Consider the following 454,991-nt stretch of genomic DNA (forward strand, 5'->3'; position numbering starts at 1 on the left):
TGGTGCTTTTCGACCACATGCCGTTGACCCTGCCTGTGCTTGCGGGCTCGATCGCGGTTGCGGCGCTATGGGTGTCTTTCAGGAAGGCGAGTTGGTGGCTGCCTGGCGGTATAGCCTATGCCGGCCTGACAAGCATTTCTCTGGCGGCCATTCGCGGGGTGGATTATCTCGGCCTCATCGCGATGCTTTTCGTCTTCGCCGTCGTTTGGGGGACCGATATTTTCGCGTATTTTGTCGGTCGGGCGATCGGGGGTCCGAAGCTGGCCCCGGCGATTTCGCCCGGCAAGACCTGGTCGGGGGCCATCGGCGGTACGATCTGCGGCGTTCTTTCGGGCGTCGCCATCTTCATGGCGCATTTTTCGCTGCAGGACCTTCATATCGTGGCCATCGCCCTCACGCTTTCGATCGCCAGCCAGATCGGCGACCTGTTCGAATCCTTCATAAAGCGACGCTTCGGCGTGAAGGACTCGAGTCGCCTGATACCGGGGCATGGCGGCGTCATGGATCGGGTCGATGGACTGATTTTCGCCTGCGGTGCGGCATTGCTTCTTGTGTTGGGCCAGCTTCTGTTGAGTGGCGGCCGGGAATCCGCCTTCGGTTCCGTGCTGCTGGGCCTTTAGGCTGGTTGCGACGGTGGGCGGCGTTCAGAACCGGAGGTGCAGGGGAGCCTCACAGTTTCGTCATTGTCCTGTCGGTGCTTGCATGGGTTCTTAAAGCCAAAGAGAAAAAAGAGTAGGATCGTGCCGCATCACGAATTCTGGTAGCGGCCACCGCCACAGCGGATGCGTTAGGAACTGAAATGAGCCTTCTGCTTGACAATCTCCAATACACTATCCCCACTTTCCTGTTCCTCCTGACCCTGCTGGTCTTCGTCCATGAGATGGGGCACTACCTGGTCGGCCGCTGGTCCGGCATCCGCATTGTGGCCTTTTCCGTGGGCTTTGGGCCGGAACTTTTCGGCTGGACGGACCGGCACGGCACCAGGTGGAAGTTCTGCATCATCCCGCTTGGCGGTTACGTCAAGTTTTTTGGCGACCAGGACGCGGCGAGTTCGCCCGACTACGAACGGCTGGAGAGACTGGCCCCCGGCGAGCGGGGCAGGACGTTCCTTGGCGCAAAGCTGTGGAAGCGTGCGGCAACCGTTGCCGCCGGACCGATCGCCAATTTCCTGCTGGCAATTGCGATCTTTGCCGTTCTCTTCTCCATTTACGGCCGCGCTGTCGCCGATCCGGTGGTCGCTTTCGTCGCGCCCGACAGTGCAGCGGAAGCGGCCGGCGTCCAGCCGGGGGACCGGCTGATTTCCATCGACGGAACGCCGGTATCGACCTTCGATGATGTGCGCCGCTATGTCGCCGTCCGCCCGGAACTGCCGATAAATGTCCGAATCGAGCGCGAGGGCGCCACGATCGATTTGCGCATGGTACCGCAGCGCACGGAAACCGTCGATCCGCTTGGCAATAAGGTCGAAGAGGGAAAGATCGGCATCGGAACGAACCAGGAGGCGGGCAACTTCCGGATCGAGACCTACGGCCCCCTTGAGGCTGTCGGCCAGGGCGCCTTGCAAAGCTGGCGGATCGTAACCGGCACGTTCGACTATCTGGCGAATATGATCGTTGGCCGGATGAACGCCGATCAATTGGGAGGGCCGATTCGCATAGCGCAGATGTCGGGGCAAATGGCGAAGCTCGGCATCGCCGAAGTGTTGAACTTTGCCGCGGTGCTTTCGGTTTCCATAGGGTTGCTTAACCTGATGCCCGTGCCCGTGCTGGATGGCGGACATCTCGTATTCTACGCGGTCGAGGCTTTGCGTGGAAGGCCGGTTGGCCCGGCCGCACAGGAACTCGCATTTCGCATCGGCTTTGCAATGGTCCTGATGCTGACGTTCTTCGCGGCCTGGAACGATATCAACTGGCTCTTCGGCTAGAGCATTTTGCAGTCAGGCGGAATCGTCTGACGTCGCACAAATGCGGCGGAAACGAACAGATGGAGCGGTAGGGCGAACGTATCCCGCCCTGGCGCATCGGCCCGTGATCGGAACCTGCGGCAAAACGAAGCCAAAAGGCGAGACAGTCGCGGGGGCAATCCGCGAGTGTCTCCAGAACGAACGTGCCGGGGACCGAGGGGGAATTCCTGGGAATTGTCCGATCGACCGGTTCCGGTCACTTGCTTCGCAACCATTTGTTTACGATAACGCGACGCCGTAGTGGCTGTTAAGCCACGGTTCGAATTGAAGTAAACAGAAATTAACGAGCCGACTTGCTTGTATGGGAAAAGCCGGTAAAACGGCAACCGTGACCGGAGTCGGTACGGAACTGCCGCGGTACGTTGAAAAAAGGTTAGAATTGACAATGAAAGCTGGTTCAAGGTTTTTGAGCGCGGTCTCGGCGTTTGCGCTGTCTGCGAGCATGGTTGCGACAGGAACCGGTGTCGGGTTGATTGCTGGTGCGTCGGTGGCTCATGCCGCAGTGATCAACCGTGTTGAGGTGCGTGGCGCGACGCGTGTGAGCCCCGAAACCGTTCGGGCGAACATCACGATCGTTCCCGGCAGGAACTTCAGCAATGCCGACATCGATGCTTCCGTTAAGCGCCTTTATGCGACCGGCTATTTCTCGGATGTCAGCATCAGCGTTTCCGGCGGTACGCTGGTCGTCAACGTTAGCGAAAATCAACTGGTGAATCAGGTCGTCTTCAACGGCAACCGCAAGATCAAGGACGACAAGCTGCAAGCGGTCGTGCGCACGCAGCCCCTTGGCCCCTACAGCGAAGCGACTGTCGAGAACGATATTCAAGCGATCAGGGATGCCTATGCCGCGATCGGTCGTAGCGACGTCACTGTGACGACGCAGGTCGTTCCGATCGCCGAGGGGCGCGTAAACCTCGCATTCGTCATCAACGAGGGCGAGCGCACCAAGATCACCCAGATCAATTTCGTCGGCAACGAAGTCTATAGCGACGGTCGCCTCCAGTCGGTGATCGCGACGAAGGAATCCGGCATCTTCTCGTTCTTGACGCGCAAGGACGTCTATAATCCGGACAAGCTGCGAGCCGATGAGGAGCTGCTGCGCCAGTTTTACTACAATCGAGGCTATGCCGACTTCCGTGTGATCTCGTCCGACGCGGCGCTCAACGAGGCGACCAACGAATATACGGTGACGATCACGGTCGAGGAGGGGCCGCGTTACGCCTTCGGCCCGATCAATGTCGAATCGACCGTCGAAGGTATCGATGCCGAGGAGTTGAGGGGGCTGGTTCAGAGCCGCGAGGGTTCGGTCTATAAGGCCAAGGACATCCAAGACACGATGAGCGCAATCTCGAAGCGCGTTGCTTCGGCCGGCTATCCGTTTGCGCGTGTCACGCCGCGCGGCAACCGTAACCTCGCCAACAACACCATTGCCGTCGATTACCTCGTCGATCAGGGCGAGCGCGCCTATGTCGAGCGCATCGAGATTCGCGGCAACACCCGTACGCGCGACTACGTCATCCGTCGCGAGTTCGACGTGGGCGAGGGGGACGCCTTCAACCAGGAAATGATCGCACGCGCCAAGCGCCGGCTGGAGGCCTTGGGCTACTTCTCGTCGGTGAATATCTCGACCGCGCCGGGCAGTGCCGCCGATCGCGTGATCGTCATTGTCGACGTTCAGGATCAGGCCACGGGCTCGTTCGGCATCGGTGCCGGCTATTCCGCCGGCAGCGGCGGCGGCTTCCTTGTGGAAGCCTCGATCGAAGAAAAGAACTTCCTTGGCCGCGGGCAATATATTCGTCTGGCCGCCGGCAGGGGCGAAGACAGCAAGACCTACAATGTCTCCTTCACGGAGCCCTATTTCCTGGGCTATCGCCTGGCGGCCGGTTTCGACGTGTTCAAGAATGAACACGATTTCGACGACGATCACTACAGCTATAACGATCAGGGCTTCAGTCTGCGGGTAACGGCGCCGATCACGGAAAGCTTGTCGACGACGCTGCGTTACAACTATACCGAGCTTAAGTATTTCGGTGACGAGGACGAGTTGTCCTCGCCCTATGATCGGGTCATCGACGGCAGCCCGTGGACCCGTTCGTCGATATCCCACTCCTTCACCTACAACACGCTCGATGATGCCCAACTGCCGCGCGAGGGCGTCCTTGCATCGGTCACGCAGGAGTTCGCCGGTCTCGGCGGTACCTCCGATTTCTACAAGATCGCGGGTAAGGCCAGGTGGTACTACACCTTGAACGACGAGGCGGATATCATCGGCTCGCTCGCCGGTAGTGCGGGTCACCTGGTGAAGACCTCCGGATCCATGGAGGTTTTCGATCAGTTCCAGTTGGGCAGCAACGACATCCGCGGCTTCGAGCGCAACGGCATCGGTCCTCGCGTCAACAACGGTGACGCCCTCGGCGGCACGACCTATTTCACCGCCTCGGCGGAAGCGTCGTTCCCGCTGCCGGGAATTCCGCGTGACAGCGGCTTCCGCGGTGCGTTCTTCGTCGATGCTGGTACGCTTTATGGCAATGATGTCGAACTCACCGGGGCCGGCGAGTTTGCCCGCGGCACCGACGCGTCGCTGCGCGCCTCCGTCGGCGTCAGCCTGATCTGGGCATCGCCCTTCGGTCCGTTGCGTGTCGACTACGCCGTGCCGGTCGCAAAGGAAGATTTCGATAAGGTCCAGAACTTCAAGTTCGGTATCAACTCTTCCTTCTGATAAGCGCAGTCCAGAACTGCCAGATAAACGTTCTGGAGTGGCTAGGGTCAGGACCCCATGGAACAGAATTGGTTCTTTCAGCCCCATGAAGGGATTCGCCTGGGCGACTTGGCGAATCAGATAGGGGCGGAGCTCTCGGATGCGGCCGTCGCCGATCAAGCCGTTCATGCGGTGGCACCTGTCTATCGGGCCAAGCCGGGTGACATCTGTTACATGCTTTCGCGCAAGAGTCGCGATGAACTGGAGAGCTGCCACGCTTCTGCGATCATCTGCGACAAGACGATCGCTTCGCTTGTTCCCGGCCATATTCCCGTATTGCTGACGCCAAAACCGCACACGGCGTTCGCGCTTGCCGGCACGTTGCTGCACGGGCAGGCGATGCGTCCTTCGTTCAATACGAGCGAACGCGGCATAGCACCGGGGGCTTTCATCGATCCGACGGCTCGGCTGGAGCCGGGTGTTGAAGTGGAGCCTTCGGCGGTGGTCGGAGCCGGGGCGGAAGTCGGCAGCGGTACGCGGATTGGGGCCGGTGCTCTCATTGGACCGAACGTCCGCATTGGTCGCGATTGCACGATTTCCGCTGGCGCAAGCATCCTTTGCGCTCTAGTGGGCAACAACGTCATCATCCATCCCGGTGCGCGGATCGGCCAGGATGGATTCGGCTATGCGCCGGGTCCGGGCGGCGGCATGATCAAGATCGTCCAGGTCGGGCGGGTGATCATCCAGGACCATGTGGAGATCGGTGCCAACACGACGATCGATCGCGGCACCATGGACGATACGGTGATCGGCGAGGGCACGAAGATCGATAATCTCGTGCAGATCGGCCACAACGTCCGCATCGGCCGTTACTGCGGCATCGTCAGCCAGGTCGGTATCGCCGGTAGCGCGCGGATTGGCGATGGAGTGATGATCGGCGGCGGCACCGGCGTGAATGGTCATATTACAATCGGAGATGGCGTGCAGATTGCCGCGATGAGCGGGGTGGCGAGCGACGTACCGGCTGGAGAGCGCTACGGCGGAATACCGGCGCGTCCGATGCGGGATTTCCTGCGCGATGTCGCCGAGATGGCTATGCGGGCAAGCGGAAGACAGAAGAAGAAGGGTGGCAAGGATGAATGAGGCTGCGACAGTTCTCGGTACCGCGGATATTCAGGAGATCCTCAAGCTTCTTCCTCATCGCTATCCGTTCTTGATGGTCGATCGCATCATCGAGATCGATGATGACAACTCCGCGATCGGCATCAAGAACGTGACGGCGAACGAACCGCACTTTACCGGGCATTTTCCGGAAAAGCCGATCATGCCCGGCGTATTGCTGATCGAAGGCATGGCCCAGACGGCAGGCGCGATCTGCGCGCGCAAGACGGGCATCGGCAGCAATCTCGTCTACTTCATGACGATCGACAACGCGCGTTTCCGCAAGCCGGTGGTGCCCGGCGATCGCGTGGAGTTTCACGTCGCCAAGCACAAGCAGCGGGGCAATATCTGGAAATTTCATTGTGACGCAAAAGTTGACGGGCAACTGGTCGCGGAAGCTGATATCGGCGCGATGATCGTCAGCAAGGAAGACGCCTGAAAATGATTGCACCAACTGCGAAGATCCATCCGTCGTCGGTTATCGAAGACGGCGCTGTGATCGGCGAGAACGTGAAGATCGGCCCGTTTTGTCACATCGGGCCGAACGTCGTTTTGGGAGACGATATCTCGCTGTTGAGTCATGTCGTCGTGATCGGGCGCACGACGATCGGCAAGGCAACGAAAATCTTCCCCGGTGCCGTGATCGGCGGCGATTCGCAGAGTGCGCATCACAGTGCAGTGAACACCAAGCTTGTGATTGGCGAAAATTGCACGATCCGCGAAGGCGTGACGATGAACACCGGCACGGTCGAACATGGCGGCACCACAGTCGTTGGCGACAACAACCTGTTCCTCGCCTATTCGCATGTCGCCCATGATTGCCGTCTCGGGAACAACATTATCCTGTCGAACAACGTGATGCTCGCCGGCCATGTCACGGTCGAGGATCGGGCCATCCTCGGCGGCGGTTCGGCCGTCCACCAGTTCACCCGTGTCGGCCGTCAGGCCTTTGTCGGCGGGCTGTCGGCGGTGAGCTACGACGTCATCCCCTATGGCATGCTGAATGGCAATCCGGGTGTGCTGAGCGGCCTCAACGTCGTCGGAATGACGCGCGCAGGGATCGACCGCCAGACGATTCACGCGGTGCGGCGGTGCTACAAGCAGATTTTTGAGGGGCCGCAATCCATCCGCGCCAACGCCGCGGCAGTTCGCGAGGCGTATCTCGATTGTCCGCCGGCGATCGAGATCCTCGATTTCATCGCTGCCGAAAGCGATCGCGCGCTGTCGTCGCCGAATCGCAGCAGCAAGGGCTGATCGCAATGGCGGTGCATGGCCTGCCGCAGGCGAAGGGCAGGCTCGCCATCATCGCCGGCGCCGGCGCGTTGCCGCACCATGTCGCCGAAGCGGTGCGCAGGCAGGGAGAGGACCCTTTCATCATCGCTCTGTCTCGCGAGGCGGATGCCGATTGGACCGGTTTCGATCATTCGACGCTCGCGATCGGCGATTTCGCAGCGATCAGCCGAACTTTTGCGACAGAAGGCATCGACCGCGTGGTGCTTTCCGGTGCGGTTCGGCAGCGTCCGGAATGGCGCGACATCCGGCCGACCCTGAAGACGCTCGCGAAGGTCCCGAGCGTCCTCAGAACGCTGGTTTCGGGCGGCGACGACGCGGTGCTGCGCATGGCAATGGAACTTATAGAAGTGAGCGGCGCCCGAATCATCGGTGCTCATGAGGTGGTTCCGGATCTGCTGGCACATGCCGGCCCGATCGGCGCGCATGCGCCGGCCGACGAGGATCGTCGCGACATAGCTGCCGGGATGGCCGCTGCCGAAGCATTGGGCGCGCTCGACGTCGGGCAGGGCGCCGTCGCGGTCGGCGGAAGGGTGGTGGCGCTCGAGGGGGCTGAAGGAACCGATGACATGCTGGCGCGGGTCGCTGCGCTCAAGGCAGGCGGCCGTGTGTCGGCGCGGCGCCGAGGCGTCCTCGTGAAGCTCTGCAAGCCGCAACAGGACGAGCGTGCCGATCTGCCGACGATTGGTCGCTCGACCGTCGCGGCCGCCGAGGCAGCAGGTCTGGCCGGCATCGCGGTCGAAGCCGGGCGTGCGCTCGTCGTCGAACGCCGAGAGGTCGTCGAGGCTGCGAATCGCAATGGCCTCTTCATCATCGGCATCGAGCGCGAGGGTCGGGGGGGCAGGCCGTGACGGTTCGCCGTTACAAGCTGGCGGTCATTGCCGGAGAAGTTTCGGGGGATCTGCTCGGCGCTGACCTGGTCCGCGCGCTTCGCGGACGTGTCGCAGGAGCCGTCGATCTCGTCGGCGTCGGTGGTGAGGCATTGGAAGCCGAAGGCCTCGGCTCGCTGTTCGACTACTCCGAATTGTCGATCATGGGATTTTCGCAAGTGCTCGCCCGGCTGCCGAAGCTTCTTCAGCGCTTCCGCCAGACCGCGCTTGCCATCATCGCCGCGCGCCCGGACGCATTGCTGATCATCGACAGCCCCGACTTCACCCACCGGGTGGCGGGGCGGGTGCGTGCCGCACTGCCGGACCTGCCGATCATCGACTATGTCTGTCCGAGCGTCTGGGCTTGGAAGCCGGAACGCGCCCCACGGATGCGCGCCTATGTCGATCATGTGCTTGCGGTGCTGCCCTTTGAACCGGAGGTGATGCGCAACCTCGGCGGTCCGCCGACCACCTATGTCGGGCACAGGCTGGCCTCGGACGTCAACCTACTCGCGGTCCGGGAAGAGCGGCGTGCGAGGCAGCGGTCAGGGGAGGCCAGCGCGCCCAAGACCTGCCTTTTGCTCCCTGGCTCACGCGCCGGCGAGGTCAGCCGCCTGCTGCCGATCTTCCGCGAAACCGTCGAGGAACTGGCACAGCGCCACGGAGACATGCGCTTCCTGCTGCCGACAGTTCCTCGCCAGGAAGGCCGCGTGCGGGCGTTGACGACGTCCTGGAAGGTCCAGCCGGAGATCTCCGTTACGGCGGACAAGAAGTGGCAGGCCTTCGCCGAGGCGGACGCTGCGCTTGCCGCGTCGGGCACCGTTATTCTTGAACTGGCGCTTGCCGGCGTGCCGGTCGTGTCGACCTATTATGCGGATTGGCTCGTCACTTTGCTGCACAGCCGGATCCGGATTTGGACTGCGGCACTGCCGAACCTGGTTGCCGATTTCCCCGTCGTCCCGGAATATTTCAACAGGGCGATCCGTCCGGCGGTCTTGACGCGGTGGATCGAACGGCTGTCCGGCGACACGGCTCAGCGGCAAGCCATGCTCGACGGCTTCGCGATCGTGCAGGAGCGTATGGCGACGGCTCGACCGCCGGGCGAAAGCGCGGCGGATATCGTCTTTGATTATCTCCAAGGCAAAAAGCCCGGCCATTTCTGACCGGGCTCTTTGATTTGATTTGAGCGGTGCTACAGCGCCGCGCGTCTCTCGCCTGTGCTCAGCGCTTGGAGAGCGGCACGTAGTCGCGCAGAGACGCGCCGACATAGAGCTGGCGCGGGCGACCGATGCGCTGTTCCGGATCCTCGATCATCTCGTTCCACTGGGCAATCCAGCCGACGGTCCGGGCAAGGGCGAAGAGCACGGTGAACATCGTAGTGGGGAAGCCCAGCGCCTTGAGCGTGATACCGGAATAGAAGTCGATGTTCGGATAGAGCTTCTTCTCGATGAAGTACTCGTCGGTAAGCGCAATGCGCTCGAGTTCCATCGCGACCTCGAGCAGCGGGTCGTCCCTGTGGCCGAGTTCCGCCAGGACCTCATGGGTCGTCTTCTGCATGATCTTGGCGCGCGGGTCGTAATTCTTGTAAACCCGGTGGCCGAAGCCCATTAGGCGGAACGGATCGTTCTTGTCCTTGGCGCGCGCGATATATTCGGGGATGCGGTCGACCGAGCCGATCTCGGCGAGCATATTGAGTGCGGCCTCATTGGCGCCGCCATGGGCCGGACCCCAAAGGCAGGCAATACCGGCGGCGATGCAGGCGAACGGATTGGCGCCCGACGAGCCGGCAAGGCGCACCGTCGAGGTCGAGGCGTTCTGCTCATGATCGGCGTGCAGAATGAAGATGCGGTCCATGGCGCGCGCCAGCACCGGGTTCACCACGTATTCCTCGCAAGGCACGGCAAAGCACATGCGCAGGAAATTCGAGGCATAGTCAAGATCGTTCTTCGGATAGATGAACGGCTGGCCGACGTGATACTTGTAGGCCATCGCCGCGATGGTCGGCATTTTCGCGATCATCCTGAGCGACGCGACCATGCGCTGGTGCGGGTCGGTAATGTCGGTGGAATCGTGGTAGAAGGCCGAGAGAGCACCGACACAGCCGCACATCACGGCCATCGGATGGGCGTCGCGACGGAAGCCGGTGAAGAAGCGCGACATCTGCTCGTGAACCATCGTGTGATGGGTGACGCGGTAGTCGAAGTCGTCCTTCTGCGCCTTGGTCGGCAGTTCGCCGTAAAGCAGGAGGTAGCAGACTTCAAGGAAGTCACCGTGCTCGGCCAGCTGTTCGATCGGGTAACCGCGATGAAGCAACACGCCCTCGTCGCCATCGATATAGGTGATCTTGGACTCGCATGATGCCGTCGACGTGAAACCCGGATCGTAGGTGAACATCTTGGTCTGTTGGTAGAGCGAACCGATGTCCACGACGTCCGGTCCGATGGATCCCGATCTCACTGGCAGGTCCGCTGCCTTTCCATCGATGGTTACCGTGGCGTTTTTTCCTGACATGGGACCCTCCGTCTTATGGCGCCGCGGCATATGCCTATGCCACGAGATTGAACGTTGCGAGTTTGCTATATGATTTACTTTCGGCTGCCAAGCTGTACGAAAGGCAAATGGTGCGATGCGAAAATAGGCATATGGCGACGCAACAATCGCATCTTACGGCAACATGTCAAATGAGAGCAACGATCGCGAAGCTGATAGTGCGGTACCATTCTTTATAGGCTTGCCTCTTTTTTGGGCGGTTAGTCTCCCGGTTGCAATGTGAGTTCCCGGGTTGCAGGATCAGTCCCGACAGGCAGAAAGGGCAGCGAAGGAAATGGGGGAGGGGCGGGCACGGACGGTGATGCGCGATGCGGAGCGCCTCGCATGGCGCTTGACGGATCGCCTAACCTTCGTTCGGGATGCCGGACTGCCTGGGAATCGGGCCGATCCCGGCCCTCCCTCGAGACGCAATCATTCATTCGCCGCCGATCGCGGCCGTTCGATAGCCGAATCCACCTCCCGCAGCCTGCGCGCCGCCATTGAGCGGGAAGCGGAATTTGGCCATGGCTTCGCATTGATACCGGTCCTGCTCGCGCTCGGTTGCCTCGCATGGTTCACATCGGCGGAAAGCATCGGAATTGCCAAACTTGCAGTGCTGCTCTGCGTTTTCGGCATGTCTGCGCTCTTGTGCCGTGGCCGCTTCCGCACGCTGCGGCCACTCGCGCTGGCGCCTCTGCTTTTCCTCACCGGCATGCTGTTGGCCGCGATGGAAACGGCCCGGCTGGATACCGTCATTCTCGATGGTCCGGTGACCACCAACCTTCGCGGGACCGTTCTGTCGCGGGAGCAGGACGACAAAGGGCGGTGGCGATACCTGATCGAGATCGGCGAAACATCCGGGCCGCGGCTGCGCAGGCCTCCGGCCAGGGCGACGCTCATGGCGCGCAGCCGCCACGAAGCCTTTCCGGTCGGCTCGGCCATCGAGGGCAGGGCGCGTCTCTCGCCGCCTTCCGGCCCGGCATTGCCCGGGCTTAACGATTTCGCATTCGATGCCTATTTCAACGGGATCGGCGCAGTTGGGTTCTTCTACGGCGCGCCCCGGGCATTCGTGGACGACAAGAATGGCGGCGGGGCAAACGTCGCCACATCGTTGCGGACCTATCTTGCGGTGGCACGCGAAGAACTGGGCAGCCGCCTACGGTCGACGATCGGAGGCGATGCCGGCGCAATCGCAGCCGCACTTGTGACCGGCGAGAAGCGCGCCATCAGCCGTGAGACGGTCGAGGCGATGCGTGCCGCCGGCCTGTCGCACATACTTGCGATCTCCGGGCTCCACATGGTGCTGGCGGCAGGGACCTTCCTCGTCGGCGTGCGGACGCTGTTGAGCTTGATCCCCGGCTTTGCGGAGAAGCGTTCCATCAAGAAGATCGCGGCCGGCGGCGCGCTTCTAATGGCCTTTCTCTACATGCTGATCTCCGGCGGAGCCGTGTCGGCATTGCGGTCCTGGATCATGATCTCGATCATGCTCGTTGCCGTCTTTTTCGATCGTGTCTCGATCAGCCTGCGCAATGTGGCGCTGGCGGCCCTCGTCATCATTGCCTGGACGCCCTCCGCCACGGCCGGTGCCGGATTTCAGATGTCTTTTGCGGCAACGCTTGCGCTGGTCGCCGGTTATGCCCGCTGGCGCGACCACAAGCTGCGGCAGCGGGAGAAAAAGGGGCGCCGCGCATCCTTTGGGGCGGTACCCGGTTTCATCGTCGCCACGACTGCAACCTCTCTCATCGGCGGCTTGGCGACGGCCATCTATGCCGCGTCCTATTTTCACAGGCTGCCGGCCTACGGGCTGCTCGCCAACGTCGTTGCGGCGCCGCTGGTCAGTATCCTCGTCATGCCGTTCGCTTTGTTCGCAATGCTGCTCATGCCCTTTGGGCTCGAACGCTATCCCTTGATGGTCATGGGGCAGGGCTTGGACTGGATGATAATGGTCGCGCGATACGTCGCGGCGCTGGACAGCGAATGGGTGACGGGCCGCATAGGCGCGGCCGGCTTCTTCTTGATCGCCATGGGCGGTGTCCTGCTCTGTGTGCTGAGGACACGATTGGCGTTCGCCGGTGCAGGGCTGGTCCTCCTGGGGGGAGCGGCCATCGCGCTCGAACGCCTGGCGGAACGGCCCTCGATCGTGATATCGGAGGACGGTCAACTGGTCGGCCTCCTCGTCGAGGGCGCGATCGCCACAAACCGGGGGAGGCCGCCGGAGTTCATCTTCTCGCAATGGCAGCGGGCGCTCGCTCTCGACCGCCATGTGCCGCCGACGGATCTCTCAGCTCGCGCCGCTTCCGGGTATGACGCTGCGCCGAAACCGAAGGAGGCGGTTGGAGGAGGAGGCTTGAACGCAATGGCGAGTGCCGCCGAGGCTGTGACGGCGCTCTCGGCGGCGAAGCCCGGCACTTTCTCTTGCCGCAAGGATGAGTGGTGCATTGGCCGAAGCCGGGAGGGCTGGGCAATTGTCGTCATCGACGCCGCGGAGCTCTTCCCGGCCTTGTGCGGACGCGCCGATCTGGTAGTCGCCGCCACGCGTCGGCCGCTCGCTGCCTGCCCATCGGGTCGCGCGCTGGTCGTGACGGGCGATTCCTTGCGGCGGAGCGGGGCAATCGAGATCCATGCCGATCATGGCAAGCCTGGCGCATCGCCACAGATGCGCGTCGTCAATTCGTTTCGGTCCACACAGCGGCCGTGGGAGCGCCATCGCCGCTACGATTGGCGCAGCGGCACCTTCTTTTCCGAGCAACTGCCTCCTTGACGAAAGCGTCGGAACGATCGCAACACCGCGCCTAAGTCTGCGTCACTAATCTTGATTATTTAACTCCACAAATCCTTGTCATCGCCCTGCGGTTTGTCGTAAGGATGTGCCAATGGATGGTGCCCGCGCCCGTGATTGTCGCGGCAAGCAAAGACAAAATGAGGAATGGGATGGCGAATCGGAGCCGACCGATATTGAACGTCCTGATTGCGACGACGCTCGCCATTCTCCTGGCCGGCCCCGCCGCGAAAGGATTGGCGCAGACGGTGGCGCCCGCGCCGCTCGGCGAACAGCCGGCACTGCCCGCCGCCCCGATGCCGAATGTGCCGCTCGACATCCAGACGGCCCAGGCGCCGGTTCTTCCGCACGACCTTTCGCCAATCGGCATGTTCCTTGCAGCCGACGTCGTCGTTAAGGGTGTGATGATCGCCTTGGCGCTGGCCTCTGTCGCAAGCTGGACGATCTTCCTCGCGAAGACGCTTGAACTGGCGCAGGCGAAATCGCGGCTGACGCGCTCGGTGCAGGTCCTGACTGCGGCAAACGGGCTGGCGGACGTGAAGATGGACCTTGGCCGCAGGGCCGGCATTGCCGCGGATATGGTGGCTGCAGCGCGCGACGAGATGGTCCGCTCGGAGCCGGTGCTCGACCATACGCCGGCCGCCGGCGTCAAGGAGCGCATATCGTCGCTGCTCAACCGCATCGAGGTTCGCGCCGGCAAGCGCATGAGCATTGGCACCGGCATCCTGGCGTCGATCGGCTCTGTCGGTCCCTTCGTCGGCCTCTTCGGGACCGTCTGGGGAATCATGAATTCCTTCATCGGCATCAGCAGGGCGCAGACGACCAATCTGGCGATCGTCGCACCGGGCATTGCCGAAGCGCTGATGGCCACCGCGATCGGTCTTGTCGCCGCCATTCCGGCGGTGCTGATCTACAACTATTTCGCCCGCTCCGTCAGCGGTTATAGACTGATCCTTGCGGATGCCGCTGCCGCCGTCGAGCGCCTGGTGAGCCGCGATCTCGACCATCGTCAAAGCCGCGAGGCGCAGCCGCGCCGGCAGGAGGGTTATGCCCCTGGCGCCGACACCGCATTCGCCAGAATTGGATAACGGCCATGGCGGGAAGGATTTCCGAAGACGGCGGCGAGCTCGACGAGAACAGCGAGATCAACGTCACGCCCTTCATCGACGTCATGCTCGTTCTCTTGATCATCTTCATGGTTGCCGCCCCGCTAGCAACGGTCGACGTGAAGGTGGATCTGCCGCAATCCGCCGCAAAACCGACGCCGCACGACGACAAGCCGGTTTTCGTGACGCTGAAATCCGATCTCACCCTGGCGGTCGGCAATGAGGAAGCGGCCCGCGAGACCTTCTCCTCCGTGCTCGACCGGGTCAGCGGTGCGAACAGGGAAAGACGCGTTCTCCTGCGCGCAGACCGGCTGGTCGACTACGGCGAGCTCATGGCGGTGATGAACCTTATCCAGAGGGCCGGCTACAGCAGGATCGCTCTGGTCGGTCTCGAGGCGGCGCCTGCGCCCTGACGAACAACGCGTCGCGTTGCGCCCTTTGCGATGCCCCTGCGGGCGGCAACGTTCCTTTTTCTATCCCGAAACGCCGCGGTCGCTTGAAACCGGCGATGCGGCGAATTATGAGCTTAGGCTAGGGCTGCCGGGCAGCCAGGCTGAAGACAGTGCGGTTCGCCCGGCCAAAGGGCGCCGCGCCCATGGGGACACGAGGCAGTATCATGAACTTCGAAGCAGCGCGCACTAAGATGGTGGACAATCAGATCCGGACGACGGATGTGACGTCCCATTCGGTCCTCTCTGCCTTCCTCACGGTGCCGCGCGAAGAATTCGTGCCCGCGAAGATGCGGGAACTCGCCTATATCGATGCCGATATTCAACTCGTCGGAGGAGCCGAGCCGCGCTACATCATGGAGCCCTCTCCGCTGGCAAAATTGCTGCAGCTCGCGCAGATTTCCAAGTCCGACGTCGTTCTGGAGATTGGTTGCGGCACGGGCTACGCCTCGGCTTTGCTGTCGCTTCTGGCCGGCTCGGTGGTGGCGCTGGAGGCCGATGAAGCGCTTGCCGCTACCGCAACGGAGACGCTCGCACGCCTCGGCTACGACAACATTGCCGTCGTGACCGGCGATCTCAACAAGGGCTATCCTGCCGAGGCGCCTTACGACGTGATCTTCATCAATGGTGCGGTCGAAACGATACCGGCCGGACTCTTCGAGCAGTTGCGCGATGGCGGGCGCCTCGTGGTCGTTGAAGGCTTTAGTAACGCATCCCGTGCGAAGCTTTACATGCGCGAATCGGGAAGGACGTCCGAGCGGCCCGATTTCAATACGTCCGTGAAGCCTCTGCCCGGTTTCCGCCGTGAGCAGACATTTGTTTTTTGATGGCTCCTCCCATTGAGGTGCCTCATTATATGAGCATCGGCGCAAAAAAGTCGATGTTGCCGATTGGCAACGTGTTGCCTGTTTCTCTTTGAAATGCCCGGGTCGAGTGGTGGTGCACAGTTGTCGCAAAGCCGAATCCGGGGTTCATAGAGCAAAGAAGCGGTGATTTGCCTGCCGGTGCGTGGCTTTGCGCGCCATTACTGGTTGAGCGAATCAACCCGTGGGGACTTGCTACTAACTTGCGGGCGGCAACGCCGCCCGGCTGATCGGAGGTAAGATCGTGTCGTTTGTTCGCAAAACAGCCTTGTGGGCGGCTGTTTCAACCAGCCTGTTGCTTGCGCCGCACGCCGCGTCCGCCGAGTCGATCTTCGGTGCAATGGCCAAGGCCTACGCGAACAACCCGGATCTGAACGCGGCGCGCGCCGGCCTGCGCGCAACCGACGAGGGGGTTCCGATCGCAAAGTCCGGCTATCGGCCGCAGGTGTCCGCCGCGGCGACCGGGACGCTGTCGCGCGTCGATAGCGAGGCGACGGGCACGCGCGACCTTCATAGCGGGCAGATCGGCATCTCGATCACCCAGACCGTTTTCGACGGGTTCCAGACCCTGAACAATGTCAGGGCGGCAGAGTCGACGGTTTTTTCGAGCCGTGAGACGCTGAAGGCCAACGAAATCCAGATTCTTCTGGCGGCCGCACAATCCTACGCCAACATCGCCCGCGACCAGCAGATCGTCTCCATACGCCGCCAGAACCTGGCCTTCCTTCGCGAGCAGTTGAGCGCGGCCGAAGCGCGCCTCGATGTGGGCGAAGGCACCCGTACCGATGTGAGCCAGGCGCAGGCGGAACTCGCCAATGCCCAGTCGCTGCTCGTTGCGGCGGTCGCGCAGCTGAAGCAGAGCGAAGCGGTCTATGTGCAGATCGTCGGCGCGGTTCCGACGGGCATCAGGCAGCCCGGCCCGGCAACCAAGGCCATGCCAAGGTCGCTCGATCAGGCCGTCGCCACGGGCCTTAGGGAAAACCCGCAGATCCTGGCTGCGCAATATGCCGTCGATTCGGCCGGCTTTCAGGTGAAGTCGGCCGAAGGCACCATGTTGCCGGGTGTCGTCCTCCAGGGCGCGGTCACCCGCAACACCGGCAACGTCTCCACGGACAACACCACGGCGAGCATCACGGCCCGGCTCGAAGTGCCGATCTATCAGGGCGGCGCGGAATACGGCCAGATCCGCCAGGCCAAGGAACGCCTCGGCCAGCAGCGGATCCTCGTCGATTCGGCGCGTGCATCGGTGCAGCAGACCGTCGTCTCCGCCCATGCTCAGCTTGAATCGGCGCTCGCCCGCATCACTGCCAGCCGGTCGCAGATTTCCGCCGCCAACCTGGCGCTCGAAGGCGTCGTCGAGGAACGCAAGGTCGGCCAGCGCACGACCCTCGACGTGCTCGACGCGCAGCAGGACGTTCTGAATGCGCAGGAGTCTCTTGCCGTCGCTCAGCGCGACGCCGTCGTGGCGAGCTATGCCCTGCTGGCGGCAATGGGCAGGCTGACCGTGAGGACGCAAGGGCTTCAGGTGGCGGAATACCGCGCGGAGGAGCACTACGAGGCCGTCAAGGACAAGTGGTTCGGCCTGCGCACCGTCGACGGACGATAAGCCAAGTCGCTGCCCGTCGGTAAGCTGAAGAGAGTAGAAACGCTTCGCATCCGGTTGGAATGCGAGGCGTTTCTGCGTTGTGCCTTCCTTTGAAGCATTCGGCGCCTGCCGAGAAAAACAAATCTGTGCAACAATTTCCAAGCGTGATTCGCGGCGTTTGTTTCGATCGTGAACTCACCTAAGGTTTTTGCGGAATCGGGTTCCGGAGCTTCGACCCGGGTCCGACCGCAGAGCAAACGAGGATTGAAATGGCACAGCTCAACGTCGCACGAGAACCTTCGATGGATGAGATTCTCGCATCCATCCGAAAGATCATCGAAAGCAACGAGACGGGGCCGATTGCCGCCTCTGATCCGCAGAGCTTCGAAGACGGCGACGACGACGACATCGAACTGGCAATCGATTCGGAAATGCAAGCCGCCGTGTTCCGGTCGGCCGATGAAGACATCGCATCGATGCGGCGAGCTCCGGCGGTTCCGGAGGAGGAACTGGTTGCCGCCAGGACCCACGGCGCTACGCCGCCATCGCCGCTTTCCCTCGCGGACGTCGCGGCGCGCGTCAGAGCAGCGTCCGAGCGCCACGGGGCGAGCTACGCCGGACGAGAGCCGCCTCTGACGGAAGCGCGCGAGCTACAGGACAGCCCTGTGCTGACTTCGCGGATGGCTGCGGTCGCCTCGTCCGCCGTTACCCCATCGAGCGTCTCTGTCGAAGCGGCCGCGCCTGCCGCTGCATTGCCGGATACTGCGGCGGAACCGGAAAAGGCGACCTCCCCGGCCAAAGTTGACGAGCAATCGACGACTGCCGATTCGAACTCCGAGGCCGAAAAGGCCAGCGGCGCCATCGTTTCTCCGGCGGTCGGTCGGCAGGTCGCGCGCGCTTTCGACGATCTCGCGCATGCGGTGGAGCAGGGGCCGAGACGCTCGTTCGACGAGATCGCCGAAACCATGCTGCGCCCGATGCTGCAGGAATGGCTGGACGACAATCTGCCGACGCTGGTCGAAAGGCTTGTGCGCGAGGAAATCGAGCGCGTAGCGCGGGGGCCCAGGCGCTGACCGTCGGAAGAGGGCGCCCCTGCGGCTCCCGTTACGGCGTTCTGAACAACGCACCAAGACGCTGTAAGTGATACACCGCGCCGGTGAGGCACGCCTGCGGGCTTTTTTCCCGTTTGTGTTGACTTGCGTCGGCCCTTCCGGTTTACAAAACACTGATATCAATCTTTGAAAATCGGCCCCACAGAATGCTTGACAAGACCTACGATTCCGCCGCCGTCGACCCTCGCATTGCCAAAAAGTGGGACGATGAAAACGCGTTTCGTGCCGGTGCGGGCGCAAAACCCGGTGCAGAAACCTTCTGCATCGTGATTCCGCCGCCCAACGTCACCGGTTCGCTGCACATGGGGCACGCCCTCAACAACACGCTCCAGGACGTCCTGGTGCGCTTCGAGCGCATGCGCGGCAAGGATGTGCTCTGGCAGCCGGGCATGGACCATGCCGGCATTGCGACCCAGATGGTCGTCGAACGCCAGCTCGCCCAGCGCCAGCTCCCGGCTCGCCGCGATATGGGCCGCGAGGCCTTCGTCGAGAAAGTCTGGGAATGGAAGGGTGAGTCCGGTGGCCAGATCTTCAATCAGCTGAAGCGGCTCGGCGCCTCCTGCGACTGGTCGCGCGAGCGCTTCACCATGGATGAGGGCCTGTCGGACGCCGTGATCGAAGTTTTCGTCAGCCTCTACAAGGAGGGGCTGATCTATCGCGACAAGCGTCTCGTCAATTGGGATCCGAAGCTGCAGACGGCGATTTCGGACATCGAGGTGGAGCAGGTCGAAGTCAACGGCCATCTCTGGCACTTGCGCTATCCGCTGGAGGAGGGCGTAACCTATCAGCACCCGGTTACTTTCGACGAGGATGGCAATGCCACCGAGTGGGAGACGCGCGACTATCTGGTCGTCGCGACAACACGTCCGGAAACGATGCTCGGCGATACCGGCGTCGCGGTGCATCCGGAGGACGTCCGCTATAAGGGAATCGTCGGCAAACACGTCATTCTGCCGATCGTCGGCCGCCGCATTCCGATCGTTGCCGACGAGTATCCGGATCCGACCACCGGGACCGGCGCGGTGAAGATGACGCCGGCGCACGACTTCAACGACTTCGACGTCGGCAAGCGTCAGAGGCTGCGGCTCGTCAACGTCCTGACGGCCGACGGCCGCATTACGATCAAGAACAATGAGGATTTCCTGGACGGCCTCGACAATCCCGCGGCGCTCCACGGCGCCTGGGACCAGCTCGAGGGCAAGGACCGGTTCGAAGCGCGCAAGCTGATCGTCGAAATCCTCGAGGCCGCCGGCCTCGTCGATCACATCGAGCCGCACAAGCACATGGTGCCGCACGGCGACCGCGGTGGCGTGCCGATCGAGCCGCGGCTGACGGAACAATGGTATGTCGACGCCAAGACCCTGGCGAGGCCGGCGATTGCCGCGGTCCGGGAGGGGCGGACGAGCTTCGTCCCGAAGAACTGGGAAAAGACCTATTTCGAATGGATGGAGAACATCCAGCCCTGGTGCATTTCGCGCCAGCTCTGGTGGGGTCACCAGATACCGGCCTGGTACGGCCCCGACGGCCAGGTCTTCGTCGAAAGGACCGAGGAAGAGGCGCTGCATGCGGCGATCCAGCACTACATCGCCCATGAAGGCCCGATGAAGGCCTATGTCGAAGACCTCCTGGAGAATTTCAAGCCGGGCGAGATTCTGACGCGCGACGAGGATGTGCTCGACACCTGGTTCTCCTCCGCCCTCTGGCCATTCTCAACGCTCGGCTGGCCGCAGGAAACGCCGGAACTCGAAAGATACTACCAGACCGATGTACTGGTGACGGGTTTCGACATCATCTTCTTTTGGGTCGCCCGCATGATGATGATGGGCCTCCATTTCATGAAGGACGCGGACGGCACACCGATCGAACCGTTCCACACCGTCTATGTCCATGCACTCGTCCGTGACAAGAACGGGCAGAAGATGTCGAAGTCGAAAGGCAACGTCATCGACCCGCTGGAACTGATCGACGAGTACGGCGCCGACGCGCTGCGCTTCACGCTGGCGATCATGGCGGCGCAGGGCCGCGACGTGAAGCTCGACCCGGCGCGCATCGCCGGCTACCGCAATTTCGGCACCAAGCTTTGGAACGCGACGCGTTTCGCCGAGATGAACGGCGCGACGAGCAGCGCGGGCTTCATTCCCGAGGCGACCTCGCTGACCGTCAACCGCTGGATACTGACGGAGCTTTCGCGCACGATCCGCGATGTGACCGAGGCGATCGAGAATTACCGCTTCAACGAGGCGGCCGGAAGCCTCTACCGCTTCGTCTGGAACCAGTTCTGCGATTGGTACCTCGAACTCTTGAAGCCGGTCTTCAATGGCGACGATGAAGACGCCAAGCGCGAAGCCCAGGCCTGCGTCGCCTATGTGCTCGACGAAACCTACAAGCTCCTGCACCCGTTCATGCCTTTCATGACTGAGGAGCTCTGGGAGAAGACGGAAGCCCCCGGACGCCAGCGCACGACGCTGCTCTGCCATGCCGAGTGGCCGGCCGCCTTCTATGCGGATGACGCTGCCGCGGAGGAAATCAACTGGCTGATCGACCTCGTTTCGGGCATCCGCTCTGTCCGTGCGGAGATGAATGTTCCGCCCGCGGCACTGGCACCGCTTGTGATCGTCGGCGCCAAGGGTCTGACCGGCGAGCGCCTCGACCGGCATGCCTCGGCGATCAAGCGGCTGGCGCGAGTGGAGACGATCGAGCACGCGGCGGCCGCGCCGCGGGGCAGCGCCCAGATCGTCGTCGGTGAGGCGACTGCCTGCCTTCCGCTCGGCAGCCTGATCGATCTCTCAGCCGAGAAAACGCGCCTCGAAAAGGCGATCGCCAAGGTCGATGTCGAACGGCAAAGGATTTTGGGCAAGCTCGCCAACGAGAAGTTCGTCGCCAATGCGAAGCCTGAACTGGTCGAGGCCGAGCGGGAGCGGCTGGCGGAACTCGACCAGCAGAGGGACTCGCTCGGTGTCGCCCTGAGCCGCGTATCGGAAGCGGGGTAGTTCGTCCTTCCCGGACTTCGGCGCATTGGCCCGAATATCGGAACCGATTTTCGGAGAGCTCGATGCACCGCTTCAAAGCGCTGCAGCGACCCTTGCGCGTCTGAAAAGACCCGCGGAGTTGCAGACACGATCCGCGGCAGCAATGCCGCGGAAACTTTGTCGTTCGATACGACTTCGAGCCGAACGAGCGCTGCGGGCGACCTGGACTTGCAACGACACTCATTGGTTTTGTCGACCGTCTTCCTTGGGTGATACTCGGAACAGGCCCGCAAAAAGCAATATTGTTGTTGCTGCGTCACACTTTGCTGATTTAATGGAATTTCATTTCTGAAGTTGGGGCTGTCTCCCTTGCTGTTGGAATCCTGTTCCTGTTTTCTTTGATTATGACCGAATCGTGAAATTCTTACGTAAATTCGGTGGCCGATCTGGTCGGGTACAGCGCCGAAGCAGTGTTTGCCATTTCACGCGATCGTGAGGAATATCCCGCCACGGCGGCATGGGGAATGGTCGCTTACGTGAAATTGCAGGGGAGGAGCTGTATGGCTCGAAATGGATTGAAAAGTGCTGGTCTCGCGGCGGTAGCCGGATTGCTTGCTGCGTCGGCGGCACAGGCCGGGGGTCTTGAGCGCGGCGGCTATAATATCGATCTGCTCTTCGATCCGTCGGATTACGCGGCCGAGGCGACCGCGACCTATGTCAATCCGCAGCGCGAACTCAAGAACGTCGTGGACACGGACACTGCGGACTCTAATGCGGTTGCAGAGACATTTGGTGGCGGCAACTTGAACGGTCGCCCGAACAGTGTCGATGACACGGATAGCTATTGGGCGCCCCGCATCGGTTTCAAGGCTGCCTTGGGGGACAGTGTCGACTGTATGGCGGACTACTCGCAGCCGTGGGGTGCTCACCTCAATCCGGGCGAGAACTGGGCCGGCGCCAACTCCAATATTGAAACCAAGGTCGAAAGCGACAACTACGCTGCCACATGCTCCTACAAGTGGGATCTTGGCCCCGGTCAGATGCGCGTCATTGGCGGTGTTTTCTACCAGGAGGTCGGCGGCTTTAAGGAGCGCCTTGTCCAGGACTTCACAGGATTTCCACCGCCATTTTCAAGTCTCTCCGGTGTAGGACGGATCGACCTTGAGGATAGCGGCTGGGGCTGGCGAGCAGGTGTTGCCTACGAAATCCCCGAATACGCCTTGCGTGCGAGCCTAGTCTATAACAGCGCAGTCGACCTCGATCATCTTCGTGGAACAATCGACCTCACGCAGGTCGCATTCTTCGTGCCGGGGATCGGCATATTGAATGGCACGAAGTACGGCGTTCACGGATCTGCATCGATGCCGGACTCCCTGGAGCTCAAGGTCCAAAGTGGCATCGCGCCGGGATGGTTGGCTTTCGGATCCGTGAAGTGGACCGACTGGAGCCAGTTGCAGGTCCTCGAGTTTGAACCCGACGAGGCCGCACTGGGCCGTTTCGGGACGAGCTTGAACTTCCTCTACCGCGACGGTTGGACCATCACCGGCGGCATTGGTCACAAGTTCAATGACCAATGGAGCGGTGCAGTCAGTCTGACCTGGGACCGCGGTACGAGCCACGGCTATGGCGCGCAGACGGACACCTGGACGGTCGGCACCGGCGTCTCCTATACGCCGACCGCCAACGTGGAAATTCGTCTGGCGGGCGTCGCCGGCATAATGACCAGCGGTAGCTCCGGGGCCGTCACCTACCAGGGCGAGGTGATCGGCGACGACGTCTCCTACGACTTCGACAATGATTTCGTCGGCGCCATCTCGACATCGCTGAAAGTCAGGTTCTGATCTCTTCCGTCAAGACGTCCGAGGCCCGGTCATTGCCGGGCCTTTTGCTATGGGTCGCGCGCTTCGCTTATGAGCGCTTTCGAATGTGACGATTCAGCAACACATTTATGGCTATGATTTTGCTAGTATCGGTCAGGGGACATTATGTCCATTTCCCGCCACAAAATGAGAGCACCCATGGTAGCGACAAACGTGCGGAACCGAGTGCTGTGCTTGCGTTAAAGGTAAACTGAGTTTGTGTGCTGTCGTGACATTCCCTGGCAATTCGCGTCTGGAGCGCAGTCGGCGTAATGTCGGCCGCGGGGAGGCGGATGTTTGCCGCCCGCCGGCCGGGCTGTCGCGAGTGGCCGCGCTCAAGGTTCCGATGACGGCGCTCCGGCTCAATGCCGGTGTTCGCAGCGGTGGTGGGTTCAGCGTAGACGCGTGGAACGAAAGAAGCTGATTGTGATGTGCGGGAGTGAATTCAAGTCGTTGAAGGTCGCGGTGCTCGGCATGTCGCTGGCGGTCGGCGCGGCTGCCGCGGGGCCGGCGAGGGCCTTCGATCCGGGCGCCGGCGTGACCAAAGAGTCCGGGCCGTTTGCGCTCTTCAAGTTCGGCTTCTCGGCCTACAAGAACGGCCGAAAGGACGAGGCGGTCGAGGCCTATCGTTACGCCGCCGAAAAGGGGCACACGGGCTCCCGCTGGGCACTCGCCAATATGTATGCCTATGGCGACGGCGTCGCCGAAAACGATCTCGAAGCATTCAAGATCTACAGCGAAATCGCCCAGCAGGGGGTGGAGCCGGGGTCGGAAGACACCGGCTATTTCGTCAATGCGCTGATCTCGCTCGCCGGCTATTACCGGCGCGGCATTCCCGATACCCCTGTGCATGCGGACCTGTCGCGGGCGCGGCAACTTTATTTCCAGGCAGCCTCCGCCTTCGGCGTTGCCGAGGCGCAGTTCCAGTTGGCGCGGATGCTGCTTTCCGGCGAGGGCGGCAGCGTCAACGTCCAACAGGCCAAGAAGTGGCTGAACCGGGCGCGCAAGAACGGCCATGCCGGCGCCATGGGTGTCTTCGGCAGCGTCCTTTTCGACGAAGGACAGAGCATTCGGGGTCTCGCCTATATGACCGCCGCACTCGACCAGTGTTCGCCGAAGGACAGGCCCTGGCTCCAGACCATGCAGGAGCAGGCCTTTTCCCTGGCATCCGAGGACGACCGCCGCGTGGCGATTGCGATGGCGCAGAACTTGCACCTCGGGCAGGACGACTGACCCTCGAGCTTCGATTTCACGCGGCTTCGAACGTGAACTCGGCGGCGACGGGAACGTGGTCCGACGGCTTTTCCCAGGCGCGGACGTGCTTCTCGATCGATGTCGATACGAGCTTGTCGGCCGCCTCCGGCGAGAGCATCAGGTGGTCGATCCGAATTCCGAAATTCTTTTGCCAGCACCCCGCCTGGTAGTCCCAGAAGGAATAGAGCGGCACCTCGTCCGAGGTCGCGCGCACCGCGTCGATAAAGCCGAGATTGCGCAGGCGTCGGAAAGCCGCCCGGGTTTCCGGCAGGAAAAGGGCATCGTTCTGCCAGACCTTCACGTCCCAGCAATCATGGGGCTCGGGAATGACATTGTAGTCGCCCGCGAGAATCACCGGTTCCTCGAGCGCAAGGCGCCGTTCGGCAAACGCCGCAAGACGCTGCATCCACTGGAGCTTGTAGGCGTATTTTTCAGTCCCCACCGGATTGCCGTTCGGCAGGTAAAGGCAGCAGACGCGGATCGCGCCTCCCTTGACGGAAAAGACGCCTTCGATGAACCGCGACTGTTCGTCGGTGTCGTCGCCCGGCAGACCGCGGTTGACTTCGTCCGGCCGTTGTTTCGCCAGCAGGGCAACCCCGTTGAATCCCTTCTGACCATGCGTTTCCACGTGATAGCCGAGCGCCTCGATCTCGCCGCGGGGAAAGGCCTCATCAACCGACTTGATCTCCTGCAGGCACGCGATGTCCGGATTGGACGCCTTGAGCCAGGCGATCAGGCTGTCGACACGTGCCTTGACGCCGTTGATGTTCCAGGTGGCGATCTTCATGGGATGGGGTCTGCCTTTCTTTCTCTCCGGTGATCCTTACCGCGATTCTTTGTAGCGGCTGGCGCGCCGCGCGTCCAATCAGGGCTGAAGCATGGCGCAGCAAACTGGAGCTCCAGCATGAACCTGCGTCCGACTCGATCACTGCTGCAGCCTTGGGTGGCGGAATTGATTCCGGTCCCGGTCTGTCTATAGTCCCGCGCATGATCGCATTCATCCAAGATTACTGGCCGCAATTTCTCGCACTCCTGTCCTTCGCCCTGGGTGCGCCGGCGATCATCCACGCGGCGATGACGAAGGACGATGTGCGTGCCGCCGCGGGCTGGGTGGGCGTGATTCTCCTGTCTCCCATACTTGGCGCCGTCATATATGCGGTGGCGGGCATCAATCGCATTCGCCGTTCGTCGCTGAGCCTGCAACGCTCCCTGTTGCGCTTGAACGGTCCCGATCCATTCCTGCGTTTCGATGTCACGAACGATCACGTGGCGGTCCGCTTCGGCCATCGGTTCGCGGCGATGAAGATATTGGGGGACCGCGTTTCGCGATTTGCGATGTCGACGGGCAATCGCATCACGGTGCTGGAAGGCGGCGACGACGTATATGCGGCGATGCTGGAGGCGATCGCCGCGGCGCGCCGGAGCATTTTGATTGAGAGCTATATCTTCGATCGCGATCGGATCGGACTTCGCTTCGCCGATGCCCTGATTGCCGCGGCAAAGCGCGGGGTCGAGGTGCGCGTGCTGATCGATGCCGTCGGCGCGCGCTACTCCGTTCCGAGCATCGTTGGGTATCTGCAGGAAGCCGGCGTCCCCACGGCCGTGTTCAACGGCAACATCATCATGGGCCTGAGGCTGCCCTATGCCAATTTGCGGACCCATCGCAAGATCATCGTCATAGATGGCGAGGTGGCTTTCGCCGGAGGCATGAACATAAGGGCGGAATTTTCGACGGAGGTCGCGGGCGGAGAGGCCTCCTTCGATACCCATTTCCAGGTTGCGGGGCCGGTCGTCGCCGATATCTTCCAGGTTGCCGCCGAGGACTGGCAGTTCGCGAGGGGCGAGATTCTTGCGGGCGACGCATGGCGGGTCGTCGAACCGGAGGAAATGGAGGGTATGCCGTCCGTCCTGATGCGCGCCGTTCCCTCAGGCCCCGACAACACCAACGAGACCAACCACAAGATGTTGATGGGGGCCTTTTCGATCGCGCGGAAGCACATTCGCGTGATGTCTCCCTATTTCCTGCCGGACAAGGAACTCATCAGCGCGCTGGTGACCGCTGCGCGTAGGGGAGTCGAGGTCGATATCGTCGTGCCGGCAGTCAACAACCTCACTTTGGTGGATCGAGCCATGACGGCGCAGTTCGATCAGGTTCTGAAGGGGCATTGCCGCGTGTGGCGAGCAAAGGGTGCCTTCAATCACTCCAAGCTGATCGTTGTCGACGACCATTGGGTCTATGTCGGCTCGTCCAACCTGGACCCCCGCTCGCTACGGCTCAACTTCGAATTTGATCTGGAAATTCTCGATGACGCCATGGCGCGGGCCATCGGCGAGAAAATCTGCGCCCTCCGGACGAATGCGGAAGAGGTGACCCTCGAGAGTCTGGATGCGCAGCCGCTCCTGAACCGGCTGGCGAATCGGATTCTCTGGCTCGGGTCACCCTATCTGTAGCCCGCATGGGCTCTTTTTTTCAACGTGAGCCCGCGGGTCTCTTCAGACCGAAAAGCTCGTGCCGCAGCCGCAGCTTGCGACCGCGTTCGGATTCTTGATCTGGAACGACTGGCCGAGCAGGTTGTCGACGAAATCAATTTCGGAACCGCCCATATAGACGAGCGAAAGGCTGTCGATCAGGACCTTGGCGTTGTCCTTTTCGAGGACCAGGTCGTCTTCGTTTTCCTTGTCGACAAGGTCGAATTTGTAGGAGAAGCCGGAACAGCCGCCTCCTTCGACGGAGACCCGCATGGCAGTCTTGTCCTTTTCCGCCTGGAGAATGGCGGCAATGCGCTTTGCTGCTGCATCCGAAAGGATCACTGTGTCCTGCATGTTTCTGCCTCCTGCCGGGATCAAGGCCCGGAGAGAATCGTTGTCATCCGAAAGCACCGTGCGTCTGCATGGCGCAGAAACGCCGCTCTCGTCCTGAATGTCTGCATGTCTCTGGCGGAAGGGACATGCGGGTTGCGCTACACCGAAAAGAGCGAGCGACTGGCGGTTTGTCCATCAGACGTCGTTCCGCCGCAAGCATTCCGGCGGGATGTGCACGGCTTTCTTGTAGCACATACTATAGGTATGAAGGCGTGAATGTCCCGTCAATGGATGACCCGACAGGTGTGAAATGACTTTTGACAGACAGGCCCTCGGCTTCGGCTACGGCGAGCATGCGGCCTTCGCCACGGACCCATGGGCTTCACGCGGCCGGCTCTATCCGGAGGCCGCCAGTCCGACGCGATCCGATTTCCAGCGCGACCGCGACCGCATCGTGCATACCACTGCCTTTCGCCGCCTGAAGCACAAGACGCAGGTCTTCATCGCGGCCGACGGCGACCATTATCGCACGCGGCTCACGCACACGATCGAGGTTGCCCAGATCGCTCGCGCGCTCGCAAGGGCGCTGAAACTCGATGAAGACCTCGCCGAGGGCGTAGCCCTTGTCCACGATTTCGGCCACACCCCATTCGGCCATACCGGTGAGGACGCATTGCACGAGGTCCTGGAGCCTTATGGCGGCTTCGACCACAATGCCCAGTCGCTGCGCATCGTCACTAAGCTGGAGCGGCGTTATGCGGAGTTCGATGGCCTGAACCTCACCTGGGAGAGCCTCGAAGGGCTGGTCAAGCACAACGGGCCGCTGATGACGGCCGACGGCAAGGGGACCCGCGGTCCGGTGCCGCAGCCGATCCTCGACTATTGCCAGCTTCATGATCTCGAGCTTGCAAGCTTTGCGAGCCTCGAGGCGCAGGTAGCGGCCATCTCCGACGACATCGCCTACAACACTCACGATATCGACGATGGTCTGCGGGCAGGCTATCTCACTCTCGGCATGCTCGAGGAGGTTCCGTTCCTCGCACGCCTCATGCGTGAGGTTGACGACCGCTATCCCGGCCTGGAGACGAGTCGCTTTACACATGAGATCATGCGTCGGCAGATCACCGCGATGGTCGAGGACGTCATCGGCGTCGCGCAGGCCCGCCTGCGCGATATCCGGCCCCGGAGCGTGGAAGAGGTGCGAAGGGCCGGCATGGCGATCGCGACCTTTTCCGAGGAGATGAGCGAGACCGATCGGCAGATCAAGAACCTGCTGATGACCAGGATCTATCGGCATCCGGAGGTCATGCGCGTGCGGCAGGGGGCGGCGTCGATTGTGACCGATCTCTTTCATGCTTTCATGGCCGATCCGCAATTGATGCGGGAGCACCACTGGGTCGATCAGATCGCCGGGATGGCGGAGCCGGCCCGCGCGCGCCACGTGGGGGATTACCTCGCGGGTATGACCGATACTTTCGCCATCAGCGTGCACAGGCGTTTGTTTGACCATACGCCCGATTTGCGGTAGTGACGCCCCCGCGCGGAGGCTCGAGGTTCCCCACGAACCCGGCCTCCTTTTGAATTTGCGCTACAGCGCCATGCGTCTCGTCAGGCGCAAGGAACTGGAGCACTGTCCAGTTGGGCTGGGAATAGCGGGCGGATCAGATGAATCTTTTCACAGACTTCGAATCAAGAATTAAGAATATTCTGGAATCGCTTGATATCGTTCGTGAAAAACGATCTGATCTCGACTTCGGGCGCATCAGTATCGAGCCGCCGCGCGACGCGGGCCATGGCGACGTGGCGACGAATGCGGCGATGGTCCTTGCAAAGGCGCTGGGCACGAATCCGCGCGCCCTTGCCGATCTCATCATCGACAAGTTGCGCCAGGATCCGGAAGTGGCGGAGGTGTCGGTCGCCGGCCCGGGGTTCATCAATGTCCGCCTCTCGGTCTCCTATTGGCAGAAGCTGCTTGCCACGATGATCAGGATCGGCACGGATTACGGCCGCAGCACCGTCGGCGCCGGACGCAAGGTGAATGTGGAATATGTCTCCGCCAATCCAACGGGGCCGATGCATGTCGGCCATTGCCGCGGCGCCGTGGTCGGCGATGCGCTTGCCAATCTTCTTGCCTTTGCGGGCTATGACGTCACCAAGGAATACTACATCAACGATGCCGGCTCGCAGATCGACGTGCTCGCCCGCTCGGCGTTCCTGCGTTACCGTCAGGCCCTTGGGGAGGATGTGGGCGAGGTTCCCCCAGGGCTCTATCCCGGCGACTATCTCATCCCGGTCGGCGAGGCGCTTGCCGATGAATTCGGCACGAGCCTGCGGATCATGCCCGACGAGAAATGGATGCCGCTCGTCAAGGAGCGTGTGATCGATGCGATGATGGCAATGATCCGCGAGGACCTCTCGGCGCTCAACGTCAATCATGACGTCTTCTTTTCCGAGCGGGCCTTGCACGACAATGGGGCGGCGCGCATTCGCACCGCCATCAACGACCTCACCTTCAAGGGACATGTCTACAAAGGCACGTTGCCGCCGCCGAAGGGCCAGTTGCCGGAGGATTGGGAAGACCGCGAGCAGACACTTTTCCGCTCGACGGAGGTCGGGGACGACCTCGATCGGCCGCTCATCAAGTCCGACGGCACCTATACTTACTTCGCGGCAGACGTTGCTTATTTCAAGGACAAGTTCGATCGCGGCTTCCACGAGATGATCTATGTGCTCGGCGCCGACCATGGCGGCTATGTCAAGCGGCTGGAGGCGCTGGCGCGGGCGATCTCGGACGGAGAGGCAAAGCTGACGGTTCTGCTCTGCCAGCTCGTCAAGCTTTATCGCGGTGGCGAGCCGGTGAAAATGTCCAAGCGTTCGGGCGATTTCGTAACGCTTCGCGACGTGGTCGATGAAGTCGGCCGCGATCCGGTCCGCTTCATGATGCTCTACCGGAAGAGTTCCGAGCCGCTCGACTTCGATTTCGCCAAGGTTACCGAACAGTCGAAGGACAATCCGGTCTTCTACGTGCAATATGCGCACGCCCGCTGCTGCTCGGTGTTGCGCCAGGCTCACGAAGCTTTCCCTGATCTTGACCTGTCCTCGATCGATCTTGCCGGTGCGGTGATGGGCGCGATCGTCGATCCCGCGGAAATGCAGCTAGTCGCCAAGCTCGCAGAATATCCGCGTGTCATCGAGGCGGCGGCACTTTCACAAGAGCCGCACAGGATCGCTTTTTACCTGTATGATCTTTCCGCAGCCTTCCATGGACTCTGGAACAAAGGTAAGGAAAATACGGAATTACGTTTTGTTAACGATAGGAACAGAGAATTAAGCATTGCCAGACTCGGACTGGTGCATGCTGTCGCCTCGGTATTGAGGTCGGGTTTGTCCATAACGGGCACCTCGGCGCCGGAAGAGATGCGGTAGGTCGTGTCACCAATTCCCCACAATACGCTGGCAATTCAACGCAAGCAGTTGTGAGTGGAGAGAATGGCAGACAAACAATTCGCACGAAGCGGGCCGGCGGAGTTCGATACCTTAGCCGATGACGATCCGTTGAGCGAACTTGCCCGCATTGTCGGTTACGATGCTCGGCCAGCCGTTCAGCAATTGCAGGAACTTCAGCGCCATCAGGAGTCGATCCGGCGCGATCCGGCCTTCGATCTCGAAGAAGAGCTGCTTCGTGCCTTCGACAGTTATGATGCTCCGCGCGCCGAGGCGGTTCATCCGGACAGTCGTCTCGTCGAGCATCCGGTAGCCCAGGCCGCCGCGGAGCCAGTCTCCGGGCCGGCCGATGAGGTCGATGCTGCACCCCCGGTCGAACTGCATTCCGGTTCGCACGTGCCCGCCCCCGATCAGGATTCCAGCGAAGTGGTTTCGCTGCGTCCGGCATCCGAGGAAGTCGCTTCGGTTGAGCCGGCCGTTGAAGCGTCCGTCGATGCGGAAGCGGCCCCCGTCGAGCCGCAGGATGAAAGCCCGGCGATAGACATCGATGCTTCGTTCGACCTTGAGCGCGAGCTCGAGCTTTCGCTCGGCCAAGACGACCTAGCGCCCGCCCTGGCGCCCGAACCGGCGCCGGCGCCGAGCGAAGACGCGGCGCAATTGACCTCGCCATTCGAAGCGGAAGACACTCCAGTCTTCGCTGATTGGGAGGAGCCGCTTGCGTCAAGACTGAACGCAGCCGGCCAAGTCCCCGCGCACGGGGAATTGTCAGAGCCTGTCTATGCGGAAGCCGTGTATGTCGATATGGCGGATGGTATCGCCGGGCAGCACGAGGATGTTGGTGGAAGCGCCACGGCTGTCGTCGGACAGCTTGAGGACGCCGTCTCCGAACCCGATGCCTCCGAGCACGTCGATCGACTGTCGGACGATGCTGCGCCTTTCGCCGTTCCGGCGGACGTTGAGGCCCAGGACGTCGGGCAGCCGCCCGTCCTGCCTGCTGCCGAGCCGGTCGCAAGGAAGAGCAGCTATCCCTTCACGCCCATGTTCAGTCGCGCAACCCCTGTCGCGTCGGCAGCCGGCGTCTCCGAGCAGCGCGCCTTCGCCGCGCCGCTCGCGCCCGTTGTCGCCAAGCCTCCGGTTGAATCGGTTCTACTGCCGCAAACCGCGCCGGCCGTATCCGATGAACTGGTGCGCAGCGAACCGGTCGAGGCGGAGCCGGAGCCGAGCATCGACATCGAAGATTTCGAGCTCCAGTTGGCCGATATCGCACTCGACAGGGGCGAGGAGGCCATGGGCGCCGGGGACAGTGGCGAAGAGGTCGCGCCCGCGACCGTGGCGGAGGCCCCACCCGTCGCGCACCCGGCGCTGGTCGAGCCGATCGCACAACCTTTCCTTCAGGCGCTGGCGACGCAAGCCGTGCCGGAGACTGATAGCCAGGAACTGCCTGGCGAGACTGCCGGTGTCGAGAGCGTGTCGGCCGATAACCCGCTGCCTTTCGACCCGGCCATGATTGCGGAGACCGATACCGGGGTGGCACCGATCGCCGAGTTGGATGTGCCGCAACTGCCGCATGTCGAGGTGGAAGAAAAGCCCGCTTCCTTCGCAGCCGACTACGATCTCGACATTGATGCAGAGATGGCGCAACTCTTCGGCAATCCGCCACGTGCCACCAAGGGCGGTCCCTCCGCTGCGGGACCGGCCTCGCATGCTGATCCGGCAGGCGATAGTGCGGTGTCGCTTGCTTCCATCAACGATTTCGACGAATTCGAAAAGGCGATGGAGGAGGATTTCCGGCGTTCGATGGAAGAGCGGCGCGGCGAAGCGCAGGATGTCGACCGGTTGGCGGCGCTGCCGCGCGGCGGTGACGACTACGCCGGCGAAGAGGGCTATGGCCGCCGTTCGCAGCGCAGCATGCTGTTGGCGGCAAGCGTGGCCGGCTTCATCATTCTCGGCGGCGCCGGCGTCTATGCCTGGATGGGTGGCAGCAGCGCTACGCTCACCGGCGACGGGCCGAAGATCATTCTTGCGGACAAGGATCCGGTGAAGATCGTCCCCGAGGAGAAGGGCGGCAAGACCGTGCCCAATCAGGACAAGGCCGTCTACGACCGTGTGGCCGGCGCGCGGAGCGATACACCGCGGCAGGATGCGCTGGTGTCCACGACCGAGGAACCGGTGGACGTGGTGCAAAAGACGCTGACGCCGGAGACGCTGCCGCTCGAAGGCAATGATTTTGATGATTCCTTGCCGGGCGTCTCCTCTTCGGAAGGCGAAGAAAACGCGCGGTTGCTGCCGGGTGAATCCGCAGCCGATCCGGCAGCCGAGGAAGAGAGGGCGCCGGCCGTCATGCCGCGGAAGGTCCGCACCATGATCGTCAAGCCGGACGGCACCCTGGTGCCGCGCGAGGAGCAGTCGGTCGAGCCGGAGAGCAGGGCAGCGGCTGTCGCTACACCTCTTCCGGCGACCGCTTCGGCCGAGGCGGGTGCTTCGGGTACTGAGGGCCAGGCCGCGGTTGCGGTGGCGGAAACCGAGATCAAGGGGGCCAGGCAGCCGGCTGGCAGCGAAAATGTCGCGCTCGCGACGCCAACTCAGGCGTCCACGGACGAGCTTACTCCGGTTCGGAGCGTCAAGACGACGACCATCGCAAGCGAAGCCCCGGCGGTGCCGCAGGCACGGCCGGAAGCTCCGGCAAAGCCTGCGGAGAACAAAGCGGCGGAAACCCAGGCGGCGACGGAAACGGCGGCCGCCGATCCTTCCGCAGCGCTTGCCACAGCCACCGTGCCGCCCGGCAGCTATGTCGTCCAGATCGCGTCGCTTCCCTCCGAGGCCGATGCACAGAAAAGCTACAACAATCTCTCGCGGAAGTTCGCGGATGTCATCGGCGGTCGCGGCGTCGACATTCGCAAGGCCGAGATTGCCGGGAAGGGCACTTACTATCGCGTCCGCATACCGGCCGGCACGCGGGAAGAAGCAAACGCGCTCTGCGCTCGCTACAAAAGCGCCGGTGGAAGCTGCCTCGTGACCAAATAGCCGGCAGCGCGATCGTTTGCTCGAATGGCGCGGCAGCCATGCCGCGCCCGTTCTTTTTCAGCGAAGCTGTGCATGAAGGGCGAAGACACGGTTTGCCGCTTCGCGCTCGCACCAGAGGGCACTATGATTCTCGCATGAGCGAATCAAAAGCATTTATCTCCGGCTGCAAAGGCTTGGTCCTGACGGCGGAAGAGCGCAGCTTCTTCGCCGATGAGCGTCCGTGGGGCTTCATTCTCTTTGGGCGCAATATCGGCGAGCGCTCGCAGGTTTGCGATCTGGTTGCCGCCTTGCGCGACAGCGTCGGCAATTCGACGGCTCCTGTCCTCATCGATCAGGAAGGCGGGCGCGTGCAGCGCATCCGGCCGCCGCTCGTGCCGCAATATCCGAACGGCGCGGCGATCGGCGAGCTCTATCGGCGAGACAAGGATCTCGGGCTGCGGGTTGCCTGGCTCCTCGGCCGCCTCCATGCCTTCGATCTGACGTCTTTCGGCATCACGGTCGATTGCCTGCCCGTTCTCGATGTGCCGGTGCCGGGGAGCCATGATGTCATCGGCAACCGCGCCTATGGTCATGATCCCGAGACCGTGACGGCCATCGGGCGGGCCCTGGCCGAGGGGTTGAAAGCCGGCGGCATGTTGCCGGTGATGAAACACATGCCCGGCCACGGCCGGACGCTGGTGGATTCGCATCACAGCCTGCCTGTCGTCAATTCCAGTCTGGAGGTGCTGACGGCGAGCGACTTCCTGCCCTTCGTCGCCATGAAGGACGAAGCGATGGCCATGTCGGCGCATATGGTGTTCACGGCGATCGATCCCGACAATCCGGCCACGACATCGCCGAAAGTCGTGCAGGAGATCATCCGGGGTCATATTGGCTTCGACGGCCTGCTGATGTCGGACGACGTCTCGATGAATGCGCTTGCCGGTGACATGAACGCGCGGGCGCGGGCGATTATCGACGCGGGCCTCGATCTCGTCTTGCATTGTCACGGTATTATGGAAGAAATGAAGTCCGTCGCAGATGCCGTGCCGATACTCACCGGCGATCGGTTGCGGCGGGCGAATGCGGCGGAGGCGGCCTTCCGGGAACCGGACAATTCGGATGAGGAGGCGCTGCGCTCCGAGTTCGACGGGATGTTCGCCTTGGCTTGATAGGGGCGTATCCGGCTCGACTGGGCCATGAGTCCCTTCGGGCGCGCAAGGGACGCTGTAGCTCCTATGGCAGAGGTGGCGTCGGCGGGCGCTGAAAGGGCGTGGTGGTGACGGGTTCGGGAGAAAGGCAGGGACAGCCCCAGGCAAAGGCGCCAATGGATCCCCTTTGGCAGGAGGACTCTGCCGACCGCGGCCTGCATGAGGAGGCGCTCGTCGTCGACCTTGCGGGCTTCGAAGGGCCGCTCGACCTGCTCCTGCACCTTGCCCGGAGCCAGCGGGTCGATCTTTCCCGCATCTCTGTCCTGGCTCTGGCCGAGCAATATATCGCCTTCATCGAGCGGGCCCGCTCCATCCGCATCGAGCTTGCGGCCGATTACCTGGTGATGGCCGCCTGGCTCGCCTATCTCAAGTCACGACTGCTGATCCCGCAGCAGACGAGGGAGGAGGGGCCATCCGGTGAGGAGATGGCTTCTGCGCTGGCTTTCCGGCTGAAGCGGCTGGAGGCGATGCGCGACGCGGCAACGAGGCTCGTCAATCGCAACCGCCTCGGTCGCGATGTCTTCGCGCGTGGAGCGCCCGAACACATCGTTGCCGAGAAGAAGTCCGGCTATGACGCTTCGCTCTACGACCTGCTAAGCGCCTATGCCACATTGAGGCAGCGCCAGTCGACGACCCAGGTGACGATAGAGAAGCGTCATGTCTGGTCGCTTTCGGATGCGCGCCTGATCGTTGCCCGCCTGGTGGGCGGTCTCGACGATTGGACGGCGCTCGACCAGTTTCTCATCCGTTACATGACAAGTCCGAAGGAGCGGGCGACCGTGATTGCAAGTTCCTTCGCCGCATCCTTGGAAATGGTGCGGGAGGGAAGGCTCGAAATCCGGCAGGAGAGTGCCTTCGCTCCTATTTATCTGCGGCGCGGGCCAAATCCGATCGATGCCGCGACCCTGGCGGAGATGGAGGCGGCGCGTGGCTGAGGCGCAAAGATACTTGCCCGGGATGCCCGACGACGAGGAAGCGATCGATGAGGTATTCATCGATCCGGGGCTGGAGCAGGAGGCAGAGCGGATCGCGGAGGCGCTTGTCTTTGCCTCGGCCCAGCCGGTTTCGGAAAGCTATATCGCCAGCCGCATCCCGCGCGGGGTCGACGTCGGGCGGCTGATGTCCCGGCTGAAGACAGCCTATGCCGCTCGCGGCGTCAATCTCGTTCAGGTCGCCGACCATTGGGCCTTCCGCACCGCCGCCGACCTCTCCTTCGTTGTCCAGACGGATGAGCAGGAGGTCAAGAAACTGTCCCGAGCCGCACTCGAAGTCCTGGCGATCATCGCCTATCACCAGCCGGTGACACGAGCCGAAATCGAAGACATTCGTGGCGTACAGACCTCGAAGGGCACGCTCGACGTGCTGATGGAGGCTGGCTGGGTGCGGTTTCGCGGCCGCAGGCGCACGCCCGGCCGACCGGTGACATTCGGGACGACGCGCGACTTCCTCGATCATTTCGGGTTCGAGGAGATCCGCGATCTTCCGGGCATGGAGGAATTGAAGGGGGCAGGACTCCTCTCCGGGCGCGTACCCTCCAACCTGCATATTCCCGTTCCTGCGGGGGAGGACGAGTTTTCCGACAACGAGGATCCCATCACCCAAATGGACCTCGAGGAACTCGGCCTCTTGACTCCGAAGGCAGAAGAAGACGATTAAAAATCCTGAGTAAGGATATCGGCTTTAAGGCTCGGGTACGCGGTTCGACCGAGTGCCTTCGGGTCAGGGAATGCAGACCATGGTTTCAGATTCGCTCAGCGGCACCGTCGCAACGACAAGGCGGCCTGGAGTGTCGTTCGCGGCGAGCCTTGCTTTCGAGAACATCAGCCACCGCTATCACTCCAAGGATACGATCAAGGGCGTGTCGCTGAAGGCCGAGGCTGGCGAGGTGCTCTGTCTGCTCGGTCCCTCCGGGTCCGGCAAGACGACCTTGCTTCGGATCGCCGCGGGAATAGAGATGCAGACGGGCGGGCGCCTCCTCCTGAACGGTCGGGAGATATCGGGGCCGAGCGTGTTTCTTCCCCCGGAAAGGCGCGGCGTCGGGCTGATGTTCCAGGATTTTGCCCTCTTCCCGCACATGAGCATCCGCGACAACGTCTGCTTCGGACTGACCGCGCTGCCGAAGAAGGAAGCGCTCATTCAGGCCGAGGCGGCTCTCGACCGCGTCGGTTTGCTGCACTATGCCGACCGCTATCCGCATGTACTCTCGGGTGGCGAGCAGCAGCGGGTGGCGCTCGCCCGAGCGCTTGCCCCGCGACCGGCGGTAATGCTGATGGATGAACCCTTCTCCGGCCTCGATTCCCGGCTCAAGGACTCCATTCGCGCCGACACTCTTGCAATTCTTCGTGAAACCCGCGCGACGGCGATCGTCGTGACGCATGACGCAGAAGAGGCGATGCGAATGGCCGACCGGATCGCGCTGCTGAAGGATGGCAGCCTTGTCCAGGTCGGAACCGCCGACGAAATCTATCGCAGGCCGCGTGATCTCTTCGCTGCCGGTTTCTTCTCCGAGATCAATGTTTTCGATGCGCGCGTGCGCGGCGGTCTCGTCGAGACGCCGCTTGGGACGGTGCCCGCGGGGCAATTCGGCGAAGGGCAGCCTCTGAGTGTTGCCGTCAGGCTCTCCGGTGTTCAGCTGCAGGAAGAGGGTGGGGCGATCCCCGCGCGTATTGTCTCGCGGCGGTTCCTGGGTGTCGTCGAACTCCTCGAACTTGCAGTTCCTCAGTCGGAGCGCACCGTTCGGGCACGCATACGCGCCGACCTGTTGCCGCAAGGATTGCGTGACGTCACGCTTTGCGTTAACGAGCGCGACATATTGGTGTTTGAAAAAGACACCGCGACATCCTAGGTTCCGTCTAGGACTACAGCGCCCCGCGTCTTAATGGACGCGCGAAGGTCGCTGTAGCACTTTGAATCGCTGCATGTCTTTGTCCTTTGATCGAGGTCGATTAAAGGATACATGCAGTAGGCGCGCGTTTCGGCCCGCCTGAAAAATGACAACGTGATGGCCTTGAATATGCAGGGCATCGAGGGAGTAAGTGGATGGGTTCCTTTAGCATCTGGCACTGGCTGATCGTCCTAGTCGTCGTGCTGCTGTTGTTTGGCCGTGGCAAGATTCCGGAACTGATGGGCGATCTGGCCAAGGGCATCAAGAGCTTCAAGAAGGGCATGAGCGACGACGACGCCGTTGCGGCCGACAAGCCGATCGACGGCAAGACCGTCGAGCACAAGTCCGACGAAGTCCGCTAACGGTCGGTACATGGGCGGAATATCGGGTGCGTAGCCGCGCCCGAGAGGCCGCATTGCGAGTTTGTAGGACGCGTCGGATGCTTGATATCGGCTGGACCGAACTTGTCGTCATTGCAATTGTCTTGATCGTCGTCGTTGGTCCGAAGGATCTTCCGCCGATGCTGCGGGCCTTCGGACGAATGACGTCGAAAATGCGCGGCATGGCCGGCGATTTCCGGCGACAGTTCGACGAAGCATTGCGCGAGGCCGATCTCGACGACGTCCGTCGGACGATAAGCGATGCCCAAAGCCTTAATCCGACGACCGCGCTGCGGGACGCGATGAACCCGCTGCGGCAGCTCGGCAACGAGATCAAGTCCGATCTGCAGAAGGCCGCAACGCCCGATAAGGCCGCGCAAACCGCACCGGAGTCGGGCACTGTGCCGGCGAATACGTCCATGCCAGCTGTGGAACCGGGAGAGGCGGTCGCAGCGACCGCAGCCGAAACTGCACCGGGCGAGACGGAGCGTTCGGCGCCGGCGACGCAGGCGGCCGACGCGAAGCCGAAGCGCGCAGCCAAGCCCAAAGCCGAGCCGAATACGCTCGTGGCAGCAAAGCCGGCACCGAAAAGAGCCTCCGCTGCGGCGGCGGCGAAGAAGTCAACGGCAAGGAAACTGGCTGCCGGTTCGGCCGAGGTCGAAGCGAAGAGTGGAAAGACGCGAGCGGCTTCGCGCAAGAAAGGTGACGCATGAGCGGCGATATGGAGGACCGGCCGCAGCCGCTGATGGAGCACCTGATCGAACTGCGCGCGCGGTTGATGTGGGCGATTGGAGCGTTCTTCGTCGCCTTCCTCGTCTGCTTCTATTTCGCCAAGGGATTGTTCAACCTGCTCGTCCTGCCGTTCAAGTGGGCCGTGAGCTGGGCCGGGCTCAGCCATCGCAATATCGAGTTGATCTACACCGCGCCGCAGGAGTTCTTTTTCACCCAGATCAAGGTCGCGATGTTCGGCGCGCTGGTCATCGCCTTTCCGGTCATTGCCTCGCAGATCTACAAGTTCGTCGCGCCGGGGCTCTACAAGAACGAGCGGGCGGCCTTCCTGCCGTTCCTGATCGCTTCGCCGGTCCTGTTCCTGATCGGCGGCGCGCTTGTCTATTTCTTTTTCACGCCGATGGTGATGTGGTTCTTCCTGGCGATGGAGCAGGGCGGTGGCGAAGGGGAGGTGTCGATCCAGCTCCTGCCGAAGGTCTCGGAATATCTGAGCCTGATCATGTCGCTGGTGCTCGCCTTCGGCCTCGTATTCCAGTTGCCGGTCATCACGACGCTGCTCGCGCGCGTCGGCTTCGTCACTGCGGATGGGCTGGCCGCGAAGCGGAAATATGCAATCGTCATCGCCTTCGTGGTTGCTGCGGTTCTGACCCCGCCGGATCCCGTTTCGCAGATCGGTCTTGCGCTACCAGCCATCCTTCTCTACGAAATTTCCATCTATACGGCGCGACTCGTCGAGAAGAAGCGAGCAGCCGAAGCCCTCTCGACCGAGTTGGCTTCTTCGCAGGAAGGTTCCTCCGAGACGGCTGGCCCTGCCAAGGGCTGACCCGTCCGACGATTCCGTGCCGCGTCCTGCAGCAACCGTGCCCGTTCGTACACGCGCCGGTCGTTGTGGCACTTTGAAATCGCTGCTGGCTTTTCGCCTGGACCGAGGCGGTCCCAGGACTGGCGGCACCAACGCGTGGAACGACTATGCTCGATATCAAATGGATCCGTGAGAATGCTGCCATGCTCGACGACGCCCTGCTAAAGCGGGGTGCGGAGCCATTGTCGGCGTCTCTGATTGAGCTTGATGAACGCCGCCGCGCCATCCTTTCCTCGCTGCAGGAAATGCAAGCGCGCCGCAACGCTGCCTCGAAGGAAATCGGCGCGGCCATGGCGCAGAAGAACGGCGAGCTCGCTGAGAAGCTCAAGGCCGAGGTCGCAGAGCTGAAGAACGCCCTGCCCGCGGCAGAGGACGAGAGCCGCCGGCTGGAGGCCGAACTGACGGATGCCCTGTCGCGCATCCCGAACATCCCGCTCGAGGACGTTCCGGTCGGCCCCGACGAAACCGCCAATGTGGTGACGCGGGTCGTCGGCTCAAAGCCGCAATGGAACCATAAGCCGTTCGAGCATTTCGAGGTCGGCGAAGCGCTCGGCTTTATGGATTTCGAAGGCGCGGCGCGCATAGCCGGCGCACGTTTCACCATTCTTAGGGGCCAGCTTGCGCGCCTCGAGCGTGCGCTCGGACAATTCATGCTCGACCTGCATACGCAGGAGCATGGCTACACCGAAGTTCAGCCGCCGCTCCTCGTCAGAGACGACGCGATGTATGGAACGGGTCAATTGCCGAAATTCGCGGAAGACCTCTTCCGGACGACCGATGGACGTTGGTTGATTCCGACGGCGGAGGTGCCGCTGACGAACATGGTCCGCGAGCAAATCCTGGAGAAGCTGCCGTTGCGCTTCACTGCATTGACGCCCTGCTTCCGCTCGGAGGCCGGTTCTGCCGGGCGCGACACCCGCGGCATGTTGCGTCAACATCAGTTCAACAAGGTCGAGCTGGTTTCGATCACCGATGCCGAAAGCTCAATCGACGAACACGAGCGGATGACGGCTTGCGCCGAGGAAGTGTTGAAGCGGCTCGGACTGCATTATCGCGTGATGACGCTCTGCACGGGCGACATGGGCTTCGGCGCGCGCAAGACCTATGACCTCGAGGTCTGGCTGCCGGGGCAGGACACCTATCGCGAAATCTCGTCCTGCTCGGTCTGCGGCGACTTCCAGGCGCGGCGGATGAACGCGCGCTATCGCCTGAAGGAGGACAGGGCAACGAAATTCGTCCACACGCTCAACGGTTCGGGCGTGGCGGTGGGGCGTGCTCTGATCGCAGTCATCGAAAACTATCTCAATGAGGACGGTTCCGTGACGGTACCGGACGTTCTCGTGCCCTATATGGGCGGGTTGCAGCGGATCGAAAAGGCCGCGTAAGGCACGCGGGGCGAGCGAGAGAGGCGGCATGCGCATCCTGCTGACGAATGATGACGGCATCCATGCCGAGGGGCTCTCCGTCCTGGAACGGATTGCGCAATCGATTTCGGACGACGTCTGGGTCGTCGCCCCGGAAGTGGACCAGAGCGGCCTTGCGCACTCGTTGACGCTTTCGGAGCCGCTGCGCCTGCGCCAGGTCGCCGAGCGGCGCTTCGCGCTTCGGGGAACGCCAACCGATTGCGTGATCATGGCGTCGAGAAAGATCCTGGACCGCAAGCCGGACCTCGTTCTCTCGGGCGTCAATGTGGGGGCAAATCTCGCCGACGACGTCACCTATTCCGGCACGGTCGCCGGGGCGATAGAAGGGACGCTGCAGGGCGTTCGCTCGATGGCGCTGAGCCAGGCCTATTCTCACTCAGCCGGGGCAACGGTGCCCTGGGACGTGGTCGAGGCGCACGCGCCGGCGCTGATTGGCCGCTTGATGCGGGTCGACCTGCCGGACGGCACCTTGATCAATCTGAATTTCCCCAATTGCGCGCCGGATGCGGTTGCTGGCGTGGAGGTCACCTCGCAAGGCAAGCTCGAGATCGGGCTCAGCATCGACGAGCGCCTGGACGGCCGCGGCTTTCCCTATTTCTGGCTGCGTTTCGGCGAGCGCTCCGGCGACTTTCGCTCCGGCACCGACATTCGGGCCTTGCGCGACAACCGGATTTCGGTGACGCCGCTGAAGCTGGATATGACCGACTACACGGTTCAGGAGCGCATCGCCCGGGCATTGCTGAAAGGGACTGCTGCTTGAGCGGGCGTGTCGCGCAGCAGGAAGGGCTTGCGGCGATGGCACTTCGCCTCCGCGCAGCCGGCGTCGTGAACAACGACCTGCTGAAAGCCGTGGAGCAGACCCCGCGCGGCCTGTTCTGTCCGGCGCCCTATCAGGAGGACGTCTATTCCCGGCGACTGATCCCGCTTGATTGCGGCTCCTTCATGGAAGGATGCGATTTTGCGATTCGGCTCATCCATTGCCTCAATGTCAAGCCGGGGCAGCGCGTGCTTGAAGTGGGCACTGGCAGCGGCTTTACCGCCGGTGTCATCGGGCGCCTCGCAGAGCGGGTGTTGACGATCGATCGATATCAGACGCTGGTGGGGACCGCGCAGAAGAATCTCGAGAAAGCCGGCATCCGCAATGTCGTCGTGCGACATGCGGACGGCAGCGTCGGGGCGCCGGGCGAGGGCACCTTCGACCGCATTCTCATCACTGCCGCTTTCGACAGTCTGCCGCGCATGTATTCCGATCACCTCGTATCGGGCGGCACCTTGCTGGTGCCGATCATGATGAACGAAACGCGGTGCCGCATCGTTCGCGTCAACCGCACGGGCAGCCGCTTCGATCGGGAGGACCTGTTCGAAGCACCTTACCTCCCGATCGTCCCGCAGCTGGCATCCTTCCTCTGAGCAGGTCGCCATGGCCGGCGCGTCGCAAACAGCTGATTCGCACAAGGCCAGCTTGCCCTCCAGCTCCTGCCTCAGGCCCCGAAAGCATTGTTCTCGATCAAGTGGTTAACCCTTTATTAACCCGCCTCCAGCTTCGCGCAAGCTTGTCGCCATAGCCCGGAAGGGCACGATGGTCGTGGCGCGCTTGAGCTGTGATTTCTGCGTTGTTCGTTTGGATCGTGCAGATGATGGAGACGGCAGATGCAGATTGCGAACAGGTTGACGGGCGCTGCGACGGGCGATGGTCTGAGTAATCTCGCCGGGCGGTCGGCGGACCAGGTCGGGACCACTGGCAAGGAAGATGCGAGCGCACAAGCGGCGCAGGCGGCATTTTTCGACCCGACGCCGCGCATCTCCCTTTCGGTCGATGCATTGCTTTATCTAAGCCGCACCAAGAAGACGCCGGAGAGGGCGCCGCCCTTGACCGCCGACGAGTGGAACAACCGGCTCTCTCCGCAACTAGCGGCACGGGAGCACCAGGTCTTCGGGAGGTTCGCCGATAGCGGCGATTACAGGGCCTATTACCGAGCCTTCATCGAGTACTACGATACTCTCCGGCCGGAGGATCAAAACAGCCTGCGCTATTTCGGTACGCGCGAAGCGTCAGTCGCGGGATTACGGTCGCTCGAATACGACGCCGAGAGCGGCCTCGATGGCGATTCAAGTTTCAAGAGGATCGTCAGCGTGTTTCTCGATGAGGACAAGACCGTCTCTTCGGCTGCTCCGCTCGATCCAGAGCCGGGCGACGAACGATTTTTGGGCTGGGATGCGTCCAATATCAGCTATGAGACGGAAACGCCGGAATCGCGATCGCTTTCGGAAATCGAGCGCCTCTATTCGGAACTCCTATAGGCCGATCAATCCCGCACGGCTCCGGCGCCGGGGCGGCATCATGGTTAGCGTTTCGTCAAATCGCCGCCGCCCTTAACCGGCCGGTAACTCTAATGCGCTTTAATCATTCCACAGCGAGTTGCGTTCGGAGTGGGTAAGCGTCATGCGTCAGTTTTCATCTCCCGGTGCAGGGAAATCCTTGATCCGCCTGTGTGCGGCGGCCTTGTTGGCAAGCGCCGCGGCAGGCTGCAGCTCCGGTGTAAGCCGCTTCGATGGGCTCTTTTCAAGCTCCGACGCCCTGACGACAGGCTCGATCCCGCGCAACACGACTCCCGTTCCGCGAGGCGATATATCGGGCAGCCAGAGCGTCGCCCTCGGTCAGAATTATCCGGATGCCGGCGGAACCGGGTCCTACGGTCAGGTGCATGCCGTTGCCGCGCCGGTGTCGAGTGCCCGCGTAGCGTCGACGCCGATGAATGTACAGCGTACGGCCCTGGCCGAACCGGCGCCGGCCATTCCTCGCCAGGCGCCGGAGACCCCTGCCGCCCGCCAGCCGCAGCCAATTCTCGCAAAAGCCGAACCGCTGCCGACCTCTTCCAGGGAGCGTTCCGGCAAGGGCGGCTGGAGCACGGAAAACGCACCAACGATCATGGTACGCCCGGGGGATACCGTAGCCGTACTGGCGCGCCGCTTCGGTGTACCGGAAAAGGAGATCCTGAAGGCCAATGGCCTGAATTCCGCCGGACAGGTGGAGCCGGGCCAGCGCCTCATCATTCCGAGCTTTGGCGGCGGAAGCAGCGCCGCGAAAGCGGCGGCGTCAAGTTCGATCGCCGATATCGAGGGTGGCAACAAGCAGCCATTGCCGCTGCCCGCTGGTCAGCGTGAAGTCGCGATCCTGCCGGGGCAATCGCAACTGCGCGAGAAGGGCGAGGAGCGCGCGAACGTTGCAAGCGGAAAGGTCGATGCTGCCGGCGAGGGCGGTGGCGCAGGTGGGCTCTACACAGTCAAGGCGGGCGACTCGCTCAACCGGATCGCCAAGGCGAATGGCGTGTCCGTCGCTGCCCTCAAGCAAGCGAATGGGCTGACGACCGAATCGATCCGCATTGGACAGAAGCTGAAAGTGCCGGGTGGCGCCGTCGCTGGCGACGCGACCGCTTCCGTTCCTTCGAAGAGGGCGGAAACGAAAGTGGCGTCGCTCGATCAGAGCAAGCCGACGGAATACAAGCCGCCTGTCGTCAAGGAGAGCGTTTCGGAGGCGGCAGCTAAGTCCGACGTCGACGCGGAGTCGCCGAAATCGACCGGAATCGGCAAATATCGCTGGCCCGTCCGCGGCGCGGTCGTTGCCGGCTATGGCGCGAATGTCGACGGCAATCGCAACGACGGCATCAATATCTCGGTGCCGGAAGGGACGCCGATCAAGGCGGCCGAAAACGGCGTGGTCATCTATTCCGGCAGCAGTCTGAAGGAACTCGGCAATGCCGTGCTGGTCCGCCACGACGATGGCACAGTCACCGTCTACGGCAATGCCTCGGAACTCAATGTTCAGCGGGGGCAGAAGGTCCAGCGGGGCCAGACGCTCGCTTCTTCGGGCATGACCGGGCGCGCCACCCAGCCGCAGGTGCATTTCGAAGTCCGCAAGAACGCGACACCGGTGAACCCGGCAACCTACCTGGAATAGCCGTAGCACTTTGAATTGCTGCGGGCCTTGTCCTTGAGCCGAAGCCTACTGAACGAACTTGCAGTAACTAGAAGGCGCGCCCCGTGTCCCACCGTCACGCGGGGTCGCGCAATGACCGGCGCAGACGCCCCGCAAGATCCTGAATGAACTGCCAGGCGACGCGGCCGGACCTTGCTCCCCTTGTCGTCGCCCACTCGAGCGCATCGGCGTGAAGGGTTTCCCGCTCGACAGGCAAATCGTAGTAGCGTGCGTAACCGTCGACCATGGCGAGATAGTCGTCCTGGCTGCATTTGTGAAATCCGAGCCAAAGGCCGAAGCGATCGGACAGGGAGACCTTTTCCTCGACGGCCTCGGAGGGGTTGATTGCGGTCGACTGCTCGTTTTCCATCATGTTGCGCGGCAGAAGGTGCCGGCGGTTCGACGTCGCGTAGAGCACGACATTGGCCGGGCGCCCTTCGACGCCGCCGTCCAGAACGGCCTTCAGGGACTTGTAGGACGTGTCGTCATGGTCGAAGGACAGATCGTCGCAGAAGACGATGACGGGCATCGGAGCAACCTTGAGGATTTCCATCAGGGCCGGCAGCGTCGCAATGTCTTCCCGGTGCACTTCGACGAGTTTCAGTCCGGCACCGGTGTTGCGGGCTACTTGCGCGTGGACGGCCTTGACGAGCGAAGACTTGCCCATGCCTCGCGCACCCCAGAGCAGCACGTTGTTTGCCGGATAGCCTTCGGCGAAGCGGAGCGTGTTGTCGAAAAGTATGTCGCGAACATGATCGACGCCGGTGATCAGCGCGAGCTCGATCCGATTCGGCTTTTCCACCGGCTGCAGATGACGGGTCGCCGGAGCCCAGACGAAGCATTCCGCGCGAGCCCAGTCGTTGACCGCTTCACCCGGACCGGCAATCCGCTCGAGGGCTGCGGAGAGCTTCTGTAATTCATTGATGAGGACGTCGATCTTGCTTTGGTGCATCTGCTCGTCTCCGGATCGCCGCGGGCGTAGCGCGGCCACTCGTCGGTGTGTCCCGTCACGCCGCCCTCGGTGGGTTCTTAGGAAGGCTGCTGGCGCGTTTTTCCTCGCTAGCACGGTGGTTTGCGCTGGAAAAGCCCGGGCGCGCGTGCGCGAGGGGTTCTCCTATCGCGCAATTTGTGTCAGAGGCAGGAGCAACGGAGCAGGGTACCGACTTTATTGTCGTGAAATCATTTCCCATATTCCGGCGGATTTCGCGCGGGAGAGCAACCGCGCAGCTGAACTCAAGGAGTGATCGATGTTCATTACCGAAGCTTTCGCGCAGACGACTGCCCCGGCCGCTGGGGGCGCCGATATCCTGATGTCCATCCTGCCGTTCATCCTGATTTTCGTCGTGATGTACTTCCTGATCATCCGGCCGCAGCGCGCCCAGATGAAGCGTCGCGAAGAGCTCTTGAAGAACATTCGCCGGGGCGATCAGGTGGTCACCGGTGGCGGCATCGTCGGCAAGGTGACGAAGGTCGTCGACGATTCGGAACTCGAGGTCGAGATTGCCGAGGGCCTCAAGGTGCGTGTCGTGCGCAGCGGTATTTCCGAGGTCCGCGTCAAGGGCGAACCCGTCAAGGAATAAGAGACGGCGCGAGCCCTGACCAGTTGCTGCATATGGTTTCTGACGAGTATGCAGCAATCTTCGCGCGTCTTAAGGACGCGCGGCGTCCTGGGCCTGGCGATGGAGCATTCGACGCATGCCCAAATTCTCGCCGCTGAAGAACGCCGTTATCTGGCTCGTCGTTCTGGCCGGTTTTGCCTTCGCACTGCCGAACTTCCTCCCGAAGGAGCAGCTTGCCGGTTGGCCGAACTGGCTGCCGCATCGCCAGGTCCCGCTAGGGCTCGATCTGCAAGGCGGTGTTGACATCACGCTGAAGGTCAGCCGCGACGACATCGTGGCCGAGCAACTGGATGCGACCATCGATGCGATCAGCCGGGCACTGAGGGCGGCGGATATCGGTTATGCGCGCCTTTCCGGAAGCGGTCAGGCCATTCAGTTTCGGCTTCGCGACGCCGCGAAGCTGCAGGACGCACGCGAAGCCCTGCGCGCATTGACGGCGCCGGACGATGAGGCTGAACTTGCCGCGGAGCCATCGACGGCGGCGGGATCTCTGCGCTTCCGCCTGAGAGATGAGGCTATCGATCGCCGCTTGGCCGAGGCGGTGTCGCACGCCGTCGAAGCTATTCGCCGACGTGTTGGCGAGGTCGTCGCCCTCGAGCCCTCAATCGCGCGCCGCGGCGCAGACCGCATCAGGGTGCAGGTGCCGGGATTGGATAACCCGCAACGGCTCAAGGATGTTTTGAGCCAGCGCGGGAAGGTCAGCTTCCACTGGCTCGATCTGTCGATGCCGGCTGAGCAGGCGGTCGATCAGCGTCCGCCGGCATCGTCCGAAGTTCTTTACTCGCTCGACGATCCGCCGATCCCCTACCTCGTCGAAAGGCGCTCGCTTGTCGGTCCCGAGGACTTTCTCTCGGCGCAGCCGGTGTCTGATCCATCAAGCGGGGAGCCCGCCGTCGACGTCACCCTCAAGCCAGAGGCCCTGTCCCGGATTGCACCGACGCTGCAGGCGGATGCGGAGCGGCAGTTCGCAATCGTGCTCGACGGCCAGGTCATGTCGACGCCCACCATCGCCGATGCGTTCAGCGGGGATACGGTCCGTATCGCAGGCGCAATGTCGGAAGAGGGGGCGAACGACCTCGCCGCAGTGCTGCGGGCGGGCCCGCTGCCCGTTTCTCTCACGGTCATCGAGGAACGCACCGTTGGGCCCGAGTTCGGCATGGATGCCATCGAAAGCGGTCTTGAGGCAGGATTGATCGCTGCGCTGGCCGTTGCGGCTTGCATGGTCGGCTTCTACGGGTTTTTCGGAGTCGTCGCCGTGGCGGCGCTCGTCGTCAACCTCGTGCTGATCATCGCCGCCCTGTCCCAGCTGGGCGTGACGCTGACATTGCCCGGAATTGCGGGAATCATTCTTACGGTCGGAATGGCAGTCGACTCGAACGTGCTCATCTATGAGCGGCTGCGGGAGGAGGCGCGCAACAGCAGCGAACCATTGCGGCAAACGCTCGACAATGGCTTTTCGCGTGTGTTGAGAAGCATTTTCGACGCAAATCTCTCGATATTCGCCGCCGGGGCCATTCTCTTCCTCCTCGGTGCCGGCGCCGTGCGCGGTTTTGCGGCCACGCTTGCCATCGGCAGCATCACCACAATTCTGACGGCGCACAGCCTCACGCGTCGCCTCATTCGCGGCTGGTATCGGCGCCGCCGGCCGCGGCACCTGCCGAGAGGCATTCGCACGGGCTTTTTCGCTGAAGCCGATATGCGCTTCATGGCGATCCGCAACCCGGTTTTCATTTTGATGGCGGCGCTTTCGCTCTCGGCGCTCGTCGTCCTCGTCGGCGTTGGCCTTAACATGGGTGCCGACTTCAAGGGCGGTTCGCTTGTCGAACTGCGTGCGAAGACGGATGCCGCAGACATCGCCGGTATTCGCGCGCGTCTCGACGAACTGAATCTCGGCGACGCCCGCATCCAGCCGCTCGGCTCTCCGCGTGACGTTCTCGTGCGCATTCCTTCGCACGAAGCTGGCGACAATGCCGAACAAACCGCGGTCGATCTGCTGCGTGCCGAACTCCAGGATGATTATCTGCTTCGGCGCGTGGATGTGGTCGGGCCGGCGGTTTCCGGGGAGTTGACGCGCGCGGGAACGCTTGCGGTCGCAGCCGCGATGCTGGCCGTCGTCCTTTACGTCTGGCTCCGCTTCGGTTGGCAGTTCGCCACCGGCGCCATCGTCGCAGTGTTCTGCGACGTGCTCCTCAGTGTGGGTTTCCTCGCCGTCACGGGGGTGGAATTCAGCCTCGTGAGTCTTGCCGCGCTGCTTGCGATCGTCTGCTATTCGCTGAACGATACGATGGTAGTCTACGACCGCATCCGCGAGAATCTCGTGCGCTACCGCAGGATGCCGCTTTCGGTCTTGATCGACACGTCGATCAATCAGACCCTTTCCCGTACCGTTCTGACGGCCTTGACGACGGCGCTGGCGCTTGCCGCCCTCTACCTCTTTGGCGGCAGTCGTCTTGTCGAATCCTTCAGCGCGATCCTCCTTTTCGGCGTGCTTGTCGGCACTCTCTCCTCGATCTATATCGCGGGGCCGGTGCTCATTCTCTTCGGCCGCCGCAACATTGGGCTCGATAGCGAGTTGGGAGAGCCGGAAGGGACGCGGGAACAGACAGCAAAGGGTGCACCCTGACATGGCAAAAGGCATTGAAATGCGCGAAGCGCATTTTCCGGGGCGCGCGCCGATTGATGCCTACGGCAATGGCGGTTTCCGTTTCGCGGACATGTCGCACCGTGGCTCGGTGCTGATGCTGCCTTCCGGCGTCTACGCCTGGGACATGGTGGAGGGCGATCCGCTGGTGATCGCCAAATTCCAGCGCATTCTGCAAGAGGCGCACGAAATCGAAGTGCTGCTCGTCGGTACGGGGCGCGAGATCCGGCCTTTGCCCGCGGATCTGAAGGCGGTTCTCAAGGCCGCCAATATTTCCTCGGATCCCATGAATACCGGTGCGGCGGTCAGGACCTACAACGTCATGTTGGCAGAATCGCGTGCCGTCGCCGCGGCGCTGATCGCAGTTTGACGAGCGAAGGAAGTCCAAGCCGTGCAACCGCCTGATGCCCAGATTCTCGCAATGCTGCGGGATACGGACCGCGATCGCTACCTGGCCTGCCTCCTCTCGGCCCAGGAGAAACGGCATGCCCTGGCGGCTCTCTACGCTTTCTACGCAGAGATTGCGCGGGTTCGCGACGTCATTCGCGAACCCCTGCCAGGAGAAATCAGGCTGCAATGGTGGCGCGACGTATTGGGCAATGAGCAGTCGACAGGCGAGGGGCATCCGATCGCCGAAGCACTGCTTGCCTGCATCCGTGAACATCGCCTGCCGGTCGCCGTTCTGCAGAACATGATCGACGCGCGGATTTTCGATCTCTATGACGATCCCATGGAGGACCGGTCGGCTTTGGAGGGCTATGCGGGCGAAACGGCATCGGCGTTGATCCAGCTCGCGTCCCTGATCCTCGATCCCGAGAATGCAGCCGCTTCGGCGGAAGCGGCCGGCCATGCCGGCGTTGCCCAGACGATTGCCGGCCTGCTGCTGCTCTTGCCGCTGCACAGTCGGCGCGGACAGGTCTATTTCCCGGGGGAGATCCTGAGTGCGACGGGCCTCGACAGGGAGACGCTGCTCGAGGGGCGCGACGAGGACGCGATCGGCAGGGCCGTGCAGGCGTTCTGCGGTCTCGGCCGTGATCATCTGATGAAGGCCCGCGGCAGCATGGGATCGATTTCTCCGCGGAACTTCGCGGCGTTCACTCCGATCGCCCTGGCCGAACCGGTCTTCTCCCGCGCCGAGGCGGCTGCAGGGGGCATCCTCAAGCAGTCCATTCAACCGCCGCAGTGGCAGCGGCAATGGTGGATGTGGAGGGCTAGTCGGCGGCGGCACTTCTAAGCAGACAATCGTGGGTTTCTGACGATTGTCTGCTTGGATTCCATAGGACAGCGCCGCAGGTCGACGTCGATTTAGGCGATGTACACTGGTCAAGTTGGCGCAAGTCTGAAGCGGTAGAACACCGAACTATAGATCCCGCCTGGAAGAGGCTCGCGACAATGCTGTGGTTGCTGTTCATCGCTTTGGTTGTTTGCGCCGGCGCATTCTATATGCGGATGAATGCGCGCGCGGAGCGCGACGTCGCCAACCCGGATGCGGGCTTGGCAATGGTGGAATTCGGCCGAGCCTTCCCGGACGAGGCAATCCGGGCCCTGCACTCGACCATCGACGGCAGGGCAATCTTCCTGCGTCTGCACGACGGCAAGGCCGGCTTCATCCAGTCTCACGGCTCGCATTATGTCTGCCATGTCATTCAGCCGGGAAAGGTGCGGGTGAATGGCTCCGAAAGCGGCCGGGGGCTGATCGCGCACTTCCCGGATTTCGCCTACCTGGACAACAGCTTCGAATTTCGGACGGCCGCGGAGGCCGCCGAGGTCTCGCTGTGGCTGCTCGGCAGCTTCAGTCCTCAATCGGAGTTCGCATCCTCCTTAGATGCGGCTGAATCGGCACGGGCTCGGGAGTGAGCTTCAAAAGGCTGCGCCGAGCCAGGCCGCGCAATCGGCGAGCGCACGCGACGCCGTCGCCTGCTTCTTGGCCAGCGCCTTTTCCTTGCCGCGGAATCGCTTGGCTCCTTCGGGCCTGGTCAGCGCGCCGGGCTCCAGAGGGGGGAACAGCCCGAAATTGACGTTCATCGGCTGGAATGAGCGCTTGCCTGGCTCGTCGTCGGAAACGATGTGGCCGCCTGTGATGTGGTTCAGGAGCGAGCCGAAGGCAGTGGTGGCTGGCGGCAATGACGGTGCTTCACCCTTGCGCTCCGCTGCGGCGAAGCGGCCCGCGAGCAGCCCGATGCTGGCACTCTCCACATAGCCCTCGCAGCCGGTGATCTGCCCGGCGAAGCGAAGGCCCGGGCGAGATTTCAGCGCCAGCGACCCGTCGAGCAGTGTCGGCGAGTTGATGTAGGTGTTGCGGTGCAGACCGCCGAGCCTGGCGAATTCAGCCTTCTCAAGGCCCGGAATCATCCGGAAGACCTCCGTCTGGGCGCCATATTTCAGCTTCGTCTGGAAGCCGACCATGTTGTAGAGGGTTCCGAGCGCATTATCCTGGCGCAACTGGACGACGGCATAGGGCTTGACGCCGGGATTATGCGCATTGGTGAGGCCCATCGGCTTCATCGGTCCGTGACGCAGCGTTTCCCGCCCTCGCTCGGCCATGACCTCGATCGGCAGGCAGCCATCGAAATACGGAGTGCCTTCCCATTCCTTGAAGCCGGTCGTATCGCTGGCAAGCAGCGCATCGACGAAGGCATTGTACTGCTCCTCGGTCATGGGGCAGTTGATATAGTCCTTGCCCGTGCCGCCCGGGCCGACTTTGTCGTAGCGCGATTGATGCCAGCAGATATCCATGTCGATCGTGTCCGTGTGGACGATCGGGGCGATGGCGTCGAAAAAGGCGAGCGCATCGGCGCCCGTTTCCTGGCGGATTGCTTCTGCGAGACCGGGCGCGGTCAGCGGCCCGGTGGCGATTATTGCGAGATCCCACTCCCTCGGCGGCAAGCCGGTTACTTCTTCGCGCAGCACCGTGATCAGTGGGTGGGCTTGGATAGCCGCACTGACGGCGGCGGAGAAGCCCTCGCGATCGACGGCAAGCGCCCCGCCGGCCGGCACCTGATTGCTGTCGGCTGCCCGCATGATCAGCGAGCCCGCCAGGCGCATTTCGGCATGCAGCACGCCGACCGCATTGCTGGTGGCGTCATCGGAGCGGAAAGAGTTCGAACAGACGAGTTCGGCGAGGCCATCGGTCTTATGCGCGTCGGTGCCGCGCACGCCGCGCATTTCATGCAAGACGACCGGCACGCCGGCTTCGGCGATCTGCCAAGCGGCTTCGGAGCCGGCAAGTCCGCCGCCGATGACATGGATGGGAGAAAGAGAGGAGGAAGTCGTTTTCATGCGCGGCTTCCTACCATAGCCCTTCCTCGGTTCCAATTGGCGAAGAAACGAAACGGCGCCCGAAGGCGCCGTTTTGGTGGGTTTGAAGGCTTGCTTCCAACTCAGCGGAAGGAGCGGGCCGCAATGTTGCGGATATCATAGCGGGTGATACCGATGTCGTTGAGAGCGTGGTTCGACAGGCCGCCCAGTTCGGCGACGGTACGGCGGTAGTTGATCCAGCTTTTTGCGATACGAAGGGGGTTCATGGTCGTTTTCCTCAAGATCTGTTCGCGACAGTGATTGTCTGCGTCGTTGAGGTTCTTATACGCTTGTCTAATGGGAAGATGGAGTGCAAAGAAGATGCATCTGCTATGCATTTGTGCACTGCATCGCCGAATTCCTGTGCAAAGGTCCCGGCGGCTCGAAAATGCATCACCGGTATTCCGTTGAGGGATGATGCCGCTCTGACCGTAACGTTCTGGTTTTCTTGGATTTCGGAAACGTCGCATACGTCCCGCCGGATGCCGCGGGGAGGTGCGCGGGGGCGGATCAACGAGCCTTCGCAGGTGCGAGGTAGGGGCTGATCCTTTGACGGGGGCCAGATGAAAAAAAACGCCCGCCGGCAGGAGCCGGTAGGCGTTTTTCGATGCCGTCGTCGGCCGCGAAGCTGCAGCGCCGCACGTTCACGTGCAAAGGTCGCTGTAAGCGCATCGGCCCGAGAATCGTACCCGATCCTCGGAAAGCTCGATGCGCAGATTACTTGACGGCCTGGCGCGCGACGTAGGGGATGTCGGCGCGGCCGATGCCGAGGTCGTTCAGCTCGCGGTCGCTCATGCGGCCGAGTTCGGTGCAGGTCTGACGATACTTGCGCCAGTTGTTGAAAGAACGTGCGAAGTTCATGATGCTTTCCTTTCCAAGGTCTTGCCAGCGCTTTCTTGCCGGCCCTCATCTCATGGTTGGAATATAATCGATTTGGACTTCGAAAACAGAGCCGATGCTGCATCGCACCCATGCGCGTTATGCATCCCTCTTTCCGCCGTTTACTCACCCTTGATCTTCCGTTCCGGGCGGTGGATATCCGCCCGGAGGACTGACGAGACCTTCGACACGCAGCAAAAAAGCAACGCCCGCCGGGGGAGGAGATCCGGCGGGCGCTGCCTATCCTGATTGACAACTGGGAGGAGGAGTGTTGCCAATCCGTCCGGGAGCGCTGGGAGGAGGAGGACGCTTCCCGATCGTTGATTGGAGATAGGCGCGAGCCCCTGATTTGTGTAGGGCGCAGGTTGAATGGCACCTATGCGCCAATCGCATACCGGCGTCGTATTCTCCCGCGCAACTGCTCCGATATTGCGCATTCGGGCAACTGGCGGCGTGAAGGGGAGATCGACATTCGCAGGTGCAAAAATAACGCCCGCCGGGGGAGGAGGTCCGGCGGGCGTCATATGGGCGATTGGCAACCGGGAGGAGGAGTGTTGCCAATCTTATCGATACGACGCCGGGAGGAGGATGACGTCGCGTCGAATTCCTTCGAGCTCATGCTCGGGTCTTATTGGTTGACGGGAGACCAATCCGCGGCTTCCTGGCTCATAACCTTGGTCGCCTTCGATGGTTCCAATATAGCGAGCGCGGGCCGATTTGTGCAGTGCAATATCAACATGGAAGATATGCGCCCTGCGCAGACCGTTGTCAGTAGGTCTTCAGGAGGCAGGGGGACATCTCGGGCGGCCGCCGACCAACGGTCCGCGGGCGAGGCTTTAGTGCTCAGCTGCAAAAGTGGTGCCCGGTGAGGGACTCGAACCCCCATGCTCGCGCGCTTGGACCTAAACCAAGTGTGTCTACCAATTCCACCAACCGGGCAGGCAAGGTGTTGCTCAAGCCTGTAGAACAATGACGGCCCTTTTGGCAAGCCTGGTGGCGTCTGCCTGCAAGCGGGCGTGGCGGAGGCAAGCACGCTCGCAACGGGAGTGCGCGGGCCGCCCTCCAGGATTTGCGGCTTCAGCACCGCGATCGTGCCGGAAATGCTTGCCATTCGCGGGCCAACGGGTGTATTTGGCGCCCGTGACACGCCGCGAGCTGTGCCGTGTGCCCGCAATTTCTGCCAGACGGGCAGCATTGGCATGCCGGCGCCCGCGTTCCGGGTTAGCGCGGTGTTGTATGGAGATGGCAAGTTCTCCAGCGGCCGAGACGATATCTGAGCCAAAGTATCGGCATTCGAGCGTGAGGAGGGCAGGCAAGTGCCATTTTACTTGCAAAACGGTTCCGGAATTGCGAAAGCCACTCCCGGCAAATGGATCGGTTCAAGTGCTCGCCAGGCCCTGCGGGGCAAGAGCGCTGTCAACGTGAAGTGAAGGTTTGAACATGCAGGTTATCGAAACGCTCGCTCAAGGGCTGAAGCGCGAACTCAAGGTCGTGATTCCGGCCGACGAAATGCAAGCTCGGATGAACGAGCGTCTGGCTGAGGTGAAGGACCGTATCCGCATCAACGGCTTCCGCCCGGGCAAGGTGCCGGTCGCGCATCTGAAGAAGGTCTACGGCAAGTCGATCATGGCCGATCTCGTCAACGAGCTCGTGCGCGAAAAGCCGACCGAGATCCTGACGGATCGCGGTGAGAAGTCGGCCACGCAGCCGGAAATCGCCATGACTGAGGACGAGGCCGAAGCCGACAAGATCCTCAAGGCCGAAGCGGATTTCGAATTCACCGTCGCCTACGAGATCATCCCGGCGATCGAGATCAAGGATGTCAGCGGCATCAAGGTGACCCGCGAAGTCGTGGAAATCGGCGAGGACGAGATCAACGAACAGATCCTCCGCATCGCCGAGAGCGCCCGCACTTATGAATCCAAGAAGGGCAAGGCGGAGAACGGCGATCGCGTCACCATCGATTATCTGGGCAAGGTCGACGGCGTTGCCTTCGACGGCGGCAAGGACGAGGACGCCGAGCTGGTGCTCGGTTCCAACCGCTTCATCCCGGGCTTCGAAGAACAGCTCGTCGGCGCCAAGGCCGGCGACGAGAAGACCATCACCGTCACCTTCCCGGCCGAATACCCGGCAGCCAATCTTGCCGGCAAGGAAGCAACCTTCGACGTCACCGTGAAGGACGTGGCCGCCGCGGCTCCGATCGAGATCAATGACGACCTCGCCACCAAGCTCGGCCTCGAATCGGCCGACAAGCTGAAGGAGATCGTCCGCGGCCAGATCGAAAGCCAGTACGGCTCGGTTACCCGGCAGAAGGTCAAGCGCCAACTGCTCGACCAGCTCGACGAGCTCTATCAGTTCGAAACGCCGGAGCGTCTCGTCGATGCCGAGTTCGAGAACATCTGGCGCCAGATCAACACCGACCTCCAACAGGCCGGCAAGACTTTCGCCGATGAAGACACGACGGAAGAGGAAGCGCGTACCGAGTACCGCAAGCTCGCGGAACGCCGCGTCCGCCTCGGCCTGGTCCTTTCCGAGATAGGCGAAAAGGCGGGCGTTCAGGTCAGCGACGAGGAGATGCAGCGCTCGCTGTTCGAGCAGCTGCGCCAGTTCCCGGGCCAGGAAAAGCAGATCTACGATTACTTCAAGAACACGCCCGGCGCCGCGGCTTCGCTACGCGCACCGATCTTCGAAGAAAAGGTCGTCGATCACCTGCTTTCGGAAATCTCGGTGACCGACAAGACGGTTTCCAAGGAAGATCTGATGGCTGACGACGAGGCGGAGGAAAAGCCGGCCACCAAGAAGGCGCCTGCCAAGAAGAAGGCGGCCGCCAAGACCGAGGCTGCCGAAGGCGAAGAGGCTGCCGCTCCGAAGAAGAAGGCCCCGGCCAAGAAGAAGGTCGCGGACGAAAGCGCCGAGTAATCGGCATCTTCGGCAAAGATGCAAAGGCCGCCTCCGGGCGGCCTTTTTGATTCGAAGGGGATTGATGTGTCGCGTAGGCCTGCGCAAAAGAAACTGCTGGAGCGGCGGACGAAATGCCGGAGGGGCTGACGCGAGCCGATTCCCACCGGTCGCCACAGCCTCGTCACGTGCGTCCACCTGACTAAACCTTAACCCACTTTGATCTCGCCCATCCGGTTCCAGGCGTCGAGCCCGGCGATCTTGTAGGCTTCGGCGAGCGTCGGATAGTTGAAGGTGTTCTCGACGAAGTATTCGACGGTACCCTTCAGGTTCAGGACCGCCTGGCCGATATGCACGAGTTCGGTCGCGCCTTCGCCGATGATGTGCACCCCGAGGAGGCGGCGGGTCTTTAGCGAGAAGATCATCTTCAAGAGGCCGGCATCGAGCCCCATGATGTGCCCGCGGGACGTCTCCCGGAACCGGGCGATGCCGCATTCATAGGGGATGCCGCGTTCCTTGACCTCCTCTTCGGAAAGACCGCAGGTGGAGATTTCCGGCACCGCGTAGATGCCATAGGGGAAATATTTCTGCGGCTCCTTGGCAATGGCACCGACGGCAACGCGCGCGGCGACGCGCCCCTGTTCCATCGAGGTCGAGGCAAGGCTTGGAAAGCCGACGACGTCACCCGCGGCAAAGATATTCGGCACGGCCGTTTCGAAGGTTTCGGGATTGACCTTGAGGCGTCCCCGGCTGTCGGCCTCGAGGCCCGCGGCCGGAAGATTGAGCGCATCGGTCGCGCCCATCCGCCCGGCGGCAAACAGAACCATGTCGGTTGTGATCCTGCGGCCGTTGTCGAGCGTAAGCGCAACCTTGCCGCTATCGAGCCGCTCGACCTTTTCGGCCTTCTGCCCGAGGCAGAGCTTCATGCTGCGATCGCGAAGCTGATAGGTGAAATCCTCGACGATCTCCTTGTCGATGAAATCGAGCATCGTGCTCTTGGGATCGACCACCGTGACCTGCGTATCGAGGGCGCTGAAGATGGTTGCATATTCGATGCCGATCACCCCCGCGCCGATCACGACGAGTGATCGCGGCAATTCCTTGATCTCAAGCAGCTCGTCGCTATCGACGACGGTCTTGCCGTCGAAGGGCATATAGTCGGGGCGAAAGGGTTTCGTGCCGACGGCAAGCAGAATGCTGGCGCCGGTGACGAGGAGGTTTTCCCCGTCGTCCTTGGTGATTTCGAGCGTCGACGGGGCGACGAAGCTCGCCCTTCCGCGAATGTGCTGGACGCGGTTGCGAGCAAACTGATGCTCCAGCACCTCGACCTCGTGATTGAGCGTGATGATGAGGCGGCGGCGCAGGTCCTCGGCGCTGATTTCCTGCTTCACCCGATAGGAGCGGCCGTAAAAGCCCCGCTCGCGCCAGCCGGAGAGATTGAGCGCGGTTTCCCGCAATGTCTTGGAGGGGATCGTCCCGGTGTGGACGGAGACGCCGCCGACGCGCTTGCCTTGCTCGACGACGAGTACCTTCTTGCCGAGCTTGGCAGCCTGAATGGCGCCTCTGCGACCGGCCGGTCCGCTGCCGACGACGATGAGATCGAATTGGGTCATGAACGCTTCCCCTAGAGCCTTATGTAGTCGGGTGAACCACCTGACGTCGCGCAAATGCGGCAAACCAACAGCCAGAGCGGTGGCGCGAACGCATGTGAGCGCATCCCGCTCCTATCGCATTTCTCCTTAAATCACCGTTGATTTAAGGACATACAGCGACTCAGCGACCTTTGCGCATCTGATAAGAGGCGCGGCGCGGGCAGCGCCAGAGAATCGTCTGTGCGATGCGGCACTTTTCGCGCGGGCACAGCTATAGCGTCAATCCACGTTCGGCTGATGTTGAATGCCGTAATCATCTGTTCTGGATGCGTCCCATCCGAAATGCGATTATGCTGCACGGGGGGAAGCGGGAGACCTGTCAGCATGGCGCTCGAGTGGACGAAAGGTGGCGATGCCGCGGCGGGGCGCGGCCCTGCCGTTGTCGACGGGCAGGCGGATGCGGCGAGCCATCGACCAGGCGTGATCGCGGCAGCCGTCTATCGGCATGGGCACCGGCTGCGCGAAATCCGGATCGAAGAGGCCGGAGAGTGGCGCAATCGCGAGGGCGTGGTGATCTGGATCGGCCTGCACGAGCCGGACGAGGGACTTCTGAGGCAGGTGCAATCGGAATTCGACCTCAACGACCTCGCCATCGAAGACGCCGGCAAAGCCCATCAGCGTCCCAAGCTCGAAATTTACGGCGACGCGATCTTCGTCGTGGCCCGCACGGCGCATATGACGGGTGAGGAGATTGCTTTCGGCGAAACCCACCTCTTCGTCGGACGCGGCTATGTCGTCTCTGTCCGCCACGGTCCCTCGACATCATACATGGCGGTGAGACAGCGCTGCGAAGCCTCACCGACGGCTCTCGCGCACGGCGAGCACTACATCCTCTATTCGATCCTCGACTTCATCGTCGATAACTATATGCCGGTCGTCGAAGTAATTCATGACGAGGTGGAAACACTGGAAGACCGCCTGTTGCGTGACCGGTTGGCCAAGGTCGATATCGAGCACCTGTACATGTTGCGGCGGAACCTGCTTCGCCTTCGCAATGCCGTCGTTCCGCTGGTGGACGTCTGCCGGCGACATGAGCATCTGGAACTGCCCGGTATGGAGGCTGCGATGCAGCCGCTGTTCCGTGACGTCACGGATCACGTGCGCCGGGTCCAGGAGGATATTGACGCGCTTCGCGAGGTCCTTGCCTTCACCTTCGAGGCGAGTCTCATGATCGGACAATCGGAGCAGACGGAGATATCACGCAAGCTGGCCTCCTGGGCCGCGATACTTGCGGTGCCGACGGCGGTTGCTGGCATCTACGGCATGAATTTTGAGGAAATGCCGGAACTGAAGTTCCGTTACGCCTATTTCATCATTCTGGCGATCATCTTCGTGCTATGCATCACGCTTTATCGGCTGTTCCGGCGGGCCCGGTGGCTTTGAGCGCAAAGCGGTTCAGAAAAGCCGCAGCCCCTTCATGCTGACATGACCGTCCTTGCCGATGATGATATGGTCGTGGACGGTGATACCGAGCGGCTTGGCGGCATCCGAGATCAACTTCGTCATGTCGATGTCGGCACGCGAGGGCGTCGGATCGCCGGACGGATGATTGTGCACTAAAATCAAAGCCGTTGCAGAAAGCTCCAGCGCCCGTTTGACCACCTCCCGCGGATAGACCGGCGTATGGTCGATGGTGCCTTGCTGCTGCACCTCGTCGGCGATCAGCGCATTGCGCTTGTCGAGAAACAGGATGCGGAACTGTTCCTTCGTTTCATGCGCCATCGCGGCATGGCAGTAATCGATCACCGCGCTCCATGAGGAAAGAACCTGCTTGTTGCGCAGTTCGCTCTTCAACAGTCGCTGAGCCGTCGTCGCGATGAGTTTCAGGTCGAGCGCGACCGTTTCGCCAATCCCTTTGACCTCCTGCAACAGATGTTGAGGCGCGCCAAAAACGGCCGAAAGCGTACCGAAGCGGGCGAGCAGAGCCTTGGCGATCGGCTTGGTGTCGCGGCGGGGGATCAGTCGAAAGAGAATGAGCTCGAGTATTTCGTAGTCCGCGAGTGCCGATTCGCCCTGTTCTCGGAAACGGCTCCGCAGGCGATCGCGGTGGCCATGATAATGCGCCTCCATGGTGCCGCCGAGCTCTGGCGGCCTTTCCCGTCTTCCCGTCTTCTGCTGCGCAAAGAACTGCCGTTCGTCTGCGGGCGACGATGCTTCCGATTCGAAGCGAGGCGGAGGCTTCGTCACGCGGTGCCCAATGCCCTGATGCCGGGCTTGAACAGGCCAGCCGGTGACAATGTGAAGACTTCGCAGCCATCCGCCGTGACGCCGACCGTGTGTTCGTACTGCGCCGACAGCGATCGATCCCGCGTGACGGCCGTCCAACCGTCCGACAGCACCTTCACATGCGGCCGGCCGATATTGATCATCGGCTCGATCGTGAAGATCATGCCTTCCTTCAGCTCCGGCCCTTCATTGGCATTGCCGTAGTGCAGGATGTTCGGCGCATCGTGGAACAGCCGACCGACGCCATGGCCGCAGAAATCGCGCACGACCGCGCAGCGTTCGGCTTCGGCATAGCTTTGGATTGCTTCGCCGATCGCGCCGGTGCGCGCGCCGGGGCGCACGGCGGCGATCCCGCGCATCAGGCACTCATGCGTCACCTCGAGCAGCCGCTCGGCGGCGCGCTTGATCTCACCGACCGGATACATCCGGCTCGAATCGCCGTGCCAGCCGTCGACCACATAGGTGACGTCGATATTGACGATGTCTCCCTCGCGCAACGGCTTGTCGTTCGGAATGCCGTGGCAGACGACGTGGTTGATGGAGGTGCAGGAGGATTTTGTGTAGCCGCGGTAGTTCAACGTGGCGGGCAGTGCACCATGGTCCATGCCGAATTCGAACACGAAGCGATCGATTTCTTCCGTCGTCACGCCGGGCCGGACACGCGTCACGAGTTCGTCCAGGCAGCGCGCCGTCACCTGACAGGCCTTGCGCATGCCTTCAAATCCTTCCGGCCCGTAGAGACGGATGGCGCCGGTGTTCTTGTAAGGGGCCGCGCCGGCCTCGATGTAAGTGACCATTCCCAGACTTTCGTTGTTTCAGGCGCATTCATAGAACAGCGGAGACCGGTTCGTCCACTGTCACCGCTGCGACCGGTTCGATCCCGAAGGGTGAAACGGTGCATCGAACCGCATAGGCCTCGACGCCGCGTGCAGCCGCTCTCTCGAAGGCACGAGCATAGACCGGATCGAGTTCGCGGCATATGCGCAAGACACCGCAATCGTTTCTTTGGACAAGATAAAGCATGATCGCCCGGTGTCCCGCCTCGACCACGTCTGCGAGTTCGTCCAGATGCTTGGCGCCCCGTTCGGTCGGACTGTCCGGGAACTCCGCCAGGCCCGCGGCGCGGCTGAAATGAACGTTTTTCACCTCCACATAGGCGAGGCCCTTTTCCGGATCGCTGAGCAGGATGTCGATGCGCGAATTACGGCCGTATCGCTGCTCGCGACGAAGCGTTTGATAGTTGTGCAGATTGCTGACCATGCCGGCCGCGATCGCCTCCTCCGCGATGCGGTTCGGCAATCCCGTATTGATGCCGACGAGCAGGCCGTCGACCTCGACGATCTCGAGCATGTGGCGATACTTTCGGGTGGGTGCGTCGTGTTCGGACAACCAGACTGCCGAGCCGGGCGTCGTCAGACCACGCATGGAGCCGGTGTTTGGGCAGGAGCCGGTGATGCGCGTGCCGTCGGCCAGGACGGCATCGAAGAGGAAGCGTTTGTAACGCTGTACGAGCGTCGCTGGAACGAGCGGTCGGGAGAATTTCACAAGCAGTGTTTCCGCTGAACCACGATAAGTCGGTGCGACCGCAGATCGGCTTTATGAGCTATGCGCGGTCGCGCACGTAGGAGCCCGGCGCATCTTCGATCGCGTTCAGAGGCCCGCCTGCCTTGCGGGCAGAGACGCGGCGATCGTCGAGTTGTTCGATCCAGTGCTGCCAATGCGGCCACCAGGAGCCCGGGGTCTCCTTCGCCTTGTCGAACCACGCTTCGAGTTCGCCCTTTGCGGGACCGCCGGTCCAGAACTGGTATTTGTTCTTGTCCGGCGGATTGACGACGCCGGCAATGTGGCCGGATCCGGACAGCACGAACGTGACCTTGCCGCCGAAGAGCTGGCTGCCGAGGAAGACGGATTTCGCCGGGGCGATGTGGTCCTCCTTGGTGGCGAGGTTGTAGATGGGGATAGTCACGTCGCCAAGCGAGACTTGCTTGCCGGCCAGCACCATCTCACCCTTTGCGAGCTTGTTCTCCAAATAGCAGTTGCGAAGATAGAAGGAATGGTTCGCCGCCGGCATCCGCGTCGAATCGGAGTTCCAGTAGAGCAGATCGAAGGGCATCGGCTCCTGGCCCTTCAGGTAGTTGTTGACGAAATAGGGCCAGATCAGTTCGGAGGCGCGAAGCATGTTGAATGCCGTCGCCATCTTCGAACCTTCGAGATATCCGATCGTGTTCATTTTCGCTTCGACCTGGCGGATCTGATCCTCGTCGGCGAAAACCTTGAGGTCGCCCGCATAGGTGAAATCCACCTGGGTGGTGAAGAGGGTCGCCGAACGGATCCGGTTGTCACGCTCGGCGGCGTGGAGCGCCAGCGTTGCTGCAAGCAGCGTGCCGCCAACGCAATAGCCGACGGCGTTGACCTCGCGTTCGCCCGTGGCCGTCTCCACCGTGTCGAGCGCGAAGTCGATGCCTTCGCGCACATAGGCCTCCCAGTCCTTTCGGGCATGACGCTCGTCGGGATTGACCCAGGAAATCACGAAAACCGTGTGGCCCTGATCCACCGCCCATTTGATGAAGGACTTCTGGGGATTGAGGTCGAGCACGTAGAATTTGTTGATCCAGGGCGGGACGATGAGCAAGGGCCGCTTGAGCACGGTTTCGGTGCTTGCCTCGTATTGAATGACCTGGCAGACGTCGCTTTGGGCGATCACCTTGCCGGGAGTGATCGCGATGTTCTCGCCGATCGCGAACTTGCTCGTATCCGTTTGTCTCAGCCGCAACTCTCCGCGCCCGGCGGCGATGTCTTCGGCCAGCATCTGCATGCCCTTGGCGAGGTTGGCGCCGCTGGATGCGACGGTTTCCCGGTAGAGCTGAGGGTTGGTGGTGATGAAATTGCTCGGCGAAAGCGCGCTCGAAATCTGGCGGATATAGAAGGCCGCCTTCAGCCGGGTGTGGTCGTCCAGTCCGTCGGCGTCCTCGACCATGCGTTCGGCCCAGTCGGAGGTGACGAAATAGGCTTGGCGGATGAAGGCGAAGAAGGGATTCTTCACCCAGTCCTCGTCGGCGAAGCGCTTGTCTTCCCTTTGGATTGCCTCCGGTTCGGCGACGCTGTCACCGGCCATCTGCTGGATCGTTCGCGACCAGATCCCGAAGAAGCTTCCCATCAGGTTGGTCTGCGCTTCCAACGTCCGGCGCGGATCGGAGAGCCAATATTCGGTGACCTTCGAAAGCGTCTTCACCATGTCGGAGACGGGCTCGTAGGTTTCGGCCCTGTGGCCGGTCTCGCGTGGCGCGAGCCACGCGGACGCAGCTTTTCCCATATGTTCGGCAGCGCGTGCCAGGTTGATTGCAAGACTTTCGGGATCCTTGACGATGTAGGGCTCGACCGATTTCGGATCGAAGCCAGCAAAACCGCTCTTGCTCGTGGTGTCGTCGACCTTGTCTCCTGTCACCCGGTGCCCTCCGCAGCGTCTTGTTTGTTTTGTATTTTTACATTCTGCCTGAAAATGATTACAAGGGCTAGCGCATCATCGCGCCGCAAAACAGAGGTTCATTGCCAGCATGCATGTCGGAAAGCAGCGTTCGATTTCCATCTTTTCCGGGCTGATGCTCGCAACCGTGCTCGCCGGCTGCAACTCGACCGCCGATCTCCAAAGCTATCCCTCGGTCTATGGGCAAAAGCCCGCCGCCATGGGGCAGATGACCGATGAGGAAGCCTTGAACCAGCAGGAGCGCTTGACGGCGCTTGCGGCACAGCGCCGATCCGGCTCGATCTCGGAGGCTGAGTATCAGCGGCGTCTGAAGGAAATGCGGGCGCTGGCCGAACAGCACGGCGCAGACACGCTGAAACAGATCGAGAATTAGCGCTTGCGTTTCCGCTGATTTGGCCGCAAAGCGTTCAATGGCCGCAATGTCGGCCGTTCACCCCGCGCAAGCTATAGCGATAGCCGCATCGGCTCGCAGAAGCGCGTGCCAAACGAGGTCTGGAGATGGAAGAGTTTCACAAAGTCCGGCGCCTGCCGCCCTATGTTTTCGAACAGGTCAACCGTTTGAAAGCAAGTGCGCGAGCCGCCGGGGCCGACATCATCGACCTTGGCATGGGCAACCCCGATCTTCCCACTCCGCAGTCGATCGTCGACAAGCTCTGTGAAGTCGTGCAGGACCCGCGAACGCACCGTTATTCGTCGTCGAGGGGCATTCCGGGGTTGCGACGCGCGCAGGCCGCCTATTATGCGCGCCGCTTCGGCGTGAAGCTCAATCCCGAGACGCAGGTCGTCGCGACCCTCGGTTCGAAGGAAGGCTTCGCCAATATGGCGCAGGCGATCACCGCGCCGGGCGACGTTATTCTCTGCCCGAATCCCACCTATCCGATCCATGCCTTCGGTTTTCTGATGGCCGGTGGCGTCATCCGCTCGATCCCCGTCGAGCCGGACGATTCGTTCTTTCCGCCGCTCGAGCGGGCCGTCAGGCATTCGATCCCGAAGCCCTTGGCGCTCGTTCTCAACTATCCCTCCAACCCGACGGCGCAGGTCGCGACGCTTGATTTCTACAAGGAGGTCGTCGCCTTCGCGAAGAAGCACGACATCATCGTGCTTTCGGATCTCGCCTATTCGGAAATCTACTTCGACGACGTTCCGCCGCCGTCGGTGCTGGAAGTGCCGGGCGCGATCGACGTGACGGTCGAATTCACCTCGATGTCGAAAACCTTCTCCATGCCGGGCTGGCGCATGGGCTTTGCGGTCGGCAACGAGCGGCTGATCGCGGCGTTGACACGGGTGAAGTCCTATCTCGACTATGGCGCATTCACGCCGATCCAGGTTGCGGCGACCCAGGCGCTGAACGGCGATGGCAGCGACATCGCGGAGGTCCGCAATATCTACAAGCGCCGACGCGACGTGATGGTCGAGAGCTTCGGAAAGGCGGGCTTCGAGGTGCCGCCGCCGCCGGCGACGATGTTCGCCTGGGCAAAGATTCCGGAGAAGTTCCGTCATCTGGGCTCGCTGGAGTTCTCGAAGCTGCTCGTCGAGAAGGCCGATGTGGCGGTCGCCCCCGGTGTCGGCTTTGGCGAGCAGGGCGACGACTATGTGCGTCTGGCCCTCGTCGAAAACGAGCATCGCATCCGCCAGGCGGCGCGCAGCATCAAGCGCTTCTTCTCGACCGCCGACGAGACGATGCATAATGTCGTTTCGCTGAACACACGCCGTTAGAAAGCGGGACTTGAGCCGCTTCTCACGCCGAAATCGGCCCCGTCCGCGTGGCGGGGCGCCTTCTACCCGTTAGGAACCTTGCTATGGCAGATGCCCTCAAAATCGGCGTTGCGGGCTTGGGCACGGTTGGTGCCTCGCTCGTCCGGATTGTCCAGGAACGTCAAGAGATGCTGGCAACCACGTGCGGAAGGGCGATTGAAATCGTTGCCGTGGCCGCGAGGGATCGCAATAGGGATCGCGGGGTCGATCTATCGAAGGCCGCCTGGCATGAGGACGCCATTGCCCTTGCCTTGGAAGCCGACATCGATGTTTTCGTCGAACTGATGGGCGGCGCCGGAGATCCGGCCTATGCATCGGTCAAGGCGGCGCTGAACCGCGGCATCCATGTCGTCACCGCAAACAAGGCGCTCCTTTCGGCTCACGGTATCGAGCTTGCCGGTATTGCGGAGGAGCGTGGGGCGCTGCTCAATTACGAAGCTGCCGTTGCCGGCGGCATTCCGGTGATCAAGGCGCTGCGCGAATCGATGACGGGCAACACGATCTCGCGCGTCTACGGGATCATGAACGGGACCTGCAACTATATCCTGACGCAGATGGAGAAGGAGGGGCTCTCCTTCGGGGATTGCCTCAAGGAGGCCCAGCGTCTCGGCTATGCGGAGGCGGATCCGGCCTTCGACATCGAAGGTAACGACACGGCGCACAAGCTATCGATCCTGACGAGCCTTGCATTCGGCACGGCGATCGCAGCTGACGACATCTATCTCGAGGGCATCACCAATATCTCGATCGAGGACATTCATGCGGCCGCCGATCTCGGCTATCGCATCAAGCTGCTCGGCGTGGCCCAGCGTACCGAAAGCGGCATCGAGCAGCGCGTCCATCCGACCATGGTGCCCTACGATTCCGTCATCGCTCAGGTCGATGGCGTGACCAACGCAGTCGCGATCGAATCCGACATTCTCGGCGAACTCCTGATGGTCGGCCCCGGTGCCGGCGGCAACGCCACGGCCTCGGCCGTGCTGGGCGATATCGCAGATATTGCCAAGAGCCGTCCGGGCGCGCAGCACGTGCCCGCCTTCGGGCGCCCGGCAACGGCGCTGCTTCCCTATAAGCGCGCACGCATGCGCAGCCATGAAGGCGGGTATTTCATCCGCCTGAAGGTCCTCGATCGCACGGGCGTGTTTGCGAACATCGCCGGGCACATGGCCGAGAACGACATATCTCTCGAATCGATCATGCAGCATTCCACCCACTACCTGGATGCCGCCGAGCCGAAGACGATCATCCTGGTAACGCATGCGACCTTCGAGGCCTCCGTGCGCCAAGCGATCTCTTCGATCAGGGGCGAGGGCTATCTCGTCGGCGAGCCTCAGGTGATCCGGATCGAGCGCCCGAAGCCGTAAGCCTCACGCCTCTTCGATTAAAACTGTTGAGAAACCGCTGAAGGACGTGTCTTCCGCGGCGTGGCTGCTGGCCGGCCGGTTTTTCCCCGCCGAAATCTTCGTTAAGAACGGGGGAACTTCGCACGGGTAGGCAAGATGGACGTATTGGCGGATCCCATCCAACGGGCGTTTCTCGGCGTCGAGCAATCGGTCAGCGGTCAGCGTTGGGTCTCGCGTCTCGATCAGGCGGGGCAGAATCGGGCGTTGGCGATCAGCCAGGTCCATGGCCATTCCGAGCTCATCGCTCGGGTGCTAGCCGGCCGGGGCGTGAGCCTGGACGATGCGGCGGCTTTCCTCGATCCGACGCTCCGCGCGCTGATGCCGGATCCGGACGCCCTGACCGATTGCCGCAAGGCGGCGGAGCGGCTGGCGCATGCGATCCGGCGCGGCGAAAAGGTGGCGATCTTCGGCGATTACGACGTCGACGGTGCGGCATCATCCGCGCTCATGCTGCGTTTCCTGCGCCACTTCGACCTAAGGGCCGAGATCTATATTCCTGACCGCATCTTCGAAGGTTATGGTCCGAACTCGCAGGCGATCGAGCAATTGATCGACAATGGCGCCAATCTTATCGTCACGGTCGATTGTGGCTCGACCAGCCATGAGTCGCTCGCAATAGCCGCCGAGCGTGGGGTCGACGTCGTCGTCATCGATCATCACCAGGTCGGCACTGCGCTTCCTCCCTGCCATGCGTTGGTCAACCCGAATCGCGAGGACGATCTGTCGGGGCAGGGGCATCTTTCAGCGGCCGGCGTCGTCTATCTGGTACTCGTCAACACGCTGCGCGTCCTGCGCCTCGCGGGCGGCGCACGGACCGCTTCGTTCGACCTGCTGGCGCAGCTCGACCTCGTCGCGCTGGCGACCGTCTGCGACGTCGTGCCGCTTAAGGGCCTGAACCGCGCCTATGTCGTTAAGGGGCTGATCGCTGCGCGGCACATGGGCAATCCGGGCCTTGCGGCCCTGCTGCGCAAGGCGGCGATCGGCGGGCCGGTGACGCCCTATCATCTCGGTTTCCTGATCGGACCGCGCATCAATGCCGGCGGGCGCATCGGCGACGCCGCGCTTGGCAGCCGACTCCTGACGCTTGACGACGCTTCGGCCGCGGAGGCCATTGCCGGGCAGCTCGACGAGCTCAACCGCGAGCGCCAGGCCATGGAAGCGGCCATGCTCGCCGAAGCCGAGGCGGAAGTGCTGGCCGAATACGGAACGGGCGAGGGTGCCTCGGTTATCGTCACCGCGCGGGAAAACTGGCATCCCGGCATCGTCGGGCTCATCGCGGCGCGCATCAAGGAAAAGTTCCGCCGGCCGGCCTTTGCCATCGCCTTCGACCCGAACGGCAAGGGCACCGGCTCCGGCCGTTCCATCAATGGCTTCGACATGGGCAGGCTCGTGCGTGCCGGGGTCGAGAACGGTTTGCTCGTGAAAGGCGGCGGCCATGCAATGGCGGCGGGGTTGACGGTCGAGCGCGGCAAGCTCGGCAAGCTTCGCCGGTTCTTCGAGGAACACGCCGAGAGCACTGTTCGCGATCTGGTCGCCGTCCAGACGCTTAAAGTCGACGGTGCGCTTGCGGCCGCCGGTGCGACGCTCGGACTCGTCGATCTCCTGGATCAGGCAGGCCCCTATGGCTCCGGCCATCCGCAGCCCCTGTTCGCCTTTCCCCAGCACCGTCTGCGCGACAGCAGGCAGGTCGGCGCCAATCACGTGAAGGTGACGCTCGAGGGCCAGGATGGCAGCCGGATCGACGGCATCGCGTTCCGGGCAGCGGGAACGCCGCTTGGAGACTTCCTGCTCGGAAAAAGGGGTTCATTGATCCATGTTGCCGGATCAATTTCGGCCGATCTCTGGCAGGGATCACGGCGCGTCCAGGTGCGGGTGACCGACGCGGCCAGGGTCGACTGACGCTGTCCCGACATAGAATTGTCGAATCCGTGCCTTGCGAGGCTTTCCTGAAGTTTCCTGTGAGGTGGGAAGTGGCACGCCCAACGGGACTCGAACCCGTGTTTCCGCCGTGAAAGGGCGGCGTCCTAGACCGCTAGACGATGGGCGCGCATTAAAGCGTTACAGCATTCCTTGTGCATCAAAATGATGCGCAACGCCGTAAGACGAGGTGGCTTATAGAGACGGCCTCGGATTCCCGCAAGGGACCACACGTCGGCCTGGACGATTTTTTCTGTATAACGGCCTGGAAAACGCTAAGCAGGTCGACTGCGACCGAGCCGGCCGCTTCTGCCTGACGAGTTGGTACGCCCAACGGGACTCGAACCCGTGTTACCGCCGTGAGAGGGCGGCGTCCTGACCGCTAGACGATGGGCGCCTACCAACCCGGCCAAACCGCAATCACGGCAGCCGGAAGCCGACACGATAAAGGAAAGAAAGAGATTTTGGCAAGCAGGAAATGGCACGCCCAACGGGACTCGAACCCGTGTTTCCGCCGTGAAAGGGCGGCGTCCTAGACCGCTAGACGATGGGCGCGCATTGAAGCGTTACGGCAATCCTTTGTGCATCCAAATGATGCGCACGCCGTAAGTCGAGGTGGCTTATAGAGGGGCGTTTGGATTCCCGCAAGTGTGCAAAAGCGATTATTTTGATTTTCCTGCGGAAGTTTAAGAGCATTGCTTCATGACCTTAGCAAAGGCTGGCGCGTGCATGCGCTTCTGAAGTATCCGCAAGTATTGAGATGGAAGAGTGGCACGCCCAACGGGACTCGAACCCGTGTTTCCGCCGTGAAAGGGCGGCGTCCTAGACCGCTAGACGATGGGCGCCTACTGTGATGTGCTGCAGCGATCTTTGCGTGTCTGAAAAGACGTGCGGCGCTGCAGGACGAGGCGGCTTATAGAGACGGCTTCGGATTCCCGCAAGTGGAAAACTTCATTTTCTTTCAGAAAAGTGACGACCGGATCGGGAGCCCCTCGCTTATCGGCCGTGCGTCCTTCAAGATTCTTTCCAAATATCGATACGCTAGCCTTTGCGGCGGCATCGCCAGTTCCAGTCCCTTTGCGGGCCGATGTCGATATGCACGGATTCGGTATGGCAATAGGTGCCGACGCCGCCGCGGCCGGGCAGGTTGCGCAGGTAGTCGGCCAGCTCCCATTTGCTTACGCCTTTCACCTGGATATCTGCCGCCTCGCAGCGCGTATGCAGGGATTGCCGTTTCCGGCTGGCCTTGATGGGACGAAGCCCGGACGTGACCATGACCCTCTGGCCATAGCGCTGCTCCACCATCTTCAAGAGCTGCAGCAGCTCGGGCTTGAAGCAGCCCGTTTCCACCTTCTCCGTCTGCAAAACGAGCCCGCTTGGCGCAAGCCGGGCAAGCCCGGAGAGAGTGGCGACTTCGACCGGCTCGTCGTCCTCGGCCATATGGTCCGCATGTTCCATATTGAAGAGCGGCTTCATGTTGACGCCCGGCAACGAATTATAGGCGAGGGAGGCCACCTGCGGTCCCGGCGCATCATTGGCCGTGGTCGTCTTCTTCTCGGAGGCCTGCGTATTGCGCGTGCCGCCGTTGCGTGGCTTCTCCTTGCGCTTGGGTGCGAAGAGGCTTGCGAAGCTCCAGGCCTTGGATGTCCTTTCCGGTTCCGATTTGCCGGAATCGGTCACCGGGGCGGAAAGCATCTCGGGCTGCAGAATCTGGTCCGCGGAGGCGACCTCTACCGGCTGAAGCGCCGCCGAGACTTCGCCGGCGAGTGCGGCTCCTGCACTGAGCGGCAATGGAACCGTGGCGGGCAGATTATCTTCGGCCGCTGTCGCCGATACCGCAACTTTCTCGGCAGCGATCGGGGCCGTGGCCGGTGATTCGTTGCTAGCGCCCTGCTGCGGCAGGATCACCGGCTGCGCTGGCGGCTGAGCTGTACCGAAGAGACTATTGGTCGTCGCATTAATGGCTGGCCGGGGGCCGGGCGCATCCTGTTCGGCCGGAAAGGCCGCGGACGCCGGCGCTTGTCCGTAGATGCTCGACGATGCGGCACGCAACGCGGTGCTCTGCATCGTCAATCCCTGTTGCAGGGCAGTCGCGTCCGGGCCGGCTTGTGCCGGCACGTCCTCGCCCTGCAGCGGCGTGGACCCTTCGTCGCTAAGCGCGACAACGTTACCATCTGGCGTGCTGGCTTCGTTATCGGCGGGAGCGGCTTGCGAGGTGGACTGCTGGAGATCTTGCGGATTCAACCCGTCGCCTTCGGCAATCGCCGAGACGCAGCCGGTGAGCGCCAACAGCGATACGGACAGTGCCGTGGCGCGTCCGATCGAGAGGAGCGGCCATCTTGAGCCTATATGCTGCAATGTCATTACTCCGCACTACTCGCATCCCTTTGCCCGTTCGAGCACGGCATGCGTCAAGTCTCGGCTCCGACCGACGGCCGGAACAGACACCTATTCCCTTGCGGCGAAAAACGAAGCGCCGCGCGATAGCCCAGGCCAAGTAAAGGGCTCGCCGCGCGCATGTCGATACGCGGGCATCAGCCCCGTTTCAACTTATGGCTCGGCAAGTTGAAGGGACGTCCGATTCGTAAATCTGGACTAACCTATTCCGCCGACGAAACCCATCTGAAAGCCGGGCGATCCGCCCGGGCCTCGCTCGATTGAATCAATACTTTGCCACTCTCGCGTCGTGAAATTGTGAGTCTTGGGTTGCGCGAGGCTTACCAGGTTCCGGTATTGGGCATGGAGGCCCAGGGTTCCTCGATCGGCAGGTGACCGCCCTTCTGCAGGATCTCGATCGAGATGCCGTCGGGCGAGCGGACGAAGGCCATATGTCCATCGCGCGGCGGGCGGTTGATCGTGACGCCGTTGTCCATCAATTGCTTGCAAAAGGCGTAGATGTCATCAACCTCATAGGCGAGGTGACCGAAATTGCGGCCGCCGGTATAGTCCTCCGGGTCCCAGTTGTAGGTAAGCTCGAGGCAAGGGGAGGCCTCGCCCTTTGCGCGCTCGAGATCACCGGGGGCGGCAAGGAAGACGAGGGTGAAGCGGCCTTTCTCGTTTTCGATCCTGCGAATTTCCTGAAGGCCGAACAGCGTGCAATAGAAGTGGAGAGCCTGGTCCAGACTTTTTACGCGAACCATCGTGTGCAGATATCGCATTGGATTGTCCCTGTTTTGCGGAAGATGGCGTATACTTAAGCGCCGGCAAGCCAGAGGCAAGGCTGTGCCGTCATAAATGGTCCCGGCCAAAATATGTTGAGGGACTTGCGCAGGCGCGGCGGGACGATGTTATTCTGGTCCATAAGAATCAGTTAACCGTATTACAGAGTCGCGCGTAACGAGGGGCTGGGAGAATGGCGGACAGGACATCTTCAAAAGGCGTCGTCGAGAATGATGACTATGCCAGCGACGCTCTTGATCTGATCGAGATTACCGGCGTGATCAAGTGGTTCGACGTTGCGAAGGGTTTCGGCTTCATCGTCCCCGACAACGGCATGCAGGATGTGCTGTTGCATGTGACCTGCCTCAGGCGCGACGGTTACCAGACGGTCCTCGAAGGCGCGCGAGTCGTCGCTCTTGTCCAGAAACGGGACCGCGGGTACCAGGCCTTCCGCGTTCTTTCCATGGATCAATCGACCGCGGTTCACCCGTCGCAACTGCCGCCGGTACGCACGCACGTGCAGGTAACGCCGACGAGCGGGTTGGAGCGGGTCCTCGTCAAGTGGTTTAATCGCACGAAGGGTTTCGGCTTCCTGACGCGTGGCGAGGGGACCGAGGACATATTCGTGCACATGGAGACCTTGCGGCGCTTCGGCCTTACGGAGCTGCGTCCGGGCCAGGTGGTGCTCTGCCGCTTCGGCGACGGCGAAAAGGGGCTGATGGCCGCGGAGATCCACCCGGATGGCCCGACGCCCAACAATCGGTCGCATTGATGCCGTCACTGCTCAAGACGCTTGCAAGAAGCGCCTTGGCGGCGCTTTTTTTGTTTTCGTGGCTCGCAATCTCGGCTGCCGCGGATGTCTCCTTTGAGAGGCGGCAACTGAAACTGGTGACCGGCCAGGGCCGGACACACAGCTTCACGGTCGAACTGGCCGTCGATCCGGACCAGCGCGCGCAGGGCTTGATGTACCGTCGCCAGATGGCGCCGGATCACGGCATGCTGTTCGATTTCGGCGAGACGCGGCGCGTGATGATGTGGATGAAGAATACTTACCTGCCGCTGGACATGCTGTTCGCCGCCGCCGACGGCACGGTGCGGCATATCCACGAGAACGCGGTACCCCTTTCGGAATCCATCATCGATTCGCGGGAGCCGGTGGTGTTCGTGCTTGAGCTCAACGCCGGCACGGTGAGACGACTCGGGATCAAGCCGGGTGACCGGCTTTCAGGCGCCGGGATCGTGCCTGCAGGCGGCGCACAGTAATCGTGGTCTGCAGGCAGATACCGCCGATAGGGTAGCGACGAGTCGGGATTCCGCTCGTCTGCCAAGCCGCACGGCACCGCCCGCCCGTCCCGGGTAAATTTCATGTTGCAGGCGCCAGACGAAGCGTGTATCTCCGCCGCAATGGTACGGAGTGTAGCGCAGTCTGGTAGCGCATCTGGTTTGGGACCAGAGGGTCGGGAGTTCGAATCTCTCCACTCCGACCATCTAAATACCGAAAATCATTAGAGCGTCAGGTCGCAGAGCCTCATTGCGCGCGCAGACACAGCGCCGCGCGTCTTTTCAGACATCAAAGTGCGCTGCACTCTTTTGAAACCGCGCCATACTTTCGCCCGCGCCCGATTGTAACAACCGGTCAGTACCAGGCATCCGACATGCCTGCCTTGCGGCGGGCAACGAAATCGGTGAGCGCCTCGTCGATCGCCACATCCAGAGGCGGCGCCTCATATTCGGCAAGCGACTTCTTCCAGTACCGGTTGGCGCGCTCAGCCATGTCCGTCTCGCCCTGCTCGACCCATTTCTCGAACGGTTCGTTGTCGGAAAGCTTGCTGTCCCAGAAAGCGGTTTGATAGTTGCGCATCGTGTGGTCGCAACCGAGGAAATGGCTGCCGGGTCCGACTTGCAGGAAGGCATCCATCGCAAGCGTATTGTCGTCGACGACGACGCCGGCGAGGTAGGAATGCAGCGCACCGCAGAACTCGGTGTCCATGACGAATTTCTCGTAGGACATCGCTAGCAGCCCATCGACGAACCCGGCCGAATGCAGGATGAAATTGGCGCCGCAATGGACTGCCGACAGCATCGACATGACGCCCTCCTGCATCGCCTGCGCATCCGGGCGCTTGGAGTTGGAGAAGTTGCCGGCGCAGCGCAACGGCAGGCCCAGCCGGCGCGCGAGCTGGCCGACGACCATGCTGCCGATCGCCGGTTCCGGGGTGCCGAAGGTCGGCGAGCCGGAGCGGAGCGACATCGACGACAGGAAATTGCCGAAGATGACGGGCGCGCCCTTGCGCTCGAGCTGGGTCAGCGCGCAGCCGGCCAACGTCTCGGCATAGGATTGGGCAATGGCGCCGGCGTTGGTGACGGGGCCCATCGCACCGCCGAGAATGAAGGGCACGACGACCGCCGCCTGGTTGGCGCGCGCATAGGCGCGCAGCGAATTCGTCATCGTCCCGTCCCAGACGAGCGGCGAATTGACGTTGACATTGCCGAGGATCACGCAATTGCGGTCGACGAAGTCGCGGCCGAAGAGGATGCGGGCCATCTCGATCGAATCCTCGGCCCGCTCCTCCGCCGTGATCGAGCCCATGAAGGCGCGGTCCGAATACTTGATGTGGCTGTAGACCATGTCGAGGTGGCGCTTGTTGACGGGCACGTCGACCGGTTCGCAGATCGTCCCGCCGGAATGGTGCAGCCAGGGGCTCGACTGGGCGAGTTTGACCAGGTTGCGGAAATCCTCGATCGTGCCGTAGCGTCGGCCCTTGTCGAGATCCATGACGAAGGGAGAACCATAGGCGGGGGCGAAGACGACGTTGTTGCCGCCGATCTCGACGCTGCGAGCGGGATTGCGCGCGTGCTGGGTGAACTGCCGCGGTGCCGACGATACGATCTCCTTCAGCATGCCCGGTTCGAAGGTGACGCGGACACCGTCGATCTTGGCACCGGCTCGCCTCCAGTGGTCAAGTGCTACGGCATCGTCGCGAAACTCGATGCCGACCTCGGCGAGGATACGATCGGCGGTCTTCTCGATCCGCACGAGACTTTCTTCGCCGAGAATATCGTAGGTCGGTATGTTGCGGACGATGTAAGGGACGCCGAGATTGGTGCCCGCTTCCCGTCGCTGTGCTCTGACGCCTCGTGTTTTCCGGGGGGCTTCCCCCGATGCTGCCGTTGCTGATGCCATTGCCAATCTCCCGTCACTTTTGCGGCTATGCCTCTACGGTTACACGGCCCAAGGGCTTTGAGCAGCAGGCGAGGATATACCCCTCGTCGATATCTTCGTCGGTGATCCGGCCATTGTGCACCATGTGGATATCGCCCTCGGACTTGCGGATCTTGCAGCTGCCGCATTGGCAAGCTGACAGGCCGGGATCGCGTAGAGCCATTCCTTATGGAAGATATTCTCGAGGTCGAGCTGGTATATCGCCGGCGATGTGTAAAGCGGTTGCTCGAGTGCGTAGCCCGGAACGCGGCGCCCAAGCAGGTCATGTGCGGAAGGTGAGGGCACTGTCATAGGAAGAGTCCATTACTCGGCAGCTTTCAACTGAGATGAAGTCTTCTGGGCAGCAAGCCCTTTTGGCAATAGCACTTTTTTTCACGATGGTTTAGTTTGACTAACCTCTTGCGGACGCCCCGCTCGCTGCTCCGACAACGTGCCTTCGAGAAGGTTTCCTATGCCCAGGCCCTATGATCTCTCCTCGATGACAGCGCTCATCTGCTTCGAGGCGGCCGCGCGCAATGCGAGCTTCAAGAAGGCCGCTCAGGAAATGAATGTGACACCGGCGGCCGTAAGTCACCAGATCAAGGCGCTCGAGACGGACCTCGAATGCAGCCTGTTTCTGCGGCGCAGCCGTGGTGTCGAGCTCACGGAGAAGGGCGCCTTTTTGTTTTTGGCGATACAGCGCGGATTGGAGACGATTTCAGAGGCGGTCACGCAGATCCGCGATCGCCAGGAGAAGGTTGACGTGACGATCCGGACGACCACGGCGGTCAGTGCGCTGTGGCTCACACCGAAGATATCAGCCTTCTGGAAAATCCACCCCGCCATCACCGTCTCGCAGATCGTCAGCGACATCCCCGAAACCGGTCGCTGCGATCTCAGCGTCCATTACGGCGATCCGCAGGAGAATGGCATCGAGTACCGCACGCTTTTTCAGGATCGCATCGTCGCCCTCGGCACGCCAGCCTTCGCCGCCGAGCATGGCATCCATGGCGTCGAGGATCTGCTCAAGGCGCCCCTGATTCATATGTGCAACGAGGAAGCCGGCTGGACCACCTGGGCAGACTGGTTTCTGGCGCTCGGGCGCCCCCTCCCGAAGGGGCGCAATTTCTACGTCAACAACTATATGATCGCCCTTCAAGCGGCTCAGGACGATGTCGGTGCGGTGCTGGGGTGGGACGGGCTGGTTGGAAGTCTGATGCAGGACGGGCGACTTGTCCGACTGGTCGCCGACAGCGTTCGCTCGCCCGTGCCCTTCCATCTGAAGATCCATCCCAAGGCGACCTCGAAGGCCCGCCTGTTCGCGGACTGGCTGGTCACCAGCGCCTAGTCTGAACCGAGTCTCGGATACTAACCTGACTATATCGAAGTGAATTGGCCGCAACGGCTCAAACACAACGCATTCATTTGGACGAGCCGGCCAGAGGCGTCTGCGTCTGGACGGAGTTGTTGGCGAGTTGGTGCCTCGCGTCCCCTGCACGACAAGGTCCTCGACGAGTGACGCGCCTCGGCGCGCCCCACGGATCAAGTCGCCTAAAGCGCTGCTCTGACCTTCTCAGCGACCTCCGGAGAAACCCACTTGGTCCAGATGTCTTCATTCTCCTCGAGGAAGTGCTTCGCACCTTCTTCGCCGGTCGCCTGGTTGTCCGTCATCCAGGCCATCAGTTGGTTCACCGTGTCATTGCTCCAGGACCGCTTCTCCAGATACTCCATAACCTCGGGGCCGACCTCCTCGGAGAACGACTTGGCGACGAGGGTCACGACCGTGTCTATCGGCCAGGCGTTGGGCTTCGGATCGGGGCAATCGGCCACGGTGTTGCAGCGCTTCCATTCGGCAGCATCGTAGGGCACGCCGGCATCGAGTTTGACCATCGGATATTTGCCGAGCAGCGCCGTCGGCGCCCAGTAGTAGCCCACCCATCCTTGCTTGCGCTCGTAAGCCTTGGCGATGGAGCCGTCGAGGCCGGCGGCAGAGCCCGTGTCGACCAGCGCGAAGCCCGCCTTCTCGGCGTCGAACGCCCTGTATAGCTGCGAGGTCACCACGGTACCGCCCCAACCCTGCGGGCCATTGAAGATGGCGCCCCGTGCGGGATCTTCCGGATCCGGGAAGAGTTCCGGATGCTTCAGCATGTCCGGAATTGTCTTGATCTCCGGATGCGCGTCGGCGAGATATTTTGGGATCCACCATCCCTGTACGCCGCCATCGGGCAGTGGAGATCCGACCTGAACGATCCGGCCTTCTTCCGTCCCCTTTTTCACGACGTCCGGGAGCAGGTCGATCCAGGCTTCAGGTGCGATGTCCGGTTGGCCCTTTTCCGCCATGGAGGTGATCGTCGGTACGGTGTCGCCGATGGTGATTTCGGCACTGCAGCCGTAACCCTCATTGAGGATGAACTTATCCAGATTCGAGAGGACCTCTGCACTCTGCCAGTTCATGCTGGCGATGGTGACGCTCCCGCACTCTGCGGCATTCGACAGCGATGCTCCCCCGAAGAGCCCGAACACCAGGCATGTGGACGCAAGCAGGTTCTTCATCAGACGTTCCCTTTTGTTGGCGGCGCTTTTTCAAGGAGCGGGGTGCCGCGTTTGCCCGCTCCGACGGAGGTCAGGAGCGCTCTCCCATACTCACCGATTTCTTGAGAGCGGCGGCAAGCCCGGCGCCGACCGCGGCGTCGAAGCCGGCGGAGCGCATTGCCTCGATCGCCGCCGCAGTGGTGCCGCGATAGTCGAGAAATGTTTCGACCACGCGCGCGGAACACTCGTCCCGCCGTTCGAACAGGCGTCCGGTTCCAATCAGAACGGAAATTGCTGCGCGCTCCGCAACAGTGGGAGAGATGCCGTAGGCGACGGCATCCTTTATCATCGCCGTTGCCAGGAGCGCGGGGAAAGCCGGTCCGGACCCTGAAAGACCGGTCAAATAGTCGATTTCGCCTTCGCCGGCGACTTCATCTGCCGTGCCACAGGCCTCGAAGATGCCGCGGACGATGAACCGATCGCGGTCGGAGACAGCTGCCGTTGCCACCCACGGCGTGTACGACTTGCCAACCTCAGCAGCCGCGTTAGGCAAGCTGCGGACGACCCGGTCCGTATTGTGATGTTCGGCCAACTGGCTCAAACGAACACCGGCCATGACAGATATCACAAGCTTGCCATTGGCATCGACGGCGAGTGGCGGCCAATCGCCAGGTCGGACAGAGAGGATGATAACGTCCGAGCGATCGGCGAGGCGCTGATTCTCAGTGGTCCAGAACGAACCTTTGAGGCGGTCCGGTCGCTCCGTGCGGAAAGAAACGCAAAGATCATGCGGCTGCACCAGGCCGGCATCTAGGATCGAAGCGGCAATTGCTCCACCAAGCCAGCCGCTTGCGCCGATGATTCCTATCCTCAATGAGCTGCTCATCGTCCGCGTCCTCGTACTCGAGCTGGTAATAGTGCTGTGAAAAAAAGCGCTTCTGCTCTCCCTCCTGCGAACCGTGCCAGCCCGTGTCGTTCAAGGTCTGCTCAATGATGGTCTCTTAACAAAACGGGAAGGGCTGCGCAAGAAAAATGTACATATATGTCTGTGCACCGGACGTCACTGCTTTGCTAATTGACATATATGTACATTTATGCGTAGCGTTTGCAAGTTTCTAAATCGGAGCCCGGCAGATGTCGCATGATCCCCTCCTTCAGCCCTATCAGCTAAAGCACCTCACGCTGCGCAACCGCATCATCGTGACCGCGCACGAGCCGGCCTATCCGGAAGGCGGCATGCCGAAGGAGCGGTATCGCGCCTACACCGTGGAGCGTGCGAAGGGGGGCGTCGCGATGACCATGACCGCCGGATCGGCGGCCGTCTCGAAGGACAGCCCGCCGGTGTTCAACAACCTGCTCGCCTACAAGGACGAGATCGTGCCTTGGATCAGGGAGATGACCGACGCCGTGCACGCAGAGGGCGCGGCGATCATGATTCAGCTCACCCATCTCGGCCGGCGCACACGGTGGGACAAGGGGGAGTGGCTGCCGGTTGTCGCCCCCTCGCATCACCGCGAAGCTTCGCACCGCGCCTTCCCCAAGAAAATCGAAGACTGGGACATCGAGAGGATCATCGAGGACTTCGCCGATGCGGCCGAGCGCATGAAGGCTGGCGGCATGGATGGTGTTGAGCTCGAAGCCTACGGTCACCTCATCGATCAGTTCGCGTCGCCGCTGACGAACGAGCTCGACGGTCCCTATGGCGGCTCGCTCGACAACCGCATGCGCTTTTGTTTCGACGTCCTGAAGGCGATCCGAACGCGCGTTGGAGACGACTTCATCTTGGGCGTGCGATACACGGCCGATGAATGTCTTCCCGGTGGAACGGGCAAAGAAGACGGTTTCGAGATTTCGAAGCGTCTCAAGGAGAGCGGGCTTGTCGACTACCTGAACGTCATTCGCGGGCATATCGACACCGATGCCGGTCTCACCGACGTGATCCCGATCCAGGGCATGGCAAATTCGCCGCATCTCGATTTCGCCGGCGAAATTCGCTCCGCCACGAACTTCCCGACCTTCCACGCAGCCAAGATACCGGATGTGGCGACGGCGCGCCACGCGATCGCGTCCGGCAAGGTCGATATGGTGGGGATGACCCGCGCGCATATGACGGACCCGCACATCGTCCGGAAGATCATCGAGAAGCGTGAGGACGACATTCGCCCCTGCGTCGGTGCGAACTACTGTCTCGACCGCATCTATCAAGGCGGGGCGGCCTACTGCATCCACAACGCGGCGACCGGGCGCGAGCTCACGATGCCGCACACGATCGCAAAGGCCGACCGCCGCAAGAAGGTCGTGATCGTCGGCGCCGGCCCGGCCGGTCTCGAGGCTGCGCGCGTCGCAGGCGAGCGCGGCCATGACGTCGTAGTGTTCGAGGCGGCGAACGATCCGGGCGGGCAGATCCGTCTTACGGCGCAGAGTGAACGCCGCAGAGAGATGATCAGCATCATAGACTGGCGCATGAGCCAGTGTGAGAAGCTGGGCGTCAGCTTCCATTTCAACACCTGGGCGGAAGCGGAAACCGTTCAGTCGGAAAATCCGGATGTCGTCGTCATCGCGACCGGCGGATACCCTCACACGGAAGTGCTCTCGAAGGGCAATGAGCTGGTCGTTTCCGCCTGGGACATTATTTCAGGCGATGTGAAGCCCGGCGCAAACGTGCTCATCTTTGACGACGCCGGAGATCACGCCGGGCTCCAGGCCGCCGAATTTCTCGCGAAGGCGGGAGCCAAGGTCGAAATCATGACCCCCGACCGCTCCTTCGCGCCGGAGGTCATGGCGATGAACCTCGTTCCTTACATGCGCGCGCTTCAGAAACTCGACGTGACCTTCACCGTCACCTACCGGCTGAAAGCGGCCGAGCAGAGCGGTAACGAGATCATCGCCCATGTTGGCAGCGATTACGGAGGGATTTCCAAGCAACGAATGGTCGACCAGATCGTCGTCAATCATGGGACCATCCCGCTCGATGAACTCTATTTCGACCTGAAGCCGGTCTCGAACAACCTCGGAGAGATATCGCATGACCAACTGATCGCCGGCGAGCCGCAAACTGTCGTCCGCAATCCGGCGGGTAAATTCCAGCTCTTCCGCATCGGCGATGCAGTTGCAGCGCGCAACACGCATGCCGCGATCTACGACGCGCTTCGTCTCCTCAAGGATATTTGACCGGCTGATATATGAGCCTGCCGAATCACGACAAGGACGCTCCGTGACACGTCCAAGTGAAGCCCTTCGAGCGTTCGTCAATGCCGCTTTCGCGGCGTTCGACCAGTTCGCACAGGTTCCGCAATCTCGCCTTCGGCGTGCCGTCCTCCGGGTAGGTCAGCTCACGAGCCGTCGCGATAATGCGATTGCCCAGGCTCAAAGGCTTGAGCTGGTGGGGCTGCAGAAGAGGATCGTTCGACATCGGCGGCATTTAAGGACTCGTTCGAATGAACGTGTACATCGGTGTCAAGTCAGTCTACACGGAGGTCGACCGAGTTGACATGTATGTACATTAATGTTGTCTTTCCGCTTATACGTTGTTAGGAGATTGTTCATGGAGCAAGTTTCAAATGACAGCGGCTGGCGTGGATCCCCGGAGGGATGGCTCGAGGCAGCCTACGAGGCACTGCTCGAGTCCGGCGTGGATTCGGTGAAAATTCTCCCGCTCGCCAAGAAGTTGAACTTGTCGCGGACCAGTTTCTATTGGTTCTTCAAGGACCGGGAAGAATTGCTGGCGGCCCTCGTCGCAAGATGGCGGGACAAGAACACCGGAAGCTTGATCAAGCAATCGGAGGCTTATGCCGAGTCTGTCGTCGAGGCGATGCTCAATGTATTCGATTGCTGGCTCGACAAGTCCCTGTTCGACTCCCAGTTCGAGTTCGCGGTGCGCAGCTGGGCACTGCAGTCTTCCGATATCCTCGCCGAAGTTCAAAAGGCGGATCAGGCCCGCATCGCTGCATTAAGCCGCATGTTCGTCAGGTTCGGCTACAAAGAGAGTTCCGCTGATGTGCGCGCCCGGACAATCTATCTGGTCCAGATCGGCTACATCTCCATGCAGACCAGGGAGGAGGTGGCTGTACGCATGCGGCGCATTCCCGACTACGTCGAGATTTTCACGGGCGAGGCGCCGCAGCAGCGCGAGCTGGATCGCTTTTTTGCCAGGCATGGATACGTGCAGGCATAAAATATAGGCTCCCGCCAGTCGCAGGAAAGGAATGTCTTGATGCGCTCGCTGTTTCATCTCGCCTATCACGTGACCGATCTTGAGGCCGCCCGCCGCTTCTATGGCGGGGTCCTCGGCTGCAAGGAGGGGCGCAGCACGGATAGTTGGGTCGATTTCGACTTTTTCGGCCACCAGATTTCCCTTCATCTCGGCAAGCCCTTTGAGGTTACACGCAGCGGTAAGGTCGGCGATCATCTGGTCATGATGCCGCATCTCGGCGTCGTGCTGCCGCTCAACGACTGGATGGCGCTGGCCGGGCGTCTCGAGGCCGCCGGCGTTAGGTTCGACATTCCCCCGGTCATCCGCTTCGAGGGACTTCCCGGCGAACAGAGGACGATGTTCTTCTTCGATCCGAGCGGCAATCCTATCGAGGTGAAGGGCTTCAAGGATTTTGAGTCGGTCTTTGCACAGTGACTCGCGGTGACGGGGGTGGATGGCACCGGCTCGAAAAAGCTGCATTTCCCTATCGGAAGTCATTTCGTTTTAATTCATTCTGCGCTAAGGGAGTGACGCAGACCGAGGCGAAAGCCGCCTCGGGGGGGCGTGGTTGTCGCGGGGTGGATGTTGGTCCCGAAAGGACACCATGCCGTATCCAAGTCATTCAAGCGACTGCACGCATCGGGGCGGGTGCGGAGGCGTCGGGGTGGAAAAACGGGAGCCGTTCGAAAACATGTCCGCGAAGATCTATCGTCCCGCAAAGACAGCCATGCAGTCCGGCAAGGCCAAGACGAATCTGTGGGTGCTGGAGTTCGATCAGGAAGTTCCGCGCACGATCGATCCTATCATGGGCTATACGAGCTCCCGCGATACCCGGCAGCAATTGCGCCTGACCTTCGAAACCGCTGAGCAGGCCATCGCCTATGCCGAGCGCAACGGCATCGAATACCGCGTGATCGCGCCGAAGGACTCGACGCGCAAGAATGTGTCCTATTCGGACAACTTCCGTTTCAACCGGATGCAGCCCTGGACCCATTGAGGCCTGCGGCCAATCCGGCGGGCGCTTGCCCGACGGCCCCTTAGCTCAGCTGGATAGAGCACCTGCCTTCTAAGCAGGTTGTCGCAGGTTCGAGTCCTGCAGGGGTCGCCATCTACCCATTGACCGGCATTTGCCACCGGCCGCAATCGGTTCGCTGTGCTCCCTTTCGCGATACGATTTCGTCAATGAACGGGCCAGCAACAGTGTGCCATTAGGACCACCGGTGAGTAGAGGCACCACATGAGCGACGACAAGATTATCAAATTTGAACGACGGACATCAAAGCCGCAACCGAGAGCGGTCAGTCCAGCGCGGCGCAGGGCGCTTACCTGGCTTGTGGCGATAGCGGCTTTGGTTGCGGTTTGGGCGTACTTCCATTTCATCGCACCGCCGGGCATGTCATGAGCGGCGGTTCATCGTGGCCGGCGTCGTCGGGTCCAGTTGCAATGATGACAGGCAGCGACGACGTTGACGGGTCTTCAATCAACCACGGCCCGCTGGAGAGTTCGTCACGGCCAGGTAGCGGCGCAAGAGCTCGCCGCCACCCTACATGGAGGTCGAAAGGAGACCTGCAGTAGAGCGATGAACGCTTTGGTTCCTGCGATGTCGCTCCCCGTGGCTATGGCATCATACTGCGATAGCGTTCGCGCTCGCGTTGAATTTGATCCAGCGTGTACGGGTCGGCGTTTTCATTGAACCGTGTCCATCCCTCTTGCGCGTAGATGCTCCTACGCGCGCCGAGATCAACGCGGTTCCGTTGCTTCAGAATTTCCTCTGCTCTCGGCACAAGGCTGTCGTCTACCCTCGCTGTCACTAAGGCGCCGCCGCGGCGCACGCCCTCGGCATAGACGTGGGCCTCCTCCTCCTCCACTCCGGAATCCGTCAGCGCGCCTATCAAGCCTCCGGCCGCACCACCGGCCATGGCCCCAGCCGCCGCTCCAACAGCTGTAGAGGCGAGCCATCCGGCGGCCACGACGGGCCCGAGGCCGGGAATCGCCATCACACCAAGCCCGGTAAGGAGACCGACCACTCCACCTCCGACGGCTCCGAGACCAGCTCCGGCTCCGGCGCCTTCGGCGGCGTCCGAACTGTCGGTCGAATAGCGGTCGCCCGTGTTGCTGGCAACGATGCTAATGTCGTCTGAAGATATGCCCGCCGTTTCCAGGTCGGCCACGGCAGCGCGGGCATCGTCGAAGTCGTCAAATAGCCCTGTTACAGTTCGCATGCTAATGCTCCTTTTAAGTTGGGGCGTCCTTGCCGGCTACTGAGCCGTGACGTTGCCCTGGTAATCGAGAGCGACCGAAACCGACTTGCCATCTTTCATGGCGGTCGCCTGCCACACGCCTTTTTCATCGAGCTTCAACCCTGCGACATCGGTGTACCCGGCTTCTTCGATCCGGGCCTTCGCTTGAGCTTCGGTAAAGCTGTTTGCTCCTTCCACCGGGGCCGCCGGGTTCTGGGTGTCCGGTGTCGCGATGGCGGGCGTGTTGCCGTCCGGCGATGGTGCGGTTTGCGCGAGCGCCGTCGTTGCCACAGCGCCAAGCGCTGCCGCAATAATGATCAGGTTTTTCACGTGATTACCTCTTTGAACGGGATTTTTTACGCGTCAAAAGAACACGCGAGCCGCAGTTTGGTTCCAGCCTGATCAATGCCGTTCATGGTGTTGTCGTATCGCTTGACATCAGACTCTGCGCTTGGCCCCGTGTGGTCATCACCAGGTCATGCGCCGGAACTCGAAGGCGGCAAATCTTTCTGCAGTGCAGCGTATGTCGGTCGCAGGTGCACGAGCAGCACATAGATGAAGATCAGCACCCCCGTGATTTCGAGGCCCTCCTCCGCATTCGCCAGTATCCGGTAGCGGAGTGAATTTATGCCTTGAACCTCCGCAACACTCCCGCCGATCATCTCGAACCCGACCGCGCCGCCGAGGTAGCTTGCGGCGGAAAGCAGCAGGAGGACGGCAAGTCCGGGCGGAAACGATCGGATGAAAGGAATGAAGGCGGCGAGGCCAACCAGGCTGATGACGCCGAACGGCGCGGCCCAGGCGAAATATAACATCCCGGTGTTGTCGATCCGCGAGGCCAGAGCGGCAGAAATCTTTTCGTGAATGCCCGCGAATTCGTCAAATGACACCAGCAGAAAAAGGGCCGCAAGGAAATACCAGTGCCACGTCAACGCGCTACCCCGCGTCGCCGCCTCGCTGCCTGCCCGGAGGAGCAGCCAAGCCGCGGAAAAAGTCGCCACCACCGACAGCCAAGTGAACGCGCTGGTCTCGGAGTCCACATCGAGCAGCCATATCTTGTCGGCGGACGTTGCTTTGGTTCCAGTGTATAGAATTAGGTCCTGGGCAATGCTCGCGCTGAGAAGCAAGGCTGAAACGACACAAGTTGAAATGAATATCCCCACGGGGGATATCTTTGCGAACCGGGCGCTCATAGGCTTTGGCGATCAAATGTAAAAAAACGCCACAAACTATCACAAGCCCATCACTTTTGCATCTGTTCTCCGTTGCCGGAACAAGTACAAGGGCCGACTGACGGTCCGGGAACCAGGGCATCTGACGATCGGCGGGTCAGGCGGCTTACATCTGCTTATCATCGATTTGGCAAGCGCCGGAACTTTGCAGCCGCAGCCTCGTTAGATCCGCCGTCGGGAGGATTTCCGTATGCCACCGCCGAGAGAACTAGCCTTCGTCTTGATGACTCTGCCTTTAAGGACAGGCACCTACGTGCCCGATGATCTCCGTGAGGATTGGTTCGCACCGGGAACTGGAATGGACCCGCCATCGAAAGTGGCCCTGGCCGAAGCCGGTTCCTACGGGCGGCAGTTCGAGTGCGAATTCAAACACTACCCGGAACGCAAGGAAGGCGTTTTCTGGAAGTGGGTGCCAGCGATCTGAATGCACGTTTAGCGCCCAAGCCTTGCCCGCCCCCTCATTTCACTTTGGCGTTCCAGTGACGGGATTGACCTCGGGTTTTTCGCTGCTGTCCTTGGCGTGAGGAGGCTGCACGACCGGAGGCGCGGTCGACTTCTTGTCCGCATCCTTCCTTCGGCCGTCCGGTGGGTGGACGTCTTGTGGGTTCGCCTGCTCGGGCTCGGCATTGGTGTTTTTCGTCGCCATCGTCGTTCTCCTTTGAAAGGCAGAACGAGAAAGGGCACCTGCATGTTTCACCGATTGCGGTCAAGAAAACAGGCAGTGCCTCGGGAGATGCGGGTGCGCTAAGGGAACCTGTCCTCTCATTCTTTCCTGGGCGGTGACCGGCGCTCGAGCAATTGCCGAAAAATCTCCGCCTGTTGCTCGGCTGCGATTCGAATTGCCGCCAGGTGGTCGAGCATCGCGCCGAAGGCGACTAGCAGCAGGCCGCCGGCAATTGCCGGAAAGGCCCAGGGGAGGATCGGGATGAGGTTGCCGATGTCGGGCGAGGGGACCAGCGTCGTTGCCACGAGCAGGAACGTGCCGATCGTGACGGCACCGCCCAGGAATTCGAGAAACTTGCCCATCCTCCATCCCCTTTCCGCTCAAGCCAGACTTCCGGCATCCCGAAGCACGCCCGGCGCTTACAGCGCCGCGCGTCTTTTCAGACGCGCAAAGGTCGCTGTAACTCTTTGAATCTGCGCATCGAGCTTTCCGAAAAACGGGTACGATTTTCGGGCCGATGCGCTAGGTCGATCCAAGGATTAGAACATGGCGCAGTCGAAAGCGCTCAGCAACCTCGGCGCGCCGACATTGCTCGGCGCCGTAGGACGGCGATCGTTTGCAGGGAAGGGCGCGGGCATTGGCCGGGAACGCAAGCGCCGGTCGCGATCAGAACTTCACACCGACGCCGACCGTGAACTGGTGCTGGTCGAGGTCTACGTCGACGCCGCCGATATCCTTGGCGCCATAGTCGTTGTAGCGATACTCGGCGCGACCGAACATGCTGTCGGTAAAGGCGTAATCAATGCCGCCGCCGATCGTCCAGCCGTTGAAGGTCTCCTTCTCCTTTGGCGCTCCATCAACATCGACGAAGCCGCGCGTCACGGCCCAGCCGCCGGTCGCATAGAGCAGAGCCCTGTCGTTGACGGTATAGCCGACCCGCCCGCGCACCGAGCCGGCCACATCGCTGCCGGCCTCGGCGCTCGTGCCGAAAACGGTAAGGCTCTCGTCGTTCCAATTGTAGCTGACGTCTCCCTCGACGCCGACGACCCAATCGCCCATCTGGTGGTTGTAGCCGGCAAAGGCACCGAAAATGCCGCCATTGAAATCTTCCGACGCGCTGTCACCGGGAACGCTGAGATCACCGTCAAGCCATCCGCCGCCGCCCTGAAGGCCCACATAGCCACCCGTCCAGACGAAAGTGGGCACGGCCTCGATAACCGGAGCAGGCTCTGGCGCTGCCATGATATCCGCCGCATGCGATGTGCCCGCAGCAACAGAGGCGCCGAAGATGGCAACAAGCACATTTCTGATCATCACAGATGTCTCCTGTCGTCCGGCCCCGCAGAATAACAACTGTAGAACGGCGAGTCTGCCAAAAATCGCCATCGGGGCGAATCACTTGTCTTTGCAGTAATAAAAAAATCGGGCCGGCTAATGGGATGGGCCGGCCCGTCCCGGCAGATGTGCGGAGAGGGGAACGTCTCTCGGCGGGTCAAGACGGCCCGCCGAGGAGATCGATTGCCCGCCAATAATGCCCGAAGAGCGCGTTTAAAGTTGACATTTGACGCAGGGAATTTGACGTTATGCGCATGGCGGGAAATGCGGAAAGAGGGTCTCCAATCGAGGTCGCGGTGGTCATTCTGCCCGAATCCTCGATTATGTCGCTTGCTTCCGTCCTGGATCCGATGCGTGCCGCCAATCGCGTGGCCGGCCGCCAGGTCTTCAACTGGCGGCTCCTATCCGGCGACGGTCAGGCGGTCATGCTCACCTGCGGCATTCCGATTGCCGTCGACGGCCGGTTCTCGCTGCCGCTCGCGGGTGACGTTCTCCTGGTCATTGCCGGATTCAATCTCGAACGGCACGCCGGAAAGCGATTTCTTGTGACATTGCAGGACTGCGCCCGCCATTTCGAGGTGGTCGCCGGCATCGAATCCGGCTGCTGGCTGCTCGGCCGGTCCGGCCTGCTCAACGGCCGCAAGGCGACGGCGCACTGGGAGGAACTCGAGGATTTCGGCCAGGCCTTTCCGGCACTGACGGTGATCGGCGACCGCTTCGTCACCGACGGCAAATACTGGACCTCGGGCGGCGCGTCGCCCACCTTCGACATGATGCTGCGCCTGATCACCGAGCGGCTGGGACCGGCGCTGGCGCTCGATGTCGCCAGCATCTTCGTCTACGACCAGATGCACAGCCCGACCGACGTCCAGCCTTTGGTCTCTCTCGGGCGGATCGAGGAACGCGACCCCGAACTGGCAGGCGCCATCCGCCTGATGGAACGCACGCTTGAGCGGCCGATGACGGTTGCGGCGCTGGCGCGTCGGCTCGCCATTTCTCGGCGAAAGCTCGAACAGGTTTTCGCGCGAGGCCTTTCAACCAGCCCCGGCGCCTATTATCTGCGGCTGAGATTGCAGGTCGCCCACCGCTTGGTGCGGGATTCCGGTATTCCAATGCGCGACATCGCGCTGCGTTGCGGGTTCGATAGTCTTTCCGCATTCTCGCGGGCCTACCGGCGCGAATATGGCGAGAGCCCGCTCAGGATGCGAACTGCGAACCGCGCGGCAAGTCTGTCCGCGGCGTGAGAGTCGCAGTCACTTTTGCGCGTGCGACCCGGCGGAACCGGCAATGGCGCAGGCTTCCTCGAACTCCCTGACGGTTTCCTCGGTATTGTCCTCGGGCAGCACCGCGTCCGCAGCGTCCTCCGATGCCACCGCCGCGCCCTCGTAGACGTAGGACTGAATGTAATAGGCCAGTTCCCCCTTCCACACCTTGCGGCCGTCGATCTGACGGCAGGCAACCGCAGTTTCGAAATCCGCCTGCAGTTCCTCCATCGTTGCCGTTGTCGGAACGATATCCGAAGGCGCCACGAGCGTGGCGATCAGCAGGGCGGCGAACATTGTGGGACTCCTCCGGGGCGATCATCAGGAAACGGATGGGCGGTTTCGCTGGTTCCCAAAATAGAGGATGGATATCGCTCGGAAGGAAGAGGGATTTGCGATCGATGGCATTTTATCGAACGCCGATGTGTATAGGCCACACCCAAGGCGGAAAGAGCCCCTCGCAAACTGCGAAGGGCCCGTGTTCTCACGCGTAGTGGTTGTTACTGAATGACCTGGACGACCGTGTAGGTCTTCGGGTCAACGATCACGCGCTGCTGATTGACCACCGCATAGGCGTAAGCGGGGTTTTCAGGAACCGGCGTCAACATAACCGTCCGCGGTAGCGGTTTGCCGACCACGATCGGCTGCTCGATCCGGATCGTCTCGGCCGGGATCGGCTGCTGCTCGACATAGGCAACGACCGGTTTCGGCGGCGGAGAAAGAACCGCGCCGGCGGCCAGACCAACTGCGCCGCCGATGGCTGCCCCGACCGGGCCGCCGATGATTGCGCCGGTGGCGGCTCCGCCTGCGGCGCCCGTCACGGCAGCGTCGTTATCCCCTGCAAGTGCGGGCGCGGCAAAGACACCGGCCGCGATCACAGAAGCTACAAAGATCTTGGCTTTCATCTGTCGTACTCCCTTGCTATGGACGCCAGTAAAACTCTGGGGGATTTCATTTGTTCCTTGATTTTGTTTTCGTGAATTACGAGAGATCTCTACGGTAACAGTTCGTTAACGATTGAAAAACTTGTGAATGCGACACTGTGCGCGGGGGTTTGCAATATTTTACTGCTGCCATCGGGCGGCTGGCCATGTTGCGCCCCTCGCGCGCGGCGCCCACTCCACTTGGCGCACTCTTCTCGCGGCGGCACCGCACTTGCGCCGCCTTGCGAAGACCCTTGTAATTTCGAAACGCTCGCGACCGCAGCCGAGCTCAGCTAAGCCCGAAGAACGACAAGATAGCGATCACGATCACGATCAGGCCCACGAGATAAATGATCTGGTTCATGTTGCCTCCTTTCCTGGCACAGGAACGGGCGGCGCCGCGGGTAGGTTCCAAGGGGGCGCCTGAAGCGGGGCTGATTGTGGCAGGCAGACCTCCGCGGGGCGGCGGTTCAAGCTTCGCAGTGGCTCTTAGGGCGGCCCCCGCCCGGAGCGATGCAGCGCCTTTCCACTACCTGAGCAACCTTTTGCGACAGTTCCTCGAGCGTTGCCATAACACGGTTCACCTGCGACAGCGTCGTCGCTCCGTCGTCCCCCCGGCAGGATGCGGTTGGAAGTCAATATTGCCCAAAATGGCGACTTTTTGCCGCGCAAAGGCTCGAATGAGGGTAAGTCGGCAGAGGCTTTCCCCTGGGGAATCCGATGGAATTTGGCTCGTCAGCTTCATGCACCATGATCTGGGATATATCGACCTGGAGCAGAGGACTTTGCAAACCATCGACAACCCGTTCGGCGCGAGGTTGTCACCCATGTCTTAGGTACGTTCTGTTACCTATGTCTTCGGGCTGGACAAGAGTTGCATGGTGAGCGCGCAGGGATTCGAACCCTGGACCTACTGATTAAAAGTCAGTTGCTCTACCGGCTGAGCTACGCGCTCCCGTCGCCCGAGCGTAACGCTCGGCGGAAGTGGGCGGACATATGCACGCGCCTGTCGTGCCGGTCAACCCAAAAATGACGGGAAAGCAGGATTTTCGGGCATGCATTTCTGAGAAAAATGGGCGATTGCGAGCCCATGAGTGCCGGTCGGCGCGGGGAGCGCAAACGGGGCAGCGGGGACCTCGGCGTGCGGCAATTTGGTCGCCAAAAGGTGATTGGTTTCGCGCTATATATGACGATAAGAGAGTGGCGAGCCCGAGTGCCGGAGTATCTGAACCTTGTCGATTGCCGATATATCCATCTGGACTGCGATTCTCGCGGGCGCACTGTCCTTTCTCTCGCCTTGCGTCCTGCCGCTCGTTCCTCCCTATCTCTGCTATATGGCGGGCGTTTCCGTCGATCAGTTCCGTGGCGGCGATGCCGCGGCGATCGGGAACACACGCAGGGCCGTGATGTTCGCGGCGCTCTTTTTCACGCTCGGCTTTGCGACCGTTTTCGTTGCGCTCGGGGCGGGGGCTTCGTCGATCGGCCTGTTGCTGCGGCAACATATGGACGTGCTGTCGCGCGTCGGCGGTATCATCATCATCGTCATGGGCCTGCATTTCCTGGGTGTCTTCCGCATCGGCCTGCTTGCCCGAGAAGCGCGTTTTCACGGCGGCGGTAAGCCGGCGACGATGTCGGGCGCCTATGTCATGGGGCTCGCCTTTGCCTTTGGCTGGACACCCTGCATCGGCCCGGTGCTCGGCACGATCCTCGGCGTCGCCGCGGCGCGCGACACCGTCGGCGATGGTGCCCTGCTGCTTGCGATCTACTCGCTCGGCCTTGCGGTTCCGTTCTGGGTGGCTGCGGGCTTCTCGGGGGCGTTCATGCGCTTTCTTTCGCGCTTCCGGCGCCATCTCGGGCTGGTCGAGAAGCTGATGGGCATGTTGCTGGTTGCGGCCGGGCTCGCCTTCCTTTTCGGCTTCGTCAGCACCGTGGCGATCTGGTTCCAGCAGGCTTTTCCGGTTCTCTCGCAGATCGGCTGATTAGAGCATGATCCGACCGGAGTGAAACGAGGATGCGCTCTAGAGCGAGAAGGCCGATCAGGCGCTCCTTCTGGTGAACGTCTCCCGCAAGCCCTCCTTGAGCGATCGCAGGGCGCTGCCGGGATGAATGCCTTCGCGCATCAGGAGGCCCCGCAGCGGTCCGGCGGAGGAAAGAAGCTGGAGCCCGACGGCCCGCATCGCCTGGACGGGCAGGAAGCTCGAAAGCAGCGACCGGTTCAAGAGGTCGACGCTCGCCGTCCTGCTGAGGATGTCCATACGGCGCTCTCGGTCAAATCGGTCGCCGGCATCGGCCGGCAGGCGGCCTTCGGTCGCCGGGCCCACGAGTTCGACGGCCGTCATCACGTCGCGAAGGCTGAGGTTCAATCCCTGCGCCCCGATCGGTGGGAAGGCGTGCGCAGCCTCCCCGACGAGCATCAGGCGGCCCTTGCCGAAGCGTCGGGCGATCATGCCGGACAGCGGGAAGGACTGCGGCTTACCTTCGGCGGTCACCTGCCCAAGGATCGAGTGCAGCCGCTCCTCGATAGTGTGCGACAGGACCTCCAACGGCAGTTTCACGGTTTCTTCGGCATCGCGCGGTTTCTGGACCCAGACGAGGCTCGAGCGGTTGCCGGGCAGCGGCACCTGCGTGAATGGTCCGCTTGGCGTATGGAATTCCGTCGACACGTCCTGGTGCGGCAGTTCGTGCGCGAAATTCAAAACGACCGCCGCCTGCGGATAGGACCATGTGAGCGTGTCGATATCCGCCGCTTGCCGGACCGCCGAGCGCCGGCCATCGGCGCCGACGATCAGGTCCGCGGTCAGCATGCGGCCGTCCCCGAGGCCGACGCGCGCTTCGACATCGCCCAAATCGAAGACCGTCGCCGCCACGGCGATGCGATCCAGCGTGGGCAGGCTCGCTTCGCATCTTTCGAGGATCTCGAGGAAGGGCGCATTGGGGATGTTGTAGCCGAACGCCTCGAGGCCGACTTCCGCTGCGCGGAAATTGACGGGCGGCGCCCGCAGCAACCGCCTCGTATCGTCGATGATGTGGATCGCGACCAGCGGTGCCGTCAGCGGCGCGACCTCGTCCCAGAGTTCGAGCTCTTTCAGATATTCGATCGATTGGTCCATCAGGGCCGTGGTGCGCCCGTCCGCAATCGCCGGACGTGGACCGACCAGTGCGACGCGATGGCCGTGGCGGGCTAGCGCGACCGCGGACAGCGAGCCGGCAAGTCCGGCGCCGATGATGACGATGTCGTAGTGATCCATGGCCGACGAGACCTCTTGTCCGAGCGTTTGGCCGCCCCAATTCTCCATTACCGGGTTTGTTCTACTCCGTTAGCCTGTTGAAATAAATGGGTTCAATCCGGGCAGGTCGCGTTCGGCGCATGTCCACAGGACAATTCCGTTCCGGGCTTGACGCAGGCTAATTTTGCTGGCGGTGCCCCACAAACGGTGCATATTACCGGCTGTCGGGCAGCGGTGATCTCGGCACCGGTCGAAATGAGGGATGGGCGACATTCAAAGATGAAATTCTTCAACTATAGACGCGTGCCCTATGCCGAAATCCGCGCCTTTTCCGTGCATATCCTGACGGCGTCCGGCTCGTTCCTGGCCTTTCTCGGTGTTGTGGCGGCGGCCGAGCATCGCTTTGTCGATATGTTCTGGTGGCTGGGCCTCGCCCTGCTCGTCGACGGGATCGACGGGCCGATTGCGCGCAAGGTGCAGGTGAAGGAAGTGCTGCCCAACTGGTCGGGCGACACGCTCGACAATGTCATCGACTACGTGACTTACGTCCTGCTGCCGGCCTTCGCGCTCTACCAAAGCGGCATGATCGGCGAGCCCTGGTCCTTTGTCGCGGCCGGCGCAATCGTGGTTTCGAGCGCCATCTACTATGCCGACATGGGTATGAAAACAGACGAATATTTCTTCTCCGGTTTTCCGGTCGTGTGGAATATGGTCGTCTTCACCCTGTTTGTTATCCAGGCGAGTGAAGTCACGGCGTCCGTTGTTGTTTTTCTGTCTGTGGTGCTGACCTTCCTGCCGGTGAATTTCCTGCATCCGGTGCGGGTGCAAAGGCTGAGATCGCTCAATCTCGGCGTCTTCCTCGTCTGGTCGGTGCTCGGAATGTATGCGTTGCTGCTGCATTTCGATACGCCGCCCTGGGTGGCGCTTGGCGTGGTGGCGACCGGGATCTATCTCTACGTCATTGGTTTCATTCTGCAGCTGTTCCCCAATCTCGGGCGTGTTTAGGAGTTGGTCATGGCACAGGCGATCGTTGTCCGCGAGCTCGGCGGACCGGAAGTTCTGAAGATGGAAGGCGTGACGCTGGCGCCGCCCGGACCGGGAGAGGTGCAGATCCGCCAGGTGGCCATCGGCCTGAATTTCATCGATGTCTATTTCCGCACCGGGCTCTACAAGTCGGCCAAGGGCCTGCCCTTCATTCCGGGCAAGGAGGGCGCGGGGATCGTCACGGCCGTCGGTGACGGCGTCAGCTTGTTTTCGGTCGGTGACCGGGTGGCCTATGCCTCCGCGGACGGCGCCTATGCAAGCGAACGCAATGTGGAGTCTTCGCAACTCGTCAAGGTTCCGGACGGCATCAGTCTCGAGACGGCCGCGGCAATGATGCTAAAGGGCATGACCGCGCAGTATCTCCTGAACCAGACATTCCAGGTGGGCCCGGAGACGACCCTGCTCTTTCATGCGGCCGCCGGCGGCGTCGGCCTCATTGCCGGGCAGTGGGCGAAGGCGCTCGGTGCAACCGTGATCGGCACGGCGGGATCGCAGGAGAAGATCGAACTGGCGCTCGCCCATGGCTACGACCACGTCATCAACTACAACACCGAGAACTTCGTCGACCGCGTCAAGGAATTGACGGCCGGCCGGGGCGTCGACGTCGTTTACGACTCGGTCGGCCGCGACACCTTTCCAGGCTCGCTCGACTGCATCAGGCCGCGCGGCCTGTGGGTCAGCTTCGGCAATTCCTCCGGCCCGGTGGACGCGTTCAATATCGGCATCCTGGCGCAGAAGGGATCGCTCTTCGCCACCCGGCCGACCCTCTTCGGTTATATCGCGACGAGGCCCGCGCTGGAGGCATGTGCAAATTCCCTGTTTGATGTTGTGCAAGGCAACAAAGTGCGTATCAATATCAATCAGACCTATCCGCTCGCCGAGGCCGGCCGGGCGCATACGGACCTCGAATCAAGAAGAACGAGCGGAACGACATTGCTGATTCCCTGAGCGTTGCTGAAACGGGCAGGGATATGAGGGGAAAGAGGGCAGCGTGCCTCTAAAGGGATCAAATGCGAGCGGTCCGTTGCTGGCCGTGCGCAACCTGACGAAATTCTTTGGTTCGTTCGCCGCCTGCAGCGCGATCGATCTGCACATAGAGCCCGGAGAAATCCATGCCCTCCTCGGAGAGAACGGGGCGGGGAAGTCGACGCTGGTGAAGATGCTGTTCGGCGTGTTGGCGCCGACGGCTGGCGAGATCCGGTGGAAGGGCGAGGCCGTCCGCATTGCGAGCCCGGGCGACGCGCGAAAGCTCGGCATCGGCATGGTGTTCCAGCACTTTTCCCTGTTCGAGGCGCTGACGGTTGCCGAGAACATCGCGCTGTCCATGGACAGGAATGTTTCGTTGGCGCGGGTTGCGGAGGAGGCGTCGCGGCTCTCGCATGCCTACGGCCTGCCGCTCGATCCGAAGGCGCATGTGGCCGACCTTTCCGTCGGCGAGAGGCAGCGCATCGAGATCGTGCGGGCGCTTCTGCAGAATCCGCAATTGATCATCCTCGACGAGCCGACCTCGGTCTTGACGCCGCAGGAGGCCGATCGCCTGTTCGAGACGCTGCACAAGCTGAAATCCGAAGGCCGCTCCGTGCTCTATATCAGCCACCGCCTCGAGGAGGTGCAGCGCCTCTGCGACCGTGCCACGGTCTTGCGGCACGGCAAGGTGACCGGCGCCTGCGATCCGCGCGCGGAAACGCCCGCCTCGCTTGCGCGCATGATGGTCGGCAGTGACGTCGCGGCCGTCACCCCGGAAGGGACCAGCACCAAGGGCGATGTGCAACTGGAGGCGCGCCATCTTTCGGTGCCCGCGCGCACGCCCTTCGCGGTTTCGCTGAAGAATGTCTGCCTCAAGGTGCGGGCGGGGGAAGTGCTGGCGATCGCAGGCGTCGCCGGCAACGGCCAGAGCGAGCTTTTCGATGCGCTTTCGGGCGAATATCCGGTGCCCAATAGCGATGCCGTCCAGATCCGGCAAAAGCCGGTCGGAACGAAGAACATCAATGCACGGCGGCTGATGGGGGCCGGCTTCGTGCCGGAGGAGCGACACGGGCATGCAGCGGTCTCGGCGCTTTCGCTCTCCGACAACCTTGTTCTCGCACGCAATCAGTCCGACCGGCGCGCATTTCTCGGTGGTGGCTTCCTGAAGATCATCCGCCAAGGCGCGGTCAAGGCGGCGACCAAGCGCATTTCCGAGGCGATGGACGTTCGCAAGAGCGGCGAGGATCCGCCGGCCGGCTCGCTTTCGGGCGGCAATCTGCAGAAATTCATCGTCGGGCGCGAGCTCGACCGGCAGCCCGCCGTGCTCGTCGTCAACCAGCCCACCTGGGGCGTCGATGCGGGCGCCGCCAGCCGCATCCGGCAGGCGCTGGTCGATCTCGCAAAGGCGGGATCCGCCGTCCTGGTGATCAGCCAGGACCTCGACGAAATATTTGAAGTAGCGACAGAGATCGCGGTGATCAGCGAGGGGCGCCTTTCCAACGCCTATCCGGCCCGCGAACTTTCGCGCGAGAAGATCGGCCTGCTGATGGGCGGCATTCATGGCCCCACGGAAAGTGCGGGAGCGGCACATGCGCATTGAACTCGAAAAGCGCGCCAAGGCCTCGACGCTCTATTCAATCCTGTCGCCATTCCTCGCCTTCGCGCTGACCATCGTCCTCGGCGGCATCATGTTCGCGCTTCTCGGCAAGGACCCGGTGACCGCGCTCTACAGTTACTTCGTCGAGCCCTTGATCGAGGTGTGGTCGCTGCATGAGTTGGCGATCAAGGCCGCGCCGCTGATCCTGATCGGCGTCGGCCTCTCCGTCTGCTTCCGGTCCAACAACTGGAATATCGGCGCCGAGGGCCAGTTCATCATCGGCGCGATCGCCGGCTCGATCCTCCCGGTGGTCTTCCATGGGTGGCACTCGGCTTTGATGCTGCCGCTGATGCTTCTCATGGGCATCATCGGCGGCGCGCTCTTTGCCGCGATACCCGCCTTCCTGAAGGCGCATATGAACACCAACGAGATCCTGACGAGTCTGATGCTGGTCTATGTCGCCCAGCTCTTTCTCGATTGGCTGGTGCGCGGCCCCTGGCGCAATCCGGAGGGAATGAACTTTCCCGAAACCCGCAGGTTCGCCGCCGAGGCGATCCTGCCGGAAATGCTTGCCTCCGGACGTGCGCATTGGGGTTTCGCCTTCGCCATCATCGCGGCGCTGCTCGTCTGGTTCATGATGCGTTACACGCTCCGTGGCTTTGAGATCACCGTCCTTGGCCAGTCTGCGCGGGCCGGGCGCTTCGCCGGCTTTTCGTCGCGTAAGATGATCTGGTTCTCGATGCTGTTTTCCGGCGCGCTTGCCGGGCTCGCGGGCATTGCGGAAGTGAGCGGCGCCATCCAGCAGTTGCGGCCGGTGATTTCGCCCGGCTACGGCTTCACCGCGATTATCGTCGCCTTTCTGGGGCGCCTCAATCCACTCGGCATCATCGCCGCCGGCCTCGTGCTGGCGCTCACCTATCTCGGCGGCGAGGCGGCACAGCTGTCGCTCGGCGTGTCGGACAAGGTGACGCGCGTCTTCCAGGGCCTGCTGCTGTTCTTCGTACTCTCCTGCGATACGCTCATCCATTATCGCATCCGGCTGGTATGGGAGAGATTTTCGGCAGCCAAGTTGGATGAGGCGCACTGATGGGCATCGTCGAAGCAATTCTCCTGAGCGTCATCACCGCGGCAACGCCGCTGGTGCTTGCGGCCGCCGGCGAACTCGTCGCAGAGCGGTCCGGCGTGCTCAATCTCGGTGTCGAAGGCATGATGATCATGGGGGCGGTCTGCGCCTTCGCGGCCACCCAGATCACCGGCTCGCCCTATCTCGGGGTTCTTGCCGGCATTGCCGCGGGTGCCTTGTTTTCGCTCCTCTTCGGCGTCCTTACACTGACGCTTGTTGCCAACCAGGTGGCGACCGGTCTGGCGCTGACGCTGCTTGGCCTCGGCGCGTCCGGCATGATCGGCGAGAGCTTTCTCGGCATGCAGGGAATCAAGCTGCAGCCGATTGCCATTCCGCTCCTGTCGGAAATCCCCGTCGTCGGTCCGCTCCTCTTCCGGCAGGATGCGATCTTCTATCTTTCGATCGCGATCGTTGCCGGCGTCCATTGGTTCCTGTTTTCAAGCCGCGCCGGGCTGAAGCTCAGGGCGGTCGGCGACAGCCATGCCTCGGCGCATGCGCTGGGTGTCGACGTTATCCGCACCCGCTATCTGGCGGTTCTCTTCGGCGGCGCCTGTGCCGGCCTCGCGGGTGCACAGCTCTCGCTGGTCTACACGCCGCAATGGGTGGAGAACATGTCGGCCGGCCGCGGCTGGATCGCGCTGGCGCTCGTGGTGTTTTCGTCCTGGCGGCCGTGGCGTGTGGTCGCGGGCGGCTATCTCTTCGGGGCCGTCTCGATCAGCCAGCTTCACGCGCAAGCCTTCGGCATCGGCATCCCGTCGCAGTTCCTTTCTTCGCTTCCCTATGTGGCGACAATTGTCGTACTCATACTGATATCGCACAACCGGCGGATGACCTTGATCAATACGCCGGCATCGCTCGGCAAGCCGTTCGTGCCGGATCGGTGAACAACAAGAACCAGACGGCTATTCTCGAACCGACAGAGGTCAAAAAATGAAAAAACTACTCCTCGCCCTCGCAACCACGACAGCGGTGCTCGGATTTGCAGCGGCTGCAAGCGCACAGGAAAAGGCCAAGATCTGCTTCGTCTATGTGGGCTCCAAGACCGATGGCGGCTGGACCCAGGCGCATGACATCGGTCGCCAGCAGGTTGAAAAGGAGCTCGGCGACAAGGTCGAAACGCAGTTCCTCGAAAACGTGCCGGAAGGACCTGATGCCGAGCGCGCCATCGAGCGCCTGGCACGCTCGGGCTGCGGCCTGATCTTCACCACGTCCTTCGGCTTCATGGATGCGACGATCACCATCGCGCAGAAATTCCCGGACGTGAAGTTCGAACATGCGACCGGCTACAAGACCGCGCCGAATGTCGCCACCTACAACAGCCGTTTCTATGAGGGCCGCTACATCCAGGGCCAGATCGCGGCGAAGATGTCGGAGAAGGGCGTCGCCGGCTACATCGCGTCCTTCCCGATCCCGGAAGTGGTGATGGGTATCAATTCCTTCGTGATCGGAGCCCGCTCGGTCAATCCCGACTTCAAGATCAAGGTCATTTGGGCCAACACCTGGTTCGACCCGGGCAAGGAAGCCGACGCCGCCAAGGCGCTGATCGACCAGGGCGTCGATATCCTGACCCAGCACACCGACACGACCGCGCCGATGCAGGTCGCCGCCGAACGCGGGATCAAGGCATTCGGTCAGGCGTCGGACATGATCGCAGCCGGTCCTAAGACGCAGCTGACGGCGATCGTCGATACCTGGGGTGCCTATTACGTGAAGCGCGCCCAGGCGTTCCTCGACGGAACCTGGGAATCGACCTCGAGCTGGGATGGCCTCAAGGATGGTATCCTGACCATGGCGCCCTACACGAACATGCCCGATGACGTGAAGGCAATGGCTGAAGCGACGGAAGCCAAGATCAAGTCCGGCGAATTGAAGCCCTTCACCGGCCCGCTCAACAAGCAGGATGGCAGCCCGTGGCTCAAGGAAGGCGAGACCGCCGACGACGCCACGCTTCTCGGCATGAACTTCTATGTCGAGGGCGTGGACGACAAGCTGCCGCAATAAGCTGCACCCGCCGATGGTGATTGCGCCTGAAAACCCCGCGCTCCAACGCGGGGTTTTCTGCTGCATAACGCCTCTGCGGCCCGCACGCGAGACTTTCAAGAATCGCATATTCGATCTAGAGTTTATATGCGATTGTTCTGATGTGGCGTGAGCAACTGCGCCCGTGACCGGGAGGGGAGGGGTGAAGAGCTTGCTTGAGACCGTGATATCCGGGACGCCGAAACGGACGAGCCATGCGCAGGTGGTGGATCAACTTGGCAAGGCCATCGTTTCGGGGGAATTTCCGGTCGGGAGCATATTGCCGGGCGACCCAGAGCTGGCTGCACGCTTCCGGGTGTCGCGGACGGTCCTGCGGGAGGCGATGAAGACGCTTGCCGCCAAGGGCATGGTCGTTCCGCGCGCCCGAATCGGCACGCGTGTCACGCCCCGCAAGGAGTGGAACCTGTTCGACGCGGATATCCTGACCTGGCATTTTGCTTGCGGGGTGGACGAGGAATTTCTCCAGCACCTCAGCGAGGTGCGCCTTGCCTTCGAGACCCATGCCGCCGCACTTGCGGCTAGAAACGCGTCCGATGCGGAAATCGCCACGATGATGCGCCTCGCGGTGGCGATGGGCCATGCGAATCATACGGCGGAAACGCTCGCCGAGGCCGATCTCAAGTTCCATCTTGCGCTTCTCGATGCATCCGGAAATCCGTTCCTCAGGACGGTCGGCAGCCTGATCGAGGCCGCCCTCGTCGGTGTTTTCCGGCTGAGTTCGCCCACGGACGATGTAGGCGGCATCGACGAGGTTGCGCAGAATCACATCCACATCGTCGAGGAGATCGGCAAGAGGGACGAGGCCGGCGCCCGGCAGGCGATGGAATACGTCATCCGATACGGGCGCGACCGCATCCATCGGGCATTGCACGCCGAAACAGGCGAGGGGGCGTGACCCGCTGCATCACCACCTGATCTTGCCCTGACCTCTATTCAGGCCTATCTGGAGAGCAGCCGCTCCGGATCGGGCAGCTTCCCTCAACGGTAATCGGGATCATGTCCGAGTTCTTCGTCATCTTTCTGCTCCTGCTGATCAACGCCTTCTTTGCGCTTTCGGAACTTGCAGTCGTCTCGGCAAGCAAGCCGCTGCTGCGCCAGATGGTGAAGCAGGGGAACCGGCGCGCGGAAGGCGCGCTGAAGCTCGCCGAGGATCCAGGCAAGTTCCTGTCCACGGTCCAGGTCGGAATTACGCTCGTCGGCATTCTGGCGGGCGCCTATGGCGGCGCGACCATAGCCGCAAAATTAGCACCGGTGCTCGATCAGGTGATGTGGATCAACCCCTATGGCAACACCGTTGCGGTGGCTCTCGTCGTCACGCTCATCACCTTCCTGTCGGTCGTCATCGGCGAGCTCATTCCCAAGCAGATCGCACTGCGCAATCCTGAAGGACTGGCGCTCTTCGTCGCGACCCCGATGACCTGGCTTTCGCGATTTACGGCGCCGGTCGTCTATGTGTTCGAGACTGCTGCAGCTCTCGCGATCCGGCTGATGGGCATGCGGCCGGATGACGTCGATCGCGTGACGGAAGAGGAAGTGCAGGCCATCATGGCGGAGGGCGTGGAAAGCGGCGCCATCGAAAAGAGCGAGCATGAGATGTTGCGGCGGATCATCCGCCTCGGCGATCGCAGCGTCAAATCGATCATGACTCACCGGACCGAGGTGAGCTTCATCGACGTTGCCGACAGTCCGGAGACGATCGGCCGCAAGGTCCGTGACTTCGGCCACTCGCGCTACCCCGTGGTCGAGGGCCCGACCGGCGAGGTGATCGGAGCGGTCCTCGTCAAGGAGATATTGAACGCGCCTTTGGCTCCGCCCTTCGACCTGCGCGACTATGTCCGCGAAATCCTGACGCTTCCCGAGACCGTCTCCTGCCTGAAGGCGCTCGAGGCATTCAAGACTTCGCCCATCGACATGGCAATGATCGTCGACGAATATGGCAGCATGGAAGGGATCATCACCACTGCCGACATACTGGAGGCCATCGTCGGCGTGATGCCTTCGAACTACGACGACGCCGAGCACGCGCCGATCCGCCAGCGCGAAGATGGCAGCTATCTTATCGACGGCCGGACGTCGATCGATGAAATCAATCTGCAAATCGGTATTGAAGGCATCGATCCGGACGCCGATTTCGAGACGATAGCCGGCTTTCTCGTGCATGAACTGCGCAAGTCCCCGGAAGAGGGCGACCGGGTCGAGGCCTATGGCTATCGCTTCGAGGTCGTCGACATGGACGGCCGACGCATCGACAAGATCCTCGTCAGCCGCGGCCCGGAAGACAGTCCGGCCTGATCGGCAATAGGTGAGGGAAAAGGCCGAGACACGGAGGATTCTCTCGGCGCCGCATGATGGCAAAAAATGGCCGAACTCGAGTTTATGCGCTCCGCGTCTTATACGGGTTCCCGCAGCTTCAGCACCGGACATAAATCTCCGGTCGCGGCAGCGGGTGCTTGCGGCGGTCGAACGATCAAGCCGTCCGATTGCGCGAAGATCTTGGTCATCGACGAATCCTGGCGCGAGAAGGGTTCCGCCAGGAGCGAGCCGTCGGGCCCGACAGTGAGGCGCGCGCGAATGTAGTCCTGGCGGCGGTCGTTGGCGGGCAAGTCCGCGGCGAGACGGGCGGTGGTCAAGCGGGAGCGCGGAGGAAGATGTGCGAGCTTCCGGGTCAAGGGTTCGAGGAATAGCAGGGCGCAGACAAGGCTCGAGACCGGATTGCCCGGTAGTCCGAGCACCGTGATTCCAGCGAGCTCTCCCACCATCAACGGTTTTCCCGGCCGCATGGCGATGCGCCAGAAGTCAAGCGTCATGCCGCACCCAAGAAGCGTCGACTGAACGAGGTCGTGATCGCCGACGGAGGCGCCGCCAAGCGTGACGAGCACATCAATGTCGGCTGATTGAGCCTCGGCAACGGCAGCAGCGATTGCGGCGCGGTCGTCCGCGACGATGCCGAGGTCCAGAATCTCCGCGCCATTTTCGCGCGCGATCGCGGCGACACCGAACGTGTTCGAAGCGATGATCTGGTCGGGGCCGGGCGAACTGCCGGGGGGCAAGAGCTCGTCGCCGGTGGCGAGGATCGCGATCCTCGGACGCCCAAATACCGGCAGGCAGTCGTGGTTCATGCTGGCGGCGAGCGTCAGTCGGCCGGCATCGAGCACGCTTCCGCCGAAGAGCGCCAATTCCCCCGCCTCGAAATCCTGGCCGGACAGGCGGATATGACGCCCCTTCGCGGGCGCGAAGAGTGTGCGGACACGCGCGCCTTCAAGGATCTCGATATCCTCCTGGACGATGACGGTATCTGCGCCGGTGGGAAGGGGCGCGCCGGTGAAGATGCGCACGGCCTCGCCGCGCTTCACCTCGCCGCGAAAACCGCGTCCCGCGGCGGACTGACCGATAACCGCCAGCTCCGCGCCGATCTCGGCGATGTCCTCGTGGCGGACGGCATAGCCGTCCATGGCGGAATTGTCGAAAGCGGGGTGGGTGAGGCGAGCGGCCAAGTCTTCAGCGAGAACACGGCCAAGGCAGTCATGCAATGCAAGCCGTTCCGTTTCCTCGCGCGGGCGGGCCTTGGCAAGAACCCTGGCCAGGGCCTCTTCGACCGGAAGCAGGGACATCAGCGCCGGTCCCCCTCGCGCCGATAGTCGCCCGATCGGCCGCCCGACTTGCTGACGAGCCGGACGCCGCCGATCTCCATCTCCCGATCCGCGGCCTTGGCCATGTCGTAGATCGTGAGGCAGGCGACGCTGACCGCCGTCAGCGCTTCCATTTCGACGCCGGTGCGCCCATTTAGCTTTGCCATCGCCTCTACCCGCAGGCCGGGCAGCGCGGCGTCCGGAGCGATATCGACCGAAACCTTGGTGAGCATCAGCGGGTGGCAGAGCGGTATCAGGTTCGCCGTCTGCTTGGCCGCCATGATGCCGGCAAGCCGGGCGGTGCCGATGACGTCGCCCTTCTTGGCATCGCCTTCGAGGATCAGGGCCAAGGTTTCCGGCCGCATTCGAACGAAGCCTTCGGCGACGGCAACGCGGACCGTTTCCGCCTTGTCGCCGACATCGACCATGTTGGCTTCGCCGGTACTGTCGATATGGCTGAGTCGAGGTTCGTTCATTCTGCTGCCAAGGCGTCGTCCGCGCCGGTCAACAGCGCGCGCGTCGCCGCCTCCACGTCGCCCTTTCGCATCAGGCTTTCGCCGACGAGAAAGGTGGTGATCCCGCTCTCTTCGAGGCGTCGGCAGTCGGCATGGGTGAAGATCCCGCTCTCGCCGACAAGCAGCCGATCGGCCGGAACCATCGGCGCCAGGGCTTCGGAAACGGCAAGGTCAACCTCGAAGGTCCTAAGGTTGCGATTGTTGATGCCGACGAGAGGCGAGGACAGGCGAAGGGCCCTTTCCATCTCGCCTTCGTCATGGACCTCGATGAGCACGTCCATGCCGAGCGCGATGGCGGCGTCTTCGAGGCGGTGGGCGTCGTCGTCGGATAGCGACGCCATGATCAACAGGATGCAGTCGGCGCCCCAGGCACGGGCTTCGAATACCTGATAGCTGTCGAACATGAAGTCCTTGCGCAGCGCCGGAAGCGGCGAGGCGGCGCGCCCCGCCGTCAGATATTCCGGCGCACCCTGGAAGCTCGGCCCATCGGTCAGGACCGAAAGGCAGGCCGCCCCACCTGCAGCATAGGCTTCAGCGAGCGCCGGGGGGTCGAAATCCGGACGGATCAACCCTTTCGAGGGGCTCGCCTTCTTGATCTCGGCGATGAGGCCGAACTCGCCCTTCTGGCGTCGCCCGGCAAGGGCCGCATGAAAGCCGCGCGGAGCCGATTGATCGGCGATCCGCGCCTTCAATTCATCGAGCGGCATGCGCGATTTCGCGGCGGCGATCTCCTCGCGCTTATAGGATTCGATCTTGCGCAGAATATCCGTCATATCCTCTCCTCAAGCGGCATTGGAGACGGTGATCAGGCGCTGCAGGGCGGTTTTGGCTGCACCGCTCGAAAGCGATAGGCGCGCAACCGTCATGCCCTCGGCGAGATCCTTGGCGCGTCCTGCTATCATCAATGAAGCGGCGGCGTTCGCAAGCGAAATGTCTCGATAGGCGTTCTCCTCGCCATCGAGCACCGCCTGCAAGGCCGCCGCATTATGCGCTCCGTCGCCGCCCTTCAGAGCATCGAGCGTGACAGGGGGGAGGCCGAAATCGGCAGGTGTCAGTTCGAAACTCCTGATCTTGCCGTCCTCGAGCGCCGCCACCCTGGTAACCCCGGTCGTGGTGATCTCGTCGAGGCCTTCGCCATGGACGACCCAGACGCTTTCGGAGCCGAGATCACGCAAGACCTCGGCGATCGGATCGACCCATTGCGGCGCATAGACGCCGACGAGCTGCCGTTTGACGCCGGCCGGATTGGAGAGGGGACCGAGCAGGTTGAAGATCGTCCTCGTGCCGAGTTCGACGCGGGTTGGCCCCACGTGGCGCATCGCCGAATGATGCTGCTGGGCAAACATGAAGCCGACGCTGGCCTCGCGAATGCAGCGGGCGATCGCTTCTGGGCCGATGTCGAGCTTGACCCCGAGGCAGGAGAGCGCGTCCGCCGTACCGGATTTCGAGCTGAGCGCCCGGTTGCCGTGCTTGGCGACAGGGACGCCCGCGCCGGCGACGATGAGCGACGCCAGCGTCGAAATATTGTAGGTGCCCGCGCCATCGCCGCCGGTCCCGACGATGTCGATCGCATCTTCCGGGGCTTCGACCGGCAGCATCCGCGCGCGCATGGCTCCGACGGCGCCGACGATCTCGTCGACGGTTTCGCCGCGGACGCGGAGCGCCATGAGAAAGCCGCCGATTTGCGAGGGTGTCGCTGCCCCGGACATGATGATCTCGAAGGCGGAGCGCGCGTCGTCGCGGCTGAGGGCCTCACGCGCCGCGACCTTCGCAACGAACGGCTTCAAATCACTCATGCGTCACCCCTCACTGCCGCGCCAATGCCTGCTCGGCCAGCGTCTGATTGATCGATACGCCATAGGCCGCCTGCAACGTGGACACCATCTGGTCGAGAATGTCGTCTCCGCTGGCGCGGGCGATCGCCTCGATCTGGCGGCTGTCGTCATCGAGGGCACTGGCCGGCGCACTCTCGTCCACCGCCGTCACCCGAAGGAGGATCTGGCCGTCGCCGTCGATCCCTGGTGCATTGGCGACATGCCCGTTCGGACCGCCGAAGGCTGCGATGATCGCCGCCTGGCTGAGCGCCGCATCCTCAGTCGAGCGCTTCAGTCCGGTTTTGCTTTCGATCGACAGGCCGAGCTCGGTTGCGATATCGGCAAGCGTTTCGCCCTTCTCGACACGCTCCTTGAGTTCGGCGGCCTTGGCAGCGAGAGCCACGCCCTGCTGTTCGGCGGTCCAGTCGGCCGCCACTTCGTCGCGCACCTCCTCGAGGCTCCGATCGCGGGCGGGGATCACCTCTTCGAGGTCGAACCAGAGGTATCCGTCGCGTCCGATGTTGACTGCGAGCGTGTCGAGACCGACCTCGGCCTTGAAGACCTCCTGGAGCAGTTCGCGCTGCTGCGGCAGACCGGTTACGTCGTCGCCGTTCTGGTCCTTGCCGGTGGCATCTATCGCATCGACGGTGACGAGCTTCAGATTCAGCTGTTCGGCCACTTCCTTGACGGGCACACCTGCGGCGCGTTCGTCCTCGATCTTGGCGTGGAGACCAATAAGCTGGTCCCGCGCGGCGTCGAGAGCGATCTCCTTGCGCAACTCGTCCTTCACTTCGTCGTAGCTGCGAACGGTTTCCGGGCGGATGTTGGTGACGCGCAGGATGACGGGGCCGAATGCCCCCTCGACGACCGGCGTCACGCCGCCATCGGCGGGTACGGCGAAGGCGGCATCGGCAACCTTGGGGTCGGGCATGCTCTCCTTGGTGAAGTCACCGAGAAGAACGTCGCCGGCGCTCTTGCCTTCGTCTTTGATCAAGTCGTCGAATGAGGTGCCGGCGGCAAGCCTTGCCGCCGCGGCGTCGGCCGCTTCGTGCGAGGGGAAGGCGAGCTGCTCGATGGTTCTCGTCCCGGGCGAGCGGAACCTTTCCTTGCGCTGCTCGTAGTCGGCGCGCACTTCCTCCTCGGAAATGCTCTCGGGCGCGGCGAGATCTTCCGGCTCGAGCTTGATATAGCTGAACTTGCGATACTCCGGCGCGCGATAGTTCGCCTTGCGACTTTCGAACCAGGGCGCAAGCACGTCGTCGCCCGGAGCCTTGACCGCATCGATATTGGCGTTCGAGAGCATCAGATAGTCGATGCTGCGGGTCTCGTGACGGTACTTGCCGACCGCCTCGGCAAGTACGTCCGGAGCCTTGTAACCGTCTGTGATCGCATCGACGACCTGCGAACGCACCGCCACCTGGGCGCGGTTGCGGATGTAGTCCTTTTCGGTGAGGCCCGCATTGCGAAGCACGCTTGAAAAGGTCAACCGGTCGAACTGGCCGCTGGCGCTGTGAAAGGCCGGATCTTCGCCGATGAGCCTTGCGAGCCGGTCCTCGGAGAGGCCGAGATTCATGTCCTCGGCGAGTTGGTCGAGAGCCGCGCCGGCGACGAGCTGCGAGTAGACTTGCGCCTCGACGCCGAAGGCACGCGCCTGCTGCCGCGTAAGCGGCATGCCGAGCTGTCGCGACAGAAGGCTGCGCTGGCGCTCATAGGCGAGGCGGAAATCGCTGGCCGATACCTTGACGTCGCCGACGGTAACCACAGCGTCGGACGCGCCCCTCACCATCATCGTCTGACCGCCCCACACCATGAATGAGAGGATGAGAATGGCCATCAGGCCTTTGACGACCCGCGTCCGGGCGGCATTTCTCAGGGAATCGAGCATGGGGGCAGAAAACCTCGTTGCAGTACAGCGGCATAGAGCCGAACGAGTTCGTTCCTTAGAACAAACCGGACGGGAATTGAAGGGCGCTATGATGCAAATTGCTTGATCCGTTCGGACTTGGGCGCTTGACCGGCTCGCTCATGCGTATTCGGCCATCTCATGGCTGCCTGTTTCCTGCGAAGCGACGATCGGCGGGGTAGGCGCAAACAGGAAAGAGCGTGTCGATTTCGTTAGCCGGCAACTGAAAACGATCTATAGGATTATCCGCTTTCCCTTATAGCAATTGGTCGGGAATCGTGTCTTCGATAGTGCTCCAGCAATCCCATTCTCCGTGGCCCTTACGGAACTAATGCCATGCAATCCACAATCGTGATGGTCAATCTTTTCGGCGCTGTTGCCCTGCTGCTGTTTGGCCTTTCCCTCGTCAAGGAAGGTGTGACGCGCGCTTTCGGGGCGCGGTTGCGGGCTGGCCTCGCGCAGGGGACCGACGGACCCTTGCGGGCATTCGCGACGGGTCTCGTTGCGACGCTCGCGCTTCAGAGCTCGACCGCTACGGCCTTGATGACCGCGTCCTTCGTCGAGAAGGGCCTGGTGCGCTCTCGCATGGCGCAGATCGTGCTACTCGGCGCCAATATCGGGACCGCGATGACGGCCTGGATCGTTGCACTCGGGATCGGGTGGCTATCGCCGCTGCTCCTGCTTGCGGGTGTCGTCACGCACCGGATGAGCCGGTCGAGCGCGCGCCAGGGCGGCGGTTATGCGCTGGTCGGCATAGGCTTGATGCTCCTGTCCCTCGAGCTCCTCGGAGCGGCAACGGCGCCGATGCGCGAATCGGAGGCGCTCGCCGCGTTTCTTGGCCTGCTCGACGGCGCATGGCCCGTCGCGACCATCATATCCGCCGGTCTCGCATTCGCCTCCTCTTCGAGCCTCGCCGTGGTCATGCTGGTGCTGTCGCTGTCCTCCGCCGGCGTGCTTTCGGCCGGCCTCACCGTCGCCCTGGTGCTTGGTGCGAATATCGGAGGTGCCATACCGCCTGTTCTCGCCACGCTTGGCTCAGCGCCGGCCGCGCGACGGGTGACGCTCGGGAATCTGGTGGTGCGCAGCATTGGCTGTTTGATCGCGCTTCCGCTCGTCGGCATAAACGTGGAATTCCTGCAGAGGCTGCCTCTGCAGCCGGAGAACCTGCCCGTCGACGTCCATCTGGCCTTCAATATGGTCGTGGCGCTCGTCGCATGGCCCTTCGCCGGCATGCTCGCGCGCGCCATGGCCCGGTTCGTTCCCGATGAGGAGGCAAGCGAACTGGGACCGCGCTATCTCGACGAGGCATCACTCGAAACGCCGGCCATGGCGCTCTCCGGCGCGACACGAGAGGTCCTGCGGGTGGGAGACCTGATCGAGTCGATGCTCATGCGTGCCTCGACAGCATTCAAGAATAACGACCTGAGCGAGCTCAACGATGTGGCCCGAATGGAAAGGCAGGTGGATCTCCTGCAGCAGGAGGTAAAGATCTTCCTGTCGAGGCTCGGACGCGGCGAACCGGACGAGGAGAACGGCCGCCGTTCGATCGTGATCATCGACTATGCCATCAACCTCGAACACATGGGCGATATCATCGAAAAAGGCCTTTGCGAGCAGATCCGCAAGAAGATCACCAACGGCCTGAAATTCTCCGAAGACGGATATCGGGAGCTGAAGAGTCTCTTCGAACTGACGATCGACAATCTCCGGATCGCCCAATCGATCTTCGTTTCGCGCAACGCCGATCTTGCGCGGCACCTGATCGAGGTGAAGGTCGACGTGCGGCACATGGAGAAGCAGTCCGCTGAGCGGCACCTGGAACGGCTGCGCGATGGTCTCGCCGAAAGCCTCCAGACGAGCTCGCTGCACCTCGACATGCTCAGGGATCTGAAGCGCATCAACGCCCATATCGCATCCGTCGCCTATCCGATCGTCGAGGAAAGCGGACTTCTGACGGAGAGCAGGCTGCGGCCGCGGGCTTGATGCTGCAGCAGGCGACCCGCGCGCGTCGCGTCATTGCGTTTTAACCGGATTAATGCGACGTGATTTGCCGACACGGCCTTGCCGCAATAACCTGTCGGTGGACAGTCGGATCAGGCGGGCGCGCAGGAAGACATGCAGCGGTTCAAAGTGCTACAGCGAGCTTTGCGCGTCTGATATGACGCGCGAAACTGTTGAAGAATACCAAGGAGAACAAGAGCATGGAACGGACTTGCCTGGCGATCATCCTGGCGGCTGGCGAAAGCACGCGGATGAAATCGGCAATGTCGAAGGTGCTGCACCCCATTGCGGGCAGGCCGATGATCGCGCATGTCGTCGACGCGCTGGCAAGCGCTTCCATTTCGGACGTGGCCCTGGTCGTCGGGCGCGACGCCGAGGCGGTCACGGCCGCGGCCGCGCATGGTGCCGCCACGGTCACTTCGTTCCTGCAGAAAGAGCGATTGGGCACGGCGCATGCGGTGCTTGCCGCGCGGCAGGCCATCGAAAACGGGTATGACGATCTCCTCGTGGTCTTCGGCGACACGCCCCTGATCACCGCCGCGCCGCTCGTCGCGGCACGCGAGCGCTTGGCCGAGGGCAACGACGTCGTCGTCATCGGCTTCCAGACGGCAGAACCGAGCGGTTACGGTCGCCTGATCATCGAGGACGGAGAACTGCTGGCGATCCGCGAGCACAAGGACGCGTCCGAAGAAGAGCGCCGCATCACCTATTGCAATGGCGGCCTGATGGCGATCGACGGCCGCAAGGCACTCGACCTTCTCGGCCGCATCGGCAATGGGAATGCCAAGGGCGAGTATTATCTCACGGATCTCGTCGAGATCGTTCGTTCGCTCGGCGGCCGCGCGATTGCCGTGGAAGCGCCGGAGGAAGAACTGACCGGCTGCAACACGCGCGCCGAGCTCGCCTCTATCGAAAGGCTCTGGCAGCAGCGTCGCCGGCACGAGTTGATGCTGGCCGGCGTCTCGATGATTGCGCCGGAAACCGTCTTTCTTTCCTGGGACACCGAGCTTGCGCAGGATGTGCTGGTCGAGCCGAATGTCGTTTTCGGTCCGGGCGTATGCGTCGAAAGCGGTGCGGTCATCCACGCCTTTTCGTATGTCGAAGGGGCGCATATTGGCGCCGGCGCGCTCGTTGGGCCCTTTGCCCGCCTGAGGCCTGGCGCGGATCTCGGTCCGAAATCGAAGGTCGGCAATTTCTGCGAGGTGAAGAAATCCGAGATCGGCGCCGGGGCGAAGGTCAACCATCTGACCTATATCGGCGACGCCTTTGTCGGCGCCGGGTCGAATATAGGCGCCGGCACGATCACCTGCAATTATGACGGCGTGAACAAGCACGTGACCCGCATCGGCGAGAATGCCTTTATCGGTTCGAATACGGCGCTCGTGGCGCCTGTGACGATTGGCGACCGAGCGCTCGTCGGCGGCGGCAGCGTGATTACCGAGGACGTTCCGGCGGACGCGGTCGCGTTCGGCCGGGCGCGTCAGGAGGTGAAGCCCGGACGGGCCCCGGTACTGCGGGAGCGGTACGAGGCGGAAAAGGCCGCCAGGAAAAAGGCGAAGGCCGCCGAATAATCTCGTTAATTATTGAAACTGAAAGTGAAATCGAAGCGGATTGTCTCGCGCGATAATATCGGTACGAAGGCTTGGGGAAGGTGGCGTGCCCACCTGACGGTCACGCTGGCAGCGGGGCGGCTCGCGATCGCTGTCGTGATCTTTACGAAACTGGCGGGGCGAGGGGCGGTGATCTGAGAATATCCCTCGTCTCGCTCGGGTGACCTGTCGCGCCGCGTCGGCGTGGAGAAGAATGCGGAGTTTTATATGTGCGGGATTGTAGGCATCGTGGGAAGCCAGCCGGTTTCGGAGCGGCTCGTCGACGCGTTGAAGCGCCTGGAATATCGGGGCTATGATTCGGCGGGCGTGGCGACGATCAACGGCGGTGAGTTGCATCGCCGGCGCGCCGAGGGCAAGCTCGTCAATCTCGAGGCAAGGCTGAAAGAGGAGCCGCTGGCTGGTACCATTGGAATCGCCCACACGCGCTGGGCGACCCATGGCGCGCCGACCGAACGCAACGCCCATCCGCATTTCACCGCCGGCGTCGCCGTGGTCCACAACGGCATCATCGAGAACTTCGCCGAGCTGAAGAGCGAACTTGCTGCCGCAGGCGCCAAGTTTCAGACCGAGACGGATACCGAGGTCGTCGCCCAACTTCTCGCAAGCCTGCGCCGAGAGGGCATGGGACGGCGCGAGGCGATGCACGCGATGCTGAGGCGCGTCAGCGGCGCCTACGCGCTTGCCGTCCTGTTCGAAGACGATCCCTCGACCATCATGGCGGCCCGCAACGGGCCGCCGCTGGCGATCGGCCATGGCGAGGGCGAAATGTTCCTCGGCTCGGATGCCATAGCGCTCGCACCCTTCACCAATGAGATCACCTATCTGATCGATGGCGACTGGGCCGTCATCGGCAGGACCGGCGTGCATATATTCGATATCGACGGCAATCCCGTCGCGCGGCCACGCCAGACCTCCACGGCCGCCGCCTACATGATCGACAAGGGCAATCACCGCCATTTCATGGAGAAGGAAATCTACGAGCAGCCGGAGGTGATCTCCCATGCGCTCGGCCACTACGTCAATTTCATCGAGAACCGCGTGCTCCCGGCCTCCGACGTGATCGACTTCGCCAAGGTGCCGAGCCTTGCGATCTCCGCCTGCGGGACGGCCTATCTGGCTGGGCTGGTCGGCAAATACTGGTTCGAGCGCTATGCGCGCCTGCCGGTCGAAATCGACGTCGCTTCCGAGTTCCGCTACCGCGAGATTCCGCTAGCGCCGCAAGCGGCGGCGCTCTTCATCTCGCAGTCGGGCGAGACCGCGGATACGCTCGCGTCGCTGCGCTACTGCAAGGAGCATGGCCTGAAGATCGGTGCCGTCGTCAACACCCGCGAATCGACGATCGCGCGCGAGTCGGACGCCGTCTTTCCGATCCTTGCAGGACCCGAGATCGGCGTCGCCTCGACCAAGGCCTTCACCTGCCAACTCGCCGTTCTTGCCGCCCTCGCCATTGCCGCCGGCAAGGCGCGCGGCACGATCGGCGATGCGCAAGAGCAGGCGATGGTCAGGAGCCTCGCCGAAATGCCGCGCCTCATGGGTCGAGTGTTGAACAGCATTCAGCCGAAGATCGAGTCCCTGTCGCGGGAGCTCTCAAAGTGCCGCGATGTGCTCTATCTCGGCCGCGGCACGAGTTTCCCGCTCGCCATGGAAGGCGCATTGAAGCTCAAGGAGATTTCCTACATCCATGCCGAAGGCTATGCCGCCGGCGAATTGAAGCACGGCCCGATCGCCCTCATCGACGAGAACATGCCGGTCATCGTCATCGCCCCTCATGACCGCTTCTTCGACAAGACGGTCTCCAACATGCAGGAGGTAGCGGCCCGCGGCGGAAGGATCATCCTGATCACCGACGAGAAGGGCGCTGCCGCCTCGACGCTCGATACGATGCACACGATCGTCCTGCCGAATGTCGACGAGATCGTCGCGCCGATGATCTTCTCCTTGCCGGTCCAGCTTCTCGCCTATCATACGGCCGTCTTCATGGGCACCGATGTGGACCAGCCGCGCAACCTGGCAAAATCGGTGACCGTGGAATGATCATCAGGCCGGAGAGGGACGACGATCGAAGCGCGATCGGCGCCGTGACGGCCGCCGCCTTCGCCGGCCACCCGCATAGTGATCAGACCGAGCCGCTGATCATCGAGCGACTGCGCGCCGGCGGCGCCTTGAGCCTCTCCCTAGTGGCGGAGGAAGCGGGGGAAGTGATCGGCCACGTCGCCTTTTCGCCGGTGACGGTCACGCCCGCGGCTGCCGGCTGGTACGGGCTGGGCCCCATTTCCGTCCGGCCGGACATGCAGGGGCGCGGTGTGGGCAGCGCCCTCATCCGCAGAGGCCTGGATATGCTTCGGGGTTCAGGTGCTGCCGGCTGCGTTCTCGTGGGCGAGCCGGGCTACTACCAAAAGTTCGGGTTTCGCAACGAGCCCGCTCTTGCCTTTCCAGGTTGTGCGCCGCAATATTTCATGGCTCTGGCCCTGACGGAAGCAATGGCTTCCGGCACGGTCGCTTTTGATCCTGCCTTCGGGCTGGGCTGAGGGTTGGTGGCATTGGGCATGACGGACGGTTCCAAAGGCGGCATCATCGCATCGAGGCTGCGCAATTATTTCCTCACGGGGCTGATCATCTGCGCGCCCGTGGCGATCACCGTTTGGCTGGTTCGCTCCTTCATCGAATGGGCGGACAGCTGGGTGAAGCCCTATCTGCCGAGCTTCTACAATCCGGACAACTACCTGCCTGTGGCTATTCCGGGATTCGGCCTTTTGGTGGCCATCGTCGTCATCACCCTTGTCGGCTTCCTCACCGCCAATCTCGTGGGGCGAACGATCGTCAATATCGGCGAGTCGCTCCTTAACCGGACGCCGCTTGTGCGGACGATCTACAGGTCCTTGAAGCAGATTTTCCAGACGGTGCTGCAGGACCAATCCTCATCCTTCAAGACGGCCGGGCTCATCGAATATCCGAGCCCCGGCCTCTGGTCGCTGGTCTTCATCGCCACCGACGCCAAGGGCGAGATCGCTGCCAAATTCGACGAGCGCGGCCTCGACATGGTGGCCGTCTTCTTGCCGCCGACGCCGCTCCCGACCGCCGGTTTCCTGCTGTTCGTGCCGCGCGAAAAGATCGTTCCACTGCAGATGAGCGCCGAGGACGCGGCAAAACTCTTGATTTCGGGCGGTCTTGTCGCGCCGGAATACATGCCGCTTGCGAATGCGCCGCCGCGTGCGGTCGTGCAGGAGATCGCTTGAGGCGTTAGTGACGGTCGATCTTAAAGTCTGCTCTTGGCTAGTACGAACCGGTAGCCATCGAGCACAAGGGCCGGATGGAGCGCGAGTGCCGATTGCGCTTTCTTGCTCGTCGGATTCGGACCCAGGTTAATTGGTGCCCGGTCGGGAGATTGGGGGCAGGGGTATTGGTCACACTGACAAAGTGGCGCGTCCGACTCACTTCCGCGCAACCTCGGCCGAGCTATTTTGCAGCATTCGAAATGGAGATTTGCATGGCGAAGCTCTTCTTTGGAATGAACCAGTCCCTGGACGGCTATGTCGATCATCAGGAATTTGCGCCGGGACCTTCGCTCTTTCGTCACTTCATCGATCAAGTGCGCGGCCTGGCCGGCAGTATTTACGGTCGCCGTATATACGAGGTAATGCGTTATTGGGACGAAGACGCCCCTGAGTGGGGCCCGGAGGAACGCGACTTCGCGGCTGCGTGGCGGAGCCAACCGAAATGGGTCGTGTCGCGTTCGCTGAAGTCCGTGGGCCCCAACGCCACGCTCGTCGAGGATGATCTCGAGGCGGTGGTGCGTCGGCTGAAAGCCGGGTGCGCCGGCGAGATTGCAGTCGCCGGTCCGGAATTGGCGCAAAGCCTGACCGACCTTGGACTTGTCGATGAGTATCGACTCTACCTCCACCCGGTCGTGCTTGGTCACGGCAAGCCATTCTTCGCCGGTCCTCGACCGCCGCTACGCCTTGTGGCCTGCGATCAAATCGAAGACGTGATCAGGCTGACATACGTACCTGCCTAATTCCGGGAATATAGCGTCCGCAAGCGGCGACCGGTCGACTGCAGCAGTTCAAACCCCTCGAACCGTTTGGCGTGATAGGCGGCGACTTCCCCGCCTTTCGGTGTGTAGACGTCGCCGATGCCGGACATGCCTGCCATTGCTGCCTCGAGGTTCGGATGGAGGCCGCTTGCCACGGCGGCAAGCATGGCGGCGCCTAGGAGCACGGGCTCGTCCGTAGCCGGAGCCGCCACTTTGAGGCCCGTTGCATCTGCCAGGAGCTGCCTGATGATGGGGCTTCGGCCCGCGCCGCCACTGACGACAATGGTATCGACGCTGACACCTTCTGCCTGTTGGGCTTCGACGATCTGCCGCAATCCGCAGCCGAGCCCGCAAACGCCGGCCACGTAAAGCCGGATGAGCGAGTCGACGGATCGGTCCATGCTCAGCCCGGCAATGAGCGCCTTTGCCTCCGGATCGGCAAATGGCGCCCGGTTGCCGAGGAATTCGGGGACCACGTGCAGTCCGTCGGCAAGGATCGCCAAGTCCGGTTGGCCGGCGGCCATCGCGGCGGCCCGGGCGGCGAGCCATTCTGCCAGACCCATTCCGGCGGCCTCGGCCAGCCGCGCCGCTTCCGCAGAGGCCGGATGCAGCGACAGGAGATGGTCGATTGCAGCACCCGCCGCCGACTGGCCCGCCTCGTTTAGCCACAGACCCGGCACCATGGCGGAATAGTAGGGTCCCCAGACGCCCGGCACGAAGGCAGGCGCGTGCGTGGAGGTCATGGTGCAGGCGGATGTGCCGAAGACATAGGCCATCCGCGACGTCGCAGACCCGCCGTCGGCTTCGTCCTTCCAGCCGACCGTGCCGACACCTCCCGCGTGGGCATCGATCAGGCCCGCTGCGACGGGCACGCCGACCGGCAGTCCGAGCTCGGAAGCGGCCCGCGGCGTCAGGCCGGACCCCAACGCCGTTCCGGCCTCGACCACATGGCTGCCGATCCGGGCAAAATTGTCAGCCGTCAGCTCGGAAAGGCCCACGGTCCGGAAATAGCTTTCGTCCCATCGCCGCTCGTGTCCCAGATAGGTCCATTTGCAGGTCACCGTGCAGATCGACCGGGCGAGACAGTCCGTGGCGCGCCAGGTGAGGAAATCCGTGAGATCGAAGAAGTGCTCCGCGGCATTGAACGTCTCGGGCTTGTTTTCCTTGAGCCAGAGCAGTTTCGGCGTCTCCATTTCCGGCGAGATGCGGTTTCCGACAAAGCGCAGAACGTCATGGCGGGTGTCGTTGATCCGATTGGCCTGCCCGAGCGCACGATGGTCCATCCAGACGATGATATTGCGTTCGGGATGGCCCAGGTCGCCGACGGGCAACGATCTTCCCCCGGCACCGATCACCACCAGCGAGCACGTGGCATCCACGCCGATGCCGGCGATGGCGTTCGGGTCGATGCCCGATGCGCCGATGGCGCGGCGTATGCTGGCGCAAACGGCCTGCCAGATATCTTCCGAAGATTGCTCGTAGAGGTCCGGCCCGTCGCTGAAGAGGGCGATGTTCTGTTTGGCAGCGGCAAGCAGCCTGCCGGTGCTGTCGAATATCCCGGCCCGGGCGCTGGCGGTCCCGACGTCAATGCCGATCAGATAGCGGTCCATTGCCTAGAGGTCCACGGTCAAGGGCAGGATCACGAGGTCGCGGATGGTGACCGTGCGGGGACGGCTGAGCATGAAAAGCACCGCGTCGGCGACTTCCTTCGGCTGCATCAGACTGCCATTGGCAAGGGCTTCCTCCATTTTCGCCTTGGGCCAGTCGTCGAGGAGCGCGGTGACCACGGGGCCGGGCGCAACGGCTCCGACGCGAATGCCGTGCGGCGCGACCTGACGGCGGACCGTATGGACGAAGGCCTGCACCGCGAATTTCGAGGCGGTGTAGATCGGTTCCCAGACGACCGGGACGATCCCGGCTATGGAACTGGTGAGGATGATGTCGCCGCCCTTCTGTTCGATCATGTGCGGCAGCACTGCCCGAACTGAGCGGAAAGCCGCATTGATGTTGAGATTGAGCATGCCGTCCCAGGCATCCGGATCGCCTGTCGCAACCTCGCCGCCGATATAGGCGCCGGCATTGGCGTGGAAAATGTCGAGGCCGCCGGCCCCTTCGAGGATGCGTTCGGCCATGCCGTCGACCGCCCGCGCATCCATCAGGTCGATCACCAGCGGGATCGCCCTCGGCCCGAGTTCGGCGCAGAGTTGCATGAGCCGCTCTTCCGCCCGGTCGATCAGCACGACCGTCGCATCCGCGGCGATGAGCGAGCGGGCGCATTCCAGGCCGATGCCGGAGGCAGCGCCCGTGATGGCCGCAACCTTGCCTTTCAGTTCGTCGTTCATGTTCGAGATCCTTCGTTCTTGTCGCCTAGGCACGGCCGTGGGAGACGCGGCTTTGCCGGGCGAGGCTGTCGACGATGACGGCGATGGCGAGAACCGCGCCGGTGATCATGTAACGCAGCGACGACGACAGGTTCAGGAGCGTCAGGCCGTTCGCGATGGACTGGATGACGATGATGCCGAGCAGGGCCGACCAGGCCGAGCCGCGGCCGCCGAAGAGGCTGGTGCCGCCGATGACCGCTGCCGCGATGGCATTGAGGTTTACATCGCCCGTACCCGCCTGCTGGCTTGCCGAAGCAAGCCGCGCGGCCGAGAGGACACCGCCAAGGGAGGCAAACAACGAGCAGAGCATGAAGGCGCTCAGATAGATTCGCGTCACGTTGATGCCGGAGCGCCGCGCCGCCTCGGCATTGCCGCCGACCGCCTTCATGGAGCGGCCCCATTTCGTGCGCACGAAGGCATAATTCATGATGACGACCAGCAGTACGAACAGGCCGAACATCCATGGCACGCCCCGGCCTTGGTTGAGGTAGAAGACCGCCAGTTCGAACCCGCCAGTCGCGACGGCCGCTCGGAATAGGAGACCGTTTACGGAGCTCGAGGACAGATTGGCGGCCTGTCTTTTCGCGCGGGTCCTGAGCCCCATGACGAGAAGTGTGAGGCCGGGCAGAAATGCCAGCGTATGGGACAGCCAGGCTGGCATGATCATCAGCTGGCCGAAATCGACGATGGACGAACCATAGGGAAGATTGATCGACCCGGTCGAGCCGAGCATGTAAAGCTGCAGCCCGAGAAGGGCGAGGAGGCCCGCCAGGGTGGAGACGAAGCTCGGCATTCCCAGATGCGTGCGCAGCAGCGCATAAGCCGCTCCGATGGCGACCCCGAGTGCAAGCGCGCCGCCGACGGCAATCGGCAGGGGAACGCCCATGTTGACCCACAGAACGCCGATGAGGGCCGAGCCGACCCCGCTCATCGACCCGACCGAAAGATCGATTTCACCGAGCATCAGCACACAGACGATACCGAGCGAGATGACGCCGACGGTCGAGCAGTCGAAGAGAAGGTTCACGAGGTTGTTCGGTGACAGGAAGATCGGATTGAGCGACGTGAACACCGTCCAGATGACGATCAGCCCGACGATCACCGGCAAGGACCCAAGGTCACCGGAACGCACGCGATCGAGGAAGGCGCTGACGGAGCCGCCGATGCCCTCGGCATGTCTGACCCGCGTGTCGGCGCGGTCGAGTTGTGGTGTCTGCATGGTCGGATTTCCCGATTTCTGTTGAATGCTCACGGCCGGGCTCCTTCACCGACGGCGCTCGACGAGAGCCGGCTTGCGCGCCTGGAAACGGCATTGTCGACAGCGCCGGTGATGGCTCCGACCAGTTCCTCGTTGGAGGCATCCGGGGTGAACACCCCATTGTTGCGACCGAGCCTGAGGACGACGATACGGTCGGCGACCGCCCGAACGTCCTCCATGTTATGCGAGATCATCACCACCCCGAGCCCCTTGTCGCGGACACGTTCGACGAGATTCAGAACCTCCGCGGTCTGCGCGACGCCGAGAGCTGCCGTCGGTTCGTCGAGCATGATGATCTGCGGTTCGAGAAGGAGCGAGCGGGCGATGGCCACCGTTTGACGCTGGCCGCCGGAGAGCGAGGCGATCGGCTCGCGGACGCTCGGGATACGGGCTGCAAGCTCGTTCAAGAGCTCCCAGGAACGGACTTCCATGGCGACTTCGTCGAGATACCAGGCGTTTTTTTCCTGCCCCAGGAAGATATTGGCCACAACGTCGAGGTTTTCGCAGAGCGCGAGATCCTGGAACACAGTGGCGATGCCGAGTCTGAGCGCATCGGCCGGCTCGTTCATGGTGACCGGCCGTCCCTGGAAGTGGATGGTGCCGGAAGTCGGCTGATGAACGCCCGCGAGGATCTTGACGAGCGTCGATTTGCCGGCACCGTTGTCGCCCACAAGTGCCACTACCTCGCCGGGATGGATGTCCAGATCGATGTTGGTCAAAGCCGAGACCGCGCCGAAACTCTTCGACACGCCCCGGAGGCTGAGGATAGGCTCGGTCCTGTTCGGATCGGTAGGGTTCTCGGTCATGACGGGTTCAACCCTTGTGTCCTATTCATGCTTGTGTTCGGTCGCCCGGCCGGCGATTGACCGGGCGACCGTCTCGGGAGGATCTATTTGATGCCGAGTTCGGCGCAGCCTTCGGCGTAGCGGCCGGTGCAGAGCTCCGCAGCCGTCTGGATGCCCTTGTCGATGATTTCCGCCTTGAGGTTCTCGCGGGTCACGACAGCCGGGACGAAGAGTTCCGACGGAGTGTCGTAGAGCGTGGTCTTTGCCTCCGGCGTTTCACCATTCAAGAGCTGGACGGCGACGTTGGCCGCGGCGGCGGCAACGATCTCGGAGGGCTTGGAGATCGTGTTGTACTGGTCGCCCGCGATGATCAGCTGCAGCGCTGCGATCGTCGCATCGTTGCCGGTCACAGGCGGAACCGGATCGACGCCGGCTGCCTTGAAGGCCGCGATCGCGCCGCCGGCGGTACCGTCATTGGCGGCAACTACGCCGACGATCTGGTCACCGAAGCGGGTGATCTGTCCGCTTGTCCATTCCTGCGCCTTCGGCGGCGCCCAGTCCGGCGTGTCGAATTCCGCAAGCGTCTTGTACTTGCTGGTCGCGATGCCGGCGTGAATGCCGTCGCGAATAAGGCCTGCGGCCGCGTCGGTCGGCGAGCCGTTGATCTGGAGCACGCCGCCTTTGTCCGTCGGCACCTCCTTTTCCTCCAGGTGACGCATCAGGGACTCGGCGATTGCCTTGCCGATACCCTCGTTGTCGAACGAGACATAGTAATCGGCCGGCTTGTCCGGGATCGGACGGTCGTAGGCGATGACTTTCACGCCCTGGCTCTGGGCGAGCGCCACGAGCGATGCAGCGGCGCTCGAGTCGACCGGATCGAGCACGACCACCTTGGCACCCTGCGCGATGACCGAGTTGAACTGCTGCTGCTGGCGGGCGACGTCGGCATCCGCATTCTGGTAGATGACCTGGCAGTCGGCGCAGAGCTTCTCCATCGCCGCCTTGAAGCCCGGGAAATCGTGTTCCTCGTAGCGGGTAGAGGCCTGGTCGGGCATCAGGAAGGCGACGGTTCCGGATGTCTGAGCATATGCCGCCCCGCTCATCAGGGCAGATGCCAGCGCGGCGGTGGCGAGCTTCATTGTTGTTCGTGTCATTTCAGTTCCTCCATTTGAAATGGGCTCTTGGAGCGACACATCGCCCGAAGAGTGTTGGTTTCCTGAAAGACCGCTGCTAAGAATCGGACAGGCGCGATCGGCCACGCCGCACGCTCCGGGCTTTCGCGCCGCTGCAACGGCTTGATTGCCAACCCGGGTCGAGGGCGACTGTTGAGATCGGCATCCGTCGGTTCAGGCGGGCCATTTCAGAACGATTGTGCTTGCGCGCGGGGTGACGCTAGGCGCCCCGCGTGTCTGCTTCGACGTTTTGGCTCCTCCATTCCTCCCTGTTGGCGGCCATGCGCCGCTTTCTTGAATTCGCCGGTTTTTGCCTGGCGTTTGGTTCAGTGGATATTCTTCCCGTGCCGGGAAGCCGCCAAAAGTCCTTCGCCCGGCAATGCGGTATCCTGAGCGTCGTTTCCAACCGGATGCGGCTTTCGGCTGTCGAGGTCGCGCACCGAATCCCGCACAACGAGACTGGCATTGAGAACCGAGGGTTCGGCCGGTGCTTCCATGCCCATGTCCATTCTCAGTTGCAGCCTTTTCCAGGCCGTCTCGGCCATCCGGTCCACGGGTTGGCGTATGGCCGTCAGTCCGGTATTGCGCGCCGCCATCCAAGCATAATCGTCGAAAGCGACAATCGAGGTTTTGTCGGGAATGGCAATTCGACGTTCCGCAAGAGCCGACAGCACGCTCAAGGTCGTCACGTTGGTGAGCGCGATCACTGCGCCCGGAGCCGTATTGCGGTCCATCCAATCGGAGAAGATCCTTGCTCCGGCTTCCATGTTGGTGCCGAGCTTGAGTGTGACAGGGCGCGCGCCGGTGCGCTGCGCGATCAGGCCGGCGGCGCCCTCGGCTCGCTCGAATATTGGCGGGTAATCCAGATCGGAGACGGCGATCACGATGTCGCGGTGGCCATGTTCGAGAAGATGGCTGGCGGCAATCTGTCCGGCCTCCCGGTTGTCGAGGGTGACCGTGTCGGCGATGGCACCCTCGCTTGCCACGCGGTCGACAAGCACCATGGGAAGCGTCTTTTCGATCTCGACGAGCTCCGTGGGAATGGAGCTCGAGCAGGGGACAGCAATCATGCCTGCCGGCTTCCAGGAAAGGAGCGCCTTCAGACGCGAGGATTCCACCGATGGATCGTCATGGGAGCTCGCGACGATGACGTCATAGCCTTCCGCAAAGGCTTGGGTTTCCAGCCGGGAGACGATCGTCGCGAAGAAGGTGTCGGTGAGATCCGGAACAAGGACCGCAATGATGCGTGTCCTTCCGGAGCGCAGTTGAGAGGCGGCACGGTCGATCTGATAGCCAAGATGCTCCGCCGCTTCGAGAACGCTCTTCTTCAGTTCGTCGTTGACGGGTTTGCGGCCGCTGAAGACGTTCGAAACCGTTGCGGTGGATACGCCCGCATAGGCGGCGACCTCGCGGATTGACGGCTTTTTCGCGGCCACGGACAGCGGCTCCCTTCGCAGTTAAACGATTAACAGTTAAACGTTTAACACGGAGTGTCGTTCGTTTGCAAGTGGGAATCGAACTATGAGGATAGGATTGATGTGGCAGCCTTCGCCAATGTGCCGGGCTCCCTGGCGAACGGTCGGGTCCAGAGGGTCTTCGGGCCCGCGAAAGGGCCGTTCCACACGTCCGCCGAGCGGCCGCCCGTGCTTGCTTGCAGCAGAAGCGCCGCTAAATAGGGTAGCATGGATATGGAGGAGAACACAGCTTCAGCGAGTAGAGGCAGCCCGTCTGCACAGATGCAGCTTCGGACGGAGAATCCTGCCACCATGGCAGAAGTCGCGCGCCTTCTCGCGGGCCGCACGCGGGACATTCGCCTCACAGGTGAGCTTCGCCGCCTGTTTCGAGAGCGCTCCTGGCCGCGAACGGCCAAGATCATTCGTGCATGGATGACGTGGGTGGCATTTCTGGATGTGTTGACCCTCAGTCTCAACGCCATACTGCTCCCGAAGGCGATCGTGATGGCGATGCTCGCGCCAGCCTGCATTCTTCCGCCCGCCGCGCTGGCGACCGCCTTTATCTGGCGAAAGCCGCGCGCCTATTGGCTGCAAAAGATCTCCATCATCGCTGGCCTGCTCCTCATTCTCCTGTCGGTCGCCCTGGTGGGGGTGAGCGCAGGGGGCGAGTTCTACGAACGCCACTTGAACATCATGCTTTTCGTGGCGATCACCGCCATCATCATTTTCGCCATTCCACTGGCCTGGACAGTGACGGTCGCCGCCATTGCGCTTGGCCTCTACCTCGTCTTCCAGTTGCTGAATCCGAACCTGGAGCCGGGGAATGCCGTAGCTGCGACGCTTTTCTTTGCGAGCGGCATCGTCGCAACTGTCGTCGCGCGACGCACCATGACGATTCTCGCTCAGAAGACTTTCCTACTCGAGCTCAGAGACCGGAGCCGGGTCGCGGAACTTGCCGACGCGAATGCCCGGCTCGAGCGCCTTGCGAGAACCGATCCCCTGACCGGCATCGCCAATCGGCGCTGGATGATGGAAACTCTCCATCATCTGTGGAACGGCGGCATGAATTGCCGCGGCTGCGCCATGCTGATGTGCGATGTCGACGAGTTCAAGAAGCTGAACGATCACCTGGGGCATGCGGAAGGCGATCGCTGCCTCGTGAAGGTCGCCGGCATTATCCAGAGCAGCGTGAACGGCGAACGGGACCATGTCGCCCGCTATGGCGGCGAGGAGTTCCTCGTGGTGCTGCCGGGTGCAGACGAGCAAGAAGCCATTGCGACGGCCGAGCGAATCCGAAAGAGCGTCGAAGCAGCCTCGCTTCCGAACCCTGCCTCGCGCGTGGGGCCCTATGTGACCCTCAGCATTGGCGTGGCGATCCAGCCGCCGGACAAGGCGAGCATTTCACCGGAGCAGCTTCAGAACGAAGCGGATGCGGCCCTTTATCTTGCCAAGCAGGCAGGTCGCAATTGTGTATTGCTCCACCAGCCGGATGCAGCGGGAACGTAGTCTCAATCACCGGGTTATCCCGCCCGCAGGAACCGGATCGCTTCATCACGTCGATAAAGATAGAGCAGCGTCCTCAACGCTTCGCCGCGATCCGACGTCAGATCCGGGTCCCGCTCGATGACATAGGCCGCGTCCTTTCGTGCGGTCTCCAGAAGATCGGCGTGCGCCTCCAGGCTGGCGATGCGGAAGCCGGGGGTGCCGGATTGGCGCGTGCCGAGAAGCTCGCCTTCGCCGCGAAGCTTCAAATCCTCCTCGGCGATCAGGAACCCGTCTTCCGTTTCCCTGAGGATCGAAAGCCGCGCGTGCCCCGCATCGCTCAGCGGTCCCTTGTAGAGCAGGATGCAGGTGGAGGCCTCGTCGCCGCGGCCGACGCGGCCGCGCAGTTGGTGCAATTGCGCAAGGCCGAAGCGTTCGGCGTGCTCGATCACCATGATCGTCGCATCGGGAACGTCGACGCCGACCTCCACCACCGTCGTCGCTACGAGCACGCGAATCTCGCCGTTCTTGAAGGCGAGCATGACGGCGTCCTTTTCCGGCCCCGCCATCCGGCCGTGGACCAGTCCGACATCATTGCCGAAGCGGCGGACGAGCCCTTGATAGCGCTCGTCGGCGGACATGGCGTCGGACTCTTCCGATTCCTCCACGAGCGGGCAGATCCAATAGGCTTTCTTGCCTTGCCGGAGCGCGGAATCGAGCCTGTCGATGATCTCGTCGGTACGCTCGGTCGGAATGGTGACGGTCTGTATCGGCTTGCGGCCGGCCGGCTTCTCCGTGAGCTTGGAGACATCCATGTCGCCAAAGGCCGCCAACACGAGCGTGCGCGGGATCGGCGTGGCGGTCATGACCAGCATGTGCGGAGAGATGCCTTTGGCCGTCAGCCGCAGCCTTTGATGGACGCCGAAGCGATGCTGCTCGTCGACGACGGCGAGGATGAGTCGATGGTAGTTCACCGCGTCCTGGAATAGCGCATGCGTGCCGATGACCATATGCGTCTCGCCGGAGGCGATGCGCTCGAGGATCGCGTCGCGCTCCTTGCCCTTGGTCCGGCCCGTCAAGACGTCGGTGGTGATGCCCGCCGGCGCTGCCATCCTGGAAAGCGTGGCATGGTGCTGGCGGGCGAGAATCTCCGTCGGTGCCATCAGCACCGCCTGGCCGCCGGATTCGATCGCCGCGAGCATCGTCATGAGCGCCACCGCCGTCTTGCCGGAGCCAACGTCGCCCTGAAGCAGGCGCAGCATGCGCTCGGCACCGGACATGTCGGCAAGTATGTCCCTTACGGCAGCCGACTGGCTTGCCGTCAGCGAGAAGGGCAGGGCGGCGAGTACAGGACCGCTTAGGCGCCCCGTCGCATGCACCGGCGAGCCGGCGACCTTCCGCAGCCGCTGGCGCACCAGCGCGAGCGAAAGCTGACCGGCCAGGAACTCGTCATAGGCGAGCCGCCGGCGCGCCGGAGCCTGGTTGTCGATATCGGTCTCGTCCCGAGGTTCATGCAGGCGATGAAAACTCTCCTTCGCACTTCCGAATCCTTGTTGGCGGAGAAACGTCTCGTCGAGCCATTCGGGTAGATCGGGGATGCGCGCCACCGCCGCCTCGATGGTCTTACGGAGCGCCCTCGGGGCGAGCCCGGCCGTGAGCCCATAGACGGGCTCGACCAATGGCAGGTTCTCCGCTTCCGCCGCAGGGACCATGTGGTCCGGGTGGACCATCGATGCGCGACCGTTGAACCAATCCACCTTGCCGCTGACGGTCACGATTTCGTCGACCGGCAGCGCCTTTTCCAGCCAGTTCCCCTTGACGCGGAAGAAGGTCAGCGCCAGCTCGCCGCTGTCGTCGTGCAGGAAGACGCGATAGGGCACGTTGGGACGTCCGTGCGGCGATGGCTGGTGCCGGTCGACGCGCCCGGTGATGGTGACGATCGCGCCCTGCGGCGCATGGGCGATGCCCGGCTGCCGGCGCCGATCGATCAGCGAGTGGGGGGCGTGAAACAGGAGATCGACGACGCGGCAATCGTCGATCGTTTCGCGCCCGAGCAGCCGCGCGTAAAGCTCGCCGGTTTTCGGACCGATGCCGGGCAGCGTGTCGAGGGGCGAAAACAGCGGATCGAGCAGGGCAGGGCGCATAGGAGTGAAAATGGGACGATAATTCCCGCTTTGGCAAGGCTGACAACCTGCTTTCCAGCGTTTATAGAGCCCCTGATCATGGATCCGCCGCGAAAGGCGGATGGCAGGAAGGACGTTTCATGACCGGCATTTCGCGCACGAGCGCCGATCTCGACCCGCGTCGGCGCCGAATACTGTTTCGCGCCTGGCATCGCGGCATCCGTGAGATGGATCTGATCCTCGGGCAGTTCGCCGAAGCCGAGATTGCAAGCCTCACCGATCCCGAGCTCGACGAGCTCGAAACGATCATGGGCGAAGAAGACAACGACCTCGTGCGCTGGATCACGGGAGAGAAGCCGCTGCCCGAGCGGCATGCGACGGCGCTGTTCGCGCGCATCGCGGCCTATCGCCCGGATTTCGATCCCGTCCGCTAGCGCTACGGCGCCATAATCGGAATCTATCCGAAAGGCTCGAAGCGCAGTTTCAAAGAGTTACAGCGACCTTTGCGCGGCTGAAAAGACGCGCGGCGCTCGTAAGAAACGGAATGACACGACGATGATACCTGGCCTCGATGCGAAGAGGGTTGTGGCGGCAACGCGGGAAGTGACGATCGGGCCCGTGCCCTCCGGCGCCGAGGCGCTGATCCTTGCGGATCTGGCGCGGGCAGGAACGCCGGTCGCCTATTTCCTTTCCGACGGCCAACGGATAGCCGATCTCGAGCAGGTTCTTGGCTTCGTGGCGCCCGACATTCCCGTCTTGACGCTGCCGGGCTGGGACTGCCTGCCTTACGACCGAGTGTCGCCGAGCGCCGATATTTCGGCGCGGAGGCTGGCCGCATTGAGCGCGCTCATTGCGCATCGGGCAAAGCCGCATGCGGCGATCGTGCTCGTCACCGTCAATGCCGCCCTGCAGAGGATTTCGCCGCGGCGGGTGATCGAAGGTCTTGCCTTTTCGGCGCGGCCTGGCAACCAGGTGCGCATGGACGATCTCGCCGCCAGGTTGGAGCGAAACGGCTTCGAGCGGGTGCCGACTGTGCGCGAGGTTGGCGAGTTTGCCGTGCGGGGTGGCATTCTCGACGTCTATGTGCCTGGAGGCGGCGAGCCGCTGCGTCTCGATTTCTTCGGCGATACGCTGGAAACGATCCGCTCATTCGACCCGGTCAGCCAGCGCACGACGGGGCAGGTGCGCTCGCTCGACCTCAACCCGATGAGCGAAGTGTCGCTGACGCCGGAGACCATCAGCCATTTCCGCAAGCAGTATCTCTCGCGCTTCGGCGCGGCGACTCGCGACGATGCACTCTACCAGGCCGTCTCGGAAGGGCGCCGCTATGCCGGCATGGAACATTGGCTGCCGCTCTTCTACGATCGCCTGGAAACGGTTTTCGACTATCTCGACGGCTTCCGTATCGTCACGGATCACCTGATCCGCGAAGCGGCCGCGGAGCGCTCGAAGCTGATCCTCGACTATTATGACGCGCGGCTTGCATCCGCGTCGCCGGGCAAGCAGTTCCCGCAGGGCACCCCCTACAAGCCCGTGCCGGCGGAACTTCTTTATCTCGGCGCTGAAGCATTCGGCACCGCCTTGACCGAACGGCGCGCTGTGCGCCTCTCGCCCTTCAGCGAACATGAAGGGGAGGCGCGTCAGGTCGTCACCATCGAGGCGCGTCAGGGCCTGCGCTGGGCCAAGGCCGTTGGCGAGGAGAGTGACGGCGAACGCGTCAATGTCTTCGACCATGCGGTCAAGCACATCGCGGAAAAGCGGGCGAAGGGTGCGAAGGTCGTCATTTCCGGCTGGACGGAAGGATCGCTCGACCGGCTCACCCAGGTTCTTGCCGAGCATGGTCTTGCAAGGATCCGCCCGATCAAGGCGCTCTCCGACCTCGGCTCTTTGAAACCGGGCGAGGCGGCATCCGCGGTTCTCAGCCTTGAGGCGGGATTCGAAACCGGCGATCTCGTCGTCATTGGCGAGCAGGATATTCTCGGTGACCGGCTAGTGCGCCGCTCGAAGCGCCGAAAGCGTGGCGCCGACTTCATCGCCGAGATGACGGGCCTCGACGAGGGGAGCTATGTCGTGCATGCGGAGCACGGCATCGGCCGCTTTGTCGGCCTGCGCACGATAGAGGCCGCCGGCGCGCCGCATGATTGCCTCGAGCTCCTCTATGCCGACGACGCCAAGCTTTTCCTGCCGGTGGAAAACATCGAGCTTCTGTCTCGCTACGGTTCGGAAGGGACAGACGCAATCCTCGACAAGCTCGGCGGCGTCGCCTGGCAGGCGCGCAAGGCCAAGCTCAAGAAGCGGCTGCTCGACATGGCCGGCGGTCTCATCCGCATTGCCGCCGAACGGCACACGCGGCATGCGCCGGTTCTCGCCGCCCAGGACGGCGTCTATGACGAATTCGCCGCACGCTTCCCCTACGACGAGACCGAGGATCAGCTGAACTCGATCGAGGCCGTTCGCGATGATCTCGGCAGCGGCCGGCCGATGGACCGTCTGGTCTGTGGCGATGTCGGATTCGGCAAGACGGAGGTGGCGCTGCGTGCCGCTTTCATCGCGGCGATGAACGGCATCCAGGTCGCGGTCGTCGTGCCGACGACCTTGCTGGCGCGTCAGCACTACAAGACTTTTGCCGAACGTTTCCGCGGCCTGCCGGTGCGCATCCAGCAGGCCTCCCGCCTTGTCGGCTCGAAGGAACTGGCACTGACCAAGAAGGAAGTCGCGGAGGGCAAGACCGACATTGTCATCGGCACCCATGCGCTGCTCGGTTCCTCGATCAAGTTCGCCAATCTCGGTCTGCTCATCATCGACGAGGAGCAGCATTTCGGCGTCAAGCACAAGGAGCGGCTGAAGGAGCTGAAGACCGACGTCCACGTGCTGACGCTATCGGCGACGCCGATCCCGCGAACGCTGCAGCTTGCTCTGACGGGCGTTCGCGAATTGTCGTTGATCACTACGCCGCCCGTCGATCGCATGGCGGTGCGTACCTTTATTTCTCCCTTCGATGCGCTGGTGATCCGCGAGACGCTCATGCGCGAGCATTATCGTGGCGGCCAAAGCTTTTACGTCTGCCCGCGGGTGAGCGACCTTTCCGAGGTTCACGAGTTCCTGAATTCCGACGTACCGGAGTTGAAGGTCGCGGTGGCGCACGGCCAGATGCCGGCTACCGAACTCGAAGACATCATGAACGCCTTCTATGAGGGCCGCTATGACGTGCTGCTTTCGACGACGATCGTCGAATCCGGCCTGGACGTACCGACCGCCAACACGCTGATCGTTCACCGCGCCGATATGTTCGGCCTGGCTCAGCTCTACCAGCTGCGCGGCCGGGTCGGCCGCTCGAAGGTCCGCGCCTTCGCGCTCTTCACGTTGCCCGTCAACAAGACGCTGACGGGCCCGGCGGAGCGCCGGCTGAAGGTGCTGCAGTCGCTCGATACCCTCGGCGCCGGCTTCCAACTGGCGAGCCACGATCTCGATATCCGCGGCGCGGGCAATCTGCTCGGCGAGGAGCAGTCCGGCCACATCAAGGAGGTCGGCTTCGAGCTTTACCAGCAGATGCTTGAGGAGGCGGTCGCCGAACTCAAGGGCGAGGAGGAGATCCACGACACTGGCTGGTCGCCGCAGATCTCGGTCGGAACGCCGGTCATGATCCCGGAAGAATACGTACCCGATCTCAATCTCCGCCTCGGCCTCTATCGACGCCTCGGTGAACTGACGGACCTCAAGGAAATCGATGGCTTCGGCGCCGAACTGATCGACCGCTTCGGCCCGCTGCCGGTCGAGGTCCAGCATCTCCTGAAGATCGTTTACATCAAGGCGCTGTGCCGGACGGCGAATGTGGAAAAGCTCGATGCCGGACCCAAGGGCGTCGTCGTCCAGTTCCGCAACAAGGAGTTCCCCAACCCGGCGGCCCTCGTCGGCTATATCGCCAAGCAGGGGACGGTCGCCAAGATCCGGCAGGACCAGAGCATCTTCTTCCAGCGGGAGCTTGCATCGCCGGAAAAGCGGCTTTCGGGCGCTGCGATGGTGATGACCCAGCTCGCGGGGCTTGCGAAAGCGGGATGAGAGGGCGATGGGGTGGTGCGGCCTCGACGCAGGCGGAACCTCTCTCCCAATTCCCGGTCTCCCCAAAAAACCTCCCCAACCCCTCCCCACAAGAGAGAGGGGCTTTGCGCTCGCGGCGTTCTCCTTGCAGTTCCGACAGGCTGGCGTCTGTTGCGACGATGCGGCGCGATGCGGCAGAGAGGGTGCGGCAAGTTAATCCCTCCCCCTTGTGGGGAGGGGTCTTTCGCCTATAACGGTCAGTGCGCCGGGCGGGCCGCTTTCATCGCGGCAAGTTCGAGCAGGGCGTTGGTCAGTACTTCGACCGACTGCGCGCCCATCACCGCATATTGCTGATCGAGGATGAAGCAGGGGACGCCGGTCACACCCATGTCGCGCGCCATGTCGATCTCCTGCTTGACGGCGTCCTTGTCGGCGTCGGAGGAGAGGAGGGTGCCGATGACCGGGCGATCGAGCCCGGCCTTCTCCGCGATGTCAAGCAGGATCGCGTGATCGCCGACATTCTTGCCCTCTTCGAAATTCGCCTTGAAGAGCAGGCGTACGGTCTCCTCCTGAGCGGCTGATCCGCTGGTGGCGGCCCAGCGGATCAGGCGATGGGCGTCGAGCGTATTGGGGCTGATCTTCACCGCATCGAAATCGAAGGCGATGCCGGCCTCGCGACCGAGCCCTTCGAGCATTTCATGCGCACGGTCGACGGCGGCCCGACCGCCGAACTTTTCCGCGAGGTGGCGCTTATGGTCGACGCCCTCCGGCGGCAGATCGGGGTTGAGCTGATAGGGACGCCATCGGATCGCGACCTGCACCTCGTTGGCCACATTGGCGATCGCCTGGTCGAGGCGGTTCTTGCCGAGATAGCACCACGGGCAGACGACGTCCGAGACGATATCGATATTGACGGTTTCCATGGTGGCGGCCTTTCCCGTTTGGCTATAACGCGTCCCGCATTCGCTCGGGGGCGGTCCTTATTCCCTGCATGTCGTTGCACAAACCGCTGCGTAAGCTCGGGCGACGATGCATTAAGGCTGCGACATAGGCCGCTGCGCAGTCTCTTTCAACGCGTTACCGAATGGGTACCAGCTTACTGGGCACGCCCGTCCCACCAGGTCGGAAGCTGGTAGCCATAGAGCGGCACCTTTGCAGGCCGGCCGATATGCTTCCAGCGGGCGATCCATTGCGCATCGAGATGATAGAGCGGCACGACGTAGGAATTGTTGACCAGCAGCCGGTCATGCGCGCGCACGGCGGCGGTGAAATCCTCGGGCGTCTGTGCCCGCAGGATATTGTCGATCATCTTGTCGACATCCTTGTTGGCGACGCCGGCGAAGTTGGAACTGCCTTGGCGATCGCGCGACACGGATCCCCAATAGGATATCTGCTCCGCTCCCGGCGATAGCGACGAAGGATAGGACTTGATGATCACGTCATAGTCGAAGGACTGGCTGCGCAACTGGTATTGGGAGTCGTCAACCGTCCGCACCGTCGCGACGATGCCGAGCGGCGCCAGGAAGCGCTGATAGGCCAGCGCGATCTTCTCTTGGCCCGCATTCTGGCTCATGATCTCGAAGGTGAGCGGGGCGCCCGTTTTCTCATCGACCATCTTGCCGTCCTTGATGACATAGCCGGCTTCCCGAAGCAGGGTCACCGCCTCCCTCAGCACATTGCGGTCGCGACCGGACCCGTCGGTTACGGGAAGACGGTAGGTTCCGTCGAGGATCGCCGGATTGATCCTCTCCCGAACGTTCCCCATCAGCTCGAGCTCGCGGTCGTCGGCGGCGACACCGAGGAAGGAAAGCGATGAATTCTGCCAATAGCTCTGCGTCCGCGTATAGGCTCCGTCGAAGAGATTCTTGTTCACCCACTCGAAGTCGAAAACGAGCGCGAGGCCCTGCCGAAGCTTGATGTTTTGGAACATCGGCCTGCGGGTGTTGAAGACGAAACCGAGCATGCCGGAGGGCGTTTCGGGCTTGAAGCTCTCCTTGATCACGTTGCCGGACTGAACCGCCGGGAAATCATAGGCGCGCGCCCATTTGGTCGCGCTGCCCTCCGGATAGACGTCGACCTCGCCCTTCTTGAAAGCCTCGAACAGGGTGTTTTCCTGGAGAAAATACTCGACGGAAATCTCGTCGTAATTGTCGACGCCGACCTTCGAGGGCAGGTCCTTGCCCCAATAGTCCGGATTGCGCCGGTAGACGATCCGCTCGCCCGGCCGCACCTCGGCGACGCGATAGGGGCCGGAGCCGAGCGGCGGCTCGAGCGTCGTCCTGTCGAATGTCTCGACATCGACGGCATGCTTCGGCAGCACCGGCGACAGCGCCAGCAGCAGCGGGAATTCGCGATCCGCGTCCTCGGTGAAAGTGAAGCGCACGCTGCGCTCTCCGACTTTTTCCATCTTCTCCACCTTCGCGAGGCGATTGCTGAACGGCGCACGCCCCTTGTCGCGCAGCAATTCGAAGGTGAAGGTGACATCCTCGGCGGTCACCGGCTGGCCATCGGCCCAACGTGCTTTGGGGTTGAGGTTGAACTGGATGAACGTACGGTCCTCGTCCCACTCGACGGTCTCGGCAAGCAACCCATACATGGTGAAGGGCTCGTCTTGGGAGCGTTGCATCAGCGACTCGTAGACCAGATTGCCGAATGCCGGGTCCCACATGCCACGCGCGGTGGTGCGCATGCTCTTCAGGATGAAGGGATTGAGGCTGTCGAAGGTGCCGACGACGCCATAGGCGATCCTGCCCCCTTTCTTCACGTCCGGATTGACATAGGGAAAGTGCTTGAAATCGGCCGGCAGGGCAGGCTCGCCATGCATGGCGATGGCATGCACCGGTGCGGCAGCGGCTTGATAAGCAGCCAAGCCTGTTGCCAGGAGCATGACCAGGCCGGAAAGAATTGCGCGCAACTTGACCTCCCGTGGGATCTATACTGCCGAATCCCGGCACGTTAGCAATGCGCACGCATATTTCCAACAAACTCAAAAAATGCAACGAAACACTGGATAAACGGCACGAGCCAATGTAACAGGTGTTTCCGGAATCGGGGCCATTCAAAAGCCTCATTTGGCCAACAGGACAGCGGCGGCTGACGATATTCACCAGCGGAACGGCAAGTTCCGTGACCGGATTTCAGGAGACGGAATCACAATGAACTTCAAGTCGAACTTCGCCAAACGCGCGGGAATGGCAGCGTTGGCGCTCACCGTAGCAGCCGCCGGCGCGCCGGGCGTGGCATCCGCGCAGCAGGCGGGAGGCAAGGCGCCGCGGGGATGGTTCAAGGTCTGCACCAAGCAGGAGGACAACGATGTTTGCATCGTGCAGAACCTGCTTACCGCCAATAACGGCCAGCTCGTCACGGCGGTCGGACTGATCACCGTCTCCGGTAAGGTCAACCGCAAGGTGCTGCAAGTTTCCGTGCCGTCGGCGCGCATGATCCCGCCGGGCGTCCAGATGCAGATCGACGGCGGCAAGGCCGTCAAGCTCGACTACGCAATCTGCATGCCCGACAAGTGCGTTGCCGAAGTACCACTTGCCGACGCGGTGATCTCCAGCCTCAAGAAGGGCAATGAGGTCGTCTTTACGTCGGTCAATTTCCAGCGCGCTCCCAATCCCATCAAGATGACGCTGGAAGGCTTCACCGGCGTCTTCGACGGCGAGCCGATCGAACAGTCGCAGCTCGAAGAGCGCCAGCGCCTGCTGCAGGAAGAAATGCAGAAGAAGGCCGAAGATGCGCGCAAGAAGCTGGAAGAGGCACAGAAGGCCGCCAAGCAGCAGTAAGCATGGGCTTTGCGAATTGCCACCGCCGCGCGTCTGAATAAGACGCGCGGCGGTGTGCTTTCAAAACAGTCCGTTCAAGGGCGACCTGATGTGGGGCGTTGCGTCACGGGTCTTTGCTTCTTCAGCCTGTACTCGAGCTTGGCGCGTGTCAGGCCGAGTTGGCGGGCGGCCGCGGATATGTTGCCTCCAGCCGCTTCGAGCGCCGATCGATAGAGCGCGGCTTCGGCACGCTTGAGAGCCTCGGGAGTGGTTACCATCCGACGTTCGCCCATGATGTCGGTGGGGACCGCCTGCGCCGTCCCGATGCGCCCTTCGCCGGTCAGCTTCAATGGCAGAGACGGGACCTTCTCGAAGCCGGTAAACAGGTGCTGCATGTCGACCATCGAACCGTTGTCGGCGTAGATGACGCCACGCTCGACGAGGTTCTGGAGCTCGCGGATATTGCCGGGGTAATCATAGGCGAGAAGGGCGTCCATCGCCCGGCGGGTGAAACCGGTGACATTGCGGCGGTGGCGATCGCGGAAGAGTGTCAGGAAATGGGCGGCGAGCAGCGGAATATCGTCGCGCCGGTCTCGAAGCGGCGGAATGACGATCGGGAAGACGCAGAGACGGAAATAGAGGTCCTGGCGGAAGCGGCCGGCGCGGATCTCGTCGGCGAGGTTGACGTTGGAGGCGGCGACGACGCGCACATCGACGGGAATGGTCTTCGTGCCACCAACACGTTCGATCTTCCGTTCCTGGATGGCGCGTAGCACCTTGCCCTGGGCCGAGTAGGTAAGGGATGCGACTTCGTCGAGGAAAAGGGTGCCGCGATGCGCGCGCTCGAAATAGCCGGCGCGCGACTGCACCGCACCGGTGAAAGCGCCCTTCTCGACTCCGAACAGTTCGGATTCGACGAGGTTCTCTGGAATGGCTGCACAGTTGATCGGCACGAACGGCCCGTCATGTCGCCGCCCGAGTTTGTGGAGTTCGCTGGAGAAGAGTTCCTTGCCGACGCCCGACTCTCCGATGAAAAGGACCGTCGCATCGGTGTCGGCGACCTTTTCCAGCATCAGCCGAGTTCGCAGGAAGCTTGCGGAAACGCCCACGACTTTGCCCTCGGTGACACCAGGTGGGTCGGGCGCGGTTGCCGGCGCGGCTCGATCAACGGCCACATGGCGCCGGGTTTTCCAGTCCAGACCAAGATAGTGCCGCTCCGGAGCGTCCTTGCCCCAGGCATCGACATTCTGCCCGACGACGAGGCAGCGAGGCGCGCCCATAGCAGCGCATTCGATCTCGCGGAAGACGATCGGCCTGCCGAACAGCGTACTGGTGTAGCCGGATGGATAGCCCGTCTGCATCCAGCAAGCGGGTTCACTTGAAATACCGTAGCTCGAAATATGTTCCGCGGCCTCCGAAGAGTCGTCCCAGTAGAACTCGCCGAAATAGGTACCCTTGCGAAGGTCGAACTGAAACTGCTTCGTCGTCACCTTGGCGAAGCCCTCGAGCGTGTGGACGCGGGGGCCGGCTGCAAGCGCGTGGGTCAGATCTTCCTGCGGAAAGCGCTTCTGAATCAGTTCGGCATCGCGCACACCTTGCATATAGCCGACACGCATGAAGATGCCTTTGGCAGTCTCGATGCCGAAGGCGTCGATGATCTCCTGCCGCAGGCGCCCCAGCACCAGCGACTGGATCAGTACCATGCGCTGGTCGTTGAGCCATATTCGACCGTCGCCGAGCGCGAACTGGAGTGCCTCCGCAAGGTCGGTGAGGGTGGGCGCCGCGCCCGTGTCGAGTTCGTTGAAAGCGCCGCGCGTAAGGACCCCGCCCGTTTTGCGGGACGCCTCGACCAGGGAGATCAAACGCTCGGAATGTTGCGAGTCTGTCATGTTCTTCTTGATTATTTGATGAAAGCAGGAACGATATTTCATAAATTTCGTAATCTCAAGCGCGGTGGCCGAGGCGGCTTTCTCTTCTGAACGAAGCTGAGAAACAAGCGTTTCCAAGCGCTTGCAGCGCTTTCTCGGAGAGATGGGTCTTCCCCTGAAGTTCTGGCACGACCTTTGCAGCATTAGTTTCGACCGCTCGAGGAAAGCGGCCGGAGGACATCGGCAGAAAACCAAACGTCGGCAACGAAGGCTGGGCGGGCCCCCCCGGGGCGAAGCCGTGCCCGCGCACCCTGACAGGCCGACACTTTGAGGAGAACAGTATGAACATTCAGAAAGGGAATTTCCTGGACAGCGAGCGCTGGGAAGGGCGCGCGTTCTTTGCCGATTGGCAAAGGACGGCGGCGGGCGTCATCGAGGTGACCGATCCGGCGACGGGAGCGGTGATCGCTTCGGTCGGTGTTGGGGGGGGCGCCGACATTCGCCATGCCGCCGCCGAGGCGCGCGTCGCGCAGAAAGCCTGGGCCAGGATGCTGCCGACCGAAAGGGCGCGCATTCTTTCCAAGGCCGCCGACCTGCTCGAACAGAACGGCGCGGAGCTGATACCGTGGATCATGCGGGAGTCCGGATCGATCTATCCCAAGGCCGGCATCGAGATCGAGCATGGCGCGCTCTTCATGCGACATGCGGCTTCGCTCGCCACGGCACCCATGGGCATGTTGATCCCGGCGATGGACAATCGGACGAACTATGCCAGGCGCGTGCCGCATGGCGTCGTGGGTGTGATCTCTCCCTTCAATTTTCCGCTCGTGCTGTCCGTCCGCTCGATCGCCGCGGCGTTGGCATTCGGCAATGCCGTGGTCCATAAGCCGGACCCGCGCACGCCGATCTCGGGTGGCATCATCATTGCCCGGATCTTCGAGGAAGCCGGTCTGCCCAAGGGCGTTCTGCAAATCGTTCCGGGCGGAGCGGATGCGGGCGAGGCCATGTGTACCGACCCCAATATCGCAATGATCTCCTTCACGGGGTCGGCGCGAGGCGGCTCGAAGGTTGCCGAGATCGCCGGCAAGCATTTCAAAAAGGTCCAGCTCGAGCTCGGTGGCAAGAATTCGCTCATCGTGCTCGATGACGCCGACCTCGACGTCGCCGCATCGAATTCGGCCTGGGGCGCTTTCCTGCATCAGGGCCAGATCTGCATGGCGACCGGGTTGATCCTGGTCGACGAGAAGATTGCCGATGCGCTGACAACCAAGCTGGTAGCGAAGGCCTCCCACCTCACGGCGGGCGATCCGTCGCTCAACGAGGTGGCGCTCGGACCGATCATCTCGGATGGTCAGGTCGAGATTATCGATGAAATCGTCAACGACGCCGTGGCCAAGGGGGCGAAGCTCCTTGTCGGCGGTACGCACGACGGCCGCTTCTACGCGGCGACCGTGCTCTCGGGGGTCAAACCCGGAATGCGCGCTTTCGAGGAAGAGATCTTCGGCCCGGTGGCCTGCATTGCCACCTTCAGCTCCGAACAGGAGGCGATCGCCTTGACCAACAACAGCGACTACGGTCTTGCCGCCGGCGTGATCTCAGCCGACATCGGCCGCGCCCTTCGGATTGCCGAGGAGCTCGACGTCGGTATGGTCCATGTCAACGATCAGACGGTCAATGGCGGTCCCTTCGCGCCATTCGGGGGGCCGCGCAAGTCCGGCAACGGCACCCGTATCGGTGGACCGGCGGACATCGAGGAGTTCACGACCTGGAAGTGGATTTCCGTCAAGGACGCGGCAACGCCCCATCCCTTCTGATCAATCCCAGATCGGGATGCGCGCAGTACAGCGCTCGCGTCCGCCACGCCTATCGTGTCAATCCGGAGACAGCCATGCAGATCAAAGCTGCCATTGCCCGCGCAAAAGGCGCCGAACTCAGCCTCGAGACGATCGACATCGAGGAGCCTAGGGAAAACGAAATCCTCGTTAAAGTCGTCGCGACCGGTATTTGCCATACGGACATTGTCGTGCGCGACGGCATGCTTCCGACGCCGCTGCCCGTGGTGCTCGGCCATGAAGGTGCGGGCGTGGTCGAGAAGGTTGGCCGCGCTGTCTCGAAGGTGAAGCCCGGTGACAAAGTGGTCATGACCTTTAATTCCTGTGGGCGTTGCCCGAGCTGCCAGGACCACCACCTCAGCTACTGCCACGAGTTCTTCCCGCGCAACTTCTTTGCCACGCGAACGGACGGCACGAGCGCACTTTCCGCGGGCGGCGAGCCTATTCACAGCAATTTTTTCGGCCAGTCATCCTTTGCTACCCATGCAATCTGCCACGAAGTGAATGTCGTGAAGGTGCCGGAAACGGCGCCTCTCGAACTGCTCGGGCCACTCGCCTGCGGCGTCCAGACCGGCGCCGGCGCCGTGATGAACGCGCTCAAGGTCTCGGCCGGTAAGTCCTTCGCGGTGTTCGGTTCGGGCTCCGTCGGTCTTTCCGCCCTGATGGCCGCAAAGGTTGTGGGTTCCACGATTGTCATCGCCGTGGACAGGAACGAGGAGCGGCTGGAAATGGCGCGCGAGCTGGGCGCCACCCACACGATCAATCCGGCCAAGGTCGACCCGACGGCTGAGATCATCGGGATCACCGGCTATGGGCTAAACTTCGCGCTTGACACAACGGGTATATCGAGCGTCATTCGAAGTGCGGTGATGGCGCTGGCGCCGATGGGCGCCTGCGGAATTCTTGGCGCCTCGGCCATGGGCAGTGAAATCAATCTCGACGAAGTGCATTTTATGAGCGGCGGCCGTAGGCTGATGGGCATCGTCGAGGGCGAATCCAACCCGGATACGTTCATTCCCATGCTGGCCGAGCTCCACGCGCAGGGCCGCTTCCCCTTCGACAGACTCGTGAAGTTCTACTCCTTCGACGAGATCAACCGGGCAATCGCGGATTCCGAGAGCGGCCGGACCATCAAACCGATCGTGCGCATGCAGTAGCCACGGCGGAGGGCTGCGACCGGTGCATTCGCTGAGGGATTGTGTCGAAAGCCGCCATGCTGTCCGGGCCCGGGCCGTGAACAAGGGCAAACCGGCGACCTGCTGCATGTCTCCTTAGATCGATCTCGATTTGAGGACATGCAGCGTTTCAAAGTGCTAAAGCGGCCTTTGCGCGTCTGATAAGGCGCGCGACGCGATTTCGCTCAGGTCTCGTAGGTGCTGCGGCCATCACAGACGGTCATCATCGGGCGCAACGTCGCGAGCTGGATGAAAGGCACTGCTTCGATGTCGCCGCTCAGCACGACCACATCGGCGAGATAGCCTGGCTTCAGCATGCCCTTTCGGTCTTCCATGAATTCGACCCAGGCGCTGCTCCGGGTGTAGGCGGCGAGCGTTTCCAAGAGAGAAAGGCGTTGGTCGGGCAGATCCGGCTTCAACATAGCACATTAGATGCAGTATATCGGGTCGAGCGGCGAGACAGGCCAGTCTCTCGCGAAGACGACAAGTGTCCGCCAGTCAAGGCGTACGGTCAGCGGTCTTCGCCGATGCGGCTCAAATACGGCTCGAGGGGCAGGCCGGCGGAGCCGGGGGGATGGGTCGGTTGCATCGACGCCACGACGCCGAGTTCCTGGGACCGCCGAAAATCGGTCGGAAGTGCTGCCTGGATATGTTCCACCCGGTGGCGGCTGTCGCGCCGGCTGGTGGTTTGCGAGGCGGCCTGATAGCCATTCATGTCCACCGCACCGTCGCCAGTGGCGTGGACAGCGACTTGCAGATCCGCGATCCCATCGGCAAACATCGCCTCCCTGCGCTCCGCTATCACGACGGCGACGAGCGCCCCTTCGGGGCACTCGGCCAAGCGTCCCTCGGGGCTATGGAAGGAGGCTTGCGGGCAGGTGCCATCAATGCCGGTAGTTCGCTCTCGGCCTGTAGTGGCTGTCGTCGGCCTTTTCAAACAGGGCATTTACCTGAGCGTGCCGGACCGGCTGACCGCTCTCGTCGGAGACGAGGTTCTGCTCCGAGACATAGGCGACATATTCGCTGTCGTCGTTCTCGGCGAACAGGTGATAAAAAGGCTGATCCTTGGTTGGCCGGATCTCCTGCGGAATTGCGTTCCACCAATCCTCGGTGTTTGCATATTCCGGATCGACGTCGAAGATGACGCCCCGAAACGGGAAGAACCGGTGCCGGACCACCTGCCCGATCTCGAATTTCGCGTTTCTCTGTTTCATGACGCAACACATCCTTTCAGACCATATCTGGGTTGTCGCATGTGGAACATCAATAGCGACGCGAAACCGGTTGAGAAGCGTTCGCATCGTCGCATTTGAGAAAAGGCGGGTCTCGCCGGAGACCCGCCTTTTCCTGTCAGGTTCTGCCCCCGTTATTGCGCGCGGACTCGGTGCGCATCAGACGGAGTAGTACATGTCGAACTCGACCGGATGCGGGGTCATTTCGAAGCGCATGACTTCCTGCATCTTGAGCTCGATGAACGAGTCGATCTGATCGTCGTCGAAGACGCCGCCGGCGGTCAGGAACTTGCGGTCCTTGTCGAGGCTTTCCAGAGCTTCGCGCAGGCTGCCGCAGACGGTCGGAATCTTCTTCAGTTCCTTCGGTGGCAGATCGTAAAGATCCTTGTCCATCGCCTTGCCCGGATGAATCTTGTTCTTGATGCCGTCGAGGCCGGCCATCAGCATGGCGGCGAAGGCGAGATACGGATTCGCGCTCGGGTCGGGGAAGCGGACTTCGACGCGCTTTGCCTTCGGGTTGCTGCCGAACGGTATGCGGCAGGAAGCCGAGCGGTTGCGGGCGGAATAGGCAAGCAGGACCGGTGCTTCATAGCCCGGGACGAGGCGCTTGTAGGAGTTCGTCGACGGGTTGGTGAAAGCATTGATCGCCTTGGCATGCTTGATGATGCCGCCGATGAAATAGAGGCAGGTTTCCGAAAGGCCGGCATACTCGTCACCGGCGAAAGTCGGCTTGCCGTCCTTCCAGATCGACAGGTGCACGTGCATGCCCGAACCATTGTCGCCGAAAACCGGCTTCGGCATGAAGGTCGCGGTCTTGCCGTAAGCATTGGCGACCTGATGCACGACATATTTGTAGATCTGCATCTTGTCGGCGTTGCGGACGAGTGCGTCGAACTTGACGCCGAGTTCATGCTGGGCGGCGGCAACTTCGTGGTGGTGCTTTTCCACCGTCACGCCCATTTCAGCGAGAACGGTGAGCATTTCGGAGCGCATGTCCTGGCAGCTGTCGACCGGCGGAACAGGGAAGTAACCGCCCTTGATGCGCGGGCGATGGCCGAGATTGCCCGTTTCGTAGTCGGTGTCGTCATTGGAGGGCAGTTCGGTGCAGTCGAGCTTGAAGCCGGTATTGTAGGGATCGGCCTTGTACCGGACGTCGTCAAAGACGAAGAACTCGGCTTCCGGCCCGACGAAAACCGTGTCGCCGACGCCGGAGGCCTTGAGATAGGCTTCGGCCTTTTTCGCGGTGCCGCGCGGGTCGCGATTATAGGCTTCGCCGGAGACCGGATCGAGAATATCGCAGACGATGACCATGGTGGACTGCGCGAAGAACGGGTCCATATGCGCCGTCTCGGGGTCGGGCATCAGCACCATGTCGGACTCGTTGATGGCCTTCCAGCCGGCAATCGAGGAGCCGTCGAACATGACGCCATCGGCGAACATGTCCTCGTCCACGACAGCAACGTCCATCGTCACATGCTGGAGTTTGCCCTTCGGGTCGGTAAAGCGCAGGTCGACGAATTTGACGTCGTTTTCCTGGATCTGCTTCAGAACTTCACTCGCAGTCGTCATTTTTTGTAATTCCCTGTGTGAGATAACCAAGGTTTGGCAATTCGGGGCCGGACGGCCCCAAGGATCGAACGAGGGTATGGGGCCGCGAATGTCGACAGACCCTTGTAGAATAGGTGATCAGATGGCGTCGAGACCGGTTTCGCCCGTACGAATGCGAATGACCTCTTCGACGTTGGACACGAAGATCTTCCCATCGCCGATGCGTCCGGTTTGCGCCGCGTTGCGGATCGCTTCGATCACCGCCTCCGCGTTCTCGTCCGCCAGCACCACCTCGACTTTTACCTTCGGCAGGAAGTCGACGACGTATTCGGCGCCGCGGTAGAGTTCCGTGTGTCCCTTCTGCCGTCCGAAGCCCTTTGCCTCCGTGACGGTGATACCCTGCAGGCCGACTTCCTGAAGGGCTTCCTTCACTTCGTCGAGCTTGAAGGGTTTTATGATCGCTTCGATCTTTTTCATGAGAAAATTTCTCTCCGCTTCTCCCTTTAAAGCCGGGTCATGCCCGCTCGCCCTCCAATATGCATGTAGCGTGCCAATTTTATAGGGAAATGATGCGCCAATCGCGGATTTTCCCGGGGCAAAGAAGCGGTTGCATTCCGGCGGTTCGCTTTCCCGGCGCTGAGTTCTGCCTAATTTTTATTAGACTTGATCGTCTGATGCGCTCTCATGCCTCGGTGCCACCGCCAATTTCGACGCAGTGCATGTTGTTTGAGCAATAATTGTGTGCAAATGCACAAGGAATAGGCACAATGGCAGTTGATCCGTTGCTCTTGTCTTGTGCTTCCACTCGCGCTTAGATCGAGCCATGGGCGAGGCACTTCGGGATCTATTGGTAACGCCGGCCGAGATGGCGGCAATCGACGAGGACGCGGTCCACTCGGGCATCGAGAGCTTCTCGCTGATGTGCTCGGCGGGAATGGCCGTGTCGGCGGCGGCCCTGCGTCTCTTTCCCTCCGCCTCCCGTTTTGTGGTTCTTTGCGGGCCCGGCAACAATGGCGGCGACGGTTATGTGGCGGCAGCGGCACTCGCCGAGAGCGGCGCCAGCCTCGCCGTTTTCGCGCTTGGCGACGTCGGCAAACTGAAGGGCGATGCGGCACGGGCACGCGCAGCCTATGCCGGCGAGATCCAGGCGATCGGGACCTATGAGCCACGGGCCGGGGACGTGGTGATCGATGCTCTGTTCGGCGCGGGACTTGCCCGCGATCTGCCGGGTGAAGCTCAGGAGGCGATCAGGCGGGTCGAGGACAGCGGCCGACCGGTGATCGCCGTCGATCTCCCCTCCGGGATCGACGGACGGAGCGGCGAGATACGCGGTGCGAGTTTCACTGCCGCGCATACTGTGACCTTCATGGCCGCGAAACCCGGCCATCTGCTCCTGCCGGGGCGCACGCGCTGCGGGGCGCTCGAGGTCTTCGATATCGGCATCCCCGACCGAGTGGTGCTAGCGCGTGCCGGCGACCTCCGCATCAATACGCCGGCGGTCTGGCAGCAGCATGCGTCCGGTCTGGACCCGGCAACCCATAAGTATAAGCGCGGCCATCTCGCCGTCTTTTCAGGGCCGCAGATCTCCACCGGCGCCGCGCGCCTGTCGGCGATGGCCGGCCTCAACGCCGGTGCAGGGCTGGTGACGCTCGTTTCGCCGCCGGACGCGATCGCGGCCAACGCCGCGCACCTAACCGCCGTCATGCTCAAGGAAATGGGCAAGACCGGCGACCTTGCGGCATGGCTGAAGGACAGGCGCTTGGGCGCATTCGTGCTGGGCCCCGGCTTCGGCGTCGGCAAGAAGGCGAGGGCGTTTGCACTGATGCTCTGCGGACGGGCGCTGGTCCTCGATGCCGACGCTGTGACGTCCTTCAAGGAGAGAAGGACGGACCTTTTTAACACTATCGCGATGGAGGGCGGGCAGGTGGTGATGACGCCGCACGAGGGCGAGTTTGCGCGTCTTTTTCCGGAGATCGCCGCCGACACCGCACTTTCCAAGATCGAGAAGGCGCAGGCCGCGGCGAAGCTCAGTCATGCGGTGATCCTGTACAAGGGACCGGACACCGTCGTCGCGGCGCCATCCGGACGCACCGTCGTCAACGCGAATGCGCCACCCTGGCTTGCGACGGCCGGATCCGGCGACGTGCTTACCGGCATCATCGGAGCGCACCTCGCACAAGGCATGCCGGCATTCGAAGCGGCCGCGGCCGCCGTCTGGCGCCATGGCGAGGCGGGCATGCGGGCCGGGCAGGGTGCCACGGCCGAGACGCTTGTCGCGAACATTCCGCCGTTCGACTACAGCGCCACGCGTCCAATGGGACCCGTGGCGCTGTAAGCGAGCTACGCAGCGTTAACCCTGCGAGTTCAGCCGCGCGTGCCCTTGGCGATCGGCTCCTGATAGGTAAAGCCCATGTCCCAGGGGAAATAGATCCATGTGTCCTGGCTCACCTCGGTGACGAAGGTATCGACCAAGGGGCGTCCCTTTGGCTTGGCGTAGACGGCGGCGAAATGCGCCTTTGGCAGCATGGCCCGGACTTCCGCCGCCGTCTTTCCGGTATCGGTCAGGTCGTCGACGATAAGCACGCCTTCGCCGCCATCGCGTGCGATTTCCGCCGTAATGCCTTTGAGCACCTTCATCTGCCCCTGGCTGTCGTAATCGTGATAGGAGGCGATGCAGACGGTTTCGATCATGCGGATGTTGAGCTCGCGGGAGATAATCGCCGCCGGAACGAGGCCGCCGCGGGTGATGCAGACCATAGCGCGCCAGTCCTGCCCGTTATCGGCAAGCCGCCAGGCGAGCGCGCGCGCGTCGCGGTGGAACTGGTCCCAGGATACGGGAAAGGCCTTTTCGGGTAGGGACATGTGGCGGACTCCGAAATCGTGGAAGCAGGAACTCGTGAAACGCGATAGCCCAGGGTCGGGAGCATCGGCGCTACAGTGATTTGAGCATCCAATACTGGCAATGCAGGCAGCAGTGCAAGACCCCGCATAAGGCCCGAATGCAGGTGATCCATGGCCATAGCATCGGCCGGACGTACCGGTCCCGGAAGGCTCGATCCGCAGATCAAGGATCTCCAGCGATTTTTGCGCGTTCGCAAGATGCGCGGCGCTTGAGCGGATTCCGGATAAGGTTGGGAAAACCCGTATGATATCTGCTCAGGGCGCGCGGGTCCGCGAGATGGCATCGATCATGGCTGCCACGTCGGCTTCCGCGGCATCGAGAAACGAAGGGTCGCGTGCTCGAATGACGATCTCGGTAGAAAAGCTCCTGCCGTCGAATTTCGGATAGGAACCGATGCTCGTCTGCGGGTGCTTCTTTTGAACCTCGGTCAGGGGAACGCCGATATCTCCTTCGCCGAAGGGCGAGCGGACCGTGCGCGACAGGATGGGAGTGCCGGCATGCAGGGTGGGCAGTAGGGTATCGAGCATCGCCTGGAACACCTGCGGAACACCGGCCATGACATAGACATTGCCGATCCGGAATCCCGGCGCCGTGGAGACGGGATTGACGATGTGCTCGGCCCCGACGGGCATGCGCGCCATCCGCTTGCGGGAGTCGGTGAACTCCATGCCGCGCCGCTTGTACATTGCGCCGAGCAACTCCATCGCCCTGGGCTCGTGGATGCATTCGACGCCGAACGCCTTTGCGATGGCATCGGCCGTTATGTCGTCGTGGGTCGGACCTATGCCGCCCGAGGTGAAGACATGGTCGTAACGGCCGCGTAGCGCATTGACGGACTCGACGATCGCGGCCTCGTCGTCGGCGACGATCCGGACTTCGCGGAGATCGATGCCGACCAGGGTCAGCATATCGGCGAGATGGCCGATATTCTTGTCCTTGGTCCGGCCGGAGAGAAGTTCGTCGCCGATGGCGAGCATGGCGGCGGTGACGATCGTGGCACTGATCATGGATACTCCGGCATGGTGGGATCGCTCGACGCGGCCTTTCCAGCGTAGCGAATACTGAAGGGTCCGGCGACTGTCCCGTTCTGACAACAGCATTGCATTCTCATAGTTCCTGCCGGCCCTGACAATCAAGCGCTTTGCCGCAAGGCGAAGATCGACGGACACCGGGACCGTGTATTGTCGATTTGGATTGAACACCTGCTTGCGCGAGACCTGCCTCACGTCCTCGAACTTATGGATAAGCGTCTGCATCGAACGGCTGAGGGCGCGTTCAAAAATGGCACGACAATAGCTAATTTATGCTAAGATCGCGCCTGGCAATACCACAGCCGAGGAGGAGCATGCGGGGCGTGTGCACATGCTAGCGCATCGGCCCGAAAATCGGACCTGATTTTCGGGAGTTGCAGCGCCCTTTGTGCGGGCCGGGATTACCACGGGAGTGAAGAATGGCTCGGATCGTTTATTCCATCGTTCCACACGACGGAGGCTGGGCGTACAAGGCGGGTGATGCGTATTCGGAACCCTTTCCCAGTCGCGAGATGGCGGTAACAGCTGCCAGGATCGCGGCTGCCGAGCAGCAGGTCGGCGGGGAGGACGAGGAAATTAGCTTCCAGGACGAGGCGGGGAACTGGCACTTCGAGCATGCGGATGGGGGGGATCGCCCTGAGGCGACCGTCGAGGACGGCTGAAGGTTGATGCACTGAAAGGGCTTGCGGACAGGCTCGCCCGGACATCTGCCGCCGATCTGCCTGGCGGCGACGCGACGGAGGTTTCCATGCATTACAATGTTCAGATCTTCACCTGGACCCCTCGGCAGGGTGTGCATCAGGTGGGATCACTCATCGGGATCGATGCGCCGAATGCCAAGGCAGCAGCAGTTTCGCTGCTCGGGTTACGGCTGGAAGACAAGGGCGATTCATCGAAACTCGCGGTCCGGGTGTGGCGGGGCGAGGACGCCGAAAAAGCCGATTGCGACTGCTTCTTCTATCACGGAGAATGATCATAAATGGGGCCGAAATGCATCGCTGAAGCGCTCGCCGGGCCCTTGGATACATGGGCAGGCTGGATCGCAACCCGCGGGCGTTCAGCGCGGCTTGCGGATGATCATCCGGAACCAGCCTGTGCGCGGGGCGAAGCTGTCTCTTGCGCGCAACTCCGCCTGACGCGCCTCGATGGCATTGGCGAAAGCGTCCTTTCTTGCATCGATGGCGCGACGCATGTCGGCAAAATCGTCGCGATCCACTTGGACTTTGTCGGTCACGCAGGACTCCTTTGCTCGCGAGCGCGGCTGACAAATGAGCGGCCGGCGAGGAGAAGAAGCTCCTCGTCGCGCGTGCCCGCCTGATAGCTGTCGATCAGCATTCTTCCGTAATGTTGCGCCGGTGCGCTGGCGCGCGACCACCGGTTCTCGCGGCATAGCCGATCGAATACCCGCTGAATTGCAGCCAGGTCGTCTGGAAATAGGGGAACGTTGCTGGACGCATGCATTGGATGCACGGACTTACCCTCAGCCACCGGTGCAGGACGATTTCGATGCACCGTCACCATGCCAGAAACACGCACTGATTGAGACCCTGCCGAATCAGGGGTTTGCGCGGATTTATTGCGCAGGATCAAGATGCAGCGGGGAGCACTTCCCGTCGGCGAGGTACTAGGCGCCCAACTGCCCGCCATCATGGTGCTGCGCAGCGATGACATCCGCTCCGTAAAGAAGCTAGGCAATAGACGCCCCGATAAACCCGGGTATACGGCGTTTCGTCGCAGGCTACGGCCGCCTTTGTTGTCGTTTTCGGAGTGCCTTTCTGGCGATCGGTGGCGCTGAACGTCCTTTTCTTCTTCACTCTTCTTGTTGGAACCTATTCACCGCAAGTGGGTTAAATCAGCGGCGTCAATTGAAGGAGAACGTCAATGGCTGATAGAGATCCAACCGTAATCAATACGGGCGGAAGTGGCGGCGGCGGTTGGGCCGTTGCCGCCATAGTGGTGGTTCTGGTGCTGGTCGGAGCCTTTTTCCTGTTCGGCGGCGGTGATCTGTTCTACGGCGGCGGCGGTGGTGGCGACACCGACGTCAATGTGAATGCGCCCAACGTCGAAGTGCCCGCCGGCGGTGGTGAGGCCGCACCGGCACCTTCGGGCGGCGAGGCGGCTCCGGCACCCTCGGGCGGCGAGGGCACGCAACCGGCTCCGGCGCAATAGACGCCGAAAGACCGCGATAGCCACGCCTCCTGGAGCCATGAATTGCGCGTTGCGCCTGGCGCGGCGCGACGGAGAGGCGTGGTTGTGTTCCCGCTTCTGGGAAGCGGCTCTGCCGATCCTGGATCGGCCGCAAACATTTCCTTGACTGAATCGCCCAAGTGCTTGATCTAGGCCGCAGGCGGACGTGGCGAAACTGGTAGACGCAAGGGACTTAAAATCCCTCGGCCTTAGGCTGTACGGGTTCGACCCCCGTCGTCCGCACCAGCACCGTTCCCTTCTGCACTCCCCGTACTCGCTACTGCGCAGCAATCTGGAATTTTTGGTCGACGGTCGCGGTTTCGCCGCTGTTGATATCGTTGAAGCGGTAGCGCAGTACATAGTCGCCGGCAGGCGCGCTGCTGATGTCGACGGTCAGCGTGGCGTAGATTTCCTGGTTTCGCATATAGCCGGTGAAGGTGAAGTCGCCGAACGCCTTGCGGCTGGCGAGTACGTCGCCGTCCGGGTTCAGTATGTCGAGATCGACCGTGAAGCGTGTCTCGACCTTCTCGTCGCCGGACTTCTTCCAGGTGAGCCCCAGGGGCTCGACATAGGAGACGAGTTTTTCGCCCGTCTTGAATGTCGCATCCTGTTTCGGCTCGTACATCGCGTAGCCGGCCGGCGCGGCGGTTACGAACACGGCCTTGCCGATCGCGAAGGGAAGGGTCTGGGAGAAATCACCGACCGCCTGCCGTAGCGTCTCCCACGCTGCCGCCGTGTCGCCGGTGTTCGCCTGGTTCTCCGCCCGCGCTGCCGCGTCGGAAAGCGGTCCCGCTTCGGCGCTAGCGCCGATCGAGGCTGCGGTCGCCAGCGCCGCAAGAAAGGGCAGGTGTCTTCGCATCGCGTTTCCCCAGACCCGCTTGGAAAAAAAGCTTCGGCATTTGCAGCCGTAAGTCAAGATAAGCCAATGGGGCTAGAGAAGCTCGGCGGTCCGCCATCCTTCCAAAATCAATGGTCTCGAACACAACAATGTGCGATAGCGACGGCAATCGGCAATCGAACGGGTAATGCGAAATGAGACAGGATGTCGAATCGGCGACGGCGGCCATGCGCGAAATCTTCCCGGCGACGCCGTTGCAACTCAACGATCACCTGAGCGCCCGCTTCGGCGCGTCGGTGTTTCTCAAGCGTGAGGATCTGTCGCCGGTTCGCTCCTACAAGATCCGCGGCGCCTTCAACTTCTTTCGAAAGGCGCTTGCGGGCGGTGCTGCCGGCAAGACTTTCGTCTGCGCTTCGGCGGGAAATCACGCGCAGGGCTTCGCATTCGTCTGCCGGCACTTCGGCGTGCCCGGCGTCGTATTCATGCCGGTGACGACGCCGCAGCAGAAGATCGACAAGACCCGCATGTTCGGCGGCGAATTCATAACCATCCGGCTCTTCGGCGATATATTCGACCAGTGCTATCAGGCGGCGCGCGACCACGTCGCGGCGATCGACGGCATCATGGTGCCGCCCTTCGACCATCGCGACATCATCGAAGGGCAGGCGACGGTCGCCGCGGAGATCGACGATCAGCTCCCCGCCGGCACTGTCCCGGATCTCGTCGTGCTGCCCGTCGGCGGCGGCGGGCTAGCCGCGGGCGTCACCGGCTATTTCGGCGGCAGCCTTTCGGCCGATCGCTTCGTCTTTTGCGAGCCGGCGGGCGCGCCGAGCCTTAGGCGCAGCCTGGAGGCCGGCAGCGTGATCACGCTCGACCAGGTGGACAATTTCGTCGATGGTGCGGCCGTCGCGCGGATCGGCGACCTCAACTTTGCCGCGCTCGGCGGGTTCCGGCCAGACCAGGTAATGCTGCTGCCCGAAAACGCCATCTGCCTGACGATCACCGAGATGCTGAACGTCGAAGGCGTCGTCCTCGAACCGGCGGGGGCGCTCGCCATCACCGCATTGGAGGCGCTCGGTCGCGAGCGGCTCGAAGGCAAGACCGTCGTCGCAGTCGTCTCCGGGGGCAATTTCGATTTCGAACGCCTGCCGGACGTGAAGGAGCGGGCGATGCGGCATGCCGGGCTCAAGAAATATTTCATCCTGCGCATGGCCCAGCGGCCGGGCGCGCTGCGCGACTTCCTCAATCTGCTTGGCGAGGAGGACGATATTGCCCGCTTCGAATATCTGAAGAAATCGGCGCGCAATTTCGGCTCCGTACTGATCGGCATCGAGACGAAACACGCCGAGAACTTCCCGATCCTGAAGCAGCGCTTCGACGCGGCAGGGCTGCGCTACCAGGACATTACCGAAAATGAGGTTCTCTCCAATCTGATCATTTGATCGCAGTGCCACGGAGCCGCGTCATGTTTGCTTTGACAGCGCCGGTCGTCGCGGCTAACCATAGGGCATGGCATCGTTTTTTTCGAAACTGTTCGGTCTTTCGCGCGGCTCCGAACTTGAGGCCGAACCGGCCGCAGGCAAGACGGAGAACTATGCGGATTGCCTGATCCGCGCGACACCGATTCGCGAGGGAGCGCAATTCCGGCTCGCCGGCAGCATCGAAAAGACGATGCCCGACGGCGCGACGAAAACGCGCAATTTCATCCGCGCGGACCTCTTCTCGTCCGAGCAGGACGCCATCGATTCGGCTATCCGGAAGGGCCGGCAGATCGTGGACGAGCAGCGCGCGGCGCTTTTCGCCGACGACGCCCAGACCCGCTCGGTCTGACGGGATCCGCGCGGCGGATCCAATCACACCAATTGCCAAAGAGACGGTCAGAACGCGTGGCGCCGATTTCGATCGGCGCCACGCTCCATGACGCTTAAAGCCGGATGCGGAAACGGGCGAAGCCTTCCGGTCCATCGCCGGCGTCTTCAACCGTAATGGCCTTCAAGTCGGACAGGAACTGCCGTGCCCTGGGGCCGCTGTCGAAGACGACGCTGGTGTTCACCATAGGAGCAAATGCCCAATTGCCGTCGGCCGACGGATTGATCGTTCCCTGCTCGATGATGTAGCGCACGATGACATCACGATTGGTATCGGGCGCGACGAAGACGACCTTGTCGGCCGCGATTTCCGGAAAATTGCCGCCGCCGCCGGCGCGATAGTTGTTGGTCGCCACCACAAATTTTTGTGCGGGATCGATCGGCTTGCCGTCGAATTTGAGGTCGCGAATGCGGCCGGATTCCGGGTTCACGAGATTGCCGTCCTTGTCGAACTTCGCCGGCTGCGACAAGTCGATTTCGTAGGTGACGCCGTCGATCACGTCGAAATTATAGGACGGGAAATCGCCATTGATCAGGCTTGCATCCGTCGATCCGGGCGCGATCCGGTTGAAGATGCCGGCGGACATTTCCAGCCAGTTGCGGACCTGCTCGCCGGTGACGACGACGGCCTGAACCGTGTTCGGGTAGAGATACAGGTCGGCGACGTTCTTGATGGCGATGTCGCCGGCCGGTACGTCCGTATAATACTCGGCGCCGCCGCGTCCGCCGGCCTTGAACGGTGCCGCCGCCGAAAGAACGGGCAGGTCCCGGTAGTCGGTGTCCTTCAGCATCTCGCGGATATACCAGGTCTGGGCCTGGCTGACGATCTGCACGGAAGGATCGTCGGCGACGAGAGCGAAGTAGGAATAGAGCGGTGCCGAAGTCTTGCCGACGGGCGTGCGGACATAGGCGAGCGTCGCCTCATGGTCCTTCTCGGCAGCAGCCAGCACCTCCGGCTTGTCGCCGACCTCCGCGATCACCTTCTTCTCTTCACGCCTGAAGATCGGCCGGGCCTCGCTCATCGAACTCACAACCCGCCATTGGCCGCCGTCGCGCTCGAGGAGAAGGTCGATAAGGCCGAGATGCGAGCCCCAGAAGCCGCCCATCACGCCCGGCTTTCCGGAAATCAGCCCCTTGGCATTGTCCACCCCGGCAATGCCGTCGAACTTCGGTCCCGGGAAATCGAGATGGCTGTGGCCCGTGACGATGGCATCGATGCCGTCGATCGCCGCCAGGGGGATCGACGCATTCTCCAGGTTTTCGGCATAGGCTTGCTGTCCGATGCCGGAGTGAGAAAGCGCGATCACGATGTCGGCGCCTTCCTCCCGCATCTGCGGCACCCAGGCTTCCGCCGCTTTGACGATGTCACGGGCATTCGCCTTGCCCTCCAGGTTCTTGGCATCCCAGGTCATGATCTGCGGTGGCACAAAACCGATCAGGCCGATGCGGATCGGGTGTTCCTGGCCGGTGCCGTCCCTGACCTTGCGATCGAGAATGACATAAGGCTTGAGGAAGAGCGCATCCTCGCGCGGGTTCGCGGCAAGCGTGCCCTTCGTCAGGTTGGCGCAGACGAGCGGGAAGTTCGCGCCGTTCGCTACGTTGAACAGGAAGTCGAGCCCGTAGTTGAATTCGTGATTGCCGAGCGTGCCGCAATCGTAGCCGAGCACATTCATGGCGGCGATGATCGGATGCATGTCGCCTTCCTTCATCCCGCGCTGATAGGCGATATAATCGCCCATCGGATTTCCCTGCAGGAAATCGCCATTGTCGACGAGGATCGAGTTCGTCGCCTCGGCGCGGATCGCGTCCATGATCGAGGCCGTGCGCGCAAGCCCCATCGTGTCGTTCGGCTTGTCGGCATAATAATCGTAGGGGAAGACATGCACGTGAAGATCCGTCGTCTCCATGATCCGCAGATGCGCCTGATTCGCGGCCGCGCGGGTAGAGAAGGGGTGCAGCACGGCAAGTGCGGACGTAGCGGCGAGGCCGCCAAGCAGGGCGCGGCGCGATATGGGATGCAAAGCGGTGGTCGATGGCATGGGCGGATCTCCGTATTCTGGAATGCGGGCGGACTCGCTGCTCACAGGCGACCCTCCCGCTGGCCGTGATGTTACTGCAACTTCACCGCGTGACTATGACGATTTGCGGCCATAGTACCAAGAAGCAAAATCCTGTGGGTCGCCGACTTCTGAGAACCGGTAGGTAAGGCTTTTTTCAAATTTTACCTTTACTAGCCATTCGGTTGAAATCGGAAGTCACGTGCGCGCATGCCCAACGCCAATCTGATGCTCTTTCTCGGTGAGGCGCTGGTCTATGCCGCGGCCATGATCGGGCTTCTGCATCTGCGGACCCGTCTGGGGCTTGGCGTCTTCGTGGCGGCGCTCGGCGTGATGCATTTCATCGAGACCTATCTCGCCGCGGTCTTCTACGTCCAACTGCCGTTCGGCGTTATTTCCCCCGGCTCCGCCGTGTTCTTTTCCGGCAAGCTGATGATGATCCTCCTGCTTTATGTGAAGGAGGACGCCGCGACGGTGCGCCAGCCGATCTACGGTCTGCTTGCGGGCAACTTCCTGACCGTCGCTTTGAGCCTGCTGCTCAGGCAGCACGACACCGTGGCGATCGTGCAGAATCGCGTGGCCGACATCGCCTTCATAGACGAAATGGGATGGCTGATGGTCTGGGGCACGACGCTTCTCTATTTCGACGCAATCATCATCATTCTGCTTTACGAGAGGCTCGGCCGCTGGTTCCGCCGATTCGTGACCATCCGGTTCCTGATCAGCGGCGCGGCGGTGCTGACTTTGGATCAGATAGGCTTTTATACGGCACTTCATTTCATCAACGGCGCGCCCTTCGACGTCTTCTGGGGCGGCTGGATGGCGAAGATGCTGGCGGCACCCTTCTATGCCCTGGCGATCGGCTTCTATCTCACTGCTTCGCGCCATGCGTTCCTGGCGATTTCCGACCGCCCCTTGGCCGATGTCTTCAACGATCTGACCTTCCGCGAACGCTACGAGGACCTCTTGTCCCGCGCCGGTCATGATACGCTGACCGGGGCGCTCGATCGCGGACGCTTCGAGAGCGAAGGCCAGCAGGTGATGCGCGAGGCGGCGGCGAAGGATAAGCCGGTCAGCCTGCTTCTCATCGACGTCGATCGCTTCAAGAGCGTCAACGACACCCTGGGCCACATGGAAGGCGATCGGGTGCTGAAGAAGCTCGTCGAGACGGTGAGGGATCAACTGCGGCCGGTGGATCGCCTGTTCCGCTACGGCGGCGAGGAATTTATCGTGCTTTGCCCCGGCCTTGCCTATGCGGATGCGCACGCGCGGGCCGAGGACATAAGGCTGGCGGTCCTAAAGAGGGTGGCGACATCCGACGGACAGCCGGTCACGATCAGCATCGGCGTTTCGGCGACGCTTGCGGATGGCACCGGGATTCGCGAACTGCTGTCGGAGGCGGATGTTCGCCTCTATGCGGCCAAAAGCGCCGGCCGCAACCACGTCGTCGGCCGCTGACCGCCGCTACGGCGTGCGCTAGATCCCGACATTCGGGCGATCGATGATCTCGCGAAGCGAAAAGCTCGAATTGATCTTCACGACATGCGGCAGCGCCGACAGCCAGTCGCGGTGGATCCGTTCGTAATCCTCGAGGTCCTTTGCCGCCACACGCAGGATGTAGTCGTATTCTCCGGACATCAGATAGCACACCAGCACATTGGGGCAGAGTTTCACCGCCGCCTCGAATTCGGCGAGCGTCTTGGCGAATTGCCCCGACAGCGAAATATGCACGATGACCATGATCTTGTAGTCGAGCGCCTTGTGGGCGATGCGGGCATGGTAGCCGGCGATAGTGCCGGACTTCTCGAGCAGATCCACCCGCCGCGAACAGGCGGATGGCGAGAGGCCGATCCTTGCGGCGAGGTCCGCATTTGATATCCGTCCGTTCTGCTGCAGCACACGCAGGATCGAACGATCAATGGCGTCGAGGTCACTCATTCGTGCTTTCGTTCAGAAATGGCGCTCATCGCGCAATAATACACGAATCTCATGCGCGGCCAGCCCCCTCTTTGCAAGGACATTCGGGGCGTCATCTGTTTTGCTGGGTTTCCCAGCCCATGCGGCGAAGGCCAACAGATAGGAGAGGAACGCAAGGATGCGTGTCGGTTGCCCGAAGGAAATCAAGAATCATGAATATCGCGTCGGCCTGACGCCCGGGTCGGTGAGGGAATATATCGCCCATGGTCACGAGGTCATCGTGGAGACCAAGGCCGGGGCAGGGATCGGGGCGGACGACGACGCCTACCGCGCGGCCGGCGCGCGGATCGTACCGATGGCCAAGGACGTGTTCGAGAAGTCGGACATGGTCGTCAAGGTCAAGGAGCCGCAGCCGTCCGAATGGGCGCAGTTGCGCGAGGGTCAAATCCTCTACACCTATCTGCACCTGGCGCCCGATCCCGAACAGACACGGGGACTTCTGAATTCGGGCGTCACCGCAATCGCTTACGAGACGGTCACGGACGAGCGCGGCGGCCTGCCGCTGCTTGCGCCGATGTCGGAGGTGGCCGGCAGGCTTTCCATCCAGGCCGGTGCCACCTCCCTGCAAAAGGCGAATGGCGGCCGCGGCGTCCTGCTCGGCGGCGTGCCCGGCGTGCTCCCGGCCAAGGTCACGATCATCGGCGGCGGCGTTGTCGGCCTGCACGCGGCGAAGATGGCGGTCGGCCTCGGCGCCGATGTTTCGATCCTCGACCGGTCGATCCCGCGCCTGCGTCAGCTCGACGATATTTTCAACGGCCGCATCCACACGCGTTATTCGACCATCGATGCGCTGGAGGAGGAGGTGTTCTCCGCCGACCTCGTGGTCGGCGCCGTGCTCATTCCGGGTGCCGCCGCGCCCAAGCTCGTCACGCGCGAAATGCTCTCGGGCATGAAGAAGGGCGCCGTTGTCGTCGATGTGGCGATCGACCAAGGCGGCTGCTTCGAGACCTCGCATGCGACCACCCATTCCGAGCCGACCTATGAGGTCGACGGGATCGTGCACTATTGCGTTGCCAACATGCCGGGTGCCGTGCCGATCACCTCGGCCCAGGCGCTCAACAACGCGACGCTGCACTACGGGCTTCAGCTCGCCGATCGCGGCCTGAAGGCAATCGCTGAAGATCGGCACCTGCGGGCGGGTCTCAACGTGCATCGGGGCCGCGTGACGAACGCCGCCGTCGCAGAGGCTCTCGGATATGATGCCTTCGCGCCTGAAGCGGTGCTCAACGTCGCCTGACGGGGTTCGACGGCCTGTCTGTCTGCCTGTAACAGCCGCGCCGTGAAACCGGCAAAGGGCTGTGCATCTCAAAAGACGCACAGCCCTGTCGTGCTTCTCCACTCGGCTGCTTCAGCACCTTTCGATGCGGCACTGGTAGCAATTGTATTTGGCGGATCGCACATGCACGAAGGCGACGTCCGGCCGCGCCAGTAACTCCTCGGCGCGCTGCTCGAGCTGTTCCTGCGGTATGACGCCCCCGGTCCCGTAGACGATGCGTTCATCCGCGCCATAACCGCGAAGCAGGTAATCCTTGCTGGATGTGAGAACGGGCGGCATAATTTGTCCATCCGCGGCGGCGGGGCATTCCTCGGCATGAAGGAAGATAGGTCCCATTTCAGCGTAAGGCTGGACTGACAAAAAGGGGCGATATGCCAAAATCAGATAGGGCTGATCCGCCTCGACATTGCTGAGGCAATGCCGGCAAGGCACACCATCACCGCCCGAAATGTGCCGCTCGGGCAGATTGCCATTGGCATCGCGCCCGCCCCGCCAGATCCGCTGCGCCTCTTCGGCCGGCATGCAAATGTAGCGCAAAGCCATTGAGCATTCTCCTCATGAAAAGCTATCGAGGACAATGCGCCTTGGTGACCGGTCGCGACACCCGAAACTTGCCGCGCCCTTATGGTTAGTTACAGCTTCTTGGCGAAAGCGAGCAGTTCGTCGTCCGTCAGCGGCTCAATGGTAACTTCTCCCGTCGCGACGGGCGAGAAACCGAATTGCTGATAGAGCTGCAGCGCACGGGGGTGGTCGAGGCTGTTGGTCGAGACCGTGACCTTGGACGGGTCCATAGCCCAGGCGGCAAACAAGGTCTGCAGCAGGAACCATTTTCCCAAGCCCAACCCGAGCGCATGTTCCATCAGCCCGAAATGGGTGATTTCCACGATGTCCTCATCCCGCTGCTGAAGTTCGAAGAAGCCGGCCGGCGCGCCGTTGACGTAGAGAACGCTCAGCGACGTCGCCTTGTCATGCAGCACGGCCGCCAATTCCTGATCATTCATGCGCAGGCGGTCCGTCCAGTGCCAACGCTTGCCGACGCCCAGATAGAGAAAGTGGTAGTAGGCAAGGGGGATATCGAGTACGCGGAGGATCGCCGTATGGAGGTTCACAGGCATCGGCAGGCTCTGCTTCGGCGGCGACGTCATTTCGAGCTCGGTGACTTGTGCCGTGATTGCGGCAGGCTTCGATCCTTGCATGGTTTTCACTCTCTACCGATTGCGACGGGCGTATCGGGACGAGCGCCCCACTCCGACCAGGAGCCATCATAGAGCGTATTGTCCGTATGTCCCAATGATTGGAGCGCAAGTGTGATGATCGCGGCGGTAACGCCGGATCCGCAGGTAGTGACGACCGGCTTCGCCAGGTCGATCCCGGCATCCGCAAATATCGTGCGCAGCGATTCGAGGTTCTTGAGCTTGCCGCTCTCGGAGAAAACGCCGGAGGGCAGGCTCCTGGCGCCGGGCATATGGCCCGACCGCATCCCCGCGCGCGGCTCCGGCTCCTCGCCTGTGAAGCGGCCGGCGCTGCGGGCATCGGCAATCTGCGCCAGACGGTTTTCGACGATGTCCCTCATGCGCTCGAAGGAGGTGACGGCCTGCTCGTTCACGGCCGTGTGGAACCTGCGTCGTGCGGGGTTTGGAACCTCGGCCGTGGTCGGACGGCCATCCGCCCTCCAGCCATCCATGCCGCCGTCGAGGACGTAGACGTGCTTCGCGCCCATGATCCGGAACATCCACCAGACCCTCGGCGCCGTGAAGATGCCGGGGCCGTCATAGACGACGATCGTGTCCTCTTCGCCAATACCCATGGCGCCGACGGCCTCGGCGAAGGCTTCAGCCGAGGGCAGCGTGTGGGGCAGTCCGCTCGTCTGGTCCGCGATCGCATCCTGATCGAAGAATACCGCACCGGGGATATGAGCCGCCTTATATTCCGCCTTGGGGTCTCGGTTCTGCGCCGGCAGGTACCAGGCGGCATCGACGATCTTGGTCCCGGGATCGCCGAGGCGTTGCTCCAGCCAGTCGGCGGAGACAACGAAGACGCTCCTGTTGTTCTTGTCATTCATCTCGTCACTCCACGAATCTGATGCCTGTCGCCCGCGGCGCGCGCAGCAGAGGCAACGACATGCACAAAAATCAACGATCTAAAGCGCGTCGAACGAACGCCCTTTAGACGGCAGCGCGATCGTCCGGCGTTCCGAATCGTATGCGAAACCGCCGGTTCTCCTTACCCTTCTTTTCGATCTTTGCGATATGGATCGCGCCGACCTCCTGGGTCTCGGAGACATGGGTGCCGCCGCAGGGCTGACTGTCGATAGCAGAGTTCTCGCCGATGCAGACAAGGCTCACGCGCCCGAGCCCGACGGGAGGGCGGACATTCTTCGATTTGACGATGCCGGGATTGGCGGCGAGTTCCTCGTCCGTGATCCATTGCACGTAGACCGGGTGGTTTTCGTCGACGAGCTTCATCAGGGCCGCTGTCACCTGTTCCTTGTCTATCGTTTCGCTCATGTCGAAATCGACGCGGCTTTCCTCCACGCCGACGGCGGCGCCGGTGATCGGATAGGGGCAGACGACGGAAAGCAGGTGGCAGGCCGTGTGCATGCGCATCAGCCGATAGCGACGCGGCCAGTCGATGTGCAGGACGAGCTTTTCGCCGACGGCCGGCTGCGGCTGCCCGAGGTTGGGCAGATGCACGATGACGTCCTTGGTGGCGCCATGCCGCGTGTCGGCGATGACGATGCGACTTCCGTCCTCGCGCTCGAGAAAGCCCGTGTCGCCCGGCTGGCCGCCGGAGGCGGCGTAGAAGCAGGTCTGGTCCAGTTCGATCCCGCCATCCTCCAGGAGCCCCGTGACCTGCGCCTCGCAGGTCGACAGATAGAAATCATTACGGAAAAGGGCGGTCACGCTTCTGGTCATCGATCACTCGACTGGTTCGTAGGGAACAGTGATGCTCGAGGTCCGCGCAAGCCAGCCGGGCACCGGCAGGCCCTTCGAGTTGAGAAAGTCGGGGTTGAAGAGCTTCGATTGATAGCGGTTGCCATAGTCGCACAGGATCGTCACGATCGTATGCCCGGGCCCGAGTTCCCGCGCCAGCCGCACGGCGCCGGCAATGTTGATCCCGGTGGAACCGCCGACGCAGATGCCTTCCTCCTCGATCAGGTCGAAGACGTAGGGCACGGCTTCCGTATCGGGGATCTGGTAGGCGAAGTCCGGTGTGAATCCCTCGAGATTGGCGGTGATTCGGCCCTGGCCAATGCCTTCGGTAATCGAGCTGCCGCTCGCCTTCAGCTCGCCATGCGCATAATAGTTGTAAAGGGCGGCGCCTTCCGGATCGGCAATGCCGATCTTGACGTCGGGATTTCGGGCGCGCAGCCCCTCGGCCACCCCGGCGAGCGTGCCGCCGGAGCCGACGGCGCAGATGAAGCCGTCGATCTTGCCATCGGTGTCCCGCCAGATCTCCGGCGCGGTCGTGTCGACATGCGCCTGCCGGTTGGCGACGTTGTCGAACTGGTTCGCCCAGATGGCGCCGTTTGGCTCGGTGCTGGCGAGTTCCTCCGCCAGCCGCCCGGAAATCTTCACATAGTTGTTGGGGTTCTTGTAAGGCACCGCCGGGACCTCCACCAGTTCGGCGCCCATCAGGCGAAGCGCATCCTTCTTTTCCTCGCTCTGGGTCTCCGGGATGACGATGACCGTGCGATAGCCCAAGGCGCTTCCCACGACGGCAAGGCCGATGCCCGTATTGCCGGCCGTGCCTTCGACGATCACGCCGCCCGGCCGGAGCGTGCCGGCTCTCTCGGCGGCGCGGATGATCCAGAGGGCTGCCCGGTCCTTCACCGACTGTCCAGGATTGAGAAATTCCGCCTTGCCGAGGATGTTGCAGCCGGTGGCTTCGGAGACGGCCTTGAGCCGGATCAACGGCGTATTGCCGATTGCTTCAAGCACGGACGGAAGAACACGCATTTTAAGAAACCTCGCGCTGAACGGAACGTATGCCGAGCCTCAAGCCAAGCACTAACCAGGATTGACGGCAAGCCGATAAACATTTCGTGCGGGAATATCGGTCGCCGAAATGTTGGCGTCTTTTCCGCCTAGCCTGTTGAATAAACAAGAAATAGCGTTTCGAAGCTTTCTTGTCCCGGGCAAAAATCGTCTCCGCGGTCAAATGATGGGCGGGAAGCGGAGGTGCAGGCGGCATTGCCGTCGCAGCGGTCGGCCTTGGATGAAACGTCGGGCTTTGCGGGGAGAGGCAAAGTCCCAACGGATGCGAGGAGGAGATGACGACTGCTTTTACCGCCCGCCCAGAGCACGGTCTGGCATGGATAACCGGCGCGAGTTCGGGAATCGGGCGCGCCGTGGCCCTGCAACTCGTCGAGGAAGGCTATTGCGTCGTCGTCACGGCGCGCAGCCACGACAAGTTGGTCGCTCTGCAGCACGAAGCGACAGGGCCGGGGAAAATGATCGTCCTCGACGGGGACGTGACCCACCCCCATGACATGGAGCGGGTGATCACGGCGATCGAATACGAGCATGGACAGGTGGCGCTCGCGATCCTCAATGCGGGCGTCGCAATCCCCGTGCATGGTGACGATCTGCATCACGATGCCTTCGACAGGAGTTTCGCCGTCAACCTCCAGGGCGTTGTCAATTGCCTTGTGCCGCTCGTCGAACATATGAAAGCGAAGGGGCAGGGGCAGATCGCCATCGTCTCCTCCGTTGCGGGCTATGGCGGCCTGCCCATGAACGCCGCCTACGGTGCGACCAAGGCAGCTCTCATCAACATGGCCGAGAGCCTTAAATTCGATCTCGACCAAATCGGCATACGCCTGCAAGTGATCTGTCCGGGATTCGTCGATACACGCGGCGCCGTAAAGGGCGATTTCCCGCGACCCGCACTCGTCAGCGCCGAGACGGCGGCGGCGCGGATTTCGCAAGGGCTGAAGTCCGGACGCTTCGAGATCACCTTCCCGAAACGCTTCACCTATCTCGTCAAGCTGCTCAAGTTTCTGCCCTATGGGGTCTATTTTCCGGTTCTCCGCTGGCTGATGCCGTGGCGGGCACCGCGCAACACGGCGCCCAAGCACAAGGAGTCCCGTTCAAAGGGACGGCCGCGTCAGGCGGTGTGAAGCACCAGCACCGCACCGAAGATCAGGCAGAGACCGATCCACCCGATCGGCTTCAATCTCTGGCCAAAGAGAAGGCGGCCCGAGATCGCCGTTCCAAATATGCCGGTAGCGCCCAGCACGGCATAGGCGATCGCCAATTCCATGCCTTTGACGGCCTCCGCGAGCAGCGCAAAGGCGGCGAGCACGAGGGCAATCGAAAGCACACCCCAGCCGCGGTGACTAAAGCCGTTCGATCTCGAGGAGGCGAGGTTGGCAGCCACGTCGAAAAGGCCGGCCAGCACGGCGAAGGCGAAGGAGGAGAAGGAAAAGACTGGCATGCTCATGCCGCGCTTTCCTCGTCCTGCACCTTGCCGGCATTGACGAGAAGGATACCGGACACGGCCATGGAGAGGCCGAGCATCTCGCGACCGGTCAGCACGTGATCGAAGACCATGACCGAGACGAGCGTGATCAGCGCGACGCCCGAGCCTTCCCAGATCGCGTAGGCGACCCCGACGGGAATCGTCTTCACCGCCATAGCAAGAAACACGTAGGAGAGCGCGATCGAGCCATACATGACCGCATGGCCGACATAGGCGCCCCCGGCGGCCTTCATGGCGGTGAGGCCGGCGATTTCGGTGCCAATGGCGAGAATCAGGAAAAACCACGCGAAGCGCATCCGGAACCTCTGATGGACCTGCGGCGCCGTGCGTTTTTCAGGGCACACAGAGGACGCTGTAAATCATTGGATCTGCGCATCGATTTTCGGCCGATGCGCTAGCAAACGAAAAGAGCCACTCCGGCCTTCGCCGCGAATGGCTCTTCGAAACTGGCTCCCCGGGCCGGATTCGAACCGGCGACCTATCGATTAACAGTCGAGTGCTCTACCGCTGAGCTACCAGGGATCATCTGCGCCGCAGAAGTGAGGCTGCTAATACAAATGCTTTTTCGATTTGCCAAGCGATTTTTCAAAAAAAATTGAAAGCGCCGCTTGCTCGGCTGTGGAGAAAGCACCAATTCTGGGAAAGTCGCAGGAAGGAAGCAATGGCGAAGAAGAAGCATTTCGGTATCGATCCGAAAACGCGGGAAATCATTCTCGGTACATGGCGCGTCGGCCTGCCCGACTCGCCGGCCCTCAGGGTGACAATTGGGCTTCTGCTCATTGCTGGCGGTGTTCTCGGCTTCCTGCCGGTCCTCGGCTTCTGGATGATACCGCTCGGGCTGCTGGTGCTGTCGCACGACATACCGGTTGTGCGTCGCGCACGCCGACGACTCGCCGTGTGGTGGGCCCGCTGGCGCGGCAACACCGAGAAAACGTCGGGGAAGTAGAATTGCGATCTCGGGCTAGCTGGCCCGTGAAACGTTGAGTGCGTCCGGAACGCCCTCGACCGCGTGAAGTCTGCGCTTCGGCCGTAGATACGGCTCTAGGACCGTGTGGACGTGCCCCTCGTTGGGCAGCGCCGCCGGATCGTTCAAGGTTCTGGCGAGTTTGAGAAACAGCTTCTCACGCATTTGCCGCAGTCTGAAGCCGTTGGCCCTGCGGCTGAGAGCGAAAATGCGCAACGGGCTTTTTTCACCGGTCCCGTCGATGCACATCAGTTCCTCAAAACAGCGACGGTCCGTCACTACGAAGTTGCCGGCATTGCAATCCATCAGCACGATGTGAAGCCGGCGACAGCGCTCGAAAAGTTCGTCAATCATCGCCAGGTGCCTGGCCGTCAACCGCCCCGCCAGCGCCAGGTCGCGCAAGGTTGGGGCCAACTGTCCGTTTGCCATAGTGATCTTCTCGACCACGAGACCGAGGCCGTGTTCGGTCTGAACGAAGCCCAGCACTCCGGGGATGGGGAGATCGGCTGTGTCGGACAGGGTGAACTTTCGGGCCTGTTCGATAAACTCGTCGACTTCGCGTCGAAATGTCCGGTAGGCACCGAACCGCTTGAAGCGATCGATGAAGCGCAGCATCCGCGTCGATTGGCGCTCGCCGCTGTTGCCCCTGATTCTGAGAACCTTGACCAGAATATTCGGGTAGAGGTCATGCTCGAAAACACACCGCTGGTGCCCGCCTGCACATTGGTGCCAGTCGGAAAGGGAGATCTTGCCGTCGAACATGTCCTCGCCCATTAAGTGTGAAAGTTTTGTGACAAAACAGGGCCGGTTGAGGAAAATCAAGGAAAATCCTACCTTATGGGTGAGTTTATTGCGATCGAACTGGGAGGCTGGGCATTCCAGTGTCCAACCTCCTTTTACGATGGGCCGAGACGAGGGGTGCGTTTTTCGGAAATTGCCTCTTGCGGTTCATCTCGAATGATTCTAAACGCTCGCCACGACTTGATATTTCTTGTCGATGAGGCCTCGTGGCGGAGTGGTGACGCAGAGGACTGCAAATCCTTGTACCCCGGTTCAATTCCGGGCGAGGCCTCCAAATTCCCCTGATGATCCGGCTGGTGGCACCGATGTGCGCCGGCAAATTTCTTGGCAAGTGATCTTCAGCCGCTGCGGCAACGGCCGCTTGCCTGCAGAATGTCGATTCCGGCCTGACCGGGCCGCCGCTTCACCACCGCCTGATCGTCGGAGCGCGTTGGTCAGGCGGAATCGCCCGCCGCATGGTCAAGCGATACCGCGAGCGTGGCCGCGAGAACGGTGTGCACGCAATCCGATCCAGCAAGACTCCATAGGCAGCGCTTTGGAGGAACTTTCATCGGACCCATGGATCGCGTCGAGATCGCAACAAGGAGGAGAGTCCATGGGCAAACCCAGGACCGCAGATCCGACCGGCCAAGCCATGCCGTCTCCCACATGAAAGCCGAACCCGAGGGAGATTGAGCTGGGCCCGAAACCGATACGATAACCGGGGAGAATACCCGTGGCGCCGACCGTCCACCTGCGGACGGCTCTACGCCCATGCGGGGATGCGGGGAGGCAGCCAGACGAAAGTACTCGGCGCTGGTCGGCCGCAACGTCCAGCGGAACGTCTACCGCCCAAGGCTTCGGACGATAACTGTTGCCCACTCGATCACGCACTGTGCGCTAATACCCATGCATCGGCCAAACGAAACGGCTCCGATCACCGGGGCGATGGGCTAGTGATACCGCCGTATCAGCCCGACCAGTTTGCCCTGGATTTTCACCCGGTCCGGTCCGAATATCCGGGTCTCATAGGCCGGGTTCGCCGCTTCGAGCGCAATCGACGCACCCTTCCGGCGGAATCGCTTCAGGGTCGCTTCTTCGTCATCGATCAGTGCCACGACGATATCGCCCGGACTGGCCGTGCTCGCGTTGCGGATGATCACGGTGTCGCCATCGAGGATGCCGGCCTCGATCATCGAATCGCCCTTGATTTCCAGTGCGTAATGTTCACCGTTGCCGATCATGTCGAGCGGAACGGAAACCTCGTGCGTATTGTTCTGGATCGCAGAAATTGGGACGCCGGCGGCGATGCGCCCCATCACGGGAACCGCAATCGAGGACGTCTCTGCGGGTGGCGCCTCGACCCTGGGCGCGGCAGATGGCTTGCCCAGGCTGCCCTCGATGACGCTCGGCGAAAAGCCGCGCCTTGGCTGCGCCGGTGTCGTATAGGCTTCCGGCAGCTTGATGACTTCAAGTGCGCGTGCCCGATTGGGAAGCCGGCGAATGAAGCCCCGCTCCTCGAGCGCAGTGATCAACCGGTGGATGCCCGACTTCGACGCAAGATCGAGCGCGTCTTTCATTTCATCGAAGGACGGCGGGACTCCCGACTCTTTCATTCGTTCATGAATGAAGAGAAGCAATTCCTGTTGCTTGCGGGTCAGCATGGCGCGTCACTCCAGAATCGCGAAACAAATCAAGAACAGACACTATCCGTTCCATTTGTGTTCCGCAAGTGCCTAACATTCCGTGAATATTGCCATGCTGAATTGGGCGGCGTCGCTTTGCCGGGGCCGACAAGCCATTGGGCTGTCGGGCGATGGAGCGTTGATGTGGCGCCCGATCAATAGGCGAGGCGCAGACCCCCGGGACTGAGAACGTCGAAGTCAGGCTCAGGGTAGGGGCCGTACCACTGCGCGTAGGTCGTGTTGCCCGTAGCGCCGGTGGTGGCGCATCCCCAAAGTGACAGGAGCGCCAATGCTGCAACCGCCATCAGAGTTTTAGAGGACATGATTTTCTCCACTCGCGGGAGTTGCCGACACGAAAAGATGCAGACCCCAACTGTCCCTCAATTCGCCAGCGATGGCAAGGAAACCTTGGTGGCCGAAACCAGCATTTTGTGTTCCCGGTAAACGACTTGGCGCAATGCGCCTCGGCGAAGAAACCTGCCGCCGCCGCCGGGCAGATCGGGCATCACGGCTCCGGGCTGGACAAAGAGAAGAATGGTGGAGTCGAAGGGAGTCGAACCCTCGACCTCCGCAGTGCGATTGCGGCGCTCTCCCAACTGAGCTACGACCCCGGCAGGCCTGGACTATATAGAAGAATTCCACGGCGCGCGCCAGCCCGCTCGGCTGAATTGGCCGAACGTGCTCGAGACGTCGGCAGACAGTCGAGTCCGAATGGGAGCAGGTGCCGGGTCGGACAAAGTTCACGCTGGCGGATGGGGTGGGATTCGAACCCACGGACGGTTGCCCGTCGCCGGTTTTCAAGACCGGTGCCTTAAACCGCTCGGCCACCCATCCGGGCAGCGCGTTATTGCGCGAAGTGCGGTTCGTTGCAAGATTTAAGCTCGCCGCCCGCACGAATTTCTTCGGCCTCTGCCGCTTGGTACTGCGCATCTCCGTCGGTCTGGTGTTTACGTTTTGTAAACCATAACGAGAAAAACCCGGCGCGATCTCGCCTTGAAATTCGTATTTTTGCCTTGTTGTTGTCATCATTACACGATTGTCCCTTTCCGGGACGTCGAAAGATCCGCGGGGGTGAAATGCGGATCGTTCGGGCACGAATTTTGCGAATGACCTTGGGGACAGATGATATCTCGTAGAAAAGCGGCATGCCTTGCGAGGGGATTGCGCCTCGCTGCAATTCCACTGCTTTGCGCAGCACTAGCGGCCTGCGGTTCGACGTCCAGCGTCAAGAAGAGCAAGTCGAGAAGCAAGGAATATTTCGCCGAATCGGTCTACGGGGTCAAAGCAAGTCCGCGAGTGGCCAACGGGCGCAACATTCCGAAGGGCGGCGGGCGATTCCAGGTCGGCAATGCCTATCAGGTCAAGGGCAAGTGGTATCAGCCGAAGGAGGAGCCGGGCTACAACAAGACCGGCATGGCCTCCTGGTACGGCTCGGCCTTTCATGGTCGGCTGACGGCGAATGGCGAGGTCTACGACAAGTATCACCTCTCCGCGGCGCATCCCACGTTCCCTTTGCCGAGCTATGCTCGCGTGACCAATCTCGAGAACGGCAGCTCCGTCATTGTGCGTGTGAACGATCGCGGGCCCTATGAATTCGGCCGGATCATCGATGTCTCCTCGAAGACCGCCGACCTGCTCGATATCAAGCGCAAGGGAAGTGCCCAGGTACGCGTGCAATATGTCGGCCGAGCCCCGCTCGAGGGCAACGACATGCCTTATCTTATGGCGTCTTACGTTACCAAGGGCGATCGCGGCCCTCGCATCGCGCCGGAAGGGCAGATCGCGACGGGGGTCATGGTGGCTTCGAACGAACCGCTGCGCGATCAGGCACAGGACCTTGGGACTCTGACGATTCCGGCGAAATCGACGCTTGGCGCAACGAGGTCGTTGAATGCGCTCACGGCGCCGCCTGCAGCGTCGCCGGCATCGGCCGCGCTTGCCGAGTTCATGATGCTGCCGGAGATCGGGCCGGTTCCCTCCGAGCGCCCGGAATGGATCCCGTTGCCGGATGGCAACATGGCCTATGCCGCCGCCTATGTCGAAGTCCGGGTCAGTGACAGGGCTTCGCCATTCGAACTGATCATGGCCGATCCGGACCCGCTGACGTCCGACTCCATTCGGGCCTACGCAAAGCGGCAGAACCGGGGCGTTCTGGCCGATTGACGCCGGTTGAATAGGTCTGGCGGCGCTGCTATGCCCGTGAAGAAACCGGAGTTTCTCATGCGCATTGTGTGGCTGGCGATCGTGGGTGTCCTTGCAGCGGTCGTCGCAGGTGATGCGGAGGCACAGGCGCCTGCCTTCGACACCAAGGCGAAACAGATCTATCTCGTCGATGCGGAGACCGGGAGCGTGCTCTTTGCGCGCGGCGAGAACGAGCCCGTGCCACCGGCGTCGCTTGCAAAGCTCATGACGATGGAACTGGTCTTCGAGGCCCTCGACAAGGGGGAACTGACGCCGCACGCGACCTTCGAAGTTTCGGAACACGCCTGGCGCACGGGCGGAGCGCCATCCGGCACCGCGACCATGTTTGCCGCGATCAAGTCGAAGGTCGCGGTCGCGGATCTCATGCAAGGTGCGATTGTACAGCTGGCGAACGACGCCTGCCTTGTTCTGGCCGAGGGAATGGCGGGCAGCGAGACGGCCTTTGCCGAACGGATGACGGAGCGGGCTCGCGAACTCGGCATGCCGGTCGCGACATTCAAGAACGCGACCGGACTGCCGGACCCCGGAAACAAGATGACCATGCGCGAACTCGTCACGCTTTCGCGGCATTTGCACGAGGCGCATCCGCATTATTACCGCCTCTATTCCCAGCCGGATTTCGAGTGGAACAAGATCTTCCAGCGCAACAAGAATCCGCTGATCGCCGCCAATGTCGGCGTCGACGGGCTGGCGACGGGATTTGCGGAAGGCTTCGGCTTCTCGGTCGCCGCTTCGATGCAGCGCGGCGAGCGCCGTGTCTATCTCGCAATGGGCGGTCTTGAGAGCGATAAGGAGAGGACCGAGGAGAGCCGCCGCGTCCTCGAATGGGCAATGACGAACTTCGAGAAGCGGCGGATTTTTGCCGGTGGCGAAACGATCGGTGAAGCGAGCGTCTATGGCGGGGCGGCATCCCACGTCGCGCTTGTCGCCGGCGGACCCGTGGACGTGTTGCTGCCGGTCAACAATCCGGAGCGGCTGACCGCCCGCATCGTCTACCGGTGGCCTCTCAGCGCGCCGGTGGCCGCAGGACAGGAGGTCGGCGTCGTCAAGCTCTGGAACGGAGAAGAGCTCGTCAAGGAAGTTCCAGTCCGCACAGCCGATGCCGTCGAGCCGGGCACGCTGACGAGCCGTGCGCTTGACGCCTTGCAGGAACTTCTCTTTTTCTGGCTGTGACAATTGCACGCCGTGACGGTTTCTTCCGGCAGACCAATCGGCTAAACAGAGGGCAGGAATACGCCGATCTGGAAGAGCATGTGTCGCTGACAAAGGGTTTGTTCGTAACGTTCGAAGGCGGAGAAGGGGCGGGCAAGTCGACCCAGATGCGCCTGCTTGCCGATTCGCTCAGCGCGCGGGGTTATGCCGTGCTGACGACGCGGGAACCCGGCGGGTCCGCCGGTGCAGAGGCGGTTCGCCACGTGCTTCTTTCGGGGGCGGCGGAGTCCTTTGGCGTGCGTATGGAGGCGATCCTCTTCGCCGCCGCGCGTAGCGACCATGTCGAGCAGGTGATCCGGCCGGCGCTCGGAAGGAGGACGATCGTCCTTTGCGACCGGTTCATGGATTCCTCGCGCGTCTATCAGGGGATTACCGGCAATCTCGAGGCGAGCTTCATCGAGACACTGCAGCGCGTCGCCGTCAATGGCGTCGTTCCCGATCTCACGATCATCTTCGACCTCCCGGCCATTGTAGGCCTCGAGCGCGCGCGTCGCCGCGCCGCCGATCAAGGGCCGGACCGCTTCGAAAAGGAGCAGTTGGAAACGCATGAGAAGCGGCGCGAAGCCTTTCTCGATATTGCCGAGACCGATCCGGAGCGCTGCCGGGTCGTGGACGCGACGCGCCCGCCGGAGGTGATCGCTGCAGACGTGCTGGACCTTGTGGCGGCGCTGCTGCCGAGCGAGGACGCGGCGCGCGCATCCGCGGCGGAAGTGGCCACATGACAGCAGAACGCCCAGGGGTGCTGGACGGGGCGATCGCGCCGGCCGAAAACAGCAGGCTCTTCGGCCATGGTGAGGCCGAAGTCTTCCTCGCGCAGAGCTACAAGTCCGGCAAGGGGCATCACGCGGTCCTCATCGAAGGGCCGGAGGGCATCGGCAAGGCGACGCTCGCCTTTCGCTTCGCCAAACACGTGCTTTGCCATCCGGAGCCGACGGAGGCGCCCGACCGGCTCGGCGACCCGGATCCCGGTTCGATCGTCAGCCGTCAGCTTGCCTCCGGCGCCTCCCACAACCTCCTGCATCTGACGCGTCCGGTCGATGAGAAGAGCGGGAGGGTCAAGGGTGCGATCACGGTTGACGAAGTGCGCCGCGCCGGAAAGTTCTTCGGCCAGACGTCGGGGACGGGAAACTGGCGGATCGTCATCATCGACCCGGCCGACGACCTCAACCGCAACGCGGCCAATGCCATCCTGAAGATACTGGAGGAGCCGCCGCGCCGATCGCTGTTTCTTGTCTTGACGCACGCGCCGGGGAAACTCCTGCCGACGATCCGCTCCCGTTGCCTGCCGCTGCGGCTGAAGCCGCTCGATGCGGGGGCCATGCGCCAAGCACTCGCGCACCTCGGGTTCGACATGGGTGGGGGCAATGCCGATCAGATCCTTGCAGCGGCGGGCGGCAGCGTTGCCGAGGCGCTGAAGCTGATCAACTATGGCGGCCTCGAGATCGCCGCTGCCTTCGACGACGTGATCGCAGGGCAGGGACCTGCGGTGCGCAAGCAAATGCACAAGCTCGCCGACATTCTCTCGGCAAAAGACAGCGAAACGATCTTCGATTTCTTCGCCTCGCTCCTTCAAAGCCGTGTCATGCAACTGGCACGTGAGGCGGCTTTGGCCGGCGACATCGGGCGAGCGGAACGCTTCGCACATCTTTCCAGCAGCTTCGCCGAGCGCCTCGCGATCAGCGAAGGCTATAATCTCGACCGCAAGCAGACAGTCCTGTCGCTTCTGGACGATCTGAAGGACCGCGTATAGCGCAGGGGCGAACTTCCACTTCCGCTCGATCGCGGTGGCGGGATCGATTTCATACCGGTGAGCGAAGAACATGACGTGGCCATGTCAATTCCGCTCCCGGTCGTCCGCTGGCCTTCCGTGGCGTCCGCTTTTTCTCGCCGCGGCGGTTCCCTACCTAAAGGCGATGCGCTAATAGCAGCGCTAACTCCAGATCCGAGATATCGAAGCCGACAATGAGAGATACGTCCCCCTTCTACATCACCACCGCGATTTCCTATCCGAACGGCAAGCCGCATATCGGCCACGCCTACGAATTGATCGCGACGGATGCGCTTGCCCGGTTTCAGCGGCTCGACGGGCGCGAGGTGTTCTTCCTGACTGGCACGGACGAACACGGCCAGAAGATGCAGCAGACGGCAAAGAAGGAAGACGTTTCGCCGCAGGAACTGGCCGATCGCAACTCGGCCGAGTTCCAGAACATGGCGCGTCTTCTCAACGCGTCGAACGACGACTTCATCCGCACGACCGAAAAGCGGCATCACGAGGCGTCGCAGGCGATCTGGACCCGGATGAGCGAGGCCGGCGACATCTATAAGGATTCCTATGCCGGCTGGTACTCGGTTCGCGACGAGGCCTATTACCAGGAGAATGAAACGGAGTTGCGCGCCGACGGGATTCGCTACGGTCCCCAGGGAACACCGGTCGAGTGGGTGGAGGAGGAGAGCTACTTTTTCCGCCTCTCCGCCTATCAGGAAAAGCTCCTGAAGCACTACGACGACAATCCGGATTTCATCGGCCCGGCGGAGCGGCGCAACGAGGTCGTCTCCTTCGTCAAGTCGGGTCTCAAGGACCTTTCGGTCTCGCGCACAACCTTCGACTGGGGCATCAAAGTGCCGAGCGATCCGGCCCATGTCATGTATGTCTGGGTGGATGCGCTGACCAACTATCTGACCGCCACTGGATACCTCACCGATCCGCAAGGCCCGCGGGCGAAATTCTGGCCGGCGAACATTCACGTCATCGGCAAGGACATCATCCGTTTCCACGCGGTCTACTGGCCGGCCTTCCTGATGTCCGCCGGTCTGCCGCTGCCGAAGCGGGTCTTTGCGCACGGCTTCCTGCTCAATAAGGGCGAGAAGATGTCGAAGTCGCTCGGCAATGTCGTCGATCCGTTCAACCTGGTCGAGCATTTCGGCCTTGATCAGATCCGCTACTTCTTCCTGCGCGAGGTGTCGTTCGGCCAGGACGGCAGCTACAGCGAAGAGGGGATCGCGACGCGGATTAACTCCGACCTTGCCAACGGCATCGGCAATCTCGCCAGCCGTTCGCTCTCGATGATCGTAAAGAACTGCGATGGCCGGATACCGGCCTGCGGGCCGCTGACAGAGGAAGACAAAGCCATGCTTGCGGCGGCCGATGCGCTTCTCGAGACGACGCGCGAGGAGATGGGCAAGCAGCTGATCCACCGAGCGCTCGCCGCCATCATCGCCGTCGTCTCCGAAACCGACCGCTATTTTGCCGGCCAGGAGCCCTGGGCGCTCAAGAAAACCGATCCGGAGCGCATGGCGACGGTGCTCTATGTGACGGCGGAGGTCGTGCGGCAGATTGCCATTTTGTTGCAGCCCTTCATGCCGGGATCGGCGGGCAAGCTGCTCGATCTCGTCGCCGTTCCAGCGGAAAAGCGGGATTTCACCAGCCTCGGCGAGGCCGGTCGGCTCGTGTCCGGAACGCCGCTGGAGGCGCCGAAGCCCGTCTTTCCGCGCTATGTAGCGCCGGAAGTGTAAGCGAGAGCGTATCAATGCTGATCGACACGCATTGCCATCTGGATTTTCCCGACTTCGAAACGGAACGCGATGCGATCATCGAACGCGCCCGCGAGGCCGGCGTTACCCAGATGGTGACGATCTCGACGCGCGTGAAGCGCTTCGAGACGATCCTTGCGATTGCCGAAAAATATCCGAACGTCTTCTGTTCCGTGGGCACCCATCCGCACAATGCCGACGAAGAGCTCGATATCATGGCCGACGATCTCGTTCGCCTTTCGCAACATCCGAAGGTGGTGGCGATCGGCGAGGCAGGGCTCGATTATTTCTACGACAATGCTCCGCGCGAGGCGCAGGCCGAGGGCCTGCGGCGGCACATCGAGGCAGCGCGCGAAACCGGGCTGCCGCTCGTCATCCACAGCCGTTCGGCAGACGATGACATGGCGGCAATCCTGACGGAAGAAACGGGGAAGGGCGCTTTCCCCTTCCTCCTCCATTGTTTTTCATCCGGTCCGGAACTGGCGCGTATCGGTATCGAACTTGGCGGCTACGTTTCCTTTTCGGGCATTCTGACCTTCCCGAAATCGCAGGAACTGAGGGACATCGCCAAGACCCTTCCGCGCAACCGGATGATCGTGGAGACGGATGCGCCCTATCTGGCGCCGAAACCGTTCCGCGGCAAGCGCAACGAGCCGGCCCATGTCGCGCATACTGCAGACGTTCTGGCCGAGACGATCGGCGTCAGTCGGGCTGAGATCGAGGACATCACCACCGAAAACGCGCTCCGGATCTTCTCGAAGATGCCGAGGCTGTGACATGGCGTTCCGGCGGGCGTTCACCATTCTAGGTTGCGGCTCATCGCCGGGCGTGCCGCGGATCACCGGGGACTGGGGCGCTTGCGATCCGTCGAACCCGCGCAACCGGCGCTTGCGGGCAGCACTACTGGTGGAGCAGTTTGCTCCCGACGGCGGCAAGACCACCGTCGTCATCGACACCGGGCCCGATTTCCGCACCCAGATGATTGCAGCCGATGTCCGCCACATCGATGCGGTGCTCTACACGCACGCTCACGCGGATCACTTGCACGGAATCGATGACCTGCGCGGCTTCGTCATCGAGAACCGGAAGCGCATACCGATCTGGGCGGACGCCTTGACGATGTCCCGGATCCGCGATGGCTTTCGCTATTGCCTGGAGTCGCCGCCAGGCAGCGGCTATCCGCCGATCGTCGAAGCGCGTGTCATCGAGGACGATTTGCCGCCCGTGACCGTTCACGGTGCTGGCGGTCCGGTCGCATTCCAGCCGCTGATGCAGTTTCACGGCAATATTCACTCGCTCGGCTTCCGCATCGGCGATTTTGCCTATTGCAGCGACGTCAGTGATTTTCCGGCGGAGACGGTCGAGAAGCTCCTGGGACTGGATCTCCTGGTGATCGACACGCTGCAGTACAAGTTCCACCCGAGCCATCTGTCGCTCGTGCAATCGCTCGGCTGGATAAACCGGCTTCAGCCGAAACGCGCCGTGCTCACGCACATGCACGTGCCGCTGGACTATGAGACGGTTTGCGACGAGACGCCGGATCACGTCGAGCCGGCCTACGACATGATGCGGCTGGAGTTCGAGGTGGCGATGCCAAGTGCCGAAGAGGCGTGACGTCGCAATCGAGCATTCGACTTGAAGGCATTGATTTAAAAGCGCATACAGCGGCGCCCGTGAGTTCCATAATCTATCTTATGCGATCATGTTGTGTAGCGGGGTACATTCTATTTCCAAGTGCGACATGCCAATAAAAACAAAGGCTTCGCCTTGGAGATTTTTGGATGTCGCTCTGCTATTCGCAGCTCACCCTTTCCGACCGCCGACGTTTGCATCAGCTCGTGGAACGCAAGGTTCCTGTCGGTGACATCGCCCGCCAACTCGGTCGGCATCGATCGACGATCTATCGTGAACTGAAGCGCAATACCTTTCATGATGCCGAGTTTCCGGAATACAGCGGCTACTACGGCGGCATCGCCAACGACATCTCCAAGGAGCGTCGGCGACGGCTGCGCAAGCTCAGCCGCCACCCGCAATTACGCGAACTGGTCATTGAGCAGCTGAAGGCACTTTGGTCGCCGGAGCAGATCGCCGGCCGCCTGCTTGCCGACGGTGTGAGCGCCCTGCGTGTCTGCACGGAAACGATCTACCGCTTCATTTATGGCAAGGAAGATTATCCGCTGCAGCTCTATCAGCATCTGCCGGAAGGCCGCCGCAAGCGCCGCCCGCGCCGCTCCCGCAAACCCCGCGACGGCTCGATCCCGTTGGACTGCAGGATCAGCCAACGCCCTGATTTCATTGCCGATCGCTCGCGGTTCGGCCACTGGGAGGGCGATCTCCTGATCTTCCGGCGCGACCGCGGTGAAGCCAATGTCACCTCGCTGGTCGAGCGCAAGAGCCGCTACACGGTGATGATCAAGAATGGCAGCCGCCACTCTCGGCCGCTTATCGACAAGATCGTCGATGCCTTCTCACCGCTGCCCGCCTTTGCCCGGCAGAGCTTCACCTTCGACCGCGGTACCGAGTTTCGCGGTTTCAAGGCTCTGGAAGATGGGCTCGGCGCCAGGAGCTGGTTCTGCGATCCAAATTCACCGTGGCAGAAAGGCGCAGTCGAGAACACCAACAAGCGCATCCGCCGCTTTGTGCCAAGCGATACGGACCTATCCGCCGTCAGCCAGCAACAGCTGGTCGCCCTTGCCCATCACATGAACTCGCTGCCCAGGAAGTGCCTCGGTTATCGAACACCGGCGGAGGTCTTCATGGCGCATTTGCGCGAAAGTAGCTGATGCCCTACCCTTCACACGGCATTGTTGCACTTGGATTAGATTCTCCAGTTCAAGGATGAAGTGCGACTTGCGATAGATACCAATGGGTTATCACGCGCAAGGAATGGTTCATGAGACGCACCTACTCCCAGATCGATATGGATGAACGTCGCAGGATCGCTCGCTGGCGAGCGGCCGGCCTCAGCGCCACCGTCATCGCCGAGAAGCTCGGACGGCATCGTTCGACGATTTTCCGCGAGCTCAGGCGCAATGCTTTTGAGGATCCGACGGTGCCGGATCTGAGCGGCTACTATTGCATCACCGCCAACGAGATGGCACGTGAGCGCAGAGCCAAGCTGCGCAAGCTCGCCCGGTTCTCGCATGTGCGCCAATCGGTGATCGAGCGGATCATGCATGGCTGGTCGCCACAGCAGATCGCCGGCCGCATGCGGCTGGAGCGCCATCCGATCTGCGTCAGTTACGAGACGATCTACAAGTTCGCCTATTCCGCAGACGGCCAGGCCATCAAGCTTTGGCGGCACCTGCCGGAGCGTCGTGCGAGGCGCAGGCCGAGGCATGCCCGACGGCGTCACGGTCGCCGCTTCAGCCCGGAACTTAACATCCTTCACCGTCCAGATACTGTCGCCGAGCGCAAGCAGTTCGGCCATTAGGAGTGCGATCTCATTCAGTTTCGCAAGAAGTTCGGCAAGGCCAATGGGACGTCACTGGTCGAGCGGGTCAGCCGCTTTGCGGTCTTCCTGCGCAACAACGACCGGCAATCGAAGCCGATCATGGACGGGCTGATTGAGGTGCTCCAACCGCTGCCCCAAGCCGCTCGACGCTCCATCACCTTTGACCGGGGCACTGAGTTCAGCGAATGGCCCTATCTGCAGGCTGGCATCGGAACGCAGACTTGGTTCTGCGACCCGCAGTCGCCCTGGCAGAAAGGCACGGTCGAGAACACCAATGGCCGGGTTCGCAAATGGCTTTCGAGAGAGATTGATCCCCTGTCGATCACCGACGGCGAGCTGAAGGACATCTGCGATCGGCTCAACTCGACTCCGCGGAAGTGCTTAGGCTACCGAACGCCGGCGGAAGTCTTCCGCAAGAAACTGCTCGCGCAAATGCGGCGTGTCGGCTAGCTTCACACGCACAAGTCGCTGTTCGGCATGAACTTACACGGCATTTTAGAGATGCGAAATATGAGCCAGTTAGAGATGCGACAGTCGTCGCCTCTTTGGCGACCAACCTCCTCAATCCAAAATGGCACTGTTCGTCCTCGCGCTATTTCCGCAATTCACGACGCCAAGAAACGGTTCCATCAGATTGCAAATGCTGGTCCTCGCAATCATCCTAAAATGCGTCGGCTTCGTCGTGAACGGGGATGATCCTGATTATGGCCCGGGCGAAAAGCAGTATGAAGCTCTCGTCGAAATTTGCTCGACTACCCAATTATCTCCTTGCTGCCGTATTTGCCGGACTGGCCTCTCGGCTCGTGTTCGGAGGGAGAGCCTAACCGGTACGCGGGATTCGCGGACTGCTCTGGGCCGAAAGTGCCGATTCTGGTTACCTATCCGGCTATTCAGTTAATTTCCCCCCGAGCGCGGATGATCTCAACCCGCTACACGTAGGTGTAGCAGCCCCTAAGCTGTAAGCCAGATGTCGTGTCGGCCGTCTCTGTTCGAACGTGCTGTGTCGTCGCCTTGGGGGGAGGCATTCTCGTGCCGACAGCAAATAGAATTGCGCTGGCGGCCGCAAACCCCGCAAAAAGAAGGAACATGCCAGGCCCTCCAAAAGCGCCAAGCATGACGCCGCCCAGGGTCGGGCCGACGAAATTGCCGACGGTTGAGAATGAGTGAGCCCCGAAATAGCTTCCCCTATTGCGGTCGCTCGATATACCGTCAACAAGCATGTATTCGGATGGGACGACCAGAATCTCACCGATCGTGAAGACAATCATCGAGATCGCCAAGCTCCAAAATGCCGTGGAGGTTAGAAAACCGATCTCACTCAGAAGGAACAGAACGCAGCCGATCACGAGGGCATCTAGGGCGCCTGCACGTTCAATGAATCGCCGCGCGAACGGATTGCCGATTAGAACGACTGCGCCGTTGATCGAAACGAGATATGCAAAAATCTCCACGCCGCCAGCTACATTGTCCGAAAGATAGGGAGCAAGCGTAGCCGACCATTGACCGTACACGGCAATTAGCAACATGCCGCCAGCGACAAAGAAGGCCAGACGCGGATCACGGATCGTCGCCTTGATGCTCTGAAACACCGGCACCGCCGACGCGGCGGCTTGGTGAACATCCCCTCGATGAAGGGGAACCTGCGAGAGATGCAGGGCAAACGCAAACATCGCATAGACGATGCCTGCAATGAGGAAAAGGGTCGTAGATGCAGCGCCTGCTGCGATTCCGATCAGCGGCCCAACGGCCCAACCGACATTTGACGCCGTGTAGCGCCAAGAGAAATACTTCAGACGTGCGTGTTCAGGGCATACGTCGCTCATCAGGGCGCGTGAAATCGGCTCATATATCGCGACGGCGACAGCAGCTACGATCTGAGCGAGGCAGAACGCAAGAACCGTTTCAGCTAACCCCATCCCAACCAGAGCGAAAGCCATAGAAAGGAGGGTAAGCGTCAGCACAGTTTTGCGCCCCACTCGGTCCGACAAGGATCCTGCGAAGGGGGCAGCAATCGCTCCCACCAAGGGACCTGCCCCCAACAGTGCGCCGATCATGGCGGGACCGAGCCCGAATGACTGCTGCAATTTGATGGCGAGGAACGAGAGAGTCATTGCACGCGCGATGGTCACAAGACCCGACCCAATTATGAGGAACAGCACATGTTTCAGCCGCTGTTCTTCGTACTCCATCGTCGCCCCCGATCTACTGCAACAATCCCGATTTCAATCGATCTCGCCTACCTAGCAAATCGCAGAATAGGGAGTTTGTGACCGTTACAATGACCAGTGTGGGCAGCGCAAGGCCGCCATTTCACGAGTTCGTCAGCCGACCATTCGGCTCGACGCGCGGGAATTTCGCCAGGAGCATCTGCCCGCCCTCCTCTACGTGGAGTGCCGGCGCATCGCCCGCCGGCGGACCCTACGCCCGAAGGCTGAAGCTCCTGCGCAAGGCGCTTGGGCTGATGCCCAGCTGTCGGTGAAACGTGGCGCTCAGATGCGCGTGCGAGGAAAAGCCCACTGCAAGTGCAACGGCGCTTAGATCTACGGCGCCGGCGGTGATCAGCGAACGGGCACGCGCGACACGGCGATCGACGATATAGGCATGAGGCGACCAACCGGTCGCCTGCTTGAAAGCCCGTGAGAAGAAACCCGCCGAAAGACCGAGCCCTTCAGCGAGCGCTTGTACCGTTAATTCTCCGTCGAGATTACCTTCGATGATTTCGTCGATCCGTCTCAGGCGCCGTGCGGTCATCCATTGCGGAGTGTCACTCGAAGGGGCACGACATCCCATCTGCAGGCAAAGCCGATCGACGAGAGCGATCATCTGCGCTTCGTAGCGCAACGGCTCGGCGAAGGGAGATGCGAGAAAGAGGCGTCTCAACTCATGCGCGGCCGCAACAGCGAGGGAATCGATGCGGTCGCTGAAAGCGAAGCCGCCTTCTTCCTCGAGATCGAAGCCGGTGAGGACGAGATATTCCCCGCCGGAGGCCGAACACGAGAAGACTTCGCAGCCTTTCGGCACATAGGCGAGCCCGTTCGGCCGCGCGCGAAAAGGCCGGATCCTGTCGCTGGCATAGGCATGTACGCCCTCCTGGCTCTCGAAGGCGAAGCCGAGGACCGGGCGCTCCGCCGTATAGCGCGCCTCATAGGGCCGGCGCGGCAAAAGCTCCGCCGACCAGCGGCCGACGGTCACGCGCCTTGCCGGCTCCGGCGTCAATGCCGTGGGTCCGCTCATGCTTACTCGTCCGCTCCTCAGGATCAATTTCCAATGGCCGCCGTTTTACGTCAGGAATCTGAAAGCGCCAAAACTTTCGGCATGTCAGTCATCCGGCATCCGTAAACGATGGAAGCAACGGGATGAAGCTGTTCGCACGGAAGGACATCGAAGAGGCGGCCGCGCTCGTCTACCGGCACATGCCGCCTACCCCGCAATATGTGTGGCCACAGCTCTGCGAGATGGCTGGCGCCACGGTCTGGATCAAGCACGAGAACCACACGCCCGTCGGCGCGTTCAAGGTCCGCGGTGGCATCACCTTCATGGATTGGCTCCGCCGCAGCCGGCCAGAAACCACTGGCATTGTCACCGCAACGCGCGGCAATCACGGACAGAGCCAAGCGCGTGCCGCCCGGACTGCCGGGCTTGAGGCGCAAATCATCGTTCCGCACGGCAATTCCGTCGAAAAGAATGCCGCCATGCGCGCCTGGGGCGGCAAGGTCATCGAGTTCGGCCGGGACTTTGACGAGGCGCGAAGCGAAGCGCGGCGGCTTGCGGCCGAGGCCGGATCTTTCCTGGTGCCGGCCTTCCATAAAGAGATCGTCCTCGGTGTCGCGACCTATGCGCTGGAACTCTTTACCGCGGCACCCGATCTCGATGCGGTCTACGTGCCGATCGGCTGCGGCTCGGGGATTTGCGGCGTCATTGCCGCACGCGAGACGCTGGGCCTAAAGACGGAGGTGATCGGCGTCGTCTCAACCCACGCGCCGGCTGCGAAACTGTCATTTGAAGCCGGACGGCCGATCCAGACCGAAACGGCGCTGACCTTCGCGGACGGCATGGCCGTTCGCGTCCCCGTGGAAGAGGCCTTCGCGATCTATGCGAAAGGCGCCTCCCGCATCGTCGCCGTCAGCGACGACGAAGTGGCGGAGGCGATGCGCCTCCTCTACCGCGCCACCCACAATGTCGCCGAGGGCGCGGGCGCGGCGCCGCTCGCCGCGCTGCTCAAGGAAGGTGCGGCCATGCGTGGCAGGAAAATCGGCCTCATCCTGAGCGGAGCGAATGTGGACGCCGACGTGTTTCAGAAGGTTTTGGCCGGGGAGACGCCCAGTGTCACGTGAAGCTTCGTCCCTTCTACGGCAAGCCCAGGCCCCGCTTCAGCGTCTTCAGGACGGCCCAATCCGCGCCTTCCAGGGCGCGGGACCGACTGGCTCCTCCAAACGATGCCCGCCGCCGGCCCCTCGCTCGTCACCGCCTCGGCCGGAAACTTCGGCCAAGGGCTCGCACATGCCGCCGCCAAACGGGGTCGCAAGGCGATCGTTTCTGCGGCGACGAATGCCAACCCGCTGAAGATTGCCGCCATGCAGCGCGTTGGAGCGGAAGTCATTCTTCACGGCGACGATTTCGACGCGGCCAAGGCCGAGGCGCGTCGGTTCGCCGAGACAAAGGGCTGTGCCTTCATCGAGGACGGGGCCCATCCTGCAATCGGGCAGTGGCCCGCCGCCGGCGATAGCAGTCAGTGGAAGCCCCTTCGCACATAGGACAAGCAGTCAAATCTATTGAGGACAGAATGATAATCTGGCGTGGATATGGTATTTTGGTAATCGTCCTGGCAGCTCTTGGACTGCTCGGGTCTCAATTCGTCGTCGAAGCCATTTTTGATGGCCCTCCCCCATCGGAATTTGTCCCGATCGGCCAAATGGCCGGTATGTGGTCGGGAGCCGCACTCGTAGCCCTTATGAACCTGGCGCTGGAGCGCGTCGACAAGCCGCGCACCGTAATCGACAAGGAAACGGGCAGCGAGCTCGTGCTCAAAGCCAAACACGATTTCTTCTTCATCCCGATGAAGTATTGGGCCTATCTGCTGATGCTGGTCGGCGTGGCCCGCTATTTCGCCGACTGACCCTGCGAGAAGGGGTGCAAGCCGCCCGGTCTATCGTTGGCATTTCACTCCGGCGCCAGGGCTCGTCTTTTCGACCGAGCCTCTTGACGAGAGGCCCCGCAAAATCGTGTCGATCCGACCTGAGGTCATCCAGGCACTGATCAGCACATTCCACAACGACGCACGCGTGTATCACTAGCCAAACCAAAGACAGAAACAATGCAATCTAAGCGACGAATATCATCACTCGCCCTCTCCGTATTTGTTGTTGCCTCCGCGACGCCGCTTTTCGCAGGAGAGCTGTTCCCGATAGATCACGGAAGATACGTCGAATCGCGACTTGGTTGCGGCGAAACAAAACGTTCGCTCCTATTTATCTATAACGGGCAAAACATTAAGGGCGAAAAGAGCAGCTGCACCGTGAGCAACGTTTCCTATTCTGGAAACATTTACGAGTTCGACGAGACCTGCTCATATTATCATCACTGGTGGAGCATCTTGCCGACAATTGTCACGGGATACAAAAGCAGGATGGAAATAGCAAACAAGAGGGAATTCCTGTTAAAACGCGAGAATGAAAGCCTTGAGATGACAGATCGATACAGGTGGTGCGCGTCGGAATAATCCTCGCACCGCTGGACGAAATTAACGTCGGCCTGCTGTTGGAAACATGCTCGCAAAGGAAGCGGCCGCCAAACGGCTTCGGCGGCGCTTTCATGAATGATGAGAAGGAGAGACATTTGCATAGAATACTGCGGCTTATCGCCCATGCCGCCGTTGTCACGGCGCTGTCATTGGGTGCGGCATCCGCCTCTGAAGTGCCCGCCAGAAAATCAGGGCTTTGGATCGTAAAATCCCAAGACAATCCCTTCGCGAACTGGAGCATGTGCGTCAACGACAAGAACAACACGTTCCTGAACAGCGATGTCTGGAGCAACTTCAAGAAAGAATGCAAGGTCAGATCGCTCACAAGAAGCGGGAACGGCTACTCGTTGATCTCTAATTGCAATTCCAGCCTCACCGGCGACGTCAGGCTTATTGTGGATTTCTCCGGCGACTTCAGAACGGCTTACACCTTCAAATCAACCACAGAAGCAAGGGGGCCAAGTCAGCAGGTCGATCGACAAACCATCACTGTCAGCGCCTCATTCGCAGGAGAATGCCCGGCGGGCATGAGGCCTGGGATGAAGCGAATGGAGCGGCAGTAACCCGCGTGGGCACGATGGGCAGCAATGGAGCACCGGACTGTGGCATGCTCCAACGCTGCCCTCTCGCAGCCGCCACAGGTAAGGTATCCCCTTGCTGCCCTTCAATCTGAAAACCTGCTATCCAAGCGGTGTCGGCCAGGAGGACGTCCTGGCGCAGCACATTCGCGCCGTCTTGGTCGTGCACCTGCCGCAGGGGCGACGTTCTCGCTCGCCCTTTCTGCTCTTCGCAGGATCGGCGCAACGATCGTGCCCATGCCGATGGATGAACACGGCCTCCTGCCGGATCCCCTGGAGACGGCCGCCGCGGTACCGAGTTTCGCGGTTCCAGGGCTCTGGATGACGGGATCGGCGCCAGGAACTGGTTCTGCGATCCAAATTCACCGTCGCAGAAAGGTGCCGTCAAGAACACCAACAAGCGCATCCGCCGCTTCCTGCCCAGCGACACAGATCTGGCGGCAGCAAGCCAGCATCAGCTCGTCGCCCCGCAAAGTTGAAGTGTCCTGTTTCTGCAAAGTAAGAATGTCACTCTCCCCGGTTTTGATGACCTGGGGAGATTGCGGATGGGATTGATTGCGATGAGCGAGCGTGATCTGCAGCGGATCGAGGTTTTGTCGAAGGTGATCGACGGCCGCATGACGATTGTCTCGGCGGCGCATGTGTTGTGCCAGGTGCGCCGGCTCTTGGAGCGGATCCGGACGGACGGCGCAGCATCGATCCGGCACAAGGCGATTTGGCCGACCGTCGAACAACCGGATCAGCGATGGTGTTCGGGATTATGTGGCGCTGGTTCGCGAGCGCTATGCCGACTTCGGTCCGACGCTGCCGTCGCGGTCGAAGCGCAAGGAGTCGGCGTTGCGCCGACTGTTCAAGAGCGATGGCCCGTCCCATTCACCTCGACAATGTCGCGCTGCTATTTGTGGTGGGCTAGCATGTGCGCGCAAGCTCAACTACCCGGGTCGAAACACGGTCTGCAACCTCCCGATCATGCGTTACCATGAGCACCGCAACGCGCCTCTCGCTGACGATTTCCAGCAGGAATGTCATCACCTCCTTCTGGCTGACCGGGTCCAGCCGCGAGGTCATCTCGTCGGCGAAGAGGAAGGCGGGATCGAGCAGCAGGGCACGCAACAGCGCAAAACGCTGCAATTCCCCGCCGGAAATCTGTCCCGGCAGACGATCGAGCAAGGCTCCCGGCAAGCGCAACCGGGCCAGCAATCGCTCGACATCGGTCCATTCCTTGCCATGCAGCCGCGTCAGATCCCGCAATCCCCTGCGGATCGTCTGAGACGGCGCGAACGCTGCAGGCGGGTCCTGGTAGAGTTTCTGGAAGCGTAGCGAGGAGAGGCCTGCCTTGCGCACGATCGAGCCCGCATCAGGATTGGTCAGGCCAAGCAGGATGTTGCCGACCGTCGTCTTGCCGCATCCGCTGGGGCCGGCGATCGAGACGATCTCGCCGGCAGCCACGGTGATGTCGAGGCCGGAAAACAGAACCCTGTCACCGTATCTCTTTTCCAGTCCGCAGCCCGCGACAACCAGCTTGTCCGATTTCATGCCCGGATGCCGCTCCCACTGTGATGGCTCGGCCGCCAGAAGTGCCTTGGTGTAGGCGTGCTCGGGGGCAGTCAGCAGCTTCTGGGTGGGCCCATATTCAACGAGCCGACCATCGAGCATGACGCCAATCGTTCCGCCGAGCGCTCTGGCCACGGCGACGTCGTGGGTGATGGTCAGGAGCAGGCGTCCCCTTTCCACTTCCTGTCTCAGGCGGTCCGTCACCGCGTCCCGGAGCGCCGCATCGAGCCCCTTGGTCGGTTCGTCGGCGATCAGCAGTTCGGCGTCCGTCGCATGCGCCATGGCAATGGCCGTCCGCTGCCCCATGCCGCCGGAAATCTGGAACGGGTAGAGCCCTTCTGCGGCAGAAAGAGCCACTTCGGAGAGGTTTTTCTTCGCAGCCATTGCGCTTTCGGCGGCCGCCCTGCCCTTCACGTAGCGATGAACCTCGGCAACTTGCGGGGCCACGCGCATGGTCGGATCCAGCGCCAGCCATGGTTCCTGCGGCAGCAGGCTGATGCTGCGGCCCCACCGACGGCGACGTTGGCTCGGCGTTTCCTTGAGAAGATCCGCTTCCCTGAACAGCACGCGCCCCGTCGCCCGCAGTTCCGGGGGCAGATTGCCCATGATCGCCTGCGCGACCAGCGACTTTCCGGAGCCGCTTTCGCCGAGAAGGGTCAAAGGCTGACCTCTGCCTAAGGCAAGCGTTACGTCCGAAACGATCGCACCCTCGGCTGAGTGGATGGACAGACCGGAAACCGAGAGGTCGGATGGGACCTGGATGTTCATGCGCGATCTCCCTGCGCGAGCAGTTGCAGTCCGAGAACCAGAAGGAAGATGAGCGTGGCGGGAAGCAGCACATGCATCGGAGCCTCGGCATAGTATGGCAGGAGTTCCACGATCATGCTGCCGAGTTCCGGCGTGGGTGGCTGGAGACCGACGCTGATCGCGCTCAGCGTCGATACCGCGATGATGGCGGTTGCCATGGCGAATGCGGAAAGCGTGGCGATCATCGGTCCGATGACCGGCAGGACATAATGGACGAAGATGTAGCGCGAGCCGAAACCGAGCATGCGCGCTGCTTCGATATGCGGTTGAGCCAACACCGTTCTCGTCGTCGTTTTCGTCACGCGGTAAAACTCCACCCACAGGGTCAGCGCCAGCCCGAGAAAGAGCGGCCCATAATTGCCGGGCGCAAAGGCGAGTAGCAGAAGCACGAGCATAAGGCCGGGCAAGGCCAGGACGACAGTCGCCACCAATTCAAGCAGGCGCTCCGTCCAGCCGCCTTTCCATGCGGCGAGAAGGCCGAGCAGAACGCCGGGTATGGCCGCAGCCAGCATGGTGAGAAAGGCCATGCCGAAGGAGAGGCGCGCGCCGTGGGCAAGCCGCGCGACGAGGCTGCGGCCGTAATGATCGGCGCCCAGCAGATAGTCGCCGCCGATCGGCGCAAGGCTCGCGCCGAAATCCTGGGCGGCCGGGTCGGACGGAATGACCACGGGGCCGACGATGGAAAAGCCGCCGAGCAGGATCAGCAGACCGGCGCCCGCCTGGCGCGCCGGCCCGATGGCCGCCTTCGGTCTCGTGAATAAGAAATTGTCGAAGGTGCTCATGCCGTTCTCCTCACGCGCGGATCGAGCCAGAGGGTGACAAGATCGACGGCCGCGCCAATGGCGACGAACATCAGTCCCATTATCAGTGCCGTCCCCTGCACCATCGGGATGTCGCGTTCGACGATCGCATGCACCAGCGCGTGGCCGATGCCCGGATAGGCGAAGAGCGATTCCACCACCACCACCCCTTCGATCAGATAGATCGCCTGCAATCCGAGATAGGAGACGACTGGAATGGCCGCATTCCTGAGCCCGTGCCGTCGCACGGCCACGAGCTCGGAGAGCCCCTTGTAGCGAGCGAAGGCAAAATAGGGCGCCCGGGCGACGGCCGCGACGGCGTTGCGGGTAACGCGGCTCGACATCGCCGCGAGCCCGAGCGCTAGCGTCAGCGCCGGCAACAGGATCTCCCGGGGGGACCCGAAGCCGGCCGGCGGCAGCCAGCCGAGCTGCCGGGAAAAGACCAGCATGAGGATGAGGCCCATCACGAAGGGCGGAATGGCGCGGAAGGTCACGGCGCCCATGAGGCAGACCCGATCTGCGACGCCACCCGGCTTGAGGCCCCCGAAAAGCCCTACGATCGGACCGATCAGCAGCGACAGCAGCAACGCTGCTGCCGCTAGCCAGACCGAAGCGCCGAGTTGCACCTGCAATTCATGGGCAACGGCGCGTCCGGTAACCAGCGAATGGCCGAGATCGAATCGCGCGAGGCTGCCCAGCCATTCGATGAACTGCATGGCGATCGGCCGTTCGAGGCCGAGTTCGAGACGCACCTTCTCGGCCGCCTCAGCGATCCGCGCGTCCGGTCCGTAGCGGCCGGCCGCGATGCGCATGGCAACGTCCCCCGGCAGCACGCGCATCAGGACGAAACACAAGGCTCCCACCACGATCGCACCGACAGCAGCCTGCAGAAGGCGAGCAAAAAAGAACTTCTTCATAGCCCTTCCCGTTATTCTGCCCAGCGGATCGACGAGAGGCCGTAGTTCACCTCGAGAGGATCGACCTCAACGCCGGTGATGCGCTTGCTGGAGACGATAGCGAGTTCGGACCAGGTGACGGGTATGCTCGGCAATTCCTGTTGCAGGATTTCGACCGCGCGGGTCTGGAGCGGAGCGCGGACATTCGCGTCGCTCGTTGCCGCGAGCTTTTCGACGATGTCCTGCATCTCCTTGTTGTCCCAACCCATGGAGCCCCAGTCGCTACCGCCCGCACCATAGTCCTGAAGAAGTGTGCCGACCGGATCAGGCACGATCGAATAGAGCCGCGAGATCAGCCCCATCTCCAGGGTCCCATCCTTGTGACGGGCCGGGATTTCAGAACTGTTGCCGACGGATACCTTGGCCTCGATGCCGACCTGCCTGAGCTGGGCCTGGAGCGCTGTCGCGATCGGCGGCAGTTCCGGCCAGCTGGAATAGGTGAGCATCGTCACGCTGAAGCGCTTGCCGTCCTTCTCCAGGATGCCGTCGCTCCCCGGCACCCAGCCGGCGGCCGCCAGCAGTTCCTTCGCCTTTTCGACGTTACGCCCGAGCGGCCGAACATCGGGAAGGTTCCAGCCCTTCATGGCCGGTGGGAAAAGCTGGGTTGCGGCCAGGTCGGCATTGCGCAGGATGACCTTTGTGATGCCGATGCGGTCGATGGCGGCGCTGATCGCCCGTCGCTCTTCGATCTGGTCGAAAAACGGCGATGCAGCGTTGACCTTGAGAATACGTGTGCGGGGGATGGTCGCGATCCGGACGTCCAGATTCGGATTGGCCTTCAGCCGATCGACCGAAACCGGCAGCATAGAAAAGACGAGGTCGGCTTCGCCGCTTTCGGCCATGAGCGCGCGGGTTTCCCCCTGCCCCACGGCAAGGTAGCTTACTTGCTCGATGCCGGGTTTTCCGCCCCACCAGTTGCCCGATCCTTCCAATTCGAGCCGTGCCGGCGGCGTCAGGCGTTTGATCTTGTAGGGTCCGGAACCAACGATCTGCGTGATTTTGCCCGCGCCGTCCAACGAGGACGGAGCAAGGATGATGGCGCTGAAATGCACGAGATAAGCCGGCAAGGCGGAAAAGGGCTTGGTCAGCCGTATCCGGACGTCGCTGCCGTCGCTCGCAATCTCGGCTATCGGTGCCTGAGATAGAACGCCGACACCCGCGAGCGCTCGATTTAGGCTGGCGGCGGCCGTCTCGGCGGTGACCGGGGTTCCATCATGGAAAACCGCATTGGCCCGGAGCGTAAAGCTCCACGCGAGGCCGTCGCCCGAAACCGACCAGTTTTCCGCAAGACCTGGAACGAGGCCCCCCACCTTGTCGGTCGTCACCAGCGTTTCGGCGACCTGAAGCCTGCTGAAGACATAGCCCGTCTGCGCCGGCTCGATACCGCTGATTTCCCATGGCCCCGCCACCTTCAGCACTACTGCATAAGCGGAGCTGACGGATAGGGACGCACCGAGGGCAAGCGTTAGAAAAAGCGTCTTCAATTTACGCATCGTATTCTCCGGTGATTCAAAGTGATGTCGAATTACCAATCTCGTGCAATCGCCCGTCAGGCGCATGCGTCTGAGCATCGGGAAGACGCCGACCAAGCCCAGCGGCACGAGGTCGATGACGCTCGCCGGAAAGGTGCGATCGAGGGCTTGCTGCATGGCCTTGATAGCCAAGCGTCAGATTTGCGCATTCCGGGCAGGTGTCGCTCATCGCGTCCTCGGGGATTGACGGTTCCTGCATATGTAACGTTATTACGTTCGTCAAACGAAATGTTACGAAATAACATACCGAATGGAGCGGCAAGCGAGCCCGCAGCTTGAGCGGCTACCTGCATCAGACCCGTCAATCCAAAAGATCGAACACGTTCAGGAAGACTGAGCCCTCGCCGGTCGCCGTGCTTGCGGGATATCTCGGTGCGGCGGGCAAAATCACGCTATTGAACCGCATTTTCACAGAGCCGCATGGCAAGAGGCTTGCGGTCCTCGTCAATGAATTCGGCGAGGTCGGCCGCTACAACGACGTCATCGTCGGGTCCGACGAGGACGTGATGCCGCTTGGCTCCGGTCGCAGAATGGATTGGTTTGATACTTACGATCGTTCTTATCGTCACAATCGCATAACCCAATCTACAACCGGAGGCTTACGCATCTCCCGGCATTTTTCCCTTTGCCGTGGAGGGCGCGGTGACGGTTCACTCCGGAAGACCGGCCTTGTGGTAGCCGTCGAGGAAATGCTCGAGTGTCGCGGCGTCGCGGAATGAGACTACGGCGTGCCGCCTCGATGGGGCCCGCCATAGGGCGGCGCCGCGATCGTTGCCCAATTGGTAAGGTGTGCGACCGCGCCTGCTGCCTTCGTGCGACGTGCTCGTCGTCCGAAAACCGCTGCACGCTTGTCGGTGGCATGCATCAATGCGCCGTATAAGCTCCGTCGACGAGATGATAGCTCCCCGTGATGAAGGAGGCCTCGTCGGAAAGGAGGAAGCAGACGAGGGCGGCCACCTCCTCCGGCGTTCCGCGCCGTCCCATGGGCTGAAGGGCCTCCATGCGACGCGTCTTTGCGAGTTCCGCATATTCCGACAGAAGCGGGGTCTCGATCCAGCCGGGACCGACGGCATTGATGCGGATGCCCAGTCGAGCATATTCGATTGCAGCCGCCTTGGTCAGGCCGACGACACCGTGCTTGGCTGCGGTGTAGGCCGAAGCAGTCGGCAAAGCGACCGATCCGAGAATCGAAGTTATGTTGACGATGGCGCCTTCCCGTTGAGTCAGCATGGCCGCGATCTCGTGCTTCATGCAGTAGAAGGTGCCGTGCAGGTTCACGTTCATCACCCGGTGCCATTCGTCGAGCGGATAATTCGCCGTCGGCCAGCGCTGAGCTTCGGTGCCCGCATTGTTGACCGCCAGGTGCAGGCCGCCGAGCGACGACGCGAATTCGATCAGCCGCTCGACCGCATCTGCGTCGGTGATATCGACGGCGAAGTCGCGCGCCCTGCCACCGCCGGAGTTGATCTCGGCCGCCACGCTCTGGGCGGCATCGGCATTGATATCGGCGATGATGACCTCGGCCCCCTCGCCTGCGAGCTGCCGCGAAACGGCGGCACCTATTCCGGAGCCCGCGCCGGTCACGAGTGCCACTTTCCCCCCGAAGCGTTGTTTCATCGTGCCTCCATCATCTTCTCTTCGCTGCTGCAAGTCTCCTCAAGCCGACTTCGGCTGCGGAGCCAGGGCCTGGCCCGGTAGTCGACCAGACATGAACAGTCTGCGCAATGCGTTTCGTCGGGCGTCGGCGACGTTGTTCGCCCGACTGAGGCGAATCTGCCTGATCGCCTTTGTTCGAAAGCTGCGACAAAGGTTTAAGATCACTATGGAATACAGCCTTTGCCTATTTTTGATCGGCGGGTCCAGCCGGTTTTCGTCCCGTGCTGGATGCAAGGCTTGGCTGACACCCGCGACGGTGTTAAACACGGATGGTAACCGAGTCTCAACTGCTCAGCAGGTGAAAATGGGGAAAAACCACGTTACACGCCGGATGCTCGTGCTGGGTGCTCTTGGTATGTTGGTGTCGGGCTGCAGCTTGACCGAGCGTCCGAGGGCGAGCGCCATTGCTGCCCGGCCGCGTCTCGACCCACGCTACCGTCGGCAAGAGGTGGCTTACCCGGGGCCTGAGGGGCCGGGAACGATCGTCGTCGATACCGTGCAGCGTTACCTCTACTACGTTGAGGGCGGGGGATCGGCTATTCGCTACGGCATCGGCGTCGGCGAAGAAGGCCGGACGATCAAGGGCCGGGCGAGAATCGGCCGAAAGGCGGAGTGGCCCTCCTGGACCCCAACCGAAAATATGATGCGCCGGAAGCCCCACCTTAGGCAATATGCCAGCGGTGTCTCGGGCGGGCTCCACAATCCTCTCGGAGCGGCTGCGCTCTACCTCTATCGAGGTGGGCAGGACACCATGTTCCGCCTGCATGGTACCAACGAACCATGGACTATCGGCCAAGCCGTATCGAGCGGCTGCATCCGTTTGACGAACGAAGATATCGTCGATTTGTACAGCCGCGCCCCGGTGGGCACGCCAGTCATGATCGTCTGATGGTGTTTTTGCGCATATTTGGTATAAATAGCGTGAGCCATGTGTGTGAGGTCCCTTTGAACAGTTCCAAACCGACAAAGCTGATGCCAACTGTGTCTTTCATGCACTAGGCCAAGGCGGGAATCGCCACTATTACTTGGAGTGTTGCCTTCGATAAACCATTCCCACTATTGAGGAAAGGACTACTTGATGAGCAGAATTCTGGTGTTGACGATTACGTTGCTTTCTGTCGTTGGCCTGAGCGCCTGCGGCACGATCGGCAAAGGTAAAGGCAAGGCCCCACCGCCGGTGGCGGCTGCGCCCGTCGAGCCCGCACCGATTTACAAGTAATTGCTGAAATTGTGCTGCGGGGGGAAGCTGAAGAGCCCCTCCCCGCAGCACTCTTCTAAGGCTGGATCGGTGCGGCTGACAGTCAAAGACATTTACGATGACGGGTCGGCCCGCATTCTGGCCCGAGTAGACCGGGGACAAAGCGTAGAGACGTGATGATACGTGTAGGAACCCGTACATTGGCACTTGTCCTGCTTGCACTCGCTGCAACGGCTTGCCAGACGCAGGATGAGAAACCTCAACCGCGCTACGTATCGAGCAGCCCAAATATCGACGGCCCCGCCAAGCTGGCGTCGGAAGCGAGAGAGCAGGGATATTTCATTGAATTCCGCTCGCGCTATGCACTGAGTTATGGGCACTCCTACGTCATCTTTGGTCGCGTCGACAAGAATGGATCCATGATCAATCCTGAGGTCGCAGGTCTCGCTCCCGCGACGAATGATACGGCGCCCTATGTCATGGGCCATTTTCTGCCCGTGCCGGCGGAGACCGGGTGGAGCGATGGTGATCTCGAAGAAGAATACAGATCGGCAAGCTGGCGCATCATGCTGACCGAGGCAGAATACAACAAGGTCGTCGCTGACATTCGCAAGCTGAAGGCCAAGGCTCGGTATTGGCACGCTTCGCTCTACAACTGCAACGCGTTTGTTGCGGAAATTGCTCGCTCCATGGGCTATAAAACGCCAAATATCTGGCTCAGACCGCAAGAATTCATTACAAAGCTGCGCCAGATGAATGGCGGCTGACGCGATCTAGTTGCGTTCTTCCCGCTTTGCTGGTTCGTAATGCGGAAAGCCTTGGCGTGGAGTGAAAATGTCGATAGCTGCCATCGGAAAGACGTTATGGGTGCTGGGCATCATAGCCTGGTACCTAATTCGCAGGCCCCATGAGCGCCGCGCCAGGCGCGTCGAGGTCGTCAGCCACCGCCGCTCTCCCTCGGAAAGAATCGGGCTTGCCGCGGCCCTGCTCGGCCTGGCAATCGTTCCGGGATTCTACGTCGCCACCGGCATTCCGGATTCGGCCGACCATGTCGCCCGTCCCTGGGCCGTGGTGATCGGTACCGTCGCCTTCCTCGCGGCCATGTGGGTGTTTCGCAGAACGCATAAGGCTCTCGGCCGCAACTGGTCCATTACGCTTGAAATCCGGGACCGGCATGAACTTATAAGCAGCGGTCCGTATGCCTTCGTCCGTCATCCGATGTACACCTCATTTCTGCTGATGGCCATCGGCCAGGCCTTCCTGCTGCCGAACTGGGTCGCCGGTCTCGCCGGCCTGGCGGGCTTCGCCGTTCTGTTCTTCCTGAGGGTGGATGAAGAGGAGCGGATGATGCTCGAAACCTTCGGTCCGCAATACCGCGCTTATATGGAAAAGACCAAGCGGATCATCCCATACATATATTAGAGGTGTACGATGCGAGGCCGCGCTCTCAAGCTCTCGGGGCCACGCCGCCTCGTAGGCGACCTGATGAGATTTTCGATCGGGGTTCCCCGGGTCAGCGTCCAGAGGCAGATGAATCTCGCGGCCCTTCAGCAAGCGAGGAACTTGGCCGCGAACAGACCCTCATGGATGGCGCTGTTTCTGAAGGGCTATGCGCTGCTTGCCATGGAGACGCCGGAATTGCGGCGTGCCTATGTGAAGCTGCCCAGGCCGCAGCTCTATGAATATCCGGGAAACATTGCCTCCGTTGCGCATGAGCGTGAATACGAAGGCGAACGTGTCGTACTCTTGAGCCTCATCAAAAATCCCGAGCGCCGGACGATCGTGGAGCTTGGCGCATCCCTGGCGGATGCGCGCACCCGCCCCGTTCTCGAAATCAAGGAGTTCCGGCGCGCCTTGAAAATTGCCCGCGCGCCCGCGCCGATCCGATGGCTGCTCATGTGGCTGGGCCTCAATATCGGACGCCAGCGGGCGCGCCATTTCGGCACGTTTCAGTTGTCCGTCTATTCCGGGCTCGGCGCCGAATCGCTCAACCCTCTGACGCCGCTGACGACGCTATTCAACTACGGCCCGATTAGCGATGAGGGCCTGGTGACCGTGCGGATACACTACGATCACAGGGTCATGGATGGCGCCAATGTCGCGCGGGCGCTGGAGCGGTTCGAGAAAATCCTGAACGGCGAAGTCGCGGCCGAATTGGCCAGCCTCGCCGAAAGTGAGACCGTGGACAGGGAGATGCGGGGCGCTGCGCGATGAATGAAGATCGAATGCCGCGGCCTGCCGTCGTCGTGGTGGGCGCTTCACGCGGCATCGGAAAGGCGATCGCGCAGGTGGCCGCGCGCGACGGCGATACAGTCGTTCTGGTGGCGCGATCCGAGGCGGACCTCGGGGCCGTCGCTGCCGATCTCCGCAAGGCGGATGAGGAAGCCTTCGTTCTTGCCCTGGATCTCATGGCGGCGAATGCCGACCGCCGCCTTGAGGCATTCCTGTCCGAAAACGGCTTGTACTGCGACGTCCTTGTCAACAGCGCCGGTTACGGCCTGCGCGGCAGTGCGGCAGTCCTGCCGGTCGAAGATCAACTTGGCATCGTCGATCTCAACATTCGCGCCGTTGCGGCGCTCACGCTTCGCTTCCTGCCGGGCATGGTGGCGCGCGGCCGCGGTGGCGTCATCAATCTCGGATCGGTCGCGAGCTTCACCCCAGGACCGTTCATGGCCCTCTATTACGCTAGCAAGGGTTTCGTTCGCTCCTTTTCGGAGGCGCTTTACGAGGAGCTTCACCGCACCGGCGTCACGGTCACCTGCGTGGCGCCGGGGCCGGTGGCCACCGAGTTCCTGCAGCGATCCGGCGCCAACAGGGCGGCTCTCTTCAAGGTTCTGCCCAAGCTCGATTCGGACTACGTCGCCGAATGCGCGTGGCGTGGCTTCAAAGCGGGTCGCCGCCTCGTCGTCCCTGGCCTCGCGTCCAAGCTCGCCGTCCTCATTGCCGCAGTACTTCCATCGGCGTTTATGCTGCCGCTCGTCGGCCGCCTGCAGCGCCGCAGCAAGGATCCCTGCCCCTGCGGTTCCGGCAAGGCCTACAAGATCTGCTGCGGTGCCACGCGCCGGCGCAGCGCCCGGTGACCATCACGCCCGATTGGAAACTCGTTTACACCGGTGGCAGGTCGCCGCGCTGCCAGCCTTCGTGCGTCTCCGCCATGAAATCGGCATAGCGCCCCGCTTCGATGGCCTTTCGGATGCCGACCATGAGTTCCTGATAGTAGGCGAGATTGTTCCAGCTGAGCAGCATGCCGCCGAGCGATTCGTTCGAGCGGATAAGATGATGCAGGTAGGCGCGCGAGTAGTCGCGCGTCGCCGGACAGGAGGACTGCTCGTCGAGCGGCCGCGTGTCCTCCGCATGCCGTGCATTGCGCAGGTTGATGCGGCCATGGCGGGTGAAGGCCAGCCCATGGCGGCCTGAACGGGTCGGCATGACGCAGTCGAACATGTCGATGCCATGCGCGACCGACTTCAGAATGTCGTCGGGGGTGCCGACGCCCATCAGATAGCGCGGCTTCTCCTCCGGCAGGGCCGGACAGGTGACGTCCAGCATGTCGAGCATGACCTCCTGCGGTTCGCCGACGGCAAGACCGCCGACGGCATAGCCCTTGAGGTCGAGATCCTTCAGTGCCAGCGCCGAGCGCTCGCGGAGTTTCGGACTATCGCCGCCCTGCACGATGCCGAACATGGCCTTGCCCGGCTGATCGCCGAATGCGGTCTTGCAGCGTTCGGCCCAGCGCAGCGACATTTCCATGGCGCGCTCGATCTCGTCGGGCTCTGCCGGCAGCGCCACGCATTCGTCGAGCTGCATCTGAATGTCGCTGTCGAGCAGCCCCTGGATCTCGATCGAGCGCTCGGGCGACATGTGATAGAGCGCGCCGTCGACATGGCTCTTGAAGGTGACGCCCTGTTCGTTGAGCTTGCGCAGGCTGGAGAGCGACATAACCTGGAAGCCGCCGCTGTCGGTCAGGATCGGCCGCTCCCAGCGGATGAATTTGTGCAGGCCGCCGAGACGCGCTACGCGCTCGGCGCCGGGGCGCAGCATCAGATGATAGGTATTGCCGAGGATGATGTCGGCGCCGAGCTCGCGGACCTGGTCGAGATACATCGCCTTGACCGTGCCGACGGTACCGACCGGCATGAAGGCCGGCGTGCGTATCGTGCCCCGTGGCATGAGAACCTCGCCGCGCCGCGCCTTGCCGTCCGTTGCAAGTAGCTTGAATTGAAACGTGTCAGTCATTCAGTCTTTCCGGAAAAGCAGGCTTGCATCGCCGTAGGAATAGAAGCGATAGCCGGATGCGATCGCATGGGTGTAGGCGGCGCGCATGGTATCGAGGCCGGCGAAAGCGGAAACGAGCATGAACAGGGTCGATTTCGGCAGGTGGAAATTGGTCACCAGCGCGTCGACGGCACGGAAGCGGTAGCCGGGGGTGATGAAAATGCCGGTCGGGCCCGACCAGGGACGGATACTGCCTTCCTTCGTTGCCGCGCTTTCGACGAGCCGAAGCGATGTCGTGCCGACGCAGACGATGCGTCCGCCTCGGGCGCGAACAGCGTTTATCTTCTCCGCCGTTGCCGCGTCCACATGGCCGATTTCTTCATGCATCACATGGTCTTCGGTATCGTCGGCCTTGACCGGCAGGAAAGTGCCGGCGCCCACGTGGAGGGTAACGAAATGGCGCTCGATGCCCGCCTGGTCGAGCTTGGCAAAGAGCCGATCGGTGAAGTGCAGTCCAGCCGTCGGAGCCGCCACGGCCCCCTCTTCCCGCGCATAGATCGTCTGGTAATCGGTCCGGTCGCGGGCGTCCTCCGGGCGCTTCGAAGCGATATAGGGCGGCAGCGGGATGTGGCCCACGCTCATGATCGCCTCGTCGAGTGCAGGTCCGGAAAGGTCGAACCGGAGCGTGACTTCGCCGGCCTCGCCTTTTTCTTCGACCGTAGCTTCAAGTGCACCAAGCAGGCAGACGTTTTCGCCGTGACCGAAACTGATCCTGTCGCCGGCTTTCAGCCGCTTGGCCGGACGTGCGAACGCCTTCCAGCGATCGGCCGTAACGCGCATATGCAGCGTCAGGGATACCGACGTGGCTACGTCCTCGCCGCGCCTGCGGATACCTTCGAGCTGGGCCGGTATGACCTTGGTATCGTTGAAAACGAGAGCATCGCCGGCCTTCAGGAACGATGGCAGGTCGAGAACACAGTTATCCGCAAGAAGCCGCTCGCCTTGCGGCCGCACGACGAGCATGCGTGCACTGTCGCGCGGGCTCGCGGGCCTCAGCGCAATCGAAGTCTCCGGCAGGTCGAAGTCAAACAGGTCTACGCGCATCTCTGTATTCGGACAAAAAGCAAACCCGCCCCGGCGGCATCGGCGCGACCGGCGCGGGCCAGCGAGGCGGGTTTGTGCATTAGCGCAAATCAGGCGTCGGCGGCAACCCGCATCGACACGATCGAATCGGGATCGCGCACCGGCTCGCCGCGCTTGATCTTGTCGATATTCTCCATGCCTTCGACCACCTGTCCCCAGACGGAATACTGCTTGTTGAGCCAGGGAGCGTCGGTGAAGCAGATGAAGAACTGCGAATTGGCCGAGTTCGGCATCTGGCTGCGAGCCATCGAGCAGGTGCCGCGCACATGGGAGACGTCGGAGAACTCGGCTTTGAGGTCCGGCTTGGAGGAGCCGCCCATGCCGGCGCGCGCCGGATTGAACTGGTCGCCGCCGGTCTTCCCGTACTGCACGTCGCCGGTCTGGGCCATGAAGTCCTCGATCACGCGATGGAAAACCACGCCATCATAGGCGCCTTCGCGCGCAAGTTCCTTTATGCGGGCGACATGGCCCGGAGCCACGTCCGGCATGAGCTCGATCACCACCCTGCCCTTCGTGGTTTCCATGATGATCGTGTTTTCCGGATCCTTGATCTCGGCCATGGTGTTTCTCCTTCTCTTTGATTTACTTGCCGACCTTGACGTTGATCATCCGGTCGGGGTCGCTGACGGCGCCATTGTTGGCTTCGTCACCCCGCTTGATCTTGTCGACGTTCTCCATGCCTTCGACGACCTTTCCGACGACCGTGTACTGGCCGTTGAGGAAGTCGCCGGGCGCGAACATGATGAAGAACTGCGAATTGGCGCTGTTGGGGTCCTGCGAACGGGCCATGCCGACAGTGCCGCGCTCGAAAGGCACGTCGGAGAACTCGGCCGGCAGATCGGGCTTCGAGGAGCCGCCGGTTCCGGCGAGCTCGGGCCGAAAGCCCTCCTGCATGTCGCCGTACTGAACGTCACCGGTCTGGGCCATGAAACCCTGGATCACGCGGTGGAAGGCGACATTGTCGTATTCTCCGGCAGCTGCCAGTTCCTTGATCCGCTGGACGTGCTTCGGCGCGATGTCCGGACGCAGTTCGATCACGACAGGACCGTCCTTGAGTTCGATGGTCAGGTAGTCGTCGTTCGACTGTGCGAGCGCGCCGCCCGTGAAGGAGGCAAGCGCCAGTGCGCCGGCGAGAGCGAAATGGAGGATTTTCATGGGTTCTCCTTGCGTGATGTGGCTCAGGCGTTGTGCTTTGCCTGCAGCGCCCGATAGACCGCCTTGGGAACGAAGGCGCTGACGTCGCCGCCCATGGCCGCGATCTGCCGGACCAATGTGGCCGTAATGGGCCGCGAGGCCGTTCCCGCTGGCAGAAACAGCGTCTGGATGTCGGGCGCCATCTGCCGGTTCATGCCGGCCATCTGCATTTCGTAGTCGAGGTCGGTGCCGTCGCGCAAACCTCGTACCAGAAGGGATGCGCCGTGTTCGCGGGCGGCATCGACCACAAGGTTGCCGAAGGCGACGATGGCGATATCTCCAGCCCTTTCCGGCAGGGATTCGCCCAGCGACTGGCGGATGAGCTCCGCGCGCTCCTCGAATGAAAAAAGCGGTGTCTTACCGGGATGGATGCCGATCGCCACGATCACCTTCGAAGCGACATTCAGCGCCTGGACGAGCACGTCGAGATGCCCGTTCGTCATCGGGTCGAAGGAACCGGGATAGAATGCCGTGGTCATCGCGCCTGTTTCCATTTGGTGAAGCCTTTTGTCATGGACCGCGGCGAACCGCAAGGGCGCGCGCGGCTCGCCGCTGTTCCCCTGGAAACAACCAGAGCGAAAGAATGAATGCTAAATGAACGCAACGTTCAAGTTCATTTCACGCCGGATGTCGTAGCGTAGGCCAACGTTGGACGGAACCATTTTCGAGAGCGTGCCGTTGTAGCGATTGAAAGGAGACGGCTATGGGACTTGCTCTGTTTTCGATGGCGATGTTTTTCGCGATGAGCTTTGCGACAATTCATGCGCTTCGCGACGAGGCCCGCGGCCGTGCGACCGCACTATCGGCAGCGGTCACCCGACCAAAGAGGAGATGACGGCGCGTGCGGCGACAGCGCCGCGCGTCTTATCAGATCCGCAATGGTAGCGGTAGCACTCTGAATTGCTGCATGCAGGAAATGCCTCCAGGAAACTTCTGCCAGGAAGTTTCATGACAAGCGGCCTCGTTACTTCCCCGGATGGGGTCGCTCTTGCAAGCCGGACGGTCTCCCCTGCCCGTCCGGCTTTTCTTTGCCGGGTTCGCAGCTCCGCCCTCAAGATCCGGCGTACGAGCGTGAGCCGAGCAGGCGGAAGAAGCGCCAGTTGAGCAACAGGGCGGCAGTCCCGAGCCCCAGCACGAAACCGAACCAGACGCCGACGCCGCCGAAGGCGAGCGGGAAGGCGACGGCCCAGGCACAAAGAAAACCGACCGGCCAATAGGCAATCATCGCCAGGACCATCGGCACCGTCGTATCCTTGAGTCCGCGCAGCAGCCCGGCAGCGATCGCCTGGAGCCCATCCATCAGCTGGAAGGCGCCGGCGATCACGATCAGCGGACCGGCGAAGGCAAGCACCTTGGCAGCGTCGGGCCGGCTCGTGTCCAGGTAGAGTGCGGCCAACTCGCGCGGAAACAGTGCAAAAACGGCGCTGCTGACGGCGGCAAACCCGCAACCGAGCGCGAGCGTGGCAATGGCCGCACGTCTGACGCCCAGCATGTCGCCGCTGCCATAGGCATGCCCCACGCGGATTGTGCCGGCCTGCGCCAGGCCCAAGGGGATCATGAAGGCGATCGAGGCGAACTGCAGCGCGATGCCATGGGCCGCCAGCTCGATCGTGCCGATCATTCCCATGAGCAAGGATGCCACGGTGAAAAGGCTCACTTCCGCGAGGATCGTCAGCGAAATCGGCAGGCCGAGACGGACGACCTCGAAGAAGACCGGCCAGTCTGCCCGCCAGAAACGGACGAACAGTTGATAGCCGTGAAGTTCCGCGCGACTGTTGATATAGCCGATCGTCAGGGCGACGCCGAAAATCGCCACACAGACGGCCGCTATCGCCGCGCCGGACAGTCCGAATGCGGGGAAACCGAAGTGGCCGAAGATCAGCACGTAGCAAAGGCCGGCGTTGAGCACCAGGGTGGCGAGCGTCACGTAGAGGATCACCCCTGCCCGCTCGAGCCCGCCGAGAAACGCCCGAAACACCAGGAAGAGCAGGTTCGGAAACATTGCCCATTGCGCGACGCGCAGATATTTTCCGGCGAGTTCCGCAACGTCCGGCGCCTGGCCGGCGAAGAGCAGGATAGGCTCGGCCAACCAGAGGATAGGTGCCGTCAGCACGCTGTAGAGCAGCACCACCCACATGCCCATGCGAACGGCTCGGCGGACGGATATCTTGTCGCCGCTGCCCCGAGCCTGGGCGACCATCGGCACCACGGCATGCGCGAAGCCGCTGCCGAAGATGAAGACGGTAAAGAAGGCCTGCGTGGCAAGAATGACCGCGGCGAGTTGCGTTGCGCCCAGCTGGCCGACCATCAGCACATCCGTGGCATTGATCCCAAGCTGCGCCAGCTGCGCGCCGATGAAGGGCACGCCGAGAGAGATGCTGGCACGAAAATGCGTGCTCCACGAATTGTCGGCCGGCGGCCGTACCCAATCTTTGGTCGCGGTCAGCATGGAACTCCTCGCTCGATAACGGCGACGGTCTTGAGACCCGTTGAAGGAGAGCGATGGTTACAGCACCACCGGTACGGGCGCCAGCAGCAAGCAACGCCCTGTCTAAACTTTCATCGATCCATCAAGGAAATTGATCGAATCGCCCGCAAGCCTAAGCCTCTGTTGGACTCGACGCGGCACGCTCGAATGCGACGCCGCGGGCGCGACGCACACGCAGGTGGAAGATCGCGAGAGCTGCAGCGACCAGACAGGTCGAAATCGCATAGGGTGCACCGGAGAATCGGTATGTGGCCGCCGGCCCTGCGAAATGCGCAAAGATCTGCGTGAACAGCAGCGGTCCGAGGATGGTCGTTGCGCTCGATATGCTGGTGAGCGCACCCTGCAATTCGCCCTGGGCCGAGGACGGCACATGGGCCGACGCGATGCTGCGCAATGGCGGCTCAGCGAGGCTCTCGTGCGCCGTTGCGACGATCACGACATAGACCATCCATCCTTGCCACGCGGCTGCGTAGCCCGCCATTCCGAGTGCCGTGAACGCAAGGCCGAGCGTCGCCGTTCGTCTTTCGCCCAGTTTCGACACGACCCGCGGCAGGACGACGGCCATCACGAAGGCGCCGCCGACGCCGAAAACGCCAAGCGACAGGCCGATCTGCCCCTCGCTCCAGCCGTAGCGATGGGACGAAACGAAGGACCAGACGGCCGGGTAGACGGCATGGGCAAGCCACAGAAGGAAGAAGACGAGGCACACCCATCCGATCCCGCGATATTGACGCATCTGCCTCAGGGCGCCGAGCGGGTTCGCGCGGCGCCACTCGAAGCGGCGACGATTGGCGGCATCGAGCGTCTCGGGAAGAAGGAAGCAGGCAACGGCGAAGTTGAGAAGGGACAGGCCAGCCGCACCGAAAAACGGCACTCGCGGTCCGAGCTCGCCGAGAAGTCCGCCAATGACCGGCCCGAGCGCGAAGCCCGTGCCGAAGGCGATGCCGATCAAGCCGAAATTCCGCGCGCGGTTACTGTCGTCGCTGACGTCGGCGATGAAGGCCGAAGCGGTCCCGAAGCTCGCCCCGCTCACCCCGGCCAGAACGCGGCCTATGAAGAGCATCCAGTAGCTGGTTGCAAGCGCGCAGATCAGATTGTCCATTGCAAAGGTGAAGACGGAAGCCAGCAGCACTGGCCGACGCCCGAAGCGGTCGCTCAGATTGCCGATCAGGGGAGCGAACAGAAACTGCATTGCCGAATAGACGAGCAGCAGCCAGCCGCCGTCGATCGCGGCTTCACCAATCTCCGCTCCCGTCAACTCGCGCAGGTAGCTCGGCAGCACCGGCACGATGATGGCGATACCCATGATATCGAGTAGCAGGATGAAAAAGACGAGGAGCAGGCCGCGATGACTGAAACGCTTGTCGAGCATCAAGCCCCTCCCTGCCGTCGGCCGAAGCAGCAGACAAACCATGAACGATGTCACCAGAAAAGGTGTATCGCACAATGCTCCTGGGAACAATGCGTGAACATTTCACTTTTTATGATGCGGCGATCACGCTGCTTTATGGTTCTGCTGCATGTCTCTGGAATCGACCTTGATCAGACCGGACTTGAGAAGGTGTCGCAAGCCGACATCCTGCCGCTGTCGAAGCCGCGTTTGAACCAGGTCACCCGCTGCTCGGACGTCCCATGGTTGAAGCTTTCCGGCACCACATAGCCTTGCATGCGCTTCTGCAAGGTGTCGTCGCCGATCTGGGTTGCGGCATTCAGCGCCTCCTCCAGATCGCCGCTTTCCAACAGACCCTTCTGCTCGGTGAATTTGCCCCATATACCGGCAAAGCAATCGGCCTGCAGTTCCACGCGAATCGACATCTGGTTCGCCTCGGCCTCGCTCAACCGCTGGCGCATCTGGTTGAATTTCGGCAGGACGCCGATCAGATTCTGCACGTGATGGCCCACCTCATGCGCCAGCACATAAGCCTGGGCGAAGTCTCCCGCGGCGTCGAACTTCCGTGCCAGTTCGTCGAAGAAGCTCATGTCGAGATAGACCTTGCGGTCGCCCGGGCAATAGAAGGGGCCGGACGCGGCTGAAGTGAAGCCGCAGGCCGACTGCACGGCGCCGCTGAAAAGAACAAGCCTCGGCTCCTGGTACTCTTCTCCATTGGCTTGGAAAATCCCGTGCCAGGTGTCTTCCGTTTCGGCCAGCACAGTCGCCATGAACGCCTTCATCTCCTCTTCCTCGGCTGAACCGCGCGGCGTTTGCGAGCCGTCGCTCTGCTCGAAACCCGGCATATTCACCGGTCCGCCTTCGATGACCTGAAGCAGATCGATCCCCATGGCTCTGAACAGGAAATAGATGACGACGAGGAAAATGATCGTGCCGATGCTGAGCCCGCCGCCCGCGCGCCGCATGCCGCCAGTCGGGATCCGAATGCCTCCGCCGCGTCCGAACGGACTGCCTCCGATGCGACCTCGGCCTGCGCCCCGTCGATCCTCGACGTTGCTGGATTGACGGCGGCCCTTCCACTCCATGACTTCTTTCCTCCACTAGACGGCGCGACGTCCGCTTCCTCTCGCTCTCGAGAACCGAAGTCGTTGTAGCCGCAGCCGCGATTGTTGCAAAACGCATTTGCAGCAGTGCCGGTTTCACGCTGCCCTTGTTTTGGTGGGGCCAAGGACGGGCTTGCAGTCGCGAGAACGCGCTCGCCGCAGGATCCGCGGCGCCGAGGCATCGCTTTCCGGCCGGGGGCGGATATGTTCCGCTTTATTGTCGATTCCGGAATTTTCGGGGTTTCGCTTGCAGAAACATTTGCCTATAAGCCGCTTCTAGCCTGAAAACACCATTGTTGCGCGCCCCGGCCGGTGATCCTTCACCCTGGCCGGCTTTTCGCGCAGCCAGAACGGATGAAAGCCTATGCCGAAGCGCCAAGATATCAAATCGATTCTCATCATTGGTGCGGGGCCGATCGTCATCGGCCAGGCTTGCGAATTCGACTATTCCGGTACCCAGGCGTGCAAGGCGCTCAAGGAAGAAGGCTACCGGGTCATCCTGGTCAACTCCAATCCGGCGACGATCATGACCGATCCGGGACTGGCTGATGCGACCTATGTGGAGCCGATCACGCCCGAAGTCGTCGCCAAGATCATCGCCAAGGAGCGTCCGGACGCTCTGTTGCCGACCATGGGCGGACAGACGGCGCTTAACACGGCCCTGTCGCTGCGCCGCATGGGCGTGCTCGATCGCTATAATGTCGAGATGATCGGCGCCAAGCCGGAGGCTATCGACATGGCCGAGGACCGCGCGCTCTTCCGCGAGGCGATGGCGCGGATCGGCCTCGAAACGCCGAAGTCGCATCTTGCCAACGCCACCGATATCAAGGACCAGGATCGCAAGGCACACGAAGCCGAGCGGACGGCACTCAAGGCCCGGTTCTCCGGCCCTGAACTCGACAAGGCGCTCGACGAACTTGAAAACCAGTGGAACCTCGGCGAAGGCGACCGTAAGCAGCGCTACGTCAACCACGCCATGGCGATCGCCGCCCAGGCGCTCGACGAGGTCGGCCTGCCGGCAATCATTCGCCCCTCCTTCACGCTCGGCGGCACCGGCGGCGGTATCGCGTATAATCGGTCCGAGTTCTTCGACATCGTCGCCAGCGGCCTCGACGCCTCGCCGACGACCGAAGTGCTGATCGAGGAGTCGGTGCTCGGCTGGAAGGAATATGAAATGGAGGTCGTCCGCGACAAGGCGGACAATTGCATCATCATCTGCTCGATCGAGAACATCGATCCGATGGGGGTGCATACGGGCGATTCGATCACTGTCGCGCCGGCGCTGACGCTGACTGACAAGGAATATCAGATCATGCGCAACGCCTCGATCGCGGTCTTGCGCGAGATCGGCGTCGAGACCGGCGGTTCCAACGTCCAGTTCGCGGTCAATCCGGCAAACGGCCGCCTCGTGGTCATCGAGATGAACCCGCGCGTGTCCCGTTCCTCGGCGCTTGCCTCCAAGGCGACCGGTTTCCCGATCGCCAAGATCGCCGCGAAGCTTGCGGTCGGCTACACGCTCGACGAGCTGGAAAACGACATTACCGGCGGCGCGACGCCGGCCTCCTTCGAGCCGTCGATCGACTATGTGGTTACCAAGATCCCGCGCTTCGCCTTCGAGAAGTTTCCCGGTGCCGAACCGACACTGACGACCGCGATGAAATCGGTCGGTGAGGTCATGGCGATCGGCCGTACCTTTGCCGAGTCGCTCCAGAAGGCGCTTCGCGGGCTCGAAACGGGCTTGACCGGTCTCGACGAGATCGAGATTCCGGATTTCGACGACAACGGCGACGGCCGCAATGCCATCCGCGCCGCACTCGGCACGCCGACGCCGGACCGCCTGAGAATGGTTGCCCAGGCGCTGCGTCTCGGCATGAGCGAGGCGGAGGTGCACGAAGCCTGCAAGATCGATCCGTGGTTCATCGCCCAGTTCAAGGCGATCGTCGACATGGAGGCGCGCATCCGCGAGCATGGCTTGCCGGAGGATGCCGAAAACCTGCGCATGCTGAAAGCGATGGGCTTTTCCGATGCACGCCTGGCGACGCTCACGGGCAAGCGCCCCAAGGAGGTCGCGGAACTGCGCAACGCCCTCAACGTCCGCCCGGTCTACAAACGGATCGACACGTGCGCCGCAGAGTTCGCCTCGCCGACCGCCTATATGTATTCCACCTACGAGACGCCCTTCGCCGGTCTTGCCCGCTCCGAGGCCCAGGTCTCCGATCGCAAGAAGGTCGTGATTCTCGGCGGCGGTCCGAACCGGATCGGCCAGGGCATCGAGTTCGACTATTGCTGCTGCCATGCGGCCTTCGCCTTGAAGGATGCCGGCTATGAAGCGATCATGATCAACTGCAACCCGGAAACCGTCTCGACCGACTACGATACCTCCGACCGGCTCTATTTCGAGCCGCTGACGGCGGAAGACGTGATCGAGATCATGCGCGCCGAACAGGAAAACGGCACGCTGCACGGCGTCATCGTTCAATTCGGCGGCCAGACGCCGCTGAAGCTCGCCGAAGCGCTTGAAAAGAACGGAATTCCGATCCTCGGCACGGCGCCGGACGCAATCGACCTGGCCGAAGACCGCGACCGCTTCCAGAAGCTCCTGATGAAGCTCGACCTCAACCAGCCGAATAACGGCATCGCCTATTCGGTCGAGCAGGCGCGCCTCGTCGCCGCCGAGATCGGCTTCCCGCTGGTCGTCCGCCCCTCTTACGTTCTCGGCGGCCGCGCCATGCAGATCATCCATTCGGAAAGCATGCTGCAGACCTATCTGCTCGACACCGTCCCGGGATTGGTGCCCGAGGACATCAAGCAGCGCTATCCGAACGACAAGACCGGGCAGATCAACACGCTGCTCGGCAAGAACCCGCTGCTCTTCGACAGCTATCTGACGAACGCGACTGAAGTGGATGTCGACTGCCTGTGCGACGGCAATGATGTCTTCGTGTCGGGCATCATGGAGCATATCGAGGAGGCCGGCATTCACTCCGGCGACTCCGCCTGCTCGCTGCCGGTGCACACGCTGGGTAACGACCTCGTCGAGGAACTCGAGCGCCAGACTTCAGCGCTTGCCAAGGCGCTGAAAGTCGGCGGCCTGATGAACGTGCAGTTCGCCATCAAGGACGGCACGATCTACGTTCTCGAAGTCAATCCGCGCGCATCGCGCACGGTGCCCTTCGTCGCCAAGACGATCGGCGCGCCGATCGCGAAGATCGCCGCCCGTGTCATGGCGGGCGAAACGCTGGACGAGGCCATTGCCGCCTATGGAAAGAAGCCCGATCCGCGCAACCTGAAGCATATCGCGGTCAAGGAGGCGGTCTTCCCCTTCGCCCGCTTCCCCGGCGTCGACACGCTGCTCGGCCCCGAGATGCGTTCCACCGGCGAGGTGATCGGGCTCGACACGGATTACGCGCTCGCCTTTGCCAAGTCTCAGCTCGGTGCCGGCGTCGACCTGCCGCGTGACGGAACGGTCTTCGTCTCGGTTCGCGACGAAGACAAGCCGGGCGTGCTGCCGGCGATCCGCATCCTCGCAGATATCGGTTTCAAGGTCATGGCGACCGGCGGTACCGCCCGCTATCTGGGCGAGCACGGCATCACGGCGACCAAGATCAACAAGGTTCTGGAAGGCCGACCGCACATCGAGGACGCGATTCGCAACCGTCAGGTCCAACTCGTCATCAACACCACGGACGGCAACAAGGCGATTTCGGACTCGAAGTCGCTTCGCCGTGCGACCCTGATGCAGAAGGTTCCCTATTATACGACCATGGCCGGCGCCGAAGCGGCGGCCCTTGCCATCAAGGCGCTGAAGGCCGGCAACCTCGAAGTTCGGCCCCTGCAGGACTATTTCAGCTGATATACGAGCCCCCGGGGACACGATCCGCCTGGCTGAAAAATCTGGCAAAGCCGAATGGCTTTCTGCTATAAGGGCGGTTCGGATGTTCGACGGTTCCGGTGTTATCGCACCGGAGACCGTTTTCTTTTGCGTAGGCGCCGCCGAAAGGCGGCGCCATCTGCTTGATGAAGGATAGTAGAATGGTCGACAAGGTGCCGATGACCCAGGGTGGATTCGTCAATCTGCAGGAGGAACTGCGTTGGCGCCAGCAGGAAGAACGCCCTCGTATCATCGAAGCGATCGCCGAGGCACGCGCCCATGGCGATTTGTCGGAGAATGCCGAGTATCATGCCGCCAAGGAGGCACAGAGCCACAATGAAGGCCGAATCGCGGAACTCGAGGATCTGATTGCCCGGGCCGAGGTCATCGACCTTTCGAAGATGTCCGGCTCGAAGATTAAATTCGGCGCCAAGGTAAAGCTCGTCGACGAGGATACCGAGGAAGAGAAGACCTACCAGATCGTCGGGGACCAGGAGGCCGATGTGAAAGCCGGCCGCATTTCGATCTCCTCGCCGATCGCCCGTGCGCTGATCGGCAAGGAAGTCGGTGACTCGATCGAGGTCAACGCGCCCGGCGGCTCCAAGGCATACGAAATCCTCGCCATCCATTGGGGCTGACCAGCCCCTCGGGGCGCGCGTTCCATCGTTGCGCCCCACGACCCCTTTATGACCGACTCCGTATGCGCGAGGAGCATGCTTTCGTGGCCGACATCCGGGACATCGAAATCATTGCGCCGAACTTCAAGCGGCGTCTCTCCGGCGTCACTTCGACCATCATCCAACTGATCCCGGTGCAGCGGGCGCTGGGCCAGAAGATGGCAGTTCTCGGCCCGGGTCTGCCCGCGACCTTACCCTCGATTCGCTTTCGCGACCTGATCCACCTCTGGAGCGCACCCGCCGGGCGGTCGTGCCGCATCTGGCATGCGCGCCGAAACGTCGAGATGCTGCCGGCAATCCTGCTCCGCGATCTCTTGCGTATGAAGGTCCGGATCGTCTTCACCTCCGCTTCGCAGCGGCGGCATACGGCCTGGAGCAAATTCCTCATCCGGCGCATGGATGCGGTGATCGCCACGAGCGGCAAGACGGCGGCCTATCTGGACGTGCCGAACTCGGTAATCCTGCATGGGATCGACACGAAGCGGTTCCACCCGCCGGCCGACAAGGCGGAAGCGAAACGTGGGCTCGGCCTCGACTCCTCGAAGAAGCATGTCGGCTGCTTCGGCCGCGTTCGTCACCAGAAGGGAACAGACCTCTTCGTCGACAGCATGATCGCCCTCCTGCCCTGCCGGCCGGATTGGTGCGCGATCGTTGCCGGACGGGCCACCGGCCCTCACCTCGCCTTCGAGGTGGAGCTCAAGGACCGCGTCGCCAGGGCCGGGCTTGCAGACCGTATCCTTTTCGTGGGTGAGCACACCAATATTCCGGACTGGTACCGGGCTCTCGATCTCTTCATCGCGCCGCAGCGCTGGGAGGGCTTCGGGCTGACGCCGCTCGAGGCGATGGCCACGGCCGTGCCCGTCGTCGCCGCCGACGTCGGCGCCTTTGCCGAACTGATCGCGGAAGGGTCCGAGGAAACCGGCCTCCTCGTCCCTGCCGGAGATCTCAAAGCGATGGTCGATGGCGCGGCGGGCTTCATGGACGATGGGGCGCGGCTTGCCGTTGCGGGCGCCAATGCTTTGGCGCGGGCCGCCAAGAACTTCGCCATCGAAGGCGAGGCTCACGCCATCGGCGCGGTCTACGAAAGCCTGATGCGCTGAACCTATCGCTTCGACGCGAACAATTTCAGATAGGCATCGGTGATCGCCGCCTTGGAAAACTGGCCGATCAGCGTCTCGTGTCCACGCTCGGCGAGCCTGGTTTCCAGGGCAGGATCGTTGACGATCCGCTCGATCGCACGGGCGAAGCCGTCGGCATCGCCGATGTCCACCATCAGGCCGTTTTCGCCGTCGCGCATGAACCATTGCGGTCCTTCGGATCGGCTGGAGACCACCGGCGTCTTCTGGGCCCAGGCTTCGAGGATGACATTGCCGAGCGGCTCGTGGCTGGACGGCATCACGAAAATGTCGGCGGCGGCGAGGAACGGTCTGGTATCCTCCTGCCAGCCGGCGAAGCGCACCCGCCTGGAGACGCCGAGATCGGCCGCAAGCTTTTGCAGATTGTCGCGCTCTTCGCCGTCGCCCAGAAGCCAGAGATGGGCGTCGGGCAATTTGGCAACGGCCTCGATCAGCGTGTGGAATCCCTTGCGCTCGACAAAGCGTCCCATCGACAGGATCAGCGGGGCGTCGGCCGGTGTGTCCAGCGCGGCCCGGTCTTTTGGCGGCGCCCGCTCGGTACTGGTGAAGTTCGATATGACCTCGACTTGCCGCGTCCAGCCCAGATTGCGCACGTGGTCGGCTATGCCCGGCGTGTTGCAGACAAGGCAATCCGTGTTCTTGAAATAGTCGAGGCGCTTCGGATAGTCGCCAAGCCGGGAAATCCTGATGCAGCCGTCATAGGGCGGCATGAGTTCGCTGGCGCGCGGCGCCCATGCCATCAGCGCGTCCGGACTGCCCTGCTCTGCCATGCGCATGGCTTTGCGCGGCAGGAGCAGGCGATCGAGCGAGAGGTTGCGGAAATTGCTTTCCGTGATCGTCGTGGCACCCTCGATCTCCCGACGCCAAACGCGTCCGGGACGAATAATGGATGTCTGCTCGACGCCGCGTTCGGCGAGCGCATTTACGAGACAGACGAAAAAGCGCTCTGCGCCGCCGTCCTTGCCAAAGTGGAAATGCATCACTTTCATTGGCGTGCCACACCCTTGGCAAAAAGCTCGAGATAGGCGTTGGTGATCGCTTCCTCGGAAAAGCGCGTGCGCAACGTCTCGCGGCCGCCGATGCTTAGCCTTTGGCGAAGTGCGGGGTCGTCGCGCAATCTGCGGATCGCATTCGCGAGCCCCTCGTCGTCGCCGCAATCGACCATCAATGCATCGGCCTCATCCGTCATCACCCAGGAAGGGCCCTCTGCTCGCGAAGCAACCGTCGGTTTGCCGGCACCCCAGCCCTCGAAGCACACATTGCCGAGCGGTTCATGCATTGAGTTGATGACGAAGACGTCGCCGGCGGCGAGATAGCCATAGGCATTGGTCCGCCAGCCGGCGAAACGCACGCGACCGCGCAGATCGAGCTCGTCGGTCAGCCTTTCCAGCTGTTCCCGCTCGGGCCCGTCGCCGATGAGCCACAAATAGGCTCCATCGATCCTTTTCACGGCGCGGAGAAGACCGTCAAAGCCTTTGCGCCTGACGAAGCGCCCCATGCCGAGAACCACAAAGGCGTCATCGGGCGTTTCCATCTCCGAGCGCGCCACCGGCGCGACGGGGACGGCACGCGTGAAATTTGCGATCACCTCCACGTCCCGCTTCCATCCGAGTGCGCGCACCCTGGCGGCCATATCCGGTGTAATGCACACCAGGGTCTCGACGTTGCTGTAGTAGCCGAGATGCTCTGGATAGTCGCCGAGGCGCGCGATCCGATAGGCACCCTTGTAGGCGGGCATGAACCGGCTTGCACGCAATTGCCACGCCATGATCACATCAGGCTGGAACTCCTTCAAAATGCGATGCATTCTCCATCGCAGCAGGAACCGCGAGAGCGAAATCCTGCGGAACGTGCCTTCATGGATTTTCGCGCTGCCCTTGATCTGGTCGTACCAGCTGCGCCCGGGTCGGATCAGGGCGCGTTGTTCCACACCCCTCTCATGCAGGGCGTTGACCAGGTTCACGAAGAAGCGTTCCGCGCCCCCTTCCTTGCCGAAGTGAATATGCATGACTTTCATCGTGTCGCCTTTCGGAGCTTCAGCGGGAAGGCGCATCGTCGACATTCGGATGCGCTTTCAGCGCATGCCTTTGATAAGCCTTGGCAGCGGTCAGGAACGCATAAACGGCTCCGGTCATTGCCTCGATCAAACCGGGAAAGCCGCAGCGCCACAGGCCATTGCGTAAATAGAGCCGGCAGAAATAGAGAGGCGGGCCGAAGAGCAGTTTGTAGGGCCGCGGCGGTCTGCCTTCGGCGAAATGCTGGTCTGCCTTCAGCGTCGAATACTTGTTTTCCTTGAGGATCTGCTCATCGATGATCAGCGGCCGGTAATGCAGCAGGCTGCCGGCCCTGGCCGCGCCCACCTTGCCGTCCGGAACGATTCCTTCATGCACCTTCTGGCCGAGATCGTAGCGGCCGCGCCCATTGCGGATCAGGCGAAGATTGCGGCGTTCGTGCACTTTCTCGGGCGTGTAGCCATAGCCGATCAGGTAGGGGCGGCGCGCCACCTTCCAGCCGACGACGTCGTCGGGGGCGGCGAGAAGCGATGGCAGCAAAGCCTTGAGCGGCTGGTCGAAGCGCTCGTCGGCATCGATGTTGAAGCACCAGGGTTCATGGCATTGCTCGAGGGCGAACTGCTTCTGCCCGGCATAGCCCCGCCAGGGTTCGTACATGAAGCGGATGGGCCAGCCCTTGTCGATATAGGATTGTACCAGAGCCGCCGTGCCGTCTTCCGAGCCGGAATCGACGATCACGATCTCGGCGCATTGCTCGAGGCTCTCGATGCAATTGCCGAGATAGGACTCTTCGTTCAGGCAGATGATGAAAGCAGACAGCGGGAGCTTCTCTTCGATGGTGGAGCTCTTTCTCACCTGTCCCGGCCCATCCGGGCCTTCGTCCTGGAGATGTTTCAATTCGTTCCGCCCAGCAAAGCCTCGAATGGAGCAGGCCTCAACAGACCTCAGATTTCGACCTGGCAGGCGTCCTTGACCTGGCGGATCGTCAGCATGGTTCGCACCGTGTCGACATTGTCGGTCGCGGTGAGTTCTTCAATAACGAAATCTTGAAAGGTCGCAAGGTTCTCTGCCACGCACTGCAGGAGAAAGTCGGATTCGCCGGAAACCATCCAGGCCTCGCGCACGAGCGGCCACGAAGCTGTGCGCGCTGCGAATGCCTTGAGATTGGCGTCGGACTGGTGCTTGAGCCCGATCATGCAAAAGGCAACGAGGTCGTATCCAAGTGCCGAGGCATTGAGAAGGGCGCGATAGCCGCGAATGACGCCGGATTCCTCGAGCTTGCGGACGCGGCGCAGACAGGGCGGTGCCGATATTCCGACCCGTTCGGCAAGCTCCACATTCGTCATCCGGCCGTTTCCCTGCAACTCCCGCAGGATCTTCATGTCGATGGAATCGAGATCGACGCGCATGACCATTGACCAATATCCCCAATAACTGCCGGCCCCCCGCCGCCGGCGCGTTCTTCCCATATAGACGTTGCGAGCGCAGGGAAACAGCAGCAATCGTCGATAAGGCACACGTCCGGCGCGCCGCCGGACGCAGTCGTGTGGCTAGCACGTAACCGCACGTCGAAACGAGCGCGCAAGCGGACGCATGCACAGAAACTTCAACGGGCCCCTCCCTCGCGAGGCGGTCATGCACTCAGGTCGAGGGATTCCGGCGAGAAATTCCGGCGGAAACGCGGCAAAATTCCTGATCTGGTGTCAATTTCCTGGTGCAGGCGCAAGCACTTGTGTGTATCAGCGGAGGCGCACTTGAAAGTCCGGGCTGTGAATACCTAAAGTAAGACGATATTTTTGCCACTCACGGAACCCACCGGATAATTCCCGCCAGGTCTTCCGGCGAATGAAGGACACGAGCATGACCGCCCGTCACACCAAAGTGCTGATCATCGGCTCCGGCCCCGCCGGCTATACCGCCGCGATTTATACGGCGCGCGCCATGCTTTCGCCCGTACTGATCGCGGGGATGGAACAGGGTGGGCAATTGATGATCACCACGGATGTCGAGAATTACCCGGGCTATGCCGATCCGGTCCAGGGCCCGTGGATGATGGAGCAGATGCTGAAGCAGGCCGTCCATGTCGGCGCCGAGATCGTCAATGATATCGTCACCGATGTCGATCTTTCCGTCCGCCCCTTTCGCGTCAGGACAGACAGTGGCGCCGACTGGACGACCGACGCGCTGATCATCGCCACCGGTGCGAAGGCAAAGTGGCTGGGCATCGAAAGCGAGCAGACCTTCATGGGCTTCGGCGTTTCTGCTTGCGCCACCTGCGATGGCTTCTTCTATCGTAACAAGGAGGTAATCGTGGTCGGCGGCGGCAACTCCGCCGTGGAAGAGGCGCTTTACCTCTCGAACCTGGCCAAGACGGTAACGGTGGTCCACCGTCGGGACGCGTTCCGGGCGGAAAAGATCCTGCAGGAACGCCTCTTTGCCAAGGCGAACGTAAAGGTCGTTTGGGACCATGAGGTGACCGAATATCTCGGCGCACCGGCAAAGCCGCCGATGCCCGCCTCCGTCAACGGCGTGAAGCTCCGCAACACCAAGACCGGCGATGTCTCCGAAATGGAGACCGACGGTGTCTTCGTCGCAATCGGCCATGCGCCGGCCGTGGAACTCTTCAAAGGCAAGCTTCGCCAGAAGCCGAACGGCTATCTTTGGACCGCGCCCGATTCGACCGCGACGGATGTTCCGGGCGTTTTTGCCGCCGGCGATGTCACCGACGACATTTATCGTCAGGCCGTGACCGCTGCCGGCATGGGCTGTATGGCGGCGCTCGAGGCGGAGAAATATCTGGCGGGTCATATGCCCGTCGCAATTGCAGCCGAATAGAAGCTGCAAAATCGGGGTCGACGCCCTGCAGCGCCACATGTCGATTCAGACACGCAAAGGTCGCTGCAGCACTTTGGTTGCCGCGTGTTTTGTCCTTAAATCGAAGCCGGTTCAAGGAAACATGCAGTAGGTGCGCCTCGGGTGGGAACAGATGCATTGGTGACGCCCGGAGGACGCCGCTCGGTTCCTCCGGCGATCCGTTATGGGGGTATTCATGGCGCTCGATTGGGACAAACTGCGCATATTTCACGCGGCGGCCGAGGCCGGCTCGTTCACGCATGCGGCAGATAAGCTCCATCTGTCGCAATCCGCCATCAGCCGGCAGGTCAGTGCGCTCGAGCAGGACGTCGGCATCAAGCTGTTTCATCGCCATGCCCGCGGTTTGATTCTGACCGAACAGGGCGAGATGCTTTACCGCACCGCGCATGAAGTGCTGATGAAGCTCGAAAGCATCAAGGCGCAACTGAGCGAGACCACTGACAAGCCCAGCGGCAAGCTCCGCATCACGACGACTGTCGGTCTCGGCCAGGGCTGGCTGACCGACAAGATCCAGGAGTTCATGACGCTTTATCCGGATGTGCAGGTCCAACTCATTCTCGACAACGAAGAGCTCGACGTGAACATGCGGCATGCCGATTGCGCGATCCGGCTGCGCCAGCCGCAGCAGTCGGATCTGATCCAGCGCAAGCTGTTTACGGTGCACATGCATGTCTATGCGGCGCCGTCCTACATCAACAAGCATGGCGAGCCCCACACGCTGGAGGAACTGGATAATCACCGCATCATCACCTTCGGCGAGCCGGCCCCGAACTATTTGCTGGACGTGAACTGGCTGGAAATCGCCGGCCGTGATCCGGACAATCCGCGTATCTCGCACCTGCAGATCAACAGCCAGACGTCCATCAAGCGCGCCTGCCTGCTCGGGATCGGGATCGCCATGCTGCCCGACTACATCGTCGGTCGCGACCCCGGCTTGATCCAGCTTCCGATCAGCGCCGAGATTCCCTCGTTCGATACGTATTTCTGCTATCCGGACGAATTGAAGAACTCGGCGAAGCTCAAGGTCTTCCGTGATTATATCGTCGCCAAGTCCCGAAATTGGAATTTTTGACGGCCCGGACATGCCCGATTTCTGGGCGCAGGTTCGCACGACGGCTAAATAACTGTTTTCTTGGTTTTATTCGCGTCGCCGTGGAGTTTTTGCCCCGCATCTGTTTCATTGTGCGCCGCAAAAATGTGCAGCGATGCGCGCACGGCATGGCTGACATGCATATTAAATGATTGCTCACCGCCCAAAAAAACAGCATACCACACACAGCTGATGCATCTTTGGTGGCTTCTCCTCCCAGTGCCACCGCAGCAGCTGTTCCCCTCTGGAGGTTTTAATTACCTTCACAACTATAAAGGGCCCAAGTTCTCTTGCGGCCCTCTTTTTTTGTTCGCTATTCGTGCAGCCGTCAGTTGAGATTTCTTATGGGAACGCACTTGAAAGCCGGCTGGCTCCTGCCCATATCTCTCTTGGCTGATGCATTTGGCGGCTTTCTCCTCCCCGGCCGCAGCAGCAGCCGTTCCCCTCTGGAGGTTTTTCAAACCTTCACAACTGACAGGGCCCAAGTTCTCTTGCGGCCCTTTTTTTTGCCGCGCGGAACTACAGCGCCCCGCGTCTTGCCGAGCAGCTTCCCTGCGTATCCGGGCGCCCGCACCTGCGCACAGGCGCGCGCCTGATTGAGGAAGCCGGCACGTCGGCGTAACGGGTGTTTCCCGTCGGCGGCGAAGATGCTACTTTTGCGCAATCGGTCGTCGCTGAGGAGCCGCATGGTCGAACAAGGCAGAGCGGGCAGATGCCACATCTGGGGCAACCGTTTGGGACGTCTGGCTCGCGCTGCCGGAGCAGCCGCCGTGGCCATCTGGCACGTTATCGGCGTCGGCGGCCCTGCCGAAGCACGGCCGGATGGGCCCGTTCCGCTGAAATGCATCTATGTCGGCAACTCGGCAGCAGATCCGTCCGTACGTCTTTGCATAAGGCGCGAGAATTTCGCACGCGACGTCTGCAGTATCATCGAGCATTATGCTGATACGAATGGTCTCCCGGCGACGTTCTTCGCCCGCTTGATCTGGCGCGAGAGCCTGTTTCAACCGGACGCTGTCAGTCCCAAGGGAGCCGAGGGGATCGCTCAGTTCATGCCGGCGACTGCAAAATTGCGGGGCCTCGCCAACAGTTTCGATGCGGTAGCCGCACTCGGCAAGTCGGCCGAGTATCTGAGCGAACTCAAGCTTCGCTATGGCAATCTCGGATTTGCCGCGGCGGCCTACAATGCCGGCGAAGCCGGGCTCGAGCGTTTCCTGGAGAGGGACAGGCTGCCCTATGAGACGCGCAACTATGTCCTGGCGATCACCGCCCATCCGGTCGAGGATTGGCGAGACAACCCGCCAAAGGCTCTCGACCTCTCGCTCGACAAGGATAAAAACTTTCTGGAGGGCTGTGTAGCGCTTGCGAACACCCGCCGGCTGCGTGAGATCGCCGTTGCCGACGAGGCGGCTTGGGCGCCCTGGGGCGTTCAACTGGCAGCCCATTTCCAGAAGGCCGTCGCGCAGCGAATGTTCCTGAATGCCGTGAAGCGGCTGCCGGCGCCGATCAGCAGTGAAAAGGCCCTGCTCGTGCGGGAGCGAAACGGCAGTTTCGGAGCGAGAGGCCGATACGCCGCCCGGATCGGCCGCCAGACGCGCGCCGAGGCAGATGAGTTGTGCGCCGCCGTTCGCCGAAGCGGCGGGTCCTGCATCGTCTTCAAGAACTAGTCGGGGAGCTCGGCGACCAGCTTGGGCCGTCATGCATAAAGGGTCGCTTGTGAAAAAGCCCGCCGGTCTGGCGGGCTTTGTTGTCGCGATGCGCCTGAGATCAATCTTCCGCGTCGGCCGGAGGCTCGGCCACGATGGACTCGCCGGCGGTCACGACTTCCTCGATCCCGTCCTCGCCCTCCGGCTCGCTGATCCGTTCGACGGAGACCACCTTCTCGTCCTTTGCCGTCGAGAAGATCGTGACGCCCTTGGTGGCGCGGCTTGCCAGTCGAATGCCGTCGACCGGCACGCGGATCAGCTGTCCACCGTTGGACACGAGCATGATCTGGTCGTTGTGCTCGATCGGGAATGCCGCAACCAGTTCGCCGATCTCGGCCGTCTTGGAGGTGTCGGTGGCCCGGATGCCCTTGCCGCCCCGGCCGGAGGTGCGGAAATCATAGGACGAGGACCGCTTGCCGAACCCCTTTTCCGAGAGCGTCAGCACGAACTGCTCGCGTGCCTTGAGTTCCTCATAGCGCTCGTTGGTGAGTTCGCCGCCATTGGTGACCTCCTCGCCGACGAGTACGATCTCCTCGTCCTCGCCGGTCGTCGCCCGCCGTTCGGCCGCCGAACGACGCAGATAGGCGGCGCGTTCCCAGGGCTCGGCATCGACATGGGCGACGATCGCCATCGAGATGATCCGGTCGCCTTCCCCGAGCGAGATGCCGCGGACGCCGATCGAATTGCGCCCCGCAAAAACACGTACGTCGGAGACGGGGAAGCGGATGCATTGCCCGAGGGCCGTCGTCAGCAGCACGTCGTCGAATTCGGTGCAGGTGTCGACCGAGAGGATCTCGTCGCCCTCCTCGTCGAACTTCATCGCGATCTTGCCGTTGCGGTTGACCTGGACGAAGTCGGACAGCTTGTTGCGGCGGACGGTGCCGCGCGTCGTCGAGAACATGACGTCCAGGTTTTCCCAGGTCGTCTCGTCCTCGGGCAGCGGCATGATCGTGGTGATGCGTTCGCCGCGTTCGAGCGGCAGCATGTTGATCAGCGCCTTGCCGCGCGATTGCGGCGTGCCGATCGGCAGCCGCCAGACCTTCTCCTTGTAGACGATGCCGCGCGAGGAGAAGAACAGGACCGGCGTATGGGTGTTGGCCACGAATAGCCGGGTAACGAAATCCTCGTCGCGCGTCGCCATGCCGGAGCGGCCCTTGCCGCCGCGGCGCTGTGCCCGATAGGTCGTCAGCGGCACGCGCTTGATGTAGCCGAGGTGCGACACGGTCACCACCATGTCCTCGCGGGCGATCAGATCCTCGTCGTCCATGTCCGGACCGCCATCGGCGATCTCGGTGCGGCGCGGCGTGCCGAATTCGTCGCGGACGGCGGCAAGCTCGTCCTTGACGATCTGCATGATTCTGAGCCGCGAGGAGAGGATGTCGAGATAGTCCCGGATTTCCTCGCCGATCTTGTTGAGCTCTCCGCCGATCTCGTCCCGGCCAAGCGCGGTCAGGCGTTGCAGGCGGAGGTCGAGAATGGCACGCGCCTGCTCTTCCGAGAGATTGTAGGTGCCGTCGTCATTGATCCGGTGGCGCGGATCGTCGATCAGCCGGATCAGCGCATCGACCTCATGGGCCGGCCAGCGGCGTTCCATCAGCTGCTCGCGCGCGCTCTGCGGATCGGGCGCGTGGCGGATGAGCTTGATCACTTCGTCGATATTGGCGACGGCGATGGCGAGACCGACCAGGACATGCGCCCGCTCGCGTGCCTTGCGCAGCAGGTATTTCGTTCGCCGGCTAACAACATCCTCGCGGAACGAGACGAAGGCGCGCAGCATGTCGAGCAGCGTCATCTGCTCCGGCTTGCCGCCGTTCAGCGCCACCATGTTGCAGCCGAAGGAGGTCTGCAGCGGCGTGTAGCGGTAAAGCTGGTTGAGAATGACATCGGCATTGGCATCGCGCTTTAGCTCGATCACGACGCGGTAACCTTGCCGGTCCGACTCGTCGCGGAGATCCGAGATGCCCTCGATGCGCTTCTCGCGCACCAGTTCGGCCATCTTCTCGATCATCGTCGCCTTGTTCACCTGATAGGGAATCTCGGTGATGATGATCTGTTCGCGGTCGCCGCGCATCGGCTCGATATGGGCGCGCCCGCGCATGATCACCGAGCCGCGGCCGGTCTCATAGGCCTGGCGGATGCCGGCACGGCCAAGGATCAGCGCCCCCGTCGGAAAGTCCGGACCGGGAATGATCTGCATCAGTTCCGGCAGTTCGATTGCCGGATCGTCGATCAGCGCGATGCAGCCGTCGATGACTTCGCCGAGATTGTGCGGCGGAATGTTGGTCGCCATGCCGACGGCGATGCCGCCGGCGCCATTGACGAGCAGGTTCGGAAATTTCGCCGGAACGACGACGGGTTCCTGCAGGGTGCCGTCGTAGTTCTCGCGGAAATCGACCGTTTCCTTGTCGAGATCGTCGAGCAGCGAATGGGCGGCCTTCTGCAGCCGGCATTCGGTGTAGCGTTCGGCCGCAGGCGGATCGCCGTCCACCGAGCCGAAATTGCCCTGGCCGTCGATCAGCGGCAGTCGCAGCGACCAATCCTGCGCCATGCGCGCCAGCGCGTCGTAGATCGCCATGTTGCCGTGCGGATGGTATTTACCCATCACGTCACCGGTGACGCGGGCGCATTTGACGTATTTCTTGTTCCAATCGATGCCGAGTTCGCTCATCCCGTAGAGGATGCGCCGGTGAACCGGTTTCAGCCCGTCGCGCACATCGGGAAGCGCGCGCGAGACGATCACGCTCATGGCGTAATCCAAGTAGGACCGCTGCATTTCCTCGATGATGGAAATCGGCTCGATGCCTGGCGGAGTCTTTCCGCCGCCGGGAGTGCTTTGTTCAGTCAATGTCGATCACGATCTTTGTTCAGAATCAGTCGGTTCTTTATAGTCGAATGCGGCTTCGCGCGCCAATTTCGCGCCAATACGGCGTAAGGTTTTGAACAGTCTTTCGCCTCCGGGTCGGGCATTTTCGAGGCATGTGTGCGCCGTGCCGGTTTAAGCCATCGCAGTGCGCTTGGCCACTGAAATCGACGGCGGGAACCGACAGCAATTCACAGTACTACAGGGGCGTTTGGGAGACTCGTTCGATGGCGCCCCGCCCGCCCCTTTCCAAGCGCGCGTGGCTTGCCTAACAATGCGGCTCCACAACCCGGACCCAGCCGGAGTCCGTAAAGGGGGAACGGATGATCGATATCGACCTGTTGATCAATGCGCTGACGACACTGCTCGTCACGCTGGACCCGCCGGGTCTGGCGCCGATCTTCCTCAGTCTCACCGTCGGTTTGAACCGGCAGCAGCGCTTCCAGGTGGCGACGCGCGGCTCGCTGATCGCCTTCTTCATCCTGGCGGCCTTCGCACTTTTCGGTGACGGCATTCTCGGCCTGCTCGGCATCTCGATCGGCGCCTTCCGGATTGCCGGCGGCCTGCTGCTGTTCTGGATCGCCTTCGAGATGATCTTCGAGCGGCGCCAGGAGCGAAAGGAAAAGACCGGCGAGGCTGCCGTTACCAGGGATCACATCCACAATATTGCCGTCTTCCCGCTTGCCCTGCCGCTGATCGCCGGACCGGGGGCGATTTCGGCGACCATCCTGCTCGGCAGTTCCTTTCCCTCCGTCCTCGAGCGCCTGCAGCTTCTCGCCGTCATTGCGGTCTCGATGGCGCTTCTGTTCCTGGCTCTGGTGATCGCCGAACGGGTCGACCGCTTTCTCGGCGTCACCGGCCGGGCCATCCTCACCCGCCTGCTCGGCGTCATCCTTGCGGCACTCGCGGTGCAATTCGTCGTCGACGGCGTGCGCGCTGCGTTTGGCATCTGATCGTTCGAGAAAAGCAAACGGCCCGCATGAAGCGGGCCGAACGGATTCTGCCGCTTGAAAGGACGCGCGGCGCCGAAGACACAAGGCAGCGCCGCCACCCGATCAGAACGGAATGTCGTCGTCGAGATCGCGCGAGAAGTTGCTGCCGCCCTGGTTCGGCTGGCCGCCGGCGCGACCGCCGGAGGATTGCCGCGGCTGGTCGTATTCCTCGTAACCGCCGCCGCCGCCGAAGTCGCTGCCGCCGCGGCTGGCCCCGCCGCCCTCGCCGCGACCGTCGAGCATCGTCAGGGTCGAGTTGAAGCCCTGCAGCACGACTTCCGTCGTGTAGCGGTCATTGCCGTTCTGGTCCTGCCACTTGCGGGTCTGCAACTGGCCTTCGATATAGAGCTTGGCGCCCTTCTTCACATATTGCTCGACGACCTTGCAAAGGCCCTCGTTGAAGACGACGACAGTGTGCCATTCCGTCTTCTCGCGGCGCTCGCCGGTATTGCGGTCGCGCCAGCTTTCGGAGGTTGCGATGCGCAGGTTGGCGATCGGCCGACCGTCCTGCGTGCGCCGGATTTCCGGGTCGGCCCCGACATTTCCGATCAAGATCACCTTGTTGACGCTGCCAGCCATATCACTTTTCCCGTGCTTGCCGCCGAACCGCCGGCCCGGCTTTCCGATGTCCCAAGAGCGCGCATCTTAACGGCCCGCCGCCGTCGATACGCCCCGCTCCGCGCGTAATCCACAACTGATATTTGTTCTTTTTTTGTTCTAGCGATTGCCTATTATCCTGTCAACCGAATCGCAATTGATTGGCCTCTTCGCCGTTTGCGCCTCGACATGGGCGCAGTCGTCATTACATAGGGGGCTTCAAACGACCTGCAAAGCTGGCTTCCGATGAGCGAACTCAAGACCATTTCCATTCGCGGCGCGCGCGAGCACAACCTCAAGGGCATCGACCTCGACCTGCCGCGCAACAGGCTGATCGTGATGACGGGGCTTTCCGGGTCCGGCAAATCCTCGCTCGCCTTCGACACGATCTATGCGGAGGGCCAGCGCCGCTACGTCGAAAGCCTGTCCGCCTATGCCCGGCAGTTCCTGGAGATGATGCAGAAGCCGGACGTCGACCAGATAGACGGTCTCTCCCCCGCGATCTCGATCGAGCAGAAGACGACCTCGCGCAACCCGCGCTCGACGGTCGGTACCGTCACCGAGATCTACGACTATCTGCGCCTGCTCTTCGCGCGCGTCGGCGTGCCGTATTCGCCGGCAACGGGGTTGCCGATCGAGAGCCAGACGGTCAGCCAGATGGTCGACCGCGTGCTGGAGTTCGGAGAAGGCACCCGTCTCTATATTCTGGCGCCGCTCGTGCGTGGCCGCAAAGGCGAGTACAGGAAGGAACTCGCCGAATTGATGAAGAAGGGCTTCCAGCGCGTCAAGGTGGACGGGCAGTTCTACGAGATCGCCGACGTCCCGGCGCTCGACAAGAAATTCAAGCACGATATCGACGTCGTCGTCGACCGCGTCGTCGTCAGGCCGGATCTCGCCACGCGCCTCGCCGACAGCATCGAGACCTGCCTGACGCTTGCCGACGGCTTGGCTGTCGCCGAGTTCGCCGACCGACCACTGCCGCCGGACGAAACCGCGGCCGGCGGCGCGGCCAACAAGTCGCTCAACGAGACGCATGAGCGCGTGCTGTTTTCGGAAAAATTCGCCTGCCCGGTGTCCGGCTTCACCATTCCGGAGGTCGAGCCGCGGCTTTTCTCGTTCAACAATCCCTTCGGCGCCTGCACGACCTGCGACGGTCTTGGCAGCCAGCAGAAGATCGACGAGGCGCTGGTCGTTCCGGAACCGAACAGGACACTGCGCGACGGCGCGATCGCGCCCTGGGCCAAGTCGACCTCGCCCTATTACAACCAGACGCTCGAAGCGCTCGGCCAGGTCTTCGATTTCAAGCTCGGCAACCGCTGGAGCGAGCTTTCGGCTGAAGCGCAGAAGGCGATCCTCCATGGCACCGAAGAAAAGATCACCTTCCACTACAAGGACGGTGCGCGCGCCTACAACACCACCAAGACCTTCGAGGGCGTCGTGCCCAATCTCGAGCGGCGCTGGAAGGAGACCGACAGCGCCTGGGCGCGGGAAGAAATCGAGCGCTATATGTCGGCCGCGCCCTGCCCCGCCTGTGCCGGCTACCGGCTGAAGCCGGAAGCGCTGGCGGTCAAGATCAACCGGCTTCACATCGGCGAAGTCACGGAAATGTCGATCCGGGCTGCCCGCGACTGGTTCGAGGCGCTGCCGCATGAACTCAGCACCAAGCAGAACGAGATTGCCGTGCGGATCCTCAAGGAGATCCGCGAGCGGTTGCGCTTCCTGAACGATGTCGGACTGGAATATCTGAGCCTGTCGCGCAATTCCGGCACGCTCTCCGGCGGCGAAAGCCAGCGCATCCGCCTTGCCTCCCAGATCGGCTCCGGCCTGACCGGCGTGCTTTATGTGCTGGACGAGCCGTCGATCGGTCTGCATCAGCGCGACAATGCGCGCCTGCTCGACACGCTGAGACACCTGCGCGACATCGGCAACACCGTGATCGTCGTCGAACATGACGAGGATGCGATCCTGACGGCGGACTATGTCGTCGACATCGGACCGGCGGCCGGCATCCATGGCGGCGAGATCGTGGCCGAAGGCACGCCCTCCGATATCATGGCCAATCAGAAGTCTCTGACCGGGAAATATCTCTCGGGCGAGCTTTCCGTGGCCGTGCCAGGCGAAAGACGCAAGCCAAAAAAGAAGAAGGAAATCACCGTCGTAGGAGCGCGCGCTAACAATTTGAAGAATGTTACCGCGTCGATCCCGCTCGGCGTCTTCACGGCGGTGACCGGCGTCTCGGGCGGCGGCAAGTCCACCTTCCTGATCGAAACGCTCTACAAGGCGGCTGCCCGCCGCATCATGGGCGCGCGCGAGAACCCGGCCGATCACGACCGCATCGACGGGTTCGAGCATATCGACAAGGTGATCGACATCGACCAGTCGCCGATCGGCCGCACGCCGCGCTCGAATCCGGCGACCTATACCGGCGCCTTCACGCCGATTCGCGACTGGTTCGCCGGCCTGCCGGAGGCGAAGGCGCGCGGCTACCAACCGGGCCGCTTTTCCTTCAACGTCAAGGGCGGTCGCTGCGAGGCCTGCCAGGGCGATGGCGTCATCAAGATCGAGATGCACTTCCTGCCGGACGTCTACGTCACGTGCGACGTCTGCCACGGCAAGCGCTACAATCGCGAAACGCTCGACGTGCACTTCAAGGGCAAGTCGATTGCCGACGTCCTCGACATGACGGTCGAGGAAGGCGTCGAATTCTTCTCGGCCGTCCCGGCGGTGCGCGACAAGCTGGTGACGCTGAACCAGGTGGGGCTCGGCTATATTAAGATCGGCCAGCAGGCGAACACGCTTTCGGGCGGCGAGGCCCAGCGCGTGAAGCTTGCCAAGGAACTGTCGAAGCGCTCCACCGGGCGCACGCTTTACATACTCGATGAGCCGACAACCGGCTTGCATTTCCATGACGTAGCCAAGCTTCTTGAAGTTCTGCATGAGCTCGTCAACCAGGGCAATTCTGTCGTCGTTATCGAGCACAACCTCGAAGTGATCAAGACGGCGGACTGGATCATCGACTTCGGTCCCGAAGGCGGCGACGGCGGGGGCGAGGTCATTGCCAAGGGCACGCCGGAAGACGTCGTGAAGGAACCCCGCTCCTATACGGGGCAGTTCCTGAAGGAGCTTCTGGAGCGCCGCCCGACGAAGAAGGCCGTCGCGGCGGAGTGACCGGCGCTGAGGATACGGCGCCGCGCGTCTTATCGGACGCGCAAAGGTCGCTGTCGCACTTTGAATTGCTTTCTGTCTTTGTTTTTCAATCGAAATCGATTCAAGGACACATGCAGCAGGTCCTTAAATGATTGCCCCCGCGCCGCGGGCTGAGGAGGAGATGATGGCAGAAACCGGAACGATCCGCGTCGGCATTGGCGGCTGGACCTTCGAGCCGTGGGAAAGCAGCTTTTACCCTTCCGATCTCCCGAAGAAGCGGCAGCTGGAATATGCCGGCAAGCAACTCCGCACGATCGAGGTTAACGGCACCTATTACAGCTCACAGAAGCCGGCGACCTTTGCCAAATGGGCATCGGAGGTGCCGGACGGTTTCATCTTCTCGCTGAAGGCGAGCCGATTCGTGACGAACCGCAAGGTCCTCTCCGAGGCCGGCGAATCGATGCAGCGATTCCTGACCCAGGGCCTGACGGAACTGGGCGATCGCCTCGGTCCGATTCTCTGGCAGTTCGCCGCCACCAAGAAATTCGAGCCCGACGATTTCGAGGGATTTCTGAAGCTGCTGCCGGAGAAGCAGGATGGACTGAAGCTCCGTCACGTGGTCGAGGTCCGCCACCCCTCCTTCCAGACCCCCGACTTCGTGCAAATGCTCGACAACTACAAGGTGGCGGCGGTGCTCGCCGAGCATGCGGATTATCCGATGATCGCCGATGTCACCGCCGATTTCGTCTATGCCCGGCTGCAGAAGGGCAGCGACGAGGTGGAAACCTGCTATCCGCCGCAGGCCCTCGATCTTTGGGCCGAGCGGCTCAAGACCTTTGCCACGGGCCGCGAGCCGGAGGGCCTCGAAAAGAGCGCGCCGGAGCGAAAGGCGGAAAGCCGCCCGCGCGACGTCTTTGCCTTCTTCATCAGCTCGGGCAAGGTCAATGCGCCGAATGGTGCGCGGGAGTTGCAGAAACGCGTTGATTGAGGCCGGCCCAGCGGCCTGTCTCCACGGGCCGGGCTGGACGCTTCCGAGATGTGGCTGGCCCTGACTCTGTGACGCCTCATGCCGCGGTCGCGAATCGGCACGCCGGACGCATCACATCGCGGCGCGGCACGCAATCACGAGTGGCGCTGCGATGTCTCCCTACCCCTTATTTTTACCCCTAAAAAATTCGGTTTCACGGTTGCAGCTTCGCCGCCGGCGCAGACAACCGGCGGAAGTGCCTGATTTTCAAAGACTTGATTGATGTCCCCGTTTTCCACAACCCATCCACACAAGATATAGGGGTCAAACTTCCGTCATAAACCACCCCTTGACGCCCAAAGCCGATTCACGGTTAATGGATTTCACGTTGCGACGGCGGCGGACCGGATAGTCAAGCGGCCGGTTCATCCCTCCAAATCGTCGGTTCTGACCAGCGGCCAAACGGGCAGTTTCGGTGTGGCGGCAACGGCGGAGCTTTGCGCGGTTTCGGGTGCTGCCGGCGCGATTTCGGACTGGCGTAAACAAGCTGTTAATACTATATTTAGCGTTTGCAGCCAGGATAATCACAAGATACAGGGTCACCCAGAGCTTGGGTTTCTCAAAACGGACGAAAGCTGGAGCTGGCTGCAGAACGCTTGCGGCCGGGCGGGGTCAACTGCGCTCAATCGGCGCGAAGGCAATAAGGACACGGGACAATGAAGATCGAACGTCGGTTCACCAAAGCAGGGCAATCCGCCTATGCCGAGATCGAATTCCGCAAGGCGACGAGCGAGATCAAGAACCCGGACGGCTCGATCGTTTTCCGTCTGGAGAACATCGACGTGCCGGCGCAGTTCTCCCAGGTCGCCGCCGATATCCTTGCGCAGAAATATTTCCGCAAGGCCGGCGTTCCGGCGAAGCTGAAGCGCGTCGAGGAAAACGATGTGCCCTCGTTCCTGTGGCGCTCGGTTCCGGACACGGACGCGCTGAAAGCGCTCCCGAAGGATGAGCAATACGGCTCCGAAACGGATGCACGCCAGGTTTTCGATCGCCTGGCCGGCACCTGGACCTATTGGGGCTGGAAGGGCGGCTATTTCGACACGGACGAAGACGCGGCCGCCTTCCGCGATGAACTCGCCTATATGCTCGCCACCCAGCGCGTCGCGCCCAACTCGCCGCAATGGTTCAACACCGGCCTGCACTGGGCCTATGGCATCGACGGCCCCGGACAGGGCCACTTCTATGTCGATCCCTTCACCGGCAAGCTGACGAAGTCGAAATCCGCCTACGAGCATCCCCAGCCGCATGCCTGCTTCATCCAGTCGGTCGCCGACGACCTCGTCAACGAGGGCGGCATCATGGATCTGTGGGTGCGGGAAGCGCGCCTCTTCAAATACGGCTCCGGGACCGGCTCGAACTTCTCCCACCTTCGCGCCGAGGGCGAGAGGCTGTCGGGCGGCGGCAAATCCTCCGGCCTCATGAGCTTCCTGAAGATCGGCGACCGCGCCGCCGGCGCCATCAAGTCGGGAGGCACGACGCGCCGCGCCGCCAAGATGGTCGTCGTCGACATCGACCATCCGGATATCGAGGACTATATCAACTGGAAGGTCAAGGAAGAACAGAAGGTTGCCGCCCTCGTCACCGGCTCCAAGATCGTCGCCAGGCACCTGAAGGCGATCATGAAGGCCTGCGTCAACTGCGACGGCAGCGACGACGCCTGCTTCGACCCGAAGCAGAACCCGGTGCTGAAACGCGAGATCCGCGCCGCCAAGCAGGCCGCGGTTCCGGAAAACTACGTCAAGCGCGTCATCCAGTTCGCACGTCAGGGCTACAAGGACATTCAGTTCAAGACCTATGACACGGACTGGGATTCGGAAGCCTACCTGACGGTCTCCGGCCAGAACTCCAACAATTCCGTCTCCATCAAGGACGACTTCCTGCGCGCCGTCGAGGCCGACGGCGATTGGCACCTGACCGCCCGCAAGGACGGCCGCGTGATGAAGACCCTGAAGGCGCGCGACCTCTGGGAGTCGATCTCCTATGCCGCCTGGGCTTCCGCCGATCCGGGCCTGCATTTCAATACGACGATGAACGACTGGCACACCTGCCCGGCCGCCGGCCCGATCCGCGCGTCGAACCCGTGCTCGGAATACATGTTCCTCGACGACACCGCCTGCAACCTCGCCTCGCTCAACCTGATGCAGTTCAAGGATGCGGCAACGAAGCGGATCAACATCGCCGATTACGAACACGCCGTTCGCCTCTGGACAATCGTGCTCGAAGTCTCGGTGATGATGGCGCAGTTCCCGTCCCGCGAAATCGCCGAGCTCTCCTATGAATACCGCACGCTCGGCCTCGGCTACGCGAATATTGGCGGCCTGCTGATGTCCTCCGGCATTCCCTATGATTCGCCGGAGGGCCGCGCCATTGCCGGCGCGCTGACGGCGATCATGACCGGCATCGCCTATGCCACTTCGGCCGAGATCTCGGCCAAGCTCGGCCCCTTCCCGAGCTTTGCGCCGAACCGCGACAACATGCTGCGCGTGATGCGCAATCATCGCCGCGCTGCCCATGGCGAGACCTCGGGCTATGAGGGCCTGTCGGTCGATCCGGTCGCGCTCGTTCATGCCGATTGCCCGGACCAGGACCTGATCGCGCATGCCAAAAGCGCCTGGGACAAGGCCGTCGAGCTCGGCGAAAAGCACGGCTACCGCAATGCCCAGGCGACGGTGATCGCGCCGACCGGCACGATCGGCCTGGTGATGGACTGCGACACCACCGGCATCGAGCCCGATTTCGCGCTGGTCAAGTTCAAGAAGCTCGCCGGCGGCGGCTATTTCAAGATCATCAACCGCGCCGTGCCGGAAGCGCTGCGCACGCTCGGCTATTCCGAAAGCCAGATCGCCGAGATCGAGGCCTACGCCGTCGGCCACGGCAACCTTAACCAGGCGCCGGCGATCAATCCGACGACGCTGAAGGCCAGGGGCTTCACCGACGAGAAGATCGAGGCGGTCAACGCTGCGTTGAAATCCGCCTTCGACATCAAGTTCGTCTTCAACCAGTGGACGCTCGGCGCCGACTTCCTGAAAGCGACGCTGAAGGTTACGGACGAGCAGCTCGCCTCGCTGGACTTCAACCTTCTGGAGCATATCGGCTTCTCGCGGAAGGACATCGAGGCCGCCAATATCCATGTCTGCGGCGCCATGACGCTCGAAGGTGCGCCTTTCCTGAAGGCCGAGCACCTGCCGGTCTTCGATTGCGCCAATCCCTGCGGCAAGATCGGTAAGCGCTATCTTTCGGTCGAAAGCCACATCCGCATGATGGCGGCCGCCCAGCCCTTCATCTCGGGCGCGATTTCCAAGACGATCAACATGCCGAACGAGGCGACCGTCGAGGATTGCAAGAACGCCTACATGCTCTCCTGGAAGCTGGCGCTGAAGGCGAATGCGCTTTACCGCGATGGCTCCAAGCTGTCGCAGCCGCTCAACGCCTCGCTGATCGAGGACGAGGAGGACGAAGAGGCGATCGAGGAGCTGATGCAGGCGCCGGCCGCAGCCCAGGCCGTCGCCGTCACCGAGAAGATCGTCGAGCGCGTCATCGAGAAAGTGGTGCGCGCCCGCGAAAAACTGCCGAACCGCCGCCAGGGTTATACCCAGAAGGCGATCGTCGGCGGCCACAAGGTGTATCTGCGCACCGGCGAATTCGGCGACGGCCGTCTCGGCGAGATCTTCATCGACATGCACAAGGAAGGTGCTGCCTTCCGTGCGATGATGAACAACTTCGCCATCGCCATCTCGCTCGGCCTGCAATATGGCGTGCCGCTCGAAGAATATGTGGAGGCCTTCACCTTCACCAAATTCGAGCCGGCCGGCATGGTGCAGGGCAATGACGCGATCAAGAACGCGACGTCGATCCTCGACTATGTGTTCCGCGAACTTGCCGTCTCCTATCTCGGCCGCCACGACCTCGCCCATGTCGATACGTCGGACTTCAGCAACACGGCGCTCGGCCGCGGCATCCAGGAAGGCAAGACCAATCTCGTCTCGACCGGCTGGACCCGCGGCTACAAGCCGACCCTCGTCGGCGGCTCGGGCGAGCGCTCCGAGCCGAAGGGCGCCTCGACCGCGGCCCCTGCCCGCGCCTCCGGCGGGGCGACCGTCACCTCCTTTGCGGGCAGCGCCGCCCGCAAACTGGAGCCGACGACGGCCGCCGCCACCTCCGAAGTCGTGGCCTTCAAGCGCGACTATGAGGAACGCGCCGCCGAACTCGCCGAAGAGGTCGCCGGCGAAGCGGAACCGGACGTAACCGCCCTCTTCTCCGACAAGGCCGCCGCCGAAGCCGCTGCCGCCAAGTCGGAGGCGAAGAAGGTCGAAGCCGAACGCCGCGCCCGCTCGATCATGCAGGGATACACCGGCAACATGTGCACCGAGTGCCAGAACTTCACCATGGTCAGGAATGGTACGTGCGAGAAGTGCGACACCTGCGGTGCCACGAGCGGGTGCTCGTAAGGTTGGGCGGCGTTTGTGTGTGTCCCGTCGAGGAATTGATCCAAGTACTGGCCAAAAGCCGCTACTACTGGCCGTTGCGGAAGTCAAAACTGGCCAACTGCGTATCGACAGACATCCGGGTGTAGGATGACACGAACTTTGCCATTTTGACGTAAACTTTGTCACAAAGGCTGGTTCTGTCGAAGAGATGAACTTTCCGGACGCCTCTGGTGTCCGGAAACCCCTTAAGAACAAAGGGTGAATACGGTGGCTTTCAGGGGTTTGTTTGTTGGCATCGACAGGAATCAGTCGCCGGAGATCCGCGACTTGTCCTGCGCGGCTCGCGACGCCACGGCACTGGAAGCGACGTTTGCAGACACCCTCGGCGGCCACACGGTTCTCCTTACTGATCAGGATGCTTCGCTCGCGAAGATTGAGGCCGAGCTCGAAACGCTCTCCCATTGCGATCCGGACGACACCCTCGTCATCGCCTTCTCCGGCCATGGTTCGGAGACGCATGAGGTGATCCTCCACGATACCGGCTATGACGACATAGCAGCCACTTCCATTCCGCTCGACCGTCTTCAGGCATGGTTCTCCCGCATCCCGGCGCGACGCGTCATCCTGTTTCTGGACTGCTGCTTCTCGGGCGGCCTCGGCGCGAAGGTTCTGCAGGTGCCAGCCATTCCGCGCAGCGTCGCCTCGACGGAAGTCCATCTTCGGCTGGCGATGGCCGTCTGATATTTACTGCATCGGGGGTGCAGGGAAGAGGCATGGGAATTTTCGAGCCACGGCCACGGGCTCCTCACATACTATCTTTTGGAAGCGCTTCCCTGTCTTCACAGATGCCGAGCGAGAGATCATCCGCGAAGCGCAGGAGGCGATCGACAACGGGTCGGATCCGCAGGAGGTGCGGCGCTGGGCGCGCGAGCAGATCGAAGCGGAACGCCAGCGGGTCGAGGAGGAGACGCATGCAGTGCCGGTACCGAACACGCGGACTGACGGCAATGTTTCGGTAAAAGGGCGCCGCCGGCGTCGACGCAACTGCCGGCTACGGAAGTACCGAGAAGGTTGCGCAGATGCGCTGCCCTATACGACCCCCCATCACGTTGTCCCAGACAGGGCGTTTCGCACACCTAGCGGAACCCTCTATAAGGGCGGGGTGCCGCATGCGGACGGCTACAGTATTTGCGTTGAGGGAGCTACTCCAAAGTTTTCTGGACCCGATGCCAACGAGCACGGCTTGATTCACGGGATTTATAATGCTGATACCAGGCGTGTTCAGTGCGACCAAGACGATTGCGGTGTCCCCCTTCATCGGGAAAGACATCGAGCGCGCACGAGAGCTCGCGGACGAGCTCAATTCACGTCGGAACGTTCTCGCGGGAGAGCTTGCTGTCGCTGATCCTGATGCGGTGGTGGAGAGAATGAAGAAGAGGCAAAGTCGCCGGTCCTGGGTCATCATTCTCATCATCATGGCATTTTCGATTTTCGGTGGATTTGTCGAACGCGACGTCTATGCGCTCTGGCCAAATTGAATTCTGCGCAGATTCGACAGCGGTCATGGCCCTTCCGTGCTGAAGGCCTATCTCCGGTTTCGCTCCTGCCAGCGACCGACGCGCTGAATGGCTCAATTGAGCCCATTGCTGCTGCTCGTCGATACCGCTCGGGATTTCCGGTGCTGGCCCCTTTTGCGGACATTGAACACGAATACGGGAAGCGATCTCAAGTCTCTTCCGAAGTCATTGCTTTCGCCAGCTCGCCGATCATTGAACGCAACCACCGGTGGGCCGGGTCGTGGCGGTAGCGAACGTGCCAGGCCATCTGCACTGGAAACGTGCCGAGGTCGACCGGCGCCGGCAGCACCTTCAGCCGCGGATCCCGCTCGAGACTTCGACAGATGAGACGCGGCAGCGTTGCGCAGTAATCGGTGACCGCAAGCATCTCGGGCACGGCAAGAAAGTGCGTCACAGAAACGGCAACCTCCCGCTTGAGGTTCTGTTGCTCCAATGCCTGAAAGAGGCCGGCGCGTAGCCGACCCGGCGGGAGCACGTTCACGTGCTTGAGCCGCTCATACTGTTCTCGGGAAATACGGTCTTGAACGTCGGGATGGTCGTTGCGCACAACACAGGCGAGGCCATCGTCCATGAGATGCTGGACGACGAGGTTGTCCGGCGGATCGACGATCCGGCCAAGCACCATGGCCGTGGTACCGGAAATGACGCCGGTGTCGGCGAGATCGTTGCCGAATGCTGTCATGCGGAGCTTGATACCCGGCGCCAGCTCACGCGTCCTCGCGACGAGGGCCGGCATCAACACAAGCTCCACGTAGCTGTTCGGGGCGAGCGTGAACAGTCGTTCGGCGTTTGCCGGCTGAAACTCCTGCTGGTTCAAGATAAGATCGTCCAGTTGCGCCAGTGCTGCCTCGATTGTCGGAGCGATCTCCTCGGCCAGTTGCGTCGGCTTTATGCCGTACCTTTCCCGGATGAACAGCGGGTCCCGCAGGGTGTCGCGAAGGCGGTTCAGCGAATTGGACAGGGCCGGCTGGGTGATTCCCAGTCGCGCTGCTGCCCGTGTCACGCTCCGCTCCTCCATCAGGGCCAGGAAAACCGGGAGCAGGTTCAGGTCGTATCTCATCGAGATGTAATCTCATATGAATATCTAAATTCAAAGAAGTAAATTTCTGAAATATGTGGGCAGGTGCCATTATCAGCTCGACAAGCCCATGTGGCTGATCGAGCTCCAAGTCCAACCGCTACGGCGGCTCGCCGCGCGGCATCACCTGAGGAAAGGATCCGACAATGAAAGTCCTGATGGTACTCACCTCCCGCGACACTCTCGGTAACACCGGCAAGAAGACCGGATTATGGCTCGAAGAGCTGGCAGCACCGTATTACGTCTTCAAGGACGCCGACGCCGAGATCACCCTCGCCTCGCCGAACGGCGGCCAGCCGCCTCTCGACCCGAAGAGCGACGAGCCGATGTTCCAGACCGACCTTACGCGGCGCTTCAATGCAGACGAGGTTGCCAAGGCGCAGCTCGCAGAAACTGTGCGCCTCGACAGCGTCGATGAGAAGGACTTCGATACGGTCTTCTACCCCGGCGGCCACGGCCCGCTGTGGGATCTGGCCGAAGATCCGAATTCAATCAAGCTGATCGAAACCTTCATCGCGGCCGGCAAGCCGATCGCCCTCGTCTGCCATGCGCCGGGCGTCCTGCGTCACGTGACCAATGCCGACGGCACCCCGTTTGTTCAAGGACGCTACGTCACCGGCTTTACCAACAGCGAGGAAGAGGCTGTAGGTCTGACGAAGGTCGTGCCTTTTTTGGTCGAGGACGAGCTCGTCGGCCTCGGCGCGGTCTTCTCCAAGGTCAAGGACTGGGGCGTGCACACGGTCGTCGATGGCCAGCTCATCACTGGTCAGAACCCGGCGTCATCGAGTGAGGCAGCGGAGGCGCTTGTTGCCGCTCTGGGCCAGGTGAAGACCAGGACCGCCTGAGCGGGCTTAAACATCGTGATCTGCCGACGGCTAGTGTCGGCGGCAAATCGCTTCAGAAACCGGAGTTTGCCATGTCCGCCCCTATTTCAACGATATCGCTGACGGACGCCCGGCAGATGATCGAGAGGTCCATCGCCGCCCGCGCGCTGGATGTTCTCTGCTCAATTGCCGTCGTCGATTCGTCTGGGCATCTCATGTCCTTTGTTCGCCAGGACGGGGCGATGGCAGGGTCAGCGGAGCTTGCCATCGACAAGGCCTATACCGCTCAGATCCTCAACAACCGGACAGACGCGCTCGGTGCACTGGCCCAGCCTGGCGCCGAACTCTACGGCATCCAGCATTCGCATGGTGGAACGGTCGTGGTTTTTGGAGGCGGCATTCCCATCCGGTTTAAAGGGCGGCCGATTGGCGCAATTGGCGTGAGCGGCGGGACTGTCGCTGAAGACATCGCCATCGCCGAGGCTGGATCCGCAGCCTCCTAATAAGTGCCGGCGAGCATCTGTCGCCGAACCCGCGCTCAGTCATCAAACCAACCACTCGCTGCGCTTCGAGGACTGGACATCCAATCAGGGCTTCGTGCGCCCTGCGAGTGGGTCGTCAATATAGGGAGAAAGCCAATGAATGGAGGAGCTGATTGCGATAAGGAAGAGGACCGCAAGTCCTCTGAATTGACCATGGCGGTCGCCATCACCTGTGTGGTGGTGGTCGCTATCGACCTGCGACCGGCTATTGTGTCGGTCGGTCCTCTTCTTCCGTCTATCCAGGACGAGTTTGCGATTTCGAACGCACAGGCATCGCCTGGATTGCGCCCATGCATATCGAGCGCGGCACGAGCGCCGCGGATGCGGCGTTGCTCCTCGCCAGTTTCACCGCTGCATTCATGATCGCAAACCCCCTTGCCGGTTTCATCAGTCGGAACAACGATCGGCGGCGCCTGATTGCCCTGTTCGCGTCTACGTCTCTCTTCGGTATCTTGGCGATTGCTCTCATGCCGCAGACGACGCCGTATCTTTTCATTCCCTTGATCGCCTTTGGCGTCGGAGGCTCCTTTAACCGACGGGGATGGCCTGCTCATCGAATGCAGCGAACAGGAAGCCGGCATTGAGATATTGCTGCAGCTCGCCGTCGCTACTGGCCGCCGCTTCACCACTAACAGCGTCGGCTGCACGCAGCGTTTCAAATGAAGCTAGTTCTATCGTGCGTAATGCCGCAAAATGATCCCGGTTGGCTCGTCCGATACGGAAACTCACGTCGACCTCATCTACTTGGATTTCTGAAATTCTACCCAAAAGTGCGGATTCCAGGGATTAACCGGACGGGATTCCGATCAAAGTCCGGACAGCGTTGGAGTGCACCCCCAGACTGAGACAAGGAAAATCGCGGACAGTTTCCCCGCAAGGAGAGGAAACTGGGGCATGGCCGGACGGCAAAGAGTTATTGATGAGGACCAAAAACTGGAGCTTCTCCAGCGCATGGAGGCGGGTGAAACCGTCAGCAAGTTGGCAGATGAGGTTGGCATCAGTCGCCAACGTCTTTACGAGTGGCGTGATCAGCTGAGGCTTCATGGTAATCTGAAGTCACGTCGGCGCGGGCGGCCGGCCAGATCGACAGCAGGAGTTGACGGGGACTTGCAGCTGCAGAGCGCCGTCGAACAGCCAGCGCCTCAGGAAAAGGCACTGACCAAGGCCAGGCGCCGGATCAGGGAATTGGAGCAGAAAGTCGGGCAACAGCAGCTCGATCTCGATTTTTTTCGCGAAGCCTTGCGGCACTTCGAGGAAGATCAGCGTCGGAGCAGCGCTCCTGGCGAAACGGGATCTTCAAAGTCATCGAAAAGATGACAACCGGCCTGTCGCAAGGCGAATTCAACATCGACCGAATGTGCTGGCTCGCGGGCGTCAGCCGCGCGAGTTATTACCGTCACTGGCTGGATTCGGCCCCTCGTCGGGCCGAAACAGGTTTGCGAGACCTCATTCAAAAGATGGCTCTCGGCAACGCGCACTACGGTTACCGCCGGATCGGAGCCCTGTTGCGTCGGGAGGGGTGGCAAGTCAACCACAAGTGCATTCTACGCATCATGCGTGAAGACAATCTGTTGTGCCTGCGCGCAAGACCCTTTGTTCCTACAACGACCAACTCGAGGCATGGTTGGCAAGTCGTGCCGAACCTCGCCAGGGGCATGATCCTCAATGGGGTCAACCAGCTATGGGTTGCCGATATCACCTTCCTTCATCTCGCTGAGGAGTTTGCATTCCTTGCCGTTGTGCTTGACGCGTTTAGCCGCCGGGTGGTCGGATGGGCATTGGATACGCATCTCCGAGCAAGCCTTGCGATCGAAGCTCTCGAGATGGCTATCACCGATCGCCAGCCCGTGGCCGGGAGCCTCGTGCATCATTCCGATCGCGGCGTTCAATACGCGTGCGGAGCCTACTCCGAACTTCTGCATCTTCACGGCATCCAGGCGAGCATGAGCCGTGTCGGAAATCCTTATGACAACGCGAAAGCGGAGAGCTTCATGAAGACCCTGAAGCAGGAAGAGGTGCAAGGTCTCGCCTATAGGGATGCAGACGATGCTCGCCGGCGCATCGGCGCTTTCATCGATACCGTTTACAACACGCAGCGCCTGCACTCGGCGCTCGACTATCTCACGCCGGAGGAATACGAACAGAAGCATTCAGGTGGACGACGGATGGAAAAGGCGGCATAGCTGAACACGGGAAACTGTCCGCGATTTTCCTTGTCTCAGTCTGGGGGTGCACTCCAGCGTTCCGATCTGAAGCCGGACAGCATTCCGATCAATTACCGGACGGTTTTTCCGTCCTGACGATGCCTTTGGGTCAGCAACCTTGGCATGAAGCTCCTCTGTATCCACGAGGGGAATTTCATGCCGTCAAAGAGAAGGCTGACCATGCGACACATACGACAGATGCTGCGGCTCTCTGCTGGCGGGACAAGCGTACGCGAGATTGCGGTGGTGCTCGGGATTGCCCGAAGTACGGTTCAAGATAATCTCGATCGGGCCAAGGCCGCCGGGTTGAGCTGGCCTTTGCCGGGAGAACTGACAGACGATGCTCTGGAGCATCGTCTTTTCATCCGCGCCGGCGTCAAACAGGGCCAACGGCGACGCCACGAACCAAACTGGGCGGAGCTTGCCATCGAGCTGAAGAAGCCCGGCGTGACGCTGTTGATCCTCTGGGAGGAATATCGCGGCGCACACCCCGACGGCTACGGCTACAGCCGTTTCTGCGAGCTGTTCCGTGGTTTCGAGCAGCGCCTTTCGCCGACAATGCGCCAGGAGCATGCGGCCGGCGACAAGGTCTTCGTCGACTATTCCGGCAAGCGGGTGCCGATCGTCGATCGCAAGACTGGCGAGATCCGCGAGGCGGAGTTGTTCCTTGGTGTGCTCGGCGCGTCGAGCTACACCTTCGCCGAGGCCACCTGGACCCAGACCTTGCCGGACTGGGTCGGCTCACACGTGCGCATGTTCGCCTTTTTCGGCGGTGTGCCCCGCCTGGTCGTGCCCGACAATCTGAAGTCCGGCGTCAGCCGCGCCAGCTTTTACGATCCCGAGATCAACCGCAGTTACGGCATGATGGCGTCTCACTATGGTGTCGGCGTTCTGCCGGCGCGGCCGCGGCGTCCGAAGGACAAGGCCAAGGTCGAGAACGGTGTGCGCTTCGCCCAGAGCTGCATTCTCGGTCGCTTGCGCAAGCAGACTTTCTTCTCGCTCGCCGAGGCCAATGCCGCGATCACCGAGGTGCTGGAGCGCATCAACAATCATGTCATGCGCCGGTTGGGTGTCAGCCGCCGGCATCTCTTCGAGACGGTCGAACGCGCGGCGCTCGCAAGCTTGCCCGCCGAGGAGTACGAGTTCGCTGAATGGCGCTTTGCGCGGGTCTCGACGGACTACCATGCCGAGTTCAAGACCTTCTTCTATTCCGTCCCGCACGCGCTCATTCGCCAGCAGGTCGATATCCGGGCGACCGCGCGGATGATCGAGATCTTCCACCGCGGCAAACGCGTCGCGGTCCATCAGCGCCGCTATGGCGGGCCGCGCTATGGAACAGACCCTGCGCACATGCCGAGCTCCCACCGCCGATACGCCGAATGGACGCCGGAGCGATTCCGGCGCTGGGGCGCGTCCATCGGTCCGCAGACCGAAGGGTTGATCGTCGCCATTCTCGCCAGCCGGCCACATCCCGAGCAGGGCTTCAGAACCTGCCTCGGCATCCTGCGCCTCTATCGCGACCTCGGCCGCGAGCGCGCCGAGGCCGTTTCGGCACGGGCCGTCGAGATCGGCGGCCTGACCTGCAAGACGATTGCCTCGCTCATCGCCACCCACAAGGCCACCAGACCCACCGAACCCGCCGCCGTCATGGAACACGCCAATCTGCGTGGCCCCGGCTACTTTCATTGAGGAGACACCAATCGATGCTGACCAATCCGACCATCGACATGCTGCGCGAACTCGGCCTGACAGGCATGGCCAGTGCCTATCAGGAACTCGAGACGCAAACGGAAGCGAGACACCTCGAGCATGGCGAATGGCTTGCACTGCTGCTCGAACGCGAAGCGACCACACGCCGCCAGAAGCGCTTCGAGGCGAGAGCCCGCGCCGCAAAGCTGCGCCATGACGCCCAGATCGAGAACGCTGACTTCCGCGCCGCCCGCGGCCTGGACCGCAATCTCTTCATGAAGCTCGCCGGCTGCGACTGGATCTCTCAGCGCCATAGCCTGCTGTTGATCGGACCCGCCGGCGTCGGAAAGAGCTGGCTTGCCTGCGCGCTCGGAAACAAGGCATGCCGCGAGGACTTCTCCGTCGCCTATCACCGACTTCCAAGGCTGTTCGCCACTCTTGCGCTCTCGCGCGGCGACGGCCGATATCCCAAGGTGCTCAAGGCGCTCGCCAGAACCGACCTGCTCATCCTGGACGACTGGGGTCCGGAAAAGCTCAACGACGAGCAGCGTCGTGATCTCCTGGAAATCGTCGAGGACCGATACGAAAGGCGATCGACCATCGTCACCAGTCAGGTGCCCGTCGATCACTGGTACGACATGATCGGCAATCCAACCATCGCCGATGCGATCCTCGACCGCCTCGTGCACAACGCCTACCGCATCGAACTTTCCGGCGAGAGCTTGCGAAAGCAGCGTCAAACACCATCCGCCGCTTGACCGCGCGACAATCACGAGCCATTCAAAACAACGACCCAGAGGCACACCGACTGTCCGGCTTCAAATCGGAACCGTGTCCGGCACGAGATCGGAATACCTGGAGTGCACCCCCAGACTGAGACAAGGAAAATCGCGGACAGTTTCCCGTGTTCAGCTATGCCGCCTTTTCCATCCGTCGTCCACCTGAATGCTTCTGTTCGTATTCCTCCGGCGTGAGATAGTCGAGCGCCGAGTGCAGGCGCTGCGTGTTGTAAACGGTATCGATGAAAGCGCCGATGCGCCGGCGAGCATCGTCTGCATCCCTATAGGCGAGACCTTGCACCTCTTCCTGCTTCAGGGTCTTCATGAAGCTCTCCGCTTTCGCGTTGTCATAAGGATTTCCGACACGGCTCATGCTCGCCTGGATGCCGTGAAGATGCAGAAGTTCGGAGTAGGCTCCGCACGCGTATTGAACGCCGCGATCGGAATGATGCACGAGGCTCCCGGCCACGGGCTGGCGATCGGTGATAGCCATCTCGAGAGCTTCGATCGCAAGGCTTGCTCGGAGATGCGTATCCAATGCCCATCCGACCACCCGGCGGCTAAACGCGTCAAGCACAACGGCAAGGAATGCAAACTCCTCAGCGAGATGAAGGAAGGTGATATCGGCAACCCATAGCTGGTTGACCCCATTGAGGATCATGCCCCTGGCGAGGTTCGGCACGACTTGCCAACCATGCCTCGAGTTGGTCGTTGTAGGAACAAAGGGTCTTGCGCGCAGGCACAACAGATTGTCTTCACGCATGATGCGTAGAATGCACTTGTGGTTGACTTGCCACCCCTCCCGACGCAACAGGGCTCCGATCCGGCGGTAACCGTAGTGCGCGTTGCCGAGAGCCATCTTTTGAATGAGGTCTCGCAAACCTGTTTCGGCCCGACGAGGGGCCGAATCCAGCCAGTGACGGTAATAACTCGCGCGGCTGACGCCCGCGAGCCAGCACATTCGGTCGATGTTGAATTCGCCTTGCGACAGGCCGGTTGTCATCTTTTCGATGACTTTGAAGATCCCGTTTCGCCAGGAGCGCTGCTCCGACGCTGATCTTCCTCGAAGTGCCGCAAGGCTTCGCGAAAAAAATCGAGATCGAGCTGCTGTTGCCCGACTTTCTGCTCCAATTCCCTGATCCGGCGCCTGGCCTTGGTCAGTGCCTTTTCCTGAGGCGCTGGCTGTTCGACGGCGCTCTGCAGCTGCAAGTCCCCGTCAACTCCTGCTGTCGATCTGGCCGGCCGCCCGCGCCGACGTGACTTCAGATTACCATGAAGCCTCAGCTGATCACGCCACTCGTAAAGACGTTGGCGACTGATGCCAACCTCATCTGCCAACTTGCTGACGGTTTCACCCGCCTCCATGCGCTGGAGAAGCTCCAGTTTTTGGTCCTCATCAATAACTCTTTGCCGTCCGGCCATGCCCCAGTTTCCTCTCCTTGCGGGGAAACTGTCCGCGATTTTCCTTGTCTCAGTCTGGGGGTGCACTCCATACCTGTCCGGCTTCAGATTGGAATAGCCGTCCGGCATCATCGGAATACGCACAAAAGCGTTTTAGGAATGCCGAGTTCGCAATCCAACGGTAGTTGCAACCTTTTCCCGGACGTCGAGATGTGAAGCGCAACGTTATTTCACGCCTCCTTGTTGGAGGGCATGGTCACCTCGCGGCAATTTCGAACGCCAAGTGATCGGGCCGGAGCGCAGTTAGCACCTCCTCGGCGTTGAGGATTTCGCTGGGCGCGTGTGCTCCTGCATGGCTGAACTGCCGGCCGAGAAGACGCTCGACGACCTCGCACACGAGCGGTGCGGTGAAGGCGTAGATGTCCTGTCCCCGGGCGACAGTCCGTCGGCTGGCTCCTTCGCGCCTCGCGACAACTTCGACGACGAACTGTTGCGCTGAGCGCCCGGTCGGGTCCGCCGCCTTCGGAGTGGGCGTTGCCTTGTCGCGAATGTCGCTGAGAGCGACCGCGCTCAAATAGGTGTGGAGCTCTGCTGTCTTCACGTGCCGAGAGATCAGAACGATCTCCGAGAAAGGCATTTCGCTGACGATCTGACTGCCCAGCCCGGACCCGAATTCCCAATGCTTCTGCGCAGGCGGAAGAACCAAGGGACTGAGGCGGCCCTCGGAGACAACCATGCGCGTTGCCTTGTTCCGTTCACCGGTAACGCGGGTGCCGCGCGTCGGGTGCCAACTGTCGAGGCCGATCAAGATGTCAATCGTGTCCGCAGACGTCCAGTCTCCCAAGGTGGCGGTGACCAGCAGATCGGCGAACCCGCCGTAGAATCCCATACCGGGAATGATGGCGATGCCGGCTTCGCGCGCAGGCTCATCGAACTTCTCGAGGGTCGTTCTGACGCTCGGTTGCTCGGCGCTGACATCAACATAGTGGATTCCCGATTTCACCGCTGCAGCGGCAAGCGCGTCGGCGGTGTCGAGAAATGGCCCTGCGCAATTGATCACGGCCCCTGCGCCGGCCAATGCCCGCATCAGCGACCCCTCATCGCCGACGGTCGCTGGGCGGCAGAGCACGTCCGGCTCGCGAAAGTTCGCCGCTGCAAACGCCTCGGCACTGCGGGCGATTGCGATCGGCCGAAGCCCGCGGCGCAGCAATTCTGCGACCACGAAGCGGCCGGTATGCCCTGTTGCTCCAAATACCGCCACCGCCCCAGAAGCTACCATCACATTCTCTGACATTACGCCCTCCGTGCTACAGACCTGTCTGTTACAAGCACTAGTACATACAGGTCTGTAGCGCGTCAAGACCTTCCGTGCTATATCTGCCGGACAAAGTGGAGGCCTAAGCATGTCGAGAACCGCGTCCATCCCTGCCGGCCAAGGCGCCGACGTCCGCAACAGGATCCTGGAAACCGCGTCAGAGCTTTTCTACAAGCAGGGCGTTCGGGCGGTAGGTGTCGACCTGGTGGTCGAGAAAGCCGGCGTCGCGAAGACGAGCCTCTATCGTCATTTCGGCACAAAGGACGATCTCGTTGCCGCGTTTCTGGAGCGCGAAGACCGGGACTTCTGGGGCCAGTGGGACAGCGTGGCAGCGCAACATCAGGACAACGCCAGGGCGGAGTTAGACGCCCATCTGGGCTGGATCGGCGAACGTGTCGGACGGCCGCACTACCGAGGCTGCCCGCAGATCAACGTCGCCGCCGAATTCCCTGAAACAGACCATCCCGCGCGCAAGATCGCCGAGGCCCATAAACGCGAGATGCGGCGGCGGCTGAAAGTGATCGCGGAGCGTCTCGACGTGGCTGCGCCCGATGAACTTGCGGGTCAGCTCGCGGTTCTCATAAATGGCGCCTTCGTCAGCTCACAAATTTTCGAATCGGGCGAGGCCACGCCGTTGCTGCGGCGCGCGGCCGAAGCGTTGATATCCGCTGGCGAAGCATCCAGGTCGGGCCGACGGCAGTAACTCCGCCGCTTCGGAGCGTCCGCCATGCACCGACCCAGAGCGGCCCTTAGGGCGCATAAGGCCGCCGCATGCGACCCCTCTGACGTTTCTCTTACCTCGCGACCAGCCATCTTCCTTTGGGGCCGGAGCTTGTGATCTCCTCGCGATCTCAGTCGCTGATGTGGCGATTTCCGGAAGGGTTCGCGACCGGGCCATCATTATTCAGCGGAAGACCGGCCGACCCGTGCAATTCGAACTGACCGATCAAACGCGGGAGGCTATCGCTGCCTGGATTGGACGTCGCAAGCTTGGTGGACGGGATTACCTGTTTCCCAGCCGCGTGCACACGTTGCCGCATCTGTCGACGCGGCAATATGGCAGGATCGTCGAACGGTGGGTGTCCATCATCGGGCTTGATCCCAAGCGCTACGGCACGCATTCGATGAGGAGGGCGAAGGCGGCGCACATCTACAAGAAGACCGGCAACCTGCGCGCCGTCCAGCTCTTGCTCGGCCGCAAGAAACTGGAGAGCACCGTGCAGTACCTCGGAGTCGAGGTCGACGACTCCCTAGGCATTTCTGAGCAAGTGGAACTGTAGCACTCAAGCGCGGCGCCTCGCTTCGAAGCGCCGCGCGCTGGCCTGCTGAGGCGAAAGTCGACCCTGAGCCGATACTCGTCCATAGCACTCGGAATTTCCGCTCTTGGCGAGCAAGCCAACCGTCACGTTACGCGCGACCGACCGCTCGCCACCGGGCAATAATCATTCAAAAAGGAAAGCCGGCGGCTTGCCGGCTTGTGCGGAGAACAACATCTGCCTCTGGGATTGGCGACGCAAATGGTGCAATCGCCGGACCCCGATAAAGCGAAGGCTACGCCGCGCAAAGCCTCGCCTCACGACGCAGCAGCATGCCGCAAAGATCACGCGGCTCGTCGGGGTCCGCCAGCAGATCAAGATCGACATAAAGCCCGGTTTCTTCAAGCTTGCTGCGCACATAGCGCAAGACAGAAAGCCCGGAGCGGTAGTAGGGACCGACGAAAGCTTTGTGTAACTGAGAAACCGAACGTAGTTCTGGCCAATACGGCTTAAAACTGGCCATAGTTGAAGCTGAAATTGGCCTAGAGAATACGCGAGAAAAACCCAAGAGGGGCAGGTCTGCGACCTGCCCCTCTTGGCTTTTCTAGGCTAAAAGCCCTGCGCAGAAAGGATGCTACCCCTTTACCGTGAGCACCGGCCGGATCTTGGCGGCCCGGCTGACGATGCCGGCCTCCACCATAGGGTCGACGACGGCCTCAATCGGACGATAAGCGCCGGGCGCCTCCTCCTTAAGCCGACCTTCGAGTTCCGCGACGACATCCGCACGCCCGCGCAAGAGCTGATCGTTCGGATCGACAGGGCCGACGACCCGCAGGCTGGCGTCGAGACGCGCGGCGGACCGGGCCTCCTGCCTCGCGAGGCGACGTCCCGCGCCGTGGGCCGAGGACTGCAGCCCCTCCTCGTTTCCCAGCCCACGCAACAGCCATGTTCCATCGCCCATAGACCCAGGCAGGATGACCGGCTCTCCGATCCACTCGTACGGGCTTCCGCCCAGCGTACCGACGCCTCTGGCGGGGCAGGCCCCCTTCCGGTGTCGAACGACGTCGCCATCCTGCCATACCGTGTTGTGCGGAGCGTCGTAGACGAGCCTGTGTTCGACGTCCCGGCCGATCGTGCGCCTGAGAGCCTCCACCGCCGCAAGACCGATGAGAAAGCGGTTGGCGAAGGCGGCCTTGGCGGCGTTGGCATGGCCGTCGATATACCTTTCGAAGAGGGGTTCGTTCCGTTCGTGGGAGAGAATCCTGTAGTCCGGGACGCCATGTCTGCCGGAATGCAGCGCTTCGCGCACCGCTGTGCCGACACGCTGTCCGAAGTCCAGCGATCCGCTATGAACGATGATCACGACCTTTCCACCGGCTAGGCCGCAGGCGGCGGCGTAGGCGCCGTCCGCAACGCGGTCGACAACCCCGAACTCGACGAAATGGTTGCCGCCTCCGATGGTCCCGAGGATCGCGTCGCTGTAGTCGTCGTCGATCCGCGCATAGTGCTCGAAGCCCGGATCGACAGCACAACTCGCGAACACGCCTGCATCGCAGGTCCTGTCGAGATCGCCCCACGCCGCCTCGAGATCAAGGCGGGACAGGAGGCCTTCCCGAAGAACCGCCTGCCGATCTCTTCCAGTGAGGGCTACGTCCCTGCCGCCCTGAAAGAAGACGTGACGAAGATTGCGGTCCAGCAGTGGCTCGAGATCGTCCTCGGAGACGTTCTCGAGCACGATCATACGCATGCCGCAGCCGATGTCGTTGCCGACGAGATGTGGGAGGACGGCACCGCGCACGTCGGCGACGACTCCCATGGGCACGGGGCGGCCGGGATGAAAGTCGGGCGTCGTCGCTACACGCACGATTTCGGCACCCATCCGCTCCGCTGCTTCGACGCCGGGAAGGGCGGAACAGAGGTCCGAGACGGCACGCGCGCGATGGCGTTCCGGCTCGTCGCGCGCGACGACCGACCTAATGGCGTGTCCTGCGGCGGTGTCGACGCGGATGACGGGGTTTGTGGGGGAATTCATCTTGCTTCTCCGATTGCCATGGGTTCAGCAGCCGCGGCGATACGGATTGGCATGACATTTAGATTGTGAAGGACTCCGCGTCAACGAGTGATTCGAGCGCGTTGATCAAAGCACGCCCACAAAGAATTGTTGGGCAGGAAAGGAGCAAGGCAGCCATGAGGTTTGAACTGACCGCGGGCGGAGCAACTGTCGTGATTGACGCGAGGAACTGCGATTTCTCCGCCCACGTCGAGGGGGACACGGTCGAGCTTAATTGACCGGACGCAAGTCTTTACTTGTGCATCACATAAAGCCAAACCTGTACTCACCCGCGTCACGACCAACCCGCGACTGCGGGCAACGAGGTAATGCCCGATTTCATGGGCGGCATCGATTCCATCATCGGTGACGCATCGGGCTTCCCCGTGACGGCGGTCGACTTCCTGACGCGGATGAGTCGATATTGGTTCTAGCAGTGGCCCACGTCCGCATCGGGCCGAAAGCTGCCAAGTTACTTCGGCAGCTTTCGGCCCGATGCGGACGCGGCACTTCAATTCGCGTTCGAAGGCCAAAGCCGGGTGATCAGGTCAATCGTCTACTACGGCCCGTCTGACGACATGGGACGGCTTCACGAAGCCGAGTATTTGACCGTTACGCCGCGCTGCCGAAAGTAGGCCTGCATTAGCTTCCTGCCAGAACGGTTGCTCTGAACGAGCCTAGCCGGGTCAAAGACGGCCTCTTTCAACCCCTCCCGCGTCAACGCTGCCTTGAGAGTCGCGATATGCGCGTCGATGTCGGCATTGTCCGCTTGGAGCGATTCATAAATACGGTTTGTTGCATCTGCGACGGTCGGTTCGCTCACCATTGCACTCCTGTTGTTGTTTGGCTGGCGCTTACCACATTTTTCGGCTTGACCCTAGAGGACGCTCTGTCTCCAACCGAATGACGTCATCGCGATGGACTTCTTCGATAATGGGCAACCGACCGGATTGCGCCAATTGCAGTCATTGCTCCACAAATCTGGTACGGTTTACGGGGGCTCCGAAATAGGATCGTAGAATGCTGTACATCGGCTTGGCTGACAGGGACGAGATCGCCAAGGTGCGTCGCGCCATCGAGGAGCGCGGCCTGACATCTCATATGAATGACACCAAATGGCGAGCACTCTGCACGGCCATAGCCCAGGAACTTCCGTTCCCACCACCCTATCAAGTGAAACTCGTTCTCTCAGAGACGGCCGATCCGGAGGTGCTTGAGGCGGCTCCTTCATATTGGGGTGATTGGGCAAGAACGCCTGAAGCGTCGATGGGTATTTTCATCGAATGGCTCAAGGTTGCACCTAGAGTAAGCGTGCACATGGGACAATTGGTGGCTCCCCGCGTTGACGACTGCTCAGCACCATTGCGCGACATTCTAAAAGGCTTGCGTATCCCGTTCAGCGAACAGAATGGCTTCTTCACTATCTACGGGCACACTGCTAGCGTAGCCATCCGGTGAAGGCGCTATGATTTCGCCTGATGGAATGCCCACGTTCAGCGAACGCGCTGTTTAGCCGGATCGGGAGATTTGGGTTGAAAGCTGCTTGTCCGCCGCCGTGGACGGAAACGGACAAGCAGCCACAGAGGTTCGCTATTTCAGGGGCAGGAAGAGCTCTGCCACCGCCGTATTTTCAGGTGCTTCCGGAAAGAAGGTGAGGCGCTGGCAATACAGGGGGAAATCCCTCGCTTCCTCGCCACTGGCCGGCAGCCAATCGCGATAGAGGTAAAGCGCGGCAGGCTCCAGATCATCAGTATTGCCGATGACTTTCAGCACGGCGCAACGGCCGCCGGGGATGATGCCCGCCTCAATATGCTCTCCTTTCGTCTTGATCGGCTGATCAGTGCTGACACAAAGGTCCAGCCGATACTCGTCCGGAGTCGTCACACGCGGATCGGAATGAAAGATGTTGAAAGTCAAACTGGTCTTCGGATTCAGGCCAGTGGCTTTGCGCCATGCTATGAAGCGTTTGATCGTGTCGCCGATCCTTGCCGGATCACCTCGATGGTTCATAATCGCGACAGGGGTCGGAGACACCTCGCGGATTTCGATGTCGTTGGCTGCAACTGTCCTTTGGATGAGCTTACTCCTTGCTTGGTTGAGAGCGCCGAGGGCGGCAAGCCACGGTTCCCAATCGGGAGATTTCCTGAACTGCGAAGGCGACTGGCTGAACCGTTGCCGAAATGCGCGAGCAAAGGCGTCAGGAGCTTCGTAGCCGGCATCCATCGCTATCTCGGTCACGCTGTCTACTGTAGGATGCCCGCTTCATGCGGACGAGGTGGATATAGCGATGCACAGACAGCCCAAAGGCCGCCGCGAACTGCCGATGGAAATGATACTTGGAGAAGGCGGCCACGCAGCTCAACTCGTCCAGGTCCAGATTGCGGTCGAGATGCTTATCAATGTGATCTAGGACCCGTTGCATCCGGGCATGGTAGTTTCGAAGCGTCGTTGTCATTATCCTGTCCTTACCGTGGCAGGACCAAATAGACCCGCACGAGTGCTGTGCGCTCGACCGATCTTGCGGATTATCAGGCTTGGCTGCTCAGCCATAACGTTTTGAGTTCGCTCCAGCGGTTTTGGGTCGCTGCATCTGCGGCGGCAGCGGCGGGTTGCGGTGCGGAGCCATTTCGACTGCGCAGCACCGCAATACGTCGCGGGTTGACGGTCTGGGCGAACTCTGCAGGCGTCAGCCAGCCGAGGCCAGAGCGCGGTCGGTGATAGTTGTAGCAGCAGCGCCAGCTTGAAAGCGCTGATCGAGCATGGTTCAGAGACGAGAAGAGGTCTCGCTCAATAGCTTGTCGTTCGTTGGATTGCGGGATTGGTGAGGCCGTGAATCGTACCCACGCGGCCAAGCAGTCAATGTAATCTTTGCACCGGCTCATCCAGGAAACTGCGGATGCCGTCACGCTGGACGGTCGCTAAGAATTCTTCAAACGCGTCTCGATCGGTGTCGAAGGTGTCGTTCCAGATCGTCGTGTTCCCTTCCTCGTCGAAGACTTCAAGCGTCCAATCGAGGTTGGTGCCTGCAGGCCGGTAGATGCGCAGGATTACAGTTACGTCATCATCGACGAATTCTCCGGAGAATTCCGAAAATTCAAACTTCTGTTCGGTCTCTGTCATCCTCTTTGTATAGCACACCTTGGTTCGCGAGCGGGCGGTTTTCGGATTGCAATTGCATTAAAAACAGCACCCGAAATAGTGGGCTAGGCATGTTGACGACGGTCACGCCGGCAGCAAGTCGCAGTTGACGCGGTTTCTTTTCCCGTGAACATATGGCGAACGAAAAGTGTTGCTGAGTCGACAAGGTGCCAACCCCACGGATGTTGGATACCGGCTCCACTCCTGCCCGTGGATTCTTACCCGATCGGCTCATTTCAGGTGAAGCGCCGACCGTGATCGGGTATGGAGGGACTCATGACGGAACGGATTGACGGGGGCGAATGAGCACGAGCTATCTTGAGAAGCTGAACGACAGGCAGCGCAGCGCCGTCGAGCATGGAATCGGGCAGGATGATGCCACCGTCGGCGGGCCCCTGCTGATCATCGCCGGGGCCGGTTCGGGCAAGACGAACACGCTCGCCCATCGGGTTGCCCACCTGATCGTCAATGGCGCCGACCCGCGCCGCATTCTGCTGATGACCTTTTCTCGCAGGGCCGCCGCCGAGATGTCGCGCCGCGTCGAGCGCATCTGCGCGCAGGTGCTCGGCGCCAATTCCGCCGTGATGACGGAGGCGCTGACCTGGGCGGGGACCTTTCACGGCATCGGCGCCCGGCTGCTTCGGATCTATGCCGAGCAGATCGGCGTCAATGTGGATTTCACCATCCACGACCGCGAGGACAGCGCCGACTTGATGAATCTCGTGCGGCACGAGCTCGGGTTCTCCAAAACCGAAAGCCGGTTCCCGACCAAGGGCACCTGTCTGTCGATCTATTCGCGGGTGGTGAATTCGGAGACGCCGCTCCACGAAGTGCTCCGCAACTGGTATCCCTGGGTTGCCAGCTGGGAAGAGCAGTTGAAGCAGCTCTTTTCCGGCTATGTCGAAGCCAAGCAGGCGCAGAACGTTCTCGATTACGACGACCTGCTTCTCTACTGGGCGCAGATGGTGAGCGATCCGTCGCTTGCCGAAGACATCGGCAACCGGTTCGACCATGTGCTCGTGGACGAGTATCAGGACACCAACAAGCTCCAGTCCTCCGTGTTGCTGGCGCTGAAACCCGGTGGGCGCGGTCTCACCGTCGTCGGCGACGACGCTCAGTCCATCTATTCGTTCCGGGCCGCGACGGTCCGCAACATTCTCGACTTTCCGGAGGCCTTTTCCCCGCCCGCCGACGTCATCACGCTCGATCGGAACTACCGATCGACGCAGACGATCCTCGCGGCCGCCAACGGCGTCATCGAGCTGGCACGCGAGCGGTTCACCAAGAATCTCTGGACCGACCGGCAATCGGCGGATCGTCCGAAGCTCCTGACCGTGAGGGACGAGGCGGACCAGGCGAATTACATCGTCGAGCAGGTCCTCGCCAATCGCGAATCGGGCATGCCGCTGAAGCAGCAGGCGGTCCTGTTCCGCACATCGAGCCACAGCGGGCCACTCGAGGTGGAACTGACCCGCCGCAACATCCCCTTCGTAAAATTCGGCGGGCTGAAATTCCTCGACAGCGCCCATGTTAAGGACCTGCTCGCCGTGCTGCGCTTCGCGCAAAATCCACGGGACCGCGTTGCGGGCTTCCGGCTGCTGCAGATGCTGCCGGGCATCGGCCCGCAGACCGCCGGCAAGGTCCTCGACGCGATCGCGGCCGATCCGGAGCCGCTGCTGGCGCTCGGCGAAATACCCGCTCCACCGAAGAGCGGGCAGGATTGGAGTTCCTTCGTCGAGCTGCTGCTTGCCTTGGGCAAATCCGGCTCCGTATGGCCTGCGGAGATCGCCTTGGCGCGGACGTGGTACGAACCCCATCTCGAACGGATGCACGAGGATGCCGAAACGCGCCGGGCCGACCTCCTGCAACTCGAGCAAATCGCCGCCGGCTATGCGGGCCGCGAGCGCTTCCTGACGGAGCTGACGCTCGATCCGCCGGATGCGACGAGCGACCAGGCCGGCGTGCCTCTGCTCGACGAGGATTATCTCGTGCTCTCGACGATCCATTCCGCCAAGGGCCAGGAATGGCGTTCGGTCTTCATGCTCAATGTCGTCGACGGCTGCATCCCTTCTGATCTCAGTACGGGCACGAGCCACGATCTGGAAGAGGAGCGACGGCTCCTCTATGTCGGCATGACGCGCGCCAAGGACAGCCTGACGCTGATCGTGCCCCAGCGCTTCTTCACCAGCGGCCAGCACGCGCAGGGGGATCGCCATGTCTATGCGAGCCGGACACGCTTCATCCCGGCGACGCTGCTGCAGTTCTTCGAGAGTGGAACCTGGCCGACCGTCAGCCCGGCCGCTTCCGAGCGCAGCGCGAAGCAGATCCGCATCGATGTCGCGGCCCGAATGCGGGGCATGTGGAAGTAGAAGTCGAAAGACACACACCCTTCCACTACCATGACGCGCGACTGTAAACGTGCGTTCCGAGCAAACCTCGATGACATTCTGTCACCGGCATCAACTTCGTTGAAAATTCTCATTACTTGGATTGTAGCGTGCACTGATACTTCGCTTTTTGTGCAGGCAATCTTGGGTGTCGAGCACTCAGCGATTCCGTCGACCAATGAGCAAATCGAACATTGATCGGTAAACTCGAGGCAGTCCGGATTGGCCGCGATGAAATCTTTCATGCTTTGACCATGCGTATGATTTTCACGATTTAGTTGCGGCAGATTCTCGGCGCTTGCGGAGAATGCGAACGCAGCCGCAAGAAGGGAGGCCACGGCGAGTTGCCGTCTTGCAGATCTCATAAAACTCGCCATTTGAAATCGATCTTCAACATCGTGCAGTTGAGTGACAGCATTGGCGCCGCGCCGACATGAGACAAATCGAGTTCGGTATGAGAAGAGATGCAGCAATGCCTGGAAGCGGGCTTGCGCCGCTTACGCCTCAGATCCCGTTCGTTGGCACCAAAGCAACAGAAGAGGATTGCCGGTGCAGCGCATCGCGAACTCCCTGCCCTCCTCGACGAAGAACGCCCGGCCGGGATCGGCGACAGTCCAGTCGCCGTCATCCGACAGCACTTCCACGCGGGAAAGCGGCAGATAAGCGGTCGGGAATTTTCTCCGGTGGTCGGGAAACCGGCTGTAAGGCCCCATGACGGTCAGGCCGATATGGACGTCGTCGCGGTCCTCGATGCCACCCGGGCCGATGATGGATGCATGGGCATGGTCGCGCGCGAAATTGACGCTGGCAAACGGCCCCGATCTCGAACGGTACCAGCGCAATTCCGGCGCGATCGCCAGGATCGCATCGGCCATGGCGCCGATCGTTCCACCGAGCCTGGTTGCTTCCGCCAGCGTTTCGGCCAGATGTTCGGCAGCCGGCAATATATTGCCGCCGGCGCTGTAGAGCGATGACGGTTTCATCAGCGTGTGGAAGATCTTTCCGGCAACGTACTTCGCCATCACCGGTACGTCAGGGGCGAGAAAGAGGTTCGCCGCGACATTGATCACAGTCTGCAGGTTCTTCGGGCGGCTTCCCCAGACCATGATGGGCGCCCTGCCGACCGGCGACGGATCGCAGCTGAAGTTCGAGCGCGCTCTCGAGGCCTGACGGATGGTGCCGGCATCAGGATTGCGATCAACCGCGACAGCTCTTCCGCCTCGGCGCTCTGGCTCTTTCATTTCCGTTTGCCCTCATGCGACGGGACGTCCAGTTCGACGCCTGACCACCCGTGCGTATCGACATTGCATGGATGAAGCAGCGCAGCAAGAAGCCTTTCCGCGGATATTCGGTCGTGATTGCCGAGTTCGCGCTGAAAAGCTTACGGAATCACGCGACAGTTATGCCTGGCCGGCGGATCGCCGGCCAGGCGCGTTCGTCCGAACTATTCCTTGGCGGCGGGCGCGAGCAGTCCCGCGGCCTTCAGCAGGTTGTGCTGTCTGAGCGTGCTGTCGGCGAGGAGCGCGCGATAACGCGCGACGATGCGGGACCGATGCGCCTCGTCCGAAACCGCGTTCAGTGCGCCGAGGACCGCGGCGATCTTTTCGCTCACAGCGCGCAGCTCACCGAGGAGCTCCGAATTCTCCGCCAGCCGGAACACGTCCGCACTGGTAAGCTGTCCGACACCGAGCGGCGTCTTGGCGCCCTTCGACACATAGCCCTCCGGCAGATCGCCCTTGAGGTTCGTGACAGCCCGGTTCCGGATCGCGTCGAGCAGCTGATCGACGGCCTGCTTCGCACCGGCGACCCGGGTCGGGTGGTCGGTATCGGCGGCCGCATGCGGAAGAAGCTCGAGTTTGTCCGCATGCTTGGGAAGCAGCGACAGATAGGGCTTCATCGGTCCGGTCGGGCCTTCCGGACCCTTGAAGAGGTCCGCATCGATGGCCGCATGCCGGACCTTGCCGGATGCCAGCGCCTCATCAAGCGCTGCGACGTCGACCAGTTCACCGCGATCATAATTGATGAGCACGGACCGCTCGTTCAGCGCGGACAGGACCTCGCGGCCCACCAGCCCCGCATTGGAGAAGGCGCCGGTGGCGGGATCCTGCCTGCCCAGTCCGAGATGGACGGAGAGCACATCGGCACCCTTTGCCGCAGCGACCGGCGTCTCCGCATACTCATAGCCTTCGGCCAAAATATTGTCGCGATGAGCCGGACGAGCATAGATGACGACGTCCATGTGGAAGGCCTTGGCGATCCGGGCGAGTTCGCGGCCGATATTGCCGTAGCCGAGAATGGCGATCCGTTGGCCTTCCAGCTTCTCGGTCGGGTATTCGGCCAGGTTCTTGCCGGTGTCGAAGTCGCCATTCACGACGCGCGCGTGCAGGTCCGCCACCGGAAGATCGGGCGTGACCTTGAGCAGCGCCTTTGCGGCCATCTGCGCCGTCGCGCGGCTGTTGATGCCCGGTGTATTCATGAGGGGGGCCTCGCCTCCCTCGCCGTTGGGGCCGCCCCAGGAGGCAGATCCCATATTGCCGGTTCCGGTGCCGATGCGGACGCCGCCAAGACGGAACTTCGCTCCCGCGGGAATGAAGGTCGCGGCTGCGATCACCGCGTCATATTGGCCCTGATCGGTCTCGGCCAGGATTTCGTCGGCGGTGCTGAGATGCGGCTGGTAGAAGAAGTGGACCCTGCCGTCGTCGGTCGCGCCGGCGGTCGTAACCGAGCCCTCGTGGAACACGCATCCCTTCTCGCCGATATAGGCCGCGAGTTCGCTGTGGTCGAGACGTCCTTCCGCATCGAAGCGCAGGCCGATCGCATCGGCGATCAGCACCTTGAAGGTGCCCTCGCGTGGGCCGGCGGCGGAAGCGCCGCTGCTTTCGGCATATTCCACCTTGCTGCCTCTCCGTTCGAGCTCCTCTTCCAGCACGACGACCTTGGCGCGAAGATAGGCGTATTTCAGGTTTTCCAGGAGCGCGACGATGTCCGCGGGCTCGCGGATGCCGCCGACCCAGGCGCGATAATCGCCCGGCGTGCCCGGAAACGCGTTGACGTAGCGCGCCGCGTCGAGCCCGGTCTCGTGATCGCCATTGGGGTGGGTGATGCCCTCATAGCCCAGAAGCTGCTTCGAGCGTGCGATGATGCGGGCGTGGAGGTCGGAGGACGAGACCTCACCGTCATTGACCTTGAGCAACGTAACGGCCGCGCCCCGGCGCTCCCGCTCGTCGACCACCAGGCTGAACAGCGGATCCTTCGCGACCCACTCGTTGATGACTTCGCGGTTCGCAGAGGAGCGCTTGTTCAGTTCGATGACCGAGCCGATGCGGCGCTCGGTCTGCAGCAGGCCGAATGTCGTTTCGGCGAAGGCGAGCGCGCTGTAGGTGTTGATGACACCACCCAGCATCTTGTCTTCCTGGGCGTCGTAGAACGGGCCGGCATCGACGGAGCGCTTGCTGCTCAGCGGCTGCTTCGGATCGAGCGGCGGCGCGATCTTCAACTGACGGGGGATCGCCCAGGACGGATTGCTCTGGTTGCGCTCGATCAGCGCGAGAGCGGCCGGCGTAAAGGAAGCGACAAAGTAGCCGGAAACGCCGCCGATTGCCTTCTGGAAAGGCATGAAGAGGCAGCATTTCGCCATGACGGCCCGTACGACCTCGGGCTCCCAGGGCATGGCACCGAGCATGGAAGTGGCGTCGAACACGGCATGCCTGTTTTCCGGATCGCCATCCAGCCACGTCAGAAGTTCGTTGATTTCCTCGTTGGTGTAGGAATTCGCGCCGGTGGTCTCGTGGCCGACGCCGACGAAGATCGAGACGCCGAGCCTGGCAAGGGTCCGCGCCGACGGGATCGCGCCCTCCTTCTCCGCGAAATAGATCCTGTTCTCGTCGCCCTTCTCGGCGAAGCGGTGCATCTCGATGAGCTGCGTCGCCCAGGACTGGCGGAAGAAGCCGGATGCGCCGGCACCGCCGCTTTCGGGACGCGGCGTGTCCACATAGACGCGTTGGTCGGCGTCGTTGGCATTCAGAAGATGTTGAACGCAGACGGTGTAGCCGCTGTGGCCGCCGCCCAGCCCTACGGCGATACGGTTGGTCTTGGGAAATTCGAAGTAGCGATGGATCGCCCGCATCATGTCGAGCAGGATCTTGTCCGCCGGGTAACCGCGATGCATGCTGCGCGACAGTTCCGCCGTGGTGAAAGCGCCGATGTCCTTACCGGTATCGTCATATTTCCGATAGGTCTTCTCGAGCCAGCGATCGAATTCGAGGCGGCGAAGCCGGCTGTCAACCTCATCCGTCGCAGCGTCGGTGATCGGCCCTACCCCGAAGAACGGATTCGAGGGCAGCGAAGGAGCGCCATTCTTTGTCAACTCAAGCGCATCGAGCCGCTGCGCGTGCAATTCTGCGTCGGATATCATCTATAACCCTCTGGTTCCGATTGTCGGGGAGCGACCGTGACCGCTTCCCTGTTGTCGGCCGCCGGAAACCTTTTCCACTTCAGAAAATGGGCTTCCTGACTAGGCAGGACCGTTCGGGCGCATAATGTTGGAGAAATCGTCCGGACGCGCCGCACATTTTCGACGATGTGCCCATTCAATTGCGACATTCAGCGGGGAATGGCGCTCGGGAGCGGGCCGGCCGCCTGGCCGGCGGTTCGGAAGGGCCTTCACTCCCCGCCCTGCTCGCTTTTCTTGTGGAGCAATCTCGCCTTGTGGTGCGCGCAATATTTCTTTCCGTCCGTCTTTGCCGCGCAGAAGAGATAGGGGCCGCCGCTGTTGATCGGCCAGGTGCACTCGCCCGGGCGCAGGTCTTCGAGCCGTTTGGCGAATGCCAGCCTGTCCGCGTCGTACTGATTTGCAGGGGCGAAATCTGTTTCGAATTTGGTCATGAGCGCACCAATGGACTGCATTCCCTCCGCATTGATCGGTCAGCCGGGAGGCAGCGTCAGCACCGTAATGGCGAAAACCACCGCGAGCGCGGCGAAGACCGCGATCAGTTCCAGCATCATGAAACGCTGCATATCGCGACCCATGGCAACCTCCTCCACGCTGTTGCGCGGTAATGGGAAACGATTCGCGCCCGCAAAAAGTTCAAAATCGCGGGTGCGTGCCGACGCGTGCGCGATCGACGTCCCGCCCGCGGAACGGTGGCCCGGCGCTACTCGGCTTCCAAGGCCGGAGGAGGTTCATCCGCGGTCACCATCCGCATCAGGCCCACCTCGCTCCTTACACCTTGCCGATAGAGGTGGAAGAGCATCTTGCCGATCTCGGCACCGCCCTCGCTCTCCGGCTCCATATCCTTCAAGGAGCAGACGTGAATGTGAACGCGTCGAAGCATCGAGATTTCATCGTCGTCAATGGCCAAGTCCGAAAAGCGGTACCAGTTCACTTTGATCCTCCAGTCAAAGCAGCTTCGATGATGGTGGATCTGATATTGGTATCGCGGCGACCGGATTCCAGATCGGGATGCAGTCTCTTTGCGGTCGGCAGCAAGCATCGCCCGGCCGGCGCCAAACAGCACCGTTTTCCAGATCATTGCAGGGGCGAATGCTCGACCGGTTCCGCGGGCGGCACTTCGGCCAGCATATCGACCGGATCAGCCGGGAGCAGCGTCACGATCATGATCGCCGAAACCAATGTCAACGAAACGATGAGCGCGATCAACTCGACCACCGGGAAGCGTTGGCTGTCGCGGCGCATGGTGATCTCCTCCATGCATTCGGGACAGAAGGAACGCTTGAGTGCCCTGATCGTTCATTGTCCCGGTCGCATCGACGGGCAGATGATGTCTGCCATTCAATGTCTACGGCGCCGCGTGTCCGCAAAGGTGTCTGTAACCGTTCGGGTGTGCGCAGACTTCCGAAAATCGGGTGCGCGCAGATGCGCTAGGGGGAATCATCCTCCCCTTCTTCCTTGCGCTGCAGCCACAGCGTCACACCCAGCAGAGAAGCGCCCAGCCGGATCCGACAGTCCAGCCGGCGAGCACACGCGCCATCATCGCCGCCAGCGTCAAATAGACGACGGTGGTTCATCGGGGCGGGACGATGCCTTCGTAATACTCACCATCCCCGCCAACGTAAACCTTTCCCGACTGGCACGCCGCCAGGGCCACCAATGCCAGCAACAGCATGATCTTGCGCATCGAATCGTCCTCTCCAACGCATTGCAGATCATTGATATTCCGGCATCCAGGCGCGATCAAATCTCATGACCGTGATCGCGCGCGCCTCCCGGCAAACCTGTCGGAATGGAAGGGGCGGGCTTTGCCGCCCGCCCCTCGGCAATCTTTGTTCCGCTTTCCCTATTCAGCTTTCATGACCTGGCCGCGGATTTCACCGTCGGGATGGGCGGCCGTGTGCAAATTCACATACAAGCGACCTTCGGTCAGCGCCGCAGCCTGGGTGTCGTCCAGTGTCGCAGAACCTTCAGAGAGCGCCGACACCTCGATCGGCACCATGGGTGGCGCATTTTCGCCGGATGCGGCAGGTCCGTGGAAATGGGCGGCGGTGACATCGCCGCTGAGCCCCGAATGCTCGATGGTCCAAGTGAGATTCTTGCTTTCCGTATCATAGGTGACGTCGGCCGTTCCCGTCGCACTGGTTTCGACCGGCGGCACCTCCTCGCTTCCCTTGAGTTCTGCCTTGAACTTCATCTCCTCGGCAAACCCCATCGAAGCTGCGGCGAGATAGCCCAGCGCAACGACGATACCGGTCGTCTTTGTCCACGACTGCATGGCTCATTCCTCCGATCTCACGTGGTTTCTGCGCTCTTTGCCGCATACATCCGGGCAAAGATAGAAACGCAGTGGAGAGTAGATAACGCGCAAGCGGCCGTCGGACAGGGGACCGCTGTATGCCATAGCTCGAAGATCTGCCGCAGCGCGGCCGGGCGGAAGCCGTCCGCGCATACGGCGCCGCTTAGATCGGCGTCGGCGGCACAATGCCCGTATAGTATTCGCCCTGGCCCGGCTGGTAGTGGTGGTAAACCGTGGGGCTCCCGGTCTGTGAACAGGCGCCGAGAATTACGAGTGCCATCAGCAATATGATCGCCCGCATGAGCTGGTCCTTTCCGGAATGATTGAGGTCCCCCATCTCTTTCCCGGGGGAGAGGATCGGCGTCATTGCCCTGCGTCGCACGTCGATTGTACATGCCGGGCCGCCATTCGCCCAGACCGCCGAAAGAGGGCGTGCCTGCAACCCCTGCCCTAAAGCGCCCGCGTCCCGCGCAAAGGTCGAGGTCGATTAAAGGAACATGCTGTAAGATGTAGCGCGCCGCGTCGCCGCGGCCCCTCTGGGCCCGCAAATCCGGCATTTGCATCAAATGCAACCGCCGGGTTTCACCGGCGATCAAAGGAAATCTGGCACAGAGGAGAAAAGAGCGTAACCGGGGATTGAAAAGGTGACCCAGGTTGTAACCGTATCCGCAACGACGGCGGCCTATGCGGCGGAAGCCGTCAAGCCGTCCGCGCGCATACGCGGCGACGGCCCCGCCGACGAGGCGATCACGCTGCTTTCGGCCCGTCCGGTCGAGCGCAAAAACGTAGCGCCCGCGCCGATTGCGAAAGCCAAGGGTGCCCTGTGCCAAGCGCTGATGCTGATCAGCGCCGAACGGCGAACGCCGCAGGAGAGTGCGGCGGAAACTATGCGTCGTTACCTCGAATTCATGCAGGACGAGGAAGGAGACCGCGGCCAGGCAGACGACCGGCCGGTTGAGCCCGAGGCGGACGAGGAGCAGGAGACCGACGAGTTCTCCGTCATGCTCGAGCAGTTCATCCAAAGGGGATGACCCGAAGGAGCGAGCCTGAGCCCGCTCCCGTCCGACCGGCGTTCACTTGTGCTTGTGTTGGTTCTCCTCGCCGGCGGCATTGCCGACCGGCAGCGCATAGGCCACCTTGCCCGCTTTTTCGAAAGTGAGCGTAACGGGGACCGCATCGCCTTCGGCAAAGGGCTTCGTCACCTCCATGAACATCAGGTGCAACTGGCCGCGCGTCAGGTCCACGGTCTCACCCGCCGGGATGACGATACCGTCCTCGAGCTTGCGCATCTTCATCACGTCGTTCTCCATTGTCATTTCGTGGAGTTCGACGCGGCCTGCGGCCGAGCTTTCCGCCGCAATCAGCCGATCGTCGGTACTGCCGTTGTTTTTCACGATCATACCGCCGCCACCGACTTTGGCGCCCGGCAACATGGCTTTCACCGCGCCGCCGGAGATTTCGAGATCCCCCGCCTCGACGGGGCCGGAGGCCTGAACTCCGCCGTGCCCGCCATGGGCATGCTCCCCGCCCGTGAGCGTCACGCTTACGGTCGGCGCCGGATTTTTCAGCGAATGGGGGTCTTGCCCGGCGGCCGGCACCTCATCCCAGGCGACCTTGCCATCGGCGCCGCAAAACTGGACCGTCGGAAAGGCGAGTACCGTTTCCTTGTCGAAGCCGGAGACTTTGCCGCGGATCACAAAGGTGTCGTAATACGCATCGGGCAAATTGCCGCCCTTCCAGCGGATTTCGATCGGGCCGGAGGATATGTTTGTTCCGTGATTGTCATAGGTCTTCTGGTAGTCGCCCTGAATGATTTCAAGCTCCCAGCCGGGCTTCGGCTGCGGTTTTGCGAAGACGAAACCTTCGGGCAGTCTGACCTGTACCTCGGTCGTCGCCTTGCCGTCGCAGCCATGCGGCACCTGTAGAACCGCCTTGAAGGTCTTTTCGGCGGGCGCCTGGTCCACTTCGAACGTCGCATGCGCGTGGGCCATGCCGGCGACAAGTGTCATGCCGGCGGTGAGAAAGGTAAGTCTGTTCATCTTGTAATCTCCGAACCACGCGCCTTTGATCCATGGGCTCTGTGGTGCCGCCCGGGCGGCGAAATGCACTAAGGTTTTGATTGGGGAGAGCTACGAAAAAGCCGGCGGAGCGCGCGATGGCGGCAGCAAGCGTCGGGCGACAGATGTCACCTGGTCCGCAACGGCCGGCCTGGATACCATCCAACTGCCGTTTACTGCCGGCCCGCTTTGTTTGGGCGGTAACGGCAAGAGGATCGATGCGGCGAGGCGGCAGGCCTCGCACACTGGCGCCACGGCAGGCGCCTTCCCGCGTTGCGGGCCGCCGTCGACCCCATGCGTGCCGAAGCAGATATCCGCGAAAGCGCCGTCGGGAAGACGGTATTCGGCTGAGAGCGCCGGGCTTGCATGCTGCGCGACGCCGGGCTTGTGGGCGAAGGCAAGGAGAAGGAGTGCGAAAGCTGCCAGCAGCCGCACCGCAATCCCGAGATTTTCCCCACGCCCGCTCATCATCGCCTCATAGATAGGATCTTCGTAACCCACAACCGCCAGCAAATGCAAAAGCCGAATCGCCGCAGGCGCTCTCGGCCGCGGCGCCAGTGCATCCATTCTCGGTAAACACGATGCGTGGATCCGAAGGGTTACGGCGCGGTAAGGCCATGGCGACAAAAATATGCTTGGACGCGACATTGTCCCTTGCCAAAATCCGGACTTCGCCGTTATCTGGATACGATCTTGTTGGGAGAAACCGGTTCAATCCGGTGCCGAAGGAGCAACCGCCCCGGAAACTCTCAGGCCAAAGGACCGACGGGATACCGGTAAGGACTCTGGAGAGAAGCGTTTTCACGCTCGCCGAAGGGATAACAATCTCAGGCAAAGGGACAGAGGGGGCTCGAATTTGTCGGCGCTCGACGCCGGTAGTGTGAGCCGGCGCGTGGCGCGCCAGACCTGGAGGCCGGACTTTGGAAAGTATCTCCCGTTTGAAACATACGCCTCTGCACGCGCTCCATCTGTCGCTGGGCGCGCGCATGGTGCCTTTCGCCGGCTACGAGATGCCGGTGCAATATCATGAGGGCGTACTCAAGGAGCACCTGCACACCCGCGCGGCCGCCGGCCTCTTCGATGTCTCCCATATGGGGCAAATCGCCATCCGCCCCCGCTCGGGCCGGATTGCCGATGCGGCTCTGGCGCTCGAAAGGCTGGTGCCGGTAGATGTGTTGGGTCTTGCGGAAGGCCGCCAGCGCTACGCGCTTTTCACCAACGACCAAGGCGGAATCCTCGACGACCTGATGATCGCCAACCGCGGTGACCATCTCTACCTCATCGTCAACGCCGCCTGCAAGGCGGCCGACTTCGAGCATTTGCAGCGCGGACTTGGCGACAGCTGTCTCGTGACGATGCTGAACGATCGCGCGCTCATAGCGCTGCAAGGTCCCCGAGCCGAGGCGGTGCTCGGTGAACTGTGGGCAGACATCGCCTCCATGCGCTTCATGGATGTCGCGGAAGCGGACCTCCACGACGTCGCCTGCATCATTTCCCGCTCCGGCTATACCGGTGAGGACGGCTTCGAGATCTCAATTCCCATTGCCTCGGCGGTCGATGTGACGCAACGTCTGCTCGAGCATCCGGACGTGATGCCGATCGGTCTCGGCGCCCGCGACTCGCTGCGCCTGGAAGCGGGCCTCTGCCTTTACGGCAACGACATAGACACGGAAACGACACCGGTCGAAGCGGCGCTCGAATGGGCGATCCAGAAGAGCCGCCGCTCCGGTGGCGACCGGGCCGGCGGCTTCCCCGGCGCAGACCGTATCCTTGCTGAATTCACGGACGGTGCCAGCCGGCGCCGCGTCGGGCTTAGGCCGGATGGGCGCGCGCCGGTGCGCGGTGGCGTGAAACTCTTTGCCGATCCGGAGGGCACGGTCGCCGCCGGCACGGTGACCTCGGGCGGTTTCGGTCCGAGCGTCGATGCCCCGGTTGCCATGGGCTATGTCGATACCGCCCACGCCCTAAGCGGCACCAAGCTCTTTGCGGAGGTGCGCGGCAAATACCTGCCCGTCACGGTGTCCGCCCTGCCCTTCATCCAACAAACCTACAAACGCTGACCAGGAGAAGCACGCATGCTGAAATTTACCGAGGAACACGAGTGGCTGAAGATCGACGGCGGCGTTGCAACGGTCGGCATCACCGAACATGCAGCCGGCCAACTGGGCGATCTCGTCTTCGTGGAGCTGCCGGAGGTTGGCGCGACCTTCTCCAAGGGCGATTCGGTCGCGACCGTCGAATCGGTCAAGGCAGCGTCCGACGTCTATTGTCCGCTCGACGGCGAGATCGTCGAAATCAATCAGGCGATCGTCGACGACCCCGCGCTCGTCAACAGCGACCCACAGGGCAAAGCCTGGTTCTTCAAGCTCAAACTCGCCGATGCGAATTCGGCCGATGCCCTTCTCGATGAAGCGGCCTACATGGAGCTTGTCGGCTGATGAGCATGCCAAAGGACTTTACCTTTACTGACTACAAGCCCTACGATTTCGCCAATCGGCGTCATATCGGTCCTTCCCCGGCCGAAATGGAGGAGATGCTGAAAGTCGTCGGCTATCCGAGCCTCGATGCGTTGATCGACGACACAGTCCCGGCCTCGATCCGGCAGAAAACGTCGCTCTCCTGGGGAGCGGCGATGACGGAGCGCGAGGCGCTCGACAAGCTGCGCGAAACGGCAAACCGCAACGAGAAGCGCGTCTCGCTGATCGGCCAGGGCTATTACGGCACGATCACGCCGCCGGTTATCCAGCGCAACATCCTGGAAAACCCGGCCTGGTACACCGCCTACACGCCCTACCAGCCGGAAATCAGCCAGGGCCGGCTCGAAGCCCTGCTCAACTATCAGACGATGGTCTGCGACCTGACAGGCCTCGACGTCGCCAATGCGTCGCTGCTCGACGAGGCGACAGCGGCGGCGGAAGCCATGGCCATGGCCGAGCGCGTCGCCAAGTCGAAGTCGAAGACCTTCTTCGTCGACGAGAACTGCCATCCCCAGACGATCGCATTGCTGCAGACGCGTGCGGAGCCCCTTGGCTGGCAGCTCGTCTTCGGCGATCCCTTCAAGGACTTGGAACCCGCCACCGTCTTTGGCGCCATCTTTCAATATCCCGGCACCTACGGCCACGTTCACGATTTCTCGGACCTGATCGCCAGGCTTCACGAGCAGGGCGCGATTGCGGCGATTGCCGCCGATCCGCTGGCGCTGGCATTGCTGAAGTCCCCCGGTGAGATGGGCGCGGATATCGCCGTCGGTTCGACCCAGCGCTTCGGCGTGCCGGTCGGCTATGGCGGGCCGCACGCCGCCTATATGGCCGTCAAGGATGCCTACAAACGGTCCATGCCCGGTCGCCTCGTCGGCGTCTCGGTCGATTCACGCGGGAACCGGGCGTATCGGCTGTCGCTTCAGACGCGCGAACAGCACATCCGCCGGGAAAAGGCGACCTCCAACATCTGCACCGCCCAGGTGCTGCTCGCAGTCATGGCGTCGATGTACGCCGTCTTCCACGGCCCGGAGGGCATCAAGGCAATCGCTCAGGGCGTGCATCAGAAGACCGTGCGACTTGCCATGGGCCTCGAAAAGCTCGGCTATGAGGTCGAGCCGGATCTCTTCTTCGACACGATCACCGTAGAGGTCGGCAAGCTGCAGGGCGTCATCCTGAAGGCGGCCGTCGCCGAGGAAGTGAACCTGCGCAAGATCGGCTCGACCAAGATCGGCATCAGCCTCGACGAACGGTCGCGGCCGGTGACGCTGGAGGCGGTGTGGCGCGCATTCGGCGGCGATTTCAAGGTCGAGGAGTTCGAGCCCGGTTACCGGCTGCCGGAGCCGTTGCTGCGCACCGGCGAATATCTCACCCATCCGATCTTCCATATGAACCGCGCCGAGAGCGAGATGACGCGCTATATGCGCCGCCTCGCCGACCGCGATCTCGCGCTCGACCGCGCCATGATCCCGCTTGGCTCCTGCACGATGAAGCTCAATGCGACGGCGGAAATGCTGCCGATCACCTGGCCGGAATTTTCGGAGATCCACCCCTTCGCCCCCACCGACCAGGCGCTCGGCTACCGGCATATGATCGAGGACCTGTCGGAAAAACTCTGCGCCATCACGGGCTATGATGCGATTTCGATGCAGCCGAACTCGGGCGCTCAGGGCGAGTATGCCGGATTGCTTGCGATCCGCGCCTATCACATCGCCAACGGCGATGCACATCGTGAGGTCTGCCTGATTCCGACCTCGGCGCATGGCACCAATCCCGCCTCCGCGAATATGGCCGGCATGAAAGTCGTGGTCGTCAAGGTGAGCGACATCGGCGAGATCGACATGGACGATTTCCGCGCCAAGGCGGAACAGTATTCGGACACTCTCTCCTGCTGCATGATCACCTATCCTTCGACGCACGGTGTCTTCGAGGAGAATGTGCGCGAAGTCTGCGATATCGTCCACAAGCACGGCGGGCAGGTCTATCTGGACGGCGCCAACATGAACGCCATGGTCGGCCTCGCCCGGCCCGGCGACATCGGCTCGGACGTCAGCCACCTCAATCTGCACAAGACCTTCTGTATTCCGCATGGCGGAGGCGGTCCCGGCATGGGTCCGATCGGCGTCAAGGCGCATCTTATTCCCTTCCTCCCCGGACATCCGGAAACCGACAGGAACGACGGCACGGTCTCAGCCGCCCCCTTCGGTTCGGCGTCGATCTTGCCGATCTCGTGGAGCTATTGCCTGATGATGGGCGGGGAAGGCCTGACCCAGGCGACCAAGGTGGCGATCCTCAATGCCAACTACGTCGCCGCGCGGCTGAAGGACGCCTATGACGTGCTCTACAAATCCGCGAAGGGCCGCGTCGCGCATGAGTGTATCATCGACACGCGTCCGCTCGCCGAAAGCGCCGGCGTCACCGTGGACGATGTCGCCAAGCGGCTGATCGACTGCGGTTTCCATGCGCCGACGATGAGTTGGCCAGTTGCCGGCACGCTGATGATCGAACCGACCGAATCCGAGACGAAGGCGGAGCTCGACCGTTTCTGTGATGCGATGCTGGCCATCCGCGAGGAGGCCCGCGCCATCGAGGAAGGCCGGATGGACCGCGACAACAATCCGCTGAAGAATGCGCCGCACACGGTCGAGGACCTCGTCGGCGACTGGAACCGGCCCTACTCTCGCGAGCAGGCCTGCTTCCCGCCAGGCGCCTTCCGTGTCGACAAATATTGGTCGCCGGTCAACCGCGTCGACAACGTCTATGGCGACCGCCATCTCATCTGCACTTGCCCGCCGATCGAAAGCTACGCGGAAGCGGCGGAGTGAAATATATCAGTGACGGGGGCGTGCCTTGGTACGCCCCCCCAACTATCGCCACGCAATGGTCGCTGCAGCACTTGTTGCCTGTGTTTGTCCTTGAGCCGGGGTCGATCGAAGGAGACATACTGTAAGGACAATGATGGCAACCAGCATCGGTCAATCCGTCAATCCGTCGAGACGTTGTCAGACGATGCGTCGCCAACACAGGGCAACCTGAAACTGTCGCTGAACAACTGACCGAGATCGAGCGTCGAGCGTACGCCAAGGTCATCGAAATGCTCGTTGAGAAAGCGTTCCGCCCAGGCCCGTCCGCGCTCCATGAGATAGACGAGATAGCTCCATTCGGCCGTGAATTTGCTTGAGGCGCTAAGGAGCTCTGTCTCCTCGTGCGCATGGATCAGGTGAACGTAGCTGTCCCGATAACGCTCGGATTCGAGCCCTTCCGCCTCGATCAGCTCGTGCAGGAGGTGGATGGAACGCAACTCCTTCAGGAGCGCCGCATTGAAGGTCACTTCGTTCAGCCGATTGATGATTGCCCGGCCGGTCGTCGGCAGTTCCTCGCGGACAAGCGGATTGATCTGGACGATTACGATGTCTCGGGTGGCGCGGTCGTCGACGAGCGGATAGAGCGCGGGATTGCCGATATAGCCGCCATCCCAATAGGCCTCGCCGTCGATCTCGACCGCCCTGAACAGGTACGGCAGGCAGGCGGACGCCATGACGGTGTCGACCGACAGGTCGGGCTGCGTAAACACCTTGGCCCGGCCCGTGCGCACGTTGGTCGCGGTGACGAACACCTTCAGGCTGGAGCACCGATTGACTGCGTCGAAATCGATTGTGTCGGCGATCAGGTCGCGCAGAGGATTGATGTCGAACGGGTTCAGTTCATAGGGAGAGAACTGGCGCGTGAACTGTTCGAACCAGAGATAGGCCGGGGAGTGGTCGAGACTGTAATTGTTGGACATGCGGTCCCAAAGCGTGCGCTGCAGCGGAGACCAGCGCGCAGCGTCGCTCACCGCCTTCCAGAATGCAGCCAGCGCATCGCGTCCACCATCCACCCCCCCTTTCTCGAGGCCATCCGCAAGCATGACCGCATTCATAGCGCCCGCGCTCGTCCCGCTGATGCTGCAGATGCCGATGCGACTGTCTTCCAACAGCCGATCCAGCACCCCCCAGGTCAAAGCACCATGGGACCCGCCACCCTGCAGCGCCAGATCGATGTGCTTTCGTGTCACTTGGTCGGGCATGGTGTCACGGCTGGGTCAACAGCCGCGCACGGCACGGGCGGTGAAAATTTACCTTCGAAGCAGCGCCGTCAGTCGAAGCCGGTCCAAATGGCGACATCTTTCCTCTCGCGAAAAAGTTGCTGCCCTGCGCCCGGATTGAACTCTATGCGAGATGGCAATCATCCTCAAGTCCTCACAGGTCTGTCAATCTGAGCGTCATGCTTTTCGAGAATCGGATCCGATCATTGGGCCGATAATTCGTCCTCGGCTTAGCTGAGCATGTGCCGAACTTCTCATTCGGGTGGATTGTAGACGTCTGCGCACTGCGCTAGCTTCAGGCAATGAAGATACTTGCAGTTTCCGGCAGCGCCCGCCGGTTGTCCACCAACACGGCATTGTTGAGGGCAATGCAAGCCATCGCTCCCGGCGACATCGCTATCACAGTCTTTGACGACATAGCGGATTTGCCCGTCTTCTCACCTGATCTGGAAGGTCCGAACCTGCCCGATAGCGTTCGGCTTTTCATGCAGAAGATTTCCGACAGCGACGGACTTGTCATATCCAGCCCCGAATATGTCCGTAACATACCCGGAGGCTTGAAAAATGCGATTGATTGGCTGGTGTCCGGGGATCAGATCATCGGCAAGCCTATAGCCCTTGTTCACGCCTCCCATCGGGGAGACGACATGCTGACAGTCCTGCGAACAGTGCTTTCGACCCTAAGTTCCAATTTCAACGAGGACCTTTTCCTCCGACTTCCAGTGATGAAGGAGACGCCGGAATCAATTCTGGAAATTCTCAAGGTTCCTGCCAATCGACATATGGCTGAAAGCTTCCTCCGCGACTTCGCTTCCTTCTGCCGAAATCAAGGAATCCAGAAGCCGGACTCGATGGCACTCTAAGTCAAAGTTAGCGTCCAAGGTCAGCTACGGGTCGAGTCTTCATGTCCCCCGAAGGACGCAGGAGGGAGGAAAAATGCCCTGCGTTCGCCGGAGGCTTTCGCACGCCTTCCCCGGGACATGATCGGCCCCGGCGCCAGCCAAAACCAAGTGCAACGCCGGCATCCGAAACCCTACTCTAAAGCGGTCCCTCAGCTTGTCGCGACGGACCGCGCAGTTGCATTCAGGTCGTGAACTGCGGCAATGCAGCCGCCAACGCATTGACAGCCAGACGAACCTTCACCGGCAGGTGAGGTGTCGGGAGCCATACTGCGAAGGCATCGTAAAGAAAGCCCGGCTCATCAGGCAATAGTTCGACAAGCGCGCCAGCCTGAATGCGCCCACGAACCAGCCAATATGGGAGCCAGGCCAGCCCCATGCCGGCGGTTGCGACGTCGGCGATCGCATCGAGGTCATCGAGACGCAGACGGTGAAGTGGCGTGACCTCCACGGGCGGCTGGCCATTGCGCGGAAACAACCACGGGGGAACAGGCCCCGACCGACGGTAGACGATGGCATGGTGACTGCTGAGGTCCCCTGTCCGCAGTGGCCGGCCGTGCGCCTTGAGATAGGATGGCGACGCGCAGACGACCATGCGCTGGCGCGCGATGCGACGCGCTATCACCCCGGCTTTGTCCTCCAGGGTGCCCGTCCGGATTGCCAGATCGTAGCCATCCTCCGCGAGATCGACGATGCGGTCGTTGAGCGACAGATCAAGTTCCAGCGCAGGATATTGCTGCGCGAGCTCCAATAATATGGGGGTGACGCAGCGCCGGCCGAAATGCACAGGCATGGTGACGCGCAGCCTTCCGCGCGGCTCGGAGAGTTGATCGGCCGCGAGTGCATCCGCAGCAGCGACCTCTGCGAGCACCACTCGGCAGCGTTCATAATAGGCGCGCCCGAAGTCCGTCAGGCTCTGACGGCGCGTGGTCCGGTTGATGAGCCGCACTCCCAGGCGTTCTTCAAGAAACCGGACATGCTTGCCGACCATCGGTCCGGATAGATCGAGCGCCGTCGCGGCGGCCGCGAACGAGCCTAAGTCGACCGCTTTGACGAATACAGCCATGCTGGTGAGGCGATCCATATTCAAAACCATTCGTTTCTACTGTTCTGCCAACAAGGCCATTTATCCTCTCATTTGTCACTGGCATAGCTTATTCTGTTCAAATATTTTGGAGTTGTGGTGATGGCGCGTATTGTTCGCATTTATCAGCATGGTGGTCCCGAGGTTCTGCGCATCGAGAGCGTCGATGTTTCGGGACCGGGTCGGGGTGAGGTTCAAATCCGTGTCAAGGCGCTAGGCCTCAACCGGGCGGAAGCGTTGCTGCGTTCGGGCTTCTACATCGAAACGCCGACGTTGCCCGCCGGTCTCGGCCTTGAAGCAGCGGGCATTGTCGAAACGGTTGGGGAAGGCGTGGACGGATTCGTGCCCGGCGACGCAGTCAGCGTCGTGCCACCGCTATCGATGATCCGCTGGCCAGCCTATGGCGAGCTTGCCACCTTTCCCGCCGCGCTCGTAGTCAAGCACCCACCATCGCTCAGCTGGGAAGCGGCGGCAGCCGTCTGGATGCAATATCTCACCGCCTACGGTGCGCTGATCGACATTGCCGGACTGCGCAGGAAGGACTTTGTCGTCATTACCGCGGCATCGAGCAGTGTCGGACTTGCCGCGATCCAGATCGCCAACATCGTTGGCGCGAACGCCATCGCGGTCACGCGGGCATCTGGCAAGAAGCAGGCCTTGATTGAACTCGGCGCTGCCCACGTCATCGCTTCAGCGGAGGAAGATCTGGAAACCAGGCTGAAGGACATAGCCGGCCCGGAGGGCGTCCGGGTCGTGTTCGATCCGGTCGGCGGCCCGATCTTCGAGCCTCTGACGGCCGCGATGTCAAGGGGAGGCATTCTCATCGAATATGGCGGCTTGAGTCCTGAGCCGACCCCCTTTCCGCTGTTCACTGTGCTGAGCAAGTGCCTGACGCTGCGCGGCTACCTCGTCCACGAAGTCATCGGCGATCCGGCGCGCTTGGAGGCCGCCAAGGCGTTCATTCTCGATGGGCTGATATCGGGTACGCTCCAGCCAGTCATCGCCAGAACCTTTGCCTTTGACCAGATCGTCGAGGCGCATCGCTTTCTGGAGTCGAACGAACAATTCGGCAAGATTGTTGTGACGGTTTGACCGACAACGCGACCTCCAGCCCGTAGCGCATCGACGTGCCGCGCCGGACGTCACTCGAAGCGGCCTTAAACGGTCGAAAGGCGCAGTAAGCAGGCCCTGTCGTCTCGAAGCTGGAATTTGACCGACTTGGAGAACAACTTGTGAACTTCAGGTTTGGCCCGTCCTTTAGTTTTTTGCGACACACTTAGGCCGCGGCTCGCTTCCATCCTACCGCGAGCAGGCCAGCGCCGATCATCAGTGAACCGCCCGTGCGATTGACCACTCTCTGGACGCCAGGCTTGCGGATTGTCTTGCGCGCCATTGAAGCCATGAGGCCGTAAGCTGCGGCGTTCGCCGTTGCCAGCACGAGGAATGTCACCTCGAAAATGACCAGCTGGAACGCGATGGGCTGCGCATGGTTCAAGAACTGCGGCAGGAAAGCTACAAAGAAGATGATGCTTTTCGGGTTCAGCGCCGTGACGATATAGGTATGCAGAAAGATGCGTAGCGGGCGTTCCTTTTCGACGGAACCAACCTCGCCCGGCCCCTCATTGCTCACCACCGGCGCCCGCCAGAGCTTGGTACCGAGGTAGATCAGATAGGCGGCCCCGACCCACTTCAACACAGTGAACAATGTTGCGGACGTGGCGAGAAGCGCACCAAGTCCGAGCATCGAGGCCGTCATTGCAGTGAAGTCGCCCAGTGCAACGCCCGCCACGGTCGCCGTGGCGGAGCGTTTCCCGTGACCGAGCGCGTATGAAATAACCAGAAGAACGGTCGGACCGGGAATGGCCAGCAAAACGGCCGACGCTGCTACGAATGCCAACCAGAGTGACATGGACATATTTTCACCTCGAAGTTGTTTGGATCGAGCAATCCATGAGAACAGCCGTAAAGCAAGCGCGCTTCGCAAAAATCTCATTAAAGAGATTCCGGCGATCGTTCGCATGGCACGACCTCGATCTTTCAACCTTGAATCAAATTTCGCCCCCCGCGGGACTCCTCGGTGCGTGCAAACCTGCCGTGCACCGCGGCCACCGACTTCGCGAGCAAAAGAAAAGAGTTGCAGAGCTGCAGAAAAAATGTAGGTTATTTCTCATCCGACATCGAAGGGAGTCTTAAGCGCGCCGCCTGCGAAGCGCGCACGACCTCCCTTTGCCGGAAGAGACCATCTACCCAACGCAGATTCAGGGGAACTGTTAATGAAAAATGCATTCAGAACGATCGCTATCGGTGCAGCCATGTTGGCGGCCACCACGCTGTCGACCGCTGCACGCGACCTCACCGTCGTCTCCTGGGGAGGCAACTTTCAGGACGCACAACGCGAAATTTTCTTCAAACCCTTTGCGGAGGAGACCGGCAAGCCTGTGCTCGACGAGTCTTGGGACGGTGGCTTCGGCGTTCTCCAGGCGAAGGTGAAGGCCGGCGCGCCGAACTGGGACGTGGTGCAGGTGGAGGCCGAAGAACTGGCACTTGGCTGCGCCGACGGTCTCTTCGAAAAGATCGATTGGGACAAGCTCGGCGGCAAGGACAAGTTCCTGCCGGAAGCGGTCAGCGAATGCGGAGTCGGCGCGATCGTGTGGTCGACGGCAATCGCCTATGACGGCGCCAAACTCGCCGAAGGTCCCACCTCCTGGGCGGATTTCTGGGACGTGCAGAAATTTCCGGGCAAGCGCGCGATGCGCAAAAGCGCCAAGTATACTCTGGAATTCGCTCTCCTCGCCGACGGTGTCGGCAAGGATGAGGTTTATGGAGTGCTGGCGACGCCCGAGGGTGTGGACAGGGCCTTCAGGAAGCTCGATGAACTGCGTCCGCATCTCGTTTGGTGGGAAGCGGGCGCGCAGCCGCTACAACTGCTCGCCTCCGGCGAAGTGGTCATGACCTCGGCCTATAACGGCCGCATTACGGGCATCAACCGCAGCGAGGGCAAGGAGTTCAAAGTAGTCTGGCCGGGCAGCATCTACGCCATCGACAGCTGGGTGATCCTGAAGGATGCCGAGAACCAGGATGCGGGACAGGACTTCATCACCTTCGCCAGCATGCCGGACAATATGACCAAGCTCCCGGGCTACATCGCCTACGGCCTGCCCAACACTGAAGCGGCCGAAAAGGTCGAACCGCGCTATGCTGCCGAGTTGCCGACTGCCCCCGAGAACATGGCGGCAGCACTGGCCCTCGACGTCGAGTTCTGGATCGACAATTCCGAAGCGCTGACCGAACGCTTCAACGCCTGGCTGGCGCAGTAAAGCACCCCATGGACTATGGACGCCTGCGGGGCCACTGCGGCCCCGCTTGCGCAAAACCGTGCCGGCCTGCCTGCGGTCCATCGAGGGTCCGCATCCGGCACCATACCTCACATCAAGATCGGCAGCGGCCTGCATTCCTTGTGCGCGCGTGTGCACCGTTGCCGAGATGCAAGGCTGGAGAGCGCTTTTGACAGATATCCGCATCCGTTTCGACCGCATCAGCAAATCCTATGGACCCTTGAGGGTCGTGGACAAGCTCGATCTGGACATCGCCAAAGGTGAATTCGTAAGCCTTCTCGGCCCCTCGGGCTCCGGCAAGACGACGCTTTTGATGATGCTTGCCGGATTTGAAACGCCGACGGAGGGTACGATCTTCCTCGACGGCGAACCGCTGAACGATGTGCCCACCTACCGACGGGACATGGGCGTCGTCTTCCAGAGCTATGCCCTGTTTCCCCATATGAGCGTCGGTGAAAACATCGCCTTTCCGCTGCAGATGCGTGGCATCGGCAAGGCGGAGATCGGCGAACGGGTGACGCGTGCGCTCGACATGGTGCAGCTTTCGGCCCTGCGAGACCGCCGCCCGGCGCAGCTTTCGGGCGGCCAGCAACAGCGCGTCGCGCTTGCCCGAGCGCTGGTTTTCGAGCCACGCGTGGTGCTGATGGATGAGCCGCTTGGGGCGCTCGACAAGCAGCTTCGCGAACAGATGCAGCTCGACATCCGCGCGTTGCATAACCGGCTCGGCCTTACCATTGTCTTCGTCACGCATGACCAGTCGGAAGCGCTGACGATGTCCGACCGCATTGCCGTCTTCAACCGCGGCAAGATCGAGCAGATCGGTTCACCGCGCGAGATCTACGACGAGCCGCGCACGCGCTTCGTCGCGCAATTCATCGGAGAGACCAATCTGGCCGATGGCCGGGTCGAAAGCGTGGCAGGCAAGGAAGCCCGCATCCTGCTGAAATCCGGCCGTCACGTGGTCGCGGGCCTGTCGCAAGCCGTCGAACCGGGTCAGGAGGTTCTCCTTTCCCTTCGGCCGGAACGGATAGAGCTGAAGGACCGCGCGGAGAACAGCGGCAACAGCCTTGCGGCCAAGATCGCCGACTGCGTCTACCAGGGGGACCACCTGCGCGTACAACTCGACGACGATGCTCATGGGTTCGTCGTGCGGCTCGACCGCAAGTCGCCTGAGTGGCGGCCGGGCGCGGAGGTCTTCGCCGAATTTCAAGCTGCCGATTGTCGGGTGATCGTGCCATGATGAGCCGCCTTCCCCAGAATGCGCGGGCTTTTCTCCTTCTCGCGCCGCTTCTCCTTTTTCTCGGCTGTTTCTTCGTCTGGCCGCTGGCAACGATGATGTCAAAAGCGATCTCCGACACGGCGGTGCTACGCATCCTGCCCCGAACGGCAGAGGCATCGGCCGACTGGGAGCGCGGTTCTCCACCGACGCCCGAGATGAAGTCTGCCATCGTCGCTGATCTCCGCGAAGCAAACGACACCCAGGCCGTCGGCGACATGGTGCGGCGGCTGAATAGCGCCCAATCCGGTTTCCGGACATTGATGTCGAAGACCCTGTCGGCTATCCGGGACAATGATAGGCCGCCCGAACTCTCGGCGATCGATCCCCGTTGGGAAAAACCGCAGTTCTGGCTTGCAATCGTCGACGCGCTTTCGCCGGTTACCGACCGCAATCTGCTCGCCGCGGTCGATCTGACGCGCGACGCCTCGGGTGGGGTGGTCGCCATGCCGGAAGGAACCTCAGCCAACCGGGCAATCATGCTGCGCACCTTCTGGATCGCCAGCCTGGTCACCCTCGCTTGCGCTGCAATCGGTTTTCCATACGCCATGCTGGCTGCGGCAACCGAAGGCTGGAAGCGCAACCTGTTGCTCGCGGCCGTATTGTTGCCGCTCTGGACGTCGCTCCTCGTGCGAACGGCGGCATGGTTCATCATCCTTCAGGAGAACGGCCTGATCAACGACCTTCTCCGCGCTGTGGGGCTGGCAGACAGCCCCATTCCGCTGATCTTCAATCGCACAGGCGTCGTCATCGCCATGACGCACGTGCTCCTGCCCTTCATGGTGCTGCCGATCTACAGCGTGCTCATCACCATACCCAAAAACCTCATGCCGGCGGCTGCCTCGCTTGGCGCCAATCCGCTGCGAGCCTTCCTGCGTGTGTTGCTGCCCTTGAGCTTCCGCGGGCTTGGCTCCGGCGCACTCCTCGTCTTCATGTCGGCCATCGGCTACTACATCACCCCGGCTCTGATCGGCGGGCCGAGCGACCAGATGATCAGTTCGGTGATCGCCTTCTACGCGACCGGTTCGGCCAACTGGGGAATGGCGGGCGCACTTGGTCTCGTCCTTCTCGTCGCCACCCTGATGCTTTACGCCGTCTACGGGCGGCTTTCGGCAGAAGACGCCAGGAGGAGCTGAGCCATGTTCAAAGGGATGAAGCTCGTTTTTGCCGCCGCAATGGTCACGTTCCTGATTGCGCCACTCATTGCGATCCTGCCGCTCGCTTTCACATCGAGCGTCTTTCTCACCTATCCGATACCGGGCTTTTCCACCCGCTGGTTCGAGGAACTCGTCACGGCAGACGCCTGGCAACGATCGATCGTCAACAGCCTCATCGTCGGAAGCGGCACGACGCTGCTTGCGACGGTGCTCGGCACGACCGCCTCGCTCGGGCTACGTCACCGCAGCCTGCCCTTGCTCGGTGTCGCAAAGACGCTTTTCCTCGTGCCGATGGTGGTGCCCGCGGTCGTCCTTGGCGTCGGCATGCAGGTGCTTTTCGTCCGGCTCGGCATCGCCAGCAGCTATATCGGGGTGATCGTCGCCCACACGGTGGTGGCGATCCCCTTTGTCGTCGTCAGCGTCACCGGAGCACTGGCCGGCATTGACAGGCGGGTGGAACTGGCTGCCGAAAGCCTCGGCGCGCCACCGGTGACGGTGTTCCGTCGCATGACGCTTCCGCTGGCCATGCCCGGCATCCTGTCCGGCGCCGTGCTCGCCTTCGCGACATCTCTCGATGAAGTGGTGCTGACATTGTTCGTCGCCGGACCGAACCAAAGGACGCTTGCCCGTCAGATGTTCTCCACCATCCGCGAGAACATCAGCCCGGCGATCGCCGCAGCGGCCTTCATCTTCATCGTCGGCACGATCGCAATCGCCCTCATCATGCTGGCGGTGAAACAGCGAGCCGCCGCTTCGTCCGCATAGCCGCCGCGAAAGGGGCTTGAAACCAGAAAGGGCCCGGCGGCGAACCGGGCCCCTTCTGAAATGCAGTGATAGGTGTCAGTTCGCCCTAACCACCGGATTGCCCTCGGCCGCAAGCGCGGCCAGGTCGGCGGGCTTCAGTTCCACCGATTCGCCGCAGCCGCAGGCGGACGTCTGGTTCGGGTTTTTGAACGTGAAACCCGAGCGCAGCGGCGTGACCTCGAAATCCATCTGCGTGCCGAGCAGATAGAGCACGGCTTCCGGTGCGACCCACACGCTCGCCCCCTGATGCTCGACGAGATCATCCTTGGCATTGGGCTCGGTGACGAGGTCGACAGCATATTCCATGCCGGCGCAACCGCCCTTCTTGATGCTCAGGCGAATGCCCTTGGCATCACCGCCGGCATTCTCGACGATCGAACGTACGCGGCCGGCGGCCGCGTCGGTCAGGCTCATTACGGCAAAGCCCATAGGCTTCATCTCCTTCACGTCGCCGGGGTCAAGGCCCGACGCTTTCCAGAATCCAATGTAATGCCCGTCTGTTAACGGATCAATATGAGGCGGCTGGACTTAATACCAGCCGAGCGCCACCTGCGCCTCTTCCGACATGCGGTCCGGCATCCAGGGCGGATCGAAGGTCATGGTGACCTCGACGCCGGAAACTCCTTCGACGGCGCCGACCGCGTTCTCGACCCAACCCGGCATCTCGCCGGCAACCGGGCAGCCGGGAGCCGTTAGCGTCATCTCGACCTTCACCATCCGATCGTCTTCGATGTCGATCTTGTAGATCAGGCCGAGTTCGAAAATGTCCGCCGGGATTTCAGGATCGTAGACGGTCTTCAATGCGGCGATGATGTCGTCGCTGAGACGCGCCAGTTCCTCGGCGGGAATGGCCGAATGCACGATGCCTTCGCGGACATCGACCTTCTCTTGTGTTTCGAGACTCATCCCGGCCTCCTTGAGCAGGTTTGCAAAAGTGTCTCACACCTTTACGGCAAGAACCTGCGACAAAAAAACAATTGAACGGACGCAACCAAGCGACCGTTCAGGCGAAGAACTTGCGTGCGTGTTCGAGCGCATCCGCCAGCGCATCGACCTCCGCCCTCGTGTTATAGAGTCCGAAGGACGCACGGCATGTGGAGGTCACGCCGAAGCGTTTCAAGAGCGGCTGGGCGCAATGGGTTCCCGCCCGGACGGCGACGCCGGCGCGATCGATCACCATCGACACGTCATGCGAGTGAATGCCGGCGATCTCGAATGAGAAGATGCTGCCCTTGCTCGGCGCGTTACCGAAGACGCGGAGCGAATTCACCGATGACAGGCGCTCGCGTGCATAGGCGGTCAGATCCGCCTCATGCGTCCGGATCGCTTCGCGGCCGAGCTTTTCCATGTAGTCGAGCGCGTGGCCAAGCCCGATCGCCTGGACGATCGGTGGCGTGCCGGCCTCGAAGCGGTGCGGAGGATCGTTGTAGGTGACGTAGTCCTCCGTCACCTCCTCGATCATCTCGCCGCCGCCCTGGAATGGCCGCATCTCCTTGAGCCGCTCCATCCTGCCGTAGAGCACACCGACGCCGGAGGGGCCGTAGAGCTTGTGACCGGTCATGACGTACCAGTCGCAATCGATATCCTGGACATCGACCGGCATATGCACGGCGCCCTGGCTGCCGTCGACAAGCACGGGGATGCCGCGCTCGCGGGCGATGCGGCAGATTTCCTTGACTGGGACGACCGTGCCCAGCGCATTCGACATATGCGTGATGGCGATCAGCCTGGTGCGTTCGGTCAGGCACTTGACGAAGTCTTCCATGTGAAATGCGCCGTCATCGTCTACCGGCGCCCAGACGAGCTTCGCGCCCTGCCTTTCGCGGATGAAATGCCAAGGAACAATGTTCGAGTGGTGCTCCATGATCGAAAGCACGATCTCGTCGCCCTCGCCGATTTTCGGCATGCCATAGCCATGCGCGACCGTATTGATCGCCTCGGTCGAGGACTTGGTGAAGATGATGTTGTCGGGCGAAGGGGCGTTCAGGAAGCGGCGAACCTTTTCGCGCGCCCCTTCATAGGCGTCCGTCGCGGCGTTGGAGAGGAAATGCAGGCCGCGATGGACGTTGGCGTATTCATGGGAATAGGCATGGGCGACGGCATCGATGACGACCTGCGGCTTCTGCGCCGAAGCGCCGTTGTCGAGATAGACCAGCGGCTTGCCGTAGACTGTCCGTGAAAGGATCGGAAAATCCCTTCTGATCGTCTCGACGTCATAGGCCGGCACCGGCGCAACATGTTCCATGTCTTTGTCCAATCAGGCGTGCTTTTCGAGCCAGGCCGCGATCACGCCCTCGAGCGCCTCGACCAGCGCCTCGTCATCTTCCAGTTCCTCGACGATCTCGGCCACGAACGCTTTGACGAGCATCGCCCGCGCCTTGTTTTCCGGGATACCGCGGGAGAGCAGGTAGAAAAGCTGCGTGTGGTCGATATCGGCGACCGTCGCCCCGTGGCCGCACTGCACGTCGTCCGCGAAGATCTCCAGTTCCGGCTTGGCCGAAAGGTCGGCGTCGTCGGACAGGAGCAGCGTATTGCAGGCCATCTTGGCGTCGGTCTTCTGGGCATCCTTCGCCACCAGGATCTTGCCCTGGAACACGCCCTTTGCCCGGTCGAACACGACATTGCGGATGATCTCGCTCGATGTCGTGTGCGGCACGTCATGGCTGAGCGTGAAGGTCACGTCCGTATGGCTGTCGCCGCCAAGCAGGTTGATGGCGCGGAGCGTCAGGTCGGAGCCCTCGCCGCTGGCGCGACCGTGAATCTCCTGGCGCACCAGCTTGCCGCCGGCATTGATCACGAAGAGATGCAGCTTGGCATCCTTGCCGAGATCGAACCGGATCTGGCCGAGATGGGTGTCGGCCGTTCCCTGCTGCTGCAGGATGATCCAGATGACATCGGCCCCTTCGGCGAGCATTACGTCGCTGACGGACGAAACGAAGCTCGGCTCCGCATCGGTCGAGAGATGCCGTTCGATAACCGTCGCCTTGGCGCCGGCGCCGAAGGAGACCGGGAAGCGCGTATGCGCCTGACCATGGCTCTGCACGACCTGAAGTTCCAGCGGCACCTCCAATTCGACGCCCTCGGCGACGGCGATCTCGAGGCCGCCGCGAACCAGTCCGCCATTGATCCGGCCGATCGCATCGTCCGAGCCGAGGACCGAGAGGCCGGCAGCCGCCGAGCCGTCGATCAGGCTCTCGGTATAGGAACGCGCCGTAATACCGTCCGGCAGTCCCTTGACATCCGCTTCACCATTGCGGACCGAAAGCACGGAAGAGCCGGTCACCAGGGCCTCGACACGATCCGAAAAGGCACTCGGGTCGGCGGCAGGCACGGAGCGCAGCAGCGTGCGCAGATCCGTGTAGTGCCAGGATTCGACGCGCCGCGTCGGCAGGCCGGCAGTCTTCAAGTCATGGACGAGCGTATCTCGAAGCGAGAGCACGGCGCCATCGCCCGGCAGGTCGCCGAGCTGCGCGGTATAGGCATCGACCAGCGCCGTTTCGGCCGCCGTCATCTTGATGACCTGTTGCATATTCATTCGAACCCTCCTACAGGCGTCAGGCCGCTGCCTCGATGATATCCGCGTAGCCTTTGGCTTCGAGTTCGTGCGCCAGCGTCTTGTCGCCCGACTTGACGACCTGGCCCCTGTAGAGAACGTGGACCGTGTCCGGGACGATATAGTCGAGCAGGCGCTGGTAGTGCGTGATGACGATGACGGCGCGGTCCGGCGAGCGCAACGCATTGACGCCGTCGGCGACGACCTTCAGCGCGTCGATGTCGAGACCGGAGTCGGTTTCGTCAAGAACGCAGAGCTTCGGCTCGAGCAGCGCCATCTGCAGGATTTCCGCCCGCTTCTTTTCACCGCCGGAGAAGCCGACATTCAGCGGTCGGCGCAGCATTTCCGGTGCGATCTTCAGTTCGGCGGCCGCTTCCTTGACGCGGCGCATGAATTCCGGTGTCGAGAGTTCGTCTTCGCCGCGATACTTGCGCTGCTCGTTCATCGCCACCTTCAGGAACTGCATGGTGGCAACGCCCGGGATCTCGACCGGATACTGGAAGGCGAGGAAGATGCCCTTGGCGGCCCGCTCGGCGGCATCGAGCTCCAGAATGCTTTCACCGTTGTAAAGGATGTCGCCCTCGGTCACCTCATAGTCTTCGCGACCGGAGAGGATATAGGAGAGCGTCGACTTGCCGGAGCCGTTCGGCCCCATGATGGCGGCAACCTCGCCGGCCTTCACGGTCAGGTCCAGGCCGCGGATGATCTCGGTGCCGTCTTCGGCAATACGGGCATGCAGGTTCTTGATTTCAAGCATTGTTCGTCCTCTTCGGAAGCGAAGTGTTCTCTTCTCGCGCAAGTCCCTGCGCGTCGGTTCGATTATGCGTGTGGGGTTAGCCCACGGAGCCTTCCAGCGAGATGCCGATCAGCTTCTGTGCCTCGACGGCGAATTCCATCGGCAGTTCCTGAATGACTTCCTTGACGAAGCCGTTGACGATCAGTGCGATCGCCGCCTCTTCCGGGATACCGCGCTGCAGGCAGTAGAAAAGCTGGTCCTCGGAGATCTTCGAGGTCGTCGCCTCATGCTCGAACTGCGCCGTCGAATTCTTCGCCTCGATATAGGGCACCGTGTGCGCGCCGCACTTGTCGCCGATCAGGAGCGAGTCGCACTGGGTGAAGTTGCGGGCGTTCTCCGCCTTGCGGTGGGCAGAAACCTGGCCGCGATAGGTGTTGTCGGAGACGCCGGCGGCAATGCCCTTGGAGATGATGCGGCTCGACGTGTTCTTGCCGAGATGGATCATCTTGGTGCCCGAGTCGACCTGCTGATGGCCGTTGGAAACGGCGATCGAGTAGAACTCACCGCGCGAACCATCGCCGCGCAGGATGCAGGACGGATATTTCCAGGTGATCGCCGAGCCGGTCTCGACCTGGGTCCAGGAGATCTTTGAGTTCTTGCCGCGGCAATCACCGCGCTTGGTGACGAAGTTGTAGATGCCGCCCTTGCCTTCCTTGTCGCCCGGATACCAGTTCTGCACCGTCGAATACTTGATCTCGGCATCGTCGAGCGCGATCAGTTCGACGACCGCCGCGTGGAGCTGGTTCTCGTCGCGCTGCGGCGCGGTGCAGCCTTCCAGATAGGAAACATAGGCGCCTTCATCGGCAATGATCAGCGTGCGCTCGAACTGGCCGGTGTTCTTCTCGTTGATGCGGAAATAGGTCGAGAGTTCCATCGGGCACCGGACCCCCTTCGGCACATAGACGAAGGAACCGTCGGTGAAGACAGCGGAATTCAGCGTCGCATAGAAATTGTCCGACTGCGGGACGACCGTGCCGAGATATTTCCGTACGAGATCGGGATGCTCCCGCATCGCCTCGGAGATCGACATGAAGATCACGCCGGCCTTCTTCAGTTCCTCCTTGAAGGTGGTGACGACCGAGACGGAGTCGAACACCGCATCGACGGCGATCTTCGACTTCTCGACGCCTGCAAGGATCTCCTGCTCCCTCAGCGGAATGCCAAGCTTCTCGTAGACCTTGAGCAGTTCCGGATCGACCTCGTCGAGCGACTTCGGCCCGGTCGTGCCCTTCGGCGCGGCGTAGTAGTGAATCTCGTTGAAATCGATCTTCGGATAGCGGACACGCGCCCAGCTCGGCTCGTCCATGGTCAACCAGCGGCGATAGGCCTCGAGGCGCCATTCGAGCATCCAGTCCGGCTCGTTCTTCTTGGAAGAGATGAGACGGATGATGTCCTCGGACAGGCCCTTCGGCGCCTTGTCCATTTCGATCTTCGTCTCGAAGCCGTATTTGTACTGGTCCACGTCGATTTGGCGGACCTGATCAATCGTTTCCTGCACGGCAGGCATGTCGTTCTCCAATCTCGCCGGATCCAAGGTCCGGCAGCTTGACAACTCGATGCTGGTTTGCGCACCGCTTATGTAATGGCTAAAAGGCGCTTTTCACCCCGTTTGCCAAGCGGAAAATTGCTTTTCCGCAATTTCGTCCAAACCTTCCCTTGCTCACGCCGCCTGTCCACTCGCCCGGCGGCGAGCCGCCACTTTCGCGAACACGGCGGCGCACTGCTCGATCTCCGCTTGCGTCGTGCTCTCGCCGATCGAAATGCGCAACGCGCCCTGGCGGGGATCATAACCCATTGCCGTCAGCACATGACTCTGTCCTACCTTGCCGGAAGAGCATGCTGAACCTGCCGAGAGCGCGACGCCCTCGAGATCGAAGGCGATCTGGCCCGTTTCAGCCTTCAGCCCCGGCAGGGTGAAGAAGGTGGTATTGGCGAGTCGCGGGACGTCCGCGCCATGGATCACCACGTCCGGCGCTTGGCAACGCATCTCCGTCTCGAGGCGGTCGCGCAGCGTAGCGATGGCGCCCATGCGGCCCTCTAAATTGCCGACCGCCATTCGGGCCGCGGCCGCGAATCCTGCAAGGGCCGGCGCATTCTCCGTCCCGGAGCGATGTCCTTTTTCCTGTCCGCCGCCGTGGATGAGCGGCGATGGCATCATGACCTCGCCGCGGGCCACCAGGGCACCTGCCCCCTTCGGTCCGCCGATCTTGTGCGAGGAGACGATGAGGAAATCGGCGCCAAGCGCCTCCATCGACAGCGGCACGCGCCCCGCCGCCTGGACCGCGTCCACCACGAGGAGGCCGCCATGCGTGCGCACGATCGCGGCAATCTCGGCGATCGGCTGGATGATTCCGGTTTCGTTGTTGGCGAGCATCACGGCCACCATCGGCAGGCCGGACTGACGATCATGGGCGCCGAGCAAGGCCTCCAGCGCTCCCGTATCGACCAGGCCGGCGCTCGACACGGGGATCTCGCCCATCATTTCGCGCGCGAAACGCCCACCCTCGCGCACGGCCGGATGTTCGATCGCCGAAACATAGAGCTTGCCGAGCTTGAGCGGCGTGCGGCCCATGCGGAAATGAGGCGTCAGCACCATGTTCGCCGCCTCGGTGGCGCCACTGGTGAAGGTCACCGCGGCCGGCTGTGCCCCGCAGAGCGCGGCCACGTCGCGACGGGCGCTTTCGACGATCGCCCGGAGCGCCCGGCCTTCCCCGTGCACGGACGATGGATTGCCATTGATGTCGAGCGCGGACAGAACGGCTTCGCGCGCTTCGCTCAGAAGCGGCGCCGTCGCATTCCAATCCATATAAATACGCGCCCTCGGCATGCTTTCCTTCGTCAAAACGAACTCGCCATTCCACAAACTCGGTGCCGTTGCATTTTTCTTGAATTTTCCGCGCCGCTTGCCTTAAGAGACGAGGCACATGGCGGAATGCCCGCACCGAAGTTTTGAACGGTTCTAAAGTGGTTCTAGAAAAGCTGAGTGCTTTCGTCAAGACAGATCGGCACTGAAACCACGATTTGAACCGGAAACATCCCTGGAGAGCCAATGCCCGAAATCATCTTCAACGGACCGGCCGGTCGCCTCGAAGGCCGTTATCAGCCTTCGAAGCAGAAGAGTGCACCGATTGCGATCATCCTGCATCCGCATCCGCAGTTCGGGGGCACGATGAACAACCAGATCGTCTACCAGCTCTTTTACATGTTTCAAAAGCGCGGCTTCACCACTCTGCGCTTCAACTTTCGCGGTATCGGACGCAGCCAGGGCGAATTCGATCACGGCGCCGGCGAGCTTTCGGACGCCGCATCGGCGCTTGACTGGGTGCAGAGCCTGCATCCGGATTCGAAAAGCTGTTGGGTGGCCGGCTATTCCTTCGGCGCCTGGATCGGCATGCAGCTTCTGATGCGCCGGCCGGAAATCGAGGGCTTCCTGGCCGTTGCGCCGCAGCCGAATATCTACGACTTCTCCTTCCTGGCGCCCTGCCCGTCTTCCGGCCTGATCATCAATGGCGATGCTGACAAGGTGGCGCCCGAGAAGGATGTGCACGGCCTCGTCGACAAGCTGAAGTCGCAGAAGGGCATTCTCATCACGCACAGGACGGTTGCCGGGGCGAATCACTTCTTCAACGGCCAGGTCGAAACGCTGATGGCGGAATGCGAAGACTATCTCGACCGCCGCCTCAACGGCGAACTGGTGCCGGAGCCTGCGGCAAAGCGTATCCGCTGAGGCACATCGGTTCATTGGAGCAGTGGCCCGGAAATCGCAAGCGGATTCCGGGCCTTCTTGGTTCCGGGGATCGCCGCCGTCTCAGACGCGCAGCGGTCGATATAGCTCTTTAACGAGATGCATCGACGGCTCCGCGCATTCCACGCGATTCCTGCCGGCAGCCTTTGCGGCATAGAGCGCCTTGTCAGCGCGTCGCATTGCCATTTCCAACGGCTCTTCCGCGGCGATTGCAGCAACCCCGAAGCTTGCAGTGACCGCGACCGTTTCGGGAAGCCCCTCGATCCCCCTCGACGCCAATGCGGCACGCATTCCATGCGCAAGCACGCGGGCGTCGGCCAGGCTCACGCGCGGAAGGAAGACGGCAAACTCCTCACCACCGAGGCGCCCCGCGACGGCCTGGCCCGGCATGAGGTCGAGCAACACGCGGCCGAACTGCCGGATGACTTCGTCCCCGGCATGGTGGCCATATGTATCGTTGACGAGCTTGAAGCGGTCGAGGTCGGCAAGGATCAGCGTGCCGGGACCGTCGTCGTGGTTCGCCGGCAGGAATGGAGCTACGCGTTCCATGAAGCCGCGGCGATTATAGAGGCCGGACAGTGGATCGAGTTCCGACCTGGCATGCGCATCGTCGATGATCTCCTTGACCATAACGCCAAGCATCGCCACACCGGCCGCGACGATCAGCATGGCCCCCAAAGCCTGCGAGATCAGCGCGAAAGTGCTTGTGAGATAATCCGCTGCGGTTGAGCCGGATCCGGCGGCCATCGCGGCATGGATCTTCACGAGGTAATAGATCGCACTGAGGCTGAGGAGGCAGAACAGGATCTTGTCCGCCTGCGACCGTCGCTCGGACCGGAGGACGGTCGCAGCGGAGCAAGCCTGCACGAGACAGAACGGCATTTGATAAAAGAAGGCGTGCTGCAACGTTCCGCGCGGCAACTCATAGATGATCACGTCGAGAGCGACGCCAGCGGTGAAGAAGATAGCGAGGTGCAGCAGCTTCGCTGGAACCCGATAAAAAAGCCCGAGTGCGAAGCGGATGAGAAGGAGGCCGGCAAGGACGCTGGCAAAGGCGCCGACGGCGAAAAGCTTCGGTACAGGCGTAAATGGCAGAACGGTTTCGAACACAGCCGAAAGGGACGCCACGGCAAAGCCGGCGGCGCACCAGATCGCCGGCCGTCTTGTCCGGCTTCTTGCCGCAATGACGAGGAAGGCCACCACGAAGACCTGGGCAATGATGAAGTTCACCGCCAAAAGGGAAATTGCACCACCCATCGACAGAACCGAAAACTCCTCGCGGCAGGTCGGCCGACCTGCAAAATGCCCTGTTGCGCAACGGACTGCAGATTAGCGGCCGGACGCGAAGAAAACATTAAGCCGCCATGGTATCAAGGCTTGAACTCCAGCGGGTTTGCCGGTTTGGCCGCCATCCGTCCGCCGCTCATCGGCCGTTCGACGCCTGTCGTGCCGGGATAGGTCAGGGGCAGGCGGCGTAGCGAGCGGACGGCGAGGTAGGCCCAGGCTTCAGCCTCCATCGAATCGCCATTGAGCTCCAGCGCCTCCGCGGCAAATACGCGCCCGCCCTCCTCCGCGGCAAGCGCGGCGAGGTCTCGCATGATGATCGGATTGAGACGGCCGCCGCCGCAGACGATGTAGGTCGCGGGCTTCGAAGGCAGGTGGCGCGCAGAGCGAGTGATCGCCGCGGCGGTCACACGCGCCAGCGTGCGGGCGCCATCCTCGAGGCTTGCATCGCTCGGCGCGGGCGGCGCAAAGTCGCTGCGGTCGAGCGATCGGCGCTTCTCCGCCGTGAAGAAAGGATGCAAAAGGTACCGGTCGAGGAGCTGCGGCAGAATAGTCCCCTCGCTCGCGATCATGCCGCCCTGGTCGTAAGGGATACCGGCATGCGCCTCCACCCACTGGTCGATGAGCGTATTCCCGGGGCCGCTGTCATAGGCGACGAGTTCGTCGCCGGCGCCGATATAGGTGAGATTGGAAATGCCGCCTATGTTGACGAAGACGATAGGTGCGTCGATCGCCTCCCGCTTGGCGAGACCGCGTGCGAGCACCGCATGATAGGCCGGGATGAGCGGCGCCCCCTGGCCGCCATGGGCCATATCGTTTGCGCGCATGTCGTAGACGACGTCGATTCGCGTCTCCTTTGCCAGCAGTTCGCCATCGCCGATCTGCACCGTCAAAGCGTCAGCCGGGCGATGGAGGACGGTTTGTCCATGAAATCCGGCCACATCAATATTTTCCGGCAACATGTTGTTTTCACGCAGGAATGCCTTGACGGCACCTACATGCCGCACCGTCAGGTCTCGCTCGAGTTCGGCGAGTATGCCGGGCCGTTCCCGTCTCTCTTCGATCGCCCGCGCATCCTCCAGCCCCTGCTTCAGTTGCAGTCGGAAGGCTGGATCATAGGCATAGCCGGCGGAGGGGCCGCGTTCGACGATGCTGTCGCCATCGGTCCTGATGAGGGCGACATCTATACCGTCCATGCTGGTACCGCTCATCAGGCCGATCGCGGTCCAAATCCTGCCCAAATGAATCTCCTCTGCATTGAAGCTCGAGAATCGGAGGTGCGTGGCGCCCCCTCGGCCCCGCTGTTCATAGCAAAAACCGGCCCCAGCAAAAACGTGCACTTTCGGCAAAACAGTGATAAAGGCCCGCCGCAGACGTCATATCAAGCCGAAAGAGACAGCTTATGTCCGAGTTCAAGTCCGATTTTCTTCGCACCCTTAGCGAGCGCGGTTTCATCCATCAGACATCGGATGATGCCGGTCTCGACGACCTGCTGCGGAAGGAAACCGTGACGGCCTATATCGGCTTCGACCCGACGGCGCCGAGCCTGCATGCGGGCGGCCTTATCCAGATCATGATGCTGCATTGGCTCCAGGCAACCGGCCATCGGCCGATCTCGCTGATGGGCGGTGGCACCGGCATGGTCGGCGACCCGTCCTTCAAGGACGAAGCGCGGCAGTTGATGACCGTTGAGACGATCGAAAGCAATATCGCCTCGATCAAGCGCGTCTTCGCCAACTATCTCGATTATGACAAAGGCCCGAATACGGCCCTGATGATCAATAATGCGGAGTGGCTCCGCTCGCTCAACTATCTCGAATTCCTGCGCGACGTCGGCCGTTACTTCTCGGTCAATCGGATGCTCTCCTTCGACAGCGTGAAAACGAGGCTCGAGCGCGAACACTCGCTCTCCTTCCTCGAATTCAATTACATGATTCTGCAGGCCTACGACTTCGTCGAGCTCAACAAGCGCTACGATTGCCGTCTCCAGATGGGAGGTTCGGATCAGTGGGGCAATATCATCAACGGCATCGATCTCGGCCACCGCATGGGCACCCCGCAGCTCTACGCCCTCACCTCGCCTCTACTGACGACGGCGTCGGGGGCGAAGATGGGCAAGTCGGTCAACGGCGCGGTCTGGCTCAATCCGGACATGCTCGGCCCCTACGAGTTTTGGCAGTACTGGCGCAACACCGAGGATGCCGACGTGACGCGTTTTCTCAAGCTCTATACGACGTTGCCGATGCCCGAAATCGCTCGATTGTCGCAGCTCGGCGGCTCCGAGATCAACGAGGTAAAGAAGATCCTCGCGACCGAAATCACCGCCATGCTGCATGGGCGGTCTGCCGCTGAGCAGGCCGCCGAAACGGCGCGCAAGACCTTCGAGGAAGGGGCGCTTGCCGAGAACCTGCCGTCAGTCGAGGTCCCAGCCGCCGAACTCGAGGCCGGCCTCGGCCTGTTGACGCTCGTGGTGCGCGCCGGTCTCGCCGCTTCGAACGGCGAAGCGCGGCGGCACGTTCAGGGTGGTGCCGTGCGGATCAACGACCAGCCGGTCAGCGATGAACGCCGGATCGTCGCAAGCGCCGACGTCACCGGAGATGGCGTCGTCAAGCTCTCGCTCGGCAAGAAGAAACACATGCTGGTGCGCCCCGTCTGAGGCTGAGCGCAACGCTCGTAGCGGCCGGGGGACACCCCTGCGCCTGTCGCGGGGGATCCTGTCCAGGGCGCATTCGGTTCACTTCGGCAGAGCGTGGAAATGGTGGCGGATCCTCGGTCCGCCGCATCGGATTATTGAAACTCGAATATGTTGCGAAAAACGCCCGGTGCGATGATCGACAGCGGGTTGATCAACAGGCTCGGCTGATCGAAGGGCCCCGTCAGTTTGAACGTGATGCCGAGCAGCCCGCGGTCGCGGCCGTTGCCGAGCAAGCCGCCGATCAGCGGCAGCTCGGCGAAAATGCGGTTGAGGCCATAGGCGGGCATGAATGTTCCAGTCATGTCCATGCGACCGTTCGCGTCGCGAATCGTGCCTTGGAAGGTCGCGCCGACATCGACGCCGCGCAGGACGCCGCCGTCGACCCGAATCATGCCCCGATCCAGGAGCAGTTGTGCATAGCCCCGCTCGAAGCGTGCCGTGCTGACGTCTATATCCCGTCGCACGGCTTGGCTGAGACTGCGGCCGTCCTGCCCGGCGGGGGTCGAGACCATCGACTGCAGCTTCTGTTCCCCGATGAGAGAGAACTTCCTGAGGTCGACCGCGCCGCGCCAGGACCTGGCGCCCCGGTCGCGCAGCCTGAGATTGAGGAGCCCGCCTCGCATATTGCGGTAGACGTCGGCGAAGCGCGCGAGCGCGCCCGCGTCGCTCGTCGTCAATTCGAGCGTGTTGTCCGCCCCCGCCTTCACCATCCTGGCGACCACTGCCTGGCCGCTTCCGGTGACAGCAGACAGATCGATATCGTCGATCTGCTGGCCGCGCGCCGAATAGGCAAAGTTCACATTTGACAAGACCTCGCCGTTGAAGCCGATAACCCGGTCGAGCCGCGCACTGATCCTCACATTGCCGTCGTCGCCGGAGTTCGCGCCGCCCTTCGCCCGCGCCAGTGGTAGCCGGATATCCGCCGATGGACCAGTCAGGGCCACGGTGTATCCGCCCTTGCCGCGGTCGACATCGACTGCAAAGTCGTCGCCATGGGCGAGGCTGACGCCATCAAGCCGTGCCGAAGCCAGGCCCGCATCATCGACGCGGAGGTCACCGGTTGCGCCGAAGCCGTCGCCCGCGATACGGAAATCCCTTATCTCCGTGACGCCGCCCGTAGCTTTCACTGTGAATACCGCATTGGCCGCAATGCCGGCGCCCTTGCTCCAGCCGATCCAGGGCAGCGACAGCGAAGCCCCGGTGAGATCGGCTTTCACGGACTGGCTGCCGTCCTCGGCGAGCGAAACCTCGGCCCTGACCGGTCCGTTGACGATCCCGGACAGGGCGGGGGCGATCTTGCGTCGCGCGGCGTCGTCCAGCGTTCCGGAAATGTCGCGCGTCCTCTTCACATCGGCGGCCGGATCCACCGGTTCGGTGAGGGCGATCCGCATTTTCGCGCCGTCGATCGAGGCATCCGCATCAAGGACTGCCTTGCTGTTGTCGATCCTCATCGTGCCGCTCAGGTCGGCAATGGAGCGCCCGGCAACCGGACGGTTGATCGTCACGTCCTGCAGCCGCATCTCCGCCTGCCAAAGCGGGCGCGGCGGGTTCTGATCCATGATCAATCCGAACCGCGCGCCGACGAGGGCGGTCACCGGTCCAGTAAAGTCCTCCGGCACGAACGGCGTTTTCTGGAGCGCATGGATCGGCCTGTAGGCGACGAGCTCGGCGATGGCATCGGCCTGACCGCCAACCTCGATCTTCATCTCCGCCATCAGCGGCTTTGTGTGAACGTCGGGAATGACGAATTCCCCGCCATTCAGGGTCACGGACCGCGCGGAGGGGAAATAGGCCACGCCTTTGCCGACTGCTACCGACATGCGTTTGCCGCTCAGGCGGAAGTTGCCCGACGTGTCACGCAGCGGCGGTATCTCGCCGGCGATATTTATACGCGTATCGTCGATGGCGAAGTTTATATTGAGCTCGTGCTCGTCGAGCCTGAGATCGCCCCCGCTCGCAGCAATGCGTCCCTCCGGAATCGAGACTTCGATCCGGGCATCGGTGACCGTGCCGCCGAACAGGTTGGCGTTGGCCCATCGCCGGGCACCCTTGGCAATCCACCAGGGCCACAATTGCTTGATGGCAGTCGAATGCATCCGATCGCTCAGTGCGACGAAACTGATCTGCGGCGAGGTCTTGCCGAAGGCGACCGAAAGCGAACCGGCCATCGAGCCCTGCGAGCTCGATATCATCAATCGGTCGAAGATCAGCCGGTTGCTGTCGGCCTCGAATCTCCCGTTCGCTTTGGCGTCGAAGGCAAGCGGGCGCTCCGGCATGTCTTCCGGAGCGGACTTGGCATCCCTGAGAAGCAGGTCGACGGCGAAACCTCTTTTGCCGGTAGTCGAGACCTTGTCGAGATCGACCAAGGCGCCGGTGAAAGGAAATGCCGACTGGCCGATCCTCACCATGGACGGCAGAATCTCCACCGAGGACCGCTCGAAGTCATAGGAGATGTTCAGCTCCGACGGATTGAGTGCGGAGGCCAGCCCGCCGGCGTGGAAGCGTCCCTCGGAGGTCCTGACGGCGACGGCGAGCGTTGGTTTCGTGCCATCCGCGGCGCGCGTCGCCTTCAGTCTGACGCCGGCGGCCGCGTCTATACCGAAGGCGTCCTCGTTTCCCGCTCTTCCATGATAGAGGAAAGGCGCGAGGGGCAGGTCCTCCAGTGCGGCCTCGAGGCCGGTGAGACGCCCGCCATTGCCAAAGGCGCGTGCCGCCAGATGCGTCTGTCTACCGTCCAGGGCCACCGCGCCGTCGACGCGGATGGAACCGTCCGGCTCGCGGGCGAAGTCCAGGGAGTCGATGTGGATCGGGACGGTTCGACCGCGCGCGCCGGTCACCGACAGGCTGAAGTCGGAAAGCCGAATCCTCTGGGTTGCGCTGGTCGCGGTCAGCCGCGACATGCCGTCCACATGCGCAAACAGCGCTTCAAGGGCGGTGCCGACATCGGCGATGCGAATCGCCGCGAGATTGATGGGTTCGCCGCGCGGCAACAGCCCGGTGTCGAGATCGCCCCCGTCTGCTTCGAGTCTCGATACCGATATACGGCCCGTCAGCAATGCGACCGGATCGAGCGCGATCGAAACGGCCGCAAGCCTGACGACGGGACGCCCCGCCCCGCCCTCCTTCAGGGTCACCCCACGTGCCTTGAGTGCGAGGGCGCCTCGGCCCGTCACGCGAAGGACGGTGCTCTCTACTTCGGCACGGTAAGCGGGGCCAAGCGCGCCGTTCAGAGCCTCGCGCGCGCGGGCATTCAGGGGGGCGTCGGCGATGCCGCTTTCGACGACGGCGACGAGGGACGCAACGATCACGAAAATGACAAGCGAAAGGCAGAGAAATATCTGACCGCACAGGCGCGCCGCCCCACCGGACGACGGCGTATGCACGATGACCGGATCATGGGCTTGCGCAGAGGGCAGCGCATGCAGCGCGACGATGTCTTCCTTGCGAAAGCAAATCCTTTCGCCGCGGATCTCGTTCATCTCCGCAGGCGTCCTCCACGTGAATGCTGCATCGAGTCTCCCCTGTCATGCCCGATGTCGGGCCGGCCCCGGGTCCAGTTTGTGCCCCAACTAGATCACAATTCGCGGAACCCAGCCACCTTCGCTTCGCATGCTGCGGAACGGAGTCCAGCCTTCCGTCCGATTCCGTGCGGCGATCACGGGTCATAATGCAAAAACCCGTCGCGCGCCTGTCAAGAATCCATCACAAATCCGCCGGAAGCTCGGCACGATCCTCGATGAACCTGCGACGCCGTGCCCTGGCCACCATGGCCGGATCGCTGAAGCGCTCGAAAATACCTCATGATACTCTCCCCAGCCGGTTCCGTTCCGGGGCGTCATGCAGTACCTGGGAAATGTCCAGAAAACTTGGCGTAAGAAAGGCTCAATCATGGCACTATTGCGGTCCGGCGACACCGCCCCGGATTTCGAGCTTCCCCGCGACGGCGGCGGTTCGCTTTCTCTTTCTGCGCTGCGCGGAAAGCCGGTCGTCCTGTTCTTCTATCCCAAGGACGACACCAAGGGCTGCACCCAGGAAGCAATCGCGTTCTCAGGACTTGCGCAGGAGTTCGCAGCGCTTGGCGTCGTGCTGGTCGGCATCTCGCCCGATTCGGTCAAAAGCCATGACCGCTTCGTCGGCAAGCATGGACTGACGATCCCGCTTGCCGCGGACGAAGAAAAGGTGGTTGTCGATGCGTATGGCGTCTGGGTGGAAAAGAGCATGTATGGCCGCAAATATATGGGTGTGGAACGAACCACCTTTCTGATCGATGCGCAGGGCACAATCCACCGCGTTTGGGAAAAGGTGAAAGTCCCCGGCCATGCCGAGGAGGTCTTTGCCGCCGCAAAAGCGCTTACCGCCGGCTGACGATGCCGACGCTTCCGCACTTCCACAGCTTGCGCGGCGCGGCCGTCGAAGCGGTCCGGGCAGCGGACCTCGACGCGAAGACTGAACTGACCCGGGAGGCCCACCGGCGCTGGCAGGCGCGCACATTATCATTGCGCTCTCCGCTCGACCGCTCCGTTCCGGCGCGCCCCGGTCGGCCGGAAAGGCCGATCCTGACGCCGCCGACGCAGGTCAGGCGGCGCTCTCTCGGCTCTCTGAAAGGACGCATCGCCCTCCTCCACGCGATCGCCCATATAGAACTGAACGCGGTCGACCTGGCGCTCGACATTGTCGCCCGTTTCGCTGGCGAGCCGGTCCCGCATTCCTTCTTCGACGGCTGGATGCAGGTCGCCTTCGAGGAAGCGAAGCATTTCCGCCTGGTCCGGCAGAGGCTGAACGACCTCGGCGCGGACTATGGCGACCTGCCGGCGCATGACGGCCTCTGGCAGGCCGCCCACGACACGCGAAACGATCTGACCGCCCGCCTCGCCGTGGTGCCTTTGATCCTGGAAGCGCGCGGACTCGACGTCACGCCGGCGCTGCAGGCGAAGATGCGCGAGACCGGCGACCACGAGAGTGCTGCCGTTCTCGACGTCATCTATGAGGATGAGAAGGGCCATGTCGCCGTCGGAGCCAAGTGGTTCCGCTTTCTCTGTGCCCGGCAGCGAAAGGATCCGGCCGCGACCTTCCAGGCGCTGGTGCGGGCGAATTTCCGCGGCCCCCTAAAGGCGCCATTCAATGACATTGCGCGCGCCGAAGCCGGGATGACGCCGTCTTTCTACAGATCGATGACGGCCTCGACCAGCATCTGAGACGGGGTGCGTTCAAGGATTTGTTAACGCTAATAAAGTGTAATCGCCGCCGGGCAACGCGGATTATTTCGCAACTGGTGGGGGCAAGTGAGTGTCTGTTCGTCCGGCAAACGGCGCTTTCGGGAGACGATCGCAGAGCCACGTCCTGATTCTCGCAAGCGGCAACAGGATCAGGCATGTCACCATTCGTCCGTGGATGGTGGCCATCACTACCTCCATTATCGGCGCATTCGCCATCGGCTATCTGGCCGCGACCACCTATCTCGTGCTTCGCGACGATTTGATCGGTGGCACGATCGCCCGCCAGGCGCGCATGCAGCACGAATATGAGGACCGAATCACCGCGCTTCGCGCGCAGGTCGACCGGGTGACGAGCCGGCAATTGCTGGACCAGCAGGTCGTCGAGGAGAAGGTCGAAAAACTCCTGCAGCAGCAGCTCGAGATTTCGTCGCGCGGCGAGCGGCTGGACGCTCTGGGCATCGGTCCTGAATCAGTTGTACCGATCGGGCACGATGCATCGCTGCCCAACACGGAGCCGCTGGCTTACGAGGAACACGCCGGCACCAAAAGCGGGCTCGAGGCGATCGAAAAGATCATCGGCATGGCCGAGCCGAACAACGGTGCGCCCACTGCTCGCGCAGCGTTTGCGCCGATCACGGCCACGGCTGGGGCCGGAGAGACCACATCCGACCGCGCCGACCGGGTCTTCTCGAGGGTGACGCTGTCCCTGAAAGGTGTCGCGCACGAGCAGATGGCCCATATCCGGCAAATGACGGACGGCGCACTGCGCGTCTCCGAGGCCATCAGATCGATCGTCGATCGGACGGGGGTCGTCCTGCCCGATCATGAAGCGGCCGACGTCACATCCGCTGTCTTGAGAACCGGCGAATCGACGGGGATTGGCGGGCCCTTTGTCGAGCCGCAACGGGAGGATGAATTCGAGCAGTCCCTGGCTGCACTCGACAGCGCCCTTCTCGAACTGGAACAGACCCGCGCCGCTGCCCGAAAGCTGCCGCTTGCAAGTCCGGCGCCGGCAAACGATATCACCAGCACTTTCGGGAACCGGCTGGACCCGTTTTTCGGCCGGTTGGCGCTTCACGCCGGCGTCGACTTCCGTGCACAGACCGGCACGCGCATCCGGTCGACCGCGGCGGGAACGGTGACGGCCGCGGGGGCGGCGGGCGGCTACGGCAATTTGATCGAAATCGACCATGGCAACGGCGTGTCGACGCGGTACGCGCATCTCGCGGTTGTTCTGGTCAATGTCGGCGACCGCGTGAAGGCCGATCAGGTGATCGGCAAATCCGGCAGCACCGGCCGCTCGACCGGCCCTCATCTTCACTACGAAGTGCGGTTGAACGGCGAGGCCGTCGATCCGATGCGGTTCCTGAGCGCCGGGGCAAAACTCGCCGACTACATCGATTGAAGGCGGCCGGGACGGTCAAGCCTTGAAGGAAAACCGGGTGGTTTTTCGTTCAATTGACCGCCGCACGCATCAAGATGCTGGATTTCTTGACTTTCGGCGACTTCCGCCTTAAGAGCGCTGGCACGTGGTGGTGGTTTTTCACCGACCGACCTTATGTTCTATTGAACGAAACGGAAACAGTTTCCACATTGACCAATTTTGCTGATCTTGGCCTGAGCCAAAAAGTTCTCTCCGCCGTTGCCGATGCGGGCTATGCAACGCCGACCCCGATCCAAGCAGGTGCCATTCCGCCGGCCCTTCAGCGCCGCGACATTCTGGGCATTGCACAGACCGGGACGGGCAAGACCGCATCCTTCGTGCTGCCGATGCTGACGCTTCTGGAAAAGGGCCGCGCCCGTGCCCGCATGCCGCGCACCCTCATCCTCGAGCCGACGCGCGAACTCGCCGCCCAGGTGGCGGAGAACTTCGACAAATACGGCAAGAACCACAAGTTGAACATCGCACTGCTGATCGGCGGCGTTTCCTTCGATGAACAGGACCGCAAGCTGGAGCGCGGCGCGGATGTCCTGATCTGCACGCCCGGTCGGCTGCTCGATCACTGCGAGCGGGGCAAGCTCCTGATGAGCGGCGTCGAGATCCTGGTCATCGACGAGGCCGACCGCATGCTCGACATGGGCTTCATCCCGGACATCGAGCGCATCGCCAAGCTGATCCCCTTCACCCGGCAAACGCTGTTTTTCTCGGCGACGATGCCGCCGGAGATCCAGAAACTTGCCGATCGGTTCCTGCAAAACCCCGAACGCGTCGAAGTCGCGCGCCGCTCCTCGACGGCGATTACGGTGACGCAGCGTTTCGTGGCGTCGCATGCGAAGGACTACGAGAAGCGCGCAATGCTGCGCGATCTCATCCGCTCGCAGGATGAACTGAAGAACGCAATCATCTTTTGCAACCGCAAGAAGGACGTTGCCGAGCTCTTCCGGTCGCTTGATCGCCACGGCTTTTCCGTCGGCGCGCTGCATGGCGACATGGATCAGCGCTCGCGCATGACGATGCTTGCGAATTTCAAGGACGGTAACATCAAGCTCCTCGTCGCCTCGGACGTCGCGGCCCGCGGCCTCGACATCCCCGATGTCAGCCATGTCTTCAATTTCGACGTGCCGATCCATGCGGAAGACTATGTGCACCGCATCGGCCGCACCGGCCGCGCTGGCCGCTCCGGCGCTTCCTTCACCATCGTCACCAAGCGCGACGTGAAATTTTCCGACGCTATCGAGAAGCTGATCGGCCAAAAGGTCGAGTGGCTGAGCGGGGACCTCTCGGAACTGCCGGAGCCAATGGAGAGCCATGAAAACGGTCGCCGCGGCCGCGATGGTCGCAGGGACCGCAAAAAAGATGTGGAGCGTTCCGGGAGGGACCGTGCCGAACATAAAGCCGATACCGCCCACAGCGATAGTGTGGCCGAACTCGAATCAGTCGTGGAAAGGGTGGTAGCGGTGAAACCGGAACGGAACGCCGAGAACAAGCATAGCCAGGCCGGCCGCAACAATCGTCCCGGCCGAGCGCAGACGCCGGCCAATGACGACAATCGCGATCGTCGCGGCCGCAACCGTCGCGACCACGATGATGGCCCGACGCCGCTCGGCTTCGGCGATGAGATCCCAGCCTTCATGCTGATTGCCGGCAAGGCCTGATATCCGGGTGTCATGGCATACCCCGGAATCGACTTTCCAGGACTTGGCTGCGGACTTGCGGTTCTTCGCGACGGCAGGATCCTGCTCTGCCGCCGGCTGAAGGCGCCGGAGGCGGGCCACTGGAGCATCGTCGGCGGCAAGGTCGACCACATGGAACGGGCGCAGGACGCTGCCCGGCGCGAGGCGGAAGAGGAAAGCGGGCTGTCGATCCATTCGACACGCTTTCTCTGCGTCAGTGAGCAGATGATCGAAGCCGACCGCCAGCACTGGATCTCGCTGATTTACGTGACGGACGATTTTTCCGGCGAGCCGCGCCTCACGGAGCCGGACAAGCTGTCCGATATCGGCTGGTTCGACCTCTCCGCCCTGCCCCAGCCGCTGTCACGCTTCGCAGCCGATGCCGTGCGGGCGCTTGACTGAACACAACACGCCGGATGGGAATGGGTGTGCTTCATCCGCCGCATTCGCACCTCGCCAATTCCTCTTGGCCTGCCGGCCATCTCCCCTACAAGGCCGCCCAAGGTGAACACTGACCTGTCGAACCGCTGCCCGGGCTTCGGCGCCGTCAGGCGATCTCAAGCTCACGCAGGGGTACCCGTCAGGACCCAATCACCTGTCGGGGGATAATTTCCGCTTCGTTTTTTCTTTCACCCACCTCCAAATCTCCTCACCGCTTAAGAACAATGGAATCTGGGCTTGGCCTTGGGCCTGGTCCACCGCTAGTCCAACTTCCGCGATTTCCCCATCCGCGCGGACATCGCGCACGACCAGGTCGACCTCGCCGCATGCAACTCTGTCTCCCACTTCGGCTGTTCCGCCGAGCCGCTGCACCATGAAATCTGCGATCGAATTGTTCAAATGCCGTTCCGGAACGGATTGCAGATCATAGGCATCTACGAGCAAAGAGAGCGGCTTCTTCGGGTCAAGCGTGAACCTGCCGAAGAACTCGGCGTCGTCCTGACTCAAGCGCTTGGGACTTGCGAAAAGGCGGTCCAGCAGCCGGATATATTGCGGAGCGACGAACATATAGACCAGGTCATTTTTCTGCAGGTGCCCCGCATACTGATACCGCATGGATCGGCCGTCGCGAACGACCAGCGACGGCCGCGCCCACCGCGGCAGGCGCTCGCCCTGCAGGACAGGACTTTCATTGACCACCCGATAAACGATCAATTCGTGATGGGATCTTCCCGGCAGATCGAGTCCCACCCGTTCGACCGGCCCGATTCTTGCGGGAACGATGAGCCCGAGCCATCGAGCCATCGGCCGGATCGTCCATCCCTGGAGCAGGAGCGAGGTGAGCACGATGATGTAGGCGATGTTGAATAACAGCTGCCCGTTTTCCAATCCTCCGGCCAAGGGGATGATGCCAAGCAGGATCGAGACCGCCCCGCGAAGGCCGACCCAGGAGATGAACGCCGTTTCATTGCGCTGATAGCGGAATGGCAGCAGGCACAGCCAGATCGCCATCGGCCGGCAGATGAATGTCAGCCCGAGTGCGATGGCGATTGCAGGGATCGCGACGTCCAGGAATTCTGATGGAGTGGCGAGCAATCCCAGCGTCAGGAACATGGCAATCTGAGCGATCCAGGTGAGCCCTTCCATGAAGCGTCGCAGCCCGGCATGCCCAGTGATCTGGCTGTTGCCGGCAACCAGCCCTGCAACATAAACGGCGAGGAAGCCGCTGCCCCCCATCACACCCACCAATCCGAACAGGCAAATCGCCGACGAAATGACGCCAATGGGATAGAGTGCTCCTTCGAGCTTTATCCGGTTGGCGGCAGCTACGATCGCGTAGCCGCCGATGATCCCGGTGATGGCGCCCATGCCCATCTGCATCGCGAAACCCGTCGCGATCTCCTGCCAGAGGTCTTTCTGGTTCCCGCCCGCGAGGATGAGCTCAAGCAGAATAAGAGTGAGGAAGATTGCCATGGGATCGTTCGATCCGGACTCCACCTCGAGCGTCGAGCGCACGTGATCCCGGATGGTGATACCGCCGACACGCAGCAGGAAGAACACCGCGGCTGCGTCCGTGGACGCGACGATCGCGCCGAGGAGGAATGCCTCCAGCCAAGGGAGGCCGAGAACATAATGAGCGGCCACTCCGACTAGGCCAGCCGTAAGGGCCACGCCCAGAGTGGCCAGCGTGATGGCCGGTGCCGCGGCCTGCCTGAAGGATTTGAGCTTGGTGTCGAAGCCGGAGTCGAAAAGGATGATCGCGAGTGCCAGGCTGCCGATCAGATACGCCGACTCTGCATCGTCATAGCTGATGCCGAAACCATCCTCGCCGGCAAGGAGACCAACGCCCAGGAAGACCAGCAGCAGAGGCGCACCGAAGCGGTACGCCAACGCGCTGCTCATCACCGACGCCAGCACGAGGGCAGCGGCCACAAGGAAAGCCGGGAAGATCGCATCTAGCATCGTTCGGCCTGGCGGCGCCTCCTTCCTCAGTTCGGTGGGTGAACATCATGTAAGTCGATACGTATCCTTATGGCCGCTGTGATTGCGACAGGCAAGGAACGGCCGGCATTTGCAATACAGGATGTTATCAGCCTACGGGATGTTTCGGCTTGCCGGAACGGCGAGGATATCGCATTCGACTCGCCTAAGTACCTCGTCCGCCACGCTCCCGAGCAGAAGGCGTTTCAACCCGCCATGCCCGCGCGTGCCGATGACGAGAAGATCCGGCTGCAACTGATGGATGCCGACGTCGATTGCTGCAAAGGGCGTACCCTTCTCGATCAGGAGAAGGTTCGACAGTTTGCCGAAGCCGTGGTCGCGAAGGAATTTAGTGATTGCCGTACGAGCCTGGCTGGCGCTTACCGCGACATGCTTGTTCACCCGGTGCGCTTCGACGCCGGCATAATACATCATGCCTTCGCCGAGCGGGACGAATCCATGGACGGCGGCATCCCGATCTGGCTCGAGCAGGCCCAGGCTTCGGGCGGTGTGGAGAGCATGAGCCGATGCTTCGGACAGATCGACCGCGGCCATCACGTTCGAATAGGCCGCATCATCATCGCGATTGACCATCAGAACAGGGCGACCGCCGAGGCGCACCACGCGCTCGATCGTCGTGCCTGTAAAGATATCTCCAAGCAGGCGCTTTCGATGCGCGCCCATCACGATCAGATCGGCGTCGAGCCGGTGCGCCTCGTCGGCGATCGCTCTGAAGGGATCGCCTGCAACCACCGAGACGGACGACAGGGCCGCGACGTCACCCACAGACGCACGGTCGAGCTCGTCGCGAAGAACTGCCTCAGCGGCGCGGCTTTCCTGGGCGATTAGCGCCTGCGGCTGGTCGTCATCCACCACGTGAAGAACCGAGAGCCACGAACCGAACTGCTTCGCCAGGGCCACCGCGCGCCGAAGCGCACGTCGTGATCGCTCCGACAAATCCGATGATATGAGTATTCGCCGCATGTGCCGATCTCGGGTGAGGTATTCTTCCTCATAGTAGGGCTGCCGTTGCTGATATCCACCCTGTAGGTCGTTGGCCGCACCAATGCCCGAGCTGGTTTCCCCTTGCCGTCGCCTTGGGATCGGCTTCGTCGGCGTGGTGCCGGCTCATATCGCAAGACCGAGCAGGCCCCAACGGCGATCTCATCCCGCCGGCAGGCCGGATGAAATCGCCCGGATCGCGCTGGCCTCGCCCCCTCGGTCACTGTCGGCCTGACCGTGCGCTATTCTTGCCCCGGGGAAATGGCGGCCAGAGGGGACAGTCCGACCCAACCCGAACGGCCCGCCCTCACTTTTTCGCCCTGAGCGCCGCTGCATAGGCCATCCGCACCCAGCGGCCCATCTCGTCCGGATCGTCGAAGGCCGACTCGGGAATGCTCCAGTAGGGCATCTTCACCGGTTTGCCCTTGCCGTCATAGCTCCACTGGCGGCTGCCCGCCTCTTCTAGCTCCGGCGCCGTTTCCGCATCGCCCTTCAAGAGGATCTCGCCGTCGACTTCGACCGCAAGGATGACACCCTGGAAATAGACGCCCTTGCCGCCGAACATGCGGCGGATCGTGACGGGTCCCAGCGTCTCGAACATGTCCTCGATCGCCGCATTGTCCATCGCTTTACTCCTTCAAAACGCCCCCGGCCGCGGCGATCGCTTCCGGCGTGTCGAGATCGATTCGCGCGGCGGCGCCAAGCTCGACATCGATAATGGGTAGACCGCATCGCTCGACGATATGCCTTGCGCCGACGTCGCCCACGAGTTGCCGCACGGCGCCAAAGGTGCTTCGCGGCAGGATGACCGGATTGCCGCGTTGTCCTTCGGCAACCGCACGCACGACTGCGGCGCCGGACTCCGCATCGAAGGCACCGATCAGCCTGGTGAGGTGCTCGGCCGTGATCCCCGGCATATCCGCGAGCATAACCAGCATGCCTCCGGCTGCGTCGTCGAGCCCTGAAAGACCCGCCACCAGCGACGAAGCCATGCCGCTGGCAAAGTCGGGATTCGAGACGAACGTCACCGGCAGACCAGCAAGCGCGGCCCTGATTTCCGGCTCCCGATGCCCGGTGACAACGATGACCTTGTCAGTGACCCCAGTATTCGTGGCGGCAAGCGCCGTTTCGACCGAGCGACGGACCAGCGGCACCCCATCGAACTCGGCGAGAAGCTTGTGCCTGCCCTCGGGCCCCATCCGGCTCGCCCGGCCGGCTGCCAGCACGACGATCGACACCGGCCCGCGGCGCGGCGCGACGGCGGCTTCGCGCGGCTGCGGTCGCGTGGGGATCTCCTTCAGCAAGCCTCCGACGCCGAGCGCGGTGATATCCATCGGGTTCGGCCATTCGCCGGCAAGAAGTCGGTCGAGAATCCAATCGAATCCGTTCTCGCGCGGACTGCGGGCGCAACCGGGCGCACCGACGACCGGAATTTCGTCAAGTCGCCCGAGAACGAGCAGGTTACCCGGATCGACCGGCATGCCGACATGATCGACGCGGCCGCCCGCGCGTCGGATGGCGGCCGGCACGACATCGTCCGGATCGGCGACCGCCGAGGCTCCAAATACGACAATCAAATCATGCGCCGCCCTCAATTCGGCAATGGCCTCGGCAACTGCCTCTTCCCTATGGGCCACGCGCCGTTCTGTCGCGAGATCGCTGCCGGAGCGCGCCAGGCGCGCGGCGAGCAGGACCCGCGTCTTATCCATCACTTGAACTTTGAGCGACGGCAACTGAGTTGCAATCAAGGCGACGCGGCGCGGCGCGAAGGGCTTGACCTCGAAGGCCGGCTGCGCGCGGAGCACCGCCGCGGCCTCCTCGACAAATTTGCCCGGCACCGCCAACGGGATAATCTTGATCGTCGCCACCATGTCGCCCGCATTGACGGAAACGTGGTCGGGAAGACAAGCGAGCGTGATCGCGGGATCGATGCGGTTGACACGATCGACCACGCTGCTGCTGGCGACGAAAAGCCCTCTCGCCGTGGCATAGATATTCACCCGGCCGGTTGCCGCCGGCGAAATACGCAGGTGGTCCGGAGCGATTGCGGAGGCAAGTCGGGCCGCGGCGTCGTCCTCGGTCAAATCGCCCGCCTCGAGCCGAGCGACGATGAGCTCGTTCACATCGGTCTCGGCCAACAGCTGAAGGTCGGCCGCCGTCAGGCGGTGCCCCTTCGGTAGCTTTTGCGATGCGGTCTTCACGGCATGCGCGAGAATGGCGCCCTCGGCGGTAGAGAGGGCCACCGGGCCGAATTTCATGATGCTTCCCCTCCCCAGCCGAGCTCGCGGTTGCGCAACGCTGCGACGATCTCCGCCAAGATGGCGACGGCAATTTCGGCCGGGCTCGCCGCGCCGATATCGAGGCCGATCGGCGCCCGGATCCTGCCAATATCTTCGGCCGCGACGCCGGCCAGGCGCAGTCTCTCCATGCGGGCCGCATGTGTCTTGCGGCTGCCGAGGGCGCCGACATAGAAGCAGCCGCCCTCCAGGGCGGCTCGGATCGGAAAGTCGTCGATCTTGGGATCATGCGTCAGGGCGGCAAGCGCCGTATAGCGATCGAGCGGACGCCCGGGCAAGACATCCTCCGGCCAGTCCGCGATGAGTTCGACCCCTCGAAAACGCTCCCCCGTCGCGAACGCGGTCCGCGGATCGATGATGGACAGATCGAAGCCCGCGACCGGCGCAAGCTGCGCCAGGGCTTGCGAGATATGGACGGCGCCAATGACAACGATGCGCGGGGGAGGCAAATGCACATTGATGAAGAGCGAGCGCTCGCCAACCACCGAGAGCGTCGGCCGCCCGGAACGGAGCGCATCGGAAATCACGGCGTCCCATTCGGACGTCAGAGGCTCGCCCTCGAGAAAGGTTTGGGTGCGGCCGGTGGCGAGGTCTGTGACGGCGACTGAAGCCTGGCGGGCGGCGCGTGCCGAATTGAGTCTTTGGAGAGTGGCTATATCCATGGTCAGCCATCGACGCGCTCGAGATAGACGCGGATCCGGCCACCACAGGAAAGGCCGACCCGCCATGCCGTCTCATCGGCGACACCGAATTCGAGGATCTTTGGCGCTCCCGACTGGATGACGTCTGCCGCCTCGGCGATGACCGCACCCTCGACACAGCCACCCGAAACCGAACCCTGGAAATTGCCCTCCCCGTCGATCACCAGGTGACTACCAACCGGCCGCGGCGCCGACCCCCAGGTCTCGATGACCGTCGCAAGGGCAACCGTCCGGCCTTGCCTGTGCCAGGTTTCGGCAATCTGCAGCGGGTCGAGGATATTCGCTTCGCTTGTCATCTTTGCTCTCTTCGTCTGATTAGATCAGAATGATCGACGCGCGTTTCAATCCCCGATCATCGAGAGAAACCGCCCGAAAGCCGCCGACTGGCTCCGCCATCCTTCAGGAACCGCCGCGGATCGGCGTCTCCTGTGCTCCGGCCGGACAGGGACTTCACCAGTTCGGCAACCGATACGAGATTATGCACTGCACGAAACTCGTCGACATGCGGCAACATCGCCCTGACGCCACGCGCCCGCGCTTCGAACCCGTCAAAGCGCAAAAGTGGATTGAGCCAGATGAGGCGCCGGCAGGAGCGGTGCAGGCGATCGATCTCGACCTCGAGTTGATCCGTGTCGTCACGCTCGAGACCGTCGGTGATCAGGAGGACCACGGCGCCCTGCCCGAGTACGCGTCTCGACCAGCGCCGGTTGAATTCGTGCAGCGTCTCTCCGATTCGCGTGCCGCCCGACCAGTCCCTGACCGCCGCCACGCATTCGTCGAGCGCCTCGTCGGGATCGCGGTTGCGCATCTGCCGCGTGACATTTGTCAGGCGCGTGCCGAACAGGAAGGTGTGAACGCGATGTCTCTGCTCCGTCAGCGCATGCAGAAAATGCAGGAAAACCCGTGTGTATTGGCTCATCGACCCGGAAATGTCGGCGAGCACGACGAGCGGCGGATGGACGAGCCGCGGTTCGCGGAATCGCGGCAGAATGAAATCGCCGCCGAGACGCATGGCGTCGCGCATGGTCGCACGCGGGTCGATGCGGATTGGCCTGTGCGCCGCGCGGAAGCGGCGCGTCCTCACCCGGTCGAACGGCAGAAGCAGCGACGACAGCGCTTTGCGCGCCGCTGCGATTTCGGCGGCGCTCATCTGGGCGAAATCGGCCTTGCGGAACACCTCGCGTCCGGAAACCGTGTGGCGCGCGTCGAGTTCGATCTCGGGCGTTTCCTGAGGCGGCCGGGCGTCATCCCCGCCGCCGAACAATGCATCGCCGAGGCGCGCCTCTCCCGCACGCCGCCGCCGTTCATCGCTCACGCGTGGCGGCGCCGCCGGCGACATCAGCGCGATCATCTTGCGGACCAGATCGCGCCTGCGCCAGAACAGGCGGAACGCCTCGTCGAACAGGGCCTGATCCTCGTGCCGCTTCAGCAAGGTGCATCGAAGCGCCGCATAGAATTCGTCACGCGATCCGACTCCGATCGCCGCCACGGCCTCGATTGCATCGGCAATGGCGGCGGGACCGATCCTCATTCCGGCACGCCGCAGAGCGCGGGAAAAGAAGACGATATTGTCCGCGAGCCGTCCATCGCCGGGCGGCTCTTTATTTGCGGTGCTGTCGGCACGCGGCTTCATGGCGCTCAGCCCTGCACCGCCAATTCGGCCTTGACCTCGGAAAGCAGCTTGCGACCCTCCGCGCCTTCGATCCGGGCGATATCATCCTGATATTTGAGAAGCGTCCCGAGGGTGTCCGCAAGCGTCTCCGGATCGAGCGCGAGCGTATCGAGCTCGGTCAAGGCCGTCGCCCAGTCGATCGTCTCGGCGACACCGGGATTCTTGAAAAGGTCGATCGTCCTGAGTTTCTGCACATAGGCGACGATCTCCCGCGACAGGGTTTCGCTGCAACCCGGCACCTTGCGGCGGATGATCTCCAGTTCCTGTGCCGCCTGAGGATAGTCGACCCAATGGTAGAGGCAGCGCCGTTTCAAGGCGTCGTGGATTTCACGCGTCCTATTCGTGGTGATGATGACGATGGGCGGCTCGCTCGCGCGGATCGTTCCGAGTTCGGGTATCGTCACCTGGAAATCGGAAAGCACCTCCAGCAGAAATGCCTCGAAGGCCTCGTCGGTGCGATCCAGCTCGTCGATCAGGAACACCGGCGCGCGGCCCGCATTGGCCGAAATCGCCTGCAACACTGGTCGGCGGATGAGGAAGCGTTCGGAGAAGATGTCGCTTTCGATCCGCTGCCGGTCGACCATTCCGGCCGCTTCGGAAAGGCGTATCTCCAGCATCTGCGCCGGATAGTTCCATTCGTAGACAGCGGAAGCAATGTCGAGCCCTTCGTAGCATTGCAGCCGGATCAGCGGCCTGTCGAGCGCGCGGGCCAACACCTTGGCGATCTCGGTCTTGCCGACTCCCGCCTCACCCTCGAGGAAGAGCGGGCGCTTCATCCGGAGCGCGAGGAAGAGAACGGTCGCGAGCGCGGTTCCGGCGAGGTAGTCCTGCGCTTCCAGCATCGCTGCCGTCTCGTCGATGGACTGGGGGATCCTTCCTGTTTCCGGGCGCGCCATGTTTCCTCCACTCGTGGAGAAAACTTATAGCGAGCGGTAGTCCCGGTCCACATAAATGAGCGGTGGCTGCGCCTCGCCGACCCTGACGTCGACCACTTCGCCGAAGAGGATCGCATGGGTCGCCATGATCTTGATCTCGATGAGACGGCAGTCGAAGGCAACGATGGCGTCGGTGAGGATCGGAGCGCCGGTCGCAAGCTGCGTCCAGCGGGCCAGCGCGAAGCGTCGCTCCATATCGAGCTGGTCCCTGCCGGAAAAAGCGTGCGCCAGCGCACGATGATGTGCCCCCAGCACATTCAGTGCGAAACTGCCGCTGCGCGAAAAGATATCATTGCGCGGATTGGCGGCGTTGAGGCAGGCAAGCACCGTCGGCGGATCGTCCGAGACCGAGCACGAAGCAGTGATCGTCACGCCCCGCCGTTCGGCGCCATCGGCGGCGGTAATCAACTGCACATGCGCGGACATGCGACTCATGGCGTCGCGGTAGGCTATCGGGTCCAGCCGGGTCTTCTCCAACACATCTCGCTCCGGATCGGTCTCGGTCATACATAGACTGTCGGATGAAATATGAAACCCGGCGGCCGGAGATTCTTGCCGATCCGCGCACGGACATGACGCAGACAGCAATGGGGCGGCCTCCTTGGCGATCTTTTCCTTTGACGAGCGGGGCGACTGCCTTAAAACATGGCATGCGACAGCAGGGAAAAAGCATGTTGAAATCAATCGTTACGGGCCTTTTCATAGCCGGACTGACGCTGGCGCCACCGGCACTGGCTGCCGGAGTGAAACTGGCCGTCGTCGCCCCCACCGACGGCCCCTTCGCGGCGCTCGGAAAGCAGATCCTGGACGGCGCCGCCTTTCAGGCCGGCGACCGGGAAAGCGAAGTCGTCGCGATCGGAGAACCCTGTGACGCCGCCGGCGGCGACGAACTGGCCAAGGCGCTGCTCGCGAGTGGCGCGGAGGCGGCGATCGGTTTCCTCTGCATCGAGAGCCTCGAAGCGGTACTCCCGGCGCTAGCCGAAGCCGGCATGCCCGCCATTACCCTCAGCGTGCGCTCGGACATCCTCATGGAGGATGCACTGAAAAAGAAGTGGCCGCTCTATCGCCTTGCCCCGAGCGGCAAGGCCGAGGCGAGAGCAATCATCGACGCGATCGTCGCGAATTGGAGGGACAAGCCGCTCGCGCTCATCGACGACGGCACCATTCACAGCCGAGAGCTCGTCGAGGCCGTGCGCAATGCGCTGGAGGAAATCGGGATCACGCCGGTCTTCACCGAAACCTACCGCCCGGCCCAGGAGCAGCAGGTCAGTCTCGTCCGCCGCCTGGCAAAAAGCGGTGCAACCCATGTCTTCACCGGCGGCGACCGCAACGACACGGCGATCATCGCGCGCGACGCGAAGGCCGAGCACATTCCGATCACGCTCATGGGCGGCGATGTGCTGAAGGCGGCCGACCTCAATGTGCCGCTCGAAAACGGGGTGCTGGCGGTTACGGTTCCCGATGCGTCGCGGTCGCCGCAGGCCGCCCCTGTCGTCAAGGCGATGCGTGCCGCGGACCTGGAGCCGGATGGCTATGTCCTGCCCGCCTTTGCCGCGACGTCGCTCCTCGAACAGGCGAAGGACCAGGCGGAGAAGGACGACGGCGCACTTTCGGATGCTCTGCTGAAGGGTCCCTATCCGACGGTGCTGGGACCGATCCGCTTCAACAGCATGCACGAGCGGGCCCAAAGCCCCTACAGGCTGATGCGATGGCAGGACGGCCGCTTCGTCGATGCCACGAATATGGGCGACGGCGGATGATGCGCAAGGGAGAGAGCAACGCGATTACCGACGTCGCTGGTTTGCTCGTCGGCAATGCCGAGGATCAGCGCCTGAAATCGGGCGTCACCGCGGTGCTCTGCGATCCGCCGGCGACCGCAGCCGTGGCTGTGCTCGGCGGTGCCCCTGGCACGCGCGAAACCGACCTGCTTGCGCCTCATAATACGGTTCAGACGGTCGATGCTGTCGTGCTCTCCGGCGGCTCGGCCTTCGGCCTCGATGCCGCATCCGGCGTCCAGGCAGCGCTTCGCGATCTGGGCCGCGGCTTTGCGGTGGGCTCGCTGCGCATTCCGATCGTCCCGGCGGCGATCCTCTTCGACCTGATGAATGGTGGAGAGAAGGACTGGGGACAGTTCTCCCCCTATCGCGAGCTCGGCTATGCAGCGGCACGCGCCGCCGCCCGGAATTTCACGACGGGCAGTGCCGGCGCCGGCACCGGTGCGCTGACGGCCACCTTCAAGGGCGGCCTCGGTTCCGCATCGGCCGTGCTGGCGAACGGCATCACCGTCGGCGCACTTGTCGCCGTCAACGCCTTGGGATCGGCAACGATCGGCAATACCCGTCATTTCTGGGCCGCTCCCTTCGAACTGGATCGCGAATTCGGCGGCGCCGGCATGCCCTCCCCCTGGCCCGAGGACGCGATGCTGCCACGCCTCAAATTCCGCGATCCGCCGGCCGCACCCGTCAACACGACCATCGCCGTCATCGCCACCGATGCGGTACTCACCAAGGCCGAGGCGAAACGACTGGCGATTTCGGCCCATGACGGGTTCTCTCGGGCGCTCTGGCCGTCGCATACGCCGCTCGACGGCGACCTCGTCTTCGCGCTGTCGACCGGGGCCAGCGGCAAGAAGCCGCTTCTCGAGGATTACATCGATCTCGGCGTCGCCGCCGCTGCAACCATGGCGCGGGCGATCGCGCGCGGCATCCATGACGCCGCCGCCGCGGAGAATGATGTCAAGCCCGCCTGGTCGCTGGCGTCCGCATAGCCGGCGATCGCCTTCCCATGTTGTTTGCGCCGCCGTGGAATGCTATGGCCGCGCAAAAGAGCGGAGGCTTTTCATGATCCACCCCATTCGCATCGCCCCATCCATCCTGGCGGCCGACTTTTCCAAACTTGGCCAGGAGGTGCGCGACGTCGTCGATGCCGGCGCCGACTGGGTTCACCTGGACGTCATGGACGGCCATTTCGTGCCGAATATCACTTTCGGACCGGACATCATCAAGTCGCTCCGCCCCTACACGGACGCGACCTTCGATTGCCACCTGATGATTGCACCGGCCGATCCCTTCCTCGAGGCCTTCGCCAAGGCCGGTTGCGACATCCTGACGGTTCACGCCGAAGCCGGCCCGCATCTGCACCGATCGCTGCAGACCGTCAGGGCGCTCGGCAAAAGGGCCGGCGTCTCGCTCAATCCGGCGACGCCGGAAAGCACGATTGAATATGTGCTCGATGCCGTCGATCTGATTCTGGTGATGACGGTCAATCCGGGCTTCGGCGGCCAGAAGTTCATCGCCGAGATGGAGGAGAAGATCCGACGGATCAGGGCGATGGTCGGCGATCGCCCGATCGAGATCGAGGTCGATGGCGGCGTCACGCCGGAAACGGCGGGCGCCGTAGCGAGGGCCGGCTCCAATGTGCTGGTTGCCGGTTCGGCCGTCTTCAAGGGTGACTCCGTCGAGGCCTACCGCGGCGCCATTGCCGCTATCCGCGCGGCCGCGGAGACCGGCCGCGGATGAGTTGGCGGTCGGCGATTGCGGCTCTGCTCCTGACGGCGACGGCGATGGCCACGTCTCCGGCCGTCGCAGGTGACTATGCCAGTTTTCGGCCGATAGGATTTTCGTCGGACGGGACCGTCTTCGCCTTCGAAGAATACGGCATCGAGGACGGGTCCGGGTTTCCCTATTCGACGATCTACGCGCTCGACACCCGGGCCGACGCGTTCCTGCCCGGCTCACCCGTTCGCGCGCGTATCGAAAGCGACGGCGGCAGTCTGCCGATGGCCCGGCGCGAGGCGCGCAGGCGCGCGGCACCGGTGATCGATGCCTATCGCCTTGCCGACACGCCCGGCCTGCTCGCCGCCTACAATCCCGTAACGGAAGCGGATGCGTCGGAGCACACGCTCGGCTACTATGCCGCTCCGGCCGATCCGGATTTTCGAAAGACCTATTCGCTGCGACTTGAAGAGAAGAGCTTCGCGGCGGAGGGTATCTGCAAGGCCTTTCTGAAAGAGATTAGAGGCTTTTACCTCGTGATGACGGAGAAAGCCGGAGAGCCTGCATCCGACGTGCTCCAGGAGGACGCCCGCATCCCGGAGAGCCGCCGCTGTCCGACCGGCTATCGCATCGGCGGCGTCGTCACCCACATCAATGACGACGGCTCGCAAGTGCACGTGGTGATGGTGCTTGTCGAATCCCTCGGATTCGAGGGGACGACCGACGGCCGCTGGATCGCGGTCCCGACCTGGCTTCGGCGATGACGGACGAGGCACCGGCCAACCGTTCGATCGTCAGTTCCGTCGTTCGCCGGTCGGCACGCGACCGCATCGTCCGGGCTCTTCCGACATTGCGCGAGCTTGCGGTCGGCAGCCCGCTCTGGGCGGTCTCGATGGCGATTTCGGCCTGGCACGCCTTGTGGCTGCGCGAGCATGATGCCACATATCATCTGCGGGACATTCTGCTGCTTTACGCGATGGGCGGCCTCCTCGCATGGCCGCTTTCGCTGTTCGCCGCCCGCTGTCTTGCCCAGGGCCGTGCCTTCGAAACCCGCCTCGCCGCCTTCCTCCTATGCCTGATCGCGGGCACGATCGGAGTGACGGGCTGCCTCTTCTCCCTCGACTACCGGGTCTTCTATTCGCAATGGCACGCCGCAGCCGGCACCCCGACCTGGTTCTTCCAGTTCGTATTCACGTCACTTTCGGCATTCTACCAATTCCTCGTCCTTGGCGTCCGGCTTTACCTGCCGCTCGGTGCCACAGCTCTTGTCCTTGCCAGCCTTTGGCTGGCGCACTCCGATGGGTCTCAACAACGTTGAGCTTGCCCGTCATCTTTGCTAGACGCACAGCCATCCTCCACAGATAACGAAAGCACAGAGCCCATGATCCCCCGTTATTCCCGGCCGGAAATGGTGGCCATCTGGTCGCCGGAAACGAAGTTCCGCATCTGGTTCGAGATCGAGGCACACGCCTGCGATGCCCTGGCCGAGATCGGCGTTATCCCCAAGGAGGCGGCAAAGACGATCTGGGAAAAGGGCGGAGCCGCGACCTTCGACGTCGCGCGCATCGACGAGATCGAGGCCGTCACCAAGCATGACGTCATCGCCTTCCTGACGCATCTTGCCGAATTCGTCGGCCCCGACAGCCGCTTTGTACACCAAGGCATGACCTCCTCCGACGTTCTCGACACTTGCTTCAACGTGCAGCTCGTCCGCGCCACGGATATCCTGCTTGCCGACATGGACAAGCTGCTCGAGGCGCTGAAACGTCGCGCCTTCGAACACAAGGATACGGTAACGATCGGCCGCTCGCACGGCATCCATGCGGAGCCGACGACCTTCGGCGTCAAGCTCGCACTCGCCTATGCGGAGTTCGACCGCTGCAGGGACCGGCTGCGCGCCGCCCGCGAGGAAATCGCCACCTGCGCCATTTCCGGCGCCGTCGGCACCTTCGCCAATATCGATCCGCGCGTCGAGGAACATGTGGCAAAGGCGCTCGGCCTGAAGCCGGAGCCAGTCTCCACGCAAGTGATCCCGCGCGATCGCCACGCGATGTATTTCGCCACGCTCGGCGTCATCGCTTCGTCGATCGAGCGCCTGGCAACAGAGATCCGCCACCTGCAGCGCACCGAGGTGCTGGAGGCGGAGGAATATTTCTCGCCAGGGCAGAAAGGCTCTTCGGCGATGCCGCACAAGCGCAACCCGGTGCTGACGGAAAACCTGACCGGCCTTTCCCGCATGGTCCGCGCCTTCGTCGTGCCGGCCATGGAGAACGTTGCGCTCTGGCATGAACGCGACATCTCCCACTCTTCGGTGGAACGCATGATTGGACCGGACGCAACCGTGACGCTCGATTTCGCCCTGGCCCGCCTGACCGGCGTCGTCGACAAGCTGGTCGTCTATCCCGAGAACATGATGAAGAATCTCAACAAGTTCCGCGGACTTGTTCATTCACAGCGTGTACTGCTCGCCCTCACTCAGGCCGGGGTTTTGCGCGAGGATGCCTACCGGCTCGTCCAGCGCAATGCCATGAAGGTGTGGGAACAGGGCAAGGACTTCCTCGAGGAACTGCTTGCCGACACGGAAGTGCGCGCGGCGCTCTCCGAGGAAGCCATTCGCGAGAAGTTCGACCTCGGCTATCACACCAAACATGTCGATACCATCTTCCGTCGTGTTTTCGGCACGTCCTGATTGCGCCGCGTGACGGTACATATCGCCCGTATTTGAGCGCTTTCCTCAAATGCGGGCGATTTTTTTAGCAGGACATTCAATCACCACGTGAAATACTTGAAGCCTGTCCGTCCAAGCTTCGAGGTGCCCATGGCTCTTAGGGATAATGTTCAGCGCGTGTCCCCCCGCGATCAAACACAGATAACCGGAAAGGTTACGTGCAAGACCGGATGGACGAACGGCATCGTGAAAGACCTGTCCGCCCAGGGTATCTGCTTCCAGCTCCTGTTCGACATCGGTGTTTGTACCGGCCAGGAGGTGACGATCGAAAGCGGCGAGCTCGGTCGCCTGACAGGCATTGTGCGCTGGTGCCGCGGCGATAAGATCGGGGTGAAGCTCAACCTGTCCTCGAACACGGCTGCGCAAATCTCGTCCTATTACAAGTATTTCGGTGGCGTGGAGATGTGGTGACCGGCCTTTGGAGACCGGTCACCCTTTTTCAGCCTCATCGCGTCGGTCGGGCCGGCTCGACCAGCTTGCGATAAAGATGCCAGGTGGCGTGGCCGAATATCGGCATGATAACGGCAAGTCCGACAAAGACCGGGATGGATCCGATGAGCAGGCCTGCGGCGATGATCAGGCCCCAGGTCGCCACCGGAATCGGGTTGGCAAGCGTCGCCCGGACCGAGGTCTCGATCGCCGCCAGGGCTCCGACGTCCCGGTCGAGCAGCATCGGAAAGGTGACGAGGCTGATCGCGAGCACGATCACCGCGAACACGAATCCCACAGCATTGCCGACGATGATCAGAGTCCGGCCTTCTTCTGTTCCGACGATATTGTTCCAGAAATCGCCGATCGTCGCGGGAGGCGTCGGGCCGAAAATCGTGATGTAAAGCGCCTGGGCGACGAGCAACCATATGACAAATATGACAAACAAAAGCCCCGCGACCGCCAGGATGGAGGGAATTGCGGGGTGGCGATGCAACCGTATGGCATGCGGCCATCGCGCATCCATGCCGAGCTCGCGGCGCCGGCTGATCTCATAAAGAGCAATCGCCGCAACGGGCCCGATGAGGGCGAATCCGGAGGCCAGCGGGTAGAGCAAGGGCAGCATGTTGGCGCCCGCGCTCCAGGTCATCAGGACAACGCCGGCAACAGGGTAGATGAGACATAAAAATACATAATGCGACGGCTTCTCGCGGAAATCCTCGAGGCCGAGACGCAGTGCGTCGAATACATCTGCAATGCCAATCTTTCGTATCTCGGGCCGAACGACGTCCGCGTTCGATCCCGAGAGGACATGGAAGGTTGTCATGGCTCACACTCCTCAACGAACCAGAGCGGCCACGGACTCATGGACAGCGACATAAAAAACGCGCCGCTGCCGAGCGCGACCGCCGGTTCCGATTATACAGAAAATGCGGGCCCTGTCGCCTGCGCCTTGACTTCGGCGCCTTTCATCGCCAAATCGCGGCCATCATGAAGGTTTCAGACGCGCATATCCTCATCGTTCCGGGCTACACCAACTCCGGCCCCGACCATTGGCAGAGCCGTTGGGAGCGCAAGCTCTCGACAGCGCGCCGCGTGGTTCAGGCAGAGTGGTCGAAGCCCGTCAGGGAGGACTGGGTTGGCCGCATGGTCGACGCGGTCAACGCCGCGACGAAACCGGTGGTGATCATCGCCCACTCACTCGGCGTGCCGACGGCGGTCCATGCGCTTCCTCACTGCAAGCGGAAAATCGCCGGGGCCTTCCTGGTCGCGCCGCCGGAGGTAGCCAATCCGAAGGTCCGCCCGAAGCACTTCATGACATTCGGACCCTACCCGCGCGACCCATTGCCGTTCCCCTCGCTGATGATCGCCAGCCGCAACGATCCGTTCGGCTCCTACGACCACGCCGGCGACATCGCCAACGCCTGGGGTTCGCTGCTGATCGACGCCGGCGAAGCGGGCCATATCAACACGGAGTCCGGCCATGGGCCGTGGCCGGAAGGATCCATGGTCTTCGCCCAGTTCCTGAGCCGCCTGCAGGCCTGACAACGGCCTGCGATCGCCGCCGCGCCACAATTTCAAACGCCGTTCAGGCGCAATTTGACTTCGAGCGGCGGACCGCTGCGGATGGTCTGATAGACGACGCAATAGCGTTCCGTCAGCTTCAGGAGTTGATCGAGCTTCTCCTGCGGTGCCTCCGTTTCGAGGTCAAAGAATAGACGGATTTGCGCGAAACCGACGGGCGCGTCCTTGTCGACGCCCAACGTGCCGCGAAAGTCGAGGTCGCCTTCGGCCGAAACCTTGCCGGACTTCAGCGGGATCTCAAGCGCCGTCGCCACCGCCTTCAAGGTAACTCCGGCGCAGGCGACGAGCGCCTCCAGAAGCATGTCGCCCGAGCAGAGTTCAAGACCGGTCCCGCCCGTTGCCGGATGGAGGCCCGCCATCGCGAGCGCGCGGCCGGTTTCGACCTTGCAGGCGATGTTCTGGTCATCGAGCCTGCCATTCGCACGAAGCGTGACGTATGCCGCCTCGGGATTGGATCTGTAACGGTCCTTGATCGGCGCCTGTCTGGCGCGCAGCGCGGCGGCATCCATCGTCATCATGCTCCTCCGTTGTCACTAACAGCGTCTGGCGCGTCGGCCCGATAACAGGCGCGCGGCGCTGTAACAGTGCCGCCAGCAACGAAACTCCGCAATGGGTCGACGCCCATTGGTCGCGGATCCAGAGGATCTAACTTCTCCTGGGAGAGAGCATTACTCTACGTCAGTTCATCTTTGGGCGGACCGATGCGCCGGAAGCGTTACGATGAAGCAGGCGCCGCCGTCGGGCGGCGTTTCGTGGCGCACCGTGCCGCCGTGGCGCTCGGCAATTTGGCGCACCAGCGCCAGCCCCAGGCCCCAGCCGCCTGCGGCTTCGCTACGCCCCGAGGGGCGATAGAACGGCTCGAACAGGCGGGCGCTCTCGCCATCCGCGATACCAGGGCCGTGGTCGCGGACCCTCAGCTCGACTTTATTGCCGGCGAGCGAAACGGTGGCCGTAACCGGTGGACTACCGTGCCGCATGGCGTTCTGCATCAGGTTGCGCACGAGCCTTCGGAGCAGGCGGACGTCGCCTGCGACGGTTGCGGGCGCGCCGGAAACGTCGACTCCGTTGCGGGCCCCTTCTTCGGAGACCAGGGCGAGGACGTCGACCGCCTCCTGAACGTCGAGAGTCTCGACATGGTCCAGCCTGCTCGCCACGAGGATTTCCTCGACCAGCGTGTCCAGTTCGGCAAGGTTGCGGACGATTTCTTCCTTACGGTTGCCGTCCGGCGCCTGCTCATAGAGGTCGATCGCCATGCGCAGGCGCGCAAGCGGCGAGCGCAATTCATGGCTGGCATTGGCGAGCAGAGCGCGATGGGACTTGATCAGCCGCTCCACGTGGTCGGCGGCCTTGTTGAAGCTCCTGGCCACCGCCGCGACTTCGTCGCGCCCCTGCGCCGGCACCCGGGTCACGAAATCGCCCCTGCCCCAGGCATCCACGCCCGCGCGCAACCGCTCGAGCCTCCGCGTCAGATGACGCACTACCGGATAGGCGGCGAGGCCGATGACGCCGGCGATCAACGCCAGATAGGCGAGCGGATTGCGGCCGACCGGACGGAAAGGCCGCTCCATGCGTGCAGCGACTGCGCGTCCGTCGGGTAGTTCGGTCACCATGGTGTGAAACTTGCCCCTGTCATGGCGCGACGGCCCCTCGCCAATATCGCGTGGAAGCGGCCGACCGGCGCTCGCAATCAGCCTGCCTTGCCGATCGTAGACCGCTATGTCGGCGTCGAAGGCCCGCGAAAACCGCTCCAATGTCGCTTCGACCGAGTGCCGGTCCATCTCGGGGGGGATCAGCGCGGTGATGAACCGCGCCCGTTGGCCCTGCCAGCCCGAATCCTCTTCGCCTCGCCCCAGCCACACGAAGGCCGCGCTGGCGACGGCGACCGCTGCAAGGCTTGCCAGCAGCGTCAGGTAGATTTTCAGGAACAGCCGGCTGCGCATGGCTCCAGGTCTCTGTTGTGATGCACGTTATGCCAAAACCGCTGCACATTCTTGGGCGACATGCATTATCTTTCGTCGTCCTGGAAGCGGGCGAAGACATAGCCGACGCCGCGCACGGTGATGATGCGCCTTGGATGCTTGGGGTCGCTCTCGATGGCTGACCGGATGCGCGAGATATGCACGTCTATTGAGCGATCGAAGGCCTCCATCTCCTCGCCCTTCGCCGCATCCAGAAGCTGTTCGCGCGACAGCGTGCGGCCGGCATTTTCAGCAAGCGCCAGAAGCAGGTCGAACTGATAGCTCGTCAGCGCACAGTTGCCGCCGTCGATCCTGACCGAGCGGGATCCAGGATCGATCTCGAGCCGGCCGAAGCGCAATATCCGCGAAACCGCCGAGCCGCCATTGCGGCGGCGCAGGATCGCCTTCAACCGCGCCAGCAGTTCGCGCGGATTGAAGGGCTTGGGCAGATAATCGTCGGCCCCGAGCTCCAATCCGACGATGCGGTCCGTCTCTTCGCCTTTGGCCGTGAGCATCAGGATCGGAACGTCGGAGACCGCACGCATACGCCGGCAGGTCTCGAAGCCGTCAAGGTCCGGCAGCATGACGTCGAGGATGACCGCGTCCGGCGCAAGGCGTCCGAGCTCCGCAAGCCCCGCCATAGCCGTTGCCGCAGTGTGCACGGTATAGCCATTTCCCGAGAGATAGTCGGAGAGCATGGCGGACAGGCGCGTGTCGTCGTCAACAATCAGGACCCGTTCCGCCATTTCTCATGCTCCGTTCAGCCGCCCGGGCGACTCAAGTCTACCGCCAGAAGTCTTACCACCGGCCGCGGCCCCTGCGCTCCTTCAAATGCTCGGCGAGTTTGGCGCGCTGCTCCGGTGTCAACACCTCAGCAGCATCGAGGAGCGCAGTCGTCATCTTGCGGGAGGCTTCGTCGATGGCCGCGACGCGCTCGCTGCGCAGCTTCTCGGCGGCAGCGCGGTCGAGGGTCGACGCGCCGAGAAGATCGATTACCTCTTCGCGGGTCTCGCGGAAGTCCCGGATGGTCGGCCTGATTTCGGCCCGAGCCTTGTCGATGATGTCCCAAAGCTTGTCCTCCTGCTCGGGCGTCGCATCGAGTTCGTCAAGCACGGAGCCGATCCGGTGTTCCATGAAGCCACCTCCCATATGCGCATGCATCATATGGCCGCCGAACCGGGCCATGCCGAAGCCGAAATCGTCGCTGCGCGCAGCGGCGTAGCCAACCGCGCCGACGACAGCGACGGCGGCAAGTCCGCCAATCGCGGCGCGCCGTCCCCATCCTTTCGAAATCGCTTCGCGCGCCGCCGGGCTCGACTGGATCTTGTCCTCGTTTTCCATGGTCAGTCTCCTTTCAATCCGCAGCACCTGCTGCGATGGAGACAAGCTAGCGCGCCAACGTTTCGACCCTTCCGGGCGAATGTAAAGAATTGTAAAGCGACAGCGGGTTTCGACACAGTGCCGGGTCTGCGCCGAAGAATCGTGTCCGCAGCCGGCCGTTTTCACCCCCGATCTGACTTCGAATTCAGAAAACGCGGCCGTAGTTCAGGTGTTGCCGACGCTTTCCCTCACTCATCGGTCGATGATCTCATCTCGCTTGAACTCGAATGTTGCAAGGAACATCGACGGCTGCTGTCGGTTCGGGGAAGGCACGGAGTACATGGGCGATGCATATCGAGCCTCTGCCGAACGCGGGAGGGCAGACATGAACAGGCACCCGGCCATGGAGCGGCCGGCGGGATCGTCGGCACGATCCTGGCTGGCATCGCAATCTGGTTGATCGTCGTCTACACGGGGGCTTACAAACGATTACGCGAGCCCCACTGGTTCCGCTCAAGGACATGCGCAAGAGGCGCCTTCATCCGCCGCGGACCATGGGCACAACGGCTCGCCAGACGCAAAGCCAAGAGGCGAATAGTCCATGCATAAGAACTTTCAGCTCGATGAGGGACTTATCGCCGGATATCGGGGCTTTTATGCCTGCGGAAGCTGATTGTCTGCGGACACCGCCATCGCGAAGGCGGCCAAGTCATGGCACCGGATCAACGCCAAAAGAGCGCCGTGCTTTACCGGATGGTCATGCCCGAACACCTTTGCCCTTACGGGCTGAAGTCAAAGGACCTTCTGGAAAGGCAGGGGTTCTCCGTCGACGATCGGCACCTCAAGACCCGTGAGGAGACCGACGCGTTCATGAAGGAACAGGGAGTCGACACGACCCCGCAAACCTTCATCGACGGCAAGCGCATCGGCGGCTACGACGAACTGCGCGAGCATTTCGGACAGGATGTAAAGGGCGAAGAAGGGGTCAGCTATCAGCCGGTCATTGCGATCTTCGCGACCGCGTTACTGATGGCCTTCGCCTTCAGCTGGTACATGTTCGAGACGGTCTTCACGATACCGGCACTCGAATGGTTCATCGCCATCAGCATGTGCATCCTCGCCGTGCAGAAGCTACAGGACGTTGAAAGCTTCTCGACAATGTTCCTCAACTACGACCTGCTGGCGCGCCGATGGGTGCGATACGCCTATCTCTATCCGATCGGCGAGGCTTTGGCCGGAAGCCTGATGATTGCCGGTGCGCTGATCTTTATCGCGGCCCCGGTGGCGCTTCTCATAGGAACGGTCGGCGCCGTCTCGGTCTTCAAGGCCGTCTATGTTGACAAACGTGAACTGAAATGCTCCTGCGTCGGCGGAAAGAGCAAGGTCCCTCTTGGGTTCGTATCACTGACCGAGAACCTGATGATGGTCGCCATGGCGATCTGGATGACAGCCAAGATCAGCTGACATCTTGCCGTTGACAGAGATGTTCAAAAAACCGCCCGATCAACCCGGCCGGGCGGCGGCAGTTTCCGAATGGATGCGATCAGCTGTTTTGAACCTGTGCGACCGCCTCACCCAGGAGTTCGATCATCCGCGCGCGGATTTCGTCCTCCGATTGTGCCACGCCGGCAGCATCGAAGTCGGCCTTGATCTTGCGCACGACGTCCTCGTGGCCCGCCTCTTCGAAATCCGCGGCTACCACTTCCCGAGCATAGTCCTCGGGATCGGACTTGTTCAAAAGACCGGCGGCCCAGAGGCCAAGCAATTTGTTGCGGCGCGCCAAGGATTTGAATCTCAACTCCTCATCAAGAGCAAACTTTGCCTCGAAAGCCTTCTCGCGGTCCTTCATGGTGGTCATCAATCAATCTCCCTTTCCTGCCGGAAGTTGTTATCGCCATAAACCAAAACGCCGCCGAAAGTGCAATGCGCGTTTTCGTGTTTGCTGACTTTCATGATACCCTAATCTAATTCGGGGGATGTGAAGATACGCCGATTGTGAAATGCGTTCTTTTCAGATATGGACCCGCTGAGAAAACTCCAATTGCGCGACCCAAGCGCGCCAACAAGCACAGAGACAAATCCATGAATCGTCGCCGCCGTATCTATGAAGGTAAGGCCAAGATCCTGTACGAGGGTCCGGAACCGGGCACGTTGATCCAGTTTTTCAAGGACGACGCCACCGCTTTCAACAAGAAGAAGCATGACGTCATCGACGGGAAGGGCGTACTCAACAACCGCATATCCGAGTACATCTTCACGCACCTGAACAAGATCGGCATTCCGACGCACTTCATCCGCCGCCTCAATATGCGCGAGCAACTGATCAAGGAAGTGGAGATCATTCCGCTGGAGATCGTGGTGCGCAACGTCGCCGCCGGCTCGCTAGCCAAACGCCTGGGCATCGAGGAAGGCACCGTCCTGCCCCGCTCCATCATCGAGTTCTATTACAAGGCCGATGCCCTCGACGATCCCATGGTTTCCGAAGAGCACATCACCGCCTTCGGCTGGGCGAGCCCGCAGGAACTCGACGACATCATGGCGCTCGCCATTCGCATCAACGATTTCCTCTCCGGCCTCTTCCTCGGCGTCGGCATCCAGCTCGTGGATTTCAAGATCGAGTGCGGCCGCCTCTATGAAGGCGACATGATGCGCATCGTACTGGCCGACGAAATCTCGCCGGACAGCTGCCGCCTCTGGGATATCGAGACGAAAGAAAAGATGGACAAGGATCGGTTCCGCCGCGACATGGGCGGTCTGGTCGAAGCCTATCAGGAAGTGGCCCGCCGTCTCGGCATCATCAACGAGAACGAGCCGCCGCGCGGCTCCGGTCCGGTGCTCGTCAAGTAAGTTCGGGGATTAACAAAGTGATCAAGGCACGCGTAACCGTGACGCTGAAGAACGGCGTACTCGACCCTCAGGGCAAGGCGATCGAAGGCGCACTCGGCGCACTTGGCTTCGACGACATCGGCCATGTACGCCAGGGCAAGGTCTTCGACCTTGAGCTCGAGACCGCCGACAAGGCCAAGGCCGAAGCGGATATCAAGGCCATGTGCGAAAAGCTGCTCGCAAACACCGTGATCGAAAACTACAGCATCTCCCTCGCCTGAAGGCGGGGGAGCTTTAGCGCCAGCAAAGCCTCGGGCTCGGACCTTGGGGCATGCCGGCGCCTCCAGTGCATAGAAACTGCCTCGCGCCATAGCGGCCGCGAGACCAAGGCGAGGTATCCACGTCCATGAAATCCGCCGTCGTTCAGCTTCCTGGCCTCAACCGCGATCGCGACATGATTGCGGCGCTCGCGAAGATTTCCGGCAAGGCGCCGGTCACCGTCTGGCAGACCGAAACCGAAATTCCAGATGTCGACCTCATCGTCATCCCGGGCGGCTTCTCCTATGGAGATTACCTGCGCTGCGGCGCGATCGCCGCGCGCATGCCGGTGATGCAGGCGATCAAGGCCAAGGCGAAACAGGGTGTTCGCGTGCTCGGCGTCTGCAACGGCTTTCAGATCCTGGTCGAATCCGGTCTTCTGCCCGGCGCGCTGATGCGCAATGCTTCGCTGAAGTTCGTCTGCCGCGAGGTGAAGCTGGAAGTCGTCAATGCCGACACGTCATTCACGCGCGCCTATTCGAGGGGCCAGGTGATCCGCTGCCCCGTTGCCCACCATGACGGGAACTACTTTGCCGATGCGGAAACGCTGAAGGCGATCGAAGGCAATGGACAGGTCGTGTTCCGCTATGCCGACGGCACCAACCCGAACGGCTCGATCAACGACATTGCCGGTATCATCAACGCCACGGGCAATGTTCTCGGCATGATGCCGCATCCGGAAAACCTGATCGAAGCGGCCCATGGCGGTGCGGACGGACGCGCACTCTTCGCCTCGGCGCTCGACGTAATCGCAGCCTGATTGACGCCCCGTTGCGCGTCGTTGTCGGGGCGCGCAACCGTTACTCCAGCAGTTCCACTGCCTGCTTCGTTCCTTTCGACGCCGCCGACGTCAAGCCACCGAAGCGGCCATCTCATCAGTGCGAGGCGCCAAGCAACCCATGATTTTCGGACGTTTCCTTGCGCTTGCCTCGGCGACGGCAAGCCTCATCGTCATCGCCGGTTGCCAATCCAATCGCCCGGCCGCCTCGCCGGCGAGTTCTGCCGCCCTGCCGACCATGGAGCGTATCGCACTCGGCGCCAGCGGTTGCTGGTTCAAATCGGGCGATCCGGCCTTCAAGACCTACCGCCTGGCGCCGGAACTCAATTCCTTCTCCGGCCGGCCGCGTATCCTGATCGTGCCGGCCAGATCTCCCGAAGCGCGGCCTCTCGCCGTCATCCAGGCGGAGGGACAGCCTGCCCGCCTCGAAGCATTCGGTCCGCTTTTCAGCGAACCCGTGGGCACCCGCATGTCGGCTGACGTGCGGCGCTGGGCGGCAGGCAATCAAGGCTGCAGCTGACCCTTCCTGTTCGCAAGCCGCCCTTCATCCGCCTGCTCGTCCTTGGCAGTCCCGCTGCACCCGCGCGGGGAGGTCCGGTCGCCTACCTCCAGAACGGCACGGCCGCCTCCCGCCTCGCCTCCGCTTCCCTAAGCCCGATATCTTTGAGTTGCTCGGCGCTGAGTTCGCCCAGCGCAAGCCGGCTGCGTCTCCTGCTGGCGAGGGCGCTATAGGCGCGCCAAAGCCGTACGAAAGCACCAACAGAACCGGGCTTTCTCTTCGAAGCAGAAGCCGCAACTCCAGCGCCCCGTTTGCGCGACAACTGGATTGTGCCAATTGTACCCATTGCCTTTACCTTTATATCAATTGTCACCTTCGTCTGTGATAATTGACAGGAAATCTGAGGCAATATAGATAATTGTCACTATGACAAGATGGCTTCCTGACATACAGCAGGGCCGCGGCCCGATCTATGCGCGCATCGCCGATCAGATCGAAGAAGCGATCGGCAATGGCACGCTGCCCGCCGGCACCAAATTGCCGCCGCAGCGCAACCTCGCCTTCGATATCGGGGTGACAATCGGCACGATCGGCCGTGCCTATCACATCGTGCGCGAGCGCGGCCTCGTCAGCGGCGAGGTGGGCCGCGGCACCTATGTGCTCGATCATCCGGAGAGCCGTCCCCCGGAACAGTCCGATCCCCTGACCACGTCGCTCGCCGGTACCCGGCCGATCGTTGCGCCCGCGGGCAAATTGCGTTTCGACAGCACCGCGGCGCCGGATATCGGCCAGGGGGAAATTCTCGCGAGGCTTTTGGGCGACATCAGCCACGAACATCACGCGGACATTGCCAGCTATGCCCGCAATTTCCCCGATCATTGGTTCGAAGCGGGTGCCCAGTGGCTGGCACGCGGCGGCTTCCGGCCGGAGGTAGAGCGCATCGTGCCGACGCTCGGGGCCCACGCCGCCGTGATCGCGGTGATCTCCGCGGTGACCTCGCCCGGCGACCGTGTCGCCTTCGAAACCTTGACCTATTCGCAAGTGAGCCGCAGCGCCGGGCTGATTGGTCGACGCATCGCCTTGATGGAGAGCGACGAGTTCGGACTGGTGCCGGAGGATTTCGAACGCGTCTGCGCTCAGCAGCACCCGAAGCTGGCTTTCCTGATGCCGAGCGCCCAAAACCCAACGGTTGCCATCATGCCGCTCGACCGGCGCCTGGCGATCGCCGATATCGCCCGGCGTTACGGCGTCTGGCTGATCGAAGACGATCTCTACGGGTCGATGACCGGAGACCCGGTGCCGGCGTTGGCGGAGATTGCGCCGGAGCGAACTTTCCTCGTCGGCGGTCTGTCGAAATCCGTTGCCGCCGGCGTGCGCGGCGGCTGGGTTGCTTGCCCGCCGCATTTCAGCCAGCGCATCCGCATTTCCCACAAGATGATCAGCGGCGGCCTGCCCTTCCTTCTCGCGGAACTTTGCGCCCGGCTGGTTCTTTCCGGTGCCGCCGCCGCGTTGCGCAGCCGCAGCGTCGAGGAAATCGGCGCTCGCGAAACGATGGCGCGCGACATCTTCTCCGGTTTCGAGTTCAGTTCCCACCCGAGGGTGCCGTTTCTCTGGCTCAAGTTGCCGGATCCGTGGCTCTCGGGAACCTTCAAACAGGCTGCCCTGCAGGAGGGCGTGCTCATAGACGATGAGGACGAATTCAAGGCCGGGCGCGCCGATCGCGTCTTCCACCGCATCCGGGTTGGCTTCTCCTCTGCCGCCGAGCGTTCGGAAGTGGGGCGAGGCTTTCAGGTTCTCCGCCGCCTGCTCGACAGCGGGCGCGCCGGCTATGACAGCTTTGATTGAGTATTCTTTCCACAGCGGCTTTCGCCGAAACTGCGACGATCTATAGTTGTCGCCAATTGCCCAGGTTGATTCGCCTGCAAAGGATACTCGGTCATGATCCAGTCGGTCTTGTTCGACGCCCCATTCTCCCGCCCCGCCATGGCCAGCCTGGTGCTTCTCGGCAGCGTCGCCGTTTCATCGGCTCATGCGGATGACGGGATCTTTGACGAAATGCGGTTCGGCCTCACCGCCCCTATCGAGAGCGGAAAGCACCATGAAAGCGGCGTCTTTCCCTCCTTTACGGTGTTCTTCGACCCGCTTGGCGCCGGTAGGGCGGGTACTCTTGCCGAAAAGATCCTGCGGCCACGCATCCATGCGGGAGCCTCGGTCGCAACCTCATCCAACGGCATCAACCAGATCTATGGCGGGCTCAGCTGGGACGCTGACATCACCCAACGGTTTTTTGTCGAACTGGGTGCCGGCGGGACGATCCACGACGGCGACCTCGAGGACGACGGATCAGACGGGCCGAAGCTCGGATGCCGGGTGCTCTTTCGCGAATATGCCGCCGCTGGCTATCGTTTTGATGCAAACTGGAACCTGTCGGCCACGATCGAGCACAACTCGCATGCCAATCTTTGCGACGGCCCCAATGGCGGCCTCACCCGGGCCGGCCTGATGCTCGGCTATACGTTCTAGTGGTGAAAATCTAACCCTTGGCACCCGAATCCGAAGGCCGGATTCGACCGAATGCGAACGGTAGCCCTCCTCTGGTGGACGCCCGCTCCGGATGGTGATAGCGGGCGTTGGCTCGACTGTTAGAATGCGTCTCGGCCGTCGTCTGCGACCGCGGCATTTCGGCTGGCTCGACACAAACGCTTCATCATCGAGGATGTGAGCTTTCTTGCCAACGACAGGGGCTACGACCCCTATGCCATGTTGAACTGGGCCGTCGACGCGTTGCTGCTCGCCGAACAGGACGATCGTGCGGTTCACTCATTTCCAGCGGATGGTACAGGCCTGCTGGCACTTAACACGGTTCAGGAAGAAAACACCTCGTCTTTATCGATCTGCTCGCGCATCCAAGAGAGAAACTTCTGAAGAGGCAATGACGGAGCAATGCTTTTCGGCCACGTGAGATAATAACCTTCGCCGCTGTAACACGTCATATCAAAGGGAGCGACGAAGCTGCCGGCCTGAAGGTGTCTCTTTACAAACACCTTGGTTGCGATCGCGACCCCGATATCCAGAGATGCGGCCTCGTAAGCGAGTGCCGAACTTTCGAAACGGATGCCAGGGCTGGGGTCGACCGTCGATCCGACGCGTTTAAGCCATGCAGCCCAATCGGTCGGACGTGCCATAGAATGCAGCAGCCGCACACGGCTCAGGTCATCAGGGCGCCTGAGCTTGTGGGCTTCCTGGAAAGCTGGTGAACAAATCGGAATCAGTTCAACATCGACCAACTTTTCGCTGTGGAGATCTGGCCAATTTCCTTTTCCCGCCCGAATGGCAGCATCCAGGTTCTGAGTCTCGAAATCGACTGGGGCGGTGGACGAACTCAGACGGACCTCTATGCGTGGGAAGGCTTCATGAAACTGCGTCAGCCGTGGAATAAGCCAACGCTGGGAAAAGGTCGTATAAGACTGGATGGCTAGAATATCCCGCCTGCCCCGCCGGGACACTCGCCTTGCCGCGTTCCCGATTTCGACGAAGGCTCGAGTCACGCCTTCATAGAGTTGCCGTCCCTCGTCGGTCAGTTCGATGCCGCGATGCAGCCGCTTGAACAGCACGACACCGAGATACTCCTCCAGCACTTTCACCTGGCGGCTGACGGCCACCTGAGACACATTCAGCTCTTCCGCAGCCTGCGTAAGGCTGGACAGGCGGGCAGCCGCTTCGAAGGTCCTTAACGGGTTTAGCGGGGGTATTGAATTGCTCATTTGCTAGTCATACGTCATGTCCGATCGTACCCAAAACACCTGTGGCGCTTCGGCGAGGCGCGCCGCTGGACCTTCGTGCGGGCTGTCCGCGCATCCGAGCCGACTTTGCGGCCCCGGTGCTCACACCCGTTCAAGGGCAATGGCAATCCCCTGTCCCACGCCGATGCACATGGTTGCAAGGGCAAAGCGGCCATTGATCTTGTCAAGTCCCAGTGCCGCCGTTCCGGTAATGCGTGCACCCGACATGCCGAGCGGGTGTCCGAGAGCGATGGCGCCACCGTTGGGATTAACCCGGGGATCGTCATCGGCAATGCTGAGATCTCGCAGACATGCCAGGCCCTGACTCGCGAATGCCTCGTTCAATTCGATGACATCGATCGCCTCTTGCTGCAATCCCAGCCGCGCCATCAATTTTCGACAGGCTGGTGCCGGCCCGAAGCCCATGATCCGTGGAGCGACTCCAGCCGTCGCCCCACCGAGAATCCGCGCGATCGGCATCAGGCGGTGACGCTTTGCAGCAGTCTCGTTGGCAAGGATCAGGGCAGCCGCTCCATCGTTCACACCGCTGGCATTGCCCGCAGTGACCGACCCTCCTTGTCGAAAGGGCGCCTTGAGACCTGCCAAGGCCTCGAGCGTTGTCGCGCGCGGATGTTCATCACGATCGACCAGGACCGGGTCGCCCCTGCGCTGAGGGACCTTGACAGGGACGATCTCCTCCCCAAGCCTTCCGCATGCCTGGGCAGCAGCAGTCTTCAGCTGAGAGCGGAAGGCGAACGCGTCCTGGTCCGCCCGCGATATCCCGAATTCCTCCGCGACATTCTCGGCAGTTTCAGGCATCGAATCGACGCCGTATTGAGCCTTCATGATCGGGTTGATGAAACGCCACCCGATCGTGGTGTCCTGTATCGAGGATTCCCGGCCAAAAGCCGTCTCCGCCTTCGGCACAACGAACGGGGCGCGGCTCATGCTTTCCACGCCGCCAGCGACTATCAGCTCGGCCTCGCCGGATCGGATGGCGCGAAATCCGGTGATGATGGCGTCCATCCCGGAACCGCAGAGCCTGTTGATCGTCGTTCCGGGAACCTCCACCGGCAGTCCGGCAAGAAGCGACGACATGCGAGCCACATTGCGGTTGTCCTCGCCCGCCTGATTAGCGCAGCCAAAAATCACCTCGTCAACCGCTGCCCAATCCAGGGACGGCTGACGGGTCATCAGCGCTTTCAGCACGGTGGCGCCGAGGTCATCCGGCCTCACGGAGGCGAGCGCTCCGCCGAAGCGGCCGATTGGGGTACGGATGTAGTCGCAAATGTAGACATCAGACACGGGTTCAGTCTCCGAGGAGAGAGAATTAGCGGAGCCACGCCGAACGCGCGCACCCGCTGTGGGGGCGAGCCGCTTTGGGTGCGGGTCGCCAAAATCAGCGAAGCACAACGAGCGCGTCGCCGGCGCGCACACCGGAGCCCTCGGGCAGCACAAAGACCGGGTTGATCTCCGCCTCTTCCAGCCGATCGCCCAGCGCCACCGCCATATCTGCGAAAACCAGAACGGCATCGATCAAAGCCTCGGTATCGGCGACCGGCCGACCGCGGAAGCCTTCCAGAAGGGCCGAACATTTCAATTCGCCGATCATGTCGCGAACCTGTCGGCGCGTCACCGGCAAGAGCCGCATTGCGACGTCCTGGTACAGCTCGGTGGTCACGCCCCCCGCGCCCAAAAGAACACAAGGCCCGAGCTGAGGATCGCGGTTGTAGCCGAGTATGAACTCTACGCCACCCCTGACCAACTCCTGGATCAGGAAGCCATCGACGTTCGCGCCGTCCGCAGCAACCTCGACGCGCGACAACATCTGCTCGCAGACCGTTTCGACGTCGGCCGTGGCAACGCCGACTTCAACACCGCCGACCTCTGATTTGTGGAGGATCTCCTTCGAGAGGATCTTGATGACCACGGACCCGTCGAACGCGGCCGCCTTCGCCGCTGCGTCTGCCGGGGTTGCCGCCTCGATTTCGCGCGTGACCGGGAATCCGAAGCGGGCGAAAAAGCGCTTCGCCTCGGCCTCGTTCAACGAGCCTTGCGGCAGGTCCGCTCCGTCCACGGCAGGGGGCGCCCGCCGCTCAGCCGAGTCATCTTCGCCTCGCGGCAGCAAGGCGCGCAGTGCTGCGGCGCAGCTCTCGGGAGCCGCATAAGCCGGGATCCCATGGGCATTCAAGTGTTGCACGATGCCCGGCGCCTCGGGGCTGACATAAGCGATCATGGGCTTCTTGCTGATGTGCATCGACTCCAGGAGCGGCTGGGCGACGACGTCCGGCTGCCGGATCGAGGACGAGCCCACGACAACGACTACGGCGTCGTAAGAGGGGCTTTCCGACAAGATCTGCAGGATGGATCGGAAGAGATCCGGACGCAGGCCGGCCAGCGTGACGTCGATCGGATTGCGATCCAGCACCGCCTCTTTGAGGTCGAGCGCCAGCAGCTTTTTCGACGTATCGGGATCGGGGCTCGGCATTTCGAGGCCGGCAAGTCCGACATTGTCGGCGACGATCGTCGCCGCGCCGCCGGTCGATGTCACGATCGCGACTCGCTTGCCGCAAAGAAGGCGCCCCTGGGACAGGGCGGCAGGTATGTCGAGAAGGTCTGCGAATGTCTGCGCTCGAATGATGCCGAGTTGTTTGAACAGGGCATCATACACCTTGTCCGCGCCGGCCAGCGCGCCGGTGTGGGAGACGGCGGACTGCGCGCCGGACTCGGAACGGCCGACCTTGTAGGCCACGATGGGCTTGCCGGCCGCGATAACCCGCGCGGCGGCATTGCGGAACTTCTCCACGTTGCGAATGGTTTCGAGGTAGAGGGCAACAACGGTGGTTGCCGGATCCTCCGCCATGGCATCGAGAAGGTCGGCAACTTCGATGTCGGATTCATTTCCCGTTGCAATCAGCTTGGAAAAGCCGACCCCGCGTCCGACCCCGCGCGAAAGCAGAGATCCGAGAATCCCCCCGCTCTGCGACAAAAGGGCAACTCCGCCGGCACGGAAGTCCTTCATCTCCATGGCACCGCTTGCCGTCAGCATGATGCGGTCCGTCAGGTTGACCAGGCCGATCGTATTTGGGCCCAGAATCCGCATCGAACCAGCAGCCTCGCGCAACTCGGCCTGGAGACGACGCCCCTCCTCCCCGGCCTCGCCGAAACCGCTTGCGAGTACGATCGCCGCCTTGCTGCCCACAGCTGCAAGCTGGCGAACGGATTCGATCACCCGATTGGCACCGACGAGGACGAGCCCGACATCCGGTGCCTCGGGAAGTGCTTGCGCATCCGCATAGCATGTCAGATCGCCGATCGCTTCATTGCGCGGGTTGATGGGGTAGATCCGACCATTATAACCGTGCTGTTGCAGATAGGCGATCGGCCGCCCCGTGAGCTTCGTCACATCGGAAGAGGCTCCCACGACGGCGACGCTGGAAGGGTTCAGAAGCGCATCAATGAAAGTCATCTGGGCTCGCCTCACGCGCTGGTTTTGTTGAGGAATGCCTCTACGGACGAACGATGTTCGGCCGTGGTGTAGCAGATTGCCTGCGCCTCGCGTCCGAGAGCGAAAATCGCCTCATCGCTGCTCTCGAAGGTCTTGTCGAGGATGGCCTTGGTCAGGGCAATGGCGGCCGGCGAGCCGGCACTCAACTGCTCCGCCCAGAGCTGGGCATCATCGATCAGGGTATTGGCCGGCGAGATCCTGTCGATCATGCCGATCCCAAGCGCCTCCTCGGGTTCGACCACCCTGCCCGTCAGAATGAGCTCCTTGGCGCGGGCGAGGCCCACGCGACGCGGCAGGAAATACATCCCTCCGCCATCCGATACGAGGCCCCGCTTGATGAAGCTCATCGCCATTTTCGCGCCTTCGGCCGCGATGATGAAATCGCAGGCGAGGGCCATGTCGAGACCGAGACCGAAGGCTGCACCATTGACCGCGGCAATGACCGGCTTGGAGAGGCCATGGATGACGGCAACACCCCTATGCGTACTGCGCTGGCGGGTCCAGCCATTGAAGGCGACTTCTCCCGCAGGGACCTCCAGACGCGCGCGCATGCCTGATACATCGCCACCGGAGCAGAAGCCCTTGCCGGCGCCCGTCAGAATGACCGCGCGAACCGTCCGGTCGGTGCCAACCTTCTCGAAGGCGTCGATCAGTTCAGACCGCATCTGATCGTTGATGGCGTTGCGAACATCCGGACGGTTCAATGTGACGGTCGCTATGCCGTTCTTGTGGGAAACCGCTATGAACTCATGTTCACGAACATTGACGGTCATTCCTTTGTTCCTTCCTCTCGAGCGCTGCCATGGTGGCACTGGCGCGATCTTTCACTTGACTAGAGGCATCCATGTCTTCGGACTGTCACCTGGACAACTGATCATCTGGCCGCGTTAGCCCAACCAGCAGTTTAGGGGAGAGACCGTTTTGCCTGGCCAGCCGGGGCGACCAGCAGTTCTCGCGGCAGATCGGCGCCGTGCAGGATCCCGTCGCGAAGCGCAGCTGCATCTGCGTCCGGGAGAATTCCGGACGCCAGTTCGTGGAACTTCGCGATTATCTCCGCGTCGCTCAGAGGATCCTCGGGATCGCCTCGCCGCGTCTGTTGAAGGTGTTCAAGCACGCGGCCATCCCGCAAGATCACCCGTAGACGGGCCTGTCGTCGGTGTGGATATAGAACCGAAAGGGCCGGATCCTCGAACACTGAAATTCTCGTCATCAGTTCGCGTATGTCCGCGCGCGCCAGGGTCTCCTCTTCGAAGGCTGCGAGGCGGACCGCTCCGAGGATCAGTCGTGCGGCAAGGCAATATTGCAGACTGAAACGCGCATCCTGCGCCGACGCGGGATCTGGCCGATTGCACATCGCTTCGGTCGCGCGATAACCGTGCACTTCAACCCGCGCGACATCCCCCTCGCGGAAAGAGTGACGCTCGCTCATTGCTGCAATGGCATCGAGCGCAGGAAAGATATGGCCGCAACATCCGTGGGCCTTGACGGTCATGCGGGTGATCGGTGTCCACTCGCCGAGACCCGCAAGCGCCCCCTCCCAATCTCCGGTCGTATCGCTCGTCGCAGCCGCAAAACCGTTCTCTGCGTCGAGGCTATCGGAAGACCCGGCAATCCCCGCCGCGGCTGCCATCGCGGCCAGCAAGCCTGCATCTGCCGCATGTCCCGGATGCAGAGCTTTTGCCAGGCCCTGCCCGCGGAGGTTCTGCTGGTGCCCACCCGCGAAGCTTGAAGCCAACGCCAGGGCATTGCCGACGCTCCTTCCGTCAGCGCCGAGAAGCATCGCCCCCGCGACGGCCGCGCCCATGGTACCGACGGTCGACGTCGTATGCCAAAAGGTGTAGTGGCTGGGCTGGATTGCCAGCGAAATCCGGCACCCCACCTCGTAGCCGGCGACTATGGCGCGGTGCAGTTCTTCAAGGCTTGACCCGAGATGCTGCGACAGGGCGAGAGCAGCCGCTATAGTGGGGCTGCCCGGATGATAGCCGCCATCCTTGAAAATGTCGTCGAATTCGACGGTGTGGCTGGCCGTGGCGTTGAGAAGAGCCGCGCGGCGCGGCGTAGAGAAGCGGCCGTCGACGTACGACCATGCGCCGCCGCTACCATTCGTCTCCGGCACCGCCTTGGCCAGCATTGTCGCCGGCGCGCGAACGCAGCCGGGCAATGTCGTTGCAAACCAGTCCAGGATCGAGCGGCGCACCGCCCACTCAACGGCGCCTTCGATCGGCCGTCGACGCCAATCGCAAGCCGCTTGGGCCAAAGCCGAAAGCGGACCGCTCATCGCAAGATCGCTCCCAGCCGTATCTTCCGAAAGGGTAGGATCCGCTGCGGCGGAGGCTTCATCGAAACATGCCGTCGTGCCATCTTCTCCGCCTTTCAGTTGATCGCGCATTCGGCACGAAGCCTTTCGATGTCCGCGCTGTCGAAGCCTACCCCCCGCAGGATTTCCTCCGTTTGCGCACCGACAGGCTGTGGCGGGAAACTCAACCCAGGCGCGCTATCCGACATGGTGAAACCCGCGACAGGAACCACCAAGCCATCCGTCGACGTGCCGGGCGCCGCGTGTTTATGCAGAAGCGGCCGCGATTCAATTTGCGGATCCGCGAGGGCTTCTTTCAGCTCTCGTACGCGCGCCGCTGGTATCCGCCTTTCCCGGAAGAAACTCTCCCAGTAGTCGGCGGGCATGGTGGCGATGATGCTGCTGAGTGCAGCCTCCTCCTCGCCATGGCTGTCCAGCCGCTGATTGTTGTTCTGCTTTATGAGATCTTCGCGCCCGAGGGCGATCCATAGGCGGCGCTGCTGCTCGAGGTTCGAGGCGGCGATCATCAGGCCCCCGTCAGAGGCACGGTACTGGCCGATCGTGGCGAAGGGAAAGCGGTTGCCCTTCGGCTTCGGATGACTGCCATTCCACAGGTATCCCGTTACGTAAGGACTACACAGGACGAGCGCCACGTCCAGCATGGAGACGTCCACGAACTGCCCGCTGCTGCTGCCACTGCGTTCACGCTGCAGGAGGGCCGCCGTGATGGCATAGGCGGCCGTTGTACCCGTCGCATAGTCAACCACGGGAGCGCCACATTTCAGAGGATCGCCATCCTCGCTGCCGGTCATCGTCATCATGCCCGAGAATGCCTGAAGAACGGAATCATAGCCCGTCTGCTCCCGGCGCGGTCCGGTCGAGCCGAAAGCCGAGATCGAGCAATATATCAGCCGGGGGTTGAGTTTGCGCAGATCGTCGTAGCCGAGCCCCAGGTCTTCAAATGCACCGGGCCGGTAGTTTTCGACGAAGACGTCCGCTGTTTCGACGAGCCGCATCAAGGCGTCACGACCGGCTTCGGTCTTCAGGTTCAGTGCAACCGCCTTCTTGTTCGACGCCTGTGCCATGAAGGCAGTGCCCATGCCGGCGCTGCTGAGATCGCGATCCGAGCCCTGAAGGCGCGCCTGGTCCGGATCGTGCGGATCCTCGATCTTGATCACGTCGGCGCCGAGTACGGCCATCTGATAGCTGGCGAACGGTCCGGCCAGCACGTGCGTGGTGTCTATGACACGGAAACCGGCAAGGGCCCTCGTCATGGTCTTTCCCTATCCATTCTTGCTGTCGTGTTCTCCGGCGGGTCAATCACCGCCGGAGGTCACCTTCACACGGATGCGGAGGCATCCGCACTACTGCAGGAGTCGAGCCGCCTCTAGCTGCTTGCTGGCGATCTTGCTGACGTCGCGTACGAAAGCGTCGTATTCCTTCGGCCCCAAAGTGGAATCGATGACACCCGTGCTGCGGGCATAGTCCTGATAGGTCTTGGCCTTCATCGCCTCGTGGATTGTGTCTGCAATCTGCTGCTGAAGTTCGAGCGGCATGTCCTTTGGACCAAAGACACCGCGCACTTGCACCCAGCTCGTGTCGACCTCGTAGCCCGCCTCACCGAAGGTGGGAACGTCCGGCAGACCATCGAGCCGCTTTTCACCCAGGACCCCGAGACCGATGATCCGCTTGGATTCGAAGAAGGGCGCGGTCGGCCCGAGGTTCGAAACACCTACATCCACGTGCCCACCGAGCAAGGCCGTCATGATGTCAGGAGTGGAGTCAAACCCGACCCAGTTGAACTTCACGTCTGCCGCGCTTTCGAGCATGGCCGTGCCAAGATGCTGCATCGACCCAACGGGCCCGAAACCGCCGATGTTGACAGTGCCGGAGCTGGCTTTCGCCTTTGCAACGAGGTCCGGCAGTGATTTGATGTCGGAATCCGCGCGAACGAAATAGATGATCGGGTCTTCCTGCGTGGAAGCTATCCAGGAGAAGTCGTCGACCGAGAAGGTTCCCTTCAGATTGGTCAGCATGCTCGTGAAGTGGGTCATCGTGTTGATGCCGATTGTCAAGCCATCGGGCTTGGCTTGGCGGACATGCGCCATCTGCGTTGCGCCTCCGGCGCCCGGAGCATTCACCACGACAACCGGCTGGCCGATCATCGGCTCCAGCGATTGCGCCAGGGTGCGGATGAAAATGTCCGCCGTTCCGCCGGGCTTCGTATGCATGACGACATTTACCGGTCCTGATGGCTTCCAGGCCGTCTCCGCCGCGACAGGACTGGAAAGACCCAGCGTGGCAACGACGGCGAAAGATGCCGTTGCCACGAACGCGCGCGCCGGCTTGAACAGATTTACTGACATGAAACGCCTCCCACGTTTGAACGAAAGAACCACGGTCCTCTCCAATGAGACCAGTGTCTTATGTTGGATCCGCGAAATGAACTGAGATTTGGTCAGGTCGAACGACCGCAAATATTGGGCATAGTGCTCGGGCAGTGAAGGCTGAGCCTGCCGCCCGAGCAATCGTCAGCCTCTCACCGAAGGGTCGGCCGCCCGGGTTGCCTGTCTCCGCTTCTGAATAAAGCCGATTGCCGGAAGCAGGAATGCAAGGACAGCCGTTAGAAGCAACGCAACCGTCAGAGGCGAGGTGTAGAAGACTTCAAGGGAACCTTGCGACGTAATCAGCGCCCGGCGGAAATTGGTTTCCATCATCTCGCCGAGCACCAGAGCCAGAATGATCGGAGCCAGCGGAACCTGCACCTTTCGAAGCAGGTATCCGAGAATACCGAACGCAGTCATGACGTAGACCGGGAACATCGTGCCCTCGGAGGCGTAGGCACCCACAAGGCAAATTCCTGCGACGATCGCCGCGATAGCGGGACCGGGAATGTTTGCAACCCTGGCCCAGGCGCGGGCACCGGCAAGCCCGATGAACACCATCACCGGCACGCCGATCCAGAGCGACGCGAAGATAGTATAAGGAATTTCGGGATTGCGGCTGAACAGGAGAGGCCCCGGCTGAATGCCCTGGATCATCAGGGCGCCGATCATCACCGCCGTCGTCGGCGAACCGGGGATGCCGAGTGCAAGCAAAGGTGCCATGGCACCGGACACGGCAGCATTGTTTGCCGCTTCCGAGGCCGCAACACCCTCGATAGATCCTTTCCCGAATCGCTCCGGAGTCTTGGATGTTTTCTTGGCCACCGCATAGGCAATGAAGGAGGCAATGGAGGCGCCCGCACCCGGAATGATGCCGATGATGTAGCCGAGCACCGAGCTTCTGAACACGACGCCATTGAGTGACCATAGACCCCTCCAGTTCCAGCTGCGCCAGCCGCCAAGCGGCGCACTCTTGATCTTGGCTGTCATGCCCTCCTCGACCAGGAAGAGGACCTCCGAAAGCGCATAAAGCCCGAGCAGCACCGGCACGAGGGGCAGCCCCTCGAAGAGCTCGACCGACGCGGCAAAACGCGGCGTCCCGGTCTGCGTATCCAGCCCGACCGTCGCGAGCGCGAGACCGATGCCCATCGCCACCGCGCCCTTGACCACCGAGCCTTCTGCAAGGCCGACCACCAGGCTGAGCCCGACGAGCGCCAGAGCGAAGTATTCACCGGGTCCGAACCGCAATGCGAATTCCGAGAGCGGCACGGCGGTAAACAGCAGGAACAGGGCGCTGATGAAGATACCAATGCCGGAGGTGACGATAGACACCAGGAGGGCTTCGCCCGCCTTTCCCTGCTGACTCAACGGATAGCCGTCCCAAGCCGTCGCGACCGCTGCCGACGTGCCGGGCGAATTGATGAGAATGGCGGTGATCGCGCCGCCATATTCTGCCGCGGCATACAAGGCCACCAAACCGACGATCGAGACGACGGGGTCAAGTCCGTAGGTGAATGGGATGAGCAATGCGACGCCGAGACTGGGGCCGAGACCAGGAATCGCGCCGATGAGATAGCCGGCCAGCGAGCCGAAGACCAAGCTCAGCCACACGAGCGGATCGCCGAAGGCCGAGAAGCCTGAGAGGAGGTTTTCAATCATGGCAGACCCTCACGGAAAGACCACGTTCAACGCAAGCGCGAACACAACATAGATGAATGTGACCAAGCCGATCGGCACGCCCAGCACATGCAGGATCCGACGCTCGCCAGCCGCCACCATGATCGCAGCGGAGAAGAGCGCGACGCAGAGATAGACACCCAGCGTTTCGAAGCTCAGGGTCTGCCCGACAAGGAGCAGGGCAACGATCAAAACAAGGAGCGGCCGCCGCCAACGGCTGTCGGAACGCCCCATTCTGCCCATGAGCCGCGCGACTGCGAGGCCGATCATCGATATGGTGGCGATTCCGGTTCCGAAGGCGACGAGAAGCGGGAATCCGCCCGCTCCGATATCGTTCGAATTGAAAGGCTTCGGCAGGTGGTACGCCTGGACGACGTACCAGGATAAAATCGCAAGTACGATCAGACCGATCACGATTTCGAGTATCGGCAAAGGTATTCGGACATAGCCCTCCACTGGCTGCTCGCCCTTGTCGAGAACCTCGCTCTCCATGGTCTCCTCCTTGCTGCCACTCTGCCGGCAAGTGCCGTATGGCAGCCATTTCCTCCAGCGCCGTTCGATGTGTTTTCGGATGACGACGCAAAGAGGCGCGCCCACTGGCACGGCCTCGATCTTCGTTATGGGCACTCAGAGGTGTGAATTGAACTGAGTATATATTAGGCAGAATGTTCATTCGCCTTGGTCAAGGTGGCCACGTCACCGGCAGGCGGACGCTACGGCCGATCCGAACCGTCGCCGCCGTCGCAGCAGTTTCGGCGGCGCTCAAATCTGTGGATCATGCGGATGATCCAGGGAATGTTCGGCATCAGGATAAAGATGCGGGTCAAATGAAAGGCCGTGATCAGCGCAACGTCCTGGCCCAGAAATTTCGCTGTCAGCGCCATTTCGGTAACGCCACCCGGTGCAGTGCCCAGCACCATCAGCTCCCAGCTCAGCCCCGCCATCCGGGAGACGATGACCGCCATGATCGACGTCAGGGCGAGCATGAGAAGCGTCGTGACGATGGAAGCCGTGACGAGCCGCCCCGCCGCAGCGAAAAGTGATCTGCGGAAGGTCGAGCCAAGCCAGACGCCAAGAGTGACCTGCGCGCAGGAGAGAACGATTGACGGGTAGAAGGACGGGGCGACGCCAAGTGCCGAAACTGCCGAAGAGGCAGCCAAGGGACCAAGAAAGAAGGGATTGGGCACGCGACATGCTTGGGCCAGCAACGCCCCGGCCATTCCTGTGCCGGCGAGGAGGAGGACAGCAATTGCATCGAGCTCACGCGTTGTCCGCACCATGTCGCGAGCCGGCCATCCGTCGATCATGTAGATGGCGACCGGGACCAGGACCACGACGGACGCGATCCGCACGGTTTGAGACAGTATGACCGGACCGGGATTGCAGTTGTAACGTTCGGCCATAACCGCTGCCTCCACGGGACTCGTCGGCAAGGAGGAGAGAAAGGCCGCAGTTAGGTTCAGGTTGGCCACACGCGCAAGCAGGAGCGCGACCACGAGCGCGCAGCACGCCGTGGCGAGTGCCATCCCGATAAGAAGCGGTGCGAATGCCAGGAGCATGGCGAATGCGGCGGGCGAGAAATATACCCCCACCTGCGACGCAATGACGATCTGGCCGACCGGCCGCGTCTCAACGGGTATACGGATGTCCACCACGCCCGTCAGATAGAGCGATGCCGTGGCAAGCAGCGGTCCGATCATCCATGGCAGCGGCGACCCGATCCATGCCGCAAACGCCCCAGCGCCAGCACCGAACAGGTACACACCGACGAGGCGCGCCAGAAGCTGGCGGTGTGCGATTTCACGCCATGGCGGCACGCGCATCGTCCCCGCTCGACAGGTCTTCGCTGTCACACACCGCGCAGCATCGGCATTGAGATGTCCTTTCTCCTGCCGTTGCGTACTGATTTGCGACGCGGGCCCTCCTTCCCAGGTCGTGGACCAGCGGCGAGCGGCGGCCGCGGGTCCCGCGGTCACGATCAGATTCGAAATACAGTCTCATGAAATGCCGATGTTTTCTTGCTCCAACCAACAACTTATCAGATTGACGCACTGGCTTTGCACCTGCCTATCGGCAAGCCTGGAGCAAACAATTGGTTATGTTACCAGGCTGTCAATCCGCGCTATAGACGCAGTTCACTCGGCGCAAACTGGCAGATCGCAAAGGCGCACCGGAATTGCCGGCCCAGCGTACGGCACGCCGCCTCGGACAGCGGCAGCACCATTCATATTTGCGAGTGGAGGACCATATGACATCCATCGTCAGTCATGAACGCCGCGACGGACTCGCCATCGTCACAATCGACAATCCGCCGGTCAACGCATTGAGCTACGCCGTCAGGGCGGGTCTCATCGATGCAGTGCACGCTCTGGAAGAGGACCCGGCCGTCATAGCCGTGGTTCTACGGTGCGCTGGTCGAACCTTCGTGGCCGGCGCCGACATTCGCGAACTGGGGCAGCCGCCTCGGGCGCCCATCCTGCCGGAAGTGATCGAGGCGATCGAAGGCGCGCGCGTGCCGTGGATTGCAGCAATTCATGGAACAGCCCTGGGCGGAGGATTGGAGTTGGCGCTCGGCTGCCACGCAAGGATCGCCGATCCAGGAACAAAACTCGGATTGCCCGAGGTGAGCTTGGGCACGATCCCCGGCGCTGGCGGTACGGTCCGCCTGCCGAGGCTGATCCCGATCGCTGATGCCATAGAACTCGTGACAAGCGGCAAACCGATCGATGCCGCTCAGGCCCTGAAGGTCGGTCTTGTCGATCGCATAGCCGAAGGTGATCTGCTGGACGCTGCAGCAACGCTCGCGCGCGAGTTGCTGACCCGCCCCATGCCTGCGCCATTGGTCGATCGTCCCTGCCCGATTGGGGAGGCGGTCGATTGGAATTCGAGGGCGAAGGCTCTTGCCCGAAAAGCGAGAGGTGCGCAGGCGCCACTGGAAGCCTTGGAGGCGCTTCGCGAGGGAGTTTCCCTCTCGGGCCGCGACGCCTTGACGAAAGAAAGGGAACGGTTCCTGAGGCTCGTTGCTTCCGAAGAGGCAGCGGCTCTTCGCTACGCCTTCTTCTCCGAACGGAATGCGGGCAAGAGTCTTGCAGCGATGACGGCCGAACCGGCCGATCTTTCCCGCGTGGGTGTCGTTGGCGGCGGCACGATGGGCGCCGGGATCGCAATAGCACTGCTCCTGTCAGGCTCCGCAGTAAGCCTGCTCGAGCGGGACGAAGCTACTGTTGCAGCGGCGCGACAGCGGGTTCTGGAGACACTGCAGGCAAGCGCTGCGCGGGGCGCGATCACGCTGTCGCAGGCAGACGACGCTCTCGCACGGCTGACGGCAACGCACGACTACACCTCGCTTTCCGACTGCCCACTCGTGATCGAGGCGGTATTTGAAGACATGGACGTCAAGAAACAGGTGTATGCTCAACTCGATGCAGTCATGCCGCCCAAGGCAGTTCTGGCGACCAACACGTCCTACCTCGACGTCGACGCCTTGGCAGAAGCGACGGCCGACCCAACCAGGGTGCTGGGTCTACACTTTTTCGCGCCCGCCCACGTCATGAAACTTTTGGAGATCGTCCGCGGCAAGCGCACCGGTGATCGCTCCCTGGCAACCGGCTCGGCTCTCGCTAGGCGCCTGAAGAAAATTCCGGTGGTGTCGGGCGTTTGCCATGGCTTCATCGGCAACCGGATCATGGCTGCCTATCGGAGGGACTGCGAGTTCATGCTTCTCGAGGGTGCTTTACCGGCCCAGATCGATACCGCCATGAAGGCGTTCGGCTTCCCCATGGGCATCTTCGAGGTCCAGGACCTGAGCGGGCTCGACATCGCCTGGGCGCAGCGCAGGGCCGCGGAAGCGACGCGAGACAGGTCGCAGCCCTACTGTCAAATAGCGGACAGGCTGTGCGAGCTTGGACGGTTGGGGCGGAAGACGAGGAAGGGCTGGTACGATTACAGTTCAGGCGAGCCCCAAACCGATCCGGCAGTCACGCGCATCATCGAGGAAGAGAGGGTAAGGACAGCTGCGGCCGTTCGGGGATTTTCGAACGAAGAAATCATTCGGCGGATCATCAGAGTGATGCAGCAGGAGGGCGAGGCGCTTCTTGCCGAAGGAATTGCCGAAAGCGCGGCCGATATCGATGTAGTGATGGTCTCCGGCTATGGCTTTCCCCGCCATCGCGGCGGGCCCATGTACAGGAAGCAAAGCACTGTAAGGGACTGCTCCCTAAGTATTCAGCCACTCCATTTTAGCATTGCTTAAATCTTGGCGCACCCTCGCGAGTGAAGGTTCCCTCACAATTGCTTCCCAAGGCGGAGATCAAGGCATGACAACAATCGTAACCATTCCGGGCATCATGTCCGATGCCCGCACTTGGAACACCATCGCGGATGCGTTGAAATGTGAGGGAACCACCGTGCACGTGGCCGATACAAGCAGCGATACCACCTTGGAAGGGATGGCAGCACGCGCGCTGTCTGAGGCACATGGCGAGTTGATTGTCCTGGCACATTCGATGGGTGGTCGCATAGCCATGGAAATGGGCCGCCAAGCACCAGAACGCATCCGGGCCATGGTTCTCTCCAGTACGAATGCCGAAGGTCCAGATGTGCATGAAGCCGCTCAGCGCGAGGCCCGCATCGCAGAAGCGAATGCCGACATGATTGCTTACGCGCGTGGTTGGATCCCGAAAGTGATCTCGACCGCAAGTATGCGGAACGCTGATTTGGTGGCTCGTCTTCGACAAGTGGTCGAAAATTGTCCGCTTGAGGTGCACGAGCGGCAAAACCGTGCACTGCTCCTGAGACCCGATGCGACTGCATACTTGGGCACGTTCGAGTTTCCGGTGTTGCTGATTACCGGTTCAGAAGATCGTTTGTCGACAGCCGTCGCACACGATGCCATCGCAGCAATGCTGCAGGACGCCGAATCCGTGATCATAGAAGATGCGGGTCATCTGCTTCCATTCGAACAGCCACGAAGAGTTTTCGAGACCATCAAAGAGTGGCTTTCGCGTAAGAACTTGCATCCACGTGAGTGCAACGCTTGAGGAACCGCTGAGAATCAGGCCTTTGCCGGGGCGGGATTTAGTAATCCGGCACGCCCACCAGACGGCTGCTGCTTTCAAAAAACCTTCGGCGCGTTTGCTCGCGTAGGCAGAATCGTGATTTCAGGACGAGATCAATCTCTTCACTCTATGCCATGGCCGTGCTCCTCGTGCCAACAGAGCCATACCTGACTGAGACGTTCTTGAGGTCACCCGGTATATTGAGACTGAGCAGAAATCGAGGACTGTGCGGCATGCAAAAGCGGCCGCTTACAGGCCTAGTTGCAGTGTCGGCTTCTCGCGGCGCATTACTGTCACACAGCGGCTGGGTCTCTAAGCTCCACTCTCCACCCAATTCGGCCATTTATCACGGCACCAAGCGTTAGATTTTCACCACTAGACCAGGCGTCCGCCAGGACGCTGCTCGTTCTCAACCTCACGCCCGCGTTCCAGATCCGGCGCACTGTTGATCGACGGCATTTTTCTGTCGCGCCGCGGCCTCGCTTAGGCTAAAGAAGCCGCGAAACGCTCCCTGCAGCGCCGGGCGTCCCATCGGACACGCAAAGGCCGTTGCAGCACTCTGAATTCAGTATCTGCTGCGGTTCGCACGCGCCGTATTCTTCCCGGAAGGGTTTGCGCGCCGCCCGAAGGATTGACGGTCGACGATGACGATTTCCAACACCCGCCCCATCACCCCGGACCTCATCGCCTCTCACGGGCTGAAGCCCGATGAATACGAACGCATCCTGAGCCTGATCGGGCGCGAGCCGACCTTCACGGAACTCGGCATTTTCTCGGCGATGTGGAACGAGCACTGCTCGTACAAATCCTCGAAGAAGTGGCTGCGCACGCTTCCGACCACGGGGCCGCGCGTCATCCAGGGACCTGGAGAGAATGCCGGCGTCGTTGACATCGACGATGGCGACTGCGTCGTCTTCAAGATGGAGAGCCACAACCATCCCTCCTATATCGAGCCCTATCAGGGCGCGGCCACCGGCGTCGGCGGCATTCTTCGCGACGTTTTCACTATGGGTGCGCGGCCGATCGCGGCGATGAACGCGTTGCGCTTCGGCTCCCCCGATCATGCAAAAACCCGCCACCTCGTCTCCGGCGTCGTCGCAGGCATCGGTGGCTATGGCAATTCCTTCGGCGTGCCGACGGTCGGCGGGGAGGTCGAGTTCGACGCCCGCTATAACGGCAACATTCTCGTCAACGCCTTCGCCGCCGGTCTCGCCAGGGCCGATGCGATCTTCTATTCGAAGGCGGAAGGCGTCGGCCTGCCCGTCGTCTATCTGGGCGCCAAGACCGGTCGCGACGGCGTCGGCGGCGCCACCATGGCCTCGGCCGAATTCGACGAGTCGATCGAGGAGAAGCGCCCGACCGTCCAGGTCGGCGACCCCTTCACGGAAAAGTGCCTGCTGGAAGCCTGCCTCGAACTGATGCAGACCGGCGCGGTTATCGCCATCCAGGACATGGGCGCGGCCGGGCTTACCTGCTCCGCCGTCGAGATGGGTGCCAAGGGCGATCTCGGCATCGAACTCGACCTCGACAAGGTGCCGGTGCGCGAAGAACGGATGACCGCCTACGAGATGATGCTCTCGGAAAGCCAGGAGCGCATGCTGATGGTGCTGCGCCCGGAGAAGGAAGAAGAAGCCAAGGCGATCTTCGTCAAATGGGGCCTCGACTTCGCGATCGTCGGCAAGACCACGGACGATCTGCGCTTCCGCATCCTGCACGAGGGCGAAGAGGTCGCAAACCTGCCGATCAAGGAACTGGGCGACGAGGCGCCGGAATATGATCGCCCCTGGACGCCGGCCAAGAGCCCCTCGCCGCTCGAGACCAACGACATCCCGCAGGCCGACATCGCTGATGCGCTGCTGAAGCTCGTCGGATCCGCCAACAATTCTTCGCGCCGCTGGGTCTACGAGCAATACGACACGCTTATCCAGGGCAATTCGCTGCAGTTGCCGGGTGGCGATGCAGGCGTCGTCCGGGTCGACGGTCACGAGACCAAGGCGCTCGCCTTCTCTTCCGACGTGACCCCGCGCTACGTCGAGGCCGATCCGTTCGAGGGCGGCAAGCAGGCCGTTGCCGAGTGCTGGCGCAATCTGACGGCAACGGGTGCCCTCCCCCTTGCGGCGACCGACAACCTGAACTTCGGCAATCCGGAGCGTCCGGAGATCATGAGCCAGTTCGTGCATGCGATCAAAGGCATCGGCGAGGCCTGCGGCGCCCTCGAATTCCCGATCGTGTCCGGCAACGTCTCGCTCTACAACGAGACCAACGGCCAGGCGATCCTGCCGACCCCGACCATTGGCGGCGTCGGTCTGATCAAGGACTGGTCGAAGATGGCGCGCATCCGCTTTGCGGCAGCCGGCGAAACAATCCTGCTCGCCGGCGCTCCCGAAGGCTGGGGCACGCATGTTGCGCAGTCGGTTTACATGCGCGACATCCACGGTCGCACCGACGGCCCGGCGCCGCATGTGGACCTGGCGCATGAGCGCAAGGTCGGCGATTTCGTCCGCACCCTGATCGAGGACGGCCTGGTAACCGCCGTGCATGACTGCTCGTCCGGCGGTCTCGCGCTTGCCGTCGCCGAAATGGCGATGGCGTCCGGCATCGGGGCGACGATCGCAGCACCGGAGGGACGCGACCCGATCGCGGTCTTCTACGGTGAGGACCAGGGCCGCTATGTCGTGACCGCCGCCGACGCCCACATCGATGCGGTCGCCGCAAGGGCGGAGACCGCGGGCATCGCCCTGCCGGTCATCGGCAGGACCGGCGGCGATATGGTCAAGCTCGGCGCGGCAAAGGCAGTGCCGGTTACGGACCTGCGGTCCGCCCACGAAGCCTGGTTCCCCACCTATATGGGTGGCGATCTCGCGCCGGACAATTGATCGAAAGCCCCCTCGAAAAGCCTCAAATCAGCATTTGCTTTCCGCCCCTGAATCGTGGTTCCCTGAACTCAGGTATGGCGAAAAGCAGTGCTTTCGCCCACGCGATAACAAGGAGTTGGCGTATCATGCCCATGGCACCAGGCGACATCGAAGACATGATCAAGGCCGGCATCCCCGGCGCCAAGGTCACGATCCGCGATTTGGCCGGTGACGGCGACCACTATGCCGCCGAAGTCGTGGCCGAAGCGTTTCGCGGCAAGACCCGCGTGCAACAGCACCAGATGGTCTACGACGCCCTGAAGGGACATATGGGCGGCATGCTGCATGCCCTCGCCCTGCAGACCAGCGCCCCGGACTGAGGCAGATGGCGGACCTGATCAAGGAATTCGTCAGCGGCGTCATCGACAGTGCATTAAAGGAAGTCCTCAAAAAGTCCGGCAGCCGCAGAACCGCGAACCGTCGGATCAAGCGTCGATCCCGGAAAACCGCGTCGGGCGGCGGACTGCTTGGCGATATCCTCGAGGCGGCAATCCGCAAGCCGGCGAAGAAGCAGGTGAGCCGCCGCCGCACCGTCAAGGCCCGAAGCAAACTTCGCCGCCGTTCTGCCTGAAGCACACGTTTTGCCCACCGCATGTTGAGGACCATCAATTTTTATTGCAGCGGGATGGGTGAAATATGCCCCCATTCATGCTATCTAGGCTCAGGAAGACCCGGTCCTTGAAGCCGGCGCGAGAAGGAAGACAAGATGAGCGGAATTCACGATTTCATTGACAACGAGGTCAAGACCAACGACGTCGTTCTCTTCATGAAGGGCACACCGCAGTTTCCGCAATGCGGGTTCTCCGGTCAGGTGGTCCAGATCCTCGACTATGTCGGTGTCGACTACAAAGGCATCGACGTGCTCGCCGATGGTGATCTGCGCCAGGGCATCAAGGACTATTCGAACTGGCCGACCATTCCGCAGCTCTATGTGAAGGGCGAGTTCATCGGTGGCTGCGACATCGTACGCGAGATGTTCCAGGCCGGCGAGCTTCAGACGGTTCTTGAGAACAATGGGATCTCGGTCAAGGGTGCCGCCTGACATCGAATGTCCGGCATTTCGCCAGGCTCGAAAAGGCGGGTGACCGCCTTTTTTGATTCCGGCGCTTTCTGCCGGTCTTCTAAATTTCGATGCGCTCCATGAGTAAGCCGCAAATTTCCGGTTACTTGCGTAGCATTGCCTCAGCGGTCTGCCAATCGTGAGACACCCGCCTGGCGATATAATTCCACGCGCCTCGAACACGCGCGGCCCGGGCCGGATCTCAAGCACTGAATTCATACGCTTTACAATAGGTTTCCGCGCGTTTCCAGAGTTCTACTTTAAGTCGCGAGCGCGTGTCGCTGCAGGTATAATGACATGACAAAGCCGTTAGATCACACCGCCGCCCTTTCCGGATTGTCGAAGATCCAGTTCATCGCATTGATGGCCATGCTGATGTCCATCAATGCGCTTTCGATCGACATCATGCTTCCGGGCCTGCAGCAGATCGGCGCCAGCCTCGGCGTCGCCGACGAGAACGAGCGCCAATACATCCTCTCCGCCTATTTGCTCGGCATGGGCTTTGCGCAACTGTTCTTCGGGCCGCTATCCGATCGATTTGGACGCAAGGCACCGCTTTTGGGCGGGCTTGCGCTCTACGCCATCTGCGCGCTGGCGATCGCTTTCGTGCCGACCTTCACGGCGCTCCTCGTCCTCCGGTTCGTCCAGGGTGTCGGCGCGGCCGCGACCCGGGTCGTGACGGTCTCGATCGTGCGTGACGTTTATGGCGGTCGCCAAATGGCAGAGATCATGTCCCTGGTCATGATGGTGTTCATGATCGTTCCGGTCGTGGCGCCGAGCATCGGACAGTTGATCATGATCTTTGCGGAATGGCACATGATCTTCGTGGTCATTGCGCTCTTCGGGCTGGCCGTTTCAGCACCGGTGGCCCTTCGACTCAGGGAAACGCTGGATCCCGCCTATCGGCGTGCCTTCACGGCCGAGGTGATACTGGACGGATTCCGCATCGTGCTCACGAATCGGCTGGCGCTGTCCTACACGCTGGCGATATCGGTTCTCCTCGGCGGCCTCTTTGGCTTCGTCAACTCGGCGCAGCAGATTCTCGTCGGCATCTATGGCCTCGGCATCTGGTTTCCGGCGGTTTTCGCCACCTTCGCCAGCGCGATGGCGGTTGCCTCATTTGTCAATTCACGTCTTGTCCGGCGGTTTGGCATGCGTGCACTTTCGCATGCGGCTCTTCTCGGCTTTGGGCTTACGAGCTTCGTTTGGCTATCCCTGTCGCTGATGGGGCCGCTACCGCTGCCGCTCTTTGTCGTCCTGCAAGCGGCGGCCATGTTCCAATTCGGGCTGATGGCAGCGAATTTCAATGCCATGGCCATGGAGCCGCTCGGTCACGTCGCCGGAACGGCATCCTCCGTTCTCGGATTCACCCAGACGGTCGGCGGAGCTCTTATCGGCGCAACCATTGGCCAGGCCTTCGACGGCACGGTCACGCCCTTGGCCGTCGGCTCTTTCAGCATCGCCGTCCTTGCCCTCGCCTTCGTACTGATCGCAGAGGGCGGCAAACTTTTCAGGCCACACAACCCCTCGGGCTAGCAAACGGTCTCCCTGTGTTTCTAGCGCAGGGCGCCGCTTTCCAAACTGCTCAAGGTCAGTTGATCACATACGGACGCTCGACAATGTCTACCATTACCGGACAACCAGATTCGCTCGACAGGGCTTCGGGCGCGGCCCGCATCCGCATGGGCCTCGTCGAATTCATCATTACCATCGCTCTCATGACCGCGAGCGTCGCGATCGCGATCGACAGCATGCTGCCGGCCCTGACGAGCATCGGTCAGTCGCTCCGGGTTGCGAATGCCAACGACGCCCAGCTCGTCATCGCCGTGTTCTTCTTCGGCTTCGGCTTTTCACAGATCTTCTTCGGTAGCCTGTCCGACGCATTCGGCCGGCGCGTCGTGCTCATGGGAGGTCTTGCCGTCTTCACCCTCTCGATGTTTGCCGCGTCGCAGGCGGCGAGCTTCGAACAGTTGCTGGCGCTACGCTTCGTCCAAGGGATCGGCGCCGCAGCCATCCGCATCACGACGCTTGCGATCGTTCGCGACTGTTTCGGCGGCCGCGAGATGGCGCGCGTCATGTCCTACGTCATGATCGTCTTCATGATCGTGCCGATCGTCGCGCCGTCGTTCGGACAGCTCGTCGTCTTCTATGCCAGCTGGCATTGGATCTTCACTCTGATCGGTTGTATCGGCTTCGTGCTCTTCTTCTGGGCGCTGGCGCGCATGAAAGAATCGTTGTCGCGCGAAGAGCGCCTGCCGCTCTCGGCGAGCGCCGTCTTCGCCGGCTTCCGGACGGTCCTGACGAACCGAATCACCTGCGGCTACATGATCGGCATGACGCTCTTCACTGCGGTCATCTGTGCCTATATCGTGACCGTCCAGCAGGTCTTCGGTGAGGTCTACGGGCTCGACGAGTGGCTGCCGATCGCCTTTGCCGGAACGGCGGGCGGCATCGCCGCCGCCAATTTCGCCAATGGCTTCTTCGTCCGCAGCTTCGGAATGCGCCGCATCTCGCATGCCGCGATGATCCTGTTCACGGCGCTGGCAGCCAGCGGCTATGGCGTGTCGCTCGGCGGCACGCCCACCTTCGTCGTGAGCTATGTCCTGTTTTCGGTCCTGCTGATGTTCTTCGCGGTCATCGCCACCAATTTCACCGCCATCAGCCTCGAGCCGATGGGACATCTTGCCGGAACAGCAACGGCCATCACCGGCTTCGTCTCGACAACGGGCGGGGCGCTTCTCGGCGGCGCCGTCGGGCAACTCTTCGACGGCACCCTTGAACCGCTGTTCGGCGGCTTCGCCCTCTTCGGTCTCCTGACCATTCTCGCAACGCTTTGGGCAGAAAAGGGAAGGCTCTTCACCCATCCCGGGGATCAGGATGCCGTGCACGACCACGGTGCCCACGTTTGACACTGGAGGATACGATGCGGGCGGTCTCCTGCCCGCATCCCTCACCCTAATTCGAGCGGTGGTCCCGTGAAGCGGAGATTATAGCGGCTTGCGGCCGCCAGGATTGCCGGCATATCGGTCGAGATGGAATAGTGGCCGGCCGCCATTTCTGCGAAGAAGGCTTCGAAGCCGCCCGGTGTCAGGATGACGAGATGCCGACAAGGACGGTCTCCGACGATTTGGAACGTATGCTCCGACCCCCGCGGTATGAATACCGTTTCTCCCGGGCCGCGCCTTAGCTCCTCACCCTCGAGCCAGAATTTGCACTGACCTGTGACGATTATGAAAATCTCGTCTTCGGTTTCGTGTACGTGCCGCGGCGGACCGCTTCCGACCGGCGAGAGACTGTCGACGATCGACATCTTGCCGCCTGTAGCCTCGGTGGACAAAATCGTGCGGTATCTGACGCCGTTCCAGTCGATGGCATCGCCGGGATAATCTTCATTGTTCATCGTCTTTCTCCGTTTAAGCGTAAAAAAACGAAAAGCGCTCTCGTTGACTCCTGCTTACTCACCATCTCACTATCGGTCCAACCGATTGTCGTGATAGGTGCTATCGCGAAAATGAATTTTGCAACATTCGACCTCAACCTGATGCGCGTTCTCGATGCCATTCTGCGCGAAGGCTCTACGGTGCATGCGGCCAAACGGCTGAATATGTCCCAGTCCGCCGTGTCGGGCGCCCTGGCGAGGTTGCGGTACTCACTCTGTGACGAACTCTTCGTCCGCCACGGCAATCGCTTGGTTCCGACCGACTACGCCAAGTCCATCGAATTGCCGCTCAGGGAGGAGCTTGATCGGCTTGCAGCCATTCTTGCGCCGCCGAGCGCGTTCGATCCGGCGACAGCCGTGGGAACGTTCCGTATCACGGCAAGCGACTTCTTTGCGGAGATGCTGATGCCGCCGCTGGCCGACCTGCTGCGCAAGCAGGCGCCCGGCATCAGGGCGCAGCTCGTCGATCTCGTTCCGAACAGCTATATCGATAGCCTTGAGACCTATCGCGCCGACCTCGCCCTCATTCCGAACCAGTCGATTCCGAACTGGACCAGCAGCCAACCTCTCTTCTATTCGAGCTTCGTCGTGATCGCACGGCGAAGGCATCTTCAGTTGGCGACGGCAGGCTTGGCGCCGGGAACGATCGTGCCGATGGACCTGTACTGTGAGCTCGGCCATGCTCTCTTTTCGCCCGAGGGAAATTTCTCGGCCATGGGCGATGCTGCCCTGGCCAGAATGGGCCGCAGCCGGAAGGTCGTTATGACCTTACCGGTGTTCTCCGGCGTTTGCCGCGCCGTCGCGGAAAGCGACCTGATCGCGTTGGTCCCGCGTCAGCTTGCCGAACGCGTCGCTCCACAGATGGGCTTGGAGCTCTATCGCCCGCCCATGCCGATCGATCCGCCCCTGGTCATTGCTGTCTGGCACCGTCGCTCCGCTTCGAGCCCCTTGCACCGCTGGATGCGTGAGAAGATCATCGGCTTGATGCGCCGCCTCAATGAAGGTGAGCACACCTCCATTGGATCATGACCAAATCCGGCACTTGCCTCCGATCAGGCTCAGACCGTGAAGACCTCGCGCCGCAGCGCGTCCCAGCTTTCCTTGTCCGTCGCCAGCAGCAAACCGCCGCTCAAATGCGCCGGCAGGTAGGGTGACCCGTCGAAGCGCGCGGCAAAGGCACCGGCCTCCTCGGCGATCAGCGTGCCGGCGAGATGGTCCCACGGCATCAGCTTCTGATACATCAGAAAGTGCAGGTGGCCGCCGGCAAAGATGCGATATTCATGCGCCGCGCAGCGGTAGCTGGTCGCCATCCGCACCTTCGCGAGGTTGCCCATGACGATGCGGCGATCGGCTTCGCCATAGAAGCCCGTCGAAGCGCCGCCGACCATGTTTTGAAGCGGCACGCCGGTGCTCACCGACAGTCTTTCCTGTGAGCCGTTCGGCCGGCACATCCAGGCGCCGGACCCTTTCTCGGCAATGACCCAATCATTGCCGAGCGGATCGTAGATGATGCCGGCCACCGTCTCGCCCTTGGCGACCACGCTTGCCATCACCCCGAAGAGCGGCATGCCGGCCGCGAAATTGAACGTACCGTCGATCGGATCGACGACGATGGCGAGATCGGCATCCGCCAGCTCTTCGAGGAGCGCCGGATCGGCGGCGACCGATTCCTCGCCGATGAAGACGGAGCCCGGCGCAATCGCATCGATCCGCGATTTGATCAGCCGTTCCGCCGCTTCGTCCGCTTCGGTGACAAGGTCGATCGCTTCCGTCTTCACCCGCACATCGCCGGATTCAAGATTGCGGAACCGCGGCAGAATTTCCTTCATCGCCGCCTCCTGCAGAAGGTTTGCAAGGGCGGCAATATCGACGGAATGGCTCATTCTCGGGGCTCCGGGGAAAGGGACTGGAAATCGAACAGCTTGGGATCGAGGAGGTGCGACGGGTTCGCGTGCCCGAGCGCGCGAAGCATGGTGTCCTTGCGGCCGGGCATACGCCGCTCGATATCGGCAAGCATCGCCTTCATCGCGTTACGCTCGAGCCCATCCTGGGAGCCGCAAAGGTCGCAGGGAATGATCGGAAACGCCATCGCCGCCGCGAAACGCGCAAGATCCTCCTCGGCCGCATAGGCGAGCGGACGCAGCACCATCAGGTCGCCGTCGTCGTTGAGAAGTTTCGCCGGCATGGATGCGAGCCGTCCGCCATGGAACAGGTTCATGAAGAACGTCTCGAGGATATCCTCGCGATGATGCCCGAGTACGAGCGCATCGCAGCCTTCCTCCCGGGCGATCCGGTAGAGATTGCCGCGACGCAGCCGCGAACAAAGCGAGCAATAGGTCGCCCCCGTCGGCAGCTTTTCCTTCACGATCGAATAGGTGTCGCGATACTCGATCAGGTGCTCGACGCCGATCGACGTGAGATAGTCCGGCAGGATGTGCTTCGGAAAGTTCGGCTGCCCCTGATCGAGGTTGCAGGCGACGAGCTCGACCGGCAGCAGGCCGCGCCACTGGAGGTCCATGAGCAATGCCAAAAGGCTGTAGCTATCCTTGCCGCCCGACACGCCGACAAGCCAGCGCCTCGCACCGTTGAGCATCGCAAAGTCATCCAGCGCTTGGCGGACTTGCCTGAGCAGACGCTTGCGCAGTTTATTGAAGGCGACCGAGGACGGCATGCGCGAGAACAGCGGATGGCGGTCGGCGTCAAGGCCGGCGAAATCCTCATCGACAGCGATGTTCGTCCTGTCGCGCTCAGACGATCGTGCGGTTTCCATGGCATCTGTCTCGGAATGTGCAGGGCATTAATACGGCCAAGGGCTGAACCAGCACTTGCCCGGTCGGCCCCGGAAGATCAAGGGGAAATCGAACCGCCGCCCCTGTGATTCGGCACAATGGCCCCCCGCCCCGTTTTTGGCGGTGGAGAGGGACAGGATCGTGGCGCCCTCCCCAGCTACCTGAACACACGGAGTAGCGTTCCGGCCAAGGCTGGAGATCGCCGACATCTTTCGTAGCTATGGCCCCGCGTGGCAGCGGGCCAATGCCGGCATGTAAGCTGGTCCAGCTCAAGGTCATGAAGGCGATCGAAGTCTGCCGAACCGAGGCGCTCTCGGCCAGGATGTGCTGAATATGGCGCTTACCGATGAGGCCCGCGCCAAGTACGGTCAGCATAACCCGCTGATCATGGTCACTTCAGCCCGTGCTGGCCGCCTTGATCATTGTCGCCGCGCGCCGGATGGCAAGCTGGTAACCTTCTGTTCCAAGGCCGCAGATTACGCCGTCGGCGCGGTGCGAAACGAACGAATGGTGTCGGAAGCTTTCGCGCTTGTGCACATTGGAGATGTGGATCTCGATCACGGGCCCTTCAAATGTGTTCAGAGCGTCGAGGATAGCGAGTGAGGTATGGGTGAAGGCCGCCGGATTAATGACGATGCCCGCACCGTCTTCGCGCGCCTCATGAATCCAATCGATGATCTCGTATTCCCGGTTGCTCTGATGAAAGCGGATTTCATGGCCGAGTTCGGCTGCCAGCTTGCGGCAGTCCGCCTCTACGTCTGCGAGGGTTTCATGCCCGTAGATGTGCGGCTGGCGTTTGCCAAGCAGGTTGAGGTTTGGTCCATTGAGAACGTAGATCAAACTCATAGCATAGTGTCCTTGTTGAGCACGTCGTCCTGGTCAGACGACTGCCGTGGCTTGAACAGCAAAATCAGGGTCCGACTCGTAGAGATCGGCACGCAAACCGAGCCTGCCAGCTTCGAGAGCAGGCGCGGCGATCACCCGCGCGGCCTCGAGAACGGCAGTGAGAAGCTTCTGCTTGATCTCCGCAGTACGACCCGGTGCCATCCGCAAGATGATTTGGATGAAATGATTATCGAGATGTTCATCGCCGACGCAGGAGTATGTCGCCTCCCGCGCAAGCGTGCGCACGGCGGAAGGTTTCACAAGGCCGCCATCGCGAACGCAGCGATGCACGGCCAGGGTGAGCCGGTCCATGGCCACATGCTCGCCCGCGCCCCGGCTATAATCGATGATGATATGCGGCACTTGGGATCTCCCCATCAAGCCGACAGGCGGCATAAATCGGTAAAGTGACGAGACATGCGCTCTGCGTCGGGTGCGATCCCGGTAAACAATTCGAAAGCCGCTGCTGCCTGGTAGACGGTCATGCCGCCGCCGGGAAGGGTCCGGCAGCCTTTTCCTTCAGCGAGCGCAAGGAGCTCAGTGACGAGCGGCATGTAGACGATGTCGGCGACCCAATGCCGCGGCAGAAGCCAATCCGGGTCGATCGGCAAACCTGGATGGCTCTTCATCCCCGTCGGTGTCGCGTGGATAAGGCCTTCCGCGGAGCGCAGGGCACCGCCGACGTCCGTCGTGGCACGGGCACAATCCCTTGAGAAGCGATCGTTCAACTGCCCAGCCAAGGTCTCTGCCCGTTTCGAATCCTGGTCAAAGATCGATATTCTCTCAATACCGAGCTTGATTGCGGCATGCGCCACGGCGACACCGGCACCGCCGGCGCCCAGCAGCACGGCATGCGACTTCGCGACGTCCGGAAGGCCGCGCTGGAAATTCTCGTAGAAACCGTACCAATCAGTGTTGTGGCCGATCCTCTCGCCGTCACGAAAGACCACGGTGTTGACCGCACCGAGCATCTCTGCATCCTCGGAAAGGCGATTGAGGTGGGCGATCACCGTCTGTTTGCACGGATGCGTAATGTTGCTCCCGGCAAAGCCGCGCCGCTCTTCCTCGTCGAGGAGGTCCGGCAGCGCCGAGGCGGGAAGGCCTCGCTCGGCCAGATCGAGAAGCTCGTAACGGTAATCGAGGCCCTGATGTCGAGCTTCCGTTTCGTGGAGCGCCGGGGACTTTGACATTTGAATGTCGGCCCCGATCAGTCCCACGAGAAATTTCTTGTCGTGCATTGGCATCGCTTTCGAACGTCAGTGGTGGGCCAGGATTTCGCCGAGGAAGGTTTTCGTGCGTTCATGCCGGGGAGACTTGAAGAAGACCTCCGGTTGGGCCTCTTCGACGATTTCTCCGGAAGCCATGAAGATGACGCGATCGGCGACCTGGCGGGCAAAGCCCATTTCGTGCGTGACGCAGATCATCGTCATGCCGTCACGGGCGAGCCCGATCATCGTGTCGAGCACTTCCTTCACCATTTCGGGATCAAGGGCAGAGGTCGGTTCGTCGAAGAGCATGACCTTCGGCTCCATGCAGAGCGCGCGAGCGATGGCAACGCGTTGCTGTTGGCCGCCGGATAGCTGCGCTGGATATTTTTCCGCTTGGTCAAGGATGCGGACGCGCTCGAGATATTTTCGAGCCAGTCGCTCTGCGTCAGTGCGGCTTGTGCCTCGAACACGCATCGGGGCAAGCGTACAGTTCTGAAGCACGGTCATGTGCGGGAAGAGATTGAAACTCTGGAAGACCATTCCCACTTCGCGACGGATCGCATCGATGGACTTGCTGCTTCCGTCCAGTACCTGACCCTCGACGACGATCTTGCCGTCCTCGATCGTTTCGAGGGCGTTGATGCAGCGGATTAACGTCGATTTCCCGGAGCCTGACGGCCCGCAGAGGACGATTTTTTCGCCTTTGCGGACCGATAGGCTGATGGATTTCAAGGCATGGAAAGCGCCGTACCACTTCTGTACGTCCTCAAGGGAAATCAGCGTCGGTTGACCGGTTGCGGAATTGAGCACGGAACTCTCCATTTGGGCTTTAGAGCATGATCCGACCGGAGTAAAACGAGGATCGATAAGATCATGCGTCGGAAGAAAGCGTTACAGCGCCGATCTGATCCAGTCAGATCGGCACGCGCTTTAATTGACGGTGAACGGGATGTTTGGAATCGATTCCGGGAACTGCGGCAGATCGATTGCCATCCACTTTTTCGTGACGGCGGCAAGCTCACCATTGGCCTTGATCTTCTCGATGAAGGCGTTGACGGCTTCGTTCCAGTCCTTCTCGCCGAGACGGGTCCCGACGCCGTTGTAGGTCGTCAGAAAGTCAATCTTGCGCTCATAGGTGCCGGCACTCGCCGCATCCAGACGCTGGCCATAGAACTGGTTGCCGCCAATCGCCTTTACCTGTCCGGAGATGAGAGCCTGAATGGTTGCGGCGTCGTCATCAAAGCGGCGAACCGTCGCGGTGGATCCGACGGCGTCCGTGACGGCCTTGTCCTGCGAACTGGACTTAGGAACGCCAATCTCCCATCCCGCAACGTCTTCAGGCTTCGTAACCGTGTCGGACTTTGCGGCATAAAGGGAAATCGTGTTAGCGGCGTAGGGCTTGCTGTATTGGATCGATTTCGCGCGTTCTTCCGTCATCGCCATCGTTGCGAACAGGATGTCGACTTTGCCGGTCGTAAGCGCCGGAATTCGGTTGGCGACGGCCAGCGGCTGGAATTGAACGTTCACGCCCAACTCCTTGGCAAAAAGGTTGGCGACGTCGGCGTCGAAGCCGTCCTGCACGCCGCTTGTGTTGACGAACCCCCATGGCGCATTGTCGCCCTGGATGCCGACCACAAGCGTGCCCTTTGCCTTGATTTCCTCCACACTTGCCGCAGAGGCGGTGGCAGCACCAACGGTTGCGAAGGCAATGGTTGCCAGTGCAAGTCCGAGAAAATTCCGACGATTGTGATGCATGCTTATTCTCCTCCTCAAGAGTTTTGCTTCGAGCGAAGCGGTTATCGGGCAGCTTTCGCCATCCGTTTTTCGAGGCCGCTTCCGGCATGGGAGAGCGGCCAGCAAATGATGAAGTAGATTGCGCCGACGATCCCGAAGACGAGCAGCGGACGATAGGTCTGGTTTGAAATGATCTGGCCGGCGCGAGTGAGTTCAATGAAGCCGACGATTGCTGCCAGCGACGTCCCCTTGATGAGCTGGACAAGGAATCCGATCGTGGCCGGCATCGAGATTTTCAGGGCCTGCGGCAGGACGACGTCTTTCATCCGCGAGACATAATGCAGACCGAGGGCGTTGGCGGCTTCCGTCTGCCCCTTTGGCACAGCCTCGATGGAACCGCGCCAGATCTCTCCCAGGAAAGCACTGGCATGGAGCGTGAAGGCGATTGCGACCGCGATCCACGCATTGACCTCGATGCCCAAAAGCGCAACGCCGTAGTAGACAACGAAAAGCTGCATCAGAAGGGGCGTGCCCTGGAAGACGCCGATATAGCCTGCGGTGATCCTCCGGGCGGCTTTCGTCTTCGAGGTGCGCAGCAGCGCGATCAGGATTCCGAATATCCCCCCACCGATGAACCCTACGATCACGAGCAGCACGGTCCACTTCAAACCCTGCATCAAAAAGAAGAATTCATTTTCACCGATTGGACCCATGGCTGCCTCCTATCGCGTCGGGTAGTTGAAGTAGCGGCGGGAAATAAGGGCGAAGAGGCCCATCATCAGGGTCGAGATAACCAGATAGATAGCGGTCACCGTGAAATAGACTTCGAAGCTGCGGAAGGTGTCAGACTCAATGCGCTGAGCGGCCGAGGTCAGTTCGTAAGCGGCGATTGACGTGCAGACGGACGTTGTCAGTGTCAGCATGATGAACTGGCTTGTGAGCGAGGGATAAATCGCCCGCAGCGCCGGCTTGAGCACGATGAGCCGGAAGACGTCCGCCTTGTGCAGTCCGAGGGCGAAGCCAGCCTCGATCTGGCCACGCGACACGCTCTCGACCCCGCCTCGAATGATCTCGATTGCGTACGCGCCACCGTTGATGCCGAGGGCAATGATCGCCGTAACGGTCGGATTGAAGCGTATGCCCATGAGAGGAAGGGCAAAATATATGAAGAAGATCTGCACGAGGAATGGCGTATTACGCACGACCTCGACGAACATGATCACGGGAGTGCGTGTGATCTCGCTCTTGGACGTCCTTGCCACAACGCCCAGGATTCCGATAACGAGCGCCAGGAGCATCCCAGCCAACGCAAGGCCAAGCGTTCCAAGCGAACCCCACAGCAATTCCGGGGCGCGGTCGAGGACCGCACCGAAATCGAAGCTATAAGGCATGTAAGACTTCCTCCTTCCGACCGGCCTATGCCACGTCGGCGCCGGATCACTGATCCGGTTTCAAAATTCCCAGCGCGCTCTCATGGAGATGTTTTAAATGTGCCTCCGGGTCCACCGACCCGACGAGTGGCACTTCAACCGAGATAGCAGTGCCGTGTTCGGTTGCCGCCCACAGGTCCTTCAATGGCAATTCGCCTTCCCCGGGAGCAAGCCTGCCGCCTCTAGCCTCGGCGATCATTGCTTCCGATGTTTTGGGAGCAGGCCCGCGGACGTCGCAAAACTGCACGTGTTTTACCTTCCCCGCATTTGGCCGAAGCTCGTCGACCGAGGCGCCGTTTCGGAAGAAGTGAATCCCGTCAACAAGGATACCGGCGTTCTCTGCTCCGCAGGAATTCACGACCGCTACACTGTCGCGAAAGGTTCTTACCGTCCGCCAACCCATGTTTTCGATGTCGACTGACATGCCATATCGCGCCGCGAGGGCGCAAAACTCCGAAAGGTTTGTGGCAAGACGACCGCCGTCGCGATCATCGCCGCAAACACTCAGCCGGCGCGCCCCTATGTTCGCAGCGGCTGCCACGGTCGCCTCATGGCAGGCCGCGACGAAGCTCTCGTCGATCACGAAGAACTCGATATCGAACACCTTGATGCCTTCGCCATCGGCAACGGCCTTGAATTCCTGGGCACTCCGGCTGCCCACCGGCAACTCGTAGAAAGGGGCTCCGGGAAAGGCGGGGTGGAGACGCAGCCCTATCGACGCAAAACCCGCCCGAGCGGCGATCACGGCGAACTCCTTGGGCGCCAGCGTGATGGATGAAAAATGCGCCGCGCCCAGTTCGGGGCCCGGTCCTGGCGTCGCGACGGTCATCACAAGATCCCCTTTGTCGCGAGGTGTTTGCGCAGATTGGTTCCCGTGCGGTGAATATGCTGACGCAACATGTCGCACGCATAGTCCAGATCACGCGCGACGGCTCCCTGAGCAATCTCACTGTGCTCCTGGCTGACGTTGCGGTCACCCGACGTGCGGGTCAGAAACGCCCGGCGATAACGGTCGTTGAGATTGAGAAGCAGTCTGCAGAAATGGAGCAGGATCGGCTTCCCGCAGCCCGATATGAGTGTCAGATGAAATTCGCGGTGGAGCTCCTCCCAGCGCTCCAGTGTCTCCGGACGAGCTGCGTCACGCTCGGTGCGATTCAGGCGATGCAGCGCGCGCATGACGTTGCCTTCCCACTCGACGTCGCCGACCCGCATGGACTCGCGAAGCGCAAAGATTTCAAACTCTTCGCGCAAGGTGGTTATCTCTTCCAGATTGGCCAGGGAAATCGGTGAAACGCGGTAGCCGCGATTGTCCTCGAACTCCACTAGACCGTCCGATATCAGCCGCGCCAACCCTTCACGCAGCGGACTGAGGCTCACGTTGAACGTCTTGCGCGCCTTGTCGAGATTGATCTTGCTGCCGGCCTGAAGCTCGCCAGAGATGATCGCCTCACGAAGACGGGAGGCAAGCTGGCTCCCAATTGTGTTTTTGCCGTCATCGAGAAAGCCAGAAGACGATGGAGCATCTTCTGTCGTCGGAGCAAATGCGCCGTCGTCATCCGGTACCATTGTTCCTCCCAGGGTTCCTCGAGCTAATTGTCGATGATCGATATATTAAACGATTATTCCTGTCAACTTGAGTGCGCTTAATCTGCAAAATTCGAGCGGCCAGCCGCATTTATCAAACAATGTTTCGAAAAATCAATGCATTGAATGCCGATATCTTGGTTCTTCCGACCAATTGTCGCTGCGAGGACGCATGGCAGCCTTGACATATAATCGATTATTTTGATAGTCGGGGAAACCGGGAGGTAGCCCACATGGTGATCAAAACTGAATGCGATCTGACGCCAGCCGTCCTTGGTGTGATGAATCGCACTGAAGACCCCCGCCTGCGGGAAATCCTCGTGGCGATGGTCAAGCATCTTCATGCCTTCGTGCGCGAGGTTCGACTGACGGAGGTCGAGTTTCGGGAGGCGACAGCCATTCTGAATGAGATCGGGAAGCTGCATACCGATCATCACAACGAGTTTGTACTGATGGCCGGTTCCCTTGGCGTGTCTTCACTTGTCTGCCTGCTGAACAATGGCGACAGCGGGCAGACTGAGACCTCCCAGTCGCTGTTGGGCCCATTCTGGCGGCTCAACTCTCCGCGAGTCGAAAATGGCGGGTCGATCATCCGATCCGAGACGCCGGGCACTCCCTTGTTCGTGCATGCCAGCGTCGTCGACCGCGACGGTAAGCCAATTGCCGGCGCCGAAGTGGACGTGTGGCATGCATCTCCCGTCGGTCTTTATGAAAACCAGGACCCGGACCAGGCCGAGATGAACTTGCGCGGCAAATTCATGACCGACGAGCAAGGTCGGTTCTGGTTCAGGACCGTCAAGATGGTCGGGTATCCGATACCGGTCGATGGCGTGGTCGGACGCCTGCTCAAAGCTCAGGGACGCCATCCGTACCGACCAGCGCACCTGCACGCACTGATCTTCAAGCATGGATACAAGACGCTGATTTCCCAGGTCTTCGACCCCAGCGACCCGAACATCGACTCCGATGTTCAGTTCGGTGTCACGGCAGCGCTGACCGGCGACTTCATTCGTCATGAGGAGCCCCATCCGACCGAAGCGGATATTCCTGGTCCGTGGTTCTCGCTCGACTACACCTATGTCATGGAGCCCGGCGAAGCCGTTTTGCCGCGTCCCCCGATCAAGTAAATCACGATCAGCAGAGCAAACGATATGATCACCGAAGAAGAACGCCGGGCCGCGGCAGACGCGCTGCTCAAAGCTGAAATCGAGCGCAAGCCGATCATTCAGCCTAGCCAGACCTACCCGAACCTCGAACTCGAGGACGCCTACCGAATTCAGGCTTTGTGGGCGGAGGCGAGAGTGGCCAAGGGTGCACGGATCGTCGGGCATAAGATCGGCCTGACGTCACGCGCGATGCAGATGGCTTCGAAGATGACGGAGCCGGACTACGGCTGCATTCTCGACGATGCGCTTTACAACGACGGAGCGCAGATCAGGGCTGACCTGTTTATCAAGCCGCGCCTCGAGGTCGAGCTGGCCTTCGTCATGGGTGAGGATCTCGTCGGGCCCGGCACCAGGATCTATGACGTCATGCGTGCGACCGAGTTCGTTGTCCCGGCGCTCGAAATCATCGACTACCGGACCGAAGTCCCTCGAGCGATCACCGATACCATTGCGGACAACGCGGCTTTCGGCGCCCTCGTCGTTGGCGGCCGTATAATTCGGCCGATGGACATCGATATCCGTTGGGTCGGAGCGACTCTTTCCAAGAACGGCATCATCGAGGAGTCGGGCGTTTCGGCGGCGATCATGGGACATCCGGCAGCCGGCATTGCGTGGCTGGTCAACAAACTTCATGCTGTGGGCGGCGGCCTGAAGAAGGGACAAATAGTCCTGGCCGGCTCGTTCACGCGCCCTGTCGATATCGCGAAAGGTGACGTCATTCAGGCCGATTACGGCCCTGTCGGCTCGATCGGCGTGTCGTTCGTGTGAGGTGCTGGATGGAACATCCTGTCAATCGGTTCAAGCAGAAGCTTCTTGCCGGTCAAAGTCAGATCGGCCTGTGGTGTGGCCTGCCGGGAAGCTACGCCGCGGAAATCGTCGCGCCTTCCGGTTTCGATTGGCTCCTGTTCGACACGGAACATTCTCCGGGTGACGTTCTGACCGTCCTGCCACAATTGCAAGCGGTCGCACCATACGACGTTTCCCCAGTCGTCCGCCCGGCCATCAACGACCCCGTTCTCATCAAACGTTTCCTGGATATCGGCGTTCAGACGCTGCTCATTCCTTACGTTCAGAACGCGGAAGAGGCGAAAGCCGCAGTCGCGGCCGTGCGGTATCCTCCGGAGGGAATTCGTGGTGTTTCCGCCCTGACGCGCGCCACTCGTTTCGGCCGAGTTGTGAACTATGCGCAAAATGCGGAACGGGAAATTTGCCTTTTGCTGCAAGTTGAGACGCGGGAGGCGCTTGGCAACCTCGAGTCGATTGCCTCGGTAGAGGGAGTGGATGGGGTATTCGTAGGACCGGCAGACCTGGCAGCGAGTTTCGGACACAGGGGCCAACCGAGCCACCCGGAGGTGGTCGGTGCAATCGTCGACGCGATTGAACGCCTGAAAGCCTTGGGCAAGCCTGCGGGCATTCTTACCCCGGATGAGACGTTCGCGGCACGGTGCATCTCACTGGGAACACTTTTTACTGCCGTTGGTGTCGATGTCGCCGTTTTGGCAAGGGGATCGGAGGCACTCGCGGCACGATTTTTATCGCAAGAAGCGTGCCGCGATGCCGGAACGTGAAGAACTCCTCATTGAAATCGCACCGACGGGAGTCATCAGAGCGGCGGTCAACATGTCGAATGCCGCACTTGTCAAACTCGATCCGGTGACAGGCGTTCTAAAGGGGCAGAGCGCGCAGATCGCGACCGCACTTGCGGCAGAACTCGACTGCGGTTTGTCGCTGGTCCGATACGGATCGGCTGCCGACATTCTCGCGGCTGCCGAAGGCAGCGAGTGGGACGTTGCGTTCATTGCTTCCGATCCGTCACGTGCCGACAGGTTCTCCTTCTCGCCACCCTATACCACGGTGACCGCCAGCTTTCTGGTATCGGACCGGAGCCCTCTGGGCAGCGTCGAGCATGTTGACGTCGAAGGGGTGCGCATTGCCGCAGCCAGAACCGCTGCGTATACAAGGGAGCTTGAGCGACAGATTAGAAGTGCAATCCTCCTCCATACCGAAAGTCCCGCCTCCGCCCTGGACATGCTTGTATCCTCCGAGTGCGATGCGGCTGCGGGCCTGACCGAGTCCCTGTCACGTTTCTGCGAAGAGAATCCAGGTTTCCGAGTTGTTGAGGGGACATTCTCGAAAGTGCCTCAGGCGATCGCTGTGCATCGGAGGTGTGTCCACGCGTCAACCTTCCTGTCGGACTTCATCCAACAGCATTGCAGTGCGGGTAAGCCGAGCAATCCTTAATTTGCATGGGGCACTTCAATTGGGACAATTTCCTCATTCCGCGCCGCACCGGCGGATATCGCTGGCTGCGCTCAGGGTAGGCTTCGCCCCCTCCCGCAAGCAACCGCGAGAATGATCACGGCCCGAACACCGACCATCCCGTGCGCGCCGCCAGCATCTCAAGCGCCAGCGAGCCGAGCAGCGAGTTTCCGTTCTCGTTCAGTCCCGGCGACCAGACGGCGATCGAGGCCCTGCCCGGCGCAACCGCCATGATACCGCCGCCGACGCCGCTTTTGGCGGGCAGCCCGACGCGATAGGCGAAATCGCCGGAGCCGTCATAATGACCGCAGGTGAGCATCAGCGCGTTGATGCGCCGGGCCCGCTGCCGCGAGACCACGGAATGCCCGGTCAAGGGATTGCTGCCGCCGGCGGCGAGGAACAGTCCCGCCTTGGCGAGCTGGCTGCAGGTCATTGCCAGCGCGCAATGGTGGAAATAGACCCCGAGCACATGCTCGGCCGGATGGTCGAGCCGTCCGAAGGAGCGCATGAAATTGGCGAGCGCAAAATTGCGGAAGCCGGTTGCCGTTTCCGAACGCGCAACCTCGTGGTCGATCACGATTGTGTCGTCGTCGGCGAGATAGCGCACGAAGCGCACGATCTCACCGATAAGTTCCCTCGGCGTGTGGCCGGCAAGGATGAGATCGCTGATGGTGATCGCCCCGGCATTGATGAACGGATTGCGCGGTTTGCCGCCCTCGTGTTCGAGCTGGACGATCGAATTGAAGGCCGAGCCGGACGGCTCGCGCCCGACGCGGTTCCAGATGTTCTCGCCATGCTTTCCGAGTGCCAGCGTCAAGGTGAACACCTTGGAGACGCTTTGAATCGAGAACGGTACTTCCGCGTCGCCGACGCGGTGCAATTCGCCATCCGTCGTCACAATCGCCATACCGAAATGGCGCGGGTTTACCCGAGCGAGCTGGGGAATATAGTCGGCGACCTTGCCCTCGCCGAAGCGCGGCGCCAGCTCCCGATGGATGTCGTCGAGGATCAACTGGAGATCCTGTCGCGCTGTCTGCTCCGGCATGCGGCACTCCTCGGCGCTGGCGTGGGAGAGACCCTCCGGGAAACTTTTCTGCCCGCGTCCCGCCAACTTATGAGATCCGTTCCGATCTTCCCCTATAGAAAAACCGCCCGTTTCCGGGCGGTTCCAAAAATCCAGCCACGAAGGCCCGGATTAACGCGAATAGAATTCGACGACCAGGTGCGGCTCCATGACGACCGGGTACGGAACGTCGGAGAGAACCGGAACGCGGGCATAGGTCGCGACCATCTTGTTGTGATCGACTTCGATATAGTCCGGAACGTCACGCTCGGCGAGTTGCACGGATTCGAGAACCGAAACGAGCTGCTTGGACTTTTCCTTGACTTCGATGACGTCGCCCGGCTTGCAGCGGTAGGAACCGATGTTGACGCGAACGCCGTTGACCTTCACGTGACCGTGGTTGACGAACTGGCGCGCAGCAAAAACTGTCGGAACGAACTTGGCGCGGTAGACGATCGCGTCGAGACGCGACTCGAGCAGGCCGACCAGGTTTTCCGGAGTATCGCCCTTGCGGCGGGACGCTTCGTCGAAGATCGCGCGGAACTGCTTCTCACGAATGTCGCCGTAGTAGCCCTTCAGCTTCTGCTTGGCGCGCAGCTGCACACCGAAATCCGACAGCTTGGACTTGCGGCGCTGGCCGTGCTGGCCGGGGCCGTATTCGCGGCGGTTGACCGGGGACTTCGGACGGCCCCAGATGTTTTCGCCCATGCGGCGGTCAATTTTGTACTTGGACGACTCGCGCTTGCTCATCGCATTTCCTTTCAAACGGTTACGCCGGTCTGTTGCCAAACCGGTCAAGGAAACACGCCCTCCTCTGAACTCGTTTTTGGAGTTCTGACAGGCTTCTCGCGATCACGCGAACGCTAAGAAGCCACGGGACATGTCAAATGAAACACCGGGCATCGCTGCCCGGCGTTGGGCGGGTCTTTACGCAGAGGACGCTGATTTGTCAACGGAATATGACGCAGGTGGCAGATTTTCCTTCGCCGTCTTGCGCCGAGGCTCACTCGGCCGCGGCGCGTCCGGCATTTCCTGCATCGGGCGCGTCGGCATCGCCCGGCGCGGTCTCCTTGCCCAGGTCGGGGAAAGCGACGATGCGCTTTCCAGAAAAATCCGCATGGGTGACGATCAGCCCCTGCTCCTCGAAGTAGCCGAGCAACCGTCTGGCGCGACGCGCGGAGTGCGTACCGTAAGCGCGGGCGATCATTGCATCCGAAGGGCACGGCAGACCCCGCACGGCAGCCTGGGCCATCATCAGGAACACTGCCTGCAGGTCCTCCGTCACTCTTTCGGCGAGTTGAACGGCAGAGCCCCATGTATCGGTCGCGGCGGTCTCCGGATCGACGCCGGAGCGCGCAACAGCCATCTTGCGACGGAAGGCGCTCAATGTGAGCGCAGCCCCCGGCACACGGCGTATGCGGCAGCGCACGAGAAAGTCCTGATAGAGTTCCGCATCGGGGCGGAAGGCGGCTTCCGGATTTGCAAGGATTTCGGCGAAGAGGCCATCGAGCAGCGCCCCCCGCTCCTCTGCCGACATCTCCGGCTGCGCCGACTTGATTTCCAGCGGCGCTGCCGGTTCCGGTCGCGGGCGCGACAACTCGGCCAGAATGTCGCTTGCCGGGCGCGGCTGCGGGGCCGCACGGCGAATGACAGGCCGGGCCAATTCCTCCGGATCTGGCGTGAAGATCAGGTCTTCCACGTCCTGCGGCGCTTCCGGCAAGGGCATCAGCTTCGGGCTCGTCGAGCGGGCCGATGTTTCGACCGAACCGATCGTCACCTTCAGCGGACGGCGCGAAAGCGCCGGTCCGAGCGCCACGAAGGAACCGCGCTTCAGGTCTCGGAACATCTCCGCGGTGCGCCGGTCCATGCCGAGGAGATCGGCGGCGCGCTGCATGTCGATATCGAGAAAGGTCCGTCCCATCAGGAAGTTGGACGCTTCGGCCGCGACGTTCTTCGCGAGCTTCGCCAGTCGCTGGGTGGCGATCACACCGGCAAGTCCGCGCTTGCGGCCGCGGCACATCAGGTTCGTCATGGCGCCGAGAGAAATCTTGCGCGCCTCTTCCGAGACATCCCCACCCACGGAAGGCGCGAACATCTGCGCTTCGTCGACGACGACCAGCACCGGATACCAATAGTCCCGGTCGGCATCGAACATCGCATTCAGGAACACGCCGGCGCTGCGCATTTGCTGCTCGATGTCCATTCCCTCGAGCGACAGTACGCAGGAGACGCGGTGCTGGCGGATGCGGGTGGCGATGCCGATCAGCTCCGCATCCGTGCGCTCGCCTTCGACGACCACGTGTCCGAACCTGTCGGCGAGCGTGACGAAATCGCCCTCCGGGTCGATGATGCATTGCTGCACCCAGGGTGCGGACTGTTCGAGCAGGCGGCGCAAAAGATGCGACTTGCCGGAGCCGGAGTTACCCTGCACCAGGAGACGCGTCGCCAGAAGCTCTTCGATATCGAGCGAGGCCGAAGTCCCTTCGGACGTCGTTCCCATGTCGATGCCGACTTTCATTCCCACCTCTTCGTCGCTGCCTGATTCGCAATACGCCACGGACCGTCAAACGGGCAACCAGTAGCAGGACTTGCGAGGCTCGCCCCCCGCATCGCTTGCCTGGTTTTGTCTCGCCACAGATCTTGTCGGAAGCCGCGGGGCGCTGTTCGAAACCTGCTTAGCATGGAATAATCCGCTGCCATGCGGCCCTTTGCGAAAACCCACAGGGAATCCGCGGTCGTAACATGTCACCGCACCCGATTGGTGGGCCACTCGCAGCAATTGAAAATGTTGCAAGCACCACCTACATGTTTCGCACCATTTCAGCGGAGCAGACACGGACCGATGAACCAGTACGAAACCGAGAACCATTACCGACTGCATGAGCACCTACGTGAACCCAGCAAAGACACCTACCGGGTCATTTCGCAGGCAGAGGCACGGCGATCGTGGCTGAGCCTGGCACTTGCAATCGCTATCGTACTTGGCATCGCCGCCTTCATTCTGCCGACAGCATTTTGACGTTCGGCCTACAGCACCGTAAGCCCAAACCCCTGCATCAGCCGGCGCGTGGCGAAATCGGGCTTGCCGGACGTGAAGATCGCCGGATCCTCGCCATTGAGCGGTTCGAAGCCGTTCGGCAGCGCCACCAGCGAGCGTGCACGCCGTGCAATCGCCTCGGCGGGATCCAGCCAATCGACCGGCCATGGCGCCAGCCGCCGGAAGACATTGACCATGAAGGGATAATGGGTGCAGGCGAGCACGACGATGTCGGTCTTCCGCCCATCGAGTTCCACGAAGCAGGGGGCGATCTCCGCGAGGACGGTTTCGTCCTCCAGCTTTTCGCCGCGGATATAGGCCTCGGCCATGCGCGCCAGGTTTTCCGATCCCACGAGTCGCACATGGCATTGCGAGGCGAAAGACTGGATGAGGTCGCGGGTGTAGGCACGCCTCACCGTGCCGGGCGTGGCAAGCACCGCGACCACTCCCGAGCGCGTGCGCTCGGCTGCCGGCTTGATTGCCGGCACCGTGCCAACGAAGGTCATTTGTGGATAGGCGGCGCGCAGCTCCGCGCCGACCAGGGTGAAGGCCGTGTTGCAGGCGATGATGCAGATTTCCGGATCGTGTTCGGCCAGCAATCTGCCGAAGAGCGCGACCACGCGCTCCTTCAGGGCGCCCTCCTCCCAACCGCCATAGGGAAAGCCGGAATCGTCGGCGACATATATGAAATGCCGTTCGGGCATCAGCACTCGCGCTTCGCGCAGCACCGTCAGTCCACCGATACCGCTGTCGAAGACCAGAATGGGTTTCGGTTCAGTCGTCGTCACCGCCGCTCCGTGCTTTCCTGCCCCGGTCCGGCGCGCCCGAACCGCGTGGGTTTTCCCGCGTGAAGCGGTCGAGCGAGGAGATGACGCCGCGCAGCACCTGGATTTCGGATTCGGTGAAGCCCGGCCTCGTCAGGACAGCGCGCAGGTTTTCCATCAGTTTCGGTTTCTTGTCGGCGGGACGGAAATAGTTGCGTGCCTCCAGCGCCTCCTCCATGTGGTCGACCAGGCCCTGAAGCTGTTCCTTCGTGGCAGGACGCTGCGCTATCGCCTGGAACGAGGTCTCGTCCTCCGAGGCCATGCCGGTCTTCAGCCATTCATAGGACATGAGCAGCACGGCCTGCGCCAGGTTCAGCGACGCGAAAGCCGGATTGACCGGGAACGTGACGATCTCGTCGGCGAGCGACACCTCCTCGTTGGTCAAGCCCGTGCGCTCGCGGCCGAAGATGATCCCGACCGCTTCACCGCCCTTGAAGCGCGTGCGCAACTCCCGCGCCGCGACGATCGGCGAGCGCACCGGCTTGAAGCCGTCGCGATCGCGGGCAGTGGTCGCATAAACGAAATTGAGATCGGCGACCGCCTCTTCGAGCGAGCCATAGAGTTTGGCATTGTCGATCACGTGGTCGGCACGGCTGGCGGCGGACCGCGCCTTCTCGTTCGGCCAGCCATCGCGCGGATTGACGAGCCTCAGTTCCGACAGCCCGAAATTCGCCATGGCGCGCGCCACCATGCCGATATTCTCGCCGAGTTGCGGATAGGCGAGAATGATCGCCGGGCCTTCCGTCAAGAGTTCGCGCTCGCTGTTGGTCCCTGCCATGCCATCCTTGCCTTCGCCTTCGTCCGGCGCCTCCCTCGCACAAATGGCGCGAAAATTAAAGCTGCTTTCGTTCCCGGACGGGCCCTTCGGCCACCGGTCCGCGTAGATCGAAAGTTTCGACCAAGCATGCTTTGCCTTCCCGACCCACGGTGCTATAGGGCTCTGGATTTTTCCACCGGAGGGACATCGAGCCGGTGTCCCGCAAAGCACGAGGCATGTTCATGGCAAAGATCAAGGTCGCCAATCCGGTCGTCGAACTCGACGGCGACGAGATGACCCGTATCATCTGGCAGTTCATCAAAGACAAGCTGATCCATCCCTATCTCGACCTTGATCTCGAATATTACGACCTCAGCGTCCAGAACCGCGATGCGACCGACGACCAGGTGACCGTCGATGCGGCCAATGCCATCAAGAAGCACGGCGTCGGCGTCAAGTGCGCGACGATCACCCCCGACGAGGCTCGCGTCGAAGAATTCAGCCTCAAGAAGATGTGGAAGTCGCCGAACGGCACGATCCGCAACATACTTGGCGGCGTGATCTTCCGCGAACCGATCATCTGCAAGAACGTGCCGCGCCTGGTCCCCGGCTGGACCAAGCCGATCATCGTCGGCCGCCACGCTTTCGGCGACCAGTACCGCGCCACCGACTTCAAGTTCCCGGGCAAGGGCAAGCTGTCGATCAAGTTCGTCGGCGACGACGGCGAGACGATCGAGCACGAGGTCTATGACGCGCCGGGCGCCGGCGTCGCCATGGCAATGTATAACCTCGACGAATCGATCACCGACTTCGCCCGCGCCTCGTTCAATTACGGCCTGCAGCGCAAGGTTCCGGTTTATCTCTCGACCAAGAACACGATCCTGAAAGCCTATGACGGCCGCTTCAAGGACATCTTCCAGAAGGTGTTCGAGGAAGAGTTCGCCGAGCAGTTCAAGGCCGAAAAGATCTGGTACGAACACCGCCTGATCGACGACATGGTCGCCTCGGCGCTCAAGTGGTCCGGCGGCTATGTCTGGGCCTGCAAGAACTATGACGGCGACGTCCAGTCCGACATCGTCGCGCAGGGCTTCGGCTCGCTCGGCCTGATGACCTCGGTGCTGATGACGCCGGACGGCAACACGGTCGAGGCGGAAGCCGCCCACGGTACCGTCACCCGCCACTACCGCCAGCACCAGAAGGGCGAGGAAACCTCGACCAACTCGATCGCCTCGATCTTCGCCTGGACCCGCGGCCTCGCTCACCGCGCCAAGCTCGACGACAATGCGGATCTCGCGAAGTTTGCAGAGACGCTCGAGCGCGTCTGCGTCGACACGGTCGAAGCGGGCTTCATGACCAAGGACCTCGCCCTGCTGATCGGTCCCGACCAGCCCTGGCTCTCGACCACCGGGTTCCTCGACAAGATCGACGAGAACCTTCGGAAAGCGATGGCTGCCTGAACCAGCCGCATGGACAACGATCTGGAAACCCGGCCTCGCGCCGGGTTTCTTGTATTTTGACTGCTATAATATGTTCGCGAGGGGCAAGGCGTTGCCACCCGTGCCTTCTCCTGCCCGTGGGAGAAGGTTGCGGTCCACCCTCCGCAACTGCTGTGCAGGACGGGCAGCGGGACGAAGGGGCAGATTTCCGACCATTTGATGAAGAGTGGGAACGGGAAAGATGACAAACGGTCCGGTAAGGATGCTGGCATCCGACATAGACGGGACGCTGCTCGGCGACGAGGCGGCGGCCGAACGCTTCCGCCACACCTGGCATGCGCTGAACAGGGACGAGCGGCCGCTGCTCGTCTATAACAGCGCGCGCACCGCCGACGACATGCTGTCCCTGGTCGAGGCCATGCTTTTGCCGAGGCCCGACTACGTGATCGCTGGGGTCGGCACGGTAATCGCCGACATGCGCATGCCCGGTCCGCTGCAGGCCTTTTTGGAAGAGCTTGGCCCTCCCTTCGAGGCGCAAACGATTGCCGCTGTCATGCAGTCGATCGAGGGGGCCGTTCCGCAGCCGCAATTGCACCAGCTTCCTCACAAGATAAGCTGGCATCTGGCCGACGCCCCGGAAGCGGCAATCACGGAGATTGCCGGGCTCTTCGCTGCGTCGGGCCTGGCGGTAAAGCTCGTTTATTCCAGCCGCCGCGACCTCGACATCGTGCCGACGGCCGGCGGAAAAGGCGGTGCGCTCGGCTGGATCTGCCGCCGGTTATCGATCGGCCTCGACGAAGTCGTCGTTGCCGGCGACAGCGGCAACGACCGGGAGATGTTCGAGATGCCGCATGTCCGCGGCGTCGTGGTCGCCAATGCGCTTTCCGAACTTCGCGACTCCCCATCATTGGATCGCCGACACTTCCTGGCATCCGCTTGCCACGCGGATGGCGTCATCGAAGGCCTGAAATATTGGGGCGTACTACGGTGAGGTTCACCGGACCGTGGGGGCGCTCGATCTCAGCGTGGCATCTCGCTGAAAGGGCAAACGTCGTCTTCGAAGGGTACGTGTCTTCGACGAAACTCCGTGCCTTCCACGATTTCCGGCTTGCTGATCCTGTCCATGCGGAAGTGGCGGAAATCCTCGCGGGCGGCATCCCAGGCCACGAGGTACCAAAGTGGCGGCAGGATCAGCATCGCCTGTGGTTCGACTTCGCGGATGGTTTCTACTCCTTTGGCGTCACGATAGTGGAACCGCAGATGTAGCCGCTGGAGAAATGCCGTCTCGAAGGCAGACAGCAGCGCGGGATCGATCGATCCCAGGTCCGAAATATCCTGCTTGGGCGACAAGTGTCCGATGTACAGACAGTCGAGGAGTCGGCGCAGGTCTCGCACCTTGTCTGCCGACAATGCCTTTTCGATCTTGGCAAGCCCCGAATCGGCGAGATCGGAGAAGGGAAGAGATCGGGCCGCGCGCATTGCCGCAACGCTGATGATGAGCGCGAACACCTCAGTCACGGAGAGCCGAGTAGTGGTCTGCACCGATTCCGGGTCGAGCTGAATCCCGCCGCCCCGGCCAGATTCCGAATGGATGACGAAACCCTGGTCACGCAGCGCTCCGATGTCGCGCAGCACCGTTCGCCTGGAAGCGCCAATTTCCTCCGCCAACTCGGCGACCGTTGAAGTCCCGTTGCGCCGGAGGATGCGCACTATGGCGTCATGTCTGAGGCGGATGTTCATTTACGGACCCTACAGCGCCGCGCGTCTTATCAGACGCGCAAAGGTCGCTGTAGCACTTTGAATTGCTGCATGTCCTTGTCCTTGAATCGAGGTCGATAAAAAGGAGACATGCAGTAGCACATTTGGTGCCAAATTATGGCACCGATTTACCTTAGGCGAGTCATAACAACTCAGTAAGGAGACCAAACGTGACATCGCAAAACCAAACAGCCGGCGCCAGCATAACGCCGGTCATCGTCAACCCTTCCCACCTGCATGACCCGACGCCGAATGGCTACAGCACAGCGGTCATCACCCCGGCTTCCGGTCGGTTGGCTTTTATCTCAGGGCAAGGCGGACAGGACCACACCGGCGCACTCTCGTCCGATTTCGGCGAACAGGTGAAGCAAGCCTACGCGAACCTCGCCGCCGTGATCGCCGCGCTTGGCGCTCGCCCGGACCAGGTCGTGAAGCTGACAGTTTTCGTGGTTGACCACGATATGTCGAAACTGAGCGTGCTCACCGAGAACGTGGTGCGGACGTTCGGTGCCAAGCTGCCTGCGCAGACTTTGGTGCCGGTGCCAAAGCTCGCCATCGACCCTATGCTTTTCGAGGTTGAGGCTGTCCTCCTGTTGGATTGAGTACCTGTTAGAATCGCTTTCTGCGCTTCGCCGGGGAACGGTCAAATCCCACTTCGACTTGACAGATCCTGCCGGCTTGCCGTCGGCTGTATCCTGCTTGTGCGCCGGCGCGACTCAGATACGCTAAGCGTGCCGTGCATGTTGGATCCCGACGTGACGGCGTCCGGAAAGCGTTGCCTATGCCCGATTCCATGGTTCCGAAGACTGCCAGCGTGTTTGCCGAGGGCTACGATCTTGCGCGGCTGAAGGCGGATGCCTTTGCCGGCCTGACGGTCGCCATCGTCGCCCTGCCGCTTTCGATGGCGATTGCCATCGCCTCCGGTGTTACGCCCGATCGCGGGCTCTACACGGCGATCATCGGCGGTTTCCTGGTCTCGCTGCTCGGCGGCAGCCGCGTACAGATCGGCGGGCCGGCCGGCGCTTTCATCGTGCTCGTCGCTGCGACGGTGGCACGACACGGCGTCGACGGTCTGCTGCTGGCAACCGCCATGAGCGGCCTCATGCTGGTCGCCGCCGGCTATCTGCGGCTCGGCCAATACATCAAGTTCATTCCCTATCCGGTGACCGTCGGCTTCACCGCCGGAATTGCCGTGATCATCTTTGCAAGCCAGTTGCGCGATCTCTTCGGGCTCACCCTGCCGGGCGCTGAGCCGGGCCCGATCGTCGACAAGGTCGTCGCGCTAGCCGGGGCAGCCGGCACGGTCAATTGGGCATCCGTGCTGACCGCGGCCCTGACGATCTGCATCATCCTCGCGCTCCGGCGCGTAAGGCCCCATTGGCCCGGCATGCTGATCGCGGTTGCCGCGGCGTCGGCCGTGGTCGCCCTGCTGCAATTGCCAGCGGAGACGATCGGCACCCGCTTCGGCGGTATTCCGCGGGGACTGCCGCTGCCTGCCCTGCCGCCACTTTCGCCGGACAAGGTGCTCGCAGTCTTTCCGGATGCGGTCTCCTTCACCCTTCTAGGAGCGATCGAATCGCTGCTTTCGGCCGTCGTCGCCGATGGAATGACTGGGCGCAGGCATCGTTCGAGCATGGAACTGATCGCTCAGGGGATCGCAAATTTCTTTTCGGCCCTCTTCGGCGGCATCTGCGTGACCGGCACCATCGCGCGGACGGCAACCAATGTGCGCGCCGGTGGCACGAGCCCGGTCTCGGGCATGCTGCACTCGGTCTTTCTGCTTCTCTTCATGCTGCTCGCCGCGCCGCTCGCAAGCTACATCCCGCTTGCCGCACTTGCCGGGGTGCTCTCCATCGTCGCCTGGAACATGATCGAGAAGCCGGCCTTCATGGCGCTGCTGCGATCCTCCTATGGCGATGCGGTCGTCCTGCTCGCCACCTTTCTGATCGTCGTTTTTCGAGAGTTGACCGAGGGGATCGTGATCGGCTTCGCCCTCGGCGCGGTACTGTTCATCGATCGCATGGCAAGGAGCATTTCCGTTGGAGAGACCACGCCCCTGGCGATTTTGAAGCGGGAAAATGGCGAAGAGGAGCATCCGGTCGTCGCGGACGACCCGGATACCGTTATCTACCGCATCTCCGGCATCTTCTTCTTCGGCTCCGCTGCCACCGTGGGCACCGTTCTCGATCGGATAGCCGATCAACGCCGGAATTTCGTTCTCGACTGCTCCGAAGTTCCCTTCATGGATTCGACCGCCGCCAATGTCATCGAAGGGACGCTTCGGAAGGCGGAACGAAGCGGCGTCCGCTTCATAATTACCGGAGCCAGGTCGCAGGTCCGCCGCACGCTTTACCAGCACCACGTCCGCCCGCCGCGCGTCCTGATGCGCGCATCCGTTCCGGCGGCACTCGAGACCATCCGTGCCGAAAGGGCCGCATGAAAAAAAGGGCGCCGTTGCAGCGGGCGCCCTCTTCCTGAAGCGTATTTTGACTCAGCCGGCCAGCGCCAGCGCCACTGCCTCGATTGCCTCGGCTGCCCGACCGCCGTCCGGACCGCCCGCCTGAGCCATGTCCGGCCGACCGCCGCCGCCCTTGCCGCCAAGCGCTGCCGAGGCGACACGCACCAGATCGACGGCGCTGACCTTGGACGTGAGGTCGTCGGTCACGGCAACGACAGCGCTTGCCTTGCCGTCACCCGAGACGCCGACGAAGGCGACGACACCAGAGCCGAGGGTCTTCTTGCCGTCATCGGCGAGGCTCTTCAGGTCCTTCGGCTCGACGCCGGATACGACCCTGCCGAGGAAGCGGACGCCGCCAATCTCGCGGGCCGCCTCGCCCGAGCCGTTCTGGCCATCGCCGGCAAGTGCCAGCTTCTTCTTCGCCTCGGTCAGTTCCCGCTCCAGCTTGCGCCGCTCGTCAAGAAGCGCCTCGACTCGGCCGAGAACGTCGGCCGGCTGCACCTTGAGTGCCGCCGCGAGCGTCTTCACCCGCTCGTCCTGCTCGTTCAGATAGGCGCGGGCCGCCTCGCCGGTCAACGCTTCGAGGCGGCGGACGCCGGCGCCGACGGCGCTTTCCGAGACGACACGGATCAGGCCGATATCGCCCGTCGCGGAGACGTGTGTGCCGCCGCAGAGCTCAACCGAATAGGGCTTTCCGGCCTTGGAACCGCGAACACCTTCGCCCATCGCGACCACGCGAACCTCGTCGCCGTATTTCTCGCCGAAGAGCGCCATCGCGCCTTCGGCGATCGCGTCGTCGACGCTCATCAGGCGAGTCGTGACCGGCGTGTTCTGGACGACGATCTCGTTCGCCATCTCCTCGACGATCTTCAGCTCTTCGGCCGTCATCGGCTTCGGATGCGACACGTCGAAACGCAGGCGTTCGGGTGCGACCAGCGAGCCCTTCTGCGCCACGTGGGTGCCGAGCACCTCGCGCAGCGCCTCATGCAGGAGGTGCGTTGCCGAGTGGTTGGCGCGCAGGCGCGTGCGCCGCGCATGATCCACCGTCAGCGTTGCGGCTTCTCCGGTGTTCACGCTGCCTTCCGTGACCATGCAATAGTGAACGAAGAGCCCCTCGCCGCGCTTCTGCGTGTCGGTGACGGTCAATCGGCCCGTCTCGGTGGTGATGACGCCGGTATCGCCCATCTGGCCGCCCGACTCCCCATAGAAAGGTGTCTGGTTCAGGATCACCTGGATGCCTTCACCCTCGTTCGCCGAATCGACGACCGTGCCGTCGCGAACAATCGCCTGGATCACGCCCTCGGCCGCCTCCGTGTCGTAGCCCAGGAAGTCCGTGGCGCCGTGCCTTTCCTTGAGCTCGTACCAGATCGTCTCGGTCGCCGCTTCGCCGGAACCGGCCCAATTGGCCCGCGCTTCCGCCTTCTGCCGTTCCATCGCTGCGGCGAAGGCGTCCGTATCCACGGTGATGCCCTTGGCGCGCAGCGCGTCCTGTGTCAGGTCGAGCGGGAACCCGTAGGTGTCGTAGAGCTTGAAGGCGGTTTCGCCATTGAACCGATCGCCTTCGGAGAGACCGGTCGAGGCGTCCGCAAGCAGGTTGAGGCCGCGCTCCAGCGTCTTGCGGAAACGGGTCTCCTCGAGCTTCAGCGTTTCGGAGATCAGCGCTTCGGCGCGAATCAGCTCCGGATAGGCGCGACCCATCTGGCCGACAAGTGCCGGCAGCAGCTTCCACATCAACGGCTCCTCGGCACCGAGCAACTGCGCATGGCGCATGGCGCGGCGCATGATACGACGCAGCACGTAGCCGCGGCCCTCGTTCGACGGCAGCACGCCGTCGGCGATCAGGAAGGCGGAGGAACGCAGATGGTCGGCAATGACGCGATGGCTCGCGCGCCGTTCGCCCTCAGCCCTTACTCCGGTCGCTTCCTCCGATGCCGCGATCAATGCCCGGAAGAGGTCGATATCGTAGTTGTCGTGCTGGCCCTGCAGGACTGCGGCGACACGTTCCAGGCCCATGCCGGTGTCGATCGATGGACGCGGCAGATCGATGCGCTCCTCTTTCGTCACCTGCTCGTACTGCATGAAGACGAGGTTCCAGATCTCTATGAAGCGATCGCCGTCCTCATCGGCCGAGCCCGGCGGTCCGCCCCAGATCTCTTCGCCATGATCGTAGAAGATCTCCGAGCACGGGCCGCAAGGGCCGGTATCGCCCATGGCCCAGAAATTGTCGCTCGTCGGAATGCGGATGATGCGGTCGTCGCCGAGACCGGCGATCTTCTTCCAGAGGTCATAGGCCTCGTCATCGGTGTGATAGACGGTGACGAGCAACCGCTTCGCATCAAGCCCGTATTCCTTGGTGATCAGGTTCCATGCAAGCTCGATCGCACGGTCCTTGAAATAATCGCCGAAGGAAAAATTGCCGAGCATCTCGAAGAAGGTGTGATGACGCGCGGTATAGCCGACATTGTCGAGGTCGTTGTGCTTGCCGCCGGCGCGGACGCATTTCTGCGCGGTCGCCGCCGTCGAATACGGACGCTGTTCCAGCCCGGTGAAGACGTTCTTGAACTGCACCATGCCGGCATTGGTGAACATCAACGTCGGATCGTTGCGCGGCACCAGAGGGCTCGACGGCACGATCTCGTGGCCGTTCTTGCGGAAATAGTCGAGAAACACCGACCGGATTTCATTCACGCCGCTCATCTTGCGTCCTATCTGTGCACACTCCGGCCGCAAGCGCAGGTGTCCCGCGCTTCAGTGCCGTAACCTTCGACCCCGCGTCTATCGCTCGTAGCCGCCCTCCCCGATGGCCGCTGCCATCGGAACCACAGGCTTTTATCTTCCGCATATCACGCTGTCCAGACGGCAGCAAAAACCGGCCGCTCATGCCGAGGGCCGGTCCACCGGGCGAAAGCTGGTTTGCTCTGCCCGCTATTCGGCGGCATCCTCGCCGTCGCTCTCCGGCCCGCCGTTCTCAAGGAACCGCTCGGCTATCAGGCCGGCATTCTGCCGGAGCGCCATTTCGATCTCGCGCAAAAGATCCGGATTGTCGCGCAGAAACTGCTTGGCGTTCTCGCGGCCCTGGCCGAGACGCTGACTGTTATAGGAGAACCACGCCCCGGACTTTTCCACAATGCCCGCCTTGACGCCGAGGTCGATGAGTTCGCCGGTCTTGGACACGCCTTCGCCATACATGATATCGAACTCGACCTGTTTGAAGGGCGGCGCCATCTTGTTCTTGACGACCTTGACGCGAGTCTGGTTGCCGACCACTTCCTCCCGCTCCTTGACCGAGCCAATGCGGCGGATATCGAGCCGGACCGATGCATAGAACTTCAGCGCATTGCCGCCCGTCGTCGTTTCCGGCGAGCCGAACATGACGCCGATTTTCATGCGGATCTGGTTGATGAAGATCACCATGCAGTTGGACTTGGAGATCGATGCGGTCAGCTTGCGCAGCGCCTGGCTCATCAGGCGCGCCTGCATGCCCGGCAGGCTGTCGCCCATCTCGCCTTCGATTTCGGCGCGCGGCACGAGCGCTGCGACCGAGTCGACGACCAGCACGTCGATCGCGCCGGAGCGAACCAGCGTATCGGTGATTTCCAGCGCCTGCTCACCGGTATCGGGCTGCGAGATCAGGAGATTTTCGAGATCGACACCCAGCTTGCGCGCATAGACCGGATCGAGAGCATGCTCGGCGTCGACGAAGCCACAGATGCCACCCTTCTTCTGCGCTTCGGCAATGGTCTGCAATGCCAGCGTCGTCTTGCCCGAGCTTTCCGGGCCGTAGATTTCGATAATGCGGCCCTTCGGCAGGCCGCCGATGCCAAGCGCGATATCGAGGCCAAGCGAACCGGTCGAGACGGTTTCGATCTCGACGACGCTATCCTTGGCGCCTAGCTTCATGATCGATCCCTTGCCGAACGCGCGTTCGATCTGGGAGAGAGCCGCTTCAAGTGCCTTGCTTTTATCCACCGATTTGTCCTCTACGAGCCGCAAAGAGTTCTGTGCCATTGGGTCCACCTTTAGGTTATTGGAGCTGTTGAGGCAATGAAGCCGCCGCAGGAGTTTTTGTACACGCTTTGTTCCAATTTGGCAATGGCACACCAAGCGATTGAAACATATGGATAATTCGCCAATCGTTCGATTCCTGTTCACGGGCCATTGTACTCCATTTTCGTGGGACGGCGCGGAGCTTCGCCCAGACCTGTCGAGCCAGTCCGATTCGCATGATGAGGTGACGCATGAAGCAGCATAGGATCGCCGTTTTCGGTGGCGCCCATATCGACCGCCGCGGCCGTATCAGTGGCCGGACGGCGCCGGGTGCAAGCAATCCCGGAACGTGGTTCGAGGAGACGGGCGGCGGCGGCTTCAATGCGGCGCGCAATCTCGCACGCCTCGGGCACCGGGTGCGCATGATCAGCCCGCGCGGCGGCGATGCGGCCGGCGAACTGATCGCTGCGGCCGCAGCGGTGGCCGGAGTGATCGACTGCCCCTTCACCTTCCTCGATCGCAAGACGCCGAGCTACACGGCGATCCTCGAAAACGACGGCAACCTCGTTATCGCGCTCGCTGACATGGAACTCTATGCGCATTTCTCGCCGCGCCGGTTGCTGCAGCGGGCAACGCGCGAACTGGTCGCTGCGAGCGACCTCGTGCTGATGGACGCCAACCTCCCGCAGGAGACCTTGGCGGCGCTGGTCGGCGCCGCAAGCGGAGACGGTCGTCTCGTCGCCGGCATCGCCGTTTCCCCCGCCAAGGTGATCCGATATGGCGAATGCCTCGCCGGTCTCGATTTCCTGTTCATGAACGAGGCGGAAGCACGCGCGCTGACAGGAGCGGATAACGCCGATGCCGAGGCGTGGCCCGCCCTTCTGCGGGCGGCCGGCCTTTCCGGCGGCGTGGTGACACGCGGAGGACGGGCGGCGGTCGCCTTCGACCGGTTGAGTGCCTGCCTCGCCTCGCCGCCCTCCTTGCCCGCCCTCGCCGACGTCACAGGCGCCGGCGACGCTCTGGCCTCCGGTTTCCTTTCCGCCCGGCTCTCGGGTCTGGAACTCGCCGCATCCCTGCGGCACGGCATGGCCGCCGCCATGATCACGCTCCGCTCGCCCTACGCGGCTGCGGAGGAGATGTCTTTAAGCAATCTCCGGGAGGCGCTGGCCCTTGTGCCGGTGCCGCGAATGCTGTCATGAGATTGCCAATCGAAAGGAAGAGCCGCTGGCGGCCTCTCCCGGTATCCTGCTCCAACACTCGATCAGAAGCGAAGAACAATGACGAAGCCTTCCAACCCGTCCCTGCCGATGGAATATTCCGACGAAGTCGCGGCCGCGAAAGCGCGCGGCGCGCCGATCGTCGCGCTGGAATCGACGATCATCACCCACGGCATGCCCTATCCGGGCAATCTCGACATGGCGCGCAGCGTCGAGACGATCATACGCGAACAAGGGGCGGTGCCCGCGACCATCGCGGTCATCCACGGCACCCTCCATATCGGCCTTGACGACGCGAAGCTGGAAGCGCTTGCCAAGACTGAAGAGGCGATGAAACTTTCGCGCGCCGACCTCGCCTTTGCGATCGCCGAGCGCCGCACCGGAGCCACCACCGTTGCCGCGACGATGATCGCCGCCGCCCGCGCCGGCATCGGCGTTTTCGCGACCGGCGGCATCGGCGGCGTTCATCGCGGCGCGGAACTGAGTTTCGATATTTCCGCCGACCTCGACGAACTCGCGCGCACCAACGTGATCGTCGTCTGTGCGGGCGCCAAGGCGATTCTCGACATTCCTAAGACGCTCGAGGTACTTGAGACCCGGGGCGTGCCGGTGGTCACCTATGACAGCGAAACCTTCCCCGCCTTCTGGTCGCGCGACTCCGGCCTCAAGAGCCCGTTGATGCTGAACAGCCCCGCGGCGATCGCCAATTTCCAACGCATGCGCGAGCAGCTCGGCGTCGATGGCGGAATGCTCGTCGCCAATCCGGTGCCGGAGGAAAGCGAGATTGTGCGCGAAGAGATGGAAATCTACATCACCCGCGCGCTGGACAATGCCGCGAGCGACGGCATTTCCGGCAAGGCGGTGACGCCCTACCTGCTCGACAACCTCTTTCACATGACGGAAGGCCGCAGCCTCGAAACCAATATCGCGCTCGTCGAGAACAATGCCCGGCTCGCCGCCGAGATCGCCGTCGCACTGGCCGCGAAATAGTCGCAACTCTCCGCTTGCTCGACGGTATACTCCTGGGCTTCGGCAGTATCGTCGCGACCTCGGCAAGAACTCGGGCGCCGGCGCAGAAATCCGACATAGTCGCGGGGGCTGCCGGCGATAGCTGGGTTGCGGTGCCGGGCAGGCTGAACATCGAAGAAATCCCGATCTGAAACGGAATGCGACAGGAATGTCGCATTTGCTCGCTGTGCCGTCGCCTGGACAACGACACGAGACGGCGCAAATTCTTACGTAAGATTGACCAAACGACATCAAGAGACGCGGCCAGCGCGTCCTCACGAGCAGGAACTCCGGCGCTTGAAATCCGGACCCGCGCACCGGCTTTTGCGCAACATCTTCCGGACTGCAATATAAGACTGCCGGCGCGTGGACCACTCGCGATCAAAAGCCGCAACCGCAATTCACCATGAGAAAAGGAGAAGAGAAGAGGTCATCAGGCAAACCAAACTGGAGGGGAAATGTACACGAAAATAATGGTTCCCGTCGATCTGGCGCATGTCGAAAAGCTAGAGCGTGCCCTCGATACGGCGGCAAAACTTTCCAAGCTCTATAATGCTCCCGTTGCTTATGTGGGCGTCACGGCCTCAGCCCCCGGTCCACTCGGGCATAACGCTGCGGAATATGCCGCGAGGCTGGCGGCTTTCGCGAAGGACCAGGGTGCTCGTCACGGCATCTCGACCCAGTCGGAGTCGGTGGTCAGTCACGACCCGGCAGTGGATCTCGGCGATGCCCTGGTCGAGGCGGTCAAGAACACGGGAAGTGACCTCGTCGTCATGGCGACGCACATTCCCAATGTTGCCGATCATCTCTGGCCGTCCAATGGAGGCCGCCTGGCAACCCACACGAATGCCTCCGTATTCCTGGTCCGCAGTTGAAAAGCCTGCACCGGACCGATCACGACAACTCATAGCAATATCTGAGGAGCATATTCCATGAGCGATGCTGGAATTCCGGCCCCTGAAGGCCCTTCGGCGCTGATCGACACCGACTACGAAATCGGTCAGGACAACATCACTGCGCAAATCGGGCCCTTCGGCCTTGATGTCCACAACCCCGTCTTTCTTATATCCGGCCTGACGGCCGTGGCCTTCGTGCTGCTGACGCTCGCCTTTCAGGAGCAGGCGGGTCCAATCTTCAACAGCATGCGTGAATGGCTGACGTCGACCTTCGATTGGTTCTTCCTTCTCTCGGCCAATATCTTCGTCCTGCTCTGCCTCTTCCTGATTGTCTCGCCCTACGGCAAGGTGCGGATCGGCGGAAAGGAGGCCACGCCCGATTATTCCTATTCCGGCTGGTTCGCGATGCTGTTTGCCGCCGGCATGGGAATCGGATTGATGTTCTACGGCGTTTCCGAGCCGATCTCGCATTTCTCCTCTTCCGTTGCGGCGGATGCCGGCGCGACGGATAGCTGGGCACCGCTCGGCGGCGCCCCAGGCGATATTGTGACCGCCCGCCATCTCGGCATGGCCGCGACTATTTTTCACTGGAGCCTGCATCCTTGGGCGATCTACGCCGTGGTCGCGCTTGCACTTGCTCTTTTCGCCTATAACAAGGGGCTGCCACTGACGATCCGTTCGATCTTCTATCCGATCTTCGGCGAACGGACATGGGGGTGGCCGGGCCACATCATAGACGTGGTCGCAGTCTTCGCGACGCTTTTCGGTCTTGCCACCTCGCTGGGGTTCGGCGCCGAACAGGCGAATGCCGGGCTCAACCATCTTTTCGGCCTGCCGGTCAACGACGTCTCGAAAGTGCTTCTGATCGTCGGGATCACCGCCATCGCGCTCGGATCCGTCGTGGCGGGTCTCGATGCCGGGGTGAAGCGCCTGTCGGAAATCAACATGATCCTGGCCGCCTTGCTCCTGTTCTTCGTGCTTGTCGTCGGGCCGACCTGGGCGATCCTTACAGGCTTCTTCACCAACCTCTATGAATACGCACGCTACCTGCCGGAACTGTCGAACCCGTTCGGGCGCACCGACGACAACTTCCGTGACGGCTGGACGGCCTTCTACTGGGCATGGTGGATCTCCTGGTCGCCCTTTGTCGGGATGTTCATTGCCCGCATTTCCCGCGGGCGCACCGTGCGCGAATTCCTCACCTGTGTCCTCATCATCCCGTCCCTCGTTTCGGTCTTCTGGATGACGGCTTTCGGTGGCACGGCAATCAGCCAGATCGTCAATGACGGCTACCAAGTCATTGTCGATGCACCGCTGGAACTGAAACTGTTTTCGATGCTGGAGGCGCTGCCACTGCAGGCGATCACGTCCTTCATCGGGATCGTTCTTGTAATTGTCTTCTTCGTGACCTCATCGGACTCCGGCTCGCTGGTGATCGATACGATTACAGCCGGTGGAAAAGTGGATGCACCGACGCCGCAGCGTGTCTTCTGGGCAACCTTCGAGGGCTTGGTCGCGATCGCGCTTCTTCTGGGCGGCGGCCTGGGCGCATTGCAGGCGATGGCGGTTTCGACCGGCTTCCCCTTCACTATCGTCCTGTTGCTCGCCAGCTTTGCCATTATCAAGGGATTGGCGAGCGAACCGCGCTAAGCAGTCGGAACCTGCTTGTCGTAAAGCACGCACGGTGCTGAAGACTACTTAACGCCCCGCCGGATACGCGGGGCGTTGACGCTGTCGGCCCCGGCTTCGAGGCAACGGTAATCCGCCTGCTGCAGCATTGCGCTCTCCACGCGTCCTTGCGCTCCGAGAACGTGCAGCAGACGAAACGGTGCGCAGAATGGGCCGGCACAGCACGATGCGAGCTATCGAGAGGCAGAACTTTAGCGCCGCCCGTCTTTTCAGACGGGCGGCGCTGTAAGTCATATGGCCTTCGGATCGTATGGCTGCCGTAGAAGCACCCGTTATGCGGCCGAGGCAAATTCGCGCAAACGCCGCGCCGGAGTCCTTTTGCTGTGGCTGTTGCGATTTCTCGTGTCCTGCGGCGAACAGCCATAGGTTTCACGATAGCACTTCGAGAAGTGGGAAGCCGATACGAAGCCGCAGGCGATGGCGACTTCCACGACCGGCATGGAGGTTTGTACCAGCAGGTGTTGGGCGCGTTCGAGACGAAGCTTCAGGTAGTAGCGCGCCGGTGAGCAGCGCAGTTCGTTGCGGAAGATCCGTTCGATCTGCCGGCGCGAGAGCCCCACGGATGCGGTGAGTTCGTCGATCTGCATCGGATCGGCGAGACTCTGCTCCATTTTCTCGACCAGCATCATCACGGTTCGATCCTGCGCCCCGACCCGTTGCGCAAAAGGCATGCGCTGCCGCTCACCAGGCCCACGCACGCGGTCCACCAGCGCGAGTTCGCATATGCTGCCGATGACCTCTTCGCCGACATCGCGCTGAATGATGTGGAGCATCATGTCGAAGGAGGCGGCGCCGCCGGCGCAGGTAAAGATGCTGCCGTCGACTTCATAAATCCCGGTATTGACATCGACGCCGCGAAACTCCTCGACGAAGCCGGGAATGTTCTCCCAGTGGAGCGCGCATTTCTTCTCGTTCAACAGCCCCGCTTTCGCGAGGATATGAGCACCGGTGCAAAGGCTTCCGATTGCCACGCCCCGATGCCGACATTCGCGCAGCCATGCCTCGACCGCCCGATCGCTATGACGATGCACGTTCTTGCCGCCGCAAACGATCGCCAGGGCGGGCCGCTGATGAGTAATGAGGTGCTGGCGTTCTTCGGCAATTGAGTTGTCGGAGTCCAGGGTGAGGCCGCAGCTCGCGCGGATCTTCCCGCCGTCGCCCGTGGCCACACGCCAGCCATAGGCCTCGTAACCAAGGGCGGCGTTGGCCATCCGTAGAGCCTCGATCGCCGAGGAGAATGCCATCATCGTGAATTCCGGCACCAAATAAAATACTACCAGACGCGGCTCAGCACTCACCAGTCTCATGGAAGACCTCCTCTGATCCTCGGCGGACCGGCGCGCACTTTAGCTGCCACGACCGTCCGCTTCTCCCAAATGATCGACAGATATTGACCTGTCCTGAAAATCTGAAAAGAATGATTGCGACATATGGACGGTAAAAACGAGACATACCGATGCCTCCAAACAAGGTCTCCCCCGTTGGCCAGCGCCGCGATCAGTCTCTGCGCCTGTCCGTGGGTTTCGTGCTGCTGCGCCGATTCACGCTTTGCGCATTCGCCAACTTCGTGGACGTGTTGCGCCTTGCCGCCGATGAAGGTGACCGCAGCCGGCCGATCCAATGCCGATGGAGCGTCATTGCTGCCGACATGAGGCCGGTAAGTGCGAGTTGCGGGGTATCGATCCAACCCCAAGAAACGTTAGGCAACCCGAAGCGGTTCGATTACATCGTCGTGGTCGGCGGCCTTCTCGACGAGATCGATCGCAGCGACGACAGGATAGATGGATTCCTGCGCGAAGCCGCCGCGGCCGGCGTCCCGCTGGTCGGCCTTTGTACCGGCACGTTCATCCTCCACCGCGCCGGACTGATGGACGGTTATCGCTGTTGCGTAAGCTGGTTCCACCACCAGGACTTCCTGGCGCAGTTCGAGCGGATGAAGCCGGTGTCGGATCAGATTTTCGTGGTCGACCGGGATCGCCTTACCTGTTCCGGCGGCACCAGCACGGCGCACCTCGCAGCATTCCTCGTCGACAGACACATCGGCAAGGCGCAGGCGACGAAAAGCCTGAACATCATGATGATCAGCGGCGCGGAGGAAGGTGGAGCCCCGCAGCCGGGACTCACGCTTGATTTCAGAACCAAGGACCTGGTCGTCAGGAAAGCGCTTCTGCTGATGCAGCAAAACCTGGATACGCCGCTCTCCGTCGCGGAGATCGCCAGGCATCTCGATATTGGCAAGCGCAAGCTTGAACGGCACTTCCGCGATGCGCTCGAAATCTCGCCCCTGTCTGCCTTTATCGAGATGCGGCTCTTGCATGCCCGCCACATGATCGAGAACACGGACAAGTCCATCGCCTCTATTGCCGCGGAGAGCGGCTTTTGCGATTCCTCACATCTCAGCCGGCTGTTCCGGCGCCGTTTCGACGGCACCCCGCAGCAATTCCGCGCGTCTGCCACGGTCGAAACACCGTCTGACGACCGAATGGCCCCTGAACATAAAAGAGAGGCATAGATCGGCGGCCATCCGCCGGGGGCGTCAAGTCCGTCCATAAGGGTACCCCATCGGTTTCCATGAACGGCTTCGGAGCCCTTTTTCTGCGCAACATTGCCTTCGCTGTGTCGCGAGGCGGCGCATCCGTGCCCGCCCCATGCAGGCGCCAAAGAGCCGTCCGATGGACTAGGCCAATCGGCCGATCCTGACGGGACAATGTATCGGCCGACAGGCCGAATGGATCAAAGGGATTAATGAAGTCTATATCAACGGCACAGCGTCGGCGAAAAACGAATGAGATTCTGTCTGACCTGCGATGCCGCACTTGTTCGGCGCAACCCCAACCAGCGAAGGATCGACTGATTGAAAACCTTCTCCGCTTATCCACGCGGGCGCCGTGGCCGATGACGAGAAGGTGGCCGTGACGTCGGAGGGCAAGCAATGAGCCTGATGGAATGGTTATTTGGTAAGCTGGAGACTTCCAGGAACGTGGCGGTCCTGCAGGGCAGGCCGGTTCTCGCCGGAACCACGATCAAGATCGCTCCGCGGGTTGGTCGCAGTAGAACAGAATGAGGCAGAGCCGCATATCAGGGAGGACTGGGACCGCTTCCTGCTTGGGGCAGACGCTAATCGACACCCTCGTTCCCCACGCGAGGAACCCGGCCCCCTTCTCCGCCCACGAATTGTGGTACTTCACTGACCAGTGGATTGCCGCCATGTCGGAGGATGACCGGAGAACCATGTCCGAAATCCTCGTGCGTAACAGGGGCAAGCGCGATTTCAACAGGCGACATGGATGATCGGAACCATGACTGCGCCTGTAGTCCTGTCAGAATCCCGTCGGCACGGGCCGACGCACAGGAGCATTATTGGCGCCCGCTCTAACCAGGATGGCAATCCGGATTGATCGGGCGCCGGATCGCCGCCTCACATGACCTTTGCCAGCGAGGCGTCAGTCTGTTGCGGGTCGCCGTGGGCGCTCACCAATGCTCCAGCGAGTAGGCGCAGGTCGACGATGCCGACCGGCTTGCCTTCGGCGTCCACCACGGCAACATCGCCATCCGGGCCATGGGCGATCATGCGCATGGCGTCCTCGATAGTCGTGCCCACCTCGATCGGCGTTCCGACCGGCGAAGCACCGGGACGCATCGGCACCATGACCGCCTCGACATGCACGACGCGGCCGCGGTTCACTTCCTTGACAAAGTTCGCGACGTAATCGTCGGCTGGCCGCAGCACGATGTCCTGGCTGGTGCCCTGCTGGATGACTTCGCCATCGCGCAGGATGGCGATCTGGTCGCCGAGCCTCAGCGCCTCGTCGAGATCGTGGGTGATGAAGACGACCGTCTTCCTGATCTCCTTCTGCAGGTCCAGGAGCACCGTCTGCATGTCCATGCGGATCAGCGGATCGAGCGCCGAATAGGCTTCGTCCATCAGCAGCACCGGCGCGTCGTTGGAAAGCGCGCGCGCAAGCCCGACGCGCTGCTGCATGCCGCCCGAAAGCTGGTTCGGATACTTGCTCTCGAAGCCCTTGAGCCCGACCCGCTCGATCCAGCGCATGGCGGTGTCGACGGCCTTCGCCCGCTCCATCCCCTGCACCTCGAGCCCGTAGAGGGTGTTGTCGAGCACATTGCGATGCGGAAGAAGCGCAAACTTCTGGAACACCATGGCTGTCTGGTGTCTGCGGAAGGTCCGCAACTCCTGCTCGTTCATCTTGACGACATCGATGCCATCGACCAGCACCTCGCCAGCGGTCGGGTCGATCAGCCGGTTTATGTGGCGGATCAGCGTCGACTTGCCCGAGCCCGAAAGCCCCATGATCACCTGTATGCAGCCGGAGGGCATCTCGATATTGATGTCCCGCAAGCCGAGCACATGCCCATGCCGCTCGTTGAGCTCGGCCTTCGTCAGGCCGTTCTTGACCGCGTCGACATGCGCCTGCGCGTTCGGTCCGAAGATCTTGTAGAGATGGCGTATCTTGATGCCGCCGAAGTGATGATCAGCCATGGACGATCTCCAGGTGCTTCTGCAGCCGCTTGCCATAGGCCTGGCTGACCCGGTCGAAGATGATGGCGATGCCGACGATGGCGAGGCCGTTGAACATGCCGAGCGTGAAATACTGGTTGGCAATGGCCTTGAGAACCGGCTGGCCCAGGCCCTGGACGCCGATCATCGAGGCGATGACAACCATTGCGAGCGCCATCATGATGGTCTGGTTGATCCCAGCCATGATCGTCGGCAGCGCCAGCGGAAGCTGTACGTTCTTCAGCTTCTGCCAGCCCGACGAGCCGAAGGCGTCCGCCGCCTCGAGCACATCCTTGTCGACCAGCCGAATCCCAAGATCCGTCAGTCGGATCATCGGCGGGATCGCGTAGATGACGACGGCGATCAGCCCGGGCACCTTGCCGATACCGAGCAGCATCACGACGGGAATGAGATAGACGAAGCTCGGCATCGTCTGCATGACGTCGAGGACCGGATTGACCAGCCTTTGCAGACGATCGGATCGCGACATCACGATGCCGATCGGAATGCCGACCGCAATCGAAAGAATCGTGCAGACGAAGATCATCGAGACTGTCCGCATCGTGTCGTCCCACATGTCGAAATAGCCGATGGCCAGGAGCGTCACGAGACAGCCCAGCACCACTTTCACGCTCCGGCTGGCAGCCCATGCGATCGCGAGGATGATCAGCGTGATAACTGGCCACGGCGTCTGCGTCATGAAACGCTCGGCGGCAATCAGAAAGTGCTGCAAAGGCGAGAAAAAGCCCTCGATCGCTTCGCCATAGCTACGCGTAAACGTTCGGAATCCCTCATCGATAATCTTCTTCAGATTGCGCAGCGCGTTGTCGTTCATGTGCGGAAATTCGTATAACCAATCCATTCGGTTCCCCTTTTTTGAAGAAGCCGGCTGAGCCTGTTCTTGTTTTGATTGGACGGGATGAACGCGGCGCACTCTTCGTGCGCCGCGCGGAACCTGCGTAGAGGCTCAAAGCGCCGCCTTGATCTTCTCGGCAGCTTCCGGGGATACCCACTTCGACCAGATTTCCTCGTTCTCCTCGAGGAAGTGCTTCGCGCCTTCTTCGCCGGTCGCCTGGTTGTCGGTCATCCAGGCCATCAGCTTGTTGACCGTCTCGTTGCTCCAGGAACGCGTGTTCAGATAGTTCATGACCTCGGGACCGACCTTCTCGGAGAAGGGCTTGGCCACGAGCGTGACGACGCGATCGATCGGCCAGGCATTCGCCTTCGGATCGGGGCAATCGGCCACCGTATTGCAGCGCTTCCATTCGTCCGGATCGTTCGGCACGCCCGCTTCGAGCTTGACCATTTCGTACTTGCCGAGCAGCGCGGTCGGCGACCAGTAGTATCCGACCCAACCCTGCTGGCGCTCGTATGCCTTGGCGATTGAACCGTCGAGACCGGCGGCGGAGCCCGTGTCGACCAACGTGAAGCCCGCCTTCTCCGCTTCGTAGGCCTTGTAAAGCTGCGAAGTCACGACGGTGCCGCCCCAGCCCTGCGGTCCGTTGTAGATGGCGCCCTTGCTAGAGTCTTCCGGATCGGGGAAGAGTTCCGGATGCTTCAGTACGTCGCCCACGGTTTTGATGTCCGGGTGAGCGTCGGCGATATATTTCGGCATCCACCAGCCCTGCACGCCGCCATCCGGCAGCGCCGTCGCTCCGGTGACCAGCTTGCCTTCATCCATGCCGCGCTTGACAACGTCCGGCAGGAGGTCGACCCAGGCTTCCGGTGCTATGTCCGGCTGGCCCTTTTCAACCATCGAGGTAATCGTCGGTACGGTGTCGCCGATGGTGATGTCGGCACTGCAACCGTAGCCCTCGTTCAGAATGATCTTGTCGATATTCGAGAGGACCTCGGCGCTCTGCCAGTTCATGCTGGCGATGGTGACGCTGCCGCAGTCTGCGGCGTTCGACGCGGACACCCCGCCGAGCAGACCCAGCATAAGACATGTGGACCCAAGTAGTTTTTTCATCAACGTTCCCTCTTGCATTGCGGCGTTTGTCACGGAGCGGGGCTGCCGCGTTTAACCCACTCCTGCGGCAGACACGGCTATAGCGCGCGTGCCGACTTCCTCCAGCGCCTTTGACAGCCGCTAAACACGCCCTCCGTGCTGTAGCGCTTGCCTGACAAGGGCGGTGAAACCGGTGATCGGATGTTTCGGGGGCATAGAGGCGCGCTCGCCCAGCAACTTGCGTCGTGGTGCTCGCCTTGCGCCAGGAAGGCGCGTAGACAGATGCCTCGTCGCGCCAAATGCGTTGGCGAGGCTCGATACGCTCATTCGAAGATCACGCAAATTGCATGCGGCACCGATCTGTTCGAGGCGGAGTGCATCTCTGTTCGCTGTTGACCTGTTCAGACCGTGTCTCCGACGCTGACCGAATTGAACCACGTTCATTCGGCGTGCCCGTCCAACGTCCTTCTACAGCGCCGCGCGTCTTATCAGACGCGCAAAGGTCGCTGTAGCACTTTGAATTGCTGCATGTCTTTGTCCTTTAATCGAGGACGATCAAAGGAGACATGCAGTAGGACGATGTCCTTCCCCTGCACGGCAAGATAGGCTGTATGCGGAGCTGCGATTTGCCTATGCCCGGCGTTCCCGCGCGACATTGCGACCTGCCGCGCCGCGCGTCCCCATTGTTCACAAAACACGATGAGCCGCGGTTTCTGCCGCCTTCGGCGATCTTGGCCGGAGGATTGTCACCGACGCCGAAAGTCGGGACTGCAAAGGCGAGCGCCGCGCGTCTTATCAGACGCGTAAAAATCACTGAGGCACTTTGAAGTGCGCTGCATCTCTTCGCCTTGGCTGCGGGCGACGCCGCAGAGCCATGACGCTCACGAGTCCAGCATTTCCCGTACAGCGATCGCCAATTGCTTGAGCGAGAACGGTTTCGGCAGGAAACCGAACTTAGCGTCGGCGGGAAGGTTGCGCGCGAAGGCGTCTTCCGCATAGCCGGAGACGAAGATGAATTTCAGGTCCGGATATTTCTTGCGCAACTCGCGCAGAAGCGTCGGCCCGTCCATTTCCGGCATCACCACGTCCGATACGACAATGTCGACGGCACCATCGAGCTCGTCCATGATATCGAGCGCCTCGACGCCCGAACCCGCCTCGTAAACCGTGTAGCCCCGCGTTTCGAGCATCCGCTTTCCGCCGCGGCGAACGGCTTCCTCGTCCTCGACCAGCAATACGACGGCCGAGTCCCCGGTAAGATCCGTCGGCTCTGCGGCGGCCGGGGGCGCTGTGGCAGCTTCGCCTAGGATGGGTCTAGCGACGGATCCGGCAGAGGCGTCAACCGGGCTCGGCTCGTCGCGGGCCTCGACCACTTCGACATGGCGCGGCAGCAGGATCCGGAATGTCGTGCCCCGGCCGACTTCCGATTCCGGATAGATGTAGCCGCCCGACTGCTTGACGATGCCGTAAACCATCGAAAGGCCGAGGCCGGTGCCCTTGCCGACCTCCTTGGTCGTGAAGAACGGCTCGAAAATCTTGTCCATGATCTCCGGCGGTATCCCCGTTCCCTCGTCGGAGACTTCGACCATCACATAGTCTTCCTCCGGCAGTTCCCGCCGTCCGAGCGCCGCGACCTCGCCAGCCGGCAAGTTTCGGGTCCTGAGCGTTATGGTTCCGCCTCCCGGCATGGCGTCGCGCGCGTTGACAGCGAGGTTGAGAAGCACCTGCTCGAACTGGCCGAGATCCGTCTTCACCGACCACAGGTCGCGACCGTAATCCACCTCCACCTTGACATTGGTGCCGGTCATCCGGTCGACGAGCATCCGGAGATCGCCGATGACGTCCGTGAGATTGAGAACCGTCGGTCGCATGGTCTGCTTGCGCGAGAAGGCGAGCAACTGACGCACCAGCACCGCTGCGCGGTTCGCGTTGCGCTTGATTTCCATGAGATCGGCGAAGGTCGCATCGGCGGGACGCGCCGAGAGCAGCAGATGGTCGGAGGAAAGCAGGATCGCCGTCAACACATTGTTGAAGTCATGTGCGATACCGCCGGCAAGCGTTCCGACCGCATTCATCTTCTGCGTCTGCGCCATCTGTTTTTCGAGCGCCTTTTGCTCGGTAATCTCCAGCGCATGGATAATGGCCGCCTCGTCCGGCGCCTGGTCGCTCTGGTCGATCACGGCATTCACATAGAAGCGGAAATGACGTCCGTCGTCCGTCGGATGCAAGGCGTCGATCGGGGCGATGTCGCTTTGCCGGTCCTTCGCGGCCGCCAGGGCTTCGGCGAGGCGGGTCCGCTCCGACTCGTGCACGACCGACTCGATCAGCAATCCGCGTTCGACGTCATCCTGCGACACGAGACCGGCGAAGAGCTTCAGGAATGGTGCGTTGGTCCTGAGGATGCGGCCGTTTCCATCCACCGATGCGATGGCCATGGGCGTGTTGTTGAAGAAGCGCGTGAAACGCATCGCCGCGTTCGAGGCCGACTGGTCGCCGTCATCGCCTTCGCGCGACATGACGATCGTCCGGCTCTCGCCCGGCGCGCCGTCCCGTGCCGAGGAGACGCGATGGATCAATCTCGCCGGCAGACTCTGGCCGTTCATCTTGCGCAGGTCGAGGTCCAGAACCTTCGTCTTCTTCAGTCCCGGCTCCGCCTGGACGGACTGAACGAGCGTCAGCCCCTCGCCCGCGACGAGATCGGCAATGCTGAACGACCCCGGCTGGAACTTGGTGAGATCGATCCCCAGCCAGTCGGCGAGGGTGGCATTGATATAGAAAATCTCGCCCTTGCGACCGGCGGAGAAAAAGCCCGCAGGCGCATGGTCGAGATAATCGATCGCGTTCTGCAGTTCCTTGAAGAAGCGTTCCTGGTCGTCACGTTCGGCGGTGATGTCGGCGATCTGCCACAGATAGAGCGGGTTGCTGTCGGCGTCTTCCAGCGGTAGGACGCGCGCCTTCAGACGGAACCACCGCGCCCCGGAGCCACCCGCACCGTTCGCCAAAGGCTTCAACAGACGGAATTCCTCGTGCCCCTGCTTGCCTTCGTGCAGACCATTGGTCAGACGATAGATTGCCTCGGTCGCTTCGCGGTTTCGCGAAAGAATGGTCTCGAGCGACTGGATGCCCGCCGCAGTCCTGGCACCGGTCAGCGCACCATAGGCGGCATTCGCGTAAATGATCCGCCCCTTGCGATCGGTGACGATTGTCCCGTCTTCGTGGCCGTCCAGAAAGGCGCGCGCCAATTCGTCAGGCCGCGACTGCGGCATCACTTCGATGAAGCCGATTACCGAAGAAACGAGAAAGAATATCCCGACCATCGCCAGGACGCCGAGAATGCCGAGCACGATCTCGTTTTCGAGCTGGTTCTTGAAGACGACGAAGGCGGCCGCCGATGCGGTCAGAACGATCGCCAGGAGGATGATCCGGAACACCGTTCCCGGCCGTACGCCCCGGTCAACGACCGGCATCTGGTAGTCACCTGACTGCCGCATTTTCGTCATCGGGTCCTCACCCTGCTGGCGGGTACGTTCGCTGCCTCCGGCAACGTCCCGCCCGCTCACAACGCCGCGCATCCGATGCGGAGGCACAGGGGCCGCTGTGATCCTTTGATTTCCTGCATATCCCTAAAACGGGTCCGGTTAAAGGATATGCGGTGGTCGGTTCCGACGCGGTCACCGCGACCGGCACTCGCCGCCCCTGCTCTCCGTCCGTCGAACTGGAATCATCATTAACAATCAGAGATAACAGCAAAAAGCGTCTCTGCGGAAGCGATGCGGTCAATTCACAGGGAATGTCGGATGCCGGCTTGCCGTGGCCCGAAAAAAGCCGTCAATTGCTGCCAATCGGGCGATAAAAGGAGTTCAGTACATGTTGGAAGCGATCGCCGGAGACAACGCCAGCCGATTCGTCATCGCCGCTGGAGCCGTTGCCATCGGTCTCCTGTGCCTTGTGGCCGTGCTCTGGATCATTCGCCGCAGACCGTCCTCCCCCTTCGTCCGCGGCGGCAGGAACAGACAGCCGCGCCTTGCCGTGCTCGACGCTGCCGCCGTCGACACGCGCAGGCGGCTTGTGCTCGTCCGTCGCGACGACGTCGAGCATCTGATCATGATCGGCGGTCCGACGGATATCGTCATCGAGAGCCGCATCGTTCCGGAAGAAACGGCGTCGAGCACTGCGCACTCAGACGAGGCCCAGCCCACGATCGCCGCGGAAAGAGCGGAAGAAAAGCCGCAAAAGGCGGAGATCGAAACGCCGGCCGCCGCATCTATGCGGCGGATGCGAGCGGATGAGACGATGCGCCGCCCCGTTTACTCGGAACCGGCTCTCGACGCGGCCGCGGCTCCACGGCCCGCTCCTGCGACACAACAGGTACAACAGGCTTTGGCCGGGGCTCAGAGCCCAGCTCCGGCCATTGTGCCGGTCTCGGCCATCGAGCCTCGGCAGGAGAGTTCAACCCTTCCGAGTGACCGCATTCTTCCGATGGCGAGAGTAGCCGATGGGCCGCGACCGGCGCAGCAGCCGGTACCGGCGGAACCGAGACCCGTGGCGCAGCCGAGACCAATGGCGCAGCCGCAGCCTGTCGCTGTTCAGCCCGTTGCGGTTCAGCCTGCGAACACCGAAAAGACAGTGGATTTCGAGCGCATGCTCGACGCGGAGATCAGCAGCGACCTGCAGCGCCTCGCCCCGACGGGTGCCACGAGGCAGCCGAACCGCCCTGTTGCGAGTGTCCGCCAGGAACCCGTGCTTGGCACGACATCCGCCGACGCCAATAGGGAAACGAACATCGATGAGGAAATGACGCGGATGCTTGCCGACATTTCCGCAGGTCGCAAGCCCTGACGCGGTGACGCCTCGCACGTCTGAAGGACGCGCCGCCTTACAGGAAAAACCATGTACAAAAAACGGCGCGGCCGGGCCGCGCCGATTTCTTTAGTTCACTGGATCCAATCTCACTCGTCGCGATAGACTTTCTCGCGTCGCTCGTGGCGCTCCTGCGCCTCGATCGAAAGCGTTGCGATCGGCCTCGCATCCAGCCGCTTCAGGCCGATCGGCTCACCAGTCTCCTCGCAATAGCCATAGGTGCCCTCGTCCAGACGCTGCAACGCCGCGTCGATCTTGGCAATAAGCTTCCGCTGGCGGTCGCGGGCGCGCAACTCGATGGCCCGGTCTGTTTCGGAGGAGGCGCGGTCTGCGAGATCCGGATGGTTGGCGCTTTCCTCTGCCAAATGGTCCAGCGTCTCGCGGGCTTCTCTAAGGATATCGTTTTTCCAGGCATTCAGCTTCGCGCGAAAATATGCCCGGTGATTGGCATTCATGAATTCCTCGTCCTCGGAGAGGACATAGGTACTAAGATCGATCTTCTCACTCAACGCGATTCTCCTGAAGAACATCTCATTGCGGCGGTGTATAGACCTATGGAAGCCCCGATTCAAGCCTTGCAGCCTACAATGAAGCGCATTTTACCGATGCTTGCATTTCACGCTAACTGACGAATATTTCATCAAAATTACACACAAGGGCGTGAGCACCGCAGCGCCTTCTTCCACCGAAAATTGCGCAATCCGGAAATCTCGCTTGGCACTCGGCGGAAGAGCCATTTGCGCGCCGGATTGCGATATCCGACGCACAAAAGCATCATTTCAATAGAACGCCTGCTATGAGGAAGCAGGTGCTGCGGGCTTGATCTTTGCGGCCGTGGCGGGACAAGGTAGCCGTCCGCCGCGCGCATTCTCACGCGGCGGGCCGATGCCCGAGCCGGGTGCACACAGCAGCGGATGCCCTTATGCAAGACAGCGCCGTACCAGCCTTCCGCCTCTTTCTCCTTCGCCACGCCCGTTCAGGCTGGGCCATGCCGGGGCAACGGGATTTTGACCGCGCGCTCGACGACGAGGGTTATGCCGAAGCCGAGTTGACCGCGCAGACCGCTATCGATCGGGGTCTACGGCCGGATGTGATCCTCTGCTCGACCGCCGCGCGTTGCCGCCAGACTGCCGAAGCGCTCTGCCGCGCCCTCGGCCCAGAGCTCGACGTTCGCCATGTCGACCAGCTCTATAGCGGGCCGACCAGCACCTACAGGAATCTGGTGGAGGCGCATGCGCACCGCGACTCGCTGATGCTTGTCGGGCATAATCCCATGATCGAAGAACTGTTCCAGCAGATCCTTGGCGCGGAATCGACCGCCGCGGCGCTCGGCGACGGCTACCCGCCTGCGGGCCTTGCCGTCATCGATTTCCGGGCACGCCCGACCCCCGGCGGCATCTGGTCGGCTTCGCTCGCCATGCTGCTGGTGCCGCAGCCGGAAGAAGCCGAAGGGCGATGAGCCGTCGCTCGTTGCGCCACCTGAAACATTTCCTATATCGCGACGAGGGGCGACGCGGATTGCGTGCGATCCCGACGATGCCGGCGACGGCGCCGTATTGATGAACATTTCCCAAGGGACGGAGACACTTGGCGTCTATCCTCACCAACTTCAAAGACGATGCACTGATCGCGCTGGACACGCTTGCCGACAGAGCGTCCGGTCTCGTCAACCCCTCGGTCCGGCTCGGGGTTACGGGCCTGTCGAGGGCGGGCAAGACCGTATTCATCTCCTCGCTCGTCCATAATCTTCTGAACGGCGGACGCCTGCCGCTTTTCGAGCCGGTCCGGTCCGGTCGCGTGTCCAAGATACGGCTCGAACCGCAGCCTGACGACGCAGTTCCGCGCTTTCAATACGAAGAGCATGTTTCCGCCCTCGTGCGCGACCGAACTTGGCCGGATTCGACCCGCGCGATTTCGCAATTGCGCATCACGCTTGACTACGAAAGCGCCAGCGGCTGGAACCGGATGTTCTCTCCCGGACGGCTTTCGATCGATATCGTCGACTACCCGGGCGAGTGGCTGCTCGACCTGCCGCTGCTTTCGCAGGATTTCCGACAGTTCAGCGAGGCGACCGTCCAGCGTGCCCGCTCAGGCAGCCGTGCGACCCTGTCGGGCGATTGGCTGGCGCTCGCCTCCTCGATCGGTGCGGCGACGGCCGCCGACGAGGGTGACGCCCGCCGGCTTGCGACGAGCTTTACGGCCTATCTCAAGGCATGCAAGGAGGACCACCGGTCGCTGTCGACGCTGCCGCCCGGACGTTTCCTGATGCCCGGCGATCTCGAAGGTTCGCCCGCGCTCACATTTTCGCCGCTCACGGACTTGCCCGAGGGCCGTCCTCCGAAGGGATCGCTCTGGGCGATGATGGAAAGGCGCTACGAAGCCTATAAGACGCATGTGGTGACTCCTTTCTTCCGCGAGCACTTCGCCCGCCTCGACCGGCAGATCGTGCTTATCGACGCCTTGCAGGCCATCAATCGCGGCCCGGAAGCGTTGCGGGATTTGGAGCAAGCGCTCGCTGACGTGCTCGCCTGCTTCCGGCCGGGCACCAATTCCTGGATGTCCTCCTTTCTCACGCGCCGCATCGACCGGGTGCTGATTGCGGCGACGAAGGCCGATCACCTTCATCATGAAAGCCATGACCGCCTCGAGCGTATCGCGGCCCGCCTGGTCGCCCGCGCGACCGAGCGCATCGGCATGAGCGGCGCCGGTCTGGACGTGATGGCGCTCGCCTCCGTCCGGGCCACGCGCGAGGCGACGGTGAACCATGACGGCCATGTCCTGCCAGTGATCGTCGGCACGCCGATCGCCGGCGAGCGGATCAATGGTGAGATCTTCGACGGCGAGAAGAAAACAGCGATATTTCCCGGAGACTTGCCGGAAAACCCTAATGTTCTGCTCAAGGAGACGGATCACCCGCTTCCAGAGCTCAATTTCGTTCGCTTCCGCCCGCCGCATCTCGAGGAGACGCGCGGCGGCTTGAAGCTCTCCGTACCGCATATACGGCTCGACCGGGCCATGCAGTTCCTGCTTGGAGATCGCCTCGCATGAGTGACGAAATCAACCATCGCCACCGCAAGCCGACCGCCTTTCCGGTCGAGCAGGAGGTGCGCCAGACCCCACCTGAGCCTGGACGGCGCTCCCCGTCGAGCTTCGACGACAAGGTGGTCATGACGCCCGATGCGGAGGATCCCTTCATCCAGACCACCGTCGCCGAGGCGCTCACCCCATCCGAGGCACGCCCGCCCCGGCGCCGGTTCTCCTTCGGCAAGGTGGCGGCCGGCGCGACCGCGATACTCGTTTCGCTCGCCCTCGGGCTCTGGATCGACCGGCTCGTCCGCGATCTCTTCTCGCGCACCGATTGGCTGGGCTATGCGGCAGTCACGGTCGTCGCGGTCGGCGCCATCGCCTTCCTGATCGTCGTCGCCCGCGAGCTTGCCGGTATGATGCAACTGACGGCGATCCAGACATTGAAAACGGATGTCGCTCAGGCTGCGGCGTCGGGCAACGCCAAGGCGGCGCGAGCCGCGATTTCGAGGCTCGCCCACCTGCTTGCCGCCAATCCCCGGACGGCAAGGGGCCGGGCGCGGCTTACTGAGACCGAAGGAGACATCATCGACGCGCCGCATCTCGTCGAACTGGCCGAGCGCGAGTTGTTCACGCCGCTCGATCGCGACGCCCGCCGGATCATCCTTTCGGCGTCGAAGCGGGTCTCGATCGTCACGGCCGTCAGCCCACGCGCGCTCGTCGACATCGGCTATGTCCTTTACGAATCGGCCCGGATGATCCGCGCGATGGCGGAGCTTTACGGAGGCCATCCCGGCACGCTCGGCCTCTTGAGACTGATGCGCGACGTCATCGCCCATCTGGCCGTCACCGGCTCGATTGCCGTCGGCGACAGTCTCGTGCAACAGGTACTCGGCCACGGCCTCGCTTCAAAGCTTTCCGCCCGGCTCGGCGAAGGGGTGATCAACGGCCTGATGACGGCCCGGATCGGTATCGCTGCGATGGACCTTTGCCGCCCCATGCCGTTCCGCGCACTGAAACGTCCGGGCATCGGCGACTTCCTGGCCGATTTGACGCCGGGCACGTCACGAACAGAAGGCGCACCCGGCCTTTGATGCAAGGCGATTTGGCAGCAATCTCGGGTGGGTTGTGCGCGTTCGGCGCCGTGCAGGGAAACGCTCCATTAACCATTTTCGCGCAATCTGCCAAATAGATTTGCACGCTCACCCATCAAGGATCGTTTATGTTCTCGCGCCCCTCTTTGATCGTTCGCGGCGTTGCCGCCGTTGCGCTTGCAGCGACCGCAGTCGGCGCGGCAACGCCGGCATTCTCCGGCACTCGCGACAAGGCCTTCTTCGAGAAGGTCGCCGGCCAGTGGAAGGGTCCGGGTGAGATCGTCGCCGGCAAATACAAGGGCACGAAATTCACTTGCGACCTGACCGGCGAACCGACCTCGGGTCCAATGGCCGGAATCAAGCTCGACGGCTTCTGCCGTGTCGGCGTCTTCAAGCAGCCCATGTCTGCGATGATCACGCAGAAGGGCGGCAGCTACACCGGCAGATTCCTCGATGGCGCCGACGGCAAAGGCCTGGACATCGTGTCCGGCAATGTCGCCAGGGACAAGGTCGTCGTCGGCATCAATCGCAAGAAGCTGAACGGCGCGATGATCGCCCGCCTGCAGGACGAAGAGACGATGAACATCACGATCTCCGTCAAGGTCGAGGAAACCATGGTGCCGGTGATCGGCGTCAGCCTCAACCGACAGATGGACAATATCGCCGTCGGCTCGATCGAATAAGGGAGCGCGCTCAGCACGCTGCAGCAGGTGCCGCCTTGTCCCGCCACGCCGCCCTTGCACTGCAAGTGATGGTGCGGCGGTCGTCGTCCCATCCGTACCTGGGTTCGCGGCATCAGCACAGAACACAAGCGAGAATGCCCCCGTCAGTCGCGATCGCCTGCGGGTTAACCGATTTGCGGAATAACCCGAAGTATCCGCTCCTGGCTGGCGCAGGAAGTCCACTATCCTCGCAAGGCAAAGGTCTCGCACTACTGTCCGCGCCGTAGAACTCGTAGAACTCGTGCTCGGCCCGCGGGATGATATATGCTTTCACGCCGGAACCGGCGGCCCATGCATCGGCGGGCCGGTTCGGATCATTCTCTCCGAAGACCGCCAGGACCGGCACGGGCGTTGCGGCGGAGCTCACGTGACGAAGCCGGGTCGAGGAAACGCAAATCAGCCGATCGAGCGAGAGCCCGTGAAGCGCGGCTTGCCACAGGACCATTCCGCCGGCACTGTAGCCAAGCTCCACATCCGCATCGTTCGCGAGGTCTACGAGGCGCTTGGCGGCCTTCACGAAGCCATCGCTTTCCACGAGATGCCGATGCAGGCTCTCTCCCGTGCAATCGACGCCGAGCAGTTCCGGCAAGCCGATGGTGCGGATGACGCTTTGCTCCCGACCTGGCAAATGACGCGACAGGCAATCCGCCGCGCCGGGCTTGCCATGAATATCCGTTACCACCAGTACACGCATGTTCCACGTCCTTTCGGATGAACCTCAATCGTGCGAGCGCCACCAGGTCGCGCTATCGTCGGCGACCTCGATTCCTTGGACGTCGGCATCGGCGAGCCACTCGCTCACGGTCCGGCCCTGCACCTCGAGATCCGCCGCAAAGTCGGCAAGCGGCATCAGGACGAAGCCGCGTTCGGTCATGCGCGGGTGTGGCAGTTCCAGCGTGTCGCTTGTGGAACGTGCGCCCTCGAAGGTCAGGAGATCGATATCAATCGTGCGCGGGCCCCAGCGTTCCTTGCGGACCCTCTTCATCCGTCGCTCGATTTCGAGGCAGGTCTCCAGCAATGTTTCCGGATCGAGCGTCGTCTCGACTTCCGCGCAGGCGTTGAAAAACCAGTCCTGGTCCGTCTTGCCCCAGGGCGGCGTGCGGTAGAGCCGCGACACCGCGGTTATGCGGCAGTCCTGTCGCCGGTTGAGCGCCGTCAGGGCCTCCGCCATGGCCCCGCGCGGATCGCCGAGATTGCCGCCAAGACCGAGTGCTGCACGGCGCCAGACCTTATTCGGCGACATGCTCGACCGTGACCTCGACATAATCCAGAATGCCCGGAACCGGCGCATTCGGCTTGCGGATGGAGACCTTCGCCCGCCTGACCTGATTGAAGCGCGCACAGAGCGTTTTTGCGACCTCCAGCGCCAACGCCTCGATCAGGTAGCGCCTCCGCCCGGTGACGATCCGCTCGATCTCCGCAAAGGCGATGCCATAATGTACGGTGTCGTCGATGCAATCCTCCATCAGCGCAGTGCCCTGCTCCACTTCGAGCTCCGCATCGACGAAGAAGCGCTGTCCCAGGAACTCTTCCTCGTCGAGCACGCCATGGCGGGCGAAGAAGGCGCAGTTCTTCAGGGTGATCATGTAGGTTGCAGTCATGGTTTCATGTCCCGTCGGCTGGTCGTTTCCGCTGTTCTTGCGGCTTATAGCGGGACGCGGGCGGAAAACCGCGCGCACTTTTGCTCATCCCGCTCCAGCATAGCATCGGCGACCAACAGCGCATCCCTGTTGATTGCGACATCGTGTACCCGAAAAATCGCGGCGCCCGCGACCCGCAGAAGCGCGGTCGTTGCGGCGGTGCCGGCATCGCGGGCCTCCGGGTCCCGCCCCGTCACCGCGCCGATGAAGCGCTTGCGGGACGTTCCCACAAGGATCGGCAGCCCGAAGCGATGCAAGTCGCCAAAACGCGCCATCAGTTGCAGATTTTCCTCCGCGTCCTTGGCAAAGCCGAAGCCGGGATCAAGCACGATCTGCTCGCGCCGTATTCCTGCGCCGGCGGCAATCTCCAGGGACCGGTTCAGGAAGTGAAACTGATCCTCGATCACATCCGCCAATTTCTGGCGGTCGCGGCCCGTATGCATGATGCAAAGCCCCGCACCCGTTTCCGCCGCCACACCGGCGATCGCCGGTTCCCGCTGCAGGCCATGCACGTCATTGACGATGTGCGCGCCGGCCCCCACAGCAAGCCGGGCCGTCTCAGCGCGGTAGGTGTCGACGGAAATGATCGCATCGGACTGGCGCCCCAGGGAGGCGATGACCGGAAGGATACGCGCCTGCTCCTCTTCGGCGCTGACCGGTTCCGCATCCGGACGGGTCGATTCGCCGCCGATATCGAGGATCGCCGCCCCCTCCTCCACCGCTCTCAGCGCAGCGGTAACGGCGGCCTCGGCCTGCATGTGACGGCCGCCGTCAGAAAAGGAATCCGGCGTCACATTGATGATCGCCATCAAGACGCCTCGCCGTCCGAGCTCGAGAATGCGCCCATGCGCCAGCTTCCAATAGAAGCTCTGAAATGGATTATCGGTCATCTTCCGCGGTCCGTGGCTCCAACGACGTCAACACTTCTTCAAGCAGGCCGCAAGTCGAAAGCAGCACGCAGGTGACTTTGCAGGATCGAGATCGATCGACTTCCTGCATCTCTCCCTAAATCGGCCTGAATTCAAGAAAAGACATAGAAGCCCTATAGCGATCCGCATGGGTGACACGACGGAAGGCGCGTAGACAGGACCGATTTCTGTTGCACTCGCTCCGGCTATGCCCCAAGCTTGGTCGAAGTTCAATCAAAGAGTACCCATCCATGTCCCGAGCGCCCGTTTCGATGAAAGCCGCACTCGTTGCATTTTTCGTCGGCTTCCCGCTTGGCAGCGCCGTGGCTGAGACCGCGATCAGCAAGAGTATCTCTTATTTTTCGATCGGCGGACGCACGGCGGCAGAACTCGACAAGGCGCTCTCCGCCACCGGTCCCTTGATGACGAGTACCGGCTCGCGCCACCCGGGCGCGACGCGCATCAAGTTCGGCGGTACGGTAACCTATGTCAGCCGCAACGGCCGGTGCGCCGTCGGCTCGGCGCGCGTGACGCTCAACACGCGTATCATCTTACCGCGCTGGAAACACCGCAGGCAGGCCAACCCCGATCTGGCGCTGGTATGGGATACTTTGGCCGCCGACATAAAGCGGCATGAGGAGCGCCATGCCGAGATCGCGCGCCTCCATGCGCGCCGGATGGAGAAGGCCTTGCTGACGCTCAGGCCGGAGGCCGATTGCGAACGGATGCAGGCCCGCGTTGCCGACGTCAGCGCCAAGGAAGTCGAGATCCATGACAAGGATCAGGCGCGCTTCGACCGCACCGAGGCCGCAAATTTCGACCGCCGGATGGTTCGGTTGCTGCAATATCGCCTGGAAAGGCTGAAAAAGGCCCAGGATTAGATCCTTTCTGCGGGTCATCCGGGATGGATGCCCGCCCCCTGTCGAACGGGGGTGGTCGGCCGCATCCACGCAATTTCAGACGCCGCAAACCCACAGTATTTTATTGGCGGAATCTAACGATAGCGACAGACTCGCGACTCAGCTATATTCACAACATGAAACGAGCGACAGAGCCAAAGCTCAAACGCTTGAGTAATTTAAGAAGTAGTTGCAAGTCGACAATAAGACTTCGCGCTTGAGTTTCGGCCTTGATTGATGCTTGGCGTCATTGCTTGGGAAGTTTGAAGAGAGTCCCTGGCGGTGAAGCAACGCAGGTTCTCCTGGCGTGTCTTGGTGCAGCAGATGTTCCCTCCCTCATCTGTCTGCGATGCGCCCCCCTTGCCTCGCTCGTCGACGCGACCAGCGAGGCATTTTTTTGCGGGTCATGAGGGAAATGTCGATAAGAAGCGGCTTCTTTTCAGACGCAATCAGACGCGCGGCGCTTTAGGCAGCTCATATTAGGGACAGGACCTAAGCCTGGCGCTCCGGCACATGAACGATCAGCCCATCCAGCGCTTCGCTCATCTTGATTTGACAGGACAGACGCGATGTCCGCCGCACGTCATAGGCAAAATCCAGCATGTCCTCCTCCATTGCTTCCGGAGCGCCGACCACCGCTGCCCAATCCTCGTCGACATAGACATGACAGGTGGCGCAGGCGCAGGCGCCGCCGCATTCGGCCTCGATACCCGGCACCGAATTGCGAACCGCATTCTCCATGACTGTGGTGCCGTTCTCGACATCGAGTTCATGGCGCGTGCCGTCAAAGACTACGATCGTAAGTTTTGTCATTTCTCGTTCCGGAATGAATGGTGGTGACCGGCCGCCAAGTGCTGTAGAGATCGCCGCGGCCCGAATTCGAGGCGTTTCTTTCCAACATATCGGGCGCCCAGTCAACACGGACCGGCGCGCGGCCTGCGACTGTCCCGCCCCTCTGCGTCGTCCGAGCTGCCCGCGCACCAAGTTATTCGAGGCACAACCCTTCGGAGAACGCCAGGACTACAGCGCCGCGCGTCTTATTAGACGCGCAAAGGTCGCTGTCGAACTTTGAATTTCTGCATGTCTTTGTCCTTTAATCGAGTTCGGCTAAAGGAGACATGCGGCAGGGCCAGGACCTAGCGACAAAGTTTCAAGATGAAAAGCTCGGTTTCGAGCACAGCGCGGCCAACCGCACCGCGCAGGCTTGTATCCGTCGGCTGTCCCTCGAGGGCGGCTGCGGCATCGGCGACGCGGGCCGCCCCCACCGCGAGCGCCGCGCCTTTCAGCCGGTGCGCAGCCTCGCGGCACACCTCCGCCTCTCCTCCGGCGATTTCGGCCATTGCCTGGCGCGCCTGGCGGGCAAAGAGCTGGAGGACTTCCATCTCAAGCCCCTTGTCCCCCATCGTTTGCCGCTCAATATGAGCGAAATCGAACGGCATACCAGCGATAGAAGCCGAACTTCCGGGATGATCCGGTGTGTCGAAAGCTATTTTGAGTGCCGCCATGGCCCAGTCCTCTTAATGTTTGTCGCATTGCGAGATATAAATACTGCATTGCGAGACCGCACCGTTTTCAGACAGGTATCGTCCGCGGGCGCCGCTGCCATCTGCTTAAAAGGCGGCGCAATCAGGGCAGGAATTTGGGGACATGGTTAACGGCCATTAAAGCGGCTGATTTCCTTGGCTTTTGGCGCCTCCGCCGCATCTTGTCGTTAACGAAACGTTAGGATTTTAGCGAATGCCGATTGCGCTTAATTGTAAGAAACTGGCTAATGTGTCACTACGATACGATTAGGAACATGCATGCATATGAAAATGGCAACTGTTCTGGTGGATAAGCTCAGCGCGCGGTGTCCCGATGCGATGCCAGCGGCTATTCCATCGAGGCGATGCAATCGGTGATCCGTCATGATACTGCGCAGATTGAGTGCGCATATCCTGTAGGCACCGCCCTGTTCAGGCTGTCTTGTGGCCCGACCGGCGGCGCCAAGCAGACGGCCATCAGCGGGCAAAAGTAGTGAGGCGTATCCCTATGGCGACGAAGAAGAGCAACGAGTCGATCGACGAGAAGGCCTTCCAGGCTCTGGAGGCGGCACTGAAGATCGACTTTGACGACCTGAAGTCGGCCTTGAACGACAAGAATTCCTTGGATGATCCGGAGGAAATGGTGTCCGAGCCCAGCAAAGCGGCAGCATCCGACCAGGCTCGTCCTGCAAGGGCACAGCAGGAGAGCCTCAAGACGGCGCGCGAGGCCGAGCCACCGCGCAGCTTCGCTCCGGAATCCGCGCCGAAGCAGCCGCCGCTTTCGCCCGCCAATGACGACACGCGCAGGTCGCCCGCTGCCTTGCTTCGTGCTTTCGAGGGGCGGACCAACCGTGCGGCGATCCGGGTTGCCGGCCTCATCTCAGCGGTTTGGGTCGTTGCCGGCCTGGGGATAGGCCATCTTCTCTATGCACCGCAGATCTGGCAGATCCGTTCGCTCGGCGATCTGGCGGCCACGCCGGGTGCAATCGGCCTCCTGCTCGGTCTCGCCCTGCCCGTCATGCTGTTCTTCTCCTTCGCGATCATGATTGCGCGCGCGCAGGAGCTGCGCAATGCAGCGCGGTCGATGGCAGAGGTCGCCCTGCGGCTCGCCGAGCCGGAAACCGCAGCTGCCGACCGCGTCATGACCGTCGGACAGGCGGTCCGCCGCGAAGTCTCGGCCATGAACGAAGGCATCGAGCGCACAATTGCCCGCGCGACCGAACTCGAAGCGCTTGTACACTCCGAAGTCAATGCGCTTGAGCGCAGCTACAGCGAGAACGAGTTGCGCGTTCGCACGCTCGTCCAGGAGCTCGGGCTGGAGCGCGAGGCGATCGTCGGTCATTCCGAGCGCATCCGCGCGGCGATTGCCGGCGCACACAACAAGCTGAAGGACGATCTCGAACTCGCCGGCGAAGACATCGCATCACGCATCGCGGTTTCCGGTGAAGCCTTCGCGTCGCTCATCGACACGCGTGCGGCAGCACTCAGCGAGAAATCGGATCACGCGTTGCAGAGCCTCGACGCGATGCTGTCGAACCGTACCGACACGCTGCTCTCCGGCCTGAACAGCGCCGGCGAGACGCTCAACGGCGAGTTCGACGCCCGCCTCGATGCGCTCAGCGACACGTTGACGAAGCGCGGCGAGCAATTGCTCGGCCAGTTCGAGACCCGTGCCTCCACGCTCGACGCCAATACGGAAAAGCTCAATGCGGCCCTCAACGAGCGCGCCCGCCAGTTGAACGAGACTCTGATCGCGCGCACGCGCGATCTTAACGAAAGCCTCAGCGTCGGCCAGCAGGCGATCGCCGGCGGCCTCGACGAGGTGCTGACGTCGCTCAATGCAGCGCTCGACGAAAAGGGCGCGAGCTTCCGCCAGAGCCTGAAATCGAGCGCCGACGATGCGATCATGGATCTCGACCTCAGGGGCGGCTTCTTCGAAGAAAAGCTTCAGACGACCGTCGGACAGCTCGCCACCGCCTTCGACGAGCGTTTCCACGAGTTCGCGAGCGCGTTCGACAAGCGCGCAAGCATGCTCGACACCAAGCTCATGGAAAGCCTGCACCGCATCAACGAAACCGTTTCGGGCGGCGCGGACGCGATCGGCAGCACCCTTGACGGCAGCATCGAAAAGATCGGCTCGGCGCTTTCGGATCAATCGCTGACGCTCGCGACGGCGCTCGGCGCGACCCAGGATTTCATCGAGGAAACGATCGGCAACCGCACCTCGGAACTCAGCAATCTCATCGGCGACGCCCACAGCCGCATCGACGGCGTGCTTTCGGAAAAGACCGGTTCGCTCATGGGGGCGCTGAAGGAGGCGCAGGAACGCATCGAAGGCGGCTTCGGCCAGCGCGCGGACGCGCTCGCCAATGCCCTGACAACCAGCGAACAGCGCCTTACACAAGGCCTCGACTCGCGGACTTCCGCGTTCATCGACGGCCTGCAGTCGGCCCATGCGCGCATCGAACAGACGCTCACCGGATCCACCGACGAGATCACCAGTGCGATCGCGGCAAGTCAGCATCGGCTGGATAGTACGCTGTCCGAGCGCACGGCTGCGCTTTCGACTGCCCTCGCCACCGGCACCAGCACGATCGAGGGTGCCGTGAACAATACGGCCGACCGACTCGAGCGCGTCCTCTCCGAGCGCGGTCAGGCGATCTTCGAAACGCTCACCAGCCAGACGAGCGCGCTTGAAGGCGCGCTGTCCGATCAAAGCCAGGCAATCGCCGAAACGCTCTCCAGCAAGGCGGCAGCCCTCGACGGGGTTCTGTCCGAGCGCAGCCAGGCGATCACCGACACGCTCACCAGCCAGACGGCGGCCCTCGAGGGCGTGCTGGCCGAGCGGAGCAAGGCGATCAATGAGACGCTCGCCGACCGGACGGCCGCCCTTGACGGGGTCATGTCCGAGCGCAGCCGGGCAATCACCGACACGCTCACCACCCAGACGGCCGCTCTTGACGGGGTCCTGTCCGAGCGCAGCCAGATCATCACCGAGACGCTGGCCAACCAAACCACGGCGCTCGACGGCGTGCTCTCCGAGCGCGCGGCCCAGATCAGTTCAACCATGTCGACCCGCGCCAACGAGATGGCGGACACGCTCAGCCGCCATGCCGAGGACGTGGCCGACAACCTGACCTTCCGGGCGATGGCGGTGGCCGAAACCATGACCGACCGGGTCGGCGAGATCGAAAACAAGCTTTCGCAGAGCGTCTCGGAGGTCGCCGAGAACCTCGGTGGCCGCGTCAGCCAGATCGCCGACACGCTCACCGACACCAGCGCCCGCATCGCCGAGGACCTGAGCAGCCGGGTCGGCAAGATTTCCGATGCGCTGACAGGCACGAGCGCGGAGATTGCCGAGGCGCTCACCGCCCGCACCTCGGAAGCGACTTCATCGCTCGCCGGCAAGGCGGCGGAAATCGAGCAGACGCTCTCCGGAAAGGCCGAGCATTTGCGGGACACCCTGTCTGCGACCCATAACCAGATCCGCTCGACGCTCGACGACCGGATCAATGCAATCAACCTCGCCGTGGGCCAGGGCCGGGAGCAATTGGAAGAGCTCCTGTCTGACCAGTCCATGGCGGTGGCGACGACGCTCGCGACCAGTGCCAGCATGCTCGAAATGACCCTGGAGGAGCGCCAGGCCGCACTCGCCGGCGCCATAGACCGCAGCACCGAGGCGCTCGACGCCCGCATGCGCTCCACGACCGGCACCATTGCGGAACGCCTCTCGGAAACGGCGGACCAGATCAGCCTCGCGGCGGACTCGCTTACCCATCGCGTCGATATCTCGATCAACGGCATCAATAGTCGGCTCGACGATACCGGCGCCCGCATCGAGACGAGCCTCGGCTCGCTCGAAGACCGGGTGCGCGACAGCGTTACCACCGTCACCACCCTCGTCGATGACAGCGGCAGCCGTATCGAAACGACAATCGGCGCCCTTGAGGAGCGTATCCGCGGCAGTGTCGGCAGCGTCAACGCCGTCGTCGACGACACCGGCGCCCGCATCGAAACGAGCCTCGGCTCGCTCGAAGGACGGATTCGCGACAGCGTCGGAAACGTCAACTCGATCGTCGATAGTGCCGGCCAGCGTCTTGCCGAGAGTCTTGGCGAACGGGCGGGCGAAATCGACCGGATCACCGAAACCGCCGCAACCCGCATCTCCTCCGCCCTCGAGGCAGGCGCCGGTCGCATCGAGGAGCGCCTCGGCACAATGGATCGTGCCCTCAACATCGGCCTCGAGAACGTCAACCGGACGCTTGAAGGCAAGGCGGCAGCGCTCGTCACCAGCCTGCGCGGCGCCGTCGGCGATGCCACTCATGAGATCGATGCAGAGGCTGCGCGATCGGCCGAGATCCTGTCCAAGACGGGCTCGGAGTTCGCCAGTGCGCTTGCCGCCCGAAATGCGGAATTCGCCGCCTCGCTCGAACAAGCCACTTCGGCCACGGCCGCCCGCCAGGCGGATCTCGCCCGCTCGGTCGCCGATGCCGCCGACACGGCTACGGCTCGGCTGGCTACGACGCACAGCCAGATCGCCAACCACGCCCAAAACATCCAGCAGAGCCTAACCGACGCAGAAAAGGCTCTCGAAACGCGCAGCCAGTCGATCCGCGGCGCACTCGATGAAAGCACCCGCGAGCTCAACTCGATGCTGGCCGGCCGCTCGCTCGAACTTTCCCGCCTGATCGACGAGAAGGCGCGACCGGTGATCGACCAATATGCCGCCACGGGCAAGGAAGCCGCCGAAGCCATTGCCGCCCTCACCCAGGAGAGCGCCGATCGGCTGCGTGCCGAAAGCGCATCCCTCGTCAACGCCATCACAGAGCGGACCAGTGAAACCCTGGATGCCATCTCGCTGCGCGCCGACGAGACCGCCCAGGCGATGAAGATGGTCGAAAACCGCCTGCAGTCGACGGCGATGGGGCTTATCGACCGGCTCGCGGCGAACAATTCCGCGATCACATCGGTCATCGAACAGGCCAGCAACAATCTCGGGGAAATGGATCAGCGCCTGGAGGCGACCGCCGCAAAGTTCTCCGAATCCACCCGACAGGCCTCCGACATGCTGTCCACCTCGACGCGCCTTATAGAAGGCAAGGTCGACAAGCTGTCCGACATTTCCTCCTCCACGCTCTCGCAGGTCGCCGGCATCGTCGGCCGTTTTGACGATCATTCGAAAGTGCTCGGACAGGCGTCCGAGCTCTTGTCCGCCGCCCAATCGAACCTCGTCAGCACGCTCGAGGAGCGGCAGGATGCGCTGCGCACGCTGTCAGTCGGCCTCGTCCAACGCTCGGAAGAAATCGAACGGACGATGCGCGCGCTCGAGGGCTTCGTCGACGGCGCATTCCAGCGGGCCGAAGAGCGCTCCGGACAGGTTGCCGGCAATCTTCGCAGCGGCATTCAGTCCTCCTTTACCGATGTCGGCCGACTGCTGTCGACCACCGAGCAGCGGGCGGCCGAGGCGGCGGAGGCCATGCGCAGCGCGCTCGCACAGGCCGGCGATGATGCGGCCGCTTCGGTGCAGGACGTCTTCTCGCGCGCCGAGGAACGTTCGCGGGAGATCGCCAATACATTGCGCTCCGGCGTCGAAGGTTCGCTTGCCGACGTCAACAGGACATTGTCGCAGGTGGAAGGCCGGGCGCTCAGCGCCTCCGACAGCCTGCGCCAGGCGATCGGCAAGGCGGGCGAAGAAGCCGGTCAGGCACTCGAAGGCGCCTTCGCCAGCGCGGAAGAGCGGGCAAAGGACGTCACCTTGCGGCTGCGCGACGGCGTCGGCGCCTCCGTCGCCGACATCGAGCGGATGCTCGCAGAGAGCGGCAAGAAGTCCGATGGCGTGGCAACTCAGTTGCGCGAGGCCGTGCGCCAGGCGATCGACGATGCGATCAATCGCTTCAGCGGCGCCACCGACGACATCCGCCGTTCCGCCGGCGAGATCCGCAAGGAACTCGACATGACCCGCCAGGAGCTGAAGCGCGGCGCCTTCGACCTGCCGGAAGAGGCCAAGGAGAACGCCGCGCTCATGCGTCGTGCGGTCGGCGAGCAGATCAAGGCGCTGCAGGAACTGTCGGACATCATCGGCAAGTCCTCGACGCAACTCGAAGTTGCTCAGCCGAAGGCCGTACCCGCGCCCGTCCCTGCCCCCGCTCCCGTGTCTCAGGCGGCGGTGGCCCTGCCGGCAGCCATGCCGCAACAGGCGGCCTCGCCGCAACCGTCCGCGGTGCATCAGCCGGTCCCGGGTGGTGCGTTGCGCGGGAGCCTCGGTCTTGAACAGGCGACACGGCCGCTGCAGCCTGCCCGTACGCCGGCTGTCGAGGAACGCACCGAGGAAGGCGGCGGCTGGATGCGCGATCTGCTTCGCGCCGCCTCCCGCGAGGAAGAGCCGCAGCCTGCACGCCCGCGCCCGCCAGAAAGCCAGCCGGTGGCGCGTGCCGGTGACAATCGCAACCCCCGTCACGTGGTCGAATCGCTGAACTCGCTCTCGGTCGACATTGCGCGGGCGATCGACCATGACGCTTCAGTCGAACTGTGGCGGCGCTATCAGCGTGGCGAGCGCGACGTCTTTACCCGGCGTCTCTACACGCTGAAGGGCCAGCAGACGTTCGACGAGATCAAACGCAAATACGACCGCGAGCCCGAGTTCCGCACCGCGGTGGACCGCTACATTGCCGACTTCGAGAAGCTGCTCTCCGATGTGGCGCGCAACGATCCCGACAAGCGCATTACGCAGACCTATCTGACCTCGGATACCGGCAAGGTCTACACCATGCTCGCCCACGCCGCCGGCCGCTTCAACTGACGGCAGGCGGAACCGCTGGCGCTAAGGACAAAACGGCCCTGCCGCAAGACAGGGCCGTTGGCTTTTTTTATGCGGCTGTGCACCGGTGCCAACGGAAGTGCGATCACTGTAGGCTTTTTGAATTCCGGCTTGGCGAAAATCTGTTCCGATTATCGGGACGATGCGCCACCTGCACGCGTTATCAGGCGCGCAAAGGACGCTGTGGCATTTCGATGCTGTCGTCACCCCAATCCAACTGCTGAAATGGCAGGGCTTTCGCGGTAATCTGTTCGCCATGGCGTCGTGACGCCACGCCCCGTGGCGCCGGGCGCGGATAAGCGCACGGGAGGTCGAAATGAGACCGCGACTGAAAGTCCTGACCTTGGCGGTGGATGACCTGGAGAGCTCCCTCGCCTTTTATCGAGACGGGATGGGCCTGCCGACGAAGGGGATCGTCGGGCAGCAATTCGAGGATGGAGCCGTCGTCTTCATCCATTTGAACGACGACCTGATCCTGGCGCTTTATCCTGCGCCGTCGCTCGCCAAGGATGCGAAGATAGAGGTAACGCAGCGGCGACTCGGCGCCGTTTCGCTCGGACACATCGTCAACTCGAAAGAGGAGGTCGATGCGATCATGAGGCAGGCCGCAGGCGCCGGCGCGGTTATCACGGATCCGGCGTGCCAGCGCTTCTGGGGCGGCTATTCCGGCTATTTCCATGACCCGAATGGCCATCTCTGGGAGATTGCCTGGAACCCGCAATGGACTGTTCCCGATTGACAGGCTTACGGCGCGCCCTGCGTTCTTCAGGACGCATGGCGCGGCAACGCCTTGAATCTACACATCGTGCCTTCCGAACTGATATTCGGCAGAACGAGTCTGCCCGTACCATGCCGGATGCGCCTGGGCACACGTTCCAACAAAGAAGCCCCGGCATAAACCGGGGCCCGTCGCTCAATCGTCCGGTTTTCCCGGTGGTTCGATTAATGGTCCTTGTTCGCGTAGACCGACTTCTTCGTCAGATAGATGAGGCCGGTGAAGATGAGCAGGAACACCATGACCATGAAGCCGGTGCGCTTGCGATCCTCGAGATGCGGCTCGGCGGCCCACATCAGGAAGGCCGAAACGTCGCGGGCGTATTGATCCACCGTCTGCGGCGCGCCGTCGTCATAGGTGACCTGGTCATCGGAAAGTGGCGGCGCCATCGCCAAAGCCGCGGCGCTGGCGAAATACGGGTTGTAATGGGTGCCCTCTGCGACCTCGACGCCCGCCGGCGGATCCTGATAGCCGGTCAGCAGCGCGTGGATGTAGTCCGGACCGCCTTCCTGATAGGGCCAGAACATGTCGAAGACGAACTGCGGGAAGCCGCGCTCGATGCCGCGCGCCTTTGCGATCAGCGAGAAGTCCGGCGGAGCCGCACCGTTGTTCGCCGCCGCAGCCGCTTCCTTGTTCGGGAACGGTGACGGGAAGTAATCGGACGGAATGGCCTTGCGCGTGAACATCTCGCCGTCCGCGTTCGGGCCATCCTCCACTTCATAGTTCGCCGCAAAGGCTTTCACCTGAGCATCGGAATAGCCGAGGTCCTCCAACGTGCGGAAGGGCACCAGGGTCATCGAATGGCAGGCCGAACAGACTTCGGTATAGACCTTCAGACCGCGCTGCAGCTGGCCCTTGTCGTAGTGGCCGAACAGGCCGGCAAAGGTCCAATCCTCCTGCTTAGGCTTGTGGATCGGATAATGCGGCGTGCCCCCTTCTGCGTGACCTTCGCCGCCGGCGTCGTCCTGCGCGATGGCCGCTCCGAGCCCGAGACCGGCGACGACAGCGAGTGACAGAATGCCTGTAACAAGCTTTTTCATTGTTGTGAGTTCCTTATCAATCGCTGTTCCGGTCAGGCGTGCGCGGTCTTCGGCTGCGCCTTCGCATTCTGCTTCTCAAGCACCGCCTCCGTGATGGAATTCGGAATGCGCTTCGGCGTCTCGATCAGGCCGAGTACCGGCATGACGACGAGGAAGAAGCCGAAATAATACAGCGTGCCGAGCTGCGACATCAGGACGTAGACGCCTTCCGCGGGACGCGAACCGAGCCAGCCGAGCATGATGGCGTCGGCGACGAAGATCCAGAAGAACAGCTTGTACCACGGGCGGTAGACGGCCGAACGGACCTTCGAGGTATCGAGCCAGGGCAGGAAGAACAGGACGAGGATAGAGCCGAACATCACCAGAACGCCGCCGAGCTTGGAGTCGATCGGGCCGATGTTGAAGGTGATGGCGCGCAGCATCGCGTAGAACGGCAGGTAATACCATTCCGGAACGATGTGGGCCGGGGTCTTCAGCGCGTCAGCCGGGATGTAGTTGTCCGGGTGGCCGAGGAAGTTCGGCATGTAGAAGACGAACCAGGCATAGACGATCAGGAAAACGGAAACGCCGAGCGCATCCTTCAGCGTCGCATAGGGCGTGAAGGGCACGGTATCGGTCTTCGACTTGACCTCGACTCCCGTCGGGTTCGTCTGACCTGTGACGTGCAGCGCCCAGATGTGCAGGACGACGACGCCGGCGATCATGAAGGGCAGCAGATAGTGCAGCGAGAAGAAGCGGTTCAGCGTCGGCTGGTCGACGGCGAAGCCGCCAAGCAGGAACTGCTGGATCCATTCGCCGACCAGCGGGAAGGCCGAGAAGAAGCCGGTGATGACCGTCGCCCCCCAGAACGACATCTGCCCCCAGGGCAGCACGTAACCCATGAAGCCCGTCGCCATCATCAGGAGATAGATCACGACGCCGAGAATCCAGAGGATCTCGCGCGGCGCCTTGTAGGAGCCGTAATAGAGGCCGCGGGCGATATGCAGATAGACCGCGATGAAGAAGAAGGACGCTCCATTGGCGTGCAGGTAGCGCAACAGCCAGCCTTGGTTGACGTCGCGCATGATCTTTTCGACCGAATTGAAGGCGACGCTCGTCTCGGCGGCATAGTGCATGGCCAGCACGATGCCGGTTAGGATCTGCACGATCAGCATCACCGACAGCATGGCGCCGAACGTGTAAGCATAGTTGAGATTGCGCGGCACCGGATAGGAGACGAAAGAGTCGTGGATCAGACGCGGCAGCGGAAGACGGGAATCAACCCACTTCTCGATGCCCGTCGTTGGCGTGTAGGTTGAATGATCAGCACTCATTATCAGTAGTCCCCTCAACCGATCTTGATAACTGTGTCGGAAACGAACGTGAAGGTCGGCACGGGGAGGTTCTCCGGTGCGGGGCCCTTCCGGATGCGGCCGGCCGTATCGTAGTGCGAGCCGTGGCAGGGACAGAACCAGCCGCCGAAGTCGCCGGCCTGGCCAAGCGGCACGCAACCGAGATGGGTGCAGGAGCCGATCATCACGATCCAGTTTTCCTTGCCTTCGCCGGCGGAGCGATCGAGGTCGGTCGCCTCGGAATCCGCCGGGAGGTTGGCGTTACGAGCAGCCGGGTCCTTGAGCTCGTCAAGCGGCACGGCTTTGGCTTCCTCGACTTCCTTGTCGGTGCGGTTGCGGATGAAGACCGGCTTTCCGCGCCACTTGGCCGTCAGCGACATGCCGGGCTGCAGGCTCGAGACGTCGACTTCGATTGAAGCGAGCGCGAGCGTCGATGCGTCCGGACGCATCTGGTCGATGAACGGCCAGGCGGCGGCCGTGGCGCCGACGACGCCGGCCATGCCCGTGGCCAGGTACAGGAAGTCGCGGCGAGTGGGCTCGCCCAAGGTCTCGCTTGAAGTGTCGTGTTCGCTCACGGCTAAACCATCCTCTCACGCAAATGTTGCGGACACCGCATTCCCCCGTCCCCGAGTCACGGAACCGCGCCCTGTCTCATATACCGGCACCCTGTCCGGCTCGCAGTTGCAAGCCTCGGATCGGATGGCGGAATCCGGAGAATCCGGCACACGGATTCCCCGGCAATCCGGCGCGTTCTATGCTCGATCGCCGACTATGTCCAGCCTTCATGAGGCAGGGTGGGCAGATTGTCGCGGGGAAAAATGCGGGCAATCAGCGCAAGGGCTTGGCGTGCTATTCGACTGCATCGCGGGCCGCTATTCGGCGGCCTCTTCCTGCGCGATGAAGCCGCCCGATTGACGGGCCCAAAGCTCGGCATAAAGGCCGCCGCGGGCGATCAGTTCGGCATGGGTCCCATCTTCTACGATGCGCCCCCGGTCCATCACTACCAAGCGGTCGAGAGCCGCGATCGTCGACAACCTATGCGCGATAGCGAGCACGGTCTTGCCATGCATCAGGCGCTCGAGATTCGACTGGATGGCCGCCTCCACTTCCGAGTCGAGCGCCGAAGTCGCCTCGTCGAGAACGAGAATGGGCGCATCCTTGAGCATGACGCGGGCGATGGCGATCCGCTGCCGCTGCCCGCCGGAGAGCTTCACGCCCCTCTCCCCGACATGCGCATCGAACCCCTTGCGGCCGCGCTGGTCCTGAAGGCTGGCGATGAACTCAAGGGCCTCGGCCCGGCGCGCCGCCTCGACCAGGTCTTCTTCCGAGGCGCCGGGGCGGCCGAAAAGGATGTTGTCGCGTATCGAGCGATGGAGCAGCGACGTATCCTGGCTGACCATCCCGATCTGCCCGCGCAGGGATTCCTGCCGGACCGCCGCAATGTCCTGCCCGTCGATGAGGATGCGGCCGCCCTCGAGGTCGTAGAAGCGCAGCAGCAGATTGACGAGCGTCGACTTGCCGGCGCCCGAGCGCCCGACAATCCCGACTTTCTCGCCGGGGCGGATGGTGAGGGAAAAATCATCGATGACGCCGCCGCCCTTGCCATAGTGGAACCGGACGCGCTCGAAGCGGATTTCGGGCCGGCTGACGTCGAGGTCTGGCGCTCCCGGCCGGTCGACGAGGCCGATCGGCTGCGAGACGAGCTCGGCCGAATTCTGCATCGTGCCGATGTTGCGCATGATCGCATTGAACTGCCCCATCATCCGGCCGAGCAGCATGTTGAGCCGCAGCACGAGCGCCAGGGTGAAGGCGACCGCGCCGGAACTCACGGAGCCGGCGAGCCACAGATCGATGGAGTAGACGGCGATCGCCGTGATCATCAGCCCCGAAAGCAGCGCCTGCGACGCCCGGACGCCCGTCAACAGGCGCGTAAACGGGATCACCGCTCCCTGGTAGCGATCGAAGCCGGCGCGGATATAGCGATCATTCTCCTCGTCGCTGCCAAACAGCTTCAGCGTTTGCATGTTGGAATAGGCATCGACCATGCGGCCGTTGAGCATCGATGCCATCTCGGCGGTATTGCGGGCGTGCCGGCGGACCCGCGGGACGAAATAGCGGGCGAGCGCCAGGAAAACGAGGATCCAGAACGCCACCATCGCCGCCAGGCGCCAATCGAGCTGGGCGATGAGGGCCATGGTGGAGGCAGTGTAGATGACGATGAACCAGACGACCTGCAGCAGCGAAACGATGAGGTCGCTCGTCGCCTGCGCGCCGGTCCACACCTTGGTGACGATGCGCCCGGAAAATTCATTCTGGAAGAAGCCCAACGACTGTCGGGCCACATGCACGTAGGACTGCCAGCGCACGAGGTTGAGAAAGCCGGTGATGATCGACTGCTCTTCGACGAGCGCGGCGAGCGAAACGGCGACGAAGCGGAAGACCAGGACCGTCAGCAGCATGAAGATCAGTTCCGGACCGTTGGCGGCGATCAATCCGCTCCAGCCATCCTCCGGCCGGACGGTGTCGAGCACGTCGACGAGACGGCCCACGAAATAGAAGAGCCCGGCTTCGAGCATCGCCACCAGGCCGCCGAGCGCCGCCATGGCACAGAAGGGCCCCTTTGCCTGGCTCGCATAGAACCAGGCAAACCCCCACAGCGAATGTGGCGGCTGGAGGCGCTCCCGCGGCGCGAAGGGACGGATCCAGTTCTCGAAGATGGCGACGATGGAACGCAGCATTGTTCTGATAATAGGTGGCTGGAGTCGGACGGCAATCGCTTTCCGCCGTCCCCCCGATTACAAATGCGTAAGCTTCAAACCCCGCGTGAGCCCCGCAAGAAGCAGCGGATCATTCCGCCGCCTCCTCCTTCCCGACATCGTCGGCGATGAAGCCGCCCGATTGGCGCGACCAGAGATCGGCGTAAAGCCCTCTCTTGGCTATCAGTTCGGCATGTGATCCCGTCTCCACGATCCGGCCGGCCTCCAGGATCACGAGCCGGTCCATCTCCGTCAGCGTCGAAAGCCGGTGCGCGATCGCGATCACCGTCTTGCCGGACATCAGCGCGAAGAGGTTCTCCTGGATCGCCGCCTCCACTTCCGAATCGAGCGCCGAAGTCGCCTCGTCGAGGATCAGGATCGGCGCATCTTTCAGAAAGACGCGCGCAATGGCGATCCGCTGGCGCTGACCGCCGGAAAGCTTCACGCCGCGTTCGCCGACTTGTGCGTCGAGACCCTTCCGTCCCTGGTTGTCTTCGAGCGCCTGGATGAACTCCCAGGCATTCGCCTTCTTCGCGGCAGCGATGATCTGAGCGTCGTCTACCTCCCGATGCCCGTAGGCGATGTTGTCGCGAATGGAGCGATGAAGCAGGGATGTGTCCTGCGTCACCACGCCGATCTGCGAGCGAAGGCTATCCTGTGTCACGAGCGAGATGTCCCTGCCGTCGATCCGGATCACCCCCTCCTCCAGGTCGTAGAAGCGCAAGAGCAGGTTCATCAGCGTCGTCTTGCCGGCGCCGGACCGGCCGACAAGGCCGATCTTCTCGCCAGGCCGGATGTCGAGCGACAACCGGTCGATGACGCCTTTCGCCTTGCCGTAATGGAAGCGGACGTTCTCGAAGCCGATCGCTCCCTTCTCCGCCTTGAGCACGCCCGCATCCGGCCTGTCGACGATGTCGTGCGCCTTGGTCATCATGCCCATGCCGTCATAGACCGTGCCGATATTCTCGAACAGCGTCGAGACCTCCCACATGATCCACTGCGACATGCCGTTGATGCGCATGGCAAGACCGATCGCCACCGCGATCGCGCCGACGGAGATCGCGCTTGTCAGCCACAGGTAGATGCCAAGCGCACCGACCGCAAAGAGCGCAACGCAATTGTTCGTGTAGACGCAGATATGGAACAGCGTCACCTTGCGCATCTGCCGATGGACGGTGTCGAGAAACTCCTCCATGCCGGCACGCGCGTAGATCTCCTCACGCCCCGCATGCGAGAACAGCTTCACCGTGCCGATATTGGTGTAGCTGTCGACGATGCGCCCCGTCATCATCGAACGCGCATCCGCCTGTTGCTTGGAGATCTTCTGCAGCCGCGGCACGAAATGGCTGACGATCGCGACATAGATGACCAGCCAGATCGCGAGCGGTGCGACGAGCCGCCAGTCCGCCGCCGCGACCACGATCAGCATCGTCGTGAAATAGCTGACCACGTAGACGAAGACGTCGAGGAGCTTCATCACCGTTTCGCGGACCGCAAGCGACGTCTGCATCACCTTCGTGGCGACGCGCCCGGCAAACTCGTTGGAGAAGAAGGTCATGCTCTGCCGGAGCAGATAACGGTGCATCTGCCAGCGCGCGATCATCGGATAATTGCCGAGCAGAACCTGATGCATGACCAACGAGTCGAGCGCGACCAGCACGGGCAGGCCGATCAGGACCAGCGCGCCCATCCATGCCAGCCTACCGCCCTCGACCGCGAGAAAGCCCTCCCGATCCGCGTTGGACAGCCAATCGACGACATTGCCCAGAAACTGGAACAGCGCCACCTCGCCGACGGCGATCAGCATCGTGCAAACGGCCATGACGAGGAGCCATGGCATCGCGGACTTGCTGTAGTGCCAGCAGAAGGCGAAGAGACCCTTCGGCGGAAGCGCCGGCTCTTCCGGCGGATAAGGATTAAGGCGGGATTCAAACCAGCCGAACATCTGTGAAGCTCCTTCAGGGATTTTGAAGGAAGGCGGGTGTCCCCGCTTTCATTGGCTTTGGATAGGCAGTCCGGGAACGCTGCAAACGCGCTGAAACCTCCGGAGAACCGGGCCACGCGTCATTCGATCGGCAGAAGGAAAAGGCGCGGAACCGGTCAGGCCAGAAAAGGCCCGGCCACACGTGGGAGGCGTGTCAACATCAGAATTGTCATGCATGCCTCCGTCGGTTCGCGTTGAAGATGAAAGACCTTTAACCCTATTCGGAGCTCCGCGCCAGATTGTCGCACGTATTTTGCTGCCCTTTTCTTCACCGGCGCCCGCCCTGTTGCCGATACGGCACAGATTAGCGGCATGCAATTGAGGGTGGACGCACAGACGACGCATCGCGGCATCGGATGGTGGCAGAGGAAGCCTTTCGATGTAATAGAGGTCCTCGCCTTCGCAAATTTGCCCCATCCCTGGAAACTCATGACGAATCTGCGCATCGCCCTCTATCAACCGGACATTCCGGGCAATACCGGCACAATCCTTCGCCTGGCCGCCTGCCTCGGCCTCGCCGTCGACGTGATCGAGCCGGCCGGTTTCGACCTCTCCGACCGCCGGCATGGACTACGTCGCCTCCGTCACGCTCACCCGTCACGTCAATTGGGAGCGCTTCGAAGCGTGGCGAGCCGAAACCGGCCGACGCCTGGTGCTCGCCTCCACCAAGGCTGCCGAGCCCTACACCCGGTTCGGCTTTCGTCCGGAAGACATCCTCCTCTTCGGCCGGGAAAGCGCCGGCGTGCCCGATCATGTCCATGAGAGGGCCGACGCACGCATTCTCATTCCGATGGCGCCGCGCCAGCGCTCTCTCAACATCGCGATGGCGGCTGCCATGATCGTCGGAGAGGCGATGCGGCAGGTCGAGGCCTTTTGAGCTTGGCAGCATCACGCCGCGCCCTCCGCGAAGTCCGTTCGGGCGGGACCAAATATCACCATGAAGATCGCCCGCGCTGAGTAGCGCGATATCTTTGGGCGCCATCGATTCGGCGAGGCTGCGACCATCATGCGGCGATCTCATTGTAGGGCGTCGCCCTGCGCGCGGTTTTCAGCGTGCGCGCCCACCAGGTCAGCCGATCCATCATCAGGAAAAGAGGAGCCTGCATTTCCTCGGGCTTGTAGGGATTGCCCGCCGCATCGAATTTCGACCAGGCTTTCGGCAAGGTCACCCCATCCCGCAGCGTTACCGCATGCAGCTCTCCGAATACCTGGCGCAATTGCTCGACAGCCCTGATCCCGCCGGAGGCGCCACCATAGGAGACGAAGGCCACCGGCTTGGCGTGCCAGGGCTCGTAGACGGAATCGATCAGTTCCTTCAACGCCGCCGGATAACCGTGATTGTATTCCGGCGTGACGACGACGAAAGCATCGGCCTCGCTCACCTTGCGTTCCATCCACTCACCGAGATCGCTCGGCTTCTCGCCGCGCGCGCTCCTGAACCGCAGCGGATCGACGAACGTCAGGCTGAAGACGTCGGAACTCGAAAGCTCGCGGATGAGCCAGCTCGCGACCGTGTCGCAGAAGCGGCCCTGCCGTGCGCTGCCGTAGATCAGGGCAAGGGTCATTTTCTCTGTCATGCGCAATCAGCTCCTTGTTGTTGGCTACAGGGAGCTTATGCTATAGAACCTCAAGCATAGTTGAGGTCAATAGCGCCCATGAACAAAGATGATGGCCACGAGATCAAGCGCGAGCTAACGGTCGGCGAAGTCGCCGCACGCAGTGGAGTCGCCGTCTCGACGCTTCACTTCTACGAAAACAAGGGACTGATCCGCAGCAACCGCAGCCGCGGCAACCAGCGGCGATATCCGCGCGGCGTGCTGCGGCGCGTGGCGGTCATCAAGGTCGCCCAGCGGACGGGAATTCCCCTCTCGGAGATCCAGTCTGCATTGTCGATCTTGCCCGACGACCGGCCGCTGACGGTGGAGGATTGGGGCAAGCTCTCGAAGTCCTGGCGGCAGCAGCTCGACGAACGCATCGCCAAGCTGACCGCATTGCGCGATCAATTGACCGGCTGCATCGGCTGCGGCTGCCTGTCGATGCGCGATTGCCCCTTGCGCAATCCCTATGATGTGCTCGGCACCGAGGGCGCAGGTCCACGCCTGATCGAACCGGCGGATGGCGTGAGCGAACCGGAACCCGGTTGAGGTCGTTCCAGCCCAAATCGAGCTCGATCTAAGGACAAGGCATTCAGGATTCGGAGTGCTACAGCGACCTTTGCCCGTCGCCGTTTGTCGATGAGACGGCGCGGCGCCGACATGTCAGGCTTCCTTGAAGACGCTTCGTTCCAAGGAACGCCGCATCCGGCTGATAAGCGCCATGCTGGCCAGCGTGCCGCAGGAACAGAAAAAAGCGATCGACAGTGCCCAGGCATTGCCCGCCGCTTCGAGAACGAAGGAGAAGAACGGCGGCGCTGCCGCGAAGGCAAGATTGAGCGGCAGCCCGAGACGCGCCATGACCGCCGCGTATTGCGCGGGAGAGAAGAAAACGAGCGGCATCGTCGCGCGGCTCACGGACATGGCGCCGCTGGACAGGCCGTAGAGCAGCAGGAAAAGGACGATCGACCACTCGGCGCCTTGACCGAAAGCCAGGGCCGCAACCGCCAACGGCATGATCGCGGCTGCGACGAGCCCCGTCGTCACGCCATCCCAGCGATTGCCGCCGAGGAAATCGAACAGCCGCGCCGACAGCTGAATGAAGCCGATGGCCGAGCCGAAGCCCACGGCCAGACGATCCGCAACCGCGAAGCTGCGGAAGAGATCGATGACGACGAGCTGGAATCCCCAGGTGACGAAGCCATTGAGCGCGACGGCCGCGGTGATCAACGCTACCACCTCCGGGGAGCGGCGGCCCCTTGCGCGCTTCGCCTCTGCGGCCGCGGCAACGCCATGCGGCACGCGCGCCGGCGCGGCGGTTCGCGGCAAAGCGAACTGATGCAGTGGTGCGCAGACGAGGAGCATCGTGGCGCCGTAAAGGACGAAAGTGCCGCGCCAGCCGAGCGCCGCCTCACAGAATACAGTCACCGGCCAGGAGATGCTCGGCGCCAGCGCCATGGCGAGCATCTGCGCTCCGATCGCCCGGCGCGCGCTCTCCCCGGCAATCTCGGTCAGGAAGACATGCGCCGAGGTCGTGAGCGTGGCAGCCCCGGCCATGCCGAGGACAGCCCAGGCGGCGAAATAGGCGAGTGGTCCATGAGCAGCCGCGAGCAGCCACAGCCCCGGCGCCGCGAGCGCCGAACCAAGTGAAAGCACCCGCCGCGCACCAAGACGCGCGTAGAACGACGCCAGTGGCGGAGAGCATACCGCCATCACCACCAGCATGACGGTCGGCCCGAAATAGATGCCGGACGGCCGGAGCCCAAGATCGGCGGCCATGCCAGCCGCGGTGACTGACACGAACATGAACATTGCGCCCCAGGCGATGATCTGGGTCACTGAGAGAATGACAACCGCGCGGAGAACAGGCATGAAACCGATGGTGGGAGCAGGCGAAACAGGGCCGGGGGGAATGCAGCCATAGGTTTACGCCGCCGACGCGGTCTTGACCACACCGCAATTACGCCTCTGAGATTTTTTTCGCGACGGGGACAAGAGGGCCATCGACACGAAGCGATGGAGTCGCGAGACCTCGAGCGCGTTTCGATCTGGGATCAGATCGGCGCTCTAACGCTTTCTTTCTGACGCATGATCTTATCGATCCTCGTTTCACTCCGGTCTGATCATGCTCTAATCCGCACTCGGAAGCCGGCGCATGGTGAACTCGATCTCATCACCCTCGAGCTGGCGCCAGCTTTCCACTTCCGTCCAGTAGGCGGCCTTGGGCCAGGTCTCGAACCATTCGCGCGCCTTGGCCCGGGCCGCAGTCCGTTCGAGGCGGAACGTCTCGCGGACGAAGACGCTGCCGCCTCGCGCAGACCGTTCGCTGCGGCTGCGGGCGATCTGGCGCCGCAGTCCCTCGAGCGGTGGTCCTGGTGGTTTCTTCGCCATGGCGATACCTCTGCTGAGAAGATAGGATGGAGGCGGCGCCGTTGCCAGTCCCGATCATACCAGGGCCGACCGCCGCAAAATGCCGGTGATCGCACCCCTGCAGGGCAATGGAATCGTGCTGCCTTCCGCAGTTGCCATTCGTCCCGAAATATGGACTGTGGCGACGACATCGAATCGGCGGCTTACCTCGGCGAGCCGCAAACGGACTATGAAATCCCATGGAAAGACCGCAACTGCCGCAGGACTTGCCTGCCGACATCGAAGACAAGAAGGCCGACGCAAAGTCTTGGTTCGAAGCTTTGCGCGATACGATCTGTTCTGCCTTCGAGGCGATAGAGGACGACCTCGCAGGGCCGCTGTCGGATCGACCGCCGGGCCGCTTCGCCGCCAAGGACTGGCTGCGTGAGGAAGGTGCCGGCGGCGGCGGCCGTATGTCGATGATGGAGGGCCGCGTCTTCGAAAAGGTCGGCGTCCACACTTCCACGGTCTACGGCGAATTCTCCGCGGAATTCCGCAGTCAGATCCCCGGCGCCGGCGAAGATCCGCGATTCTGGGCCTCCGGGATTTCGCTGATCGCCCATCCGGTCAATCCGCACGTTCCCGCCGTTCACATGAATACACGCATGGTCGTGACCACGAGCAACTGGTTCGGCGGCGGCGCCGACCTGACGCCGGTCCTCGACCGCCGGCGCGTGATGACCGACGCGGATACGATGCTTTTCCATCGCGCGATGGAGATCACCTGCAATCGGCACGCGGTCGCCGATCACGCGAAGTTCAAGCAGTGGTGCGACGAGTATTTCTACCTCAAACACCGCAACGAACCACGCGGCACGGGCGGCATATTCTTCGATTGGCTGCACTCGCCGGACGAACTGGGCGGGTGGCAGGCGGATTTCGCCTTCACCCGCGACGTCGGCAAGGCCTTTGCGCTCGTCTATCCGAAGATCGTCAGGGCGAACTTCAACAGCCCCTGGACCGAGGCCGATCGTGACGAGCAGCTCGTACGCCGTGGCCGCTATGTCGAGTTCAACCTCCTCTACGACCGCGGCACGATCTTCGGTCTGAAGACCGGTGGAAACGTCGAGTCCATCCTCTCGTCGCTCCCCCCGGTGGTCCGCTGGCCATAATCATCGTCGAACAAAACCCGCGCAGTCGGCGTTTCCTCACCGAAACGGGAGCCCTCACCCGAGGGATTTTCGGATGGTGTTCAAGAAGCGCACATTCTTCGGCGAGGAGCCGGAGCGATTCACGCCCCCGCAGCCGGCTGAACTGGAGCGGCGGGTGGCAAACCTGCTTGCCGCCGCGCCCGGGCTGGATGCCGCCGAAATTACCGTGACCTGCCGAGGCGAAGCGGTGGTGCTCGGCGGCCGGGTGGCAACTGGGGAGGAAATTCTCCGCGCCGAGGAAGCGGCACGATCCGTTCCCGGTGTCGCCAAGGTCGTCAACCGGATCGAGCTTGCGAAGGCCGGCAGGGGTTGAACGTCCGCCCTGCTTTCCTCGCGTCTTCACGCCGCCGGGAATCTCAAATCAGATCGACGCCAGCGTCCAGCCGACGATATCCGCCGCAACCTTCGCGAATGCCGCATCGAGCGCTGAAACAAACGCCGGATTGCCCGTGCCGCGCACGGGCGCGACGGCCCGGAACGCCCGCTGCCGGCGCACGGTGCCGTTGCGGTCATCAAGGATCTTGGCGAAAATCTCGACGACCGCCGTATCGGCGCCGTCGGTGGATATCTCGAAGGCGCGGATTTCCGTGATGACCTGGTAGTCGATCGCGAGCCCCTGTCCCGGCTTGCCCACGCCACCGACCCTGCCGGTATCCTCGAATGTCTGGACGAGCCTGTCCTGAACTATGCGCGGCAGCCGGTCGCCCCACTGCGCCTTGGCGAGGAAACGCAATTCGGATTCGGAAAGTCGAACGACGATCTGATCACTGTCGAGCGTCCTCAGCGCCGTCGGTTCAGGCACCAGGATCTGGCGATTGGTCGCTCGCGGGCGCTCCACGACAGGCGTCGCGGCCAGGCTGAACGTGTCGTTGACCGCCGGACGGGTGCCGCATCCCGCCAAGATCATCGCCATCGAAATAACCACGGCGAGCCGGGCGGCCCCCGCCTTACGCACAGTAAACACACCCGGAAAATGCATGCGGCAAATATCCCCAAACAGCTACGCGTCGCACGGATCCCCCCCGCGCGCCGCATCACCAGACTGGCCGCGGCCGAATCACCGCCGCGTGCGGCCATCATATTGCTTGACAGTCTCGCCGCCGAATAGAAGGCGTTGCGGATTTTTGTCGAAATTAGAAATTGTACTCTGCAAGCTCTGAACGGTGCGACGCGTTTCGGTCACGAGCGACTCTACGTCCCGGAGGCCGGAATTGGAGAAGCGCTTCAGGTTGTCGGCAATGGGTCCGATCTGCGCATTGAGGTTGTTGGCCATATTGCGGAAAGACTCGAGCGTCGCGCGCGCCTCTGCGGAAAGCGATGGTGCGTCCGCATCACCAAGGAAACCGTCGATCTTCACCAGAATGCTGTCGACCCGGTCGGAAGCGGCATTCAGCTTGTTCGACATTTGGGTGAAATCGGTGATCGTCTGGTCTATGTCCTCCTGACGGGCGGCGATTTTTTCGGCGAAGCTCGAAACCTGGGCGGCGATCTTGCGCGCATCGGCGCTTGCCACGGAGATATCGTTGACGACCGTTCCTACCTTCTGCGCATCAACGGCGGCCACCAGCGTATCGACACGCTTCAGGGTCTCCTGCGCACTCTTGCCGAATTCGTTATAGGTGCCGACCGTGCGCCTGAACCCGTCGACCGCTTCCGAAACACCGCCGGAAGCGTCCTTCAGATCGCTGCTCAGCTGCTCGACATTGCTGACGATCGTGTCGATCTTCTTGGGATCGACGGCATTGATCAGCCTGTCGGCGCTCTCGAGCGTGGTGTCGAGTTTCTTCGATGCGGCGCTGACCGACCCCGACAATTCCTCGACGCTCTTCAGGAACTGGTCGATGGCGCCGGAATTATCCGCCAGCGCCTTCGAGAACTTCTCCGCATTGCCGATGGTCGCGGTCAAAGGCTGGCGAATTTCCGTGACGAAACCCTGGATATCCGTGATGGCGCTGTTTGCCCGGTCAAGAATCTGGTCGGCGGTCGCAAGCAGGCTGGTGACGCTCGACTGGTCGGCGGTGATGGTCGCCGACGTTCCCCTTTCGAGCGCCGTCTGGAGGATGTTCTCGTCGCCCTTTCGCCCGCCGCTGAGTTCGATGTAGGCCGCACCCGTAAGTCCCTGTACCTCCAGCGTCGCCGTGGTCGACTTCAGCACCGGCGCATCGGCCGACACCTCGGTAATGGCAATCGAGTAGCGCGGATCATTGGCGTCGATCGCGAGATTGCGAACGGTGCCCACATTGATGCCGTTGAAGCGCACCGGCGAGCCGACCGAAAGGCCGTTGGCCGAACCGGGAATATTGACGATGAGTTCGACCATCTGGCCAACCCGGCCATATTGCGCCATCCAGTAGACGAAACCGAACGCAGCGGCGATCACGAACACCGTGAAAAAGCCGACAATGGCATAATTTGCTTTGGTTTCCATCGGCTATGACCACCCTTGCGGCTCCCGCCGCTTTCGTCCGCTTCGGCAGGCGAGCCTCCGAAGCACTTCCAAATGCGATCGGCAGGACGGGCTTACGCCCGCACCACCGCCCTTCCCCGCTTGCCGCGGAAATAGGATTTCACCCATGGCTCCTCGCAGGCAAGCATGTCCTCGATTGTCCCGGAGACGAGCACGCGCTTTTGGCCGAGGACCGCGATCCGGTCGCAGACCGAAAACAGGCTGTCCAGATCGTGCGTCACCATATACACGGTCAACCCAAGTGTGTCCCGCAACTTGGCGATCAGCTCGTCGAACTCCGCCGCACCGATCGGATCGAGGCCGGAGGTCGGCTCGTCGAGAAACACCAGATCCGGATCAAGCGCCAATGCGCGCGCCAGCGCCGCACGCTTTATCATACCACCCGAGAGCTCCGCCGGGTATTTCTCCGCCGCTTCCGGCGCGAGCCCGACCAACTCGATCTTCAAGCGCGCCAGTTCGTCCATCAGATCCTGCGGCAGATCGAGATATTCGCGCATCGGCACCTGGATGTTCTCGCGCACCGTCAGGGCGGAAAACAGTGCACCATGCTGAAATAGCACGCCGAGACGCATGTCGAGGGCGATACGCTCCGCTTCGCCGAGCTTGTCATATTCGGCGCCGAGGATCTCGATGGTGCCGGACCGTTTCGGCAGCAAACGCAGTACGGTGCGCATCAGCACCGATTTGCCGGTTCCCGAGGCGCCGACGAAACCGAGGATTTCGCCGCGGTAGATCTCGAGATTGAGCCTGTCGAGAACGATATTGTCGCCGAAGCCGACGGTCAGGTCGCGAACGGAAAGCACCACTTCGCGCCTCTCCGCCGCCCGATCCGATTGCCGCTCCATGACTTCTTGAACCATGATCCGCCCGCCTCAGAAATCGATCGCCGCATAGAACATGGCGAACAGCCCGTCGATGAGAATGACCACGAAGATCGACTTGACCACAGACGAAGTCACGTGACGCCCCAGCGATTCGGCGCTGCCGCCGACCTTCAGGCCCTCGACTGCCGCAACCACTCCGATGATCAGCGCCATGAAGGGCGCCTTGATCATACCCGCCGCAACGGTGGAAAAATCGATCGATTCCTGCAGCCGCGAAAGGAATGTTGCGAACGTGATGTCGGAATAGGTCCAGGCGACGAGTGCCGCGCCGGCGAGGGCGGCAAAGTTGGCAAGGATCGTCAAGAGCGGCAGGACGATGGTGAGCGCCACCAGCCGCGGAAAGACGAGAACGCCGACGGGGCTCAACCCCATGACCTTCAGCGCGTCGACCTCCTCGCGCATTTTCATCGAGCCGATCTCGGCCGTGATCGCGCTTCCCGATCGGCCGGCGATCATGATCGCCGTCAGAAGTACGCCGATTTCGCGCAATTGCAGAATGCCGACCAGATCGACGACGAAGATCTCGGCGCCGAATGCGCGCAGTTGAAAGGCGCCCTGCTGCGCAATGATGGCGCCGATCAGGAACGACATGAGGGCGATGATCGGCACCGCCATGACACCCATGCGATCGATCTGGTGCACGATCGCAGCCGGCGAAACGCCGGCATGGCGCCCAAGCTTCATTTGCGCGCCGCGAACCGCCGAACCGAGGATGAACATGGCCGCAAAAGTATCGGTCCAGATCGACACCGTGAGTTCGCCGATCGGCGCGAACAGCCTTTGGAAAAGCGAAGGCCTTCTCGCGTCGCGTTCCGGCAGCGGCAGTTCGGCCGGCATCGCCTGAACGAGCTCGACATACCGCTCGCCCCCGCCGGTGAAGCGAACCTCGCCACCGCTCCCGTTGACGAAGCGCCGAATGATCCAGGCGCCCGCGGTGTCCATCGCGGTGACGGCGGAAAGGTCGAATTCATCATGGTCTCGCGACGGCTTGTCGAGCCTGTTCAGCTTGGCCGCCATGGCCTCGGCCGTCCGGTGCCGCCAGTCGCCGCTGAAGACGTAGCGCCGCCCGGTTCCTCCTTCGCCCTCCTCGAGGACGACATCGGCAACAGTCTGTGTTTGAGCCCGCGTCACGTTTTCTTGGTCTTTCGCTTTGCCATTGCGTAGTCTCTTAAACCAGATTCGATCCAAGGACAAAATTGCGCAGGAATTCAAAGTCGTACTGTAGCGTCACGCGCCTTTCCCGGCCACGGGAATGCCGCTGTAGCACTCGGATGGCCGCATGTCTTCGTCCTTGAACCGAGGGAGATATGAGAAGGCGTGCCGCAGCCCAGCCATGCGACCGAAAAGACACAGCCGCAAGACCCGCGGGCGACCTGTAACATGCCGATTGCGAAAGCCACGCCGGCGCCGGAGAAGATCAATGCCGATTTCCCTTGCAGCAACCGTCGAACATTTCCCGATCGCCGGCACCTTCACGATTTCGCGAGGCTCGAAGACGACCGCCGACGTCGTCACCTGCCGCCTCACCGACGGGACGCTGACCGGTTCGGGCGAGTGCGTGCCCTATGCCCGCTATGGCGAATCCGTCGAGACGGTGCTTAGCGAAATAGAAGCGGTTCGCCCGTTCGTTGAACGCGGCATCGGCCGGGAGGAACTGCAGCGGGCGATGAGGGCGGGTGCCGCCCGCAACGCCATCGATTGTGCGCTCTGGGACCTGGAAGCGAAACGAAGCGGGCGCTCCGCCGCCTATCTGGCGGGTATCGCCGAACCGAGGCCCCTGACCACCGCCTACACCATTTCGCTCGCCGAGCCGGAGGCGATGATGGCGCAAGCGGCGCAATACGCCCACCGGGCGCTGCTCAAGGTAAAAGTCGGAACCGTGGACGACAGGGCTCGCATTCGCGCCGTGCGGCAGGCTGCCCCCGCGAGCCGCATCATCCTCGATGCCAATGAGGGCTGGAGCGAGGACAATCTCGCTATGCATTTCTCGGCCTGCCTCGAAAACGGCATCGCCCTCGTCGAGCAGCCGCTGCCGGCCGGCCGAGACGAACCGCTGACCCGGATTGCCCGCCCGGTCCCGGTCTGCGCCGATGAAAGCGTGCACGGTACGGAGGACCTGCAATCGCTCGTCGGCCGCTATGACGCCGTCAACATCAAGCTCGACAAGACCGGCGGGCTCACCGAAGCCTTGCGTATGCGCCGCGCCGCCGAAGCGCTCGGCCTCAAGCTCATGGTCGGCTGCATGGTCGGCAGTTCGCTGGCCATGGCGCCGGCGGTTCTTCTGGCGCAGGGTGCCGATTTCATCGACCTCGACGGCCCGCTGCTGCTCGCCCGGGACCGCGATGCGGGCCTGCGCTACGAGGCCTCGCTCGTCTTCCCGCCCGAGCCGAGCCTTTGGGGCTGAAGGTACCAGCCGGCATATGCGAAGCAGAAGCCGATGAGCGCGACGACCGACATCGAATAGAAGCCAGCGACGCCGAACCAGGCGTAGAAGTAACCCGCCACAAAGGTAAAGATCGCCGTGAACATGCCGGTGTAGAAGAAATAGAGCCCCTGGGCGGCCGCCTCCTGTTCCTCACTGACCCGCTCCACGAGCTTGTGCTGCATGCCCGTGTGCATGATCGCAAAGGTGAAGGCGTGGAAGCACTGGAGAATGAAATAGCCGGAGAAGCCCAGCTCCATCGGGAAAATCAGCCAGCGCGCCACCGCCAGCAGACAGCCGGAAAAAATCATCGCCCAGACGCTGAAGCGCCGGATGATCGTGCGGGCGAAGAAGAACATCAGCACTTCCGCGGCCACGCCGGCGCTCCAGAGAACGCCGATCTGCGTTCCGCTATAGCCGATGCTCTGCCAGTAGATGGCCGAAAAGGCATAGAGCATCGCATGACTGCTGTTGACCAGAGTCACCCCGACGAGGAGCAATTGCAGATCGGACTGACGCAGCGACTGCGGCGGTGGCTCGGTGATCGCCGTGATCGGTGACGGTCGGCGGGGCCGCCCGATCCGCGGCGCCACAAGGGCCATCACGATCGTCAGCCCGAAGCCGACCGCCATCGCCGGCAACACCATGGCACCGCCGATGAGGCCGATCATCCAGCCGCCGAGCATGGTCGCGCCGATAAAGGCGATAGATCCCCAGACGCGCATATGCGCATAATCGAAGCCCCAGCGACGCACCCCCGACAATGCAATCGCTTCGACGATCGGCAGATAGGGAGAATAGACCGCGGACTGCAGCGCGTAGATCACAAGCACGGGCCAGAAGCTGTGCGCGAAGAAAAGGATGAAAGCGGTCGCAAGCGACAGACAGCCGGACCAGACGAGCACGATAGTGCGCTCTCCGAGCCGGTCGGCGAGCACCCCCGCAAGCGGCGCCGTGATCACGCGGATGAACATCGGCACCGCGAGCACCACGCCGATCTCGAATTCGCTCAGCGCAAGCGTGCTGAGCCAGACCGGAAAATACGGCAGGGCGAAACCGTTGACGATCAACGGAGCGCAAAAGAGCAGCGCGAGGCGAAGCGCGAAATGGCGCGGCGGTGGCCCCAGAACCGGGGGGGCAGGTGCGGGAATCATGGGAGAACCTGGTGGCTGTCCGCCAGCTTTAGCACGGCTCCCCCGCGGCGCACCATCCGCTAGTTTTCGCTACAGGCCCTCGGCAGCGGTTGCGCTGCCGCATCCAATACCAAGTGCGACAGCGACGTGCGTCTGCTTGCATCTGTTGAATGCATGGCGCTACAGGTCCGGATCGAATGACTCAGGCTGCCTGCTGCGCCGGAACGGACACCGGCAATCCGACCTCGCTCGCGTCTTCCGCGACCGTCGCATTGCCGCGCAGGCTGTGCCAGGTGATTAGTTCCATAGTACCGTCGTGATGCTCGGCGATCGCCGTGCAGCTCTCGACCCAGTCGCCCGTGTTGATGTAACGGATGCCGCCGATATCCTCGATCACCGCGTGGTGGATATGGCCACAGATGACGCCCTGTGCCTGGTGGCGGCGCGCCTCCTCGGCCACGACCTTCTGGAACTCGCCGATGAAATTCACGGCATGCTTGACCTGCAGCTTGGCCCAGGACGAGAACGACCAATAGGGCATGCCGAGCCGACGGCGGATCGCAGCGAGGCCGATGTTGACCGCGATCGCCATGTCGTAGGCCCAGTCGCCGAGATAGGCGAGCACCCGCGCATTGCGCACCACCACGTCGAATTCGTCGCCGTGCAGCACGAGATAGTTTCGTCCGTCGGCACCCCGATGCACATGCCGCTGCGCGACCTCGATGCCGCCGAAGTGTATTCCGGGAAAATCGCGCATGAACTCGTCGTGGTTTCCGGGAACGTAGATGATCCGCGTACCCTTGCGCGCCTTGCGCAGCAGCTTCTGGATGACGTCGTTGCACTGCTGCGGCCAATACCAGCTCCGCTTCAGCCGCCAGCCGTCGACGATATCGCCGACGAGGATTATGGTCTCGGCTTCGTGGTGGCGCAGGAAATCGAGCAGGTAATCCGTCCTGGCCGCTTTCGAGCCGAGGTGAAGGTCGGAAATGAAGAGCGTGCGCAATTTCCGGACGGGATTCGGTTCCGATACCGCTGCCGCTGTCATGCGAGCCTCATCTTGCTAGAGCCATTTGCCTCCGTCAAAACCAGACTCGTGTTTCAGGAAGATGACACGGGCCGCGCCTTGCCCCATTCCGGTTTCCGAGTCGGACCGTTCTTGTCCGGCTCCGACATTGACATGACTGAAAGCGAAAACTGTACGTCGCGCTGAAATCGTGCCAAAAGGCCAGCGTTCGGGAATCGAGGGAAGCAAGGTATGAACATGGGCGACAAAGCGAAATCCCAATCGGTGCCGGAGAGCGGCGATATCGACAGCCAGGCACTCTTCTTCCATCGCTACCCTCGCCCCGGCAAACTCGAGATCCAGCCGACAAAGCCGCTCGGCAACCAGCGCGACCTGGCTCTGGCCTACTCGCCCGGGGTCGCCGCCCCCTGCCTCGCCATCAGAGACGATCCGGAAACCGCCGCCGACTTCACCGCACGCGGCAATCTCGTCGCCGTCATCTCGAACGGCACGGCCGTCCTCGGCCTCGGCAATATCGGCCCGCTGGCCTCTAAGCCGGTCATGGAGGGCAAGGCCGTTCTCTTCAAGAAATTCGCCGGCATCGACGTCTTCGACATCGAGATCGACGCCCCGACCGTCGAGCGCATGGTCGATGTTGTTTCGGCGCTCGAGCCGACCTTCGGCGGCATCAATCTTGAGGACATCAAGGCGCCAGAATGCTTCGAGGTGGAGCGCCGCCTGCGAGAGAAGATGGATATCCCCGTCTTCCACGATGACCAGCACGGTACCGCAATCATCGTCGCCGCCGCCGTCTTGAACGGGCTGGAACTTGCCGGCAAGGACATCGCCAAGGCGAAGATCGTCGCCTCCGGCGCGGGCGCTGCCGCACTTGCATGCCTCAACCTGCTCGTGACGCTCGGCGCAAAGTGCGAAAACATCTGGGTCCATGACATAGAAGGCCTCGTCTACAAGGGCCGCGAAGCGCTGATGGACCAGTGGAAATCCGTTTATGCGCAGGAGAGCGACAATCGCGTGCTTGCCGACAGCATCGGCGGCGCCGACGTCTTCCTCGGCCTTTCGGCCGCCGGCGTGCTCAAGCCCGAACTGCTGGCGCAGATGGCCGAAAAGCCGCTGATCATGGCGCTCGCCAATCCGACCCCGGAAATCATGCCGGAAGTCGCCCGCGCCGCGCGCCCCGACGCGATGATCTGCACCGGTCGTTCCGACTATCCGAACCAGGTCAACAACGTCCTCTGCTTCCCCTATATTTTCCGCGGCGCGCTCGATTGCGGCGCGCGCACCATCAACGAAGAGATGAAGATGGCGGCCGTGCGGGCCATTGCGGGCCTTGCCCGCGAGGAACCCTCCGACGTCGCCGCCCGCGCCTATTCCGGCGAGACACCGGTTTTCGGACCGGATTACCTGATCCCCTCGCCTTTCGACCAGCGGCTGATCCTCAGGATCGCTCCGGCCGTCGCGCGTGCCGCCGCCGAATCCGGGGTTGCCACTCGTCCGATCCAGGACTTCGACGCCTATCTCGACAAGCTCAATCGCTTCGTCTTCCGTTCCGGCTTCATCATGAAGCCGGTCTTCGCCGCCGCCAAGAATGCGGCGAAGAACCGCGTCATCTTCGCCGAGGGCGAGGATGAACGGGTGTTGCGGGCGGCCCAGGTCCTGCTTGAGGAGGGTACCGCCAACCCGATCCTGATCGGGCGTCCCCAGATCATCGAGACGCGGCTGCGCCGCTATGGTCTCAGGATCAGACCCGATGTCGATTTCGAAGTGGTGAACCCCGAAGGCGATCCGCGGTACCGCGACTATGTCGACGACTATTTCGCCATAGTCGGCCGCCTCGGCGTCATTCCGGAGGCCGCCCGCACGATCGTGCGCACCAATACGACGGTCATCGGGGCTCTCGCGGTCAAGCGCGGCGAAGCCGATTCGCTGATCTGCGGCGTCGAAGGGCGCTACGCGAGACATTTGCGCGACGTGTCGCAGATCATCGGCAAGAAATCGGGCGTCCACGATTTCTCGGCCCTCAGCCTGCTGATCTCGCAGCGCGGCGCCACCTTCTTCACCGACACCTATGTCAGCTACGACCCTAGCGCCGAAGAGATCGCCCAGACGACCGTGATGGCCGCCGACGAAATCCGGCGCTTCGGCATCACCCCCCACGCCGCACTCGTTTCGCATTCGAACTTCGGCTCACGCGATTCCGAGAGCGCCTCCAAGATGCGTACCGCGCTCCGGCTCGTGCGCGAGCTTGCGCCTGACCTCGAGGTCGACGGCGAGATGCACGGCGACTCGGCAATTTCCGAAATCCTGCGCCAGCGCGTGATGCCGAACAGCACCCTGAAAGGGGAAGCCAATCTGCTCGTCTTTCCCAATCTCGACGCCGCCAACATAACCCTGGGCGTGGTCAAGACGATGACCGACAGCCTCCATGTGGGGCCGATACTCCTCGGCTCGGCCTTGCCGGCGCACATCCTCTCACCCTCGGTGACCTCGCGCGGCGTCGTCAACATGGCCGCCCTCGCCGTCGTGGAGGCGAGCCATCCCGCCTGATACCGAGCTTGGGTTTCTCCAGCGGCTCACCCGACTCCGCGCCCTTTGAACGGGGATGAGCTTGGACAGTCCGGTTCGAGCTGATCCCGGGCGATCGTTGCTTCAGCAATCGCGCATTTGGCGATTTTTAAGTCCTGCCGCCACAAAACCACAATCACCGATTGATATAACAGGACGACTGCAGCGTTTACGAAATATAGCACTAGACAAAGACGGTCTCACTAAACCATGTTTATTCTAGGGGCATGAATCGGTGTTACGGCATGACTGATGAACAAGCTGTCCTCGATCTGCTGGATGTCGTCGAATACGGAGGCTGCGCCGAACCGCAGCAATTCTTTGCCTTGATGCGCCGCACCTTCAATATCGCGCATCTCCTCTACCTCGAGGCGGAACCATCGGCAGATGGCCTGAAAGTCTGCCGCCTGCATCACACTTTCGGCGCCTATGCTGCCGATCTCTATCATTCGAGAGGGCTCCACCGGATCGACCCGATTCTGAGACTTGCGCTCGGCGGCGTCAGGCCCGTCGAATGGGCGAGCGCCCGCCGACGCTTTCCCGAATGCGAACCGCTCTTCGAGGCGGCAGAGGAGATCGGTCTGTCGACGGAGGGCGTGGCTCTGCCGCTTCCGTCTCCAGCCAGTCGTATGGCGCTTCTCGCTATCAGTTCCAATCTTTCGCCGGCGGAATGGTCCGACTATCGCCGCCGCCATCTGCGTGATTTCCAACTGGCCGCAAATCTGTTTCACGCCTCCATGCTCGAGCATTCGGCGATGCCCGGGGCCATGGACGAGCGCGACATGAGACTGACCTTGCGTGAAACCGAGGTCCTCACCTGGTCGGCAGCCGGCAAGAGCTATTGGGAAATCGCCACCATCCTCGGCATCTCCGAGCGCACGGTCCGTTTCTTCATGACCAACGCCCGACGAAAGCTCAACGTAGTGTCGAACACGCAGGCCGTTGCGCAAGCCGTTCGCCATGCCTTGATCCCCACCATCTGACGGGCTGATTTCCGAGCCGACCTGAAAATCGGTACACCACCCCCCAAAATTTACCGGGAAAACGGCAGCAATTGAACTGTCACTATCGACAGTTACATGTGTCGTCGGAGCCTGCCAGCATCGCGCCATCGAACGGAGACGATGGAGCGAAAAATGATCAGAATAGTGAACGGCAACGCTCGCGGACGATACCCACAGGCCGTCGATGAAATGTTTCGGCTGCGCAAGCGCGTCTTCCATGATTTCCTGAAATGGGACGTAAAGACCGAGGGCGAGTGGGAAATCGACCACTATGACAAGGCCAATCCGCTCTATGTGATGTCCTATTCGCCGGAGACTGGGAAACTGCGCGGCTCGCTGCGGCTTCTGCCGACGCTCGGCCCGAACATGCTGGACGACACCTTCCCGATCCTGCTCGGCGACAACCCGGAGATCCGCAGCGCAGAAGTGTGGGAATCGAGCCGATTCTGCATCGATCCGGACATCTCGCAGGACCGGGCGTCGAACCAGGTTACGGTTGCCGCGGCCGAACTCATGTGCGGCGTCGGCGAACTGAGTCTGAGCTCCGGCATCACGCATATCGTGACGGTGACCGACGTATTCCTGGAGCGGATGTTCCGGCGGATGGGATGCCCCGGAGACCGGATCGGCGATCCCCAACGGATCGGTAATGTCCATGCGGTCGCGATCGCCTGGGAAGTGTCGCAAAGATTGCTCGAAACCATGAAGGCCGTCGCCGCGATTGAGGGCACGGTTCTGGAACGCCCGATCTCGCTGGAGACAGCAAGGGCGGCCTGACGGTCACCTCACGGGGCCGCGCTTCAGCGCATCGGCCCGAAAATCGCACTCGATTTTCGGGCCGATGCGCCGACTCAAAGCGGTACAGCGACCTTTGCGCGTCTGAAAAGACGCGCGGCGCTGTATGTTCGCAGCGCGGCCTGGCCTCCATTGCGAGTCGCGCCATTAACGCAAAGGGCGTGTTGCGGTTGCGCCAGCCTGCATAGACTCTAGAATGGAGGCAGAGAAAAGGCTGCGGCCGCTGAGGCGGCCGTTCCGCCGGAATGCAGGAAGAGGAAAGTGTCGGGATCTCCGAGCAATGCGCCCCGCGGCATCGCATGGCTTGCGGCTGCGCTTCTGCCGTTGGCATTGGCTACGGCAAACGAGGCTTCGGCTTCGAGCGTTTGTGAACGGCTTCAGGCCCGCCTCGCCGGCATGCCGACCACGTTCAGCTCGAATGCAAACCTCAGCGATTTCACCGGCGCCATTTCCCGCCAGAACATTGAGCTTCGACGCGCCAGGAACGAGCGCAGGCGGCTCGGATGCAGTCGCGGCAGCATCATCGTCATCGACGACAATACTCCCTTCTGCGCCGAACTCGACGACACGATCGCACGGATGGAGGCCAATCTCCAGGAATTGAAAGTCCATCGGCAGCAGCTGGTGTCGAACGGTCGCGCAGACGCGCGCCGGCGCATTCTCGCCGCGATGGAGATCAACGGCTGCATTCCGGTGCGCGGCGACGAGTGGGACGAGCTGGACGAGTTCGCGACGACAACCGAGGCCGACATCCATCGCAACATCCTCAAAGATCTGGCACCGGACGACGAGGATTATCCGTTGCTCTTCGAAGAGCCGGGGATGCAGGATTTCTCGCCGATGGAGGGATACGGGAACGGCCGCTTGCGGACCATGTGCGTGCGCACCTGCGACGGCGCTTTCTTCCCAATCTCGTCGAATGCCTCGCCGGCTGATTTCCCGCGCGACGCCGAGCTCTGCCGCGCCCGTTGCCCCCAGACCGAGACCGAACTCTATTTTCACGTGCTTGCCACCGAGGAGAGCGACCAGATGGTCTCGGCTTCGACCGGCAGGCCCTACCGCGAACTGCCGACGGCCTTTGCCTACCGCACGCGCGACGTCGCTTCACGAGGCGCCTGTGGCTGCAAGCCCGCAAAGGCAGCCGGGCGGACGAACCGGGAGAGCACCTCCGAAGCCAGTCTCGCGGCGAGCCCCTCGGTCGTGACGATCGGCGGCGCCAAGGTGGGAATGACGACTGAAGGCGCGGCCGCAAGGCCAACGAAAGAGCGCCCCTACGACCCGAAGAGCGCCAAGGTGCGCATTGTCGGTCCGACCTTCCTGCCGCCGGAAGAAAGCGCGATCGACCTCAAGAACCCCTTGGGACCAAGCTTTCAGCCGCAACAGGAGAATTGACGACGCTCACCTTTCACGCGATCTTATCCAGGCAAGACGTTGAAAAAGCGCGCTACCTCCGACCTGCATCAAGGTCCGCGGAAATGCCCCACTCCTCCTCGAAGGTCAGCTCTGCGAGCGGCAGTCGCTGGCGCCATCCCTTTGCCGCCAATTCCGGCTGCTGATAGAGCCGGTCGACGAAACCGAGGCATAGCCAGGCGACGATTTCGATGTGCTCCGGTATGCCCAGGATGGCCTTGATCTCGCTTTCATGAAAGATGCTGACCCAGCCGACGCCGACGCCCTCGGCGCGCGCGGCGAGCCAGAGGTTCTGCACCGCGCAGACGGTGGAGTAGACGTCCATCTGCGGGTTGTGGGTGCGCCCGAGGACGACCGAGCCGCCGCGGGTGCGATCGCAGGTCACGCAGATGCTGAGTGGCGCCTTGCGAATTCCTTCGAGCTTGAGTGCGCGATATTTCGCCTGCGCTTCGCCCGCGAACATTCGCGCGGCCTCCTCGTTGGCGCGCTGGAAGGCCTGCCACACCTTCTCCCGCGTCTCCTCTCCGCGCACGAGAATGAAGTTCCAAGGCTGCATGAAGCCGACGGACGGCGCATTATGGGCGGCGGCCAGCAGCCGTGCTATCAGGGGTTCGGGCAGCGGCTCGGAGAGAAATTCGTCTCGCACGTCGCGGCGGGTCTCGATCGCACGGTAGACGGCGGCACGCTCGTCCGGCGAAAAGGCTCCAGCTGCGACAAGGCAGCCGCTCGGGTCAGGCAGCATCGTTCGATCCCCAACAATGCACAACCTCCCGCCGTCCGCGCGGGGCCGGTCCATCTTGCCAGGCCGGTCTTCTGACTCCGGTTCGTCCGGCCGCGCCGCCTTCCCGAATCGCCTGAGGATTCAGTGGCAAGGCTCCGAATCTCTTCAGAGCATGACTGGCGTGGCCGTCCCCGTCACAGCGTTGGGCACGTGCCGGAATTGCACCGACTTCCCGATTCTCCCGCGCTTGCGGGCACCTGACGAGCGCCATATGGACACAGGCACCCACGAAAGGCAAGGCATGCCTTACAGCGCCGCGCGTCTTTCAGACGCCAAAGGTCGCTGCAACTCTTTGAGTCTGCGCGGGCCGGTAGCGCACGTAGGCGAAGGCTTCGCCTGATGGTGACCAGTTCGGAACATTCATGGTTCCCTGCCCGCCGAAGAGTTCGAAGAGGACGCGCGGATCGCCACCTTCCGGTTTCATCAGCCTTAGCCGCACGTCGAGATCGCGCGGGTGGTCGGAGACGTCGCCGTCATAGGAGAGTACCAGGAGGTTTCGGCCATCCGGCGACGGATGTGGAAACCAATCGCCATAGGGGCTGTTGGTGATGCGCTGAACATCGCTGCCGTCGGGCCGGATCCGCCAGATCTGCATGCTCCCGGTGCGGCTGGAGTTGAAATAGATCCACTTGCCGTCGGGCGACCAGTCCGGCCCGTCGTTGCGGCCCTCACCCCACGTCAGCCGGCGCTCCTCGCCGCCCCCGACGGAAATCGTGTAGATGTCGAAGACCTGGTCTCGGATTCCGCAATAGGTCAGCGTCCGGCCATCGGGCGACCAGCCGTGCCAATAGGAAGGGAGCTTCGGTGTGACGAGCCGCGGCGCGCCGCCCTCGACCGGCAGGAGATAGATCGCCGACTTGCCGAATTCGGTTTTGTCGCTGATGGCGAGCGTCGTGCCGTCCGGCGAAATCCCGTGGTCGTTGTTGCACTGCCGGGCGAAGCCCGTGTCGATCTCGACCGGCTCCGGCGCCCCGTCGAGCGCTATGCGATAGAGCCGTCCATCGCCATTGAAGACGAGGAAGCGCCCGTCCGGCGACCAGTTCGGCGCTTCGACCAGCCGCTCCGTCTGCCAGACCACGCGGGTCTCAGCCGTCGCGATGTCGAAGATCTCCACCGAACTGCGCATGGACTATCCCCTGTCGCGGAAGCGGTTGGTGATGGGGTAGCGCCGGTCGCGACCGAAATTCTTCTTGGTGATCTTCACGCCCGGCGCCGACTGCCGGCGCTTGTATTCCGCGATGTAAAGCAGGTGCTCGACGCGGTGGACGATTGCCTCCTCGTGGCCGCGTGCGACGATTTCGTCGGTGCTCATCTCCTTTTCCACCAGGCATTCGAGGATGTCGTCAAGCACCGGATAAGGCGGCAGCGAATCCTGATCGGTCTGGTTCGGCCGAAGCTCGGCGGATGGCGCCTTGTCGATGATGTTCCGCGGAATGACTTCGCCGGAAGGGCCGAGCGCGCCGGGTGGTACAGTGCCGTTGCGCCAGCGGGCCAGCCCGTAGACCTGCATCTTGTAAAGGTCCTTGATCGGATTGAAGCCGCCATTCATGTCGCCGTAGAGCGTGGCGTAGCCGACGGACATTTCCGACTTGTTGCCGGTTGTCACCACCATCGAACCGAACTTGTTGGAGATCGCCATCAATATCGTCCCGCGCGTGCGGCTCTGCAGGTTCTCCTCGGTAATGCCGGGCTCGGTGCCCTCGAACATGTCCGAGAGCGCATCGAGGAAACCGTGGACCGGTTCTTCGATCGCGACGATATCGTAGCGGCAGCCGAGCGCCTTGGCGCAGGCCTCGGCATCCATCAGCGAGGCCTCCGACGTGTAGCGGTATGGCAGCATGACGGTGCGGACACGCTCTTCGCCAAGCGCGTCGACCGCAAGCGCCGCGCAGATCGCCGAATCGATGCCGCCCGAAAGGCCGAGCACGACATTCTTGAAGCCGTTCTTGTTGACGTAGTCGCGAAATCCCAACATGCAGGCGCGATAATCCGCCTCCTCGTTTTCCGGAAGCCGTGACTGGTGCCCATTGGCCGAAACCCAGCCATCCGAGCCTTTCGTCCAATCCGAAAGCGAGACTGCCTCCTCGAACTGGCTCATCTGGAAGGCCAGCGACCTGTCGGCATTGAAGGCAAAGCTCGCACCGTCGAAGACGAGTTCGTCCTGGCCACCGAGCTGGTTGGCATAAATCATCGGCAGGCCGGTCTCGATGACCTGCTTCAGAACAACCTGGTGCCGCACGTCCACCTTGCCGCGATAATAGGGCGAGCCGTTCGGTGAAAGCAGGATCTCTGCGCCGCTTTCCGCGAGCGTCTCGCAGACGCCGAGTTCACCCCAGACATCCTCGCAGATCGGGATACCGATGCGGATGCCGCGAAAATTCACCGGCCCCGGCATTTCGCCGGCGTCGAACACGCGCTTCTCGTCAAATTCACCGTAGTTCGGCAGATCCACCTTGTCGCGGACGGCGATGATCTTGCCGGCATCCAGCACGGCCACCGAATTGTGCCGGCGCTCGGTTGCCTGGCGCGGAAATCCGACGATGACGCCGGGGCCGCCGTCAGCGGTCTCCTCGGCCAGCTTCTCGACCGCGCGCTCGCAGGCTTTCAGAAACGCCGGCTTCAGCACCAGGTCTTCCGGCGGATAGCCGGAAATGAAGAGCTCCGTCAGCAACAAGAGATCGGCACCCTGCCGCGCCGCGTCTGCCCGCGCCTCGCGCGCCTTGGCGAGATTGCCGGCAACGTCGCCGACGGTCGGGTTGAGCTGGGCCACGGCGATGCGTAGCGTCGAAGGTGCGGCATTTTGTGAGCTCATGGCGGGCCTGTCGATATTAGCAAATGAGTCCGTCGGACACCCGTACTATCGCATCCGGCGACAAAAAACCCACACGCAATCGCGGCCTGACGCCGAATATTCTGAATATCTCAGTGTTATCCGCCCGCCGAGGGCCGTCTTTTCAGCCACCGGAACAAACTCGCCTCGCCGCCGGTTCGGCCATTCATCCCCGGTTCAAGGTGACAGTCGTATGACAATAGGATGAAATTTTTGTGAAACTTAAGGGGCTGTTGGCCACGATGAAATTCATCGCCGGGAGGGATTCTCACATCTACGCCGAAAGGCCGAGCTTTACCGTCCGCCATGCCCGAACCTTGGCCGGCCTGCGAAGTGCGTTGTTCTCGCTATTCCTGGCGACAATGCTCGTCTTCGCCGTCGAGGCCGTCGGCCGCCACTCCATCTCCGACACCATGGGCTTTTTCGCGGATTCGGCGCGCCCCGCCTGGATCACGGTCGCGGTCTTCTTTCTCGTTCTGCTTGGGCTCGACGCTTTCTTGGGCCGGGAACATAAGGCCACCCTGTTGGTCGCCCCTCTTGCGGTAATCCCGGCCTTCATCAGCCAGCAAAAGCAGGTCTTCCTCTCCGACCCGCTCTACCCAACCGACTTTCTCTTCGGCCGGCAGATCATGGAACTGATGCCGGTACTCGTGAAGGACAGGCCATGGACCGCAGTCGGCATCGTGGCCGGCGTCATCGCCGCAGTTGTCGTGACCGCCCTTCTCTTGCGATATGCCTGGCGCAACTTCCCGCGGCTGACGCGGCGCGAGCGCCTGGCGAGGCTCATCTTCGCGCTGCCGCTGCTCATCGCCTTCTGGAACGTCATGGACTACACGCAGTTCTCGTGGATCCGCGATCGGCTGCGTGTCGTGCCGATGATGTGGGATCAGAGCGCGAACTATCGGCACAACGGCTTCGCGCTCGCTTTCATGATCAACCTGCCGATGGCCAATATCAGCGCGCCGGCCGGCTACATGGCCGAGGCGATCGACAAGATTCCGGTCACGCCGGTTCCCGCCGGAACGACGCACCGCAGCAAACCGGACGTCATCGTACTGATGAGCGAGTCCTTCTGGGATCCGACCCTTCTGCCCCATGTGACGCTGACGCCCGACCCGATGCCCACGGTCCGCGCGTTGCAGGGAGGCACCGTCTTCTCGCCGGAATTCGGAGGAATGACCGCCAATGTCGAATTCGAGGCGCTGACCGGGTTCTCCAACGCATTCCTGCCCTATGGCAGCATCCCTTATCAGCAATATATCCGCAATCCGATCCCGTCGCTCGCCACCTTCTTCCGCGGCGAAGGCTATGCCGCACGCGCCATCCATCCCTTCCAGGGCTGGTTCTGGAACCGCACGGCTGTCTACAAGGCCTTCGGTTTCGACACCTTCCGCGACCAAGACAACATGCCGACCATGAAGAAGCGCGGCATGTTTGCCTCGGACGAGGCGCTCACGAGGGAGATCATCCGCCAAGCTGACGCCGTGGACGATCCCTTCTTCTTCTTCGCAGTGACGCTGCAGGGCCACGGCCCTTATGAACCGAACCGTTACGTGAAAAACACGATCAAGGTCGAAGGCGATCTGCCGGAAAAGGACCGCCGGGTGCTCGCCACCTATGCGCAGGGCATCAAGGAGGCTGACGACAGCCTCAAGATGCTGATGGACTGGGCGAAGAAGCGGGATCGGGAGACGATCATCGTCCTCTTCGGCGACCATCTCCCGCCGCTGCATACGGTCTACACGAGCACGGGCTATATGAAGAATGTGACGGCGGAGCGAAAGGGATCGAAGGACGAGATGAGGGCCGGCCACGAAACGCCGCTCGTCGTCTGGTCGAACAAGACCGGAGCGCGGAAGGACATCGGCAGCATCAGCCCTGCCTTTCTTTCCTACACGATCCTGAAACAGACGGGCTACGAGCACCCGTATTACACCGGTTTCCTCGGAGACGTGCATGAGCGTTTCCGCGTCGTCGACCGCTACATGCTGCTCCGCAACGACGGCACCGAGGTCGCAGACTGGCAACGCCAGCGGAAGGTTCCAGCACGGCTACGGGACTACCGATTCCTCCAGCACGACATGATGTTCGGCAAACGCTACGGCACCGAACGGTTCTTCCAGTCGCACGCCGACCTGTTCGGTGCGGGCTTGTAGCCCAGGACCCTTCGGCATCCGGAAATGTGACGGCGCCCCCGTCGACCGCAACCGCATGCCGCAGCCCCCGCACGCTCGGCGCCGAACTGCGCACTACAGCGCCGCGCGTCCCATTAGACGCGCAAAGATCGCTGTGGCACTTTTTGAATTGCTGCATGCATTTGTCCTTTGATCGAGGTCGATAAAGGACAAGTGCAGCAGGTTGAGACGATGCGGGAAAATTAACGAATGCGGCGCACTCTGTAGGTGCAAGGAGAAGCGCCAGCTACGACGCCCGCATTGATGACAAATTTCAGCAACCGATGCTTGTAAGATGACAAGGGGGCAGATTCAGTCGAGTGATAGGACTTTTGGCCGGGCAGATATCGGACTTTGGTCTGGAAACAAAAGCTACATTTCTACGTTAGAATGAATTCTCATGCTGGTTGTATCGAGGCATGGGTGATTGGGGCGATCACGACATCAAGAGGCACACGCATTAGATGCACCGGATCGCAGGAAAGCACGTTGGCAACGATAGCGCGCAGTCCTTGACGGCGGACGCATTGCTGCAGAATCCGCAGTTCCTCGGAGTGCTGCAGACCAGTGCCCGTGCGCTGATTGCCGTCAACGACCTATTTCCGCGCATCGCGCGCCTGGTTTCCTCGCATCGGAAATGGATGCTCACCCATGCAGCCTATGCCCTGCACCTGGAACGGGATCCGAACGATCCAGAGACCGGCATCACGGCCGCGCGGCTCCTGAAATTCGTGCATGAGACGGGCGGCGCGAGCCGCAACACCGCAGCGGCTTTCCTTGCGGAACTCGTCACCTACAAACTGCTCCGGCCGGTGGCGGGCGGTCACTCCAGGAGAACGCGCCCTCTCGAACCGGCCGGATCAAGCGAGAATGCCATGCGCCTCTGGTTCAAAAGCCAGATGAGCACGCTCGACCTTCTCGATGGAGGCAGCAGGGCAATTGAGGCCGAAGCCGACTCCTCGATCTTCGAACGTGCCCAACCGCTGGCCGTCAAACGGCTGCTTTCGGACCCGAATTGGACCGAGCCGCCGGCGGGCGTTGCGGTCTTTGCCTGCGCCGAATCCGGCGGCGTGATCCTCGACGACCTCATGGGGCGACCCGCGACTCTCGCTCCTCCGTCAGACAAGGTCTGGGTCGAGGTCAACCTCGCGAGTCTTGCCGATCACTATCTCGTTTCGAACACACATGTTCGCCGCTTGTTCGCCCGTGCGGAAGCCGCTGGCCTAATCGGCAAGGCTCAGGATGGCAGGCGCGGGCGTTATTGGATGAGCGCCCGGCTAATCGAGGAGTACGCCCACTGGCAGGCGATCAAGCTCGAAGCGCTGGCAAGCGCCTTCGATCAGGTCACTGCTTCCCGCCCCTGAGAATTCCCATCAATCGCGCGCCGCGGCAAAGCGCGGGAGATCGTCACGGATTTCGTAGTAGTCGCCCTGGTCTGCACAAAAGATGTGATAGCCGGGCTCGAGCGCGGTCGGCTTCTCGAATGCTCCGGCAAGGATCGAGGTATAATCGAGCCCCTCCGCCTTCCAGAACAGAGCCGATCCGCAATGACGGCAGAAGCCGCGCCGCGCTTCGCCACTGGAGCGATACCAGGTGATCTCGTCGGAGCCCTCGATCTCCATGTCGCTGTCGAGCACGTTGGTGGCCGCATAGTAAAGCCCCGTCTGCTTCCGGCACTGCGAACAATGGCAGAAGATCAGTTCCCGCAACTTCCCCCGCGTCTTGAACCGCACCGCGCCGCAAAGGCAGCCGCCTTCGTGGATGTCCTGCATTCCATTCTCCATGGCAACAAAAAGCCGGGCCAGCTTCTATGGGCTTGCCCGGCCCTGTCAAATTCAGAAGATGCGCTGAAGGTTCAGATATTTTGAACCAGGACAGAATCAGCCGTTGACGACCATCCTCTTCTCGTCCCGGCCGCCCTTCATGCGTTCGGCGAGCAGGAAGGCGAGTTCGAGCGCCTGGTCCGCGTTCAGGCGCGGGTCGCAATGGGTGTGATAGCGATCCGCCAGGTCGTCGCCGGAAAGTGCCCGCGCGCCGCCGGTGCATTCGGTCACGTCGTTGCCGGTCATCTCGATATGAATGCCGCCCGGGTGTGTGCCTTCCGCCCGATGTATCTGGAAGAAGCTCTCGACTTCCGACAGGATCCGCTCGAACGGCCGCGTCTTGTAGTTGTTGAGCGTGATGGTGTTGCCATGCATCGGGTCGCAGGACCAGACGACCTTCTTGCCCTCGCGCTCGACGGCACGGATCAGGCGTGGCAGATGTTCGGCAACCTTTTCATGGCCGAAGCGGCAGATCAGCGTCAGCCGCCCGGGCTCGTTGGCCGGGTTCAGCAGATCGATCAGTTCCAGGAGACCGTCGGCCGTCAGCGACGGGCCGCACTTCAGGCCGAGCGGGTTCTTGATGCCACGGCAATATTCGACATGGGCATGGTCCGGCTGGCGCGTACGGTCGCCGATCCAGATCATATGACCGGAGGTGGCGTACCAGTCGCCCGAGGTTGAATCCACCCGCGTCAGCGCCTGCTCATAGCCGAGCAGCAGCGCCTCATGGCTGGTGAAGAAGTCGGTCTCGCGCAGGCTCGGATGGTTTTCCGCGGTGATGCCGATCGCCTTCATGAAATCCATGGTCTCGGAAATCCGGTCGGCGAGCTTGCGGTAGCGTTCGGCCTGTGGGCTGTCCTTGACGAAGCCGAGCATCCACTGATGCACGTTTTCCAGGTTTGCATAGCCACCCATCGCGAAGGCTCGCAGCAGATTGAGGGTCGCGGCCGACTGGCGATAGGCCATGATCTGCCGTTCCGGATTGGGCACGCGCGCTTCTTCCGTGAACTCGATGCCGTTGATGATGTCGCCGCGGTAGCTCGGCAGCGTCACCTCGCCCTGCTTCTCGACCGACGAGGACCGGGGCTTGGCAAACTGGCCGGCGATGCGGCCGACCTTGACGACGGGCTGCTGCGCGCCGAAGGTCAGCACGACGGCCATCTGCAGGAACGCACGGAAGAAGTCACGGATCGTGTCGGCGCCGTGCTCTGCGAAGCTTTCGGCGCAGTCACCGCCCTGCAGAAGGAAACCGCGGCCCTCCGAGACATTGGCCAGGGCATGCTTGAGACGCCGAGCCTCGCCGGCAAAGACGAGCGGCGGATATTTCGCAAGGCGCTCTTCCACGCTCTCGAGCACTGCGAGGTCCGGATAGTCCGGCACCTGCTGAATGGGTTTCTGCCGCCAGCTGTTCGGGGTCCAAGTCTGTGCCATTTCCATCACCTGTTATCTGACGCGAACGGATCCGCGCCTCGCCATCGCGGCCCTCAAGGCCGCCCCGGAATTCGGGTTGCATCTTCCGCATCGGCAAGCCGGCCGATCCACGCCGCCGCCTCCGCCGCGAGCCAATGCCGTGGCGGATGCGGGCTTATAAACGTTAACAAGAGCCTTGGAAAGTCATTCCACCAGAAAACATCAGCCTCCCGTTTGGCACGGAGGAGCGGCTCATGCCACCCTTTCGCCGTTTCGCACGCGATAGCTCGGCCGGTACATCGTCACGAGCTCTTCCGCCGCCGTCGGATGAACAGCCATGGTGCGGTCGAAATCATCCTTGGTGCAGCCGGCCTTGAGCGATATTCCCAGCAATTGCGCCATTTCGCCGGCATCGTGGCCGAGGATGTGCGCGCCCGCGACCTTGCGGTCGGCGGCATTGACGAGAAGCTTTATGATCATCTTTTCCTTGCGCCCGGAAAGGGTCGCCTTCATCGGCCGGAACTCCGCCCGGTAGACCTCGATCTCCTCAAAGGTCCGCGCCGCCTCCTCTTCCGTCATGCCGACCGTGCCGATCTCCGGCTGCGAGAAGACGGCCGTCGCGATCAGATCATGGTCAGGCGAGGTCGGGTTGTTCCTGTATTCCGTTTCGATGAAGCACATCGCCTCGTGGATCGCCACCGGTGTCAGCTGCACGCGATCGGTGACGTCGCCGAGCGCGTAGATGCCGGGCGCCGTCGTGCGCGAATAGGCGTCGACCATGATGGCGCCCCGCTCGTTGGTCTTGACGCCGGCCGCTTCCAACCCGAGGCCCTGCGTGTTGGGAACGCGGCCAAGGGCGAGCATCACTTGGTCGACGACGAGTTCGCCATGCTTCATCGTCCTTGCGGTGCGCCGGCCGTCCGGCCCCGCGGACACCGACTGGACGATGTCTTCGCAGAGTATTCGGATGCCCTTCTCCTCCATCGCCGCGTGCAGGCCGCGCCTGAGGTCTTGATCGAAGCGGGAGAGGATTTCCTTGCCGCGATAGACCAGCGTCGTTTCAACGCCGAGCCCGTGGAAGATATTGGCAAATTCGACTGCGATATAGCCGCCGCCGGCGATCAGGATCGATCTCGGGAGTTCGGGCAGGTCGAAGGCCTCGTTCGAGCTGATGCAGAGTTCGTGCCCCGGCAACGCCTCGTGGGGAGTGGGATGTCCCCCGACGGCGATTACGATACGTTCCGCCGTAACCGTCTTGTCGCTTGCGCTCAGGCGCACCTCGTGAGGACCGACCAGTTCCGCCCGTGTGTCGAAGATTTCCGCGCCGGCACCGGCGAGGCCCTTGCGATAGAGGCCCTCAAGGCGGGTGATTTCCTGCTCCTTGGCGGCGACCAGCGCCTTCCAGTCGAAGCGTCGCTCCCCCACGGTCCAGCCGAAACCGGCCGCATCCTCGAAATGCTCCGAATACTGCGAAGCATAGACGTAGAGCTTCTTCGGCACGCAGCCGCGGATGACGCAGGTGCCGCCATATCGAAACTCCTCCGCGATCGCCACCTTCTTGCCGAGCGAGGCCGCCAGTCTACCGCTTCTCACGCCGCCGGAGCCGCCGCCAATCACGAAGAGGTCATAGTCGAAAGCGGTCATGGAAAGCTCCTCAAGCAACGAAAGATCGGATGAAGCCATCGGTCGTCGAACCTACAGCGCCGCGCCTCTTATAAGGCGCGCAAAGGTCGCTGTAGCACTTTGAACTGCTGCATGTCCTTGTCCTTTAATCGAGGTCGATTAAAGGAGACATGCAATAGGCCCCGGTAATGCGGCGGGCGACGGCAGTCACCTTTGCCCTGATATAGTATTGCGGTGCAAAAAAAGAAAAGCCCGGATCGCTCCGGGCTTCGTCGGATGATCGAGCCAAGCGGCCTCTCGCCGCCTTTACTGGGCGGGCGCCTGTGCTGCGGGCAACGAACCGATCTTCTCGTCAAGCGATTTGGTCGCCTCGTTGGTGAGGTCCCGCGAAACGCCGGATGCCCAGATGTCGGCTGCTTTCAGCAGCTCGCGCGAAGCAATCGGGCCATCGTTCAAGAGCTTCTTGCCGGCGGGCGAGCTGTAGAAGGCGGTGATGGCGTTCAACTCGTCGATGGTGAAGGTCCTGGCGTAGATGGCCGCAGCCTCGCGCTCGAGATCCGTCCGGCGCGCAGCAAGTCCGAGGGCCTTCTCGTCGACCGTGGCGGTGATCAGTTCCTGATGGTTCGGCGACGCCTGGATCAGCGTGTTCTTCAGCCGCTCGGCCAGGTTGGGCAGGATGTTGTCGAAGCTGTTGGTCACGCCGAGCGCGGCAATCGTCGCGCGTGCCGCCGTGATCTGGTCCTCCGTCACGTCCTGCGCGTGTACGGCCGGAACCGATGCGGAAAGAAGAACGGCTGCGGTTGCGAATGCGCGGGCGAGACCTGCAATTTTGTTCATTTTTATCCATGCTCCTGTGTTGGCGCACGCCGCCCCGGCCATTTGCCGCTGCCAGGCCCGCATGCGCGGAAATTCTTCACTCGTCGCCGCCCCGCGGGCGCCCGACCGGCGCTGTAAACCCGCTCAGGCCGACGTCAGGATACGCGCCCCCGACGGGCCGGCGATAAACGCCAAGGTTGCAATTCCGATAAACAGCCCGTGTTCGACCACACCCGGAATGGCATTCAGCTCCGATGCCAGCGCCTCTGCATCAGGAATACGGCCAAATGATGCATCCAGGATGAGGTGTCCCCCATCGGTCATGAAAGGTCCGTCGCCCGAGGCCCGCACGACGACATCACCCGTCAGACCCAACCGAGAGGCCACCCTCTCGATTGCAATCCGTGTCGCAACCTGCCCGAACGGATTGACCTCGATCGGCAGCTTGAAGGCGCCGAGCACGTCGACCACCTTCGATTCGTCGGCGATGACGATCATCCGCTCGGAAGCGCACGCGACGATCTTCTCGCGCAGCAGCGCCCCGCCGCCACCCTTGATCAGACGCAACTTCCTGTCGACTTCATCGGCACCGTCGACCGTCATGTCCAGTTCCGGCAATTCATCGAGCGACTTCAGCGGTACGCCGAGATCGAGGCAGAGCCGAGCCGTGCGTTCCGACGTCGGCACGCCCACGACGCGGAAACCGGCGGCGACCTTTTCAGCCAACAGCCGTACGAATTCCTCCGCGGTCGACCCGGTCCCGATCCCGAGCCGCATTCCGTCTTCTACATAGTCAAGCGCCGCTTCGGCGGCCTTGATCTTCATCTGGCGGGCGTCCATGCGCCATTCGCTCCTCTGATGCCAGAACGGTAGTGTGACCAACCGCCCCGTCCAAATTCCGCCCAGACACTTACACGCCCGTCGCGGCAAACAAAAGCCAAAATGCGCGGCCTGCCCTGGATTCCGGCTGCGTTGCCGACGTACAGCGCCGCGCGTCTTTTCAGACGCGCAAAGGTCGCTGCAACTCTTTGAATCTGCGCATCGCGTTTTCCGAAAATCGGGTACGATTCTCTGGCCGATGCGCTGTGTCTCCGTTGCATTCCGGCGGGACTTCGCCTACGCGAATGGACAGGATATTGCAGAACGAGGCTTCCCTTGTCCCCACCTCTTGTCGTTTTCGATCTCGATGGCACGCTCGTGGATACCGCGCCGGACCTCGTCGCCAGCCTCAACCATGTGGTCACGCAAGCAGGCATCCAACCGGTTACCTATGCTGACCTCACTCATCTCGTGGGTCACGGCGCCCGCGCCATGATCGAGCGAGCCTTCGCGCTTCGCGGCAGGGCGCTCGGCGAAGAGGACCTCGCCTCGCAGATGAAGGCCTTCGTTGAGTTCTATCACGGCTCGATGCCCGGCGAATCCCTGCCCTACCCGGGCCTCGTGGAGGCGCTCGATCGGCTGCAAGACGCCGGCCTGAAGCTTGCCGTCTGCACCAATAAGCCGGAAATGCTGGCGAAACGTCTGCTCGACGGCCTTGGCCTCGTCGACCGCTTTGCAGCGATCGCCGGTGGCGACACGTTCTCAATGCGCAAGCCGCACGCCGAACACCTGCTTTCGACCGTCGCCAATGCCGGAGCCAGCGCCGAGCGGGCCGTCATGGTCGGCGACAGCCTCAACGATATCCTGGTCGCCCGCAACGCGGCCGTGCCGTCGATCGCCGTACCATTTGGCTACTCCGACGTGCCGATCGAAAGCCTGTCGCCCGACCGCATCATCCAGCATTTCGACGAACTGACGCCCGAGCTCGTCAAGACGATGCTCGAACGCAGAAAGTAAACCGGCCTCCGGCGATCAGCGGACCTCATCCCGCTGAACCCACGTGGGAGCCCCCTCGGGGGGCCTCCACGCTTGTCCGAGCCCGTCACCCCTCGGCGTGCCGCGCCTTGCGCGTCGCCTCGAAAGCCCGGTTCATGTACATGTCGCGGTCGTAGACGTCGTTGAAGTATTCGACCTTGCCATCCTTGTTCGGCCACGCCGTGAAATAGGAGACATAGACCGGGATGGTCCTCGGAACCGGCAGCGCCTTGTTGCGTCCGCTGGCGATTCCGCTCGCGACCTCCTCCATGCTGACGCCGAGGACGGCGGCCGCCATGCGGCGCGGCTCCGAGAGGCGCACGCAACCATGACTTAGCGCCCGCTGGTCGCGCTTGAAGAAGCTCTTCGAGGGTGTGTCATGCATGTAGATCGCATGCGAGTTCGGGAAGAGAATCTTGAGTTCGCCAAGCGCGTTGTCGCTGCTCGGCGGCTGGCGGACCGAAACCGAGGCCGTCGAGCCGTACCAGTTCACGGCCGAGGACGACACGGTGCGGCCGCCAATCTCGACTTGGTAGCCCATGCGATCGAGATAGCCGGGATCATTTCTGAGCTTAGGCAGCATCTCGTTCACGATGATCGACTGCGGCACGCCCCAATAGGGATTCACCTCGACGGTCTCGATCTTGTCCTGGAAGAAGTAGGTCTGGTTCGCCTTGGAGCCGACGACCACCCGCATGGAGAACTGCTCCGTGCCGCCTTCGGTGTAATAGGCCATGAAAGCCGGCTGATTGATGAAGACATAGCGATCGCCGAGCCCATCCGGCAGCCAGCGCGCCTGTTCCATTGCGATCTCGAGCTTGTCGATCTTGGTCGCCGCCGTCTCGCCGCCGGTCAGGGCGCGAATCGATGCCTGGCCGACGATGCCGTCCGGCTTCAGCCCGCTTTCCTTCTGGAAAGCCTCCACGAGCGAAACCAGCTCAGGCGTGTATTCCGGCGCGCCCTGGTAGCCCGCGAGCACCACGGCATGCTCCGCCTTCAGCGTCTCCGACGCCTTCAGCCTTATGCCCGCCACGATGTTGGCGAGCTCCGGATTGCTGTCGCCAGGCTTCAGCAGCGTCCCCGGCGCGATCTCGACGCGCGGGGCTGCATCCGTTTGGGCGCGCAGCCTTTCGAGTTCCTGCTTCAGCGCCAGGAACTGCGGGCTCTTCGGATTCTGCTCCTCGATCAGCGCCGCCACGTCGCTCGTCATTGCCAGCTGTTCGAGAAAGCCGGCAAGATCGACCGTCTTGCGCTTGAAATCGTGATAGCCGGAAATCCTGTTCGGATCGATTCGGCCGCGCACCGTATCCTGGACATAGGTGAGCACCGCAGCGGACATGGCGATTTCGAAGCGCACCAGATTCTTTTCGCGCGCGATCATGTCACCGCCATCGAACGCGTCGGTAGGGACCGTCACCGCATAATCGGCGGGATCGAGGCCGACCTTGGCGGCCTCCTTCAGCACAGCGAGCGCTGCTTTCGCCCGAGAATTGACGCCACTGCCGGCGATCCAGAGAAAATCCTGCCGTCCGCCATAGAAGCTCTCAATCGCCTTCGCCACCCCGGCCGGCGCACTGACGTCGACTTCCGGCAAAAACCGACGCGCATTCGCAAGCGGCACCCGCAGCATCGGCGGCAGCCCATAGCTCCCGACGGAGCCGGTCACGACCGGATCCACCAGCCGATCCGTCGCAACTCTGCGCAAAGGCTCTGCCTTGTAGGTATAGTAGCGAGGGCCGGAGATCTTCGGCGGCGCCACTGCCCTCTGCTCCGGCTGCAGCATCGTATCGAAGCCAGGCATCGGCTGGCGAGGCTGGACCTGCTCGGGTGCAGCGCGTTTCTGGCCGCCGCGGATGAAATCCATCAGGGTGATTGCCGACGCGGGTCGGACATCCATGGTGGCGATTGCACAGCCACTCATGAGCGCAACTATCGCTGTCGATTTGAAAATGTTCATAAGAATAGAAGTCCCCGTATCGCGTTGCCGCCGAACTCGGCCGCTGCCAGATTCTCGCCACGCCCTCGTGCCCGAAGACTTATAGAAAAGGATGGTGAATGAAAAGGAAACGGCCCTCGCCCAAACGACCGGAGATCTGACAGCGCCCGTTCTGAAACAGCTCATCCAAGACTCGCGCAAATCGAAGCAAACATCTGTTTTTCTGCGAATATATAACCATCCTCTACTTTCGATTGTTCCCGTTGGAACAAAGCGTTACCCGAGGAAGACGCCGATTGTGGCTGAAAGGACACAGGAGCGGTTGCGCAGAAGCGGGCCTGCGCGGCGGCACGAGGCGAACCCTCGGAGCCGATGCCGCATCGCAGCAATTCAAACGATTGTAGGACTTTGCGAGCCCATGCCGGCCCTTTACAAGCCGCCGATGCCGGGGCAGAGAAATGCCCGGCATATGGCGGCGCGCGTCCTACCGGACGCAGCATGTCGCCGTAGCAGTTTGAATTGCTGCATGTCTTCTCCTGGATCGGCTCCGGCTCAGGTGGCGTGCAGCGCGGGAGGACCACCGGCTCAGACCGGATTCTCGCCCGGCTTGATGAACCGCAGGACGAAGGCAGGTATCACAATGACATCCATGCGCACGGAAACAGATACGTTCGGCCCCATCGAAGTGGCGAGCGACCGCTACTGGGGCGCCCAGGCCCAGCGCTCGCTCGGCAACTTCAAGATCGGTTGGGAAAAGCAGCCGCTTTCCGTCGTCCGGGCGCTCGGCATCGTCAAGCAGGCGGCGGCGCGTGCCAACATGGCGCTCGGCCGGCTCGACCCGACGGTCGGCGCTGCCATCGTCGAGGCGGCGCAGGAGGTGGTCGACGGGAAGCTCAACGATCACTTCCCGCTCGTCGTCTGGCAGACCGGCTCGGGCACCCAATCCAACATGAACGCCAACGAGGTAATCTCGAACCGGGCCATCGAGCTGCTCGGCGGCGTCATGGGCTCGAAGCAGCCGGTGCATCCGAACGACCACGTCAATATGAGCCAGTCTTCGAACGACACCTATCCGACGGCCATGCACATCGCGTGCGCCGAGCGCGTGATCCATGACCTGCTGCCGGCTCTCAAGCACCTGCACAAGGCGCTCGAAGAGAAGGTCAAGGCCTTCGGCCATATCATCAAGATCGGCCGCACGCATACGCAGGACGCGACGCCGCTCACCCTCGGCCAGGAATTCTCCGGCTATGCGGCCCAGGTCGCCTCCTCGATCAAGCGGATCGAAATGACGTTGCCGGGCCTTTGCGAACTCGCCCAGGGCGGTACCGCCGTCGGCACCGGCCTCAATGCTCCGGTGGGCTTCGCCGAGAAAGTGGCCGAAGAGATTGCCGCAATCACCGGCGTCGCCTTCACCTCCGCGCCGAACAAGTTCGAGGCGCTGGCCGCGCATGATTCGATGGTCTTCAGCCACGGCGCGATCAATGCGACCGCCGCCGCGCTCTTCAAGATCGCCAACGACATCCGCTTTCTCGGCTCCGGCCCCCGCTCCGGCCTCGGCGAACTGGCGTTGCCGGAAAACGAGCCCGGCTCGTCGATCATGCCGGGCAAGGTCAACCCGACCCAGTGCGAGGCGCTGACGCAGGTCTGCGCCCAGGTGTTCGGCAACCACGCCGCCCTTACCTTCGCAGGCAGCCAGGGCCATTTCGAGCTCAACGTCTACAATCCGATGATGGCCTATAACTTCCTGCAGTCGGTGCAACTGCTCGCCGACGCCGCCATCTCCTTCACCGACAATTGCGTCGTCGGCATCGAAGCGCGCGAGGACAACATCAAGGCGGCCCTCGACCGCTCACTGATGCTGGTCACCGCCCTGGCGCCTAAGATCGGTTACGACAACGCCGCCAAGATCGCCAAGACGGCACATAAGAACGGTACGACGCTGCGCGAGGAGGCCGTGGGCGGCGGCTATGTCACGAATGAGGAATTCGATGAGATCGTCCGTCCCGAAACGATGATCGGCCCCGCCTGAAAGGATGAAAGGACCGCGGCGCTGCAGGCGCCGCGGCTTCTCCGGCCTGCTCACCCCATGCCGGGCAAAACCGTTGAGCTTCTGAAATTGTTCAATTTGTATTTGTGCGAACAAGCAATTGTTAAGACTCCGACAATCTTTTGCCCCTAAAAAATAACGATCAATTAGAGCCTATTATTTTAGGGGGCATGCAGATGCATACGGCAACCTCAAACAGGACGCCGACGCCCGATATTGCCGCGCAGATCTCCCACGCCATGCGCATGATGGGGGTAGCGCCGATACCGCGCAATTACGAGCTATATTACGAGGCTTATCTCGGCTCGGACCCGCAGCTTTCCAAGGAACTCGCAGCACTCGGAAGCCGCGCGACGCAGGAGGAACTCGACGCGATCGGAGCCCGGCACTTCAGCCACATCCACCACTCGCGCGGCATCGAGCGCGCCCACAGCACGATGGTGGCCAAGCTTTCCGAGCTTCTCAACCTCCTCAAGGACGAGCAATACGCGCTCGAGAGCTACAACAAGGTTCTCGATGAAGCCTATCTCAACATGACGAACAAAAGCGCGGCGAGCGTCGACATCCTGCGTCACGCGATCGGCATCCTCAACGAGGCGACCGCGGACACCATGAACCAGGGAAAGGAGCGCGTGCAGAGTGTCGTCCAGAAATCGGTGGAGATGGAGGCGATCCGCCAGGAGCTCGACGAATACAAGCGCATCGCCAACACCGATTCACTGACGCGGCTCGCCAATCGGCGCGCCTTCGACGAAAACCTCGCCGCGATTTACAACAGCGAGCACCTGCGCAACTTCACCGGCCTGCTGCTCGCCGACATCGACCATTTCAAGAAAATAAACGACAGTTTCGGCCATCCCGTCGGCGACAAGATCCTTGCGACCGTGGCAAACGTCATCCGCGCCAACCTCCGCCGGGAAGCCTTCGTCGCTCGCACGGGCGGCGAGGAATTCGCGATCATCCTGCGCGACAGCACCCAGGAAGAATGCCTCCAGGCAGCGGACCGGATCCGCACCGTTCTCTCGAGCGCGCCCTTCAAGCACACCAAGACCGGCGTCAGTTACGGCGCCGTCACCCTCTCCGTCGGAGTCTGCATGGCGACCGCCGCCGACGATCCGGTCGAGCTCTATAACAAGGCCGACATCGCCCTCTACGCCGCGAAGAATGCCGGCCGCAACCGCACGGTGCTCTTTGAGGAAGGCATGCGCAAGGACGCCGGCCGCAACTGGCTGATCTATCGACGGTAGCCCTTCAAGCCCAATGGCGGGCTCGGCAAGCAATTCCGCGGACGCGACCCAACCTCGGCCCCATTGCGGCGAATCGACCAATGACCTGCTTCGAACGGCTCTGTAGAGGGCTGCCGAAGCACGGCGAACGCCCGCGCCGCTTCCAACCGAAGCCGGAATCCCCTGGAACACCGTGCATCTTCGCAGACACGCAAAGATCGTGTTAGCCTTTGAACTGCTACACGTATTTGTCCTTGAATCGAGGGCGATCGACATCGACATGCGGTAGGATTCTGCGACTGCAATCCTGACGTGCGTGAGGAGACATATCCCCCATGATTGACTTTTCCCTTGGGAAACTCGCAATCCTGACCGCCGCTGCGCTACTCATCGGCGCGAGCGCCCACGCGGCCGATGGTGATGCACAGGAGGCGCTCAAAAGCGCCGTCGACGAAGCGATCCGGCCCATCATGGCAGAACACAAAGTTCCGGGCATGGCCGTGGCGATCACCGCCGAGGGCGGGCGGTATGTCTTCAACTATGGGGTTGCCTCCAAGGAAAGCGGGCAATTGGTCACCGACGACACGCTTTTCGAAATAGGCTCGATCAGCAAGACCTTTACCGCGACTCTCGCGGCCTATGCGCAGGAAAGCGGAAGCCTCTCCCTCTCCGACCATGCCAGCCAATACCTGCCGGAGCTTGCCGGAAGCAGCTTCGACGAGATCAGCCTTGTCGATCTCGGCACCTATACGGCCGGCGGGCTGCCGTTGCAGTTTCCGAATACTGTCACGGATGACAACGTGATCGCCTATTTCAAAAACTGGCGCCCTGAATATGCCCCCGGCACCTACCGCCGCTATTCGAACCCGAGCATTGGCCTCTTCGGTCATCTGGCGGCAAAAAGCATGGGCAGTTCCTTCGTGGACCTCATCGAAGGGGAACTCGTGCCGATGCTCGGCCTCTCGCACACCTATATCCGGGTTGCCGAAGACAGGATGGCGGACTACGCGCACGGCTATTCGAAGGACGACAGACCCGTTCGCGTGACTCCCGGCGTCCTGGATGCGCAGGCCTATGGCATCAAGACGACCGCAGCCGACCTGCTCCGGTTCATCGAAGCCAACATCGACGGTTCGAAGCTGGATGAAAGGCTGCAACGGGCGATCACCGCTACGCACGTCGGATATTACCGGGTCGGCGAGATTGTTCAGGGGCTCGGATGGGAGATGTATCCCTACCCGACGGAATTGGAGCAGCTGCTTGCCGGCAATTCGCGCAAGATGGCCTTCGAACCCAACAAGGCAGCGAAGCTCGCTCCGCCGCTGCCGCCGCGCGGCGACAGCCTGATCAACAAGACGGGATCGACGAACGGATTCGGCGCCTATGCCGCTTTCGTGCCCGCAAGGGAAATCGGCATCGTGATCCTGGCGAACCGAAACTATCCCATCCCGGCGCGTGTGAAGGCCGCATACCGGATCCTCAAGGCGCTGGACGGAGCAAAGCCGCTGCGTTGACAATTGGTGGAGCGACGGGCAAGCATCGCCACACCACGTGCGAAGATCACCCGCAGCCGCTCAGGGTAGCGTGCGCATCGGGTCAAATAAGTCAGGAGGACTCATGGGCCTGTCAGACATTTTCGGTCGACTGGTTGCGCTGATCGGGGCCGTTGTAATCCTTTGGCGACGCCAGGACGGTGATGCACTGGATCCGGCCTATGGCAGCGCCCCGAAAATCCCGACGGCCAAGCCGCAGGGCATTCCGACCCTCAAGATGCCGACAGCCAGGGGATGGTCCCCGAAACAAACGCCGACTGCAGCGGCCGGGCTCAAGGTAAACGCATTCGCCGCCGGGCTTAAACATCCCCGTTGGATTCACGTGTTGCCGAACGGCGACGTACTGGTCGCTGAGGCATTGAGCGAGCCGGGGGGCATCAGCTCGGTCTTCGACTACGCCATGTTCAGCACGATGAAGCGCGCCGCCGCAGTGGGCGCAAGTCCAAACCGCATCACGCTGTTGCGCGATGCGGACGGCGACGGCGTGGCCGAAATACGTGAGGTATTCCTCGACGGTCTCAATCAGCCGTTCGGCATGGCCTTGCTGGGCGATACGCTGTATGTCGGCAACACGGACGGGGTGGTCGCATTCCCGTATAGGACGGGCGACACGCGGATCACCGCGCCAGGGCGACGGCTGACGGATTTCAAGGCCGGCGGGCATTGGACGCGAAGCCTGCTTGCCAGTCGCGATGGACGAAAGCTTTTCATCGGCGTCGGCTCGCTCAGCAATATAGGCGAGCACGGCATGGCGGCGGAGGAAGGGCGCGCCGCCATCCACGAGCTCGACCTCGAGAGTGCTGAGCGCCGCATATTTGCCGCCGGCCTGCGCAACCCGGTGGGCATGGCGTGGGAGCCAACGACCGGTGCCCTCTGGACCGTGGTGAATGAGCGCGATGGCTTGGGCGACGAGACCCCTCCCGACTATCTGACATCCGTGCGCGACGGCGGCTTCTATGGGTGGCCCTATTGCTACTGGGGGCAGACCGTGGACGACCGCGTGCCCCAGGACCCGGCGCTGGTCGCTGCCGCCATAGCACCGGACTATGCCTTGGGCGGACACACGGCGTCGCTCGGCCTCTGCTGGCTTCCCGCAGGCACCCTGCCTGGCTTTACGGACGGTATGGTCATCGGGCAGCACGGTTCCTGGAATCGCAGCACGTTGAGTGGCTACAAGGTTGTTTTCGTGCCATTCGTGAATGGACGCCCGGCCGGGCTGCCGCGCGACATTCTGACCGGTTTCCTTTCGCCCGACGAGCGGGCGTCCTATGGACGGCCGGTCGGAGTGGCCATCGGCCCGGACGGCTCCCTGTTGGTGGCAGACGATGTCGGCGACGTGATCTGGCGCGTGACGGGCGAGGCGGCGCGCGGCTGAACACGCGGCGGTGCAGCCGTGACGATAGAAAGGCATCGACCAATGATGGCCGGATCGAGGAACCGTCCGGCTGCGCCCACACCGTCCGCCCCGCGGGCGAAGCCTTCATCGCCGTGACGCCGCCGGCGGCGGTTGCGAGGAGCCTTGACAACGGCATGTAAGTGGAACCTTCCACCGCTCTTCAGCGTTGAATCTCGGCGGCGCCTGTTGGAGGGGAGAAGATCATGTCCTTTCGAGATATCGTCGTGTATCTGGATGCAGGTCGACACACCGCCAACCGGGTCCGTACGGCGGCCGATCTTGCCACGAGACACCATGCCAGGCTCGTCGGCGTCGACATCAGCACGACGACGGCTCTTGAAGAAGCGCTCGCCGTGCAACGGGAATTCGTGAGGGCGCTGCAGGGAACGACTATCGATTTCGAGTATCGAAAAGCCTCGCCGGAGGCGCGGACTGCGGAGGAGCTCTATTCTCATTGCGCGGACCTCCTGGTCGCCACGCAATCGAATCCCGACGATCGCCATCTCTCCAATCCGGCGGTACCGGAGGACGTTCTTCTGAGTGCCGGGGTCCCGATGCTGGTGCTTCCCGCCGGCTGGACAGCCGAGAATCCAATCGGGAACAACGTTGTCGTCGCCTGGAATTTCAGCCGCGAGGCAACGCGCGCCGTCCACGACGCCCTGCCGATCCTGAGCCAGGCGCAGAAGGTCTATCTCTTCATCTACGCTCCCAACTACAGCGAGGAGAACGAGGACGTCCAGGACATCAAGGCGCACCTTGAACGTCACGGAGCCAGGGTCACCCTGGCCGGTTGGCGCGACCGCGGCGAAACGGATATGGCCAGCGCCCTGTTCGCGGGCCTCGATCGGGAAGATGCGGACCTTATCGTATGCGGGGCCTACGGCCACTCACCCCTTTCCGAAGCCATCTTTGGTGGTGCTACCAAGACCCTGTTGGGCAACGTCTCCATGCCAGTGTTGATGTCCCACTGACTACAGCGCCGCGCGTCTTATTAGACGCGCAAAGGTCGCTGTAGCACTTTGAACTGCTGCATGTCTTTGTCCTTTAATCGAGGTCGATTAAAGGAGACATGCAGTAGCGGCAGCCGCTTAAAGCACGGACAGCATGCCGCCGTCGACGTAGATGATTTGGCCGTTGACATAGTCGGATGCCGATGAGGCAAGGAAAACCGCCGTGCCGACGAGTTCTTGCGGCTCGCCCCACCGGCCGGCCGGCGTGCGGCTCTTCACCCAGGCGTCGAACTGCGGATCGTTGACGAGCGCCTCGTTCATGTCGGTCAGCATGTAGCCGGGCCCGATGGCATTTGCCTGAATGCCGAACTTGGCCCATTCTGCGGCCATCCCCTTCGTCAGCAGCTTCACTCCGCCCTTCGCGGCGGTATAGGGAATGACCGTGGCGCGCGCGACTTCGCTGGTCAGTGAGCCGATGTTGATGATCTTGCCGCGGCCACGGGGAATCATCCGACGCGCCGCCTCGCGGCCGCCGAGGAAGGCGCTGGTCAGATTGGTGTCGATGACGCGCTGCCAATCGGCAAGGGAAAGCTCGACAAGCGGCTGCCGGTGCTGAATGCCCGCATTATTGACGAGGATGTCGACCTCCAGGCCTTCGTCGTCGAGGCGTTCGAAGGCGTTCCTCACGGCGGACTCACTTGTCACGTCGAATACCGCCTCCAGTACCTGATGACCCGCATTCCGCATTTCTTCCGCGACAATCGCCACGGCCTTTTCGTTTCGACCGTTGAGAACGACCCTGGCACCGGCGTCGCAGAGACCCTGCGCGATGGCGCGACCGAGCCCGCGGGACGATCCGGTCACCAAAGCCGTACGGCCCGTAAGGTCGAAGAGTTTTCTGGTCATCAGTATCTCCCTCAAAGCTCCGAGCGGCGGCAGATCAGATCCGGACGCAGATAGACCTCAGGCAGCAGATCCGTGCCGAGGCCCGGCCCTTGCATCGGCAAGACATAACCGTCCTTGATCGTCGGCACGACCGTCACGAGTTCCTTGTACCAACCGGTATAGAAAGCCCGGACCGACTCCTGGATCAGTGTGTTCGGCTGGCTGAAGGAGGCGTGGATTGCCGCTGCAAAACCGACGGGGCCGGTGCAATCATGCGGCGCGAAGGGGCGATGATAAGTATCGGCAAGAGAAGCGATCTTGCGCCCCTCGGTCAGGCCGCCCGTCCAGCAGAGATCGACCATCACCACGTGGGCGGCGTTCCGCTCCAACATGTCCTTATAGGGGAAGCGCGAACCAAGCGTCTCGCTCGCACAGACCCAGACATCCGTTGCCGCCGCATATTCGGCCAGCGCCTGCGGCGAGTTCATGCGGATCGGATCTTCGTACCAGGTGGGGGAATAGGGCTCCAGTGCCCGGGCGATCTTCTTCGCTGTGGGAAGATTCCACAACGAATGGAACTCCACCATGATTTCCATCTTGTCGCCGACGGTCTTGCGGA

The 454,991-nt window shown here is 62.1% G+C and carries 401 protein-coding genes, 13 tRNA genes, 10 pseudogenes and 3 riboswitches (2 of these 427 only partly in view); of the genes and pseudogenes, 214 read left to right on the plus strand and 210 right to left on the minus strand.

Annotated elements, in window-relative coordinates:
- The 8 genes from AC4P1R_RS05700 to lpxB all read left to right on the plus strand — a co-directional run.
- Positions 1-620, plus strand: the 3' portion of a protein-coding gene (locus tag AC4P1R_RS05700) for a phosphatidate cytidylyltransferase (protein ID WP_069457816.1). 214 nt of this gene lie to the left of the window's left edge; 620 of the gene's 834 nt are visible here — the last part of the coding sequence; the start codon falls outside the window, past its left edge; it ends in the stop codon at positions 618-620.
- Positions 621-799: 179 nt separating this feature from the next.
- Positions 800-1,924, plus strand: coding sequence for an RIP metalloprotease RseP (rseP, locus tag AC4P1R_RS05705; protein ID WP_069457815.1), 1,125 nt, complete (start codon positions 800-802; stop codon positions 1,922-1,924).
- 424 nt (positions 1,925-2,348) lie between these two features.
- Positions 2,349-4,682, plus strand: coding sequence for an outer membrane protein assembly factor BamA (gene bamA, locus AC4P1R_RS05710; protein ID WP_492177482.1), 2,334 nt, complete (start codon positions 2,349-2,351; stop codon positions 4,680-4,682).
- A gap of 57 nt (positions 4,683-4,739) precedes the next feature.
- Positions 4,740-5,804 carry a UDP-3-O-(3-hydroxymyristoyl)glucosamine N-acyltransferase gene (gene lpxD, locus AC4P1R_RS05715; protein ID WP_069457813.1) on the plus strand — a complete coding sequence of 355 codons (1,065 nt, stop codon included), beginning with the start codon at positions 4,740-4,742 and terminating at the stop codon, positions 5,802-5,804.
- Positions 5,797-6,261 carry a 3-hydroxyacyl-ACP dehydratase FabZ gene (gene fabZ / locus AC4P1R_RS05720; RefSeq protein ID WP_069457812.1) on the plus strand — a complete coding sequence of 155 codons (465 nt, stop codon included), beginning with the start codon at positions 5,797-5,799 and terminating at the stop codon, positions 6,259-6,261. Before lpxD ends, fabZ begins: the two co-directional genes overlap by 8 nt.
- 2 nt (positions 6,262-6,263) lie before the next feature.
- Positions 6,264-7,076 (plus strand): acyl-ACP--UDP-N-acetylglucosamine O-acyltransferase, encoded by an 813-nt coding sequence (gene lpxA, locus AC4P1R_RS05725; RefSeq protein WP_069457811.1) that lies wholly within the window; start codon positions 6,264-6,266, stop codon positions 7,074-7,076.
- On the plus strand, positions 7,076-7,963 hold the full coding sequence (locus tag AC4P1R_RS05730; RefSeq protein ID WP_069457941.1) for an LpxI family protein: 888 nt from the start codon (positions 7,076-7,078) through the stop codon (positions 7,961-7,963). Before lpxA ends, AC4P1R_RS05730 begins: the two co-directional genes overlap by 1 nt.
- Positions 7,960-9,144: a lipid-A-disaccharide synthase gene (gene lpxB, locus AC4P1R_RS05735; protein ID WP_492177483.1), complete on the plus strand. Its 1,185-nt coding sequence runs from the start codon at positions 7,960-7,962 to the stop codon at positions 9,142-9,144. Before AC4P1R_RS05730 ends, lpxB begins: the two co-directional genes overlap by 4 nt.
- Before the next feature lie 58 nt (positions 9,145-9,202).
- Here the strand turns inward: lpxB and gltA are convergent, their stop codons facing one another.
- Positions 9,203-10,492, minus strand: coding sequence for a citrate synthase (gene gltA / locus AC4P1R_RS05740; protein WP_069457809.1), 1,290 nt, complete (start codon positions 10,490-10,492; stop codon positions 9,203-9,205).
- Positions 10,493-10,805: 313 nt separating this feature from the next.
- Between gltA and AC4P1R_RS05745 the strand changes: the two genes are divergently transcribed.
- The 9 genes from AC4P1R_RS05745 (at position 10,806) to exoR (ending at position 24,465) form a co-directional block, all read left to right on the plus strand.
- Positions 10,806-13,271 (plus strand): ComEC/Rec2 family competence protein, encoded by a 2,466-nt coding sequence (locus tag AC4P1R_RS05745; protein ID WP_492177723.1) that lies wholly within the window; start codon positions 10,806-10,808, stop codon positions 13,269-13,271.
- A gap of 170 nt (positions 13,272-13,441) precedes the next feature.
- Positions 13,442-14,377, plus strand: a complete 936-nt coding sequence (exbB, locus tag AC4P1R_RS05750) for a tonB-system energizer ExbB (RefSeq protein ID WP_069457940.1) — start codon at positions 13,442-13,444, stop codon at positions 14,375-14,377.
- A 5-nt stretch (positions 14,378-14,382) separates the two neighbouring features.
- Positions 14,383-14,808, plus strand: coding sequence for a TonB system transport protein ExbD (gene exbD / locus AC4P1R_RS05755; protein ID WP_069457807.1), 426 nt, complete (start codon positions 14,383-14,385; stop codon positions 14,806-14,808).
- A gap of 203 nt (positions 14,809-15,011) precedes the next feature.
- Entirely contained in the window at positions 15,012-15,671 is a 660-nt protein-coding gene (locus AC4P1R_RS05760) for a protein-L-isoaspartate O-methyltransferase family protein (protein ID WP_069457806.1), read from the plus strand.
- A 277-nt stretch (positions 15,672-15,948) separates the two neighbouring features.
- Positions 15,949-17,313: an outer membrane channel protein TolC gene (tolC, locus tag AC4P1R_RS05765; RefSeq protein WP_069457805.1), complete on the plus strand. Its 1,365-nt coding sequence runs from the start codon at positions 15,949-15,951 to the stop codon at positions 17,311-17,313.
- A gap of 248 nt (positions 17,314-17,561) precedes the next feature.
- Positions 17,562-18,365, plus strand: a complete 804-nt coding sequence (locus tag AC4P1R_RS05770; RefSeq protein WP_069457804.1) for a PopZ family protein — start codon at positions 17,562-17,564, stop codon at positions 18,363-18,365.
- A gap of 185 nt (positions 18,366-18,550) precedes the next feature.
- Positions 18,551-21,394, plus strand: a complete 2,844-nt coding sequence (locus tag AC4P1R_RS05775; RefSeq protein WP_069457803.1) for a valine--tRNA ligase — start codon at positions 18,551-18,553, stop codon at positions 21,392-21,394.
- Between the two features lie 539 nt (positions 21,395-21,933).
- Positions 21,934-23,214 (plus strand): outer membrane protein transport protein, encoded by a 1,281-nt coding sequence (locus AC4P1R_RS05780; RefSeq protein ID WP_151611952.1) that lies wholly within the window; start codon positions 21,934-21,936, stop codon positions 23,212-23,214.
- Between the two features lie 447 nt (positions 23,215-23,661).
- Complete coding sequence (exoR, locus tag AC4P1R_RS05785) at positions 23,662-24,465, plus strand: exopolysaccharide production regulator ExoR (RefSeq protein WP_069457801.1); 804 nt, start codon at positions 23,662-23,664, stop codon at positions 24,463-24,465.
- 16 nt (positions 24,466-24,481) lie between these two features.
- Here the strand turns inward: exoR and xth are convergent, their stop codons facing one another.
- Positions 24,482-25,273 carry an exodeoxyribonuclease III gene (gene xth / locus AC4P1R_RS05790; RefSeq protein WP_069457800.1) on the minus strand — a complete coding sequence of 264 codons (792 nt, stop codon included), beginning with the start codon at positions 25,271-25,273 and terminating at the stop codon, positions 24,482-24,484.
- 200 nt (positions 25,274-25,473) lie between these two features.
- On the opposite strand from xth, the gene AC4P1R_RS05795 reads away from it, so the two are divergent.
- Positions 25,474-26,937, plus strand: coding sequence for a phospholipase D-like domain-containing protein (locus AC4P1R_RS05795; protein ID WP_069457799.1), 1,464 nt, complete (start codon positions 25,474-25,476; stop codon positions 26,935-26,937).
- A gap of 42 nt (positions 26,938-26,979) precedes the next feature.
- On the opposite strand, the gene erpA is transcribed toward AC4P1R_RS05795, so the two are convergent.
- Entirely contained in the window at positions 26,980-27,309 is a 330-nt protein-coding gene (gene erpA, locus AC4P1R_RS05800) for an iron-sulfur cluster insertion protein ErpA (protein ID WP_069457798.1), read from the minus strand.
- Between the two features lie 289 nt (positions 27,310-27,598).
- On the opposite strand from erpA, the gene AC4P1R_RS05805 reads away from it, so the two are divergent.
- From AC4P1R_RS05805 to AC4P1R_RS05875, 15 genes are all read left to right on the plus strand, one after another.
- The gene (locus AC4P1R_RS05805; protein ID WP_069457797.1) at positions 27,599-28,816 is read left to right on the plus strand and encodes a deoxyguanosinetriphosphate triphosphohydrolase; all 1,218 of its coding nucleotides are present in this window, start codon (positions 27,599-27,601) and stop codon (positions 28,814-28,816) included.
- Positions 28,817-28,953: 137 nt separating this feature from the next.
- Complete coding sequence (argS, locus tag AC4P1R_RS05810; protein WP_069457796.1) at positions 28,954-30,714, plus strand: arginine--tRNA ligase; 1,761 nt, start codon at positions 28,954-28,956, stop codon at positions 30,712-30,714.
- 63 nt (positions 30,715-30,777) lie between these two features.
- Positions 30,778-33,756 carry an SPOR domain-containing protein gene (locus AC4P1R_RS05815; RefSeq protein WP_492177484.1) on the plus strand — a complete coding sequence of 993 codons (2,979 nt, stop codon included), beginning with the start codon at positions 30,778-30,780 and terminating at the stop codon, positions 33,754-33,756.
- Positions 33,757-33,890: 134 nt separating this feature from the next.
- Entirely contained in the window at positions 33,891-34,907 is a 1,017-nt protein-coding gene (gene nagZ / locus AC4P1R_RS05820) for a beta-N-acetylhexosaminidase (RefSeq protein ID WP_069457794.1), read from the plus strand.
- Positions 34,908-35,062: 155 nt separating this feature from the next.
- Positions 35,063-35,881 carry a segregation and condensation protein A gene (locus tag AC4P1R_RS05825; RefSeq protein ID WP_069457793.1) on the plus strand — a complete coding sequence of 273 codons (819 nt, stop codon included), beginning with the start codon at positions 35,063-35,065 and terminating at the stop codon, positions 35,879-35,881.
- The gene (gene scpB / locus AC4P1R_RS05830; protein WP_106407792.1) at positions 35,874-36,602 is read left to right on the plus strand and encodes an SMC-Scp complex subunit ScpB; all 729 of its coding nucleotides are present in this window, start codon (positions 35,874-35,876) and stop codon (positions 36,600-36,602) included. The genes AC4P1R_RS05825 and scpB overlap by 8 nt, the downstream gene beginning before the upstream one ends.
- A 79-nt stretch (positions 36,603-36,681) precedes the next feature.
- Positions 36,682-37,791 carry an ABC transporter ATP-binding protein gene (locus AC4P1R_RS05835; protein ID WP_069457791.1) on the plus strand — a complete coding sequence of 370 codons (1,110 nt, stop codon included), beginning with the start codon at positions 36,682-36,684 and terminating at the stop codon, positions 37,789-37,791.
- A gap of 194 nt (positions 37,792-37,985) precedes the next feature.
- Complete coding sequence (locus AC4P1R_RS05840; RefSeq protein ID WP_069457789.1) at positions 37,986-38,192, plus strand: twin-arginine translocase TatA/TatE family subunit; 207 nt, start codon at positions 37,986-37,988, stop codon at positions 38,190-38,192.
- 77 nt (positions 38,193-38,269) lie between these two features.
- Positions 38,270-38,923, plus strand: coding sequence for a Sec-independent protein translocase protein TatB (gene tatB / locus AC4P1R_RS05845; RefSeq protein WP_069457788.1), 654 nt, complete (start codon positions 38,270-38,272; stop codon positions 38,921-38,923).
- Positions 38,920-39,762, plus strand: coding sequence for a twin-arginine translocase subunit TatC (tatC, locus tag AC4P1R_RS05850; protein ID WP_069457787.1), 843 nt, complete (start codon positions 38,920-38,922; stop codon positions 39,760-39,762). Before tatB ends, tatC begins: the two co-directional genes overlap by 4 nt.
- A gap of 146 nt (positions 39,763-39,908) precedes the next feature.
- Positions 39,909-41,186, plus strand: coding sequence for a serine--tRNA ligase (serS, locus tag AC4P1R_RS05855; protein WP_069457786.1), 1,278 nt, complete (start codon positions 39,909-39,911; stop codon positions 41,184-41,186).
- 28 nt (positions 41,187-41,214) lie between these two features.
- On the plus strand, positions 41,215-41,985 hold the full coding sequence (gene surE, locus AC4P1R_RS05860) for a 5'/3'-nucleotidase SurE (protein ID WP_069457785.1): 771 nt from the start codon (positions 41,215-41,217) through the stop codon (positions 41,983-41,985).
- The gene (locus tag AC4P1R_RS05865; protein ID WP_069457784.1) at positions 41,982-42,635 is read left to right on the plus strand and encodes a protein-L-isoaspartate(D-aspartate) O-methyltransferase; all 654 of its coding nucleotides are present in this window, start codon (positions 41,982-41,984) and stop codon (positions 42,633-42,635) included. Before surE ends, AC4P1R_RS05865 begins: the two co-directional genes overlap by 4 nt.
- 240 nt (positions 42,636-42,875) lie before the next feature.
- Positions 42,876-43,526, plus strand: coding sequence for a biotin biosynthesis protein BioC (locus AC4P1R_RS05870; RefSeq protein WP_492177485.1), 651 nt, complete (start codon positions 42,876-42,878; stop codon positions 43,524-43,526).
- 142 nt (positions 43,527-43,668) lie between these two features.
- Positions 43,669-45,183 (plus strand): LysM peptidoglycan-binding domain-containing M23 family metallopeptidase, encoded by a 1,515-nt coding sequence (locus tag AC4P1R_RS05875; protein WP_069457782.1) that lies wholly within the window; start codon positions 43,669-43,671, stop codon positions 45,181-45,183.
- Between the two features lie 94 nt (positions 45,184-45,277).
- On the opposite strand, the gene AC4P1R_RS05880 is transcribed toward AC4P1R_RS05875, so the two are convergent.
- Positions 45,278-46,153: an ATP-binding protein gene (locus AC4P1R_RS05880; protein ID WP_069457781.1), complete on the minus strand. Its 876-nt coding sequence runs from the start codon at positions 46,151-46,153 to the stop codon at positions 45,278-45,280.
- Positions 46,154-46,448: 295 nt separating this feature from the next.
- Between AC4P1R_RS05880 and yajC the strand changes: the two genes are divergently transcribed.
- The 5 genes from yajC to AC4P1R_RS05905 all read left to right on the plus strand — a co-directional run bounded on the left by yajC (position 46,449) and on the right by AC4P1R_RS05905 (position 51,318).
- Positions 46,449-46,781 (plus strand): preprotein translocase subunit YajC, encoded by a 333-nt coding sequence (gene yajC, locus AC4P1R_RS05885; protein ID WP_069457780.1) that lies wholly within the window; start codon positions 46,449-46,451, stop codon positions 46,779-46,781.
- A gap of 115 nt (positions 46,782-46,896) precedes the next feature.
- Entirely contained in the window at positions 46,897-49,443 is a 2,547-nt protein-coding gene (secDF, locus tag AC4P1R_RS05890) for a protein translocase subunit SecDF (RefSeq protein WP_492177486.1), read from the plus strand.
- A 1-nt stretch (position 49,444) separates the two neighbouring features.
- Positions 49,445-49,831 (plus strand): Mth938-like domain-containing protein, encoded by a 387-nt coding sequence (locus AC4P1R_RS05895; protein ID WP_069457778.1) that lies wholly within the window; start codon positions 49,445-49,447, stop codon positions 49,829-49,831.
- A 21-nt stretch (positions 49,832-49,852) separates the two neighbouring features.
- A complete protein-coding gene (locus tag AC4P1R_RS05900; RefSeq protein WP_069457777.1) occupies positions 49,853-50,695 on the plus strand; it encodes a phytoene/squalene synthase family protein in 843 nt (280 codons plus the stop codon).
- A 158-nt stretch (positions 50,696-50,853) separates the two neighbouring features.
- Positions 50,854-51,318: a hypothetical protein gene (locus AC4P1R_RS05905; RefSeq protein ID WP_069457776.1), complete on the plus strand. Its 465-nt coding sequence runs from the start codon at positions 50,854-50,856 to the stop codon at positions 51,316-51,318.
- Positions 51,319-51,321: 3 nt separating this feature from the next.
- Here the strand turns inward: AC4P1R_RS05905 and trmFO are convergent, their stop codons facing one another.
- The 4 genes from trmFO to AC4P1R_RS05925 form a co-directional block, all read right to left on the minus strand.
- Positions 51,322-52,740: a methylenetetrahydrofolate--tRNA-(uracil(54)-C(5))-methyltransferase (FADH(2)-oxidizing) TrmFO gene (gene trmFO, locus AC4P1R_RS05910; RefSeq protein WP_069457775.1), complete on the minus strand. Its 1,419-nt coding sequence runs from the start codon at positions 52,738-52,740 to the stop codon at positions 51,322-51,324.
- Positions 52,741-52,841: 101 nt separating this feature from the next.
- On the minus strand, positions 52,842-52,985 hold the full coding sequence (locus tag AC4P1R_RS05915) for a DUF1127 domain-containing protein (RefSeq protein ID WP_069457774.1): 144 nt from the start codon (positions 52,983-52,985) through the stop codon (positions 52,842-52,844).
- Positions 52,986-53,475: 490 nt separating this feature from the next.
- On the minus strand, positions 53,476-53,619 hold the full coding sequence (locus AC4P1R_RS05920; protein ID WP_069457773.1) for a DUF1127 domain-containing protein: 144 nt from the start codon (positions 53,617-53,619) through the stop codon (positions 53,476-53,478).
- Positions 53,620-54,493: 874 nt separating this feature from the next.
- A tRNA-Leu gene (locus tag AC4P1R_RS05925) sits at positions 54,494-54,576 on the minus strand.
- 501 nt (positions 54,577-55,077) lie between these two features.
- Here AC4P1R_RS05925 and tig point away from each other — a divergent pair.
- Positions 55,078-56,556, plus strand: coding sequence for a trigger factor (tig, locus tag AC4P1R_RS05930; protein WP_069457771.1), 1,479 nt, complete (start codon positions 55,078-55,080; stop codon positions 56,554-56,556).
- A 188-nt stretch (positions 56,557-56,744) separates the two neighbouring features.
- Here tig and sthA read toward each other — a convergent pair whose 3' ends face one another.
- Positions 56,745-58,148, minus strand: a complete 1,404-nt coding sequence (gene sthA / locus AC4P1R_RS05935) for a Si-specific NAD(P)(+) transhydrogenase (RefSeq protein WP_069457770.1) — start codon at positions 58,146-58,148, stop codon at positions 56,745-56,747.
- A 363-nt stretch (positions 58,149-58,511) separates the two neighbouring features.
- Between sthA and AC4P1R_RS05940 the strand changes: the two genes are divergently transcribed.
- Positions 58,512-59,570, plus strand: a complete 1,059-nt coding sequence (locus AC4P1R_RS05940) for a magnesium and cobalt transport protein CorA (protein WP_069457769.1) — start codon at positions 58,512-58,514, stop codon at positions 59,568-59,570.
- A gap of 12 nt (positions 59,571-59,582) precedes the next feature.
- Here AC4P1R_RS05940 and radC read toward each other — a convergent pair whose 3' ends face one another.
- The 4 genes from radC to phaC are packed head-to-tail and all read right to left on the minus strand — an operon-like array spanning position 59,583 to position 63,858.
- A complete protein-coding gene (gene radC / locus AC4P1R_RS05945; RefSeq protein ID WP_069457768.1) occupies positions 59,583-60,374 on the minus strand; it encodes a RadC family protein in 792 nt (263 codons plus the stop codon).
- Entirely contained in the window at positions 60,371-61,210 is an 840-nt protein-coding gene (map, locus tag AC4P1R_RS05950) for a type I methionyl aminopeptidase (protein ID WP_069457767.1), read from the minus strand. Before map ends, radC begins: the two co-directional genes overlap by 4 nt.
- 28 nt (positions 61,211-61,238) lie before the next feature.
- On the minus strand, positions 61,239-61,958 hold the full coding sequence (sfsA, locus tag AC4P1R_RS05955) for a DNA/RNA nuclease SfsA (protein ID WP_069457766.1): 720 nt from the start codon (positions 61,956-61,958) through the stop codon (positions 61,239-61,241).
- Positions 61,959-62,016: 58 nt separating this feature from the next.
- Positions 62,017-63,858 (minus strand): poly(3-hydroxyalkanoate) polymerase subunit PhaC, encoded by a 1,842-nt coding sequence (gene phaC, locus AC4P1R_RS05960; RefSeq protein ID WP_069457765.1) that lies wholly within the window; start codon positions 63,856-63,858, stop codon positions 62,017-62,019.
- Between the two features lie 109 nt (positions 63,859-63,967).
- Between phaC and AC4P1R_RS05965 the strand changes: the two genes are divergently transcribed.
- The 4 genes from AC4P1R_RS05965 to recJ all read left to right on the plus strand — a co-directional run bounded on the left by AC4P1R_RS05965 (position 63,968) and on the right by recJ (position 68,954).
- Positions 63,968-64,270 carry a hypothetical protein gene (locus tag AC4P1R_RS05965; protein ID WP_069457764.1) on the plus strand — a complete coding sequence of 101 codons (303 nt, stop codon included), beginning with the start codon at positions 63,968-63,970 and terminating at the stop codon, positions 64,268-64,270.
- Between the two features lie 125 nt (positions 64,271-64,395).
- Positions 64,396-65,613 (plus strand): LL-diaminopimelate aminotransferase, encoded by a 1,218-nt coding sequence (locus AC4P1R_RS05970; RefSeq protein ID WP_069457763.1) that lies wholly within the window; start codon positions 64,396-64,398, stop codon positions 65,611-65,613.
- 83 nt (positions 65,614-65,696) lie between these two features.
- Positions 65,697-67,016, plus strand: coding sequence for a homoserine dehydrogenase (locus AC4P1R_RS05975; RefSeq protein ID WP_069457762.1), 1,320 nt, complete (start codon positions 65,697-65,699; stop codon positions 67,014-67,016).
- Between the two features lie 135 nt (positions 67,017-67,151).
- Positions 67,152-68,954: a single-stranded-DNA-specific exonuclease RecJ gene (gene recJ / locus AC4P1R_RS05980; protein WP_069457761.1), complete on the plus strand. Its 1,803-nt coding sequence runs from the start codon at positions 67,152-67,154 to the stop codon at positions 68,952-68,954.
- Between the two features lie 72 nt (positions 68,955-69,026).
- On the opposite strand, the gene AC4P1R_RS05985 is transcribed toward recJ, so the two are convergent.
- The 6 genes from AC4P1R_RS05985 to AC4P1R_RS06010 all read right to left on the minus strand — a co-directional run bounded on the left by AC4P1R_RS05985 (position 69,027) and on the right by AC4P1R_RS06010 (position 72,130).
- Positions 69,027-69,102: transfer RNA gene (locus tag AC4P1R_RS05985), tRNA-Glu, on the minus strand.
- Between the two features lie 192 nt (positions 69,103-69,294).
- A tRNA-Glu gene (locus AC4P1R_RS05990) sits at positions 69,295-69,369 on the minus strand.
- A gap of 82 nt (positions 69,370-69,451) precedes the next feature.
- Positions 69,452-69,527: transfer RNA gene (locus AC4P1R_RS05995), tRNA-Glu, on the minus strand.
- A gap of 214 nt (positions 69,528-69,741) precedes the next feature.
- A tRNA-Glu gene (locus tag AC4P1R_RS06000) sits at positions 69,742-69,817 on the minus strand.
- 196 nt (positions 69,818-70,013) lie between these two features.
- Positions 70,014-71,330: a D-Ala-D-Ala carboxypeptidase family metallohydrolase gene (locus AC4P1R_RS06005; RefSeq protein WP_069457939.1), complete on the minus strand. Its 1,317-nt coding sequence runs from the start codon at positions 71,328-71,330 to the stop codon at positions 70,014-70,016.
- 359 nt (positions 71,331-71,689) lie between these two features.
- Positions 71,690-72,130 carry a VOC family protein gene (locus AC4P1R_RS06010; RefSeq protein ID WP_069457760.1) on the minus strand — a complete coding sequence of 147 codons (441 nt, stop codon included), beginning with the start codon at positions 72,128-72,130 and terminating at the stop codon, positions 71,690-71,692.
- A gap of 194 nt (positions 72,131-72,324) precedes the next feature.
- Between AC4P1R_RS06010 and AC4P1R_RS06015 the strand changes: the two genes are divergently transcribed.
- From AC4P1R_RS06015 to AC4P1R_RS06025, 3 genes are all read left to right on the plus strand, one after another.
- On the plus strand, positions 72,325-72,903 hold the full coding sequence (locus tag AC4P1R_RS06015) for a cold-shock protein (RefSeq protein ID WP_069457759.1): 579 nt from the start codon (positions 72,325-72,327) through the stop codon (positions 72,901-72,903).
- Positions 72,903-73,394, plus strand: a complete 492-nt coding sequence (locus tag AC4P1R_RS06020; RefSeq protein ID WP_069457758.1) for a DUF192 domain-containing protein — start codon at positions 72,903-72,905, stop codon at positions 73,392-73,394. The genes AC4P1R_RS06015 and AC4P1R_RS06020 overlap by 1 nt, the downstream gene beginning before the upstream one ends.
- A 147-nt stretch (positions 73,395-73,541) precedes the next feature.
- A tRNA-Pro gene (locus tag AC4P1R_RS06025) sits at positions 73,542-73,618 on the plus strand.
- A gap of 149 nt (positions 73,619-73,767) precedes the next feature.
- On the opposite strand, the gene AC4P1R_RS06030 is transcribed toward AC4P1R_RS06025, so the two are convergent.
- Entirely contained in the window at positions 73,768-75,315 is a 1,548-nt protein-coding gene (locus AC4P1R_RS06030) for a trimethylamine methyltransferase family protein (protein WP_425353225.1), read from the minus strand.
- A gap of 25 nt (positions 75,316-75,340) precedes the next feature.
- Positions 75,341-75,499 (minus strand): annotated as a pseudogene (locus tag AC4P1R_RS06035) (2Fe-2S iron-sulfur cluster-binding protein); the annotation flags it as partial.
- A 306-nt stretch (positions 75,500-75,805) separates the two neighbouring features.
- Here AC4P1R_RS06035 and AC4P1R_RS06040 point away from each other — a divergent pair.
- Complete coding sequence (locus AC4P1R_RS06040; RefSeq protein WP_069457756.1) at positions 75,806-76,681, plus strand: LysR family transcriptional regulator; 876 nt, start codon at positions 75,806-75,808, stop codon at positions 76,679-76,681.
- A 203-nt stretch (positions 76,682-76,884) separates the two neighbouring features.
- On the opposite strand, the gene AC4P1R_RS06045 is transcribed toward AC4P1R_RS06040, so the two are convergent.
- Both AC4P1R_RS06045 and AC4P1R_RS06050 read right to left on the minus strand, forming a co-directional pair.
- Entirely contained in the window at positions 76,885-77,886 is a 1,002-nt protein-coding gene (locus AC4P1R_RS06045; RefSeq protein ID WP_069457755.1) for an ABC transporter substrate-binding protein, read from the minus strand.
- 70 nt (positions 77,887-77,956) lie between these two features.
- Entirely contained in the window at positions 77,957-78,751 is a 795-nt protein-coding gene (locus tag AC4P1R_RS06050; RefSeq protein WP_069457754.1) for a pyrroline-5-carboxylate reductase family protein, read from the minus strand.
- Positions 78,752-78,999: 248 nt separating this feature from the next.
- Here AC4P1R_RS06050 and AC4P1R_RS06055 point away from each other — a divergent pair, with 248 nt between their 5' ends.
- Positions 79,000-81,036, plus strand: a complete 2,037-nt coding sequence (locus AC4P1R_RS06055; RefSeq protein WP_492177487.1) for an oxidoreductase — start codon at positions 79,000-79,002, stop codon at positions 81,034-81,036.
- A 25-nt stretch (positions 81,037-81,061) separates the two neighbouring features.
- Here AC4P1R_RS06055 and AC4P1R_RS06060 read toward each other — a convergent pair whose 3' ends face one another.
- The gene (locus tag AC4P1R_RS06060) at positions 81,062-81,286 is read right to left on the minus strand and encodes a hypothetical protein (RefSeq protein WP_069457752.1); all 225 of its coding nucleotides are present in this window, start codon (positions 81,284-81,286) and stop codon (positions 81,062-81,064) included.
- A 123-nt stretch (positions 81,287-81,409) separates the two neighbouring features.
- On the opposite strand from AC4P1R_RS06060, the gene AC4P1R_RS06065 reads away from it, so the two are divergent.
- The 4 genes from AC4P1R_RS06065 to AC4P1R_RS06080 all read left to right on the plus strand — a co-directional run bounded on the left by AC4P1R_RS06065 (position 81,410) and on the right by AC4P1R_RS06080 (position 83,165).
- Complete coding sequence (locus tag AC4P1R_RS06065) at positions 81,410-82,039, plus strand: TetR/AcrR family transcriptional regulator (protein ID WP_069457751.1); 630 nt, start codon at positions 81,410-81,412, stop codon at positions 82,037-82,039.
- A gap of 39 nt (positions 82,040-82,078) precedes the next feature.
- Positions 82,079-82,492, plus strand: coding sequence for a VOC family protein (locus AC4P1R_RS06070; protein ID WP_069457750.1), 414 nt, complete (start codon positions 82,079-82,081; stop codon positions 82,490-82,492).
- A gap of 256 nt (positions 82,493-82,748) precedes the next feature.
- Positions 82,749-83,054 (plus strand): ETC complex I subunit, encoded by a 306-nt coding sequence (locus tag AC4P1R_RS06075; RefSeq protein ID WP_069457749.1) that lies wholly within the window; start codon positions 82,749-82,751, stop codon positions 83,052-83,054.
- Positions 83,055-83,088: 34 nt separating this feature from the next.
- Positions 83,089-83,165, plus strand: a tRNA-Arg gene (locus AC4P1R_RS06080).
- Between the two features lie 508 nt (positions 83,166-83,673).
- Here AC4P1R_RS06080 and AC4P1R_RS06085 read toward each other — a convergent pair.
- From AC4P1R_RS06085 to AC4P1R_RS06095, 3 genes are all read right to left on the minus strand, one after another.
- Positions 83,674-84,279, minus strand: coding sequence for a general stress protein (locus AC4P1R_RS06085; protein WP_151611191.1), 606 nt, complete (start codon positions 84,277-84,279; stop codon positions 83,674-83,676).
- Between the two features lie 36 nt (positions 84,280-84,315).
- A complete protein-coding gene (locus AC4P1R_RS06090) occupies positions 84,316-84,627 on the minus strand; it encodes a PepSY domain-containing protein (protein WP_069457121.1) in 312 nt (103 codons plus the stop codon).
- A 146-nt stretch (positions 84,628-84,773) separates the two neighbouring features.
- Positions 84,774-85,460: a DUF8692 domain-containing protein gene (locus AC4P1R_RS06095; RefSeq protein ID WP_131820461.1), complete on the minus strand. Its 687-nt coding sequence runs from the start codon at positions 85,458-85,460 to the stop codon at positions 84,774-84,776.
- Positions 85,461-85,719: 259 nt separating this feature from the next.
- Here AC4P1R_RS06095 and AC4P1R_RS06100 point away from each other — a divergent pair, with 259 nt between their 5' ends.
- Positions 85,720-85,953: a hypothetical protein gene (locus AC4P1R_RS06100; protein ID WP_069457119.1), complete on the plus strand. Its 234-nt coding sequence runs from the start codon at positions 85,720-85,722 to the stop codon at positions 85,951-85,953.
- 39 nt (positions 85,954-85,992) lie between these two features.
- Here AC4P1R_RS06100 and AC4P1R_RS06105 read toward each other — a convergent pair whose 3' ends face one another.
- From AC4P1R_RS06105 to AC4P1R_RS06115, 3 genes are all read right to left on the minus strand, one after another.
- Positions 85,993-86,175 (minus strand): hypothetical protein, encoded by a 183-nt coding sequence (locus tag AC4P1R_RS06105; protein ID WP_069457118.1) that lies wholly within the window; start codon positions 86,173-86,175, stop codon positions 85,993-85,995.
- A 116-nt stretch (positions 86,176-86,291) separates the two neighbouring features.
- Positions 86,292-86,555, minus strand: a complete 264-nt coding sequence (locus tag AC4P1R_RS06110) for a hypothetical protein (RefSeq protein ID WP_069457117.1) — start codon at positions 86,553-86,555, stop codon at positions 86,292-86,294.
- Between the two features lie 304 nt (positions 86,556-86,859).
- Positions 86,860-87,507, minus strand: coding sequence for an outer membrane protein (locus AC4P1R_RS06115; protein WP_069457116.1), 648 nt, complete (start codon positions 87,505-87,507; stop codon positions 86,860-86,862).
- A gap of 269 nt (positions 87,508-87,776) precedes the next feature.
- On the opposite strand from AC4P1R_RS06115, the gene AC4P1R_RS06120 reads away from it, so the two are divergent.
- Positions 87,777-88,772: a GlxA family transcriptional regulator gene (locus AC4P1R_RS06120; protein WP_069457115.1), complete on the plus strand. Its 996-nt coding sequence runs from the start codon at positions 87,777-87,779 to the stop codon at positions 88,770-88,772.
- A gap of 9 nt (positions 88,773-88,781) precedes the next feature.
- Here the strand turns inward: AC4P1R_RS06120 and AC4P1R_RS06125 are convergent, their stop codons facing one another.
- The 3 genes from AC4P1R_RS06125 to AC4P1R_RS06135 all read right to left on the minus strand — a co-directional run bounded on the left by AC4P1R_RS06125 (position 88,782) and on the right by AC4P1R_RS06135 (position 90,668).
- Positions 88,782-89,087: a hypothetical protein gene (locus AC4P1R_RS06125; protein WP_069457114.1), complete on the minus strand. Its 306-nt coding sequence runs from the start codon at positions 89,085-89,087 to the stop codon at positions 88,782-88,784.
- A gap of 203 nt (positions 89,088-89,290) precedes the next feature.
- Positions 89,291-89,695: a DUF1236 domain-containing protein gene (locus AC4P1R_RS06130; RefSeq protein ID WP_069457113.1), complete on the minus strand. Its 405-nt coding sequence runs from the start codon at positions 89,693-89,695 to the stop codon at positions 89,291-89,293.
- 897 nt (positions 89,696-90,592) lie between these two features.
- A tRNA-Lys gene (locus AC4P1R_RS06135) sits at positions 90,593-90,668 on the minus strand.
- Positions 90,669-90,945: 277 nt separating this feature from the next.
- On the opposite strand from AC4P1R_RS06135, the gene AC4P1R_RS06140 reads away from it, so the two are divergent.
- Positions 90,946-91,692 (plus strand): cytochrome c biogenesis CcdA family protein, encoded by a 747-nt coding sequence (locus tag AC4P1R_RS06140; protein ID WP_069457111.1) that lies wholly within the window; start codon positions 90,946-90,948, stop codon positions 91,690-91,692.
- 57 nt (positions 91,693-91,749) lie between these two features.
- Here AC4P1R_RS06140 and AC4P1R_RS06145 read toward each other — a convergent pair whose 3' ends face one another.
- On the minus strand, positions 91,750-92,961 hold the full coding sequence (locus AC4P1R_RS06145) for a UbiH/UbiF family hydroxylase (protein WP_069457126.1): 1,212 nt from the start codon (positions 92,959-92,961) through the stop codon (positions 91,750-91,752).
- Between the two features lie 258 nt (positions 92,962-93,219).
- Here AC4P1R_RS06145 and pcsA point away from each other — a divergent pair, with 258 nt between their 5' ends.
- The 8 genes from pcsA to AC4P1R_RS06185 all read left to right on the plus strand — a co-directional run bounded on the left by pcsA (position 93,220) and on the right by AC4P1R_RS06185 (position 102,002).
- Positions 93,220-93,945, plus strand: a complete 726-nt coding sequence (gene pcsA, locus AC4P1R_RS06150) for a phosphatidylcholine synthase (protein ID WP_069457110.1) — start codon at positions 93,220-93,222, stop codon at positions 93,943-93,945.
- A 9-nt stretch (positions 93,946-93,954) separates the two neighbouring features.
- Positions 93,955-94,932 carry a quinone oxidoreductase family protein gene (locus tag AC4P1R_RS06155; protein WP_069457109.1) on the plus strand — a complete coding sequence of 326 codons (978 nt, stop codon included), beginning with the start codon at positions 93,955-93,957 and terminating at the stop codon, positions 94,930-94,932.
- Between the two features lie 43 nt (positions 94,933-94,975).
- The gene (locus AC4P1R_RS06160; RefSeq protein WP_069457108.1) at positions 94,976-96,550 is read left to right on the plus strand and encodes an ABC transporter ATP-binding protein; all 1,575 of its coding nucleotides are present in this window, start codon (positions 94,976-94,978) and stop codon (positions 96,548-96,550) included.
- Positions 96,540-97,634 carry an ABC transporter permease gene (locus tag AC4P1R_RS06165; RefSeq protein WP_069457107.1) on the plus strand — a complete coding sequence of 365 codons (1,095 nt, stop codon included), beginning with the start codon at positions 96,540-96,542 and terminating at the stop codon, positions 97,632-97,634. Before AC4P1R_RS06160 ends, AC4P1R_RS06165 begins: the two co-directional genes overlap by 11 nt.
- Positions 97,634-98,554, plus strand: a complete 921-nt coding sequence (locus AC4P1R_RS06170; protein WP_069457106.1) for an ABC transporter permease — start codon at positions 97,634-97,636, stop codon at positions 98,552-98,554. Before AC4P1R_RS06165 ends, AC4P1R_RS06170 begins: the two co-directional genes overlap by 1 nt.
- Positions 98,555-98,600: 46 nt before the next feature.
- Positions 98,601-99,671 (plus strand): BMP family ABC transporter substrate-binding protein, encoded by a 1,071-nt coding sequence (locus tag AC4P1R_RS06175; protein ID WP_069457105.1) that lies wholly within the window; start codon positions 98,601-98,603, stop codon positions 99,669-99,671.
- A gap of 181 nt (positions 99,672-99,852) precedes the next feature.
- Positions 99,853-100,605, plus strand: coding sequence for a FadR/GntR family transcriptional regulator (locus AC4P1R_RS06180; RefSeq protein WP_069457104.1), 753 nt, complete (start codon positions 99,853-99,855; stop codon positions 100,603-100,605).
- Between the two features lie 101 nt (positions 100,606-100,706).
- Positions 100,707-102,002 carry a hemolysin family protein gene (locus AC4P1R_RS06185; protein ID WP_069457103.1) on the plus strand — a complete coding sequence of 432 codons (1,296 nt, stop codon included), beginning with the start codon at positions 100,707-100,709 and terminating at the stop codon, positions 102,000-102,002.
- Between the two features lie 98 nt (positions 102,003-102,100).
- Here the strand turns inward: AC4P1R_RS06185 and AC4P1R_RS06190 are convergent, their stop codons facing one another.
- From AC4P1R_RS06190 to AC4P1R_RS06210, 5 genes are read right to left on the minus strand one after another with little or no spacing between them, the layout of a single operon-like run.
- Positions 102,101-103,321 carry a molybdopterin molybdotransferase MoeA gene (locus tag AC4P1R_RS06190; RefSeq protein WP_069457102.1) on the minus strand — a complete coding sequence of 407 codons (1,221 nt, stop codon included), beginning with the start codon at positions 103,319-103,321 and terminating at the stop codon, positions 102,101-102,103.
- Positions 103,321-103,815, minus strand: coding sequence for a cyclic pyranopterin monophosphate synthase MoaC (gene moaC, locus AC4P1R_RS06195; RefSeq protein ID WP_069457101.1), 495 nt, complete (start codon positions 103,813-103,815; stop codon positions 103,321-103,323). The genes AC4P1R_RS06190 and moaC overlap by 1 nt, the downstream gene beginning before the upstream one ends.
- Positions 103,812-104,627 (minus strand): indole-3-glycerol phosphate synthase TrpC, encoded by an 816-nt coding sequence (trpC, locus tag AC4P1R_RS06200; protein ID WP_069457100.1) that lies wholly within the window; start codon positions 104,625-104,627, stop codon positions 103,812-103,814. The genes moaC and trpC overlap by 4 nt, the downstream gene beginning before the upstream one ends.
- A gap of 9 nt (positions 104,628-104,636) precedes the next feature.
- A complete protein-coding gene (gene trpD, locus AC4P1R_RS06205; RefSeq protein WP_225192519.1) occupies positions 104,637-105,650 on the minus strand; it encodes an anthranilate phosphoribosyltransferase in 1,014 nt (337 codons plus the stop codon).
- Between the two features lie 10 nt (positions 105,651-105,660).
- The gene (locus tag AC4P1R_RS06210) at positions 105,661-107,553 is read right to left on the minus strand and encodes a peptidylprolyl isomerase (RefSeq protein WP_069457098.1); all 1,893 of its coding nucleotides are present in this window, start codon (positions 107,551-107,553) and stop codon (positions 105,661-105,663) included.
- A 354-nt stretch (positions 107,554-107,907) separates the two neighbouring features.
- On the opposite strand from AC4P1R_RS06210, the gene AC4P1R_RS06215 reads away from it, so the two are divergent.
- The 7 genes from AC4P1R_RS06215 to AC4P1R_RS06245 all read left to right on the plus strand — a co-directional run bounded on the left by AC4P1R_RS06215 (position 107,908) and on the right by AC4P1R_RS06245 (position 115,197).
- Positions 107,908-109,554 (plus strand): Na/Pi cotransporter family protein, encoded by a 1,647-nt coding sequence (locus AC4P1R_RS06215; protein WP_069457097.1) that lies wholly within the window; start codon positions 107,908-107,910, stop codon positions 109,552-109,554.
- 218 nt (positions 109,555-109,772) lie between these two features.
- On the plus strand, positions 109,773-111,143 hold the full coding sequence (gene glmU, locus AC4P1R_RS06220; protein ID WP_069457096.1) for a bifunctional UDP-N-acetylglucosamine diphosphorylase/glucosamine-1-phosphate N-acetyltransferase GlmU: 1,371 nt from the start codon (positions 109,773-109,775) through the stop codon (positions 111,141-111,143).
- A 24-nt stretch (positions 111,144-111,167) separates the two neighbouring features.
- A complete protein-coding gene (locus AC4P1R_RS06225) occupies positions 111,168-111,320 on the plus strand; it encodes a hypothetical protein (RefSeq protein ID WP_165614688.1) in 153 nt (50 codons plus the stop codon).
- A 69-nt stretch (positions 111,321-111,389) separates the two neighbouring features.
- Positions 111,390-113,216: a glutamine--fructose-6-phosphate transaminase (isomerizing) gene (gene glmS / locus AC4P1R_RS06230; RefSeq protein WP_069457095.1), complete on the plus strand. Its 1,827-nt coding sequence runs from the start codon at positions 111,390-111,392 to the stop codon at positions 113,214-113,216.
- The gene (locus AC4P1R_RS06235; protein ID WP_069457094.1) at positions 113,213-113,710 is read left to right on the plus strand and encodes a GNAT family N-acetyltransferase; all 498 of its coding nucleotides are present in this window, start codon (positions 113,213-113,215) and stop codon (positions 113,708-113,710) included. The genes glmS and AC4P1R_RS06235 overlap by 4 nt, the downstream gene beginning before the upstream one ends.
- Before the next feature lie 18 nt (positions 113,711-113,728).
- On the plus strand, positions 113,729-114,418 hold the full coding sequence (locus tag AC4P1R_RS06240) for a DUF502 domain-containing protein (protein ID WP_069457093.1): 690 nt from the start codon (positions 113,729-113,731) through the stop codon (positions 114,416-114,418).
- A 251-nt stretch (positions 114,419-114,669) separates the two neighbouring features.
- Entirely contained in the window at positions 114,670-115,197 is a 528-nt protein-coding gene (locus tag AC4P1R_RS06245; protein ID WP_069457092.1) for a dihydrofolate reductase family protein, read from the plus strand.
- Here the strand turns inward: AC4P1R_RS06245 and AC4P1R_RS06250 are convergent.
- The 6 genes from AC4P1R_RS06250 to AC4P1R_RS06275 form a co-directional block, all read right to left on the minus strand.
- Entirely contained in the window at positions 115,194-116,825 is a 1,632-nt protein-coding gene (locus AC4P1R_RS06250; RefSeq protein ID WP_151611199.1) for an FGGY-family carbohydrate kinase, read from the minus strand. The genes AC4P1R_RS06245 and AC4P1R_RS06250 overlap by 4 nt on opposite strands.
- Before the next feature lie 3 nt (positions 116,826-116,828).
- Entirely contained in the window at positions 116,829-117,557 is a 729-nt protein-coding gene (locus tag AC4P1R_RS06255) for an SDR family oxidoreductase (RefSeq protein ID WP_069457090.1), read from the minus strand.
- Between the two features lie 25 nt (positions 117,558-117,582).
- On the minus strand, positions 117,583-118,815 hold the full coding sequence (locus tag AC4P1R_RS06260; RefSeq protein ID WP_069457089.1) for a sugar ABC transporter permease: 1,233 nt from the start codon (positions 118,813-118,815) through the stop codon (positions 117,583-117,585).
- A 29-nt stretch (positions 118,816-118,844) separates the two neighbouring features.
- Complete coding sequence (locus AC4P1R_RS06265; RefSeq protein WP_069457088.1) at positions 118,845-119,660, minus strand: ATP-binding cassette domain-containing protein; 816 nt, start codon at positions 119,658-119,660, stop codon at positions 118,845-118,847.
- A gap of 83 nt (positions 119,661-119,743) precedes the next feature.
- The gene (locus AC4P1R_RS06270) at positions 119,744-120,793 is read right to left on the minus strand and encodes an ABC transporter substrate-binding protein (RefSeq protein ID WP_069457087.1); all 1,050 of its coding nucleotides are present in this window, start codon (positions 120,791-120,793) and stop codon (positions 119,744-119,746) included.
- A 344-nt stretch (positions 120,794-121,137) separates the two neighbouring features.
- A complete protein-coding gene (locus AC4P1R_RS06275; RefSeq protein ID WP_069457086.1) occupies positions 121,138-122,247 on the minus strand; it encodes a LacI family DNA-binding transcriptional regulator in 1,110 nt (369 codons plus the stop codon).
- A 300-nt stretch (positions 122,248-122,547) separates the two neighbouring features.
- On the opposite strand from AC4P1R_RS06275, the gene AC4P1R_RS06280 reads away from it, so the two are divergent.
- A complete protein-coding gene (locus AC4P1R_RS06280; protein ID WP_425353217.1) occupies positions 122,548-123,771 on the plus strand; it encodes a GGDEF domain-containing protein in 1,224 nt (407 codons plus the stop codon).
- A 14-nt stretch (positions 123,772-123,785) separates the two neighbouring features.
- Here the strand turns inward: AC4P1R_RS06280 and recG are convergent, their stop codons facing one another.
- Positions 123,786-125,891, minus strand: a complete 2,106-nt coding sequence (recG, locus tag AC4P1R_RS06285) for an ATP-dependent DNA helicase RecG (RefSeq protein WP_069457084.1) — start codon at positions 125,889-125,891, stop codon at positions 123,786-123,788.
- 119 nt (positions 125,892-126,010) lie between these two features.
- On the opposite strand from recG, the gene AC4P1R_RS06290 reads away from it, so the two are divergent.
- On the plus strand, positions 126,011-126,304 hold the full coding sequence (locus tag AC4P1R_RS06290; protein ID WP_069457083.1) for an FAD assembly factor SdhE: 294 nt from the start codon (positions 126,011-126,013) through the stop codon (positions 126,302-126,304).
- Positions 126,305-126,425: 121 nt separating this feature from the next.
- The gene (mfd, locus tag AC4P1R_RS06295) at positions 126,426-129,929 is read left to right on the plus strand and encodes a transcription-repair coupling factor (protein WP_069457082.1); all 3,504 of its coding nucleotides are present in this window, start codon (positions 126,426-126,428) and stop codon (positions 129,927-129,929) included.
- A 236-nt stretch (positions 129,930-130,165) separates the two neighbouring features.
- Here mfd and AC4P1R_RS06300 read toward each other — a convergent pair whose 3' ends face one another.
- Both AC4P1R_RS06300 and AC4P1R_RS06305 read right to left on the minus strand, forming a co-directional pair.
- Complete coding sequence (locus AC4P1R_RS06300) at positions 130,166-130,831, minus strand: DsbA family oxidoreductase (protein WP_069457081.1); 666 nt, start codon at positions 130,829-130,831, stop codon at positions 130,166-130,168.
- Positions 130,832-131,004: 173 nt separating this feature from the next.
- Positions 131,005-132,822 (minus strand): extracellular solute-binding protein, encoded by a 1,818-nt coding sequence (locus AC4P1R_RS06305; protein ID WP_106407755.1) that lies wholly within the window; start codon positions 132,820-132,822, stop codon positions 131,005-131,007.
- A gap of 241 nt (positions 132,823-133,063) precedes the next feature.
- Here AC4P1R_RS06305 and AC4P1R_RS06310 point away from each other — a divergent pair, with 241 nt between their 5' ends.
- The gene (locus tag AC4P1R_RS06310; RefSeq protein ID WP_069457080.1) at positions 133,064-133,693 is read left to right on the plus strand and encodes an invasion associated locus B family protein; all 630 of its coding nucleotides are present in this window, start codon (positions 133,064-133,066) and stop codon (positions 133,691-133,693) included.
- A 74-nt stretch (positions 133,694-133,767) separates the two neighbouring features.
- Here AC4P1R_RS06310 and AC4P1R_RS06315 read toward each other — a convergent pair whose 3' ends face one another.
- Positions 133,768-135,561 (minus strand): sigma 54-interacting transcriptional regulator, encoded by a 1,794-nt coding sequence (locus tag AC4P1R_RS06315; protein ID WP_492177488.1) that lies wholly within the window; start codon positions 135,559-135,561, stop codon positions 133,768-133,770.
- 320 nt (positions 135,562-135,881) lie between these two features.
- On the opposite strand from AC4P1R_RS06315, the gene AC4P1R_RS06320 reads away from it, so the two are divergent.
- Positions 135,882-137,354, plus strand: a complete 1,473-nt coding sequence (locus AC4P1R_RS06320; protein ID WP_069457079.1) for a benzaldehyde dehydrogenase — start codon at positions 135,882-135,884, stop codon at positions 137,352-137,354.
- Between the two features lie 74 nt (positions 137,355-137,428).
- On the plus strand, positions 137,429-138,529 hold the full coding sequence (locus AC4P1R_RS06325) for an NAD(P)-dependent alcohol dehydrogenase (RefSeq protein ID WP_069457078.1): 1,101 nt from the start codon (positions 137,429-137,431) through the stop codon (positions 138,527-138,529).
- 203 nt (positions 138,530-138,732) lie between these two features.
- Here the strand turns inward: AC4P1R_RS06325 and AC4P1R_RS06330 are convergent, their stop codons facing one another.
- The 5 genes from AC4P1R_RS06330 to AC4P1R_RS06350 all read right to left on the minus strand — a co-directional run bounded on the left by AC4P1R_RS06330 (position 138,733) and on the right by AC4P1R_RS06350 (position 141,804).
- Complete coding sequence (locus AC4P1R_RS06330; RefSeq protein WP_069457077.1) at positions 138,733-138,969, minus strand: amidohydrolase family protein; 237 nt, start codon at positions 138,967-138,969, stop codon at positions 138,733-138,735.
- 89 nt (positions 138,970-139,058) lie between these two features.
- On the minus strand, positions 139,059-139,388 hold the full coding sequence (locus tag AC4P1R_RS06335; protein WP_225192529.1) for an amidohydrolase family protein: 330 nt from the start codon (positions 139,386-139,388) through the stop codon (positions 139,059-139,061).
- 43 nt (positions 139,389-139,431) lie between these two features.
- Positions 139,432-139,761, minus strand: coding sequence for a heat shock protein HspQ (gene hspQ / locus AC4P1R_RS06340; protein WP_069457075.1), 330 nt, complete (start codon positions 139,759-139,761; stop codon positions 139,432-139,434).
- A 177-nt stretch (positions 139,762-139,938) separates the two neighbouring features.
- Positions 139,939-141,348 carry a type I glutamate--ammonia ligase gene (gene glnA, locus AC4P1R_RS06345; RefSeq protein WP_069457074.1) on the minus strand — a complete coding sequence of 470 codons (1,410 nt, stop codon included), beginning with the start codon at positions 141,346-141,348 and terminating at the stop codon, positions 139,939-139,941.
- A gap of 117 nt (positions 141,349-141,465) precedes the next feature.
- Complete coding sequence (locus tag AC4P1R_RS06350) at positions 141,466-141,804, minus strand: P-II family nitrogen regulator (RefSeq protein WP_003528058.1); 339 nt, start codon at positions 141,802-141,804, stop codon at positions 141,466-141,468.
- A 346-nt stretch (positions 141,805-142,150) separates the two neighbouring features.
- Here AC4P1R_RS06350 and AC4P1R_RS06355 point away from each other — a divergent pair, with 346 nt between their 5' ends.
- Complete coding sequence (locus tag AC4P1R_RS06355; RefSeq protein WP_225192530.1) at positions 142,151-143,662, plus strand: NAD(P)H-hydrate dehydratase; 1,512 nt, start codon at positions 142,151-142,153, stop codon at positions 143,660-143,662.
- 29 nt (positions 143,663-143,691) lie between these two features.
- On the opposite strand, the gene gpt is transcribed toward AC4P1R_RS06355, so the two are convergent.
- Positions 143,692-144,189 (minus strand): xanthine phosphoribosyltransferase, encoded by a 498-nt coding sequence (gpt, locus tag AC4P1R_RS06360; protein WP_069457072.1) that lies wholly within the window; start codon positions 144,187-144,189, stop codon positions 143,692-143,694.
- Between the two features lie 294 nt (positions 144,190-144,483).
- Complete coding sequence (locus AC4P1R_RS06365; protein WP_069457123.1) at positions 144,484-145,236, minus strand: competence/damage-inducible protein A; 753 nt, start codon at positions 145,234-145,236, stop codon at positions 144,484-144,486.
- A gap of 443 nt (positions 145,237-145,679) precedes the next feature.
- Between AC4P1R_RS06365 and AC4P1R_RS06370 the strand changes: the two genes are divergently transcribed.
- On the plus strand, positions 145,680-145,922 hold the full coding sequence (locus tag AC4P1R_RS06370; protein ID WP_034857390.1) for a DUF2188 domain-containing protein: 243 nt from the start codon (positions 145,680-145,682) through the stop codon (positions 145,920-145,922).
- Positions 145,923-146,008: 86 nt separating this feature from the next.
- Positions 146,009-146,233: a hypothetical protein gene (locus tag AC4P1R_RS06375; protein ID WP_069457071.1), complete on the plus strand. Its 225-nt coding sequence runs from the start codon at positions 146,009-146,011 to the stop codon at positions 146,231-146,233.
- 84 nt (positions 146,234-146,317) lie between these two features.
- On the opposite strand, the gene AC4P1R_RS06380 is transcribed toward AC4P1R_RS06375, so the two are convergent.
- Complete coding sequence (locus AC4P1R_RS06380; protein ID WP_165614687.1) at positions 146,318-146,494, minus strand: hypothetical protein; 177 nt, start codon at positions 146,492-146,494, stop codon at positions 146,318-146,320.
- 647 nt (positions 146,495-147,141) lie between these two features.
- On the opposite strand from AC4P1R_RS06380, the gene AC4P1R_RS06385 reads away from it, so the two are divergent.
- Together AC4P1R_RS06385 and AC4P1R_RS06390 are read left to right on the plus strand one after the other, a co-directional pair.
- A complete protein-coding gene (locus tag AC4P1R_RS06385; protein ID WP_069457069.1) occupies positions 147,142-147,429 on the plus strand; it encodes a hypothetical protein in 288 nt (95 codons plus the stop codon).
- Positions 147,430-147,607: 178 nt separating this feature from the next.
- A tRNA-Leu gene (locus tag AC4P1R_RS06390) sits at positions 147,608-147,693 on the plus strand.
- A 31-nt stretch (positions 147,694-147,724) separates the two neighbouring features.
- Here the strand turns inward: AC4P1R_RS06390 and AC4P1R_RS06395 are convergent.
- Complete coding sequence (locus AC4P1R_RS06395; protein ID WP_151611206.1) at positions 147,725-148,306, minus strand: hypothetical protein; 582 nt, start codon at positions 148,304-148,306, stop codon at positions 147,725-147,727.
- Positions 148,307-148,479: 173 nt separating this feature from the next.
- On the opposite strand from AC4P1R_RS06395, the gene ilvA reads away from it, so the two are divergent.
- Both ilvA and AC4P1R_RS06405 read left to right on the plus strand, forming a co-directional pair.
- Complete coding sequence (gene ilvA / locus AC4P1R_RS06400; RefSeq protein WP_069457067.1) at positions 148,480-149,727, plus strand: threonine ammonia-lyase; 1,248 nt, start codon at positions 148,480-148,482, stop codon at positions 149,725-149,727.
- Positions 149,728-149,794: 67 nt separating this feature from the next.
- The gene (locus tag AC4P1R_RS06405; RefSeq protein WP_069457066.1) at positions 149,795-150,115 is read left to right on the plus strand and encodes an HlyU family transcriptional regulator; all 321 of its coding nucleotides are present in this window, start codon (positions 149,795-149,797) and stop codon (positions 150,113-150,115) included.
- A 94-nt stretch (positions 150,116-150,209) separates the two neighbouring features.
- Here AC4P1R_RS06405 and AC4P1R_RS06410 read toward each other — a convergent pair whose 3' ends face one another.
- Positions 150,210-152,192, minus strand: coding sequence for a bifunctional 2',3'-cyclic-nucleotide 2'-phosphodiesterase/3'-nucleotidase (locus tag AC4P1R_RS06410; RefSeq protein ID WP_069457065.1), 1,983 nt, complete (start codon positions 152,190-152,192; stop codon positions 150,210-150,212).
- Positions 152,193-152,420: 228 nt separating this feature from the next.
- Between AC4P1R_RS06410 and AC4P1R_RS06415 the strand changes: the two genes are divergently transcribed.
- A complete protein-coding gene (locus AC4P1R_RS06415) occupies positions 152,421-153,668 on the plus strand; it encodes a GGDEF domain-containing protein (protein WP_069457064.1) in 1,248 nt (415 codons plus the stop codon).
- Between the two features lie 18 nt (positions 153,669-153,686).
- Here AC4P1R_RS06415 and AC4P1R_RS06420 read toward each other — a convergent pair whose 3' ends face one another.
- A complete protein-coding gene (locus AC4P1R_RS06420) occupies positions 153,687-154,148 on the minus strand; it encodes an Lrp/AsnC family transcriptional regulator (protein WP_151611207.1) in 462 nt (153 codons plus the stop codon).
- 157 nt (positions 154,149-154,305) lie between these two features.
- Here AC4P1R_RS06420 and ald point away from each other — a divergent pair, with 157 nt between their 5' ends.
- Entirely contained in the window at positions 154,306-155,424 is a 1,119-nt protein-coding gene (gene ald, locus AC4P1R_RS06425; RefSeq protein WP_069457062.1) for an alanine dehydrogenase, read from the plus strand.
- 111 nt (positions 155,425-155,535) lie between these two features.
- On the opposite strand, the gene AC4P1R_RS06430 is transcribed toward ald, so the two are convergent.
- The 5 genes from AC4P1R_RS06430 to AC4P1R_RS06450 form a co-directional block, all read right to left on the minus strand.
- A complete protein-coding gene (locus tag AC4P1R_RS06430; RefSeq protein ID WP_225192532.1) occupies positions 155,536-156,006 on the minus strand; it encodes a DUF1203 domain-containing protein in 471 nt (156 codons plus the stop codon).
- Between the two features lie 89 nt (positions 156,007-156,095).
- Positions 156,096-156,659 carry a GNAT family N-acetyltransferase gene (locus tag AC4P1R_RS06435; RefSeq protein ID WP_069457060.1) on the minus strand — a complete coding sequence of 188 codons (564 nt, stop codon included), beginning with the start codon at positions 156,657-156,659 and terminating at the stop codon, positions 156,096-156,098.
- A gap of 5 nt (positions 156,660-156,664) precedes the next feature.
- On the minus strand, positions 156,665-157,525 hold the full coding sequence (sseA, locus tag AC4P1R_RS06440; RefSeq protein WP_069457059.1) for a 3-mercaptopyruvate sulfurtransferase: 861 nt from the start codon (positions 157,523-157,525) through the stop codon (positions 156,665-156,667).
- Positions 157,526-157,628: 103 nt separating this feature from the next.
- Entirely contained in the window at positions 157,629-158,378 is a 750-nt protein-coding gene (locus tag AC4P1R_RS06445) for an alanyl-tRNA editing protein (protein WP_151611209.1), read from the minus strand.
- A 3-nt stretch (positions 158,379-158,381) separates the two neighbouring features.
- Positions 158,382-159,422: a cysteine synthase A gene (locus tag AC4P1R_RS06450; protein WP_151611210.1), complete on the minus strand. Its 1,041-nt coding sequence runs from the start codon at positions 159,420-159,422 to the stop codon at positions 158,382-158,384.
- A 314-nt stretch (positions 159,423-159,736) separates the two neighbouring features.
- Between AC4P1R_RS06450 and AC4P1R_RS06455 the strand changes: the two genes are divergently transcribed.
- The gene (locus AC4P1R_RS06455) at positions 159,737-160,585 is read left to right on the plus strand and encodes an SDR family NAD(P)-dependent oxidoreductase (protein ID WP_273360302.1); all 849 of its coding nucleotides are present in this window, start codon (positions 159,737-159,739) and stop codon (positions 160,583-160,585) included.
- On the opposite strand, the gene AC4P1R_RS06460 is transcribed toward AC4P1R_RS06455, so the two are convergent.
- The 3 genes from AC4P1R_RS06460 to AC4P1R_RS06470 all read right to left on the minus strand — a co-directional run bounded on the left by AC4P1R_RS06460 (position 160,573) and on the right by AC4P1R_RS06470 (position 161,469).
- A complete protein-coding gene (locus AC4P1R_RS06460) occupies positions 160,573-160,902 on the minus strand; it encodes an SMR family transporter (protein ID WP_151611955.1) in 330 nt (109 codons plus the stop codon). The two genes, AC4P1R_RS06455 and AC4P1R_RS06460, sit on opposite strands and share 13 nt — an antisense overlap.
- A 2-nt stretch (positions 160,903-160,904) precedes the next feature.
- Positions 160,905-161,243 (minus strand): SMR family transporter, encoded by a 339-nt coding sequence (locus AC4P1R_RS06465; protein WP_069456447.1) that lies wholly within the window; start codon positions 161,241-161,243, stop codon positions 160,905-160,907.
- Between the two features lie 151 nt (positions 161,244-161,394).
- Positions 161,395-161,469 (minus strand) — tRNA-Asn (locus AC4P1R_RS06470).
- Between the two features lie 139 nt (positions 161,470-161,608).
- On the opposite strand from AC4P1R_RS06470, the gene AC4P1R_RS06475 reads away from it, so the two are divergent.
- Complete coding sequence (locus tag AC4P1R_RS06475) at positions 161,609-161,893, plus strand: hypothetical protein (RefSeq protein ID WP_069456446.1); 285 nt, start codon at positions 161,609-161,611, stop codon at positions 161,891-161,893.
- Positions 161,894-161,908: 15 nt separating this feature from the next.
- Here AC4P1R_RS06475 and AC4P1R_RS06480 read toward each other — a convergent pair whose 3' ends face one another.
- Positions 161,909-162,733, minus strand: coding sequence for a YrbL family protein (locus AC4P1R_RS06480; protein WP_492177489.1), 825 nt, complete (start codon positions 162,731-162,733; stop codon positions 161,909-161,911).
- A 179-nt stretch (positions 162,734-162,912) separates the two neighbouring features.
- On the opposite strand from AC4P1R_RS06480, the gene AC4P1R_RS06485 reads away from it, so the two are divergent.
- A tRNA-Cys gene (locus tag AC4P1R_RS06485) sits at positions 162,913-162,986 on the plus strand.
- Positions 162,987-163,644: 658 nt separating this feature from the next.
- Here the strand turns inward: AC4P1R_RS06485 and lexA are convergent.
- From lexA to AC4P1R_RS06505, 4 genes are all read right to left on the minus strand, one after another.
- Positions 163,645-164,355: a transcriptional repressor LexA gene (gene lexA / locus AC4P1R_RS06490; protein ID WP_069456445.1), complete on the minus strand. Its 711-nt coding sequence runs from the start codon at positions 164,353-164,355 to the stop codon at positions 163,645-163,647.
- A gap of 176 nt (positions 164,356-164,531) precedes the next feature.
- Positions 164,532-164,699: a hypothetical protein gene (locus tag AC4P1R_RS06495; RefSeq protein WP_165614664.1), complete on the minus strand. Its 168-nt coding sequence runs from the start codon at positions 164,697-164,699 to the stop codon at positions 164,532-164,534.
- A 212-nt stretch (positions 164,700-164,911) separates the two neighbouring features.
- A tRNA-Ala gene (locus AC4P1R_RS06500) sits at positions 164,912-164,987 on the minus strand.
- Between the two features lie 135 nt (positions 164,988-165,122).
- A tRNA-Ser gene (locus tag AC4P1R_RS06505) sits at positions 165,123-165,210 on the minus strand.
- A gap of 288 nt (positions 165,211-165,498) precedes the next feature.
- On the opposite strand from AC4P1R_RS06505, the gene AC4P1R_RS06510 reads away from it, so the two are divergent.
- From AC4P1R_RS06510 to AC4P1R_RS06550, 9 genes and pseudogenes are all read left to right on the plus strand, one after another.
- Positions 165,499-166,539: a septal ring lytic transglycosylase RlpA family protein gene (locus tag AC4P1R_RS06510; protein WP_069456444.1), complete on the plus strand. Its 1,041-nt coding sequence runs from the start codon at positions 165,499-165,501 to the stop codon at positions 166,537-166,539.
- Positions 166,540-166,596: 57 nt separating this feature from the next.
- Positions 166,597-167,751, plus strand: coding sequence for a D-alanyl-D-alanine carboxypeptidase family protein (locus AC4P1R_RS06515; protein WP_069456450.1), 1,155 nt, complete (start codon positions 166,597-166,599; stop codon positions 167,749-167,751).
- A gap of 80 nt (positions 167,752-167,831) precedes the next feature.
- Positions 167,832-168,512: a dTMP kinase gene (tmk, locus tag AC4P1R_RS06520; RefSeq protein ID WP_492177490.1), complete on the plus strand. Its 681-nt coding sequence runs from the start codon at positions 167,832-167,834 to the stop codon at positions 168,510-168,512.
- Positions 168,509-169,540 (plus strand): DNA polymerase III subunit delta', encoded by a 1,032-nt coding sequence (locus AC4P1R_RS06525; protein ID WP_069456443.1) that lies wholly within the window; start codon positions 168,509-168,511, stop codon positions 169,538-169,540. Before tmk ends, AC4P1R_RS06525 begins: the two co-directional genes overlap by 4 nt.
- Before the next feature lie 212 nt (positions 169,541-169,752).
- Positions 169,753-171,303, plus strand: a complete 1,551-nt coding sequence (gene metG, locus AC4P1R_RS06530) for a methionine--tRNA ligase (protein WP_069456442.1) — start codon at positions 169,753-169,755, stop codon at positions 171,301-171,303.
- A 14-nt stretch (positions 171,304-171,317) separates the two neighbouring features.
- Positions 171,318-172,097 carry a TatD family hydrolase gene (locus AC4P1R_RS06535; protein WP_492177491.1) on the plus strand — a complete coding sequence of 260 codons (780 nt, stop codon included), beginning with the start codon at positions 171,318-171,320 and terminating at the stop codon, positions 172,095-172,097.
- 1 nt (position 172,098) lies between these two features.
- On the plus strand, positions 172,099-172,935 hold the full coding sequence (locus tag AC4P1R_RS06540) for an MBL fold metallo-hydrolase (RefSeq protein WP_069456440.1): 837 nt from the start codon (positions 172,099-172,101) through the stop codon (positions 172,933-172,935).
- Positions 172,936-173,102: 167 nt separating this feature from the next.
- Positions 173,103-174,104, plus strand: coding sequence for an IS30 family transposase (locus tag AC4P1R_RS06545; protein WP_492177492.1), 1,002 nt, complete (start codon positions 173,103-173,105; stop codon positions 174,102-174,104).
- A 110-nt stretch (positions 174,105-174,214) separates the two neighbouring features.
- A pseudogene (locus AC4P1R_RS06550) lies at positions 174,215-175,225 on the plus strand (IS30 family transposase).
- Between the two features lie 479 nt (positions 175,226-175,704).
- Here AC4P1R_RS06550 and AC4P1R_RS06555 read toward each other — a convergent pair.
- Positions 175,705-176,964 carry an MFS transporter gene (locus AC4P1R_RS06555; protein WP_492177493.1) on the minus strand — a complete coding sequence of 420 codons (1,260 nt, stop codon included), beginning with the start codon at positions 176,962-176,964 and terminating at the stop codon, positions 175,705-175,707.
- A gap of 229 nt (positions 176,965-177,193) precedes the next feature.
- Positions 177,194-178,009, minus strand: coding sequence for a helix-turn-helix domain-containing protein (locus tag AC4P1R_RS06560; RefSeq protein ID WP_492177494.1), 816 nt, complete (start codon positions 178,007-178,009; stop codon positions 177,194-177,196).
- 122 nt (positions 178,010-178,131) lie between these two features.
- Here AC4P1R_RS06560 and AC4P1R_RS06565 point away from each other — a divergent pair, with 122 nt between their 5' ends.
- The 6 genes and pseudogenes from AC4P1R_RS06565 to AC4P1R_RS06590 form a co-directional block, all read left to right on the plus strand.
- Positions 178,132-179,109, plus strand: coding sequence for a threonine dehydratase (locus AC4P1R_RS06565; RefSeq protein ID WP_069457440.1), 978 nt, complete (start codon positions 178,132-178,134; stop codon positions 179,107-179,109).
- 102 nt (positions 179,110-179,211) lie between these two features.
- Complete coding sequence (locus AC4P1R_RS06570) at positions 179,212-179,529, plus strand: pyridoxal-phosphate dependent enzyme (RefSeq protein ID WP_492177495.1); 318 nt, start codon at positions 179,212-179,214, stop codon at positions 179,527-179,529.
- 29 nt (positions 179,530-179,558) lie between these two features.
- Positions 179,559-179,891, plus strand: coding sequence for a hypothetical protein (locus AC4P1R_RS06575; protein WP_492177496.1), 333 nt, complete (start codon positions 179,559-179,561; stop codon positions 179,889-179,891).
- 584 nt (positions 179,892-180,475) lie between these two features.
- Complete coding sequence (locus AC4P1R_RS06580) at positions 180,476-181,078, plus strand: DUF3617 domain-containing protein (RefSeq protein WP_069457438.1); 603 nt, start codon at positions 180,476-180,478, stop codon at positions 181,076-181,078.
- A gap of 302 nt (positions 181,079-181,380) precedes the next feature.
- Positions 181,381-181,557, plus strand: a pseudogene (locus tag AC4P1R_RS06585) (IS30 family transposase); the annotation flags it as partial.
- Between the two features lie 81 nt (positions 181,558-181,638).
- A pseudogene (locus AC4P1R_RS06590) lies at positions 181,639-181,936 on the plus strand (helix-turn-helix domain-containing protein); the annotation flags it as partial.
- A 66-nt stretch (positions 181,937-182,002) separates the two neighbouring features.
- On the opposite strand, the gene AC4P1R_RS06595 reads toward AC4P1R_RS06590, so the two are convergent.
- Genes AC4P1R_RS06595 through AC4P1R_RS06610 form a run of 4 tightly spaced genes read right to left on the minus strand, consistent with a single transcriptional unit; the run spans position 182,003 to position 186,703 of the window.
- Positions 182,003-183,415 (minus strand): ABC transporter ATP-binding protein, encoded by a 1,413-nt coding sequence (locus AC4P1R_RS06595; protein WP_492177497.1) that lies wholly within the window; start codon positions 183,413-183,415, stop codon positions 182,003-182,005.
- Positions 183,412-184,236: an ABC transporter permease gene (locus AC4P1R_RS06600; RefSeq protein ID WP_492177498.1), complete on the minus strand. Its 825-nt coding sequence runs from the start codon at positions 184,234-184,236 to the stop codon at positions 183,412-183,414. Before AC4P1R_RS06600 ends, AC4P1R_RS06595 begins: the two co-directional genes overlap by 4 nt.
- On the minus strand, positions 184,233-185,171 hold the full coding sequence (locus AC4P1R_RS06605) for an ABC transporter permease (protein WP_492177499.1): 939 nt from the start codon (positions 185,169-185,171) through the stop codon (positions 184,233-184,235). Before AC4P1R_RS06605 ends, AC4P1R_RS06600 begins: the two co-directional genes overlap by 4 nt.
- A gap of 11 nt (positions 185,172-185,182) precedes the next feature.
- Positions 185,183-186,703, minus strand: a complete 1,521-nt coding sequence (locus tag AC4P1R_RS06610) for an ABC transporter substrate-binding protein (protein WP_492177500.1) — start codon at positions 186,701-186,703, stop codon at positions 185,183-185,185.
- A 326-nt stretch (positions 186,704-187,029) separates the two neighbouring features.
- On the opposite strand from AC4P1R_RS06610, the pseudogene AC4P1R_RS06615 reads away from it, so the two are divergent.
- Positions 187,030-187,266 (plus strand): annotated as a pseudogene (locus AC4P1R_RS06615) (GTP-binding protein); the annotation flags it as partial.
- A 340-nt stretch (positions 187,267-187,606) separates the two neighbouring features.
- Here AC4P1R_RS06615 and AC4P1R_RS06620 read toward each other — a convergent pair.
- Entirely contained in the window at positions 187,607-188,359 is a 753-nt protein-coding gene (locus AC4P1R_RS06620; RefSeq protein WP_069457433.1) for an SDR family NAD(P)-dependent oxidoreductase, read from the minus strand.
- Between the two features lie 343 nt (positions 188,360-188,702).
- Here AC4P1R_RS06620 and AC4P1R_RS06625 point away from each other — a divergent pair, with 343 nt between their 5' ends.
- The 6 genes from AC4P1R_RS06625 (at position 188,703) to AC4P1R_RS06650 (ending at position 192,676) form a co-directional block, all read left to right on the plus strand.
- Positions 188,703-189,287: a L,D-transpeptidase gene (locus AC4P1R_RS06625; protein ID WP_069457432.1), complete on the plus strand. Its 585-nt coding sequence runs from the start codon at positions 188,703-188,705 to the stop codon at positions 189,285-189,287.
- 189 nt (positions 189,288-189,476) lie between these two features.
- Positions 189,477-189,617, plus strand: a complete 141-nt coding sequence (locus tag AC4P1R_RS06630) for an ABC transporter (RefSeq protein ID WP_069457431.1) — start codon at positions 189,477-189,479, stop codon at positions 189,615-189,617.
- A 155-nt stretch (positions 189,618-189,772) separates the two neighbouring features.
- Positions 189,773-190,363: a hypothetical protein gene (locus tag AC4P1R_RS06635; RefSeq protein ID WP_069457430.1), complete on the plus strand. Its 591-nt coding sequence runs from the start codon at positions 189,773-189,775 to the stop codon at positions 190,361-190,363.
- A 67-nt stretch (positions 190,364-190,430) separates the two neighbouring features.
- A complete protein-coding gene (locus AC4P1R_RS06640) occupies positions 190,431-191,018 on the plus strand; it encodes a protein-S-isoprenylcysteine O-methyltransferase (protein ID WP_069457429.1) in 588 nt (195 codons plus the stop codon).
- Between the two features lie 9 nt (positions 191,019-191,027).
- The gene (locus AC4P1R_RS06645; RefSeq protein ID WP_151611227.1) at positions 191,028-191,810 is read left to right on the plus strand and encodes a hypothetical protein; all 783 of its coding nucleotides are present in this window, start codon (positions 191,028-191,030) and stop codon (positions 191,808-191,810) included.
- Positions 191,807-192,676: an SDR family NAD(P)-dependent oxidoreductase gene (locus AC4P1R_RS06650; protein ID WP_492177501.1), complete on the plus strand. Its 870-nt coding sequence runs from the start codon at positions 191,807-191,809 to the stop codon at positions 192,674-192,676. Before AC4P1R_RS06645 ends, AC4P1R_RS06650 begins: the two co-directional genes overlap by 4 nt.
- Positions 192,677-192,701: 25 nt before the next feature.
- On the opposite strand, the gene tgt is transcribed toward AC4P1R_RS06650, so the two are convergent.
- The 8 genes from tgt to ypfJ all read right to left on the minus strand — a co-directional run bounded on the left by tgt (position 192,702) and on the right by ypfJ (position 201,111).
- A complete protein-coding gene (gene tgt / locus AC4P1R_RS06655; RefSeq protein ID WP_069457426.1) occupies positions 192,702-193,832 on the minus strand; it encodes a tRNA guanosine(34) transglycosylase Tgt in 1,131 nt (376 codons plus the stop codon).
- Positions 193,833-194,915 (minus strand): tRNA preQ1(34) S-adenosylmethionine ribosyltransferase-isomerase QueA, encoded by a 1,083-nt coding sequence (gene queA, locus AC4P1R_RS06660; RefSeq protein ID WP_069457425.1) that lies wholly within the window; start codon positions 194,913-194,915, stop codon positions 193,833-193,835.
- A gap of 89 nt (positions 194,916-195,004) precedes the next feature.
- A complete protein-coding gene (locus AC4P1R_RS06665) occupies positions 195,005-195,514 on the minus strand; it encodes a peptidylprolyl isomerase (protein ID WP_069457424.1) in 510 nt (169 codons plus the stop codon).
- Between the two features lie 22 nt (positions 195,515-195,536).
- The gene (locus AC4P1R_RS06670) at positions 195,537-196,109 is read right to left on the minus strand and encodes a peptidylprolyl isomerase (protein WP_069457423.1); all 573 of its coding nucleotides are present in this window, start codon (positions 196,107-196,109) and stop codon (positions 195,537-195,539) included.
- Positions 196,110-196,132: 23 nt separating this feature from the next.
- The gene (gene coaD / locus AC4P1R_RS06675) at positions 196,133-196,627 is read right to left on the minus strand and encodes a pantetheine-phosphate adenylyltransferase (RefSeq protein WP_492177502.1); all 495 of its coding nucleotides are present in this window, start codon (positions 196,625-196,627) and stop codon (positions 196,133-196,135) included.
- Between the two features lie 572 nt (positions 196,628-197,199).
- Positions 197,200-198,597 carry an MATE family efflux transporter gene (locus AC4P1R_RS06680; RefSeq protein ID WP_492177503.1) on the minus strand — a complete coding sequence of 466 codons (1,398 nt, stop codon included), beginning with the start codon at positions 198,595-198,597 and terminating at the stop codon, positions 197,200-197,202.
- Positions 198,598-198,748: 151 nt separating this feature from the next.
- Positions 198,749-200,008, minus strand: coding sequence for a TCR/Tet family MFS transporter (locus AC4P1R_RS06685; RefSeq protein WP_492177504.1), 1,260 nt, complete (start codon positions 200,006-200,008; stop codon positions 198,749-198,751).
- 170 nt (positions 200,009-200,178) lie between these two features.
- Complete coding sequence (ypfJ, locus tag AC4P1R_RS06690; protein WP_069457419.1) at positions 200,179-201,111, minus strand: KPN_02809 family neutral zinc metallopeptidase; 933 nt, start codon at positions 201,109-201,111, stop codon at positions 200,179-200,181.
- Between the two features lie 382 nt (positions 201,112-201,493).
- Between ypfJ and carB the strand changes: the two genes are divergently transcribed.
- The 3 genes from carB to AC4P1R_RS06705 all read left to right on the plus strand — a co-directional run bounded on the left by carB (position 201,494) and on the right by AC4P1R_RS06705 (position 206,777).
- Positions 201,494-204,982: a carbamoyl-phosphate synthase large subunit gene (gene carB, locus AC4P1R_RS06695; RefSeq protein WP_492177505.1), complete on the plus strand. Its 3,489-nt coding sequence runs from the start codon at positions 201,494-201,496 to the stop codon at positions 204,980-204,982.
- Between the two features lie 179 nt (positions 204,983-205,161).
- Positions 205,162-205,638 carry a transcription elongation factor GreA gene (greA, locus tag AC4P1R_RS06700; protein WP_069457417.1) on the plus strand — a complete coding sequence of 159 codons (477 nt, stop codon included), beginning with the start codon at positions 205,162-205,164 and terminating at the stop codon, positions 205,636-205,638.
- An 83-nt stretch (positions 205,639-205,721) separates the two neighbouring features.
- Entirely contained in the window at positions 205,722-206,777 is a 1,056-nt protein-coding gene (locus tag AC4P1R_RS06705; protein ID WP_492177506.1) for a glycosyltransferase family 4 protein, read from the plus strand.
- A 2-nt stretch (positions 206,778-206,779) separates the two neighbouring features.
- Here the strand turns inward: AC4P1R_RS06705 and AC4P1R_RS06710 are convergent, their stop codons facing one another.
- From AC4P1R_RS06710 to AC4P1R_RS06725, 4 genes are all read right to left on the minus strand, one after another.
- Positions 206,780-207,802, minus strand: coding sequence for a glycosyltransferase (locus tag AC4P1R_RS06710; protein ID WP_492177507.1), 1,023 nt, complete (start codon positions 207,800-207,802; stop codon positions 206,780-206,782).
- A complete protein-coding gene (locus AC4P1R_RS06715) occupies positions 207,799-208,830 on the minus strand; it encodes a glycosyltransferase (protein WP_069457492.1) in 1,032 nt (343 codons plus the stop codon). Before AC4P1R_RS06715 ends, AC4P1R_RS06710 begins: the two co-directional genes overlap by 4 nt.
- Before the next feature lie 19 nt (positions 208,831-208,849).
- A complete protein-coding gene (locus AC4P1R_RS06720; RefSeq protein WP_492177725.1) occupies positions 208,850-209,662 on the minus strand; it encodes a glycosyltransferase family 2 protein in 813 nt (270 codons plus the stop codon).
- Between the two features lie 107 nt (positions 209,663-209,769).
- Positions 209,770-210,240, minus strand: a complete 471-nt coding sequence (locus AC4P1R_RS06725) for an Lrp/AsnC family transcriptional regulator (RefSeq protein ID WP_069457415.1) — start codon at positions 210,238-210,240, stop codon at positions 209,770-209,772.
- Positions 210,241-210,685: 445 nt separating this feature from the next.
- Between AC4P1R_RS06725 and trxB the strand changes: the two genes are divergently transcribed.
- The 3 genes from trxB (at position 210,686) to AC4P1R_RS06740 (ending at position 214,456) form a co-directional block, all read left to right on the plus strand.
- The gene (trxB, locus tag AC4P1R_RS06730) at positions 210,686-211,660 is read left to right on the plus strand and encodes a thioredoxin-disulfide reductase (protein WP_069457414.1); all 975 of its coding nucleotides are present in this window, start codon (positions 210,686-210,688) and stop codon (positions 211,658-211,660) included.
- Positions 211,661-211,874: 214 nt separating this feature from the next.
- Positions 211,875-212,771: a LysR family transcriptional regulator VtlR gene (locus AC4P1R_RS06735; protein WP_069457490.1), complete on the plus strand. Its 897-nt coding sequence runs from the start codon at positions 211,875-211,877 to the stop codon at positions 212,769-212,771.
- 704 nt (positions 212,772-213,475) lie between these two features.
- Complete coding sequence (locus tag AC4P1R_RS06740; RefSeq protein ID WP_151611237.1) at positions 213,476-214,456, plus strand: transglycosylase SLT domain-containing protein; 981 nt, start codon at positions 213,476-213,478, stop codon at positions 214,454-214,456.
- A gap of 100 nt (positions 214,457-214,556) precedes the next feature.
- Here AC4P1R_RS06740 and gyrA read toward each other — a convergent pair whose 3' ends face one another.
- Positions 214,557-217,340, minus strand: coding sequence for a DNA gyrase subunit A (gene gyrA / locus AC4P1R_RS06745; RefSeq protein ID WP_069457412.1), 2,784 nt, complete (start codon positions 217,338-217,340; stop codon positions 214,557-214,559).
- 338 nt (positions 217,341-217,678) lie between these two features.
- On the opposite strand from gyrA, the gene AC4P1R_RS06750 reads away from it, so the two are divergent.
- Positions 217,679-218,308: a MarC family protein gene (locus AC4P1R_RS06750; protein WP_069457411.1), complete on the plus strand. Its 630-nt coding sequence runs from the start codon at positions 217,679-217,681 to the stop codon at positions 218,306-218,308.
- 102 nt (positions 218,309-218,410) lie between these two features.
- Here AC4P1R_RS06750 and AC4P1R_RS06755 read toward each other — a convergent pair whose 3' ends face one another.
- Positions 218,411-218,926, minus strand: coding sequence for a single-stranded DNA-binding protein (locus AC4P1R_RS06755; protein WP_069457410.1), 516 nt, complete (start codon positions 218,924-218,926; stop codon positions 218,411-218,413).
- Between the two features lie 264 nt (positions 218,927-219,190).
- Here AC4P1R_RS06755 and uvrA point away from each other — a divergent pair, with 264 nt between their 5' ends.
- The 5 genes from uvrA (at position 219,191) to AC4P1R_RS06780 (ending at position 229,083) form a co-directional block, all read left to right on the plus strand.
- Positions 219,191-222,112: an excinuclease ABC subunit UvrA gene (uvrA, locus tag AC4P1R_RS06760; protein ID WP_492177508.1), complete on the plus strand. Its 2,922-nt coding sequence runs from the start codon at positions 219,191-219,193 to the stop codon at positions 222,110-222,112.
- 163 nt (positions 222,113-222,275) lie between these two features.
- Positions 222,276-223,079 (plus strand): DUF72 domain-containing protein, encoded by an 804-nt coding sequence (locus AC4P1R_RS06765; protein WP_492177509.1) that lies wholly within the window; start codon positions 222,276-222,278, stop codon positions 223,077-223,079.
- Between the two features lie 695 nt (positions 223,080-223,774).
- Positions 223,775-227,566 carry a vitamin B12-dependent ribonucleotide reductase gene (locus AC4P1R_RS06770; protein WP_492177510.1) on the plus strand — a complete coding sequence of 1,264 codons (3,792 nt, stop codon included), beginning with the start codon at positions 223,775-223,777 and terminating at the stop codon, positions 227,564-227,566.
- 306 nt (positions 227,567-227,872) lie between these two features.
- The gene (locus tag AC4P1R_RS06775; protein WP_492177511.1) at positions 227,873-228,286 is read left to right on the plus strand and encodes a caspase family protein; all 414 of its coding nucleotides are present in this window, start codon (positions 227,873-227,875) and stop codon (positions 228,284-228,286) included.
- 521 nt (positions 228,287-228,807) lie between these two features.
- Positions 228,808-229,083, plus strand: coding sequence for a hypothetical protein (locus tag AC4P1R_RS06780; protein WP_492177512.1), 276 nt, complete (start codon positions 228,808-228,810; stop codon positions 229,081-229,083).
- Between the two features lie 187 nt (positions 229,084-229,270).
- Here the strand turns inward: AC4P1R_RS06780 and AC4P1R_RS06785 are convergent, their stop codons facing one another.
- Positions 229,271-230,182, minus strand: coding sequence for a LysR family transcriptional regulator (locus AC4P1R_RS06785; protein WP_492177513.1), 912 nt, complete (start codon positions 230,180-230,182; stop codon positions 229,271-229,273).
- Between the two features lie 164 nt (positions 230,183-230,346).
- Between AC4P1R_RS06785 and AC4P1R_RS06790 the strand changes: the two genes are divergently transcribed.
- Both AC4P1R_RS06790 and AC4P1R_RS06795 read left to right on the plus strand, forming a co-directional pair.
- Positions 230,347-231,045 carry a type 1 glutamine amidotransferase domain-containing protein gene (locus AC4P1R_RS06790; RefSeq protein WP_492177514.1) on the plus strand — a complete coding sequence of 233 codons (699 nt, stop codon included), beginning with the start codon at positions 230,347-230,349 and terminating at the stop codon, positions 231,043-231,045.
- Positions 231,046-231,116: 71 nt separating this feature from the next.
- Positions 231,117-231,527, plus strand: a complete 411-nt coding sequence (locus AC4P1R_RS06795) for a GlcG/HbpS family heme-binding protein (RefSeq protein ID WP_492177515.1) — start codon at positions 231,117-231,119, stop codon at positions 231,525-231,527.
- Positions 231,528-232,094: 567 nt separating this feature from the next.
- On the opposite strand, the gene AC4P1R_RS06800 is transcribed toward AC4P1R_RS06795, so the two are convergent.
- On the minus strand, positions 232,095-232,295 hold the full coding sequence (locus AC4P1R_RS06800; RefSeq protein WP_492177516.1) for a hypothetical protein: 201 nt from the start codon (positions 232,293-232,295) through the stop codon (positions 232,095-232,097).
- A 165-nt stretch (positions 232,296-232,460) separates the two neighbouring features.
- Here AC4P1R_RS06800 and AC4P1R_RS06805 point away from each other — a divergent pair, with 165 nt between their 5' ends.
- The 4 genes from AC4P1R_RS06805 (at position 232,461) to istB (ending at position 236,217) form a co-directional block, all read left to right on the plus strand.
- Complete coding sequence (locus tag AC4P1R_RS06805; protein WP_037426177.1) at positions 232,461-232,883, plus strand: helix-turn-helix domain-containing protein; 423 nt, start codon at positions 232,461-232,463, stop codon at positions 232,881-232,883.
- Complete coding sequence (locus AC4P1R_RS06810) at positions 232,880-233,749, plus strand: IS3 family transposase (protein WP_015633379.1); 870 nt, start codon at positions 232,880-232,882, stop codon at positions 233,747-233,749. Before AC4P1R_RS06805 ends, AC4P1R_RS06810 begins: the two co-directional genes overlap by 4 nt.
- Before the next feature lie 201 nt (positions 233,750-233,950).
- Positions 233,951-235,459 carry an IS21 family transposase gene (istA, locus tag AC4P1R_RS06815; RefSeq protein WP_127666423.1) on the plus strand — a complete coding sequence of 503 codons (1,509 nt, stop codon included), beginning with the start codon at positions 233,951-233,953 and terminating at the stop codon, positions 235,457-235,459.
- 14 nt (positions 235,460-235,473) lie between these two features.
- Positions 235,474-236,217 (plus strand): IS21-like element helper ATPase IstB, encoded by a 744-nt coding sequence (gene istB / locus AC4P1R_RS06820; RefSeq protein ID WP_003537795.1) that lies wholly within the window; start codon positions 235,474-235,476, stop codon positions 236,215-236,217.
- Between the two features lie 154 nt (positions 236,218-236,371).
- Here istB and AC4P1R_RS06825 read toward each other — a convergent pair whose 3' ends face one another.
- The 3 genes from AC4P1R_RS06825 to AC4P1R_RS06835 all read right to left on the minus strand — a co-directional run bounded on the left by AC4P1R_RS06825 (position 236,372) and on the right by AC4P1R_RS06835 (position 238,933).
- Positions 236,372-237,241, minus strand: a complete 870-nt coding sequence (locus tag AC4P1R_RS06825; protein WP_015633379.1) for an IS3 family transposase — start codon at positions 237,239-237,241, stop codon at positions 236,372-236,374.
- Complete coding sequence (locus tag AC4P1R_RS06830) at positions 237,238-237,660, minus strand: helix-turn-helix domain-containing protein (RefSeq protein WP_037426177.1); 423 nt, start codon at positions 237,658-237,660, stop codon at positions 237,238-237,240. Before AC4P1R_RS06830 ends, AC4P1R_RS06825 begins: the two co-directional genes overlap by 4 nt.
- 235 nt (positions 237,661-237,895) lie before the next feature.
- A complete protein-coding gene (locus AC4P1R_RS06835; RefSeq protein ID WP_492177517.1) occupies positions 237,896-238,933 on the minus strand; it encodes a saccharopine dehydrogenase NADP-binding domain-containing protein in 1,038 nt (345 codons plus the stop codon).
- Between the two features lie 109 nt (positions 238,934-239,042).
- On the opposite strand from AC4P1R_RS06835, the gene AC4P1R_RS06840 reads away from it, so the two are divergent.
- Together AC4P1R_RS06840 and AC4P1R_RS06845 are read left to right on the plus strand one after the other, a co-directional pair.
- Positions 239,043-239,657 (plus strand): TetR/AcrR family transcriptional regulator, encoded by a 615-nt coding sequence (locus AC4P1R_RS06840; protein WP_492177518.1) that lies wholly within the window; start codon positions 239,043-239,045, stop codon positions 239,655-239,657.
- Positions 239,658-239,736: 79 nt separating this feature from the next.
- On the plus strand, positions 239,737-240,234 hold the full coding sequence (locus AC4P1R_RS06845; protein ID WP_492177727.1) for a tyrosine-type recombinase/integrase: 498 nt from the start codon (positions 239,737-239,739) through the stop codon (positions 240,232-240,234).
- Between the two features lie 271 nt (positions 240,235-240,505).
- On the opposite strand, the pseudogene AC4P1R_RS06850 reads toward AC4P1R_RS06845, so the two are convergent.
- From AC4P1R_RS06850 to AC4P1R_RS06860, 3 genes and pseudogenes are all read right to left on the minus strand, one after another.
- Positions 240,506-240,643: pseudogene (locus tag AC4P1R_RS06850) on the minus strand (ornithine cyclodeaminase); the annotation flags it as partial.
- Positions 240,644-240,844: 201 nt separating this feature from the next.
- Positions 240,845-242,242 (minus strand): RtcB family protein, encoded by a 1,398-nt coding sequence (locus tag AC4P1R_RS06855; RefSeq protein ID WP_492177519.1) that lies wholly within the window; start codon positions 242,240-242,242, stop codon positions 240,845-240,847.
- 607 nt (positions 242,243-242,849) lie between these two features.
- Positions 242,850-243,086 carry a hypothetical protein gene (locus AC4P1R_RS06860; protein WP_492177520.1) on the minus strand — a complete coding sequence of 79 codons (237 nt, stop codon included), beginning with the start codon at positions 243,084-243,086 and terminating at the stop codon, positions 242,850-242,852.
- Positions 243,087-243,280: 194 nt separating this feature from the next.
- Here AC4P1R_RS06860 and AC4P1R_RS06865 point away from each other — a divergent pair, with 194 nt between their 5' ends.
- Positions 243,281-243,718 (plus strand): DUF6678 family protein, encoded by a 438-nt coding sequence (locus AC4P1R_RS06865; protein ID WP_034854827.1) that lies wholly within the window; start codon positions 243,281-243,283, stop codon positions 243,716-243,718.
- Between the two features lie 132 nt (positions 243,719-243,850).
- Here the strand turns inward: AC4P1R_RS06865 and AC4P1R_RS06870 are convergent.
- The 3 genes and pseudogenes from AC4P1R_RS06870 to AC4P1R_RS06880 form a co-directional block, all read right to left on the minus strand.
- Positions 243,851-244,715 (minus strand): annotated as a pseudogene (locus AC4P1R_RS06870) (AraC family transcriptional regulator).
- A 73-nt stretch (positions 244,716-244,788) separates the two neighbouring features.
- A pseudogene (locus AC4P1R_RS06875) lies at positions 244,789-245,052 on the minus strand (integrase core domain-containing protein); the annotation flags it as partial.
- Between the two features lie 64 nt (positions 245,053-245,116).
- On the minus strand, positions 245,117-245,380 hold the full coding sequence (locus tag AC4P1R_RS06880; protein ID WP_034854829.1) for a hypothetical protein: 264 nt from the start codon (positions 245,378-245,380) through the stop codon (positions 245,117-245,119).
- A gap of 320 nt (positions 245,381-245,700) precedes the next feature.
- Here AC4P1R_RS06880 and AC4P1R_RS06885 point away from each other — a divergent pair, with 320 nt between their 5' ends.
- Entirely contained in the window at positions 245,701-247,767 is a 2,067-nt protein-coding gene (locus AC4P1R_RS06885) for an ATP-dependent helicase (RefSeq protein ID WP_492177521.1), read from the plus strand.
- A 515-nt stretch (positions 247,768-248,282) separates the two neighbouring features.
- Here AC4P1R_RS06885 and AC4P1R_RS06890 read toward each other — a convergent pair.
- The 7 genes from AC4P1R_RS06890 to AC4P1R_RS06920 all read right to left on the minus strand — a co-directional run bounded on the left by AC4P1R_RS06890 (position 248,283) and on the right by AC4P1R_RS06920 (position 254,901).
- A complete protein-coding gene (locus tag AC4P1R_RS06890; RefSeq protein ID WP_069457401.1) occupies positions 248,283-249,026 on the minus strand; it encodes a dimethylsulfonioproprionate lyase family protein in 744 nt (247 codons plus the stop codon).
- A 203-nt stretch (positions 249,027-249,229) separates the two neighbouring features.
- Complete coding sequence (locus AC4P1R_RS06895; protein ID WP_492177522.1) at positions 249,230-252,199, minus strand: NAD(P)-dependent oxidoreductase; 2,970 nt, start codon at positions 252,197-252,199, stop codon at positions 249,230-249,232.
- A 248-nt stretch (positions 252,200-252,447) separates the two neighbouring features.
- Positions 252,448-252,669 (minus strand): GcrA cell cycle regulator, encoded by a 222-nt coding sequence (locus AC4P1R_RS06900; RefSeq protein WP_492177523.1) that lies wholly within the window; start codon positions 252,667-252,669, stop codon positions 252,448-252,450.
- Positions 252,670-252,938: 269 nt separating this feature from the next.
- The gene (locus AC4P1R_RS06905; protein WP_151611960.1) at positions 252,939-253,118 is read right to left on the minus strand and encodes a hypothetical protein; all 180 of its coding nucleotides are present in this window, start codon (positions 253,116-253,118) and stop codon (positions 252,939-252,941) included.
- Between the two features lie 194 nt (positions 253,119-253,312).
- Complete coding sequence (locus tag AC4P1R_RS06910; protein ID WP_165614697.1) at positions 253,313-253,480, minus strand: hypothetical protein; 168 nt, start codon at positions 253,478-253,480, stop codon at positions 253,313-253,315.
- A gap of 601 nt (positions 253,481-254,081) precedes the next feature.
- Positions 254,082-254,513, minus strand: a complete 432-nt coding sequence (locus tag AC4P1R_RS06915; protein WP_151611246.1) for a CHRD domain-containing protein — start codon at positions 254,511-254,513, stop codon at positions 254,082-254,084.
- Between the two features lie 184 nt (positions 254,514-254,697).
- The gene (locus AC4P1R_RS06920; protein ID WP_131820465.1) at positions 254,698-254,901 is read right to left on the minus strand and encodes a hypothetical protein; all 204 of its coding nucleotides are present in this window, start codon (positions 254,899-254,901) and stop codon (positions 254,698-254,700) included.
- Between the two features lie 277 nt (positions 254,902-255,178).
- Here AC4P1R_RS06920 and AC4P1R_RS06925 point away from each other — a divergent pair, with 277 nt between their 5' ends.
- Complete coding sequence (locus AC4P1R_RS06925) at positions 255,179-255,565, plus strand: hypothetical protein (RefSeq protein WP_069457398.1); 387 nt, start codon at positions 255,179-255,181, stop codon at positions 255,563-255,565.
- A gap of 42 nt (positions 255,566-255,607) precedes the next feature.
- Here AC4P1R_RS06925 and AC4P1R_RS06930 read toward each other — a convergent pair whose 3' ends face one another.
- On the minus strand, positions 255,608-256,573 hold the full coding sequence (locus tag AC4P1R_RS06930) for a DUF1775 domain-containing protein (RefSeq protein WP_492177524.1): 966 nt from the start codon (positions 256,571-256,573) through the stop codon (positions 255,608-255,610).
- 90 nt (positions 256,574-256,663) lie between these two features.
- Positions 256,664-257,059: a hypothetical protein gene (locus tag AC4P1R_RS06935; protein WP_069457485.1), complete on the minus strand. Its 396-nt coding sequence runs from the start codon at positions 257,057-257,059 to the stop codon at positions 256,664-256,666.
- Between the two features lie 219 nt (positions 257,060-257,278).
- A riboswitch (glycine riboswitch) is annotated at positions 257,279-257,366 on the plus strand.
- Positions 257,367-257,444: riboswitch (glycine riboswitch) on the plus strand. It abuts the riboswitch before it with no gap.
- 67 nt (positions 257,445-257,511) lie between these two features.
- On the opposite strand from AC4P1R_RS06935, the gene gcvT reads away from it, so the two are divergent.
- Genes gcvT through gcvP form a run of 3 tightly spaced genes read left to right on the plus strand, consistent with a single transcriptional unit; the run spans position 257,512 to position 261,893 of the window.
- A complete protein-coding gene (gcvT, locus tag AC4P1R_RS06940; protein WP_492177525.1) occupies positions 257,512-258,651 on the plus strand; it encodes a glycine cleavage system aminomethyltransferase GcvT in 1,140 nt (379 codons plus the stop codon).
- A gap of 15 nt (positions 258,652-258,666) precedes the next feature.
- On the plus strand, positions 258,667-259,029 hold the full coding sequence (gene gcvH / locus AC4P1R_RS06945; RefSeq protein WP_151611250.1) for a glycine cleavage system protein GcvH: 363 nt from the start codon (positions 258,667-258,669) through the stop codon (positions 259,027-259,029).
- On the plus strand, positions 259,029-261,893 hold the full coding sequence (gcvP, locus tag AC4P1R_RS06950; protein WP_151611251.1) for an aminomethyl-transferring glycine dehydrogenase: 2,865 nt from the start codon (positions 259,029-259,031) through the stop codon (positions 261,891-261,893). Before gcvH ends, gcvP begins: the two co-directional genes overlap by 1 nt.
- Before the next feature lie 158 nt (positions 261,894-262,051).
- On the opposite strand, the gene AC4P1R_RS06955 is transcribed toward gcvP, so the two are convergent.
- Entirely contained in the window at positions 262,052-263,134 is a 1,083-nt protein-coding gene (locus tag AC4P1R_RS06955; protein ID WP_492177526.1) for a patatin-like phospholipase family protein, read from the minus strand.
- Positions 263,135-263,454: 320 nt separating this feature from the next.
- Between AC4P1R_RS06955 and AC4P1R_RS06960 the strand changes: the two genes are divergently transcribed.
- Positions 263,455-264,015, plus strand: a complete 561-nt coding sequence (locus AC4P1R_RS06960; RefSeq protein WP_492177527.1) for an NADPH-dependent FMN reductase — start codon at positions 263,455-263,457, stop codon at positions 264,013-264,015.
- Between the two features lie 220 nt (positions 264,016-264,235).
- Here the strand turns inward: AC4P1R_RS06960 and AC4P1R_RS06965 are convergent, their stop codons facing one another.
- The gene (locus AC4P1R_RS06965; protein ID WP_492177728.1) at positions 264,236-265,135 is read right to left on the minus strand and encodes a LysR family transcriptional regulator; all 900 of its coding nucleotides are present in this window, start codon (positions 265,133-265,135) and stop codon (positions 264,236-264,238) included.
- A 102-nt stretch (positions 265,136-265,237) separates the two neighbouring features.
- Between AC4P1R_RS06965 and AC4P1R_RS06970 the strand changes: the two genes are divergently transcribed.
- The gene (locus AC4P1R_RS06970) at positions 265,238-266,227 is read left to right on the plus strand and encodes a zinc-dependent alcohol dehydrogenase family protein (RefSeq protein ID WP_492177528.1); all 990 of its coding nucleotides are present in this window, start codon (positions 265,238-265,240) and stop codon (positions 266,225-266,227) included.
- Positions 266,228-266,411: 184 nt separating this feature from the next.
- Here AC4P1R_RS06970 and AC4P1R_RS06975 read toward each other — a convergent pair whose 3' ends face one another.
- Complete coding sequence (locus tag AC4P1R_RS06975; RefSeq protein ID WP_151611962.1) at positions 266,412-267,050, minus strand: LysE family translocator; 639 nt, start codon at positions 267,048-267,050, stop codon at positions 266,412-266,414.
- 397 nt (positions 267,051-267,447) lie between these two features.
- Here AC4P1R_RS06975 and AC4P1R_RS06980 point away from each other — a divergent pair, with 397 nt between their 5' ends.
- The 4 genes from AC4P1R_RS06980 to AC4P1R_RS06995 all read left to right on the plus strand — a co-directional run bounded on the left by AC4P1R_RS06980 (position 267,448) and on the right by AC4P1R_RS06995 (position 271,668).
- Positions 267,448-268,452, plus strand: a complete 1,005-nt coding sequence (locus AC4P1R_RS06980; RefSeq protein ID WP_225191918.1) for an ABC transporter substrate-binding protein — start codon at positions 267,448-267,450, stop codon at positions 268,450-268,452.
- Positions 268,453-268,639: 187 nt separating this feature from the next.
- Complete coding sequence (locus tag AC4P1R_RS06985) at positions 268,640-269,710, plus strand: ABC transporter ATP-binding protein (RefSeq protein WP_069458590.1); 1,071 nt, start codon at positions 268,640-268,642, stop codon at positions 269,708-269,710.
- Complete coding sequence (locus tag AC4P1R_RS06990; protein WP_492177529.1) at positions 269,707-270,882, plus strand: ABC transporter permease; 1,176 nt, start codon at positions 269,707-269,709, stop codon at positions 270,880-270,882. The genes AC4P1R_RS06985 and AC4P1R_RS06990 overlap by 4 nt, the downstream gene beginning before the upstream one ends.
- Positions 270,883-270,885: 3 nt before the next feature.
- Positions 270,886-271,668 (plus strand): ABC transporter permease, encoded by a 783-nt coding sequence (locus AC4P1R_RS06995; RefSeq protein ID WP_069458588.1) that lies wholly within the window; start codon positions 270,886-270,888, stop codon positions 271,666-271,668.
- 75 nt (positions 271,669-271,743) lie between these two features.
- On the opposite strand, the gene sufA is transcribed toward AC4P1R_RS06995, so the two are convergent.
- From sufA to AC4P1R_RS07030, 7 genes are all read right to left on the minus strand, one after another.
- Positions 271,744-272,136, minus strand: coding sequence for a Fe-S cluster assembly scaffold SufA (sufA, locus tag AC4P1R_RS07000; RefSeq protein WP_069458587.1), 393 nt, complete (start codon positions 272,134-272,136; stop codon positions 271,744-271,746).
- Between the two features lie 99 nt (positions 272,137-272,235).
- Positions 272,236-272,613, minus strand: coding sequence for an SUF system Fe-S cluster assembly protein (locus AC4P1R_RS07005; protein WP_492177530.1), 378 nt, complete (start codon positions 272,611-272,613; stop codon positions 272,236-272,238).
- Positions 272,614-272,710: 97 nt separating this feature from the next.
- A complete protein-coding gene (locus AC4P1R_RS07010; RefSeq protein WP_492177531.1) occupies positions 272,711-273,952 on the minus strand; it encodes a cysteine desulfurase in 1,242 nt (413 codons plus the stop codon).
- Between the two features lie 12 nt (positions 273,953-273,964).
- The gene (sufD, locus tag AC4P1R_RS07015; RefSeq protein ID WP_069458585.1) at positions 273,965-275,242 is read right to left on the minus strand and encodes a Fe-S cluster assembly protein SufD; all 1,278 of its coding nucleotides are present in this window, start codon (positions 275,240-275,242) and stop codon (positions 273,965-273,967) included.
- 19 nt (positions 275,243-275,261) lie between these two features.
- Positions 275,262-276,017: a Fe-S cluster assembly ATPase SufC gene (sufC, locus tag AC4P1R_RS07020; RefSeq protein ID WP_069458584.1), complete on the minus strand. Its 756-nt coding sequence runs from the start codon at positions 276,015-276,017 to the stop codon at positions 275,262-275,264.
- Between the two features lie 76 nt (positions 276,018-276,093).
- Positions 276,094-277,563 (minus strand): Fe-S cluster assembly protein SufB, encoded by a 1,470-nt coding sequence (gene sufB / locus AC4P1R_RS07025; protein WP_071015405.1) that lies wholly within the window; start codon positions 277,561-277,563, stop codon positions 276,094-276,096.
- A gap of 153 nt (positions 277,564-277,716) precedes the next feature.
- The gene (locus AC4P1R_RS07030; RefSeq protein ID WP_492177532.1) at positions 277,717-278,883 is read right to left on the minus strand and encodes a cysteine desulfurase family protein; all 1,167 of its coding nucleotides are present in this window, start codon (positions 278,881-278,883) and stop codon (positions 277,717-277,719) included.
- A gap of 222 nt (positions 278,884-279,105) precedes the next feature.
- Here AC4P1R_RS07030 and AC4P1R_RS07035 point away from each other — a divergent pair, with 222 nt between their 5' ends.
- Positions 279,106-279,783: an alpha/beta hydrolase gene (locus AC4P1R_RS07035; protein ID WP_069458582.1), complete on the plus strand. Its 678-nt coding sequence runs from the start codon at positions 279,106-279,108 to the stop codon at positions 279,781-279,783.
- An 81-nt stretch (positions 279,784-279,864) separates the two neighbouring features.
- Here the strand turns inward: AC4P1R_RS07035 and AC4P1R_RS07040 are convergent, their stop codons facing one another.
- Positions 279,865-281,058 carry a GGDEF domain-containing protein gene (locus tag AC4P1R_RS07040; protein ID WP_492177533.1) on the minus strand — a complete coding sequence of 398 codons (1,194 nt, stop codon included), beginning with the start codon at positions 281,056-281,058 and terminating at the stop codon, positions 279,865-279,867.
- A 113-nt stretch (positions 281,059-281,171) separates the two neighbouring features.
- On the minus strand, positions 281,172-282,326 hold the full coding sequence (locus AC4P1R_RS07045; protein WP_492177534.1) for an anhydro-N-acetylmuramic acid kinase: 1,155 nt from the start codon (positions 282,324-282,326) through the stop codon (positions 281,172-281,174).
- A gap of 161 nt (positions 282,327-282,487) precedes the next feature.
- On the opposite strand from AC4P1R_RS07045, the gene tyrS reads away from it, so the two are divergent.
- Positions 282,488-283,741, plus strand: coding sequence for a tyrosine--tRNA ligase (gene tyrS / locus AC4P1R_RS07050; protein WP_069458579.1), 1,254 nt, complete (start codon positions 282,488-282,490; stop codon positions 283,739-283,741).
- A 131-nt stretch (positions 283,742-283,872) separates the two neighbouring features.
- Here the strand turns inward: tyrS and AC4P1R_RS07055 are convergent, their stop codons facing one another.
- Positions 283,873-287,259: a YhdP family protein gene (locus AC4P1R_RS07055; RefSeq protein ID WP_492177535.1), complete on the minus strand. Its 3,387-nt coding sequence runs from the start codon at positions 287,257-287,259 to the stop codon at positions 283,873-283,875.
- 409 nt (positions 287,260-287,668) lie between these two features.
- Here AC4P1R_RS07055 and AC4P1R_RS07060 point away from each other — a divergent pair, with 409 nt between their 5' ends.
- From AC4P1R_RS07060 to AC4P1R_RS07080, 5 genes are all read left to right on the plus strand, one after another.
- Positions 287,669-288,145: a peroxiredoxin gene (locus AC4P1R_RS07060; RefSeq protein ID WP_069458577.1), complete on the plus strand. Its 477-nt coding sequence runs from the start codon at positions 287,669-287,671 to the stop codon at positions 288,143-288,145.
- 2 nt (positions 288,146-288,147) lie between these two features.
- On the plus strand, positions 288,148-288,975 hold the full coding sequence (locus AC4P1R_RS07065; RefSeq protein ID WP_069458576.1) for a ferritin-like domain-containing protein: 828 nt from the start codon (positions 288,148-288,150) through the stop codon (positions 288,973-288,975).
- Positions 288,976-289,066: 91 nt separating this feature from the next.
- Positions 289,067-290,401: a M23 family metallopeptidase gene (locus AC4P1R_RS07070; RefSeq protein WP_069458575.1), complete on the plus strand. Its 1,335-nt coding sequence runs from the start codon at positions 289,067-289,069 to the stop codon at positions 290,399-290,401.
- A 188-nt stretch (positions 290,402-290,589) separates the two neighbouring features.
- The gene (locus AC4P1R_RS07075) at positions 290,590-292,092 is read left to right on the plus strand and encodes a DEAD/DEAH box helicase (protein ID WP_069458632.1); all 1,503 of its coding nucleotides are present in this window, start codon (positions 290,590-290,592) and stop codon (positions 292,090-292,092) included.
- A gap of 12 nt (positions 292,093-292,104) precedes the next feature.
- The gene (locus AC4P1R_RS07080; protein ID WP_069458574.1) at positions 292,105-292,512 is read left to right on the plus strand and encodes an NUDIX hydrolase; all 408 of its coding nucleotides are present in this window, start codon (positions 292,105-292,107) and stop codon (positions 292,510-292,512) included.
- 189 nt (positions 292,513-292,701) lie between these two features.
- On the opposite strand, the gene AC4P1R_RS07085 is transcribed toward AC4P1R_RS07080, so the two are convergent.
- From AC4P1R_RS07085 to AC4P1R_RS07125, 9 genes are all read right to left on the minus strand, one after another.
- Positions 292,702-294,513, minus strand: coding sequence for a potassium/proton antiporter (locus tag AC4P1R_RS07085; RefSeq protein ID WP_069458573.1), 1,812 nt, complete (start codon positions 294,511-294,513; stop codon positions 292,702-292,704).
- A 132-nt stretch (positions 294,514-294,645) separates the two neighbouring features.
- Entirely contained in the window at positions 294,646-295,515 is an 870-nt protein-coding gene (locus AC4P1R_RS07090; RefSeq protein ID WP_069458572.1) for a universal stress protein, read from the minus strand.
- A gap of 325 nt (positions 295,516-295,840) precedes the next feature.
- Positions 295,841-296,158, minus strand: a complete 318-nt coding sequence (locus AC4P1R_RS07095; RefSeq protein WP_069458571.1) for a TfoX/Sxy family protein — start codon at positions 296,156-296,158, stop codon at positions 295,841-295,843.
- Positions 296,159-296,162: 4 nt separating this feature from the next.
- The gene (locus AC4P1R_RS07100; protein WP_492177536.1) at positions 296,163-297,791 is read right to left on the minus strand and encodes an NTP transferase domain-containing protein; all 1,629 of its coding nucleotides are present in this window, start codon (positions 297,789-297,791) and stop codon (positions 296,163-296,165) included.
- Positions 297,788-298,492 carry an XdhC family protein gene (locus tag AC4P1R_RS07105; RefSeq protein WP_492177537.1) on the minus strand — a complete coding sequence of 235 codons (705 nt, stop codon included), beginning with the start codon at positions 298,490-298,492 and terminating at the stop codon, positions 297,788-297,790. The genes AC4P1R_RS07100 and AC4P1R_RS07105 overlap by 4 nt, the downstream gene beginning before the upstream one ends.
- Before the next feature lie 2 nt (positions 298,493-298,494).
- Positions 298,495-298,827 (minus strand): XdhC family protein, encoded by a 333-nt coding sequence (locus tag AC4P1R_RS07110; RefSeq protein ID WP_069458568.1) that lies wholly within the window; start codon positions 298,825-298,827, stop codon positions 298,495-298,497.
- Positions 298,828-298,883: 56 nt separating this feature from the next.
- Entirely contained in the window at positions 298,884-300,164 is a 1,281-nt protein-coding gene (locus AC4P1R_RS07115) for a vWA domain-containing protein (RefSeq protein ID WP_492177538.1), read from the minus strand.
- Positions 300,165-300,169: 5 nt separating this feature from the next.
- Positions 300,170-301,099: an AAA family ATPase gene (locus AC4P1R_RS07120; protein WP_151611261.1), complete on the minus strand. Its 930-nt coding sequence runs from the start codon at positions 301,097-301,099 to the stop codon at positions 300,170-300,172.
- 24 nt (positions 301,100-301,123) lie between these two features.
- On the minus strand, positions 301,124-301,645 hold the full coding sequence (locus AC4P1R_RS07125) for a flavin reductase (RefSeq protein ID WP_083265321.1): 522 nt from the start codon (positions 301,643-301,645) through the stop codon (positions 301,124-301,126).
- 164 nt (positions 301,646-301,809) lie between these two features.
- On the opposite strand from AC4P1R_RS07125, the gene AC4P1R_RS07130 reads away from it, so the two are divergent.
- From AC4P1R_RS07130 to AC4P1R_RS07160, 7 genes are all read left to right on the plus strand, one after another.
- Complete coding sequence (locus AC4P1R_RS07130; protein ID WP_492177539.1) at positions 301,810-302,898, plus strand: branched-chain amino acid ABC transporter substrate-binding protein; 1,089 nt, start codon at positions 301,810-301,812, stop codon at positions 302,896-302,898.
- Positions 302,895-303,905 carry a P1 family peptidase gene (locus AC4P1R_RS07135; protein WP_069458564.1) on the plus strand — a complete coding sequence of 337 codons (1,011 nt, stop codon included), beginning with the start codon at positions 302,895-302,897 and terminating at the stop codon, positions 303,903-303,905. Before AC4P1R_RS07130 ends, AC4P1R_RS07135 begins: the two co-directional genes overlap by 4 nt.
- Before the next feature lie 73 nt (positions 303,906-303,978).
- A complete protein-coding gene (gene rpe, locus AC4P1R_RS07140; protein WP_151611263.1) occupies positions 303,979-304,656 on the plus strand; it encodes a ribulose-phosphate 3-epimerase in 678 nt (225 codons plus the stop codon).
- On the plus strand, positions 304,653-305,396 hold the full coding sequence (locus AC4P1R_RS07145; RefSeq protein WP_151611264.1) for a DUF2259 domain-containing protein: 744 nt from the start codon (positions 304,653-304,655) through the stop codon (positions 305,394-305,396). The genes rpe and AC4P1R_RS07145 overlap by 4 nt, the downstream gene beginning before the upstream one ends.
- Complete coding sequence (locus AC4P1R_RS07150; protein ID WP_192803755.1) at positions 305,393-305,950, plus strand: hypothetical protein; 558 nt, start codon at positions 305,393-305,395, stop codon at positions 305,948-305,950. Before AC4P1R_RS07145 ends, AC4P1R_RS07150 begins: the two co-directional genes overlap by 4 nt.
- Positions 305,951-306,013: 63 nt before the next feature.
- Entirely contained in the window at positions 306,014-307,321 is a 1,308-nt protein-coding gene (purB, locus tag AC4P1R_RS07155; protein WP_492177540.1) for an adenylosuccinate lyase, read from the plus strand.
- Positions 307,322-307,450: 129 nt separating this feature from the next.
- On the plus strand, positions 307,451-307,771 hold the full coding sequence (locus tag AC4P1R_RS07160; protein WP_151611266.1) for a PilZ domain-containing protein: 321 nt from the start codon (positions 307,451-307,453) through the stop codon (positions 307,769-307,771).
- A 34-nt stretch (positions 307,772-307,805) separates the two neighbouring features.
- Here the strand turns inward: AC4P1R_RS07160 and AC4P1R_RS07165 are convergent, their stop codons facing one another.
- A complete protein-coding gene (locus tag AC4P1R_RS07165) occupies positions 307,806-308,615 on the minus strand; it encodes a DUF2189 domain-containing protein (protein ID WP_492177541.1) in 810 nt (269 codons plus the stop codon).
- Positions 308,616-308,779: 164 nt separating this feature from the next.
- Between AC4P1R_RS07165 and AC4P1R_RS07170 the strand changes: the two genes are divergently transcribed.
- The gene (locus AC4P1R_RS07170) at positions 308,780-309,334 is read left to right on the plus strand and encodes an RBBP9/YdeN family alpha/beta hydrolase (protein ID WP_151611267.1); all 555 of its coding nucleotides are present in this window, start codon (positions 308,780-308,782) and stop codon (positions 309,332-309,334) included.
- Positions 309,335-309,366: 32 nt separating this feature from the next.
- Here AC4P1R_RS07170 and AC4P1R_RS07175 read toward each other — a convergent pair whose 3' ends face one another.
- The 4 genes from AC4P1R_RS07175 to AC4P1R_RS07190 form a co-directional block, all read right to left on the minus strand.
- Complete coding sequence (locus tag AC4P1R_RS07175; protein WP_225191919.1) at positions 309,367-309,882, minus strand: OsmC family protein; 516 nt, start codon at positions 309,880-309,882, stop codon at positions 309,367-309,369.
- Positions 309,883-310,056: 174 nt separating this feature from the next.
- Positions 310,057-311,313 (minus strand): sensor histidine kinase, encoded by a 1,257-nt coding sequence (locus AC4P1R_RS07180; protein ID WP_151611268.1) that lies wholly within the window; start codon positions 311,311-311,313, stop codon positions 310,057-310,059.
- Between the two features lie 65 nt (positions 311,314-311,378).
- A complete protein-coding gene (locus AC4P1R_RS07185; protein WP_151611269.1) occupies positions 311,379-312,077 on the minus strand; it encodes a response regulator in 699 nt (232 codons plus the stop codon).
- Positions 312,078-312,129: 52 nt separating this feature from the next.
- On the minus strand, positions 312,130-312,672 hold the full coding sequence (locus AC4P1R_RS07190) for a Spy/CpxP family protein refolding chaperone (protein WP_151611270.1): 543 nt from the start codon (positions 312,670-312,672) through the stop codon (positions 312,130-312,132).
- A gap of 690 nt (positions 312,673-313,362) precedes the next feature.
- Here AC4P1R_RS07190 and AC4P1R_RS07195 point away from each other — a divergent pair.
- Positions 313,363-314,115, plus strand: a complete 753-nt coding sequence (locus tag AC4P1R_RS07195; RefSeq protein ID WP_492177542.1) for a MauE/DoxX family redox-associated membrane protein — start codon at positions 313,363-313,365, stop codon at positions 314,113-314,115.
- A 79-nt stretch (positions 314,116-314,194) separates the two neighbouring features.
- Here AC4P1R_RS07195 and AC4P1R_RS07200 read toward each other — a convergent pair whose 3' ends face one another.
- Entirely contained in the window at positions 314,195-314,509 is a 315-nt protein-coding gene (locus tag AC4P1R_RS07200) for a DUF1476 domain-containing protein (RefSeq protein WP_069458552.1), read from the minus strand.
- A 224-nt stretch (positions 314,510-314,733) separates the two neighbouring features.
- Here AC4P1R_RS07200 and purC point away from each other — a divergent pair, with 224 nt between their 5' ends.
- The 4 genes from purC (at position 314,734) to AC4P1R_RS07220 (ending at position 317,093) form a co-directional block, all read left to right on the plus strand.
- On the plus strand, positions 314,734-315,498 hold the full coding sequence (gene purC, locus AC4P1R_RS07205; protein ID WP_026614000.1) for a phosphoribosylaminoimidazolesuccinocarboxamide synthase: 765 nt from the start codon (positions 314,734-314,736) through the stop codon (positions 315,496-315,498).
- Positions 315,499-315,515: 17 nt separating this feature from the next.
- A complete protein-coding gene (purS, locus tag AC4P1R_RS07210; RefSeq protein WP_069458551.1) occupies positions 315,516-315,758 on the plus strand; it encodes a phosphoribosylformylglycinamidine synthase subunit PurS in 243 nt (80 codons plus the stop codon).
- 125 nt (positions 315,759-315,883) lie between these two features.
- Positions 315,884-316,555 (plus strand): phosphoribosylformylglycinamidine synthase subunit PurQ, encoded by a 672-nt coding sequence (gene purQ / locus AC4P1R_RS07215; protein ID WP_225191907.1) that lies wholly within the window; start codon positions 315,884-315,886, stop codon positions 316,553-316,555.
- Positions 316,556-316,694: 139 nt separating this feature from the next.
- Positions 316,695-317,093: a hypothetical protein gene (locus tag AC4P1R_RS07220; protein ID WP_069458549.1), complete on the plus strand. Its 399-nt coding sequence runs from the start codon at positions 316,695-316,697 to the stop codon at positions 317,091-317,093.
- 82 nt (positions 317,094-317,175) lie between these two features.
- Here AC4P1R_RS07220 and AC4P1R_RS07225 read toward each other — a convergent pair whose 3' ends face one another.
- Positions 317,176-317,418 carry a DUF1127 domain-containing protein gene (locus AC4P1R_RS07225; RefSeq protein ID WP_492177543.1) on the minus strand — a complete coding sequence of 81 codons (243 nt, stop codon included), beginning with the start codon at positions 317,416-317,418 and terminating at the stop codon, positions 317,176-317,178.
- 80 nt (positions 317,419-317,498) lie between these two features.
- On the opposite strand from AC4P1R_RS07225, the gene AC4P1R_RS07230 reads away from it, so the two are divergent.
- Together AC4P1R_RS07230 and AC4P1R_RS07235 are read left to right on the plus strand one after the other, a co-directional pair.
- Entirely contained in the window at positions 317,499-318,917 is a 1,419-nt protein-coding gene (locus tag AC4P1R_RS07230) for an aminotransferase-like domain-containing protein (RefSeq protein ID WP_151611272.1), read from the plus strand.
- A 138-nt stretch (positions 318,918-319,055) separates the two neighbouring features.
- The gene (locus AC4P1R_RS07235; protein WP_492177729.1) at positions 319,056-319,595 is read left to right on the plus strand and encodes an acyloxyacyl hydrolase; all 540 of its coding nucleotides are present in this window, start codon (positions 319,056-319,058) and stop codon (positions 319,593-319,595) included.
- A 341-nt stretch (positions 319,596-319,936) separates the two neighbouring features.
- On the opposite strand, the gene gcvA is transcribed toward AC4P1R_RS07235, so the two are convergent.
- The 10 genes from gcvA to AC4P1R_RS07285 all read right to left on the minus strand — a co-directional run bounded on the left by gcvA (position 319,937) and on the right by AC4P1R_RS07285 (position 332,536).
- Positions 319,937-320,836 carry a transcriptional regulator GcvA gene (gene gcvA / locus AC4P1R_RS07240; RefSeq protein ID WP_492177544.1) on the minus strand — a complete coding sequence of 300 codons (900 nt, stop codon included), beginning with the start codon at positions 320,834-320,836 and terminating at the stop codon, positions 319,937-319,939.
- A 120-nt stretch (positions 320,837-320,956) separates the two neighbouring features.
- Complete coding sequence (gene pcaF, locus AC4P1R_RS07245) at positions 320,957-322,159, minus strand: 3-oxoadipyl-CoA thiolase (protein WP_492177545.1); 1,203 nt, start codon at positions 322,157-322,159, stop codon at positions 320,957-320,959.
- Positions 322,160-322,253: 94 nt separating this feature from the next.
- Positions 322,254-324,323: an acetate--CoA ligase family protein gene (locus AC4P1R_RS07250; RefSeq protein ID WP_151611275.1), complete on the minus strand. Its 2,070-nt coding sequence runs from the start codon at positions 324,321-324,323 to the stop codon at positions 322,254-322,256.
- An 11-nt stretch (positions 324,324-324,334) separates the two neighbouring features.
- Entirely contained in the window at positions 324,335-325,135 is an 801-nt protein-coding gene (locus AC4P1R_RS07255) for an enoyl-CoA hydratase/isomerase family protein (RefSeq protein ID WP_151611276.1), read from the minus strand.
- A 131-nt stretch (positions 325,136-325,266) separates the two neighbouring features.
- Positions 325,267-326,640 carry an MmgE/PrpD family protein gene (locus tag AC4P1R_RS07260; RefSeq protein WP_492177546.1) on the minus strand — a complete coding sequence of 458 codons (1,374 nt, stop codon included), beginning with the start codon at positions 326,638-326,640 and terminating at the stop codon, positions 325,267-325,269.
- Between the two features lie 95 nt (positions 326,641-326,735).
- Complete coding sequence (locus tag AC4P1R_RS07265) at positions 326,736-327,932, minus strand: CaiB/BaiF CoA transferase family protein (protein ID WP_151611278.1); 1,197 nt, start codon at positions 327,930-327,932, stop codon at positions 326,736-326,738.
- A gap of 90 nt (positions 327,933-328,022) precedes the next feature.
- On the minus strand, positions 328,023-329,024 hold the full coding sequence (locus AC4P1R_RS07270; protein WP_492177547.1) for a Bug family tripartite tricarboxylate transporter substrate binding protein: 1,002 nt from the start codon (positions 329,022-329,024) through the stop codon (positions 328,023-328,025).
- Positions 329,025-329,189: 165 nt separating this feature from the next.
- Positions 329,190-330,701: a tripartite tricarboxylate transporter permease gene (locus AC4P1R_RS07275; RefSeq protein ID WP_492177548.1), complete on the minus strand. Its 1,512-nt coding sequence runs from the start codon at positions 330,699-330,701 to the stop codon at positions 329,190-329,192.
- A 9-nt stretch (positions 330,702-330,710) separates the two neighbouring features.
- Positions 330,711-331,211 (minus strand): tripartite tricarboxylate transporter TctB family protein, encoded by a 501-nt coding sequence (locus AC4P1R_RS07280; protein ID WP_069458539.1) that lies wholly within the window; start codon positions 331,209-331,211, stop codon positions 330,711-330,713.
- Between the two features lie 221 nt (positions 331,212-331,432).
- The gene (locus tag AC4P1R_RS07285) at positions 331,433-332,536 is read right to left on the minus strand and encodes an AbrB family transcriptional regulator (RefSeq protein ID WP_492177549.1); all 1,104 of its coding nucleotides are present in this window, start codon (positions 332,534-332,536) and stop codon (positions 331,433-331,435) included.
- 431 nt (positions 332,537-332,967) lie between these two features.
- Here AC4P1R_RS07285 and AC4P1R_RS07290 point away from each other — a divergent pair, with 431 nt between their 5' ends.
- From AC4P1R_RS07290 to AC4P1R_RS07325, 8 genes are all read left to right on the plus strand, one after another.
- Entirely contained in the window at positions 332,968-334,971 is a 2,004-nt protein-coding gene (locus tag AC4P1R_RS07290) for a 3-hydroxyacyl-CoA dehydrogenase NAD-binding domain-containing protein (RefSeq protein ID WP_492177550.1), read from the plus strand.
- Positions 334,972-335,035: 64 nt separating this feature from the next.
- Positions 335,036-335,758: an alpha/beta fold hydrolase gene (locus AC4P1R_RS07295; RefSeq protein WP_492177551.1), complete on the plus strand. Its 723-nt coding sequence runs from the start codon at positions 335,036-335,038 to the stop codon at positions 335,756-335,758.
- A gap of 662 nt (positions 335,759-336,420) precedes the next feature.
- Positions 336,421-338,652, plus strand: coding sequence for a phosphoribosylformylglycinamidine synthase subunit PurL (gene purL / locus AC4P1R_RS07300; RefSeq protein WP_492177552.1), 2,232 nt, complete (start codon positions 336,421-336,423; stop codon positions 338,650-338,652).
- 125 nt (positions 338,653-338,777) lie between these two features.
- A complete protein-coding gene (locus tag AC4P1R_RS07305) occupies positions 338,778-339,011 on the plus strand; it encodes a BolA family protein (protein ID WP_069458536.1) in 234 nt (77 codons plus the stop codon).
- Positions 339,012-339,016: 5 nt separating this feature from the next.
- A complete protein-coding gene (locus AC4P1R_RS07310; RefSeq protein WP_069458535.1) occupies positions 339,017-339,262 on the plus strand; it encodes a hypothetical protein in 246 nt (81 codons plus the stop codon).
- 135 nt (positions 339,263-339,397) lie between these two features.
- Positions 339,398-339,733 (plus strand): Grx4 family monothiol glutaredoxin, encoded by a 336-nt coding sequence (grxD, locus tag AC4P1R_RS07315; RefSeq protein ID WP_069458534.1) that lies wholly within the window; start codon positions 339,398-339,400, stop codon positions 339,731-339,733.
- Positions 339,734-340,048: 315 nt separating this feature from the next.
- Positions 340,049-341,287, plus strand: a complete 1,239-nt coding sequence (locus AC4P1R_RS07320) for a multidrug effflux MFS transporter (RefSeq protein ID WP_492177553.1) — start codon at positions 340,049-340,051, stop codon at positions 341,285-341,287.
- An 83-nt stretch (positions 341,288-341,370) separates the two neighbouring features.
- Positions 341,371-342,660 (plus strand): multidrug effflux MFS transporter, encoded by a 1,290-nt coding sequence (locus AC4P1R_RS07325; RefSeq protein WP_069458533.1) that lies wholly within the window; start codon positions 341,371-341,373, stop codon positions 342,658-342,660.
- 41 nt (positions 342,661-342,701) lie between these two features.
- Here the strand turns inward: AC4P1R_RS07325 and AC4P1R_RS07330 are convergent, their stop codons facing one another.
- A complete protein-coding gene (locus AC4P1R_RS07330) occupies positions 342,702-343,151 on the minus strand; it encodes a cupin domain-containing protein (RefSeq protein WP_492177554.1) in 450 nt (149 codons plus the stop codon).
- Between the two features lie 111 nt (positions 343,152-343,262).
- Between AC4P1R_RS07330 and AC4P1R_RS07335 the strand changes: the two genes are divergently transcribed.
- Positions 343,263-344,219, plus strand: a complete 957-nt coding sequence (locus AC4P1R_RS07335) for a LysR family transcriptional regulator (protein WP_492177555.1) — start codon at positions 343,263-343,265, stop codon at positions 344,217-344,219.
- 29 nt (positions 344,220-344,248) lie between these two features.
- Here AC4P1R_RS07335 and AC4P1R_RS07340 read toward each other — a convergent pair whose 3' ends face one another.
- Entirely contained in the window at positions 344,249-345,073 is an 825-nt protein-coding gene (locus AC4P1R_RS07340; RefSeq protein WP_492177556.1) for an inositol monophosphatase family protein, read from the minus strand.
- On the minus strand, positions 345,070-345,960 hold the full coding sequence (gene ttcA, locus AC4P1R_RS07345; RefSeq protein WP_492177557.1) for a tRNA 2-thiocytidine(32) synthetase TtcA: 891 nt from the start codon (positions 345,958-345,960) through the stop codon (positions 345,070-345,072). The genes AC4P1R_RS07340 and ttcA overlap by 4 nt, the downstream gene beginning before the upstream one ends.
- A 211-nt stretch (positions 345,961-346,171) precedes the next feature.
- Between ttcA and AC4P1R_RS07350 the strand changes: the two are divergent.
- A pseudogene (locus AC4P1R_RS07350) lies at positions 346,172-346,304 on the plus strand (IS91 family transposase); the annotation flags it as partial.
- A 71-nt stretch (positions 346,305-346,375) separates the two neighbouring features.
- Here the strand turns inward: AC4P1R_RS07350 and aroQ are convergent.
- The 9 genes from aroQ to AC4P1R_RS07395 all read right to left on the minus strand — a co-directional run bounded on the left by aroQ (position 346,376) and on the right by AC4P1R_RS07395 (position 352,802).
- Complete coding sequence (aroQ, locus tag AC4P1R_RS07355) at positions 346,376-346,825, minus strand: type II 3-dehydroquinate dehydratase (RefSeq protein ID WP_069458528.1); 450 nt, start codon at positions 346,823-346,825, stop codon at positions 346,376-346,378.
- A 33-nt stretch (positions 346,826-346,858) separates the two neighbouring features.
- On the minus strand, positions 346,859-347,227 hold the full coding sequence (locus tag AC4P1R_RS07360) for a 5-carboxymethyl-2-hydroxymuconate Delta-isomerase (RefSeq protein WP_492177558.1): 369 nt from the start codon (positions 347,225-347,227) through the stop codon (positions 346,859-346,861).
- Positions 347,228-347,241: 14 nt separating this feature from the next.
- On the minus strand, positions 347,242-348,102 hold the full coding sequence (locus AC4P1R_RS07365) for a shikimate dehydrogenase (RefSeq protein ID WP_492177559.1): 861 nt from the start codon (positions 348,100-348,102) through the stop codon (positions 347,242-347,244).
- Between the two features lie 18 nt (positions 348,103-348,120).
- Complete coding sequence (locus AC4P1R_RS07370) at positions 348,121-348,882, minus strand: amino acid ABC transporter ATP-binding protein (RefSeq protein WP_492177560.1); 762 nt, start codon at positions 348,880-348,882, stop codon at positions 348,121-348,123.
- Between the two features lie 120 nt (positions 348,883-349,002).
- A complete protein-coding gene (locus tag AC4P1R_RS07375; RefSeq protein ID WP_069458524.1) occupies positions 349,003-349,827 on the minus strand; it encodes a transporter substrate-binding domain-containing protein in 825 nt (274 codons plus the stop codon).
- 41 nt (positions 349,828-349,868) lie between these two features.
- A complete protein-coding gene (locus AC4P1R_RS07380; protein ID WP_492177561.1) occupies positions 349,869-350,519 on the minus strand; it encodes an amino acid ABC transporter permease in 651 nt (216 codons plus the stop codon).
- A gap of 9 nt (positions 350,520-350,528) precedes the next feature.
- Positions 350,529-351,197, minus strand: a complete 669-nt coding sequence (locus AC4P1R_RS07385; protein WP_492177562.1) for an amino acid ABC transporter permease — start codon at positions 351,195-351,197, stop codon at positions 350,529-350,531.
- 46 nt (positions 351,198-351,243) lie between these two features.
- Positions 351,244-352,065, minus strand: coding sequence for a sugar phosphate isomerase/epimerase family protein (locus AC4P1R_RS07390; RefSeq protein WP_069458521.1), 822 nt, complete (start codon positions 352,063-352,065; stop codon positions 351,244-351,246).
- Positions 352,065-352,802 (minus strand): GntR family transcriptional regulator, encoded by a 738-nt coding sequence (locus tag AC4P1R_RS07395; protein ID WP_069458520.1) that lies wholly within the window; start codon positions 352,800-352,802, stop codon positions 352,065-352,067. Before AC4P1R_RS07395 ends, AC4P1R_RS07390 begins: the two co-directional genes overlap by 1 nt.
- A 251-nt stretch (positions 352,803-353,053) precedes the next feature.
- On the opposite strand from AC4P1R_RS07395, the gene AC4P1R_RS07400 reads away from it, so the two are divergent.
- Genes AC4P1R_RS07400 through AC4P1R_RS07415 form a run of 4 tightly spaced genes read left to right on the plus strand, consistent with a single transcriptional unit; the run spans position 353,054 to position 356,227 of the window.
- Positions 353,054-353,947: an intradiol ring-cleavage dioxygenase gene (locus AC4P1R_RS07400; RefSeq protein WP_492177563.1), complete on the plus strand. Its 894-nt coding sequence runs from the start codon at positions 353,054-353,056 to the stop codon at positions 353,945-353,947.
- Between the two features lie 24 nt (positions 353,948-353,971).
- Positions 353,972-354,754, plus strand: coding sequence for a fumarylacetoacetate hydrolase family protein (locus tag AC4P1R_RS07405; protein WP_069458518.1), 783 nt, complete (start codon positions 353,972-353,974; stop codon positions 354,752-354,754).
- 8 nt (positions 354,755-354,762) lie between these two features.
- Complete coding sequence (hpaI, locus tag AC4P1R_RS07410; protein WP_069458517.1) at positions 354,763-355,554, plus strand: 4-hydroxy-2-oxoheptanedioate aldolase; 792 nt, start codon at positions 354,763-354,765, stop codon at positions 355,552-355,554.
- A complete protein-coding gene (locus tag AC4P1R_RS07415) occupies positions 355,541-356,227 on the plus strand; it encodes a transporter substrate-binding domain-containing protein (RefSeq protein ID WP_069458516.1) in 687 nt (228 codons plus the stop codon). The genes hpaI and AC4P1R_RS07415 overlap by 14 nt, the downstream gene beginning before the upstream one ends.
- Positions 356,228-356,342: 115 nt before the next feature.
- Here the strand turns inward: AC4P1R_RS07415 and AC4P1R_RS07420 are convergent, their stop codons facing one another.
- The 3 genes from AC4P1R_RS07420 to AC4P1R_RS07430 all read right to left on the minus strand — a co-directional run bounded on the left by AC4P1R_RS07420 (position 356,343) and on the right by AC4P1R_RS07430 (position 359,826).
- Positions 356,343-357,290 (minus strand): glutaminase, encoded by a 948-nt coding sequence (locus tag AC4P1R_RS07420; RefSeq protein ID WP_069458515.1) that lies wholly within the window; start codon positions 357,288-357,290, stop codon positions 356,343-356,345.
- A gap of 150 nt (positions 357,291-357,440) precedes the next feature.
- Positions 357,441-358,058: a 30S ribosomal protein S4 gene (gene rpsD, locus AC4P1R_RS07425; protein ID WP_069458514.1), complete on the minus strand. Its 618-nt coding sequence runs from the start codon at positions 358,056-358,058 to the stop codon at positions 357,441-357,443.
- Between the two features lie 253 nt (positions 358,059-358,311).
- Positions 358,312-359,826 carry a helicase HerA domain-containing protein gene (locus tag AC4P1R_RS07430; RefSeq protein ID WP_492177564.1) on the minus strand — a complete coding sequence of 505 codons (1,515 nt, stop codon included), beginning with the start codon at positions 359,824-359,826 and terminating at the stop codon, positions 358,312-358,314.
- A gap of 324 nt (positions 359,827-360,150) precedes the next feature.
- Between AC4P1R_RS07430 and AC4P1R_RS07435 the strand changes: the two genes are divergently transcribed.
- Positions 360,151-360,327 (plus strand): hypothetical protein, encoded by a 177-nt coding sequence (locus AC4P1R_RS07435; RefSeq protein ID WP_492177565.1) that lies wholly within the window; start codon positions 360,151-360,153, stop codon positions 360,325-360,327.
- Between the two features lie 8 nt (positions 360,328-360,335).
- Here the strand turns inward: AC4P1R_RS07435 and murI are convergent, their stop codons facing one another.
- Positions 360,336-361,133 (minus strand): glutamate racemase, encoded by a 798-nt coding sequence (murI, locus tag AC4P1R_RS07440; RefSeq protein WP_492177566.1) that lies wholly within the window; start codon positions 361,131-361,133, stop codon positions 360,336-360,338.
- Entirely contained in the window at positions 361,120-361,947 is an 828-nt protein-coding gene (locus tag AC4P1R_RS07445; protein ID WP_492177567.1) for an RNA methyltransferase, read from the minus strand. The genes murI and AC4P1R_RS07445 overlap by 14 nt, the downstream gene beginning before the upstream one ends.
- 221 nt (positions 361,948-362,168) lie before the next feature.
- Here AC4P1R_RS07445 and AC4P1R_RS07450 point away from each other — a divergent pair, with 221 nt between their 5' ends.
- Positions 362,169-363,383, plus strand: a complete 1,215-nt coding sequence (locus AC4P1R_RS07450; RefSeq protein ID WP_225191913.1) for an NADP-dependent isocitrate dehydrogenase — start codon at positions 362,169-362,171, stop codon at positions 363,381-363,383.
- Positions 363,384-363,603: 220 nt separating this feature from the next.
- Entirely contained in the window at positions 363,604-364,353 is a 750-nt protein-coding gene (locus AC4P1R_RS07455; RefSeq protein WP_225191914.1) for an HAD-IIB family hydrolase, read from the plus strand.
- Positions 364,354-364,382: 29 nt separating this feature from the next.
- On the opposite strand, the gene AC4P1R_RS07460 is transcribed toward AC4P1R_RS07455, so the two are convergent.
- Positions 364,383-365,102, minus strand: a complete 720-nt coding sequence (locus AC4P1R_RS07460) for a helix-turn-helix transcriptional regulator (protein ID WP_492177568.1) — start codon at positions 365,100-365,102, stop codon at positions 364,383-364,385.
- 188 nt (positions 365,103-365,290) lie between these two features.
- Between AC4P1R_RS07460 and AC4P1R_RS07465 the strand changes: the two genes are divergently transcribed.
- Positions 365,291-365,722, plus strand: coding sequence for a RidA family protein (locus tag AC4P1R_RS07465; protein WP_225191916.1), 432 nt, complete (start codon positions 365,291-365,293; stop codon positions 365,720-365,722).
- Between the two features lie 179 nt (positions 365,723-365,901).
- Positions 365,902-367,560 (plus strand): SulP family inorganic anion transporter, encoded by a 1,659-nt coding sequence (locus AC4P1R_RS07470; RefSeq protein WP_492177569.1) that lies wholly within the window; start codon positions 365,902-365,904, stop codon positions 367,558-367,560.
- A gap of 51 nt (positions 367,561-367,611) precedes the next feature.
- Here AC4P1R_RS07470 and alaS read toward each other — a convergent pair whose 3' ends face one another.
- Entirely contained in the window at positions 367,612-370,275 is a 2,664-nt protein-coding gene (gene alaS, locus AC4P1R_RS07475) for an alanine--tRNA ligase (RefSeq protein WP_151611291.1), read from the minus strand.
- Between the two features lie 228 nt (positions 370,276-370,503).
- Positions 370,504-371,586: a recombinase RecA gene (gene recA, locus AC4P1R_RS07480; RefSeq protein WP_069458503.1), complete on the minus strand. Its 1,083-nt coding sequence runs from the start codon at positions 371,584-371,586 to the stop codon at positions 370,504-370,506.
- A 230-nt stretch (positions 371,587-371,816) separates the two neighbouring features.
- Between recA and AC4P1R_RS07485 the strand changes: the two genes are divergently transcribed.
- From AC4P1R_RS07485 to AC4P1R_RS07500, 4 genes are all read left to right on the plus strand, one after another.
- Entirely contained in the window at positions 371,817-372,764 is a 948-nt protein-coding gene (locus AC4P1R_RS07485; protein ID WP_492177570.1) for a carbohydrate kinase family protein, read from the plus strand.
- 78 nt (positions 372,765-372,842) lie between these two features.
- Positions 372,843-373,772, plus strand: a complete 930-nt coding sequence (locus tag AC4P1R_RS07490; RefSeq protein WP_069458501.1) for a pseudouridine-5'-phosphate glycosidase — start codon at positions 372,843-372,845, stop codon at positions 373,770-373,772.
- A gap of 476 nt (positions 373,773-374,248) precedes the next feature.
- Positions 374,249-374,665, plus strand: coding sequence for a universal stress protein (locus tag AC4P1R_RS07495; protein ID WP_492177571.1), 417 nt, complete (start codon positions 374,249-374,251; stop codon positions 374,663-374,665).
- 57 nt (positions 374,666-374,722) lie between these two features.
- Positions 374,723-376,336 carry a BCCT family transporter gene (locus tag AC4P1R_RS07500; RefSeq protein WP_492177572.1) on the plus strand — a complete coding sequence of 538 codons (1,614 nt, stop codon included), beginning with the start codon at positions 374,723-374,725 and terminating at the stop codon, positions 376,334-376,336.
- 311 nt (positions 376,337-376,647) lie between these two features.
- Here the strand turns inward: AC4P1R_RS07500 and AC4P1R_RS07505 are convergent, their stop codons facing one another.
- Positions 376,648-377,682 (minus strand): GlxA family transcriptional regulator, encoded by a 1,035-nt coding sequence (locus tag AC4P1R_RS07505; RefSeq protein ID WP_492177573.1) that lies wholly within the window; start codon positions 377,680-377,682, stop codon positions 376,648-376,650.
- Between the two features lie 149 nt (positions 377,683-377,831).
- Here AC4P1R_RS07505 and AC4P1R_RS07510 point away from each other — a divergent pair, with 149 nt between their 5' ends.
- Entirely contained in the window at positions 377,832-378,887 is a 1,056-nt protein-coding gene (locus tag AC4P1R_RS07510) for a GlxA family transcriptional regulator (RefSeq protein ID WP_492177574.1), read from the plus strand.
- Positions 378,888-379,793: 906 nt separating this feature from the next.
- On the opposite strand, the gene AC4P1R_RS07515 is transcribed toward AC4P1R_RS07510, so the two are convergent.
- The 4 genes from AC4P1R_RS07515 to cckA form a co-directional block, all read right to left on the minus strand.
- Positions 379,794-380,873, minus strand: coding sequence for a quaternary amine ABC transporter ATP-binding protein (locus tag AC4P1R_RS07515; protein WP_151611294.1), 1,080 nt, complete (start codon positions 380,871-380,873; stop codon positions 379,794-379,796).
- Complete coding sequence (locus tag AC4P1R_RS07520) at positions 380,866-381,753, minus strand: ABC transporter permease (protein ID WP_069458493.1); 888 nt, start codon at positions 381,751-381,753, stop codon at positions 380,866-380,868. Before AC4P1R_RS07520 ends, AC4P1R_RS07515 begins: the two co-directional genes overlap by 8 nt.
- A gap of 105 nt (positions 381,754-381,858) precedes the next feature.
- A complete protein-coding gene (locus AC4P1R_RS07525; RefSeq protein WP_069458492.1) occupies positions 381,859-382,860 on the minus strand; it encodes an ABC transporter substrate-binding protein in 1,002 nt (333 codons plus the stop codon).
- Positions 382,861-383,720: 860 nt separating this feature from the next.
- The gene (gene cckA / locus AC4P1R_RS07530; protein ID WP_492177575.1) at positions 383,721-386,339 is read right to left on the minus strand and encodes a cell cycle histidine kinase CckA; all 2,619 of its coding nucleotides are present in this window, start codon (positions 386,337-386,339) and stop codon (positions 383,721-383,723) included.
- 367 nt (positions 386,340-386,706) lie between these two features.
- Here cckA and AC4P1R_RS07535 point away from each other — a divergent pair, with 367 nt between their 5' ends.
- On the plus strand, positions 386,707-387,678 hold the full coding sequence (locus tag AC4P1R_RS07535) for a flagellar biosynthetic protein FliO (RefSeq protein ID WP_492177576.1): 972 nt from the start codon (positions 386,707-386,709) through the stop codon (positions 387,676-387,678).
- Between the two features lie 110 nt (positions 387,679-387,788).
- Here AC4P1R_RS07535 and dksA read toward each other — a convergent pair whose 3' ends face one another.
- Positions 387,789-388,208 carry an RNA polymerase-binding protein DksA gene (gene dksA, locus AC4P1R_RS07540; RefSeq protein ID WP_026613972.1) on the minus strand — a complete coding sequence of 140 codons (420 nt, stop codon included), beginning with the start codon at positions 388,206-388,208 and terminating at the stop codon, positions 387,789-387,791.
- A gap of 413 nt (positions 388,209-388,621) precedes the next feature.
- Between dksA and AC4P1R_RS07545 the strand changes: the two genes are divergently transcribed.
- From AC4P1R_RS07545 to AC4P1R_RS07560, 4 genes are all read left to right on the plus strand, one after another.
- Positions 388,622-389,158 (plus strand): SixA phosphatase family protein, encoded by a 537-nt coding sequence (locus tag AC4P1R_RS07545; protein WP_492177577.1) that lies wholly within the window; start codon positions 388,622-388,624, stop codon positions 389,156-389,158.
- Between the two features lie 128 nt (positions 389,159-389,286).
- Positions 389,287-390,747, plus strand: a complete 1,461-nt coding sequence (locus AC4P1R_RS07550; RefSeq protein ID WP_492177578.1) for a YcjX family GTP-binding protein — start codon at positions 389,287-389,289, stop codon at positions 390,745-390,747.
- A complete protein-coding gene (locus AC4P1R_RS07555) occupies positions 390,744-391,817 on the plus strand; it encodes a YcjF family protein (protein WP_492177579.1) in 1,074 nt (357 codons plus the stop codon). Before AC4P1R_RS07550 ends, AC4P1R_RS07555 begins: the two co-directional genes overlap by 4 nt.
- A 128-nt stretch (positions 391,818-391,945) precedes the next feature.
- Positions 391,946-392,500, plus strand: a complete 555-nt coding sequence (locus AC4P1R_RS07560; protein WP_492177580.1) for a hypothetical protein — start codon at positions 391,946-391,948, stop codon at positions 392,498-392,500.
- A 112-nt stretch (positions 392,501-392,612) separates the two neighbouring features.
- Here the strand turns inward: AC4P1R_RS07560 and AC4P1R_RS07565 are convergent, their stop codons facing one another.
- Genes AC4P1R_RS07565 through folP form a run of 4 tightly spaced genes read right to left on the minus strand, consistent with a single transcriptional unit; the run spans position 392,613 to position 395,069 of the window.
- Positions 392,613-393,233, minus strand: a complete 621-nt coding sequence (locus AC4P1R_RS07565; RefSeq protein WP_492177581.1) for an alpha/beta hydrolase — start codon at positions 393,231-393,233, stop codon at positions 392,613-392,615.
- Between the two features lie 24 nt (positions 393,234-393,257).
- Positions 393,258-393,782 (minus strand): 2-amino-4-hydroxy-6-hydroxymethyldihydropteridine diphosphokinase, encoded by a 525-nt coding sequence (gene folK / locus AC4P1R_RS07570; RefSeq protein WP_492177582.1) that lies wholly within the window; start codon positions 393,780-393,782, stop codon positions 393,258-393,260.
- Positions 393,769-394,140 carry a dihydroneopterin aldolase gene (gene folB, locus AC4P1R_RS07575; protein WP_069458484.1) on the minus strand — a complete coding sequence of 124 codons (372 nt, stop codon included), beginning with the start codon at positions 394,138-394,140 and terminating at the stop codon, positions 393,769-393,771. Before folB ends, folK begins: the two co-directional genes overlap by 14 nt.
- Positions 394,141-394,184: 44 nt before the next feature.
- Positions 394,185-395,069 carry a dihydropteroate synthase gene (folP, locus tag AC4P1R_RS07580; protein WP_069458483.1) on the minus strand — a complete coding sequence of 295 codons (885 nt, stop codon included), beginning with the start codon at positions 395,067-395,069 and terminating at the stop codon, positions 394,185-394,187.
- Positions 395,070-395,338: 269 nt separating this feature from the next.
- Between folP and AC4P1R_RS07585 the strand changes: the two genes are divergently transcribed.
- Positions 395,339-395,968 carry a DUF922 domain-containing Zn-dependent protease gene (locus AC4P1R_RS07585; protein ID WP_225192393.1) on the plus strand — a complete coding sequence of 210 codons (630 nt, stop codon included), beginning with the start codon at positions 395,339-395,341 and terminating at the stop codon, positions 395,966-395,968.
- Between the two features lie 510 nt (positions 395,969-396,478).
- On the opposite strand, the gene AC4P1R_RS07590 is transcribed toward AC4P1R_RS07585, so the two are convergent.
- Together AC4P1R_RS07590 and AC4P1R_RS07595 are read right to left on the minus strand one after the other, a co-directional pair.
- Positions 396,479-396,799: a 2Fe-2S iron-sulfur cluster-binding protein gene (locus AC4P1R_RS07590; RefSeq protein WP_492177583.1), complete on the minus strand. Its 321-nt coding sequence runs from the start codon at positions 396,797-396,799 to the stop codon at positions 396,479-396,481.
- Between the two features lie 323 nt (positions 396,800-397,122).
- Entirely contained in the window at positions 397,123-397,491 is a 369-nt protein-coding gene (locus tag AC4P1R_RS07595; protein WP_492177584.1) for an Hpt domain-containing protein, read from the minus strand.
- A gap of 526 nt (positions 397,492-398,017) precedes the next feature.
- On the opposite strand from AC4P1R_RS07595, the gene AC4P1R_RS07600 reads away from it, so the two are divergent.
- A complete protein-coding gene (locus AC4P1R_RS07600; protein WP_492177585.1) occupies positions 398,018-404,308 on the plus strand; it encodes an apolipoprotein A-IV repeat region-like domain-containing protein in 6,291 nt (2,096 codons plus the stop codon).
- Between the two features lie 334 nt (positions 404,309-404,642).
- A complete protein-coding gene (locus tag AC4P1R_RS07605) occupies positions 404,643-405,065 on the plus strand; it encodes a VOC family protein (RefSeq protein ID WP_069458478.1) in 423 nt (140 codons plus the stop codon).
- 203 nt (positions 405,066-405,268) lie between these two features.
- Here the strand turns inward: AC4P1R_RS07605 and AC4P1R_RS07610 are convergent, their stop codons facing one another.
- The 5 genes from AC4P1R_RS07610 to AC4P1R_RS07630 form a co-directional block, all read right to left on the minus strand.
- On the minus strand, positions 405,269-406,141 hold the full coding sequence (locus tag AC4P1R_RS07610; RefSeq protein WP_151611302.1) for a cytochrome c1: 873 nt from the start codon (positions 406,139-406,141) through the stop codon (positions 405,269-405,271).
- A gap of 32 nt (positions 406,142-406,173) precedes the next feature.
- Positions 406,174-407,454: a cytochrome b gene (locus tag AC4P1R_RS07615; protein ID WP_069458476.1), complete on the minus strand. Its 1,281-nt coding sequence runs from the start codon at positions 407,452-407,454 to the stop codon at positions 406,174-406,176.
- A gap of 14 nt (positions 407,455-407,468) precedes the next feature.
- Positions 407,469-408,047 (minus strand): ubiquinol-cytochrome c reductase iron-sulfur subunit, encoded by a 579-nt coding sequence (gene petA / locus AC4P1R_RS07620; RefSeq protein WP_069458475.1) that lies wholly within the window; start codon positions 408,045-408,047, stop codon positions 407,469-407,471.
- A gap of 297 nt (positions 408,048-408,344) precedes the next feature.
- The gene (locus AC4P1R_RS07625) at positions 408,345-410,210 is read right to left on the minus strand and encodes an ABC transporter ATP-binding protein (protein ID WP_492177586.1); all 1,866 of its coding nucleotides are present in this window, start codon (positions 410,208-410,210) and stop codon (positions 408,345-408,347) included.
- Positions 410,211-410,319: 109 nt separating this feature from the next.
- Positions 410,320-412,173 (minus strand): ABC transporter ATP-binding protein, encoded by a 1,854-nt coding sequence (locus tag AC4P1R_RS07630; RefSeq protein ID WP_492177587.1) that lies wholly within the window; start codon positions 412,171-412,173, stop codon positions 410,320-410,322.
- Between the two features lie 468 nt (positions 412,174-412,641).
- On the opposite strand from AC4P1R_RS07630, the pseudogene AC4P1R_RS07635 reads away from it, so the two are divergent.
- Positions 412,642-413,089: pseudogene (locus tag AC4P1R_RS07635) on the plus strand (tRNA (cytidine(34)-2'-O)-methyltransferase).
- Positions 413,090-413,216: 127 nt separating this feature from the next.
- On the opposite strand, the gene AC4P1R_RS07640 reads toward AC4P1R_RS07635, so the two are convergent.
- Positions 413,217-413,789 (minus strand): NADPH-dependent FMN reductase, encoded by a 573-nt coding sequence (locus AC4P1R_RS07640; RefSeq protein WP_492177588.1) that lies wholly within the window; start codon positions 413,787-413,789, stop codon positions 413,217-413,219.
- A 78-nt stretch (positions 413,790-413,867) separates the two neighbouring features.
- Between AC4P1R_RS07640 and soxR the strand changes: the two genes are divergently transcribed.
- Positions 413,868-414,356 carry a redox-sensitive transcriptional activator SoxR gene (soxR, locus tag AC4P1R_RS07645; protein ID WP_492177589.1) on the plus strand — a complete coding sequence of 163 codons (489 nt, stop codon included), beginning with the start codon at positions 413,868-413,870 and terminating at the stop codon, positions 414,354-414,356.
- A 114-nt stretch (positions 414,357-414,470) separates the two neighbouring features.
- On the opposite strand, the gene AC4P1R_RS07650 is transcribed toward soxR, so the two are convergent.
- Positions 414,471-415,676, minus strand: a complete 1,206-nt coding sequence (locus AC4P1R_RS07650; RefSeq protein ID WP_492177590.1) for an MFS transporter — start codon at positions 415,674-415,676, stop codon at positions 414,471-414,473.
- 258 nt (positions 415,677-415,934) lie between these two features.
- Entirely contained in the window at positions 415,935-416,195 is a 261-nt protein-coding gene (locus AC4P1R_RS07655) for a hypothetical protein (RefSeq protein ID WP_069458469.1), read from the minus strand.
- A 218-nt stretch (positions 416,196-416,413) separates the two neighbouring features.
- Between AC4P1R_RS07655 and hemF the strand changes: the two genes are divergently transcribed.
- Together hemF and AC4P1R_RS07665 are read left to right on the plus strand one after the other, a co-directional pair.
- On the plus strand, positions 416,414-417,325 hold the full coding sequence (hemF, locus tag AC4P1R_RS07660; protein WP_492177591.1) for an oxygen-dependent coproporphyrinogen oxidase: 912 nt from the start codon (positions 416,414-416,416) through the stop codon (positions 417,323-417,325).
- A gap of 73 nt (positions 417,326-417,398) precedes the next feature.
- Positions 417,399-417,677, plus strand: coding sequence for a BON domain-containing protein (locus AC4P1R_RS07665; protein ID WP_069458467.1), 279 nt, complete (start codon positions 417,399-417,401; stop codon positions 417,675-417,677).
- A 48-nt stretch (positions 417,678-417,725) separates the two neighbouring features.
- Here AC4P1R_RS07665 and AC4P1R_RS07670 read toward each other — a convergent pair whose 3' ends face one another.
- The 4 genes from AC4P1R_RS07670 to AC4P1R_RS07685 form a co-directional block, all read right to left on the minus strand.
- Positions 417,726-418,343 (minus strand): ABC-type transport auxiliary lipoprotein family protein, encoded by a 618-nt coding sequence (locus AC4P1R_RS07670; RefSeq protein ID WP_492177592.1) that lies wholly within the window; start codon positions 418,341-418,343, stop codon positions 417,726-417,728.
- Between the two features lie 78 nt (positions 418,344-418,421).
- Positions 418,422-419,792: an MlaD family protein gene (locus AC4P1R_RS07675; protein WP_069458465.1), complete on the minus strand. Its 1,371-nt coding sequence runs from the start codon at positions 419,790-419,792 to the stop codon at positions 418,422-418,424.
- Positions 419,793-419,884: 92 nt separating this feature from the next.
- Entirely contained in the window at positions 419,885-420,691 is an 807-nt protein-coding gene (locus AC4P1R_RS07680; RefSeq protein ID WP_069458464.1) for an ABC transporter ATP-binding protein, read from the minus strand.
- 12 nt (positions 420,692-420,703) lie between these two features.
- On the minus strand, positions 420,704-421,846 hold the full coding sequence (locus AC4P1R_RS07685) for an ABC transporter permease (RefSeq protein ID WP_492177593.1): 1,143 nt from the start codon (positions 421,844-421,846) through the stop codon (positions 420,704-420,706).
- 289 nt (positions 421,847-422,135) lie between these two features.
- Between AC4P1R_RS07685 and dgcA the strand changes: the two genes are divergently transcribed.
- Positions 422,136-423,119, plus strand: a complete 984-nt coding sequence (gene dgcA, locus AC4P1R_RS07690) for an N-acetyl-D-Glu racemase DgcA (RefSeq protein ID WP_492177594.1) — start codon at positions 422,136-422,138, stop codon at positions 423,117-423,119.
- Here the strand turns inward: dgcA and AC4P1R_RS07695 are convergent.
- Together AC4P1R_RS07695 and AC4P1R_RS07700 are read right to left on the minus strand one after the other, a co-directional pair.
- Positions 423,071-424,291, minus strand: a complete 1,221-nt coding sequence (locus AC4P1R_RS07695) for an MFS transporter (RefSeq protein WP_069458461.1) — start codon at positions 424,289-424,291, stop codon at positions 423,071-423,073. The genes dgcA and AC4P1R_RS07695 overlap by 49 nt on opposite strands.
- A 181-nt stretch (positions 424,292-424,472) precedes the next feature.
- Positions 424,473-425,315: a UDP-2,3-diacylglucosamine diphosphatase gene (locus AC4P1R_RS07700; protein ID WP_492177595.1), complete on the minus strand. Its 843-nt coding sequence runs from the start codon at positions 425,313-425,315 to the stop codon at positions 424,473-424,475.
- 210 nt (positions 425,316-425,525) lie between these two features.
- Here AC4P1R_RS07700 and AC4P1R_RS07705 point away from each other — a divergent pair, with 210 nt between their 5' ends.
- From AC4P1R_RS07705 to AC4P1R_RS07720, 4 genes are all read left to right on the plus strand, one after another.
- Complete coding sequence (locus tag AC4P1R_RS07705; protein ID WP_492177596.1) at positions 425,526-427,838, plus strand: NADP-dependent malic enzyme; 2,313 nt, start codon at positions 425,526-425,528, stop codon at positions 427,836-427,838.
- A gap of 263 nt (positions 427,839-428,101) precedes the next feature.
- Complete coding sequence (locus AC4P1R_RS07710) at positions 428,102-428,839, plus strand: helix-turn-helix transcriptional regulator (RefSeq protein ID WP_492177597.1); 738 nt, start codon at positions 428,102-428,104, stop codon at positions 428,837-428,839.
- 153 nt (positions 428,840-428,992) lie between these two features.
- The gene (locus tag AC4P1R_RS07715) at positions 428,993-429,637 is read left to right on the plus strand and encodes an acyl-homoserine-lactone synthase (protein ID WP_492177598.1); all 645 of its coding nucleotides are present in this window, start codon (positions 428,993-428,995) and stop codon (positions 429,635-429,637) included.
- Between the two features lie 279 nt (positions 429,638-429,916).
- Entirely contained in the window at positions 429,917-431,047 is a 1,131-nt protein-coding gene (locus AC4P1R_RS07720) for a DUF2865 domain-containing protein (RefSeq protein WP_492177599.1), read from the plus strand.
- A gap of 52 nt (positions 431,048-431,099) precedes the next feature.
- Here the strand turns inward: AC4P1R_RS07720 and bluB are convergent, their stop codons facing one another.
- The 3 genes from bluB to AC4P1R_RS07735 form a co-directional block, all read right to left on the minus strand.
- Entirely contained in the window at positions 431,100-431,807 is a 708-nt protein-coding gene (bluB, locus tag AC4P1R_RS07725; protein WP_492177600.1) for a 5,6-dimethylbenzimidazole synthase, read from the minus strand.
- A gap of 44 nt (positions 431,808-431,851) precedes the next feature.
- Positions 431,852-432,062, minus strand: a riboswitch (cobalamin riboswitch).
- Between the two features lie 49 nt (positions 432,063-432,111).
- Complete coding sequence (locus tag AC4P1R_RS07730; RefSeq protein ID WP_492177601.1) at positions 432,112-432,972, minus strand: TolB family protein; 861 nt, start codon at positions 432,970-432,972, stop codon at positions 432,112-432,114.
- 3 nt (positions 432,973-432,975) lie between these two features.
- Positions 432,976-434,658 carry an NAD+ synthase gene (locus AC4P1R_RS07735; protein ID WP_151611313.1) on the minus strand — a complete coding sequence of 561 codons (1,683 nt, stop codon included), beginning with the start codon at positions 434,656-434,658 and terminating at the stop codon, positions 432,976-432,978.
- Between the two features lie 260 nt (positions 434,659-434,918).
- On the opposite strand from AC4P1R_RS07735, the gene AC4P1R_RS07740 reads away from it, so the two are divergent.
- On the plus strand, positions 434,919-436,832 hold the full coding sequence (locus AC4P1R_RS07740) for an LTA synthase family protein (protein ID WP_492177602.1): 1,914 nt from the start codon (positions 434,919-434,921) through the stop codon (positions 436,830-436,832).
- A 482-nt stretch (positions 436,833-437,314) separates the two neighbouring features.
- On the plus strand, positions 437,315-438,214 hold the full coding sequence (locus AC4P1R_RS07745; protein ID WP_069458452.1) for a hypothetical protein: 900 nt from the start codon (positions 437,315-437,317) through the stop codon (positions 438,212-438,214).
- A 9-nt stretch (positions 438,215-438,223) separates the two neighbouring features.
- On the opposite strand, the gene AC4P1R_RS07750 is transcribed toward AC4P1R_RS07745, so the two are convergent.
- The 5 genes from AC4P1R_RS07750 to rpiA all read right to left on the minus strand — a co-directional run bounded on the left by AC4P1R_RS07750 (position 438,224) and on the right by rpiA (position 443,362).
- A complete protein-coding gene (locus AC4P1R_RS07750) occupies positions 438,224-438,622 on the minus strand; it encodes a GFA family protein (protein WP_069458451.1) in 399 nt (132 codons plus the stop codon).
- A gap of 108 nt (positions 438,623-438,730) precedes the next feature.
- Positions 438,731-440,104, minus strand: coding sequence for a class II 3-deoxy-7-phosphoheptulonate synthase (locus tag AC4P1R_RS07755; protein ID WP_069458620.1), 1,374 nt, complete (start codon positions 440,102-440,104; stop codon positions 438,731-438,733).
- A gap of 231 nt (positions 440,105-440,335) precedes the next feature.
- Positions 440,336-441,727: a glutathione-disulfide reductase gene (gene gor / locus AC4P1R_RS07760; RefSeq protein WP_492177603.1), complete on the minus strand. Its 1,392-nt coding sequence runs from the start codon at positions 441,725-441,727 to the stop codon at positions 440,336-440,338.
- A gap of 285 nt (positions 441,728-442,012) precedes the next feature.
- Positions 442,013-442,543: a DUF2059 domain-containing protein gene (locus AC4P1R_RS07765; RefSeq protein WP_069458449.1), complete on the minus strand. Its 531-nt coding sequence runs from the start codon at positions 442,541-442,543 to the stop codon at positions 442,013-442,015.
- A 123-nt stretch (positions 442,544-442,666) separates the two neighbouring features.
- Positions 442,667-443,362, minus strand: a complete 696-nt coding sequence (gene rpiA / locus AC4P1R_RS07770; protein ID WP_492177604.1) for a ribose-5-phosphate isomerase RpiA — start codon at positions 443,360-443,362, stop codon at positions 442,667-442,669.
- Between the two features lie 315 nt (positions 443,363-443,677).
- On the opposite strand from rpiA, the gene AC4P1R_RS07775 reads away from it, so the two are divergent.
- A complete protein-coding gene (locus AC4P1R_RS07775; protein WP_492177605.1) occupies positions 443,678-444,358 on the plus strand; it encodes an HAD family hydrolase in 681 nt (226 codons plus the stop codon).
- An 85-nt stretch (positions 444,359-444,443) separates the two neighbouring features.
- On the opposite strand, the gene AC4P1R_RS07780 is transcribed toward AC4P1R_RS07775, so the two are convergent.
- Positions 444,444-446,333 (minus strand): L,D-transpeptidase family protein, encoded by a 1,890-nt coding sequence (locus AC4P1R_RS07780; RefSeq protein WP_492177606.1) that lies wholly within the window; start codon positions 446,331-446,333, stop codon positions 444,444-444,446.
- A gap of 589 nt (positions 446,334-446,922) precedes the next feature.
- Between AC4P1R_RS07780 and fumC the strand changes: the two genes are divergently transcribed.
- The 5 genes from fumC (at position 446,923) to AC4P1R_RS07805 (ending at position 453,508) form a co-directional block, all read left to right on the plus strand.
- Positions 446,923-448,344, plus strand: a complete 1,422-nt coding sequence (fumC, locus tag AC4P1R_RS07785; RefSeq protein WP_492177607.1) for a class II fumarate hydratase — start codon at positions 446,923-446,925, stop codon at positions 448,342-448,344.
- A gap of 194 nt (positions 448,345-448,538) precedes the next feature.
- Positions 448,539-449,609: a GGDEF domain-containing protein gene (locus tag AC4P1R_RS07790; protein ID WP_492177608.1), complete on the plus strand. Its 1,071-nt coding sequence runs from the start codon at positions 448,539-448,541 to the stop codon at positions 449,607-449,609.
- A 314-nt stretch (positions 449,610-449,923) separates the two neighbouring features.
- On the plus strand, positions 449,924-451,102 hold the full coding sequence (gene ampC / locus AC4P1R_RS07795; RefSeq protein WP_492177609.1) for a class C beta-lactamase: 1,179 nt from the start codon (positions 449,924-449,926) through the stop codon (positions 451,100-451,102).
- Between the two features lie 103 nt (positions 451,103-451,205).
- Positions 451,206-452,516, plus strand: coding sequence for a PQQ-dependent sugar dehydrogenase (locus AC4P1R_RS07800; RefSeq protein WP_069458442.1), 1,311 nt, complete (start codon positions 451,206-451,208; stop codon positions 452,514-452,516).
- Positions 452,517-452,740: 224 nt separating this feature from the next.
- Positions 452,741-453,508 carry a universal stress protein gene (locus AC4P1R_RS07805; RefSeq protein WP_069458441.1) on the plus strand — a complete coding sequence of 256 codons (768 nt, stop codon included), beginning with the start codon at positions 452,741-452,743 and terminating at the stop codon, positions 453,506-453,508.
- Between the two features lie 117 nt (positions 453,509-453,625).
- Here AC4P1R_RS07805 and AC4P1R_RS07810 read toward each other — a convergent pair whose 3' ends face one another.
- Together AC4P1R_RS07810 and AC4P1R_RS07815 are read right to left on the minus strand one after the other, a co-directional pair.
- Entirely contained in the window at positions 453,626-454,393 is a 768-nt protein-coding gene (locus AC4P1R_RS07810; RefSeq protein ID WP_492177610.1) for an SDR family oxidoreductase, read from the minus strand.
- 11 nt (positions 454,394-454,404) lie between these two features.
- Positions 454,405-454,991 carry the final stretch of a mandelate racemase/muconate lactonizing enzyme family protein gene (locus AC4P1R_RS07815; RefSeq protein WP_492177611.1) on the minus strand. It continues 613 nt past the right edge of the window, so 587 of the gene's 1,200 nt are visible here — the last part of the coding sequence; the start codon falls outside the window, past its right edge; it ends in the stop codon at positions 454,405-454,407.

This window comes from Sinorhizobium sp. Y406 (genome assembly GCF_058732025.1).

What these genes read in the sequence shown, in the direction of transcription:
- rseP (WP_069457815.1), top strand. Translation starts at nt 800, where the DNA reads ATGAGCCTTCTGCTTGACAATCTCCAATACACTATCCCCACTTTCCTG.
- bamA (WP_492177482.1), top strand. Translation starts at nt 2,349, where the DNA reads ATGAAAGCTGGTTCAAGGTTTTTGAGCGCGGTCTCGGCGTTTGCGCTG.
- lpxD (WP_069457813.1), top strand. Translation starts at nt 4,740, where the DNA reads ATGGAACAGAATTGGTTCTTTCAGCCCCATGAAGGGATTCGCCTGGGC.
- fabZ (WP_069457812.1), top strand. Translation starts at nt 5,797, where the DNA reads ATGAATGAGGCTGCGACAGTTCTCGGTACCGCGGATATTCAGGAGATC.
- lpxA (WP_069457811.1), top strand. Translation starts at nt 6,264, where the DNA reads ATGATTGCACCAACTGCGAAGATCCATCCGTCGTCGGTTATCGAAGAC.
- gltA (WP_069457809.1), bottom strand. Translation starts at nt 10,492, where the DNA reads ATGTCAGGAAAAAACGCCACGGTAACCATCGATGGAAAGGCAGCGGAC.
- AC4P1R_RS05745 (WP_492177723.1), top strand. Translation starts at nt 10,806, where the DNA reads ATGGGGGAGGGGCGGGCACGGACGGTGATGCGCGATGCGGAGCGCCTC.
- exbB (WP_069457940.1), top strand. Translation starts at nt 13,442, where the DNA reads ATGGCGAATCGGAGCCGACCGATATTGAACGTCCTGATTGCGACGACG.
- exbD (WP_069457807.1), top strand. Translation starts at nt 14,383, where the DNA reads ATGGCGGGAAGGATTTCCGAAGACGGCGGCGAGCTCGACGAGAACAGC.
- AC4P1R_RS05760 (WP_069457806.1), top strand. Translation starts at nt 15,012, where the DNA reads ATGAACTTCGAAGCAGCGCGCACTAAGATGGTGGACAATCAGATCCGG.
- AC4P1R_RS05770 (WP_069457804.1), top strand. Translation starts at nt 17,562, where the DNA reads ATGGCACAGCTCAACGTCGCACGAGAACCTTCGATGGATGAGATTCTC.
- AC4P1R_RS05775 (WP_069457803.1), top strand. Translation starts at nt 18,551, where the DNA reads ATGCTTGACAAGACCTACGATTCCGCCGCCGTCGACCCTCGCATTGCC.
- AC4P1R_RS05780 (WP_151611952.1), top strand. Translation starts at nt 21,934, where the DNA reads ATGGCTCGAAATGGATTGAAAAGTGCTGGTCTCGCGGCGGTAGCCGGA.
- exoR (WP_069457801.1), top strand. Translation starts at nt 23,662, where the DNA reads ATGTGCGGGAGTGAATTCAAGTCGTTGAAGGTCGCGGTGCTCGGCATG.
- xth (WP_069457800.1), bottom strand. Translation starts at nt 25,273, where the DNA reads ATGAAGATCGCCACCTGGAACATCAACGGCGTCAAGGCACGTGTCGAC.
- AC4P1R_RS05795 (WP_069457799.1), top strand. Translation starts at nt 25,474, where the DNA reads ATGATCGCATTCATCCAAGATTACTGGCCGCAATTTCTCGCACTCCTG.
- erpA (WP_069457798.1), bottom strand. Translation starts at nt 27,309, where the DNA reads ATGCAGGACACAGTGATCCTTTCGGATGCAGCAGCAAAGCGCATTGCC.
- AC4P1R_RS05805 (WP_069457797.1), top strand. Translation starts at nt 27,599, where the DNA reads ATGACTTTTGACAGACAGGCCCTCGGCTTCGGCTACGGCGAGCATGCG.
- argS (WP_069457796.1), top strand. Translation starts at nt 28,954, where the DNA reads ATGAATCTTTTCACAGACTTCGAATCAAGAATTAAGAATATTCTGGAA.
- AC4P1R_RS05815 (WP_492177484.1), top strand. Translation starts at nt 30,778, where the DNA reads ATGGCAGACAAACAATTCGCACGAAGCGGGCCGGCGGAGTTCGATACC.
- nagZ (WP_069457794.1), top strand. Translation starts at nt 33,891, where the DNA reads ATGAGCGAATCAAAAGCATTTATCTCCGGCTGCAAAGGCTTGGTCCTG.
- AC4P1R_RS05825 (WP_069457793.1), top strand. Translation starts at nt 35,063, where the DNA reads ATGGATCCCCTTTGGCAGGAGGACTCTGCCGACCGCGGCCTGCATGAG.
- AC4P1R_RS05835 (WP_069457791.1), top strand. Translation starts at nt 36,682, where the DNA reads ATGGTTTCAGATTCGCTCAGCGGCACCGTCGCAACGACAAGGCGGCCT.
- AC4P1R_RS05840 (WP_069457789.1), top strand. Translation starts at nt 37,986, where the DNA reads ATGGGTTCCTTTAGCATCTGGCACTGGCTGATCGTCCTAGTCGTCGTG.
- tatB (WP_069457788.1), top strand. Translation starts at nt 38,270, where the DNA reads ATGCTTGATATCGGCTGGACCGAACTTGTCGTCATTGCAATTGTCTTG.
- tatC (WP_069457787.1), top strand. Translation starts at nt 38,920, where the DNA reads ATGAGCGGCGATATGGAGGACCGGCCGCAGCCGCTGATGGAGCACCTG.
- serS (WP_069457786.1), top strand. Translation starts at nt 39,909, where the DNA reads ATGCTCGATATCAAATGGATCCGTGAGAATGCTGCCATGCTCGACGAC.
- surE (WP_069457785.1), top strand. Translation starts at nt 41,215, where the DNA reads ATGCGCATCCTGCTGACGAATGATGACGGCATCCATGCCGAGGGGCTC.
- AC4P1R_RS05870 (WP_492177485.1), top strand. Translation starts at nt 42,876, where the DNA reads ATGCAGATTGCGAACAGGTTGACGGGCGCTGCGACGGGCGATGGTCTG.
- AC4P1R_RS05875 (WP_069457782.1), top strand. Translation starts at nt 43,669, where the DNA reads ATGCGTCAGTTTTCATCTCCCGGTGCAGGGAAATCCTTGATCCGCCTG.
- AC4P1R_RS05880 (WP_069457781.1), bottom strand. Translation starts at nt 46,153, where the DNA reads ATGCACCAAAGCAAGATCGACGTCCTCATCAATGAATTACAGAAGCTC.
- yajC (WP_069457780.1), top strand. Translation starts at nt 46,449, where the DNA reads ATGTTCATTACCGAAGCTTTCGCGCAGACGACTGCCCCGGCCGCTGGG.
- secDF (WP_492177486.1), top strand. Translation starts at nt 46,897, where the DNA reads ATGCCCAAATTCTCGCCGCTGAAGAACGCCGTTATCTGGCTCGTCGTT.
- AC4P1R_RS05895 (WP_069457778.1), top strand. Translation starts at nt 49,445, where the DNA reads ATGGCAAAAGGCATTGAAATGCGCGAAGCGCATTTTCCGGGGCGCGCG.
- AC4P1R_RS05905 (WP_069457776.1), top strand. Translation starts at nt 50,854, where the DNA reads ATGCTGTGGTTGCTGTTCATCGCTTTGGTTGTTTGCGCCGGCGCATTC.
- trmFO (WP_069457775.1), bottom strand. Translation starts at nt 52,740, where the DNA reads ATGAAAACGACTTCCTCCTCTCTTTCTCCCATCCATGTCATCGGCGGC.
- AC4P1R_RS05915 (WP_069457774.1), bottom strand. Translation starts at nt 52,985, where the DNA reads ATGAACCCCCTTCGTATCGCAAAAAGCTGGATCAACTACCGCCGTACC.
- AC4P1R_RS05920 (WP_069457773.1), bottom strand. Translation starts at nt 53,619, where the DNA reads ATGAACTTCGCACGTTCTTTCAACAACTGGCGCAAGTATCGTCAGACC.
- tig (WP_069457771.1), top strand. Translation starts at nt 55,078, where the DNA reads ATGCAGGTTATCGAAACGCTCGCTCAAGGGCTGAAGCGCGAACTCAAG.
- sthA (WP_069457770.1), bottom strand. Translation starts at nt 58,148, where the DNA reads ATGACCCAATTCGATCTCATCGTCGTCGGCAGCGGACCGGCCGGTCGC.
- AC4P1R_RS05940 (WP_069457769.1), top strand. Translation starts at nt 58,512, where the DNA reads ATGGCGCTCGAGTGGACGAAAGGTGGCGATGCCGCGGCGGGGCGCGGC.
- map (WP_069457767.1), bottom strand. Translation starts at nt 61,210, where the DNA reads ATGGTCACTTACATCGAGGCCGGCGCGGCCCCTTACAAGAACACCGGC.
- AC4P1R_RS05965 (WP_069457764.1), top strand. Translation starts at nt 63,968, where the DNA reads ATGCATGTCGGAAAGCAGCGTTCGATTTCCATCTTTTCCGGGCTGATG.
- AC4P1R_RS05970 (WP_069457763.1), top strand. Translation starts at nt 64,396, where the DNA reads ATGGAAGAGTTTCACAAAGTCCGGCGCCTGCCGCCCTATGTTTTCGAA.
- AC4P1R_RS05975 (WP_069457762.1), top strand. Translation starts at nt 65,697, where the DNA reads ATGGCAGATGCCCTCAAAATCGGCGTTGCGGGCTTGGGCACGGTTGGT.
- recJ (WP_069457761.1), top strand. Translation starts at nt 67,152, where the DNA reads ATGGACGTATTGGCGGATCCCATCCAACGGGCGTTTCTCGGCGTCGAG.
- AC4P1R_RS06010 (WP_069457760.1), bottom strand. Translation starts at nt 72,130, where the DNA reads ATGCGATATCTGCACACGATGGTTCGCGTAAAAAGTCTGGACCAGGCT.
- AC4P1R_RS06015 (WP_069457759.1), top strand. Translation starts at nt 72,325, where the DNA reads ATGGCGGACAGGACATCTTCAAAAGGCGTCGTCGAGAATGATGACTAT.
- AC4P1R_RS06020 (WP_069457758.1), top strand. Translation starts at nt 72,903, where the DNA reads ATGCCGTCACTGCTCAAGACGCTTGCAAGAAGCGCCTTGGCGGCGCTT.
- AC4P1R_RS06030 (WP_425353225.1), bottom strand. Translation starts at nt 75,315, where the DNA reads ATGGCATCAGCAACGGCAGCATCGGGGGAAGCCCCCCGGAAAACACGA.
- AC4P1R_RS06040 (WP_069457756.1), top strand. Translation starts at nt 75,806, where the DNA reads ATGCCCAGGCCCTATGATCTCTCCTCGATGACAGCGCTCATCTGCTTC.
- AC4P1R_RS06045 (WP_069457755.1), bottom strand. Translation starts at nt 77,886, where the DNA reads ATGAAGAACCTGCTTGCGTCCACATGCCTGGTGTTCGGGCTCTTCGGG.
- AC4P1R_RS06050 (WP_069457754.1), bottom strand. Translation starts at nt 78,751, where the DNA reads ATGAGCAGCTCATTGAGGATAGGAATCATCGGCGCAAGCGGCTGGCTT.
- AC4P1R_RS06055 (WP_492177487.1), top strand. Translation starts at nt 79,000, where the DNA reads ATGTCGCATGATCCCCTCCTTCAGCCCTATCAGCTAAAGCACCTCACG.
- AC4P1R_RS06060 (WP_069457752.1), bottom strand. Translation starts at nt 81,286, where the DNA reads ATGCCGCCGATGTCGAACGATCCTCTTCTGCAGCCCCACCAGCTCAAG.
- AC4P1R_RS06065 (WP_069457751.1), top strand. Translation starts at nt 81,410, where the DNA reads ATGGAGCAAGTTTCAAATGACAGCGGCTGGCGTGGATCCCCGGAGGGA.
- AC4P1R_RS06070 (WP_069457750.1), top strand. Translation starts at nt 82,079, where the DNA reads ATGCGCTCGCTGTTTCATCTCGCCTATCACGTGACCGATCTTGAGGCC.
- AC4P1R_RS06075 (WP_069457749.1), top strand. Translation starts at nt 82,749, where the DNA reads ATGTCCGCGAAGATCTATCGTCCCGCAAAGACAGCCATGCAGTCCGGC.
- AC4P1R_RS06085 (WP_151611191.1), bottom strand. Translation starts at nt 84,279, where the DNA reads ATGCGAACTGTAACAGGGCTATTTGACGACTTCGACGATGCCCGCGCT.
- AC4P1R_RS06100 (WP_069457119.1), top strand. Translation starts at nt 85,720, where the DNA reads ATGCCACCGCCGAGAGAACTAGCCTTCGTCTTGATGACTCTGCCTTTA.
- AC4P1R_RS06105 (WP_069457118.1), bottom strand. Translation starts at nt 86,175, where the DNA reads ATGGCGACGAAAAACACCAATGCCGAGCCCGAGCAGGCGAACCCACAA.
- AC4P1R_RS06110 (WP_069457117.1), bottom strand. Translation starts at nt 86,555, where the DNA reads ATGGGCAAGTTTCTCGAATTCCTGGGCGGTGCCGTCACGATCGGCACG.
- AC4P1R_RS06115 (WP_069457116.1), bottom strand. Translation starts at nt 87,507, where the DNA reads ATGATCAGAAATGTGCTTGTTGCCATCTTCGGCGCCTCTGTTGCTGCG.
- AC4P1R_RS06120 (WP_069457115.1), top strand. Translation starts at nt 87,777, where the DNA reads ATGCGCATGGCGGGAAATGCGGAAAGAGGGTCTCCAATCGAGGTCGCG.
- AC4P1R_RS06125 (WP_069457114.1), bottom strand. Translation starts at nt 89,087, where the DNA reads ATGTTCGCCGCCCTGCTGATCGCCACGCTCGTGGCGCCTTCGGATATC.
- AC4P1R_RS06130 (WP_069457113.1), bottom strand. Translation starts at nt 89,695, where the DNA reads ATGAAAGCCAAGATCTTTGTAGCTTCTGTGATCGCGGCCGGTGTCTTT.
- AC4P1R_RS06145 (WP_069457126.1), bottom strand. Translation starts at nt 92,961, where the DNA reads ATGGATCACTACGACATCGTCATCATCGGCGCCGGACTTGCCGGCTCG.
- pcsA (WP_069457110.1), top strand. Translation starts at nt 93,220, where the DNA reads ATGAAATTCTTCAACTATAGACGCGTGCCCTATGCCGAAATCCGCGCC.
- AC4P1R_RS06155 (WP_069457109.1), top strand. Translation starts at nt 93,955, where the DNA reads ATGGCACAGGCGATCGTTGTCCGCGAGCTCGGCGGACCGGAAGTTCTG.
- AC4P1R_RS06165 (WP_069457107.1), top strand. Translation starts at nt 96,540, where the DNA reads ATGCGCATTGAACTCGAAAAGCGCGCCAAGGCCTCGACGCTCTATTCA.
- AC4P1R_RS06170 (WP_069457106.1), top strand. Translation starts at nt 97,634, where the DNA reads ATGGGCATCGTCGAAGCAATTCTCCTGAGCGTCATCACCGCGGCAACG.
- AC4P1R_RS06175 (WP_069457105.1), top strand. Translation starts at nt 98,601, where the DNA reads ATGAAAAAACTACTCCTCGCCCTCGCAACCACGACAGCGGTGCTCGGA.
- AC4P1R_RS06185 (WP_069457103.1), top strand. Translation starts at nt 100,707, where the DNA reads ATGTCCGAGTTCTTCGTCATCTTTCTGCTCCTGCTGATCAACGCCTTC.
- AC4P1R_RS06190 (WP_069457102.1), bottom strand. Translation starts at nt 103,321, where the DNA reads ATGTCCCTGCTTCCGGTCGAAGAGGCCCTGGCCAGGGTTCTTGCCAAG.
- moaC (WP_069457101.1), bottom strand. Translation starts at nt 103,815, where the DNA reads ATGAACGAACCTCGACTCAGCCATATCGACAGTACCGGCGAAGCCAAC.
- trpC (WP_069457100.1), bottom strand. Translation starts at nt 104,627, where the DNA reads ATGACGGATATTCTGCGCAAGATCGAATCCTATAAGCGCGAGGAGATC.
- trpD (WP_225192519.1), bottom strand. Translation starts at nt 105,650, where the DNA reads ATGAGTGATTTGAAGCCGTTCGTTGCGAAGGTCGCGGCGCGTGAGGCC.
- AC4P1R_RS06210 (WP_069457098.1), bottom strand. Translation starts at nt 107,553, where the DNA reads ATGCTCGATTCCCTGAGAAATGCCGCCCGGACGCGGGTCGTCAAAGGC.
- AC4P1R_RS06215 (WP_069457097.1), top strand. Translation starts at nt 107,908, where the DNA reads ATGCAATCCACAATCGTGATGGTCAATCTTTTCGGCGCTGTTGCCCTG.
- glmU (WP_069457096.1), top strand. Translation starts at nt 109,773, where the DNA reads ATGGAACGGACTTGCCTGGCGATCATCCTGGCGGCTGGCGAAAGCACG.
- glmS (WP_069457095.1), top strand. Translation starts at nt 111,390, where the DNA reads ATGTGCGGGATTGTAGGCATCGTGGGAAGCCAGCCGGTTTCGGAGCGG.
- AC4P1R_RS06235 (WP_069457094.1), top strand. Translation starts at nt 113,213, where the DNA reads ATGATCATCAGGCCGGAGAGGGACGACGATCGAAGCGCGATCGGCGCC.
- AC4P1R_RS06240 (WP_069457093.1), top strand. Translation starts at nt 113,729, where the DNA reads ATGACGGACGGTTCCAAAGGCGGCATCATCGCATCGAGGCTGCGCAAT.
- AC4P1R_RS06245 (WP_069457092.1), top strand. Translation starts at nt 114,670, where the DNA reads ATGGCGAAGCTCTTCTTTGGAATGAACCAGTCCCTGGACGGCTATGTC.
- AC4P1R_RS06250 (WP_151611199.1), bottom strand. Translation starts at nt 116,825, where the DNA reads ATGGACCGCTATCTGATCGGCATTGACGTCGGGACCGCCAGCGCCCGG.
- AC4P1R_RS06255 (WP_069457090.1), bottom strand. Translation starts at nt 117,557, where the DNA reads ATGAACGACGAACTGAAAGGCAAGGTTGCGGCCATCACGGGCGCTGCC.
- AC4P1R_RS06260 (WP_069457089.1), bottom strand. Translation starts at nt 118,815, where the DNA reads ATGCAGACACCACAACTCGACCGCGCCGACACGCGGGTCAGACATGCC.
- AC4P1R_RS06265 (WP_069457088.1), bottom strand. Translation starts at nt 119,660, where the DNA reads ATGACCGAGAACCCTACCGATCCGAACAGGACCGAGCCTATCCTCAGC.
- AC4P1R_RS06270 (WP_069457087.1), bottom strand. Translation starts at nt 120,793, where the DNA reads ATGACACGAACAACAATGAAGCTCGCCACCGCCGCGCTGGCATCTGCC.
- AC4P1R_RS06280 (WP_425353217.1), top strand. Translation starts at nt 122,548, where the DNA reads ATGCAGCTTCGGACGGAGAATCCTGCCACCATGGCAGAAGTCGCGCGC.
- recG (WP_069457084.1), bottom strand. Translation starts at nt 125,891, where the DNA reads ATGCGCCCTGCCCTGCTCGATCCGCTGTTTTCGCCCCTCGACACGCTG.
- AC4P1R_RS06290 (WP_069457083.1), top strand. Translation starts at nt 126,011, where the DNA reads ATGACCGGCATTTCGCGCACGAGCGCCGATCTCGACCCGCGTCGGCGC.
- mfd (WP_069457082.1), top strand. Translation starts at nt 126,426, where the DNA reads ATGATACCTGGCCTCGATGCGAAGAGGGTTGTGGCGGCAACGCGGGAA.
- AC4P1R_RS06300 (WP_069457081.1), bottom strand. Translation starts at nt 130,831, where the DNA reads ATGGAAACCGTCAATATCGATATCGTCTCGGACGTCGTCTGCCCGTGG.
- AC4P1R_RS06310 (WP_069457080.1), top strand. Translation starts at nt 133,064, where the DNA reads ATGAACTTCAAGTCGAACTTCGCCAAACGCGCGGGAATGGCAGCGTTG.
- AC4P1R_RS06315 (WP_492177488.1), bottom strand. Translation starts at nt 135,561, where the DNA reads ATGACAGACTCGCAACATTCCGAGCGTTTGATCTCCCTGGTCGAGGCG.
- AC4P1R_RS06320 (WP_069457079.1), top strand. Translation starts at nt 135,882, where the DNA reads ATGAACATTCAGAAAGGGAATTTCCTGGACAGCGAGCGCTGGGAAGGG.
- AC4P1R_RS06325 (WP_069457078.1), top strand. Translation starts at nt 137,429, where the DNA reads ATGCAGATCAAAGCTGCCATTGCCCGCGCAAAAGGCGCCGAACTCAGC.
- AC4P1R_RS06330 (WP_069457077.1), bottom strand. Translation starts at nt 138,969, where the DNA reads ATGTTGAAGCCGGATCTGCCCGACCAACGCCTTTCTCTCTTGGAAACG.
- hspQ (WP_069457075.1), bottom strand. Translation starts at nt 139,761, where the DNA reads ATGAAACAGAGAAACGCGAAATTCGAGATCGGGCAGGTGGTCCGGCAC.
- glnA (WP_069457074.1), bottom strand. Translation starts at nt 141,348, where the DNA reads ATGACGACTGCGAGTGAAGTTCTGAAGCAGATCCAGGAAAACGACGTC.
- AC4P1R_RS06350 (WP_003528058.1), bottom strand. Translation starts at nt 141,804, where the DNA reads ATGAAAAAGATCGAAGCGATCATAAAACCCTTCAAGCTCGACGAAGTG.
- AC4P1R_RS06355 (WP_225192530.1), top strand. Translation starts at nt 142,151, where the DNA reads ATGGGCGAGGCACTTCGGGATCTATTGGTAACGCCGGCCGAGATGGCG.
- gpt (WP_069457072.1), bottom strand. Translation starts at nt 144,189, where the DNA reads ATGTCCCTACCCGAAAAGGCCTTTCCCGTATCCTGGGACCAGTTCCAC.
- AC4P1R_RS06365 (WP_069457123.1), bottom strand. Translation starts at nt 145,236, where the DNA reads ATGATCAGTGCCACGATCGTCACCGCCGCCATGCTCGCCATCGGCGAC.
- AC4P1R_RS06370 (WP_034857390.1), top strand. Translation starts at nt 145,680, where the DNA reads ATGGCTCGGATCGTTTATTCCATCGTTCCACACGACGGAGGCTGGGCG.
- AC4P1R_RS06375 (WP_069457071.1), top strand. Translation starts at nt 146,009, where the DNA reads ATGCATTACAATGTTCAGATCTTCACCTGGACCCCTCGGCAGGGTGTG.
- AC4P1R_RS06385 (WP_069457069.1), top strand. Translation starts at nt 147,142, where the DNA reads ATGGCTGATAGAGATCCAACCGTAATCAATACGGGCGGAAGTGGCGGC.
- AC4P1R_RS06395 (WP_151611206.1), bottom strand. Translation starts at nt 148,306, where the DNA reads ATGCGAAGACACCTGCCCTTTCTTGCGGCGCTGGCGACCGCAGCCTCG.
- ilvA (WP_069457067.1), top strand. Translation starts at nt 148,480, where the DNA reads ATGAGACAGGATGTCGAATCGGCGACGGCGGCCATGCGCGAAATCTTC.
- AC4P1R_RS06405 (WP_069457066.1), top strand. Translation starts at nt 149,795, where the DNA reads ATGGCATCGTTTTTTTCGAAACTGTTCGGTCTTTCGCGCGGCTCCGAA.
- AC4P1R_RS06410 (WP_069457065.1), bottom strand. Translation starts at nt 152,192, where the DNA reads ATGCCATCGACCACCGCTTTGCATCCCATATCGCGCCGCGCCCTGCTT.
- AC4P1R_RS06415 (WP_069457064.1), top strand. Translation starts at nt 152,421, where the DNA reads ATGCCCAACGCCAATCTGATGCTCTTTCTCGGTGAGGCGCTGGTCTAT.
- AC4P1R_RS06420 (WP_151611207.1), bottom strand. Translation starts at nt 154,148, where the DNA reads ATGAGTGACCTCGACGCCATTGATCGTTCGATCCTGCGTGTGCTGCAG.
- ald (WP_069457062.1), top strand. Translation starts at nt 154,306, where the DNA reads ATGCGTGTCGGTTGCCCGAAGGAAATCAAGAATCATGAATATCGCGTC.
- AC4P1R_RS06430 (WP_225192532.1), bottom strand. Translation starts at nt 156,006, where the DNA reads ATGGCTTTGCGCTACATTTGCATGCCGGCCGAAGAGGCGCAGCGGATC.
- AC4P1R_RS06435 (WP_069457060.1), bottom strand. Translation starts at nt 156,659, where the DNA reads ATGCAAGGATCGAAGCCTGCCGCAATCACGGCACAAGTCACCGAGCTC.
- sseA (WP_069457059.1), bottom strand. Translation starts at nt 157,525, where the DNA reads ATGAATGACAAGAACAACAGGAGCGTCTTCGTTGTCTCCGCCGACTGG.
- AC4P1R_RS06445 (WP_151611209.1), bottom strand. Translation starts at nt 158,378, where the DNA reads ATGACCAGAAGCGTGACCGCCCTTTTCCGTAATGATTTCTATCTGTCG.
- AC4P1R_RS06450 (WP_151611210.1), bottom strand. Translation starts at nt 159,422, where the DNA reads ATGCGTGTTCTTCCGTCCGTGCTTGAAGCAATCGGCAATACGCCGTTG.
- AC4P1R_RS06455 (WP_273360302.1), top strand. Translation starts at nt 159,737, where the DNA reads ATGACGACTGCTTTTACCGCCCGCCCAGAGCACGGTCTGGCATGGATA.
- AC4P1R_RS06460 (WP_151611955.1), bottom strand. Translation starts at nt 160,902, where the DNA reads ATGCCAGTCTTTTCCTTCTCCTCCTTCGCCTTCGCCGTGCTGGCCGGC.
- AC4P1R_RS06465 (WP_069456447.1), bottom strand. Translation starts at nt 161,243, where the DNA reads ATGCGCTTCGCGTGGTTTTTCCTGATTCTCGCCATTGGCACCGAAATC.
- AC4P1R_RS06475 (WP_069456446.1), top strand. Translation starts at nt 161,609, where the DNA reads ATGGCGAAGAAGAAGCATTTCGGTATCGATCCGAAAACGCGGGAAATC.
- lexA (WP_069456445.1), bottom strand. Translation starts at nt 164,355, where the DNA reads ATGCTGACCCGCAAGCAACAGGAATTGCTTCTCTTCATTCATGAACGA.
- AC4P1R_RS06495 (WP_165614664.1), bottom strand. Translation starts at nt 164,699, where the DNA reads ATGTCCTCTAAAACTCTGATGGCGGTTGCAGCATTGGCGCTCCTGTCA.
- AC4P1R_RS06510 (WP_069456444.1), top strand. Translation starts at nt 165,499, where the DNA reads ATGATATCTCGTAGAAAAGCGGCATGCCTTGCGAGGGGATTGCGCCTC.
- AC4P1R_RS06515 (WP_069456450.1), top strand. Translation starts at nt 166,597, where the DNA reads ATGCGCATTGTGTGGCTGGCGATCGTGGGTGTCCTTGCAGCGGTCGTC.
- AC4P1R_RS06525 (WP_069456443.1), top strand. Translation starts at nt 168,509, where the DNA reads ATGACAGCAGAACGCCCAGGGGTGCTGGACGGGGCGATCGCGCCGGCC.
- metG (WP_069456442.1), top strand. Translation starts at nt 169,753, where the DNA reads ATGAGAGATACGTCCCCCTTCTACATCACCACCGCGATTTCCTATCCG.
- AC4P1R_RS06535 (WP_492177491.1), top strand. Translation starts at nt 171,318, where the DNA reads ATGCTGATCGACACGCATTGCCATCTGGATTTTCCCGACTTCGAAACG.
- AC4P1R_RS06540 (WP_069456440.1), top strand. Translation starts at nt 172,099, where the DNA reads ATGGCGTTCCGGCGGGCGTTCACCATTCTAGGTTGCGGCTCATCGCCG.
- AC4P1R_RS06545 (WP_492177492.1), top strand. Translation starts at nt 173,103, where the DNA reads ATGTCGCTCTGCTATTCGCAGCTCACCCTTTCCGACCGCCGACGTTTG.
- AC4P1R_RS06555 (WP_492177493.1), bottom strand. Translation starts at nt 176,964, where the DNA reads ATGGAGTACGAAGAACAGCGGCTGAAACATGTGCTGTTCCTCATAATT.
- AC4P1R_RS06560 (WP_492177494.1), bottom strand. Translation starts at nt 178,009, where the DNA reads ATGAGCGGACCCACGGCATTGACGCCGGAGCCGGCAAGGCGCGTGACC.
- AC4P1R_RS06565 (WP_069457440.1), top strand. Translation starts at nt 178,132, where the DNA reads ATGAAGCTGTTCGCACGGAAGGACATCGAAGAGGCGGCCGCGCTCGTC.
- AC4P1R_RS06570 (WP_492177495.1), top strand. Translation starts at nt 179,212, where the DNA reads ATGCCCGCCGCCGGCCCCTCGCTCGTCACCGCCTCGGCCGGAAACTTC.
- AC4P1R_RS06575 (WP_492177496.1), top strand. Translation starts at nt 179,559, where the DNA reads ATGATAATCTGGCGTGGATATGGTATTTTGGTAATCGTCCTGGCAGCT.
- AC4P1R_RS06595 (WP_492177497.1), bottom strand. Translation starts at nt 183,415, where the DNA reads ATGAACATCCAGGTCCCATCCGACCTCTCGGTTTCCGGTCTGTCCATC.
- AC4P1R_RS06600 (WP_492177498.1), bottom strand. Translation starts at nt 184,236, where the DNA reads ATGAGCACCTTCGACAATTTCTTATTCACGAGACCGAAGGCGGCCATC.
- AC4P1R_RS06605 (WP_492177499.1), bottom strand. Translation starts at nt 185,171, where the DNA reads ATGAAGAAGTTCTTTTTTGCTCGCCTTCTGCAGGCTGCTGTCGGTGCG.
- AC4P1R_RS06610 (WP_492177500.1), bottom strand. Translation starts at nt 186,703, where the DNA reads ATGCGTAAATTGAAGACGCTTTTTCTAACGCTTGCCCTCGGTGCGTCC.
- AC4P1R_RS06620 (WP_069457433.1), bottom strand. Translation starts at nt 188,359, where the DNA reads ATGAAACAACGCTTCGGGGGGAAAGTGGCACTCGTGACCGGCGCGGGC.
- AC4P1R_RS06625 (WP_069457432.1), top strand. Translation starts at nt 188,703, where the DNA reads ATGGGGAAAAACCACGTTACACGCCGGATGCTCGTGCTGGGTGCTCTT.
- AC4P1R_RS06630 (WP_069457431.1), top strand. Translation starts at nt 189,477, where the DNA reads ATGAGCAGAATTCTGGTGTTGACGATTACGTTGCTTTCTGTCGTTGGC.
- AC4P1R_RS06635 (WP_069457430.1), top strand. Translation starts at nt 189,773, where the DNA reads ATGATACGTGTAGGAACCCGTACATTGGCACTTGTCCTGCTTGCACTC.
- AC4P1R_RS06640 (WP_069457429.1), top strand. Translation starts at nt 190,431, where the DNA reads ATGTCGATAGCTGCCATCGGAAAGACGTTATGGGTGCTGGGCATCATA.
- AC4P1R_RS06645 (WP_151611227.1), top strand. Translation starts at nt 191,028, where the DNA reads ATGCGAGGCCGCGCTCTCAAGCTCTCGGGGCCACGCCGCCTCGTAGGC.
- AC4P1R_RS06650 (WP_492177501.1), top strand. Translation starts at nt 191,807, where the DNA reads ATGAATGAAGATCGAATGCCGCGGCCTGCCGTCGTCGTGGTGGGCGCT.
- tgt (WP_069457426.1), bottom strand. Translation starts at nt 193,832, where the DNA reads ATGACTGACACGTTTCAATTCAAGCTACTTGCAACGGACGGCAAGGCG.
- queA (WP_069457425.1), bottom strand. Translation starts at nt 194,915, where the DNA reads ATGCGCGTAGACCTGTTTGACTTCGACCTGCCGGAGACTTCGATTGCG.
- AC4P1R_RS06665 (WP_069457424.1), bottom strand. Translation starts at nt 195,514, where the DNA reads ATGGCCGAGATCAAGGATCCGGAAAACACGATCATCATGGAAACCACG.
- AC4P1R_RS06670 (WP_069457423.1), bottom strand. Translation starts at nt 196,109, where the DNA reads ATGAAAATCCTCCATTTCGCTCTCGCCGGCGCACTGGCGCTTGCCTCC.
- coaD (WP_492177502.1), bottom strand. Translation starts at nt 196,627, where the DNA reads ATGACCACGGCATTCTATCCCGGTTCCTTCGACCCGATGACGAACGGG.
- AC4P1R_RS06680 (WP_492177503.1), bottom strand. Translation starts at nt 198,597, where the DNA reads ATGCTGACCGCGACCAAAGATTGGGTACGGCCGCCGGCCGACAATTCG.
- AC4P1R_RS06685 (WP_492177504.1), bottom strand. Translation starts at nt 200,008, where the DNA reads ATGCTCGACAAGCGTTTCAGTCATCGCGGCCTGCTCCTCGTCTTTTTC.
- ypfJ (WP_069457419.1), bottom strand. Translation starts at nt 201,111, where the DNA reads ATGGAGTGGAAGGGCCGCCGTCAATCCAGCAACGTCGAGGATCGACGG.
- carB (WP_492177505.1), top strand. Translation starts at nt 201,494, where the DNA reads ATGCCGAAGCGCCAAGATATCAAATCGATTCTCATCATTGGTGCGGGG.
- greA (WP_069457417.1), top strand. Translation starts at nt 205,162, where the DNA reads ATGGTCGACAAGGTGCCGATGACCCAGGGTGGATTCGTCAATCTGCAG.
- AC4P1R_RS06710 (WP_492177507.1), bottom strand. Translation starts at nt 207,802, where the DNA reads ATGAAAGTGATGCATTTCCACTTTGGCAAGGACGGCGGCGCAGAGCGC.
- AC4P1R_RS06715 (WP_069457492.1), bottom strand. Translation starts at nt 208,830, where the DNA reads ATGAAAGTCATGCATATTCACTTCGGCAAGGAAGGGGGCGCGGAACGC.
- AC4P1R_RS06725 (WP_069457415.1), bottom strand. Translation starts at nt 210,240, where the DNA reads ATGGTCATGCGCGTCGATCTCGATTCCATCGACATGAAGATCCTGCGG.
- trxB (WP_069457414.1), top strand. Translation starts at nt 210,686, where the DNA reads ATGACCGCCCGTCACACCAAAGTGCTGATCATCGGCTCCGGCCCCGCC.
- AC4P1R_RS06735 (WP_069457490.1), top strand. Translation starts at nt 211,875, where the DNA reads ATGGCGCTCGATTGGGACAAACTGCGCATATTTCACGCGGCGGCCGAG.
- AC4P1R_RS06740 (WP_151611237.1), top strand. Translation starts at nt 213,476, where the DNA reads ATGGTCGAACAAGGCAGAGCGGGCAGATGCCACATCTGGGGCAACCGT.
- AC4P1R_RS06750 (WP_069457411.1), top strand. Translation starts at nt 217,679, where the DNA reads ATGATCGATATCGACCTGTTGATCAATGCGCTGACGACACTGCTCGTC.
- AC4P1R_RS06755 (WP_069457410.1), bottom strand. Translation starts at nt 218,926, where the DNA reads ATGGCTGGCAGCGTCAACAAGGTGATCTTGATCGGAAATGTCGGGGCC.
- uvrA (WP_492177508.1), top strand. Translation starts at nt 219,191, where the DNA reads ATGAGCGAACTCAAGACCATTTCCATTCGCGGCGCGCGCGAGCACAAC.
- AC4P1R_RS06765 (WP_492177509.1), top strand. Translation starts at nt 222,276, where the DNA reads ATGGCAGAAACCGGAACGATCCGCGTCGGCATTGGCGGCTGGACCTTC.
- AC4P1R_RS06770 (WP_492177510.1), top strand. Translation starts at nt 223,775, where the DNA reads ATGAAGATCGAACGTCGGTTCACCAAAGCAGGGCAATCCGCCTATGCC.
- AC4P1R_RS06780 (WP_492177512.1), top strand. Translation starts at nt 228,808, where the DNA reads ATGCTGATACCAGGCGTGTTCAGTGCGACCAAGACGATTGCGGTGTCC.
- AC4P1R_RS06785 (WP_492177513.1), bottom strand. Translation starts at nt 230,182, where the DNA reads ATGAGATACGACCTGAACCTGCTCCCGGTTTTCCTGGCCCTGATGGAG.
- AC4P1R_RS06790 (WP_492177514.1), top strand. Translation starts at nt 230,347, where the DNA reads ATGAAAGTCCTGATGGTACTCACCTCCCGCGACACTCTCGGTAACACC.
- AC4P1R_RS06795 (WP_492177515.1), top strand. Translation starts at nt 231,117, where the DNA reads ATGTCCGCCCCTATTTCAACGATATCGCTGACGGACGCCCGGCAGATG.
- AC4P1R_RS06805 (WP_037426177.1), top strand. Translation starts at nt 232,461, where the DNA reads ATGGCCGGACGGCAAAGAGTTATTGATGAGGACCAAAAACTGGAGCTT.
- AC4P1R_RS06810 (WP_015633379.1), top strand. Translation starts at nt 232,880, where the DNA reads ATGACAACCGGCCTGTCGCAAGGCGAATTCAACATCGACCGAATGTGC.
- istA (WP_127666423.1), top strand. Translation starts at nt 233,951, where the DNA reads ATGCGACACATACGACAGATGCTGCGGCTCTCTGCTGGCGGGACAAGC.
- istB (WP_003537795.1), top strand. Translation starts at nt 235,474, where the DNA reads ATGCTGACCAATCCGACCATCGACATGCTGCGCGAACTCGGCCTGACA.
- AC4P1R_RS06825 (WP_015633379.1), bottom strand. Translation starts at nt 237,241, where the DNA reads ATGACAACCGGCCTGTCGCAAGGCGAATTCAACATCGACCGAATGTGC.
- AC4P1R_RS06830 (WP_037426177.1), bottom strand. Translation starts at nt 237,660, where the DNA reads ATGGCCGGACGGCAAAGAGTTATTGATGAGGACCAAAAACTGGAGCTT.
- AC4P1R_RS06835 (WP_492177517.1), bottom strand. Translation starts at nt 238,933, where the DNA reads ATGTCAGAGAATGTGATGGTAGCTTCTGGGGCGGTGGCGGTATTTGGA.
- AC4P1R_RS06840 (WP_492177518.1), top strand. Translation starts at nt 239,043, where the DNA reads ATGTCGAGAACCGCGTCCATCCCTGCCGGCCAAGGCGCCGACGTCCGC.
- AC4P1R_RS06855 (WP_492177519.1), bottom strand. Translation starts at nt 242,242, where the DNA reads ATGAATTCCCCCACAAACCCCGTCATCCGCGTCGACACCGCCGCAGGA.
- AC4P1R_RS06860 (WP_492177520.1), bottom strand. Translation starts at nt 243,086, where the DNA reads ATGGTGAGCGAACCGACCGTCGCAGATGCAACAAACCGTATTTATGAA.
- AC4P1R_RS06865 (WP_034854827.1), top strand. Translation starts at nt 243,281, where the DNA reads ATGCTGTACATCGGCTTGGCTGACAGGGACGAGATCGCCAAGGTGCGT.
- AC4P1R_RS06880 (WP_034854829.1), bottom strand. Translation starts at nt 245,380, where the DNA reads ATGACAGAGACCGAACAGAAGTTTGAATTTTCGGAATTCTCCGGAGAA.
- AC4P1R_RS06885 (WP_492177521.1), top strand. Translation starts at nt 245,701, where the DNA reads ATGAGCACGAGCTATCTTGAGAAGCTGAACGACAGGCAGCGCAGCGCC.
- AC4P1R_RS06890 (WP_069457401.1), bottom strand. Translation starts at nt 249,026, where the DNA reads ATGAAAGAGCCAGAGCGCCGAGGCGGAAGAGCTGTCGCGGTTGATCGC.
- AC4P1R_RS06895 (WP_492177522.1), bottom strand. Translation starts at nt 252,199, where the DNA reads ATGATATCCGACGCAGAATTGCACGCGCAGCGGCTCGATGCGCTTGAG.
- AC4P1R_RS06900 (WP_492177523.1), bottom strand. Translation starts at nt 252,669, where the DNA reads ATGACCAAATTCGAAACAGATTTCGCCCCTGCAAATCAGTACGACGCG.
- AC4P1R_RS06905 (WP_151611960.1), bottom strand. Translation starts at nt 253,118, where the DNA reads ATGCTTCGACGCGTTCACATTCACGTCTGCTCCTTGAAGGATATGGAG.
- AC4P1R_RS06910 (WP_165614697.1), bottom strand. Translation starts at nt 253,480, where the DNA reads ATGCGCCGCGACAGCCAACGCTTCCCGGTGGTCGAGTTGATCGCGCTC.
- AC4P1R_RS06915 (WP_151611246.1), bottom strand. Translation starts at nt 254,513, where the DNA reads ATGCAGTCGTGGACAAAGACGACCGGTATCGTCGTTGCGCTGGGCTAT.
- AC4P1R_RS06920 (WP_131820465.1), bottom strand. Translation starts at nt 254,901, where the DNA reads ATGACGCCGATCCTCTCCCCCGGGAAAGAGATGGGGGACCTCAATCAT.
- AC4P1R_RS06930 (WP_492177524.1), bottom strand. Translation starts at nt 256,573, where the DNA reads ATGAACAGACTTACCTTTCTCACCGCCGGCATGACACTTGTCGCCGGC.
- AC4P1R_RS06935 (WP_069457485.1), bottom strand. Translation starts at nt 257,059, where the DNA reads ATGAGCGGGCGTGGGGAAAATCTCGGGATTGCGGTGCGGCTGCTGGCA.
- gcvH (WP_151611250.1), top strand. Translation starts at nt 258,667, where the DNA reads ATGCTGAAATTTACCGAGGAACACGAGTGGCTGAAGATCGACGGCGGC.
- gcvP (WP_151611251.1), top strand. Translation starts at nt 259,029, where the DNA reads ATGAGCATGCCAAAGGACTTTACCTTTACTGACTACAAGCCCTACGAT.
- AC4P1R_RS06955 (WP_492177526.1), bottom strand. Translation starts at nt 263,134, where the DNA reads ATGCCCGACCAAGTGACACGAAAGCACATCGATCTGGCGCTGCAGGGT.
- AC4P1R_RS06960 (WP_492177527.1), top strand. Translation starts at nt 263,455, where the DNA reads ATGAAGATACTTGCAGTTTCCGGCAGCGCCCGCCGGTTGTCCACCAAC.
- AC4P1R_RS06965 (WP_492177728.1), bottom strand. Translation starts at nt 265,135, where the DNA reads ATGGATCGCCTCACCAGCATGGCTGTATTCGTCAAAGCGGTCGACTTA.
- AC4P1R_RS06970 (WP_492177528.1), top strand. Translation starts at nt 265,238, where the DNA reads ATGGCGCGTATTGTTCGCATTTATCAGCATGGTGGTCCCGAGGTTCTG.
- AC4P1R_RS06975 (WP_151611962.1), bottom strand. Translation starts at nt 267,050, where the DNA reads ATGTCCATGTCACTCTGGTTGGCATTCGTAGCAGCGTCGGCCGTTTTG.
- AC4P1R_RS06980 (WP_225191918.1), top strand. Translation starts at nt 267,448, where the DNA reads ATGTTGGCGGCCACCACGCTGTCGACCGCTGCACGCGACCTCACCGTC.
- AC4P1R_RS06990 (WP_492177529.1), top strand. Translation starts at nt 269,707, where the DNA reads ATGATGAGCCGCCTTCCCCAGAATGCGCGGGCTTTTCTCCTTCTCGCG.
- AC4P1R_RS06995 (WP_069458588.1), top strand. Translation starts at nt 270,886, where the DNA reads ATGTTCAAAGGGATGAAGCTCGTTTTTGCCGCCGCAATGGTCACGTTC.
- sufA (WP_069458587.1), bottom strand. Translation starts at nt 272,136, where the DNA reads ATGGGCTTTGCCGTAATGAGCCTGACCGACGCGGCCGCCGGCCGCGTA.
- AC4P1R_RS07005 (WP_492177530.1), bottom strand. Translation starts at nt 272,613, where the DNA reads ATGAGTCTCGAAACACAAGAGAAGGTCGATGTCCGCGAAGGCATCGTG.
- AC4P1R_RS07010 (WP_492177531.1), bottom strand. Translation starts at nt 273,952, where the DNA reads ATGGAACATGTTGCGCCGGTGCCGGCCTATGACGTCGAGACGATCAGA.
- sufD (WP_069458585.1), bottom strand. Translation starts at nt 275,242, where the DNA reads ATGAATATGCAACAGGTCATCAAGATGACGGCGGCCGAAACGGCGCTG.
- sufC (WP_069458584.1), bottom strand. Translation starts at nt 276,017, where the DNA reads ATGCTTGAAATCAAGAACCTGCATGCCCGTATTGCCGAAGACGGCACC.
- sufB (WP_071015405.1), bottom strand. Translation starts at nt 277,563, where the DNA reads ATGCCTGCCGTGCAGGAAACGATTGATCAGGTCCGCCAAATCGACGTG.
- AC4P1R_RS07030 (WP_492177532.1), bottom strand. Translation starts at nt 278,883, where the DNA reads ATGCCGAGGGCGCGTATTTATATGGATTGGAATGCGACGGCGCCGCTT.
- AC4P1R_RS07035 (WP_069458582.1), top strand. Translation starts at nt 279,106, where the DNA reads ATGCCCGAAATCATCTTCAACGGACCGGCCGGTCGCCTCGAAGGCCGT.
- AC4P1R_RS07040 (WP_492177533.1), bottom strand. Translation starts at nt 281,058, where the DNA reads ATGGGTGGTGCAATTTCCCTTTTGGCGGTGAACTTCATCATTGCCCAG.
- tyrS (WP_069458579.1), top strand. Translation starts at nt 282,488, where the DNA reads ATGTCCGAGTTCAAGTCCGATTTTCTTCGCACCCTTAGCGAGCGCGGT.
- AC4P1R_RS07055 (WP_492177535.1), bottom strand. Translation starts at nt 287,259, where the DNA reads ATGAACGAGATCCGCGGCGAAAGGATTTGCTTTCGCAAGGAAGACATC.
- AC4P1R_RS07060 (WP_069458577.1), top strand. Translation starts at nt 287,669, where the DNA reads ATGGCACTATTGCGGTCCGGCGACACCGCCCCGGATTTCGAGCTTCCC.
- AC4P1R_RS07065 (WP_069458576.1), top strand. Translation starts at nt 288,148, where the DNA reads ATGCCGACGCTTCCGCACTTCCACAGCTTGCGCGGCGCGGCCGTCGAA.
- AC4P1R_RS07080 (WP_069458574.1), top strand. Translation starts at nt 292,105, where the DNA reads ATGGCATACCCCGGAATCGACTTTCCAGGACTTGGCTGCGGACTTGCG.
- AC4P1R_RS07085 (WP_069458573.1), bottom strand. Translation starts at nt 294,513, where the DNA reads ATGCTAGATGCGATCTTCCCGGCTTTCCTTGTGGCCGCTGCCCTCGTG.
- AC4P1R_RS07090 (WP_069458572.1), bottom strand. Translation starts at nt 295,515, where the DNA reads ATGCGGCGAATACTCATATCATCGGATTTGTCGGAGCGATCACGACGT.
- AC4P1R_RS07095 (WP_069458571.1), bottom strand. Translation starts at nt 296,158, where the DNA reads ATGGACAATGCGGCGATCGAGGACATGTTCGAGACGCTGGGACCCGTC.
- AC4P1R_RS07100 (WP_492177536.1), bottom strand. Translation starts at nt 297,791, where the DNA reads ATGAAATTCGGCCCGGTGGCCCTCTCTACCGCCGAGGGCGCCATTCTC.
- AC4P1R_RS07105 (WP_492177537.1), bottom strand. Translation starts at nt 298,492, where the DNA reads ATGGATATAGCCACTCTCCAAAGACTCAATTCGGCACGCGCCGCCCGC.
- AC4P1R_RS07110 (WP_069458568.1), bottom strand. Translation starts at nt 298,827, where the DNA reads ATGACAAGCGAAGCGAATATCCTCGACCCGCTGCAGATTGCCGAAACC.
- AC4P1R_RS07115 (WP_492177538.1), bottom strand. Translation starts at nt 300,164, where the DNA reads ATGAAGCCGCGTGCCGACAGCACCGCAAATAAAGAGCCGCCCGGCGAT.
- AC4P1R_RS07120 (WP_151611261.1), bottom strand. Translation starts at nt 301,099, where the DNA reads ATGGCGCGCCCGGAAACAGGAAGGATCCCCCAGTCCATCGACGAGACG.
- AC4P1R_RS07125 (WP_083265321.1), bottom strand. Translation starts at nt 301,645, where the DNA reads ATGACCGAGACCGATCCGGAGCGAGATGTGTTGGAGAAGACCCGGCTG.
- AC4P1R_RS07130 (WP_492177539.1), top strand. Translation starts at nt 301,810, where the DNA reads ATGTTGAAATCAATCGTTACGGGCCTTTTCATAGCCGGACTGACGCTG.
- AC4P1R_RS07135 (WP_069458564.1), top strand. Translation starts at nt 302,895, where the DNA reads ATGATGCGCAAGGGAGAGAGCAACGCGATTACCGACGTCGCTGGTTTG.
- rpe (WP_151611263.1), top strand. Translation starts at nt 303,979, where the DNA reads ATGATCCACCCCATTCGCATCGCCCCATCCATCCTGGCGGCCGACTTT.
- AC4P1R_RS07145 (WP_151611264.1), top strand. Translation starts at nt 304,653, where the DNA reads ATGAGTTGGCGGTCGGCGATTGCGGCTCTGCTCCTGACGGCGACGGCG.
- AC4P1R_RS07150 (WP_192803755.1), top strand. Translation starts at nt 305,393, where the DNA reads ATGACGGACGAGGCACCGGCCAACCGTTCGATCGTCAGTTCCGTCGTT.
- purB (WP_492177540.1), top strand. Translation starts at nt 306,014, where the DNA reads ATGATCCCCCGTTATTCCCGGCCGGAAATGGTGGCCATCTGGTCGCCG.
- AC4P1R_RS07160 (WP_151611266.1), top strand. Translation starts at nt 307,451, where the DNA reads ATGGCTCTTAGGGATAATGTTCAGCGCGTGTCCCCCCGCGATCAAACA.
- AC4P1R_RS07165 (WP_492177541.1), bottom strand. Translation starts at nt 308,615, where the DNA reads ATGACAACCTTCCATGTCCTCTCGGGATCGAACGCGGACGTCGTTCGG.
- AC4P1R_RS07170 (WP_151611267.1), top strand. Translation starts at nt 308,780, where the DNA reads ATGAAGGTTTCAGACGCGCATATCCTCATCGTTCCGGGCTACACCAAC.
- AC4P1R_RS07175 (WP_225191919.1), bottom strand. Translation starts at nt 309,882, where the DNA reads ATGGATGCCGCCGCGCTGCGCGCCAGACAGGCGCCGATCAAGGACCGT.
- AC4P1R_RS07180 (WP_151611268.1), bottom strand. Translation starts at nt 311,313, where the DNA reads ATGCGCAGCCGGCTGTTCCTGAAAATCTACCTGACGCTGCTGGCAAGC.
- AC4P1R_RS07185 (WP_151611269.1), bottom strand. Translation starts at nt 312,077, where the DNA reads ATGGCGGAACGGGTCCTGATTGTTGACGACGACACGCGCCTGTCCGCC.
- AC4P1R_RS07190 (WP_151611270.1), bottom strand. Translation starts at nt 312,672, where the DNA reads ATGGAAAACGAGGACAAGATCCAGTCGAGCCCGGCGGCGCGCGAAGCG.
- AC4P1R_RS07195 (WP_492177542.1), top strand. Translation starts at nt 313,363, where the DNA reads ATGGCACCGGATCAACGCCAAAAGAGCGCCGTGCTTTACCGGATGGTC.
- AC4P1R_RS07200 (WP_069458552.1), bottom strand. Translation starts at nt 314,509, where the DNA reads ATGACCACCATGAAGGACCGCGAGAAGGCTTTCGAGGCAAAGTTTGCT.
- purC (WP_026614000.1), top strand. Translation starts at nt 314,734, where the DNA reads ATGAATCGTCGCCGCCGTATCTATGAAGGTAAGGCCAAGATCCTGTAC.
- purQ (WP_225191907.1), top strand. Translation starts at nt 315,884, where the DNA reads ATGAAATCCGCCGTCGTTCAGCTTCCTGGCCTCAACCGCGATCGCGAC.
- AC4P1R_RS07220 (WP_069458549.1), top strand. Translation starts at nt 316,695, where the DNA reads ATGATTTTCGGACGTTTCCTTGCGCTTGCCTCGGCGACGGCAAGCCTC.
- AC4P1R_RS07225 (WP_492177543.1), bottom strand. Translation starts at nt 317,418, where the DNA reads ATGGGTACAATTGGCACAATCCAGTTGTCGCGCAAACGGGGCGCTGGA.
- AC4P1R_RS07230 (WP_151611272.1), top strand. Translation starts at nt 317,499, where the DNA reads ATGACAAGATGGCTTCCTGACATACAGCAGGGCCGCGGCCCGATCTAT.
- AC4P1R_RS07235 (WP_492177729.1), top strand. Translation starts at nt 319,056, where the DNA reads ATGGCCAGCCTGGTGCTTCTCGGCAGCGTCGCCGTTTCATCGGCTCAT.
- gcvA (WP_492177544.1), bottom strand. Translation starts at nt 320,836, where the DNA reads ATGAGCAATTCAATACCCCCGCTAAACCCGTTAAGGACCTTCGAAGCG.
- AC4P1R_RS07250 (WP_151611275.1), bottom strand. Translation starts at nt 324,323, where the DNA reads ATGACTTTCATTGATGCGCTTCTGAACCCTTCCAGCGTCGCCGTCGTG.
- AC4P1R_RS07255 (WP_151611276.1), bottom strand. Translation starts at nt 325,135, where the DNA reads ATGACCGTCAATGTTCGTGAACATGAGTTCATAGCGGTTTCCCACAAG.
- AC4P1R_RS07260 (WP_492177546.1), bottom strand. Translation starts at nt 326,640, where the DNA reads ATGAGCGGTCCGCTTTCGGCTTTGGCCCAAGCGGCTTGCGATTGGCGT.
- AC4P1R_RS07265 (WP_151611278.1), bottom strand. Translation starts at nt 327,932, where the DNA reads ATGACGAGGGCCCTTGCCGGTTTCCGTGTCATAGACACCACGCACGTG.
- AC4P1R_RS07270 (WP_492177547.1), bottom strand. Translation starts at nt 329,024, where the DNA reads ATGTCAGTAAATCTGTTCAAGCCGGCGCGCGCGTTCGTGGCAACGGCA.
- AC4P1R_RS07275 (WP_492177548.1), bottom strand. Translation starts at nt 330,701, where the DNA reads ATGATTGAAAACCTCCTCTCAGGCTTCTCGGCCTTCGGCGATCCGCTC.
- AC4P1R_RS07280 (WP_069458539.1), bottom strand. Translation starts at nt 331,211, where the DNA reads ATGGAGAGCGAGGTTCTCGACAAGGGCGAGCAGCCAGTGGAGGGCTAT.
- AC4P1R_RS07290 (WP_492177550.1), top strand. Translation starts at nt 332,968, where the DNA reads ATGACATCCATCGTCAGTCATGAACGCCGCGACGGACTCGCCATCGTC.
- AC4P1R_RS07295 (WP_492177551.1), top strand. Translation starts at nt 335,036, where the DNA reads ATGACAACAATCGTAACCATTCCGGGCATCATGTCCGATGCCCGCACT.
- purL (WP_492177552.1), top strand. Translation starts at nt 336,421, where the DNA reads ATGACGATTTCCAACACCCGCCCCATCACCCCGGACCTCATCGCCTCT.
- AC4P1R_RS07305 (WP_069458536.1), top strand. Translation starts at nt 338,778, where the DNA reads ATGCCCATGGCACCAGGCGACATCGAAGACATGATCAAGGCCGGCATC.
- AC4P1R_RS07310 (WP_069458535.1), top strand. Translation starts at nt 339,017, where the DNA reads ATGGCGGACCTGATCAAGGAATTCGTCAGCGGCGTCATCGACAGTGCA.
- grxD (WP_069458534.1), top strand. Translation starts at nt 339,398, where the DNA reads ATGAGCGGAATTCACGATTTCATTGACAACGAGGTCAAGACCAACGAC.
- AC4P1R_RS07320 (WP_492177553.1), top strand. Translation starts at nt 340,049, where the DNA reads ATGACAAAGCCGTTAGATCACACCGCCGCCCTTTCCGGATTGTCGAAG.
- AC4P1R_RS07325 (WP_069458533.1), top strand. Translation starts at nt 341,371, where the DNA reads ATGTCTACCATTACCGGACAACCAGATTCGCTCGACAGGGCTTCGGGC.
- AC4P1R_RS07330 (WP_492177554.1), bottom strand. Translation starts at nt 343,151, where the DNA reads ATGAACAATGAAGATTATCCCGGCGATGCCATCGACTGGAACGGCGTC.
- AC4P1R_RS07335 (WP_492177555.1), top strand. Translation starts at nt 343,263, where the DNA reads ATGAATTTTGCAACATTCGACCTCAACCTGATGCGCGTTCTCGATGCC.
- AC4P1R_RS07340 (WP_492177556.1), bottom strand. Translation starts at nt 345,073, where the DNA reads ATGAGCCATTCCGTCGATATTGCCGCCCTTGCAAACCTTCTGCAGGAG.
- ttcA (WP_492177557.1), bottom strand. Translation starts at nt 345,960, where the DNA reads ATGGAAACCGCACGATCGTCTGAGCGCGACAGGACGAACATCGCTGTC.
- aroQ (WP_069458528.1), bottom strand. Translation starts at nt 346,825, where the DNA reads ATGAGTTTGATCTACGTTCTCAATGGACCAAACCTCAACCTGCTTGGC.
- AC4P1R_RS07365 (WP_492177559.1), bottom strand. Translation starts at nt 348,102, where the DNA reads ATGCACGACAAGAAATTTCTCGTGGGACTGATCGGGGCCGACATTCAA.
- AC4P1R_RS07375 (WP_069458524.1), bottom strand. Translation starts at nt 349,827, where the DNA reads ATGCATCACAATCGTCGGAATTTTCTCGGACTTGCACTGGCAACCATT.
- AC4P1R_RS07380 (WP_492177561.1), bottom strand. Translation starts at nt 350,519, where the DNA reads ATGGGTCCAATCGGTGAAAATGAATTCTTCTTTTTGATGCAGGGTTTG.
- AC4P1R_RS07385 (WP_492177562.1), bottom strand. Translation starts at nt 351,197, where the DNA reads ATGCCTTATAGCTTCGATTTCGGTGCGGTCCTCGACCGCGCCCCGGAA.
- AC4P1R_RS07390 (WP_069458521.1), bottom strand. Translation starts at nt 352,065, where the DNA reads ATGACCGTCGCGACGCCAGGACCGGGCCCCGAACTGGGCGCGGCGCAT.
- AC4P1R_RS07395 (WP_069458520.1), bottom strand. Translation starts at nt 352,802, where the DNA reads ATGGTACCGGATGACGACGGCGCATTTGCTCCGACGACAGAAGATGCT.
- AC4P1R_RS07400 (WP_492177563.1), top strand. Translation starts at nt 353,054, where the DNA reads ATGGTGATCAAAACTGAATGCGATCTGACGCCAGCCGTCCTTGGTGTG.
- AC4P1R_RS07405 (WP_069458518.1), top strand. Translation starts at nt 353,972, where the DNA reads ATGATCACCGAAGAAGAACGCCGGGCCGCGGCAGACGCGCTGCTCAAA.
- hpaI (WP_069458517.1), top strand. Translation starts at nt 354,763, where the DNA reads ATGGAACATCCTGTCAATCGGTTCAAGCAGAAGCTTCTTGCCGGTCAA.
- AC4P1R_RS07415 (WP_069458516.1), top strand. Translation starts at nt 355,541, where the DNA reads ATGCCGGAACGTGAAGAACTCCTCATTGAAATCGCACCGACGGGAGTC.
- AC4P1R_RS07420 (WP_069458515.1), bottom strand. Translation starts at nt 357,290, where the DNA reads ATGCCGGAGCAGACAGCGCGACAGGATCTCCAGTTGATCCTCGACGAC.
- rpsD (WP_069458514.1), bottom strand. Translation starts at nt 358,058, where the DNA reads ATGAGCAAGCGCGAGTCGTCCAAGTACAAAATTGACCGCCGCATGGGC.
- AC4P1R_RS07430 (WP_492177564.1), bottom strand. Translation starts at nt 359,826, where the DNA reads ATGAAAGTCGGCATCGACATGGGAACGACGTCCGAAGGGACTTCGGCC.
- AC4P1R_RS07435 (WP_492177565.1), top strand. Translation starts at nt 360,151, where the DNA reads ATGAACCAGTACGAAACCGAGAACCATTACCGACTGCATGAGCACCTA.
- AC4P1R_RS07445 (WP_492177567.1), bottom strand. Translation starts at nt 361,947, where the DNA reads ATGGCAGGGACCAACAGCGAGCGCGAACTCTTGACGGAAGGCCCGGCG.
- AC4P1R_RS07450 (WP_225191913.1), top strand. Translation starts at nt 362,169, where the DNA reads ATGGCAAAGATCAAGGTCGCCAATCCGGTCGTCGAACTCGACGGCGAC.
- AC4P1R_RS07455 (WP_225191914.1), top strand. Translation starts at nt 363,604, where the DNA reads ATGACAAACGGTCCGGTAAGGATGCTGGCATCCGACATAGACGGGACG.
- AC4P1R_RS07460 (WP_492177568.1), bottom strand. Translation starts at nt 365,102, where the DNA reads ATGAACATCCGCCTCAGACATGACGCCATAGTGCGCATCCTCCGGCGC.
- AC4P1R_RS07470 (WP_492177569.1), top strand. Translation starts at nt 365,902, where the DNA reads ATGCCCGATTCCATGGTTCCGAAGACTGCCAGCGTGTTTGCCGAGGGC.
- alaS (WP_151611291.1), bottom strand. Translation starts at nt 370,275, where the DNA reads ATGAGCGGCGTGAATGAAATCCGGTCGGTGTTTCTCGACTATTTCCGC.
- recA (WP_069458503.1), bottom strand. Translation starts at nt 371,586, where the DNA reads ATGGCACAGAACTCTTTGCGGCTCGTAGAGGACAAATCGGTGGATAAA.
- AC4P1R_RS07485 (WP_492177570.1), top strand. Translation starts at nt 371,817, where the DNA reads ATGAAGCAGCATAGGATCGCCGTTTTCGGTGGCGCCCATATCGACCGC.
- AC4P1R_RS07490 (WP_069458501.1), top strand. Translation starts at nt 372,843, where the DNA reads ATGACGAAGCCTTCCAACCCGTCCCTGCCGATGGAATATTCCGACGAA.
- AC4P1R_RS07495 (WP_492177571.1), top strand. Translation starts at nt 374,249, where the DNA reads ATGTACACGAAAATAATGGTTCCCGTCGATCTGGCGCATGTCGAAAAG.
- AC4P1R_RS07500 (WP_492177572.1), top strand. Translation starts at nt 374,723, where the DNA reads ATGAGCGATGCTGGAATTCCGGCCCCTGAAGGCCCTTCGGCGCTGATC.
- AC4P1R_RS07505 (WP_492177573.1), bottom strand. Translation starts at nt 377,682, where the DNA reads ATGAGACTGGTGAGTGCTGAGCCGCGTCTGGTAGTATTTTATTTGGTG.
- AC4P1R_RS07510 (WP_492177574.1), top strand. Translation starts at nt 377,832, where the DNA reads ATGCCTCCAAACAAGGTCTCCCCCGTTGGCCAGCGCCGCGATCAGTCT.
- AC4P1R_RS07515 (WP_151611294.1), bottom strand. Translation starts at nt 380,873, where the DNA reads ATGGCTGATCATCACTTCGGCGGCATCAAGATACGCCATCTCTACAAG.
- AC4P1R_RS07520 (WP_069458493.1), bottom strand. Translation starts at nt 381,753, where the DNA reads ATGGATTGGTTATACGAATTTCCGCACATGAACGACAACGCGCTGCGC.
- AC4P1R_RS07525 (WP_069458492.1), bottom strand. Translation starts at nt 382,860, where the DNA reads ATGAAAAAACTACTTGGGTCCACATGTCTTATGCTGGGTCTGCTCGGC.
- cckA (WP_492177575.1), bottom strand. Translation starts at nt 386,339, where the DNA reads ATGACGAAAATGCGGCAGTCAGGTGACTACCAGATGCCGGTCGTTGAC.
- AC4P1R_RS07535 (WP_492177576.1), top strand. Translation starts at nt 386,707, where the DNA reads ATGTTGGAAGCGATCGCCGGAGACAACGCCAGCCGATTCGTCATCGCC.
- AC4P1R_RS07545 (WP_492177577.1), top strand. Translation starts at nt 388,622, where the DNA reads ATGCAAGACAGCGCCGTACCAGCCTTCCGCCTCTTTCTCCTTCGCCAC.
- AC4P1R_RS07555 (WP_492177579.1), top strand. Translation starts at nt 390,744, where the DNA reads ATGAGTGACGAAATCAACCATCGCCACCGCAAGCCGACCGCCTTTCCG.
- AC4P1R_RS07560 (WP_492177580.1), top strand. Translation starts at nt 391,946, where the DNA reads ATGTTCTCGCGCCCCTCTTTGATCGTTCGCGGCGTTGCCGCCGTTGCG.
- AC4P1R_RS07565 (WP_492177581.1), bottom strand. Translation starts at nt 393,233, where the DNA reads ATGCGTGTACTGGTGGTAACGGATATTCATGGCAAGCCCGGCGCGGCG.
- folK (WP_492177582.1), bottom strand. Translation starts at nt 393,782, where the DNA reads ATGTCGCCGAATAAGGTCTGGCGCCGTGCAGCACTCGGTCTTGGCGGC.
- folB (WP_069458484.1), bottom strand. Translation starts at nt 394,140, where the DNA reads ATGACTGCAACCTACATGATCACCCTGAAGAACTGCGCCTTCTTCGCC.
- folP (WP_069458483.1), bottom strand. Translation starts at nt 395,069, where the DNA reads ATGACCGATAATCCATTTCAGAGCTTCTATTGGAAGCTGGCGCATGGG.
- AC4P1R_RS07585 (WP_225192393.1), top strand. Translation starts at nt 395,339, where the DNA reads ATGTCCCGAGCGCCCGTTTCGATGAAAGCCGCACTCGTTGCATTTTTC.
- AC4P1R_RS07590 (WP_492177583.1), bottom strand. Translation starts at nt 396,799, where the DNA reads ATGACAAAACTTACGATCGTAGTCTTTGACGGCACGCGCCATGAACTC.
- AC4P1R_RS07595 (WP_492177584.1), bottom strand. Translation starts at nt 397,491, where the DNA reads ATGGCGGCACTCAAAATAGCTTTCGACACACCGGATCATCCCGGAAGT.
- AC4P1R_RS07600 (WP_492177585.1), top strand. Translation starts at nt 398,018, where the DNA reads ATGGCGACGAAGAAGAGCAACGAGTCGATCGACGAGAAGGCCTTCCAG.
- AC4P1R_RS07605 (WP_069458478.1), top strand. Translation starts at nt 404,643, where the DNA reads ATGAGACCGCGACTGAAAGTCCTGACCTTGGCGGTGGATGACCTGGAG.
- AC4P1R_RS07610 (WP_151611302.1), bottom strand. Translation starts at nt 406,141, where the DNA reads ATGAAAAAGCTTGTTACAGGCATTCTGTCACTCGCTGTCGTCGCCGGT.
- AC4P1R_RS07615 (WP_069458476.1), bottom strand. Translation starts at nt 407,454, where the DNA reads ATGAGTGCTGATCATTCAACCTACACGCCAACGACGGGCATCGAGAAG.
- AC4P1R_RS07625 (WP_492177586.1), bottom strand. Translation starts at nt 410,210, where the DNA reads ATGCTGCGTTCCATCGTCGCCATCTTCGAGAACTGGATCCGTCCCTTC.
- AC4P1R_RS07630 (WP_492177587.1), bottom strand. Translation starts at nt 412,173, where the DNA reads ATGTTCGGCTGGTTTGAATCCCGCCTTAATCCTTATCCGCCGGAAGAG.
- AC4P1R_RS07640 (WP_492177588.1), bottom strand. Translation starts at nt 413,789, where the DNA reads ATGACAGAGAAAATGACCCTTGCCCTGATCTACGGCAGCGCACGGCAG.
- soxR (WP_492177589.1), top strand. Translation starts at nt 413,868, where the DNA reads ATGAACAAAGATGATGGCCACGAGATCAAGCGCGAGCTAACGGTCGGC.
- AC4P1R_RS07650 (WP_492177590.1), bottom strand. Translation starts at nt 415,676, where the DNA reads ATGCCTGTTCTCCGCGCGGTTGTCATTCTCTCAGTGACCCAGATCATC.
- AC4P1R_RS07655 (WP_069458469.1), bottom strand. Translation starts at nt 416,195, where the DNA reads ATGGCGAAGAAACCACCAGGACCACCGCTCGAGGGACTGCGGCGCCAG.
- hemF (WP_492177591.1), top strand. Translation starts at nt 416,414, where the DNA reads ATGGAAAGACCGCAACTGCCGCAGGACTTGCCTGCCGACATCGAAGAC.
- AC4P1R_RS07665 (WP_069458467.1), top strand. Translation starts at nt 417,399, where the DNA reads ATGGTGTTCAAGAAGCGCACATTCTTCGGCGAGGAGCCGGAGCGATTC.
- AC4P1R_RS07670 (WP_492177592.1), bottom strand. Translation starts at nt 418,343, where the DNA reads ATGCATTTTCCGGGTGTGTTTACTGTGCGTAAGGCGGGGGCCGCCCGG.
- AC4P1R_RS07675 (WP_069458465.1), bottom strand. Translation starts at nt 419,792, where the DNA reads ATGGAAACCAAAGCAAATTATGCCATTGTCGGCTTTTTCACGGTGTTC.
- AC4P1R_RS07680 (WP_069458464.1), bottom strand. Translation starts at nt 420,691, where the DNA reads ATGGTTCAAGAAGTCATGGAGCGGCAATCGGATCGGGCGGCGGAGAGG.
- dgcA (WP_492177594.1), top strand. Translation starts at nt 422,136, where the DNA reads ATGCCGATTTCCCTTGCAGCAACCGTCGAACATTTCCCGATCGCCGGC.
- AC4P1R_RS07695 (WP_069458461.1), bottom strand. Translation starts at nt 424,291, where the DNA reads ATGATTCCCGCACCTGCCCCCCCGGTTCTGGGGCCACCGCCGCGCCAT.
- AC4P1R_RS07700 (WP_492177595.1), bottom strand. Translation starts at nt 425,315, where the DNA reads ATGACAGCGGCAGCGGTATCGGAACCGAATCCCGTCCGGAAATTGCGC.
- AC4P1R_RS07705 (WP_492177596.1), top strand. Translation starts at nt 425,526, where the DNA reads ATGAACATGGGCGACAAAGCGAAATCCCAATCGGTGCCGGAGAGCGGC.
- AC4P1R_RS07710 (WP_492177597.1), top strand. Translation starts at nt 428,102, where the DNA reads ATGACTGATGAACAAGCTGTCCTCGATCTGCTGGATGTCGTCGAATAC.
- AC4P1R_RS07715 (WP_492177598.1), top strand. Translation starts at nt 428,993, where the DNA reads ATGATCAGAATAGTGAACGGCAACGCTCGCGGACGATACCCACAGGCC.
- bluB (WP_492177600.1), bottom strand. Translation starts at nt 431,807, where the DNA reads ATGCTGCCTGACCCGAGCGGCTGCCTTGTCGCAGCTGGAGCCTTTTCG.
- AC4P1R_RS07730 (WP_492177601.1), bottom strand. Translation starts at nt 432,972, where the DNA reads ATGCGCAGTTCGGTGGAGATCTTCGACATCGCGACGGCTGAGACCCGC.
- AC4P1R_RS07735 (WP_151611313.1), bottom strand. Translation starts at nt 434,658, where the DNA reads ATGAGCTCACAAAATGCCGCACCTTCGACGCTACGCATCGCCGTGGCC.
- AC4P1R_RS07740 (WP_492177602.1), top strand. Translation starts at nt 434,919, where the DNA reads ATGAAATTCATCGCCGGGAGGGATTCTCACATCTACGCCGAAAGGCCG.
- AC4P1R_RS07745 (WP_069458452.1), top strand. Translation starts at nt 437,315, where the DNA reads ATGCACCGGATCGCAGGAAAGCACGTTGGCAACGATAGCGCGCAGTCC.
- AC4P1R_RS07750 (WP_069458451.1), bottom strand. Translation starts at nt 438,622, where the DNA reads ATGCAGGACATCCACGAAGGCGGCTGCCTTTGCGGCGCGGTGCGGTTC.
- AC4P1R_RS07755 (WP_069458620.1), bottom strand. Translation starts at nt 440,104, where the DNA reads ATGGCACAGACTTGGACCCCGAACAGCTGGCGGCAGAAACCCATTCAG.
- gor (WP_492177603.1), bottom strand. Translation starts at nt 441,727, where the DNA reads ATGACCGCTTTCGACTATGACCTCTTCGTGATTGGCGGCGGCTCCGGC.
- AC4P1R_RS07765 (WP_069458449.1), bottom strand. Translation starts at nt 442,543, where the DNA reads ATGAACAAAATTGCAGGTCTCGCCCGCGCATTCGCAACCGCAGCCGTT.
- rpiA (WP_492177604.1), bottom strand. Translation starts at nt 443,362, where the DNA reads ATGGACGCCCGCCAGATGAAGATCAAGGCCGCCGAAGCGGCGCTTGAC.
- AC4P1R_RS07780 (WP_492177606.1), bottom strand. Translation starts at nt 446,333, where the DNA reads ATGAACATTTTCAAATCGACAGCGATAGTTGCGCTCATGAGTGGCTGT.
- fumC (WP_492177607.1), top strand. Translation starts at nt 446,923, where the DNA reads ATGAACCGCAGGACGAAGGCAGGTATCACAATGACATCCATGCGCACG.
- AC4P1R_RS07790 (WP_492177608.1), top strand. Translation starts at nt 448,539, where the DNA reads ATGCATACGGCAACCTCAAACAGGACGCCGACGCCCGATATTGCCGCG.
- ampC (WP_492177609.1), top strand. Translation starts at nt 449,924, where the DNA reads ATGATTGACTTTTCCCTTGGGAAACTCGCAATCCTGACCGCCGCTGCG.
- AC4P1R_RS07800 (WP_069458442.1), top strand. Translation starts at nt 451,206, where the DNA reads ATGGGCCTGTCAGACATTTTCGGTCGACTGGTTGCGCTGATCGGGGCC.
- AC4P1R_RS07805 (WP_069458441.1), top strand. Translation starts at nt 452,741, where the DNA reads ATGTCCTTTCGAGATATCGTCGTGTATCTGGATGCAGGTCGACACACC.
- AC4P1R_RS07810 (WP_492177610.1), bottom strand. Translation starts at nt 454,393, where the DNA reads ATGACCAGAAAACTCTTCGACCTTACGGGCCGTACGGCTTTGGTGACC.